Below are 452,312 nucleotides of genomic sequence, written 5' to 3'. Positions count from 1 at the left end.
ACGCGGAACGCCATGCCGCACACCGACGGGCCGTGTTCGGCGGCAAAGTACGAGGCGATGCTCTTGGGTTCGTTGTTCAGGATCAGGTTGATGCCACCTTGGCGGTACAGGTGCACATCCTTGGAACGGTGGCTAGCCACCTTGGTGAAGCCCAGTATCTGGAACACCGGTTCGAGTACGCCAGGGGTAGGCGAAGCCAGTTCGATGAATTCGAAACCCATCAGGCCCATTGGATTTTCAAAGATATCAGCCATGTTCGTGTCCTCATCTGCAGCGAAAAATTATAGATTGCGCGGGATGTAGAACAGAAATGGCGGGGAGCAAGGGATACCACGCACGCTGCGGGCGAGGTAGTCACCTATGATCAGCTTGAACCCATGGTATGTCATATGGACCCATTCTCGGCGGGCTTGATCCTTCGGAATTGAAGGACCTTATTGTTGTATTCGTAAATGGATTCTACATTGCGTAAAATCGTTTGTCGCGTTTTAGTTGCCCCCCCGTTCCGACAAGCGGCTATTCTCTCGTTACCCTCAACACAGATTATTCCAGCATGCCCCTTACCGCTAAACGCCGCGCCCGCCTGGGCTGGCGCAACCTGCTGCCCTGGGTCGTCGGCGTGCTGCCGGTATTGTGCGGCCTTGCCGTGATGAACTGGCAGGTCGAGCGCGAGATGCAGACCAACAGCCAGGCCACCACACGCCAAGCGGTGGAGCATCTCGAACGCATCCTCGACAACCTGTCCGGCGCTGCCAATGCGCTCCTGCCCCTGACTACCCTCCCTTGCGACCAGGCCAAGCTTATGCTGCGTGCCCAGGTAACTCGCAATGCCTTCGTACGCTCGACCAACCTGTTCAGGCACAACAACCTTTATTGCACCTCGCTGTTCGGCGAATTCGACGAGCCGGTCAACGCTAGCGACTACACAGACGGCAAACTGTGGCTGATGGACGGCAACTCGGTCACCCCGGGGCATCCGCTATTGGTGTACCGCGCCAGCGACGGCGACCACGGCGCAATCACCACGGTCGATGGCGACCACCTGCTGACAGCACTGCGCCTGATCGGCCCCGATGAAGACCTGCAAATACGCGTGGGCGATGCCTGGATGGGCAAGGATGGCGTGGTACACAAAGGCGTGCCCCCTGCGGCCGCCAGCGCCAATGTGCTGTTGGGCTCGACGCGTTACCCGTTCAGCGTGCAAGGCGGCTACAGCGCCGACAAGCAAGGACAGCTGCTGCGCAGCCACTACCCTGCCCTGCTCAGCCTGCTGCTGGTGCTGGGTGCCGTGGCCGCACTGGCTTGCCGCTGGCAGATTCGCCGCGCCACCTCACCCCGCGCCGAACTGGATCGGGCCCTGCAGGCAGACGAATTCCTGCCGTACTTCCAGCCGGTGGTGCGCAAGGGCGATTACCGCTGGGCCGGTGCCGAAGTGCTGATGCGCTGGAACCACCCACGAGAAGGCCTGGTCCGCCCTGACCTGTTCATTCCCTATGCCGAGCATAGCGGGCAGATAGTCGCGATGACCCGATCGCTGATGATGCACACTGCCCAGAGCCTCGCGCCCTATGCCGGGCTGCTGGGGGACGGTTTCCACATCGGGGTCAACATTACCGCCGACCACTGCCGTGACTTGCGCCTGCTGGACGACTGCCGCACCTTCCTGCAGCACTTTCCGCCCGGCCGGGTGGTGCTGACCCTGGAGCTGACCGAGCGCAAGCTGATCGAACCCACCCCCGTGACCCTGGAACTGTTCGAGAAGCTGCATGCCATGGGGGTGATGATTGCACTTGATGATTTTGGCACCGGGCAGTCAAGCCTCAATTACCTGCGCCAGTTCAAGGTCGACTACCTGAAAATCGACCAAAGCTTCGTCGCCATGATCGGCGGCGACGCGCTGTCGCTGCACATTCTCGAAACCATCATCGAGCTGTCAGCCAAACTTGGCCTTGGCATCGTTGCCGAAGGTGTCGAAACCGACACCCAGCGCGACTACCTGGCCCGCCATGACGTGGACTTCCAGCAAGGCTACCTGTTCGCCAGGCCCATGCCGGCGGCGCAGTTCCTTGAGGCACTGACCGCACATCCGGGCGCGTCACGGTTGCCGCAAGACGCGCCCCCTGAGATCATGCGCGGCTGATCCAGCCGCTCAACTCCCCTATTCGAGGCACTCGTGTCAAAAGGCATTGTTTCATCGGTCATGGCGTCCTGTTTGTTCGCTGTGATGTACTTCTATACCTCGCTGCTCACGCCACTCGATGGCGAAGAGATCTTTGGCTGGCGCACCCTGCTGACACTGCCCTGCCTCACCTTGTTCATGCTTGTCTCGAAAGACTGGAAACGGGTAGGCGAGCTGCTGGCCCGGGTAAAACGTACGCCAGTGCTGTTGCTGGGCATGGTCGGTACGTCGTGGTTAATGGGCGTGCAGTTGTGGCTCTTCCTCTGGGCCCCCCTGCACGGGCGCAGCCTGGAAGTGTCGATGGGCTACTTTCTGCTGCCGCTGGCCATGGTCCTGACCGGGCGGCTGGTGTATGGCGAGCGCCTGTCGCGGCTGCAAAAGGTCGCCGTGGCCTGCGCCGCGCTGGGCGTAGGCCACGAGCTCTACCAAAATGGCAGTTTTGCCTGGGAGACCCTGCTGGTGACGATCGGCTACCCGATCTATTTCGTACTGCGCCGGCGTTGCCGCACTGACCACCTGGGTGGCCTGTGGTGCGACATGTGCCTGCTGCTGCCATGGGCGCTCTACTTCGTGATCCAGGGCCCGCTGTCGTCTGGCGACCTGCAGGCCCACCCAGGCCTTTATGCCTTGATCCCCGTCCTTGGGGCGATCAGCGCCTCAGCCCTGATCGCCTACGTGCTGGCCAGCCGCTTGCTGCCATTCAGCCTGTTCGGCCTGCTCAGCTACGTCGAGCCGGTGTTACTGGTGGGGGTCGCGCTGCTGCTGGGTGAAACCATCGGCCCGGATCAGTGGCTGACTTACCTGCCGATCTGGGCCGCGGTGCTGGTACTGGTGCTCGAAGGCTTCAAGCACCTGCTGCGCCAGCGTCGCCGCTCGGTATAAGCCGAACCTGGCGCACCCGCCGCTCTTCAACCGCTTCCACGGTGAGCGTCCAGCCATTCCACGCCAGGCGGTCACCCACCATCGGCAGGCGATCGAGCAGGCTCATGACCAGGCCCGCGAGGGTCTGGTAATCGTCGGTGGCACGTGCGCTGAAGCCGGTACGTGCCTGTACCTGGCTCAGGTTCAGTGCACCGCTCACCACAAAGCCTTCACCCTCCTGGACAATGCCAGGGCCTTCAACTTCGCTGGCATCTGGCAGCTCACCGGCAATCGATTCAAGAATGTCGGTCATGGTCAACAGGCCGGTGAAGTCACCGAACTCGTTGATCACGAAGGCGATGTGGGTCGACTGACCACGCATCTGCTCCAGGGCGTTGAGGATGCTGAAGCTCTCCAGCAGGTTCAACGGCGCCCGTGCCATGCCTTCCAGGTCCGGCTGGCTGCCCGACAACAACTCCTTGAGCAGCTCCTTTTTGTGCACGAAGCCCAGCGGTTCGTCGACACGGCCATCACGAATCAACGGCAGGCGCGAGTATGGCGAATTGGCCAAGGCCTGCGTGATGGCTTCGGCCGGCTGCGCCAGGTCGATCACATCGACTTCGGCACGTGCAGTCATCACCGTTCGGATAGGCCGCTCGGCCAGGTTAAGTACGCCACTGATCATTATCCGTTCACGGCGGTCGAACAGCACCTGTTCCTCGCCACCCTCAACCATGTCGGCGATTTCCTCGCCCACCTCGTCAGCCTCGACCCGGCGGCCGCCCAGCATGCGCAGCACGGCATGTGCGGTGCGTTCACGCAGCGGCCTGTGCTGCTGCAAGCTGCGCTTGCGACGGGCACGCGCCAACTGGTTGAACAGCTCGATCAGGATCGAGAAGCCGATCGCTGCGTACAGGTAGCCTTTCGGGATATGGAAGCCCAGGCCCTCGGCGGTAAGGCTGAAACCAATCATCATCAGGAAGCCCAGGCACAGCATGATCACCGTGGGGTGGGCGTTGACGAAGCGGGTCAGCGGCTTGCTGGCAACGATCATGATACCGATCGAGAAAATCACCGCGATCATCATCACCGACAGCTCTTCGACCATGCCCACCGCCGTGATCACCGCATCCAGCGAGAACACAGCATCCAGTACCACGATCTGAGCGACGATAGGCCAGAATGCGGCATGGCGCAGCGTGCCACTTGCCTGGGTGACATGGCCCTCCAGGCGCTCGTGCAGCTCCATGGTGGCCTTGAACAGCAGGAACACACCGCCGAACAGCATGATCAGGTCACGGCCCGAGAAGCTCTTGTCGAACACCTCGAACAGCGGCGCAGTCAGGGTGACCATCCACGAAATACTGGCCAGCAGGCCAAGGCGCATGATCAACGCCAGGCTCAGGCCGATCACCCGCGCGCGGTCTCGCTGATGGGGCGGCAGCTTGTCGGCCAGAATGGCGATAAACACCAGGTTGTCGATACCCAGCACCAGCTCGAGGACGATAAGCGTCAACAGGCCTAGCCAGGCCGTGGGGTCGGCTAGCCATTCCATTAGCGGGTACTCACGAGCGAAGCGTCACGAGGACGGAGGGGGGACGGCCTGAAAGGCCAGAAACTGGGGGGCTCCGCGAAGGTGCTCATATAGACCTTGATAGCAAATTGGGACAAGAATCGTACAAGCACAGCAGGTTTATCTGATAGCGCAAAACTATTACAAAACCTTAAAGGAATTTGAGTCTGTATTTTTGTAGGTACTTTTCTTCAATACCGTCGACCGCCAGCAGCTGAAAATCATGGCTCCTTCCCACCACCGGATCTTTCTCATGAGCCTGTCCATGTCCATGGCCGCCTTCGCACTCGCGGCGTCAATTTCCCCCGGCCCGGTCAACATCATTGCCCTGAGCAGCGGCGCCAACCATGGCCTACGCGCCAGCCTGGCACATGTGGCTGGCGCCACGCTGGGTTTCTGCCTGTTGCTGGTGCTGGTCGGGCTGGGCTTGCACCAGCTGCTGGTGCGTTGGCCGCTGATGGGCCAGCTGCTGCACTGGGGCGGGGTAACGTTTCTGCTGTACATGGCGTGGAAACTTGCGCGCGATGATGGCCAGCTGACCGGCATGCACTCGACACCCGCCCCCTCGGCCTGGCAAGGCGCGGCGATGCAATGGCTGAACCCCAAGGCCTGGCTGGCAGCAGTGGCCGGGGTCGGCGCTTATACCGGTGGTGAGCAGCACTTGCTGTGGTTGTTCACCTGGATCTACGGGCCAATCTGTTTCATTTCGGTGGCCAGTTGGGCATGGGCTGGCAGCGTGGTTCGCCAGTACCTGGGCAACCCACGGCACCTGCGCCTGCTCAATCGAGGGTTGGCGGTGTTGCTGGTGGGCAGTGCTGTCTACCTGGTTATCTGACGCCAGCCGCATTCCGATATTGACCCGGCGTCGCCGCCAGATGCTTTTTGAAAGCCCGCTGCAAGTGCGCTTGGTCTGCAAACCCGGCCTCCTGCGCAACCTCGGCAATCGCCCGCCCCTGACGCAACTGCGCCCTGGCCAGCTGAACACGCTGGTCGAGCAGGTAGCCATGCGGTGTCAGCCCATAATGTTGGCGGAAGGCTCGAATCAGATAGGCGCGCGACAGGCCGCACGCTGTGCAGATATCTTCAAGGCTCAGTGGATCGCTGCGATGAGCACGTATGAACGCTGCTGCCGCGCTCAGCCGCGGGTTGCCTTCGGCCCTCGCCTGGGCGTTGGCGCCGAGAAAGTCCGGCAATGTGCCAAACAGTTCTGCCAAGCGGCCTTCCCGATCAGGCACGCCCGCATCGAACAGGTCAGCGAACCCCTGCAACAACCGCTGGTACAACGCAGGCGAGCTGCTCCAGGTCTGCGTAGGCAATTTAAAGCCTTGCGCCTGTAGCCAGGACATATCGACGAACAGCATCAGGTAAGACCAGGGCTCAGCGTCGATGGGGTTGCAGGCATGCACAACACCCGGGTTCATCAGCACGGTGGTACCGGCCCCTACCTGGATGCGCAGGTCGCCGTTGAGGTAGGTACTGCGCCCACCCGTGATCACGCCGATTGAAAAGCTCTCATGGGAGTGCGCGGCGTAGCACACCTGGCGCCCGTCCCCTACCCGCCGGGCTTCGACAAAGGGCAATGCATGATCACGCCAGAACCGCGAAACCTCGATCATCCCCTTGCCCACTTGATGCTGACATTCACCGATACTACACGTTTACCGTGGAAGCAGGTCCAGCGTGCGCTCCACCTCTTCGATATCGATCCGGAAACCATCGCCATCCGGAATCCCGACCACAAAAGCGAAATGCTGATGGTCGCGATCGGTCAGGTATTTGTAGTAGCTCACAAACCGGTCAGGCGGCTGCAAGGTGAGCAGGCTACCACCGGGCTGCAGCACATTTACCCCATGCACCAATTGGCTGCCCTCCACGCCAATGACCACTTTTGCCCCGGCGCAGGCTGCAACAATACTCGGCACATCGGACTTGAGCGGGTTCACAACACGGAAACCGCGGGTGACACGCAGGTGCTCGGCGAGCTCCAGCTCATTGCGCAACAAGCGCAGGTCGCCGTCGCCGCCACGCAGCAGGAACACGCCAGGATGTGGGGCATGCGGCACGTGCGACAGCAATTTATCCCCCATGGCCCGGTAGCGGGCATGCCGGCTGCGGTTGTTGCCCTGATCATCGAACAGCACCAGCTCACGGAAAAACGCACTGCGCAGGCGCAGTGGCTTCATGCCCAGCCAGTCTTCATAGGCCGGGGCCTGGGTAAACAGCGGGTATCTGGCCGAGGGTGCGGTGGTCACCGGTATGCCCTCATTGCAGGCCAGCGCATAGGTTGGGCAATCTTCCATCAGCCAGGTGCCGAACCACGAATTGCCGTTTTGCGTGCAGTAGATGGCCCCGCGGTCTATTTCGTTGTCAACGATGATGGTCGGGAAGGTACTTGGCTTGAGCGACAGCCAGTGGCTGGCCTTGCCTTTGTACAACGCACCATCGACCAGCCACACATCCTTGATCAGGTAGCCGCGGGTTGGCCCTTGCAATGTGCTGATGCCACCCTCCATGGTGCGAGCGGGGTGCACGTAGGGGTAAAAACGCTTGCCCTCCCAGCCCGTTACCCGTTCCAGCTGGCCAGGCAGGAAAATGGCCGCCGGGGACACAGTGGTTTCGCCTGGAGCAATGTCCCAACTCCTGGTGGCGATGCTCTTGAGGTCGATGGCGGTATTCTTGCCCAGCCGCTTGCGCGCCATGTAACGATAGGCGGCCAAGGTCCAGGTGTGCTGCTTGGCCGCGGACGATGCACTGAACTGCGAGATGTCGCTCCCCATGAAGCGTCCTCCCCTGATGACGAAGTTTAAACCCTGGCGTAGAGCGCCAGATCAATGCATCCCTGGCAGTCACTCAGTTGCACGTGACTCTTTCCATGGTGGGCGGTGACTGCACGCTGGCATAACGGCTGCGCAGGGTTTCCACGAAGGGCTCACCCGCACCATTGCCACCGTAGAGATAAATCTTGTGCAGCCCCCCAAACACCATCTCGTGGTACCGGCTGGCAACCTCCTCATCGCTCGGGCCATCCGGCAACCCCAAGTGCAGCGTGAGTTTGTCGCCCTCCACTGCGAACATCGGCGTATCCCACAAGAACTTGGCTGTGCCGGTCTTTGGCAAGCGGACAAACAGATAGGCATGGTTGCCCAACGAGTCGATGTCTCCCCCGCGACGGCGCTTCCATTTCAGCAGGCCGTCGTCCGGGCGCGCGAGGCACAGCCCGATGTCGTAGTAATCGAAGCCCTGCTGCAGTGCCCACTCAAGCGCCATGAAGGTGGTGATCGAATTCACCTCACGCAACCTCTTGGCATCACTGAACACTGCCTCGCAGTAGCCGAAACGCAACGTGCTCCAGTACCGCTTGCCCCCGCGTACCACTTCACAACCCAAGTGGCAGCCAATCACTTCATCACCCAAGGTAATCAGGTCGAGCCGGCCGACGCTTTTGGCAATGCGGAACACTTCTTCCGTGGGGAACTGCGCAGCATGGATACCTTGCCTGGCGGTGGCATAGGGGCGCAGCAGCTCGCGGTCTGCCATGGCGATCTCGTCGTCCGACAGGGCTTGTCGCATCTGGTAGAGCGGGCGGTTCTTGCGGATGCTGCGCCGCAGTTCGCTGTCGTAGCGCGCCGTGATGTCCTCCAGCGAGCGGCCCAACGGTACTACAGCGCTCAGGTAATGCGGCACTGACAGCGCCCCAGACGAGGGTATTTCGCTGATGACCACTACATGGTTTGCAGCCGCCGTGGCACTTGCACTTTCTACGATCGAAGCACTGCCCTGGCCCTTGCCGCCGATCAGCAGCTTGGCCATTTCCCGCTGTTGCTTGCGGCCGATGTAAAGAATTTCGTAGGGGCTCTCCTGCTGTAGCCGAAACCTCGCTACTTCCCAGCGCCAGAAACAGGCGCGCGCCGCCATTTCTCGCACTTTGCTTGCCAACAGCCTCATTTCGTAGCGCTGGGAGGGTGACAGGAGCTTTCGCGCCACAGCCGTCAAGGTCTCTTTCATTTTTTCTTCGACGTCCTTTGAAGGGCTTTATGGTCTATCTGAAAAAGAGAAAAAATCAGCAAAAACACTTAACGCTTTGATTTTTATAGTTTGCCCTGAAACTTGCTTATCACATTCAGTAACAATTTAAGATGCCTGCAAACGCTTTGGCAAGCGGCTTCTAGCTGACTTTAGATCAAGTTTGATGGCGTCAAATTTCCTGCGTGAAAACCCACGCCAATTGCAAGTTTGCTATAAGTGTGCCGACGCACACGGCCTTTCATTACCACTTGGCTATTGATAATTAGCATTTGATATCTTCTTTGCATAAAAGAAACGTCGACATGCCTGAACGCTTTTGCGGTGCCTGCCGGGCCATTTGGCAAGCACCCACGGCCCGATTGAGCCAGACTGGTGTTTTGCTGGCAGCCGGTGCATGCTCCATGCTGAAGCGATTCACCCTGCTTTGAACCAGCCCCGCAATGTGAGGTGCAGTACCTATGGACCGTCTGCTCGATTCACTCTTCCCCAGCGCCGAGAACATTCCGGAAACCTGGCGCCTGGGAGCCCCAATGGAACAACGCGACTACCTGGTGAACGGCGAACTCAGGCAGTGGGACGGCCCCTTGGCCACGGTGCGCAGCCCGGTATGGCTGAAGGAGGGCGCAGAGGAACGCCAGGTGGTACTGGGTAGCGCCCCGCTGCTCGACGCGGACACCGCCCTTACGGCCCTCGACGCCGCCGTGCAGGCCTACGACAAGGGCCGCGGTGCCTGGCCGAACATGCGTGTGGCCGAACGCATCCAGCATGTCGAAAACTTCCTGGCCCGTATGCGCGAGCAGCGCCAGGCCGTGGTCAAGCTGCTGATGTGGGAGATTGGCAAGAACCTCAAGGATTCAGAAAAAGAATTCGACCGCACCTGCGACTACATCGTCGACACCATCAATGCCCTCAAGGACCTCGACCGCCGCTCCAGCCGCTTCGAGCTGGAACAAGGCACCCTCGGCCAGATCCGCCGCGCGCCGCTGGGTGTGGCGTTGTGCATGGGGCCCTACAATTACCCGCTGAACGAAACCTTCACCACCCTGATCCCGGCGCTGATCATGGGCAACACCGTGGTGTTCAAGCCGGCCAAGTTCGGTGTGCTACTGATCCGCCCGTTGCTCGAAGCCTTCCGCGACAGTTTCCCGCCGGGGGTGATCAACGTGATCTATGGCCGCGGCCGGGAAACGGTGAGCGCGCTGATGGCCAGCGGCAAGGTCGATGTATTCGCCTTCATTGGTACACACAAGGCAGCCAGCGACCTGAAAAAGCTGCACCCACGCCCGCATCGCCTGCGCGCCGCGCTGGGCCTGGATGCCAAGAACCCAGGCATCGTGTTGCCACAGGTCGACCTCGACAACGCTGTCGAAGAGGCGGTTACCGGCGCGCTGTCGTTCAACGGCCAGCGCTGCACAGCGCTGAAGATCCTGTTCGTCCACGAGCACGTGGTCGACGCCTTCCTCGACAAGTTCCAGCGCAAGCTGGCCGCGCTCAAGCCCGGCATGCCCTGGGAACCGGGCGTCGCGCTGACGCCATTGCCGGAGCCCGGCAAGGTCGACTACCTTGACGGCCTGGTCGCCGATGCCACGGCCAAGGGCGCACGCGTGCTCAACGAAGGTGGCGGGCAAAGCCGCGGCTCGTTCTTCTATCCGGCCTTGCTGTACCCGGTTAACAACGACATGCGCGTGTACCACGAAGAGCAATTCGGCCCCCTGGTACCCGTGGTGCCCTACCGCGACCTGCAAACCGTCATCGACTACGTGCTGGACTCCGATTACGGCCAGCAGTTGAGCCTGTTCGGCAACGATCCGGCGACCATCGGTAGCCTGGTCGACATCTTCGCCAACCAGGTCGGGCGCATCAACATCAACGCGCAGTGCCAGCGCGGCCCCGACACCTACCCGTTCAACGGCCGCAAGAACAGCGCCGAAGGCACTCTGTCTGTGCATGACGCCTTGCGCGTGTTCTCCATCCGCACCCTGGTCGCCACCCGCTTCCAGGAGGCCAACAAAGAACTGATCAGCGAAATCATCCGTAACCGCCAGTCGAGCTTCCTGACCACCGACTACATCTTCTGACGGCCGCGCTTATAGAAAATCGATCTAGCGGCATTGTCGATTGTCCATCGGCGCAAACGACTCTAAGCAACAGGGCGCCATCCGGCGCCCACTGCAACGGAGAGTCGAACATGGCAGTCAAACCCATCCCCGAAGGCCAGCACAGCATCACCCCCTATCTGGCCATCAACGACGCCGCCAAGGCCATCGAGTTCTACAAGAAGGCCTTCGGTGCGGTCGAAATGTTCCGCCTTGATGCTCCTGGTGGCCGTGTGGGCCATGCCGAACTCAAGATCGGTGATTCGTCGCTGATGCTGGGCGACCCCTGCGACATGGAAGGCGGCCTTACCGCCAGCCAGAAGCTCAGCGGCGCAGGCGTGGGCCTGCACCTGTATGTCGAGGACTGCGACAAGGTCTACGCCCAAGCCCTGGCGGCTGGCGGCACGCAGTTGCACCCCTTGACCGACCAGTTCTATGGCGACCGCAGTGGCACCCTGAAAGACCCGTTCGGCAATATCTGGTTCGTCTCGACCCACAAGGAGGACCTGAGCCCTGACGAAATTCGCGCCCGCGCAGCGAAGATGTTCGGCGGTAACCCAGCGGCAAGTTGAAAGCGGCGCCACTTTGCTTGAAGCTTGAGGCTCGTAGCCTGGAGCTGCTTCATGCGAATCATCGACAAAACCGCTGCGCAGGTGCGCAGCCTGACCCCCGCTGAAGAGGATCTGCTGGTCGGTTTTGCCACCGGCAGCCTCGTCGGCCCGCGCCTGCTGCAGGCGAACCAGCTACTGATGAAGGTTCGCAACGCCAACCAATGGCTGGCCTGCGACTGCCGCAACGACGCCCTGCCGGTGCTCAATGTCACCCTTAACGGCAATACCGGCACATTGTTCCTCAAGAACAACCCGGGCACTGCCGAGCATGCCCCTGGTTGCCCGTTTACCAAAGACGAGCGGGAAGCCGCCGAACGCGAAGACGATCCCGCACCACCTGCCGCCTGGCTGCCGCCCGACACGCCGCTGCGCCTGATGGGTGACTTTCGCGCCGGTACCGCCAGTGCCGCAAGCGATGGCAACGACCGGCGCGAGCAACAGCGCCTGCTGTCGCTGCTGCTCACCTGGATCGAGACCAGCGGCCTCAACCTTTACGCCACTCACCTGAAGAAGGACCTGACCACGCAGTTTGCCGAATTGCGCAGCGTGGCCAGTCGCTACCCGCTGCTGGAGCGGATACCTGCCAGCAACTACCTGGAAACCCGGCTGGACATGAAGCACATGATGATGCTCAAGTCCCGGCTGCGTGAATCCACACTGTTCGGCAACCATCGCCGCCACGGGCTGATGCTGGACTGCGTCGACCAGATCAAAGGGCGCAAGCTGTTCAACAATCGCAGTGAAGACGGCTTCGACTTCCAGGGGCACCACCTGTACTGGGGCGGTAGCCGTACCAGCGGGCCGTTGCTGGCACTGATGATCTACTCGCCGACCAGCGCCGGTAGCCATTTCTATGAGCTGATCCATGTGGCCAGCGTGCCGGTGCTATCGCGCGCGCATCTGTTCCCGGTGTACCGCGATGAAGAACGCGAGCCACTCAAGGCCCTGGTGTCGCTGATCGACTGGATGGCCAGCAAGGGCGTCAAGGTGCAAATGCGCCGGCCGGTGATCGGCGGCCAGGTGATGGATGAGCTGGTGATGACCTCGGACCAGGACCGGGTATTGTCAGTGTCGCTCCTCGAACAGCCGATTGGGCCCGAGCCGGACACCGAAAACTTCAAGCGCTACGCCGACTTCAAGAGCCTGGAAACCTTCCGCAAGTTTGTTGCCGGTTTCTTCATGCGCGAACGCTGAATTGCGGCCGGTACATGCCCCGGGCAGGCACAGTCATGTGTCGTGACAGGGACGCAAGGCGGCCCCAGGATCCCGGGCTATTGACTCAGTCCAGGCAGTCCTTGGCAGCCTGGCGCAATTTGTCGCCAGACAGGAAGCTGCCCTTGTAGAAGGTCGCGCGGCTGCCTTCACGAGAGTCAACCACGTCCAGTACATCGTCACTTGCCACCGCACTGGATGCCGTCAGCCGATACCCGTGGGCAATCGACTTCTGCGTGGCCTGGGGTGCCAGAACCTGCCACTTGGGCAGGACACAGGCGGCGTACACCTGCGGCGTTTTTTTGGTCAGCTTGCTGGCAGTGGGTTTGCCGGGCGTCGCGCAGCCAGCAAGGCTGGCAACCAACGCAGAAGCGATGAAGATACGAAAAGTAGGCATTTGCAATTGGCCGTCAGGGATACGCTGCATTCTAACGAGGGTTGTCCAAAGTTTCTAACCAACCATGGTCTTGCTGGTGAATTTTCGCGCCATTGACACAGCAACGACGCGCCAGTGACAACACCATCACATCGCGGGTTGTTTACTGGCGCCCGGTCACTGCAATTAATTGTTTGAATCCAGGGAACGAAGTCATTCTGCCCTGCTTCTCATCAACATCAGGCAACGGCAACACCGGCCGGCTTTGTTCAGGAGAACCCCATGCTCTGGTGGCTGGAAATACTCGCCCAATATGCAACCTCCACCGGCTTGGCCGTGCTCTGTATTTTCGTGTTCTGGGCCTATGGCTTGGCATTCGGCAGCGTCTACATGAGGCTCCTCTCTGGCCTGCTGGCTGCCATGCTGCTAACGATCGCCGCATGCCCGCACGGTGTGGACTTTGCCTTGGGCAAGCACCTGGCGCTTGGTGGTCCAGGTGCTCTGCTGCTGTTTATTGCAGATGCAGCAGGCGTGATCACAGCGGTGGTGGTGGCCTCGTTTTTCTTCAGCCCCGGGCGGTTGCAGGACGAAGCCTGAACGGGCTCACTGGTGGGCACCTGATATTTCTGCCAGTAGCATGGGTAGCCGAACGTTGAGAAAGTGAACTGCCAATGGGGCACCTCACCGCGACTCGGCCAGGAAATACACACCATGCAAAAGAACGCCAACATCACGCGCTTCTTCTACCAGAACGGCAAACTCGTCACCCTTAAAACCGGTGAACAGGGCCGTAGCATCTTTCGGTCCTCGGATGTGCCACTTGCCGAGCAACACTTAGACGGCACCCGCACCAGTGGATTGCTGGTGACCGACGACAAGGGTTCGGTGCTACAGGTGCAGGAAAGCAGCTGAGCCCCCCTCAAGCCGCACCGGCCCCACCATAAGGGTCGCACAAGCGCTCCAGCGTTCGGGCAAGGCTGCGCTTTCCACAAATCTGTTGCGTTTCACCCTGCCCTGAGGCGATGCTCATGGAACGGTTGAAGCAACAGACACGGAAGGCCTTTAGCACCATGGAAACGCTTCTCAGCATCAAGTCCGATCTGGTCAGAACAGCCGATCATCTGGAAAAGCTCAGTCAGGCCATGAGTGGCCACGCCAGGTTCATGGAGGCGCGTGCCAGTTCGCAGAGCGAGATTGATGTCACGGCGCACATCAGGTCCATCAATGTGGTAGCAGACGAGTTGCGCGCTGTCGCTGCAAAAATCGACGACATTGGAGGTGCTAGCTTCAGCTGAACCTGAGCTTCACCACTTTGCTCAGCGCCCAGCCACTGAAGACGTAGAACGCATCCAGGTAGAAACGCCCCGCGTAGTTGGGCAATGGCGCGTGATTCAACAGCACATCCGGGTCGGGCGTGGGTGGGAACAAGGCATAAAAGCCGTTGGGCAGCACCGCCAAGGCCAACAATAGCAGGTAAGTCGATGTTTGCAGCAGGGTGCTACGATTGCTGAACCTGGCGGCACCCTTCAGCCCGTAGTACGCAACCAGGCCGGCAACGGGCAACACCCAGAAATGCGTCGGGATCCCAATGAACATTTCGGCGACTGCGCTTCTTGCTTCCACCCAGTGTTCTCCATCCAAATGCGTGGATTATCGCGGGCACGGCAGGCAAATGCAAAACCAGCACTGCCCAGTTCAGGACTGCCACGTTCGAATAAGAACGGCGGCAGGGCCCACCAGCAAAAAGCCCGCTCTCGACGGCGGGCATTTTGTCTCTGGCGGTTAGATGATCATGCTTTTGAACACATCAACGCGGCATCCAGCAACCTCCCATGGTCGTACCAGGCATCACGTTGATAGGCTGTGAACTGATGCTGGCCTGCTGTGCTGCGCAACTCCACAAGGCCATCTGCCTTGCTGGGGTCGGTGCTTTCGATGAACAGTCTCACCGAGTTATCGCCATCAACCTCGTAGGTTTTCACATTCCCGGGCAGTTCACCCTTCACGCACCCCAGATACGCGGGTGGGCTCTTAGCGGTGCTGCCAGAGGTAGAGTCATGACTATCACGCACGTCGGGGTTTTGTGCGCACCCGGCCGTGAACAATGTGGCGAACGTGGAAACGAGTAATGCACCTGCTACCGATATTGAGCTCTTCACGCGACACGCCCCTGCTGCCCCCTCGAGAACTTAGGAAAGTGTTGCCAAGTAGCACGCCATTTTTTAGTTGTCGTGAGCCATATTACTGCTCAATGACAGCCATGCCATAGGTTCATTTGCTATATGGGTTCAGGCTGCATTGGCGGCGCAATAAATGTCCTCTTCTACAGCTTGTCCTGCGTCCGCCAGGTCTGCAAGTTTGGGCGCCGCGCTCCCCGCCCGCAGTTTTATCTGAGGTTCAGGACGGCTGGCGTCGCATAGGCATAAGCAACTACAAATGCCCCCAACCCCGAGTATTACCGTACCCACTCTCGGGGTCAGGCAATGGCCTTGAGAAAGACCAAGGTTGCCACCAGGTCCAGGACCAGTACAGTTGCCACAACGAAAACCATGTAATAGCGGTCATCCTGAGTCATGTCGGCGCTCTCCGCGTGATCAATGTCTCAGGAGCAAAGCAATTACCGTTCCAGCACCGATGCCCAGCCAACGGCTGCCACTGCGCTCAAACGTGGCGATCTTCTACGATGCCTTTACCTGACATACGCCGTTGGCTTTGTTCTTGCCGGTATACGATACGTCGGGCGAACCGTCGGGGTTGATCGACAATGAAACAGTCACCCCGCTGCCTTTGGCTTCGAAGTAGTTATCGTTGAACTTCTTCAGCTTCCCTTCCTTGCCATTGATATAGATCGGCCCACCTTTGTCCGCATGGACCTCAATGTTGCCGGGGCACGTTGCGTTCAGCAGTGGAATCCCGGCCTGGGCCGCGCCCGATGCCAGCATCAAGGCAGCCAGCAATAAACGTGTCATCTCACGCTCCTTAAGTGAATTGATCGTGACAAAAGCAATAGAGGGCCATCATAGCAACCCTCTGCAGTATGCGCTCGCGGGCTAGTCTAGACTGAAATGGCCATCCACCACGGAGCCAGCAGATGCAACCGTCAATCTCTGCGCAGCCTGTCCCTCATGAAGGTCTTGAAGATGTTGACCATCTCAGGTTTCACCGCGCCCATGAACATATGCACCACCCGTTTGGTAACGATGCTTTTGCCCGCAGGGCGGAAGCTTTCGCGCGCTTCTTTGGCACGCCGTTGTTTCTAGGGTCTCAGTCACTGGTGGTTCTGATATGGATGGGGATCAGCCTATCGGGGCTGTCAGCGTTCGATCCCTATCCCTTCATTCTATTGAATCTGGCGTTTAGTCTGCAGGCGGCCTACGCGGCCCCTCTGATTCTTCTGGCTCAAACCCGCCAAGCCGACCGTGACAAAGCAACAGCCGAAGCAGATGCGCGACATCGAGAGGCGATTGCCATGGCCAATCAACGACGTCAACGGGACGCGGAGATGCAAAGCAAGCAGCTTCTGCAGTTGCTGGAGCAAAACACACACCTCACAGAAGTCACAAAGCAAATGAGTGAACGGATTGAGCTCCTTACATCGCAGATGCACGCGCATTTGCTTGCGTCCTCAGTGCATGCGCCTTTGGGTAATAACGATTAATCCCTTACCCCTGCAGTTGCCTGCGGAGCGCTGTTTCGTCCTACCTCACCTCATTCGCAAAGCGGCCAACTGCCCCGACCACTTGTTTAGCGCCGCTTTGAATTTCCAGGATGACGGTGCCGGCTTCATTAGCCAATGCCAAGCCTTCCTCAGCTTTTGCCCGGCTGCTGAATATTTCGCTAACGGCTTGATCCGCAAGCGCCTGGTTTTGTTGGACCACGCTAACGATTTCCTCGGTGGCCGAACTGGTGTGACCAGCGAGTTTGCGCACCTCATCAGCAACCACAGCGAAGCCTCGACCTTGCTCACCCGCACGCGCGGCTTCGATAGCTGCATTCAGTGCTAGCAGATTCGTCTGCGAAGCAATTCCGCCAATGGTTTTAACGATAGAACTGATCAACGCAGACTGTTTGCCAAGCGCTTCGATGCTCTCGGTTGCCGCGTTCATTTGTTCAGCGATACTGCGCATGGTCTCCACCGTTCGCGTCACGACCACAGCGCCACGCTCCGCGCTCGAATCCGTTTGCCGGGATATGGCGTACGCGACACCCGCTGCATCCTTTACCTCTTGCTCGCGTGCGACCTGGTCCGTCACGACACTCGCAAACTTCACAACTTTAGACAGCTTGCCCTCAGTGTCATGTACAGGGTTATAAGTGGCCTCGAGCCAGATAACACTTCCACGGCCATCGACGCGTTTGAATCGGTCTGCAACGTACTCGCCACGGTTGAGCGTCTTCCAGAAACTTTCATACTGGGGCGATGCCGCTTCTTCGGCAGGGCAGAACAAACGATGATGTTTTCCTGCAATTTGGCCTAATGAGTAGCTCATGGCATCGAGAAACTGCTTGTTGGCTGTGATGACGGTGCCATCCAGGTTAAATTCAATGACGGCAGTGGACCGAACCAGCGCCTGGATCAGCGCTTCATTTTCCTTCGCCTGCTCCACGGTACGGGTGATTTCACTGCCGTAACCCTGGACATGGCCAAGGCTCGCGTCGTGGTCTCGAATAGGGAGCCAATAGATTTTCAACCAAGCAAGCGTGCCGTCCGCGCGGAGGTAGCGATATTCGTCATTGACGGGTTCAAAACGCGCTACAGCTTGATTGAACGCGTGAAAACAAGGCAGGTCTTTAACGTACGGCGGCACGATCTCCGCGAGCGGGCGCCCCAGCAGGCGCTCCTCAGAATACCCCAAGGTTTCCGAGAACTGTCGGTTAAATGCGCAGATACGAAACTGTGCATCCAGCCTTATGGTGAGCATGCCTCTGTCCATCTGCTCGACCTGCTGACGTAACTGATGCAGCTCCGCGCTCTGCTCTTGCAGCATTTTTTTGAGATTGCGGTTGAACATGACAGGCTCCAAGTGTGCTGGGTAAGCAATTATCGAGATGGGCCCATTGTTCTAGAGCATCCAGTCAATTTTTAATTGCAGCATGATGGGTATACGGGCGGGGTGATGAAAAATTCCAGGCCGGCAGATAAATTGCTACAGGCTTGGACGCGCGGCTCAACGCACAACATTGCAGGTGTTTAGGGACACTGCTGAAAATCACAGATTCCTCTGCGATTCTGGATCACGCGGGTAGCGAAGGCTGAGATCTCTGGCTCAAGAACTGAAGCCAGGCATCATGCGATTTCATCTGGCAGACCACGGCATCATCCCAGATAGCGCCGTGGATCTCACCCGCAGCAACCAGGTACATGAGCCTTGATGTACAGGCTTCCAGATCAAGGAGCTGCCGATGAGCCGTGAAGCGAAAATCAACGTTGCTTGGCATCTGGAGGTAAGGCCTGAAGGACTGGCTCGTGGACACGGGCCGATGTTCCTGTGTAATCAATATGACATCAAACCCCAGCGGCCGCATGCCTTATCGCAGATTCGCCCCCGTGATTGGACGACTCAAAGGACCGATGTTGGAAAACGCAGTAGCCGCCTCACCCTCTGGCGCTGCCCGCCAGCGCCTCAACGCTTGCCGCCGAGGACGGGCGGCAAGGCGGTGAAGAACCAGTAGATCCCAGTTCCTAGCACCATGGTCCACCGGCTTGCCGGGTTGAGAAACATTCCGACCACCCCAAGCGCGATCAGCGTCACGCCAGCCCACCGCCTGCGCCTCGGGTTGAACCATCGCTGGAACGCCCGAAGCCTCTCACCCAAATGCATCACCACTCTCCTTTTGGTAGGCGACGAAGCATATCAGCTGCCTGCCGCATGTACCCACACCTCGCTGCCCGCCAGCACTTCCTCAAACCAAAACGCCGCCTGATGAGGCGGCGTTGACTGAAGCACGGACGTTACCAGGTCTTCGGCTCTGACTTCTTGTAAGCGCCACTGGTCATGCACTTTTCGACCAGGTCTTCGCGCGCCTTGTTGTCTGGAAGCGTTTTCAGATAGTCGGGCTGACAGTGTTCGCCAGTCGGCTCGTAGGCTGCTGTGTCGACGGCATCTTCTTTGCAGCCCGCCAGAACCACTGCAGAGAACGCGGCGGCAGAGAAGAAAACCAATGCTTTGCGTGACATGAGCTCATTCCTTTGAAGTGGTCGGGCGTTATAGCAAACCTCGACCAGCATCGCAAAGAACGCCCCTCACCCAGGTCCAGCGAACGGGCACACTCCGGTGCATGGCGTCCAAATCCCTGCACCCGGTCAGCCCCTTTGTGTTCCAGCCGAGCAAAGTTGGGCTGTGGATCAACGAACCAAGTGTTACAATCCGCCACTTCAAATCGGCGCTCAACGCGCTGAACATCCGTGAGCGCCGCCAGTACGACACCCGCCACACCTATGCGACCCTGTGCCTGATGCCTGGTATGAACCCCGCGTTCATTGCGAACCAGCTCGCCACAGCGTCGAGATGTTGCTCTCTACTTACGCGAAATGGATCAGCTCCTCCTCGGACTGGAGGGAGCTGGAGAAGCTGCCGCCCCGAGTCGAATTGGCCCAAAATTGGCCCAAACCTGACGCGAGGGCCTAAATACACCTCTGGAACCCCCGCAGGACAAGCACTTGATTTCTACCGCTAACATCACCATGCAGTTCGGCTCCAAGCCGCTGTTTGAAAACGTTTCCGTAAAATTCAACAACGGCAACCGCTACGGTCTGATCGGCGCCAACGGTTGCGGCAAGTCGACCTTCATGAAGATCCTCGGCGGTGACCTGGAGCCTTCCGGTGGCCAGGTGATGCTGGAACCGAACACCCGCCTGGGCAAGCTGCGCCAGGACCAGTTCGCCTATGAAGAATTCACCGTGATCGACACCGTGATCATGGGCCACAGCCAGCTGTGGAAGGTCAAGGCCGAGCGCGACCGTATCTACTCGCTGCCGGAAATGACCGAAGAAGACGGCATGGCCGTCGCCGAGCTGGAAACCGAATTCGCCGAAATGGACGGCTACACTGCCGAATCGCGCGCCGGTGAACTGCTGCTGGGCCTGGGTATCCCCCTGGAACAGCACTTCGGCCCGATGAGCGAAGTGGCGCCAGGCTGGAAGCTGCGTGTCCTGCTGGCCCAGGCATTGTTCTCGGACCCGGACGTGCTGTTGCTCGACGAACCAACCAACCACCTGGATATCAACACCATCCGCTGGCTGGAAACGATCCTCACGGCGCGTAACAGCACCATGATCATCATTTCCCACGACCGCCACTTCCTCAACAGCGTCTGCACCCACATGGCCGACCTGGATTACGGCGAGCTGCGCCTGTTCCCAGGCAACTATGACGAGTACATGACGGCGGCCACCCAGTCGCGTGAGCAGTTGCTGTCGGACAACGCCAAGAAAAAGGCGCAGATCGCCGAACTGCAGACGTTCGTCAGCCGCTTCTCGGCCAACGCCTCCAAGGCCAAGCAGGCGACTTCGCGTGCCAAGCAGATCGACAAGATCCAGCTGGCCGAAGTCAAACCTTCCAGCCGTGTCAGCCCGTTCATTCGCTTTGAGCAGACCAAAAAACTGCACCGCCAGGCGGTGGTGGTCGAGAAGATGGCGAAAGCCTTCGACGACAAGGTGCTGTTCAAAAACTTCGACATTACCGTCGAGGCGGGTGAGCGCGTTGCGATCATCGGCCCCAACGGTATTGGCAAGACTACCCTGCTGCGCACTCTGGTCGGCGAAATGACCCCGGATGCAGGTTCGGTGAAATGGACCGACAGCGCAGAAGTGGGCTACTACGCCCAGGACCACGCTCACGACTTTGAAGACGATCTGAGCCTGTTCGACTGGATGGGCCAGTGGACCTCCGGCGAACAGGTGATTCGCGGCACCCTCGGGCGCATGCTGTTCTCCAACGACGAGATCCTCAAGTCGGTGAAGGTGATTTCCGGTGGTGAGCAAGGCCGCATGCTGTTCGGCAAGCTGATCCTGCAAAAGCCGAACGTGCTGGTGATGGATGAGCCAACCAACCACCTGGACATGGAGTCGATCGAGGCGCTGAACCTGGCGCTGGAAAACTACCCGGGCACCTTGCTGTTCGTCAGCCACGACCGCGAGTTCGTGTCGTCGTTGGCCACGCGCATCATCGAGCTGTCGCCCGATGGCGTGGTGGACTTCAGCGGTACCTACGACGATTACCTGCGCAGCCAAGGCGTACTGGTCTGATCGAAGTGTAAGGCCTGGCCATTTTGCATGGCTCGGCCGGCCTTTTCGCGGGCACGCCCGCTCCCAAGAGCCCAGTCAAGCAGGGGACGTGTGGGAGCGGGCTTGTCCCGCGAACACCGGCGAAGCCGGTGCCAGGCACCGCGTACTCCCATTTAGGGGACAAGTCCGCTGCCACAGCCACACCCTGGCGAATAATTCGTTAGCCTGCTTTCTTTTCCTTCGCACAACGGCCATGATGGGACCACGCCCAACCGCCCGCCCGCGAAAGAGCCCATGACCGCGCAACAACCTGCCCCCGCCAGCCATACGCTGCACATCACCCTGCAGATCCTGTCGATCGTTTTCTACACCTTCATTGCCTTCCTCTGCATCGGCCTGCCCATTGCGGTGTTACCCGGCTACGTGCACGACCAGCTGGGCTTCGGTGCGGTGATCGCCGGGGTGACCATCGGCTTGCAATATCTGGCCACCCTGCTGAGCCGCCCGTTTGCCGGGCGCGTTGCAGACACCCTCGGGGGCAAGCGAGCCATCCGCTTCGGCCTGCTGGGGATTGCCGGCTGCGGGGTATTGACGCTGTTATCGGCCTGGACCCTGACGCTGCCACTGCTGAGCCTCGCGTTGTTGCTTGGCGGCCGTTTGCTGCTCGGCATCGCCCAGGGGCTGATCGGCGTGGCTACCTTGAGTTGGGGCATCAGCCAGGTCGGCCCCGAACACACCGCCAGGGTGATCTCATGGAACGGTATCGCCTCCTACGGCGCCATCGCTATTGGCGCGCCACTGGGCGTATTGGCCGTGGATGGGCTGGACTTCAGCGTGCTGGGGCCTGCTTTGCTGGTGCTGGCAACCCTTGCCCTGCTGGTGTTGCGAAAGCGCCCCGATGTGGTGGTGGCGCGCGGCGAGCGCCTGCCATTCTGGTCGGCGTTTGCCCGGGTCGCACCGTGCGGTCTTGGCCTGACCCTGGCTTCGATCGGCTATGGCACCCTGACCACCTTCGTCACCTTGTACTACCTGGAGCGAGGTTGGGTGGGCGCAGCCTGGTGCCTCAGTGCGTTTGGGGTGTGCTTCATCATTTCGCGGCTTTTATTCGTCAATGCCGTCAACCGGTTTGGTGGCTACAACGTGGCGGTCGCCTGCATGGCCACCGAAGTGCTGGGCCTGAGCCTGCTGTGGCTGGCGCCTGCGCCGGCCTGGGCACTGGTCGGCGCGGGGCTTACCGGTTTCGGGCTGTCGCTGGTGTACCCGGCGCTGGGCGTCGAGGCAATCAGGCAGGTCCCCAGCAACAGCCGCGGCGCGGGGCTGGGGGCCTATGCGGTGTTCTTCGATATGGCCTTGGCTATCGCCGGCCCGCTGATGGGCGCAGTAGCCGTGCACCTGGGCTATGCCTCGATCTTCTGCGTGGCTGCCCTGCTCGCCCTGGCCGGGGTGGGCCTAACGCTGTTGCTATCGCGGCGCGCTCGCCGCGGCTGATCGCTCGGCCAGTTGCGGCGCGCCCAGCGCCTGGCTGAAGAACGCCGCCGTTTCACGCGCCAGCGAATGATGGATATGGCGGCGATCCACACCCTCGGCATCCTTGCACAGCGCCGGCATCCGCGCGTACTGCTCGGCGTCGCAGTGGGCCATGAACACAAAGTGGCCGGCGCCGGCCAACAGGCGATAATCGGGAGTGACCGGCAGCTTGCGGGCCAGAGCTTCGGCGTTGCGGTCCACCGCCACCAGCTGGTCGCTATCACCGCTGTAGATCAGCGCTGGCACCTGAACCCCCGCCAAGGCATGGCGCCCGAACAGCAGGCTCAACGGCGCCATCAGCATCACCGCCCCTACCCGCTGGTCGGCCTGCGGCGCCAGTTCGCTGCGGTCGGCAATCAAGATGCCGTGGGTCTTGCAGGCGTCGGCGTCGGTCGGACGCTCCAGGCAGTACTGGCGCAGGCGGTCCAGGTCCGGGCGCGCACCGGAAAGGATCAACGCGGTTTCGCCACCGGCTGAATAACCGATCACGCCCACCTTGCCTTCATCCAGGTAAGCCCCGACCAAAGCATCATCGCGGGCTGCGGTGATGGCGGCGCTGACTTGCAGCGGCCGGCCATACAGATTGCTCAGAGTACCCAGACGACTGTGGTCGTGGGCATTGTCCCCAGGGTGCACGACTGCCACCACCACAAAGCCTCGCCGCGCCAACGAAGTTGCCAGGTAATGCAGCGCCAATGGGCTGCCGGTATTGCCGTGGGACAATACCAGTAACGGGAACCGGCCCGTGGCGACGGGTGCCTCTTCAGCCACCTCGACTGGATAGCCGTCTATACGGCTGCTACGGGGTTTACCGATAGCGGGGTAGAACGCCAGTGCTTGCATCGGCCGGCTATCGACCGGGTCGGCCAAGGTCATGTGGTGCAGGCCGACAACCCGGGGCCCAGCCTCGGCATGGGCCAGCAGGCCGCCGATCAGGACCAGCGCCAACACGCAGCGGGGAATAGTCATCGGCCGGCGGTTCCTTGCAGGGCGAAGCGATAGCCCAGCATAAAGCCGGCCTGGCGTGCGCCGGATGAAAACTGGATGAAACCCTCGTCATGCACGTTGCGCGCGCACCCTATGCATTTGCGCATGGCGTCGAACCCGTGGCATAGATACAGGTCCACGTCTTTACGTGACCGTTTCGCGCCAATGAAGGAGATTCATGCATGAGCAAGCCCGCCTACGTGCCACCCAAGGTCTGGCGCAATGAAGCAGCGTCCGGCGGCCAGTTCGCCAGCATCAACCGCCCTGTTGCCGGCCCGACACACGACAGGGACCTGCCGCTAGGCAACCACCCTCTGCAGCTTTACTCCCTGGCCACCCCCAATGGCGTCAAGGTCACCATTGCCCTTGAAGAGCTGCTTGCCTTGGGCCATACCGCAGCCGAGTACGATGCCTGGTTGATCCGCATTGGTGAGGGCGACCAGTTTTCCAGCGGCTTCGTCCAGGTCAACCCCAATTCCAAAATCCCTGCCCTGCTCGACCGCAGCGTCGAACCGCCTGTGCGGGTATTCGAATCGGGTTCGATCCTGCTGTACCTGGCAGACAAGTTCGGCGCACTGCTGCCAAAATCGCCCGCTACACGCGCCGAGAGCCTGAACTGGCTGTTCTGGCAGATGGGCGCGGCGCCTTACCTGGGCGGTGGCTTCGGTCACTTCTACGTGTATGCCCCGGAAAAAATCGAATACGCGATCAACCGCTTTACCATGGAGGCCAAGCGTCAACTGGACGTGCTCGACCGCCGCCTGGCCGAGAGCCGCTACCTGGGCGGTGATGAGTACAGCATTGCCGATATTGCCGTGTGGCCGTGGTATGGCCAGCTGGTGCGCGGCAACCTGTATGACGCGGCAGAATTCCTGGCGGTGGATGAGTATCCCAACGTGCAGCGCTGGGCCGAGGAAATTGCCCTGCGCCCGGCGGTGCAGCGAGGAACGCGGGTAAACCGCACGTGGGGTGATGAGGCCAGCCAGGTGCCCGAGCGGCATGCGGCGCAGGACCTGGATTGAGGGTTAGCCGGGGTCGCTGTGCGACCCCGACAATGCCCGCTTGCATGAAACCATTTGCCCCCGCGCAAACCTGCGTCCGCCAAGCCCTTCTTGTACACTCCTCGCATTAGCCCCCACCTGCACATTTTTTTGGTGAACGCATGATCGAGGTAACCGAGGTTTCCATTGCCGAGCTGCGCGACGCGCTCGAGTCGGGCCGCACGACGGCGGTCGAGCTGGTCAAGGCCTACCTGGCGCGCATCGACGCCTACGATGGCGCCGACACCGCCACCGCCCTGAACGCTGTCGTGGTACGCAACCCCGAGGCGCTGAAAGAAGCCGAGGCCTCCGACGCCCGCCGCGCCCAAGGCCAGGTCCTGAGCCCGCTGGATGGCATTCCCTACACCGCCAAGGACAGCTACCTGGTCAAAGGCCTGACCGCCGCTTCCGGCAGCCCTGCCTTCAAGGATCTGGTCGCCCAGCGCGACGCTTTCACCATCGAGCGCCTGCGCGCCGCGGGTGCTGTGTGCCTGGGCAAAACCAACATGCCGCCCATGGCCAACGGTGGCATGCAGCGCGGCGTGTATGGCCGCGCCGAAAGCCCGTACAACGCCAACTTCCTGACTGCGCCCTTCGCCTCGGGCTCATCCAACGGTGCCGGCACCGCCACCGCCGCCAGCTTCAGTGCCTTCGGCCTGGCTGAGGAAACCTGGTCCAGTGGCCGTGGCCCGGCGTCCAACAATGGCTTGTGCGCCTACACCCCCTCGCGCGGCGTGATTTCGGTGCGTGGCAACTGGCCGCTGACCCCGACCATGGACGTGGTGGTTCCTTACGCCCGCACCATGGCCGACCTGCTGGAAATCCTCGACGTGGTGGTCGCCGATGACGCTGACAAGCGCGGCGACCTGTGGCGTCTGCAACCTTGGGTGCCAATACCGGCGGCATCCACCGTGCGCCCAGCTTCTTATCTGGACCTGGCAGTGGATGCCAGCGCACTCAAGGGCAAACGCTTTGGCGTACCGCGCATGTATATAAATGCCGATGCCGAAGCAGGCACCTGCGAAAAACCAGGCATCGGTGGCCCGACTGGCCAACGCATCAACACCCGTGCCACTGTGATTGATTTGTGGCAACAGGCACGCCAGGCTCTGGAGGCGGCCGGCGCCGAAGTGCTGGAAGTGGACTTTCCGCTGGTGTCGAACTGCGAGGGCGACCGCCCGGGCGCACCGACCGTTTACAACCGTGGCATCGTCAGCAAGGAGTTCCTGCATGACGAGCTGTGGGAGCTGTCGGGGTGGGCCTTTGACGACTTCCTGCGCGCCAACGGCGACCCGAAGCTCAACCGCCTGGCCGATGTCGATGGCCCACAGATTTTCCCCCACGACCCGGGCACCCTGCCCAACCGCGAAGACGACCTGGCCGCCGGCATGGACGAGTACGTCAACATGGCCAGGCGCGGGCTGAAGACCTGGGACCAGATCGAGACCTTGCCCGACGGCCTGCGTGGCCTGGAGCACACGCGCAAACTGGACCTGGAAGACTGGATGGACAATCTGGGCCTGGACGCTGTGCTGTTCCCGACAGTGGCCGATGTGGGCCCGGCCGATGCCGACGTCAACCCGGCATCAGCGGACATCGCCTGGAGCAACGGTATCTGGGTGGCCAACGGTAACCTGGCGATCCGTCACCTGGGTGTGCCGACCGTCACCGTGCCAATGGGGGTGATGGCCGACATCGGCATGCCGGTGGGGCTGACCTTTGCCGGGCGGGCTTACAGTGACAATGCGTTGTTGAGCTTTGGTGCAGCCTTCGAGGCGACTGGCTCGCGCCGTATGATTCCGCCGCGCACCCCGGCGCTGGGCTGACTTTTACAAGGGCCGCTTTGCGGCTCATCGCCGGCAAGCCAGCGCCCACAGGAAACTGCAAACCTCAAGGGTCGTGCAGTAACTGTGGGCGCTGGCTTGCCCGCGATGGGCCGGTACAACCACCACAGATCGCACAATTCAACTTTATGTGTAAAAATACACAAAACGTTGATATTGCGATGTGCCATGCCTATCCCCCCCAGCGAAGAACGCCACCTCACCCTCACGGTGCTCAAGGCCGCCATCCAGGCCTTGGGCAGCGTCGCCGCACGCAACATGGAAATCCTGCTGCACGACCTGGACCACCCGGAGCATTCCGTGGTGACGATCGTCAACGGTCACCTCTCCGGCCGCAGCGTCGGCAGCCCGATCCTCGCCGCCCCAGAGCAGGATCAAGGCTTCAAGGCACTGATGCAGGCCTCGGCCGACCAGCACGGCAGCGAGCCGGTGGTACTACCCGACTACCCCACCACGCTCAAGGGCCGCACCCTGCGCAGCGCCACTGCGATCTTTCGCGACAGCACCGGCCACCCCTTCGCCAGCCTATGCGTCAACACCGACGTCACCGGCCTGGACGCCGCCATGAGCTTTCTCCAGCAGTTCCAACCGCTGGGGGCCACGCCTGCCGTCAGCGAACCCGCCGACATGGAGCTGCTGATGAGCGAGATCATCCAGGCTTCCCTGCAACGCAGCGGCCAAGGCCGGATGAACAAACAGGCCAAGGTCGAAGCAGTGCGGGTCATGCAGGAGCGTGGCCTGTTCATCGTCAAAGGCGGCGTGGAAAAGGCGGCCAGTGCGCTCGGCGTGACCCGCTACACCATTTACAACTACCTTGAACAATTACGCGGAACCAGCCAATGACCTTGCATATCCACACCCCCCTGATCGAATCCCGCTCCCTGTCGTTGGCCGCGGGCCGAAACATCTGGCTCAAGCTCGATGCCCTGCAACCTTGCGGCTCGTTCAAGCTGCGCGGGGTGGGCCATGCCTGCGAAGTGCATCAGGCCCGTGGCGCCCGGCAGTTCATCTCGTCTTCGGGCGGCAACGCCGGCCTGGCGGTGGCCTATGCAGGGCGCAAACTGGGTGTGCCGGTGACCGTGGTGGTCCCCGAGACCACCACCGAGCGGGCCAAGGAGTTGCTGCGCCTGGAAGACGCCAACGTGGTGGTGCATGGCAGCTCCTGGCAAGAGGCCAACGCCCTGGCGCAGACCTTGGTGGGGCCGGATGATGCGTTCATCCACCCGTTTGACGATCCGCTGCTGTGGGCCGGGCATGCCAGCCTGATCGATGAAGTCGCCGAAGCAGGCGTCAAACCGGACGCCGTGGTGCTGTCGGTGGGGGGTGGCGGCTTGCTCAGCGGCGTGGTCGAGGGGCTGCAGCGCAATGGCTGGGGTGATGTACCGGTGCTGGCGGTGGAAACCCACGGCGCCGCGTCGCTGCACGCGGCCCTGCAGGCGGGGCATTCGGTCGAGCTGGAGCGCATCGCCTCGGTGGCAACATCGCTGGGGGCAAAGCGGGTAGCCGATCAGGCGCTGGCCTGCGCACAGCAACACCCGGTGCACAGCCACCTGGTCAGCGATCGCGCAGCGCTGGAAGCCTGTGAGCGGTTCCTGCTGGACCATCGCGTACTGGTCGAGCCAGCGTGTGGAGCGGCGCTGGCATTGGCGTATGCGCCAGGCGTCCTGGCGCACTACCAGAATGTGCTGGTGGTGGTTTGTGGTGGCGCTACGGCAACGCTTGAGCAGATTCACGCGTGGTTGCAGCAAGCCGATTGAGGCTGCCGCCCGTCGGTGGTGATTACGACAGTCACATGCGCCTGTTCTACTGAGCCCGCCGCAACCGGAAAAATGCCCTCGCAACGGCGTCAACCCTGACGAAATGCGTATCGCACCCTTTCGGTCTGCGGCAAGTGAAGGCACAATGCGTGTCCTTTTTTTGGCCGGCCTGGCCGGGGGCCTTTAAATGATCAAGACGCCGTATTACCTCATCGATAAAACCAAGCTGCTCAGCAACATGGAGAAGATCGCCTACGTGCGCGAACACTCCGGTGCCAAGGCGCTGCTCGCCCTCAAGTGCTTCGCCACCTGGTCGGTGTTCGACCTGATGCAGCAGTACATGGACGGCACCACCTCGTCCTCCCTCTTCGAGCTCAAGCTCGGCCGCCAGAAGTTCGCCGGCGAGACCCACGCCTACAGCGTGGCCTGGGCCGACGACGAGGTCGAGGAAATGCTCGAGAACTGCGACAAGATCATCTTCAACTCCATCGGCCAGCTGCAGCGCTTTGCCGAACAGTCCGAAGGCAAAGTGCGCGGCCTGCGCGTCAACCCGCAGGTCAGCAGCTCTGACTACCTGCTGGCCGACCCGGCACGTCCGTTCAGCCGCCTGGGCGAATGGGACCCTGCCAAGATCGAGCAGGTGATCGAACAGATCTCCGGTTTCATGTTCCACAACAACTGCGAGAACGGCGACTTCGGCCTGTTCGACAAGATGCTCACGCACATCGAAGAGCGCTTCGGTCACCTGCTGCACAAGGTCGAGTGGGTCAGCCTCGGTGGCGGCATCCATTTCACCGGTGAAGACTATGCGGTAGACGCCTTCTGCGCGCGCCTCAAAGCCTTCTCGCAAAAGTACGGCGTGCAGGTGTACCTGGAGCCGGGCGAAGCAGCCATCACCAACAGCGCCTCGCTGGAAGTGACCGTGCTCGACACCCTGTACAACGGCAAGCACCTGGCCGTGGTCGACAGCTCGATCGAAGCACACCTGCTTGACCTGCTGATCTACCGCCTCAACGCCAAGATGGCCCCCAACGACGGCGAGCACACCTACATGGTCTGCGGCAAGTCGTGCCTGGCCGGTGACATTTTCGGCGAGTACCAATTCGATCGCCCGTTGGCCATTGGCGATCGCCTGTCGTTCATCGACACGGCGGGTTACACCATGGTCAAGAAAAACTGGTTCAACGGCCTGAAGATGCCATCCATCGTGGTCAAGCAACTCGACGGCAGCGTCGAAGTCGTCCGCGAGTTCGGTTTCGAAGACTACGTTTCCAGCCTGTCGTAAGGCCGGCTTTCCAAGTAAGGAGCAAAAGGTAAATTGAAGAAGAACGTTCTTATCATTGGTGCAGGAGGTGTCGCCAAGGTGGTGGCCCACAAGTGCGCGCAGCATAACGACGAACTGGGTCGTATCGCTATCGCGTCACGGAACATCTCCAAATGCCAGGCCATCATCGACAGCGTCAAGGCCAAGGGTAGCCTCAAGGTACCCGCCGACATCCAGGCCTTCTCGCTCAATGCCCTCGATGTCGAGGCAACCAAGGCGCTGATCCGCGAGACCGAATCGCAGATCGTGATCAACGTAGGTTCCGCCTTCCTCAACATGTCGGTGCTGCGTGCCTGCATCGATACGGGTGTCGCCTATCTGGACACCGCCATCCACGAAGAGCCGGGCAAGATTTGCGAGACCCCGCCGTGGTATGGCAACTACGAGTGGAAACACCTCGAAGAGTGCCAGGCAAAGAACATTACCGCCATTCTCGGCGTCGGTTTCGACCCGGGTGTGGTGAACAGCTACGCCAAACTGGCGCAGCAGCAGTATTTCGACAGCATTGATTCGATCGACATCCTCGACGTCAATGCCGGTTCGCATGGCAAATACTTTGCCACCAACTTCGACCCGGAAATCAACTTCCGTGAGTTCACCGGGCAAGTGTGGAGCTGGCAGAACAGCCAGTGGACCAGCAACACCATGTTCGAGGTCAAGCGTACCGACGACCTGCCAGTGGTAGGCTCGCAGAACCTTTACCTGACCGGCCACGACGAAGTTCACTCGATTTCGAAGAACCTCAACGTGCCGAACGTGCGTTTCTGGATGAGCTTCGGCGAGCACTACATCAATGTGTTCACCGTGTTGAAGAACCTGGGCCTGCTCAGCGAGCAACCGGTAAAAACGGCCGAAGGCCTGGAAGTGGTACCGCTGAAAGTGGTCAAGGCCGTTCTACCAGACCCGGCCTCCCTGGCCCCTGGCTACACCGGCAAGACCTGCATCGGTGACCTGGTCAAAGGCACCAAGGATGGCCAGCCGCGCGAAGTGTTCATCTACAACGTGGCAGACCACGAAGAAGCCTACGCCGAGACCGACAGCCAGGGCATTTCCTACACCGCCGGTGTACCGCCAGTGGCTGCCGCCCTGCTGGTTGCCCGTGGCGAATGGGATGCCAAGCGCATGGTCAACGTCGAGGAGCTGCCAGCCGAGCCGTTCCTCAAGGCGCTTGACGTGATGGGCCTGCCAACCCGCGTCAAAGATGAAAAAGGCGATCGTCCTTGGGACGCTGAAGCCTAAGCAACAAACAGAAGGGGCGCCACATGGCGCCCCTTCTGCGTTTCCAGGCCCTGTAATGATCCTGTGGGAGCGGGCAAGCCCGCGAAAAGGCCCGTGCAGGACCACACCCTACTTCCGAGCTTCCAGAATCAGGTTGAACGGTGTCTGCGTCGCACGCCGGAAGCGGCCGAACCCCGCTTCCTCGAACACCGCCCGCAAGCGCGCCTCACCGGCTTGCGCACCCAACCCCAAGCCCACCTCCTGCGACAGCGAATTCGGCGTGCAGATGAAGGTAGAGGCTGCGTAGAACAAGCGCCCTACCGGCGTCAGGTTGCCGTCCAGCGAATCCTCGGCAAAAGGTTCTACCAGCATGACCGTGCCGTCAGCCTTCAACGCCCGATAGGCATGCTTGGCCGCCCCCACCGGGTCGCCCATGTCGTGCAGGCAATCGAAGAAGCACACCAGGTCATGGTCATGCCCCGGGTAATCCTTCGCACTGGCCTGCTGAAAACTCACCCGCTCGGCTAGCCCCGCCTCACGCGCACGATCGTTGGCGGTGGTGATGGAAGGCCCGTGATAGTCGTAGCCGACGAAGGTAGACGCTGGAAACGCCTGGGCCATGACCAGCGTCGAGGCGCCATGCCCGCAGCCTACATCCGCGACCTTGGCCCCCGCCTGTAGCTTGGCCACCACACCCTCGAGCGCTGGCAACCACTCAGCGACCAGAAACGTACGGTAGCCGGGTCGGAAAAACCGCTCGGTACCGCTGAACATGCAGGGGTGGTGGTCCCCCCAGGCCAGCCCGCCATCGCCTCGCATGGCCGCGACCAGCTTGTCCTTGTCATGGAACAGCGCAGCGATCACGGCGGCCCCACCGGCCATATAAGCCGGGGAGTCCTCCAGCGCCAGGGCCATGGCCTGCTCTTCGGGCAGCACAAAAGAGCCCTTGACGTGTGCCATGTAACCCGAAGCGGCCTGGGCGTTCAGCCATTCGCGCACCAGCCGCGGATGGCAGCCGGTTTTTTCCGCCAGCGCTTCGGGGGTAATTGGCTGGCTATCAGCCATCGCTCGATACAACCCCAGTTCGTCGCCCAGGATGACATTGGCCAGGGTCGCCGCTGCGCCCATGTCGCCCACCAGCTTGCCCATGAAATCGTGAAGCCTTGCCTCGTCCATGACCTGCCCTCCTCTGCAAGAAGGCCATCGCCAGCGAGGGAACTCCGATCCGGGGAGGCGGTGGTCGGTTCAAGGGTTTGTGCTCGCCCTACAGCGCGTTATCGCGAGCACTGGGTAAGTCTAGATCTTCTGCCCGCACGCAACGGGATCCCGACCACATAGCGGCTCAATTCATCCATCAGGTAACAAATCCTAAACAACACTGTGACATTTTTTTTCAGCTTTCCTATCAAGGAGCTGAACGATGAAAGTCACGGTTTTCGGTACCGGCTATGTCGGCCTCACCCAGGCAGTGTGCCTGGCGCAGGTGGGGCACTCGGTGTTGTGCATGGATGTCGACGCTGAGCGGGTCGCCACCCTCAATGAAGGCCATTGCCCGATCTTCGAGCCCGGCCTTGCGCCGATGCTGGAAAAAAACCTGGCTTGTGGCCGCCTGCGCTTCACCACTGACGCCAGGGCAGCAGCCAACTACGCCAGGCTGCAGTTCATTGCAGTCGGCACACCGCCGCAAGCCGATGGCAGCGCTGACCTGAAGCAGGTGTTCGCCGTGGTCGACAGCATTCTCGAACACGCTGACGGCGCGGTGATCGTCAACAAGTCCACCGCGCCGGTCGGCACGGTGCACCGCATCAAGTCGCGCATAGCCCAGTCCGTCGCCGCCCCCGCTCGCTTCCAGGTAATCAGCAACCCGGAGTTTCTCAAGGAAGGCTCGGCCGTGGACGACTGCATGCGGCCGGACCGCATCATCATCGGCGGCGCCGAACCGGCCGAGGTGGCGTTGTTGCGCGAGCTGTACCTGCCGTTCAGCCGCAACCGCGAAAAACTCATGATCATGGATGCACGCAGCGCCGAGCTGACCAAGTATGCGGCCAACTGCATGCTGGCGACCAAGATCTCCTTCATCAACGAAATCGCCAACCTGGCCGAGCACCTGGGGGCCGACATCGAAATGGTGCGCCGCGGCATCGGCTCCGACCCGCGCATCGGTTACGACTTCATCTACGCCGGCTGCGGCTTTGGCGGCTCGTGCTTCCCCAAGGACCTGCAAGCCCTGCGCCGCAGCGCCGAGGCTGAAGGCTTCGAGGCGCAGTTGCTGCGTGCGGTGGAGTCGGTCAACGAACATCAGAAGGGTCGGCTGTTCAGCAAGATCCAGCGGCATTATCCCGATGGCCTGCGGGGCAAGGTATTCGCCCTGTGGGGCTTGTCGTTCAAGCCCAACACCAATGACATCCGCGAAGCCTCCAGCCGAACCTTGCTGGAAGCGCTGTGGGCTGCTGGCGCGCGAGTACAGGCCCACGACCCGCAGGCGATGGACGAAATCCTTCGGCATTACGGCCTGCGCGCCGATTTGCAACTGGTGCCGTGCAAGGACGATGCACTGGAAGGCGCCGATGCGCTGGTCATCGTCACCGAGTGGCAGGACTATCGTGTGCTGAATCTGGACAAGGTGCAGGAGCTGTTGGCCGATCGAGTGGTGTTCGACGGCCGCAACCTGTTTGAACCCGAGCACATGACCGCCGCCGGCCTGACCTACTACGGTATCGGCCGCGGCCAGGTGCAGCCAGCATGCCCGTACTGATTACCGGTGTGGCCGGCTTTATCGGGTTCCACGTCGCGTGCCGCCTGTGCGAGGCTGGCATCGAGGTGATCGGCATCGACAACCTCAATGCCTACTACAGTGTCGAGCTGAAACGGGCGCGCCTGCAACAGCTGTCCAGCTTCGCCAATTTCCGCTTCCAGCCCCTCGACATCGCCAACAGCGTCGACCTGCAACAGCTGTTCAGCGGGCAGGCGTTCAGTGAAGTGATCCACTTGGCGGCCCAGGCCGGGGTGCGCTATTCGCTGGACAACCCCGGCGCCTATGGCCAGGCCAACCTGGTCGGTTTCCTCAATATGCTCGAAGCCTGCCGCCAGCAACCGCCGCGCCACTTGATCTACGCCTCCAGCAGCTCGGTGTACGGCGCCAACGCCAAGCTGCCGTTCAGCGTCGACGATCCGGTCGAGCAGCCGGTGTCGCTCTATGCCGCCAGCAAGCGCGCCAATGAGCTGATGGCGCACAGCTATGCTCACCTGTATCGCCTACCGACCACGGGTTTGCGCTTTTTCACCGTCTACGGTCCTTGGGGCCGCCCCGACATGGCGCTGTTCAAGTTCACCCGCGCCATGCTCGAAGGACGCCCGATCGAGATCTACAACAACGGCCTGATGGGGCGCGACTTCACCTACATCGACGACATTGTCGAAAGCATCCTGCGCCTGCGCCTGAAGCCACCACAGCCTGCCCACGGGCGACCGCCCTGCCAGCTGTTCAACATCGGTCGCGGCCAGCCGGTGCGGCTGCTGCATTTCGTCGAGTGTCTGGAGGACGCCTTGGGCATCAAGGCCCAGCGCGACTACCTGCCACTGCAAGCGGGAGACGTGCTGGAGACCTGGGCCGATGTGGGCTCGCTGGCGCGCTGGGTCGACTTCACCCCGGGCACATCGCTGGAACACGGCATTAACGCTTTCGTTGGCTGGTACCGGGATTTTTACCGGGTTTGAGCCGCGCACTCACAACAAGACCACAGGTAGCCTCATGACAGATCCACTTGACCTCTCGGTACTGATCCCCGCCAGGAACGAGGTCGACAACCTGCCATCATTGTTGATGGAAATCCGCGCCGCACTGGCCGCCGAAGACTATGAAGTACTGGTGGTCGATGACGGCAGCAGCGATCGCACCCTGAGCGTACTTCAGCAACTGAAAAGCCAGGGTTACACGCAGCTGCGCATACTGCGCCACGAACGCTCGCTGGGCCAGAGCACCTCGCTTTGGCACGCCGCGCAGGCTGCCCGCGGCCACTGGCTGGCCACCCTCGACGGCGACGGCCAGAACGACCCGGCAGACATCCCTGGCATGCTCGACCTGGTGCGCGCCAACCAGGCATTGGCCGGTGGCGTGAAACTGGTCGCCGGGCACCGCGTCAACCGCCGAGACAGCGCGAGCAAGCGCTGGGCTTCGCGTGTTGCCAACGGCTTGCGCAGCCGCCTGCTCAAAGACGCCACGCCAGACACCGGCTGCGGGCTGAAGCTGATCGAGCGCGCAGCCTTCCTGCGCCTGCCTTACTTCGACCACATGCACCGCTTCATCCCGGCCCTGATCCTGCGCCACAACGGCCGCATGCTGGTGCACCCGGTCAATCACCGACCACGCCATGCCGGGGTGTCCAAGTACGGCAACCTGGACCGCGCCCTTGTCGGCATCCTCGACTTGTTCGGGGTGTGGTGGCTGATTCGCCGCACCCGCCTGGGCAGCCGCCCGCAGGAGTTTGAAGGATGACCCGCGAAACCCTGTGGCTGATCATCGGCTTCGCCGGTCAGGCGGTGTTCACCGGGCGCTTCGTGCTGCAGTGGCTGTACAGCGAGTTCAAGCGCCGCAGCGTGATCCCGGTAGGTTTCTGGTACCTGAGCATGCTCGGCAGTGCGCTGCTGCTGACCTACGCCATCTACCGCCAGGACCCGGTGTTCATCATCGGCCAGAGCTTCGGCTTTCTGGTCTACCTGCGCAACCTGCAACTGATCGCCCGCCACCAGGAACAGAAGGAATAGCCCTTGCCGAGGTTCAAGACGCTTGGGGCCGAACGCCTGGCCCTGATTGCCCTCGCCGTAGTGTTGGTGGGTGCAGGTATCGGCTGGCGACAGCCGATGAATGTGGATGAAGAGCGCTTTCTCGGCGTAGCCCTGGAAATGCTGCAAAGCGGCAACTGGTTCATCCCCCACCGGGCAGCGGAAATCTACGGCGACAAGCCGCCGCTGTTCATGTGGACCGTGGCCCTGTTCAGCCAACTGACCGGCTCGCCCAAGGTTGCCCTCTACCTGCCCGGGTTGATGTCGGCGGCAACCATCACCTGGGTGCTGCACGACCTGGGGCGGCGCCTGTGGAACCGGCGCATTGGCGTGATCGCCGCCTTGCTGTTCCTGGCCACCTACCAGAGCTACAGCATCCTGCGCACCGGACAGATCGACAGCTTCCTGTGCCTGTGGGTGGCGTTGGGTTTCTATGGCATGGTGCGCCACCTGCTATTGGGGCCGGCGTGGGGTTGGTTCTACCTGGCCTGTGCGGCCATGGGGCTGGGCATCATCAGCAAAGGCGTGGGCTTTGTCCCGGCGCTGATGCTGCTGCCCTATGCCTGGGCGGTGCGCCAAGGCTGGCACGGCGTTGTGGCCATGCCTGGCCAGGGTTGGCGCTGGAGCCTTGGGCTGCTTTGCCTGCTGGCCGGTTGCGCGGTGTGGCTTGTGCCCCTGCTGATGTCGATCGCCCAGGGCGGTGGCGCAGCGGAGCTGGCCTACCTCAAGGAAATCTTGCTGCGCCAGACCGCCAGCCGCTATACCAATGCCTGGGACCATCGCGAGCCATTCTGGTACTTCTTCGTCAAGGTCATTCCCAAGTACTGGCTGCCGCTGGTGCTGGCCCTGCCTTGGCTGGTACCGGCCTGGCGACGCCAGCTGCAAAAGCGCGACGGGCGCTTCTTGCTGCTACTCGGCTGGGTGGCGTTGGTGCTGCTGTTTTTCAGCCTCAGCAGCGGCAAGCGCAAGTTGTACATCTTCCCAGCGCTGCCGGGCCTGGTGCTGGCCATCGCCCCGCTGATACCGTGGCTGCTCAAACGCTGGTTGCTGGGCCGGCCGGCCTGGCGCAAAGCCTTTGTCGCCGTGGCCCTGCTATGGTTCGCGCTGTGGTTCGCCCGCGGCTTCGTCGAGCCGCTGAAGGAGGGCCGCAACCCGCATGAGACGCTGATGAGCGAAGCGGCACGCGCCACCGGCGGTGCCGAGCTGGTGCTGGTCAACTGGCGCGAAGGGCATTGGCTGTTTGCCCGACAGCCCATCGTGCATTTCGGCTTTACCGGACAATCCAGGGCGGATGCGGCGGTCTATTGGCTGCGCCACAACCCCACCGCCTTCGCCCTGATCCCGGCCTCTGAACTGGGCCGCTGCTTCAGTGCCGACAAGGCCCGCAAGCTTGGCGAGACTTCGCGGGCTGAGTGGTATGTAGTGCGTGCCGATGCCGACAACGGCATGTGCCAAACCACTCCCCCGAGTCACGTCTACCGCTTTGCCTGGGCAGACGCGCCCGTGGCTCGTTAAAACCTGCGCCCCGCCGTGCTACGGCGCAGCGGTGCCGGCTGGCGGATCGAGTTGCAGCACCTCGTTGGTGTACGCCCACTCCTTCAATACCTGGTCGGGGTGGTCGTTCAGGCGCGTTCCGTAGGACGGGATGATCTGTTTGATCTTACCCTGCCATTGCGGCGTTGCTACCTTGTCCTTGAACACCTTGTTGAGCACATCGAGCATGATCGGTGGCGCGGTCGAGGCCCCCGGCGAGGCACCTAGCAACCCGGCGATGCTACCGTCCCTGGACATCACCACCTCCGTACCGAGCTTGAGCACGCCACCCAATGCCTCGTCCTTCTTGATGATCTGTACCCGCTGGCCCGCCTGCCACAGCCGCCAGTCTTCCTTCTTCGCCTCGGGGAAGTAGGTGCGCAGCGCTTCGAAGCGGTCATTGTCGGATTGCAGCACCTGGCCGACCAGGTACTGCACCAGGTCAAACTCGCGTACCCCTACCCGTACCATCGGCCAGGCATTGTGCACGCTGGTACTGGCAAGCAGGTCGAGCAGCGAGCCTTGCTTGAGGAACTTGGTCGAGAAGGTGGCGAACGGCCCGAACAGGATCATGCGCTTGCCATCGAGCACCCGGGTGTCCAGGTGCGGCACCGACATGGGTGGCGCACCGGTGGCGGCAATGCCGTAGGCCTTGGCCATGTGCCGCTGGGCGATGGCCGGGTTATCAGTGACCAGGAACGAACCGCCGACCGGGAAACCCGCATAGTCCTTGGCTTCGTCGATGCCCGACTTCTGCAGCAGGGGTAACGCCGCACCGCCGGCACCAATGAACAGGAATTTGGCGTCGGTGGCCGCCTTGCTGCCATCGTTGAGGTTCTTGTACTCGACATGCCAGGAACCGTCGCCGTTACGGGTGATTTCCTGTACCTCGGTGGACAGCTTGAGATCGAAGTTCGGCCGGGTCTGCAGATAGCCCACATATTGCCGGGTAATCTCGCCAAAGTTGACGTCGGTGCCAATCGGGGTCCAGGTTACCGCCAGTTTCTGGTTTGGATCGCGCCCTTCCATCATCAACGGTACCCATTTGCGGATCTGCTCATGGTCCTCGGAGTACTGCATGGGCTTGAACAACGGGCTGGCCTGCAGCGCTTCATAGCGCTTCTTCAGGAAGCGGATGTTGTCGTCACCCCAGACGAAACTCATGTGAGGCGTGGTATTGATAAACGAATGCGGGTTCTTCAAAACCCCCTGTTTGACCTGCCAGGCCAGGAACTGGCGGGTGATCTGGAACGACTCGTTGATCTCCACCGCCTTGCTGATGTCGATCTTGCCGTCTTTTTCCGGGGTGTAGTTGAGTTCGGCCAGGGCCGAGTGGCCGGTGCCTGCGTTGTTCCAGCCGTTGGAGCTTTCTTCGGCCACCTTGTCCAGGCGCTCGACCATTTCCATTGACCAGCCCGGCTCCAGTTCGTTGAGCCAGACCGCCAGCGTGGCGCTCATGATGCCACCGCCCACCAGCATGACATCGACCTTCCTGGTTTCCGCAGCCTGGGCGTTGAGCATGCCAAAGGCCAAGGCCAGCCCGGCCAGTGCCAGCTCCGGCTTCAGGGTAATTTTCATAACCTTTTCCGCGCCTCGTTGCTCTCCGTAAGTCAGCCTCAAGCTTAGCTGACGGATTTACTCGGGCATGGCTGGCGTACAACCACTTGCAATCCGGGACATCTCAAAATACTGTATGAATATTCAGTACAAAGAGACAGACCCATGCAACTCATCGCCAAGCTCGGCATCCTGGCCGACGCCGCCAAGTACGACGCATCCTGCGCCAGCAGCGGTGCGCCCAAGCGCAATTCGCGCGGCGGCGACGGCCTGGGCGCCACCAACGGCATGGGTATCTGTCACAGCTACACCCCCGACGGCCGTTGCGTATCGCTGCTCAAGGTATTGTTGACCAACTTCTGCCTGTACGACTGCCAGTACTGCGTGAATCGCCGTTCCAGCAACGTCCCCCGCGCGCGCTTCAGCCCTGAGGAAGTGGTACGCCTGACTCTGGATTTCTACCGACGCAATTGCATCAGCGGCCTGTTCCTCAGCTCCGGCATCATCCGTTCGGCGGACTACACCATGGAACAGCTGATCCGCGTAGCTCGGCTGTTGCGCGAAGAGCACAACTTCCGCGGCTACATTCACCTCAAGACCATCCCCGATGCCGACCCGCTGCTGATCGAAGAGGCTGGCCGACTGGCCGACCGCCTCAGCGTCAACATCGAACTGCCCACCGAAGCCAGCCTCAAGCGCCTGGCGCCAGAAAAACACGCGCATACCATCCGTCAGGCCATGGGCGTCATTCACCAGGGCCAGCAAGCCGTGGCCAACGAACCCAAGGCCCCGCGCTTTACCCCTGCCGGGCAAAGCACCCAGGTCATCGTCGGCGCCGACAGCACCGACGACAGCACCCTGCTGCGCAATGCCGAGTCGCTGTACCAAGGTTACGGCCTGAAGCGCGTGTATTACTCAGCCTTCAGCCCGATCCCCGACAGCCCGGGCAGCGTGCCCCTGGCTGCCCCACCGCTGCTGCGCGAGCACCGCCTTTACCAGGCCGACTTCCTGCTGCGTGGCTACGGCTACAAGGCGGGTGAGCTGCTTGGGCAAAGCGGCAACCTGGCGCTGGATATCGACCCCAAGCTGGCCTGGGCGCTGGCCAACCGTGACGTTTTTCCGCTGGATGTAAACCGCGCCGAGCCTGCGCTGCTGGCGCGCATTCCCGGTATTGGTCTGCGTAGCGTGCAACGCCTGGTCGCGCTGCGCCGGGAACGGCGAATCCGCTATGACGACCTGATCCAGTTGCGCTGCGTGCTGGACAAGGCGCGGCCGTTCATCGTCACCAGCGATTACCGCCCAGCCCAGGGGGAGCTGCGCAGCGGCTTGCTGCGGGCACGTTTGCGGGAGCCGCAGGCACCCGTGCAGATGGGGCTGTGGGGATGATTGCGCTCAACTGCGATGACCGGTTCGTCACGTGGCGGGATCAGGCCCGCGTGTTGCTCGGGCATGGCATCGACCCTTCGCAAGTCACCTGGTCACAAGGCCCGATGGCAGACCTGCTGGCAGTGCCTGCGTCGCCCCCCGAAGGCCCTGGCCCTTTTCGCGCCAAGGTGCCTGCCGCGCTGCTGAACCAGTTGGAACAGGCTGCGCGTTACTGCGGCGAGCAACGGTGGAACCTGTTGTACGAAGTGCTCTGGCGGGTGGCCCATGGTGACCGCACGGCCATGCTGGCGGGCGACCGATTGGGCAGTGAACTGCAACGGCGCATCAAGCAAGTCAGCCGAGAGGCGCATCACCTGCATGCGTTTGTGCGCTTCGTGCCGTTGCCAGAAGCGTTGGCAGAACGGCTGCAACTTGATCTGGTCGCCTACCACGAACCGGCGCATGACATTCTGGAGAGTGCCAGCCCCCATTTTGCCGATCGCCTGGGGCGTTTGCGCTGGTTGATCGCCACACCACAGGATGGCATTCGGTTCGACGGACAGGTGTTCGATTACCAACGTCGGTGCCCCGAGCGCTGGCAGCAATGGGCGCGCAACGCTGAAGACCCGGGTGCCGAACTATGGCGCACCTATTACCGCCATACCTTCAACCCCGCCCGCCTCAACCCCGATGCCCTGCGCCTGCACATGCCCGGGCGGTTCTGGCGGCATTTGCCGGAAGGCATGCTGATACCGCAACTCGAAGGCCTGGCCCGCCAAGGCAAACAGCGGGACGGCCAAGCCCTTGAAATTGCCGCCAAACCCGGCAAACAGATCAACGCGCCAGCAGATAGCTGAAAACTAACTGTCTCACGTTGTCTTGCATGGCGTCTTAAGGCTTGCACGATCACTGTGGGAGCGGGCGAAGCCCGGGCCATCCACCGCGTTGCCTGCTGGTACGGCGCAAGTCCAGGTCACACACCATCTTTGTGGGAGCGGCTTTAGCCGCGAACACCGGCGTAGCCGGTGCCATCGACTTCAATACCTGCTTCACAAGCCCCTCTTACAGCAGCCACCCAGCATCCCCTTCCTCAAGCACACCACCGTGATCCGTCCGGTCGCCTTTGCGGGCCACCGCCGCACCTTCGATCAGGAAATGCCCGGCCCCACTCTCTATCACCGCGCCACAGGTGGTCAGGTCACCTACCCTGGCAACCGGCCTGCCGTTAAACGTATACGTAGCGCTCCCGCTTTCGACCTGGTTTACCCCATGCAGCGGACAGTTGTGTTGGTGGCCTACAAGTACAACCGGATTCATAGGGCTTCTCCTTCAGACGGTGCAGTACGGGATTCGCGGTCAATGTCCGCTGGCCATTCAACTTTCGGCGCCAGGCAGTGCATGTGGCTGAGGCCATCGTCATCGTTCCAGTCGCGGGGTGGGTGCACGAACTTTGGCAAGGCTTCGGGGCCTTGTTGCATGAACAGCCGGGCGATGGCCCAGTAGGCCTCGCCGTGGTAAAGGTCGTGGGTGAAGAAGACGCGGTCGATGACTTCGTTGGTTTCAGGGTTGCGGACCGACAGCATGACGTTTTCTATCAGGCCGCCGTGGCCGGGGGCATAGACGCGGTAGACCTCGGCGGTTACGTCGTCCCAGTTGTAGGCGACAGGTTTGACGCCCCAGTGTTTGCGGCTGAAAAGATAGATGTAGTTGAATCTAAATTGGTAGAGATAGATTTTCCGACGCAGGCGATTGAAACGAATGGGTTCGTCCCTTGGGAGCATCAGGTCCATCTTTACATGGGATGCAAGTGCCCACATGGCGATCGGCGGCAATAAAACCATGACGAGGCAAACAAACCAGTCACGCGACCAATTAACATTCAACATTAGCGAATATAGATATATGGCCATTCCAAATGATATGACTAAAGTTGCCCCTCCTACCAGAGCCGCAACACCACGCAAACTGACACTCGACCTCGGAAGCTCTAGGCACACATCATCAAGATAATTCGGCGCTGGCTTAACATCCTCAACACCAAAACGCGGAGCTGACTGCGAACTCACATCAGGCAGATCATAGCTCCAAAACAAAGCCCTATCCCAAAGAGCTCTAGGCTTGGCTTTCACTCGTTAAGCTCCTTGACGCAAATCTCAATATAAGCATCCGGCAGCGCTGTATCTGGCCAGTACATTACTAGCAGCGTCGCAGCACCTATGGTGTGCGACCCGATAGTCGGCATCAGTTCTGCAACCCCAGTGATTTCCAGCCAAGATATTGCCAAATCCTCTGACCTCTCGGATTTACGCTTTCTATTCACTGAAATATTTTTTCTATAGTCGGGTAGTCTTGGCTGAGAAAAACCAGAAAATCTTGCCGCTTTAGTGAGAGCCTCAATCGGGAGAGCCTGATATTCATCCACAAGCACAGTTTCTCCACCAATGAAGTCGGGAAAATTGCCATCACCATGCCGATGCACTACGAGGACCAAGCGAAAAGCTGAGCATTCATCACTGTAACCAGGTAACACGACTTGAAATTTAAGTTTATGCTCTAACTCCAAACTGACCAACCCTCCTATCCTGGGCGCAGCCGAATTGATTGACCGATTGGACTCGAAGTTAATCGCCGCGCAAACACCCAGGGTCGCCGCATTAAGCTCTGCAAACGCAATATCCGCATATTCCGGGCTGCCCCAGAATACGGCTGGCTTCTCATCAGCTTTGCCAAAGCAGCAGCGTCGCGCCCATCGCTCCAAGGCTACAGATTCGTTTCCTTCAGCCCACTTGCTGATTGCGTACGCCGTGAGCGCCAGCATCACTGCCAACCCTAAAGGCCCTAATATAAGCGGTTTAAATACTGCACACACAAATACGCCAGTTGAAACGGTGAGCCCAAATCCCGCCCCGATATATATAGCTCCGGCTCTGTTGTCTCCTGCTGCTAGCACGCGCTTTGCTGCAGCAAATGCTTGCGCCGTATCAAATATCCCGGCTATTGCACTAATAATTGCACCAAACTTGATTAGCGAAACGCCAGTTCCCGCCGCGCCCTTAGCCCCGGGTATTGACCTCAGCACGAGCCCAATCAGCTCAATTTGCCCGCCCAGCAACCCCAATTGCGAACCCTGCAACGCCAAACTGGCCTCATGCGCCTTGGACCCAATCTCCGCTTCCGCTTTTTCCTGATTTCTTTCGAGGCTGTCGGATTGCAAGTACAGCCCTCCAATCGCCAGCAGTACTTCCCAGCTTCCCGCCACACCCCGCAAGCCGCTAAAACCAGTTCGCACCAACTGCGCCGCCTGCTGCGAAGTAATACGCATGCCCTGCAACACCTTTCGCGCATCCGCCTCCAGCGTCCCCGCCGCGACCGAGACCTCCACCAAGGTACGCTGCGCCAAGCTGCTTGCCTGAGTTACCTTCATGTTGGCTTCCTCAAACAACCGACCATGCACGTCCGCCGCGGTACCCTCGACCCACACCGAGACACTAATCATGGTGTTGGTAAACCGCGGGTCCAGCACGGCCAAGCTCATCAACCCGTGCTGGATGATCGGCCGCACCTTGTTCCAGGCCTTGGTCGAATGAATGTCGATGTCAGCGATGTTGCGATGCATCCGGTCCCTGGCCTCGGCAATCGAGGCATTGGCCTTGTGCTGCAATTCGCGTAAATGGGCACTCTGCAGGGCGTAGTACTCGCCCAGCTTCATCTTCACTTCCAGCTCGATGAGGTGCACGCCGTTGTACAGGAACTGGGTTGCACTGTTCAGGTGCCGCACGGCGGTCTGAATGCCAGGTGGCAAATTGGGCGACAAGCGTTGGCTGGCGGCGTTGAGCGCGCCTTGGGTTTCGGCAATGGCTTGCTTGAGGGTGTTGCGCATGCGCAAGCCGGCATCGTCGCTGGCGATGATTTTGCTCAGCATCGAGTAAAGCTTGTCGCTGTCATTCCAGTTGATGGTTTCGGCAGCAGAAAAGCTGGGAAGCAGGCCAGCCAACAACGTACGGTCGCGCATCAGCAATGCGCGGTAGGGTGGGCTGTCTGGATCCTCTAGCCATTTCAGCCAGAGGGTTTCGCTGGTGCCGGCCGCAGGAGCCGCGCCAGGCACAATCGCCTCGGTAATCCCGCCACCCAGGCACAGCGCCATGGTCTTGGCATACGCTACGCCAGATTCACGATGATCGCCGTCGTAATCATACTGCTCGGCCACCTTGAACATGGGCGTGTCGAACAGCGCGGCGTAAGCACGGGCGTCCTTGTCGATGAAGCGCTGGAACTCGGCTTCCTGCTGGTCATACCCGGCCTGGAACGCCGCCCGTTGCGGTTCGTGGTAGCGCTGTTCGAGTTTATCGTCGCTGTCCTTCATCGCTTGCTTGACCATGCGCGGCCGCTCTACCGTCGGATCAACCGGTACAAACGGCCCTCTACCCGCCATCGGCTCCAGCGAAGGCACCTTCTGCGCCGCCCACTCCCGCTGCGTGGCGCGAATGGCCTGCAGGATCTGCGAAGTCTGTAATTGGTAGGCGCGCATGGGGTCCTCACGCCAGAGCTGACGCTTCACCACCCAGTTCAGGCGCTGATGGTTGAACTCTTGAATCAGCCCAACGGTATCGTCGAGCACCACCGCCAGCACGCCGTTCTCCAGCGTGTGCCGGGTCATCGCGTTGACCAGATAGCCCCGCATGGCAAACCGGCGCAGCCAGCGGCTGTGAAACCCATGTGCACTGTCGAACGGTGAACAGCCGCGCTGTGCGTACTCGAACACCTCCTTGTCGACCTGCAGGTTGTCGGGCGTCATGGCAATGCCCAGCAATTCAGGGTTGTTGCGGGCTTGGGTCAGGTCGACCCCCTCGAAGCGGTGCGCGGGCGCCTGGCCCTTCTTGTAGGCATTCAGCACGCTGACCGGCCAGGCATCGCTGGAGAAGGCCAGCCAGGCTGTGCCATACCGGTCGGTATCAATGTTCAGGAAGGCAGAAGGGATATCGTGGTTTTCATTCACGCACTTTTCAGGCAGCGATGCGGGCAGGCCGTCTGACGGTTCATAGGGGTTGAAGCGGCGCAGGTGGCCCTGTTCGCTGACTTCGTAGGCATGCCAGACCTGCTGGTCCAGCAGCACATACAGGTAACCCATGCGCAAGGTGCGCAGGCCCATCTTGGCTGTAACGTGCAGGCTACCGGCGACGGTGGTGACGCAACCTGGGCGCGCATCCGGCACCAAGGCGCGGCGCAGCGGCAGGATCGGCAGGCCCTGGCGCTCGCAGGACATGCACTGGTCGTGCGGCAGCCCGGCTTCGGCTGCCGCAATGGCGATACGTTGGCTGAGGGTCATAAGCGCCTCTCGGCTTCAGGTAGGGGATCGATCAGATGGCACCATTGCGCCTCGGAGTAGCGGGCGAGCATCGGGGCGAGCGGTCGGTGATCGCCGACGGCGGCGTCTACCATCCTGCGCACCGCGGCAACGGTATGGAGCCTGGGGTGGATGCACAGGTGATGGAGGGCAAACACCACAATGTCTTCCTGTGTGCTCAAGCCCAGTCCGCGAGCGTCATCGATATGGTTGGAGACACGCACGGCGGCAAATGGCGGTATCTGGCAATGGCTCGCGTCGTGCGAGCCCGCGCGCAACACTCTCCACATAGCCAGCACTTGCTCGATCAACGGCACGTCATCCTGGATGCGCCGGGCAGGCCCCGGCAAAGGATGGCGCTGCCCGCTTTGCCCTTTCAGGCTCGACAATCTGCCGCCACTGCTCAGGAACAGCCAGTTGCTGACCGGCCACCACGGGCCTTGCTCGACCCGTTCGAACGTTGCTGCAAGCAATTCCAGGCGAACAGGTTCGTAGACCGGATAGAAGCTGAACGCCCGCTCGGCATTGGGTATTCGACACAGGGCCGAGACATGGGCGGCTAGGGTGACCGGCGCAGCCTCACTGAACAGCCAGCCGCTCAGGTAGCGACGGCGCTGATGCAGCCCTCTTTGCGCTGTGCGCGCGGTCAGCTCCAGCAGCGTGCGGCTGGGCATCGCTCCGGGTGAGGCCAGGCATACCAGTACCGGGTGCAGGTGGGGTACATGGGCCAGATCGGCCCTGTGCACTCGGGTCAACGCGGCCTCGCCCAACGCTTCGCGCAGTTGTGCAAGCAGTGCATGGTCGCTTCTACCCGCGATGGCAAGGGGGTCTATCAGTACATGACAATGCAGGTGCGCCGCATGGTGCCCTTCTATGATGTTGGCCAAGGCCTCGCTACTCATCACGACTTGGCCTCGCACTGGTTGCTGGCGTCAGGCGTAAGCTCAAGTGGCTCGCTACTGGCGTTCCCTTCGCCAGTCGCCTTGGTCTGCCCCTGCAGGTCGAGTGTCAAGCCGCTGATGGTAATGCCCTGGGCATCCAGCACGATGCTGGCGCCAGGGCTTCTGAACTCGATGCGTTCACTGGCCAGCAACTGATAGACCGTCGTGCGTTGTTGCACCCCCTGCCCGACGCTGATCGATTGAGCCCCTTTGATCACAAGCTCGCTGTTGTTGCCGATGACAACACGCTGGTTGGCCCCCGTTGTCTGGCTGCGGTTGTTGCCCACTTGTTCGTTCAGGTCATGCTTGATGTCCACACGGCTGTTTTGCCCAATGACCTGGATATGGTCACGGGCCGTGTCCTGGCGGAAGTTGCTGCCGATGCTCAGTTGCTCATCATTACCGACCTGCTCCACGCGATTGCGCCCAATAGTCGTGGTTTCGTCATTGCCCACCACATTGACCTGGTTCCTTTGGGCATGGATGAACACTTCTTCTTTGCCCAGTTCATCCTCGAAACGCAGCTCGTTAAAACCATCGCCCTTATGGGTCTGGCTCTTGATGGTCATCCGCGTCTTGTGCTTGGGCAGGTCATACGGCGGCAGCTGATTGCCACAGTAGGTGCGCCCGGTGATCATCGGCTGGTCCGGGTCAGCGTCGACGTACTGGATGATCACGTCCTGGCCAATGCGCGGAATGGCCATCGAACCCCAGCTGCCGCCGGCCCAGCCTTGCGACACGCGTACCCAGCAGGAACTGAACTCGTTGTCCTGGCTTTCCCGGTCCCAGGGGAAGCTGACCTTCACCCGGCCCCATGGGTCGCAGTAGATCTCCTCGCCCTTGGGCCCCACCACCGTTGCCATCTGCGGGCCGTCGATGCGCGGCTTGGGCAACGGCGCCGGGCGCCATTCGGTTCTGCCGGGCACCAGCACAGCCTCCTGGCAGTAGCGGGTACCTTGCCGGGCACCTGCAGCTTCCTCCTGAAGGCTGGTGAACTGGGTGCCTTCGTGGTGCACGCGGCTTACCCGCCAATGCCTGTTCAGGTCTTCGCGCGGGTGCCCGATCAGGGTGAAGCTCAGCCCCGGTTGCAGGCGCACATCGTCGCCTTCGACCTCGGCCAGGTGGGCGTCATGGCGCCAGGCTGTGATGCGGGTGGCGGTGAAGGGGGCGCCGACGGCCTCGCGCTTGTAGCGACCGGGGTAGTCGAAGCGCTCGTACGTGGTGGACTGGTGCCTGAGGTCGCTGCCCTCGGCACGCTGCTCCTGGCGGTAGGCCGGGTGGGTGAAGGTGTAGTCGCGCTGCACCTGGCGCGCGGTACGTACCTGCTCGCTGTAACGCAGGCGGCGCAGGCACGGCCTGGCCTGATCGCCGCCGCTGTTGGCGTGGTACAGCACCTGGTTGGGGTCGGTGTCGTCCGGCTCGAAAAAGCCTTCGTCCTCGTCATCGTCATCGGGCTTGATGGCGCCCTGGCTGAGCTGCCCCAGCCCCAGCAGCCGGTCGGTGATGAGCAGCTTGTGTAGTTTTGGCGTGTGCTCGAAGCGGTAGACGAAACCCTCTTCGGCGGCCAGGCGGGCGATGAAGTCGAGGTCGGTTTCACCGGCCTGCACGCAGAACTCGCGCACCTCGTGCTTGTCGATGCTTCTCAGCTCGTAGCCGGTGATACCCTGGCGCTTGAGCATGATCTCGAGAATCTGCGGCACGGTTTTCTGCTGGAAGATGCGCCAGTTCGAGCGCAGCCCGGCGCGGGCCAGCACGGGTTCGACCAGGGCGCGATAACGGGTGCGATGGAAGCCCGTTTCACCCTGGCTGAAGGTGCTGACCAGGCCGTGCACGTAGCGCAGCGGGCGCTCGCCGTGCCAGATCGTGAACAGCACCGGCTTGTCGAGCAACTGACCGAAGTCGACATCGTCTTCAAAACTGACCAGTTCCAGCTTCAGCTGGAACGGCGTGCTGATGGCTTCGTCCAGCTCGAACGACACCACTTCGAATTCACTCCGGCCCACCAGCGGCTGGAAGGTAAAGCGCAAATCGGATTGGCTAGGCATGTGGCGTCCCCTGCTACTGCTGCAGAATCGCGTCGAGCGATTCCAGGACTTCGGCGGTGAGCAGGTCGAGGCGGTAGCTGTAGTAGCTGTAAGCGCAGACCATGGCGACGGCCGAGATCACCAGCGGGCTCCACCAGGGCCACTCCCAGCGTCGCGGGCGGTGGGGGCAATGAACGACGTTGGTGTAGGGGTCGCACACCTCTTGCGGCAGGGGGCCACGCAGTTCGCGGATGACCGTGTGCATGCGCGAGATCAGGGCGTTGATGATGTCTTCGCACTTGGGGTCGAGGGCGTGCTTGCCCCGCAGGCCCAGGCAGAAGCAGTAGTACAGGAACTCCAGGACATCCTGGAATTCCTTGGGCGCCTGCATGACCCGTTCGAGCAGCACGAAGATCTTTTCGCCGCCCTGGGTTTCGTCGTGGAAGATGCTGAGCAGCGGCTCGTGGCTCCAGCACGAATTGTTGCCCCAGGGGCGGCTCATCACGGCCTCGTCCAGATACAGGCACAGGGCATAGGAATAGACTTCCTGGTGCACGATGGGGTAGCCGTGCTGCTGGATTTCTTCGCGGATGTTGCTGACCTGGTTTTGCACGGTCTTGTGCACATAGGCGATGTTGGGCAGGTCATCCAGCGTGCGCAGGCGAATGACCAGACCGAACAGCGGGCTCGCCGCGTCGAGCATCAGGTTTTCGAAGCCGCCACGCAGCTGGAACTCCGGGTCGCCGGGGTAACCTTCAAAATCCGGGTCACCTGCTCGCTGCCCCTGGTCAGCCGGATAGGGTGAATCGCTACCCTCCGGCACTTCGAGCATCGCGTAAACGCTGCGTTCTGAAGCGTCATGGGCATCGACAGCGCTGTCGGGTTTTACCGGAGGCAGATCGGATGGGCCGGGCATGAAGGGGTCCTTGTCTTCGAGAAAACTGAAGACATGAACACTATCGGGGAATCAATTCTCCAAGGAGTCTGGGGCTTCCCAAATGCTTGTAGGATCCTTCTCTGAATCTAGTTTCCAAACATTCCGCTGGCAGCATCCTGCTAGAGAATAGGGCCCTGAAAGAGCGGGTTTTCCGCTCCTGCAGGGATCGCACAACGCTTCCACAAGCGCGTTGCGCTCAGCCAAAGAGCCTGGCCAGGCAGGCCAGTTTCTTCTTGTATGATCGCCGCGCCTCCAGCGCCTGCTCCAGGCTCACCGCCAGGAACCTTGCCTGCTGGTTGGGCTGCATCTGGCCGATCAGGTCGAGGTCGGCGCTGATCACCGTGCCGATCATGGCGTAGCCGCCACCCGATACCGCATCACGGTGCAGGATGATCGGTTCCAGCCCCGCTGGCACCTGGATAGAACCGATCGGGTAGCAGCTGTCGACGATGTTGGACGGGTCCGAGCCGGCACCGAACGGTTGCTCCCGCGGCTGGAAACCCAAGGCGCTGCCGCCTTTGTAGCGATAGCCGATACGGTCCGCTTCGGAGCCGACTGTCCAGGCCTGCGTAAAGAAGCTTTGTGCTGCGTCTTCGGTCAGGCGATGAAAGTACAGCCCCGGCACCACCCGCACCACCACCTCGCCGCCCAGGGCCTGGCGCAGGGCCATGGGCAGGCTTGCGCCGGCGCGGGTCGTGCCGCTGGGCACACCAACCGGCAGCACGTCACCTGCCATCAGCTTGCGCCCCTGGAACCCGCCCAATGCCCCCAGCGCGTAGGTGGAGCGGCTACCGAGCACCTCAGGTACATCGATACCACCGGCCACGGCCAGGTAGGCACGGGCGCCCGCCGTGGGAAAGCCGAAGCGCAGCACCTGCCCGGCGCGCACCGCAAATGCCGTGTCGGGGCGCTGCTCGCGGCCCTCCAGCAAAGCGGGCATCTGTGCACCGCATACCGCCACCAGCGCATCCTGCTGGAACTCCAGCTCCGGCCCCACCAGCGCACACTCAAGGGCGGCTGCGCCCGCTGGGTTGCCCACCAGGTGGTTGGCCGCGCGCAGGGCGTACTGGTCGAGTGCACCGGACGGCGGAATGCCCAGGTGGTAGTAGCCTTCACGGCCCAGGTCCTGCACCGAGGTGGCCAGGCCGGGTTTGAGTACCTTGATCATGCCAGTACCTCCTGCAGCGACTTGGGGTAACCGACCGGGTCGGCAAGGAAGGCATCCAGGGAGAACTCGACCGGGCGAATACGCAAGTCGAAACGGCCCTCTTCCACATCTGCCACTGCCTGGTCGTAGGCCCGGCGATCAATGGGCTTGAACTGCACGATGTCACCCGGGCGGAAAAACACCATGTGCGCCTTCAGGTAGTTCAGTGTTTGCCCAGGGTCGTAGATCGGTGCCGGGGTGACGCCGAACATCTGGTAGCCCCCCGCCCCACGCACCGAGTAGATGCAACCGAAGCAACCGCCATGGCCCAGGGTAAGCTTGGGCGTGTCAGTACGCGGGCGCAGGTATTTGGGTACCTGCAGCTGCCGATCACGCTCGACCATCTGGAACATGAAGGGCAGGCCAGCCACGAAGCCGACCATCGACACAAACCACGGCGCACCACTGTGGGCGGCGATAAAAGCATCGACATCCGCCAGCCCGTTTATGCGCGCCGCGTACTCCAGGTCCGTGCTGGCCGGGTCTTGGTGGCGGTCACGGAAACGCATCAGGGTCTCATGGGTCCAGGGGTCGTTGTACAGCACCGGGATCTCGATGATCCGCGTCTGCAACGAACGCTCGGCCACAGCCTGGGCTTCGGCACCTTGCACCGCTTCAAGCAGCGCCTGCGGCGCGATACGGTCCGGGTCGAAGCGGATCTGGAACGAGGCATTGGCCAGGCACACGTCCAGCACACCATCAAGCGCCAGCCGCTCCACTGCGCGGGTGACGGCCATGCCCTTGAAGAAAGCTTCCAGCGACATGCTTTCGCTGACTTCGGCAAACAGGTGCTCGTCGGCGCCGAAGCTGTAGCGGATCGGGGTTGTAGCAAGCGGTTCGGCCATGACTGTTCCTTTTCTTGGAATCTTTATAGAAAGGCAGGCGAAAACAAAATGCACGGGCTCCGGCTTGTCTGTGCCGGATACCTCACAGGTTCAGCGTGGCGCACGCACCACAATACCGGCCGCGTCCAGCGCCCTGCGTGTGGCCTCGACCAGGTCGAGTGCACCCGGGGTATCGCTGTGCAGGCAGATGGAGTCGAATTCGATGGCCAGGTCCTGCCCTTCGACCGTACGCACCAGGCCTTGCTGGCATGCCCGCAACACGCGCTCGGCGACCGCCTTGGGCTCATGGCCCCGCACATTGCGGGTGAATACGATCGAGCCGCTCAGGTCGTACTCACGGTCGGCGTAGAACTCGCGAACCACCGGTTGACCAAGTGCTTGGGCAACACGGCAGATCACCGAGCCCGGCATGCAGTACAGCAGCAGTTCCGGCTCGATCACCCGCAGGTTTTCCACCAGCAGGCGGGCGGCTTCTTCGTCGCGCGCCAGGTGCATGTAAAGCGCGCCGTGGGGTTTGATGTGCTGCAGACTCACCCCCTGAGCACGGGCAATTTCACGCAGTGCGCCCAGCTGATAGAGCATGTCATCGACCAGTTCCTGGGCTGGCGCGTTGATATGCCGGCGGCCAAAGCCGACAAGGTCGCGAAAGCCCGGGTGCGCCCCCACCGCCACGCCGAGGGCCTTGGCCCGCTCGACGGTGCGGCGCATGGTGCCGGGGTCGCCGGCATGAAAGCCCGTGGCGATGTTGGCCGTGCTTATATAGCCCATCAGCTCGCTGTCGACACCGTCGCCAATAGTCCACGGACCAAATCCCTCACCCATGTCCGAGTTGAAATCCACCACCTGCATGACCGTCTCTCCTGGTGCTTGTGACTGCATGCAAGCCACGTTAGATTCTCCTTACCCCCTTGGGAAGATCTATAAACAGATGGGGAGTCTTCGGAAAATCAGATACCTCAGGAGCCCACTGTGTCATTGACCCTGCGTCAGGTCCGCTACTTCGTTGCCACCGCCGAGATCGGCCAGATTTCCCAGGCAGCCATCCACCTGAACATCTCTCAGTCGGCGGTGACTACGGCGATCAAGGAACTGGAAGCCATGCTTGGCGTGATGCTGTTCCAGCGCTCGGCCCAAGGCATGAGCCTGACCGAGGCCGGCCGCCACTTCCTGAACCGCGCCTACGTGATCCTGCGCAGTGTTGACGACGCGCTGAACAGCCCGCTGCCGAACGTGCGCGCCAGCGGCCTGCTGCGCCTGGCGGCAAGCTATACGGTGATCGGCTACTTCCTGCCACACCATCTGCAGCGTCTGGAACACTGGCACCCCGATGTGACCCTGGAGCTGTACGAGCAGGAGCGCAGCGCCATCGAGCAGGGTTTGCTGGAGGGACGTTTCGACATGGCGGTCGTGCTCACCGCCAACCTCACCCACCCCGACATTGTCTCGGAGACACTGTTCAACTCCGAGCGACGGCTGTGGCTGCCTGGCCACCATGCGCTGTGCGAGCGCTCGGCGGTAAGCCTGGCCGATGTCGCCTGTGAGCCGTTCATCCTGTTGACTGTCGATGAGGCCGAGCAAAGCGCCATGCGTTATTGGGAACTGGCCGGGCAGCGCCCGAGCGTGCGGGTGCGGACCAGTTCGGTGGAAGCCGTGCGCAGCATGGTTGCCAATGGCAGTGGTGTGGCGATCTTGTCAGATCTGGTGCACAGGCCTTGGTCGCTGGAGGGCAAGCGCATCGAGACGGTGACCATCAGCGACCCGGTCACACCCATGAGTGTAGGGCTGGCCTGGCACCGTGAGCGGGCATTCAGCCCGGCGATGCAGGCCGTGCGTAATTACTTCCATGATGCGTTCCTGGCGCCCCAGCAGTTGTCCGCCCGGCGCTGAGGGTGTACTGGCAGGGCCGGCCTCTTCGCGGGTAAACCCGCTCCCACAGTTACTGCACCGGCCTTGAGGACAGTGGCTAGCTGAATAAGCCACCGCCCCTGGTGCGACGCGGTCAATGTGGGAGCGGGTTTACCCGCGAAGAGGCCATCACAGGTTTCAGCCGAACGATCAGGCCACAATGCCGTCATAACCTGAGCCGGTGCCGACACGCAAAGAGGACGCGAAATGACCCAGCCCGACCCGTCATATGTCAAATGGCTCGAAGACCGCGCCATGCTCAAGGCTTCCCAGGCGCGCGCCAGCCTGTACTCAGGGCAGTCACGCCTGTGGCAGCAGCCCTACGCCGAAGCCCAGCCCCGCCGCGCCACCGAAATTGCCTCGGTCTGGTTGACCGTGTACCCCGACGCCATCATCGCCCCGCAAGACTGCTCCGTACTTGGCGCCCTGGCTCACGAAGCACTGTGGAAACGCCTGTCGGAGATCGGCATCCAGGGGGTGCACACTGGCCCGATCAAGCTGTCCGGCGGTATCCGTGGCCGCGAACTCACCCCCAGTGTGGACGGTAACTTCGACCGCATCAGCTTCGATATCGACCCGCTGTACGGCAGCGAACAAGAGCTGGTCCAGATGAGCCGCATGGCCGCCGCACACAACGCCGTTACCATCGACGACCTGATTCCCTCGCACACGGGCAAGGGCGCCGACTTCCGCTTGGCCGAGATGGCCCACGGGCCCTACCCGGGGCTGTACCACATGGTCGAAATCCGCGAGGAGGACTGGCCGCTGCTGCCTGAGGTGCCCGCCGGCCGCGATTCGGTCAACCTGCTGCCAGCCCAGTGCGACGAGCTCAAAGCCCGCCATTACATCGTCGGCCAGTTGCAACGGGTGATCTTCTTCGAGCCCGGTGTGAAGGAAACCGACTGGAGCGTCACGCCGCCCATCACCGGTGTCGACGGCAAAACCCGTCGCTGGGTTTACCTGCACTATTTCAAGGACGGCCAACCCTCACTGAACTGGCTAGACCCGACCTTCGCCGCCCAGCAAATGATCATTGGCGATGCCTTGCACGCCCTTGACTGCCTGGGCGCGCGCGGTCTGCGCCTGGACGCCAATGGCTTTCTGGGGGTGGAAACGCGGGCCAGCGGCACCGCCTGGTCAGAAAGCCACCCGCTGTCGATCGTCGGCAATCAGTTGATCGGCGGGATGATACGCAAGGCGGGTGGCTTCAGCTTCCAGGAACTGAACCTGACCCTGGACGACATCGCGCAGATGTCCAAAGGGGGGGCGGACCTGTCCTATGACTTCATCACCCGACCGGCCTATCAGCATGCGCTGCTGACCGGTGATACCGAGTTCCTGCGCCTGATGCTCAAGGAAATGCACGCCTTCGGCATCGACCCCGCCTCGCTGATCCATGCCCTGCAGAACCACGACGAGCTGACGGTGGAGCTGGTGCATTTCTGGACCCTGCACGCCCACGACATGTACCTGTACAAGGGCCAGACCTTGCCAGGGAGTATTTTGCGTGAGCATATCCGTGAAGAAATCTACGAACGCCTCTCGGGCGAGCACGCCCCCTACAACCTGCGCTTCGTCACCAATGGCATTGCCTGCACCACGGCCAGCCTGATCGCCGCAGCGTTGGGCATCCGCGACCTTGAGCAAATCGGTGCGGCCGAAATCGAGCTGATTCAGAAAGTGCATCTGCTGCTGGTCATGTACAACGCCATGCAGCCTGGGGTGGTCGCGCTGTCCGGCTGGGACCTGGTCGGCGCCCTGCCCTTGCCCGCCGAAGCGGTCGCGCAGCGGATGCTGGATGGCGATACCCGCTGGATTCATCGAGGCGGTTACGACCTGGCCGGGCTCGCCCCACAGGCGGAGGAGTCAGTGCGCGGAATGCCGCGGGCTCGGGCATTGTATGGCAGCCTCGACAGCCAGCTGGAACAGGGTGATTCGTTTGCCTGCAAAGTGAAGAAGCTGCTGGCCGTGCGGCAGGCCTATGGCATCGCCACCAGCCGCCAGGTGCTGGTGCCTGAGGTCAGTAGCCCGGGGTTGCTGGTCATGGTTCATGAACTGCCATCCGGGCGCGGTATCCAGATCAGCGCACTGAACTTTGGCCAGGAAGTTATTGCCGAGGAGTTGCAGTTGACCGGGTTTACGCCGGGGCCGGTCGTGGACATGATCAACGAAACGGTCGAAGGGGACCTGACCGAAGACGGGCGATTGCTGGTGAACCTGGACCCGTACGAGGCACTGTGCCTGCGAATCGTCAACAGCAGTGGACATGTGTAAACGGCGCCGGGCCAGGGCAGTGCAGCAGAGGGGCAGGTCGGTCTTGCAATTAGAGCGCTACGGGCATAGCGTTCGGGAGATTTCTTTTCCGTGCCCAGGAGCAACTCCATGTACACCGGCATCGTTCAGGCCGTCCGCCCTCTGCTTGATGTGACCACCTACCCGGGCCACAACCAGTTCACGATCGACCTCACCCCGGAACTGCTCGACGAATTGAAGATCGGCGCCAGCGTCAGTGTCGAAGGCACCTGCCTGTCGGTCACCGAAATCGCCGGCACCCAAGTCAGGTTCGACGCCATGACCGCCACGCTCGAACGCACCAACCTACGCTTCTTCAAGGCGGGCCAGGGGGTCAACATTGAACGTTCGGCGAAAATGAACGCCGAAGTCGGTGGCCACCTGATGGCCGGCCATATCGCCACCACCGCCGAAATCGTCGAACTGTCGATCAAGGAAACCGGCGCCTTCATCAAGTTCCGCATGCCCCCGGAATGGGGCAAGTACGTGTTCCCACGCGGTTTCATCGGGGTCAATGGCTGCAGCCTGACCGTCGCCGATGTCGACGACAACGTCATCACCATCAACCTGATCCCGGAAACCCTGCGCCAGACCACTTTTGCCAGCTACAAGGCCGGCGATCAGCTCAATATCGAGGTCGATCACCAGACCATGGTGCTGGTTGATGTGGTAGAACGCACCATCAAAGGCACCCTGGCCCGCGAAAAACTGCTGCCCTGAGGCCTGGCCATGCTGCCCAACGCCCTTCCCGCGCGCACGGCCAGGCGGCTACGCCTGCAAGTGTTGCGTGGCCGTGTCGGCCTTGGCCTGGTCGCTGGTTTGTCAGTGCTGGCTGGCATGACCGATGCCATCGGCCTGCTGGCGTTGGGCGACTTCGTGTCGTTCATGAGTGGCAATACCACACGCCTGGCCGTGGCCATCAGTGAGGCAGACCTTGCGCTGGTGCTGCGCCTGAGTGGCGCGATACTGGGCTTCGTCGCTGGCAATGCGCTGGGCGTGCTGCTGGCCCGTGGCTTGCGCCGCCGGGCCTGGCCCGTGTTGCTGATGGTTGCGGTACTGCTGGCGTTCGCAGCGGCGTGGCCGTTGGCGGCCACCTTCCCGGCATTGTTGGCCGCCACGCTGGCCATGGGCATGATCAATGCCGTGGTTGAACAGGTGAACGGCCTGCCTATCGGCCTGACTTACGTCACCGGCGCCCTGTCCCGCTTCGGCCGTGGCCTGGGCCGTTGGCTGATGGGCGAACGGCGCAACGGCTGGCGGGTGCAGCTGGTGCCCTGGGCCGGCATGCTGCTGGGGGCCGCGTTGGGCGCCTGGTTGCAGCAGCGCCTGGGCCTGCAGGCACTGGCTGGCAGTTGCGCGCTGGCCTGCGTGCTGGCCCTGGTGTCGCGGTTCATACCGCGCGGCTGGCAGCGTGGCTACATGCCGCGCTGATCAATCAATGCGCGGGTGCTGCTGTGCCAGGGTCTGGCGCTTGGCTTCCAGCTCGGCGATCTGCGCATCGATGTCTTCGATCTTTTGCTCGATGTTGTCGTGGTGCTCCTGCAACAGCTCGCGCGCTTCATCAATGTCCGATGCCGCCGGTGCCGCGCCGCGCAGCGGCTTGTTGGCGGTTTCCTTCATGGTCAACCCAGTCAGCAAGCCAATAGCTGCGATCACCATCAGGTAGTAGGCCGGCATGTACAGGTCGCCCGTGCTCTCCACCAGCCAGGCAGTGAGCGTCGGGGTGAGCCCGGCGATCAGCACCGAAATGTTGAAAGCAGCCGCCAAGGCGCTGTAGCGGATGTGCGTAGGGAACATAGCCGGCAGCGTCGAGGCCATCACACCGATGAAGAAGTTCAGCAGCACGGCAATGATCAGCAGCCCGGCAAAAATCACCCCCAGCACGCCGCTGTTGATCAGCATGAACGCCGGGATGGCCAGGGCGAACAGGCCGACACTGCCCACGATAATGAACGGCCGGCGGCCGAACTTGTCGCTGAGCAGGCCGATCACAGGCTGCACGAACAGCATGCCAACCATGATCGCAATGATGATCAGCACGCCATGGTCTTCGCTGTAATGCAGGTTGTGCGACAGATAGCTCGGCATGTAGGTCAGCAGCATGTAATAGGTGACGTTGGTGGCAATCACCACGCCGATGCAGGTCACCAGGCTGCGCCAGTGCTGTGTGGCCACTTCCTTGAACGACACCTTGGGGCCGGAGGCCAGGCCTTCGCGGTCGCCCTGCTCCAGCTTGTCGACATGCTGCTGGAACGCGGGTGTTTCTTCCAGCGCATGGCGCAGGTAAAGGCCGATGATGCCAAGCGGCAAGGCCAGGAAGAACGGCAGGCGCCATCCCCATTCAAGGAACTTTTCTTCGCCCAGTATGGTGGAAATCAGCACCACCACCCCCGCGCCCAGCACAAAGCCGGCAATCGAGCCGAAGTCCAGCCAGCTACCGAGAAAACCCCGCTTGCGGTCGGGGGCGTATTCGGCCACGAAGATCGACGCGCCTGTGTACTCGCCGCCCACCGAAAAACCCTGGGCCATCTTGGCCAGCAGCAACAGGATGGGCGCCCAGATGCCGATGCTGGCATAAGACGGTATAAGGCCGATGGCAAAGGTGCTGAGCGACATGATGACGATGGTGGCGGCGAGGATTTTCTGCCGCCCGAACTTGTCGCCCAATGCGCCGAAGAACAACCCGCCCAACGGCCGGATCAGGAACGGCACCGAGAAGGTGGCCAGCGCTGCGATCATCTGCACACTGGGGTCGGCGTTGGGGAAAAACACCTTGCCCAGGGCATAAGCCACGAAGCCGTATACGCCAAAGTCGAACCACTCCATCGCATTGCCCAGCGCGGCAGCGGTGATGGCCTTCTTCATCTTGGCGTCGTCGACGATGGTGATGTCCTTCAGCCCGATTGGCTGGACGCGTTTCTTGCGAGGTTTCATACCCGTATCCCTGTCGATGAATGCTCTAAGGGATCAGATACAACGGGACACTAAATAATTCAGCGCTTACTGATTTTTTGTGCATTTGCGCCGCATCACCAACAGTGCAGACAGAAAAGCCGCTGCAGTAGCAGCGGCTTTTTCATACCGAGCCCCGGGCTTCAGATACCTTCGCGCGCCAGGTCCATGGCGAAGTAGGTCAGGATCAGGTCGGCACCGGCACGCTTGATCGCGCCGATGCTTTCACGCACCACCCGGCCTTCATCGATGGCGCCCGCGAGGCCGCCGAACTTGATCATTGCGTACTCACCACTCACCTGATACGCCGCCAATGGCAGGCGCGAGGCGGCGCGGATGTCGGCGATCACGTCAAGGTAGGCACCGGCCGGCTTGACCATCAGCACGTCCGCCCCTTCCTGTTCGTCCAGCAGCGATTCGCGCACCGCTTCGCGGCGGTTCATGGGGTTCATCTGGTAGCTCTTGCGGTCGCCCTTCAGCGCGGTGCCACCGGCTTCACGGAACGGGCCGTACAGCGACGAGGCGAACTTGGTGGAGTAGGCCATGATCGCGGTGTCATGGAACCCGGCACCATCCAGCGCGCGACGGATGGCCTGGACCTGGCCGTCCATTGCTGCCGAGGGGGCGATGAAGTCGGCACCGGCAGCGGCGGCAATGACCGCCTGCCTGCCCAGGTTGGCCAGGGTGGCATCGTTGTCCACGCCATGGTCATGCAGTACGCCGCAGTGGCCGTGGCTGGTGTATTCGCAGAAGCAGGTGTCGGACATCGCCACCATTTCCGGCACGGTGTCCTTGCAGATGCGCGACATGCGCGCGACCAGGCCGTTTTCGTTCCAGGTGTCGCTGCCGGTGGCGTCCAGGTTGTGCGATACGCCAAAGGTCATCACCGACTTGATACCGGCGCGGGCATAGCGTTCGATTTCCCGGGCCAGCAGCTTCTCGGGGATGCGGTTGACCCCGGGCATGCTGGTAATCGGCACGAAGTCATCGATGCCCTCTTCGACAAAGATCGGCAGGATCAGGTCTTCCAGGCGGAATTCGGTTTCCTGGAAGATCGTGCGCAGGGACTCGTTCTGGCGCAGGCGGCGTGGACGAACGGACGGGAATTGGTTGGACATGACAGCTCCAGGGCATTTTGAACGGCGTATACCTTATGCCTGTCGCGCGCCAGTGAAAAGGCTAAATGACGAGATTGTGTCTTGCGTCAATGGCAATGGCCAGGTTTAGCCTGTGCCGGCCCCTTCGCGGGTGAACCCGCTCACGCAGAACAAACGCTGATTTACAGATTTAGCGGTGACTCTGTGGGAGCGGGCTTGTCCCGCGAACCCCGGCGCAGCCGGGGCCATGCATCGCGTTGCCCGGATGTAGCCTGACAAGATACGGGAAAAGCCTCACAAAGTTGTGAGGCGCCTGCAACGCCTCACTGCAACCAGGGCGGCGTGGGCTCCTCTGCCTTGACCACTCCATGCTCAGCCTCGTCACGCGCTGCACGGCGGCGTGCATCATCCAGCCGAGCGGCGTCGATCTCGCGCATCACCCCGGTCACGTCAGCTTCATGTTCGTCATCCTCGAACACCCCCGTCAACGGGCTGTCGGGCAGCAAATCACCGGCCTCGAATAACGCCCACATCTCCTGCGCATACCGGGTGCTTTTCAGCTCCGGGGCAAAGCGCCCGAAATAATGGGCCATGTTGTCCACATCGCGCTGCAGCATGCTGAAAGCGTGGTTGTTGGCGGCTGCATCCACCGCCTGCGGCAAGTCGATGATCACCGGCCCGTCCGGGCCGAGCAGCACGTTGAACTCGGACAGGTCGCCATGCACCAGGCCCGCACATAGCATCAGCACAATCTGGCGAATGACAAAAGCGTGGAACGTGCGGGCTTCCTCGGCGTCCAGGTGCACGTCGTTCAGGCGCGGGGCCGCGTCGCCATCGGCATCGGTCACCAGCTCCATCAACAGCACGCCGTCCTGGAAGTCGTAGGGCTTGGGCACCCTTACACCAGCACCGGCCAGGCGGAACAATGCGGCAACTTCGGCGTTCTGCCAGGCATCTTCGGCTTCTTTACGGCCGAACTTGCTGCCCTTGGCCATGGCCCGGGCCTGGCGGCTATTACGCACCTTGCGGCCTTCCTGGTATTCGGCGGCCTGGCGGAAGCTGCGCTTGTTGGCTTCTTTATAGACCTTGGCGCAGCGCACCTGGTTGCCGCAGCGCACCACGTACACGGCGGCCTCCTTGCCACTCATCAGCGGCCGCAGTACTTCGTCGACCAGGCCGTCTTCGATCAGGGGTTCGATTCTTTTGGGTGTCTTCATCAGGCTGTGTTCGGGGTCCTGGCTGTGATGGGGGACATCCTCTCACAGCCGGGTGCGACTTGCTCGTCTGTCTTCAGCCCAGGCTGATCAAACGCCCTGCCCTGCGCTGTTCATCGGCACGCCGCGCGCCCGTCGGCGCGTGACCAGCAAGCCTGAACATACCACCAGCACCGCCAGCACCATGGTCGACACCACTTCCACCCGGTGATCTGGACGCAGGAGCATCACTACCAGCACGCTGAAGATGAACACGATCACACCCCAGGTCAGCCACGGGAACAGCCACATGCGGTAACCCAGCGTCTTGCCCTGTGCGGTCAGGCGCTGGCGCAGGCGCAGCTGGGACACCGCGATGACCAGGTACACCAGCAAGGCGATGGCGCCCGAGCTGGCCATGAGGAAGCCAAATACCTTGGCCGGCACCAGGTAATTGGCGATCACTGCCAAAAACGCCGCACCGGTGGAGAGCAGCACCGCGACCACAGGCGTGCCACTGCGGCTGGTCACCTGGGCACAGGTCGGTGCATCACCGCGACAGCTCAGCGAGTACATCATGCGCGAAGCGGTATACAGCGAAGAGTTCAGGCAACTGGTGACCGAAGTCAGCACCACAAAGTCGATGATGGCCTTGGCATTCGCCACGCCCAGGGTGTCCAGCACCGTGACATAGGACCCCTCGGTCGCCAGGCGCGGGTCAGTCCAGGGGACCAGCGCGATGACGATGAATATCGACAGGATATAGAACAAGGTGATCCGCCAGATCACCGAATTGGTGGCCTTGGAAATATGCTTGCCCGCATCAGAGGATTCAGCTGCGGCAATGGTCACCACCTCGGCGCCGAGGAACGAGAACATGGTGATCAGCATGGCGCTCAGCACCGCGCCAAAGCCATTGGGCATGAAACCGCCGGTATCCCACAGGCGCGAAACACCACTGACACCGGAACCGGGCAACAGGCCAAAAATGGCGCACACACCCAGTGCAATGAACGCGACGATGGCCACCACTTTTACCAGTGCCAGCCAGAATTCGAACTCACCGTAGTTCTTCACGCTGAACAGGTTGGTGGCCGTCAGCAACAAGGTAATCACCAACGACAAGACCCAGATCTCCATCTGCGGGACCCAGGAATTGATGATGGTGGCGGCAATATTGGCTTCGATGGGAATGATCAGTACCCAGAACCACCAGTACAACCAACCGATGGTATAGCCCGCCCACTTGCCGATGGCGAGGTCGGCATAGGTAGAAAACGAACCGGTATCCGGCGAAGCAACCGCCATTTCGGCCAGCATGCGCATCACCAGCACCACCAGGCCGCCGGCCAGGATGTAGGCCAGGATGGTGGCCGGCCCCGCTTCAGCAATGGCACGACCAGAGCCGACGAACAGGCCGGCGCCGATCACACCGGCAATGGACAGCATGGTGACATGCCGTGATTTCAATCCATGACTCAAATTGTTCTTGTGGGTTTGCATGGCACTACCTTGTTGTTTTTGTCATGCCCACGCTGGGGCCGCCGGCTGCACGGTGGCCGACGCAGGCGCGAAAAAGCCCGCCCTGCCCTGAGTGCAGGGCAGTACGGGTTGAGTAAGCGGAAACCGCAGAACGTACTGCGGTATCGTCAGCTGGCCGCCCGCTGGCGGGCCGCCAGGTCCGCCTTGGGGGCATTGCCACCTGCGCGAGTGACCTGCTCACACACCTTCTCGACGATGTAGGCGCCGATCGGGATGGCTGAAGTGGCAGCCGGCGACGGTGCGTTGCACACGTTGACGCTGCGCGCGGTGTTGACGAACAGGAAATCGTCGATCAGCTTGCCATCGCGCGACACCGCCTGGGCACGCACGCCGGCCGGGTAAGGCGTGAGGTCGGCCTTGGTGATACTCGGGCAGTACTTCTGCACCTGCTTGAGATACCCGCCCTTGAACAGCGAGTTTTTCATCTCGATCAGGCCTGGGCGGAAGTTCTTCGCCAGCACCTTGAGAATGCCGGGGGTGGTCAGGGTCTGGAACAGGTCGCCGGGGCTGACATCGGTCTTGCGGTAGCCCTCGCGCTTCATCGCCAGTACGGCGTTGGGGCCAACCGTGACGGTGCCATCGATCATGCGGGTCAGGTGCACGCCCAAAAACGGCATCGACGGGTCGGGAATCGGGTAGATCAGGTGGTTGACGATCTGGTTGTGCTGTTTGGGCAGCAAGTAGTACTCGCCCCGGAACGGACAGATGACAAACTCGGTGCGCAGGCCCAGCATGCTGACCACGCGGTCGGCCATCAGGCCCGAGCACGTGACCAGGAAACGGCTACGGAACTCGTCGCGCTGAGTGCGCACGACCACTTCGCTGGCGTGCTCCTGCAGGCCGATCACCTCTGCGCCATAGCGAATCTCGCCGCCGGCACGCTGGAATTCTGCGCCCATTGCAGCGGTTACTTCGGCGTAATTGACGATGCCGCTGGACGGCACGAAGATGCCCCCCATCCCCACGATATTGGGCTCGCGTTCGCGCAGTTCGTCTGCCGACAGCCAATAGCGCTCCAGCCCGTTGGCCGCGGTACGCTCCCACAGCGCTTTCATGCGCTGCATTTCCAGCTCGTTGGTGGCCACCAGCAGCTTGCCGCACTCATCGAAGCGGATGCCGTGCTGGGTGCAGAAGGCCTTGGTGGCCTTGTTGCCTTCCAGGCAGAAGCGCGCCTTGAGGCTGCCGGGGGTGTAGTACACGCCAGCGTGAATAACGCCGCTGTTGTGACCGGTCTGGTGGCGGGCCGGGCCGGATTCCTTTTCCAGCAGGAGAATCTTCGCCTCCGGGTACACCTTGATCAGGTGCATGGCCGTGGACATGCCCACAATGCCACCGCCAATAATGATGAAATCGTACACAGCCTTACCTCACACGCAGGCATTGCCTGGCTCGCTCACCAAGGCCCACGCGGGGCCCGGTGGCATCATTTTGTGCAAAGACGCATGGGCGGGCGCCCGCCCTGCGTCCTGTCATTATTGCCCGCGCTGGTACAGCGGTTTGGGGAACGCGACGTAACCCCGCTGGCGCATCAGTTCACGGCGCAGGCCTTCGTGTGGGGTGAAGCGGTCGCGGCCATGCAGCCAGAACAGGTTGTTGATCAGCAGGAAGCTACCCACCGCCACCGGCACCGAAACCTTCTTCGCGCTGCCTTCCAGCGAATCGGACAGGGCGTTCAGCCAGATGCCTTCTTCATAGTTTTCCGGCTGCACGAACTGGTCAATGTAGCGCATGGTCGGGCGGCCTTCGCCGTCGGTGTCGAATACCGAGTGGAACACATCTTCGGCGACCTTCTTGCTCGGCGGCGCGGTCCAGCGCATTTCGCGGCGGGCCATCGGGTGGCGGAAGAATTCCTCGCATTGCTCCCAGTCGTCCAGGTGCAGCAGCAGGGAGTTACCGCCTTCCATGTTCTTTTCGTCGATCTTCAGCATCAGCACGTAATCGGTGATCTGGTTCACGAAGGTGCCGTCGTTGTGCAGTTCCATGACCCGATGCGGCTGGCGCAGGTAGCTGTCGGAGTTGTCGGAGTTGACTACCACAAAGCGGGCATAGAACTGGCCGCTCATGGCGTCGTAGTTGGAGCGGCCGATCAGGTGTGCGCAAGCGGTGGTGAACTTGACCATGTCCTCGGCCTGGCTCACGTCATCCAGGCCCACCGGGGTAATCAGCATGCCGCCGGTGGCGCGATCAAGGATGGTGTTGAGCAGCACCGGGCGCAGGGTGCCCTGGCACAGCTCGTCAAGGATTTCACCCAGCCGGAAGCGCAGGAACGACTTGTACTCCAGCGCCTGAACCGGCCACTGGGCAACGGCCTCGACGAACGCTTCGACAGTTTCCCGGGCGAAAGTCAGTTCAAGCAGGCGCGGCGACTGTTTCGAAGGGGCAATCGTGTAACCACGGGGCTCGAGCGGCAGTGGCATCACAAGTTCGTCGATCTGCGTAAAAGCGTTCATGGCAGTGTCCTGGCAAAAAAGTGGAAAGCGCCGTCCGGTTGTGACCTGGATCAGTGCGGGCGAGGTAAAAGTATCGCCACTAGATGAAAATGTCTACATTTTTGTATTTGAGCGACACTTATGTTTTTTATCCACTGTTTTTCGTCGGCAGACGGTTTCGGTATGATCGCCAAAACGTTTTGAGGAACAGGATCTTGGAAGCGCTCGCCCCCCGACAAAACTCAGCATTCAGCGGGTATGAGAGGCTCAAGAAGGACATCATCCGTGGCGTGTTCAAGCCCGGCGAAAAGCTGTTGATGAGCGCCCTGAAGGAGCGCTACGACCTGGGCGTGGGCCCGCTGCGCGAAGCGTTGTCGCAACTGGTGGCAGAGCACCTGGTCAATGCCATCAGCCAGAAAGGCTACCGGGTGGCGCCCATGTCGCTGGACGAGATGAACGACATCTACGATGCCCGTGCCAACCTGGAGGCGATGATCATTGCCCTGGCCATCGAGCGCGGCGACGACACCTGGGAAGCGTCAGTGCTGGCCCACTCGCATACCCTGGCCAAGGTGGTGGAAGTGAAAACCCGCGAGCAGCGCCTGGATGTGTGGGACGAGCGGCATAAGGCGTTTCATACCGCCATTGCCTCGGGCTGCGGCTCCAAGCATCTGCTGCAGGCACGCACCTACCTGTTCGACCAGGCCGAGCGCTACCGCCACCTGTGGCTGACGCAGACGGTGTTCTCCGAACAGGCCCTGGAGCTCAAGCGCCAGGAGCATGCGGCGCTGGTCGAGGTGATTCTCGCCCGCGACGCCAAGCGCGCCAGCGCCATGATGCGCTCGCATCTGATGACGCCGGTGCCGATCATTGCGCAGATCATGCATGCCGAAGGTATCGGCGCCCGCTGAAACACCACGCCGCTTGCTACGCGGGTGAACCCGCGAAGAGGCCAGCGCAGGTAAAAGACGCTAGATGAATTTTTCTTAAATCGCCGGTTGTCTATTCTTTGGCACAATCAAATCTCCATTAGATGCCCAGGAACCAGCATGCCTCGCGTACTGACCATCGAAGACGACGCCGTCACCGGCCAGGAAATCGTCGCCGAACTTACCAGCCACGGCCTGGAGGTGGAGTGGGCCGACAATGGCCGTGAAGGCCTGGCCAAAGCCATTGCCGGGGGCTACGACCTGATCACCCTGGACCGCATGCTCCCCGAGGTCGATGGCCTGACCATCGTCACCACCCTGCGCAGCCTCAAGATCGCCACGCCGATCCTGATGATCAGCGCCCTGTCGGACGTCGACGAACGCGTACGCGGCCTGCGTGCAGGCGGTGACGACTACCTGACCAAACCGTTTGCCTCCGACGAGATGGCCGCACGTGTCGAGGTATTGCTGCGCCGTAACAGCGTGCCCATGACCCAGACCCGCCTGCAGGTTGCGGACCTGCAACTGGACCTGATCAGCCACGAGGCGCGCCGCGGCGACAATACGCTCAACCTGCTGCCCACCGAATACAAACTGCTGGAATACCTGATGCGCCACAGCGGCCAGGTGATCACGCGGATGATGATTTTCGAAGAAGTCTGGGGCTACCACTTCGATCCCGGCACCAACCTGATCGACGTGCACATCGGCCGCCTGCGCAAGAAAATCGACGCCCCCGGCCAGTCGCCGCTGATCCGTACGGTACGGGGCTCCGGCTATGCCATTGCTGAACCCGTCTAAAGGCTGGAGCTCTTCCACCAGCCGCCTGCTGGCGCTGTACAGTTTTCTGTTCGTGGCCTGGAGCAGCATCCTCATGGGCGTGCTGTACTTCGAGGTGTCCAGCTACCTGAACAAGCTCACCCGCCATTCAATGCTGCAGCGCCAGCATCTGTTCGCACACATGAGCGGCAAGCAGCTGGACGACGCCCTGATTGCCAGCCAGGCCTTCGAAGAACGCAGCTTTGATGCCTATGGCCTGTTCGACACCCAGCTCAACCCGATTGGCGGCAGTGTGCGTACCCTGCCCCCGGAGCTCAGGCTGGACGGCAAGATCCATGAGTTGAAACGCTGCCTGGATGCCGACGACCCACACCTTCCCCGCGACAGCTGCGATGCGGTGGCGATCAAAGTGCAAGATGGCCGCTGGCTTGTACTGTTCCGCGATAACGGCTCACTGTTCGTGGTTACCCGGATCATTCTCGACGCCCTGCTCTGGGGTATCTCCTTGACGCTGATCCCAGGTTTTGCCGGCTGGTACTTGTTGCGCCGCCGGCCGCTAAAGCGTATCCGCGCGATCCAGGCCCAGGCCGAGCTGATCGTTGCCGGCGACCTGACCCACCGTCTGCCCTTGTCGGCCCGGCGCGACGAGCTGGACATGTTGGCCGCCATCGTCAACGCCATGCTCGACCGCATCGAGCGGCTGATGCATGAGGTCAAGGGTGTGTGCGACAACATTGCCCATGACCTGCGTACCCCGCTTACACGCCTGCGTGCCCAGCTGTACCGCATTCGCCAGCAGAGCGACGTCGACTCCACGCAAGCCGAGGCGCTGGACCAGGCCATCGGCGAAACCGACACCCTGATGGCGCGTTTTCGCGGGTTGCTACGCATCAGCGAACTGGAAGATCGCCAGCGCCGGGCCGGCTTCGTCCAGCTTGACCCCCATGAACTGCTGGTCGAACTGCACGACTTCTACCTGCCTTTGGCCGAGGATGGCGGCATCCACCTGGAGTTGCACCAGCCCGCACAGCTGCCGGCACTGCACGGTGACCGCGAACTGCTGTTTGAGGCCCTGGCCAACCTTGTGGGCAACGGTATCAAGTTCACGCCCGAGGGTGGGCAAGTGCGCATTTGCGCAACACACGACGACACCGGTGTGCACCTGGCTATCGAGGACAGCGGGCCGGGCATCCCCGAAGAAGAGCGTACGGCCGTGCTGAAGCGGTTCTATCGCAGCGAGGAAGGTCACCGCCACGCGGGCTTCGGGCTGGGTCTGTCGATCGTTGCCGCGATCGTTGACCTTCATGGGTTTGGACTGGAGATAGGCGCCAGCGAGCTGGGTGGCGCCAGGCTGGTACTGCATTGCCCATTGATAGGGGTATCAAAGTAACGGCTGGGCGCCTCGCCCAGCAGACGCTTGAACACGGTCGCAAAGGCGCTCGGGCTGCTGTAGCCAAGCGCCATCGCGACGCGCGTGACGGGCTCACCCTTTCCAAGCCGAACCACGGCATCCAGCAAGCATGCCTGCTGGCGCCATTCGATAAAGCTGATCCCGGTGTACAAGCGAAACTGGCGTGTGAACGTGCGCCGGCTCATGCATGCCCATTGCGCCATTCCATCGATACCTGTTTGCAGCGAGGGTGCCGCCAGAAACGCCTTGCATGCCTGGGCAAGGCGCGGTTCCTCGGGGATCGGCGCATTCAGCGAAAGCGCCGGCATGTCGGCAATCTCATGCAGCAGCAAGCCCATCAAGCAGGCATGACGCCCCTGTAGGGGGTGCTGGGCAGGCACTTCGATCGCCTTCTCAAGCAGTTGCTGCACCAATGGGGAAACGGCGAAGACCTGGCAATGCCGAGGTAGGCCGACCCGCTCGGCTGCCTGCGGGCAAATGTAGGCATTGAGCATGATGACCGGGCCGCGCATCTGCATTGCATGGGCCAGTCGCGCAGGCACCCAAATGGCCCGCAACGGCGGCACAGCCCAGTTGCCCGCTTCAGTTGCCACTGTGATCACGCCGCAGGCGGCAAAGGCAAACTGCCCTCGATCGTGACGGTGTTTCGGGAAAGATTCGCCGTCGGCAAAAGCCTTCCTTGTAACCACCACTTCACACAGCGTGTTGCCGTACAGCGTGTCTTCAGCGTTTGTCATGGCCTGATTTTAATCAGATTTGACCTTCAATTGAAAGCGGGCCAAACCGCTGGCCGGCATATTAACGGAAGCGTCAAGGCGCACTGCCGCGACATCAGTAGATTGCCAAACCATGCACAGAAAACACATGATCCTTGCCGTCCTGGTTACAGCCCTATGGGGCCTCAACTTCCCGCTCACAAAACTGGGTTTGGCCCACATAGACCCACTCCTGCTCACAGGCTTACGCTTCGCACTGTGCGCATTGCCGTGGGTGTTTTTTGTGAAGCGCCCGAAGGTCGCTGTCCATTGGCTAGCTGCATATGGCCTGATCTTTGGCGTAGCGATGTGGGCACTGATCAATCTCGGGATCGCCATGGGGGTGCCAGCCGGCAGCGCCTCGCTACTGATTCAGTTCAGTGCATTTTTTACCCTGGCGTGGGGCTGTTTACTGTTTCGCGAACGCCTGACCGGCACCCAATTGGTCGGCATCGCGCTGGCGGCAACAGGGTTGGTTGGCATTCTGGCAGTAAGCCCCGGCAAAACCACGACCACAGGTTTGCTGCTGCTCTTGATCAGCGCGCTAGCCTGGAGCATCGGCAACGTCATCATCAAGCTGTCAAAGGTGAAGGAGATATTTGCCTTCGTCATATGGGCCAGCCTTTTCGCGCCAATACCTTTGCTGTCGCTGGCCTGGTGGCTGCATGGCACAGCCGCGTTCGTGGCACTGGCAGCGCAGGCGAATGCCGTCGTGGTCTTTTGCCTGTTATTCCAGGTGTATGCCGCAACACACTTTTGCTACTGGGGATGGAATTACCTGTTGCGCGAATACCCAGTGTCCAGGGTAGCGCCGCTTTCGCTGCTGATTCCGGTTTTCGGCATCGCCAGCTCAGCCTTGATCGTGGATGAGGTGCCTAGCGGGTGGGAGTGGCTGTGTATTGCCCTGATCTTATCGGCGCTGGCGGTCGGCATGAAGCCAGGGCGAGCGGTACTGGGCAGCAAACCGGTGGCTGCTGTTCACTAGCGTGTCGCGAAAGGGCTGCATGGCAGCCCCTTCGCGCCATTGGATCAGTCAGCCAGACGCCAGGTAGTAGAGCCTTTGCTGTCTTCCAGTACCACACCCATGGCGGTCAGCTGGTCGCGAATACGATCAGACTCGGCCCAGTTCTTGTCCGCACGAGCCTGCAGCCGCGCCTGTATCAGGCCTTCCACCTCGTCAGCATCGACCTTGCCTTCGGCACCCGCACGCAGGAAGTCATCGGCTTCCAGTTGCAGCACACCCAGCACTTCACCCAGCTCGCGCAGGCGGCCAGCCAGGCCGGCAGCAGCCTGCGGGTCGCTGTCGCGCAGGCGATTGATTTCCCGCACCAGGTCGAACAGCACGGCGCAGGCTTCGGGGGTACCGAAGTCGTCGTTCATCGCCACACTGAAACGCTCGACAAACGCCTCGCCGCCCTTGGCCGCCACCCGTGGCAAACCACGCAAGGCGTGGTAGAAGCGCTCAAGCGCGCCCTTGGCGTCGCGCAGGCTGTCTTCGGAGTAGTTGATCGCGCTGCGGTAGTGGCTGGCCACCAGCAGGTAGCGCACCACTTCTGGGTGGTACTTCTCGAGCACATCGCGGATGGTGAAGAAGTTGTTCAACGACTTCGACATCTTCTCGCCGTTGATCCGGATCATGCCGCAGTGCATCCAGGCGTTGGCGTACTGCTTGCCAGTGGCCGCCTCGCTCTGGGCAATCTCGTTCTCGTGGTGCGGGAATTCCAGGTCGCTGCCGCCGCCGTGAATGTCGAAGCTCTCACCCAGGCAGCAGGTGGACATCACCGAGCACTCGATGTGCCAGCCCGGACGGCCCGGGCCCCATGGCGATTCCCAGCTCGGTTCGCCGGGCTTGACGCCCTTCCACAGCACGAAGTCCAGCGGGTCCTGCTTGGCTTCGTCGACCTCGATGCGTGCACCGATGCGCAGGTCTTCGATTTTCTTGCGCGACAGCTTGCCGTAGGCGACGAACTTGCCGACGCGGTAGTACACGTCGCCATTGCCCGGGGCGTAAGCATAACCCTTGTCGATCAGGGTCTGGATCATTGCGTGCATGCCGGCGATATGGTCGGTGGCACGCGGCTCCTGGTCTGGCGGCAGGATGTTCAGGCGGCGCTCGTCTTCATGCATCGCATCGATCATACGAGCAGTCAGGGCTTCGAAGCTTTCACCGTTCTCGTTGGCGCGGTTGATGATCTTGTCATCGATATCGGTGATGTTGCGCACATAAGTCAGCTCGTAGCCGCTCTTGCGCAGCCAGCGGGTGACCAGGTCGAAGGCCACCATGCTGCGGCCATGGCCCAGGTGGCAGTAGTCGTATACGGTCATGCCGCACACGTACATGCGCACCTTGTTGCCATCCAGCGGCTTGAAGGTTTCCTTCGCTTTGCTCAGGGTGTTGTAAATGGTAAGCACGGCGTTTCCTCAGCTGCCCCAGGAGTCACGCAGGGTGACAGTGCGGTTGAACACCGGGCGGCCCGGCTGGCTGTCTTTCAGGTCGGCGCAGAAGTAGCCTTCGCGCTCGAACTGGAAACGGTCCTCAGGCTGCGCCTGGGCCAGCGAAGGCTCGGCACGGCAACCGCTGAGCACTTGCAGCGAGTCTGGGTTGATGTTGTCCAGGAAGCTGCCGCCCTCCTCGGTCTTTTCCGGGTTCGGCGAGCGGAACAGGCGGTCGTACAGGCGCACTTCGCACTCGACGCTGCCCTCGGCCGGCACCCAGTGGATCACGCCCTTGACCTTGCGGCCTTCAGGGTTCTTGCCCAGGGTGTCCGGGTCGTACGAGCAACGCAGCTCGACGATAGTGCCGTCGGCGTCCTTGATGGCCTCGTCGGCGCGGATCACGTAGCTCCCGCGCAGGCGCACTTCACCGGCCGGCTCCAGGCGCTTGTAGCCCTTCGGCGGCTCTTCCATGAAGTCATCGCGGTCGATGTACAGCTCGCGTGCGAACGGCAGCACACGCACGCCCATGTCTTCTTTAGGGTGGCGCGGCAGCTCAAGTTGCTCCACCTGGCCTTCCGGGTAGTTGGTGATGACCACTTTCAGCGGGCGCAGTACGCACATGGCGCGCGGTGCGGTGCGGTCCAGGTCGTCACGGATGCTGAATTCGAGCATCGACATGTCGACCACGCCGTCGGAGCGGTTGGTGCCGATCATTTCGCAGAAGTTGCGGATCGAAGCCGGGGTGTAGCCACGGCGACGGAAGCCGGACAGGGTCGACATGCGCGGGTCGTCCCAGGCGTCGACGTGCTTTTCGTCAACCAGCTGCTTGAGCTTGCGCTTGGACGTGATGGTGTAGTTCAGGTTCAGGCGGCTGAACTCGTACTGGCGCGGGTGCGCCGGCACGGGCAGGTTGTCGAGGAACCAGTCGTACAGCGGACGATGCCCTTCGAACTCCAGGGTGCAGATCGAGTGGGTGATGCCCTCGATGGCGTCCGACTGGCCGTGGGTGAAGTCGTAGTTGGGGTAGATGCACCATTTGTCACCGGTCTGGTGATGGTGGGCATGGCGGATGCGATACAGGATCGGGTCGCGCAGGTTCATGTTTGGCGAAGCCATGTCGATCTTCGCCCGCAGCACGCGCTCGCCGTCCTTGAACTCGCCGGCCTTCATGCGGGCGAACAGGTCGAGGTTTTCTTCCACGCTACGCTCGCGGAACGGGCTGTTCCTGCCCGGCTCCTTGAGATTGCCGCGGTATTCCTTGGCTTGATCAGGGGTCAGGTCGCAGACATAGGCCTTGCCACGCTTGATCAGCTCGAGCGCCCATTCGTGCAGCTGGTCGAAGTAGCTGGACGCATAACGCACGTCGCCGGCCCAGTCGAAGCCCAGCCATTTGACGTCGCTCTGAATGGCGTCGATGTATTCCTGGTCTTCCTTGGCCGGGTTGGTGTCATCGAAACGCAGGTGGCAGACGCCCCCGAATTCCTTGGCCAGGCCGAAGTTGACACAGATCGACTTGGCATGACCGATGTGCAGGTAGCCGTTGGGCTCCGGCGGGAAGCGGGTGACGATGCTGCTGTGCTTGCCCGAGTCCAGGTCGGCCTGGATGATCGGCCGCAGGAAGTTCGCAGGGACAGCGGGGGCGCCTTTGGCAGCGGCGTTGGGCGCGTTGTCGGCAGTGGGCTTGCTCATAGGATCCTTGAATGCACGTGTCCGGCCTGGGTAGGCCGATTGAAACAAAGGGCCTATCATAGCCGAAGCAGTCAAGCTGCTGACAGTCGGGCCCGGACAAACTGGCGTGATTTATCACGGCTTTTTGCCGCAGCCTGGCAAAATGGCCAGTGCGCGCCATGTGTCGTGATCGCCTGAACATGCGTCAGGTGATAACCGGCGCCCTGCGCACCCTAATTCCCGATTGCCTTGAAAAAGCGAGTTTCAGCATGTCCAAAGTCAAACTGACCACCAACCACGGCGACATCGTCATTGAACTGAACGCTGAAAAAGCCCCGATTACCGTGGCCAACTTCATCGAATACGTCAACGCAGGCCACTACACCAACACCGTGTTCCACCGCGTGATCAAGGGCTTCATGATTCAGGGCGGCGGTTTCGAGCCAGGCATGAACGAAAAGCGCGACAAGCGTGCCAGCATCCAGAACGAAGCTGACAACGGCCTGAAAAACGCCAAGTACACCATCGCCATGGCTCGCACCATGGAGCCGCACTCTGCTTCGGCGCAGTTCTTCATCAATGCCTCGGACAACGACTTCCTCAACCACAGCGGCAAGAACGTACAGGGCTGGGGCTACGCGGTATTCGGTGAAGTGATTGAAGGCCGTGAAGTGGTTGATGCCATCGAGAAGGTCGCCACCGGTTCCAAGGCTGGCCACCAGGACGTACCAAAAGAAGACGTGATCATCGAGAAAGCCGAGATCATTGGGTGATACTGCTGATCTCCGATCTGCATTTGCAAGAAGAGCGCCCGGACATTTCCCGGGCGTTTCTTGATCTGCTCGACGGCCGTGCCCGCCACGCCAAGGCGTTGTACATCCTGGGCGACTTCTTCGAAGCGTGGATTGGCGACGATGCCATGACGCCCTTTCAGCAGTCGATCTGCCAAGCCATGCGCCGGCTGAGCGACAGCGGTACAGCCATCTTCCTGATGCATGGCAACCGTGACTTCCTGATTGGCCAGGCTTTCTGCGACGCTGCGGGCTGCACGTTGTTGAGCGACCCCAGTGTGATCGAGCTGGGCGGTGAACAGGTGCTGCTGATGCATGGCGACACCTTGTGCACCCGCGACCTAGGTTACATGAAAATGCGCCGCTTGCTGCGCAACCCGCTGAGCTTGTGGGTCTTGCGTCACCTGCCGCTGTCAGCCCGCTACAAGCTTGCGCGCAAACTGCGCAGCGAAAGCAGCACGCAAGTGCGGATGAAGTCCACCGAAATTGTCGACGTCACACCGGAGGAAGTACCCAAGGTGATGGCGGCGCATGGCGTGCGCACGCTGGTGCATGGCCATACCCACCGGCCAGCGATTCACAAGCTGGTGGTTGATGGGGAACCGGCACGGCGCATCGTGCTGGGCGACTGGGACCGCCGCGGCTGGGCCTTGCAAGTAGATGAGCAAGGGTTTCAGCTGGCGCCGTTCGAGTTTGCCTGACATTACAGGACTGGCGGTACCGGCCCTTTCGCGGGCAAGCCCGCTCCCACCGGTACACCACAAGTATGAAAATCTGTGGCGTACCTGTGGGAGCGGGCTTGCCCGCGAAGAGGCCAGAATGCCTTACTGCTGAACCACCGCCCCTTTGTCCCGCTCACTGATCACCACTTCCCGGTACTCCGGGTCTGCCTTGATCTGCGCCTCGGTAAACGGAATCACCGCCAGTTGCTTGGCCGCAAATGCCTTGGTCTGGTCACTGGCATGGGCTGAAGCCGCTTCGCTCGACTGGGAGAATGCCAATAACCCACGAGCCTCTGGCCCTTTGTCGGTGAAGCTGACCAGTTGCAGGTAGCTGGTACCGCTGACCACCAACCGCTTGCCCTGCCCGTGCGGCACACTGTACATCGCGTTGTACACGCCCAGAGCCTGCGGACCACCGGGTACCGGCGTGCCATCGAGCGACTGCTGCACCTGCCCCCAACGCGTCCCCTCCGCGACACCGCTGTCGTTCACCTGCTTGAGCGACGCCAGTGCCGCGTCATGCACCCGTTTGCGCACGGCCGCCTGCTCCACCGCCAGACCACGGGGCGTGTGCTGCGGGTCTGCCGGGTCAAAGGCCACACGCCAGCTTTCCGGGTGCTCGGCCAGGGCAGTGAACAGGTTCTGGAAATGCACCAGACCAATGCCACTGTCGAGGTCGGCCTTGCCATTCCAGGCAGCCAGGCTGCTGCACACGGCCTGTACCTCTATGGCGGCGCCCTGGCACCATTGCAGCAGGTCTGGCAGCACCAGGCTGGCCAGGTAAACCTCGTCGTCGGTCACCATGCGCTGCAAGTCATCAACGCTCAGCCTTGCCGTGCCCTGCAGGCGCTGCAGGGCGAAACGGCCGCGCATGCCCAGCGGCTGGTCACTGCGGCTGATCAAGGGTGAATAGCCGGTCAGCGGCTGCGCCGGGTTGGCCAACCAGGCCGGGTCGTTGGAGTTCTGCACGAAGTCCTCGCGTTCAAGGCTCGGCAGCAGTCGCGCCGGGAAGATTCCCGGTTGCGCAGCGTTCGCGTCGATCTTCCATTGGCAGGCGCTACGCGAGCCGTCCAGCACCACTACGGGCCCCTGCCCTTGCGGGGTGCTGCAAGCGCCGAGCAGTTGCTGATCCACATATGGCACCACCGATTGGTTCAGGTACAACGCCCGCCCCCCTGGGTCCACGGCCAGGGTGTTGACCCAAGGGATACCCTGCAACTGCTCGACCGAGCCTTTCAACGCTGCCAGGTTATCGGCACGATTGATCTGGTACCACTGTTGCAGCACCCGGGTGTTGTCGAGGTTGGCGTCACGCAAGCTGTAGGCCACATGCGCATCCCAATCCAGGCGCCCGGGCCATTGCACCACCGGGCCGAATTGCGAACTGTAGACCTGCCGCTCCACCTGACCGAGGCTGCCATCCTCAGCCTTGACGGCAACGCTGATGGTTTGCCGGGCCAATGGCAGCGACTTGCCATCCAGCAGGTAGCGGGTCGGGTCCTTGGGGTCGAGCTGCAGCCGGTACAAAGTGAAGTGTTTGGACGTGTCGACGGTATGCGTCCAGGCCAGGTGCCTGTTGAAACCAATGTTGACCACCGGCAGGCCCGGCAATGCCGCGCCCATCACATCGAGCTGGCCGGGAATGGTCAACTGCATCTGGTAGAAGCGCATGCCGCCCATCCACGGGAAATGCGGGTTGGCCAGCAACAGGCCACGGCCATTGGCCGAACGCTGTGCCCCGACCGCCACCGCATTACTACCGCGCTCCGTGGCAAAGCGCGCTTGCCACGCCAGCGCAGCGGCGAAGCCTGCCGGCGCCTGCTGGCGAGCCTGTGCAGGGGGTTGCGCGCCTGCCAGCGCCTCGACGAACTGCCCGACGCCACCCTCGGCCAACAGGCGACGGGTCAGCTTGACCAGGTCCTGGCTGGTGATCGGTCGCAACCACTCACCGTTACCGCATTCGGCGGGTAGCCCCCCGCGGCGGCGCTCGGCCAGCGCCCGGTTGTAGCCGCTGGCGTAACCCGCCAGCAATGCTTGCACCTGCGCCGGCTGCGCCTGCAGGAACGTATCGACCGCCACTGGGCTGTTGAGCCAAGTGAAAAACACGTCGCTGGCCAGGTTGTCACGCTGCTCCAGGGTCTTGCCGTTGGCACCAAAATGGCGTGAGCGCTCACCACTGACGGTCAGCACCTCGTTGGCCAGCAGGCACAGGTTGTCCTGGGCATAGGCATAGCCGACGCCATAGCCCAGGCCGCGCTCATCCTTGGCCACGATATGCGGCACCCCGTAACTGGTTCGACGAATCTGCGCGCTGGCATCAGTGGCGGGCTGCGCGTGTACGGCAACGCTCACCGCCAACAGCGCAGCGGCCAGGCCTGCGCACGCCATGGGATGGGAAAGTGGAAACACGGGCACTCCTCGGGTTCGGGCTCTATCCCGATCAGACGAATGGCCAGATGAAAATTTTACGTGTTACCGGGCAATGGAACGTCTTGAAGAAGAACACCATTTTTTTTACGGGTGGGTTGCAGTTTTTGCGTTCTCATTCGTCCTAGTTAGTGAGGCAACCACATTTCGGGTTCGTCCACGAAAAGGAGCATTCACATGTACAACCCGCAACCCTCGACCCAGGCCGGGCGCGTCCCAGGCAAAGCGCCCAACGGACAGGACGTTTTTTCTGAAGAACGCATCGGCAACGAACAGATCCGCGAGCTCCTGCGTACTTTCGGTCTGCGTACCAGCCTGATCCGGCTCAAGGTGATCGATGCCCTGCACACCGCCGACCGCAATGGCCGCAGCATTGGCGTACGCGGCGTGCACGCACAACTGGAACAACTGGACATACCGCTGTCGTTCCTCAGCGTGCGTGAAGTGCTAAAGCGGCTGTGCACCGAAGGTGTCATCGAGTTGGGCAACGACAAGTGCTATAGCCTCAACGCCCAGGCGCGCGCCGTACTGGAGCAGGCATCCTCGCGTTAAGCGCATGGCCGGCCACACTTGGCCGGCCCGCAGGGGTCAGGGTTTGACCTTGCGCCGCAGGATGCCGTTGATCACCACGACCACCACAGCGATGGCGATGGCCAGCATCTGAAAGGTCTGCTCACTGATCGTGCCCTGCTTCTGCAGGTGGGACAGGCCCAGCATCAGGCCTAGTACCACCAGGATGATCAGAAGGGAATATTTAAGGCGCTGCACGTGTGTCATCGAAAGTTCCTTGCAACATCAGGGGCAAATGGCTCGCAACGAGCCGCGCCAATGATACAACGCCCACAGGGCCCGGCGCTGCATTTCCTGCTGGGTAGGGTGGCGACTGCCTGAAAGCATGGGGCTTCAAGCACCCATGCCGGAGGCACCATGTACAAACCCCTGCTGTTCGCGTCCCTGATTCTGACCCCGCTTTCCCTTCACGCGCTGGACACCCGCGAAGTAAAGGCGGCGCAACTGCTTGAGCTTGGCCGCGACCTGGAGCGCCATGCCGGCGCCAGCCAGTGGCAACAACTGTGGCAGCGCGTGCGCCAGGCCGGCTACCTGCAGGCTCAAGGCGCGCCGCTGCACTTCAGCGCCCCCATGGCCCTGTTGCCTGAACTGGCGCGGCTGACCTTGGCCCAAGCCGATCATGTGCAACCGCTGCACCAGACCCAGGCGCTGTATCGCCGCAGTTTTTCCGACACGGTCATCGGTCAGCGCGGCGGCCAGCCACTGCATGCCTTGTGCCTGGTGGTCGACTGGCGGACGCTGCCAGAAAGCATGCTCGCCTCCCCCCAGGCCTACCTGCGCAGCGCCAGCCTGCTGAGCAGTTACCCCTGCAACTGAGGGTACCCCGCCCCATCACTCGATGAGCGTAGCGCCCTTATGGGTAATCAACCGCCACAGCCACATGCTGAAGACACGTCCTACACCGCAGGATATCGCTGCCTGCAATCCCTGTTCACCGAGGCTACAAACCGCACCCCATATGTCGCCTAGCGACGCGCGGTGGCTGTCACACAGAATTTGCTCACACCGTCGACATAACGCCGCTGGTGATCGGGTCGCACATCCCCCCATCCAGAAGGAGCGCCATATGGAATTACCAGACTTGAGCCTCATCGATATCAGCCAACTGCCCCATTCGCTGCAGGCCCTGGTCGACTGTATCGGCATCGACAACGCCTACCAGTTGACCTGCGCCTACGGCGGCAGGCCCAAATACATCCCCAAGTACCGCGAACGCACCAAGCTGGCCGACGTGCTGCCAGCCGAGGCGCTCGACGCATTGATCAAACGCTTTGCCGGGGTAGCCCTGGAAATCCCCAAGGCTGACCACTTTCTGCGCCAGTTGCGTAACCAGCAGATCCAGAAGGAAAGCGCCGATGGCCTTTCACGCAGCCTGCTGGCGAACAAGTACGGTCTGAGCTTGCGTCAGATCGGCAACATCCGCCGTCAGGAGAACTACGCCCGCTGACGGCCAACCCGTTAGGCCGCCACAGGTGGCCACTTTTCCCTTCAACAACAAGAGCAATCAAGCATGTCGATAGACAACAGCCTCATCGGATCCGTGATCAACGCCTTGCCAATGGATCGCATGATCGCAGGTCCCCTGCAGGCCATGGTCCAGGCACAGGTTACTGCGAGCAAGTCATACGCCGACTTCCTGATGCAGGTGTGCGTGCAGGACGGCAAGGCCGTCGCCATCCAGTTCGACTACGACGAAACCATCGTCGACGAACAGGGTGAATACAAAGGTGTGGTCAGCAAGACCATGAAGGTGCCGCTGCTTGCGGCCATCACGCACCCGAACATTTCCATCGAGGAAGGCAATGTCGAGTTCGAACTGGTCATCAACCAGATGTCGGAAGACACTTCCAGCAAGGACATGAGTGCCGATCTGACCGGCTCTTTGGGCTGGGGGCCATTCAGGCTGAATGTGAAAGGCAGCGTCAGCCATAAGTCCACACAAACCCGCAAGACCGACACCCGCGCCCGCTACGCCTTCAATACCACGCTCAAGCGCCAGGAGCCGCCTGAAGCAATGATGAGGGTGATCGAGTTCCTGACCGATGCGGCAACCAAGCCAACGGTGGTCAGAACCGCCGAACTGAAAAGCCAGGACGAGATTTCCCAGGCCGATACCTTGAAAGGTCCTGCTGCCGATGTAACTACCGGTACTGCTTGAGACGCTCCCTGCCCCGCAAAACAGCCCCCCTGGCCAGCGCCGGGGGGCACACCTGGCCTGAGGAGTCGAACCCATGAACAAGCCCCCTGCCCCGATGACCTCCATTGACCTGCGTGAGATCACCCGTGGCCTGCAAGAAGCCGCCAGCGCCACCAACAGCCTGATTGCACAACAGTACATCAACCTGTTCGACCAGTTCTTCGAGTGCGACAGCGACGCCTTGGGCGCCCCCATGAAAGCCAAGATGGTCGAGGTGGCCATGGATGGGCAACACATCATGCGCGTCCCCCTGTTTGCCTTGGTATCGCCCAAGGGCCTGGCCCTGGAGCGAATGCAGGTCGACCTCTCGGTACGGGTTAAAGGGACCGAAGCGCAACAGGCACTGCAGACCGCAAGCGAGAACAAGACTGCAAGCTTCAAGGTCACCATCGGCGGTCAAGGCCGTCAGGGCGAAAGCCGTGACCCTGACGAAGTACAGATCCGCATGCAGTTCCAGGCCAGCGAACCGCCGGAAGCCCTGAACCGGCTGATAGACGAATACACCAACCTGATCGTCCCGGTACGTGCCCCTGATCCGCAGCCCTCACCCGATACCAATGAATTTATCGAGGCGGCCACCGTCCGTTGACGGCCGCCCCGGCACCGCTTCAGAAATCGCGCTTGTAGAAGATGTCCAGTGAGCTGGCCAGCCCGCTGGCGGCTTCCAGGTACACCTTCTTGCTCAGCTTGTAACGCAACGCGATGGTGTTGGCGGGTTCGAACACACCCACGCCGTAACGCAGGCTCAGCTTCTCGGTGATGTTGCCGCTGGCGACCACGCTGGTGGTGTTGCCCGAGCCTTCGGTGTCCAGCTGGAAGTCGTCGATGCCCAGGCTCGATGCCAGGCTGCCGGTGATGCCGGCGCTGCCAGCCAGCCCCAGGCCCAACGCTGCCTCGGCAAGCATGTTGTTGTCCTCGCCAGCGTTGCCCAGAGGCCGCCCCAGCACGAGGTACGACAGCGCCTGCTCCTGGCTCATGGCCGGTTCCGAAAACACCTTGGTCGTGGGTTGCTCGGCACTGCCGCTCAGGCGGATACCGGCAATCACGTCATCGACCGTGCGTATGGCTTCGATGTCCAGGTAGGGCTGATCGATCGGGCCGGCAAACAGCAAGCGCGCGCGGCGGATGGTCAGGCGCTGGCCGTAGGCACGGTAACGGCCGTCGGCCAGGCTCAGCTCGCCACGGGTATCGAGGTTGTCGCCTATATGTACGTGGCCGAGCAGGTTGGCAGTGAGCCCAAAGCCGCTGAACGACAACTTGTCGCGGCCCACTTCGACATCGATGTCCATGGCCATCGCCATGGGCGGTTTGCCCTCTTCGGTCTGATGACCAACGATTACCGTGTCATCCGATACCTTCACGGTTGACGGCGGCAGTTCACGCACGGTGATCTTGCCTTTGGGTACCTGCACCTTGCCGGTAACCGCCAGTTTGTCGTCGATCAGGCGCAAGGTCAGGTCCGGGGCGACCTCCAGCGTTGCATAGGGCTCAACCGTGACTGGCAGTTGCTGGCCTTGCAGGCGCAGGTCCATGCCCAGCGCCTGGCCCCACGTGAGGTTGCCACTCAACTGGCCCCGCCCTGCATCGCCGCTGCGCCAGTTGCCATTGAGTTGCACCTGCTCGCCGGCGATCAGCGCCTGCAACGACAGGTCCTCAAGGCTGGCCGGCAACTCGGCGCCACTCACTTCACCGCCGCTGAGCATCAGGTTGCCGTTGACCTGTGGTGTCAGCAAGGTCCCTGAAAGCCGGCCACTGCCGTTGAGCTGCCCGGCCAGGCGTTCGACCATCGGCACGAACGGGCGCGCCACTGACAGGTCCAGCCCGGCTAGGCGGAAATCACCTGACAACGGCTTGTTCTTGCCCAGCGGGTCGAGGCGCGTATTGACGTTGAGCTCGCCCAGGCGCTCTCCACGGAAGGCCAGGCGGGTATCGATACGCCGTGGCGCCAACGTGCTGTCGACACGCAGGGCCTGATAGGGGAAATCGACCCAACGGCCCTTGTCGCGCACACGCAGCGTGCCGCCACTGGCATCAATGACAATGGTGCCTTTGGGGCCGCTGGCCGGGATGTCCAGATTGATATCCGCATTGAGCAGGCCCTGCCAGGCGAAGTCTTTTGGCAGCCACTGTGCAAGGCTGTCCAGCGGGAACTGCTTGAGGTGGTAACGCAAGCGCGGCTCGGGCGCCAGCCGCTGGTCGTCACCACAAAGGCTGGCCTGGCCAGAGCGCCAGCAATGGGCACCGAAGTCCAGCTGGCCGCTGGCCAGGCGCTGCAGGCGTGCCGGCGATTGCAGCCGCCAATCCTGGCCACCGGCCTGGATACGCCCACTCGCGAGGCGGCCACGCCAGTCACCCTTGCTCAACTGGCCATCCAGACCGAGGTCAAGCTTGAGCTGCGGGCCATCCAGCGCCAGGGTCAAGGCTTGCTGGCGAATGTCGCCTTTGCCGTTGGCCTGCAGCGTGCCCAATGCCGTGTCGCCCAGGTGAATGCCAGTGGCCTTTAGCTCGATCACACCGCGCTGGGCGTTGTCCAGGCGGGCATCCAGGTCCAGCTGTTGCAGCCGGTTTTCGGCCTGGGCCAAGCGCTGGCCCTGCAAGGTCAGCGTGCCTTGCGGAGCCTGCAAGGTGCCGGCAACATCCAGCCGGCCCTTGACCTGGCCCTGCAGCCTTGGCCACAGCTGGCCCAGGCGCGGCAGGTCAAGGTCGATTCGCCCGGCCAGGCGCTGCTGCAAGCTGCCACTGCCGTTGATACGGTTGTCACCCAGCTGGATCGCCAGGGCGCCGAGGGTCCAGCTCTGCCCTGCCCCCTGCGCTTCGGCCTTGAGCACTGCCGGCTGGCCGCGCAGGCGGCCTTTGAGGTCAAGTTGGGCATCAAGGGTGAGCACCTCGCCCTTCATCTCGCCTTTGCTGCGCAGCGGCCCCGCCAAGGTGCCCGGCAGCTCCGCCAGCCAATACGCCGGGTCGAGCGCCGAAAGCTGCAAGTCGACATCCCAAGCCAAAGTGTCGGCAAAACGCACGGCCACACTGCCGGCAGCCTTGCCTTGCCCGGCGGTCAGCGCCAGTTGCGGCAGTTTCACCTGGGTCAGGTCACCTTCGAACGGGCTGGCCAGGCTGAACGCCCCTGCCGGGCCGTCCAGGTCGCCTTTGAAGGTGCCCTGGTAATTGCCATCGCGATAATGCACCTGGGTACTGAAGCGCTTGAGGGTGACCTCGGGCGGCGCCTCCAGCGGGTACAGCCGCAACCACGGGAAGTCCTGCCAGTCCAGCTGCGCATCGGCGGTCAGGCCTTGCTGCCAGTCGGTCGTGGCCTGCAGTTTCACGCGCTGGGTGTCGCTGGCAGTCAGGTCAAGGGCATCGAGCCTGGCGCCTTTGCTGTCGACCAACCCGGACAGCGCCAACGCGATCGGCGACTGTTCAGCCGGCAGGTTGGCCGTTCCCGACAGTTGATAGCCCTTGAACAGATCGCCCTTGGCATCAAGCACGAGCTGATTCAACTGCAACGTATCGGGCAACGAGCCCGCCGGTTTGAACGCCTCTGAACGAATCTGCAGGGTCGCCGGCAGATGCTCGGCCAACGCTTGCAACTGCCCGCTCAGCGTGGCGTCGAGATAACCACGGCTGGTGCCGGCAAGTTTCAGGGTCTTTTGTAATTCTCCGGTTGCCGTCAGCGCCAGCTGCCAGGCTTTGCCGTCTACGGCGGGCAGTTGCAGCTGCCCCTGGAGTTGCAATGGCCAGTCACCTTCGGGCTGCAGGTCGCCCTGCAGGTCCAGTTGCAGCTCATCGCGCTGCAGGTGCAGGCTGTCGATGTGCATCCCGGTGCCGGTCCAGTGCGCCGCCAGTTGCAGATCACCCAGCAGGTCGCTGCCATCCAGCCGCAGCTGGCCGACCTTGACTTCGCCCAGCTCGATGGCCAGCGGCAAGCGCAGCGCTGGCAACTGCAGCGGGCCGCTGTCGGCCGGCTCGGCACTTGGCGCAAAGGCCATGTCAATGCGTTGTGCCTGCAACTGGTCGATGCACAGAGTGGCGCGCATCAGACAGGCAGGCGACCAGGCGAATAGCGGTGCCTGCACCTCTACCGTATTGCCACCATCGGCCCAGCGCAGCACGCTGGCCTGCCAGCTGCCCGCCAAGCGGCCCTGGAAATCAGCCACCTCAAGCCCTGGCACTTTGCCCAGCGTCCAGCGGCTGCCCGCTTCGGTACCCAGCAACAGGCCCAGCCCTACGCCCAGGCTCGCGACCACACCTAGCAGGCCCAGCAGAATGTACTTGATCACGCGTTTCACAACTCAGGCCCCATGGAAAAGTGCAGGCGAATGCCCCCTTCGTCATCCAGCGCCTTGGCCAGGTCGAGTCGCAACGGCCCGACCGGCGATACCCAGCGCACGCCAAAACCGACACCGGTCTTTAGGCTGGGTAGCTCAAGGTTGTTGAACGAGTTCCCCTGATCGACAAACGTCGCGATCCGCCACTTTTGAGTCAGCGAATACTGGTACTCGACACTGCCGGCTACCAGGTAGCGCCCGCCGATGCGGTCGCCATCGCTGTTCTTCGGTGACAGGGTCTGGTAGTCATAGCCACGCACGCTCTGGTCGCCACCGGCGAAGAAGCGCAGCGACGGCGGAATGTTGTTCTTGAAGCCGTTGGTGGCACTGCCACCGAACTGCACGCGCCCCAGAAGGCGGTGGTTGTGGCCAAGCGTGGTCAAGCCCTTGAGCAGTACGTTGCCGTGCAACAGGTTGGTGTCGGAAACCAGCCCTTCCTTGGCCCCTTGTACATCGAACTGCAGGCGGTAGCCGTTGTGCGGATCGATGCGATTGTCACTGCGCAGAAACGAATAGCTCACGCCAGGCATCAGCAGGTTGCTCAGCCCGGAATCGTCACCCAGGCGATACTCCTCGCGCTGGTACTTGAGCGAAATGACCCGCTGCCAGCCGCTGGGCAGCTTGCTGTGCCACTCTGGGCCCACTGTCAGCAGTTTGCTGAGTGTATCGGTACCTGCCAGCTCCTCGTTCTGGTAACCACCGGCAAAGCGCAGCTTGTCGGTCAGTGGCGGGTCGAGGGGGATGTCATACCACAGGCCAACGTTCTGTCGGGGGGCGGACAGCTCGGTTTCCCAACCGTAACTGTGGCCCTGCGGGTTGACCCAATGGCGGGTCCAGTTGGCCTTGCCACGCGGACCGACGTCGGTCGAGAAGCCCAGACCCAGCCCCATGGTGCGTGGTTTGCGGGTTTCCAGGCGGACATCCACCGGGATTTCTTCACCCACGGCAGCAGTGGGCGCCGCATCCACCCGTACGCCTTCGAAATAGCCGCTCGATTGCAGGTCATTGTTCAGTTCGGCGATCAGTTCCGAGTCGTAGGGCGTGCCTGGCTTGAACGACACCATGCGCTGCAGCAGGTCGTCGTCCAGCGGCGTGTCGCCGCCGAAGGTGACGGCGCCCAGGCGATAGCGCGGGCCACTCTGGTAGACCAGTTCGATATCGGCCACACCGGCCTGCGGGTCGACCGCAAGGCGCTGACGGCTGAAGCGGCCGCTGAAAAAGCCGTAGCGCGACGCCTGGTTCTGGATCAGCCGCTTGGCATCTTCGTAATGGCCGTGGTTGAGCTGTTCGCCTGCGCGCAGCGCCCGGCTGTCGGGCATGCGAAAGGCCTTCATTTCGCTGGCCGGGCCTTCGATACGCACGGTCACGTTGCGCAGGCGAATCGGCTCGCCCGGGTTGATGCTGATGACCAGTTGCGGGGAATGGTCTGCATCTCTGGGCGGCTTGACCTCGCTGTCGATCTGCGCCTGGTAGTAGCCAAGTGCCTGCGCGGCTTTGCGCGCCTGCTCCTCTGCCCCGCGACTGAAGCGTAACAATGCTTCTTCATCGCGGTCACCAAGGGTGCCTATATAGCCTTCGACATTGGCCTTGAGCGCCTTGTTGGCTGGTTTTACCTTCACCAGCAACTCGCTCTGGCCCCATGCTGCGAAACTGGCGGCCCAGAAAACCAGGCCCCAGGTCAATCTTCCTGAATACGTCATGCGGCAAATGCTACCAGAGCCAGGCGCTCAAGGGAGCCGCCTGGCGGGATGTTCAGGCAAAAGTGGACGTTGAAGAGACTGGATTGGGATGGAAGAACACCCGTTCCCGGATCGGTCCTACGGCGACCTCACCAATTTCTTCATAGCCCTGGCGCTGGTAAAAGGCCAGGTAATGCTCATTGCCGGTGTCGAGCACTACGCCCTGGGTGCCTGGTTGATCCGCGCACCAGTCGTGCACGGCTTGTAACAATTGCTCCCCGTAATGCTTGCCCTGAAATTGCGGATGTACCCCCAGCAGTGGCAACACATGCACCTGATCGGTGGGCAGGCAGGTGGCCAGGGCGGCCTGGTAGTCCATGTAACGCCGCGTGCAGCGCAGGCCAGTGCCGAGGATCATGCGCAGGCGCCAGGCCCAGCTGTCGGCAACGCCCAACCGGCGCACCGGCGGCACGATCAGGGCCATGGCAATCAGGCGGTCGTCCACCAGCAAGCCGATGGCAGGTAATTGCAGGTAGAAATGCTGGCGCACCCATTCGCGCACCATTACCCGCAAGCGTCGCTCATACCCCGGGCGCTGGGCTTCGAAGATATAGGCGAAGGTGGGTTCGTGGCGGTAGGCGTTGTACAGCAGCGAACGCGCTTCGCGGCTATAGCCATCATCAAGCAGGCAGACTTGAGCCGGGGCGGCAGTGGTTTCGGGCATTGCGGGCAGACCTCCTGGAATGGGCGTACATTGCCTTGGAGGTGCACCACCGCGCTTCGTTCACCCCCTACAGCACGTTAGCAGCAGGGGCCGGAGGCCGCCACGCTGGTGATGTGGGGCGATGTCGGCTAGCATCCCGCCTTTTACCGGGATTGTCTTTCCATGAAGATCGTCTGTTTCAACATCAACGGCCTGCGAGCACGCCCGCATCAGCTGGCAGCGCTCATCGAAAAGCACCAGCCGGACGTGATCGGCCTGCAGGAAACCAAGGTCAGCGACGATCAGTTTCCGCTGGCCTACGTGCAGGCGCTGGGTTACCACGTGCACTACCACGGCCAGAAAGGCCACTACGGCGTGGCTCTACTGTCGCGCCAGGCTCCATTGAGCCTGCACAAAGGCTTTGCCACCGATGAAGAAGAGGCCCAGCGCCGCTTCATCTGGGGCACCTTCGCCGATGCAGATGGCAACCCGATCACCATCATGAACGGCTATTTCCCCCAGGGCGAAAGCCGCGACCACCCCACCAAATTCCCGGCCAAGCAGCGTTTCTACAGCGACCTGCAGGCACTGCTGGAAGGCCAGTTCCGCAACGACCAGCCACTGCTGGTAATGGGTGACATGAACATCTCGCCGCAGGACTGCGATATCGGCATCGGCCCAGACAATGCCAAGCGCTGGCTGAAGACTGGCAAGTGCAGTTTCCTGCCTGAAGAGCGTGAGTGGATGGAGCGCTTGAAAGGCTGGGGCCTGGTTGACAGCTTCCGCCACCTGCACCCCGACGTGACCGACCGTTTCAGCTGGTTCGACTACCGCAGCCGGGGTTTCGAGGACGATCCCAAACGTGGCCTGCGCATCGACCTGATCATGGCCTCGCAGCACCTGGTGCCGCGCATCAAGGCAGCGGGCGTGGACTATGAACTGCGTGGCATGGAAAAGCCCTCGGACCATGCGCCGATCTGGTTGGAGTTGAGCTGATTCTGGTGTGGGCCCAAGGTACACGCCTTGGGGCTTGTAGTGCCGGTTAGACCGAGCGCCGCGCGGGCGGCGCTTCGCGGGGCAAGCCCGCTCCCACATTTGTTGCAACATGGCCATGCCTATGGAAACGGCGTGGTCAGCCTTGGTGCATGGCTTGAGATGGGTGGGGGGCGGCAGCGCCAGCCAGGAAATTGCGTCAAGCCAACAAGGCTGACAACCATGGCCTGACAGGTTCGGTACGTTGCAACAAATGTGGGAGCGGGCTTGCCCCGCGAAGCGCCGCGCGGGCGGCGCTCGATCGCACAGGCGCTGAAATTGTTATGGCGAGCACTCACAACCCCAACCGCAACGCCTCCCCCACCCCGGCCCCACGCGCATCGTCCGCCGCGCTGACCAAGGCGAAGTTGTAAGCCCCATGCGACCAGTACCGCGCCTCCAGCTGGCCATCAACCCGCTGCCCGTCTGGCATGCGCCGATAAAGCTCGCCCGGTGAGCGCAGGAACAGGCTGATGCGCTGGCCCTTGCCATCTTCAAACACCAGCAGCGCCGCCGGCCCCTGCTCGTTGCTGAGCAAGCGCGCCCCCACCGGTTTGAAGCCATAGCCCGCCAGGTCCGGCAATTGCCCAACGCGGCTGAAATGCCGCCCCAACCAGTCGCGCAACTGCCCTGGATCACTGGCCTGGATATCCAGCGCCTCGCTGGCGGCAAACAACCGGTGCGCCTGGACAGCATCGGCCATGGGCTGGTCGGCTCGTGCCAGGGACGCATCGCGCACCTGCCAGCCGCCCAGCCCTCCGACGCCCAATGCCAGCACGACCACCGCCGCGGTGGCCCAGCGCCGCTGCCGACGCTGGCGCAATTGCCGACGCAACTGCCCAAGGTCCAGCTGCGCCGCCCCGGGCAGTTCGCCAAACCCGGCCAGCGCCGTACGCAACCGGCGGGCATCGGCGCGCCAGCCCTCTACCCGTGCCGCAGCCTGCGGGTTGGCCGCCAGCCAGGCCTGCACTTCGGCCCGGCGCGCAGGCGCCAGGCGCTCATCGACGTAAGCGTGCAATTCGTCTTCGCTGGGGATCAGACGCGTCATTTCAGTCTCCGCAAGGCCGGGGGCTGAGGGTTGCCCTCGGTCAGTTCGCGCAAGGCACTGCGGGCGCGCGACAGGCGCGACATCACAGTGCCGATGGGGATGCCCAAGGCCTGGGCAGCTTCCTTGTAACTCAAGCCTTCGATGCTGATAAGCAGCAACAAGGCGCGCTGTTCGGCCGTCAGCCGGGCAAATGCCTGCAAGTCGGCCTGGGCCAGGACAATCGCCTCAAGGTTGGCCCCGAGCGGCTCCTCCTCGCTCTCGGCACGGCCGAACCACGACAGCCAGCGCGCATGCAGGCGGTCGCGACGCTTACCGTCAAGGAAAAGCCGATAGAGGATGGTAAACAGCCAAGCCCGCAGCGCCTCGGCATCGCGTTGCTGGTCACGTCGGCTCAGGGCCCGCTCGACCGTAGCCTGCACCAGGTCATCGGCGCTGCCCGGCTCGCGGGTCAGCCACACGGCAAAACGGCGCAGGCGGGCCAGCAGCTCGCGCCACTGGTGGTCGTCCAGATCATGCATGGCAAAGTCCCGGCCTTTGAAGTAGTCATTGTAAAGGCAGACGCCCACCAGGAAATTCTATTCCCGTCGATGGAATAAATTTTTCCCTGCCCCGTCGTACTGGCACATTCACCAAACCGGACGATGACCATGAACTCACCTTTGCACGGCCCGGCGAAAGCCTTGCGCCTGGCTGCCATCGGCGCCGTGATGCTGGCCGCAGGTGCCGGCTTTGCCTATGCCGCCGGCTGGCTTGGCGAAACCCGGCTGACACCACAGCGCATCATTGACACCTTCGAGGCCCAAGCCGGGCACTACCCAGGCTACCGCAAGAACCACGCCAAGGGCCTGTGTGTCAGTGGCTACTTCCAGGCCAGCGGGCAGGCCGCCAACCTGTCCACGGCGCGCGTATTCAGCCAGGCGCGTGTCCCGGTGATCGGCCGCTTCGCCATTGGCGGCGCCAACCCGTATGCCCCGGACACAAGCATACCCGTACGCAGCCTGGCCATTCAGCTGAGCACCGACGACGGGCAGGTCTGGCGCACCGGCATGAACACCCCGCCTGTGCTGGCGATAAGCACCCCGCAAGGGTTCTACGAGCAAGTACTGGCGAGTACGCCAGACCCGGCCACCGGCAAACCGAACCCCGCCAGCATGCAGGCGTTCTTCGCAGCCCACCCGGAAAGCGCAGCGTTTCGCCAGTGGGCGGCGGGCTACAAGCCCAGCAACAGCTTCGCCAGCACCCAATACCACAGCATCAATGCCTTTCAGCTGATAGATGCAAGCGGCGCCCGCCACCCGGTGCGCTGGCAGCTTGAGCCACAAACCGCGTTTGCCGCGCTGCCCACCCAGATTGATGACAAACAGTTTCTGCAACACGACCTGCAGCAACGCCTGGCCCAGGGCCCGTTACGCTGGACGCTTCGTCTGGTGCTGGCTGAACCCGGCGATGCTGTGGACGACCCTGCCCGGCCCTGGCCTGCCGAACGGCGCAGCGTAGACGCCGGCACCCTGGTGCTGGAACAGGTCGACGCCCCCGAACAGGGGGCATGCCGCGACCTCAACTTCGACCCGTTGATCCTCCCCCGAGGCATAGAGGCATCTGCCGACCCCATCCTCGCCGCCCGTTCGGCTGCCTACTCGGAATCGTTCAACCGCCGCAGCCGTGAATCGCTCAGCACCGGAGCCCACCCATGAAACCCGAAGCCTTCCACCCTTTCGCCCGCCTGCTGCACTGGCTGATGGCCGTGCTGATCCTGGCCATGCTGTTCATTGGCGTGAGCATGGTTGCAGACCTGTCGCTACGCCACCCTGTACTCATCGGGCTGCACAAGGCCACCGGCCTGGCACTGCTGGTGCTGGTCGTGCTGCGTATCGGGGTGCGCCTGGCCGTGCCTCACCCACCCTTGCCGCGAGACCTGCCCACCCTGCAGCGCTGGGCCGCCGGGGCATCGCACCTGCTGCTCTATGGCCTGATGCTAGCCATGCCGCTACTGGGCTGGGCAATGCTGTCAGCGGGCGACTACCCTCGCCCGCTGGGCTTGCCGGCCATCGCCCCGCACAACTTGCAACTGTATGCCGTGCTGCGCATGGCACACGGCTGGGCCGGCTACCTGCTGTTCGCCACCGTGCTGGTGCATGTGGCGGCAGCCTTGATGCACGCATGGGTGCGCCGCGACGGTGTGTTGCGTAGCATGTGGCCTGGCCCCCTGCGCCGCAGCGAATGAATTGCAATAGCCCGGGCCGTTCGACAATCGATAACAATTCTTAATAATATCGGTTTCTATTGCCTTACTGCCCTGGACTGCCCAATGAACGTCGCAAAGGATCCTGCAACCCTTAAACCTGCCAGCACCCTGGACTTGCGTCCGCTGCTGCTGGCCAACATGGCCTGTACCATGTCGATGATGGCCTTCGTCGCCCTGATCGGCCCGATTGCCCGCCAGCTCGGCATGGCCACCTGGCAGGCGGGTGCCGCCGTGACTGTGGCCGGCGTGGTGTGGGTGCTGCTGGCGCGGCCCTGGGGCCGGGCGGCAGACCGCCTGGGGCGCCGGCGCGTTCTGCTGCTGGGCACCGCCGGTTTTACTCTGGCTTATTGGCTGCTATGCCTGTTTGTGGAAGGCGCGCTGCGCTGGCTGCCGGGGGCGACCGCAGCGTTCATCGGCCTGATGGTCGCACGCGGCTGCATCGGTGCCTTCTATGCGGCTATCCCGGTAGGTTGCAATGCGCTGATCGCCGACCATGTCGAGCCGCAGCGTCGTGCTCGGGCCATGGCCTCGCTGGGGGCGGCCAACGCTGTCGGCCTGGTGGTGGGGCCGGCGCTGGCGGCGCTGTTGGCCAGGCATAGTCTGAGCCTGCCTTTTCATATCATGTCGCTGCTGCCGGCCAGTGCCTTTCTCGTGCTGTTGTTCACCCTCAAGCCGCAGGCGCTGCCTCACAACCATGCCCCGAGCCCAGTGCGTTTGAACGACCCACGCCTGCGCCGGCCCCTGCTGGTAGCATTCAGCGCCATGCTCAGTGTCACCGTGTCGCAGATCATCGTCGGTTTCTTCGCCATTGACCGCCTGCACCTGGGCCCTGCAGAGGCCGCCCAGGCCGCCGGCATCGCATTGACCACGGTGGGCGTGGCATTGATGCTGTCACAGGTATTGCTGCGCAAACTGGAATGGCCGCCACTGAAAATGATCCGCACAGGCGCCACGGTCTCAGCCCTGGGCTTTGCCTGCGGCTCGCTCGCCACCACCGCACCTGCGCTATGGGGCTGCTATTTCATCGCGGCAGCGGGCATGGGCTTTGTCTTCCCGTCCTTTTCTGCGCTGGCGGCTAACGCCATGCACGCCTCCGAGCAGGGCGCCACAGCCGGTTCCATTGGTGCGGCCCAAGGCATGGGGGCGGTGATCGGCCCGCTGGCTGGCACCCTGGTTTATGCCCTTGATCCGCGCCTGCCATTCCTGGCCGTGGCCGCCCTGTTGCTGCTGGTCGGGCTATGGCCGATGCCGCGCGACCAGCGTGTCTGAGAAGCACAGCGCGCAAGCGTGCAGAGTGTGTTTTAATGCGCGTCGCTCATTATTTTTTACACCTCTGATTACAAGGCGGCTATGGACACGGGGACGCGACTCAAACTGGTGCGTGAACGCAACAACCTCTCCCAACGGGAACTGGCCCGCCGCAGCGGGCTGACCAATTCGACGATCTCGCAGATCGAGCAGAACCGCGTCAGCCCTTCGGTCAGTTCCCTGAAAAAACTGCTCGAAGGCATTCCCATGAGCCTCGCGGAGTTCTTCAGTTTCGACGAGCCGGTGCGCGAAGAACGCTTTGTCTTCCGGGGCGCCGAGCAGCCAGACCTGGGCCGCAACGGCCTGCGCATGCTGCTGGTTGGTGCCAGTGTCGAAGGCCGGCAGATGCGCATGCTGCGCGAACTGTATGCACCGGGTGCGGATTCGGGCGAGCCGATCGTGCATGCCGAGGGCGAAGAATGTGGCCTGGTCACCCGCGGCACCGTGGAGCTTTGGGTCGATGGCCAAGTCAGCGTGCTCAACTCGGGCGACGGCTACTACATCCCCACTACCCTGCCGCACAGCTTCAAAAACATCGGCCCGGACGAGGCCGAGATTATCAGCGCAAACACGCCGGCGAATTTCTGACCTTGACGCGCAGCGGTTCGCTGAACACCCGGGCCATTTACCAGAGCCTGCGTAACGCTGCACTTGGCGTGCATCACCTGCAGGTGAGTGCACGCCGCGATGGCGGCCTGGTCGATGTCGACATCCAGGGTTGGCAATTGGCACTGGCCGTGGATACCGAAGGCCTTGCCCATTGCATCAGTTGCCGCTGCCCCGACGGCCATCAGGCCGGGATCGAGGAGTGGCAGCGCTACGGCACCAACCCGGTCGACCTGCTGAGCCTGTGGGAACGCACTCAGCTCGAAAAGCTGCTGGCACCCTGACTTAACGCTTCCTCGACAAAGTCCAGACGGTCCTGCCCAAAGAACATTGCCTCACCGACAAAGCAGGTCGGCGCGCCAAACACCCCGCGCTCCACTGCCACCTCGGTCGCCTGCTTGAGCGCTGCTTTTACTTCGCCGTCGGCCGCCAGCGCATGAAAAGCCTGCGGATCGAACCCTGCCTGGCTCAGTGTTTCGTCCAGAACCGCGCTATCGCTCAGGTTGCGCCGCTGCACCCACAGCCCATTGAACAGCGCCGACAGCAACGACTCCAACTGCTCCGGCGCGCGCAACTGGGTACCCATGACCCCGCGCATCAAGGTCAAGGTATTGACCGGAAACCCCAGCGGCAGCCCGAACGGTACCCCATAGCGCGCGGCAAAGCGTGCCAGGTCCGTGAACATGTAGCGCCCCTTGGCCGGGACCATGGCCGGCGAAGCATTGCCGGTAGCCTGGAAAACCCCGCCCAGCAGCATTGGCCGCAAGTGCAGCGTAGCCCCCTGGCGGGCACACAGGCCTGGCAATTGAGTCCAGGCCAGGTAGCTGGCCGGGCTGCCCAGGTCAAAAAAGAAATCGACAGTCTTGTTCATGGTGACAGTCCTTGCTTGGTGATAGGGGCTTACCAGCGTTCCATCCAGGGGCGCAGGTCCAGCTCGAAAGTCCAGGCGTCTCGTGGCTGGGCGTGCAGGAACCAGTAGCTGTCGGCAATGTGCGCCGGGTCGAGGATGCCATCCTGGTCCTTGAGGGCATAGCGCTCGGGAAAGCTGTCGCGGATGAAAGCGGTGTCGATGGCACCGTCCACCACTACGTGCGCGACATGGATATTCCGCGGCCCCAGCTCACGTGCCATGCTCTGGGCCAGAGCGCGCAAGCCATGCTTTGCCCCGGCGAAAGCCGCGAAACCCGCCGCACCGCGGGTGCCTGCGGTGGCGCCGGTGAACAGGATCGTGCCGCGCTCACGCCGGACCATGCGCCGGGCAACCGCTTGCGCCGTGAGAAAACCGGCAAAGCAGGCCATTTCCCAGATCTTGAAGTACTTGCGCGGGGTTTCCTCCAGAATACTGCAGGGCACATTGGCGCCGATATTGAAGACAAACACGTCGATCGGGCCGATATCACGCTCGATAGTCTCGACCAACGCCGCCACCTCCTGCTCTTTGCGCGCATCGGAGCCAAAGCCGTGGGCCTGGCCGCCAGCGGCACGTATTTCCTCCAGCAGCGGTTGCAGCTTGTCAGCCTGACGCCGCGTGACGCAGGCAATGTAGCCCTCACGGGCAAAGCGCTTGGCAATCTCGCCACCCGTGGCATCGCCCGCACCGATCACCAACACGACTTTTTGTTGTTCTGGCATGCTTGCCTCCATTGGTAAATGATCGTTTAGTAAACGAACGCTATGTTATGATCACCGTCATCGTCAAGCCCGCCTGCAGAGGCAATTGAATGCGTTACTCCAACGAACACAAGCAGCAGACCCGTGAACGGTTGCTGAGCAGCAGCGGCGCGCTGGCCAAACGCGGGGGCTTTGCCAGTACCGGGGTGGCCGGGCTGATGAAGGCGATTGGCCTGACCGGCGGCGCCTTTTACAATCACTTCCCCTCCAAGGACGACCTGTTTACCGAGGTGGTGCGCCAGGAGCTGCGCAACAGCCCGCTGGCCCGCCTGGCCAACCAGGGCGCCAGCCGCGAACGCCTGGGCCGCTGTCTGCAGCAGTACCTGAGCCTGGCCCACCTGCACAATCCCGAAAGCGGCTGCCCGCTCCCGCCGCTGGGTGTGGAAATCGCCCGGGCCGCAACGCCGGTGCGCGAAGAGGCTGAGCACTGGCTGGTCGAACTGCACCAGGCCTGGAGCGCGACATTGGAGGATGATCAACTGGCCTGGGTGCTGATCAGCCAATGCGTGGGTGCGTTGATGATCGGGCGCATGCTGGCCACTGAAGGGGTGCAATCGCAGGTGCTGGATGCAAGCCGCCAGTTTGTCGAAAAGGCCCTGCATGAAGCGGATTAGCCTGCTGCTGGGCCTGACGCTGACGGTGCCCGCGCTTGCCGAACAAGCGTGCCCGCCCGGGCAATACCAAGTGTGCCTGATGGGCTGTTTTTGTGCGCCGATTGACCCGGGGCAAGCCGGTCAGATTCTCAAGGATGTGGAGGTGATGGCCTCGTCCAGCCTGACGTTCGCCTTGCGCCAGGCCAGGGATGAGGCCACCGCCAGCGGCGTCGAGCCGATCCCGCTGCATATCCGTGCGCAACTCGAACCCTGGTACGACTTTGCCGTGCTCGATGCGGCGCGCTTCCGGGTGGGTGACGAACAGCAGATGAGCGCAGCCAACGCGTTACTGCAGAACCCCGATGTAAACGCCGTGACGCTGATCGACACGATCATCTTCCGCCGGGCCGGCGACGCCGAGGACAACGTGGCCCTGTGGGCTCACGAGCTCAAGCATGTGCAGCAGTATCAGGCGCTGGGGGTGGAGGAATTTGCCCGGCGCTATACGCGCAACTATGACGACCTCGAAGCGCCGGCCTACAAGATCGAGGCCGAGGTCGGCAAGGCTTTGCGCGAACGCGCTTCAGGCCAAGCCAGGTAGAAATGGGCTGCTTTGCAGCCCATCGCGATACAAGGCCGCTCCGGTAGCGGACTGCGCATGCGCTCAGGACGCCGCCGAAGCCTCTTCGGCGCCCTGCTCACGGCTAGCATAACGTTGCGCCAGCACCGCACAGACCATCAGCTGGATCTGGTGGAACAGCATAAGCGGCAGGATCATCGCACCAATACCGCTGCCCACGAACAACACTTGAGCCATGGGCACACCGGTAGCCAGGCTTTTCTTGGAGCCGGCAAACAAGATGGTGATGCGGTCTTCGAGATTGAAGCCCAATGCCTTGCCAAGCACACGGGTACCAAACAGCACCACCGCCAGCAAAATCCCGCACACGGCGAACAACCCGGCCAGGTGCTGCGGCGATACCGTGTGCCACAAGCCGGTGACCACGGCTTCGCTGAAAGCGGTGTACACCACCAGCAGGATCGAGCCCTGGTCCACCACCTTGAGCCAACGCGCATTGCGCTTGACCCAGGCGCCGATCCAGCGCCGCGCAACCTGCCCGGCAACAAACGGCACCAGCAGTTGCAGGGTGATCTTCAGCACGGCATCCAGGCCAGAACCGGTGTCACCACTGGCGCCCAGCAACATCATCACCAGCAAGGGGGTCAGGAAGATACCCAGCAGGCTTGAGGCCGCCGCGCTGCAAATGGCTGCTGGCACGTTACCGCGGGCCAGCGAGGTAAAGGCGATGGCCGACTGCACCGTGGCCGGCAAGGCACACAGGTAGAGCACGCCCAGGTACAACTCGTTGCCTACCAGTGGCAGGAACACAGGCTTTAGCGCCAGGCCAAGCAGCGGGAACATCACGAACGTACAAGAAAACACCAGCAGGTGCAGGCGCCAGTGCCCGGCGCCGGCAATGATTGCCTCGCGCGACAGCTTGGCACCATGCAGGAAGAACAGCAGGCCGATGGCCAGGTTGGTCAGCCAGCCAAAATACACCGCACCATCGCCCGAGCAAGGCAGGACGGTGGCGATCAGAACCACCCCAAGCAAAGCCAGGGTGAAATTGTCGAATAACATCCGCAAATACTTCATCACAGTGTCCGTCTTGTCATTGTGCAAGGGCAGACGATAAGGTCTACGGCTTTCCGCCGCTAACGCCGGAACCCCCATCGGTATCGCTCAACGGACACGCTCCGCAAAAGGACCCGCTCATGCCCCTCTCCCGCCCGGCCGCGCTTGCAGCCGTCATCACACTCATTCTGGGCCACACCGCCGCCCAGGCCGACGACCAATTGCAGGCCAAGGTCGACCAGATCATCCGCCCGTTGATGCAGGCGCAGGGAATCAGCGGCATGGCCGTGGCGATCTACGCACGCGACCACGCGCACTACTTCAGCTATGGCGTGGCCAGCAAGGCCGACAATGTGCCTGTCAGCCGAGACACGCTGTTCGAGATCGGTTCGCTGAGCAAGACCTACACCGCCACCCTGGCCGCGCTGGCCAGCGCCGAGGGCAAGCTGGACCTTGAAGCCCCGGCCAAGCACTATCATCCGGCACTGGCCGGGGCGCCCATCGGCGACGCGACGGTGCTGGAACTGGGTGCCTACAGTGCCGACTGCCTGCCCTTGCAGTTCCCCGATGCGGTGCAGACACCGCAACAGGTCGTCGATTTCTTCCGCCACTGGCAACCCCGTGCCAAACCCGGCACCCAGCGCTGCTACTCGAACCCCAGCCTTGGCCTGTTCGGTGACCTGGCCGCACGGGCACAGCATCAACCGTTTTCTACGCTGATGTCCGAGGGGCTGCTGGCAAAAATGGGCCTCAAAAACACCTATCTGCAGGTCCCGGCCAGTGCTCAGGGGCTTTATGCCCAAGGTTACGACGACGCCGACAAACCGGTGCGCGTCGGCCCCGGCCCGTATGCCGACGAAGCCTACGGCATCAAGACCAGCGCCAGCGATTTGCTGCAGTACGTGCGGCTGCACATGCAGCCCCAGGGCCTGCCACCGGCACTGGCTAAAGCAACCGCCATCACCCAGCAGGGCTACTTCCAGGTCGGCACCATGACCCAAGGCCTGGGCTGGGAGCGTTATCCCTACCCCGTCACGCTGGGCACCCTGGTAGATGGCAACAGCGCGCGGCTGATCCGTGAACCGCAGCCAACCAAGCGCTTGCAACCCGCCCTGCCCCAACTGCCGGCCGCCTGGTACAACAAAACCGGTGCAACTAGCGGTTTCGGCGCTTACGCCGCATTTGTGCCCAGTGAACAGCTGGCAATAGTGTTGCTGGCCAATCGAAATTACCCGAACGAAGCCAGGGTTCGTGCAGCCTTCGAGATACTGTCCGGGCTGTAGTGGAAACGGCGATTGTCGAACAAAAAGACAGAAATGTAGTGAGTAAAAATATTCACTACAAAATGATTGACGCCGCTCATCGCCCTTGTGCATGATGAAGCCGTCTCCCTGATCGGGAGCGGTGGCAAGGGTGTTCCAGACGGCTTGCGCGGTAACGCAGGCCGTCCGTGGAGAGGGAACTGTCCAAAAGGCAGCGTGAGAAAGCCCCTGTTGCGATGCTGCTGTAGCAGCGTTGGTAGTGCGCTACACCGTGGTAGCGTCAACTGTGAAAATCACCTACGAATGGGTAATGGGGGCTTTATGATGAACTTGAACAACAATCCGACTATCGACCAACTGGCGCAGCTGTTCGCTGTACGCAAGGACAGCCTTGACGACCACCTGCTGTGGGTTAGCCAAACCGGTGAGGTGCGGCTCGACCGCCTGCCACCGAATACGATCGAAGATGAATTCGAAGAGCACCTGCCCAGCATGCGTGCCCGCTTCAAGGTCTACCGCCGTGGCCAGGGCTACGTCGGCAAGAAGGCCGCCGCCGATACCGAATTCGTCGGCCGCGTGCTGCAGACCCTGCAACAAGAATGGCCCGCCGCCCGTGAGCGGCAGGCAGTCAAGGTGATCGAACCGCTCAACTGAGGGTTCTCACCTTTATCTGAGCCCGGCCCGCATAGGCCGGGCTTTTTCATGCCTGGCGCCGTCGGCAACGGCTTTGCGGCAATGGCAGGGCACCGGTAGCCATCGCACGGGCCCGGTCCACACCCCACACCAAGGCACGGGTCATGGTTTCCCCGGGCCGCGCAGGGTAGTACTCCTCCAGCATTGCCCGCCCATCGGCTCCATACAGCCCTAAAAACAGCTGAGTCGCCCCCAGACGTGACAAGCGCACCTGCACATCCAGCGTTGTGCCGTCACTGAGAGCTTCGTTGTGGCTGCGGCTGTGCAACTGGGCGTCGGCCCACTGCCAATACGTCTGTTCCCTGACTCGCATGAGCATTCGATCCTCCGTCGCTGGAATGCCACGACAGAAGACCACAACCCTGGCCAGCCGGCGAGCGCTACCCGGCAATGCCATGAGCCGGATCAACAAAGCGCAATAAAAACCCGCCATTGGGCGGGGTTATGTACTGGGGCGGGGTCACTTCTTCAGCGGAACCCGCGGCATGAAGCGGCCTTTTTTACTGCGCTGCAGGTGTGCAGGCTGTAGCTGTTCGGAATCATCCAGCGTCATGTGGGCGAACCCGAGGCGGAAGGCCGCCTGGCCGCAACGCACTTGGCTGTTGATCGGGAACGCATCATTCAGGTCTTCGAAAAAGGATTCGCTCATGCCCTGTCTCCCTCCAGTGGCAGTCGCGCCGGCAACCAGAAAAGTCGCCCAGAAAACGCGGCCTGTAAAAAAGAGACTAGCCGGTCATTTGCGGACCACCCGGACAATCGCACGACAGCCGACCAGTGGCAGACCGCTCTACTTCAACCGCACCGCGGTGCCGGTGGCAAATACCACGACCATGCCGCCCTGCACCGACGGCATGCTAATTTCGAAATCCACACCCACTACCGCATCGGCTCGCAACTGATGTGCCCGCGCCTTGAGCTCCTCGGTCGCCTGCTCGCGCGCCTCACGCAGGGCGCTTTCCAGCGTTTGCGAGCGGCCGCCGAAAAAGTCGCGAAAGCGTGCAAAGAAATCGCGCACGAAGTTGATGCCCTGCACCGATTCGGAGCTGACGACGCCCAAGTATTCGGCAATCGGGCGACCTTCGAGCTGGCTGGTCGTGGTAATGATCATGAAAGCGCTCCGTTGACCTGGATAAAGAGGCCGATTCTAACAGAGCGCCAAGCAGCATATTTGTGCGGCTTACGCGGTGACCGCCCGCAACCTTTGCCCGATACGCGCGCCGAATACGTTCACCAGCAACCCCGCCATTACCAGCAAGGCACCCCAGCCCTGGATTGCGGTCAGCCGTTCGCCCAGCAACAACGCCGACGAGCTCAAACCAATCACGGGTACCAGCAGCGAGAACGGTGCCACCTTGCCGGCCGGGTGGCGCGACAGCAGTTTGCTCCACAGGCTGTAACCAAGCATGGTGGCGACGAAGGCCAGGTACACCAGTGCCAGCACCGAGCTCCAGCTGATATTGGCCAGGGCATGGCCAATGCGCTCAGGCCCTTCCAGCCACCAGGACAACGCCAGGAACGGCAGTGGCGGTATCAGACCGCCCCAGATCACCAATGCCACAAGGTCAACCGAGCCAAAACGCCGGGTAATGATGTTGCCCATGCCCCACATGGCACCACCGCACAAGGTCAGCACCAACGCCAGCAGCGGTACATGGCCACCATCTTCGCTACCAATCAACGCCAGGCCGCTGGCGGCTATCAGCAGCCCCAACACACTGGCCAGGCGCAGCCGTTCACCCAAAAACAGTGCCGCGAACCCCAGCGTAAAGAAAGCCTGTGACTGCAGGATCAGCGAGGCCAAGCCCGGCGGCATGCCGCTGTACATGGCCTGGAACAGGAACGCGAACTGGCCCAGCGAAATCGTCGCGCCATAGGCAATCAGCCAACGCCAAGGCAGTTTCGGCCGCTTGACCAGCAAGATTGCCGGAAACGCCACCAACAGGAAGCGCAGCGCCCCCAGCAACATCGGCGGCAAGCCGTCGAGGCCAACCTTGATGACCACGAAGTTGACTCCCCAGGCGACAATCACCACCAGGGCAATGAGCAGGTCCTTGAGCGGCATTGCGACTTCCTTCTACAGGCTTTGTGGACATATTTCGTTACAGCATAAGGCTATTCCTCAAAAGCGGACCAGCACAGTTACCCGCCGTCGTTGCGCAACAGTGACTGTTACTGGCCCCCAGTACGGGGCCAACCACAGGAGAACACATGTACTCCCGCCGTGACATCGCAGGCTTTCCGGTGCCGAGCCTGACACACCCCTGCCAAATCAGCGGGTCGCAGCCTCAATCCTGATAACCTGGTGCCACCTTTTCCAGCATTCGCAACAACGCTGCCCACGCCAGCTGCAGCGCATCCGGGTCGGCCAGCTCACCCTGTTTCAACCCCCGCTCCGGCTCATTGAACTGCCGTTCGGTATGCACGCACACTGCTGCCGGCGGCAGTATCAGGTGGCCGGCACTCTGCGCTGCCAACTGGATCTCACAGGCCTTCTCCAGGTAGAACATGCGCAAGAATGCTTCGGCCACGCTGCGCCCTGTAGCAAGCAGGCCATGGTTACGCAGGATCATCACCGGCTTGTCGCCGAGGTCGGCAACCAACCGCTGCTGTTCGTCCATATCCAGTGCGATACCTTCGTAGGAGTGGTAAGCCACCCGGCCGTAAAACTCCATGGACATCTGGTTGACCGGCAACAGGCCGCACTCCAGCGCGGCTACCGCGCAACCCGCGCGGGTGTGAGTGTGCAGCACGCACTGGGCGTCATCACGAGCGGCATGAATAGCACTGTGAATGACGAAGCCGGCCGGGTTGACCGGGTGTGGCGAAGGTTGCACTGGCCTTCCCTGCAAGTCGATCTTTACCAGGCTGGAGGCAGTAATCTCTTCGAACAGCAGCCCGTACGGGTTGATCAGGAAGTGATGCTCCGGCCCGGGCAGGCGCAAGGAAATGTGGGTGAAGATCAGGTCGCTCATGCGAAAGTGCGCGATCAGCCGATAGCAGGCAGCCAGTTCCCGGCGCAAGCGCTGTTCCGTTGCGATCATGGTGGTTATCTCTATAGATGAGGAGGCTTGAAACTACTTGCTCGCCCAGGCATTGAAGCGTTGTTCCAGCTCTTCGCCATGGTCGACCCAGAATTCCACATTCATCGCCAGTGCCCCTTGCAAGTTCTGCGGCGAGGTGGGCACCCAACTGGCCAGGGCCGGGCCAAGCCTGACGGCTGCCTGGGTGTTGGTCGGCCCATAGGGAATCTGCTGCACATACCGCACCTGGGTATCCGGCTGATTGGCATAGGCAATCAGCCGCTTGGCCTGGTCGACATGCCGCGAGCCTTTGATGATTGCCCAGTAGTCCATGCCATATAGGCTTCCAGGCCAGACCACGGCCAACGGGCTGCCTTGCTGCGCCGCCACGGCGATGCGCCCGCTGTAGGTCGAAGTCATTACCACATCACCTGCAGCCAGCCACTGCGCAGGTTGGGCGCCGGCGTCCCACCACTGGATATAGGGCTTGAGTTCGCTGAGCTTGGCGAATGCACGGTCAACCCCGGCCGGCGTCGACAGCACCTGATAGACGTCCTCTACCTTGACCCCATCGGCCAGCAGGGCAAACTCCAGGTTATACACCGCACGTTTGCGCAAGCCGCGCTTGCCTGGGTACTTGTTCACGTCCCAGAAGTCGGCCCACGAGGCCGGCGCCTGCGCCAGCTTGTTGCGGTCGTAGGCGATAGCCACGCTCCACACCAGCGCAGCCGAGCCACAATCCTGCGCCGCGTCGGGTATGAGGTCGGCGGCATGGCCCAAGCGCTGCCAGTCGAGGTGTTCGTAGATACCTTCCTCACAGCCACGCATCAAGTCCGGCCCCTCGATCTGCACCACATCCCAATCGACGTTGCCGGTGTCGGCCATCACCTGGATCCGCGCCATTTCGCCGTTGTATTCGCTCTGTATCAGCTTGCTGCCATCCTGGGCACTGAAGGGCTTGAAGATTGCCTCATCCTGGGCCTTCTGGCCGGCGCCGCCATAGCCCACCACGACCATCTGCGGCGCAGCTTGCGCAGCTTGCGCAGTGCCCAGGCCAACGGCCAGCAACGTTGCCCAAAGGCCAGCAACACGTGCAATTGTCTGCATCGAAGTTTCCTCCTGCCGGTGCCCCCAAGGGCCCGTTTTCTTGTTGTTGTGAGGTCACGCCCTCGCGCTGAGGGTGATGAAAACCTAGTCGCGCACCAGTAAAAAAACAAGTTGATTTTTTACTGGAGCTACACTTTCATACACAAAACAAGAACAACACCGCACCGGAGCCGCCTGTATGCAGACCGCCTTCCCTCACCTGTTTGAAGCGTTGCAGATCCGCGGCAAGCGCTTGAAGAACCGCATCATGTCCACCGGCCACGATACCTGCCTGCCCACCGACAACCTGGTCAACGACAAGCTGATCGCCTACCAGCGCGACCGTGCGGCCGGTGGCGTCGGCCTGATCGTGCTGCAGGTTGCGGGGGTGCATGACAGCGCCCGCTATACCTCGCATGTGCTGATGGCCACCGACGATGCCTGCATCGACGGCTATCGACAGCTGGCCGAAGCCTGCCATGCACACGGCACCGTGGTGCTGTCGCAACTGTTTCACCCCGGCCGGGAGATCATGGAATCGGCAGACGGCCTGCTGGCGGTTGCCTACTCTGCGTCCTCGGTGCCCAACGAACGCTTCCGGGTGATGCCGCGCGCACTGGACCAGCCGATGATCGACGAAATTGTCCAGGGCTACGCCAGTGCGGCCCGGCGTCTGCACCAGGCTGGGCTGGACGGCGTCGAAGTGGTGGCAAGCCATGGCTACCTGCCCGCACAGTTCATGAACCCGCGGGTGAACCTGCGCAGCGACGGCTACAACGGCGATCTGGAACAGCGCCTGAGGTTTCTGCGTGAGGTGCTGGCCGCCGTGCGCGCCGCCACCGACGAGCAGTTCATCATCGGCCTGCGCATCAGCGCCGACGAGCGCGACAGCCAAGGGCTGAGCGAGGACGAGTCGCTGGCCGCAGCCATTGCCCTGCAGGGCCAACTCGACTACCTGCACATCGTCGCCGGCACATCGGCGTCCTTGGGCGGCGCCGTGCACATAGTCCCGCCCATGGCCATCGAGCCAGCCTATCTGGCCAGAGAAGCCGGCACCTTCAAGCAACAGCTGGCCATACCCCTGTTTGTTACCGGGCGCATCAACCAGCCCCAGGAAGCTGAACTGATCCTGGCACGCGGCCAGGCCGATGTTTGCGGCATGACCCGCGCACTGATCTGCGACCCGCTGATGCCGAGCAAGACCGAACGCGGCCAGGTCGAAGATGTACGCGCCTGTATCGCCTGCAACCAGGCCTGCATCGGTCACTTCCATCGCGGCTTGGCCATCTCCTGCATCCAGCGGCCAGAAACCGGCCGTGAATTGCAGTATGGGCAGCTGACGCCTACCACAACGCCCAAGCGCATTCTCGTCGCCGGTGGCGGCCCCGCCGGCATGAAGGCTGCCGCCGTGGCCGCCGCCCGCGGCCACCACGTAACGCTGTACGAGGCCGGCCCACAGCTCGGTGGCCAGGTGCTGCTGGCCCAATTGCTACCGCGGCGCAGCGAGTTCGGCGGGGCCAGTACCAATCTGCAACGGGAAATGGCCCTTGCCGGTGTCGAAGTCGTGCGCAACACCCGGGTGGACCGCGCCCTGGTCGAACGCGAACACCCCGACCTGGTCATTGCCGCTACCGGTGCCACCCCCTACTGGCCGGCGTTCGAGCGCAGCGGCGAGCTGCAGGTGGTGGACGCCTGGCAAGTACTGCGTAACGAAGTGAAGCTGGGGCGTTCGGTGCTGGTGATGGACTGGCGCTGCGACTGGATCGGCCCTGGCATCGCCGAACGCCTGGTACGCGAGGGGCACCAGGTGCAGTTGGCCGTCAACGGTACCCATTGCGGCGAGAACCTACCGCTTTACGTGCGTGACCAGCTCGCCGGCGAACTGCATCGCCTGGGCATCCCTGTCACCCCTTACGCGCGCTTGTACGGCAGCGACGACAACACGGTGTACCTGGAGCACACCGCCAGCGGCGAACCCATGATCTTCGAAGGCATCGACACGCTGGTGCTGTGCATGGGCCATCAGCCGCAAGACAGCCTGGCCAGCGAGCTGGCCGGCCTGGTAGAAGTGCGGCGCATTGGCGACTGCCTGGCACCACGTACCGCCGAAGAAGCGATTCACGACGGCCTGACGGTTGCCTGGTCGCTCTGAGGCTGTACATACTGCGGCTTTTGCGATGGACCGACGTGCATGAGCCAACTCCCCCTGCCCCCCGCCAGCGAAGCCGGAGGCGCCGCGCCGCAGTTCCTGGGCACACGCATCCGCGGCCTGCGCAAGCGCCGCGGCATGACCTTGGCGGAGCTGGCTGCGCACAGTGAGCTGACCGCCGGCTACATCAGCCAGTTGGAGCGCAACCTCTCCTACCCGTCAATCCCGGCGCTGTTCAACATCGCCCGCAGCCTGGGCGTGACCATCCAGTGGTTCTTCGCCAGCGAGGCCACCCCTGCGCCCGAGGACCAGGGCTATGTCGTGCGGCGCAACAGCCGCCTGAGCGTGCACTATGAAGATGGCATCGTCGATCAGTTGCTCACCCCCCAGCCCAACCGCCAGCTTGAGATCCTGCACTCGCGCTTCCCCCCAGGCACCTACAGCCAGCAAAGCTACAGCCATGAGGGCGAAGAAGCCGGCTACATCCTGAGCGGCAGCTTCGAGCTGTGGGTGGGCGAACGCCATTTTCAGCTGGGTGAAGGCGACAGTTTCAGCTTCTCCAGCCAGGAGCCGCACCGCTACGGCAACCCCGGTGAGGTGGATGCCGTGGTGATCTGGGTGATCACACCGCCAACATTCTGAAGCACGCCTGACGGTTGCTCCCCCAATGTTCACGCTGGCGGTTACGGACTGGCTCAGGCAGCAGCAAACAGCGCGTTGGCAATCTGCGCCTGTGCAGCATCAATTGCTTGTGTGCGGTGCTCCGGGCCATAAGCCAGGCCATGGGCGCGAACGATTTCCAGGTCGGTGACACCGATAAAGCCCAGGAACACTTTCAGGAAGTCTTCATGCCCGGCGCCGCTCGGCTGGCCAGCGTGCAGGCCACCGGCAGTGGACACCAGTACCACTTTCTTGTTGCCGCACAGGCCTTCCGGGCCCGCTTCGGTGTAGCGGAAGGTCTTGCCGGCAACGGCAACGCGGTCGATCCAGGCCTTGAGCTGGGTCGGTACGGTGAAGTTGTACATCGGCGCACCAATCACCACAGCATCGGCGGCCAGGAATTCTTCCAGGGTTTGCGCGCTCAGCTTGGCCTCGAAGGCCTGGGCTGCATCGCGCATGTCCTCAGGGGTACCTGCGGCTACCAAGGTCGCGGCAGAGAAGTGTGCAATGGCGTCGGCGGCCAGGTCGCGGTACAGCACCTCCACGCTTGGGTCAGCGGCTTTCCAGGCTTCGACCACTTCACGGCTCAGCTGGCGGGAGGCGGAATTGTCGCCCAGGATGCTCGAATCGATGTGCAACAGTTTCATGGGACTCTCCTGTGATTGAAGACCGCAGCGTTAGGCGATCACGATGGAGAGAATCCTACAGAGATGAGTAATGGGTGATAAGGCGGCAAATATGCGCTAGTTTGTCCCACAGGTGGAACAGTGAGACATTCTCATGCAAGACCTCAACGACCTTTTCTACTTTGCCCGCGTGGTCGAAGCCGGCGGTTTTGCCGCCGCCGGGCGTCAATTGGGCATCCCCAAATCGCGCCTGTCGCGGCGGATTGCCGAGCTGGAAGAGCGCCTGGGCACCCGCCTGCTGCAACGCACCACACGGCAGCTGAAGCTCACTGCGCTGGGCGAACGCTACCTGCACCACTGCCAGGCCATGCTGCTAGAGGCCGAAGCCGCCGATGAAGCCGTGGCCAGCATGAGCAGCGAGCCGCGCGGGCGCTTGCGGGTGTCATGCCCGGTGGCGTTGGCGCATGCCTTTCTGCCAGATGTGATCAGCCGCTTTCTTGCCCAGTACCCGCTGGTGCAGCTGGACATGGTGCTGCTCAACCGCCGCGTCGACCTGATTTCCGAAGGCATCGACGTCGCCCTGCGCGTACGCGACCTGGGCGACGAAGACCCGGCCCTGGTGACTCGTCGCCTGCGCCAGGCGCAGATGCAACTGGTGGCCGCGCCCGGTTTCGCCGACCACATCCGCGAACCGGGTGAGCTGGCGTCACTGCCAGTACTGGGCGCCGCCGAAGCAGACCGGCTGGTGCACTTGCGCCTGCTCGGCCCGCATGGCAAACAGCATGAAATTGCCTTGGAGCCGCGCTTGGCCATAGATGATTTCGTAGTACGTAACGCCGCTGTACGGGCCGGCTTGGGGTTCACCGCGCTGCCCAGCATGTTCTGCGAAGAAGAGCTTGAGCGCGGCGAACTGGTGCGCCTGCTGCCAGACTGGTCACTGCCAGGCGGCTACCTGCAGGCGGTGTACCCGCACCGGCGCGGCGTACTGCCTGCGGTGCGGGTGTGGATTGATCACCTGGCGGCATCATTCGAGGCCTGTGGAGAGCGGTATGTCTGAAAGGAAGATGAGCGAAGCCCAGGTGGCCGCGTTTTGCCTGAGCCTTCCGGGTGCACGGGAAGACTACAAGTGGGGCGGCATCCGGGTGTTCTCGGTGGCGGGCAACAAGATGTTCGCGGTGCTCGACCTGGCGGGTGCGGGGCTGTCGTTCAAAGTGGCCGATGAGCTGTTTCTGGGCTACTGCGATCGCCCAGGGGTGCGGCCTGCGCCTTATCTGGCGCGGGCGCGGTGGATCAGCATGGCGCTGCCCTACCCCATGGGGCGTGATGAGCTGTGTGATGTGTTGCAGCGTTCGCATCAACTGGTGGTGCGGCGATTGCCCAAGCGGTTGCAGGCAGGGTTGTTGATCTAGTCAGCCTGTATCGGCCTCTTCGCGGGCAAGCCGGCGAAGAGGCCGATACAGGCAAAAATCAATTGAAAGGCAGATAACGCCCCTCAAAAAACAGCCAGTGGGCCCAGAACACCTGATGCATCAGCACAATCCCCCAGAACACCAACTGGTACGAAACCTTACGGGTTTTATGCCGGAACAACTGCTGGGCCAATAGCGCACCCGGCCATCCACCCAGCAATTCGCTGGCGTGCAGCACCTTTTCTGGGGTGCGCCAGGCCTGCGCCCGCGCCTGCTGTTTATCCTGCCAGTACAGCAACAGGCTGATGAGGCTCATTGCCGGGTACAGCGCCAACGGCCACCAGGCCTGATGGCTCCACCCCATGCGTACCGCTCCCAAGCCGGGCAACAGGCAAAGCAAGCCCAACAGCAGCAATTTCAAGCGCACGTTGCGCACGCCGTCAGCCCTTTGCCCGCGCAGCGCCTCAGCCATGTGCTGTAGACCAGTCAACCCAGCCGAACTGCCAGGTCGCCAGAATCAACAGCCCGAAAACGATGCGGTACCAGGCAAATGCCGCATAGCTGTGGTTGGCAATGAACTTGAGCAGCGCACGCACCGCGATCATGGCGAAAATGAACGAAGTCACGAACCCGATGGCAAACACCGGCAAGTCACTTGGCTGGAACAGGTCGCGGTACTTATAGCCCGAGTACACCGCCGCACCCACCATCGTCGGCATCGCCAGAAAGAACGAGAACTCGGTCGCCGCCTTGCGCGACAGGCCGAACAGCAGGCCACCGATAATGGTCGAGCCGGAGCGCGAAGTGCCCGGGATCATCGCCAGACACTGGACGAAACCGATCTTCAGCGCATCGCTCCAGCGCATGTCGTCTACATGGTCGACCTGCACGCGGTGCTCGCGACGCTCAGCCCAGAGCATGATGATGCCGCCTACCACCAGTGCCGTCGCCACGGTGACCGGGTTGAACAGGTACTCATGAATCAGGTCGGCGAACAATACGCCCAGTACCACCGCCGGCAAGAACGCCAACAGCAGGTTACCGGTGAAACGCCGTGCCTTGGGCTGGCTGGTCAGACCAGATACCACATCGAGAATCTTGCCGCGAAACGCCCACACCACTGCCAGGATCGCCGCCAGCTGAATGATGATGTTGAAAGCCATGGCCCGTTCACCGCCAAACCCTATCAAGTCGGCGACGATAATCTGGTGCCCGGTGCTGGAGATCGGCAGAAACTCCGTCAGCCCTTCGACCACGCCTAAGATGATTGCCTGAAAGGCAGTCCAAAAATCCATCATTCCCCCGGATGGAGCGCTGCCTGTTGCACGCCCCTTGTTCTTGATTTGCTTGAAGTTGCCGCACGCGGCCCGGCTGTTTTACAGCGACTGTTGGTCGCAACGCCAGTAGAAAAGTTCACGGCTGCTAAAGGTTTCATCTTGCGCGGCCGAAATCCTGACAGAGCCCCTTTGCAATCGCTTTACGCGATCTGCTACAGACTCTGACAAAGATAGCACCTAGCCATTAGTCGAGTGGGGCCTTGCCGCAAAGCATGCTTGGATGCACCTCTATAAAAAGAACAATGCGGGAGCTCGTGGATGAATACCTTGAGATCAATGTCGATCAGCCGTCGCTTGTGGCTGATCCTTGTAGTGGCAGTGGCCATGCTGGTGGTGCTGGGCCTGCTGATGCTGCGCCAGATCCACGGTGACCTGTACCAGGCCAAGGCGGAGAAGACCCGCCACGTGGTGCAGACAGCAGCCGGTGTGCTGGCCTATTACCAGGGGCTGGAGGCGGCCGGTGCACTCAGCCGCGAAGCCGCCCAGCAACAGGCGCTGCAAGTGGTGCGAGCGCTGCGCTACGACCACGACGACTATTTCTGGATCAACGACCTGGGGCCGAAGATGATCATGCATCCGGCCAACCCCAAGCTTGACGGCCAGGACCTTTCGGCCATTCGCGACCCCGACGGTTTTGCCGTGTTCAACGAGATGGTCGCACTGGCCCGCCAGCAGGGCGCCGGGCCGGTGAACTACCGCTGGCCCAAGCCGGGCGCCAGCGAGCCGGTGGCCAAGACTTCCTATATACAGCTGTTCAAGCCGTGGGGCTGGATCATCGGGTCGGGCGTATACGTCGATGACGTGCAGGCCGAGTTCGCCCGCCAGCTGCGCGACGCCTCGCTGGTCGGCGTGGGCATTGCCCTGCTGATGGCGCTGGTGGTCTTGCTGATTGCCCGCAGCATCGCCCGCCCCTTGCAGGAGGCCGTGCAGGCCATGGGCAACATCGCCAGCGGCGAGAGCGACCTGACCCGGCGCCTGGATACGCATGGCCGTGACGAAATCACCCATTTGGGTGAGCACTTCAACCGTTTCAACGGCAAGCTCCAAGGGGTGGTCGGCCAGTTGCAGGGTGCAGCCCATGCATTGGCCCAGTCCGCCGGGCACGTCGGTGACAATGCGGGGGCCGCACAACAGCGCAGTGCCCAGCAATCGCTACAGATGGACCAGGTGGCCACCGCCGTGAACGAGGTGACTTACGCGGTGCAAGACGTGGCCAAGACCGCCGAACAGGCCGCCGGCGAAATGCGCACTGCCCAGCAGCAGGTGACGCACGGCCAACAGGCCATCCACGGCAGCCTGGCACAGATCGATCGGCTGTCGCTGACCATTGATCAGGCCGTTCAGGTAATCCGCGACCTGGCCGGGCACAGCACGCGCATTGGCGGCGTGCTGGATGTCATCCGTTCCATCGCCGAACAAACCAACCTGCTGGCGCTGAACGCGGCCATCGAGGCCGCGCGGGCCGGCGAGCAAGGCCGCGGCTTTGCCGTGGTCGCCGACGAGGTGCGCCTGCTGGCCCAGCGCACCGCGCAGTCGACGGCCGAGATCCATACCATGATCGCGCACCTGCAAAGCCAGTCGGACGCGGCGGTCAAGGCGATCGACACCAGCAGCGAAGCCTCGCGCCAGACCGTCGAGCAAGCCCGCGAGGCCGGCGCCAGCCTGGATGCCATCAACCAGGCGCTGAACAACCTCACCGCCTTGAATGCGTCCATTGCCAGCGCCACCTTGCAGCAGGCGCATGTGGTCGAGGAGATCAACCGCAACGTGCTGGATACCGCCGGTTTGTCCCAGCAGACTGCCGATGCGGCGCGGCAGTCCAGTGATGCCGGAGTGGCGTTGGGGCAGTTGAGCGAGGAACTGGAACAATTGCTGCGCCAGTTCCGGGTCTGACCTTCAGATTGCCGGGGGCGCTTTGCGGCCCCGGCCACCTGACGCCCTACACCTTCCCCAGCCGAACCGCTACAATCGCGCCCTTCCCTCGATAGACTCTCCAAGGATCGCCGATGTCCGGCCTTGAACTCATCGCCGCCGTCCTCGGCGTTACCGCTGTCTGGCTAACCGTCAAGCAGAACGCCTGGTGCTGGCCGATCGGGCTGGTCATGGTGCTGATCTATGGCTGGCTGTTCTTCGAAGTCAAGCTGTATTCGGGCATGCTCCTGCAACTGGCCTACGCCATCCTGCAACTGTACGGTTGGTGGCAATGGAAGCGCCCCGGCCATGCTGAAGATGCCCGCCAGGTCTCCCGCCTGCAACGCCCTGCACTGCTCAGTGGCCTGGCTGCCGGGCTGCTGTTGAGCGCAGCCCTGGGTGCAGCCATGGCCAACTGGACTGATGCCGCCCTGCCCTGGCTCGACGCCACCCTCACCGGCTTCAGCCTGGTAGCGCAACTGTGGATGGCCCAGAAGCGCCTGCAATGCTGGCCGCTGTGGGTGGTGGTGGACATCGTCTATGTGGGCCAGTACCTGCACCAGCAGCTGTATTTCACTGCGGGCTTCTTCGCCGTGCTTACCCTGATCGCCGTGCGCGGCTGGCTGGAATGGCGTCGGGATCCGGCGTTGGTACAGGCATGAACGCAGAGCAGCCCATGAAGGTCCTGGTACTGTGCGGCCCCGAATCCAGTGGCAAGAGCTGGCTCAGTGGTGTGATTCAGGCGCATTTCGGCGGCGTGGTGGTGCCCGAGTACGTGCGCCACTTCATCGACCAAGAGTGCCGCGATACCTGCTACGCCGATATCCCCACCATCGCCCGGGGCCAGCTGGCCTGGGAGGACCGGGCCCGCGAGCAGGCCCCGCCACTGCTGATCCTTGACACCCACCTGCTCAGCAACATGCTCTGGAGCCACGCCTTGTTCGATGACTGCCCGCCCTGGCTGGAACAGGCACTGCTTGCCCGGCGTTACGACCTGCACCTGCTGCTGAGCCCACAAGGCGTGGACTGGGTTGCTGATGGCCAGCGTAGCCAGCCCGATCTCAACGACCGCCAACGCTTTTTCAACGACAGCCTGGCTTGGCTCAAGCGGCACCACCAGCCACACCAGATACTTGAAGGCAATTGGCCACAGCGCCAATTGCTGGCCCTGCAAGCGGTTGCTACACTGCTTAATAGCGATACGCCAGCATGCCCGACCGAGTGTTAAGCCTCTGAGACACACCGGTGGGGCAAAGCCCCCGAAAATGCGGGGCCTGCCCCCGCATCGGGGTCACTGTCAAGCCAGTGAAACACCCCTGCAAAAACCCTTCCAGTCAAAGCCACTGCTGGCTTGGCCAGCAATCCCCCGGGCTATCTGTATCAACCCTGAGACAGAATACGCCGCAGATTCTCAGCCCTTTGCTTTAACCCATTGATCTGCAAACGCTTCTCAAAAGCGGCACACCTTCTGCTCTGTTGTTCGCATCGCTGAACAGGGCCAGCGCACAAAGAAGGAGTTGCCGTCGTGAGGAAGAGTGACAAACGCCTCTATCACCTGGTACTGCTGGGTTGTGTATTCGGGTCACTGAGCCTGACGGCCCAGGCGGACAACGGGATCATCATCATCAAGCGCGATGTGCAGGTGCGCAATGCGACGATACCGCCCCTGATCCCTGACCCGAGCCCTACTACAGTCAATGCCAACCCTTCTGCCTACGTGCTCAAGCAGACCAACGAGCTGAGTGATGGCGATTTCGCCAGCATCAGCAGTGGCGCAGGCATCAGCAACATGATCACCCAGCAAACCAACAACCTGGGTGGCCACCTCGGCAATCAGAACCAACTGCCCAACCTGTCGGGTGGGCGCGGCACCGGGGGATCGGGCAACGGGATCGCGAACATGGTCAACTCAAGTGTTCAGCGCGGGCTCGCTCCGTTGCAGATCCTGACAGGCGGGGGCAAGTGAGATGAAGCACATGCTGCTGATTCTGGCCACCCTGTGCAGTGCGCCAGCCCTCGCCCAGTCCCTGGTGCCCGTCATCAACAACGCCGACATCGACGATTCCGGCAGCCGCTATCAGGGCAACCTCTCTGTCAACCAGGCCGCGGGTGACAAGCAGCAACAGGTCAATGCCCGCGCCATCGCCGTCGGGCCGCAAGCGAACGCCAGCACACAGATCCGGCAACGGCTCAACACGCCGGCTGACCCTGCGATGGATGCCCGCTCAACCATTCAAGGCAACGCATTCAGCAACGGCAGTGGCGCACTGGGTGTCAACCAGAGCGCCGGTGCCAATACCCAGCAAGCCAATGCCCTGAGCATCAGCCTCAGCGCTCAACCGCAAAGCATCGACGACAGCGTCCTCATGCAGCAGAACGTGGCGCTGCTCAACAACTCCGATCCAGCTGACACCGCACTCGGCCATCGCCAGGTCACCACCAGTGACCAGGCATTCACCGGTAGCCGTGGGGTGATCCAGCTGAATCAGAGTGCCGGGGTGGGAAACCGAATGGCCAACACCTTGAGCATCCGGGTCGCGGATTGACCCAATCAGTTAAGAACAACACTTAACCTAATAAAGTACGGAGAATCACCATGAAACCCTCGATGGCAATCAAGCCTCTGGTGTTCGCAATTGCTGCGGTCATGGCTGTTGCTGTACAAGCTGGACAAAACGATCGGCGCAACGACCACCACAACGGCCACAATAACAATGGTCAGCACACGCCTCCACCCACCAAGATCCCTGTGTATGCAACGGCCAATGCCTGGGATACCCAAAGCAGCACCAACAATCGCATCAGCAATCAAGGCACCATCAACGAAGCCGAGATGAGTGACTCGGGCACAGGCTCCAGCGGCAACGTTGGTATCAACGTCGCCGCCGGTAACGGCAACCAGCAAGACAACGCCGCTGCCATCGCCAATGCCGGCTCCGAGTCGAGCCTGGACAACAGCTTCGTGTTCGGCATGGCCAATGCCACTGCCGACGTTGAGCAAACCAGCAGAAACAACCGGGTCGACAACTATTCGACCCAGTCTTCGGCTGTGATGAGCGGCTCGGCCAGCGGGGCTGAGGGCAACATCGGCATCAACATTGCCGGTGGCGACCTCAACCAACAGAAAAACACCATGGCCATCGCCAACACGGGTGCCCCACTGGGTAACGCCACTGCCACTGCTTCCGCCAACCAGGACGGCCCAGGCCTGACTGTGAACAACAGCGCAGACCGCACCTACCGGGTTGATACGATTACCATCACCACTTCGGCAAGCGGTTCGAGCTCGCGCGATGGCACGTTCAACTCGACCGACGACCGCAGCTCGTCGTCGAGCTTCAGCGTGGCCGGCTCGCAAAGCGCCAGCTCCAGCGGCTCCAGTGGCTGGAACTCCAGCGGCTCGGCATCCAGCAATGCCAGCGGGTCCAACAGTTCGACCGCAAGCGGCTCTAACAGCTGGGGTGCCAGCGGCTCTGCCAGCGGTAGCAACAGCTCGTCGAGCAGCGCCAACCTGAACGCTTCGCTGGATGCAGCAGCCAACGCTACGCGTACCCTTACCACCGATGATGGCCGTCGCGAACGCACCCGCTCCAGCAGCTTCGATGGTTCGCTGAATGCGTCGCTGGACGTATCGGTCGACAAGTCGCACGAAAGTGCATACGACTCGTCGTTCGAGAAAGCATTCGACTCCAACTACGACAAGTCGCATCAATCGTCGTACGACAAGTCCAAGGACTCTTCGTACACCAAGTCGCACGACTCTTCGTACGAGAATGCTTCGGCGTCTGACTTCTCGAAGTCTGGCGAAAAATCGAAACAATCCTCGAACGACGTTTCGAAGAGCTACAGCGAAAGCAGTGCTTACGACTTGAGCAATACCGTGTCCTTCCAAGTGCTGACCCCGACCGGCTGGGCCAACCCTGTTACCAATACTGCAACCCTTAGCGGTTCGGTGAACGGTGGCAGCGGCAACCTGGGCGTGAACGTGGCGGCCGGTGTGGGCAACCAGCAGAGCAACTCGCTGGCCATCTCCAACACCTCGTTCTAAACGCTGCGCTTGAGGCCCCCTCCGGGGGGCCTTTCTCCAACACACCGTAAGGCACCCGATCATGCGTATTTTCGCCTTGGCGTTTTTGCTGTGCCTGGCCAGCGTGAGCGAAGCTGCACAAATGCCGCTGTCCGTCCTGCCGGGCGGCGCCGTGGTGTTCAAGCCTCTCCAGAGCGTGCGCGAACGCAAATTCGCCGACCTGGTGCAACAAAAAACCGACTTCAGCTGCGGCGCCGCCGCGCTGGCCACCATTCTGCGCCAGGCCTACTGGCTGGATGTGGACGAACATCAGATCATCGAAGGCATGCTGGCCCACGCCGACCAGAACCTGGTGCGCACGCAAGGCTTCTCGATGCTCGACATGAAACGCTACGTCGAAAGCCTGGGCATGCGTGCCCGCGGTTACCGCGTGGCACCCGACACCCTGCACAGCGTGCGCATCCCGGTCGTGGTGCTGATGGATGTGCGTGGCTACAAGCACTTCGTGGTCATGCAGAAGGTCGACAAAGGCTGGGTCTACATCGGTGACCCGGTACTGGGCCACAAACGCTACAAAGTCGAAGACTTCCTCAAGGGCTGGAACGGCATCATCTTCGCCGTGATCGGTCAGGGTTACGACAAGAACAACATCCTGCTCGACCCGCCCCTGCCCCTGACCGCCAAGGGCCGGGTGGACACCTTCACCCCGGTGAAGGACAACGAGCTGCTGGACTTCGGCTTCATCAAAAGCGACTTCTTCTAACGACTGTTCTAATGACAAGGAGCATGATGCTCCAGGGAGCATTTCATGAAGACTTCATTGTGGCTGGCCATGGCCTGCCTGGCTGCCAGCTTGCCAAGCCACGCCGAGGCGTTGAAACCCATTGAACTGAAGGACCAGGAGTTGGCAAACCTGCGTGGCCGCTATGTGATGCCGGGGCGGATCGTCAGCTTCGGCATCGTCATGAGCAGCACCTGGCAAAACGCCAAGGGCGATGTGATCGGGGCGACCTCCACGCTTCAAGTTCAGCAATCGACCATCAAGCCCCAGTTCTATGTATCGATGATTGATGAAAAAGGTACAGGTACTGCCTCGACCAGTGCGCCCTCTGCCGGGACTGGCGTGGTCACCGGCGGCAATGGCCTTGCCACTACCGAGGGTGTGACCCAGGTGGTACGTGCGGCCGGCGACAACAACACTGCATACAACAACGTCGATATCAACGTTACCAAGGCCAACCAGGCCCCCGCCGTGCAACAGCAAGGCCAGGTGCTGGCCGCCGGCCAGACCCTGCTCGGGGAAAACGGCGCCGGCTCGCTCAGCGTGTCTTCAAGCGGCGTAGGTGTGCAGCTCAACATCAATGCCAGCAACAACCAGGGCAGCAGCGTGCAGCGCCTGGCCCAGGGGGGGCTGATGCAGAATTCGACTTTGCTCGGCAACGGCAACCGGGTCAACAACATGACATCGTTGAATGTCGTCATGCGCGAGAACGTGCCGACAGCGGCTTCGCTCAATGGCAGCCTTGACCAGCTCAAAGGTCTTCGCACTTTCGGATACTGATCTACGCTCAGTCTCATCAAAAGTAGTTGGAAGGGACGGCAACTCCATGTACCGATCTTTAACGCTCAGAGCTTTTGTGTGTTTGACTACCCTGGCCCCCGCCACCGCACTCTACGCAGCCGCCGATCCACAAGTGGAAGCGCTGAAACAGGAACTGATCGAGCTCAAACGCCGCTACGAGGCCCAGCAACAGGCACTGATGGTACTTGAACAGCGGGTGCGCCAGGTCGAGGAGGCCCCGGCAGCGGCGCCGCCCAAGCGCCTGGTCAAGTCCCCCGCCGAAGGGGTCAAAGGCGCGCAGACCGTCGCGTCAGGCACACCGGGGGCCACAGGCAGCTCCTACGGCCAGGCGCTGACGGCCGATTCCGAACCGGCGCAAAGCGTTTCCAACCTGTACGACGAAGCCAGCGGATTCTTTGGCGGAGGCAAGTTCAGCTTCGAAACGGGTGTTACCTATACCCATTACGATACCCGTGCGCTGACGCTCAATGGCTTCCTGGCGCTGGATTCGATCTTCCTCGGCAGCATCAACCTTGACCGGATCAAGGCCGACAACTGGACCCTGGACATGACCGCGCGCTACAACCTGGCGCAGCGCTGGCAGTTCGACATAAACGTCCCCGTGGTGTACCGCGAATCAACTTACTCTTCCGGCGGTGCGGGAGGCGCCGGGGCCAGTACCTCCGATGCAACCGTCACGCGCGACCCGGAAATCGGCGACATCAACGTTGGCGTGGCCTATAAGTTCCTCGACGAGGACGAAACCTGGCCTGACGCCGTTGCCACCCTGCGGGTCAAGGCGCCGACCGGCAAGGACCCCTATGGCATCAAGCTGCGCGAAGTGGACGGCAACAGCAACCTGTCCGTCCCGGACAGCCTGCCGACCGGCAACGGCGTGTGGTCGATCACGCCAGGCATCTCGCTGGTCAAGACCTTCGACCCGGCGGTGCTGTTCGGCAGCCTCTCGTACACCTACAACATGCAGGACTCGTTCAGCGACATCAGCCCGCAGGTCAACAGCAAGGTGCCGGGTGACGTGAAGCTGGGCGACTCCTGGCAAATTGGCGGCGGTATCGCTTTTGCCCTGAACGAGAAGATGAGCATGTCGTTCTCGGTGTCTGACCAGTTTGCCCGCAAGAGCAAGATCAAGCCGGACGGTGGCGACTGGCAGTCGATCTCCAACAGTGACTACAACGCCGCCAACTTCAACATCGGCCTGACCTTCGCCGCCACCAACAACCTGACCATCGTACCCAACCTGTCCATTGGTCTGACCGACGATGCCCCCGACTTTTCCTTCAGCCTGAAATTCCCTTACTACTTCTGAGGCTTGCCCTCGGCCAGGCCCGCGCTAGCGGGCCCGGCTTTTGGTTACCAGCCTTGTAGCAAACCGCTTTCCCTTCCCCGGCCTGTTATCATCCAGCACAGATGCATGACGATTTAATGGCAAAAGGGAAGTTTTTGTGAAGAACCTGTCAGACCACCCGCGTACCCGGCTTGCCGCGTTGGCAGCCTTGGTACTGGTGATCCCACTGGGTACGCGCGCCATGCTGGGCTGGTCCAACCCGCTCGGCTACCTGTCCGACCTCGCCCTCGGCAGCCTGCTGGTATTGCTGCTGCACCGTCGGCCATGGTGGCTGGCCCTGCCGGTGCTGCTGGCCTGGGCAGCGCTGTGGGTGGCTTCGGCCGAACTGGTTAGCGCGGTAGGCCGGCTGCCAACCAGCGCCGACCTGACCTACCTGGTCGACCCGCAATTCATGGAAAATTCGACAGGTGGCGGCCTGGCGCACCCCTGGCTGCCCCTGACCCTTACTGTCGGCCTTCTGGGCTGGCTGGTCACCGTCTGGCGCGGCCGTACCCAACGCAGCATGCCGCTGCCCCGCAAGGCATGGGCCATTCCAGTGCTGCTGTTCGGTGCTCACTGGGGCAGCCAGCAGTTGGCACCCACCGACGCCGACCAGTGGCGGCAGTACAACCTCACTCACCAACTGATGTCAGCCGGTGTCGGCAGCCTGGAGCGCACGGTCGAAGGCTGGATGGGCCACACGCAAACCTTCACACCGCTGGCCAGCAGTGGCCTGACCCAATCCGACCTGAACGGGCAGCGGCTACTGGCCGGGCCAGGCAGCGCTCGCAACCTGCTGGTCATCACGGTGGAAGGTATCCCCGGCGCCTACCTGCGGCCCAACCGCCAGGCCCTGCACAGCCGCTTCGACGAAGACCTGATGCCAAAGCTCAGCCAATGGGCCGAGCGCGGCATGAACACACCGGACTACGTGCTGCATACCCACCAGACCATCCGCGGCCTGTACGCGATGCTGTGTGGTGATTACGACAAGCTGGCCAATGGCACGCCCAAAGGCGTAGAGCTGCTGACCCAGAACGAACGCAACCAGGCCTGCCTGCCAGCGCAACTGCGCCAGGCTGGCTTCACCACCCACTACCTGCAAGGTGCCGGCCTGCGCTTCATGGCCAAGGACCGCATCATGCCGCATATCGGTTTCGACTCGGTGCATGGCCTGGAGTGGTTCCGCAACAAGAACTACCTGGACTTCCCGTGGGGCAAGGATGACCGGGCGTTTTTCGAAGGGGCGCTGGACTATGTCGGCCAATTGCAGAAACAGGACAAGCCATGGATGCTGACCCTGCTCACGGTGGGTACCCACCAGCCTTACTCCGCCCCAGCCGAGTACCTTGAGCGCTATGCCACGCCAAAACAGGCAGCGGTTGCCTACCTGGACGACGCGCTGGGGGCTTTCCTCGACAACCTCGAACGCCAAGGCGTGCTAAAAGACACCCTGGTGGTAGTGACCTCCGACGAGTCCCATGGCATCGACGGCGTGCGCCTGGCGTCGTCCTGGGGCTTCAACCTCACCCTGGCGCCAGAGCAGGCGCAGTTGCCGCCTGTCAAACGCGGCACCTATGGCCATATCGATATGGCCACTTCCCTGCTCGACTACTTTGCGCTGCCTATCCCCATGGCGCTTGGCGGCCGTTCGCTGTACCGCGACTACGACACGGGCCGCGAGATGATTTCCTACACCAACGGCATGCTGCGCTACCACGACGGGCAGGGCGTCTTCACCGAGTGTGACTTCCAGCAACGCTGCCGGCGTTACGCCAGCGAGGGTTTCATTGCCGACCAGGCCCGCTACCTGGGCCAGGGTGACAGCTTGCTGGGCCAGCAGATCGGCGCCCTGGCCGGGGTGCTCGACCAGTCACTGCTGCAAACCCCGCTCAACCTGCGTTACCAGTTCGGCGGCCCTTCGCCGATCAAGTTGCGCAAGCGCATTCACGATGACTGGGCCGATAACCTGATCGGCGCCCAGTACCTGGAAATGCCGGGAGGCTCTCATACCCGCGTGCGGGTCAAGGTGCGCTCGCTGGACCCCAAGCGTGTGGCCTACATCCAGCTCAAGGCCAAGCAACTGGAACAGGACGTACCGCTGGGCTTGCCTGCTGAACTGAGGGTCACCGCCGACGAACCCCTGGAAATGGAGTTCAGCTTTGACAACCCGACCGAGCGCAAAGCGTTTTCCTTTCACTTGCTAGGCTACGGCGGCGGCAAGGTTGAAGTCAGCGACTTCAGCGTGATCACCGCGCTGCCCGGCGAAGATGACGCAGAAGATGAACTGGCCGAGGGGCATATCGCCCATTCGGGCTGAGCGACGTACCGCTCATCGCATGGCCACCGGTGCCTGTCGAATAGAACAGAGCGTGCTCGTCTAGTGTGTGAATCCCCCAGCGTGGAGACAGCACCATGAGCACAAGCGAAAGCAGGCATCCGGTGGCTTCCCGTAGCCAGTGGCTGGCGGCCCGCCAGCAACTGTGGCTGCACGAAAAAGCCTTTACCCATCACCGCGACGCATTGGCAGCAGCCCGTCGCGCCCTGCCCTGGGTCAGGGTCGAGCACGACTATCAGTTCCAGGGGCCGGACGGCGAACTGAGCCTGGCCGACCTGTTTGCGGGGCGCAGCCAGCTGTTGCTTTACCACTTCATGTTCGCCGAGGGCTGGAGCGAAGGCTGCCCCGGCTGCTCGTTCCTGGCCGACCATTTTGACGGTGCCAACCTGCACCTTGCTCACCACGATGTGTCGCTGGTGGCGGTATCGCGAGCGCCGTATGCCGAGTTTCAGGCGTTCCGTCGGCGCATGGGCTGGCAGTTTCCCTGGTACTCGTCACAGGGCAGTGGTTTCAACGAGGACTTTGGCGTCAGTGTCGCCAGCGAGGGTGAACGGCAGTACAACTATGCGCCGTATGACGGCAGTGAAAGCGAACTGCCCGGCTTGAGTGCGTTTTACCGCGAACCGGACGGCAGCGTGTACCACACCTACTCCACCTACGCCCGCGGGTTGGACATTCTGGTCAACACGTACAACTTCCTGGACATTGCGCCACTGGGGCGCAACGAAAGCGGGACTATGGACTGGGTGCGGCACCATGACCGCTATGAAGGGCAGCCAGACAAGCCACACTGCTGCCACAACTGACCAAACCAGACGCAATCGTTGCTGGAGCGGCCTTGTGTCGCGAAAGGGCTGCAAAGCAGCCCCCGGATTTCAGCGCGGACGCGAATACTGCCGGGGCCGCTTCGCGGCCCTTTCGCGACACAAGGCCGCTCCTGCAAGAGCCCGCGCAGTACGGATATCGCTATTAGCCACGCACACCCAGCATCCCGCGCTCGACAATGAAATCAATCACTGCCTGCAACCCCTCACCCTTCTTCAGGTTGCTGAAGGTCCACGGCCGCTGCGGGCGCATGCGCTGGGTGTCGCGCTCCATCACTTCCAATGAAGCCCCTACATAAGGCGCCAGGTCGGTCTTGTTGATCACCAGGAAGTCCGACTTGGTAATGCCTGGCCCACCCTTGCGCGGAATCTTCTCGCCTTCGGCCACGTCGATCACGTAAATGGTCAGGTCAGCGAGCTCCGGGCTGAACGTGGCGCTGAGGTTGTCACCGCCGCTTTCGACGAAAATCACTTCAAGGTTGCCAAACTTGCGCGCCAGCGCCTCGACGGCAGCCAGGTTCATCGAGGCGTCTTCGCGGATCGCCGTGTGCGGGCAGCCGCCCGTTTCCACGCCCACAATGCGCTCCGGCTCCAGGGCGCCAGCCTCGGTCAGGATGCGCTGGTCTTCCTTGGTGTAGATGTCGTTGGTGACCACGGCGATCTGGTAATGGTCGCGCATGGCCTTGCACAACGCTTCCAGCAGTGCAGTCTTGCCGGAACCGACCGGGCCGCCGACACCGACGCGCAGGGGTTGTTGATAGCTTTGCATGAAGGCAGTCCTCAGGAACGGAACAAACGGGTGTATTGAGTTTCGTGACGCGATGACGCAATGGCCAGCAATGGCAGGCCGCCACCGAGCTGGTCATCGCCCAGGGCCAATGCCCGGTCGAGGGCTGCCGGCAAGCCGGTGCCCAGGTCGCGCAGCAAGGTCTGGGCAGCCTGCTGGCCGAAAGGCACCAGCTTGACTCCGGCCATTACCGCGCCCTCCAGCCAGGCAAAGCCATAGCCGAGGGCCAGCGGGCGCAGCGGGATTGCCCAGTGCGCAGCCAGCCAGGCCATGCCGCCCAGTTGAGTCAATTCAAGGCTGGCACGCCAGGCCGGGGCCTGGCCCAATTGCCAGCCATCAAGCAGCCGGGCCAGCGCCGCGCCGCGCTGCTGTTCTTCCAGGCGCAACTCGGCGGTCTCGCGGTTGGCCAGCAGAAAACGGCTCCAGTGGGCGAACGCCGCGGCATCCTCGCCCTGGCAAGCGTGGTACAGACGCGCCAGCACCGGCCAGTCGAGGCAGGCCAAGGTGTCATCGACCTGCTCCCGCTGCCAGGCCGCAAAACCGTCCGCGCCCCTTACCCAGCCCGCCTCGACTGCCCACTCCAGACCTTGCGAGTAGGTAAAGCCCCCCACCGGCAAGCCGGGGCTGGCCAGCTGCAGCAGGCGCAGCAATGCCAGGTCGCTGTCCATCAACCGGCCAGCACCAGCGCGGCGCCGGCCAGCAAGCCACCGCCAAAGGCCTTCTGCAGGCCACTGTGCCGGCGCAACAGGCAACCGACCGCAAAGCCCGCCGCCAGCAGCAAGCCGCTGACCGCGACAAACCCTGCGCTGAATTGCCAGAACGCGCTGGGCGTGGCTTCCACCCCATGAGCCCAGCCGTGGAACAAGGCGAACACCGGCATGGCCATGGCCAGCAGCAACTGGCGGCTCGGCAGCAGCACTGCCCCGGCAGCCACCAGCAGCGACAGGGCGATCAAGGTTTCCATGCCCAGCATGTCACCAAACAGGTGGCCACACACCGCGCCGCCAAACATCGCCGCCAGGGTTGCCAGGGGCAACGTCAGGCTGCGCCCGGTCAATGCAGCGAGCACCCCGGTGCCCAGCAGCATCAGCAGGTGGTCAAGGCCGGTCAGCGGGTGCAACAGGCCGTCCTGCAGCGGGTTGCTGTCATGGCCAGGGTGGGCGAAGGCTGGCAGGGCCAGCATCAGCAGAAACAGGGCGAGCGTCTTCTTCATTGGTTGCTCCAAGGCAGTTCAGGAATGGGCAGGCAGGCGTACAAACGGGTGATCGTTGCCGTGTGCATGGCTGTGGCCATGCGGGGCGCTCTGGTAGGCCCCCGCTTCGGGTTCGAACGGTGCCTGTTCGGCCTCTACCGTCAGGCCCAGGCCACGCAGCATGTCGCCCAGCACATGGTCGTGCTGGAAGCGCAACAGACCAGGCTCGATCTGCAGGGGCACGTGGCGGTTACCCAGGTGATAGGCCGCGCGAGCCAGCAGGTGTGGATCGGCGCAGCGCACCGTCGACACTGCTTCGGGCGCCGCCAATACGCGGATCAACTGGCTGCCGTCAGCATCGGCAAGCAGCTCTCCCCCGCGCAACAGGTGGCCGCGCTCCAGCATGAGCCCGGCTTCGCGCCCATCGTCCAGGGTTACCCGCAGGCGGCTCTTGATGCGGCTGTCCACGTCCAGGGTGACGGTGCCGCTTACAGCAAGCGTGCCGGGGTCGGTGATACGGCGGGTCAAGACAATCATCGGTGCTCCTTCAAAACAGGAAATAACGCTGTGCCAGCGGCAGTTCGCTGGCGGGCTCGCAGACCAGCAATTCGCCGTCGGCACGCACCTGGTAGGTCTGCGCATCGACTTCGATCAGCGGCTGCAAGGTGTTGTGGACCATGTCCGGCTTGCGCACGCGGCGGCAGCCGTTGACCACCCCAATCAGGCTGCGCAGGTTCAGCTCCTCGGCCAGGCCGCGGTCCATTGCCGCCTGGGGCAGGAAGGTCATGCGCGTGGCATGCCGTGCGGCGCCGAGGGCGCCGAACATCGGCCGGTAGTGCACCGGCTGCGGTGTGGGAATGGAGCCGTTGATGTCGCCCATGGGCGCGGTGACGATCATCCCGCCTTTGATCACCAGGGCCGGCTTGACCGCGAAGAACGCCGGCGACCACAGCACCAGGTCGGCCAGCTTGCCCGCCTCCACCGAACCCACTTCGTGGCCAATGCCGTGGGTTAACGCGGGGTTGATGGTGTACTTGGCGATGTAGCGCTTGACCCGGAAGTTGTCGCTGTAGGCCGTGTCTGGCGCCAAAGGCCCACGACGCAGTTTCATCTGGTGGGCAACCTGCCAGGTGCGCAGCACCACTTCACCGACCCGGCCCATGGCCTGAGAGTCGGACGAGGTCATGGCAAATGCACCCATGTCGTGAAGGATGTCCTCGGCAGCGATGGTTTCGCGGCGGATGCGCGATTCGGCAAAGGCCACGTCCTCCGCAATGCTCGGGTCCAGGTGATGGCAGACCATGAGCATGTCCAGGTGCTCGTCCACGGTGTTGACCGTGTACGGCAGGGTCGGATTGGTCGAGGATGGCAGCACGTTGGCCTGCCCCGCAGCGCGAATGATGTCCGGCGCGTGGCCACCGCCGGCACCTTCGGTGTGGAAGGTGTGGATGGTCCGGTCGCCGATGGCCGCCAGGGTGTCTTCGATGCAACCGGACTCGTTGAGGGTGTCGGTATGGATCGCCACCTGGACGTCCATTTCCTCTGCAACGCCCAGGCAGCAGTCGATAGCCGCCGGGGTCGAGCCCCAGTCTTCATGCAGCTTGAGGCCCACCGCACCGGCCGCGATCTGCTCACGCAGCGCTTCTGGCCGCGAGGCATTGCCCTTGCCCAGCAAACCGATGTTGATGGGCAGACTGTCGGCGGCCTGTAGCATACGCGCCAGGTACCAAGGGCCAGGCGTGCAGGTGGTTGCATTGGTGCCGGTGGCCGGGCCGGTGCCGCCGCCGATAAAGGTCGTGACGCCGCTGTTCAGTGCCTCGTCCACCTGCTGCGGGCAGATGAAATGGATATGCGAATCGACACCCCCCGCCGTCACGATCTTGCCCTCGGCCGCGATCACTTCGGTACCGGGGCCCACCGGGACGTTGACGCCCGGCTGCACATCCGGGTTCCCGGCCTTGCCGATCACCGCGATACGCCCGTGCTTGATGCCGATGTCGGCCTTGACGATCCCCCAGTGGTCGATGATCAGCGCGTTGGTCAGCACCAGGTCCATGGCCTCAGCGGCCAGCATCTGGCCCTGCCCCATGCCGTCGCGGATCACCTTGCCGCCCCCAAACTTCACCTCTTCGCCGTAGATTGTGTAGTCCTTCTCCACCTCTACCCACAATGCCGTGTCGGCCAGCCGCACGCGGTCGCCCACGGTGGGCCCGAACATGTCGGCATAGGCCTGGCGGGAAATACGGCTCATACCCTGCCCTCCAGCGGGCCCATCACCTTGCCCTGGAAGCCATAGACTTCACGCTTGCCGGCGTAGGCCACCAGTTGCACAGTGCGCGCCTGGCCAGGCTCGAAGCGCACGGCGGTGCCGGCCGGGATATCCAGGCGAAAGCCCAAGGTTGGCGCACGATCGAACACCAGCGCCTCGTTGACTTCGTAGAAGTGGTAGTGCGAGCCGACCTGCACCGGCCGGTCGCCGTGGTTGGCCACACTGACACTGACCGTTTCCCGGCCGCTGTTCAGTTCGATGTCGCCAGCGGCGACCTGGATTTCACCTGGGATCATGCGGGGCTCCTGGGCAGTTTCAGACGATGGGGTCATGCACGGTCACAAGTTTGGTGCCATCCGGGAAGGTCGCTTCGACCTGCACGTCGTGGAGCATTTCGGCAATGCCGGGCATCACCTGCTCGCGCGTCAGCACTTCGCGCCCTTGGCTCATCAGCTCGGCAACGGTGCGGCCATCGCGGGCGCCTTCGAGCACGGCAGCACTTATCAGCGCCACGGCCTCCGGGTAGTTGAGCTTCAGGCCGCGGGCCAGGCGCCGTTCTGCCAGCAATGCGGCGGTGAACAGCAGCAATTTGTCTTTCTCTCTCGGGGTAAGCTCCATGGCGCTCTCTCAGGTAGCCCAGATACGCGGTGGGCAGGCTGGCAGGCCAAGGACGGCCGGGCGCAGCACATGCCACAGGCGTTGCAGGGTGCGTTGCAGGTGTTGGTTGTCATGGTCAAGCACACGGATAACCAGCAACGACCCCAACAGGGTCGCGCCGGCCGGGTTGGCCAGTTCATCGAGCAATGGGCGAACCTGCTCCAGCACCGCCTGGTCGGCGGGTGCTGCACAGAACGTAGCGAGCAGCGGGTGGCCACCGAGCTTGTCCAGGCGGCCGCCTTCGATACGCAGGCGTTCATGCAGGCCAACGTCGTCGGGTAGTTCAATATGCAAACAGCTGTCCAGGGCGCCCTGCTCGAAGCGCTCGTTCATGACAGGGCGCCCCAGGCACAGGGTTTCCCAGGCCAGCAGGCGCGCCCCGGGTTCGAGGGTGAAGCGGCTGTGGAGGCTGGCGCGGGCACCAGAAAAGAAGATGCTGTCCTGCGGCAACCATTCCAGTGTGCTGCCTGCAGCCAGCTGAAAACGCTGGGTCAGCCGCGCGGTCGGGCCGATGCTGCGGTAGAACTTGCTGGCACCGGGCATGGTCAGCAGCGCGTGGCTGTCGGGCTCCAGGTGGATATCCAGATCAAGGCGGTCGCCGGCGACGATGCCACCCGGCGGGTGCAGCACATAGACATGGCACGGTGCACCTTCCGGGTAGAAGGGCCGCTGCACCAAAAGAGGTCCGAAATGCCGACGCGCACCAAGGCGGGTCACATCGTCACGCCTGACAAAGCGCAACTGCAGGTGGGCACTCCAGCCTGCATCGTCTTGTTGTTGTTCAATCTGCTCCGCGAGCGACATCCTGCGGCCCCTGAAATCCGTGGCCTGCTGGCCGTTTAGAGGGTCCGGCGCGGGCAATGGCTAGCGCGCGCGGCCTGACCACTCGATCAAATTCGCAGGCTGGATATAGCAGGTTGCGGGCCAACTCCGCAGGTGAAGGCAGATGAAACTTCAGCTGTGGCCGCTCTGGCATCGGGCATGCGCGCAGATGGCGCACAAAGCGGGGGCGCGTGTCGGCCCCGTTTCAGTGCCGACATCCGTGCAAATAGGGCTGCTTTGCAGCCCTTCGCGGGCGCGCCCGCTCCCACAGGTATTACACAGGACTCAAGGTCTGCGAGGAGCCTGTGGGAGCGGGCTTGTCCCGCGAATGGACCGCAAACACAAGGACTCAGTAGTCGAAGCGGTCGACCGCTCGCCGGCGTTCGTTGTCGTCACGCCGGTCATAAATGGCGGTGGTCTGGATATTGGCATGGTGCGCCAGCTTCTGGGCAATCGACAGATCATGCTCTTCGATCACCCGGGTGATGAACGCCCGGCGGAAGTCGTGCGGCATGATTTTCACCCCCACTTGCGCACCGCGCTGACGGGCAATGTAGTAGATCGCATGCTTGGTGATACGCGCCCGGGTGATGTGGCTACCGCGGCGGATGCGGTTGAACAGGAACGGGTCGTCCTCTGCCCCTGCTGGCAGGTCCTGACGGCGCAAGTCCAGCCACGCCTGCAGCTTCTCGAACGCCCATGGCGGGGCGTACTTGATCAGTTGGTGGTTGCCCTTGCCCACCACCTGCAGGCTGCGCGCCTGGAAATCGACCTGGGCCAGGTCGATGTCCACCGACTCTGACTTGCGCATGCCGGTGCCATAGAGCAAGGCGATGATCGCCGCGTCGCGCACGCCTTGCGGCCGAGGGTCGGATGCGCACACCTCCATCAGTTCGCGAATCAGGCTGCGGCGCAGGTTGCGCCCTGGCGGCAGGCGGCTGCCGGTGGCCGGTTTGACCTCACGAATGCGCAGCAACTGCTCATGGTCGATCAGGCCCTGACGCCAGGCCTCGTTCATCACCCCACGAATGGCGTTGACATACAAAGACGAACTGTTTGGCGCATAACCGTCGGCACGCAGGGCCGACACCAAGGCAATCACATGGCCCGGCTCTAGCCGATGCCAAGGCACGTCGACGACATTGCAGTCGACAAAGCCAAGCCGGTCGGCAGCGTCCTGAAGGATGTAGCGCATGGTTTGCTGGCTGGAGGGGGCCAGGCGGTCCATGTACTGCAGCAGCGGATTTTTGGGGAGATCGGACAAAACGTGAACCCTGTAGCGAAGCGGCGGCCGGTCGTGAAACTGGCAAACCCTGAAGCAAGTCGAAACGACATGAAAACAAGTCCTGACGAATGCCAAGCGCGCATTCCATCAAGCCCCTGTGAAGTGCCATCACCTTGATATACAAGGCTTTGCAACTGGCATGGTTCGTGATCTTACCGCAATCGGAGCGTGCTTTTGTCATCAGCCGGCGTGCTGGCCGGCGCAGCCTTGGGCCACCATGCCGGAAACATCTGCTGCACCCGGGGCTCGGCGAAGCGTTCATCTATCAGCACCAGCACGCCCCGGTCCTGGTCTCCACGGATAACCCGGCCAGCCGCCTGGATCACTTTGCGCACACCCGGGTAAAGATAGGTGTAGTCAAAACCCGCACCAAATTGCCGACCCAGGCGTTGCTTGAACTGCTCGTTGACCGGGTTGACCTGCGGCAACCCCAGGGTGGCGACAAACGCCCCGATCAGCCGCGTACCTGGTAAATCCACGCCTTCGCCGAAAGCCCCCCCCAATACGGCAAAGCCAACGCCCCGGCCGTCGGCAACAAATCGATCAAGAAACGCCTGGCGGGCGGCCTCGTCCATCCCCGGGGCCTGGGCCCACAGGGGAATCTGCCCATGCCGCTCGGCCAACAGGTCGGCCACCTGCTGCAGGTATTCGAAGCTGCTGAAGAATGCCAGGTAGTTACCCGGCATGTGCTCATACTGCTGGGCAATCAGCTCCACGATCGGTACCAGAGAGGCTTGCCGCTGCTGGTAGCGGGTGGACACCTGGCTGGCAATCCGTACCTCCAGCTGCTCTGCGCGAAACGGCGCAGCCACTTCTAGCCAGGCGGTATCGGCCGGCATACCCAGCAAGTCGCTGTAGAAATGCCGCGGGCTCAACGTGGCGGAAAACAGCGTCACACTGCGCGCCGCCAGCATGCGTGGGGCCAACAGGCGCGCCGGGGTGACATTGCGCAGGCACAGGGTCGCCAGCCGGCGCTTGCGCGGGCCCTGGCGCTGGCTGATGTCGAACAGGAAGTGTTCATCGAACAGCTCGGCAACCCGGCTGAACTGCAAGGCCTGATAGAAGAACTGCAATACCTGCGGGTCCATGTGCGCGGGCATCTGGTTCATCTGCTCCTGAATCAGGCCGATGCACTGCTGCAAGGCGCGCAACAGCCCGTCAGGCAGCGACTCGCTGGCCTGGTACGGCGCACGCTGTTCTTTGTACAGCGCATTCCACTGCCGGTTCAGGCGGTCAAGGGCGCTGACCAGCCCGGGCGGTTTGCGCTGACGCAGGGCCAGCAGCTGCCCTTGGTCAAGGCTGGCGCTGTACATGCCACGACCACGCTCAACCAGGTTATGCGCTTCGTCAACCAGCACCGCAACGCGCCACTGGTTGAGCTGGGTCAGGCCGAACAGCAAGGCATGCGCATCAAAGTAGTAGTTGTAGTCGGCGACCAGCACGTCGACCCAGCGCGCCATCTCCTGCCCCAGGTAATACGGGCAAACCTGGTGCGCCAAGGCCACTTCGCGCAGGTTGGCACGGTCGAGCAACGGCAGTGTTGCGGCGGCCTCACGCGCTGCCGGCAAGCGGTCGTAGAAGCCAGCGGCCAATGGGCAGGACTCGCCATGACAGGCTTTGTCCAGGTACTCGCAGGCCTTGTCGCGGGCAATCAACTCCAGTGTGCGCAAAGCAGGTTGTGGCGCAGCATCAGTGATCTGACGCATGGCATCAAGGGCCAGCGCCCGGCCCGGCGTCTTGGCGGTGAGAAAGAACAGCTTGTCCAGCTGCTGCGGCACCATGGCTTTCAGCAGCGGGAACAACGTACCAAGGGTCTTGCCAATGCCGGTGCTGGCCTGGGCCATCAGGCAACGCCCGGTGCTTACCGCCTTGTACAAGGTTTCGGCCAGCTGCCGCTGGCCCTGGCGAAACTGTGGGTAGGGGAAGCGCAGCGCCTGAAGGCCTTGGTCACGTTCGGCCAGGCGTCGTTGCTGGAATTGGGCCCAGCCTAGAAAGCGCTGGCACTGGGTTTCGAAGAAGGCCCGCAATTCAGCGGACTCATAGTGCTCACTGAACAGTGTCTGCTCATCGCTGTCCACGTCCAGGTACACCAGCGCCACCTCAATGGCGGACAGTTGTCGTGCCTGGCACATCAACCAGCCATAGACCTTGGCCTGTGCCCAGTGCAACTGACGGTGATTGGCGGGTTGACGCGCCAAGTCGCCACGGTGCGTCTTGATCTCTTCCAGGCGGTTGCTGCCAGGGTCGTAACCGTCGGCGCGGCCCCGCACCTTGAGGGTTTCGAATTGGCCTTCAAGGGTGATTTCCGACTCGTAGCCCGCAGCCCTCCGTGCCACTACCCGCTGATGCCCTTCGATGCCTTCCTGAGCGCTGGGCGACGGCGTGAAACGCAGGTCCAGGTCACCAACCTTGGCGCTGAACTCGCACAGAGCACGCACCGCAATGCTGTAGCTCATGGCGCTTCGCGCCAACGCACATGGCACACCGCAACGGGCAGACCGTGTTGCCTGCAGAATTCCAGCCAGCGCAACTGGTTGTCCTGCAGGCGGTCACCGGGCCCCTTGACCTCGACCATGCGGTAACGGCCCTGCTCTGGCCAGAACTGAATCAGGTCGGGCATGCCCGCGCGGTTGCTGCGAATATCCTGCAACAGGCGCAGAAAGCACTGTTTCAGCTGGGCTGCCGGAAGGCAAGCCAGGGCCTGCTCCAGCAGTGGCTCGCTGAGCATGGACCAGAACACGAACGGCGACTGCAGGCCCTGCTTGCCCCTGTAGCAGTCGAGTATCGCCTGGCGATGGCTGCCATCGTCCAGCCGGCCCAGACAAAAATCGAACAGCGCACTGCGCCGTTGCTGGAAGTCACTGTCATGCAGGTCCTGTGGCGCCGCCTGGAACGGGTTGAAAAACGCGCCGGGCACCGGCGCAAAGATAGCCTCCCAGCACAACAGGCCAAACAGGCTGTTGAGCAACGTGTTCTCCACGTAATGCACCTGGCCGCCTTCTTGTGCCAGGTGTTGTCGCACGGCTTCCTCCACACCCAGCGCAGCGTGCTCGCGGGGCAGTTCGAGCTCGATCAGCTCCAGCGGCGTGGCCCGCTGGCGCCGCTGTGGCGGGCCGCCGAGCTTACGCGCCAAGCGTGGCAGCATGCGCTCGAGTGCTTGCACCTCCAGTGCATTGGCTGGTGCCGCAGCAAGTTGCAGTGCCAGCGCGTGGGCATGGGGCCACTGTTCGGTGCGCTCAAGTACACGCACCTGGCGAATGCGCGCCTGGGCATGGTTGCACTGCGCATACACGGCCATGGCCAGGTCCCACTCCCCCAGACGCTCGCATTGTTGGCCCAAGGCGAATTGCAGGCGCGCATGGCGCCTGGCCAACCAAGGGTTCTCGCTGTGCAGGCCTTGTAGAGTCGCCAGGATCGGCACTGGATCGCCGCCCTGCTCCAGGCGCTCGGCGCACTGATGCAAAGCCATGGCCAGGTCGATATCGTCACGTTGCTGCAAGGCGCGGGAATCTGTGCTGAACGGTACTTGCTCGTAGCGCAACAGGCCAAGGTCGGCCAGGACGAAATCTGACCAGTCCTGGTAAAGGTTGCCAAAGAACAACAACCGGATACGGTCGCACAGGGGCTGCAAGCACCACTGGAGAATGCGCACCTCGCTGTCCGGGAACCACTCGAGCAGTGATCGGGCCGCCAGCTCCAAAGGCTGCAGCTGTGCCAACAACTCATGCTTGGCGGCCCGCGGGCGGCTCAGTTGCCGGGCGAAGCAGCGGGCCAGCTCCTCCTTGCGCAGCAAGGCAAACAGCTGCTCCAGTTCCAGTTGCTCGGGTTCCCGCACCCAGCCAAGAACCTGCAACGGCTGCAGCGCCAGCGCGCTGTCGCCGATTTCGGCGTAGTCGAGCCGGTCGCTGCGAAACAACTCGCCTTTGCGCATGACCATGCGCACCATCAAGGCCTGGGCTGGCGCGTGCAGTTGGCTGAAGGCACGGATGAAAGCCAGTTCCTGCTCATCGAGCAGGTCCTGGTAGCGTTGTTCGACCCACAGCACTACCTGGCGGAAGTTGTGCAGGTAATAGAAAGGGTCGTCGACAGAATGGGCGATCACGGGCTGAAGTCAGATTGCGGTATCAGGCACTGTTTATACATACAGATAAACGTGCCTGACAAGAGCCGTGGGTCAGTCCATTGACGCTCCTACAGGGATTACTTGACGTTTCCGGGTTACTTGGTTGCCGGGACCCTCTCCCCTGCCGCGTCCTTGGCACTGCCAATCGGCGCCTGCAGCAGCAGGAAGTACGCCACCGCCGAGCACAGTGCCACCCCCGCGCTGATCATGAACGCCGTGGTGAACGAACCCGAGTACTGGATGCTGAAGCCGGTAATGACGCTGAACTTGCGGCTGCCCAGCACGGTCATGCCACGCTTCACCAGCCAGTCGCAGAAGCGCCCCGCAACGATTGTGCCCGCCGCACCAAAGCCATACCGATCAGTAGCAGGAACACAACAGTGATGCGCTGGTACTTCTTCATAGGGTTCATGTGTCGACCTTTTATTATTATTGTTGCCGCGCTGTCAGCGCCTTGGCGATCCATCGAGCGTGCTGCGCCCCTCCCTGGCGCAGCGTGTTGTTCAGGGCTGGCGGGCGGTGGCTGCGACCTCCAGCAGGCCACGCCGGCCAAGGTTGTCGATCAACGCGCGCAGGCCAAACGCCCACTGCGGTGCCTGGTCGCTGGTGGTCACCCGGTTGCACAGAGTGCCCAGTTGCGGGTTGCTGATGGTCACCACGTCGCCCGGCTTGTGAGTAAAGCCATTGCCTGGCTGGTCACGGTCCTGCTTGGGGGCGAACAGGGTACCCAGGAACAGCACCATGCCGTCGGGGTACTGATGGTTTTCGTTGAGGGTTTGCTGCACCAGGTCTTGCGGGTCGCGGCTGATCTGGCGCATGGAACTGCGGCCAGACAGGATGAAGCCGTCTTCGCCTTCAACACGCAGGTCCACTTCGGCGTTGCGCACATCGTCAAGGCCGAAGCTTTCGTCAAACAGGCGCAGCAGCGGGCCCAGGGCGGTAGAGGCGTTGTTGTCCTTGGCCTTGGACAGCAGCAAGGCGCTACGCCCTTCGAAGTCGCGCAGGTTGACGTCGTTGCCAAGCATCGCGCCCTTGATGCGGCCATCACTGGACACCGCCAGCACCACTTCCGGCTCTGGGTTGTTCCAGCTGGACTTGGGGTGGATGCCGATAGCGGCCCCGTGGCCAACCGCCGACAGCGGCTGGGCCTTGGTGAACACTTCGGCATCCGGGCCGATGCCCACCTCCAGGTATTGCGACCACAGGCCCTGCTCCACCAGCACTTTGCGTAGCGCTTCGGCCTGGGCGGAGCCGGGCACGATCTGCGACAGGTCGGCGCCGATGCGGCTGACCAAGGTGTCACGGATTGCATCGGCCTTGGCCGGGTCGCCCTTGGCCTGCTCTTCGACCACACGTTCCAGCAAGCTGGTCGCAAAGGTCACGCCTGCGGCCTTCACCGCCTGCAGGTCGATGGGTGCCAGCAGCCATGGCTGACTGGGGTCGCGCTGGCTCGGATCGCTGTTGTCCAGCAACACCGATAGCGCAACCAGTGGCTCGGCCAGCGGCAAGGCGCGCAGATAGGCCACCGGGTCGGTCACTTCCAGCAGGGCCGAAACAGTCGCCACGTGGCTGCTGATATCGTAGACGGCGCCAGCTTTCACCAGCACCACCGCGGGGCCCTGGTCCGCCAGCCAGACCCGCCCTACCCAGCTCCCACTCTCGAAAACACTGGCGTTCTGGTTCAGCGACAGCGGTTGATTGGCGTTCGATCGATCAGTCATCTGTGTACCCTTGGTGTGCATTATTGGGAAAGTGCCGGCAGTTGCAGTTGGCCGGCCAGGCGGTCGAGGTCCGCCAGCAGTTCAGGCGAGAGGGTCATGCCCTGTTCCCCACCAGGCCCCGGTCGGTATAGGGCTTGAGATAGGCGGCCAGGCAGCCGATGTGCGAAGCACGGCGCACCACCGCAATACCGATGCCCTGCGCAGTCGCCCCCTTTGCCGCACAATCCAGCGCACGGCTGACGCAGTAAGGCCCCAGCAGGTAGTGGCCATCGAACACGCTGGAGACGTCACTGTGCGACACCTGTTCCAGTGCCTGCGCACGGGCCTTGACCGTTCCTTCCAGCATGCCGCCGATGTAGCGGCTGACCAGGTTCAGGCCGTGGGTGCGGTGCCCGAGCAGTTCACCCTCGAGCAGTACCTGGGTCACCACCTGGGCGACTTCGGCATCGGCGCCGGCCTTTTCGAACAGTTGCTCGACAAAGGTGGTGAGCGCTTGCACGTTGAAATGTGTGGCTTGAGTCATGGGTGTCATCTCGTAGGCGGAACAGAAGCGGTCAATCAGGTCACTGCACCGATCTGCCAGGGCACAAACTCGTTCTGCCCATACCCGTGCTGTTCGCTCTTGCTGCGTTCCCCGGAAGCAATGCGCAACATCTGTTCGAAAATGTACGCACCACGCTCCTCGATAGTGGTGGAGCCGTCGGCAATGCCGCCGCAGTTGACGTCCATGTCCTCTTGCTGGTGTTCGAACACCCGGTTGTTGGTTGCCAGCTTGATCGACGGTGCCGGAGCACAGCCGTAAGCCGAGCCGCGCCCGGTGGTGAAGGCGATCAGGTTAGCCCCGCCGGCCACCTGGCCGGTGGCCGAGACCGGGTCGTAACCGGGGGTATCCATGAACACCAGGCCTTGGGCACGCACAGCTTCGGCGTACTGGTACACATCGACCAGGTTGCTGGAGCCCGCCTTGGCCACTGCGCCCAGCGACTTTTCGAGGATGGTGGTCAGGCCCCCGGCCTTGTTGCCGGCTGAAGGGTTGTTGTTCAGCTCGGCGTTCATGCGCTGGCAGTAGTCTTCCCACCAGCGGATGCGCGCCACCAGCTTTTCGCCGACCTCACGGGTGACCGCGCGGCGGGTCAGCAAGTGCTCGGCGCCGTAGATTTCCGGGGTTTCGGACAGGATCGCCGTACCACCGGCCGCCACCAGACGGTCGACCGCGTTGCCCAGTGCCGGGTTGGCGGTAATGCCGGAGTAGCCATCGGAGCCGCCACATTGCAGGCCGACCACCAGGTGCCGTGCGCTGACCGGTTGGCGCTGGACATGGTTGGCCTCGGCCAGCAGGCTGCGGACCTGCTCGATGCCGGCAGCGATGGTTTTCGACGTGCCGCCGATGCCCTGGATGGTGAAGGCACGCAGCTGCGCACTGGCTTGCAGCCCCTGGGTTTCCAGCAGGCTTTCGATCTGGTTGGTTTCGCAGCCCAGGCCAATGATCAGTACCGCAGCAAAGTTGGGGTGCACGGCGTACCCGCCCAGGGTACGGCGCAGCAGGCCAAGGGCTTCCCCGCTGGGGTCCACTGCGCAACCGGCACCGTGGGTCAAGGCGACCACGCCGTCGATGTTCGGGTAGTCGGCCAGCACCTCGGGGTGAATGTCACGGCGGAAGTGGTCGGCCACAGCCCGGGCCACGGTCGCCGAGCAGTTCACCGAGGTGAGAATGCCGATGTAATTACGGGTGGCAACACGCCCATCGGCGCGCACGATGCCCTGGAACACTGCTTCGCTACCCGGCAAGCTGCGCGTGTCGACACCAAAGGCATAGTCGCGAGCAAAATCACCCATCTGTACGTTGTGCACATGCACGTGGTCGCCGGCATCAATGGCCTGCGAAGCAAAACCGATAATCTGCCCGTAGCGGCGTAGCGGCTGGCCCTGCTCCACGCGTTCGGTCGCGAGTTTGTGGCCCGAAGGAATCGGCTGACGCACGGTAATCGCCTCGGCATCCAGATGCAGGCCTTGCGGCAAGGCCTGGCGGGCGATGAGCACATTGTCCAGCGGGTTGAGGCGGATGACGGCAAGGTCACCGGACTTGGCAATCAGTTGCATGGGACCTCTCAGGTAGTGCAGCGAGCTTCTTGTTATGGCTGTTGCCACTGTAAGAAGCCTTGGGCAGCATTCCCAATGAGATGATCCGATCAAGCGATAACCAATGGTTATCGGAAGTTGTAATCGGGCGGTGATCCCTGATCGTCTAAAAGCCTGTCTTCAATTACTCAGGCCTGCACACACCCTGTGGGAGCGCCTGAACCATCAGGCCTTGCCCGAGGCGGTTGCAGCCGTACCTTCCTTTTGTCGCTGCCTGGCGCCCTCCAGCAAAATCTCGACAAACGCCCGGGCCGAAGCGCTCAGCGGTTCATCCTTGCGGGTAACCACGCCATACTCCAGGGCGGGTACGTGCAAGGGGCTGCGCAACTCCCTGAACTGCCCGCTGGCCAGCTGCGCGACAACCATCGAGCGCGGCAACATGGCAATCATCGGAGCCGACTGCAGTAACTGCAGGAACATCGGCATGGAGATGGTCTCGACGCTGTCAGCCGGCGTGGCGATACCCGCCACCCGGAAGGCCTGCTCCAGGCGGTTGCGAATCGGCGTGCCCACCGGGTACAACACCCACGGCCAGTCGCCCAACGCCGCCAGGGGCGGGCTTTCCAGCTGGTTAAGCGGGTGCTCGCTGTTGACCACCAGGCTGAACGGTTCGGGCTCCAGAGGCTGGAAGTCGAACAACTGGCTGAAGCGCTCTTCGGTAAAGCGGCCAATCATGATGTCGAGCTTGTTCTGCTCGAGCATGGTCAGCAGGTGATCACTGGAATGCTCTACCACTTCAATCGACAACAGCGGGCTGCGCGCCTTGATCGCAGCGATGGCCTGCGGCAGGACCAGTGCAGTGGCGGCAAAGATGCCGCCGACGCGGATAAAACCGTGCCCGCCGTTGCGCAGGCGGTTGACCTGGTCGACGAATTGCTGCGACTCGGCTAACGCACCCTGGGCATAACGCACCACATATTCACCCAGCTCGGTGGGCGGCATGCTGCGTGGCAGGCGCTCGAACAGGGCAAAGCCGAACTGCTCTTCGAGATCGCGCAGCATCTTGCTCAGGGCCGGCTGGCTGAGGTTCATGCGCGTGGCGGTTGCGTGCATGTTGCGGGTGCGCGCCAGGGTGTCGATCAGCACCAGGTGCTTGTAGCGGATCCAGTTGCAAAAGCTGGAATGGGTCAGGTCCGGCGACATCGGCGGCAGGCCTCAGGCAGGTGAAAAGGCAGGGTTATTGCGCCCGCAGGTAGCGCAGCAAGGTATCCAGGGCAACCGAGTTGGGCCGCGAGCGCAGGGTCAGCACGCCCAGGTTGGCCATGGCCAGCGGCAGCTCTACCGGCAAAATGGCCACCATGCCATAGCGGGCATAATGCTCGGCTACGTCATTGGGCACCACCGCAATCATCTCGGACGCTTCGAGCATGGCAGTGGTGGCCAGAATCGAGGCGGTTTCAACAATGTCCAGTGACTGCACCATGCCCCCGGCCTGCAGGGCACTTTCAACACGGCGGCGCATCGGGCTGCCGATAGGATGCAGTATCCAGGTCAGGGCCACCAGGTCAGCCAATTGCAACCCGGCCGCCGCCGCCAGAGGGTGCCCGGCGCGGGCAATCACGCGCATCTGCTCACCGCCTTCAAACAGTTCGATGTTCAGGTCCTGGCTGTCGCTCTGGTCTGGCAGGCGGCCTACCACCATGTCGAAGTCGCCGCGCAACAACGCCGGCAGCAAGGTATCGCTGGTGCCCACTTCCAGTGAAATGCGCACCTTGGGATGGTCGCGCTTGTAGGCCAGTACCGCCTTGGTCAGAACGCCGGGCACCGGGCCCATGACGCTGCCCACCCGCACCAGGCCCGAGGCCCCGCGCGCCAGTTCGGCGATTTGTGCCTGGGCATGCTCGAACTCATGTAACGCGTTCTGCGCATAGCGGATCATCACCTCGCCATAAAGCGTTGCTTGCATGCCCCGCGGCAAGCGCTCGAACAAACGCACGCCAAGGCGCTCCTCAAGCTGCTGCAGCAACAGGCTCGCCGCCGGTTGCGTGGTGTGCATCGCGGCGGCGGCACGGCGCAGGTTGCCGAACTCGCCCAGGGCATTGAGCAGCGTGATCTGGCGGCTGGAGACCTTCAAGGCGCCGAGGCTGGGTGGCGCCTGGATGGGGTCGAGTGGCAAGCGAGACATATCGAATCCGGTATCGCTGATTAAGAATTGGCGATTATGCCTGTATCGCTCGACAACCTACAGTCAGGTCTCCCAGCGCTTGAGCAGAACAAGAGTCGACCATGAGCATACGTATTACCCACCTGAGCGTTCGCGACATCCGTTTTCCGACCTCGCTGTCGCTGGACGGCTCCGACGCCATGAACAGCGCCCCCGACTATTCGGCAGCCTACGTGGTGCTGCACACCGACGCCGAGGCCCTTGAGGGCCACGGCCTGACGTTCACCATCGGCCGCGGCAACGAGATCTGCGCAGCAGCGGTGCAGTCGCTGGCACCCCTGATCGTCGGCCTCAGCCTCGAAGAAATCACCGCCGACATGGGCGGTTTCTGGCACCGTTTTACCGTCAGCGACAGCCAACTGCGCTGGCTAGGCCCTGAGAAAGGTGTGATCCACCTGGCCACTGCGGCCATCATCAACGCGGTGTGGGACCTGTGGGCCAAGCACGAAGGTAAACCGGTATGGAAACTGCTGGCGGACATGACGCCTGAACAGTTGGTGGGCTGCCTGGACTTCAGCTACGTCACAGACGTGCTCACCCCCGAGGAAGCCATTGCCCTGCTGCGCCGCCAGGCACCGGGTAAGGCCCAACGAGAGGCGCAGATGCTGCGCGAAGGCTACCCCGGCTATACCACCGCGCCAGGGTGGTTGGGTTACAGCGAAGAAAAAATGCGCAAACTGGCCCGTGAGGCCGTGGAGGATGGCTGGACCCACATCAAGCAGAAGATCGGCGCCGACCTGGAAGAAGACATCCGCCGCGCCAGCATCCTGCGCGACGAAATCGGTTGGGAACGCACCCTGATGATGGATGCCAACCAGGTGTGGGGCGTGGAGGAGTCAGTCGCCAACATGCGCCGCCTGGCCGCCTTCGAACCGCTGTGGATCGAAGAGCCGACCAGCCCGGACGACATTCTCGGCCACGCCACCATTCGCCAGCGCATCGCGCCGATCGGTGTGGCCACCGGTGAGCATTGCCATAACCGGGTCATGTTCAAGCAGATGTTCCAGGCCGGTGCGCTGGATTTCTGCCAGCTGGATGCCGCCCGACTGGGTGGCCTGAACGAAGTGCTGATCGTGCTGCTGATGGCGGCCAAGTACGACGTGCCGGTGTGCCCGCACGGCGGCGGTGTCGGGCTGTGCGAATATGTGCAGAACATCGCCCTGTTCGACTACATCGCAGTGTCTGCTTCGCTGCACAATCGGGTGCTGGAGTACGTCGATCACCTGCATGAGCACTTCATCGACCCGGTGGTGATCCGCCGTGGGCGCTACATGCCACCGCAACGCCCGGGCTACAGCATCGAAATGCATGCCGACACCCTGGAGCGCTACCAGTACCCCAACGGCGCGGTGTGGCTCGATATCAACCGTTCCTGAACAACACGCCTGGTGTGCCCGCTACGGGCACACCACCAGCACTTTTCACGGGGAAAAAAACAATGACAACCCTCACCCGTGCAGCGGCTTCGGCCCCTGCCGCCACCACCGAGCAGCGCCTGAATGGCCTGCTGTTACGCAAATTGATGCCACTGCTCATCGTCGTCTACGTGATGAGCTTTCTCGACCGCACCAACATCGCCCTGGCAAAAGCCAGCATGGGCATCGACCTGGGCCTGTCAGCAGCGGCCTATGGCCTGGGGGCGGGCCTGTTCTTCCTTACCTATGCATTGGCCGAAGTGCCGAGCAACCTGATCATGCACCGGGTGGGCGCACGCTTCTGGATTACCCGCATCATGATCACCTGGGGCCTGCTCTCGGCGGGCATGGCCTTCGTCCAGGGAGAAACGTCGTTCTATATCATGCGCCTGCTGCTAGGGGTGGCCGAAGCAGGCCTGTTTCCTGGGGTGATGCTGTACCTGACCTACTGGTTTGACCGTGAGCAGCGCGCCCGCGCCACGGGTTACTTCCTGCTGGGCGTGTGCCTGGCCAACATCCTCAGCGGCCCACTGGGCGGTGCCCTGCTGGAAATGGACGGCGTACTGGGCTGGCATGGCTGGCAGTGGCTGTTCGTACTCGAAGGCTTGCCCGCCGTGGCCCTGGCCGTTGTGGTGTGGAAAAAGCTGCCCGATGGCCCAGCCTCGGCGCCCTGGCTGTCGGCGGCCGACGCCCAGGACATCGAACGCCGCCTGGCGGCCGAACGGGCTGCCGCGCCCCAGCAGAGCAAGCTGGGGCAGATGTTCCGCGACCGGCAGATCTGGCTGGCGATCTCGGTGTACTTCGTGCACCAGATCACCATTTACACCGTGATTTTCTTCCTGCCCGGCATTATCGGCACTTACGCTGCGCTATCCCCCTTCCAGATAGGCCTGCTGACTGCCGTGCCATGGGTTGCTGCTGCCATCGGTGCTGCCACCTTCCCACGCCTGGCCACCTCGCCACGCCGTTGCCGCACCCTGCTGTTTGGCGGCCTGCTGACCATGGCGACAGGGTTGCTGCTGGCGTCGCTGGCCAACTCGTTCATCGGCCTGATCGGGTTTTCCCTGACCGCGCTGATGCTGTTCGTGGTGCAGTCGATCCTGTTTGTCTTCCCGTCCAGCAGGCTGAGTGGCAGCGCCCTGGCGGCGGGCCTGGCGTTCGTTACCACCTGCGGCCTGTTTGGTGGTTTCGTCGGCCCGTCGGTGATGGGCCTGATCGAGCAGACCACCGGCAGCACCCGCAACGGTTTGTGGATCATTGCCGCATTGCTGGTGCTGGCAGCGTTGCTCAGTACCCGCTTGCGCCAGGGGCAAGAGCATGCGCAGTCAGCGTGACACGCCGGCGGGCCGCCCACAACGCGGCTCCAGCGCCTGCGCCAGGCGCTCCACCGCCTGTTGCAGGTCACCCGGCTGGTCACCCAGCCACACCAGTGCCAGGTACTGCTGGTATCGCCCCTGCAGGCTGAACTGCCAGCCCGGCAGTGCATGCAAGGCGGAACCTGCCAACGCCGCAACAATGCAATCCCACTCCAGCGGTTGGCGAAAACGCACCCACAGCATTCGTCCGCCCTGGGGCATCTGCAACGCCACCCGCTGACCGAACTGCAACTCCAGCGCGCGTACCAGGTACTGTGTACGCCTGTGCAGGTCGGTACGCAGCTGGACAAGCTGCATCTCGATCTGCCTTTTGCCCAGCATCAGGGCAAGCGCTTGCAGGCGCAGCGGCGCAAGCCGAAATGCCCGTTCGGCAAACGCTTTGGCCAGTGCCGCGTCATGGCCCAGCACATAGGCGTAAGGTGCCTCGGCACCCACTGCCGCCTCGAATGCCCCCAGCACCAACAGCCAGCGGGGGTCGACCCAGTCGCGCAGGCGCGTGTGTGGCGGCCCGCTGTAACAGTGCTCACTGTCCAGGTCGTTTTCCAGCAACCAGACAGCATGCTGGTCCAGTAGCTGACCAAGCTGCTGCTGATAGTGCGGCGACACCAGCCGCCCTTGTGGCATGCCCAGGCAAGACGGCATGACCAGCATGCACACCGGCTCGCCGCCCAGCAACCGGGCCAAGGCACGCAGGTCCGGGTTGCCGCGGCTATCCGCAGGCACTTCCAGCACCCGCATGCCAGCACGCGCCAAAGCGCGCAACACCTGCCAGCAACAGGGCGACTGCACCAGTACCGTCCCGCCCTGCAAGGCAAGCCCTGCGAGCACCGTCTCCAGCAACGCTTGCACGTCAGGGGCCAATTGAACGTCCTCGGCACGCCAGTACTGGCTGGAGGAACGGGTATAACGCTCAGCCAAGGCATTGCGCAGACGGGAGTCGCCGAGCATCTCCCTGGGTGCAACGCTGCTGGCGCGCTGACGGGCCATGCGCCGCTCGTGGCCTAGCAGCGCACGCTCCAGCAGTGGCTGTACCGGCAAGGGAGACTGCGGGTACATGGGCGCTGCCTGCGCCTTTGCAGCGACCTGAGCGTAGTAGCCGGACCTCGGCAGACACTGGACCCGGCCTTCTTCCTCCAGCAGGTTGTAGGCACTCTGCACAGTCGCCAATGACACCCGCAACCGTCGGGACAGTGCACGTAACGACGGTAACTTGCAGGGGCCAACGCCTGAGCCCTGCTCGATCAACGCCTCCAGGTAGCGGTACACCTTGCGATAGGCGAACTCGCCGGGAACCGCTGGCCCTTTCAAGGCAACGCCACTGGGCTACGGCGGCGCCCCGACGAAGGCCGTGGCAGCAACCTGAGGTGCACATCGCGGCGGGCCAGGTTGCTCTGTAAGCGCCAGGCAGTCAGCGGCATGCGCCCCTCATAGATTGCCCGTAACTGCACCAGCGGCAGGCCACTGGTATTCACCAGCCAGTCCCGCACCGCATCGGGGCAGGGTTTGCCTTGCAGGGCCCGGTGCAGGTACGGCAGCGCTACCAGCATGTCTGCATGCCGGCACTGCAGAAAATGCTCGAGCTTCTTTCCCTGCCTGGCGAAGGGACTGAACAGCAGGCACACCAGTTGAGTCTGGTTGATACCGTAGGCTTTGCCCAGCGCCAGGGTGTGCCCATCGCGAGTCTTGCTATCACCCGACGGGTTCGCCAGCGAAAGCGCCGGGCGAGCGGCCTGCAGCTCCAGGCTGCGGGCGCGCAGTTGGTGCAACTGGGCCCGGGCGTACGGATCGACGAACGCCGCCAATGGCCAGGCATCATCGGCCTTTTCGAGACCAGCACCCAACATGGCATCCAGTTGCTGCCCTTCAAGCAGATGCGGCAGCAGGTCATCTATGGCAAGTAGCCGCAACGATGCCTCCTGCGCGGCATCGCCCTGTGTGGGCTTCGCCAGGCTGCCCGGCGAGGCATCGGCTGCGCCGTGCAACCGGCTCAGCCCGTGGGCCAGCGCCGCCAGGCAGTGATGCAACACATGGGGGCCGCGCTCCCCTGCCAGGCGCAGACTACGCCGGGCCCACGCCAGGTAGCGGCGCCGCTGGCGTACGGGAATGGCAGTGATCAAGACATCGGCCGGTGTCGCGGCCTGCAGCGCAGAACACGCGGCATCCGCCAGCTCCAGGTGCAGCCGGCTACCCAGCAGGGCTTCGGGCCTGGCATCGACCATGTGCCCGAACATCAGCAGGGCGTTTCTCGCCAGCAGCCAGCGGTCGGGCGCTGCCGAAGACCGACGGCTGAAGGGCACCACTTCGCGCCCTTCGATCATCTGTAACTGAACCCGCGGGTCATCCTGCATGAACAGGGCACTGAAACTGCCCTCGTGGAATTCCAACGTATCGCTGGCAGCCACCGGCAGGCTGACCACGAGTACCCGCAACTGAAAGGTTACCGGCGCACGCAGGGCAATGCTCAGTTGTGCCGCACGCAGCATGGCCAGCAACCTGGCACTGTGGCGATCGCAACCTTGCAGTACCAGCACGCGGAACGTACCGATATACTCTGGCCCACCTGCAGCGACCAGCAAACGTTGTATCAGCAATTGAAGGGACGCGCGTTGCGCCTGTGACATTTGGCTCAACAAACGCTCGAGCACTTGTTGGTAGATATAATGCATTGCCTGATCGTGAATAGCCGTCACGAAATCACCTCATCAACTTCATGCAGCCAACGCGTGCCGAATCCTGTATTCAAGATTCAACACGCCCTGCGCTTACCCGGAAGAAATTTCCTACAATCAAATTGAAGTAATTACGTAACGCATCACTGTCGCCAGACCATCGAAAAATACTCGCCACCGCGACAGCCCGCCGCTACCAAACACAGCTCATCCTCAGGCATAGCCATGCTCATTCCACGCTCCTTGCGCAAACTATCATCGTGCCATTATCGGGGGATGCAGAGCGAATATAAGATACAGATCGGGGTAAAAAAACCATTCAGCACGACGGCGGATATACACTGAACGCCGAGCCGAAATCGTTCAAGACCGAATTGTTGGCGGAATATTTCCACAAAACGCCAGGCCATCGCCTTATATGTAGTCCGCGACTGATTTTAATGTAGGAATATTCTTATAGTTGGCATTTAAATCATTCTGTTTCGCGCACAAAAAACCCGGGACTCAGCCCGGGTTCATCAGCAATGCAAACAGCTGTCAGTGTTGCGCCATGTCCAGTACCACCCGCCCACCACAAGGGCATTGGTCCATGTAACGATGCGCCTCCACCACCTGCTCGAACGGATACACCTTGATGATTTGCGGTGTCAGCAACTGGTCGGCGGTGAACTGGTTGATATCGCGCAAGGCACGCTGCAGCGCGACCTGGTCCTGGCTGATGCCAAGCTCCGGCTTGCCGGTGAAGTTACCGATGCAATGCACGTAGAACTGGATGTTCTTCTGGAAGGCTGCACAGGCCGGGAACGGCGTCTGGTTACCGCCTTGCAGGCCATACAGGACCAGGCTGCCACGTGGCGCCAGCACATCGCCCAGCAGCGACATCTGCGGCCCGCCCATACCATCCAGGACCATGTCCACGCCGCGGCCATCGGTGTACTTGCCAACCTGCAGCAACAAGTCCTGTTCCTCAGTGACAATCACCTTGTCGGCCCCCAGGCCCAACAGGTAATCCCGCTGCTCCGCTTCTTTGGTAGCAGCAAACACCTTCAGCCCCAGGGCCTTGCCCAACTGGACGAAAGCGGGGCCGGCACAATGGCTGGCATCGGTTACCAGCGCGGTCTGCCCGGCCTTGGCCCGGGCCAGGTCAACGTAGGCGAAATAGGCGATCAGCAACGGCGTGTAGTGCACGCTCGCCTCGATCGGCGTGAGCACATCCGGGTAACGGGTAATGGCCGTACGCGGCAGCACGATGACATCGCCATACACGGGGTGATCGTTGGCACTGGTGGCCGGGAAGCTGGCGACCCGGTCGCCCACCGCAATGTCCTCGACCCCTTCACCGACCGCAGTCACCACCCCGGCCATTTCGTGGCCGATGCCCGCCGGCAGGCGTGCCTGGGACGGCGCCAGGTTCTGGCGCCAGAGCACGTCATACCAGCTGACGCCAATCGCCTGGACGCGGATCTGTACCTCGTCGGCAGCGGGTGACGGTTCGGCCTGCTCCTCGCAACGGAGCACATCGGCAGCGCCGAACTTGTGGAAACGGATCATGCGGGACATCGCATACCTCGCCTTTGTGAACCTCTAATTACCACTGACTTTATCCGGGCTTTGACGGTTAGACCATCAGTGGTCATTAATAGTCGACATGCTTGTCATCGATTGGGCACCTGACTTTCCCTGCAATGGGTCCCCCTAAACCCGTGCAGGGTAACAGCCTTTGGCCGTAAGATTCACCCCTGCCCCACTTTAGGCGAAGCGCACCGATGAATCGAAACGACCTGCGTCGCGTAGACCTCAACCTGCTGATCGTGTTCGAAACGCTGATGCATGAGCGCAGCGTGACCCGCGCTGCGGAAAAACTGTTCCTCGGCCAGCCGGCCATCAGCGCGGCCTTGTCGCGCCTGCGCAACCTGTTCGACGACCCGCTGTTTGTGCGCACCGGCCGCAGCATGGAACCCTCGGCGCGGGCCCACGAGATATTCGCCCTGCTGTCCCCGGCGCTGGATTCGATTTCCACTGCAGTCAGCCGCGCTGCCGAGTTCGACCCCGCCACCAGCAACGCAGTGTTCCGCATCGGCCTGTCGGACGATGCCGAGTTCGCCCTGCTACCACAGCTGCTCAAGCGCATCCGCGCCGAAGCGCCGGGCATCGTGCTGGTGGTGCGGCGGGTCAACTACCTGCTGATGCCGACGTTGCTGGCCTCGGGCGAGATTTCGGTGGGGGTCAGCTACACCAGCGAACTACCGGCCAACGCCAAGCGCAAGGTACTGCGCCGCAGCATGCCGAAGCTGCTGCGTGCCGACAGTGTGCCCGGCAGCATCACCCTGGACGACTTCTGCGCGCGGCCGCATGCGCTGGTGTCCTTTGCCGGTGACCTGTCCGGGTTCATCGACGAAGCCCTGGAAGAGATTGGCCGCAAGCGCCACGTGGTGCTGGCGGTGCCGCAGTTCAACGGGCTGGGGAGTTTGCTGGCGGGGACAGACATCGTGGCCACTGTGCCGGACTATACGGCCGATGTGCTGACCGCGGCGGGCGGATTGCGGGCCGAGGACCTGCCAATATCGGTGCGCAGTTTCGAACTGCACATGGCCTGGCGCGGGGCGCAAGACAACGACCCGGCGGAGCGGTGGTTGCGGTCGCGAATTCAGATGTTCTTTGGGGACCCCGATAGCCTCTGACCGAGTTCCACTGAGATCCAATAATGCTTCAAAAGCATAGACTTAGAGCAAATCATCGTCCGTTTCCGTCCATCGGAATCCACTCAATTCCAGCTTGACTGGGGGTATCTTTGGGGGACACCAAGCCCAAACTGAAAAAGATACCCCCACATCATGTCCCCCGAAAAACCGCCACCCTTCCGCCAGAAACTCAGCGATGCATTCATTCGGTCGTTGACCACATCAGGCAAGTACGCCGATGGCGACGTGCCGGGTCTCTATCTACAAGTGCGTGCCTCGCTCAAGCCTGGCAAATCTCCCTCCCGGCACTGGCGACTGAAGTACCGTCTTCGCGGCAAGGAAAACGTGTTCGTGATCGGCAGGTATCCGGATGTGGGCTTGAAAGAAGCCCGCGAGCTCGCCCGGGCAGCGCGCAATAGCGTGGCCAATCACATCGACCCACTCAAAGCCAAAAAAGCCAAGATTGAGGCGCAATGGCTAAATGAGTCACGTACGTTCGCCTACGTCGCTGAGGAGTGGATGAAGTTCAAATCCGCCGACCTAGTCAGCAAATCCGTCGCAGGATTTCGCGGCGCACTGCAGAACCACATTTTACCCGCTATCGGCGAGCGGCCCGTCAGCGAAATCAAACTCGAGCACATCACCGCGATCATTACCGAGTTGCGATACAAGCGAATCATGGCGATGGCGAGGCGCGTGCGGACGATCATTCGCTCCATCCTCGGCTTTGCCGAAGGACGTGGCTGGGTCGAGCGAAATGTGGCCCTGAGCAACACTGAGGAACTCAAGATCCGCCACGTGGTGACCAGCAACCCGGCCATTGAGCGGCCTGCTGATCTGGGCAAGTTTCTGCTGCGCCTGGATGATCTGAACCTTGGGAGCGTGGCCTATGCGATGCGCCTACTGGTGCTGTTGCCGGTTCGGCCGGGCGAACTTGTGAAGATGCGCTGGGAGGATGTCGATATGATCGGCGCCGATTGGCGATATGTGGTCAGCAAGACCAAACATCTGGACAAGAGCAAGCATATCGTGCCGCTCCCAGAGCAAGCGCTAGTCCTACTGCGCGAGCTGCACAAAGATCGGTTGGTTGATGATGCCGGTCACGGCTGGGTGTTCGGATCGCCTGTCTATCCAGGCCGGTCAATCGATGCGACGTCCATCCTCAAGTCGCTGCAAAAAGTCTGGCCTGAGTACGCAATCACCGCTCACGGCTTTCGGGCTACCTACCGCACGATCGCTCATGAGCATTTGGGCATCGATCCAATTGTACTGGAGCTGTCGCTATCGCACCGGATGCCAGGTGCGCTGGGAGCAGTTTACGCACGCGCTCAGCTCTTGAGTCAGCGCCGGGAAGCCGCGCAACTGTGGGCGAATTACTTAGATCAGCTTCGGAACAATACAAAGCTAGCGCTTGCAGATTAATCGCCGCCCCCTGAATTGAAGCCCAACGGTAACGGCCCCAGTCGTCTTTCTTCCCGTAACACGCCAAACGAATTTGGCGGAGTATGCGGGATTCGAACTCAACAGCACAGCTCCAAAAGTCAAAATTTTTACTGATAAAAATCAATATCTTATGAAAATCAGTTCGAATGCAGCGTAGTCATTCGAAGTGTGTTTCCACTCCCGACCACCGGCATCCAAAACCCGACGCCCGGCCGCTCTAGAACGGTATATTGCGGGTAACCTAAATGTTGCCACAGTCTTCTAGCTTCCGCCCAGTTCCGTCTGTTTCCAGGCTGTGAGTGGGGGACCAACTGGGGGACCAGATTCAGAGATCGGAGGTCACCACCATGCCCAAGCTCACCGCGAAATTGATAGAAAACCTCAAGGACTATGGCAAGTACGATGATGGCGATGGCCTGCGCCTTGTCATTCGAAAGTCTGGAAAAGCGTGGGTGCTGCGCTACCAGCTTGCAGGCAAGCGCAAGGAAATCGGCTTGGGCCCCTACCCTCACTATGGGTTGAAGGAGGCGCGCTCCCGCGCCGACACTCACAGAGCATTGATTCGGGAGGGTATCGACCCTTTGACACATAAGGCTGATGCACTCCAGCAAGCTGAAGCTGCTCGGATTGCTCGGGATCTGAACCTTGAAAACACCTTCCGCGCTTGTGCCGTGGACTACATCGAAGCCCATAGAGCTGGCTGGAAAAACGCAAAACACGCGCAACAATGGGTCAACACTCTTACCACGTATGCATTTCCCTTTATCGGAGAAAAGCCAGTCGACGAAGTTGAAACAGACGATATCCTGAAGATTCTGAATCCGATATGGACCGCTAAGCCTGAGACAGCGGCCAGGGTCAGAAACCGGCTAGAACTTGTTCTCGATGCTGCCAAAGCACGCCGGCTGCGCACGGGTGAAAACTCCGCTCGCTGGCGAGGTCACTTGGACAAGCTTCTGCCTAGAAGAAGGCTGGCAGACCGTGGTAATCATCCCGCTCTACCTTGGGAGCAATTACCAGCCTTCATGGCAGAACTAGAGCAATCCTGGGACCTTAGTTCAACTGCGGTGAAGTTAACCGTGCTGTGCGCTTTGCGCACAAGCGAAGTGATAGGTGGGTATTGGGAAGAGGTTGATCTGGACGAAGAAATTTGGACTATTCCGGCTTCCCGGATGAAAGCCGGGCGCCAGCATCGAGTACCGTTATCTAAAGCCGCCCTGCATACGCTCAGGTGCCTGAAGGCGGAAAGCAAAAGTGGGTTGCTTTTCCCGGGGCGGAGCATTGGTCGACCGCTCTCGAACATGGCAATGCTACAAAAAATACGCGGTATGGATGAGAAGTCCTTAGCCAACGACGGACCAGGCTGGCGCAACGAAGCGGGTGAAGTCATCACCATGCATGGTTTCCGATCAAGCTTCAGAGACTGGGCTGCCGAGACAACTAACTTCGCCAATATCGTCCCTGAAATGGCCTTGGCGCATAAAATCAGTAATGCGACTGAAGCAGCGTATCGACGAGGCGATCTGCTCGAAAAACGAAAACAGCTTATGGAGGAATGGGCTCGCTATGCACTGTCAGGTTGCAAAGCAACCTGACCAAGGCAAGGTGCTGGCTGAACTGAATTAAAGGATGAAAGACAGTCTCGAACTCAGGCAGACATCATTGGCATCTTTGTGCGCCACCAAGCTTCCCTACGCAACTGCCCCACCCCCAACGCAATCTGGAGTACCTTTCGGCGCTCCCGCGCTAGAATCTGGAGATTGCAGGTAACTCATGAACGTCCGCTATCGACCCAGGCTGTGTGAAAACGCAGTAAACACGTCGAAAACTGAGAGTCGCGCGGATTGCCTGTGGAATTAGCAGGCGAGAGCGTGAATAGCCCTACCCAGCGAAGTAGACATTTGTAGTGCTATATGGGCCGCGTCAGCGGCCCATATAGCTGTTTGCGGGCCAGCAAGCGGCGGGGTTTACGCCCTGATTGCCTCAAGTAGCCCTGCGATGCCGAAGATGCTCATCATCCGTTTGAGGTTGTAGGCGAGCACGTGAAGGCTCATCTCAGTGCTTACCCTCGGCAGGGTTCTGGTCAGGAAGTGGGTACTTCCCATCCAGAATTTGAGCGTGCCAAAGGGATGCTCCACCGTCTGCCGGCGAACCTTCATCTTCCCTGGATCTTGCTCCAATCGGATTTGCACTCTCTCGACTACTTCTTCATGCTCCCAGCGCTTGAGTCGCCGCTCTTTACCGGTCGTACACTGCTTCTGCATGGAGCAGCTCTGGCATCCTGAAAACCAATAGCAGTGCAGTAACATGCCGTCCTCCATCGAGGAATGCCGGCGCGTCAGCAACTGGCCCGCAGGGCATCGATATTCGTCCGATGCAGCCATGTAGGTGAAGTCCTGCTTGCCGAATCGGCCTTCCGCTTTGCTGCTCGATGTCAGGGGTTTCGGTACAAAGGTGGTGATACCCGCCTGCTCGCAAGCAAGGACTTCCGGGCCTTTGTAATAGCTTCGATCAGCGACCACTGTCAGCGCCTCAGCACCGATTTCTTCACGTGCCTGGTTAGCCATATTGCTCAGTTGCCCGCGATCATTACCAACGTTGGTCACCTCATGGGCAATGATCAGATGGTGCTTGTCGTCGACTGCTGTTTGTACGTTGTACCCAACTGTGCCGGAGCCTCGGCCGCTTGTGGCCATTGAGCGGGCATCTGGATCGGTAAGAGAGATTTGCTGATCGGGACTGGCGTGAAGCTGCGCCTCAATGTCCTTCAGTTTTTGCATCTGCTGTTTCAGCTTTTCGACTTTGTCTTTCAATCGCTCAGTCTTGGCCTCGGCCACTTCCGGCGCTGCCCGATCGGCTGAATCCATTGCCGCTAGATAGCGGTCGATGCTCTGCTCGATCTGCTGCATGCGCGCCTTCACCTTGCCTTGAGTGAAATTGCGGTCGCGGTTATTCACGGCTTTGAATTTGCTGCCGTCGATGGCGATGAACGATTGGGAGAAGAGATTGAGGTTGCGGCAAAGCACGACGAACTGTCGGCCGACGCTGCGAATGGCTTTACCGTTATCTCTGCGAAAGTCGGCAGGCTTCGCAGCCAGAAGCCCTCGCCTCGCGCCATAATGCGTGGTGGCACCATGGCCGGCAGGAACGGCCGCGAGTAGGCATCGGCAAGGGCGGCGATGACCTTCGGCCAGGTGGCCAGACGGGAGACATCGGCGTCGGTCAGGAATACGGTGGACACGTTTGCCACCAGGTTGTCGAGATTTTGTACTGCGTCCATAGGGTCCTCCAGAACCGTTGTGCCAAGTCTATGAAGGGCGGCACTGACGAGCTATGCGAGAGGACCCAATACAGTTATCTATAAATTGCTGATCGCTTGAGTATTGAAAAATAGATAACTGCTTTGTAATTGCTCCGGACGCAGGTGGGCATGGGCTCAGTTATCCTCCGCGTGTACGCAAACAACACGTGGACTATCATGTTCGAAATTGATGAATTGGCCGCCTTCGAATATCGACTGGTGATCGAGATGGCTGCGGCTGCACTCGCCGCACAACGCCGCAGCGTACGGGACTTAGAACGTATGGCGCGCAAGCTCGACGACCTCTTGGGGGCGCAGATTTCAACTGAGTTCGAACGTTCCGACCTGAATTTTCGTGAAGCAATGGGAGTAGCGAGTGGCAACAGGTACTTGCTCGATGCTATATCCAGCTTCAACACTCAACATGCTTCGACGACGATCGAGACGCAACAGCATATTATCGAATATCAAGCAATTTATCAGGCCATTAGCAGTAGTGACATTGAGTTCGCCAGAGCTGCAGTACATCAGCAGCTAATAAAATGGCATAACCGCTCAAAAGACCTTTCTCAGTAGGAGAGCACTGCCCTTCCAGATCTTCGGGATGACGGGATACTAAACGCAGGGTATCTTTTGTCACTGCAAAAACACTGCATATCAGTTGATATCGCACTGCTTTGCATATTGGCAAGCGCCGCATGACCGGCGCTACATCCTGAATTACTGCTGAGTTGCATGCTCAGACAAAAAATCAACGGCGGCCGCCGACATCGCCCGCGCGCCAACGATCAGCGCTTTTTCATCGACGAAGAATTTCGGGTTGTGATTCGGTGCTGCCTTGGCCGGGTCCTGCCCGTCGGGTGTCACGCCCAGGTAGAAGTAGAGGCCGGGTACCTTGCCTGCGAAGAAGGAGAAATCTTCCGAAGCACCGACCAGAGGGGTGGTGGCGACCTTGCCATAGGCCGCACGCTTGAGCACTGGCGCCATCTGCTCGGTCAATTGCTCATTGTTCATCGTCATGTCATAGGCCGGCACGATTGATACCTTGGCCGTAGCACCGGCGCTTTCGGCTATCTTCTCGGACGTGAGCTTCACATCGTGTGCCACTTGCGCACGTACCGCCGGATCGTAGGTACGAATGGTGCCTGCCATGTCGACGCTTTCCGGCACGATGTTCGGTGCACTACCACCTTTGATCATGCCCACAGTGACCACCGCTGGCGACTGGGTGAGCTTGGTGCGGCGGCTTACCATCGTCTGCAGGCCGTTGATGACCTGTGCAGAGGCCACTACCTGGTCGACAGTGTTCCAAGGCATGCCGCCATGGCCCTGCTGGCCTATAACCTTGATGTTCAAGTCGTCACTGCTGGCGGTCGTGGCACCCGAACGCCAACTCAATTGCCCTGAAGGCCCAGGCATGACATGCACAGCGAACACCGCATCAGGCTTGAGCTTGTCGAACAGCCCTTCCTGCAGCATCAACTGCGCCCCCCAACGCCGCCCCTCTCCGCCTTTGACCAGGCTCGAGCCCTCTTCAGCCGGCTGGAAAATGAACATGACCTTGCCCGGCAGGTTGTCACGCATGCCTGCAAGGATTTGCGCAGTTGCCATCAGCATGGCGGTATGGGTGTCGTGGCCGCAGGCGTGCATCACATCCACCTGCTGGCCATGATAGGTACCCCGCGCGGTCGAGGCGAATGGCAGGCCCGCAGGCTCCTTGACCGGCAAGGCATCCATATCCGCGCGCAGGGCGACGGTAGGGCCCGATTTGCCACCTTCGAGAATTCCGACCACTCCCGTGCGCCCGATACCCGTATGGACTTCGAGGCCAAGCTTTTCAAGGTGCTCGGCGACCAGCTTGGCAGTGCGTGTTTCCTGCTCGCCGAGCTCTGGGTGCTGGTGGATGTCCCGTCGCCACTCGATCATCTGCTGCTCGACCTGGGCAGCGCCGATAAAGGCCTGCTCCTCGAGAGGGTTCGCTTGGGGGGATGCGTGGCAGGCAAACGACATCATTGCCAGGCACAATGCACTGATCGAGGTAGAGGGTCGGAACAATTTGCTAGCTGATATAGTGGAAGCCTTGATGGTTTTTCGCGTAGATAGATCAATAGGCTGAACAGAAAAAGGACGACCTCACCCTAACAATTACCTAGCTAACTATCAATATGAACGTATTCCTGAATGCTTGGTTGGATCTCGATGGCCTGTAGACACAAAGCCGTGCATGCTGGCGCAGTCCTTTGCAGAGTTCCTCGAAGGACTCGCACAGCAAGGCCTCCTTGCTTTCTATTTGATTGTAGATAGAACTGCATTTCATACCTAAAGACTGGCGGTACAAGAAACAGATGGATTCTGGAAAGCAGAAATGAAATCCACAACAGCTATTGCGACCTCAACGACTACCAATCAGCCAAGTGCAAGGTTAACTTCGCGCCACAGCACCACAAGCGCAGGGTAGTCTTTTCTTCATGTTCCTAGCGCTCCGGTGACTAGGTGTCAGCTGAAGGATAGCGCTAATAGCGGGCTGCCACGAGTCGGCGTCGGCCTGAGGTATATCCGAAATACAGCATCGCTACGCCTACCCCGCTAAGAAATATCTCAACGTGCGCATAGCCAATGACCGGCGTATAAAGCACCCCGACCAGCAACGGCCCGAGTGCGCCCAGGCCGTAGCCGACGCCTTGCACCATACTCGAAAGTTCTGCCGCAACCTGTGCGTTTGCCGAGCGCAGCACAATCATGGTGATGGCAATGGAAGTCAAGGCACCTTGCCCGATGCCTTGTACCCCGCCCCACAGCCATACCGTGTCGAGCGGCGCGGACAGGCAGCCGAGAAAACCGACCGTGGTGAGCACCACAACAACCACATTGAACCAGGATTGACTCGGCAAGCGTGTGGCTATCAGCGGCCCGAGCAGACAAGCGACCATTTGTAGCAGGATTGAACTGGAGACGATGACGCTGGACTCCAGCGGCGTCATCCCCCGTCCATTCAGAAACGGGGCGAGCCAGCCGAACACGGTAAACGAATACATCGATTGCAGCACCATGAACAGCGTGAGTTGCCAGGCTAGCGCGCAGCGCCACACCCCTCGTACGCGCGGCGCAGCCTTGGGTGCCAGCGCACTGCCCTTGGGCAGTTGGAAAAGCCAGCAGGCACAGGCTGCCGCTGCCGGCACTGACCACAGCGCCAACGCCGTCGTCCAGCCACCGCCCAAGGTGCTTTGCAGCGCCAGGGTGAACCCTGCGGCAGTCGCCGCACCGCTCAACAGCGCCATGGAGTAGAGGCCGGCCATCAGCCCGGTGATCTTGGCGAAGTCGCGTTTGATAAGCCCAGGGAGCAATACGTTGATGATGGCGATGGCGCTGCCAATGACGATCGAACCGACCACCAGGCCGCTGACGTTCCCGGCGCCACGTATCAATAGCCCTGTGGACAACGCCGCCATCAATACCAAGATCGTGCGCTCTGTGCCTATTTTGCGGGCAAGCCAGGGCGCCACGGGCGCGAACAACCCCAGGCAAAATACAGGCAGGGTGGAAATTGCACTGGTGGCGGCAGGCGTCAGGCCTAGGTCGCTGGATATATCGGCAAGCACAGCGCCGAGGCTTGGGTACGCAGTGCGGAGGTTGAAGGCTACGAAAATGATGCTGCAGGCGAAATAAAAAAGCCGCGAACCCTTGGCAATTGTGCCAGGTTGCGGCAGCCCCCGTTCATTGCGAGCGTGCGCTGTCGCGTACTCCACACATGTCCTCCTTGAACCTTGGCATGGAAAAAGTCATACGGATAAAAAAAGCCGCACAGTTTCCTGTGCGGCTTGCTCGGTTACTTCTTGATGATGTTGTGTTCTGGGCCGTATGGGAACTTGGTGATGTTTTCAGCGCCGTTTTCGTTGACGATCAGAATGTCATGCTCGCGGTAACCACCCGCACCCGGCAGCCCTTCGGGCAGCATGATCATCGGCTCGATGGACACGACCATGCCAGGTTCCAGCACGGTGTCGATGTCTTCGCGCAGCTCAAGGCCAGCTTCACGGCCGTAGTAATGGCTCAGGGTGCCGAACGAATGGCCATAACCGAAGGTGCGGTATTGCAGCAGGTCGTGCTCGAGGAAAATCTCGTTCAACTGGTGGGCAATATCGCTGCAACGCATGCCTGGCTTGATCAGCTTCAGGCCGGCCTCGTGGACCTTGACGTTGACCTCCCACAGGCGCAGGTGCTCATCGGAGCAATGGTCGAGGAACAACGTGCGCTCCAGCGCGGTGTAGTAACCGGCGATCATCGGGAAGCAGTTGAGGCTCAGAATGTCGCCCTTGTTGACCTTGCGAGAGGTTACCGGGTTATGCGCGCCATCGGTGTTGATACCAGACTGGAACCAGGTCCAGGTGTCCATCAGTTCGGAATCGGGGAAAGTGCGGGCAATTTCACGGACCATGGCCTGGGTGGCATGCAGCGCCACTTCGTACTCAGGCACCTGGTCACGCAGGGCCTCAACCACCGCAGCACCACCGATATCGGCAACGCGGGCACCGTGACGAATGATGGCGTGCTCTTCAGCCGACTTGATCATGCGCATGCGCATGCATGGCGCGGCGACGTCCACCAGCTCGGCCTGGGGATAACGGCTGGCCAATTTGTCGCGGTTGACCAGGTTCAAGTGGTCGAACTCGATCCCGATACGTCCGGCCTTGGGCAAGGCTTGTTGAATCGCGACAAAGTAGTTATCGCGCTGCCAGTCGGTGTAGATGATGTTTTCGGTGCCCACGGTACGCCGCCATGGCTGGCCACCGTCGATGTTGGCGCTGATCGACACCACGGCATCCTGAGTCACCACCAGGGCATAAGGACGGCCGAACGAGCAATACAGGAAATCGCTGTAGTAGTTGATGTTGTGATAAGACGTGAAGACAGCGGCGTCGATATTGTTCTGGGCCAGGTAGCTGCGCAACTTGGATTGACGGTTGGCGTATTCCTGGTGCGAGAACGTCGGCTTAACTTTTTCGCCGTTTTGAATCTGTATTGTTTTCGGCATTTGCATGTCTTCACTCCTTGGTAGGTGATCAGTAGAGAGGCCCTGTTTTGGGTGCCACTGGAGATCATTCGAACAGATAAAAGGCGGCCTTTTTTGCGCGAATCCGACCCCTAGATGATCAGATCCGCCTTGCTGTAAACGCCGCTATGGAAAGGACAATATTGCCCGCCACTGCCGTACAGGCCTCGCTGCGGCAAGAACAGGCAGAGGTATAGATGAGGGGGAATGAAGGAGAGGAAACGCGCGATGTCGCGCCCATTGCAGGCGCGGATCAAGATAATTATCGAGGCAGGTTCAGCTCTGGTAGCGGGTGAACACGCGCTACGGGGACAACCGGGCAACGCCGATGAATTCGGCCAATTCGCCGACATCGAGCGTGCGGCAGGTCGGTTTGGTCAGCAGCGCCAGCGATTCGCGGACACTGTCGTCGGTACACAACTGCAATTCACTGCCAAGGCACAGAATCAGCACATCGAGGGGCTTGGCCTGGCTCAGTTGCACGGTGGCCGCCACGATGCCATTGTTGGCCTTCAGCGGCTGGCCCTCAAGGCTCAGTATCTGCCATTCGCAGACCACGCAGCGGGCCACGTCGTTGGCTTGGCGCAAGGGTTCCAGCGCAGCGGCCAAGGCATAGAAATCGAACCCTTCGGCCAGCAGGAAGCCAATACGCACGGCGCTGGCCAGGTTTTCGCTGGTTTCAGTCAATTGCTGCATGTACTGCCTCCTTCGGGTCAACTGGGCGTGGGTACGTCTACAATTGTCCACGCTGCCGCCCCTGCGCAGATGTCAGATATCGACCTCTAATTGCCACGTAAAATCAGCGCCCGCGCATCGTCCCACCCGACATGCACCCTCTGCCCGCTCTTGAGCCCAAGTAGGTCGTAATCCGCGTACGGCTTCTGCACTTGCAGTTCCAGCCCGTTGGCGGCTTCCAGGTATATGTTGACCATTGACCCAATGAATTCCTCCCCCATCACGGTACACGCCAGGCGGCTGGCTGTGGTCGGTTGCGCGGCGAGGTTGATATGTTCGGCACTGATGCACAGGGTGACCTCTTCCCCTACCGCAACAGATCGGTCTTCGGGCAAGCGTGCCAGAAAGCGACCATACGCCGAGTCCAGTTGCACCAGCCCGGTGTCGTCGAAGCCAAGCACAACGCCGCCAAGCATGTTCTTGCCGCCGACGAATTCAGCGACAAAACGGTTGTGCGGTTCGAAGAAAATATCCTTGGGCGTGCCAATCTGCTCAACCCGGCCACGGCTCATGATCACCACGCGGTCAGCCATGGCGAAGGCTTCGGATTGGCTGTGGGTGACATAGACGAAGGTGATGCCAAGGTCCTTCTGCAACCCAGTCAACACCGCCTGCATGCGCACGCTCAAGTGCGCATCGAGGGCACTGAGCGGTTCGTCCAGTAGCAGTATCGGGGGCTCGGTGACCAGTGAACGCGCCAGCGCCACCCGCTGCCGTTGCCCGCCAGAAAGCATGCTTATATCACGGTTGGCAAACTCGCCCAGGTCCAGGCGCTCTAGCCAGTGCAGGGCTTTTTTGCGCCGTTCAGCTTTGCCCATGCCGCGCATGCGCAAACCGAACTCAACGTTTTCAAGCACGCTCAGAAAGGGGAACAGCGCCAGGTTCTGCCACACCAGCGGGGTGTCCCTTTGCCAGGAATACAGGTCGTTGATGCGCTCGCCGTTCAAGCGAATTTCACCGCTGCTGGGCTTGTCGAGCCCGGCAAGCATGCGCAGCGTGGTGGTTTTACCACAGCCACTGGAGCCCATGATCGCGACGAACTCGCCCTTGTAGATTTCCAGGTTCATCGGTTCGACAGCGACGTAACTGCCGAATTGTTTGGTCACGTTATCGAATACCACTAACGGTTGAGTCATGGGGAGCTCCTGCGTCGGCATGGGATGTTCAGCTTTTTTTGCCGTCAGCCGGTTTCTTCTGCCGGCGCATGAGCAAAACCTGGGCAACGATCGTCAGCGTGATCGTGGTGATGAAAACGATCGTGCCTATCGCATTGATGGTCGGGCTGACCTGCCCTTGCAAAGTATTGAGGATGCGTACCGGGACTGTCTCGTTAAGGCCCGAAACGAACCAGGCCACCGCGAACTCGTCGAACGACACGGCCATGGTCACGAACAGTGCGGCGAAAATGCTCGGGGCGGTGAACGGCAGGATCACGTAGCGCATGGCCTGCCATTGGCTGGCGCTCAGGTTCCAGGCGGCGGCCTCCAGTTGCGGGGCCATCTGCGCCAGGCGCATGCGAATCACCGCCATGGCGAATGGTGAGCACATGACGATGTGGCAGATCATGACGGCATACAGCTCGCCGGACAGGCCGATTCGCGACAAGAACGCGAGCATCGCCAGGCCCAGAATCACCACCGGAATGGTAGGAGGCAGCAGTGCCAATGCCATGTACACCGACTTGCCAAAAAAGTGATAACGAAAGTCGGTATAGGCGGCAGTGAAGCCCAGCAGCGTGGAAACCAGCGATACCACCACACCGACGACCAGGCTGTTGTTGAAGGCTTGCCAGACTTGCGGGTCGGCGGCAATCGCTTCGTACCAGCGCAAACTGAAGCCACCCAGGGGCAAGGATGGGAAGCGGTCGACGTTGAAGGAAAACACGAAGCTGCCAATGATAGGCGTGAGGATGAACAAGAACACCAGGACGACGAAGCTGCGCAGCATGAAGTTGATGACACGATGTTCGTTCATGCGCGCCTCCTGTAGGCGTGGCGAACCATCAGGAACGCCGTGGCCAGCAAGGTCACGATCATCGTCGTGGCAATAACCGCCGCGCGTGGCCATTGCTGCCCCGATTTGGTCGTGTCGGTAATCAGGGTGCTCAAGGTTGGTGGTTGGCCGCCCCCTAGATAGAGCGGGCTGACAAAGTCACCGAAGGTCATGATGAAACAGAACAGTGCGGCGATGACGATGCCGACCCGCGCCGATGGAATCACTACCCCAAATACCGTGCGCAGACGGCCCGCGCGCAAGTTGTGGGCAGCTTCGATCAGCGTGCGGTCGATGTACATGAGGCTGAACAACTGCAGCAACACTACCAGCGGCAGGCACAGGGTGAAGTAACCCACATAGCTACCAAAACTGGTATTGAGCAAGGGCAACGGCCCAATCCCCAGCAACGCCAGGGCGCTATTGAGCAGCCCCTGGTCACTGAGAAAGACTTGCCAGGAATAGGTGCGCACCAGGTAACTGGTAAAAAATGGCGTGATCAACAACAGCACCAACCATTGCCGGGTCGATTCGCGGAACTTGAAGGCAATTGTATAGGCGCACGGAAAGGCTACGGCACTGATCAGCACACTGGCCCCCGCCGCCATCGCCCAGGTGTGCAAGTAGGCATCCCAGAAGTACTCGCGGCTGAACAGGTACTTCCAGTTCAGCCACTCGAACGCAGGGACCATGCGAAAGTTGCGCACCAGCCAAAAACTGATGGTCAGCAGAAACAGCAAGGGCGCTACAAAAAACAGTAGCTGCCAGACCAGTATCGGCAGCGACAGGATCAGCCCATACCCCGGTAAGCGCCAGGTGCGCTTGCCGAACTGCCCACGCGTGCGTGCAGGCTCCTCACTGGCGGGCAGTGGGGGCGATAGCTTGTTCGAAATCATTACGCCGCTCCTGTGTAGGCGCCATCAAGCGCCCTTGTACTGCGACCAGAAGTCGTTCCAGTCCTCCAGGCTCTGCTGCACGGGGAGCGCGCGATACTGAATACGCCCCTCGCGGATGTCGTCCATGACATTGCGCTGGCCCAGTACCATGCCTTGGCGTCTGGCTTCGGCAAGGTCGGTCTTGTTCAGCAACTCCCAGCCGCGCTTATTGGGAATCAGCGCCGGGTAAGCCTCCATCTTCGCCGACTTCACCTGGCCTTCAGGGGAGGTGATGTATTGAATGAACTTCTTCGCAAGTTCCGGGCTGTGGGCTTTCTTGGCGATGCAATAAGACTCGGTCCATTGCAGGCCGCCCTCCTCGGGTATCACTGTTTTTACCGGTGCCCCGGCACGCTGCAAGACCCCGGTAATCCAGTCGCCAATGCCACACATCGCGTGGATCTGGCCGTTTTTCAGGGAGGAGAAGGTACCGCCATAATCGAAGAACCCGGCCACTTGTCCGCGTAGGCTCATGGTTTTGTCCTGGAGCCTCTTCCAGTGCGCCGCGTCGATGTCGTAGGGCAGCCTGTTGCCATTGAGCAAACTGATCTGGCCCAGGTTTGGCAGGTGCCAGTCGAAGTGGCCGACCTTGCCCTTGAGGCTATCGTCCCAGAACACCTGGTAGCTTTTCGCCTTGGACTCCGGCAGCAACTGGGTATTGAAGGCGATACCGAGAAAGCCGAAGCGGACCATGACCGAATACAGTTCATCGCCCTGCCAGTGCCCTGGAAAGTGCTGAAACTCTGGGTAGAAGTCATCGAAGGGATAATCGGCAAGGTCCAGTCGCTCGATATAGTCGGCGGCGTTGAGTTGTTGCACATACTCGGCATCCGACAGGATCAGGTCGAAGGTGCCCGGTGGTGACTGCGAAATGAGCCCCAGCATGTTATCGCCGCCGGTGTAGTACTTGGCCCGCACCTTGACCCCATGCTCGCGCTCGAAATCCGCGACGATGTCGGGCGCGGCGTGGCCTGCCCACGCCAGTATCACCAGTTCTTTTTCGGCTGCGCCAAAGGTTCTGTTCGGAAGTACCCCGGAGAGCGCCGCCACACCGGCCAAAATGCTGCTGTTCTTGATGAATGTACGGCGTGAAAAATCGGCGCGACGCGTCATGGAGATACCCTCGGTAATCAAAAGTGCCTTGGCCCAGCCGCGCTTTCGCCCCGCTTCCCCAAGGTTTTCACCGCCTGTGTGATTACCGATTGCAGCAGATTGCCATCAGGGCAAGTTGTGTTTTTCCGACCTGTAATTTGTCAAATTCGCCCCCTGCCCCACCCGACCCACCTGGATCGCAGGTCCGTCAGCATTTGTCAAATTCAGGTCGGGAACTGACAAGTGAATGTCGTTGTGATCTGATCAAATCGTTGCATGTACTGGCTCGCTGCAAACGGACTACTTCAACGAATACAAGAATAAAGAGAGATAACCGATGAACGAAAGCGTAGTGGTTGGCGAACTCACCTGGCCTGAGTACGCACAGAAGGTAGCTTCCGGCAGCACGATTTTCTTGCCGGTGGGCGCCTTGGAGCAGCACGGTCATCACATGTGCATGGAGGTGGATGTGCTATTGCCTACCGCCCTGTGCAAGGCAGTAGCGCGAGAAGTCGACGGCTTGGTGTTACCCGCCTTGGCCTATGGCTACAAGTCACAGCAGAAGTCGGGAGGTGGCAACCACTTTCCCGGCACCACCAGCCTGGATGGCGCAACACTGACCCATACCATCCAGGACATCATCCGCGAACTCGCCCGGCATGGGGCGCGCAAGCTGGTCTTGATGAATGGCCATTATGAAAACTCGATGTTCATCGTCGAAGGCATCGACCTGGCGCTGCGCGAACTGCGTTATGGCGGTATCACCGATTTCAAGGTGGTCGTTCTGTCCTACTGGGATTTCGTCAACGCGCCGGCGGTCATCGAAGAGCTCTACCCCGAAGGTTTCCTCGGCTGGGACATCGAACACGGTGGCGTTTTCGAAACGTCACTGATGCTGGCCCTGCACCCTGAAAAGGTCGACCTGAGCCGCGCCGTCGACCACCCTCCGGCAAAATTCCCACCTTACGATGTCTTCCCCATCATCCCTGAACGCACCCCCGCCTGCGGAACGCTTTCCTCGCCTAAGGGCGCCAACCGAGAAAAAGGCGAGTTGATTCTGCGAGTTTGCGTAGAGGGCATTAGCAGCGCTGTGCGGGAGGCCTTCGACCTGCAGAAATAACACCGATCTCCAGCCCAGAGCAGCACCGCCGTTCGCAGTTCACCCTCCTTCAAGAATAAAAAGGATAATTAGCATGTCCAGCAACTCAACTCTGGCCCCCGGCCTCAAGCAGCGCCACGTCACCATGTTGTCAATCGCCGGCGCTATTGGCGCCGGCCTCTTCATCGGCTCGGGGCATGCCATTGCTGCAGCCGGTCCTGCGGCAATTCTCGCGTACATCATGTCTGGCACACTGGTCGTTCTGGTCATGCGCATGCTCGGAGAAATGGCGGTGGCCTCGCCAGATACCGGGTCATTCTCCACCTACGCCGAGCGCGCAATGGGACGTACAGCAGGCTTTACCATTGGCTGGCTGTACTGGTGGTTCTGGGTGCTGGTCATTCCAATCGAAGCCATTGCAGCAGCGGCCATTCTGCATGCCTGGTTCCCTGCGATAGAAACCTGGGAATTCGCACTGGTGGTTACCGGTTTGCTGACCGTAACTAACCTGTTCAGTGTGGCGCGCTACGGTGAATTCGAGTTTTGGTTTGCGATGCTCAAGGTTATCGCGGTGCTAGGGTTCATTGCTCTGGGTGCATTGGCACTGACAGGCGCGCTGCCCGATATTTCAGTTAGCGGCGTGGTCAACCTGAGTCATGAGTTTGGTGGTTTCATGCCCAACGGCATGACCGCTGTCATCGGTGCCATGCTCACCACCGTGTTCAGTTTCATGGGTACTGAAATTGTCACCATTGCCGCCGCCGAGTCGAAAAACCCCTCCAAGCAAATCACCCGTGCCACCAATTCCGTGGTGTGGCGAATGGGGATCTTCTACATCGTCTCGGTGTTCCTGATCATCTCCATCGTGCCCTGGAACGACCCCATGCTAGTACAGGTCGGCTCCTATCAACGGGCCCTTGAGCTGATGAACATCCCGCACGCCAAGATGATCGTCGATATCGTCGTGCTGATTGCCGTTGCCAGTTGCCTCAATTCGGCCATCTACACCGCATCGCGCATGGTCTATTCGCTGAGCAAGCGCGGCGACGGTCCTCGCGTTCTGCAGCGCACCTCAGCGACGGGCGTGCCAGTGATTGCAGTGCTAGCCAGCACCGCAGTGGGCTTCTTGACCACAGCACTCAATTACTTCGCTCCCGACGAGGTGTTTTCCTTCCTGCTGGCAAGTTCGGGGGCGGTAGCGCTTCTAGTCTATCTGGCAATCGCTGTTTCGCAATTGGTTCTGCGTAATCGGATGGATAGCCAAGGTACTGCGCTGGACTTCAAGATGTGGCTGTTCCCCTGGCTCAGCTACCTGGTCATCTTCTCCATCATCAGTATCTTGACGATGATGCTGGTGATGCCAGGGCATCGCATGGAAGTGGTGGCAACTGGTGCGCTGGCGCTGTCCATCGTCTGCGTGAGCGCCATTTTCTCGTCTAAAAAGAGCACTTCGGCCACCGTGGCGAGCAAGCCTGCCTGACCAGGCCGAGTCGTTACCCACCCTGTGAAGGTGTTGCTTTCGCAGGGTTTTTGCTTTTCACCGGGGCGCCTCCCAATGCTTAGGCACTGCGTGTACTATCACTCTGACAAATGCATCAACCTAAACACAATGAATTGCCGATTTACGGCAACCAGACGCAGAGCACGTCATTTTTTTGCATTCAAGGAGTCGTATTGATGGGTACGTTAAAATCCTCGCCGTTGGCACCGGCATACCCTGTCAATGATGCCCCGCCGCTGAAAGTCGTCGGTTTCCTGATCATTCCCAATTTCACCACCATTGGCTTCGCCTCGGCGGTGGAAACCTTGCGCATGGCCAACCTGGCAGCACGCAAAACCATGTTCCAGACCCTGATCATTGCAGCCGACATGGAGCCAGTGAGTGCCAGTAACGGCATGCGCATCCTGCCCGATTTCAGTATCAAGGATGCCCCAAAGCTGGACATGCTGTTCGTGGTGGGGCCAAACCCGATAGTCTCCGACCACAATACCCGCCCCATCCTCAACTGGCTTCGCAAGTTGGCACATGACCAGGTGCCATTGGGCGGTATTTGCACAGGCAGCCATTTGCTAGCACGCGCCAATCTGCTCACTGGTTATCGGTGTACCATCCACTGGGAAGATATCGAGGCGCTAAAAGAGCGATTTCCCGGCATTATCATTTCCAACCAACTGTTTGAGCTTGACCGTGACCGTTTCACGAGCTCCGGCGGCGTGGCGTCCATGGACATGATCCTACAACTGATTGCCCGAGAACCTGGCGGGCGGGACATTGCCAGTCATGCGGCTGAACTGCTGTTATGTGATCGAGTACGTGGATCGCAAGAGCGCCAGCGCGTGCCTTTGCGGCAAAAGCTCGGCACCTCTCAGCCCAAACTCAGTCAGATTGTTACAATCATGGAAGCCAACCTTGAAGACCCGATGACCTTGGAAGAGCTTGCAGAACTGAATGAGATCTCGGTTCGGCAAATGGAGCGTTTGTTCCACAAGCATCTTCAAAACACACCGAGTCAGTATTACTTGGAACTACGCCTGACACGGGCTAGGCAACTATTGCTACACAGTGAATCCCAAGTGCGTGATATCGCCCTCGCCTGTGGTTTCATTTCGCCAGCACACTTCTCAAAGTGCTACAGTCGTTTCTTTGGTGTCTCACCAATCGGCGAGCGGAAAAAGGTAGTCTCTTCACTTCACTGAACAACCCTGTCGTTAGTTTTCGTGGCGCGGTCCAGGATTTCCTCGCCATGCTCCCCTCAGCTGGCCCGCAATGTGAGGGCATCCAAGTGAATGTGCGCTCCACGAGGGCGCCACCACAATTCTGCAGGGGAATCTCGGTCATTCCGCACAGTTTTGGACCATCACTTGGATCTGGCTAGATGTCATGCCATTCAGGACGAAGCGGACTACGCTTGCTACGCAGGCGCGCATTGATGATGTTCATGTCATTATTCCTTACCTCGGGCGATAGACATGTGCCATACCATAATAGCGATCGAAGCATTCATACGAAAAAGTGGATCGTCCAAGGATTTTCCACTCAGTTGTTCGATGCGCTGGATACGTTGATTGATGGTGTTACGGTGAAGTCCCAGGCGCTGGGCAGCCTTGAGCCCGTTGCCATTTTCCTTGAGCAAAGCGTCGAGGGTATGCACGAGTACTTTAGGGTGTTTACGGCCGGGCACGAACAACGGGCCGAGTGTCTTTTCGACGAAGTCGTCGATGAGCGTGCGGTCGACTACCCCCTGCAGCAAACCCAACACGCCCAACTCGTTGAAATCGCAGTATCCGCTCTCCGGGCGCAGTTTCTGCGCCACATTCAGCGCCTGGCGCGCTTCGTTGAGCAGTCGGCGGTAATGACCACAATCTTCAGCAACGCTCGACAGGCCCATGTACATATCCAACTCCCCTGCCACTCCGATCAGTTGCCGACGCAACGTGGTCAAGGCTGCCGGCAGGTCATCGGCATCCGCCAGCAGTAGCACGAAGAGGTCGCCCGGCATCTCTACCATCACCGTTCCCGGGCGGCTGCGACCCCAGGCTTCAAGTTGGTCTTCCATGGACTGGCGAGTGGCTTGCCACAGCTGCTCGCCTTGGGCCAAGCCTTGGCGCTCAAACAGCGTCTCGATACCTGACAAGCGCAGCACGACCAGTCGCCGTGGAATATCAAGCATCAGTTGCAGATGCGCAGCCCGCTGTCGGGCAATGGCCAGACTCGGGTAATCTCCGGTCAGCAACTGGCCGAGAATGTGGTTACGTGAGCGCCGCACTTGAGTCATATGCATCAGGGCCGTATCGATCAGGTGGGTCACAAACACCAACTTCAGCGGAGAGGGCTGCTCGATCAGCGACAATCCCAACTGTTCAGCACGAGCGATCACTGCAGACGGGATGCACTGGGGAAACGGGCCTCCAGTAAGAACCACCATCCCGGCAATACCCAACACAGCACCAGTCTCGACCAAAGTGAGTAACTTGCGTTCGTCACATAGGTAATTGATTTCCGAAATAAATACTAGTTCGCCGCCCATTTTACACGCGGTGATACCCTCATTTCCCGCCACGTAGGACCAGCATACTCGCCGTTGCAAGTAAAGCTCGCCTGCGCGGACCCTCATGTCTTCCAAGCCGGGCAGGTTCAGGACCTCACTCAGAGTCAAGCTCATGGCTCGACACCCGCCAGGCTCTGCATCTGACGCCCTCTAACTGGCTCGCACATGAGAATGTCGGGCTGTACCATGGCGTCACTGCTCGCCGAAGATATCAACTTTAGAAATTGAAGGAACATGCCAGTACTGCTCCTACGCCATGACCGAAAAGCGCATGCGGTTAAGTCTCAGCAAGCTCATCGACGACCATGCCGGGGACTTGTAATAGAGATGCTACCTGAAATCGTTCATGATCACTCCCTCGAACGGCGAGATGACTGCGATCAACAGCCCCAAGTATCGAGATGCCCTCCCGTACATTCCATCTACTCTCACGACTTTGGAGATAATCCCATCAAGCTTCATGCACTCGACGACCACGCGGACGTATGACCAAATTTCCGGTGGAGTGATGCTCACCCCCTATCCAAACGTTGCAGCTTAGTGCTCGCTTTCTCTACAATCTTTTAGCAACATTTACGTGACCAACCGAGCGGCCTCGCCCTGCTGGTGCTCAACACTGCCCGGTATCAAACGGCATCACTGACCGTGCCCGTCGCCGCACGCCGCTACACCTTGCAAGCGACCAACGCTGACCGACAAAACGGTGACGTTCAATGGCAGACTCCTCAAGCTCGGCACCAACGATGAAATGCCGACAATGGACTTTGTGCCGACCAAAACCGGCAAACTGGCCATTGAGCCGGCAAACGATAATTTCCTGAGCCTGCCATCTGCTGGAAATGAGACCTGCAATGGGCCTGCCCCGTGACAACGGACGCATTAGCATGTATTCGAGCATTGAATAGTTGGTGATTAGCAGTTCGGGGCAGCGCACCTGCATTTCTTCCCGCGTCTACGGAGCCGACGAGGACTTTCGTGAACAGCGCGAATGTGAGCGCCCGCTGAACGTCTATGGCTATTCGAAGTTCCTGTTCGATGCAACAGGTGCGCCGGCAGTTCTGTTGGCAGTAGCCGCGCCCAACCATTCAATGATGTGGCCCTGGCTGTGATCAATCGGTTGCGCGGGCAGCAAGGCCAACCCTCGTTGTCACTTGATATGGCCTTGCTGGAAGGCATTCTGGAGTACAGCGAATTTCCTGAACATTTGCGTGGCAAGTACCAGTGTTACACCTGCGCCGACCTGGAGCGCTTGCGCGCTGCCGGTTACACGGCACCTACAATGGTAGTCGAGCAAGGCGTGGCCCGCTACTGCGACTGGTTGCAAGGTCTTCAAAGACCGCCGCCTGCTCCAGTCAAGCAGGCAGCGTGATCGTGCTCAACGGCTACTTGAAACAGTATTCGTAGAGGCAAGTCTGGAACCCGTACTTGAGGTCGAACTTGCCATCGAGCACGTTGTTTTCCTTCGCGTACTGGTCCCACGCCACGAGCATTTCCTTCAGCTTGCCCGGCTCGGCCTGGGCCAGGTCGCGGCTTTCGGTCGGGTCGCTCTTGAGGTCGTACAGCTGCCACTGGGCGGTGCCGTAAGGTGGATTGACCAAGGTGATTTTCCAATGGCCCTTGCGCAGCGCCTTGCGGCCGAACAGTTCCCAGCCGATCTGACGCTGGGCCATGGCCCGACCTTCAAGCAATGGGCGCATGCTCTTGCCGCTGATGGCTTGCACCGGGCGACCTTGGAATGTCTTGCCCAGCGCCGGCACCCCCGCCAGGTCCAGCAAGGTTGGCATCAGGTCCATCACATGGACCATGTCGTTGTTGAGCGTGCCTTGCAGGTGGGCCTTCTTCAGCATTTTCGCGCTGATGATGGCTGGCGCGCGAATGCCGCCCTCGTTGGTGAACCCCTTGAACAGCGGATACGGCGTGGAGCTGACCTGGGCCCATTGTGCGCCATAGTCGGCATACGAGCCTTTGTGCCCGATGTTTTTCAGGCTGTTGTCGAAGTCCTTGGCCAGCCACTCCTTGTTGCCAGGCAGGTCGATCGGGCTATTGCCATCGGCACCGTTGTCAGAGATGAACACGATGAAGGTGTTGTCCAGCTTGCCGTTTTTCTCCAGGTACGTGAGCAGTCGGCCAATGTGGTAGTCCATGTTGGACACCATCGCCGCATAGATCTCCATGTTGCGCGCCTCACGCTGGCGCTGTTCATCGCTCAACTGGCCCCAGCTCGGCAGGCCCTTGGCCATGGGTGTGTTGGGCGTTGTGTTGGCCGCGACAATACCCAGCTGCTTCTGGCGCTCCAGGCGGGCCTGGCGGATCGAGTCGTAGCCGGCGTCATAACGGTGCTTGTACTTGTCCAGCCAAGCGTCTGGCGCATGCAGCGGCCAATGTGGCGCGGTGTAGGACAGTACGGCCATGAACGGCTTGTTGCTAGCTTTGTCGGCTTCGATGTAGTCGATTAGCCGATCGGTGTAGAACTCGCTGGAATAGAAGCCCTTGGGCACTTCCACCTGCTTGCCGTCTTCGCGGTAGATCGCCTTGGGGTCTTGGGCAATGATGGCGTGCTGGTCGTCGAAGTGGCTGGCACCGCCTTGCACCAGAATGAACGAGCGGTCGAAGCCGCGCGCCTTGGGGCTGGTCTCTTCGGTGCGACCCAGGTGCCATTTGCCGGTGGTGTAGGTGTTGTAACCTGCATCCTGAAGCACCTGGCCTACCGTAACCATGCGCTCGTTCAAATACCCTTCGTAGCCAGGCTGGCCTTTCTGGAACGGTTGCAGCAGCTCGCCCATGTTGCCCAGGCCCGCCACATGGCTGTCGGCGCCAGAGAACATCATTGCGCGGGTCGGCGAGCACGTGGGCGCCGTGTGGAAGTTGCTCAGGCGCACACCATCGCGCGCAAGTGAGTCAATGTTCGGGGTGCTGATTTCGCCACCAAAACTGCCCAGGTCGCTGTAGCCCAGGTCATCGGCGACGATGATCAGAAAGTTCGGGCGTTCATCTGCGGCCATGGCCGTGTGGCTGCATATGGCAACCATCAGAGCAAGCAGGCGTGTCTTAAACGAGCTCATGAAGCGTGTCCTCGGTTGTTATTATTGGTGTGCTTGCAAGTATGCGGATGGCCCGCCGCTCGCCGATAACGCTTCAGCGCAAGCGCTTATGCATCCGCGTGATTATTTGCCCCGAGGGCTAGGGCAGTGCCCGCTCGACGTTCATCATCCCCTTTATTTTCCGGGGGCGCGCACCCACTGGCAGGCAAGAGGTGGGGCACATGAAGCAAGCTCGTTGGCACGCAGCGAATGTCACCCGGGGGATGGCCCTGCTATGGCTGTGCGCATGGGCCGGCGGGCTGCTTGCCGCCCCGTCTCAACCGCCACAGCGCAAGCTGGACGACGGCTACGTCGACCCAGGCCAATGCCAGGCCTGCCATGCTTCACAGGCGCAACAGTGGTCCCAGTCACATCACAGCTGGTCGATGCGCAAGCCGACCGCGGACAATGTGCGGGGCGACTTCGCCGATCAGGCCTTTACGGACGCCGCCGGCGTAGAGGTGAGTTTCAGCACGCGCAATGGCACGTTTTACGTCAATGCCGAAAACGAACAGGGCCGACGCCAGGACTTCGCCGTGGCCTACACCTTCGGCGTTTATCCCCTGCAGCAATACCTGATCGAACGCCCTGGTGGTCGCTTGCAATCGTTGACCGTTGCCTGGGACAACCGCGCCAAGGCCGACGGTGGGCAGCGCTGGTTTTCGCTCTACCCCGGCCAGCGCTTCACCCCGGACGACGCCCTGCACTGGACCGGCCGCTCGCAGAATTGGAACGGCATGTGTGCCCAGTGCCACTCGGGCAACCTGAAAAAAGGCTACGACGCCAGCCAGGACAGCTTCGCCAGTACCTGGAGCGAGCTGTCGGTGGGTTGTCAGAGTTGCCATGGGCCGGGCGCTCAGCATCTGGCATGGGCCAAGTTGCCGACGGCGCAGCGCCAGCTCGCCAACAATGCCGGCGCACGCGGTTTGCAGGTGGACTTCGGGGCGCGAGCCAAGGGTTACGAAGTCGACCAGTGCGCCCGCTGTCACGCACAACAGGAAACCCTTGGTGTTGGCAGCCAGCCGGGTAAATCTCTGGTGGATAGTGCCTACCCTACCTTGTTGACCCCTGGCGCCTATCATGCCGATGGCCAGCAACAGGCTGAGGTGTTCGAGTATGGCTCCTTCGTGCAGAGCAAGATGTACGCCGCCGGCGTGACCTGCAGCGACTGCCACAACCCGCACACCGGCGAGTTGCCCGCCCAGGGCAATCAGTTGTGCGCCAGCTGCCACAACCCGCAGGGCAACCCGCGGTTCCCCACGCTGAAGAAGAAGGACTACGACAGCCACAGCCATCACTTTCATGAGCCTGGTAGCCCCGGCGCGCAATGCACCAACTGCCATGCGCCCGAACAGAACTACATGGTGATCGACGCACGCCGCGACCATAGCTTCCGCCTGCCAAGGCCCGACCTGACGCCGATCACCGGCGCGCCCAACGCCTGCACGCAATGCCACAAAGAGCGCTCGGCACAATGGGCCGCAAACGAGATCAGCCAGCGCTTCGGCCCGCTGCGTAGCGAGCATTATGGCCCGGTGATGCAAGGCGCCCGAGCGCACGATCCGCAAGCAATTGCCCTGGCCGCAAAGTTGGTCACCGACGCGACACGCCCGGCGATCGTCCGGGCTTCTGCCGCCGACGTCCTGAGCGGCGTCGAGGGGCCTGCGCTGGATTCGCTTGCCCTCGGGCTTGCCGATCAAGATCCACTGGTGCGCAGCAGCGTGGTGCGCGCCATGGCCAATGCCGACGATGCGCAACGCCTGCAACACTTGCCTGCCCTGCTTGATGACCCGGCACTGGCGGTACGCGATCAGGCGGCTCGCGCCTTGGCCGACCTGCAGGCGCAACTGCCGACCGCCCAACGTGACCGGCTCGGTCACCTGCTCCAGGACCACTTTGCGCGGCTCAGCGCCAACGCCGACTTGCCGGGCACGCGATTCAACCTGGCCAGCCTGCTGGCACGTCAAGGCAATGAGGCACAGGCACTGGATCAATATCACCAAGTCCTGCGCCAAGATCCGGACTTCACGCCCGCGCGCGCGGCACTTGCCAGGTTGCTGCTGACTCGCGGGCAATCCGACCAGGCCCTTGAAACACTACAGGCCGGCTTGCAACGCGGCGAGCAGCGCGCCGGCTTCAGCGAGCTGGCCTATGCCATGGGGCTGCTCCAGGCCGAGCGCCAGCAGCCCGAGCAGGCCATCGAGTGGCTGGAGAAAGCCCTGCCCGGCCAGCCGCTGAACCTGCGCCTGTATTACAACCTCGGCTTGCTGCGCAGCCAGCTCGGCCAACCTGAACAGGCGCGACGCGTGGTAGTGGCCGGGCTTGCTCACGCAGCGCAAGATAGGGATCTTTTGTATGCAGGCGCCTATCTGGATGCGCGGGCAGGCAACTGGGCCTCTGCATTCGCGTTCTTGCAGCGACTGTTGATGCTACAACCGCAGCACCCCGAGGCGCGTCGCCTGCTGGCTTATGTACAGCAGCAACAGCAGCGTACGCGCACCATGGGCGCGAATCGATGACCAGCGAAGCCGCGGCCAAGACTGAATACCACTGGATCAAACCAGACAGACAACAAATAAAGGTTACGGTGATGAATACGCCCCTTTACAGCGGCCTGCCCACTGCTGGCGACGCCCGCTCGGCCATTCCCTTTGCAGCCGAGCCCTTGCTGCGCTCGCGCAATGTCGAAGACGCCGAAGCCCTGCTCAACAACCACCTGGAGGAACGGCGGATTCGCCTCGGCGGGCGAGGCACGCTGGATATCGACTTCACCTTGCAGACCTTGCCGCAAATGAAGCTGTTCGGCGCGTGGTGGGGGCGCGAGGTTCGCGTGAGCTCAAGCCCGTTGAGCTGTTGGCATGGCATCCTGCCTTTGCACGGCGCGATCAGCAACCACCTCCAGGGCTTGCAGGCGAACGCGGGTGAGCTATTGGTGTTCAGCCCCGGGCAGGAAGTGGACGTCACCTGGCACGAAGGGACCAAGGCCATCGTCATTGCCTTGGATGCGGCCTTGCTGCTCAACCACCTGGAACGTCACCATCAGGTTCACCATGCCCAGAGCCCGACGCAGGCGTTGTTGTTCCAGGGTAATAACCCGGCCATGCGCAGCCTGGGCAACCTGCTGCGCATGGTCGACAGCGAAAGCGGCAACACCGCTGGCTTGCTAGCAACGCCCTTTGGCCAGTCCCACGTGCAGCACCTGTTTTGCGAAAACCTGCTGCACCTGCTGCCCAGCCTGTACAGCGAACCACCACGGCGCCTGTTGCCGGGCACCGTGAAACGGGTGGTCGATTTCATCCACGCCAATCTCGAACAGCCGCTTTGCATCACCCAACTGGTGACTGTCAGCGGCACCAGCCGACGCAGCCTGGAACAGGCGTTTCGCAACGGTTTGGGGACCAGCCCGCAACGCTACATCCAGCATTGCCGGCTACTGGCGATGCGCAAAGTGTTACTGGAGCACCAACCGGGTGAAGTACAGTTGTCGGCGCTGGCCTTCAAGTGGGGGTTTGCGCAACCCAGCCACTTTACCGCCGCCTACAAGCAAGCGTTTGGCGAGCTGCCCTCGCAAACGCTGGCCAGGTCAGATTGATGGGAAGGCCGCTGCAGGCGCAGCGGCCAGCTCGGCCAAGGCCTACCAGAATTTCCAGGTGTAGGTCGTGATCAAACGGTTCTCATCGTAGTCATTGCCATGCTTGAACTGCGCGTGGATGTTGCGCCACTCCACGGCCACGCCCTTGAGCGGGCCGCTCTGCACCACATAACTCAGAAACAGATCGCGCTCGTTTTCGGCGGTTTGGCTCAGGTCCCCACCGCGATCGATGCCCGTGCCGCGCAGGTAACGGGTGGTCAGGTTGAGGCCGGGTATGCCCATGGCCACGAAGTCATAGTCGTAACGCGCCTGCCATGAGCTTTCGTTGGGCCTGATGAAGGCCACGGCCGACCAATTGACCAGATACGGTTGCGGCACGAAGCCGTTCAACGTCGGGAACGCACTCTCGCCGAGCATGCGTTGATAGCCCACACCAAAGGCGTGGCCGGCTTTTCTCAAGGTGGTCATGGCGCCATAGGAGCGGTTATCGATCTTGCCGTACAGCGCGTCACCGTCTTCGTTGTGGTTGAAGTAACGCAGGTCGGTCTTCAGGCCGTAGCCTGCGCCCAGCTCGGTGTTCAGCGTCAGGCCCAGATAATGCTGCTGGTAGATACCCTCCAGCTGTCCATAAAAGTAGCTGGCAGCAAGGTTGGGGCTGAAGGCGTAGGTGGCGCCGGCGAAGTTCAGGCCATCGCTGGTATGACGGGGGCCGTTGGGGCGGGTGAACAGGTACAGCTTTTCACGGTTGGAGGATTCACGGGTGCTGATCCCGGTGAATCGCCCACCGGTCAGGGTGAGGTTGTCGATCTCGTTGGACTTGACCGTGAAACCATTGAAGGTCGTCACCAGTTGCCGGGAATCGTCCTGGAAGGCCACCGGCAAGGTCGGCCGATGCTCGCCGACCCTCAGCTCGGTCTTGGAATAGCGCACCTTGCCGGTCAGTGCCGCCCGGCCATATTCCCGGGCTTGCTCCCGTGAGCTCTGGCTGTAGGGCAAGACACTGTCAGGGCCACGACCTGAGCCGCCGTCCAGGCGATAGGCGTATTGCGCGGCGGCATCGACACCGAACGAGAGCGGGCCCTGGGTATAACCGGATGTGAAACGCAGATCCAGGCCCTGGCTCCAGCTGCCATCGCGAGAGGTTCTCGGGTTTTCGCCCTTGAAATCACGGTCTACGTAGAAGTTGCGCAGACCCAGGTTCAACTGGCTGTCTTCGACAAAGTCGGCTTGCGCGGCCAGGGGCATCATCACCCCGATCAGACCCACCGCCCTTAGATGTTTTCCAGCAGCGTACGCTGCGCGCGGCACAGTTGCGTGTTGACCGTTCATGGATGCCTCTAAACATTTTTATTGTTGTAGAGGTCCAGTATCCGCAGTCCGCTTACAAGCCGTTATCGCCTGCGCGTAACGACTAACTGCGCAGCGCAGAAAATCCGCCTTAATCCGCCGCTAGCTGCCCTTGAGCCGATAACTGACTTGCGCGCGGCTCATGCCCAGCATCTGTGCCGCCAGGGTGATGTTGCCGCCCGAGCGCTCCATGGCCAGATGCACCAGTTGCAGCTCGATATCTGCCAACGGTGTACTGAGCACCTTCTGGCTCCCGGCGACGAACGCCAGCAGCCCCTCCAATACCGGCTCTCGAATGTGCGCTGTGGGCTCGATTACCTGCCTGGCCGGCTCGTCACGGCGCTGCCCCCCGGACAAGCGCCCCTCAGGTGTCAGGCCAATCGCCGTGGCCATCAAGGGCGCGCCGATCTCGGCCAAGTGCACCAGGTCGATGACTTCGCCCTCACCGGCACTGATCACGCCCCGCTCGATCAGGTTCTGAAGTTCACGGATGTTCCCTGGGAACCGATACGTGAGCAGCGCGTTGACCAGCCGGGTGCTAAAGCCCGCAAGCCGACGCCCATGGCGCTGGCTGAAATGACGCAGGAAATAGCTCATCAGCAGCGGGATATCTTCACGGCGCTCCCGTAACGGTGGCAGGTGGATGGGAAACACGTTCAAGCGATAGAACAAATCCTCACGAAAACGCCCGGCCTCGACTTCGCGGCGCAGGTCCAGGTTGGTGGCGGCAATGACCCGCACATCGACCCGGATCGGCGCCGTGCCGCCTACCCGCTCGATTTCACCTTCCTGCAGGGCGCGCAGAATCTTGCTCTGGGCACTCAGGCTCAAGGTCGCGATTTCATCGAGAAACAACGTGCCACCATTGGCCCGCTCGAAACGCCCGGCACGCGAGCGGTCGGCACCAGTGTAGGCACCCCGTTCGACACCGAACAGCTCTGCTTCCACCAGGTTCTCCGGCAAGGTCGCGCAGTTGAGCGCCACCAACGGCCGCTGCTGGCGTGTGCTGGCTTGGTACAACGAGCGGGCGAACAGCTCCTTGCCAACGCCCGATTCCCCGGTCAGCAGCACGGTTGCCTGGGTCGAGGCCACGCGCTGCAGCATCTGCGTGGCGAGCACGAAAGCCGCCGAGATGCCCACCATTGGCTTGCCGTCGATAGGCGCCTCCAGCTCGGCTACCTCCGTGGCGCTACCTGAAGCATAAGTACTGCGGCTAAGGAAGTCGTCCGGCATCAGGTAGGCCAGATCGACGTCGATGTCGTCCCACTGATCGGCCGGCTTGCCTACAATCCGGCACGCCGGGTGCCCCATCGAGCGGCACTCCTGCTCACGGAACACGACCAGGCGACCGAGCAGTGACGAGGCATAGCCACTGGCATAGCCGATCTCCATCCAGCAGGCCGGTTCACCACCCAAGCCATAGGCCGCAATGTGCTCATCGTCTTCGAGCGAGTTGTGCCAAAGGAACTCGGAGTAGAAGTGGCCGACACCTGAATCGATTTCAAAGCGCACCACTTCGACATTGACCATCCCTTCAAGCATGTGCAGGCGCGGCCCTGCACTGTAGAGGCTGGCGTCATCACCCTCTGGCCATTGCGCGCTGACCTGGGCCGCGTCCCGCGCACCGGCCTGCCAGCCGATGCGCGTCAACAGGCCTCGCGCCTTATCGAACCCGAGCGCCTCGATCAGTTCGCGGCGCATGGCGCCGAACGCGGCGCCTTGCAGCAGCATCATGCGCTGGCCGCACATCCAGACGCTGCCTTCCTGCGGGGAAAATGCCACCGTCTCCGCCAACTGTTCTGCCGATGGCAGGCCACTGGCGCCAAACTGGCTGGCGCGGTCGACGATCAGGCGCTTCTGCTTGCCAAGCATCTGCTTGAAGAATTCTTCGTCGGCAGGACGACCGGGCTGGGTGGGTTTGGTAGGCGTCATGAGCAATCAGCAACGAACAAGTGAGTAGCTTGTGAGTATGCCGAGCCCTCGCGCCGGGTCAATGCGCGAGCGGTCGGCGTAAGCGCGTAGGCACTCGATCTGTCCGATAGCCGCACACCTTCTGTCTTTCTACAGGCTGACTTCGTCGATTTTTCTGCATGAATTTATGCAGGCTTCGTCGAAAATCATACAGTAACGACCGCTTGTCAGCGCCAGCTTTATCCCTCATCCCATTGAATTCATTGATGAATATATCTTTTCGAAGCATTGGCACGGTTGTTGTTATGCAGCGCAGGTGCACTTGATAAAAAAAATAGAGGTGACCTCCCTATGACGCTTTCCCACTCCCCTGCCTATCAAAACCTGCACTTGCAGCCCCTTGCCGGTGAATGGCGAGCCGGCAGCGCCGATCAATCGCTGGAGGTGTTCGACCCCTTCACGCAGAAGCGATTGCTGCAAATCACCCTGGCCAACCGCGAAGACCTCGATGCCGCCTACCGCAGGGCCCGCGAATGCCAGCTCGAGTGGGCGGCCAAAGGCCCCGCCGAGCGCAGCCAGGTCTTGCTCAATGCCGTGAAGATCTTTGACGACCGCCGTGAAGAAATTATCGACTGGATCATCAGCGAGTCAGGCAGCACGCGGATCAAGGCGCAAATCGAATGGGGCGCCGCACGCGCCATCACCCTCGAGTCGGCCAGCCTGCCAAGCCGCGTGCACGGGCGCATCATGGCGTCCAATGTGCCCGGCAAGGAAAGCCGCGTCTACCGGGTTCCCCTGGGCGTGATTGGCGTGATCAGCCCCTGGAACTTCCCCCTGCACCTGACCGCACGCTCCCTGGCACCTGCCCTGGCGTTAGGCAACGCCGTGGTGGTCAAGCCGGCCAGCGATACCCCGGTCACCGGCGGCCTGCTGCTTGCGCGAATCTTCGAGGAAGCCGGATTGCCGCCGGGTGTGCTCAGCGTGGTGGTGGGGGCCGGCGCGCAGATCGGAGACGCTTTCGTCGAGCATCCGGTGCCCGCGTTCATTTCCTTCACCGGCTCGACCCAAGTCGGGCGCAACATCGGCCGCATCGCCAGCGGCGGCGAGCACCTCAAGCACGTGGCGCTGGAGCTGGGCGGCAACAGCCCGTTCGTGGTCCTGGCTGATGCCGACGTCGAGCAGGCCGTCAATGCTGCCGTGGTGGGCAAGTTCCTGCACCAGGGGCAAATCTGCATGGCGATCAACCGCATCATCGTCGAGCAACCGTTGCTGGAGGCCTTCACCCAGCGCTTTGTCGAGCGGGTCAAGGCCCTGCCTTACGGCGACCCGAGCAACGCCAGCACGGTCATCGGGCCGGTGATCAACAGCAAGCAACTGGCGGGCCTGCAACAGAAGATCGTCACTGCCCACGCCGAAGGCGCCACCTTGCTGGTGGGTGGCGAGGCTCAAGGCAATGTGCTGCCGCCTCACGTCTTCGGCAACGTTACCGCCGACATGGACATCGCCCGTGAAGAAATCTTTGGCCCCCTGGTCGGCATTCAGGCTGCACGTGATGCCGAGCATGCCCTAACGCTTGCGAACAACAGCGAATACGGGCTCTCCAGCGCCGTCTTCACCTCCAGCCTGGAGCGCGGTGTGCAGTTCGCCCAACGCATCCACGCCGGCATGACCCACGTCAACGACATCCCGGTCAATGACGAACCCAACGCGCCATTCGGCGGCGAGAAGAACTCAGGTTTGGGGCGTTTCAATGGCGACTGGGCCATCGACGAATTCACCACCGACCACTGGATCACCCTGCAACACGTGCCCAGAGCGTACCCGTTCTGACCCGGCCCTTTGCCCATCCCACCTACAACAAGAATGGAGTACGAAATGTCTTCACTTCGCGACGGCTCCGTGATGAAACGGACATTGGCCGCCTGCTTCGCCCTGCCCTTGCTCGTGCTTGCCAATAACGCCGCTGCCGATGGCGATGGTGTTTGGAAAGGCGGCGAAAATGTCTACGCCAAGGTGTGTGGCCACTGCCACGAACACCAGGTCGGGCCGCAAATCACCGGCCGCCAGCTGCCGCCGGGGTACATCACTGCGATCGTGCGCAATGGTTTTCGCGCCATGCCCGCCTTCCCTGCCTCGTTCATCGACGACAACGCGCTGCAACAGGTTGCCGAGTACATCTCCACAGCATCCGCGCCTGCGCCCAACCCAGCCGGAGGCAAGCCATGAACGTCGAACGCCGATTCGTGCTCAAAGGCATGGCATTGTCCAGCCTTGCCGGTATTGCCATGAGCAGCGCAGGCATCAGCGCGGCCAACAGTGCCCTGGGCACACAACCACAACCGGCGCGTCCAACCCTGGTACTGGTCAGCAGCGCCGCCGCGCAGGCGGCTTTCCTCCAGGGCGTCAACGCAAGCCCCGCCGGCGAGCAGGTCAAGGTCCGGCGTACCGACCTCAGCCTGGACTTCATCCTTGGCTTTGAAAAACGCCTGCGTATCGCCACACCGCAACGCATCATCGGCCTGGTCGACGATGCCAGTGCCGCACTGATCGTCGACCTCGCGCGCAGCGCCGGTGCGCACGTGCAGTGGCTTGGCCAGCACCACGCCGCAGCCCACGCTTCACACCACCGCCTGCTCAGCGGCGAAACGGCCAGTGGCTGCGCCCCGCAACTCGGCCTGAGCCTGAACGCCTGCGGCGCAGGTTTCAGCCTTACCGAGCATCGCCTGCGCGGCCAGCAGCCCCCCCTGCGCGCGTCGGCTGCCGGCCGTGACAAAGGCGCCTCGGACCAATGGGCGGCCACACTCGGCTACGCCCTCGCCACCCTGGGCACCACGCACATCGGGCAAGCGCCTGTGGTCGACAACCGGTCGGCGGCGCTGACCGGTCATTTCGTTTCGTTTTCGATCGAGGCTTGAAGGAGCTGTAAGACATGACTGAGCAAAACACAACCACCCTGCTCCCGCGCGGCGTCGACCTCGCCAACTTCGATCAGGCCATTGCCAAGTTCCGGGCCCTGCTGGGCGATGAAAACGTCCTGATCAAGGACGATCAGCTGATCCCTTACACCAAGATCATGATGGCCGTGGACACCGCTGAGCACACCCCGTCCGCCGCCGTCACCGCCACCACCGTCGAGCAGGTGCAAGGCGTGGTAAAGATCTGCAACGAACACAAGATCCCGGTGTGGACCATCTCCACCGGGCGCAACTTCGGTTATGGCTCGGCGGCCCCAAGCCAGCGCGGCCAGGTCATTCTCGACCTGAAGAAGATGAACAAGATCCTCCATGTTGACCCGGAACTGTGCACGGCCCTGGTCGAGCCGGGCGTGACCTACCAGCAGTTGTACGACTATCTGCAGGAACACAAACTGCCGCTGATGCTGTCGTTCTCCGCACCGTCGGCCATCGCCGGGCCGCTGGGCAACACCATGGATCGCGGCGTGGGCTACACGCCCTACGGCGAGCACTTCCTGATGCAGTGCGGCATGGAAGTCGTGCTGGCCAATGGCGACGTGTACCGCACCGGCATGGGCGGAGTGAAAGGCGACAATGCCTGGCAGGTGTTCAAGTGGGGTTACGGCCCGACCCTAGACGGCATGTTCACCCAGGCCAACTATGGCATCTGTACCAAGATGGGCTTTTGGCTGATGCCCAAGCCTCCCGTGTTCCAGCCGTTCGAGATCAAGTTCGACAACGCCTCGGATATCGCCGAGATCGTCGAATTCATCCGCCCGCTGCGGATCGCCCAGGTCATTCCCAACTCGGTTGTCATCGCCGGTGTGCTTTGGGAGGCCGCCACCTGCAATACCCGGCGCGCCGACTACACCAACGAGCCGGGGGCGACGTCCGACGCTATCCTCAAACAGATCCAGAAAGACAAGAACCTCGGCGCCTGGAACGTCTATGCCGCGCTGTACGGTACCCAGGAACAGGTCGACGTCAACTGGAAGATCGTTACCGACGCCCTGAAGAAACTGGGCAAAGGCCGCATCTTCACCCAGCAGGAGGCCGGTGACACCCAGCCGTTCAAGTACCGTGCGCAGTTGATGTCCGGGGTGCCCAACCTGCAGGAATTCGGCCTGTACAACTGGCGTGGCGGCGGTGGCTCGATGTGGTTCGCGCCGGTGAGCCAGGCCCGAGGCAGCGAGTGCGACAAGCAGCAGGCACTGGCCAAGAAAACCCTCAACAAGCATGGGCTGGACTATGTCGGCGAGTTCATCGTCGGCTGGCGCGACATGCACCACGTCATCGATGTGCTGTACGACCGCAGCAACCCGGAAGAAACCCAGCGCGCCAATGCCTGCTTCGCCGAACTGCTAAATGTGTTCGAGCAGGAAGGCTACGCCGTCTACCGCGTCAACACGGCCTTCCAGGATCGCGTCGCGAACAGCTACGGCCCGGTCAAGCGCAAGCTCGAGCACACCCTCAAGCGTGCGTTGGACCCCAACAACATCCTCTCGCCAGGCAAGTCGGGCATCGACCTCGCCAACCCATTCTGAATGTTCTTGAAGCCCCGCCATACCTGACGTGGCGGTTAAATCCGAAGGAAATGAAATGAACCCTGCACAACTGCTGGTTGCCAGCGCCCTGCTCCTGGTCGCCCCCTTGACGCTGGCCGAGGGCGATGCCGCTCAAGGCAAGGCCCTTTTCGCCACGCAATGCGGTTTCTGCCACAGCACTGAACAGGGCAAGAACCTGATGGGCCCCAGCCTGCTAGGCGTGTTCGATCGCAGTAGCGGCCAGGCGCCCGCCTTCAACTACTCTGCCGCACTGCAAGCGGCCAAGCTGAAGTGGGATGACGCCAACCTGGATAAATGGCTGACCAAACCAGCGGAGCTGGTACCGGGCAACATGATGATGTACCCCGGGCAAGCTGACGCTCAGAGCCGTCAAAACCTCGTTGCCTACCTCAAGACACTGAAGTAAAACCAACCGCCAGCAGGGGCCTGGGCACCTGCTGGCGAACCGCATCGACGTATCAGCGCGGGCCCTGCCCGGATTCATCGGGCGCCTCAGGGGGCTGGTACTGCCTGGGTGTCAGAACAGAGGCAGTAGCGTTTTCACTTGAAAAGACCAGGAACGCCAGGTGGGTCTCATATCGATCGAGTACATCGTCGATGACCTGCTGTTTGGTCAGCCCCATCAGGTCATAGCCACCAGACCCGGTCTGTGTATACACCTCCAACCGATAATAGACATCGATCTCTCGCGTCATGCGGCCGCTGAACATGGGCACCGGCGCCTCGACGATGGCCACGTGGTAATGGAAATCGCGGAACGTATCCATCGAGACCCGCAGCAACGGCTCCTCGAAACCATGGCTGTTGACCACATTTTCCCGCATGACGTCATAGCCCTGATTGCGAAACTCAGCCGCGACCTCATCCAGTGCTGGCGCAACCATACGGTTGAGGAACTGAGTGGCCTGGCGCAGCGATGGGAATGCCCGCAAGTGCTCGAGCCGCTGCTTCCAGGAGCGCTCCGGGACATGCCCCCCGATAGCCGCCATGGAGGGGCGACGCAGCACTCTCCCCTCGCGCTCAGCGCGTTCCATGCGCAACACCTTGTAGAACGATGCCATCACCAGGTAAGCAATGATCGTCACCGGTAGCGCAAAGATCAGCGTGGCGTACTCCATCGTCTTGACCCCGCCCGCAACCAGCATCGCCACGGTGAGCATGGCCGTGAGCAATGCCCAGAAGATGCGCAGCCAGCTTGGCCCGTCGTGGGATGGGTCGGGAATCGAGGCAGAAAAATTCGACATCACCATTGCCCCGGAATTGGCGCTGGTGAGGTAGAACAAAAGACCTGATAGCGTCGCCAGGCCAATCAGGAACATTGGGGCCGGGAACATCTCCAGCAGTGCATACCAACCCCGTTCAGGGCTGTCCATCGCCAGTTGGGCAAACGCAGTGTTGCCCTGAAGTACCTGAAACAGTGCTGAATTGCCAAACAGCGAAACAATGATGAAATCGCACAGCACCGGCGCGGTCACTGCCGCCAGGACGAATTCGCGCAACGTGCGCCCCCGCGAAATCCGCGCCAGGAACACACCAACGAATGGCCCCCAGGCCAGCCAGAAGGCCCAGAAGAACAACGTCCAGCCCGCCATCCACCCGGCCCCATCGGGCGAGTAGCCGAAGGTTTGAAAGGTACGCGCGGGGAACGTGACGAGAAATTGCCCGATGTTCGACACCAGTGCGTTCAGCAGGAAGGCCGTCTGCCCGGTCAGCAGAATGTAGAGCATCATGGCCACGGCGCTCCACAGGTTCAGCTCGGCGATCCAGCGGATGCCACGGTCGACCCCGGAGGTGGTAGCCGCGATGGTCAGTGCCACCGCCCCCACTACTAGCAGGATCTGCAAGGTAAGGCCCTGCTCCAGACCAAAAATCAGCGCGAAACCCACGCTCAGCAGTACCACGCCGATGCCCATCGATGTGGCGACGCCAAACACGGTACCGACTAACGCGATGATGCTGATACCATCGCCCAACGGGCCGCGCACGCGTTTGCCAAACAGCGGATAGAGCGCGGCACGAATCGACAGCGGCATGTCCCATCGATAGGCAAAGTAACCCATGGCCATGCCCAGCAAGGCATACATCGCCCAACCCGCGATGCCGTAGTGAAACATGGTCCAGATCACTGCGTCCTGCATGGCCTCGGCAGTCCCGCCGGTGCCGCTGGGCGGGTGCAGATACTGCACGACCGGGCCGGTGACCGAATAGAACAGCATGTCTATCCCGACCCCTGCGGCAAACAGCATGGCGACCCACGTTACCAGCTTGTACTGCGGCCGCGAGTGGTCGGGGCCGATGCGCACGTCCCCCTCCTTGGAAAAGGCGACCCACAGCACGAACCCGATCACCAGGGTCATCGTCAGTACGTAGTACCAGCCGAGGTTCGTCGCGATCCAGTCGGTAGTCTGCTTCATTGCCACACGTGCAGCATCGGGCATGAGGATCGTGGTGATGGAAAACGCCAGTATCACTGCTGACGAAATCAACAGGACGCTCCAGTTGATATGCGCCTCACGATGCTCGATGAGTTCGTCATGGCCTTTGCTCAGGTCGCTGCGCGATACGGGGGTATCGTCATCGTCGCTCGGGCGCCTGGACAGGCGATCGGTACCGCCAAATTTGCTGCGCTCAAGCGCAGGGATCGATTTTACGCCTCCTGACGTGACCGGATCGACACCGTCGCGGTGCTGGTCTGAAGGGGGTTCGAAGGGCATGAGCTTTCTCCTGTTGCGTACTTCACTTCAACGCCTCCTGAGAGGGATAGGATGATCGGAGGCGCGGATTCTCTCTATTCTGATGGCACATGTGACTTCACTCAGGGTAGTCGCCCTGAAGGTAGATTCGGCAGGACTCATCGCGAAAAAGACTGCCGCGATGGCAGAGCGTCCTGCAGCAGCGAGTGCCAATTGAAAGCACTCCTCAAGATTTGGCCTGAGCCACCTTGCGTGGCTTAGGCGGGAATCGAACAGCCCCGCAGTTACAATTGCAACGCTTCAACCCACATCAGCGACCTGCCAGGTTCGGGCATGTCGTACTTACGGTGAAACGCCAAGGTACCATCGGGCTTGATGCGGAATACGGCGATATTGGCTTTCTCCGCTTCGGTTGCCGTACCGCGCTGGACTTGCCCGCCTTTCTGGTTGCCCACGATGAACCATTGATTACCGGGCGCCACACTGATCGTGCGGGCCTCTACCCCTTGCGTGGGGATATGTTGCAAGAGCTTCGGCTCGCCCGTTTTTGCATCCAGTACATACACCGCTATATCGTTTTCACCATGCTTGAACATCGCGGGTTTTTCCGTCGTTTGAAGCTCATCGGAGCGGTTGGTGACGTAGAGATACTTACCGTCTGGCCGCACCAGAATCACCCCGCCTTTCTTGATGCCCTCATCGGCCTCGGCATGCCAGTGTGGGTCGAGGGTACTGGTTTTAAATACGGGCCTGTTGGCCAGTCGTCCTTCCTTGGTCAACGGGTAGGTGTAGAGACTGCTGCCCCGCTCCATTGCCAGGTATGCCAAGGGTGCCCGAGGGTGGTAGGCGATATGGCGTGGGCCAACGGAGGGAGCAAAGGTTTCGACCCCGGCTGGGGTCAGCTTGCCGCCCGAGTAGGCAAACGCTGAAAGGGTGCCCAAATCTTCGGGCCGGCTTGCACTCGGATCATTGCCACGACCAGGCGCAATCACGAATTTATCGTTGGGTACTACCGTGACCTGGTGGGTGAATACGCCCGACTTGATTGGTTGCGCCTGTTTGACCTGGGCACCGAGACTGCCATCTGGCTGCAGTACATGAACCGTCACGGTTGGCGCCAGGTTGTAGGCCAGCAATGCATGTGTGCCATCGCGATCGAGGGTCAGGTAGATCGGCCGTTGCTCCAGCTTCACAGGTTCGCCCAACGGCATGAGTTGCCCCGTAGCATGGTCGATAGTAAAAGCACTGAGCATGTGAACATCGCCAGGGTTAGCTCCATTGATGTTGCTGGACGCCACATACAGGTGCCGATTGCCCTTGTCGGCAACGGCGAACTGCAACGGAGCTGGCAACTGAACCACCCCATTTTGCGTGAGCGAGCCATCGGGCGCGAGGGCATAACCCAGCAGTTTGTCTCCGAACCCTGCATAGATTTCGGTCATTGCCTGGGTATTTGCCGCCAGTGCCGCATGGGAGGAAGAGGCCAGAACCCCTGCCAGCAGAAAACTACAGGGCTGTAATTTGAATCTCATTACCTGCTCCCCTTCCTTAAAGTAACGTCAGTGGGTAAACCACGATCAGCCGATGCTCGTCGAAATCCTGCCCACCCTGATAATCACGCCTCACCGTGGCGCTGCGCCACTTGAGCACCAGGTTTTTGAACGTACTGGTCCGTACTGAATAGGCCACTTCCGATTCGCGTATCCACTCATTGCCATTGCGGTCGGCTGGCGAGACATCGATGTCGCGCCCCTGGATAGTGCGCTGACCCCAAGCACCTGATCATCCCACTGTTCGTTTCGCTGCTGGCGAAGGCCGCCGGGGCGTTCATGGACAGCAGTTCGAGCAACCTCACGCGCCCGGCGCAGATGTACTTCCGCCAGTTCCTGCTGGCCTTTGGCAGCACGTTCTTCCTCGGCCCGTCGATGGCCCTGGGCATCAGCCATGTGCGCACCAACCCGCGCAACCTGGTGAGCTTTTCGGTGCTGTTCGGCATCTGCAACAACCTCGGTGGCCTGATCGGCGCGGCGCTGCTGGGTACCTTCCAGACCTGGCGCGAGAAATTCCATTCCAGCCACCTGATAGACCGCCTCAGCTACCTCGAACCACTGGTCAACGCCCGTGTGCAAAGCGGCGGCGCCGGTTATGCCGGGATCCTCGCCGACCCGGCACTGCGCAGCGAGGCCGGCATGCGCGTGCTGGCCAGCGCCGCCACCCGCGAGGCCAACATAATGGCCTACAACGACGTGTTCGTGCTGATCGGCAGCATCGCCGTGCTGACCATGATCTGGATTACCATTCGCGGTTCTTGGCTGCGGTATGTCGCCCGCCAGGCCGCTTCATCCGACTCCACCAGCGGTACTGCCAGCCGATGACCGAAGAAACCCGCACCACGACCACCGCCGCCCTCGCCGAAACCCCGGAAGGCAGCACGCCGCCCAGCGAACCGACCAGCCCGGTGCGCACGCGGCGGGTGCGCATCCTGTCTACGATCAGCTTCGCCAGCGTGGCCCTGGTCGGCATCCTGGTAGTGCTCTACGCCTGGAACCTGCCGCCGTTCAGCAGCACCATCGAAAGCACCGAAAACGCCCTGGTGCGCGGCCAGGTGACAATCATCGGCCCGCAGCTGAGCGGCTATATCGTCGACGTGCCGGTGCATGACTTCCAGTTCGTCAAGGCTGGCGATCTGCTGGTGCAGCTCGACGACCGTATCTACAGGCAGCGCCTGGCCCTGGCCATCGCCCAGCTACAGCAGCAAGCCGCGCTGGCCAACAACCTGCAGCAGCGCAACAGCGCCGAAGCCACCATCGCCCAACGCCAGGCCGCCATCGGCGACGCTTCGGCCCAGGCGACTAAGGCCAAGGCCGACCTCAGTCGCAACCAGGCGCTGGTCAGCGATGGCTCGGTGTCGCGCCGCGACCTGGACCTGGCCCGCGCCAGTGAGGCCGCCGCCGTCGCCAGCCTGGCCCATGCCAAGGCCGCGCTGGAGATCGCCCGCCAGGACCGCGAGACCGTGATCGTCAACCGCGCCTCGCTGGAGGCTTCGGTGGAGAACGCCAAGGCGGCCGTCGAACTGGCCCGTATCGATCTCGACAACACCCGCGTCACCGCCCCGCGCGACGGCCAGCTGGGGCAGATCGGCACGCGCCTGGGCGCCTACGTCAACTCTGGCGCACAACTGATGGCACTGGTGCCCGACACCCTGTGGGTGATCGCCAACATGAAGAAAACCCAGATGGCCGACGTGCGCATCGGCCAGCCGGTGACCTTCACCGTGGACGCCCTGAACCACCTCAAGCTCTACGGGCATGTGCAGCAGATCTCGCCGGCCACCGGCTCGGAGTTCGCCTTGCTGCAGGCCGACAATGCCACCGGCAACTTCGTCAAGATCGCCCAGCGCATCCCGGTGCGCATTACCGTCGACCCCGAGCAGCCTGACGTCGCACGTCTGCGTCCCGGCATGTCGGTGGTGGTCAGCATTGATACACGAGCAGAATAATGACGCGGCCTGCCTCGGTCCTTTGCAGGCCCCCGAGCGGCGTCAAAACTTGACGCGTTCGCATAATGCGTGAAGAACCAACCTATCGCTTCGATGTCACCATCAATGGATCCCAAAAGTGATCCTTTGAAATCAGGCTCGCTAGACAGAGGCACAGATCACGCTGCCCCCGCCAGCGATTCCAGGACGAACGCAGCTGGAGGCTGTGTGCCATGATCTCGATCAGAAGCTCTTACCATCTCATCGATGCCGCCATTCTCTGGTGTGACCTTGCCGACCACGAAGACGAGATTTTACGGGTCGACCTCTCCTACCCCGGCAGTCTGCTCAAGCATTTTCCACAATGGCCGATCCTGCACCTTTATGCGGAGTGCATCTACGACGCCATTGTCAGCGGTGAGCTACCCGCGACCTGCCTGGGCCGACCGATCACTGCTGACAACCAGGTAAGCCGAGAGTACTGGTCCATTCAGCGTGCTGATCTGCTGGTCTGGTTCGCACGTAATTACCCCAACGAGAAGCCCGCCTTCTTGTTCTCGCAGAGCCTCGACCATTTGAACTGCGTCAGTCTCAATGCTCATTTGGTACAGGAAGCAGAGCTCGCTGCTGCTCAGCGCACGATCGACAAGCTGCGCGACGAGCTTACAGCAAGAGTTGACGAGGTGACAACGCTCACCGCGTGTAACCACGAACTGACAGCGCGACTTGAGGCCCAAGGCATTCCTTCCGAGGCCTCCGAAGGCACGAACAACATGCTCGTGGGCACCATGCTGGAAGTGACATTGGGTAAATCCAAAGACGGCCGTGTGCAATCGGCCTACAAGTCCCAGAGCGCTCTGGTCGACGAGATTCTACGCCGTTTTCCTGGTCTGCCTGGCCTGAGCAAAAGTACCCTTGATCGGCGATTTGCCGACGCTCGCCGTCATCTAGCCCAGGTAAAACGGGGCTGACACCGCATTGTCAGGCGATGCTCGGCATCGCCTGACAATGTTTTTCCTCCAGCATCGACCTTCACTGACTGTCACATCCCACTGCGCACCACATGGTGCTACGGAGTGACATCATGCAACAGATCAGCCCTGCCCCGCTGCCTGCCGACCGCCACATCATGCGCCGCGATGAGGTGGAACTGAAAACCGGCTTCAAACGTTCGCACATCTACAACCTGATGAAAGCCGGTCTATTCCCCCAATGCCGGCGCATTGGTACCCGCGCCGTCGGCTGGGACTCGCTGGAGATCGAGCAGTGGGTCCATGATCGACTGTCGGTCAGGGAGTAGCGTCATGGACGTCCTCTCGCTGATCTCGACCAAGGGCGGCGCGGGTAAAACCACCGTCGCCGCCAACCTGGGTGGTGTGCTCGCCGATGCGGGCCTTCGCGTCCTGCTGCTGGATCTGGACAGCCAACCGACGCTGTCCAGCTACTACGCCTTGCGCGAATCCCGTGAGGCTGGCAGCTACGAACTCATCGCGCAACGGCTCACGGCCCCCGAACAGGTGATTTCCGCCACCGTCATCCCGCACCTGGACCTGATAGTGTCCAACGATCGCGCCGGGCACATCAGCACTCTGCTGTTGCACGCGGCCGATGGTCGTCTGCGCCTTCATAATCTTCTGCCAGCGTTCGAGGAGCTCTACGATGTGCTGATCATCGATACCCAAGGCGCGCGCAGTGTAGTCGTGGAGATGGTGATCCTCGCGTCCGACTATGCCCTGTGCCCGGTCCCCCCAGAAATGCTCGCCGCACGTGAGCTGCGACGCGGCACGCTGGCGCTGTTTGAAGAGTTGGAGCCCTACCGCTACCTGGGCGTTGCCTTGCCGTCGGTGAAGCTGTTGCTCAACCAGGTCAAAGCCAATCGCCGTGACACCCGCTTGATCATGCACAGCCTGCAGGCGTCCTTCCAAGGCGACCCGCATGTCAGCGTCTGCACAACGGTGATTCCTGACCGTGTGGCCTACCCCAATGCCGCCTCGCTCGGCCTGCCGGTGCACCGCGTCGAGCCTACTCCACCCTCTGGCAGCCGAGGCCCTTGCGGCGCGGCGGTCATGCTTGAGCTGGCCATCGAGCTGTTCCCGCAGTGGGCTGAGCGACTTGTCGGCTCGGACGCGCCTCTGCCCGGCCAAGCGTCAGTGATCGACCGCCGACTCAACCGTCGCGGCTGATGGGAGGTTTTGCGATGAAGCCGCCCTCTTCCGAAGACATCACGCGACAGTTGCAGCAGGCGCATTTTCCACAGAAACATGGCCTCGACAGCTCGCCCGTGCCGGTCGGGGATACACCGTTGGTGGTCAGCCTGGAGCAATTGCGCCCCTACGAGCTCAACCCGCGGGTGGTTCGCAACCCGCTGTATGACGAGATCAAAGCCTCGATCCGCGAACGCGGCCTGGATCAGCCCCCTGCGATCACCCGCCGTCCGGATGAGCCGCATTTCATAATCCGCAATGGCGGCAACACCCGTTTGAGCATCCTCGGCGAACTCTGGCAGGAAACCCGCGAGGAGCGATTCTTTCAGATCCACTGCCTGTTCCGCCCTTGGCAGTCCGAGTCGCATGCCTTGATCGGGCACCTGGCCGAAAGTGACCTGCATGGCCAGCTCACGTTCATTGAGCGATCGCTCGCGGTGGCAAAACTCAGGGACATGTTACAAGAGCCCGATGCCCCTCTCAGTCAGCGTGAACTGTCCACACGCTTGAGCAAGGGCGGCTACCCGATTTCACAATCGCATATCAGCCGCATGTTCGACACGCTCGAACACCTGCTACCGGTCATCCCGCAGGTGTTGTATGCCGGGCTTGGCAAACCCACCATCGCCCGGATCATTAACCTGCGGCGCCGGGCGGAGTCGATCTGGAATCAGTATTTGGGGGACGTTCAACACTTCGCACTGCTCTGGTTCGAAGTGCTGTCGGCATTCGACAGTGATAAGCCCGATCTGAACTGGGGTGAGCTGCAGGATGAGCTGATTGCCAGGATGGCGGTGCAGTTGAAGCAGACGCCCCGCCTGCTCGCCTTGGAAATGCATCAGGAACCGCTTCGCTCAACGCCGCCTGCGGAAACGCCTCAGCCGCTGCCGCAAGCCCCACAAGGTGAGTGCTCCCCCCAGCTGCCTGTCGAAGATGAAGCACAATCGGCGCCTCAATCGCCCGCACCGGAGCCGATGAGCAGTGCGGACAACACTGCGGCAGCCGAGACTCCACGCCTCCCAAACATCCGCGAGGCGCTGAGTGATGACGATCCGCTTGCTGCGAGGGTGCCAAACGCCCTTGATGCCGGTGAGCCCTCCCTGGGTTCCGCCTCACCTCTCGCACCGCTACAGGGTGACATCACTGCATTGCGTGAGCGTTGTGCCGCCCTGGCGACAGACCTGGCGGCATATGCCGATGCCAGTGCCATGGTCACGCCGCACGCAGAGGGCTTGGGTTTTACCCTTACGCTGGAGCATGGCGAGCAACTGAGCCCTAGACATACCGGCATTCAGCTACTGCTCTCAGCCCTGCTGCGCTTGCAGGACGACGTGACTTCGCAACAACGTCAGCAGCTGCCGGCTGCGCTATTTGGCCAATTGCTGATTGGCACCTACGACCTGCCCTTCCCCGAGCGCCCTGCCCTAACCGTGGGCCTCGAACGACTACCCGATACCCAGCTGGAGCAGCTGTTCAGCCTGATCCGCCACGCCCGGCAGTTGATCGACCTGACGCTGTCGTCCACGCGTTAAGTGAGGAGCCGCCTCATGAGCACGACCTTCAATCTGTTGAACCATGCGATGTTGAACCAGGTGCTGCATGAGCTGCGCCATGGCCGTCTGCAGCGCTGCAAAGCGCTGGGCCTGGCCGACGAAGACATCGAGGTCCTGCAATCGCTGCCTCCGACCACCCTGTCCCACTTGGCGCATTCATCAATCGCCTGGGTTGAGGTCAAGGTTGATATCACCGTCCTGCGCCGCCTGATCGTCCAGGCCGAGCGCGACGAGCAGAACGAACGCCTGATCAACCGGGCACTGAAGCTCGGCGCGAGCTCGACTATCATGTACCGCTGTTTCGGCCTGGACCATTCGGAAACGGCGTTGCGCCGCCGAATACTGAAAATCGAAACCCACCGCGGCCGGCCGGTCCAGCTCAGTGAAGCCCAGGAGCATGCGGTGTGGAACCGCTGGAGCCAGTTACGGGCGGAGGAGCCAGACAACGATCCACTGGACACGATGATGATGCTGGCCGAGGAACAGCACATCAGCCTGACCCAGGTCTGGCAACAGGTCGAACTGTACGGAGGTACGCCATGCTGAGCTTCTACGAAGTGGACTGGCAGGACGTGGTGCGCCAGTGCTACGACGCCCTTCGACGCCGCAATGAGTTTCAGGCCGCCCAGGCCCAACAAGCGGCTGCTGCGGAGCCCGCGCTGCGCACGATCTACTACGGCGACAACAATCCCTTGCCGCAGGCCTTGCTACTCGATCGTCGACTGACCCCGCTGGAGCGCAACACCTGGCAGGTGCTGCGCTGGCTGATCACCGAACGCCAGGTTAAAATGCCCCGCTACCAGGACCTGCAACCCTACCTGGCAGCCAGCCCCTGTGGCACCCAGGCGTCGCGCGAGACCATCGCCCGCGCACTGAACGTCCTGCGTACCACCCGCTGGCTCAGCCTGGTCGACCGCTCGCGCGATGCCCAAGGCTGCCTGCGCGGTTGCATCTACGTGCTGCACGGCGATCCGTTGACGGCGGCCGAGCAGCTTGAGCTGGACAGCGGCTACGCGGATCTCCTGCAACAGAACCTCAGCCACGCCACCAAGGGGGTGCGTGATGTGACGCAGCATGTGCTGGCCGAAATTCAAGCCGACCCGCAAGTCGTCCAAGGCGACAAGGACAGGCTGGGCGCACTGCCGCCGACACAGCAACACTCGCTGCTGCTGATCAACGAAGCCGCGCAGGCGCAACATTCCGAACCTGGCCTGCTCCACCCCGTTCGGAATCCTCACGCCTCGGCCACCGATTCCGAACTGTGCGGCAATGCACCGGATTCGGCTGTGGTTCGGAATGCCGACGCCGGCCGTACAGTACAGAAAGACCAAAGCAAAAAAAGTACAGTACTGGCACAGGTCGAGTTTGGTCGTGCACGCTGGCCTGAAGATTTACCGCTGAATTCGACCGAGCGGCGCATGGCCTCCCAGGCGATGCGCCAGCTCGAACCGGAACAGCAACAAGCGGTGATCAATGAAGCGGCGGTGCGCTGCGCCCGCGGCGAGATCCGAAAACCGGTCGCCTACCTGATGGGCTTGATCAAACGCGCCTGCCAAGGCGAGTTCACCCTGTGGGCCGCGCGTACCGAGGAGGTCAAGACCTCAAGACCGACTTCAAATCCAGCGAGGCCTGTGCCAGCAGAGCCTCCCAGCGAACGACCGAAGCGCGGTGGTCAGCGCACCGCCTCGCCCCTCGCCCTCTCCTGCCTGGAGGAACTGAAACAACGCTGTCGTGGTTCGCTTGCGCCGACCTAGGGGTGGATCTCGGTGGACTTGATGCCCATGCCATTGAATCCACCGAGATCCACCGCCTGAAATTACGAGCGGACCACCTTCATGTTGATTCGCGTCGAACCGCACTAATCGGCCCATCGTCGGCGTCATTCCGACGGCGAGGTACTGGCGATGACCGATCACTACCAGCTCAACCTGGGCTCCCTGCGCAGCAGCATCACCCTCACCTTGCATACCCATCATGCGGCGCGGCTGTGGCAAGGCCGCATGGGCCGCGAAGGGGTACACGCGATCATGGGCATGCCCGGTTACATCGGCGTCACCAACCTGCTCAAGCACGCCAGCAGCCAGGATGACCCCTTCGCCGACTGGTTCATGCTGCAACTGGAGGACAAGCTGCTGCAGGCCAAGGCCGAACTGCGTGCGCTGACCAAGCAGGTCAGTCGGGTGGAGCGCGCCCTGCCCACCCAAGTCGACATCGGCGACAACCTCAATATCCATCCCGTCACCCTCCCCCTGTTCATCGGCAGCCAGCTTGGCTTTCTCGCGGTCTACCTGCTGACCGACTACGACGCCCTGGTGCGCCGCGTTCTGCTCGCCCACCACACCGCCTTAATCGGCCGCCCCGACATGGAAACCTGGATCGATCGCGGCGCCCACGAGCTGCGCAGCCTGTTCGGTCTGGCCCAGCGCTACCGGCTGGCAGGGGTCAGTCGGGATGACATGGCCGCCAACAACGCCCGCGCCCGTGAAGCGATCGACAAGTTCGGCACGCCACCAAGCAAGATCCTCGAGGGCAGCCACCGCTCCCAATTCGCCCCGCCCATCACGCGGGGTACCTCAGAACCGCTACCCGCTGGGTCGGATCAACACGACCAACCTGAGGTCGAAGCTCTCCCTGAGCCAGAAGAACCGGCCGAAGGAGGTGAGGCATGACCTTGGCCGACGCGATTGCCCGGCGTTTGTCAGCAGATGTCTATCGTGAGTTCGCACAAGGTGCCTCCCTAAAAGGCCTTTTAAAGCCTTTTAAGGGTAAGGGGGAGCTGCAGCAGTTCGCCGAGACGATCCTGCGCCTGCGCACCCAGGTCGCCGAGTTGATGGCAGTGATGCTGGCGATCATGGCGCAGCCCCCGTTCTCGTTGCTGGAACTGCGACTGGTCGTGCAGCACAGCGCGACCGGCACCGACTTCCTGCGCTGGCGCAGCCCGGACTTTCAGCGCATGGGCGTGCAGGTGTGGCAGGAGGCGGTGGTTCATCCGCATCTGCACCCTGAACTGCGGCAGGCGTTGTATCAGCTGGAGACCAACCGGGTGGTGCTGAACCTGCAGATGAGCAGCCTGCAGTCACTGTATCGCCAGGCTGTCGCCGGTGCCGGCAAGCTCGAGGCCGCCGAACTCGCCCTGACCCGTTCCCCCACCGAGGAGTGACCCGCATGAGTACGTTGTTTGTAGGTGAAGGCAACATCGGCAGTGTGCCGGAGTTTCAGGAGTTCAACTCCAACCCGGATGAACCACGACGCCTGCTGCGGCTGAACGTCTATTTCGACAACCCGGTACCGCGCGAGGGTGGCTACGAGGATCGCGGCGGCTACTGGGCGCCCGTCGAGCTTTGGCACCGCGATGCCGAGCATTGGAGCACGCTGTACCAGAAAGGCATGCGCGTCCTGGTCGAAGGCCGCACGGTCAAGGAGGAGTGGGAAGACAGCGAGGACAACGCGCGGGTGACCTTCAAGGTCGAGGCCCGGCGCATTGGTATCCTGCCGCATCGCCTGGCCTCGGTCTCGATGCGTGAGAAAGCTCAAGACACTCCCAGCGCCACGCGTAAAGGCGGTGGCAAGAAAGCCCCGCGCAAGGCCGGGTGATCCGTGGAACTCAGTGGAATCACTGCGCCCTGCGCGATACCGCAGGGGCTGCGCCGCCCAACCGGCGAGCAGTACTGGCCCCTCTAGCGCGTTCTATTGGGTCGGGGTTTACCCCGCCGTTCACTCTCCAGCAACTGCTTCACCTCCGTCAGGCACTGATCCAGGGCAAGGAATGCCCGCCAGTGCGCCGGACTCTCCTGAACCCAGGCAATCAAGTGCGCGCGCGCCTCCCCATTCTCCGGTTCCAGTTGCGTGGCCATGAACAGCTCGTAGGCCTTGATCGCTAACTTGTCTGCCTCACTCTGGTGGGATCCGTGCAAGTTGAAGCCTCCGTGTGGACGGGCGGGTCCTGCAGTTATTTTTCGTGATACGCCTCATAGGGTTGCCAGTCAACTCTCTGAGCCGCTCATATCCTTGGGTGGGTAGTCAACCATATGGATCGAATTGGAGAGCGCCCCGTTGCCCGTCAAAGAGCCTAGCCCACATCACATTGGCCGCCAGTTGGCGAAGTACCGTCGCGACCGTGGTTTGACCCAGGAGCAGGTCGGCGAACACCTGCGCATTACCGGCGAGGCCGTCTCGCGTCTGGAGCGTGGCCTGGTGGAGCTGTCCGTGACGAAGTTGCTGCAGTTGGCTGACCTGTATGGCTGCCCCGTCGATGAGCTGCTGCTGGCCATCAGTCCTCGCCCCCAGGACCAGGGCCAGCAGATCACCGCGATCATCAAGGAGCTGGGCGATGCCGATAAACAGTTCGCCCTGGAGTTTCTGCAAACGCTGGCCACTCATCTTGCGCAACGCAAGTAAGGTTTTAGCCCTGCGCTGAAACGTCGAACCGATCCCTCCGTTTTCGGCTTTACCCTGGCGCTTCACGGCCACACCCCCACCCTGTCGGAAACCACCGAGAGGGCCCGCATATGCGCCTGTTCATCTGCGAGAAACCGTCCCAAGCCCGTGACATCGCCCGAGTACTGCAGGCCAGCTGGCGCGGCGATGGCTACCTGCAGGGCCAGAACGTCACCGTCACCTGGTGCATCGGCCATCTGCTAGAAACCGCGCCCCCTGAGTCCTATGGTGATTACAAACGCTGGTCGTTGGACGACCTGCCGATCATCCCCGATCACTGGCAGTTGGTGGTCAAGCCCAAGGTCGCCAGCCAACTGAAGGTGATCGACCAACTGCTGCAAAGGTGCGCTGAGGTGGTCATCGCCACCGATGCTGACCGCGAGGGCGAGATGATCGCCCGGGAGATCCTCGAGCGCTGTCAGTATCAGGGGCCGGTCCTGCGTCTGTGGCTGTCCGCCCTGGATGAAGCCTCGATCCGCCGGGCCTTGGCCGCCTTGCGTCCGGGCGAACAGACCCTGCCGCTGTACCACTGTGCACTGGCCCGCTCCCGTGCCGACTGGCTGGTGGGCATCAACCTAAGCCGGCTGTTCACCCTGCTCGGCCGCCGCGCCGGCTTTGATGGTGTGCTGCCGGTTGGCCGCGTCCAGACCCCGACGTTGCGCCTGGTAGTCGAACGCGACCGGGCCATCGCGAGCTTTGTGCCGCACCCCTTCTGGAACGTCGACGCCCAGTTGGTGGCAGACGGTGTTAGTTTCAAAGCCAGCTGGCAACCTCCGGCTTCGGTCTGCGACGATGAGGGCCGCTGCCTTGATGAAGCGGCCGCCAGGCAAGCTGCACTGCGCCTGAGCCAACACGGAACGGCCCGTATTGGCACCATCGAGGTGGAACACGTCCGCGAAGGGCCGCCACTGCCGTTTGATCTCGGCACCCTGCAAGAAGTCTGCTCGGCCAAGCTCGGGCTCGGCGCCCAGGAAACGCTGGGGATCGCCCAAGCCCTCTACGAAACCCACAAGGCCACGACCTACCCGCGCACCGATTGCGGCTACCTGCCCGAGAGCATGCTGGATGAGGTGCCCCGCATACTGCATGCCCTGGTGGCTCCCAGCCCTGCGCTCGGTCAGGTCATCAAAGCGCTGGATCCGTGTCGCCGCTCGCGCGCCTGGAACAGCAGCAAGATCACCGCGCACCACGGGATCATTCCGACCGCCATCAAGCTCGACCTCACTCAGCTGTCTGAGCGCGAGCAGGCAGTTTACGCGCTGATCCGCGCCCGCTACCTCGCTCAGTTCCTTCCTGAGCATGAGTATCTGAAAACCCAGGTGTTGCTGCACAGCCAGGCCGACCAGCTACTGGCCCGGGGCAAGCAGATCCTGGTGCGCGGTTGGAAAGCGGTGATCAACGAAACCCACGGCAATGAGCCCGGCGAGCAGACTCAACGGCTACCCACACTTCGAGAATCCGTTTCGGTGGCGCTGACTGACGCCGCCGCCATTATCCAACGCACACACCCCCCAAGGCCTACACCGAGGGCACGCTGGTCAAGGCGATGAAAACCATCGCCAACCAGGTGGCCGATCTGCGGCTCAAGCAGACGCTCAGGGAGAGCTGCGGCCTCGGCACCGAAGCCACCCGCGCGGCCATCATTCAGGGGCTGATCGACCACGGTTATCTGACCAAGAAGAAACGCAGCCTGGCCGCCTCAGCCGCGGCGCACACCCTGATCGAAGCAGTGCCAGCGGAAGTGGCCGATCCGGTGCTGACGGCGCTATGGGAGCAGGCTTTGGGCCGAATTGAGTCGGGCCAGTTGAGCGTCGAGACCTTTCTAGCCAAGCAGTCGCAGTGGCTGACCCGCTTGGTGCGCAGCAACGCCTCGCTCACCCTGCAGCCGCCCCCATCGAAGGGACCGCTCTGCCCGGTGTGTTGCAGCGGCATGCGCCAGCGCAAAGGCCGTACTGGCAGCTTCTGGTCCTGCATCCGCTACCCGGACTGCAAGGGCACCAAGCCGGTAACTAAAGCCAAGCGCCCGAAGAAGACATGACTTGACGCCGCACCGCCGCGCTGGTGTAGTGAAGTTGCCCCACGCCACTTGGCGACCCCAGACCGATTCGCTCCGGGCAGCTCGGTCAGACTCGTAGAGTTCGGAGCCATCCTTCACCGCCTTTGCGGATAACTTCTCAGCGTTCCAAGTCTCCTAGGTGGATGACCCATGCGGCTTGTGCCAGGCCTCAAGGGTCATCCGCTTCGGCGGCGATGCTCAGCTCCGGTGCCCGCCGGCGAAACACTGGGCACCTTTTGTGCGCGGATGCGTGCCAGTTGATTCCGACCTAGGCCACGACAAGGGTCGGTTGATCCCGGTGGATCGACAGCGGAGAGTTTGCGACGAACTCCGGTGTCACATCGCCGGATCAAAGGTGGTCCACTTCTTCCTAGCCTGATGACCGTCGGGCTATTTTTTCGCCGCCGAGAATCCACCGGAAGCCACTGATTGCCACCCGCCCAAACCGCCGCAAATCCCCGGTTGACGGGGGTTCTGCGGCGTTTTATAGATGAGCTGCACACCGCTGTCGTTGACAGCTCCCAGGCCGCCAGAACCTTGAAGGCTGCGCCCGCTTCGGGTGGTTCTCCCCAAGTGCGACTCGCGCTCGGCAGCTCGCACGGTCACCGACCTGTCGGTGATGAGCGCCCTCTCTACCGATCATGTGTTTGCACCCTCACCCTTGCGGAACTCACCAGCCGCCAGGGCCGGTGGTTGTCCGCGTTTCTGCTGAACAGGAGATCCACCATGGCCACCGCAAGCAATAACGCCCCCACCACCTACTTCAACCTGCACACCCAAGGCATCGGTTACCTGAACCGTGTCCGCGAAGTCCCGGTTCGCCGCGGCCAAGCGTTCATGGCCTGTGACATCGCTGCCTTGCACGGTGCCTCGGACGACGTCGAGTACACCCGCTTCGACTGCAAAGTCGCTGGCGGCGAAGCCGAACGGCTGATCCGTGAGCACCTCGAAGACGTCCGCGCTGAACGCAAGGTCCTCATCGCGTTTCGCATCGGCGACCTCTGGGTGGATCCCTTCCTGTACGAGAAAGGCGAACGCAAGGGTCAACCCGGCGCCAGCCTCAAGGGCCGCCTGATCTTCATCGAGTGGATCAAGGTCGATGGCCAGTTCAGCTACCGTGCGCCCGCCCGCACCGACGCTGCCTCTGACGCGATGGAACCTGCTGAGGCGGATGGGGACAAGGCAAACACTGACGGTGACTCCGATCAGCGCCAGCCAACTCCAACCGCCCCCCGTAACTCCACCGCAGCAGCTCAATCTGCCTGAGGCAGTTTGACCGCCAACAACAGGCGCTCTTGGGAGCGCCTGTTGTTCATTCACGTCGGAGGTTGTCATGGAAAGCTTCTGGCTCTGCGAAGACTGCCTGCAGGCGGTGGCTTACGACGACTTCAGCACCTTGTCGCTGTACTACAGCGAGGCCGAAGTTGACGAGCGAATCGCGCAGATACGTGAGGCAGTGCAAGCGTTGCTGCCGTTCAGCGCCGATTTCGATCCGGACACCGGCATCGGCATCGACTCGTTCTCCACCCGCCCCTGCGAAAGCTGCCACTCACCGTTGCACGGCACTCGCCATCGGTTCACCCGCCTGTGACCGCCTGATCTCACCCACTTGGGGCCTCCTCCCGGAGCGCTCCTGCATATGAGGCTTTGCTCATGAACACGCCATTGACCCTGGTCGAGCCCCTCGACCCCGTCCTGACCCAGCGCGCCCACGAAGATGCACTGATCAACGAAGCCCTGCAGCTGTTGGACCAACGCTACTTCCAACGCGGCGAAGTCCTCATCACGCCGGCCGACGCCGCCTCTTACCTGAAGCTGCGCTTGGCGCCTTATCACCACGAGGTGTTTGCCCTGCTGTACCTCGATTCCCAGCACCGCGTGCTGGACTTCGAGGTGTTGTTTTTCGGCAGCATCGATGGGGCTTCGGTGTATCCCGTGAAGTGGTGGTCAAGGCACTGGCACACAACGCCGCCGCAGTTATCCTCAGCCACAACCACCCTTCCGGCTCCCCCGAGCCCAGCGGCGCCGACCGCGTGCTGACGGCGCGCCTGATCGAAATCCTGGCGCTGGTCGAGGTCCGCGTTCTGGACCACATCATCGTCGGAGAAGGTCAGCCCCTCTCCCTGGCCGAATACGGCTGGATTTAACCCTCCCCCACCCGCCACCGCCTGCATGGGGTGGCGTTCTCTTTTAATTGGAGCGCCATCATGCTCACCTCAACCCCCAACCCGTTTGCCCGCGGTTTTCATGCATTTGCCTGCAAGCGCGTGGTTCAGATCCACTACGACGACCAGTGCCCGCCCTGCTATCGCCCCTTGCACACCGCCCAGCTGGAGTTGAACGACGATCACATCAACTCTCAGGCCTGCGTGTTCGATGACGATTGCGCCGTCATCACGGAAGGCCAGGATGTCTCGGGTTTCCTTCGCATGCAGTTGCCCGCGGACAGCGTGGTCAGCACCGTGCTGTACCAGGTCACCGCCAAGCAGTTGAGTGGCTCGGTGCACCTCTGCGACCTTCCCACCCGGAAAGCTGCCGAACACCTGATGCAGCAGCTGTCCTTTGCCACCGGCCAGTACAGCCGCAGCTGGGAGATCAGCACATCTCACCTACCGGCCGACGAGTACGCCTACCTTCAGCAGCTTGCCCGCTCCGAACGACCGGCGGGCTTCTTTGAATGTTTCTCATTGGTCAGCAACCGCTCCGTCGGCTGCAAGCTGTACTCCACACCCTGGCACCGCAGCGCCCACGTGGAAGGTCCCGGTTGCTCAGCGGCGGACGTCTGCATCCGCCTGTTGGATGAACAGGTACCGCCGGTGTTGATGACCCTGTTGTTGCTGGCCGGCCAGGCCGACACGCGCTTCCTGGTGTTTGACCCTGATGCAGCCCCGCTGGCAGGACTGCCAGTGTTTGCTGACGATTGACCTAAGGCGCCCTGCTGGGCGCCTTTTTTATGGACTAAGCCTGATAACCCGGACGGGGAACTTCGGTTTTTCAGTGGGTGCACCTCGCGCGTGTTGCCAAGGTGTCGGCAACATCTGTCGAGACCTGCTCATGCACACGCCCGCACTTCCTTACCTTGTCCTGATGCTCGCGCTGGCGGGTTGCAACACGTCGCCTGCCATCACCCCATCGAAAGCGCCAGCCAAAGCCGTACCAGCTCCGGCCACCCCGTCCAAGCCGTTGTCAGAATCACCGGCGTGGGTCCGCCAGGACCGCTACACCCTGGTCAGCACGCGACCGACGCTGGAACAACGCCAGCCCTTATTCCAGCTCATCACCGTGCAGATTTCACCGGCGCTGCATGCGACGGTCGGTGATGCGTTGCGCCACGTGTTGCAGCGCTCGGGCTACTCGCTCTGCACCAACCGCGCCGAGGTCACGACCTTGTTCAGCCGCCCCCTGCCGGCCGTGCAGCACCAACTCGGGCCGATGGCGCTGCTGGACGCCTTGACCATCCTCGGCGGCCCGGCCTGGCGACTCATGATCGACCCGGTCGAACGCAGCGTGTGTTACGCCCTTCGCGCACCGGTGCCCGCCCCACCTCGCCCGCCCCTGGAGATCGCGCCATGAAGGTCCATCACTTTCAGGCCCTGGTGCTCGGGGCCCTGTGCCTCGGCGCCGCAGTACTCGCCGCCACGACCTACAACCACCAGCAGCAACTGGCCAGGCTCCTAGTCGCTGCGGAAAATGCGCCAGCCGATCCAGTACCGGCGCTGTGGCGGGACCTCGATGCACTCAGCGCCGACCTTGCGGCACTCCCAGCGCAAGTGAACGCGCTGGGCGAGCACCAGCGCCAGCAGGACGCGACCTTCGCGGCGTTGAGCAAACAGCTGGATGAGGTGAACGCTTCGCTCAAGTCCATTGAAGCGGTGCCGCTGGGTCCGACCAAGGCCGACCTGGCCGCGCTGGAACAGCGCATGGGCAACGCCGAAACCGCCGTCCACGCCCTCGAGGCTCGCCCGGTTGCGCCATCCACACAACCCCAGCCTGCAGCCCCCGCCAAACCGGCCGCCAAAACCCAAACCCCGACGCCGCCATTCACCTTGCTGGGTGTCGAGACCCGAGGCGACCTTCGGTTTGTCTCGGCTCAACCGGCCGGCGCGCATGCCCTGTCGACCGTCCACCTGCTGCAGCCCGGTGACAGCTTGAACGACTGGCAGCTTAAGGCCATTCGCCGGAACCAGGCCGTGTTCCAGGTGCCTGGCCTCGGCGAACGTTCGCTGCCCCTGCCATGACGAGGTGCATATGGTCCGTTTCATCAGTCTCTCGTTGCTCCTATTCCCCATCTGCCTGGTGTCGGGATCGGGATGGAGTGCCCCAGCCACGGTCGAAACGCAGCAGCAGTCCAGCGAGCAGGCCGCGCTGCAGCAAGCGCGATCTGCAGCACAGGCCAAGGCCTGGGGCCTGACCGACGACGAATGGTCCAAGTTCGAGCGCCTGCAGAGCGGTCCCCGTCAGTACTGGTCACCGCACCTCGATCCGCTGACCACCCTGGGCGTGGAAGCCGACTCGGACCAGGAGCGCCAGCGTTACGCCGAGCTGCAGGTGCGACTCGAAGCCAAACGTGCCGAGCGCGAACTGGCCTATCAAAAAGCCTACTCTGCTGCCTGGGGGCGGTTGTTCCCAGGGCTGCGGCCGGTACAGGGATTGAGCGATGCAATCCCTCCGTCGAGCAACCCGCGCTATGCGGTGTTTGTGGAAGATCCGTGTTCGACCTGTGAGGCCAGCCTCCGCCAATGGCTGAGCACGGGCGCCCACTTGGACATCTATCTGGTGGGCAGCCAGGGCGATGATGCGCGCATTCGCCAATGGGCGCGCAAGGTGGGCATTACCCCTGCCCAGGTTGGCAGCGGCCAGGTCACCCTCAATCATGACCGTGGCCGCTGGTTCGCCCTCGGCGCCAGCCGCACCTTGCCCGCGCGCTTTCAACAGGTGGAAGGGAAATGGCAGCGCGTCGATTGACCCTCGCCCTGACCCTGATGGGAGTGACGGCGGCCCAAGCAGGCGGCCTGCCTCCGCCGGCCTACCAGTTGGCCGCAGCCCAGGCCGGCATCCCGGCCTCGGTGTTGTTCGCCATTGCCCAGCAAGAGAGCGGCACACCGTTGCGTGGGCGGCTTCTGCCCTGGCCGTGGACCTTGAATGTGGCCGGTACGCCACAGCGCTTCGCCACCCGTGACCAGGCTTGCAGCGCACTCAAAGCGGCGCTCACCCGCCATGATCCCAAGCGCATCGATGTCGGCCTGGGCCAGATCAACCTGGGTTATCACCCGGAGCGCTATCCCACCGCCTGCGATGCCCTCGATCCGCGCGCCAACCTCGCCGTCACCGCCGATCTGTTGCGCGCGCACTACGCCGACGTCGGTGACTGGGTCATTGCCGCAGGCCACTATCACCGGCCTGCGGGAGGGCCCCCGGCGGCGCGCTACCGCACGCAGTTCAGCCTGCACTGGCAGCGCCTTGAAGCCGCCACGTCCAGCCGTGGAGGACCACGCTCATGATTGTCGTTCGCCGGGGCGCACTGATTTGCGGGTTGATGGGGTCGTTGGCTGCCGGGGCATGGCTTGGGCCAACGCCCCCTGTCATTGCCGCTGAGTCGGCTACGGCGGTCGAACGGCCCGATCCACGAACCCTGAACTGGGTCTTGCCGGTGCACAGCGCGCGCCTCACGCCGGGTGAGGTGCCCCGCAGAGCGCTGGATCTGCCCGGCATGGTCCCGCTGTTCCTGGTTGGGGCGGACGCCGCCTCGTTGGCGTGGCTGACGCAGCACGCGCCAGCGCTGAAGCGACTGGGCGCCAACGGCCTGGCTGTTGAAGTCGTTGATGCCGCAGCGCTGCAGCGTATCCAGGCGGTAGCGCCTGGTTTGGCCATCTGGCCGGTGAGTGGCGACGACATCGCCGAGCGGCTGGAACTGGAGCACTACCCGGTACTGATCACTCCGACCGGCATGGTACAGTGAGGTAGTGCCATGGGCGATCATGCGATGGAATCCCTGCTGCGCCCGGCAGTGGAGCTGTACACCGTAGGCATCTGTGCCGGTGCCGGCGCGCTGTGCCTGCATTCACCCTGGGCGGTGGCGCTGTCGCCGGAAGTTGGCGCCGGCATGGCCCTGGCCTATACCGCCTTCGGCCTCAAGCGCCTCAATGAGGCCCGCATTGTTTTGCGTTATCGACGCAACATCCGCCGCCTACCCCGCTACTCGCTGACCAGCCGACAGATCCCTATCAGCAGCAAGCGCCTGTTCATGGGCCGTGGTTTTCGCTGGAGCCGCCTGCACACCCAGCGTTTGCTCGAAGCGCAGGATCCCGCGCTGGCCCGCTACGTCAACCAGTCGGCCGCCTACCAGTGGGCCCGCCGCCTGGAGCATCTCCTGGAAAAAGCACCGCCAGGGCTCTCCATCTTGCCTTGGATAACCGCCTGGGACAGCCCACTCAACCCGGTACGACCACTGCCGCCCGTGGGTGGCTCCCCGCTGCTGCACGGCGTCGAGCCCAACGAACAGGAAGCCTCCTTGCCTTTGGGCGAGCGCGTGGGCCATACCCTGGTCCTGGGCACTACCCGGGTCGGCAAGACGCGCCTGGCCGAGGTCTACATCACCCAGGACATCCACCGGCCGAGCCAGGAAGTGGTGATCGTCTTCGACCCCAAAGGCGATGCCGACCTGCTCAAGCGCATGTACGTGGAAGCGCGACGCGCCGGCCGTGAGCACGAGTTCTACGTCTTCCATTTGGGCTGGCCGGAGATTTCCGCACGCTACAACGCCATCGGCCGTTTCGGTCGCATCTCGGAAGTCGCCACTCGGATTGCCGGCCAACTCAGCGGCGAAGGCAACTCGGCGGCGTTTCGCGAGTTCGCCTGGCGCTTCGTGAATATCATCGCCCGGGCGCTGATCGAGCTCGGCCGGCGCCCCGACTACCTGCAGATCCAGCGCCATGTGGTGAACATCGACGCGCTGTTCATTGAATATGCCCAGCACTTCTTCGCCCGCCATGACCCGCAGGCGTGGGAGACCATTGTGGATCTCGAAGCTCGGCTCAACGAGAAGAACGTGCCGCGGCACATGATTGGCCGCGAGAAACGCGTGGTCGCCATCGAGCAGTACCTGACTGCCAAGCGCCTTTTCGATCCAGTGATGGATGGCCTGCGCTCGGCGGTGCGCTACGACCGCACCTACTTCGACAAGATCGTCGCTTCGCTGCTGCCGCTGCTGGAAAAGCTCACCAGCGGCAAGACGGCGCAGTTGCTGGCCCCCAACTATGCCGACCTCGACGATCCACGGCCAATCTTCGACTGGCTGCAGGTCATCCGTAAACGCGGCATCGTCTACGTCGGCCTGGATGCACTGTCCGATGCCGAGGTCGCTGCCGCGGTCGGCAACTCGATGTTTGCCGACCTGGTCTCCGTGGCCGGGCATATCTACAAACACGGCATCGACCATGGCCTGCCGAGCTCCTCCAGAGCGGCCGAAAAGGTGCCCATCAACCTGCACGCCGACGAGTTCAACGAGCTGATGGGCGACGAGTTCATTCCGCTGATCAACAAGGGCGGTGGTGCCGGTATCCAGGTTACCGCGTACACCCAGACCTTGAGCGACATCGAGGCACGCATCGGCAGCCGGGCCAAAGCTGGCCAGGTGATCGGTAACTTCAACACCCTGCAGATACTCCGCGTGCGGGAAACCGCGACTGCCGAACTCCTGACCAATCAACTGCCCAGGGTCAATGTGCAGACGCGTACGCTGGTCTCCGGCGCTACCGACACGGCCGATCCCGATGCCCGTACCGACTTCACGTCGTCCTCGCAGGACCGGGTCACCACCACGGCCGTGCCGCTGATCGAACCCGCGCACATCATCGCCCTACCCAAGGGCCAGATGTTCTCGTTCCAAGAAGGCGGGCAGCTGTGGAAGGTTCGGATACCGCTGCCCAAACCCGCCAGCGACGACGCGATGCCAGCAGATCTGCAAGCGCTGGCTGCGCGCATGCGCGAGTCCTACAACGCCAATGCAGGGAGTTGGTGGAGCAGTGCCGGTGGCGCACCGACGGTCGATTTTGATCCAGAGATGCCACCACCCGGGCGTAAATACTCCTCGTGATCACCTGGCAGCCCACGACCACCTGGGAGCCTTCCATGCCTACTGCCCCAACCAACCCGACTCAAACACAACGACGACCGAGTCTGATCCTCGGCACGCTTGAGCTGTGCCTGCGATTGCTCGGCCTGCTGCTTGCTTCCCTGCTGTTCTCCATCCTGCTGGAGTTCGTAGGCATGCTATGGTTTTGGCCCGACCAAGGCTGGCATCACAGCCATGCCATGTGGCTCAGTGAACTTGGCTGGCTCAGCAGCCACTTTAGGAGCTCGCTCCTGGTGCAAGAGCCAGCACAAGCGGCCACGAAAATCCTCGAACGCCTAAACGATTGGGTTGTAGTCCGCTCAGGCTGGGCACAATCCGACATCCAGCTGAAATTGCTCAGTCGCGAGTCGTCGCTGCAAGGACAACTTGCTCAGGCGTATGTCGCTGGCCAGGATTACCTGCTGGCGGCTCTATTCACAGTTTTCACGTTCGTGGTGCGCTTGACTGTGCTCACTCTCGCAACGCCCCTTTTCTTACTCGCGGTAGTCACCGGACTGGTTGACGGGTTGATGCGTCGCGACCTCCGCAAGTTCGGGGCGGACAGGGAAAGCAGCTTCGTCTATCACCGAGCCAAGCGAACATTGCTGCCGTTGATGGTCAGCCCTTGGGTAATCTATCTATCGCTCCCTTGGTCGCTGAGCCCCAATTGGGTATTACTTCCATGTTCTGCGTTGCTGGGTTTTATGGTGGCCCTCACCGTTAGCACGTTCAAAAAATATCTTTGAATGCGAGCAATCGAAATCGCGCAGACACCCATACCACCGTTCTTATCATAACCCCTACGGCCAAAGAGCTCGCGGTACCATTGATAGCCGGGACTGGATATTAAACGACCTCACTACAACATCGAAGATCCTGTACGCAAAGTGGGGATCGTTCTTCAGGACTAAAGCTCTCTCTGCTCAGCTTTGCGCGTGCAGCCTCTGCAAGAGCTTTGGTCGGATAGGTTGGAACCAGTCTTATTTTTCTTAATTGTCATAAATATCGAAGCCGACCGAAATAGTTGCAGTATAACGCCAAACTGCTGAAAGAGCTTGCCCACTCTTTATTGGCATTGCGACAAACAATAACAAATTTGTTTGCATGCTCTGCACCTCTTCAGGCAGATAACTAAGTATTAGCCTGAGGATGGACAAGCGTCCATTCCTCGACTCAAGTCACTGACACGAAGACTCTCTACTGCAGATTATCTTCCTACTGAAATATCACTGCCGTTACAGGGTGGTTAATTATCCACACAATCTATTTAGAAATAGTTCTCACATCTCAGCTCTCATTAATTTGATCTGTAAGCCGACATCCCTCTACAAATTAAAGACTTACCCCCAAGCCTATGAGCTTGACTTTACATGTCATAACTGATGCTGCCATCAGGCTTCTGGCATCGCCGCCGTGGAAGGGAGAAGCCAGCCAATCGGTAGAAATTATCAGTTGCCTATGATAATAATTATATTTTCAAGCTAGTGCTCATTCATCATGTCAACGACTGACGGTGCTACCTCAACGGAATTTCACACCCTATATGTCAATCACCATGGTTGGTTGCAAGGGTGGCTGAGACGCAAGCTGGGCTGCTGCGCCAGCGCCGCAGACCTTACGCAGGACACGTTCGTACGCCTGCTGGCCAAGCATGAACCGATACAGATTCGCGATTCGCGCGCCGTTTTGGTGACCGTTGCGCGCAGCGTCTTAAGCAACCACTTCCGCCGGCAGAAGCTGGAGCGCGCCTACCTTGAAGTGCTTGCCAGCGTCCCTGAGCAATTGATGCCTTCGCTGGAAGAGCAGGCGATCCTGTTGCAGACCTTGCAGGAACTCGACCGTCTGATGGACGGGCTGGAAGTCCCGGTGCGTCAGGCCTTCCTCTGGTCCCAGCTTGACGGCATGGCGCATGCCGAGATTGCCGAGCGGCTCGGCGTATCGGTAACCACCGTCAAGCGCTACATCATCAAGGCCGGTGTGCAATGTTGCTTCGCCGAATGAGCAGGTGCCAGCCATGACCGCCAGAATCGCCCCGGCCATCGCTGAGCAGGCCGTGGAGTGGATGATCGAACTGCAGGCACCGTCGGTCTCGGCCGGTACGGTCGAGCAGTGGCAGCGTTGGTTGCATCAGCACCCTGAACACGCCCGTGCCTGGCAGCGCGTCGAGTCGTTTGCCGAGCGGCTGTCGGGTCTGGCCAATCATGCCCCCATCGCGCATGCCGCGCTGACCGCCACGCCCACGAGCAACCTGGACCGGCGCAGCGCACTCAAGGTACTGGTGCTCGCGGTGGCCAGCGGAACGCTGGCGTGGAATGGTCGTAATACTGCGCTGTGGCAGAACCTGAACGCTGACTATCACAGCGGTGTAGGCGAGCAGCGCAATGTCGTGTTGGCCGATGGCAGCCAGTTGCTGCTCAACACCGATAGCGCGGTCGACGTCAGATTTGACCAGGCCGGGCGCGATTTGCGGCTGCTGCGTGGTGAAATTCAAGTGAACGTGGTCGCGGCTCCTGCGCTGCGACCGTTCCGGGCGCAGACCGGGCAGGGCTGGGTTGAAGCTGCACAGGGGCGTTTTCTGCTGCGTCAGGAGTCGGGCTACAGCCGACTCGCGGTACGCGATGGCGTCGTCAGGTTGTACCCCGAACGCCTGGCCGGCATCAGCGTGCAGGCCGGGCAACAGCTAATGTTCACGCGCGACCAGGTCGGTCCGTTGCGCACGCTGAGCGAGGCTGACAGGGCCTGGACCGACGGCATGCTGATGGCCAGTGACATGCCGTTGGAGCAGTTCCTCCAGGAGCTTGGGCGTTATCGTCGTGGCCATCTGGGCTGCGCCCGCAGTCTTGCCGGCGTGCGCGTCGCGGGCACTTACCCGCTGGCCGACACGGACCGGATTCTGCAGACACTTGGGGTTTCGCTGGGTGCCGAGGTTCGCCGTTTCACCCCTTACTGGGTGACGCTGGAGCCGAAAAACATCCAGGTTTGAAAATAAATCGCGAAAAGGGTGGTCTGTTTGCCGCACTCGCGAGACTCCACCAGAAAGACCTCGATCATTCTTGTGGAGCACGGCATGAATCACCCCCTTCGCCTTCGGGCGCTGACCTTCGCCATGGCCAGCAGCCTGGTCCCCTCGCTTGCTGGTGTCGGCTTGCTGTCGGGTGCCGGTATCGTCAGTGCGGCGTCTACCAACCGCAGCTACGACATACCCGCTGGCACCTTGCGCGATGTGCTCAATCGCTTTGGTCACGAAAGCAAACTGCTGCTGTCGTACCCTGCCGATCAGGTGGCGGGCCTGCACAGCCAAGGCCTTCGCGGTGACTACAGTGTCGAGGCCGGTCTGGCCGTGCTGCTTTCGGGTACTGGCTTGACGGCGATAGCGCTGCCCAATGGCAGCTACACCCTGCAGCACCAAGCAGGCGTGGAGGGCGGTATGACGCTTCCGGTCTCGACCATCAGCGGCCGCGCCGAGCAGAGTATTACCGGCCCCATCGACGGTATCGTCGCCAACCGCTCCTCGGTCGGCACCAAGACCAATGCCGCCATCAGTGAAGTGCCGCAGTCGATCTCGGTGATCACCCGCGACGAGATGAACAAGCGCGGCGTGCAGGACTTCAACAGCGCCGTCGCCTACACCCCGGGCATTCGCGCGATCGATTACGTGGGCGGACAGGGCGCGCCGGATATCTACATGCGCGGTTTCCGTTCGTTCAACCTGTTCGGGGTGTACAGGGACGGCCTGCGCAGCGGCTTCAACCAGTACGACACCGACTTCGAAACCTACGGCCTGGAACGCATCGATGTGATCAAGGGCCCGGCGTCGGTGCTGTACGGCCAAATGGCGCCTGGCGGCATGGTCAACCTGACCAGCAAGCGGCCCACCGACGAAGCCATTCACGAAATCCAGGTTCAGGGCGGCAGCTTCGATCGCCAGCAGACGGCGCTGGATCTCGGTGGTCGACTGGATGACGAGGGCAAATTCAGCTATCGCCTGGTGGCGCTCAAGCGTGACAGCGGTACCCAGGTCGATCATTCGCCGGACGACCGTACCTATATCGCTCCGTCGCTGACCTGGAAGCCTGACGAGGACACCAGCGTCACGCTCCTGGCCAGCTACCTGAAGACCCGCAAGGGTGGCGCCGAACAGAGCTTCCCGGTGAACGGTACGCTGACCAACACGCCCTTCGGCCACATCCCGTCGAGTACTTACCTGGGCGATCCGCACGTGAGCAAGAACGAGGTGGGGAACACCTCGCTCGGCTACCTCTTCGAGCGCCAGCTGAACGACGACTGGAAATTCACCCAGAACGCCCGCTACATGAAGGTCGACGTCGACTACATCAGCAACGGTGCTCGCAACAGCGGCCAACTGGGTGCCGACGGCCGGACTTACACCTTCGGCTACCAGAAACGCCCGAAGAAAACCGATACGTTCCTGCTCGACAATAACCTGGGCGGCCACTTCGACACCGGCGCCATTGGCCACGATGTGCTGGTGGGCTTCGACTACGGCCATTATTCGGGCCGTGAATCGCGCCGGGGCGTTGCCGCCAACCAGACCGTCGATATCTTCGACCCGGTCTACAATGCCAGCCCGACCTGGAACAGCACGTTGCAGACTGACGGCAAGAGCGTCGTGTCGCAAAAAGGCCTGTACGCCCAGGACATGCTCAGCCTGAACCAGTGGCGCCTGACCTTGGGCGGGCGCAAGGACTGGGTCGAGGGGCGCGAGTACAGCTACCTGAACGACACCCGCAGCGTACAGAAGGACCACAAGTTCACCGGTCGCGTGGGCCTGGCCTATCTGTTCGACAACGGCATCACCCCCTACGCCAGCTACAGCACCTCCTTCCAGCCGACCTCGGGTACGGCTCAGGATGGCAGCTACTTCAAGCCCACCGAGGGGGAGCAGTACGAAGTCGGTATCAAGTACGAGCCGCCTGGCTACAACAGCTTCATCACCCTCTCGGCTTATGACTTGACCCAGAAGAATGTCACCACCACCGACCCGACCAACCCCAGCTTTCAGGTGCAGACCGGCGAGCAGCGCTCGCGTGGCATCGAACTCGAAGGCAAGGCCGAGCTGAGCCGCGGCCTGGACCTGATCGCTTCGTACGCCTACGTCGACGCCGAGGTGACCAAGGCCAATCCCGTGGGCACTGGCGCCGCCGCCTACAGCCTTGAGGGCAACGTGCCGATCTCGGTGCCCCGCAACACCGCCTCGCTGTGGCTTGACTACACCGTGCAGGCCGGCCCGCTGGAGGGGCTGGGCATGGGTGTCGGGCAGCGTTATGTCGGGTCCTCGTACAACGCCAAGAACACTGTCAAAGTCCCTCATTACACCCTCACCGACGCCAGCGTGCGCTATGACCTGGCGCACCTGAGAGAGGACCTTCAAGGGGTTTCGGTGGACCTGAGCGCAAGCAACCTGTTCGACAAGCGCTATTTCACCCCGGGGTTCTATGAGCAAACCGTATTCTACGGGAACCGCCGTACAGTGATTGGCAGCCTGACTTTCCGGTGGTGACCTGAAATGCAACAGGGTTAAAAGTTGCCCCGAGATGGAAACGGATATGGAGAGCTAGCTTGCCAGTACCGGGCGCAGCCAACGTTGACTGCGCCATGTAAGATACACCGTGCGTTAAACACCAATATGGATGCACGGGAAGGCCGCCGAGGCTAATACTCGACACAAGCCGTGTTGCAGATGCGGGACGAGCTTCTCATCAGGAAGAAAGCTGTAACCCGTCCAGTCGAGCCTACACATTTCAAGGCTAACACTTGGCATGAAACGGCTCAGCCAGTTTGACCAACTGCGCATTTTCCGCCTCAAGCACGAGCGCGGCATGGGCAAGAAAGAGCAGCCGCTCTGCATGCCTGCTCGCACTGCCTTCAAACAGCCGTGGATTGATTTGAGCCAGGCTCAACAACGCCTTGAGCAGTCGTATATTCACCTCCTGCAGCGCCGCCCCGTCTCGAGCGATCGGCCCGAAGAAATCATCGAACAAATCCTCGACCACAATACCGTGCAGATAAACTTGGGCACAGTCTCCATGAGACGGAGCCAGCGCCTGAGGCCGCCCCCAGTGCGACAAGCACCTGACACCTCGACCGATGACATCGATCGCAGTGCCGGGGTCATTGACTGCAGGCGACAACGCTCTGGAAGCGATCTCGGACAGCACTGACAGGCCGAAGCGCGGGTCATGCTCGAACGTCCGACGGGTGCCCACCGTAATGGCTGCATGTACGTCAAGCTCGAAGGCCGCCACCCCTCGTACGTCCTGGCCGGGTTGCGCCACGACGGTCGCAAGCGGTGCTCCTGGGTAGACGAATGTGCCAGGCAACACATCCATATAGATCATAACGTTGTGCCGCTGGGTGATGGCTGCCAAAGCCTCCACATCAATGTGCTGAACGTAACCGGTTCGATGACTGACCAAACGCTGGGCAGCAGGAGGGAAAACCATGCCTGGCGGGTATGCAGAGCCCCCCAGGTAAGGCCATTTGGCCCGATGCTAGATAGCCTCTATCGCAGCCCTCTCGACGCGGTCGATAGTCTCACCTACACGCCCGAGCCTGGAGAGGTGATCGATCCAGCGCAGCAAGGTATAAACGATCAGGATGACAACTGCGATGGTTACCGCGAACAGCAAGACACGCCCTTGATCACCATAGACGCCCGTACTTAAAGCAATCAGCCCGACCAGGCTGAACAGGAACGAGCCGATAAACGTGGCAAGCGCATTGTGCGTGGTCGTATCCTCCATCACCAGCGTCGTGGCACGAGGCGTTACCCCCGTGCTGGCCGCACCATATGCCGCCACCATGGTACTCAAGGAAAAGATGGTGACCGCCAACATGCTGGAGGCAATGATGCCGAGGATCTTGTCAACAGCGTCCGCGCCTATCCGAGCGGGCAAGGACGCAGGAATGAAGTCTTTTAACACCACCGCAATCAAGGCTGTCGCCACGCCGAGCAGCGAAAACAAAGTCGCCCGGAACCATAGTCGCTTAGTGACTCGAACAGCGATCCAACGCCAGCGCGCCATCATCCGTAGGCCCGCCTGGCAGCCCACGCCGTCAGCGCGCTCAGTTTCCCGCCCCCACCGTCATTGAATCTGCCCATCAACCTCGCCCATAACCGTGGCTACCACGCTGCTGCACCGGCGTATCGGCCTGCTCTGGTAAAGCCGTGACCTTGATGGAGCGCACCGGCAACGCGAACCTGGCGCCAATTCGGGAAAAACACTCAAGCAGCCGGAAATTGATAGCCTGCTGAATATCCATATACAGGTTGTAGCCAGGATCCTGAACGATGTAAACGCATTCGAACTCCAACGCCTCCTTTCCAAAGCCACGCAGGTGGGCACGATCGAAGCGTACCTGGTCCTGAGACTTGATGATCTCTTCCACGATGACGGGCGCTTTTTTCACAGCCTCAGTGGGGGTGTCGTAGGACAGGCCGAATTCGAAGACGATGCGCCGCTCCTGAAGACGCTTGTAGTTCTGTATGGTGCTGCTGATCATGCTCGCATTGGCCATGACGATCTGCTCACCCCCCAGGCTGCGAATACGGGTCGTTTTCAGCCCCACGTGCTCAACTGTCCCCGCCAATGGCCCAATCACGATGAAGTCTCCCACCTCGAACGGCTTATCGACGGCGATTGACAGCGAAGCGAAAAGATCGCCGAGAATATTCTGTACTGCCAGTGCTACAGCGATGCCGCCCACCCCCAAGCTGGCAACGAAGGCGGTAATGTTCACGCCCAGGTTGGACAACATCGCCAGCACGACTACCGACCACAACAGTACGCGTGCCCCCCAAGCCGACAAGGTCGCTAGTGCACTGCCTTGATAGAGCCCCTGCCCGCCATGGCGCGAGAAATAATGGACCAGCCCCAGGGCAATGGCGCGATTGAGCCACAAGCCAATCTGCAGTGCGGCGACCACAAACCACAAACTGCTGACCCTGGTCAGCCATCGTTCTGGCAAATCGAGCATCCCCAGCCCCACCAGCAACGAAGCCAGCAGCAACAGGAGGTTGCTGGTACCTGCCAGAACCTTTACCAATACCTGACCGACGCTCCCAACAGCGCTGACCCGGCGTTGCATGAAGCCGATTGCAGCCCGTGACACCGTGAATGTGATTGCAGCAACACCTAGCGCCAGCAACAGGTTGAGCACCGATATGCCGAAAACCGTATTGCCTGTGATCAAATCAATGATGCGCTCGTACATGAGTGAAAGCCTCCTGATTTCGTCGAATGAGCGGGATCTGTTCTGTCTCTGACGGCAAGCTGGCCTCAGAGGTCGATCGGATCTTCCCGCTAGCGCGCTGGCCTGTCTCTTTCTCCCGCGCCGCGCTAGCCAAGGGATTACCATTGAGCTCTGGGCCTTTACGGTTTTTTTACTCGACATCGCCGTTACGCCGTCGATACTGCCCGGCATCACACCTATGAGTTTTTTTCGATGCCACTCCCTGCACTGCGTTTCATCGGCTTCATCATCGGCGTGTTCCTGATCACCTTGTCCATCAGCATGGTCATACCTATGACGACTTTGCTGGTGTATGGGCGCAACGACGATCTTGGAGCGTTCGCCTGGTCGAGCCTGATTGCCCTGTGCGCGGGGCTCTCGTTGATCGCCAGGGGGCTTCCTGATGCGCCGCAGATACGGTCCAGGGACATGTATCTGCTCACAACCGCGAGCTGGGTCGTGGTATGTGCCTTCGCAGCCTTGCCCATGGTGTTCATTCGGCACATCAGCTATACGGATGCGTTCTTCGAGACCATGTCGGGCATCACGACAACCGGCTCCACGGTATTGACCGGCCTTGACAGTGCGTCACCCGGGTTGCTGATCTGGCGCTCTCTGCTCCATTGGCTTGGGGGAATCGGCTTCATCGGTATGGCTGTGGCTGTGCTGCCACTGTTGCGTGTAGGTGGCATGCGTCTTTTCCAGACCGAGTCCTCTGACTGGTCGGACAAGGTCACGCCACGCTCGCATGTTGCGGCGAAGATGATCCTTGTGATTTACCTGGGACTTACCGCCTTCGCCACCCTGGCCCTATGGCTCGCCGGTATGACCCCATTCGAAGCCATCAATCATTCGATGTCATTGATTTCGACGGGCGGCTTCTCGACCTCGGATGCGTCACTCGGGCATTGGACGCAGCCTGCGGTGCATTGGGTAGCCGTCGTGATCATGATTCTCGGCAGTCTGCCCTTCACACTGTATGTGGCGACATTGCGGGGCCATCGTCGCGCCCTGATCAAGGACCATCAGGTACAGGGATTTCTGGGTTTTCTCGTGGTTGCGTGGATCTTGGTGGGTAGTTGGTTGTGTTGGCACAGCGGTCTGTCATGGTGGGATGCCTTACGAATCGTTGCGGTCAATGTCACGTCAGTGGTTACCACAACGGGTATCGCGGTTGGTGACTACACGCTGTGGGGCAGCTTTTCCGTACTGTTGTTTTTCTACCTGACGTTCATCGGAGGGTGCTCAGGATCTACGGCCGGCGGCTTGAAAATTTTCCGTTTCCAAGTGGCTGCATCGTTGCTGATCAGCAGCCTGAAGCAGTTGATTCACCCTCGGGCGACAATCTCGAAGAAATACAATGGCCACCCCATTGACGAGGAGATCGTGCGTTCGCTACTGACCTTTTCGTTCTTCTTCTCCATCACGATTGCAGTAATTGCCCTGCTACTGTCCCTGATCGGGCTCGACTGGACCACTGCCTTGAGTGCTGCGGCCACGGCCGTGTGCAACGTCGGTCCAGGCCTGGGCACGGTGATTGGACCAGCCGGCAACTTTGCCTCGCTGCCCGACTCGGCGAAATGGTTGTTGACCCTCGGCATGCTCCTGGGTCGCCTTGAAATCCTCACCGTATTGGTGCTCGTGGCACCTGCATTTTGGCGGTTCTAGGCATTTACAGCGACCGGTTCAGGGCCAAAAGATGGGCAAGCACGGCAGATTCGATCTAGGTTTATGCGCAGGATAAAAACAACAACTGGAGAACGACACCATGAACCGAGCCCTTCGCCTGGCATTGGCCGGCACTGTTTTAGCCGCTTGCGCCACAGCCCAGGCTGCACCCACCTTCATCAATATCCTTACAGGGGGAACCAGCGGCGTCTACTATCCCGTCGGCGTCGGTATCTCGCAGATCTACAGCCATGAGATCGAAGGCAGCAAGACTACAGTTCAGGCCACCAAGGCATCGGTAGAAAATCTCAACTTGCTGCAAGCTGGCCGCGGTGAACTGGCATTCGCCTTGGGCGACTCGGTGGCAGATGCCTGGAAAGGTGACGCCGAGGCCGGTTTCAAGGCCCCGCTGAAGAAACTCCGGGCCATTGCCGGAACGTACCCCAATTACATCCAGATCGTCGCCAGCCAGGAATCGGGGATCAAATCGCTTGAGGACCTCAAGGGTAAGCGCATTTCGGTCGGAGCACCTAAATCAGGCACGGAGCTCAACGCACGGGCCATCTTCAGGGCAGCGGGGCTCACTTACCAGGATATGGGCAAGGTCGAATACCTGCCTTACGCAGAGTCCGTCGAACTGATCAAGAATCGTCAGTTGGATGCCACTCTGCAGTCTTCGGGCCTCGGCCAGGCAGCTATCCGTGACCTGGCGGCGACACTGCCGGTGGTGTTCGTGCCCATCCCGGCCGACGTCGTGAAGAAAATCGGCAATTCCGCTTACCAAGCGGCCACCATTCCGGCCAATTCCTATGACGGCCAAGGGATGGAAGTGCCAACGGTAGCCATCACCAACATTCTGGTCACCCGGGCGGACCTGAGCGACGACCTGGCCTACCAGATGACCAAATCGATCTTCGAGAATCTGCCACGCTTGGTCACATCTCATGCGGCAGCGAAAGATATCCAAGCTGAGAATGCAGCCAAGAATTTGCCGATCCCGCTCCACCCTGGCGCTGAACGCTATTTCAAAGAGAAAAACCTGCTCCCCTGATCCTTTGTCGCGCAAAGTGGGAGCACTCCATGAGCGAATCGTCGCACGGCCTTCACGCCAGTACCGACCGCTGGCCCGCAACTCTATTCGCGGTGGCGTTGGCGTTTTCAATCTTTCAGGTCGCCACCGCGGCCTACCCACTCATCTCCACCCAGGTATTGCGATCGGTGCACGTGGGCTTCCTGCTGTTGGTCGTATTCCTAAGCTACCCGGTAGTCGGTCACCACCGGCCTTGGCAACCGCTTGCCTGGCTATTGGGGATTGCAGGAATGACGACGGCCGCCTATCAGTGGTACTTCGAAGGCGACCTTATTCAACGCTCAGGCGAGTTGATCAGCAGCGATCTGATCGTCGGCCTATTACTGATCGGCCTGGTTTTCGAAGCCGCACGAAGAGTCATGGGCGTTGCGCTTCCGTTTATCTGCGCCCTGTTTCTGGCCTACGGGCTCCTAGGCCAGTACCTGCCCGGTGACCTTGCGCACCGAGGCTACGGCGTTGACCAGATTGTCAACCAACTGTCCTTCGGTACCGAGGGGCTGTATGGCACCCCTACCTATGTTTCAGCCACGTACATCTACCTGTTCATCCTCTTTGGGGCGTTTCTGGAGCAGGCGGGCATGATCCGCCTGTTCACCGACTTTGCCATGGGCCTGTTTGGTCACCGTAGCGGTGGCCCGGCGAAAGTCGCGGTATTTTCCTCGGCGCTGATGGGAACTATCACCGGCTCCGGAGTGGCCAACGTGGTGACTACCGGGCAGTTCACCATTCCGCTGATGAAGCGTTTTGGCTACAAGCCGGCGTTTGCCGGGGGCGTCGAAGCGACCTCCAGCATGGGCAGCCAACTGATGCCACCGGTCATGGGTGCGGTCGCTTTCATCATGGCGGAAACCATCAACGTGCCCTACGCCGAAGTGGCCAAAGCTGCGCTCATCCCTGCCTTGCTGTATTTCGGCTCGATTTACTGGATGGTTCACCTGGAGGCTAAACGCAGCCACCTGCATGGCCTGCCCCGCGAAGAATGCCCCAGTGCCTGGGACGCGTTGCGCCAACGCTGGTTCTTGCTCGTGCCACTGGTGATATTGGTCGCGCTGCTGTTCTCGGGGCGTACGCCCCTTTATTCAGGCATGGTTGGCCTGGCCCTGACAGCTATCGTCATCCTGGGCTCGGCCATCATCCTGCGCGCTCAGGGCACCTGGCTACGCGCGGCCTTTTGGGTCGCATTGGGACTACTGTGCTCGGGCTTCTTCCGCATGGGCATCGGCGTCATCCTGCTGGTGATCGCGGCGCTTGCCCTCGCCTGCGTCTTCGTGCAAGGCGCAAGGGCCACCCTTAGCGGCTTTGTAATGGCGCTGGCGGAGGGGGCGCGGCATGCCGTACCGGTGGGCATTGCCTGCGCGCTGGTGGGGGTCATTATCGGCGTCATTTCCCTGACCGGACTTGCCACGACCTTTGCGGGGTACATCCTTGATCTCGGCCGCGACAACCTGTTCCTGTCACTGCTCTTGACCATGCTGACGTGCCTGGTGCTAGGCATGGGCATTCCCACCATCCCCAACTACATCATTACCAGTTCCATCGCCGCCCCCGCCCTGCTGGAGCTCGGTGTGCCACTGATCGTTTCGCACATGTTCGTGTTCTATTTCGGCATTCTGGCTGACCTCACCCCGCCGGTCGCGCTGGCGTGCTTCGCGGCCGCCCCCATTGCCAAGGAAAAAGGGTTACTGATCAGCTTCTGGGCGGTCCGCATTGCCCTGGCTGGTTTCGTCGTGCCATTCATGGCGGTCTACGACCCTGCGTTGATGCTGCAGGGCGACAGTCTCAGCGCCACCTCGTACATGGTGATCAAGGCCGTGTTTGCTGTTGCGCTATGGGGCTGCGCATCGATTGGCCACTTCCGTATGTCCATGACCTGGTGGGAGCGTCTACTGGCCTTCGTCGCAGGTGTATGCCTGATCCTGGCCTTGCCCGTCAGTGATGAAGTCGGGTTCGCCCTGGGTATTGCGGTATTGGGCTGGCACGTTTGGCGGAGTCGCACGACAGCCGAGCAAAGGGTATGAATGGTCTCTGCCTTGGGCTCGCCGGCGTGGTTTGGGCCAGCCTGCCCATTGAGCACTTCACCCTGGCTTGGCAGCACAGCATCGAGAAAATCCGCTGGGAAGAGGATTACCAGGTCGGCGCCAGCGGGCTGGTACTCATGGAGGCCCGCGTACGCGGCAGCGGCGCTGGCATGGAAATACCCGATGACGCCACGTTGCGAGATGGCACATGGCACTACCACCGCCAACTGCCGCCTCTGAACCCCTTGCATGCCGGGCGCACACCCGAAGCCGGAGACTATGAGCTGTGCTTTCAGGGCCATTGCCAGCCACTTGCAAACTGGCTAGGTCCACCTTCCAGGGACGTTGCCGCCGTTGACTTCTGGCCCTGCCGGCTTTCAATGCCCGCTAACGAGCGCTCTGCACTGCCCTGACGCCTTGTGCAGCGCAATACACCCCCAGTCTCAACTCACCACATGAAGGTAATGCAGGTGACGCTCGTATTGATCGAGGATATCGCCGATCACATCGTCACGACTCCAACCCATGATGTCATAGTCCTGGCCTCCTTCACGCAAATGCACCTCAGCCCGGAAATACTTGCGACCATCGGTTCCGTCTTCCGTATCACGCATGACGAAGCTAGGTGTGTTGAAAGCACGCGGACGGACTTCGTAGAGAAAGCGCCCTTCCCCAGCGTGTGAAAGCTCGAGGGTGACGCGGCCATCATCCCGCTCATTCACCGCGACGTCGTAGCCTTGCTTGCGCAACTCAAGTGCAACCTCTTCACAGGCCGGCTTGACCACCTCGGCAATAAAGCGCGTGACATGGGCGCGGCGCGGCATCATGGCAATATTGCGCAGCCGGCGCTGCCAGCCGCCTTGGTGCTGCCGGGTATGCCGAGTACCTGGAAGGGCCTGATTACGCAAGCCGCGACGGGTAGCATCCAGGCTCAAGGCCTTGAACAATCCCCAGATGGCAATCAACAGAATGGCGGCGAACGGCAACGCGCTGGCGATGGTGGCGGTCTGCAAGGCTTTGAGGCCGTTAGCCAAGAGCAACGCAATGGCAACAGCACCGATGCTGAGCGACCAGAAAATCCGTTGCCACAATGGGGAATGGCCTTGGCCGGAGGACGCGAGCATATCGACTACCAAGGCCCCCGAGTCTGCCGAGGTTACGAAGAACACCACCACCATCAGTACCGCGATCAGCGAGATCACCGTGGAAAACGGGAAGTGTTCAAGGAACGCGAATAACGCCAATGAGCTGTCTTGGCCAACGACAGTGGCCAAGTCCTTCACCCCATCGTTGAGGATCATGTGGATAGCCGAATCACCAAATACCGTCATCCACAGCAACGTAAAACCGGCCGGAACGAACAACACGCCACACACGAACTCACGGATGGTACGTCCACGCGAAATGCGAGCGATGAACAGCCCTACAAAAGGCGACCAAGACAACCACCAGCCCCAATACAGCAACGTCCACCCACCAATCCAGTCAGTCGGTTCATAGGCGTAGAGGTTGAAGGTCTTGTTGACGATGTCCGAAAGGTAAGCGCCGGTATTCTGTACATAAGCCTGCAGCAGGAACACGGTAGGCCCCAAGATCAGGACGAACAACATCAATATCACTGCCAGACTCAAATTGAGCTCGGACAGGATGCGAATGCCTTTATCCAGCCCACTGGCCACCGAAAGCGTTGCCAACCCACACGTGGCTGCAATGAGAATGACCTGAACCGTCGGGCTGACCGGCAGACCGAACACATGGTGAAAGCCGCTGTTGATCTGCAGTACCCCATACCCCAGCGAGGTCGCGACGCCGAACACCGTGCCGAGGATGGCGAAGATATCGACCGCATGACCAATCGGGCCGTAGATGCGTTCACCGATCAATGGGTAAAGTGCCGAGCGCAGGGTCAGCGGCAGCCCATTGCGGAAGCTGAAGTAAGCCAGAATCAATGCAACAATGGCGTAGATCGCCCAAGCATGCAGCCCCCAGTGGAAAAACGTGATCTTCATGGCTTCGCGTGCCGCCGCGACCGTGCCAGGGTCACCCACTGGAGGGGTGGTGAAATGCATCACCGGCTCCGCCACACCGAAGAACATCAAGCCGATGCCCATGCCGGCGGAAAACAACATGGCGAACCAGCTGCTCTTCCGGTAATCCGGCTCACTGTGATCGGGCCCTAACTTAATATCACCGTAACGACTGACGGCCAGGAACACCACACTGATCAAGACCAGCGCCACGGTAAGGATGTAAAACCAACTGGCATTGGTAATGATCCAGGTCTGGACGTGTTCGAACAGCGCCTGCGCATGCGCTTGGAATGCTGTGGCGTACAGCACGAGAAGAAAGATCAAAACCGCGCTGGTATAGAAAACGGGGGGATTGAGGGTGCTCCTGGGTTTCGGGGCTGCAGTCATTGCGGCAGTTCTCCTTGTAAGGCGATGAGCACAGGGGGCGAGCACGGCGACTTGGTCCAAGACTAGCAGCCCATGCAGTGCCTGATGGCGGCCCCTCCCCGCTCGAAGTTGACTTTAGACCCTACCCCCGCCGCAAAAAAATCTCAAATACCCACCATTTGAACCACTGACCGCTAATTGAGCATTCATCTGACCGCGATGATTGGGTAGACTGCCATCGGGTGCTAGCTGCACGGCGCAGTGAGGCAGGTTAAACAACAACGCTGGTCGGGCCGCCATGCGGGAGCCATTGCGCCTATGCCCCAGAAAGAATTACCTCGAGCCCAGGAATTGGCCGAACGGGCCTTTGCCAACTTTGAACGCTTTCTTCATATCGAAGCCGTCAGCGGCATTGTCCTTCTCGTGGCCGCACTCGCCGCGCTGGTCTGGGCGAATTCCCCGGCGGCGGAAAGTTATGAGCATCTTTGGCACACCCCGCTGACACTCGGCATCGGTTCGGTGATCTACGCCAAATCCCTGCATTTCTGGATCAACGATGGCTTGATGACCATCTTCTTCCTGGTCGTAGGCATGGAGATCCGTCGTGAGATTCATGAAGGCGCACTCGCCAGCCTGCGCCAAGCTGCTTTACCGATGGCGGCGGCAATCGGCGGTGTGGCCGTCCCTGCGCTCATTTACCTTGGTTTTGGCCATGCCCCCCAGGAACAACAAGGCTGGGCCGTGCCAACAGCCACCGACATCGCTTTTGCCGTGGGTGTACTGGCACTGCTGGGCAAATCGATTCCTTCCAATGTCCGCGTCTTCTTGCTCGCCCTGGCGATAATCGATGACATTATCGCAGTGCTGATCATCGCCCTATTCTACTCTGGCGGCCTCGATTACAGCGGCTTCGCGGTGGCTGCGGTTGGGCTGCTGCTGGTCATGGGATTGCAGAAAATCGGCGTGGGTAGTGCATGGGCCTACATCCTCCCGGGCGCCATTACCTGGCTGGGTATGCTGATGACCGGTGCTCACCCGACGCTTGCCGGTGTTGTGCTAGGTCTGATGACTCCAGTAACGGCGATGCCCATGCGCGAGCGTCCGCTGGATGCTGTCAGCCGTTTTACCAGCGAGCTGCTGGGCAATGCCAAGGCACCCGAGAAGGATGCCAGCGATCTGATGGACCCGTTGAAACGTCTGCGCTCAGCGCAACGCGAACTGGTACCTCCGGTAGTACGCATACAAGGCCTGCTGCACCCTTGGGTGGCATTTGGCATCATGCCGTTGTTCGCCTTGGCCAACGCTGGGGTGAGCCTGTCGGGCGCTGACCTTTCCGCCGAAACATCACGCTGGGTAATGATGGCAGTGGCCGCCGCCCTGATCGCAGGCAAACCGTTGGGAATCGTCAGCGTCAGCTGGTTGATGGTCCGATTGGGCTGGTGTGCACTCCCGGCCGAAGTCAACTGGCGGGGCATCATGTTGATCGGTCTTTTGGCAGGCATAGGCTTTACCATGTCGATCTTCATTGCCAACCTTGCATTCGTCGATCCTGCAGCGCTCGGCGCCGCCAAATTGGGGGTGCTGTCCGCTTCTGTCATCGCCGCAGCGCTGGGTTTGACGTGGGGTGTAATCGCCATGCGCAACCGTTCTTCAACTGGCGAGGTCCGGTCGACGTCATAACAAAACGGCGGATGTCTGGCAGATGCGAGATGACTCGCCTGCCAGACTGTGCGTGAGTACCACCTCGGTCGGGTATGCCCGCTCGACAAATCACGCCATACTCTCTGTCTGTTCCCATCACATGACAAACAATGGCCGATTTGAAAACCGCCACCCCTTCTTCCAGCACTTCATACTGGCGAGAATGGCGACAACGCCTGGCATTCTGGATCGGCGCACTTCTGGTCGGGCTGACGGCGTTGGCATTCGCGTGGCTGGCCGACGCCGCGTTCGCGTCGTTCAGGTGCTTGCTTGAATGGGCGCCTTGGTCCCCGTTGCTGATCACGCCCTTCGGTTTCGCGCTGCTGGCGTGGCTGACACAGCGCTGGTTTGAAAATGCCAAAGGCAGCGGCATTCCCCAAGTCATCGCCGCCCTTGAAATGCCCTCCCGCCGTTTACGAGCCAGATTGCTTTCACTGCCAGTCGCCGCTGCACGCATGAGCCTGACCCTCGGTGCACTCCTAGTTGGGGGCTCGGTAGGACGGGAAGGCCCAACCGTTCATATCGGGGCCGCCGTTTTGTATGCCTTCGGCCGCCAGCTGGGCCTACATGGGCGACGCACGATCGCTGGACTGATCCTCGCCGGCGGCGCCGCAGGCATTGCCGCAGCCTTCAACACGCCATTGGCCGGGGTGGTCTTTGCCATTGAGGAATTGAGCCGCACGTTTGAGCAACGTTTCAGCGGACTGGTGCTAACGGCAGTGCTGATTGGCGGCGTCGTGACACTGGGCCTGATGGGACACTACGCCTACTTTGGCGAAATCGGTGGACGGATGCCAACTGGATGGGGTTGGAGCGTGGTCCCTGCATGCGCAGCACTGGGCGGGTTGCTGGGAGGTTTTTACGCGAAGCTGGTGCTGCCCACCGATCACGGCATCCTCGGCCGTGTCTGCGGGCTGCGCAGTCGATATCCAGTCCGTTTCGCGGCCCTCTGCGGCTTTACTCTAGCAATACTGGGGTTGGTTTCCGGCAATCACGTGTTCGGTACCGGATATGAAGAAACGCGCGCCCTGCTTGGGGCACAACCCGTCACCGATCCAAGTTTTTTGCTGTGGAAATTTCTGGCCAACGTCGTGTCCTACCTCTCCGGTATTCCTGGCGGGCTGTTTTCACCTTCGCTGAGCATAGGCGCGGCGTTCGCGCCACTGCTGTCGTTGATACCCGATGTTGACCCGCAAGCATGTGCATTGCTGGGTATGGGGGCCTATCTGGCCGGCGTGACACGCTCACCGCTCACTGCCTCCGTCATAGTCCTCGAACTGACCCACAGCCCCGACCTTGCCATACCCATGCTCGCGACCACACTGATGGCTACCGCCATCTCGGGCTGGATTTCACCTGTCTCGCTCTACCATGCACTCGCGCGACAAATTATCGACAAACTGCACGCGTCCGGACGAGAATCGAACGACGGCACCGTTACGCAAATTCAGCTTAACGAAAAACCGTGAATCGCGTAGACATGACGCTGTAACCGGGGGGCGACTTCAATTGCTCACCCAAGTAGTTCAATGACGCAGGTTGTTGAGGGCCGATCTGCCACAAGCCAAGAATGCTCGTTGCAACGGTCGCGTCCAGTCATTTGCGCCAATCAACGTCGATGAGACGACAAGGTCGCTATACCTGCCTTATGTCTTAGGTAACTCAATGACACTAAAGTCATCGTTCGCTAACGTGCTTCGAGTACTACGCAGTCACCGCAACATCACCCAACGCGGATTTGCCGACACGACCAGCCGCACCTACTTGTCCAAGCTCGAATCCGGTAGATCGAGCCTCACGCTGGACAAACTTGAGAAGCTTAGCGAGCGATTGGAAGTGAGTCCCTTGACGCTGGTGGCTTTGACGCTGAGCGAGGATACAGGGCAGACGGCAAATGAGCTGATCGTCAGGACTAGGAGCGAGATTCGAGCACTTGAGTCAGAGGGTCGAATTCCTGGACTACAGGCCACACTGGGGGATGATCTAGCTGAGACTGCTTTGCCGGCCAACTCACGCAATCCCCGAACGAAAATGCCTTCGCGCGCACCGTGCGCACTTCAGGCGGAGCTGTCATTCTCCGAGTAATGCCTGGCTAGCCGTTCAGGTGCTCGCTGCAGCACTCGTAAGACCTCAGCACCAGCAGGTTCTCATCCTCCCTCAATGCCTTAACTTCAGGCTCACCCCGCTCCCTGCCCAACCTCGCCAGAAAACGAAACGCCGAGAATCCTTTTAACTCGTGCGTCAACTCCCCCGCGCAGTAATGGTGACGACCAGAGACCGCTCTGGAGCCCGCCATGAGGACATATGCCTTCCCGTCGCTTTTGATTTGTCTGGCAGCACTTCCGGCTGTCGCACAGGAAAGTCGCGAGCGCTCAGATCTGGGACTCGTGCAACGACAGTTCACTGCCATCGAACAGTTGGCCGATCGTGCCGAAAGCGGCTCAGACGACGCCGCAGGAACGCGCTATCGCTTCGACTATCCGAGGTTTACGGCGGACCTCGAACGAATACGTGAAGGCATCCATAAATACTTGTCGCCCTCCCGCGCTCAGCCAGCTGACCAGGTCGAAATGACCGGTCAGTATCGAGTTGATGCGCCTCACTCGAGCCCCTCCGATGAGCATGACTGACGCTCAACTCAGCGCGTTCTCGGCCGTGGCCGGCTTTGCCCCGCAACTCAGTTCGGTGCTGTGGCGCTCCTCGGTGCTGGTGTTGGCGTTGCTCTGGTGCACCTGGGCACTGTGGACCGGCTACCGCGGTTGGGCGGCCGGCAATCTCAATTTCGGTGCGCTCGGCGGCAGCACGCTGCGTCTGGCCCTAGCCCTGATCGTGCTGATGTTTTTCATGCTGTCGTAGTCTGGAGACCCTGCCATGAAACTCTCCCGTCACTGCCTCCTTCCGCTGCTCCGGCTGCGAGCTATCTATACAAAAGCCCTGTTCGGCGGCTCGGTGTTGCTGAGCTCGACGCTGGCCAGGGCTGATCTGCCGACCATGGAAGCCCCCTCCCGCGGCGAGGGCTCAGGCCTGATCGACACCATCAAGAACTACGCCTATGACGGCGGCATCCTGCTCGGTCTGTTGATCGCCACCCTCGCCTTCCTGGGCGTGGCTTGGCATTCGCTCACCGTCTACGCCGACGTGCAAAACCAGCGCAAGACCTGGAAGGACCTCGGCGCCGTGGTCGGCGTCGGCGCGCTGCTGGTGGTGGTGATCCTGTGGTTCCTCACCAAAGCTGCGACGATCCTGTGAGGTTGCCATGTCCGACGTCCCTGCCACTCTCCCAGACGGCACGCTGACCTTCCTGCCGGAACGCCTCAACCGCGACCCAGCCGTCCTGCGCGGCCTCACCAACGACGAGATGTGGGTCGCGCTGATCGTCGGTGCCGTACTAGGCCTGATTCTCGGCGCACCGCTGGCGGTGGCCACCGCCTCCATCGCCACCCTCCCCACCTGCATGTTCCTGTGCATGGCGCTGGTGCTGCTCGGTGGCGGCAAGTTGCTGCGCCGGGCCAAGCGTGCTCGTCCAGAAACTTGGCTGTACCGACGCCTGCAGTGGCAGCTGGCTGTGCACTGGGGCATCAGCAGTCACTACCTGATCCTACACTCCGGCCCGTGGACGGTCCGCCGTACGCGCCGACCTGCGAGGCCCACCCCATGAGCCGCTTCCGCAACAAGGTGGATGCGCAGCAGGCGCACATTCTCAGCCTGCGCCTGGCCGTGGCCGTGCTGGCGCTGCTGTGCACCGGACTCTGGTATGGCTGGCAGTCCGCACCATCCGAACTGACCATTCACGTACCACCGGACTTGCGCTCCGGCAGCACGCGCAAATGGTGGGATGTGCCGCCGGAAAACATCTACGCCTTTGCCCTGTACATCTTCGGCCAGCTTAACCGTTGGCCCACCGACGGCGAGGTCGACTACCACCGCGCGATCTTCGCCCTGCAGCCCTACCTGACACCCGCTTGCAAGACGTTTTTCGATGGCGACTTCGAGTACCGCAAGGCAGCCGGCGAACTACGTGGCCGCGTGCGCGGCGTGTACGAGGTGCTGGGTCGTGGCTACAGCGATGACCCCGACCTGCGGGTAAAGCAGCTGGATAAGCACAGCTGGCTGGTCAAGCTCGACCTCAATGCCGACGAGTACTACGCCGCCGAACCGGTGAAGCGCGTCGTCGTGCGCTATCCGCTACGCGTAGTGCGCTTCGACGTCGACCCCGAGCACAACAAATGGGGCCTGGCCCTGGACTGCTACGAAGGCACACCGCAGAAGCTGACGCTGCCTGGAGGTGCATGATGATGCGTTTCTTGATCTTGATGCTGGTGTCGGTGGCCGGGTGGTGTTCAGCCGCAGCCGCCGTCGAGGTCAAATACTGGGACCGCCTGCCGCTGGCCGTGCCGCTGACGGTGGGTCAGGAACGTATCCTGATGCTGGATGAGGATGTTCGCGTCGGGCTACCCAGCGCGATCACCAGCAAGCTGCGTGTGCAGTCAGTCGGCGGCACGGTGTACCTGCGTGCGTCGGAAGCCCTCCCTCCTACCCGCCTCCAATTGCAGTCGGTGAAGTCGGGGGACATCATCCTGATCGACATCGAAGCGCTCGAAGGTAATGAGTCGCTGGAGGCGGTCAAGATCGTTGCCCAGACTCAGGCCCCGGACGAGGAAACCGCGAAGGATGCAGCCCCCGCAGCGACGCCGGTACCGGTGGTGCTGACTCGCTACGCGGCGCAGAACCTCTATGCGCCGCTGCGCACCGTGGCGCCCTTGCCCGGTGTGCGTCGAGTCCCGCTGGACGAGTCCTCAGGGTTCAGCACACTGCTGCCGACCGAGCACGTATCCATAAAGGGGCTCGCCGCCTGGCGGCTGGGCGACTATTGGGTGACGGCGGTGAAGATCGTCAACCGTGGGTCGGCCAAGGTCAAGCTGGACCCGCGGCACCTGCAGGCCACGCTGTATGCCGCCACCTTCCAGCACGAATACCTGGGGCACGCTGGCACACCTGAAGACACCACCGTGGCGTACCTCGTCACCCGCGGCGGCGACCTGAGGCACGCGCTGTTGTTGCCACCGCCAGCGCCGGAGGCTGCCGATCATGAAAGCTAACGGTTTGCTGAAATGGCTGGTACCGGCGGTCCTGCTGGGAATTGTGCTGATCATCGGCAAATCCTGGGTGGCGGCGCCGGATGGTCAACCTGCCCATGATCCCGAAAACACCGCACTCAGCCCGGACCAGGCCAAGGCCCTCGGCATTGCTGGCGACACGCCGCGCGACACCGTGGCCACGCTGATTGGCCAGGTCAAGGCGATGCGCAGCGAGATGCTGTCACTGAAGAAAGGTAACGAGACGCTGCAGACCGAGAACAACCGCCTGCGCACGCGCGAAGGCAACATCGACAGCCGCATTCAGAGCACGCTGAGCAGTGTCACCCAGCAGGTCACCGAGCAGCGCCAACAGGCCAACGATGCCCGGCAGAAGGCCGAGCAACAGCACCGCGAGACCCAGGGTTTGCTGTCCCGGCTCAAGGACCAACTCACCAACAAGCCGCCCGCGAAGTCCGAAATACCTGTGGGCTTCGGTCTCGAGCCGGGTGACGAGCAACAATTCTCCGGGGCACAACTGCCGGCGGATGCGGTGCAGTGGATCGAGCCATCGAATGCCCGTGCCGGCCAGGAGGGCACCAGCAAAGCTGAGGGACCGTTGTCGTCGCTGACGTCGAAATTCAAAGACCTGCATGGCCTAGACAACAACGCGATTGACCGCGGCCAAGACCATCTCCGTGCCGTGGCCAAAGGCGAGCACGACCTGGAAGGCACTCAGGACCGGGCCGAGGGTGCCAAGCCCCTCTACACCATCCCGGAGAACTCGACCCTGATGGGCTCGATCGCTATGACCGCGCTGATTGGCCGCGTGCCGGTGGACGGCACGGTGAATGATCCCTACCCGTTCAAGGTACTGGTGGGACCGGACAACCTCACCGCCAACGGCATCGATCTACCGGACGTGGTCGGCGCGGTCATGAGCGGTACCGCGGCCGGCGACTGGACCTTGTCCTGCGTGCGCGGCCAGGTCGAGTCGCTCACCTTTGTCTTCAGCGACGGCACCGTCCGCACGGTGCCGCAGCCGCAGAAGGTGATCAGCCGCAACCGCGCCAGCACCCAGACCTCGGACACCGAAAAGATCCGCGGCGGCCTCGGCTACATCTCCGACCCTTACGGCATTCCCTGCATCGCCGGCGAGCGTCGCTCCAACGCCCAGCAGTACCTCGGCAGCCAGAGCCTGATCACCGCTGCCGGCGCTGGATTTGCAGCAGCGCTGGGCAGCGAACAGACCAACACCTCCTTCATCAACTCGGCCAGCGGCAGCTTGGGGCTGAGTCAGAACAGTGGCAACAGCGCACTGAACTCGGTCATCAGCGGTGGCATCGGCGACATTCGTGACTGGGTCAACAAGCTCTACGGCGAAGCGTTTGCCGCCATCTACGTCCCGCCGGGTGCCAAGGTGGCCTTGCACCTGGATCACGAAATCAGCATCGATTACGAACCCAAAGGCCGGAGAGTGAATCATGAAAGCCCACCCGTTTCGGTACTGGACCTGGATTAGCCTGCTGCTTTGCCTGCACCTGGCGGGCTGCACCACCAGCAAGGACGAAATGCTGCCCCACGGCGACCACACCATGCTGGATATTTGGAACAGCGGCGGCGCCGTCGGTACGCAGCAGCAGTTGCAGGAGGCCCGCGATGAGCTGCGCCGGCCAGTGCTTGATCCCGAGCGCCTGATCAAGGACCAGAGCGCCTACACCCGCACAGCCGCCAACGAGATCCGCGCCCAGTTCCCACGCCTGCCCAACCCTGATCTGGTGATGTACATCTACCCGCACCTGGCCGGTACCCAACAGACGCCCGTGCCCGGCTATTCGACCGTCTTCCCGTTGTACGAGAAGGTCCAGTATGCGCTGCCCGGCGAACGCTTGGACGATCTGTGATGGATGATGATGTAGATCGCACCCCGCCGCGCTGGAAGCCCTGGCGCGCGGCGCAGCGTCGGCGCGCAACACGTGCGGATGAGGCTGCACAGTATGCGCACAACCCCAGTTTCACCGACCACTTGCCCTGGGTCGAATACCTTGAGGAGGAGCAGTGCTTTCTGCTCGACGACAACCGCTCGGTCGGCGCCGTGTTCGAGTTGCAGCCGATCGGCACCGAGGGCCGTGAGCCGGAATGGCTGACGGCAGCGCGCGATGCGTTGGAAGATGCGCTGCAGGACAGCTTCGACGAGTTCGACCAGGCGCCATGGGTGGTGCAGTTCTTCTGCCAGGACGACAGTGACTTTTCCCCGTACCTGGAACGCTTGGAGCAATACGTTGCACCCCGAGCGACAGGCACACCCTTCACCGCTGCCTTCCTTGCTTTGATGCAGCACCACCTCGAAACCATTGCCAAACCGGTTGGGCTGTTTGACGACCCTGTCGTGTCGCACCTGCCCTGGCGCGGCAGCAATCGGCGGATTCGACTGGTGGTCTATCGCTGGCTCGGTGACCAGGCCGACGACGACGGGCAAAAACCCACTCAGCTGTTGGAAAGAACCTGTGACCGCCTGGTAGCGTCGTTGCAGGCCTGCGGCGTCAATCCTCGCCGGCTGACGGGGCGGGATTTCTATGCGTGGTTGCTGCCCTGGTTTAACCCGGCACCGACCCTCACCGGTGAAGCACCAGCAGCGTTCTATCGACGGGTGCCCTACCCGGAGACCGATGACGGCGAGGGCCTATCGCTGCCGTTCGACCATGCCTTTGCCGAGCGGCTGTTCTTCCAGGAGCCACACTCGGACAGCGAGCAGGGGCTGTGGTATTTCGATCAGCAGCCGCACGCGGTGATGGTAGTCGACAAGCTGCGCAGGCCGCCCCTTATCGGCCAGCTGACCGGCGAGACCCGCAAGGGTGAGGCGCTCAACGCCTTGTTCGACCAGTTGCCGGAGCAGGCCATCCTGAGCCTGACCTTGGTGATCACGCCCCAGGATGTGCTCGAGGAGCAGCTCAACCGCCTGGCGCGCAAAGCAATCGGCGAAAACCTGGCCTCGACCCAGACTCGCCAGGATGTGGAAGAGGCCCGCGCGCTGATCGGTCGCCAGCACAAGCTGTACCGCGGTACTTTGGCCTTGTACCTGCGCGGCGCCGATGAACAGCAATTGCGCCAGCGCTCGATCCAGGCAGCCAATGTACTGCTCGGCGCCGGCCTGCAACCGGTGCGCGAGGGCGATGAGGTGGCCGCGTGCAACAGCTACCTGCGCTGGCTGCCGATGGTCTACAACCCCGCACGGGATAAACGCAATTGGTACACCCGGCTCTTGTTTGCCCAGCATGTGGCCAACCTGCTGCCGCTGTGGGGACGCAGCATCGGTACCGGCAACCCGGGCATCACCTTTTTCAATCGGGGTGGCGCGCCACTATCGTTCGACCCGCTGTCACGCTTCGACCGTTCCATGAATGGTCACCTGCTGTTGTTCGGCCCGACTGGCGCCGGCAAGTCGGCCACCCTGGTCTCGATTCTGATGCAGATCATGGCGGTGTACCGGCCGCGGCTGTTCATCGTCGAAGCCGGCAACTCCTTTGGCCTGCAGGGCGACTACTTCGCCACCCTAGGTTTGACCGTCAATAAGGTCCAACTCAAACCGGGCAGCGGCTTGAGCCTGGCCCCTTTCGCCGATGCCCGCCGACTGATCGAACGCCCCGACCAGGTCGCCAGCCTGTCGACCGAGGTCCTGGATGAAGACGCTTCGGGCAGCGACGAGCAACGCGATGTGCTGGGCGAGCTGGAGATCACCGCCCGCCTGATGATCACCGGCGGCGAAGCCAAGGAAGAGGCGCGCCTCACCCGGGCAGACCGCAGCCTGATTCGCGAGTGCATTCTCGACGCCGCCAGGCACTGTGCGGCCAGCGATCAGCAGGTCATGACGCGCCATGTCCGTGATGCCCTTCGCACGGTAGCCAGCGACGCCCACCTGCCCGACAAACGTCGCGAGCGGGCCCAGGAAATGGCCGAGTCCATCGACCTGTTCTGCCAAGGTTTCGAGGGTGCGCTGTTTGACCGACCAGGCACCCCTTGGCCGGAAAGCGATGTCACCATCGTCGACCTCGCCACCTATGCCCGCGAGGGCTATGAAGCGCAGATGTCGATCAGCTACATCAGCTTGATGAACACCGTGAACAACCTTGCCGAACGCGACCAGTACCTCGGTCGTCCGATCATCATGGTCACGGACGAAGGCCACATCATCACCAAAAACCCGCTGCTGGCGCCCTTCGTGGTCAAGGGCACCAAGATGTGGCGCAAGCTGGGTGCCTGGTTCTGGCTGGCGACGCAGAACCTGGCCGACTTCCCCGATGCGGCGCAGACCATGCTCAACATGATCGAGTGGTGGATCTGCCTGAACATGCCGCCGGCAGAGATCGAAGAGATCGCGCGGTTCAAGAAGCTCACGCCGGCACAGAAGACTCTGCTGCTGTCGGCGAGCAAGGCCTCGGGCAAGTACACCGAGGGCGTGGTCTTGTCCAAGCAGCTGGAGACGCTGTTTCGCGCGGTACCACCAAGCCTGTACCTCGCCCTGGCCATGACCGAGCCCGAAGAAAAGGCTCAACGCTGGCGACTGATGGAAGAACAGCGCATCACTGAATTGGAAGCCGCCCTGAGCATCGCGGCGGAAATTGATCGGCGACGGGGTATAAAGCCGTAATCCAACAGCACGTGTCCTCAGCGGGGCGAACAAAGGCATTCAGCCTTGTTTTGATAGAGGGCTGTCTCCGGTGGAAGCATGTTCGAGGGATATCCGTCTGGCACGCCCAACGCCCCATGCCAACGCCCGCGTCATCGATTCGCCGGGTCGCGAGTCAAAAGCCTCCTCATGTACCGCCATGCCCTGTGGCGCGTATACGCCAATGAACATTTGCGTACTGCCGGTACGCGACAATCGCACCTGGACGTCGATAAAGGTTCCGTCGTCAAGGGTCTCGTCATGAGTGCGATGATGGAGCGTTTGATCCGCCCAATCCCAAAACACATCACCGCGAATTCTCATGTCGCCTCCTATAACTTTAGTTTTATACGGAGCGTGTAATGCCACGATAGCGAACGCCCCCCATTTCGCAACCGCCTATACCGGCCCTGAAAGGTACCGTCTGACAAGAGGTCAACGCCAGCTGCCATTTTCGAAATAAATCGCTAATCAACTGGTCATAATGCAACCCTTTGATTGTCCCCCATCGCGCCTTCGCATGTTCGGATTCGTTAATCGCCCAGCAACGCGCGCCGCAACTTTGGAAAGCGTGTTCTGCCATCTAGCCAGATGGAGAAGAACGCTCGGGCGAAGTCAGGGTCAAGCACCTCTCGGCTCAGTTGATCATTCACATAGAAACGACAACCGCGCCCAGGCAGGTACACCCCTATCAGCCGCTGTCCCGCCCGAACATCGCCAAACGCCCTGCGCATCTCAAAGCTCCATTTCGCCAATTGCTCTTCCTCAAGCTTGTCGCCGCCCAATCGGCGGAATTCGTCCTGAAGCATCTCGACAAGCGTGGCTCTGCTGACATCACGCAGGAACGTGACCTCCAGGGCCAAAGCGGTGTCTAGCGTCGGCTTAGGATGGCGGCTCCACAGACGAGCCTCATAGATAGTAAGGCCAAACCAGCGAAACTCGCCTGCCCCAATGGAGCGTGCTCCTGGGATATCATCAAATAGATCGGCGTCAGCCCCTGGCGCAGCAAGCAACAGCACGAGTGTCACCACCCGCAGGTTTCTAGACCAGTGTTCCAGGTGCGTGCCCATAGCAACCACGTCTTCTCCCCTTTCAGTAGTAAAGCTTATCCCTAAAACAGCTTGCCTTCGTTGCCCATGCCCCGAGGTTCGGACGTTACGCTGGCTTGAGAACCTGCAAAAACGATGCTTCGGCTCTCATTTAGTTGGTCCACCGCGTGAGTCAGACCTCAGACACTCAACCACGCCGTCGTCGTTACATCGATTAGGTGCTGGGTATAGCTATGAAAGACTCATTAGACAGATCGGTCTCTCTAGGTCGGCACTCCGGAGCACATCGCAGCAGCAGGCGCGGAAATGCCAAGCGGATATTTGCCGCATCTCTCACGATGTTCCTCACCGAACAATGCTTGGCACTGACCACCCCCGCCATCATTGCCTCGGTCGCGTCGCTGCAGTGTCTGGAGTACAGAATCGTCGGGATCTGCTATTGGCTACTGTGTACGCCGTTCGGCTGCACAGTGCGAACCTCACCCAAGGTCCGGCACTTCATTCCCGAGTTGGTGGTGTCGAGCTATTCCAACACCGGCAGTAACCCCTGGGGCGAGATGTCTGCCCTTTCGGTACCGACGCCCCTGTCGCAAGGCGGGGGCAACCTGATCACGCCCTCGTCGCAACGCGACAACCTGCCCCGTTTCAAGAATGTCGACGGCATCGGGCATCCCGGCGGCGCTGCCCTGACGGCCCTGGCCCAGAGTTTCGGCTTCGGCTATGCGTGTCCGAGCGGGGCGGTGCCGCTTGCGCCCTACTACCTGAGCACGCTCGATCCGCTGGCCTGGCGCCACGCCATCCCCGAGTCCGTTTACCCGCAGGCGCTGACTCCGGGCATGCGCGAGATCGGTAGCCAGGCCTTCGGCAACATGTGGGGTAGCGTCTACCCGCGGCAGGGATTCCTGGTACAACCCGATGACTTCAAGGCCGCCGCGGTGATGGCGCAGCGCGCCAGCGACTTCATCACCCGCGTTGGCCAGCCGCACGTCTACCTACCGTTGCAGCCGATGCCAGCGCCCGGATATTGGCCGCCGCAGCCGGTGATGGAGAACAACATCAACAACCACCGCTGGCAGTTGCTCACTCCGATGGTGCAGAGCACCTGCGCCATCTTCCCGAGCGCCACCCTCCAGAGTGCCGAGGGCGCCTACGCCTGGTCGCTGTGGCGCCCGTACAGGTGCTGCCAACGCATGGGACAGACCTTTCTGTTCAGCATCGACTTTGATGGAGGGCAGTGATGAACACCCTCTCGTTCGGGTTGGTATGTCTTTTCGTGTGCGCCGCTGGCCACGCCGCCGAGAGTGGCTACCACCTGGGCGACCAGGCACAGGTATTGGACGATCGGGTGATGTACACCATCGGTGGCGGATCGGCGGTGGGCGCGCCCTCCTCGCTCTACCGCCCCAGCGGACTCGGCGTAGGCCTGTCCTGGCGCGCGAACATGATGTGCGGAAACATGAACCTCTCCAACACCCTGCAGAACCAGCTCAATGGTGCCACGCAGGGTTTCCAACAAATCATGGGCAACGTCATCCAGAACGCCACCCAGGCGGTGATGTCGCTGCCGGCAATGATCATCCAGCGCGCCAATCCCGGGCTGTATGAGCTGCTGAGCAACGGCGTGCTCCAGGGGCGCATCGACTTCGACCGCTCCAAGCTCACCTGCCAGGCGATGGCGGCGAAGATGGCTGACAAGGTGGATCAGGCCGGTTGGGGAGCACTGGCACAGAACCAGGAAATGCAGCACAACCTGGAGCAGTCCGACGGTGATGCCGTGACCGCGGTGAAGGACACCGAATCCAACAACGGCAACAACGGTGTCAGCTGGGTCGGCGGGCAAAAGGCCGGCGGCTATGGCCAGGCGCCGATCCGAGTGACCTCGGACGTGGTCAAGGCGGGTTACAACCTACTGCACAACCGTTCGGTCGAGGACACCTCGGCCGTCGGCTCAAATTGTCAGAACGGCGCAATCTGCCAGGCCTGGGGGAGCCCCGACGAGGCCGCTGAGTGGGCCACACGTGTGCTCGGTGAGACCGAAGTGGAGACCTGTGATGACTGCGAGACGCTGCGCGTCAGCGCGGGTGCAGGTCTCACGCCATTGATCCAGGAAACCTACACCCAGCACCTTGAAGGCTTGCAGCGCATGTTGTCGGGCGCAGAGGAGCCCACGCCGGAGAACCTGGGCAAAGTCTCCAGCCCGTTGCTGCAGGTCTCCCGTGGGGTCATCGAGGGCCTGCGCGATGATCCCGACCAGAACCTGTTGGCCCGACGCCTGGCCAGCGAGACCGCGCTGTCGAGCGTGATCTACAAGGCGATGCTGCTGCAACGCACGCTGCTCGCCGGCAGCCACGAACCCAATGTGGCGTCGGCACAACCCGCTACCACTGCCCTCAACAGCAATGTCGAAACACTGGAGCGCGAGATCCGCTTGCTGCAAACCGAGTTGCAGGTGCGCCAAGCCCTGGCCACCAACACCGCCAGCCTGGTCCTTGATCGCCACGCCGGCGGCGCCGATGCCTCGCGCAGCATCGACCAGCGCGATCCGCAGCCAGACCGCCTACATCATGCGGAGCAAGGAAGGAGCACGCCATGATGCCGCGTTCTGTGAGGAGCACGGTTGCCCGAGTGCTGCTGATCTTCGGCTCAATGATCGTTACGTTGCTGGTTGCCTGGATGGCGCTGCAACTGAACGGCCCCCAAGTCGATTGGTTCGAGGATGCGCGGGGGAATACGCCCTACTTCGCCTACTGGCGAGCTCTGCTATACAGCCTGATCTTCGCCGGCTGGACCACAGCATTGCGCTCGCGGCCGTTACCTAAAGACCAGCAACGGCTCATGCGCTTGGGGCTGGTCGGCTTTGGCTCGATCGTCCTGGTCGAACTGTCACGAGTGTGAGGTGCAGTCATGAACATGAGCACCAACAGCTACCTCGAGTACTACCTGTCGCTGCTGGCGTGGATCATCAACAACGGGATCTGGAACACGCTGGCGGACACCGGACTCTTTGCCGCGCCGTTTGGCGCGATCATCTTGCAGGAATGGTTGTCGGCCCGCCAACAGGGCGCCGACGAGGGCAACAAGGGCTTGCTGTCGATCCCCCGCGTCGAGAACCGCCTGTGGATGAGCTACGTCGTCATCCTGTTTGGCTGCATGCCGTTTTTCCCGTTGAACCTCTCCTCCGTGACCTTCGACGATGCGGCGAGCCAGCGCTGTGGGGTGTCGATGGCCAAGCCCACAGACACGGCCTGGGGCATGACCTTCAACACCATTGGCGAAAAATCCGCCAACGTGCCGGTGTGGTGGTACCTGGTGCATGCCATGAGCAAAGGCATCACCGCTGCAGCGACTGCGTCCATCCCCTGCGCACCCGACATCCGCGCGATGCGCATGGAGATCGACAGCTCACGGATCAACGATCAAGTGCTGCTACAGGAAGTCGCCGATTTCACCCGCGACTGCTATGGCTATTCGCGCTCGCGGCTGTTTACTAACCGCCCCGAGCTGGACGAATCGCAGAGCTACGATGCGTCCTGGATTGGCTCGACTTACCTACTCGACACGCCGGGCTATTACGACACGGATCGCTCGCGCACGCCCCGGGTTGATTGGCCATATGACGAGACGCGAGACACCTCCCTGCCCCGGTTGGACAACGGTGCGGGCTACCCAACCTGCAAGCAGTGGTGGAGCGATGCCACGGTCGGCTTGCGCGACCGCCTGGTCGCCGAGGTCGATCCAAACCTGCTCACGCAATTGCGCGGTTGGCTGACCGGACACAGCTCCACCGAAATCGAAAACGCTACCCTGCGTGAACTGGTGAGCCCGCGCCAGCAGTCATTGAGCATGGCGCCTGGCCAGGTGTTCCAGGACTATGGCAGCAGTGCCCGAGGTGGATCGTTGACACAGGGGCTCAACAACCTGGCCACCAACACCGGCCTGGCCTTGGGCTCGTTCAGCAATTTCCCGGCGATGAATGCGCTGCGTGCGGCACTGCCAATGGTGCAGGCCTTCCTGATCATGGGCACGATCATCAGCCTGCCGCTGGTGCTGCTGATCAGCACCTATCAGCTCAAAGCGCTGATGACGATTACCTTCGCGCTGTTCACCCTACACATGCTGACGTTTTGGTGGGAGCTGGCCCGCTGGATCGACTCGAGCATGCTCGACACGCTGTATCACCAGGTCTCTGTCACGGACCAGGCGCTTTTAACATTACCAACGGCAGGGTTCATGGATGGGACGGTCACCGCACAGGTGATCGAGTACGTGATGGGGGCGATGTTTTTGGTGCTCCCGATGTTCTTTCTGGGAACCATGAGTTGGGCGGGGTACAACGTTGGCAGCAACGTCCAGAGCCTTCTTACTCAAGGTGCAGAGAGTGCCAAACTCCAAGCTGGGAAGGGAACATCACAAGTTGTTGGAAGCGTACAAAAGCTCAAGTAATCAGTTAACGAAGTGATCCGTGTTCGTCGTACATTTCTGGATACTTGAAACGATGCTGAGGATGGCTAACCTCGAATACATCGGGCTCATCATCACTCGCTTCAATAGGCTGCGCGGCAAACGCCCATAGGGCTACCATTCCGACCGCCAGGAAGAATGCAACTGATGCAACAGCAAGCAAAAGAATCACCTTAACAATCTGCATACCGAGCCGGCGATACCCAAACGGCACGCTCGCCAACATCGGTGAATGCAGCACGCTGGCTTCTAGCTGATTCACCAATCGACCCGCGCGAGTTGCGGCACGAATCAAATACTTGCCGAAAGAAGTCCGGTTGGAGTTTGAAGACGCTGGAGTCGCCATTTTCCTATCTCCATTTACTTCACCGCACGTGCGGTCAAACCGCTTTAAACAATTTGGATCCAAGCCTTAGCTTACTCCTCTCACGCAGTTTTCCATGACCGTTGATCACTTGGTTTACGCTGCTGATCACCAGTGGCACCGCATGGATTGACGCAGTACGCCCCCCTGAAAATCTTCATTGACGCAATGCCGGCCCGCTTGATACACCGGACATGCAAGCGCTGGAATTCCAGCACCCCAGGTGGCCTCAACCTTCAAGGCCACGTCACTCCCGTGACGGTTGTCCCAAGGGCGATTAGCGTTCGGTGGCTCGCCCGGTTACCGCTCCCGCGGTGATGAGCGCTCTTTTACATCGGCCTCACTGAGCCCTGCTCCGTTGAAGCTCCTTTTCCATTTCCGTGCTGGGAATTCTTCCCGCATGGGTGGCATTCCTCCGCACTGCCTGGAGGGGTCAAAGACCACGGTGTCTACCTCATGTCCGAGTTCGGCGAAAGCAAATCCGACGGAAGTAGCCGCAAACACATTGCCTACGCCATGGGTTGCAACCCTGACGTCGACGACTTTGACGCCTGGTGGAATCGCGCTCGCAGTGAATTCGGTGGCGACGATTTTGCCGAGTACTTCGACCTTGATGATCCCGTTCTGGAAAGCCTACGCGGCACCGACGGGGCATTGGTGATTGAGGCCACATCCACGCACCTGTACATCGCTGCTGAGATTGCCCTGCCCGGGAAATCCTGACTGCTCTGGAGACACATGCGATGTTCCAGGGAAGCACGAATTTGTGCCTCTCTGGGACATCGCTCCTTTCAATCTCCACGCCAACAACAGCGAGCGATTCATCTGAAGTTTTGGGATGGAAAAACTTCGCTGGAAGCGGCTGGAAACTCGACCTGCAAGGCAGGCTGGATTAGGCGTTGACCCCACGAGCAAGCGCGTTTTAATGCCTGGACACGCCAAGTTTTCAGTGAGCGCGGTGGCGATGGAACTTACCCGGGATGCTCCTGGAGGCCATCGCTGGATCAGCTCCCGGGAGGCACCAGTGTCCAGGAATAACCGCTCCTTACCTGCCATTGTCCTGAGCCCAGGGGTATGGCAATTCATCGCCGAGGTTGGTACGGCTACTGACACAGTTGAGCAATCAGGACAGCGCTTGCAGACCGTATTGGGCATCGCTCTGGCTTCGGTAGATCACCACTTGCGCCAATCGCTCGACTTGCTACTCGATCAAGCTTCCCAGAGTGAATCACGCTCCTCGGCGTCAGTCACTCAGTTTCAGGTAACTCACATCACGCCAGAAACCGGCCCTGTTTTTCTTCATATCAGGTTGCCACATGAGATCGGTGTGGACATCTCATCGGCCTGAACGCCCACCCTACCACTGTCCACTTACCCCACCGGGAACCCTTCCCGGCCGGGCAGCGTTCCCCTTCCTTGACTGGAGAACGCCATGTCCGATATCTACCTGGACGTCACCAACAAGATCGTCAACGCTCTGAATCAGGGGGTGATCCCGTGGATCAAACCCTGGACCACTTCAGGCTCAAGTGTTGACGCACCTTTCCCCATTAACGCGATTACCCGGCGCCCCTATGCCGGTATCAACATTCCACTGCTATGGGCCGAAGCGCGTCTGCGCGGGTACCGCCAGGATCGCTGGCTCACCTACAACCAGGCACGGAAAGCCGGTGGGCATGTGCGCAAGGGCGAACAATCGACCCTCGCAGTGCTGTACAAACCCATGAGCAAGGAAGCACACGACGAAGACGGCCAGGTCGTCCGTGATGAGCAAGGTAACGTCAAGATGGTGCAGTTCGCACTGCTACGAACGCATTGCCTGTTCAACATCGAGCAGACCGAGGGACTACCCAACGACGAGCAGTACCACGACGAGGGTAAAGATCCGATGGCATTCATCGATCATGCACCTGCCGAGCGTCTGTTGGCCGCCAGCGGCGCACGCATCGAACACCGCTACGGGGATGACGCGTTTTATCTACCGATCCGGGATCTCATTCAATTGCCCACCAAGGCCCAGTTCGTGGACGTCGGCAGCTACTACGCGACCGCGCTGCATGAGCTGACGCACTGGTCGGGTCACCACGCCCGCCTCAACCGGGAAGGCATCACAGGCGGACACGCATTCGGCTCTGCGGCGTACGCCTTCGAGGAGTTGGTCGCGGAGATGGGCGCAGCGTTTCTCTGCGCCCTCACCGGCACCCAGGGCGAGTTACGCCATGAGGAGTACCTGGCGTCCTGGTTGAAGATCCTCAAGGAGGATAAGCGAGCCATCTTCCGCGCCAGTGGGCTGGCCCGTGAGGCTTCCGAGTACCTGTTGGCGCTGCAGTTGGATCAGGCCAGCGAGACGACCGAACGGCTCACGGCGTGACTTTTCACTTCAAATAGAAAGGCCCCAACCGGGGCCTTTGTTTTGCCTGCAACGCCGACCATCGGCCGCTGCAATTGAGCAAGCGATTACTGCAGCCAGCTCTCGACGACATCCGAGCCGTGCTCCTGCTTCCACTGCTTGAGGATCTTGTGATTGCCGCCCTTGGTTTCGACGATCTCGCCGCTGTGCGGGTGCTTGTAGCGTTTGACCTCACGCGGCTTGCGCTGAGCGGCGGTGGAGCTGGAAGTACTCACGCTTGCGCCCTTGGACGGGTCGAGAATGGTGATGACCTGGCGCAGGTTCATGCCGTACTCGATTTCCTGCTTCAGGCCGGAATCGTTTTTCATCGCGTCCAGCTGTTGAAGTTGAGCAGCCAGTTGAGCTTCCAGTGCTTTGAATTCGGCAAGTTTGGACATGTGAAATCTTTCCTAGGGTTGGGGCATGTGCGGCGATATTACCTGAGGCACAACTACTAGCCGAGCGTTAACTGACTCTCCAGCTAACTTTTCATCCCTCAAAATGTGCACATATCCATGTGACTAATCAGTCCGGCAAGAACTGGCAAAGGTGCCCCACTAGTTCACGAGGTGCGGCACTGTTGCCGATCTTGAACAACATATCGCGCTGACTGCGTGGCAGCTGTTTCGCACAGCGCGTGGCGGCCGATCGAATGGCAGCATCGGTACCATGAATCCGGTCAGCCAGTAGCACGATCAAAATGGCATCGCTCAACGTCATCAGGCCACCTTCCTCGAAATAATGCCGGACAGTCTACCTCACAGGAAAAGGACAGGTCATTCCGGTACCACAGGTAACCCGATGCGCCAGGCTTCGAATTTTCGCGTTCGCGAAAAGGCTCAAGGCGTTAAAGGGTAACGGCGGCAATGGTAAGGGGGCACAAGGGTAAGAGGCCTATCCGAAAAGGCAAAAGGACCTTCTGAATACAAAGCAGGTAACCCGATGAAGCGCTGGTGGTTCAAGCATGAAAAAGGCAATGCTGCGGAGCCCATACTCGCTCCAGCGCCCGAGGGATTTCTCCTCCCACTACTCGCCGAATCCCTGCTCTGTGCCGACCACCGGAAAAAGTTGCTGCAGCGCATCTGGCAATACACGGCGCTCTCCGAGCCGCAGTTCAATCAGCTCTACCTTGACCCGATCCACCGCTACGCCAGCTATGTACAGCAACTCCCCGCCAGCGAAAGCCACCACCATGCCTATCCGGGCGGCATGCTGGACCATGGACTGGAACTGGTGGCCTGCAGTTTGAAGCTGCGCCAGTCGTACCTGCTACCCAGCGGCGCCGCACCGGAAGACCAGGCCGCCCAGGCCGACGCCTGGAGCGCGGCGATTGCCTACGGCGCCCTGCTTCACGACATTGGTAAGATTGCCGTCGACCTGCAGGTCGAGTATGAAAATGGTGAGGTGTGGCACCCCTGGCACGGTCCTCTGACCCTGCCCTACCGCTTTCGCTACGTAGCCGGCCGCGATTACAAGCTTCACGGCGCCGCCACCGGGCTGCTGTACACACAAGTTTTGACATCCCGTCAGCTTGACTGGCTCAGCAACTATCCAATCCTGTGGGGACACCTACTGTTCCTGCTGGCCAATCACTACGAGCACGCCGGCACCCTCGGGGAACTGGTGCTACAAGCTGACCGGGTCTCCACCGCGCAGAACATCGGCGCCAATCCCACCAAAGCCCTGCAGGCACCCAAACATTCGTTGCAGCATCACCTACTCACAGGCCTGCGTCACCTGGCCAAAAAAGAGTTCAAATTCAACCAGCCCGGCGCGGCTGGCTGGCTTACCCAAGACCATCTGTGGCTGGTCAGCAAGACCGCCACCGACAAACTGCGCGCTTACCTGCTCGCCCAGGCAGTGGATGGCATCCCCTCCTCCAACATTGCCTTGTTCGATGAGCTGCAGTCGCATGGACTGGTGGATGTGACACCAGAGGGCAAAGCGGTGTGGAGCGCCACCGTTTCAGAGGATGACTGGCAACATCGCTTTACCTTTCTTCGCCTGCAGCCGAGCCTGATCTGGGCCAATGAGCCGAGGCCAGATTACTTTAGCGGCACGGTAGAGCCGATGATGGATGGCCCACTACCGACCAGCGAAACCAACGAGTCGGCCCCGGATCAGCCGCCTGCAACACCAGAAGCAAAACAAGCCGGCGCCGTGCTGCAGAATCAGGAATTCGACTACCTCGACGACCTTATGGACATGTTGCAAGTGCAGGGCGAACGCGAGAGTGGATCAGCTGTTGAGATGGCTCAATCTGCCACTCCTCCACCACAGTATTCCGTGGGGCAGGCCTTTATCGAGTGGCTGCGCGAGGGAGTTAACAGTCATCGCTTAGTGATCAACGACAGTAAGGCCAAGGTCCATACGGTGGACGGTACTTTCTTCCTGGTCACACCGGGCATTTTCCAGCGCTATGCTGCCGAGCAACCGGAGCAGTCTGATGGAAGCAACCAGATCGAGCATTGGCGGCGCGTTCAGCGTCAATTTGAGAAACTGGGCATTCATCGGAAAAGGTCTAATGGGCAAAACATTTGGGCTTGCACTGTGAGAGGTCCTCGCAAAACGAACATTCTGAATGGATACTTACTGAACAGCTCAACAGATATTTTCGCTGCCCTGCCTGCGGATAATTCACATCTCGTACTGGTCAAGTAACTCCAACCTGCATCTAGCCACTTAAACAGATCCAAAATTATGGATTCTCGATGGAATCGTCATTGCAACTAATGACTCCCGCAAAACTATCGAGATCCAACAAGGGGACTTTAGCATTGCCTTATCTCCAGGCCATGAGAATGACAAAAACGCATTCAAAATTATCAAAAAATAAAGACATCACCACAGACAACCCCACAGATCAACCTCTATATTCGAGTAGCATCAGCGACTCGTGCACGCAAAGCCGAGGCCATACCCTGATAATAATTTTTCAAATCCGGATCCTTGTCTAGATCCGTATACTGAAAATGCTCAGCGACCAATACATCCGCCATTTCTCTATTCAGATTTTTTTGACCTGTAACATCACGAAAACACTCACAAAAAATCCCATACAAAAATTTTGCCCACAACTTACCGTAACAGTCGCGGGCTGCCACAACCCTATCGCAACCACTAAACTGAAATTTTTCCACTCTACCCGACTTAATGGTGCCAATTAACTTCCTAAAAGATTCTTTCTTGACTCTATATCTATTAGAATCACGAACATCAACATACGCCCAGAATTTTTCACGATGAATTCCCTGCACCCTTTTTAGCGAGCAGAGCACATCTACAAAAATCAACCTATTGAAATCCACCAAAAAATTACGACACTTAACTCTAATCACTTCTGCAGCTTCAGCACTAACGCCTTTCACAGAAATTCTCTCAAGCTTAGAGATAATAGCTTCAGCTTGCCAAGCATCGTTCTCCCAGCTGTAACCATATGTATAGAGAACAAACGGATGATCAATCAAACAATGGCGATGATGATCATGATCTCTATCCATAGCCACTATGGTATTGGATATTTTTGATGCGGCAACATCTTGAGCATAAGGCAATAAATTATCCTTTGAGCCAAGAGGTCTAATTTCATAACTCAGACCTGGTAAAAATCGTGAAAAAAATCCTTTCCAAAAAACCGCATCAATTGAACAGTCGCTTTGTTTTTTCTCTTTATTGAACTCGCCACCCTCTGTATAGACCACCATACTGACGCCCAAAAACGCAGGCAAATTCGATCGACCTGACACAGTTCTTGTAAATGTCATTTCACGCAGCGATCCATGTGAATCAAACGATCTTGGTTGGCCCCGACCACATCAGGGGAATGGGTAGCGAAGACAATCTGAGCGGCAGGATTAAGGCTTTTTATATTTTTTGCCAAACTTTCTTGCCAAGCTGCGTGAAGCGAAATCTCAGGCTCATCTGCCATATATATAAAGCTTTGACCTTCCTGCAGCAAAGCCTCACCAAGAATAACGATGATCTGCTTTTCCCCAGAAGAAAGCTGGGAGGGCTTCAAAATTTTTCCAGATTCAGTCTTAATCACTAACTCATTACGCTCATTGAGCGAAATGGTTTTCTTCAAAAGCAATTTATTCAGTATAGCTAAGAAAAGATCCCGAGAAGAAACAATCCGATTTTTCTCTTTGGTGATACCCTCCCAGACATCCACGGTACTTTCGATTCTGTGCAGGGAGAAAATCGCCATAAAGTCGGCCGGTTTGAGATCTGTACTTTTACCCCATCGCCCTCGGAGATCCTCCAGCATACCAAAATGTCCATCTAGCTTCTTTTGGTAACTTCTTTTGTCCAACTTAAATTCAGAAAATATTTGTAGGAGTGCCTGCTTTTCACTGTCGACCTTCTCACGCCCAGGAAGGGCTGCCACCTTGTCATTCTCCTTGACCAGCAAAGATAAGAATACATGTTCTTGAAAACGCTCATGCAGAGCATTCACCTGCTTACTCAAAGAGGAAAGGTATCTAACCAATCGATTCGAGAAATCATCCAACCTCAAATCAACCGGATCATTTCCACCTGGCCCCTTCAGCGAAGCGGCTCGCTGAACAGATCCAAGTCAAAGACACCATTTCAGAGAGATGCTTTGCTAGAGTACGGCTCGCGGCAGTACTCCCAGCTAACTGAGCTCTTATAAAAAACGAGCCCTTGCTAACCGTATCATAACCATCCACATCACTCAAAACATACGCATAGGGTTTTTCAGTAGAAGACTCTACAATCTTATAATCACAATGAAAGAATGGCACCCCAAGATTTTTAACTACTTCAATATATGGTTTTCGCTTGGAGCGTGGATCCTTCAAATTTATACGAACCGACTCAAAGTCAAGCTCAGAGAGGTAATCTTTGTCAGCGCGAAGAACGCCAGAGATTATTTTGAGCGTAGTGGATTTACCTGAACCATTTGGACCGATGAGGAAATTCAAATCCTCGCTTGCTTTGAAGGATACTTCGTGATTCCCCCAAAAACCTTTAATCATCACACTATCAATGAGATTCATAGCTTCCTACTATTTACAGGTCCGGTGGGCACAATGATGGCACAGCTTAGGCTTTGATGCATTACCTCCAAGACTGCTTAGGCCCCTATAGAGGCGTCTCGACCGGGTACCTAGATCCCCATACCTCTACCTCGCCGACGCGTTGATCGGTTGTGACGGACGGACCTTAGCCAAAAGCGAGGTAAATCGGCGCAGTTCGCCGAAGCTTAACGAAAGCCTAAAGCAACAGCGAGGAGTTCGCCCGCGACCATTTCCAGGCTTACGTTTCAAATACTGATGCTGAAGCCCTGAGGCTGGACTGAAAGCTAAAGCTGAAACCCACGAAAAGTGAGACCGAGTCAGGACTTCGGATGTGGATAGCCCGGGTGCTCGTTAAGGCAACGATGGTCAGCCCGGTCCAGAGGCGTTAACCGACCCAAAGCAGATGTTGATCAGAGACTTCATGTTGTCAGCGTAGGCGCCATAACCGATTTTAGCCGCCCAGCTTCCAGATCCGCGAAACACCTGTGGGAGTCGCGCTTGCAGGCGATGGGCCGAGCAGCGGCGCTAACATCCGGAAGTCCGCAATGGGGTCAAAAACAGACACTCAGCAGGACGCTTCATCTTCCGCGCAACTGCCAATCAGTGAACAGTTCCGCCGCCGTGGCCAAAGGCTTTCATTTGATAGTCGGTTACAGCTTGGAACAGAGATTCAGCTATCAGGCGTAATCTTTCCACCTCTATCGCAGGCGCGCCGGTATCCTGAGCTTCGTGGTAACGGCGCATTGCCTCAATTGCCTCGGTGTAGGCTGGGTGGTCGGGCGGCAAAATCTTCGACTGTTTGGGCATCAGTGCCTCGATATCAGTGAATTGATTCAGACAGACTGCCGGCTTCAAGCACCTGGAAATCCACTACCGCGTGATAAACGGAGTCAGCCAACACTCTAAGCCGCTCGATTGTCTCTGGAGATGCCCCGTTATCTTGCGCGGCCTGATGCGCCCTTATCGCATCAAGGGCTTCGCGCAGTAGCGGCTCGCCGGCTTTGGCCATGCCTTCCAAGGTTCGCTTCATGCTCTGCCCATTCTGCTACGTTGATCCATCATAGGACGATAGCGACGGTCTGATGGCCGGCATCGATCCAAGGCCTTGTGTTTAGCAGTTCAGGCCTCATCGCGGCAAACCGGTTCCCATAGGAATATCACCAGCTTCCAGACCTGCGCCAGCCTCTGTGAGAGCCGCGCGTATCGGCGATGTGTCGCGAAGCGACCCCAATATTCAGGCGCCGGGTCGATAGCTGCCGGCAAGAGCCAAGCATACCTAGGCTGCCTTGGAAAAATCGCTCCCTTCCAAACGTGAGTTGCTAGGCCATATGTCCATCACAATCCGCAGCAAACCAGCATAAGCCACACTAAAAATGGGGGACCAGATGGGGGACCAAAAACACACAGGCACAAAAAAGCCCCGAAAAATCAGGGCTTTAATGAGAATTAGTGGCGGAAGCGTAGGGATTCGAACTTTCTCGATTGCAGTGTGATCCGTTCCGAGCAAAAGTGTGCGCTATCATCCCAGGCTGTGTAAAAAAGCCCCAGTTCACGAAGAAGATATGCGGACCAGGCCTGTAGGTCTAGCAGATGGAGGCGTGGATCACCCTGGATCGGTCATAGGCATGGTGGTTGTGCCATCTGGACCGCGGCAGCTGGCCTCATGCCCTGATCGCTTACGTAGTCCTGCAATTCCGATTATCTTCATCATTCATTTGAGGTTGTAGGATAGCTTGAAGGTTCATCTCGACGATTACCCTCGGCAGGGTCTTGACCAGGAAGTGGGTGGTTCCCAGTTTGAGCGTTCCGAAAGGATGCTCCACCGTCTGCTGCCACCCGCGTCGGGTCATGCCCAAGGCGCGCGGCAGAGACATGCTTCCTTTCCATTGAGCCCACTGGTTGTACATGGTCGTCTTATGGGATGACGCGGTGTAGTGGTGGGTCGCGGATGACAACTATCCACCCATTACAGCCCCTCGACCGGTAAAGCAACACCATCCATGCGATGTAAACCCCTTCTGGTGAACAGCCTGACAGTAAGGATTGACCATCACCGCCCGCCGGTAGCAATCCGATCGGAACAGCTGCTTCGCCTGGTTCCTCCCGCACCTCAACTTCCAACCACTTCGACATCGAACGCCTTGCCCTCGGTCGCGACTCGCCTGGCATACCCGACGCCCCACACCATCGCCCGACTCATGGTTTCGCCAGGGCATTGGAAAAAGGCTTGCTCACTCATCATCGAGCCATCGGCGCGATAAACTCCGATGAACAACTGAGTGGCACCCGTTCGTGACAAGCGTGCCTGCACTTCGAGACAGGCTCCTGTGTCCAGCGTTTCCTCATGGATCTGGTGGTGCAGGATCGGATCGCACCATTGACGATAGGTTTCCCCTCTTCTTTTCATCTGCCTGTCCTCTGCTGTTGTCAGCGGTAGATAGCCTCGCGCGCGTAATCAGTCCAAATGAAACGACGCCATCGGACAGGCGGCCGAGTTATACAAAGCGGTTTTTTTGTACATCCACCATTCGTCGCCAATCCGCAAATCTCATACAACCTTCGTTTCGTCGCCGTCCTTCTAACGCCACAAGCAAAACAACTGGCAATCGCTACAGGACAAGATCATGGCCACGAGATTCACGTATGGCGCACGGTTGCTCGGTCTTATGTTGCTCAGCATCGGTGCTTTGCAGCTCTCGGGTTGCGACATGGTGTTGTTCAATCCAAAAGGTCAGGTCGGGTTGGAGCAGCGCAACCTGATCATTCTCGCCACGCTGCTTATGCTGATAGTGGTAGTCCCGGTCATGATCATGGCGCTGGTATTCTCGGTGCACTACCGCGCCTCCAATGAAAAGGCGCGCTACACGCCGGAATGGAACCATTCGCGCGCTATCGAGGCAGTGGTCTGGGGTGTGCCGCTTATCATCATCATTGTGCTCGGCGTGGTGACCTGGCGCTCGACCCATGCGCTGGACCCGTACCGACCACTCGTGGCTGACCGACCGGCGATAAAGGTTCAGGTGATCGCCACAGACTGGAAATGGCTATTCGTCTATCCCGAACTCGGCATCGCCTCGGTCAATGAGTTGGCCATGCCAGTGGATACCCCGGTGGATTTTCGGGTGACCTCCGATGGCGCCATTACTTCATTCTTCATTCCGGCCCTCGGCGGGCAAATCTATGCCATGGCGGGCATGCAGACCCAGCTGCATCTGATCGCCAACCACAAGGGTACCTACAACGGCATCGCTGCCAACTACAACGGGCCGGGTTTTTCCGATATGTATTTCGAGGCCTTGGCTTTAGACCAAGCCGGTTTCGACGCCTGGGTGACAGCGGTGCGCAGGTCACCGAATCGGCTTGACCAGGCGCGCTATGCACAGCTGGCCAAACCGAGCGTCGCCCATCCTGTGGAGCACTACGCCAAGGTGGACGACGGCCTGTTCCAGTCCCTGATCGACAAGTACCAGGGCATTGACCGGTCTAACGACGTCGAACGGCGCCTGAGCATCCCTGATGATGAAGCGCCGAAAGGCAGCAAGGAGTGACCCGCATGTTCGGAAAGTTGAGCTGGGACGCCATCCCCATGGACGAACCCATCATCATGTACACCCTTGCTGTAGTCGGCATGATCGGCGTTTGCGGCTTTGGGATGATTACCTACAAGCGCAAATGGACGTATCTGTGGAAGGAGTGGTTGACCTCGGTCGACCACAAGCGCATCGGCGTGATGTACATCGTGGTCGCCCTGGTGATGCTGCTGCGGGGTTTTGCCGACGCGCTGATGATGCGTACTCAGCAAGCCATGGCTTCGGACGGCTCGCCCGGCTATCTGCCACCGGAACACTACGACCAGATCTTCACCGCTCACGGCGTGATCATGATCTTCTTCATGGCCATGCCATTCGTGGTCGGCCTTATGAACATCGTCGTGCCGTTGCAAATCGGTGCGCGCGACGTGGCTTACCCGTTTCTGAACGCGGTGAGCTTCTGGCTGTTCGTATCGGGTGCGGTTTTGGTGAATCTCTCGCTGGGGATCGGTGAGTTCGCCCGCACTGGGTGGGTCGCCTACCCGCCCTTGTCCGGTATCGGCTACAGCCCGGGCGTAGGCGTGGATTACTACATCTGGTCCTTGCAGATCTCCGGCGTTGGGACGTTGCTGACCGGGCTGAATTTCTTCGTCACCATCCTAAAAATGCGCACCACCGGCATGACCTTGTTCCGCATGCCGGTGTTCACCTGGACGGTATTGTGCACTTCGATACTGATTCTGGCCGCATTCCCCATTCTCACCGCCACGCTGTTCATGCTCAGCCTGGACCGCTACCTGGGCATGCATTTCTTCACCAACGAGATGGGCGGCAACCCGATGATGTATATCAACCTCATCTGGGCCTGGGGCCACCCGGAGGTGTACATCCTGATCCTGCCGGCTTTCGGAATCTTTTCTGAGGTGGCCTCTACCTTTTCACGCAAGCGGCTGTTCGGCTACTACTCGCTGGTCTGGGCCACCATCGTCATCACCCTGCTGTCGTTCATCGTCTGGGTACACCACTTTTTCACCATGGGCGCCGGGCCGAACGTGAACGCGTTCTTCGGCATTATGACCATGATCATCGCCGTCCCGACTGGGGTGAAGATCTTCACCTGGCTGTTCACCATGTACCGCGGTCGGGTGCGCTTCGAGACACCCATGCTGTGGACGGTGGGCTTCATCGTCACCTTCAGCATTGGCGGCATGACCGGCGTGCTGCTGGCGGTGCCGGGCGCAGACTTCCTGCTGCACAACAGCCTGTTTCTCATCGCGCATTTCCATAACGTGATTATTGGCGGCGCGGTGTTCGGCTACCTGTGTGGCCTGACCTACTGGTTCCCCAAGGCGTTCGGTTTCAAGCTCTACGACCCGCTGGGGCGTGCCGCGTTCTGGTGCTGGCTGGCGGGTTTCTATTTCGCTTTCATGCCATCTTACTTTCTCGGTTTCATGGGCATGACCCGGCGCCTGAACCATTTCAATGTGCCTGAGTGGCGGCCGTTTCTGCTGCTGGAGATGGTTGGTGTGCTTATCATCCTCTGCGGCGTGGCCTGCCAGGTAATGCAACTGATTGTGAGCATCCGCAAGCGCCACGAAAACCGCGACCACACCGGCGATCCCTGGGATGGCCGCACGCTGGAGTGGGCCACTGCGTCACCGCCGCCGTTCTACAACTTTGCCGAGCAACCGGTGGTGCACGGCATCGACGCCTATTGGGGAATGAAGGAGCGTGGGGTCAAGACGCTGATCGAGGCGGATTTTCGCAGGATTCACATGCCGTGCAACACTAGCCTGGGCGTGTTGATCGGCGCATTGAGCACAGTGCTGGGCTTCGCCTTGGTCTGGCATATCTGGTGGCTGGCGATTGCCTCACTGCTGACCACGGTGGCAGCACTGATCGTACGCAGCTACGACCGGCATACCGAGTACTACGTGACGGCCGAGGAAGTCGAACGCGTGGAAACCCAACGGCGTCAGCTGATGGCGGAGGCCTGAGCCATGTCGCACATCATCTTGAACGAAAGCGCCCACCAGCAGGGGCAAGGCTACGAGGATGCGGGTTCGCTGAGCCTGTTCGGCTTCTGGATCTACCTGATGACCGACTGCATCCTGTTCGCCACGTTGTTCGCCACTTATGCGGTGCTGGGCCAGTCCGTGGCGGGCGGCCCTGGCCCTGCGGACATCTTTGAGCTGCCCTACGTCCTGGGCGAAACCAGCCTGCTACTGCTCAGCAGCATCACCTATGGCTACGCCATGCTGGCCAACCACCGCAAGGACAAGCGCCGGGTGCTGCAGTGGCTGGGGGTCACCTTTGTGCTGGGCCTGGCTTTCGTCGCCATGGAGGTGAACGAGTTCCACCACTTGATCGCCGAGGGCTACGGGCCGCAGCGCAGCGCGTTTCTCACCGGCTTCTTCACCCTGGTCGGCACCCATGGCCTGCACGTGCTGGTCGGCCTGGTGTGGATGGCCCTGCTGATGATCCAGGTCCAGCAGCGTGGCCTGTGCTGTGTCAACTCCACACGGCTGAGCTGCCTGAGCCTGTCCTGGCATTTTCTCGACATCGTGTGGGTGTGCGTGTTTACCGTCGTCTACCTGTTCGGAGTGATCTGATGAGCAACGAAAGCCAGATTCACAGCAGTGCCGGCGCCAGCCAGTCCAGCCACAGATCGTACAATATCGGCTTCCTGCTGGCTGCGTTGCTGACCATTGTGCCGTTCGGGCTGGCCATGTTTCCCAGCTTGCCGCGCGCCGCTACCTTCCTGTTGGCGCTGGTCTGCGCGGTGGTGCAGATTCTGGTGCACATGATGTTCTTCCTGCACCTGACCACCGCGCGTGAGCAGCGCTGGAGCCTGGTGGCGCTGGTGTTCTCCGTGGTGATCATCGTGCTGTTGGTGGGGTTGTCGCTATGGATCATGTACTACGTGCACTACAACATGCTCGGTTTGTGACCCGTCCTCGCCCACGGGCTTGTCCTGCCGGCTGGCGATGGTGTTGCTGAGCGGGTTAATGGATGAAACCATGCGTGCCGCCCCTGCTCAGGGCTGTTGGCAATGCCCCGGCGATGTGCCGCGCTCGTGGTCATGCTCAAGGCGCTGCACCTGCACGTCAGTAAACGACGACGCTTCACTACGATGCAGGCCTTGCAGGTAATCGCGCGCCGCTTCGCGACTCAAGTTTTCCTGTTCACTGCGCAGCTCGCAGGTGCCGGGTTGGTTGTCGAGGATGTAGCTGATCAAGTACAGGTAGTTGGCCATACGGATACTCCTTTTTTCAGATGGGGATGGACGACTCAGTAGGATTGATCGTTATCGGTTCGCATTCGTTCAGCCCAAAAGACGGCTGGCAGCCGGCAAGGGTGAACTCTGTTTGCCATCGTGCAAGGCTTTGGTGGTGCATGATTAAGGCTTCCTGCATGCTTGGTCGCCAGTTTTGTTTGCCACAAGATGAAAGGCCAACTTTCATTAGAGACTCTTGTCCGCCCGAGTGAAATTCTTTGCACGATGTGCCGCTTTCCATGGGTCACTGGTTAACACAGACCTTCCTGTGTAACTACCGACATGAGGTGTCAATCATGGCTAGCAATCAAGACGACCGCGGGAATCAAGGTGGCAACGCCAACACCAATCCAGGCAACTTTGCCAATGACCGGGAAAAGGCATCCGAGGCCGGGCACAAAGGCGGCCAGGTGTCAGGAGGTAATTTCAAGAACGATCCAGAGCGCGCCTCGGAAGCAGGTCACAAGGGTGGCCAGGCATCCGGCGGTAATTTCAAGAACGACCCTGAGCGGGCATCCGAAGCTGGCCACAAGGGCGGCCAGGCGTCCGGCGGCAACTTTGCCAATGACCGCGAAAAAGCCTCGGAAGCCGGACGGGTCGGTGGCCAGCATAGCCACGGTGGCGGTCGCAAGAGTGATGACAACCGCTAGTCATCCGTGAAAATCGCAGGGGCAGCCGGGCTGCTCCTGCGCGCTGATGTGGACGTCCCATGTTCATGCACAATAAGATTGCAACACACCGTGCCCGTGGCGCAGCCCAATCCGGGCATCATGGCGGCCTCACGCGCACCTGCCATCAAAACAGCTTGCTTGCGCCCCGTTGCCCATCACGCCACGCCAGTCGGACCATCTAGTACCTGTCTGACCCGGCAAGCCAGATCGTGTGGCTGGCAGGGCTTGGAGATGACCTCGAACTCGGCGCCGCCAATGTCAGTCCGCTCGATCGCGTTTTCCGCGTAGCCTGTCGTCAGCAAGACTTTGATCCCAGGTTGCAGGCGCCGCACGGCTCGGGCAAGCATTACGCCGTTCATGCCGCCCGGCATGATCAAGTCGGTAAACAGCAAGTCATATCGCTCCCCAGCCTGGATCAGTTTAAGCGCCTCGCGGGCGTTAAGCACCATGTCGGCGGCATAGCCGTAGTCCTCCAACACCATCTTCGCCAGCTCGGCCACATCCGGCCGGTCCTCGACGATCAGGATGCGCTCACTGCCAGCACTGCGCTTAGCCACTTTCGACGGTTGCTGCTGCACCAGCTGAGCGTCATCCACCGGGAAGTACAGGCGCAACGTGGTACCTTCGCCTTCTTCGGTGTAGATACGCGCCGCGCCCCCGGACTGGCGGGCAAAACCGTACACCATCGACAACCCCAGCCCCGACCCTTTTCCCTCTTCCTTTGTGGTGAAAAAAGGGTCCATCACACGGTCACGGATGCCCGCAGGCATACCGACACCGTTGTCGGTGATGGATATACTCACGTAGCCACCCGGCAGCAATCCGTCAAACGACAGGCTTGGATCGGTGATCAGGACGTTTCGGGTTGCGATGAATATGTGCGGCCGCTTGCGGCCTATCAGGGCATCCCTGGCGTTGAGGAAAATATTCAGCAGGGCCACTTCTGCCTGTGTCGCGTCGATCCGGCAGCTACGCAGCTGGTCCTCAAGATCAAACTCCACCGTCACCTCGGCGCCGAACGTACGCTCGATGATTGGGCGCGCATCGTCAATCAGGTGGTTCTGGTTCAGTACCCGTCCATGCAACTTCTGCTTACGGGCGAACGCCAGCAATTGCTTGGTCAAGGTACTGGCACGGTCGACTGCCGATTGCGCATGCCCGACGCTACGGCGAATACGGTTCAGGTCCGCCTGGGGCTTCTCGGCTTGACGGGCGATCAGGCCCAGGTAGCCACCCATGACCTGCAACAGGTTGTTGAAGTCGTGGGCGATTCCGCCTGTCAGCTGCCCCAACGCTTCCATTTTTTGCGCCTGACGCAGGGCGTCTTCGGCGTCGCGGCGTCGGCTGACATCCAGCTGAGAAGCAAAGTAATAGATCAGCTCACCGCGCTCATTGAAAATCGGCGAGAGAAACAAGGCATTCCAGAAGCTTGAACCGTCCTTACGATAGTTGAGGATCTCAGCCGCAATATCGACGCGCTGCTCTATGGCCTGACGCAGGCTGTCTACCACCGTGCGGTCGGTGTCGGGCCCCTGCAGGAATCGGCAGTTTTGGCCCAGAATCTCCTCCGCGGCATAACCTGTCATTTCCAGGAAGGCCCGGTTGGCGAAGATGATCGGGTTGTCGTCTCGGTTAGGATCGGTGACGATCATCGGCATCCGGGTAGTTTGCACCGCGGCGAAGAACATATCGCGGGCCAAGCCGGAAATGTCGCCCGAAGCCTGGTTGCTGACGCGCGCCTTCTTTTCGGTCACGAGAATCTCCTTGATCATTGCGCCTGGTTCGTTAAATCTGGACAACTTTCGTGGGCAGGTTGCTCCCGGTCAGCCGCCAAGTTGCACGACGTCGGCAGTTTCAGGGAACAGGCTATCCACTCGCTGCTGGACACCCTGGACGGCAACTACCTCAGCTGGTCGAGCACTGCTTTGGCCAGCGAAGAGGCCGTTATTGGATGGATTAGCCATTTGAAACTGACTCAGACCACTCGTCCGTTGGGCTGTCCGCTTTATTGGCCATGGTTGTCCTCTAAGGACACCAGCCAGAGCCTTTCTCATGCGACAGCTATTTCAAACGATAACCCTTCCCCTCGCTTGCTCTCTGCTGTGGGCCTGCTCCGCTCACGAAACGAAGTCTCCTGTGGAGACACCAGGCAGGCCCGAGTCTGCTAAAACCCAGCTGCTGGAAGCCGGCGCCGCGACGCTGCAGTCCAAGCCGCCCATTGAGGCCATCAACGCTTACCTGGATGGCTTTCACTTCTACAACGGGCATCCGGACGTGCAGATGGAAGCGCACCACTACTGCTCCATCCTCAACGAGGATGTCATTCAATGTGTGATATTCGACGGCAATACCAAGGGGGCGAAGATCATGGGCGTCGAGTACATCATCGACGAGAAGCTTTTTGCCGGCTTACCAACGAGGGAGAAGGCGATATGGCACAGTCATGGCTACGAGGTCTCCTCTGGGCAGTTGATCGCCCCAGGCATCCCTGATCCTGCGGAACATGCCCTGATGGCGCGACTGGCTCACACCTACGGGAAGACGTGGCACACCTGGCATACCGATCAGGACAAAGCGCTGCCGGTGGGGGTGCCGCAGTTGATGATGGGCTTTACCGCAGATGGGCAGGCTGACCCGGCGATGGTCGAACAGCGCAATGGGCGCTTGGGTGTGGATGCTGGGAAAACCAAAGGCGAGCGGGCTGACATCCGTATTCCTGATGCTGATCCCCAGGCGGATGGCTGGCAGCACGGTAATGTCATTCAAATCACCGATCCAACCGGTGCCCATGTACATCGTTCTTCAACAGCTACGCCATCCACTACGAATAGCCGGTCTAGCCAATAGCCGCCTGCAACAACTGTGTTAGATAAGGTCTTGGGCGCGCCCCCTTCGGGGAGAGGCTGTCGTGTTTGGCGATCATCATGATGGTGATCATCCCCCAAAATCCAAGGGAAAGTAAGGTGTGAAAAGCCCGGTGCATCGGCACCGGGCTTGCGCCTTCATTTTTCGAGTGTGGCCGCCTGGTTACCTCCTTCTTCAGCGATAGCAGAAAGCTTGTCGTCCGCCGCTTTTTCCTCGGCCAAGGTATCGCCCAGCAACGACACTGCTTCCTTCATTCCCAAGTGCTTGGCCATGGCGATCAGCGTTCCATAGCTGGCGATCTCGTAATGCTCTACCTTCTGGCAGGCGCCGATCAGTGCGGCATCCAGCACCGCGCCTTGTTCGATTTCATCGAGCAATTCCTTGCTCTCCTCCACCAGCCCCTCCATCGCAACGCACTTCATCCGCTTGAGCTTCAAACCTGCCGACTCCACCAGTTGGTCGATGCGCTCGATCTGACCCTGGGTCTCGGCCAGGTGGGATGTGAAGGCGTCGGCCAGTAGTGGATTGGTGGCGGCCCTGGCCAACCGAGGCAGCGCCTTGGTGATCTGCTTTTCTGCGCTATACACATCAGACAGTTCATGGATAAACAGGTCTTCAACAGTTTTCCGTGCAGCCATTGGTTATCTCCTAGACGGTAGTGATCAGTGCAGGGTGTTACTCAGAAAAGTTTCCGGGCGCTCGACTTCCGGCGCATCGCCGGGAAGGTCGTTGGGTAGAAGCGAGCCGACTCCGAAGGTCATTACGGCCATGCGTACACGCAGAGCTCGACAGGCCAGGCGGGACTCAGCTTCAAATTCGGCCAACGCTTGGCTCATGAGGTGCTCAACACCAAACAGGCGATGTAGCGAGGCTTTCTTGCGCAGAATGTTCATGATGCCTCCGACTTTCTCAGTCTTTGCCATTAATCAAGCCGGAGCCGAGATCTGCGCCTGTAACCGGGTTGGCGGTTGGATCAGACATTGTCCGAAGCTTCATCGCCTCAACTGTTTCAGCTTCGGCAGGAGTGAGCGTCACCGAAGCGGTGCCATCCCCACCATCCACAGCAGCTGATGGATTTTCCACGTACTCCCACTCACTGCCCTCGTTCCAAGGGCCACGCACATTGGGCTCACCAGACATATTGAAATACTTGTTGGTGAACTCCGGCATACCAGGGAGTTTGCCTTGGGGGAAGTTCGGCTGAATGGTATGAAGCGCCTTTTCAAAGGAAAGCTGATGGGCGATCTCCCGGGTCATGAGAAAGCCCAGCGCCTCTTTCACGCCCGGGTCATCGGTAACGTTCATCAGACGTTCGTAGACGATCTTGGCTCGCGCTTCAGCTGCAATGTTCGAACGAAAGTCTGCTGTAGGCTCGCCTATGGTATCGACATAGGCAGCGCTCCAAGGGACGCCAGCCGAATTGGTCAGTGGAGCACCGGCACCATACAAGATGCTGGTGATGTGGGAGTCGTTACCCGCACCATTGATTGCTCGATACAGCTCGCCTTCCTCTTCGACCCCTTCGGCCAAGCGGCCTTTGGCACCCTTGTTGAGCATGACGATTATGGAGCCGACGATCTCCAGGTGGCTGAGCTCTTCGGTTGCAATATCCATCAGCAGGTCTTTACGCCCTGGGTCGTCTTCCGCCAGTGCCTGGGTGAAATATCGGCTAGCAGCGGCCAGCTCGCCCTGAGCACCACCGAATTGTTCGAGCAACAGATTGGCCAGGCCGGGATTGGGCTGGGCGACACGCACGGTATATTGCAAGCGTTTGTTATGGATAAACATGGTTTGCTCCTCGCGGCTAGTAAGCAGGCGCCCTCTAATGTAGGCACCATCAATGCTTAGGAGCGAACAGATGTTATTACGTGCTAAATCTATATCCGCTTTCTGGATGAATGGACCGGGAAGATAAGTTCAATCGAAATTTCACATCACTCGAAAATACCTTAACTCTAATCTTTAGCGTACCCATCCATTCGTCGACCGAAACGAACCCCTGAGACAATCCGGATTCCCAATAACTCATTTCCGAGGATATTGACCATGACGACCCCGACTGAAAACTTACTCGATTGGCTGCGAGATGCTCATGCAATGGAGCAGCAAGCGGAGAAAATGCTCAAAGCACAAGCAGAGCGGTTAGAAAATTATCCCGAGCTTCGTGAGCGGATCGTTCAACACATCGCAGAGACGGAGGGACAACAACGTCTACTTGGGGAATGCATTAAGCGTTTGGGAGGAAGTCCTTCAACTTTGAAAGATCTTGCAGGAAAGCTCATGGCATTCGGGCAGGCTGTGGGTGGTATGACCATGAGTGATGAAGTCGTCAAAGGGGCTATGTCTGGTTATGTATTTGAGAACCTTGAAATCGCCTCCTATACCGTGCTTATTGAGGCAGCAACGGCCTCAGGTGATGAGCTTACTGCCGAAGCGTGCCGAGCGATTTTGAAGGAGGAGGTCGCGATGGCCGACTGGTTGAGGGAGCACTTGCCAGAAATCACCCGCGCATTCCTGAGCCGGTCGGCAACACCTGGCGAAGAAGCGAAACGATGACCCAATATTTGCGCCGTCTGCGATACCCGGCGGCGCAAACAACTGATAAAGGGGCGCCAATGCGAAGCCTATCTGACACACGCTGCTGCTCCGGACGAACGAAAGGCCCATTATGGAAAACGTTCAGCTTTAGCATTCTTCACTTCACCATTGCATTCACAGTTGCATATTTACTTACCGGCTCAGCGCTCACAGGCGGACTGATAGCTGTAATTGAGCCGGCATGTAACACCTTAGCATTCTATTTTCACGAAAAACTATGGCGCCAGCTAGAGCGCAGATGAAAACAAGCGGCGCAGATCGCCTGCCCCTGCCCCTGCCCCCAACGTGGGCACTCAAATGTAAAAGTGCGAGATCGCCCACCTGACCCACCTTCTCTGAATATTATGTACCTGCTCAAGCACGTCAGGTCGTGAGGCAGCGAACACCATGAATGCCAACATCCTGTCGTCCATCGCCACGCCCCTCGTTTGAACGGCCTGGCTCTTCTGGCACGGGCTCAGATCGTTCGATAGCGGTGGGATCAGGAAGGGTTAGCTTGAAATGGTAGGGTCGAGAATGAGTTTTAAGTACCACTGGACTTGTTGGTCTGAACTTTGCCATCTGTCATGGCTTCCCCTGCATACCTATCACGGAAAAACGACTGCAGGAGCTGACCTTATGCGAGCATTGACCTACCACGGAGCACACGACGTCAGGGTCGATAACGTCCCCGATCCCATCATTGAGCAGGAAGACGACATCATCCTCAGGGTCACCGCCACAGCCATTTGCGGCTCTGACCTGCACCTCTACCGAGGCAAAATTCCAGAAACCGAAGCGGGCGATATCTTCGGCCATGAGTTCATGGGCATCGTCGAAGATACCGGCAGTGCCGTCACCAATCTGCAGATCGGCGACCGCGTAGTGATTCCCTTCGTGATCGCTTGCGGCAGCTGTTTCTTCTGCCAGCACGACCTGTTCGCTGCCTGTGAAACCACCAACACAGGCCGTGGCGCGATCATCAACAAGAAGGGCATTCCCCCAGGCGCAGCGCTGTTCGGGTACAGCCATCTCTATGGCGGTATTCCTGGTGGCCAGGCTGACTACGTCAGGGTTCCCAAGGGCAACGTCGGCCCGTTCAAAGTGCCCACCGAGCTGGGCGATGACAAGGTACTGTTCCTCTCGGATATTCTTCCAACCGCTTGGCAGGCGGTCATCAATGCCGAGATTGGCCAGGGTTCATCGGTAGCCATCTACGGCGCCGGGCCAGTCGGCTTGCTGAGCGCCGCCTGTGCGCGAATGCTCGGGGCTCAGACCATCTTCATGGTCGATGACAACGATTACCGCCTGGCCTACGCCCGAGAGGCCTACGGCGTCATACCGATCAACTTCGAGCAGGACGACGACCCCGCAGACAGCATCATCCGCCAGACGCCAGGCATGCGCGGCGTCGATGCAGTGATCGATGCGGTCGGTTTCGAGGCCAAAGGCAGCACTGCCGAAACGGTGATGACGGCGCTGAAGATCGAAGGCAGCAGTGGCAAGGCGCTGCGCCAGAGCATTGCTGCAGTGCGTCGCGGCGGCGTTGTCAGTGTCCCGGGGGTGTACGCCGGCTTCATCCACGCCTTCATGTTCGGCGATGCCTTCGACAAGGGACTCACCTTCAAAATGGGCCAGACCCATGTCCAGAAATACTTGCCCGAACTGCTGCAGCACATCGAAGCAGGGCGCCTGAAACCAGAGCTGATCGTCACCCACCGCCTGGCCCTCGAAGAAGCGGCCATGGGCTACAAGATGTTCGATCAGAAAGAGGATAACTGCCGCAAGGTGATCCTGGTGCCAGGCGCGGCAGCGGGCACCTTGGGCCCTTCCGACGAGCACAGCAAAGGCTGACCCTACAGGAGGCTGTCAGATGATCGATCAAGCGACAGGCATGAAATCCGGCGAACGCTATCGCGTGGAAAACGTGGAGCGGGCACATCAGTTTCCAGGCTTCTTTCAAGACGGGAAGTATTACCTCGGCCCTGAGCTTCTCACCGCCGTGGGCTGGCTCGAAGGTACGCGCTTCATCTACGACAGCCTGGATGCCGCAGGTGAGCCCGTATTTCCAAACCGGGAGGCAGGCACGATCGAAGGGCTGACATTGACCCTGGTCGATGGTACCTCCCTTGAGCTCTCGCAGATCGAGGCCAGCGACACCATTGCCCACCTTGACCCCGCCGCTTCGGGTGCGGAACGAGAAGCACCTGACCGTGGCGCTACGCTCAAAGGGCCTCTGGGCGGCAAGGTTGTGGTCATCACCGGCGCATCCAGCGGTATAGGCCGGGCCGCCGCGCATGCCTTTGCGTGCAAAGGTGCTCGCCTGGTACTCGCAGCACGCGACGAAGAGGCGTTGTTCGACGTCCTGGATGAATGCACCGATTGTGGTACGGATGCCATAGCTATCATGACCGATGTCACCCACAGCGATCAGGTTCAAGCGCTGGCTGCTCAGGCCGCAGACTTTGGCCATGGACGAATCGATATCTGGGTCAACAATGCCGGGGTCGGCGCGGTCGGCAAGTTTGAAGAAACGCCGTTGGAGGCACACGAGCAGGTCATCCAGACAGATCTGATCGGATATCTGCGAGGCGCCTACGTCGCCCTTCCCTTCTTCAAGGCACAGGGCAGCGGCATTCTCATCAACACGCTGTCGCTGGGCAGCTGGATGGCCCAACCCTATGCCGCCGCTTATTCGGCGAGCAAGTTCGGCTTGCGTGGACTGACCGAGGCATTGCGAGGCGAGTTGACTGAATATCCCGACATCCATGTCTGCGATATCTATCCAGCAGTCATGGACACACCAGGCTTCCGAGACGGCGGCAACTACACCGGACATACACTGAGACCGCCAGGCCCCGTATACGATCCCGAGAGGGTGGCAAAGGCTATGGTGGCCTGCGCAATCTCGCCTCGGGCTCACACCACCGTTGGCGCCGCAGCGCGCATCGCGCATTTGGCCAGCTACCTGATACCAGGGCTGCCTCTGTTGTCAGGGAAGCTGACGCGCTGGGGGATAAATCGCAGCCCCACAGCCGAAGCATCATCAGGCAACCTTTTTGAGCCTCCAAGTGGCAGGAGGGGTATCGTCGGAGGCTGGAGGGAGGCAAACGACAAGACGCCGCTGCTGATCGGCGCAGCGGCACTGGGAATCCTTGTGGGTTATACACTCACACACTCACGACGCAGGGATAGCTAGCGGGAGCTCTACTTACAGAGGAATGAGCGTGGTTTCATTGCGAAATCACGTTCGATCCCTACTCTGCTGACGAGCTCGTGCGATTAACCGGGTGATAGCCTTCCCCTGCTACCGCTCTCAGGGATTCAGTATAGCGTGTCAGCGGCGTCGATGCGCCCAGAAGGTCGCTTAACCACGCCGGCCTGGCTGGAAGGTCGGCGCCAAGCTTGATCCTTCCCAAATGTTCGCGAGCAAAGCTTAATGACGCCACACACACTTGCACCGGTTCTTTCGCGCAACCCGTCGGCCTCGGCGAAAAAACACGAAGTAAACACCCCGCGCCCTGACGTCCGAGTTGAACACAGACTTTCCTGTGTGACGACATGAGGTGAAAGATCATGGCTAACAACCAAACCAACCGTGGCAATCAAGGTGGTACTGCTCAGAACAATCCTGGCAATTTTGCCAATGATCGCGAGAAAGCGTCAGAGGCAGGTCGCAAAGGCGGGCAGAGTTCAGGCGGCAATTTTGCCAACGACCGTGAGCGTGCCTCCGAGGCAGGCCGTAAAGGCGGGCAAAACAGCCACGGCGGCGGACGCGGTAGCGAAAATCGCTAACTGCGGGTGATACAGTGCCAGGGCAATAGCTGCCCTGGCACTTTTCTGTTGAACAGCCATCAGGAAACCCTCTCCTTCCACGCTTCGTATCTGGCAAGGAGCGGCTGGACACTCAACCCATGCAGCAGAATGCTCAACGCCACCACTGACAGCACCAGGTTGATGCTCTGCTCGGCCAAGGTGGGAAGCAGCCCATGATTGAGGGCATAGAACAAGTAATAGAAGCTGCCGATACCTCGAATGCCAAACCACCCTAAAAGCCCGCGCTGGCGGATATCCAGCATTCCTCGAGCCGGGAACAGCAGGATGCTGATGGGGCGAATGACAAAAAACAAAGCGCTGGCAACCAGCACTGCCCGCCAGTCCCAATGCTCAATGAGCACTACCCCGAGCAGGGTCACCAGAAACACTTCCATTGCCCGTTCGATCATGCTTCCGAAAGCCAGCATGTCACCCAACATGATCCCCGCTGCTACCTGCGAGTCGTCGAGCCCTTTCACATCGCCTTTGACGGCTAGCTCCGGCGCCACGTGCTGGTGACCAACCACAGGCTGTACCAGATGTTCAGCAGCCGGCCCTTCTGGGCTATTGGCGGTCTTGACCTCCGCCTGCCGTAAACCGAGGCCCGCAGCGAACACCGCGAGGAACCCATAGGCCTGTATCGACTCGGCGCTCACGTACGTCAACGCAATCAGGGCAAGGGCCAGATAGTCATCGGGCGAGACAGTGCTGTCGTCGTTGCGCAGACGCAAGAACAGCGTGAGTTTGCCCAGGCCGCGCCCCATCCAGTAGCCAAGCAAGAGGCCTGCGGTTACTGCCCACAGCATGTCCTTGAGCAACCAGTCACTGAACCAAGGCTGGCCAGTGTCCAGTTGCAGGAACAGTCCAAGCATGACGAAGGGAAACGCCACGCCGTCGTTGAGCCCTGCCTCACCCGACAAGCTGAAGCGGACAAGATCATCGTCCTGGGCATCAACCACCTGCACCAGGGTTGCGAGCACGGGGTCAGTGGGTGCGAGTATCGCCCCGATCAATAGCGAGACTCCCCACCCCAAGCTGAGGCCGTAATGCAGCACCAGCGTTACCCCACCGATGCAGATCAACATCACCGGCCCCGCTAGAAAAAAGGCGCTGCACCAACGGCGGTTGTGCAAGGGCAGGCGCAATTTCAAGCCACTGAAGAACAGCGAGAACAACACCGCGACCTCTGTGAGGTGCTCCATCCACCCGCTCGACTTGCTCAAGTCCAGTTGAAGAAAACCCAGCCCCGATGTACCCAGCCCGATACCCAGGGCAAGGCACACTACGGATGAGGTCACAGGGATCCAGCGCAAATAGGAGGATGAGAGTGCGAGCAGCAGCAAGACTGCGCCCAGCATGGCGAACCAGACGATGAAGGTCATGTGCGCAGAAGCCTTGGGAAGATTTCGAGTATTTTTTTGACGTTCCAGGACGCCACGTCGTTCCGCTGCGCTTAGTGGTTAACCCGATACCTGGGGTAAATGTAAAAAAAGATTTCAGCGCGCCGCTGCGGTCAAACCCTATAGATCGCAATGGAGATGACGTCATGAAATTCGCCCAGTTCTGCCAATGGCTCGCCAACCACGCCGGTAAGCCGAGCACCTTTTTGATCGCCGTGGTGTTGATTGCCATGTGGGCTGCCTCTGGGCCCTGGTTTCACTACAACGATACCTGGCAACTGATCGTCAACACGTCGACCACCATCATCACATTCCTGATGGTTTTCCTGATTCAGAACACCCAGAACCGGGATAACGACATCATCCACGTGAAGCTCGCCGAACTGATCCGCGCTACAAAATCTGCGGAGCAGTCAGTATTGGATCTCGAAGCGCTCGATAACCGGGAAATCCATCAACTTCGTAAGGCGTATCAGGCGATGGGCAGCGAATGCGCTCCTCACCACCAGGCTCCTCGTGAGAAGCGTGATGATGAAGCTGCTCGAGATAACCAGCAGCGCTAGCCACCATCTAAACACGCCCTGGGCATCTGTGACCTCAATGCCGAGGTCACAGGCAGTTATAGTCTTCAACCTTTGCTACGGCGCGGGTCAGCTGAACGTGGGTAGGTGCGTTCCTCCTCGAGCGTGCCGTCCGCCTTGTGAATCTACACGGACGCCGCCTTGCCCTCGAAGAAATCTGCCAGGACACTGACGAGCTCCTGCTTCGTGGCGGCTCGTTTCGAGGCTCGCTCAGCACCGGCTTTCTTCAATTCCCAGCCATCCGAAGTCGGGCTGAGGTGATAATTGTCCATCGGCTGGTTCTCCTCTCTAAAGGGATTGGCCATCGTCCTGAATGTCTTCTTCAGCCTCCGCTGCATCCGTGGCATCAGCGTCATTCAGTGGCGGCGACGTGGGCTTTTCCGGATCGTTGATGAAGGGTACGTCGCTTGGGCCTTTCTCTTCAGAGCCTTCGGTTTTAGGCTGCATGGCAACACCTCCAGCACGTTGATGGAATGCAGGTCTCAGGCCCCTTAGGTAGCACCGACCACCAGAATTCCCTCCCTGGTCATGCGTTATTGAGCAAACCAGGGAACAAATAATTCCATCGAAATGGCAGGTGGTAAGCCACTGCGTATAGACGGCGCGCCGGGGCTATTCGTCCTGCCCGCCACGGCCCACGGGCATTGAGGAGCTCGGTCAGTAATCCCTCAATCTTCAAAACGTTACCTCCATGTTTTCACGCAAACGTGTTCAGGCCAGCTGGATGTATACCGAGTAGCTACCCAATAGCACCCAGAACACCAGAAAGATCCACGGCGTCCGTAGCGAGAACAGCAATGACTTTCGATGCCCGGCACGCGAGGTTTCCGCCTCGCAGAACAGCGGCGATTCGTCGTAAGCCAGTCCCATCAATGGCTCGCTGCGCAGCAAATGACTTTGTTTGAGCTGCCAGTGATCGATGATGTTGTACGCCGCGCGGATGCCAGGCCAGGCGTTGAGCGAGCTCAATACCCCGAGCAAGGCAAGGAACGCCGGTACGATCAGGGTGAACATCTCGCCCCATCCTTGATTGAGGTTGCCCATGGAGGAGACGAAGGCGATGACCAGGAATGACTGCGCCGCCAGGTAGGCGTCCGTGCGGTTGGCGAGGATGCTGGTTTCGTACTGGATTTCCCGCCGGTAAAAATCCAGACGCTCCTTGGGAGAGCCAAACATCCTGGCATTGTGTTCGCTGATCTCGTGCTCAGGGGTCGTAGGGGTAATGATTCGAGGCACTCGCTGCTCCGGGAGTAGGGCTCCGAGCTACGGGATGAGCCTGGAGCTGAATTCGGTAGAACAGGCGATGGGGCATGGAATTCAATTGAATTGATAGCCCGCACCGCTCGTCGTACCAACCGCAGATTGAAACCAACACACACAGGCCAGGCCTTTCGAACCGGTATGACCGTTCTCAACTGCAGGAGCTTTTACCATGCGAGACTTCCCTACCCCGCCCTTCCCTTCACAGCCACAAAATGTCCCCGGCTCACAGCGCAAGATGGAGCCCTACCCGGATTGTGGTGAGCAGTCGTATACCGGCCACAATCGACTCGAAGGCAAGATTGCACTCATCACCGGAGCCGACAGCGGCATCGGGCGGGCAGTAGCGATTGCCTACGCCCGTGAAGGAGCCGACGTCGCCATCGCTTATCTGAATGAGCATGACGACGCGCAAGAAACCGCACGCTGCGTCGAGGCCGCAGGCCGTCAATGCCTTCTGTTGCCCGGAGACCTGGCGCATAAACAGCACTGCTACGACATCGTTGAAAAGACCGTCAGCCAGTTCGGGCGTATCGACATCCTGGTCAACAACGCGGCGTTCCAGATGTCCCACGAGACCCTGGAGGAAATTGACGATGACGAATGGGTCAAGACCTTCGATACCAACATCACCGCCATCTTCCGTATTTGCCAGGCGGCACTGCCTTCCATGCCCAAGGGTAGTTCGATCATCAACACGAGCTCGGTCAATTCCGACGATCCATCCCCCAGCCTGCTTGCCTATGCCACGACCAAGGGGGCCATTGCCAACTTCACTGCGGGCCTTGCTCAGCTGCTAGGCAAGAAAGGTATTCGGGTCAACAGCGTCGCGCCAGGCCCTATCTGGACGCCTTTGATTCCGGCCACCATGCCGGACGAGGCCGTCAAGAACTTTGGTTCCAGCTACCCGATGGGGCGCCCCGGTCAACCGGTGGAGGTCGCGCCGATCTACGTGCTGCTGGGCTCCGACGAGGCCAGTTACATCAGTGGCTCACGTTACGCAGTGACGGGTGGCAAACCGATCCTCTAGCCAAAAGAGGCTCGCCGTGCTGGCGAGCCTCACCCCCTTTAGCGTGGCAGTTTCAGCGTTTGTGCTGATCGTGATCACGGGCCGTTTTTTGCGCTGTCGAGTCATGGGATGTGCCGGTGGACCCATCCGGACGATGGGCATCGTTATCTCGCTCCTCTTCGCCGGGCGGCCTCGTCTGCGCGGCGTCCTCTTGCCTGTTGCTCTGTTTCTTCATCTTGCGCTCCTGTCCTTTGCCTTTGAACAAGGGAAGCCAAAGCACGGGCAAAGTTCATGTCAGGTTCACTTCTCGAGATAGCCGGGCAGTAGATGAGATGAACCAAACACACCAGGATCGCGTCCACCGCAAAACAAGCGAGTCGACGCTGGAATGGAAAACGACCCTGTACTGGCCACTCTCGGCTATCTCAAAAACAACAAACTGGTTCTGAGCACAGCAGAATCATGCACTGCAGGCTGCCTTGTGGCGTTGTTGGCGGCGATACCGGGTACCGGAGAGGTGCTGGAAAGCGGCTATGTCGTCTACTCGCCCAGCGCCAAGAAACGCCTGCTGGGGGTCAGCGCCGAAACCATCGAGCGATACGGCCTGACCAGCGAAGCAGTAGCCCGGGAAATGGCCTTGGGCGCCTTGCGAGACAGCGATGCCAATGTGGTGATCGCCACCACCGGGGTAGCCGGGCCGGCGCCCGAGTCCGGGATACCACCGGGGACGATGTGCTTTGCGTGGGCTTTTGCCGGCGACCCCGTTGCCGTTTTCACGCGCACTCAACGTTTCTTCGGCGAGCGGTCTGAGGTCATGCGCCAAGGCGCGCTGTTCGGGTTGACCCGGCTTTCCCACTATCACCAGCGCTGGTTACGCGGCGAGCGCGCCTGAGGGCTGTGATCATGTCGGAAGATGAACTGCTATCCAGGCGTCATCCTGTTCAAGAAGACATGCCGATGCAGCAGCGTGTCTGGCGCTTCGAGCGCGTGGGATGGTATGTGCTTGTGGCCATCGTACTGCTTGCCTTGGCAGGCCTGTTCGGTAATGGCCCGTTGAGCGATGCCGAGGTGGTCAGCCAGGATGGCCGGGTACGGGTTGAGTATCAACGCCTCAGCCGAAGCGGCACGACAGACAGCCTTTTCATCACCGTTCAGGGTATTCCTGGTCAGCCGGTGGAGCTGCAACTCGAGGGATCATTGCTCCGTGACGCCAGCATCGAGACGTTACAACCGGAGCCGCAACGTTCGATGTCGCATGGCCAGGCCATGCTGTTCCAGCTGGGTACCAAGCACGATGGGGTCGCCACCCTGTACCTGACCCTACGAAGTGAGCACGTGGGGACTCTGGAGTGCAGCGTCAAGGCTGGCCCTGAAAGCGCCGTTCACTTCTCCACATTCCTTTACCCCTAGGAGTGCGTCATGGACTCGATCCTCCGCGCAGCCGGAATGTACGTCGCCCTCATGCTGCTGTTTCGCGTGGCCGGGCGGCGCTCGCTGGCCGATTTGACGACCTTCGACTTCGTGTTGTTGCTGATCATCGGGGAAGCCACCCAGCAGGCGCTTCTGGGTGACGATTTTTCATTCACCAATGCCATGCTGGTGATTGCCACGCTGATCGTTCTGGACGTCGGCCTTTCACTCGCGAAGCTGAACTCCAGGCCCTTGGCCAGGTTTCTGGATGGGCACGCTACCTTGGTTGTCGAGAATGGGCGCTTTCTGCATCACCGCATGCGTCGGGCACGCCTCACGGAGGACGATATCCTTGAATCAGCGCGGGACAGCCAAGGCATCGAGAGGATTGAGCAGGTGAAGTTCGCTATCGTCGAACGCAACGGAAAGATTTCGATCATTCCTGCCGAGTAAGGCACGGGGCCGCTCCTCGCTCATCCCGAATTGCCCCCGATTGCTCAGTACTCAATTCAGACGAACCAGACGCCAGGTAGCCATGTCGGAAGCAGAACACATGATCTGGTAGGCATACCGATGGAAAGAGAACCGGCAGAAGTCCAACAGGGCAAACCTCAGCGAGATGAGGATGGATGGTTGCCCCTGGAGCAGTATGGTGCGCTCGGGGATGGACGTTCCGTGGCACTGATTGGACTGGACGGTTCCATCGACTGGTGGTGTGTGCCGCACATGGATTCACCCCCCCTGTTCGACAAGTTGCTGGCCCCTCAGACTGGAGGCTTCTTTGCCATCACCCCTAGCGAGCCATTCGTTGCTGAGCGCCGCTACCTGGCAGACAGCAACGTCCTTGAGACAATTTTCATTACCCGTCAGGGTCGTGCCCGGCTGACGGAATCCTTGAACAGTGGCCCTGCTGGACGCCTGCCTTGGGCCGAACTTGCCAGACGCATCGAAGGTATCGAGGGTAAAGTCGATTTCGTGATAGCTATCGACTTCGGAACCCAGGCCGACACGGTAAGCCCCTACGTGGCGCCGAATGACAATGCCTGCGTTTTTCATGCGGGCCGAATACTCGGCATGTTCCTGCACGACCATCATGTGCACATCGAACGCAAAGACGACATGGGCGTCCGTGCTGTCCTTAGCCTTGCAGCAGGACAACGCTCAGTGGTCGCAATCATCGCAGGACGAGATGAGCCCTTGGTGGTACCCCCATTGGCCCTGATCGATGAACGCATCGACGGCTCGCATCGGGAGTGGTGCCAATGGTCGAAGGGGTTGGTCTATGACGGCCCGTACCAGACCCAAGTAGTCCGCAATACGCTGGCCCTCAAGCTTCTGCTGTCCTCTCCAAGTGGGTCGATCATGGCGGCAGCGACCTCATCCCTTCCCGAACGGATTGGCGGCAGCAAGAACTACGATTACCGCTTCGCCTGGATACGCGATGCCGGCTACACCATCGAAGCGTTTCTGGGTATCGGCGCGCAGCCGGAAGCCAAAGCTGCGTTCACTTGGCTACTGCGCCGGTTGGATGAACATGGGCCACGGGTGTTTTATACCCTGGACGGTGCTATCGGTGATTGCGTGCGCCCCGTCGATCTGCCTGGCTACAAGAACTCCCCGCCAGTCGTCGGCAATGATGCCCGCGACCAACTCCAACACGGCGTCTTCGGCGATATCTTCGAAACAGCGCGCTGCTTCATCGACAGCGGCAACATTCTTGATTCTCCGAGCGCAATGCTCCTCTCAGACCTTGCCGACCAATGCGCCGACTGTTGGCGTCAGCAGGACGCCGGTATCTGGGAGTTACCGGAAAAGCAGCACTACACGATGTCCAAGATCAGTTGCTGGCAAGCCTTGAGCCGGGCCATCGAACTGGCAGATGGTGGCCACCTTCCCACCACCTGCCGGGAACGCTGGGATCGCGAGCGGCAGCGCATCCAGGCATGGATCGAGGCGCACTGCTGGAGCGAAGAACGCCAGGCGTACCTGTTCTATCCAGACAGCGACCGACTTGACGCTTCACTGGCACTGGCTGTCAGGTTCGGTTACCCCAGTAAAGAACGTATGGGCAGCACACTGGAAGCCATTGATCATGATCTTAGGGCCGGAGCTTTCCATTATCGCTACACCGATGCAGAGGAAGAGGAAGGTTGCTTCCTGGCCTGCACATTCTGGTTGATCGAAGCCTGGGCCATTCTGGGTAACCAGGATCGCGCCGTAGCCGCCTATGCAGATGCTTTGAAAGGGCTATCACACGGGGTAGGCATCTACTCGGAGATGATCGATGCGCAGACTGGGCAATATCTGGGCAACCTTCCGCAGGGCCTGACTCACCTGGCAGCCCTCAAGGCTGCAATGGCTATCGGGGGCTGCCATCCTGAACGATGACGCCAGACATCATCTGCGTTGAACCGTCTCGCTTGCGCCATGAATCTGCGAGGATGGCGGAAGAACACACAACTGGAAATTGCCGGGTGATAACGCACTGACAAGCCGGTGAGGGTTGCTTCTAATACATGCAGGTTGCCCTTCTCACCAAACTTCCGTCCTTGGAAGCAGTGAGAGCGGATCACGCCGCAGGCTTGAGCACCACTTTCGTCCAGCCATCATCCCGCGCATCGAAGTGCTTGTAGGCATCTGGGCCTTCAGCAAGCTTCAAACGATGAGAGATAATCTGGGAAGGCTTGGCACGCCCATGCTGGATGAGCTCTGCAAGACGACGGTTGTAGGCCTTCACGTTCGCCTGACCTGTGCGGATCTGCTGGCCCTTGAACCAGAACGCACCGAAATCGAAGGCCATCTTGCCCTCTTTCGCCAAGTCGTTCTTCGCACCAGGGTCTTCAGGCACGAACACGCCTACTACGCCAATGCCACCGGTAGCCTTGGTGGAAGCGACCAGGTTGTTCATGGTGAGGTAGTTCGCTTCATGGCCATGCTTGTCGCAGCACTGGTAGCCCACGCACTCACAGCCCCGGTCGGTGCCTTTGCCGTGGGTAAGGTTCATGATCTCTTCGACTGCTTTTTGCTCGACTGCATTGATTGGGGTTGCCCCCAGCTGCGCGGCAAGTTGCAGCCGATCCGGTTGGTTGTCGATGACGAACACCTGAGACGCGCCTTTGATGATTGCCGAATGGGCCGCCATCAGGCCGACAGGCCCCGCGCCGTAAATCGCAATGCTCTCACCCGGAAGCAGGCCGGCCAGTTCTGTTGCATGCCAACCGGTGGGAAAAATATCCGAGAGCATGACGTAGTCGTCTTCACGCTCCTGGGCGTCCTCCGGCAGTATCAAGCAGTTGAAGTCCGCATAAGGCACACGCAGCAGCTCAGCCTGCCCGCCCTGATAAGGGCCCATGTCGGCAAAACCGTAAGCGGCGCCCGCAGCACCAGGGTTCGCTGTAAGGCAAAACCCAGTGAGGCCTTTTTCACAGTTCTCACAGAACCCACAGCCGATATTGAAAGGTAGGCAGACCCGATCACCGACCTTGACCCGGTCGACCCCTGCCCCAACCTCGATGACCTCACCGAGATTTTCGTGGCCAAACACTCTCCCGGCTTCAAATGAGGTGCGGCCTTCGTACATGTGCAAATCAGAACCGCAGATGTTGGTCGTCGTGATGCGTACCAGCACATCCGTAGGCTTTTCGATTTTTGCGTCCGGCACATCCTTGACCGCTACGTCACGTGGGCCGTTGTACACGATTGCTTTCATGTTGAACTCCCTGAAAGTGAGGGGCGACAGAAAAGTTGCCCTACCCTGTTCAGGCGTTCACTCAGGTTTGAGTGTTCAATGCGTCACGTCTTGAGCCGGATCAGTGGCGCTAATCAACGTTGCTACGGGCGTTGCAAACACGCTTAGACTGTCAAGCCCAGAGGCAGGACAGCCTCGCAACCTCACCCCACGCCGGTCGGGCCATCGAGAACTTGCCTCACCCTGCGCGCAAGCAATGAACACGTGCGGGCGCTTGCGGCCGATGAGCGCGTCACGCGCATTCATGAAGATATTGACCAACGCCACTTCCGCCTGTGTTGGATTGCTTTTCTGTGGGTCTTGCATAATGTAAATAGATAAACATTTTATGTTGAGATCTCTACATGCTTGATTGGTCGCTTTTGATCCTTGGTTTGCCCACGGCGAACGCTACCGAGCGAATGCGCGCTTGGAGAACCCTGAAGGCCTCTGGTGCGGCAGTTTTACGGGATGGCGTATACCTGCTGCCTGAAAAAAGCGTGGGCCGTGAAGCGTTTCAAGCCGTGCAGCGAGATGTGCTGGCCATCAACGGCACGGCATTTCTGCTGTCGCTGTCTGAGCGCGAGGAGCGTTTCAGCGGGCTATTCGACAGAAGCGATGAGTACGAAAAGCTGCTGGAGGAAATTGCAGGCTGGCGGGCTGACCTGTCCCCGGATAATGCACTGCAGATAGCCCGGCAGGTGCGCAAGCTCAGGAAGGCTTTCGGTCAGTTGGCGGCGATCGACTTCTTCCCAGGCGTGCTCAAGGCACAAGCCGATTTGGCCCTGCAGGCGCTTGAGACCTCGATTAGCCGTGCACTGTCCCCCGATGAGCCGAGGGCACACGATGAGGCCATCAGCCAGCTGGAACGCAGCGAATACCAAGGTCGCCGATGGGCAACGCGAAAGCGCCCATGGGTAGACCGGTTGGCATGTGCCTGGCTGATCCGTCGCTTCATCGATCCCGACGCCCGATTCATTTGGCTGGACAGTCCAGGTGACTGCCCAAGCGATGCGCTCGGCTTCGATTTTGATGGGGCCATGTTCAGCCACGTCGGCCACCGTGTTTCCTTCGAAACCCTCATTGAGAGCTTTGCCGTTCAGCAGCCAGGCTTGGCACGCCTGGCAGGTGTTATCCACTACCTGGATGTTGGGGGATACCAACCTTCCGAAGCACCCGGTATCGAGCGTGTCCTCGCCGGCCTGAGAGAGAGCATTGGCGATGACGATCAACTGACAATGGTCGCCGGAGGCATCTTTGATGGCCTGCTGACGGCTTTCGCGATTGAGGAAACCCCAAATGGCTGAGACCACCTCTGCAGTGAGCAAGCAGCCGCCATCGCAAGCGACTCTGCAGCCGATTAGCCTCTATGAAGCCTTCCTGTTCTGGCTCAAATTGGGCTTCATCAGTTTTGGCGGGCCCGCCGGGCAGATCTCGATCATGCACCAGGAGCTGGTTGAGCGCCGGCGGTGGATCAGCGAGAAGCGGTTTCTGCACGCGCTGAACTACTGCATGTTGCTGCCTGGCCCTGAAGCTCAGCAGCTGGCCACTTACATCGGCTGGCTGATGCACCGCACATGGGGCGGGGTAATTGCCGGCGCGTTGTTCGTGCTACCTTCGCTGTTCATCCTGATCGGTTTGTCGTGGGTCTACGTCGCTTTTGGCGAAGTACCGGTAGTCGCAGGGATTTTCTATGGCATCAAGCCGGCGGTGACGGCGATTGTCCTCCACGCAGCCCACCGGATTGGCTCGCGAGCCCTGAAGAATGCTTGGCTGTGGGCCATGGCCGGCGCCTCGTTCGTGGCGATCTTCGCCCTCAACGTGCCGTTCCCGCTGATCGTGCTGGTGGCTGCCATCATCGGCTACGTGGGTGGTCGCTTCGCCCCAGGCAAATTCGTGATCGGTGGCGGTCATGGGGGCGCGAAGAACAGCTATGGCCCTGCCCTGATCGATGACGATACCCCAACACCCGAACATGCCCGTTTCAGCTTGAGGCATCTGGTATGCCTGCTGCTGATAGGTGCTGGGCTCTGGGTCCTGCCCCTGGGACTTCTGTCACTGTCGTTTGGCTGGGACGGCACCCTGACGCAGATGGGCTGGTTCTTCACGAAGGCCGCACTGATGACTTTTGGCGGTGCATATGCGGTATTGCCCTATGTCTACCAAGGCGCTGTAGGGCACTACGGGTGGCTGACACCCACCCAGATGATCGATGGTCTCGCCTTGGGAGAAACCACACCGGGGCCACTGATCATGGTGGTCGCCTTCGTCGGCTTCGTCGGTGGCTACGTCAATCCGATGTTCGGGAGCGAACACCCATTCCTTGCTGGCGCCGTCGCGGCGAGCCTCGTCACCTGGTTCACCTTTTTGCCGTCTTTCTTGTTCATTCTCATCGGTGGGCCATTGGTAGAGTCGACCCACAACGCGATCAAATTTACCGCACCGCTGACAGGGATCACGGCCGCAGTAGTGGGCGTGATCCTGAACCTCGCCCTGTTCTTCGGCTATCACGTGCTCTGGCCGAAAGGCTTTGGTGGAGCGCTTGACTGGCCATGCGCGGCTATTGCGGCTGCAGCTGCGATTGCTTTGTTCCGCTTCAAGCGGGGCGTGATCGAAGTGCTGTTCGCTTGCGCCCTGGCCGGCCTGGCAGTTCACCTGTGGCGGGCATGAAACCAGTGGATGTGCCAAGCAATGCTGCCAGTGTCGGTCGATCAACCACGCCTTTCGCCCACCACCGGTCGTCAGCGCCATTGACCTCCAAGCCGGCTCCCCGGTCAACCCTTGGAGACCTCGACCGCGACGGTGAACCAATGGACGTGCTTGCTGACAATGAAATGTCGACCCGTAGTCATGTGGTGGGGCAACTCATCCTGGTGTTCTCCCTGATCTTGTTGTTAGCCCTGTTGCTGGGGCTGTTTTCCCTCTACCGCCTCGCCGAGGCGCTCGATGTTCAACAAATGGAGCAAAGCCGTTTCCATGCTGATTCGGCCATCAACCAACTGCAGAGGAACGACAGGACGTTTCTGCTGACCCACGCCGATTGGCAGGCCGCCTACGATCACCTGGGGAGACAGGTCGACGCGCATTGGGCATACATCGAGGATAATGTAGGAGCCACGCTCTTCACCTCCGATGGGTACGAGGGGGTATACGTGCTCGATGATGACGGTACCCGGTACGCCATGCTGGAAGGTCAGCTCAGCGAGCGGGGGCTTGAGCAGCTAACCGACAGTACTGGCAAGATCTTGCACCTTGCTCGCCAAGCCGCGCAGCATGACCAGGCGACTTCGGGATACATCATGTTTCGTGGCCTGCCATCGTTGTACAGCGCTGCACTGATACGTCCACAGGCCCAACCCCACCACCTGCCGGAACCTACGGCGGTGATGGTATTCATTCGTGTTCTTTCGCCTAAGCTGCTGTGGGAACTGGGCAAGTCGGCGGGGTTGTCCGGCGTGGCTGTAAGCGATTCGACCGAGCAGCGTAAAGGGCGCGGTGCTCTTGCACTCGAAGGCATCGGTCGCGCCCTTACCTGGGATTTACCGCAGCCTGGTTCCCAATTGATCAAGACAGTCATCACGCCCCTCGCTATCGCTGTGCTCCTGATTGCGCTGACCATTGCCTTGTTTGCACGCTATGCGATGCGGGCCAGCACCAGGATCGATCGTAGCCACCGTGCGCTTGAGATCTCCAGAGCTGCCCTGCAATCGAGTGAAGAACGCTTCAAGGCCGTGGCCGAAGCCGCGTCGGACTGGATCTGGGAAACCGATGTGCTCCTGAGACTAACCTACCTGTCGGACCGGTTTAGCGAACTGACCGGGCATCCTGTCGACGTATGGCGACAGCGCCCGATTACCGAGCTGCTGTCGTGTGATACCAGCCATCTCCAGACCTGGCTTCATAGTCTGGCTGCGACAGGCTCTTCCGGTACCCTACGCTGCCAGTACCAGGATCATCTTGGCCAACAGCGTATTTGCACAATCGCTTCCCGCGCAATCGTGGATCAGAGCGTCTGTACCGGATTTCGTGGCACTTGCAGCGACATCACCGACGAAGTAGCCGCACATGCCCACATTCAGCACCTCTCCTTGCACGACGCCCTTACCGGGCTGCCGAATCGCAACAAGCTGTTCCGGTTCCTCGAACAAACCATTACCGGCACTGGCCCCCTCCAGGTAGCACTGCTGATACTGGATCTTGATAATTTCAAGCCGATCAACGACAGCCTGGGGCATCCGGCCGGCGATGCGGTGTTGCTCGAGGTGGCCGGCCGCCTAAGTCAGGTTACTCGCGAGAGTGACCTTGTCGCCCGCCTGGGAGGCGACGAGTTCATCGTCGTAGTGACACGGCCAGGGGATCACAAGGACATGGACCGATTCTGCATCCGCTTGATCGAAGCAATCAGGCGACCCATGCAAGTCGAGGGGCATAGTGTTCAAGTGGGTGTGAGTCTTGGTGTCGTGATGTCGGCCGAGTATCCCGGTACGCCAACCGATTTGATCCGCTACGCTGACGTGGCCCTTTACAGCGCCAAGCAGGCGGGCAAAAACACCTGGCGCTTTTTTTCGGCGCAACTGAATGCAGCATTGATGGACAAGCGTGTGCTGGAAAGCGAACTACGCGACGGCATACCACGTGGCGAGCTTGTGCTGCATTTCCAGCCGCGCTTCAAGGTCGACGGGGTCTCGCTCGCCTCGGCTGAGGCCCTCGTGAGGTGGCAACACCCACGCCTGGGTCTGCTGCGCCCGGATCGGTTCATCCCGCTGGCCGAAGAGTCAGACCTGATCGTGTTGCTTGGCAACTGGGTGTTGCAGGAAGCCTGCGATAAAGCCCGCGGCTGGCCGCAGGCAGTGATGGTGTCGGTAAACATGTCGCCGGCCCAGTTCAGCCGCAGCGATGTCGTTCGCGACGTCGGAGACGCATTGCGCACCACCGGCCTGCCGGCCCATCGCCTGGAACTGGAAATTACTGAAAACGTCATGCTCAATGACGTTGAAGGCGCTCTGCATACCATGCAGGCACTGAAGGAGCTAGGCGTGCGCCTGAACATGGACGACTTCGGGACCGGTTACTCCTCTCTGGGTTACCTACGTACCTACCCGTTCGACAGCATCAAGATCGACAAGCGCTTCGTCCAGCATCTGGGCAAGAGCGGCAGTGACCGTAGCGTGGTCCAGGCCATCATCAATCTTGGCAACGCAATGGGTATGACGGTAACTGCCGAAGGTGTCGAGACCGCTGAGCAACTGGCCCTCCTTAGCGATGACCAATGCCATGAAGTGCAAGGTTTCCTGCTCAGCAAACCGCTGGAAAACGAAGCGCTGATAGGGATGATGAGAGAGCAGTTATCATACCCCTGATTCAGGGTCGCTAGCCGGTACTCCAGGGGAGCGCTGGTTTTCCTTGTCATTGCCAAGGCCGGGACTGGAACCCGGACCATCAGGTTTGGGCGGGTCGTCAGGTATCTGAGCCCCTTCGTTCAGTTGAGCATCCCGGGGCATACCCAATCCACTGTTCGCACCGCCAGGATCTGGATGCTCACTGGATACTGAGTTGTTTGCATCCACGTCGTCCATCTGTTCTTCGATGGGTGACTCATCATCTGGCGGCAGTGGTACCTCAACCGCTTTGGTCCCGGGACCGAGGGATGGTTCATCTTCGTTTGCATCAATGTCCATGTCCTTTCTCCGTTCAGAGGCAGATGGTATCTGCACCTAAACGTGAGAAGCGGGCGTGGCTCACGGGTGCCCGCGGCCAGACAAGTGGCATTTGTCCATCCGTTTTGCACCTTCCGTCGCGCTGAGGGCACCCTTCGGTATACGGCAGGCCGAACACTGGGTGAACAACCAGAAACGGAGTTTCACCATGAACGCAGAAAAAACATACGCGCTGCTACTCGCAATGTGCCTGGGTTGCACGGCGCCACTTGCCCTGGCCGCCACCGACCTGAACGATCAACGCGCCCCGGGCACGCAACCGCACAGCAATGGGCACATGAACGGCCAAGGCGGTGCGACAGGCTCAGGAACACCAGCCGATGGCATGGGCACGAGTAATGGCGGTACCCATGACAATGGAACGGACAACACGGGAGGTGACGGTACCGATACTGAAACGGGCTCCGGCGGTAATGGAGGGAACGGTAGCGGTGCAGGTCCGGGGAGTGGTAGCGATGGCTCAACCGGTGGTGGATCAGGCGCAGGATCGGGCAGCTAGGTGGAATGGCCGAATGGCCGTGGATCTCCCGTCCATGGCCCGGCGTTCCGGTTTCACCATTGATCAAGCAACTCACTCAGGAGTCAATGCCATGCCACGCGGTGACAAGGACAAATATACGGACAAGCAGAAACGCAAGGCCGAGCACATTGAGCAATCGTACGAGGACAAGGGCGTGGGCAAGGACGAAGCCGAAGCGCGCGCCTGGGCCACCGTGAACAAACAATCCGGTGGCGGTGAAAAGCCGGGAGGCTCGGGCAGCAAGACGCCGTCGCGTGAGAAGAAGACCGCGCGCACGGATTCAGCCAAGCGCGCCGCCGAGTCTCGTCAGGGGCATTCACGCACCTCGCGCGCGTCGCTGGAATCGCAAAGCAAGGAAAGCCTGATGAAGGAGGCGCGCAGCAAAGATCTCAAAGGGCGTTCCACCATGAACAAGGCTCAATTGGTAGAAGCCCTGCATAAACTGGGTTGACGGGAAACTTTTGGCGCAGTGCAAAGCCCACAGCATTTTTGTGGGTTATCGGTTCACCTTCGAGCCTGTCGGCTTTTACCAGGCTCCAGCTGCCAGACCGCTGCGCATACCGTTGAAACTTTCCCGGCACGTGCCAAGTCCAGACGCCTATCGATAACTGAACGGGAGCAGGCAATGACCGGCACGGTAGGCGACTTTCTGGTGGAGCGTTTGTATCAATGGGGCGTGCGGCGCATCTTCGGTTACCCCGGCGACGGCATCAATGGCGTGTTCGGCGCGCTGAGCCGGGCCAACGGCAAGATTGAATTCATCCAGGCCCGGCATGAGGAAATGGCCGCCTTCATGGCCAGCGCCCATGCCAAGTTCACCGGCGAGCTTGGTGTTTGTATCGCGACCTCCGGCCCGGGCGCCTCGCACTTGCTGACCGGGCTGTACGATGCACGCATGGACCATCAGCCAGTGCTGGCCATCGTCGGTCAACAGGCCCGTGCAGCACTGGGCGGCCACTACCAGCAGGAGTTGGACCTGCTGTCGATGTTCAAGGATGTCGCCGGTGCGTTCGTCCAGCAGGCTTCCACGCCAGAACAGGTGCGCCACCTGCTCGACCGTGCGGTGCGTACGGCCGTCGGCGAACGCCGGGTCACCGCTGTTATTCTGCCCAACGACTTGCAGGACCTGCCCTACAACGAACCCCCGAGGGCTCACGGTACGGTGCACTCAGGCATCGGCTACAGCAAGCCGAGGGTGTTGCCGTTCGACGAAGACCTGCAGCGCGCCGCCGCTGTACTCAACGCCGGGCGCAAAGTGGCGATACTGGTGGGTGCCGGCGCCCTGCAGGCGACTGAGCAGGTAATGGCGGTCGCCGAACAACTCGGCGCTGGCGTGGCCAAAGCGCTGCTGGGCAAGGCTGTGCTACCGGATGACCTGCCGTGGGTCACCGGGTCGATCGGCCTGCTCGGCACCGAACCCAGTTATCAGCTGATGAGCGAATGCGACACCCTGCTAATGATCGGCTCCGGCTTCCCTTATTCCGAGTTTCTGCCCAACGAAGGCCAGGCACGAGGCGTGCAGATCGACCTGCAACCCGACATGCTCAGCCTGCGCTACCCGATGGAGGTCAACCTGGTCGGCGATGCCAGCGAAACACTGCGCGCACTGTTGCCGTTACTTGAATACAAGACCGAACGGCGGTGGCGCGACAAGGTCCAGACCTGGCGTGCGCAGTGGGACAAGACCGTGGCCAAGCGCGCCCTGGTCAAGGCTGACCCGATCAACCCGCAACGTGTAGTGCATGAGCTGTCCCCTCGCCTGCCCGACCACGCCATCATCACCAGCGATTCCGGCTCCTGTGCCAACTGGTTTGCCCGCGACCTGCAGATTCGCCAGGGGATGCAGTGTTCGCTGTCCGGCGGCCTGGCTTGCATGGGCGCAGCGGTGCCCTACGCGATTGCAGCCAAGTTCGCCCACCCGCAACGGGCTGTGGTTGCCCTGGTGGGCGATGGGGCGATGCAGATGAACAACCTCGCCGAACTGATCACCGTGGCCAAGTACTGGCAACAGTGGGACAACCCACAATGGATTTGTGCTGTGTTCAACAATGAGGACCTCAATCAGGTGACGTGGGAGCAACGGGTCATGGAGGGCGACCCCAAGTTCGAAGCGTCGCAGTCGATCCCTGACGTGCCCTACCATTTGTTCGCCATTTCCATTGGCCTGCAAGGCATCTACGTAGACCGCGAAGAGGATGTTGCCGCTGCATGGGAGCGCGCGTTGGCTGCGGATCGGCCGGTACTAATCGAGTTCAAGACCGACCCGAACGTGCCGCCCCTGCCACCGCACATCAAGCTGGAGCAAGCGAAGAAGTTTGCCAGTGCCTTGCTCAAGGGCGACCCCGACCAGGCGGGCATCATCGTCCAGACAGCCAAGCAGGTGCTCGGCTCGGTACTACCAGGCAAAAAGTGATGGGCACGTCGGCTGACCGGCTGAACGTTTGCTCAGCCGGCCAGGTCGCACAACAAAGACGCAGCGGACTGCGCGAACCCTGACCGTGAGGACCTACCATGAGCGCGATCTCTCCCAATGGGGCTGAAGAACACCCCCTCCGCCTGACCCTCAATGGTCATCCCCGAACACTGCAGGTGCACCCCTGGACCACCTTGCTCGACCTGCTGCGTGAGCAGTTGGACCTGGTCGGCACCAAGAAGGGCTGTGACCATGGCCAGTGCGGGGCCTGCACCGTGCTGCGCGATGGCAAGCGCGTCAATGCTTGCCTGACGTTGGCCATCATGTGCGACGGGGCTGAGTTGGTAACCATCGAAGGGCTGGCCAACGGCGACGTTCTGCACCCCATGCAGCGTGCATTCATCACTCACGATGCGTTCCAGTGCGGTTACTGCACCCCGGGGCAAATCTGCTCTGCGGTCGGGCTGGTTCACGAGGGACGTGCCGACACCCGCGAGGCCATTCGCGAGCACATGAGCGGCAATCTTTGCCGCTGCGGCGCCTACGGCAACATCGTCGCTGCGGTAGAAGAAGCCCTGCCGTTGATGACGGACAGCGCCCAACCACCACGAGGGCAGCACCCATGACGCCCTTCAGCTACCACAAGCCCGCCTCAGTCAGCGAAGCGGTGAACCTGGCTGACGCCTGTTCGCACTTCATCGCCGGGGGTACCAACCTGGTCGACCTGATGAAGGAAAACGTGGTGCGCCCCGAGCGCCTGATCGACATCTCCGGCCTTGGGCTGAACGGCATTCACGTTACCCCTGGCGGCGGCGTATTCATCGGTGCGCGGTTGAGCAATGCCGACCTGGCCTGGCACCCGTTGATCGAGCAGCATTATCCACTGTTGTCAGACGCGATCCTGGCGGGGGCATCGCCGCAGTTGAGGAACATGGCCAGCACCGGTGGCAACTTGCTGCAACGTACCCGCTGCTACTACTTCTACGACACCGGCACCCCCTGCAACAAGCGCGAACCGGGCAGCGGATGCCCTGCGCGTGCAGGCATGAACCGCATCCATGCCATTCTGGGTGCCAGCGATGCCTGTGTCGCGACCCATCCCTCGGACATGTGCGTGGCATTGGCAGCGCTCGAAGCCGTAGTGCACGTACAGGGGCGGTCCGGCGAACGGCAGATACCCTTCGCGGATTTCCATTGCCTGCCCGGTTACACCCCCGAGCGCGACAATCAACTGGCATTCGATGAGCTGGTGACAGGCATCGAGCTGCCGCCCCCGGTGTTCGAACGCCATTACCGTTACCTGAAAATACGCGACCGCGCTTCCTACGCGTTCGCGCTGGTGTCAGTCGCTGCAGCCTTGAACTTCGATGGCGACGTGATCCAGCAGGCGCGCCTGGCGCTGGGCGGCGTTGCCCACAAACCCTGGCGGGACCCGGCTGTGGAGCGCCTGCTGGCCGGCCAGGTGCCTTCTGAAGCGCTCTTCAACCGCGCCGCGCAAACGTTGCTGCAAGGCGCACAACCCCTGAGCCACAACGGTTTCAAGGTAACGCTCGCCCAGCGAGCAATCGTGCGGGCATTGGATGACGCGGCGCGCGGCGCCGCTAACGGGGGGGCACGGCCATGATCACAAGCACACCCGTAGTCGGCACGCCCCTGGACCGCGTGGACGGTGTGGCGAAGGTCACCGGGCAGGCCCGCTATGCGGGCGAATACCCCCAGACGGGCCTGCTGCACGGCAGCGTCGTGTCCAGTACCATCGCCCGCGGTCGGGTTCTCGGCATCGACAGCACGCAGGCCATGCGCGTGCCCGGGGTAATCGCCGTGCTCGACCATGGCCATCGTCCGCCTGTCTCCAGTTATGACGACGACTACAGCGATGCCGACTCTGCCGAGGGGGCGCCTTTTCGGCCCTTGTTCAATGATCGAGTGCTGTACAGCGGGCAACCGTTGGCATTAGTGATCGCCGAAACCCTGGAACTGGCCCGCTATGCAGGCTCGCTGATCAAAATCGACTATGCCGAGGAGGCTCACCAGACAGACCTGGGCGCATGCCAAAAATCGCATGCCGCCCCCGCCGAAACACCGGCGCCGCGTGGCGACTTCGCCGGGCAGTTTGCCGAAGCGCCGGTGCAGGTGGATGCCACGTACCTGACGGCCAACGAGTACCACAACCCGATGGAGCCCCATGCATCGACCGTGCACTACAAGGCCGACGGCACTCTGGAAATCCACGACAAGACCCAAGGCACGCAGAACTGCCAGGACTACCTGCACAAGGTGTTCGGCCTGCCCAAGGCAAACATTCGTGTGCGCGCGGCGTTCGTCGGCGGCGCCTTCGGCTCGGGCTTGCGCCCGCAGTACCAGTTGCCGCTGGCAGTGATGGCGGCGTTGCACCTGAAGCGCTCGGTGCGCGTCACACTGACCCGCCAGCAGATGTTCACCTTTGGCTACCGGCCCCGCACCGAACAATGCATGCGCCTGGGTGCAGACGCAAACGGGCGTTTGCTTGCGATCGCTCATGATGCGCTTGGCCAGACCTCCCGCTTCGAGGACTTCACCGAACACCTGGTCGAATGGAGCGGCATGCTGTACCAGTGCGATAACGTTGCGCTCAGTTACCGCCTGGCCTCGCTTGATGTGTACACCCCGCTGGACATGCTGGCGCCTGGGGCCGCGTCCGGGATGATTGCGCTGGAGTGCGCCATGGATGAGCTCGCCTGTGCTGCGCAGATCGACCCGGTAGAGCTGCGCCGCCGCAATTTTGCCGCCAACAATGCCAACGAGGGCAAGCCCTACTCCAGCAAGGCACTGCTGGCGTGCTACCAGCAAGGTGCCGAACGTTTTGGCTGGCATAACCGCACTCCCCAACCGCGCAGCATGTGCAATGGCAACCAACTGGTCGGCTGGGGGATGGCCGGCGGCGTCTGGGAAGCCATGCAGATGAAGGCCAGTGCCAAGGCGCGCATCAATGCCCAGGGCCACCTGACCGTCAGCAGTGCCACCACCGATATCGGGACCGGCACCTATACCGTCATGACTCAGATCGCCGCCGACGCAGCTGGCGTCAAAGTGCAGGATGTCACCTTCATGCTGGGTGACTCCTCACTGCCCACCGCCCCGCTTCAGGGCGGATCGTTCACGGTGTCGTCGGTGGGCTCGGCCGTGCGCCAAGCCTGCCATGTCCTGCGCACCCAGGTGCTGGAACACGCGCGCAACATATACCCCCAGGTGGCCAACACACCCCGGCAGCAGATCGTTTTCACCGAGGGCTACCTGCACGCGGGCAACCATCGCTGGGCTTTGGCGGACATCGTGGCGAGCGCCCCCAACGGTAAATTCGAAGTGCAGATCGACGCCGAGCCCGGCGCCAGGCGCCAACCGTTCTCCACCGTCACCCATTCGGCGGTATTCGTGGAAGTTCACGTCGACGAGGACCTTGGCACGATCAAGGTAGCCCGGGTGGTCAGCGCTGTGGCGGCAGGCCGTGTGATCAACCCCAAAACCGCACGCAGCCAGATCCTGGGGGGCGTGGTCTGGGGGGTGGGCATGGCGCTGCACGAAGCCGCATTGACCGACCACCGGTTGGGCCGCATCATCAATCACAACCTGGCGGAGTACCACATCCCGGTCAATGCAGACTGCGGGGATATCGAAGTGATCTTCGTTGAAGAGCACGATGACATTGTCAACGAACTGGGGTCCAAGGGCGTAGGCGAAATCGGCGTTGTCGGGGTGGCCGCTGCGGTGGCGAACGCGGTCTACCATGCCACAGGCAAGCGTATAAGGGAGTTTCCGATCACGCTCGATAAAGTGCTGTAATCGGACAGGGGCCGAGTCGCCCACCCGCTTTGGGCTATCGTCGACGCGCCACAACCGCTAAGCCATGGCAGGGTTCTTTATCACGCAATAGGTTGCCCTTGACGACCTTTCGCGCACCCTGTCAGCAGGTACAAAAGTAAAAGGAGCTTCCAGTACTCGCGGGGCATCGGAAGAAAACACAGGCTCTCTGTGTGAACACACGAGGTGCATGATCATGGCGAACGATCAAGACAAGGCGGGTCAGCAAGGCGGCGCCGCGCAAACCAACCCTGGTAGTTTTGCAAACGACCGTGAGAAGGCTTCGGAAACCGGCCAGAAAGGCGGTCAAATGCCCGGAGGGAAATCTGAGGATCAACAAACAGGGCAAGGCAGCGGCGGTAACCTTAAGGAAGATAATCCTCAGCGTGCCGGTGGTGGAACCCAACACGGTGGTCAAGGAGGGCATACCTCTGGCAGCAAATCTGACCGGGAGCAAGGTATGGACGAAGGGTCGCAAGCTATTCAGGACGAAGACAGCGGGATGACGGAAGACAACCGCTAAGTCCACCAGGGCGATGGAGAGCCCTGGTTTCTTCACCGTCCGTAATTCAGATGCAGCAGTTCGCCTTGAACAGTTGGCCGTCAGCCTCTGTGTCTAACGATCAACCTCGAATTACACCCTGTCCTAGGCCACCTGCACCGCTTTGCGCCATTGATCCGTGGCCAGGCGCCTGGCTCTATCAACACCCCAGGCCAGAGCTCGAGTCATGGACTCGCCTGGACGAGAATTGAACGCTTCTTCGTGCAATGCCATTCCACAGCCGGCATACACACCGATGAACATTTGCGTCTGACCGGTGCGCGAGAGCCTGACCTGCACATCAATCGTGGTGCCGTCATCGAGCTCCTCGTCATGGGTACGATGATGAAGCACTGGATCCGCCCATTCCCAAAACACATCACCTCGAACACGCATGCCGCCCTCCTACGACTTTAGTCTTATACGGAAACCTCAACATAGCAAAGCTGGGAGGCAGTTCAATGACGTAGTCGGTAGTCATACAGGTAACAGACAGCCGGTCTGATTTTCGATACAAACTTATTTTCCTGTACAACTTTGCAGCCTTGGTCAGGCGGTCAGAGCAGGCAACCGCGTTGCCAAGAGCCCGGCAGCTGCGGAATTCAGCAATTCAGGGGTAAGCTTTTCGCGAAGCACCCACTTACACGCGACAATTTCATGGTCGGCAACGGGCTTCTCATTTTCGTGGAATCGGGTGGTGAAGATGTGATGCACAACTGACCCCGATCGTGTCCCGGGAAGTGGTGTAACTGAACCAGCCGAAGGTGCCCTGCGGGCCAAAGAGGATGGTCATCGTGGTTCTTGGCTAACGTTGAGTTTGCGAAGACCAAACACTCACCAGAGAAACCACGATGACCAAGCCCACTATCGCATTGACCGAGTTGGTTGAGAAAGGGGCAGACGCTGATCTGCTCAAGCAAATGATCCAGTTCGTTGCCCAGCGCATGATGGAGTTCGACGTCGAAGGCCTGTGCGGCGCGGGCTTCGATGTCAAAAGCCCAGACCGGACAAATAGCCGTAATGGCTACCGCGATCGTCTTTGGCAAACCCGCGCAGGCGACGTCGACCTTAAGATTCCCAAGCTGCGCCAAGGCAGCTATTTCCCTGGTTTCCTTGAACCTCGACGCACCGCTGAGAAAGCCATGGCGGCAGTCATCCAGGAGGCCTACATCCAAGGCGTTTCAACGCGTTCGGTGGACGAGCTGGTCAAGGCCATGGGCATGACCGGTATCTCTAAAAGCCAGGTCTCACGGCTAGCCGGTGAGATCGATGAGCGCGTTCACGCCTTCCTTGACCGCCCGCTTGAGGGCGACTGGCCCTATCTCTGGATCGATGCCACCTACGTCAAAGTGCGGGAGGCCGGACGCATCGTCTCGGTCGCCGTAATAATCGCCGTGGCCGTGAACACCGACGGTGGCCGCGAAGTCCTGGGCATGCGGGTTGGGCCGTCAGAGGCTGAGCCGTTCTGGACAGACTTCCTGCGCAGCCTCATGCGACGTGGCTTGCGGGGCGTGAAGCTGGTCATCTCCGACGCCCACGAAGGCCTGAAAGCAGCTGTATCCAAGGTCTTCAATGCGACCTGGCAGCGCTGCCGTGTGCATTTCATGCGTAATGCCATGGCCCACGTCGGCAAAGGTCAGCGCACCATGGTGGCGGCTCTACTGCGCACGGTCTTCGCCCAGGACAGCCGTGCCGAATGCCATCAGCAATGGCGTTTGGTCGCAGATCAGCTACGCGAAAAATACCCCAAGATCGCGGCGCTCATGGATGGTTGCGAGGATGAAGTGCTGGCGCACATGGCGTTTCCCAAGGCTCATCGACAGCAGTTGCACAGCACCAACCCGCTTGAGCGGCTCAACGCTGAAATCAAACGCCGCACCGACGTCGTGGGGATTTTCCCCAACGATCCGGCCATTACGCGTCTGGTAGGCGCGATGCTGCTGGAGCAGAACGACGAGTGGTGCCTGCAACGGCGTTACATGCAGTTGGAGGCCTTTGAGGCAGTCAGCGATAATCCACAGGCCAAGCTGTCGGCCGTGATCAACTAAACGGCAAACTCAGTGGCCAGAGCCATGATGAGTTACACCACTTCCTGGGACACGATCCTGACCCCACTCTGATTGAACACAAAGAAAGCAGGCCATGCCCTTCAATGGATGTCTCCTCACGTAGCTCTCTTGCCGCAGCTGCATGAGGGCTCTCACCAGGCTCAATCAAACCACCTGGGAAATTCCATTTGCCGCCTTTTTTCCGAACAAGCAGTACCCTGCCGCTTCGAAGGCAGATTATCGTTGCCCTGGATTTGATTCTGCATTTTCGTTTGTCCCGCATGCACACACTCGTATCATCATTACCCATCAACACCCACCCTCTCGCGACACAGAGTAATGGACTTCTTCCCTGAAGACGTTTCCATGCTGCGACTCGTTCAATCACAGGGGCGTATTAGCCATCGGTTCGCCTCAGATCAGCAGAGCCCGGCACTGCATGAGCAGTTGCATACCCGAATTTTGGGGGCCAATGACCCTAGTGAGCTCAAGTGCAAGTTGCTGGCAAATCGGGGAATCTCGGTAGCCGCCGGTCGGTGGATGGCCCAGACAGGACCAGTCTGCCCGTTCTCAAGCATCGCCATTGAAGCTGTTGTTTTGAACTTTGCATGGCCTGGAAGCTTCCCCTGCATACCCCCACGATTTTTGTGATGCAGGAGCTAGGAGCATGAGAGCACTGACCTACCACGGAGCAAACGACGTCAGGGTCGACAACGTCCCTGATCCCATCATCGAGCGAGAAGACGACATCATCCTCAAGGTGACTGCCACCGCCATTTGCGGCTCCGATTTGCACCTCGACCGAGGCAAAATTCCAGAGCCCGAAGCGGGTGATATCTTTGGCCACGAGTTCATGTACGCGGGCTTCATTCACGGGTTCATGTTCGGCGACGCGTTCGATAAGGGCCTTACCTTCAAGATGGGCCAGACCCATGTCCAGAAATACCTGCCTGAACTGCTGGAACACATCGAAGCAGGCCGTCTACAACCGGAATTGATCGTCACTCACCGCCTCGCCCTCGAAGAAGCAGCCATGGGCTACAAGGTGTTCGATCAGAAGCAGGACAACTGCCGCAAGGTCATCCTCGTGCCAGGCGCTGCACCCGGCACCTTGGGCCCTGACTACGTATAGAGGAGGTGAAGTCATGAACGGTCTTGCCAGCTACTTCTGGATTGCCGTGGCGGCAATCCTCTTGCTCATCGATCTGTGGGCCATCGTCAGCGTCTTCAGAAGCGACAAGTCAGATGCAGTCAAAGCGGCCTGGGCCCTGCTGATCCTCGCGCTGCCGGTAGTCGGCCTGGGAATCTGGGGCGTTGCTGGCCCGCGCGGCATCAAGCGAGGTACAGGGCCCACCTCCGACGAGCACAGCAAAGGCTGACATCTGCCAGCTGCATTTACAGGGGTTTTCAACATGATCGATCAAGCGACAGGCATGAAATCCGGCGAACGCTATCGCGTGCAAAACGTGGAGCGCGCTCATCAGTTTCCAGGCTTCTTCCAGGACGGGAAGTATTATCTCGGCCCTGAACTTCTCACCGCCGTGGGCTGGCTTGAAGGTACACGCTTCATCTATGACAGCCTGGATGCCGCAGGTGAACCCGTTTTTCCAAACCGGGAGGCAGGCACGGTCGAAGGGCTGACATTGACCCTGGTCGATGGCACTTCCCTTGAGCTCTTACGGATCGAGGCCAGCGACACCATTGTCCCAGTTGCCCCCGGTGCATCGGGTACGGAACGAGAAGCGCCTGACAGTGGCGCCTGGATAAATCGCAGTCCCAAGGCCGAAGACTCATCGGGAAACCTCTTTGAGCCTCCGAATGGCAAGAGGGATATCGACGGAGGCTGGAGGAAGTCAAAACACAAAACGCCGCTGCTGATCGGTGCAGCGGCGTTGGGAGTCCTTGTGGGTTTCACACTCACACATTCACGACGCAGAGATGGCTAGAGGCGGTCTGCGTAACGAGGGCAGCGGGCGCGCCTGAGGGGATGCCAGCCATCTTAATCATTGAACCGTTTCTTTCTGCGTGTACTCAACCTCGAGCAAGTGCTTGATTCAATCCGTGATGAGGAACGCCATGAACGCTATCGACTTACTGATCCAGGACCACAAGCTCGTGAAGAAGCTGCTCGAAGAGCTGTCGACCACTACCGAGCGTGCCGTAAAGAAACGGGCCGAGTTACTCCACAGGATCGAGCAGGAGTTGCAGATCCACACCGCGCTCGAGGAAGAAATACTCTACCCGGCCATCAAGCAAGCGGGTGGCAAGGAAGAAGCGAAGATGTACTACGAGGCCAAGGAAGAACACCGCACTGTCGACGCTCTCGTTCTGCCCGACCTCCTGCATACCGAAACCGGCACCGTCGAATTCGCCGGGCGGGTCAAGGTCATGAAAGAGTTGCTGGAGCATCACATCGAGGAAGAGGAAGGCGAACTGTTCCCCACCGCGAAGAAGCTGCTCAGCAAGGACACCCTCGAGGAGCTTGGGCAAGCCATGGAAATGCAGAAAAAGATGCTCAAGGGCGAGCAGCGAGCGGCGTAGTCAAGCGATCACCTGCCAGCGCTCAGCGCGTGGCAGGTGATCGGCTTCAGATACCCCATCATCAGTCGGAAGGTGTCATGGAATACTGGATTGGGTTACTTGAATGGCCTGCGATGTTGATGACTGTGCTGGCAGCGTGGTGCATCGGTTCGCGCCGTCCGGGGCGGAGGAAGGCAGGTTTCTGTTGTTTTATCGCAAGCAACGTGCTGTGGGCCGTCTGGGGCTGGCAAGCTGAAGCCTGGGCATTGATCATCCTGCAATTCTGCCTCTGTGCCATGAACCTGCGAGGCTGGCGAAAAAATACGCAACTGGAAGCGACGGCGTGACCAGCTCATGCCAGGGGCAGGGATACGCGGAAGGTGGTGCCCGATGACGAGTTGGATGCCACGTCGATAGCCCCCCCATGCCGGGCCACGATCTCGCCGACGATGAACAGGCCAAGACCCAGCCCACCGGATGCCTCGTGATGTTCCGACGCCAATCGGGAGTACCTGGCCTGAGGGTTGAATAGATGAGGCACAACATCCGGCGCAATGGGTTTGCCCCAGTTATGTACGCTGAACTCGACTGCCTCAGGGCGTTGGGTCAGTGTTACGGTGATGGGCCTGGCATGATCACCGTGGTGAAACGCATTGGCTATCAGGTTGGAAAACACCTGCCCCATCCGGGTGACGTCAAACTGGCCAAATGCTTGCTGGCCGCCCTTCAGGACAACTGTGATCTCAGGGCGGGAAATGCGAAGCTCGTCCACAAGCGTATGGCACACCTGGGAAAGGTCGACAGGTTCTTTCTGGATGGGTATGCCAGTCCCCAGGTTCGCTTTGGCGAGATCGAGTAGATCAGTCACGATTTGCCTGGATCGTGTCACACTGGCCGCAATCTGGTCTGCAATTTTTCGGTCGCGCTCGTTCAGCTGACCTTTACGGCTCAACATCTCGGCGCCCAGAAGGGCTGCCGTCATCGGCGTTCGTAGATCATGCCCAAGTACACCCAGTACCAGTTTCCGTGTTGTCTCCACCGCGATGCCGTACGAGGTGATGGATTCGCTCAAGGCTTGATCAATGGCCTCGTTGAAACGAACCATATCATCGATAGCATGGGGTTCATCAGCCCTCTGCTGCGCAAACCAAAGACGCAGCGCACGATACTCTGCGACCACTTGATCAAGCGTGAACCCGGCACTCAGCCGGGTAACAGCATGGGCCTGAGCGGCTGTTTCGACCGAGCTCGTTGCCTGCATGCCTCGAGACTTCTCAAACTGCTGGCGGGCTGTCTGTGAGGATGCCATGTCCAGTGCAACGGTTCGCAACATGGCTTCAGCGTGGTTACGCAGGCCTGCAGCATCAAGATCCGGCATAGGGGTCTCGACGGTGCGAGCAAAATCCTCAAAAGCCTCGAGAATGAGCTCGATGTGCTGTGTAATGAACGCATAGAGCCGCACGTCAGGTCCTCGGTGTAATCGCAAGCATCATGGGTGAATGATCAGCATAGACGACGCTGATGACTGAAGATGAACGCGATGAGGTGAAGTGCGTGTAACTTTCCCGATGTGTGCCCAGAGGCCTTTCCAATCCGCCCGTTCCAGCGGGCATCTGCGCTGGCAGCTAGCGCTGCTGGCGACGCCCGCTCAACTGGATCCAGACCGGTGCATGATCACTGGCCTTGGCTTCGTTGCGCACCCAGGCATCCACACCCGCCCGCTTCAGATAAGGGCTGAGACTGGGGTTGAGCAGCAGATGATCAATGCGCAGCCCGGCATTGCGCGCCCAATGATTGCGAAAATAGTCCCAGAACGTGTAGATGCGCTGCTCGGGATACAGGTGACGAACAGCATCGACCCAGCCCTGCGCCAGCAATTGTTGGAAACACGCCCGCGATTCAGGTTGCAGCAGCGCGTCCTTGAGCCATGAGCGCGGGTTATAGATGTCCAGATCGGTCGGCACAACATTGAAATCGCCCGCCAACACCGCAGGGTGGCTGCTGCCCTGCAGTGTTTGGGCATGCTTGATCAGGCACTCGAACCAGCGCAGTTTGTAATCAAACTTGGGGCCAGGTTGCGGGTTGCCATTGGGCATGTAAAGGCAGCTAACCAATACACCGTGCACCGCAGCCTCCAGATAGCGGCTCTGCTGATCGTCCTGCATGCCGGGCAGCCCGCGACGTACCTCCAGCGGCTCGCTATCGCGCGCCAGGATCGCCACGCCATTCCAGGAGGGTTGCCCCTGATACAGGCAGCCATAACCTGCCGCTTCGATGGCCTGGCGCGGAAACTGCTGATCGGCCGCCTTCAGCTCCTGCAAGCAGGCAATGTCCGGTTGCTCCCGCTCCAGCCAGGCCAAGAGCGCGGGCAGGCGGCTGCGGATGCCATTGATATTGAAGGTGGCGATCTTCAGCGCTTTCATGCGTCAGGGTCGCTCACGTGAGCCTGTACGGCATCCTCCATTGCCCGTATATGTGCCTCGTCGGCCAGTGCCTTCAGCGCCAACCAGTCATCCCAGTCAATCGCGCCGTCGTCCCGCAGCGCCTCGGCGGTGCGAACCAGTTCGTGGTGGTAGGCATCCGGCGATTCGCGCCGGTAGCTGATGTCGTCGTACTGCGCGTACCAGGCTTCAAGTTCAGGAATGCTGCGTTCGATGCTCATGACGGCCGCCTCGTTCTATCCCTGCTAGTGAGAGCCCAGGCCCCGCGCAATTGTTCAACTGCAACGGTCAGCCGGTCAGCCTCCCTACCGCTGAAGCAGTGCATTGGAACTTCTCACCCCTTCCGAGACGTCCCACATCCACACCTGGCGAAAACGGAGATAGAACGATGAGTGCAAAACTGAGTGGCAAGCGCGTAGCCTTTTTGGTCACCGATGGCTTCGAACAAGTGGAGTTGACCGGACCGCGTGAAGCCTTGGAGAAAAACGGGGCCGTGATCGACATCCTGAGTGACAAGGAAGGCACTGTCCGCGGCTGGAACCATGACAAGCCGGCCGACGAGTTTGCGGTGGACGCGACGTTCGACAGCGCCCACCTCGACCTTTACGATGCCATTGTGCTACCGGGTGGGGTACAGAATTCCGACACCATCCGCCTGATACCTGGCGCCCAGAAACTGGTGAAAAGCCACAACTCGGCCAGCAAGCCGCTGGCGGTGATCTGCCACGGCGCCTGGCTGCTGGTGTCGAGTGGACTGGCCAAGGGCAAACGGATGACCAGTTACCAGACATTGCAGGATGATATCCGCAATGCAGGTGGTGACTGGGTCGATGAAGAGGTAGTGGTGGACGGCAACCTGATCACTAGCCGCAAGCCGGATGATATCCCCGCCTTCAGCGAGCAATTGATCAGGGCCCTTGCTGGCTAGCTGCCCGACCCGTGAACTGGCAAATACCTGGTTTGCCAGTTCAACACGCCAGCGCCGTTTGCATGCAATCACCTGACGGTTGCTGCAACGGTTTGCAAAACCGGCCCACCACCTTACAATCGCGATTAATTCCCATATGCATCTGATTAGCGGAAAGGTGAAGTGCCCATCGACGCCCCACTGCAACCCATCGACAGCCTGTATCGCGACCACCACGGCTGGCTGCAAGGCTGGCTGCGCCACCGCCTGGGTGATCGCGAGCGGGCGGCGGACATCGCTCAGGACACTTTCCTGCGCCTGCTGGTAACCCGCCGCCTGCCGGAACAGCGCGACGGCCGTCGATTCCTGGTGCAGATCGCCCGCAATCTGGTCATAGACCAGTGGCGTCGCCAGCGTATCCACCAAGCGTATCTGGAGAGCATCGCCGCCCTGCCCGAGCCAGAAACGCCGTCACTGGAAACCCGCGCAATCGTGATCGAAACCCTGATGCAGATCGACGCCATGCTCGACAAGATGCCTGCAAAGGTACGCGAGGCATTCCTGCTGTCGCAATTTGAAGGGCTGACCTACACACAGATCGCAGCGCGGCTGGACGTCAGCGTCAGCTCGGTGCAAAAGTACATGCTCCGCGCCATCACTGCCTGCTATCAGGTCCTGTACGCTGAATGAAGAACGTCAGCGAAGCCCCCCTCTCCCCCGCAATCGTCGAGCAGGCCAGCCATTGGCTCATGCTGCAATGGAGCGGTGAGTTCGAAGCGGCGCAACAGCAGCGCTTTCTTGAATGGCGCGCCGCGGACCCGGAGCACGATCGCGCATGGCGACGCCTGGAGCGCCTGCAAAGTACCCTGAGCGGTGTCCCAGCGGATACAGCACTAGGGGTGCTGCGCGAGCTGCCCGATGCACGTCGTCGGCAGGCGCTCAAGCTGCTCGGCACGCTGCTGTTGGCCGGCGGGAGCGGCTATCTGGTCCATTCACAATCCCCTTGGCGCGAAGCCACGGCAGACCTGCGCAGCGGCACTGGCGAACGCTTGCAACGCTCGCTGGACGATGGCAGCCAACTTAGCCTGAACAGCGGCACTGCGGTTGATATCCGGTACAACGCGTCGGAACGGCGCATTTGCCTGCTCGCTGGGGAGTTGTTGCTTGAAAGTGGTCATGACCCGGCGCATCGCCCGCTGATCGTTGAAACTGCAGCGGGAGAAATCCAGGCGTTGGGCACACGCTTTTCCGTGTACCAGCGTGAGGATGGCAGCCACGTCGAGCTGTTTGAAGGCGAGCTGGAGCTGCGTCCGCGGCAGTCGCCCGCCAGCCGCCTTCACGCAGGACAAAGTCGCTGGTTTTCCGCCAATCGCCTCGGCGACCTCGGGCCAGCCAACCTCAACACCATCGCCTGGCTAGACGGCCGCTTGATCGCCGAGCGCATGCCGCTGGGGCACTTCGTCGCCGAGCTGGCTCGCCATCGTCCCGGTGTGCTTCGCTGCGACCCCGCTGTAGCGCAGTTGCCACTGACGGGGGTGTTTCCCTTGGCAGACACCGACCGCGTGCTGATGGCAGTTCAGCAGTCGCTGCCCGTAAAAATACAGAGATTGACGCGCTTCTGGGTCAATGTCAGCCCGGCTTAGAAACGCACAAGACTGCTGGCCGTTTGCTGCCAGCCTGGAATGGCAAAAAAGAGTTTGTGCGGTGTTGTCGTTTTGGTCGAGTTGTACGGGATACCTCTTGAAACCCATCAACAAGCCTTCTCAAGAGGATCGTTCAGAGTGTCGCACCTGCCCACGCCAACCCGTTCACGGCTGACCCGCCACATCCTGCTTGCCAGCTTGCTCGGCGGCGCCCCTTTATTGCTTGCCATGCCTGCCGCACTGGCCTACGCAAGTGAACAGACACGCCATTACGCCATCCCGGCTGGGGGCCTTGATCAGGCGCTGAACCGTTTCGCAAGCCAGTCCGGCATCTTGCTGTCCGCAGACGCACAATTGACCGCTGGCAAGCATACCCCGGGGCTCAGCGGCACCTACTCGGTGAGCGATGGCCTCGCCCAGTTGCTGACCGGCACCGGCCTGCGCGTGCTCAAGGGTGAGGACAGCTACATCATAGAAGTGGCAGCGGACAGCGAAGGTGCCCTGGAACTGGGGGCGACTACCGTAACCGGCGCACTGCTGTCTGGCACCACCGAAGGCACAGGTTCGTACACCTCACGTTCAGCGCAGACGGCGACCAAACTGCCATTGTCCCTGCGCGAGACGCCACAATCGGTCACGGTTATCACGCGCCAACGCATCGAGGACCAGAACCTCGCCAACCTCAACGAGGTGGTGCAGAACACTCCTGGGCTCACCCTGCGCCGGACTGGCCCCGAACGATCCTCGTACTACGCCCGGGGGTTTTCCCTCGATAACATCATGTACGACGGCCTGCCCACCAGCCTGGACAGCTCACAAGTATCCCAGGACCTGCTGTCGGCCGACATGGCCATGTATGACCGGGTCGAAGTCGTGCGCGGTGCCACCGGCCTGATGCAGGGTGCGGGCAACCCTGCGGCGTCGATCAACCTGATCCGCAAGCGGCCGACGCGCGAGTTCCAGGCCAGCATCGAAGGCAGCATGGGCAGTTGGGACCGTTACCGCACCGAGGTCGATGTCTCCGGCGCGCTCAACGACAGCGGAACCGTTCGCGGCAGAATGGTGACGGCATATCAGACCGGCAACAGCTACCGAGACACACTGGAAAACGAACGCAACCTGTTCTACGGCATCCTGGAGGCCGACCTGGACGACAGCACCACCTTGACCCTGAGTGCATCGCGCCAGCAAGACAACAACAATGGCAACGGCTGGACCGGCCTGCCGGTGGGCTTTGACGGCAGCGACCTGCATTTGTCACGCTCTACTTCGCTGAGCAGCGACTGGGAGTATTGGGACAAGACCAGCGCCTCTGCCTACGCGGCACTGGACCACATTCTGGACAATGGCTGGAAGCTCAACCTCTCGGCCACCAAAACCTGGGCCGACCTCGACATGCTGGGCACCTATCTGGTCGCTAACACCACCACCCAGGCCTATAACCAGTTCGTCGGCGCGGGGCACTATCGGGAAACCCAGAACAGCTTCGACGCCTATGCCAGCGGCCCGTTTCGCCTGATGGACCGAGACCACGAACTGGTGGTCGGCGCCAGCCACCGGCGGGTGGTGTTCAACGGTGATGTGCCCTACAACATCTTGCTGAACAGCAACATCGACCTCTACAACTGGGATGCTGGCGCCACACCAAAACCGCCGAGCCAGGACAAGTACGGCTGGCAGAACACCAACGCCAAGCTCAACAGCGTTTATGCCACCACACGCCTGAGCCTGGCCGACCCGCTGAAGCTGATCCTGGGCAGCCGCCTGGACTGGTACGACAACACCACCACCTCCCCCTACAAAAGCACCGCCCCGAGCGAGCTGAAAGTCACCCGGCATGTCACCAAGTACGCCGGCCTGATCTATGACATCGACGAGCATCACAGCGTGTATGTGAGCTACACCGATATCTTCAAACCCCAGAACTACAAGGATGCTTCCGAAAACATCATTGCGCCGATCACCGGAAAAAACCATGAACTGGGCATCAAGGGTGAATACTTCGACGGGGCACTGAACGCATCGGCTGCCCTCTTCCAGATCGACCAGGAAAACCGTGCGAAATCGTTTACCGACGGTTGCCCTACTGCCCCGACTACCCCGTGCTACGAGGCGGCAGGCAAAGTGCGCAGCAAGGGCATAGAGCTGGAGGTACAGGGCCAATTGACGCCTGATTGGCAACTGGCTGCCGGTTATACTTTTGCCGAGGCCAAGTATGTCAAGGATACCAAGAAAGAAAACGAGGGCCGTCTGTTCGACACCGACATACCCCGCCATCTGTTCAAGATGAGCACGTCCTACACACTGCCGGGTCAATACAACCAGTGGCGTGTCGGAGCCTCCCTTTATCACCAGAATCGAATCTACAACAAGAACACCACCTTCATGATCGAGCAGGATGGCTACACCTTGGTGGACTTCATGTTGGGGTTCAAGCCGACCGAACACATCGATGCGCGCGTCAACCTTAACAACGCGTTCGACAAGAAGTACTACAACGCCCTCAGCAACTCTGTCGCGGTGCCGAGCAACGTTTACGGTGAGCCACGCAACCTGATGCTGTCGCTGAAGTACACATTCTGATAGCTGTGCTGCCCCCGGCTCTTGAACAGCCGGGGCAACAGATGGATGCCATGTGCGGCAGACATGCGTCCACGGTAGCTTGGCTCACGGTTTCTTTTCCACGTCCCTTGGTGCTTTCGCGGGGCCTTGGGGGTCCACTTGAGGGTCGTCCAGATCAGGGGAGTCCGGGTCGAAACCCAAGTCCTGATCAGTTGTTGCATGATCGGAAGAATGGGGGCCTTTCTGCCGCTGATCGTCGGGTTTGTTCATCATCTAGTCTCCGAAGTGTGAGAAATGTGGTTTGTTCACCGTCACGGCCTTGCCCTGTCTGAACAATGTCGTGGCTTGATCTTGAACACGTCAATGGGAGTCCTCCCTGCCTGGCCCCGCTTCGTCGTGCTCCCCCAGTTGCTGGTATCGCTTACGAAGCGCATGGAGTTCAGCTGGCCCCATATCTTCAAGGTCGAGCAACGCCTTGTGCGCCCGTTGGGTAGTGCGCAACAGTTCGTCAAGTTTGATGTGCAACTCGTCGCTATCACGGTTTTGGGTATTCTGGATCAGGAACACCATCAGGAACGTGATGATCGTGGTCGATGTATTGATGACCAACTGCCAGGTGTCGTTGAAATGAAACAAGGGCCCGCTTACGCCCCAGGCAATGATCAGCATAAAGGCAATAACGAACGTCAACGGCCGCCCGCTATGGTTGGCTAGCCATTGTGCAAACCGATCAAACTTCATGGCTGAGCCTCCTTCATGGTGTACCTCAGTGGAACCCAGGCATCCGGTGGAGGATTGCAACACCGGTAAAGTTCCCTTTTGCATGGCCATCCACTCGTCAATCGCACTGAACAATCCGGTCCCGGTTCCTGTCGCTACTGTTACATACAGGAGCGCAGGGACTTATGGTGAGCGAGATCCGCATCGGAATTTCCGGTTGGCGCTATGGCCCATGGCGCAAGGACTTCTACCCCGAGGGGCTGCGCCAGGACGACGAGCTGGCGTTTGCCTCGCGGGCAGTCAACAGCATCGAAATCAACGGTTCGTTCTACGCACTGCAAACGCCCGAGCGCTATGCCAAGTGGCGTGACGAGACACCGGAGGGGTTCGTGTTCTCTGTCAAGGCGCCGCGCTACATCACCCACGTACGCAGGCTGCGCGAAATCGACGAGGCGCTTGCCAACTTCTTCGCGTCGGGCCCCTTGCTGCTGGGTGACAAGCTGGGCCCCTTCCTGTGGCAGTTTCCCCCGAATCTGAAGTTCGACGCGCAGCGCTTCAGCGACTTTCTGGCCAAGCTGCCACGCGACCGCAAAGCCGCCCGCAGCCTTGCGCACCACGCCGCCGAACGCCTGCAAGGCAACGGCGGCACGGCCGTGCCGGGTAATGCGCGCTTGCGCCACGCCGTGGAAATCCGCCACCCCAGCTTCCTCTGCGACACCTTCATCGACCTGCTACGCAAGCACAAGGTTGCCCTGGTGGTCGCCGACAGCGCCGGCAAATGGCCCTATGTCGAAGAGGTCACGGCCGAGTTCGTGTACCTGCGCCTGCATGGCGATGTCGAACTGTACAGCAGCGGCTACACGGCCAGGGCGCTGCGCCGCTGGCGCCTGCGCATCCAGGCCTGGGCTGCGGGCAGCCAGCCTGAGGATGCTCAGCGTGTGGTGCGCCGCGCTCCGGCAAAACGCACCTCCCGTGACGTCTACTGCTACTTCGACAACGACCAGAAAGTCCACGCCCCCTACGATGCCCGCCGCCTGCTGGACAAGCTAGGCCTTGACGGCGAGTTGGTGACCGAACCAGGCGTCGAGCCGCAGGAGCCGCTATGAACCCGACACTGCCCGCCCCCCGCTGCATCATCGACAAGGTCACCGCCGTACATCGCCTGACGGTACTGACCCTCAACGTGCACAAAGGCTTCACCCTGTTCAACCGCCGCTTCATTTTGCCGGAGCTGCGCGAGGCGGTACGCTCGACCGGCGCCGACCTGGTGTTTCTCCAGGAGGTGCACGGCACTCATCACCATCATGCCGAGCGCCATCCCAAGTGGCCACAGACACCCCAGTACGAATTCCTCGCCGACAGCATGTGGCCGCAGTTCGCCTATGGCCGCAATGCGGTCTACCCCCATGGCGACCATGGCAACGCCCTGCTGTCCAAGTTCCCCATCCGTGCCCATGACAACCTGGATGTTTCGGTCCATGGCAACGAAGAACGGGGCCTGCTGCATTGCCAGCTGGAAGTGCCGGGCCATGAACAGGTGCACACCGTCTGCGTACACCTGGGCCTGCGTGAGGAGCATCGTCAGCGTCAGGTCGGCCTGCTGCTGACATTGCTGGACAGCCTGCCGCCGGATGAGCCGGTCATCGTCGCCGGCGACTTCAACGATTGGCGCCTGAAAGCAGATGCGCGGCTGTCGGGCCACCTGGTGGAAGCTTTCGGCAAGCCGGCACGCAGCTTTCCCGCGCGCTTGCCGATGCTGCGGCTGGACCGCATCTACCTGCGTAACGCACAAGCTTGCGAAGCACGGGTGTTGTCCAGATACCCATGGTCCCACCTCTCCGACCATGCCCCGCTGGTGGCGCAGGTGACGCTATGAAACTGAATTGGTGCGACGGCAACCGCGTCGAGTTGCTGATAAACGGCGAGCAGTATTACCCCCGCGTATTCGAGGCCATGGCCCAGGCACGCGAGGAAATCCTCCTGGAAACTTTCATCATTTACGACGACAAGGTCGGTCAACCCTTGCGCCACGCCCTGATCGATGCCGCGCGGCGCGGGGTGCGGGTCGAGGTGGCGGTGGACGGCTACGGCACCGCCGACCTGCCTGACGATTTCATCTCGTCGATGACCGAGGCCGGGGTGCGTTTCCATTCCTTCGATCCGCAACCACGGCTGGTGGGCATGCGCACCAACCTGTTTCGCCGCTTGCACCGCAAGATCCTGGTGATCGACGGGCAACGCGCCTTCATTGGCGGCATCAATTACAGTGCCGACCACCTGGATGACTTCGGCCCACAGGCCAAGCAGGACTACGCCGTGGAGGTCGTCGGCCCGGTGGTGGCCCAGGTGCATGCTTCTTCCTGCCGCATGCTCGCACCGGTGCTGGATGCCGCCAGCAGGGTTCAGCCGGGCGGCATCGCTTCAGGCCCGACGAGCGCCGTGCTGGTGGAGCGCGACAACCAGCGCCATCGCAACGATATCGAAGCCTGCTACCTGCAGGTTTTCCGTGAAGCAAGGCATCGTATCGTCGTGGCCAACGCCTACTTCTTCCCGGGCTACCGCTTGCTGCGCGAACTGCGCAACGCCGCCCGGCGCGGGGTCGAGGTGACGCTGATCCTCCAGGGGCAACCGGACATGCGCTGGGTACGCGCGCTCTCGCGGCTGCTCTACAACTACCTGTCGCGCGACGACGTGCGCATCCATGAGTACTGCCAGCGGCCGCTCCATGGCAAGGTTGCGTTGGTGGACAATGACTGGTCCACCGTAGGCTCAAGCAACCTCGACCCCCTGAGCCTGTCGTTCAACCTTGAGGCCAACCTGCTGATTCGCGACCCCGCGTTCAACGAACACCTGTACCAGCACTTGACCGAACTGAGCCGGGAGCACTGCAAGACCGTGACGCTGGAGCGCATGGTGCGCGGCTACTGGTGGCGTGCCCCGCTGATCTTTCTGGGCTTCCACATCACGCGCTATTTCCCGCGGATCGCCGGCTGGTTTCCGGCGCACCGGCAGCGCCTGCAGTCGCTGCAAGGCGACGGCGAGGCCCCGGCCGACTACCACGGGGGCAAGACATGATGGCCACTTCACGCTGGAAGACCTGGGGCAAGCGCTTGCTGACCGTGCTGTTCCTGGTGTTGATACCGGTACTGCTGTTCACCCTGGCACGTAACCTGGACTGGAACGAAGTCCGCCAGTCGCTGCTGGCGTACCGGCCCTCGACCCTGGCCTTGGGGTTGCTGCTGGCCCTGTGCAGCTACCTGGTATTCGCCAGCTACGACCTGCTCGCCCGCGCCTACACAGGCCACCACCTGCCGGCCCGACAGGTACTGCCGGTAGCGTTCGTCTGCTATGCGTTCAACCTCAACTTCACCACCTGGGTCGGTGGCGTTGCCCTGCGTTATCGCCTGTACAGCCGGCTGGGCCTGGATACCCCAACCATCACCCGCATCATCACCTTGGGGCTGTTGACCAACTGGATGGGCTACCTGCTGCTGGCCGGTACGGTATTCGCCCTGGGCTTTGTGAAACTGCCGGAAAGCTGGGCGGTGGGTGCCAGCGGCCTGCGCCTGATCGGCGTATTGATGGTGGCGGTAGCGTTGGCATACCTGTGCGCCTGTGCCTTCGCCACGCGGCGCACGTGGGCGCTGCGCGGGCACGAAGTCACTCTGCCGAGCCTGCGTATGGCCCTCTGCCAGGTGGCGCTGGGCGCAAGCAACTGGGCGCTGATGGCAGCGCTGATTCACCTGCTGTTGCCCCCTGAGCTGTTCTATCCCTCGGTCCTGGGTGTGTTGCTGATCAGTTGCGTCGCCGGCGTGGTCGCTCACATTCCTGCCGGACTCGGCGTACTGGAAGCCGTATTCCTGGCGCTGCTCCACGGCCAGCTAGGCCAAGGCACCCTGGTGGCCGCACTGCTCGGCTATCGGACGTTGTACTACCTGATCCCGCTGCTAATGGCGGTGGTGACCTACCTGATCCTCGAAAAGCGTGCCAAGGCCTTGCGCAGACAGGCCGGGGCAGCCCTCGACAAGCGCTGACGGGCCCTGGTGCCCGGGAGGTATATCATGCGATTCGCTCTGTACATGGCAATGCTGGGCACCCTGAGCAGCGGGCAGGTGCTGGCCGAAGGTTGCGACGTGGTCACCCGCTCATCCAGCGAGGCGGTCAAACCGGTGCAGCAACACACCTGTTACAGCTACGGCAACATGCCCGCTGAGGCGATTGCCTGGTCGTGCAGCAACGAAAGCAAGGAAATGTTGAACAGCCAGAAGCGTCGGGTGGAGCGTTGCCCCGACGGCAGCGTTGGCAGCTGCATCGCGCCTCTGACGCAGGAGACGCTGGCCAACCCCGATGCCGCTGGGCGTGATGAGCCTGCCACCCGCCCTGCACTACCCAAGGATGCGCGGATCATCACCTACTACTACGACACCCCTGGCTTGGGCCAGGCACGTAGCGATTGCGAACGCAACAACGGTGTCTGGCAGACCCATTGAGGGCGTAACTCAAACCAGATGCGTGACGGGTGAGTTTCCACATGATCTGAACAACGTCCTGTCGCTCTCCCGTCTCACATCTGTCAGCCACTGGGCCTCATGGCGAAATCGGATCGCTCGCCGGGAATGTTTCATCCAGTGCATTATCGACATTGGATTCTTTCGACTCAGCCAACTCACCACACTTGCAGTCGCTCATACGACAGGGCTCGCCGTTGCGATGGCCCTTCGCACAGGCTTCGCAGCAATAGGCCTTGCCATCCTGGACCACAGCATTGGCATCCACTGTGCAAGAACAATGGGTGCAGGAACAGCGTTGCTCGTTCATCTCGGCTCTCTCCCTTCGTCATCGGGTACCACGTCATCGGTCCACAGCTCGCCGTCCAGCGGCGCGGAGCGAGCCAGTTCGGCCTCGTCCAGGCCGAACCCACCACCGATCTCGTGGGCCTGCACCTGGCGCAAGGTCTTGTCCGCCGGGCCGCCGCTGCCAGGCTCATCCGGATCGCGGGCACCGGTCTCATCGAGCAGCGTATCGGGGCTCAGGTCATCGAGGGTGACATTGTCCTCGTGCAGGCTGTCGCTCAGCGCCTCGCCGCCGGTCATCCCGCTTTCGGCGACACGCCGGGGCGGATAATCCTCGGCGATCTCCCGCGCCGGTCGCTCGTCGCCGACACGCCCCTGGCGTTCATCGCGGCGTTCGCTGAAATCCAGCTCGTGGACGCTGCCCATGCGGTCCTCGGTGTCGTCGATCTCAATGGGCGGTCTTGGGTCATCGGGTGTGGACATGAACGTTCTCCGTCTGTGGGCTTCACTCGGTCGACCCTCCCCAGCGGCAAATGATTCAGAGTTTCTGCCAGCCCCCACCCCTCGCATTTTTTGAACTCCTCGCGCCACCGCCGCCTCCCAATCCTGAGACCCGCGAACCCTTCCGGAGCCCGTCATGGCCAAACCCCTACAGGAGTACCAGCGCAAGCGCGACTTCAATGCCACGCCCGAGCCGGCTGGTAAACGCGCCCGCCCCCGCTCGGCCCATGCGCTGCAGTACTGCATCCAGAAGCACGATGCCAGCCACCTGCATTACGATTTTCGCCTGGAGCTCGACGGCACCCTCAAGAGCTGGGCCATCCCCAAGGGCCCCTCACTGGATCCCAAGGTCCGGCGCCTGGCAGTGCATGTAGAGGATCATCCGCTGGATTACGCCAACTTCGAAGGAAGCATCCCTGAAGGCCACTACGGCGCCGGCGATGTCATTGTCTGGGACCGGGGTGTGTGGGAGCCCGAGGGCGACCCGCGCGAAGCCTATGCAAAGGGCAAGCTGCGCTTTCGCCTGCAGGGCGAGAAACTGTCAGGGGTCTGGAACCTGTTCCGCACTCACCTGGCCGGCAAGAAAGAGCAGTGGATGCTGGTCAAGTCCCATGATGGGCAGGCACGCAGTGAAACGGACTACAGCATTGTCGAGGCCCTGCCGGACAGCGTGCTGAGCGAGCGCACCCTGCCCCCGCGCAGCCCGGCCAAGGCGACCACCACCAGGCACAAGCGAGCCGGCCGCAAAGCCCTGCCGGATATACTCCAGCCGCAACTGGCCACGTTGGTCGATTCCCCGCCAAGCGGCGATTGGCGCTACGAAGTCAAGTTCGACGGCTACCGCATCCTGGCGCGTATCGACGGTGACGACATACGCCTGTTTACCCGTAATGGCCACGACTGGAGTGCGAAGATGCCCCGGCAGGTCGAGGCGCTCAAGGCCCTGGGCCTCGACTCGGCATGGCTGGACGGCGAGATGGTAGTGGTCGACGACAACGGCGTGGCCGACTTCCAGGCTTTGCAGAACGCCTTCGACACCGAGCATGACGAGCGCATCACCTACTACCTGTTCGACCTGCCCTGGCTGGGCGGTGAGGACCTGCGAGCACTGACGCTGCAACAGCGCCGTGCAACCCTCGCCCGGTTGCTGGAAGGCCATGCATCGCAGGTACTCAGGTATTCCGCCGATTTTGAGGAGCCCGTCGAGTCACTGCTCGACAGCGCCTGCCGACTGGAACTCGAAGGCTTGATCGGTAAACGTGCCGACAGCCCTTACGTTGGCCGGCGCAGTAGCGACTGGGTCAAGCTCAAGTGCAAGCAGCGCCAGGAATTCGTGATCGTCGGCTACACCGACCCCAAGGGCAGCCGCAACGGCTTCGGCGCCCTGCTGCTGGCCTTGCACGACCACGACAGCGGCCAGCTGCGTTACGCCGGCAAGGTCGGCACGGGCTTCAGCGCGGCCACCCTGGACAGCATTCACGCCCGCCTCAAGCCGTTGCAAACCGACAGATCCCCCTTGCCGAAACCACCTACCGGTGCCGAAGCCCGCGGCGTGCATTGGCTCAGGCCACAGCTGCTGGCAGAGGTCGCCTATGCCCAGATGACCCGCGAAGGCATCGTGCGTCACTCGGTGTTCCACGGCCTGCGTGACGATAAACCTGCCACCGCCATCGACCTGGAGCGAGCAATGCCCACCAAGCGCGCAGCACAGACAGAACCCGAGAACCTGGGCACCCTGCGCCTGACCCACCCCGACCGCGTGGTCGACGCAACCACGGGCACCACCAAGCGCGAGGTCGCCCAGTACTACGCTCAGGTCGCCGACTGGCTGCTGCCCCAGCTCAAGGACCGACCTGTAGCCCTCGTCCGCGCCCCGGATGGTCTGAGCGGCGAACTGTTCTTTCAGAAAAACGCCGGCCAGCTGCATATTCCCAAGGTGCTCAGCTACAACAAGGCCCAGGCCGGCCAGGCGGCCATGGTGCTCAACGGCGCCGAAAGCCTGCTGGGCGCGGTGCAGATGAACACGCTTGAACTGCACACCTGGAATGCCACCACCAAGGATTTCGATAAACCCGACCGCTTTGTCCTCGACCTGGACCCTGACCCGGCGCTGCCGTGGAAAGCCATGCTCGAGGCCACCCAGCTGACCCTTACCCTGCTCGACGAACTGGGCCTGAAGGTGTTTCTCAAGACCAGCGGCGGCAAGGGCATGCACCTCGTCGTACCCTTGACCCGACGCGCTGGCTGGGACGAGGTGAAGGACTTCAGCCATGCCCTGGTCAATCACATGGCCGGGCTGTTCCCTGATCGTCTCAGCGCCGTGTCCGGGCCGAAGAACCGGGTCGGGCGGATCTTTATCGACTACCTGCGTAACGGCAAGGGTGCCACCACCGTCGCCGCCTACTCGCTGCGGGCCCGCGAGGGCCTGCCGGTGTCGGTGCCGATCTGGCGTGAGGAACTGAGCCAGCTCAAGGGTGCCAACCAGTGGAACATCGGCAACCTTCACACGCGGCTTGCACAGGTCGAAGACCCGTGGGCCGAAATGGGCAAGACACGCCAGTCGATCACGTTGCGTATGCGCAAGCAGTTGGGAATTGCATGATGGAACTGACCCACTTCGATTCGTTGTTACACCGTTTTGCTCACCGTTCGCAGGCCATCGAACGCGACGCTTCGCTAATAGAACTGATGCAGGCCTTGCAGGGCGACCGGCTCGACGTACTCCCGTTGCCCGGCCAGGGCTGCACGCTCGAACGCTGGCGCGTCCTGGCGCGGGTCGCCGGTTACGATCTAAGCCTGGCCAAACTCTATGAAGGCCATACCGACGCCTTGGCAATCCTCGCCGAATGCGGCGCCGCCCAGCATGCCTTCAACGGCATTTGGGGCGTGTGGGCCGCCGAGCCGCCAGATGCCCGGGCATACATTGTCGAGCGGGACGGTGAACGCGTGCGCCTGCAAGGCCGCAAGGCTTGGTGTTCGGGCGCGTTGCAGGTCGACCGTGCCCTGCTGACGGCCTGGGAAGACGACCAGCCTCAGTTGGTGGCCATCGAATTGCCTCATCCCAGCCAGCGCATCTTGGCCGAACATTGGCAGGCCGTAGGCATGGCCGCCACCCGCAGCGTTGTGATCGAATTCGACGACTCGCCAGGGCTGGCCATCGGTTCGCCCGGCCAGTACCTGTCCCGTCCTGGCTTCTGGCAAGGCGGCGCGGGTATCGCCGCTTGCTGGTATGGCGCCGCCGAGGCACTGGCCGGGTACCTTCACGAACAGTGCCGCAAACCCCGGCGCGACCCGCATGCCGATGCGCATCTGGGCGCAGTCGATGCAGCCTTGTACGGTGCCCGTGCCGCCCTTCGCGAATGCGCCACCTGGATCGACCTTCACCCTCAGGATGACGCCAGCTTCGAGGTGCGGCGCACCCGCGCCCAGGTCGAGCAGGCGGTCGAGCAGGTCATTCAGCATGCCGGCCGGGCGCTCGGTGCCACGCCGTTCTGTTGCAGCAGCCATTTCGCCCGGCTCAGTGCCGACCTGCCGGTATACATACGCCAGAGCCACGCCGAACGCGACCTGGCCGAGTTGGGCCGGCAACTGACCGGCCTGCCGGCGGGAGCATGGCAACTATGAGCCAGAACTTGATACAGGCCGCGCAAGGCACACCGTGGAGCGCCTGGCAGCATTCTGCTCAGTTGGCCCGCGCCAGCTGGACGCTGCCCGAGCAGTTGTGCCCACCCGGGAGGCGCCTGGTGCTGCTGGCTCCGCACCCGGACGACGAAATCCTCATGGCCGGCGGGCTGCTGGCCAGCTTCCAGGGACGAGAACAGGACGTGCTGCTTCTTTCTGCCACCAATGGCGAGGGCAGCCACCCGCATTCCTCACAATGGCCAGAGCGCCGCCTGCGCCATCAGCGCCCACTGGAAAGCCGCCATGCCCTGCAACTGCTTGGGCTGGACCTCAACCGCCTCGACTGGCGACGACTCAACCTCAAGGATGGCGCGCTGCCCCACGATGAAGCCTTTTTGGTCAACCACCTGAACCAGTTGCTCAAACCTGGCGACCTGCTGCTGACCACGTGGCGCGGCGACGGCCATTGCGACCACGAAGCAGCAGGTCGCGCCTGTGCCCAGGCGGCCCAGACCAGGCGTGTACAACTCGCTGAGGCCCCAGTCTGGGCCTGGCACTGGGCAAGCCCCGACGACCCGCGCCTGCCCTGGCCCCGCGCACACCGCGTGCAACTGTGCGATGAGCACCTGGCGCTCAAGCGCCAAGCCCTCGCTGCACATGCCAGCCAGTTGCAGCCTGATGGTGATCGCCCACCGGTTGTGCCGGAACAGCTGCAGGCTTGCCTGTTGCAACCATTCGAGCTGCTCTTTCTGTCAACGGAGGCAACATGAGCCTGGACGCACAGTACTTCGCCGACTTGTACGCCGGCAACGATGACCCCTGGGCCTTTCGTACCCGCTGGTACGAACGGCGCAAGCGCGAGCTGACCCTGGCCAGCCTGCCGCGCCAATGCTACGAGCGCGTATTCGAGCCGGCCTGCGCCAACGGCGAGCTGAGCGTTCTGCTGGCCGAGCGCTGCGCCAGCCTGTCGTGCCAGGACATCGACGCGACCGCTGTGGCCTTGGCCCGTCAACGGCTTGCAGGCGTGAGCCACGCCCATGTCGAACAGGGCCACCTGCCGGGCGACTGGCCGGGCGGTCAGTTTGACCTGATCGTGTTCAGTGAGATCGGCTACTACCTGGACCCCACCGACTGGTTGCAGGTGATCGAGCAGTCGGTGGCCAGCCTGGCGTATGACGGTGGTTTGCTGGCCTGCCACTGGCGCCATCCCATCGCCGGCTGCCCGCAGGATGGCCGCGAGGTGCATGCCCTGCTGGCCCGGCATCTGCCACTTTACCCAGTGCTGCGCCACGAAGAGGCGGATTTCCTGCTCGAATACTGGTCGTGTCAGCCCAGCGTCGTGGACCTTGACGAGATCTGCCCATGATCGCCGTCATCATCCCCGCGCACAACGAAGCGCGCCGGTTGGGGCGCTGCCTGACTGCGGTCAAACAGGCCGTGGCACACGCCGAGGGGGCTGGGCTGGCGGTGGAGGTGCTGGTGGTGCTCGATCGCTGTGTCGACGCCAGCGCGCGCATCGCCCGCCGCCACGGCGTGCATACCCTGGAACTGGAGGCCGGCAACGTCGGCATCGCCCGGCGCCTGGGGGCGGCGTGGATGATCGAGCGCGGTGCCCAGTGGCTGGCCTTCACCGACGCCGACAGTCGCGTGCCCAGGCATTGGCTGGTGTCACAGCTGCAATGGCACGCGGACGCGGTGTGCGGCACGGTGCACATCGAACGCTGGCAGCCTTGGCAGAACGCAGCGTTACGCCAGTTGTACCGCAGCCGTTATCAGGCCCGTGAAGGGCATCGGCATATCCATGGCGCCAACCTCGGCGTATGCGCCAAGGCCTACGAGCGCGTGGGCGGCTTCCAGCCATTGCCGGCGCATGAAGATGTGCAACTGGTGCTGGCCCTGGAAGCCAGCGGCGCACAGATCGTCTGGACCGCAGCGCACAGCGTGGCCACCAGCAGCCGGGTGGACAGCCGTGCGCGCGAGGGCTTTGGGGACTATCTCAAGGGGCTGGGGGGACCGCTTGCGTAACTCATGAAGCCTTGCGCGGTCGCTTGGCCGCCGGCTTCTTCGCTTTGGTCTTGCCGCCGAGGCTGCGTTTAAGCAGCTCGGTGAGGTCGATGATGTCGGCGCCCTTCTCAGCCGTCGCGCCCTCGCCTTTGTCCACGGTTTCGATCTTGCCTTTGCTGGCTTTCTCCTCCACCAGGTCGAGGATGGTCTGGCGAAACGCATCATGGTACTCATCGGGCGTCCATTGCCCGCTCATGTCCTCCACCAGGCGCCTGGCCATGTCCAGCTCACGCTTGTCGACCTTAGTCTCGGTCACGCTCTTGTCCAGTTCCAGCGTATCCAGCCCGCGCACCTCCTCCGGCCAGCGCAGGGTGATCAAGACCAGTGCATCTTCCAGCGGGCGCAGCAGGGCCAGGTGCTGGCGGGTGTGCAGCACCACGGTGGCCAAGGCCACCTTACCGGTGCTGTGCAGGGTCTCGCGCAGCAAGGCATAGACCTTGCCACCACGACGATTGGGGCTCAGGTAGTAGGGGGTGTCAAACTGTTGCAGCGGAATGTCGCCGGCGTCGACGAACGAGAAGATGTCGATGGTCTGGGTCGCCTCGGGCCTGGCCTTGCGGATTTCTTCCTCGCTGATCACCACGTAGCGGCCCTTTTCGTACTCCACCCCTTTGACGATGTGCTCCTTGTCGATGTCCTTGCCGGTCACCTTGTTCACCCGCTTGTAGCCAACCGGCTCCATACTGCGCTTGTCCAGCCAGTCGAAGTCCACTCGCTCACTGCGCACGGCGGTATTCAGCGAGACGGGGATGTGCACCAAGCCAAAGCTGATCGCGCCTTTCCAGATTGCCCTCGCCATGGTCGGTTCCTATGCATCGAAAGATTGGCCGGGATGGCTGTAGCGCAACGCGCCACAGCGTTCGCAACACTGGCAGTGAAGGCCGGCGACTTCACTCACCAACAGGCTGCGCCATTGGCAGCCTCGCAGCAGGCAGACGAATTTCATCAGCCACCTCCCTGGCCCGAGAAATACAGGCCCTTACTGTGACTGACTGCGCGGCGCCGAGAAGGTTTATCCGGATTTGCCGGGCAGCCATCAGGCCACCTACCGGAAGTCACTCATCACTTGCCCGTACACTGCGCGCATCGCCTGACGGTTATCCAGGCCCTGTTCACGGGCCAGTACGAAGGCTTGGCGCTGGCGATCGGCGCTGCTGCCCTCGCGCAGGATGTGCCGCGCTTGGATGAATGAACGCTCGGCATCGGCGGTGTCAGCCGGGCACTGCTGCTGCAACTGCATCAGCCAGCCCTCGGCGCTGACCGGCTGTTGCGCGTGGACACCGATGAAGGTGGCCAGGCGGCCCTGACGCAGGGCGCGCCAGTAGTTTTCCTGGGTGACCCAGCGCATCTCGCGGCTGGCGGGGTCATCGTGGCGGGCCAGCGCCTGCTCGACCAGGTGGCGAAACAGGCCGGCAACGGCCAGGGCATCCTCCAGCCGCGGGCAGCCATCGCAGATACGCAGCTCGACCGTCGGAAACCGCCGCGAGGGCCTGATCGCCCACCAGAAGTCACCGTCCTCGGCCAGGCTACCGGTACGTTGCAGCAATGCCCGGTAGCGCTGGTAGGCACTCCAGTCCGGCAACGGCTCTGGCAGCCCCATGTGCGGCCATTCCCCGCACACTGCGCGGCGATAGCTCATGTAGCCGGTATCCTCACCGCCCCAATACGCAGACGAAGTACTGAGCGCCAACAACAAGGGCAGCCAGTACAGCACCCGATTGATCACCCGCATCCGATCAATGCCCACCGGTACGCCGACGTGCACGTGCAGGCCATTCAACAGGCTGCGCCGGGCCACCAGCTGGTAATCGTCGAACAACTGGCGATAGTGCGGGGAGCCACGTGGGCGCTGACGCAGCCACTGGGCGCTGGGGTGGCTCGCCGCGCCGTACAGCCCCGCTCCCTCGTTGGCCAGCGCCTGGGCCAGGCACTGTCGCCGCTCGCCAAAGAACTCACGCGCCTGGTGCAACGTGTCGAAAACCGGCGAAGCGATCTCTATCTGGCTATGGAACATTTCTTCGGCGAACCACGGGCCCAACGCGTCCCGACAACAGCGGGCCACGGCTGCTGACGGAGCCGCCATGACCTGCCCGGTGGCCAGCTTCACCAGCAGGTATTCTTCCTCGATGCCAAACGTGCACTGCCGCGCCACGACGCTATCAGCCGCGACGGGTGACGGTCAGGGCCACGGCGGCAATGCGCTCGACCTGCTCGTAACCGGGTTCAAGCAATTGCTCACCGAATACGTCTGGGTCCAGCTCACGATAGAACCAACTGAACGCAGGCCCTGCCAGGCGTAACCGCACGGCTTCGAGCAGCGCGTCGCGCCCCTCGACGATGGCGACACCGGTGTACAGCAGCAACGTGCCCCCGGGCGACAGGCGCTCCCGGGCTTGGTCGACGATGCGCAGCGACAGCTCGGCACCCAGTGCGCCGCCGCCGTGGCGGTAGGCGCGCTGTCCGGCGTCAAGCATGTACGGCGGGTTGGCGACGATCAGGTCGAACGTACCTGCGATGTCATTGAGCAGGTCACTGTGCTCGACCGAGACATTGGCCACACCGGCCAAGGCGGCATTGATGGCGGTGTAGCGCAATGCCATAGGGTTGATGTCCACTGCGCAAACCTGAGCGTGTTGGGCGGCGCGAGCGATCACCAACGCCCCTACACCGCTGCCACAGCCGATGTCTACGGCATGCTGCACGCGCTCGGGCGTGCTGCTCAAATGATCGTGTATCAGCTGGGCGAAACGGTAGCTGTCGGGGCCAAAGAACACCGCGTCGCGGCTGTCCGTTGGCCAGGCAGCATGTACCAGCAACAGATCGTCCAGGCTGGACCAGCGCACAGTGCTGCGCCACAGCGCACCTTGGGCCTCCAGCACGCCAGCGAGGCGCAGCTGCGCCAGTTCATCGGGGCTGAGCAGTGACGCGGCGAACGGCCTACTCCAGCCGAACACATCACGCAGGGTACGCGCCTGCTGCGCATCGGCCCGGGCATTGACCCTGGCCTGGGTCGCCGGCGTCACGCAAGTGAAACGATAGCCGTCGGCACGCAGGCGACGCCCCAACTGCAACAAGGCCTCATCGGCACGGATCTGGTCTTGGTCGAGCAGCATCAGTAGAGCCCTCCTTGCATCAAGCCGGTGGCCTGAATGAACGCGCGGGTGGCCTGCAGGCCCTGGGGGGTAGCATGCCGATTGCCAGCCATCGCTTCGATCAGCGCAGCCATGTCTGCAGCCGGTGGCGCAAGGGGTGTTTCATCTGCCAACTGCAAGGCGTGCTCCCACTGCCCTGGCAGCACCCGACGGATTTCTGCGCCTTGCCAGTCTCCGGCGATCCAGTCATGCCAAAGCTGCTTTTCATAAGCATCGAACACACCGAACATGGCCGCTACAGGGCCTTCTATCAGCGACCAGAAGCGGCTTTGTCGGGGATCGTTGTCGCGCTTGATCCAACCCTGAACCTGTAGCGCCTCCAGAAAATCAGGCATCGCGCCGGGTTCGGCAAGCCACTGGTTGATGGTGCGTCCTTGCAGGCGACAACGGTCCGAATGCATGCACTGGCCATAGATGCGCTTGCGCTCCAGCGCGCCGAGCAATTCGGCCTGCAGGTCGAACGAGGCGATCAACGACGGCGTGTCGATCCCCAGGTCATTAAGACGGTAGCCATGCCTGACACGCTCGTAGAACGCGGGTTTCTCGTCCCGCACCAGCTCGGTGAAGCTCTCTACGGCGCGGCGCGCATGGCCGCTGGCGGCATTATCGATGGTCACATGCAACTGGAAGTAATGGGCGTCGATACCCAGCTCGGCCAGCTCGTGGGTGGTGATCAGCAGATGCAAAGGGGGCTGTTCGTAACCCAGGTTGTAACCGATCACTTCTGGAAGAAAACGCTCGCAGTGCTGGCCGAGCGCCAGTTGCAACGCGCCCTGCAGGTAGCGAGCGGGGTCAAGCGATGGCTCCTGCAGGCAACCCAGGCGACTGAGCAAGCGCTGGTAGATCAACACGTGATTGCAGCGTGGGTCACCGTCTCCGAGTTCTTCGAGGAAGGTGCGGATCAGCCCATGGAAGCGCGGGTCCTGCCAATGCCATAGGGCTCCGTGTAGCCAGGCGCCGTCGACCGCTTTGGTCGGCGCGACTTGCTGCAGAAACCACAAGGCATGGGCCCGATTGGCAAAAAAACGACGGGGGCCGCCCTGACGCCGTTGTTCCAGGTAGGCCGCATGCTCGCTGGCGACACGTCCCGCATGGTTATCGGCCCATTGCGGGAGTAGCCCAGGATCATCTGGCAGGTCGTCGCAAAGCGCACGGGCCAGATGCAGTTGCTCTTCCAGCCAGGCCTCGGTGGTGGGCTCCGGGCCCTCAAGTAGCGCTCGATAGCGATGCTCCAGCCCTAAGTCGGCATTTTGAGGTCTTATACCTGCCTTTGTGGTTGCCACCATGCCCTGTACCTCACTCATTGATTCTGCGCTTTGGTCTCAGCTGGAGGGTTAATTACAGGGTCACTGGGTTGCTGCATCTGCAGTGACGGTTTGCTTGGGTCGGCATCCTTCGCTGGATGATCACTGTCGCGGTCGAAGCAACCTCCGAGCAGCGAGAAACTGGCAGTCAACAGCAACATGGCGAACAGGTTGTTTTTCATGATGGTTACTCGTTTTTGTGAAGACCTAAACCAACGAGTCTCACCGTCCCCCTGAATTCGTTCTGATTACGACATAGCGGATGAGCGGTGCCCGGACACGCAGATTGCGCTGCCACGGCGGCCCTGTTTTCAAGAAAAACTAAACCTTCACCCACACCTGCGGTTCAACCGAGTGCGACATTGAGGTCGCGCCAACAGAACGAAGGAGTGAGACATGAACACACCATTGTTGAAAATCGCCGGCGTTACCCTGTTGATGGGCCTGGCTTCGCTGCAGGTACAGGCAGCGTCTTCGGACGATTTCGTCGATGCGGCCACTGAAGCCGGTATCGCCGAAGTGGTCACCGGCAACCTGGCGCAGGAAAAGAGCCAGAGCGCAGACATCAAGCAATTCGCCCAGCAAATGGTCACAGACCATACCAAAGCCAACCAGGAACTCGGTGACATCGCCCGCAAGCTGGACATCAGCGTGCCCGACGAAGCGGCGCTGACCGACAAGGTGAAGAAGATGATCCTCGAATGGCGCGACGAGTCGTTCGACCGGTCATACGTCAATAACCAGGTCGACGCGCACGAAAAGGCCGTGGAACTGTTCAAGAAAGAGGCCGCCTCCTCCGACAAGCCGGAGCTGAAGGCCTTCGCCAGCGACAAGCTGCCAACGCTGCAACACCATCTGGAACAGGCCAAGGCGCTGCAAGCCACTCACGGCAAGTAACCCACACGTCACCACGTAATCCCAGGGGCCGCCCTGCGGCCCTGCCTTGAGCCATCTGGAGGTGGGCTCCCCATGAATGATCGAATCATCGAACTGTTCACCGACACCACATTCTTCGGCATTTCCATCCTCAACCTGCTGGTAGCGCTGTGCGTTGCTGTGCTGACGTTCGTGATTGCCAGAGCTGTCATCGGCCTGTTGATGCGCCGGGTGCAGCGCTGGTCCGAACATGACGGGGCAATGAGTCAGGTGCTGGCCAAGGTACTGGCCGGCACCAGCAACAGCCTGCTGCTGCTCGCTTCGCTGCTGGTCGGCTTGAGCATGCTGGACCTGCCCGAGCGCTGGCTGGGCCGGGTCAGTAGCTTGTGGTTCGTGGTCGCTGCCCTGCAGATCGGCCTCTGGGTCAATCGCGCCATCGCGCTGGGCCTCACCCGCTACTTCAGCCGGCACAGCGCCGACGGCCTATACCAAGGCAGTGCGCTGGCCACGCTTTCGGCCTGGGGCGCGCGCGTGCTGTTGTGGTCGGTGGTGTTGCTGGCCATGCTGTCCAATCTGGGCGTCAATGTCACCGCCTTCGTGGCCAGCCTGGGTGTGGGCGGCATTGCCGTCGCCCTGGCCGTGCAGAACATCCTGGGTGACCTGTTCGCCTCATTGTCGATCGCCGTCGACAAACCGTTCGAAGTCGGTGATTTCATCGTCATCGGTCCGCTGGCGGGCACGGTGGAGCACGTGGGGCTTAAGACCACACGCATCCGCAGCCTGGGTGGCGAGCAGATCGTCATGGCCAATGCCAGCATGATCAGCAGCACGATCCAGAACTACAAACGCTTGCAGGAGCGACGCATCGTGTTCGAGTTCGGCTTGTCGTACGACACGCCCACTGATGCGGTAAAACAGGCGCCCGCCATCGTCGAAGAGGCGATCACAGCCCAACAGCAGGTGCGTTTTGATCGCGCCCATTTGCGCGGCTTTGGCAAAGAGGCACTGGAGTTCGAATGCGTCTATATCGTGAGAGACCCTGGCTACAACCTCTACATGGATATTCAGCAGGCGATCAATTTCCACCTGCTCGAGCGCTTCAACAGGATCGGAGCCAAGTTTGCCGTACCGGTACGTGCCATCAAGGTGACCGCACTGCCACAATCCCTCGAGCAGCCCCAGGCCCTTTGACCGACAGCGGCACTTTGGCCAGCATGGGCAGTCCTACTTGAACCCCGCTCGTAGATTGATCGGTGCCAGGCCTATAATCGCTGCCACTGCTCACTCCCGGTTCGCACAAGGCTCGTGCCCATGAAATCGTCCAGCAAACCCACGCCCGCCTCGCCGCAAAACCCTGCCCTAAGCCCCAGCCATCTGGACTTCCCAGTGGTGGGTATCGGTGCATCGGCCGGCGGCCTGGAGGCGGTCCAGGCGTTTTTTCAGCGCGTCCCCGAAAACTGCGGCATGGCGTTCGTTGTAGTGTTGCACTTGTCGCCGGACCACCAGAGCCAGGCAGACCGCTTGATCCAGCGCGTCACGCGAATGCCGGTGTGCCAGGTAAGCGAGCCGGTACCGATCGAGCGTGATCACGTCTATGTCATTTCGCCAGCCAACCGCCTGTCCACCAATGACGGCTACCTGCGGGTCAGCCCGGCCAGGCGCAGCCGCGGCGACCACGTCGCCATCGACCTGTTCTTTCGCGACCTTGCTGATGTGCACAAGGACCATGCGTTCTGCGTAATCCTTTCGGGCAGCGGCAGCGATGGCGCAGTGGGCCTATCGCGGATCAAGGAACAAGGTGGCGTGACGCTTGTGCAGTCGCCCGATGACGCCCAGTACCCTGACATGCCCAAGGCCGCCATCGCCACCGGCATGGTCGACCTGATCCTTCCGGTGACCGAGATTCCGGGCAAGCTGGTAGAACTGTGTCGCTCGGCTCAGAAGGTCAAACTGCCGGAAATCGAGGATGACAGCCTCCCGCCGCCGCTAGGCGAACGCTCAGGCGACCCAGCCCAATGCGACCCGCTCCTCGACGACATCCTCGCCCGGCTGCATGCCAGCACCGGCCACGACTTCCAGCACTACAAGCGCGCGACGGTGCTGCGCCGGCTTGAACGTCGCCTGCACGTCACCGCGCAGACCGACCTTGCCGGTTACCGCGACTACCTCGAGCGGCATCCTGAGGAGTCTCGCGCCCTGTTGGCGGACATGCTGATCGGGGTCACCAACTTCTTTCGCGACCGGGACGCCTTCGAAGCGTTGCAACAACAGGCGATGCCGGGGCTGGCCAACGATGACAGCGAGGATCCGCAGCGCGAAATACGCATCTGGTCGGCGGGGTGTTCATCCGGCGAGGAAGCCTATAGCCTGGCGATGATGGCAACCGAGCAATTGGCGATGGAGCAGCGCAGTGCCAAGGTGCAGGTGTTCGCCACCGACCTCGACGAGCGCGCGATCAATGTCGGCCGGCTGGGCGTTTACCCCGATGCCATCGCCACCGATGTTCCCACGGCCAGGCTGCGCCAGTTCTTCATCAAGGAAAATCAGAATTACCGCGTACGCAAGGACATTCGCGAAAAAGTGCTGTTCGCCCGGCACAACCTGTTGTCCGATCCACCGTTCTCTCAGTTGGACCTGGTGGTATGCCGTAACTTGCTCATCTACCTGGACCGGGAAGTGCAACGGGAAATCCTGCGGCTGTTCCACTTCGCCCTGCGTAAAGGAGGTTACCTGTTCCTGGGCAGTTCGGAATCAGCGGACGTGGCGGCCGACCTGTTTATTGCCGTGGACAAGCGCCATCGCATCTTCCGCGCCAGGGAAGTGGAACCGGCGCGCCGCCCGGGGCGGCTTCAGACGCCCGACACGCCAGCAGTACGCGCCAAACCCAAGCCCCTGCGCAAGCTGTCCTATGCTGAAATCCATCACCGGGCGTTGTCCAGGCGCACACCGCCCAGCCTGATCGTCGATGCTGACGGCAACATCTTGCACATGAGCGATGGTGTCGGCCGCTTCCTGCGCCACGCCGGTGGCGAAGTCAGCCCCAGCCTGCTCAACCTGGTACTCACGCCGCTGCGCCCTGCCCTGCGCAGTACCCTGTTGCAGGCTCAAAACACCGGCCAGCCGGTCAGCTCGGGCGCAGTGATCATCACCGTCGACGATCAGCGCGTCGAAGTCCAGGTACAGGTACAGCCCCACCAGGACGAACCCAGTGGCAGCGAATGCCTGCTGGTGATTTTCCAGGTTCGCGAAGCTGATCCCCACAACCCGCCTGCCATTCAGCAAACCGAAGGCATGGTGTTGAGCACCCTGGAGCGCGAACTGCAGCGTACCCGTCAGCAGTTGCAGGAAACCATCGAGCAGTCCGACATCTCCAGCCAGGAGCTGATGGCCTCGAACGAAGAAATGCAGGCGGTCAACGAAGAGTTGCGCCTGGCCAGCGAAGAGCTGGAAACCAGCAAGGAAGAGCTGCAATCCATCAACGAGGAATTGCTGACGGTCAACTACGAGCTCAAGACCAAGGTCGATGAAACCGACAAGATCAACGACTACCTGAGCAACCTGATCGCCTCCACCCAGATCGCCACCGTGTTTGTCGACCGCAACCTGCACATTCGCTGGTTCACCCCTGGGGCCACCGCCATTTTCAGCATACTGCCGGTCGACACCGGCCGCTCGCTGCTCGACATCACCCATCGCCTGGAATATCCAGGCCTGGCGGACGATGCGCGTGCGGTGATCGAGCGCGAAACCACGATCGAGCGTGAAGTGATCGGCCAGGACCAGCATTGGTACCTGGCGCGCCTGCTACCGTACCGGGCCAGCGAGCAGAATGTCGATGGCACCGTGCTGACGTTCATTGATATCACCAAAAGCCGCGCAGCCGAAGAACGCTTGCGCCAAGGTGAGGAGCGCATGCGCCTGGTCGCGGAGAGCACCCATGACTTCGCCATCATCCTGCTTGATGAACAGGGCCTGATAATCGATTGGAACACGGGCGCTGCGTTGATCTTCGGCTACGCCAAGGATGAAGTGATTGGCCAGCACTATGCGCTGATCTTCACCGATCAGGACCGCGAAGATGGCGAACCAGAACGTGAACTGCGTGCCGCGCGCCTGCATGGCCGCGGCCAGGACGAACGCTGGCATGTGCGCAAGGACGGCAGCCGCTTCTATTGCAGTGGCGAAGTGTCACGCCTCAAGGGCAGCAGCCTGCGCGGTTACGTGAAGATCGCCCGTGACCTGACCGGCCACAAGCGCCTGCAGGACGAACAAAGCAAGCGCCTGGCCGAGTCACAAAGCTCCAGCCACATGAAGGACGAGTTCTTCGCAGTGATGTCCCACGAGCTCAAGCACCCGTTGAACCTGATTCAGCTCAATGCCGATATCTTGCGACGTATACCATCGGTCACAAGTACCGGCATGGCGAGCAAAGCGGTCAACGTCATTCGCGAAGCGGTCACCAGCCAGGCGCGGATCATCGATGACTTGCTCGATGTAGCGCGCATCCGCACGGGCAAACTCAAACTGAAGACCCAGCCGGTCGATTTGTGCGCCGTGCTGCAGGGTATCTGCTCCGTAGCTTGCAATGAGCAGCGCGGCCGAAGTGTTCGGCTGACGCTGCCGGCCGATGGGGAACCGGTCTATGTGGAGGCCGACAGCACCCGTGTCGACCAGATCATCTGGAACCTGCTGAACAACGCACTGAAGTTCAGCCCTGCCGATGGCGAAATTCTGTTGAGACTTGCTCGGCAGGATGAGCAGGCGCGACTTGAAGTCATCGATCAGGGCATAGGCCTCGCCAAAAACTCCCTGGAAGATATTTTTGAGCTGTTCAACCAGGCTGCACCCACCGGCCATGGGCGAGAGGGGCTAGGTATTGGCCTTTCCCTGGTTCGTCAATTGGTAGAAGCCCATGGCGGAGCGGTCAGCGTAGAGTCTCCCGGAATAGGCCAGGGTTGTACGTTCATCATCACCCTGCCCTTGTGCGCGTACGCCCAGCAACCCCAGGTGCAAGGCGAAGTGCTGCCATCAGAAGGTCGGCTGAAAGGGGTTCGTATCCTGCTGGTGGATGACTCGGTCGATGTGCTGGAAGTGATGGAACAATTGCTGTTGATGGAAGATGCCGACGTCGATGCCTACAGCGACCCGAAACTGGCGCTGCAGTCGGCGGCAGATGCGCGTTACGACGTGATCATTTCCGACATCGGCATGCCTGGCATGGACGGCCATGCTCTGATCCGGGCGCTGCGCGGCCTGGAGCATCTGCGCTACATCCCGGCCATCGCGTTGACAGGCTATGGGGCCAGCGCCGACCAATACAAGTCTCGCCAGTCCGGGTTCGACCGTCACCTGAACAAGCCTGTGGGCTATGACGACCTGATCGAAGCGATCGAGCGCCTGAATGGATCAGCGTCGGTCTGAATAAGGGAAGGCAGGCTTTGCGGGGGCGACCCACGCCCCTCAGTGCTTCCTGCCCTCCTCCTTCTGTTTTTCTTCGTCTTGCCTTTCGACCTTTTCCACCAGCAAGGGCATCGTGCCCAGCACCAACAGCGCCAGCACCGTGCTGACCAGCGCCGTGGCTTCGCGTCCCATCCCGGCTGCCGTACCGATGGCCGCCGTCATCCATAGCCCCGCGGCTGTGGTCAGGCCTTTCACATGACTGGTGTCCTGGCCATTGCCTTTGAGAATGGTGCCCGCGCCCAGAAAGCCGATACCGGCAACGATGCCCTGAATCACCCGGCTGAGCGCCTGCGCATCGGCACCTGCCATGCTCGGTGCCAGCACGAACAGCGCCGCCCCCAGCGACACCAGCATGTGCGTGCGCACCCCGGCGGACTTGCCCTTGTGCTCGCGCTCGAAGCCCAGCACTGCGCCGAGTACGGCAGCCATTACCAGGCGTACGAGGATTCGTACGATCTCGCGCTCATCGCCAATGTCGGCGAATTCGGCCTGGATTGTTTGCCAGATCAGGTCCATTGACAGGTACCGGCCTGATGAGGCTTTCTGCTGGTGCGGCGCTCTTCACAGGCGCTCGTTGGTTCGATCTTGATCGGCATGGCAGCGGCTTCCGAGGACGGTTAAAGCGTATGACTGCGAGCACTTCAAGGTTGCTGCATCGGACTGCCTGGCAGGTCGAGTGCAAGCCGTCTGGCTGACTTTGACAGCTGTCAGAAATCGCCATTCTCGATCGCGCATCCTGCTGGGGGTATCGCGGGTATTTTTGGGGGTACATTTCTGCTTTTTGAAGCCAGAAACGCCGTTCCAGAGGCCTTTCCAAATGTTCTTTGGCGACCCTGACAGTCTGTAGGCGGCCAAGAAGCCTTCCGGGGTCATGCTGCGCCTGATGGGGGAATGGTTGTACCAGCGCTCATTTACTCCATTATTGCGACAGCTCGAACAAACCCGGCCGAGGCATGGCGGATCTTGTAAGGAAAACAACTCACCAGAAAACCGAAATCAGGTAACTGCTCCAGGTTGGCCAGCTTTTCCATCTGCCCATAACCGATATCCCGCCCGGCCTTGTGCCCTTCCCAGATGATTGAAGCATCTCCCGTTTCACTGACGCATAGTGCCAGGGCGCATCCATGTGCGTGACAGGTCCAGCAAGGCGATTTCCACCATGCGCTTGTGCGCTGCATAAGATAGTTGAGGTGACGCCGGCTGGCCTTCGTCCATGCGAGCCGGCAACTCACCGCCGTACACCGCGACGCTGCTGGCATACACCAGCACCGGTGGCCAATTGGGGTTGCGCAACTGGTTGAGCAGCTCGAGGCTGGCTTGCAGGTTCACCGGGTAACCCCCCAGCGGGCTGTTGAAGTATCAGAACCAGTTGGAGCCCAGCAGGTGCCGGCCTGGGCCCCAAAAGCTGGTCCAGCCGTTCTGCTGGAAGCGCGTGCCAGCCAGCAGCACCTCGGTGCCGCTGCCCATGTGGAAGGTGAAGTGCTCGCAGCCCTGCATGTGCGGCGGCGTCTGAATCATGAACAGGCAGTGGTGGTCGCCCATGCCGGCTGTGCGCATGAACGGGCCGACGCCCATGAAGCTGTCGGTGGTGACGAAGCCCAGGCGGTCGCGATAGAACGCTTTCCTACGTCCGGTCTGCTTCCAGAATTACCCGGACGAGTTACTGCCCCCGGCGCTGCAAAATACCAATCCGCTGGGATTATTGCGATTAGTAGACGGTGAAATGCGCCGCTCAAGCGTGGCAGATTGATCAGCTCCATTTGAACTCTCAGGGCATCTGAAACCGCACTCTATTTCTGCATTCCAGGTACTCGCAATGCGTCAGCTGACAACGCGTCGCGTATTCGAGCAACGGAGCTTGCAGTGATCGGCACTCCGGAGTTGCCCCAGGCACCTCGGACAAAGTTCAACACCTGGGCCACCTCATTGTCGCTCAGGCGCCACCCCAGCGGCGGCATGCTGAACGACGTCGGTGCGGCGTGGGTCGAAGGCAATGTCCCGCCTTCAAGCACCATGCGAATCAACGATTGCGGATCGTCGACATTCAGCACAGGGTTAGCGGCCAATGCAGGAAAGACCTGCGCGTAGCCCTTGCCGTCACTGCGGTGGCAAGCCATGCAGTTATCCGCGTAGAGCCTTGCGCCCAGGGTCGGAGTCAGGCCGTCATGCAGTGCCTGATAGGTGGCAGGGTCCGCAACGTGAGGGCGATCGTCCGGATCGAGCGCTGGCAACTGCTTGAGGTATCGGGCGATCGCCAACCGGTCTTCATCGGTCAGATACTGCAGGCTGTGCACCACCACTTCACTCATACTGCCGAAGACTGCCGCTTTGTCCGTTCGCCCGGTCTTGAAAAAGTCGACCAGCTCAGCCTCGCTCCAGCTTCCCAGGCCGTGTCGATGATCCCCCCTGAGGTTTTTTCCGACCCACCCTTCCTGCGCGTCACCACCTGCGAGAAATGCTTCGCCTTCGCTAGCGCCGAGCGCTTTTTCCTGCAGGCTGAACGCACGCGGCGTATGGCAGGCGCCGCAATGGCCGAGCCCTTCTACCAAGTACGCGCCCCGCGCAAGCACAGGGTCTTGCATCGGCGTGTCAGCAGCAGCCGTGTCGACGCTTGGTGCGAACAGGTTGCGCCACACATGCAGTGGCCAACGCATCGATAGCGGCCAGGGAATGTTCGGGGCCTGAGTAGCTTGGGTCACCGGCGTGACACCGTGCATGAAGTACGCGTACAGCGCCTGCATGTCTTCATCGGACACCCGCGCATACGACGGATAAGGCATCGCCGGATAAAGGCTGTAACCGGCCTTGGCGACGCCATGGCGAACAGCCTTGTCAAAGTCCTCGAAACGGTATGTCCCGATACCGGTTTGACGGTCCGGGGTGATGTTGGTGGAGTACACCACGCCAATCGGCGTTGCCATCGGCAGGCCGCCGGCAAACGGCTTGCCATCCTTGGCAGTGTGGCAAGCGACGCAGTCCCCCGCTCGTGCCAGATAACGGCCCTTGGCAACCAAGGGGTCTTCGCCAGCGTGCGCAGGTGTAGCCAACAAACCCGCATAGGCCAGCAATGAGGCGAGGTATTTCATATTTGCGTACCTCATGCTTGCACCATCGGCCCGGGGTTGGGCAGGTAGTGCTCACGGATGTGGTGCGCGGCCCAATAGGTCAAGGCCCCCACCAGACCGGTCGGGTTATAGCCGAAGTTCTGCGGGAATGCCGACGCGCCCGTGACGAACACGTTATGTACGTCCCAGCATTGCAGGAATCGGTTGACGACACTGGAGGCGGGGTCGCTGCCCATTATCGCGCCACCCGTGGTGTGGGTACTCTGATAGACCCGGGTGTCGTAATGACTGCCGGGCTTCTTGGCATTGTTCTCGACGCTGCCACCGAGCACCTCGGCGATACGCTGCGCCTTGTCCACGGTGTACTGGGTCATCTTGAACTCGTTGTCGTGCCAGTCGAAGGTGATGCGCAGCAGCGGCTGGCCGTAGGCATCGCGGTAGGTCGGGTCCAGGCTCAGGTAGCTGTCGCGATAGGCCATGACCGAACCTTGAGCGTTGATGCCCATCAGGCGTTGATAACTGTCCTGGGTCGCGGCTTTCCAGCCCTTGCCCCACTTGGGCGCAGCCTTGGGTGTGGTCGCCTGCCCGATGGGGCGCCCACCGGTGCGGTTGTGACGAATGTTCGCCCCGCCAAGGAAGCCCAGCGGCGCGTGGTCGAAGTTGTCACCGTTGAAGTCGTCGATGGCCTGGCCACCGGCACCGGCGCCAATGAACGGATTGAGTTGCGTGCCCTTGGGCAGCATCACGCTGACACCGCCATTCATCTGGTACGCATAGTTCTTGCCCACCACCCCATCCCCGCTGACCGGGTCATAGGGCTTGCCGATCCCCGACAGCAGCAACAGGCGCACGTTGTGCAGCTGGAAGGCCGTGAGGATCACCAGTTGCGCGGGTTGCTCGACCTCGCGGCCCTGGGCATCGATGTAGGTCACCCCAGTGGCCAGTTTGCCGCTGCTGTCGAGGTTGACCTTGATCACCTGCGCCTGGGTTTTGACCTTGAAATTCGGACGTTTGAGCAGCACCGGCAGGATCGTGGTCTGCGGCGAGCCTTTGGAATACATGTAGCACCCGTAGTTCTCGCAGAACCCGCAGAAGTTGCACGGCCCCATGCGCACACCGTAGGGGTTGGTGTAAGGCTCGGAGGCGTTGGCGGCAGGAATCGGGAACGGCTCGTAGCCCAGTTCGCGTGCGGCCTTGGCGAACAACTGCGCGCCATACACATCTTTCAGCGCTGGCAGTGGAAACTCGCTGCTGCGTGGTGCTTCAAAACGGTTGCCACCCTTGACCACGGTGCCGTTGAGGTTACCGGCCTTGCCAGCGATCCCTGCAACCGCTTCAAAACGGGCAAAGTACGGCTCGAGCTCTTCGTAGCTGACGCCGAAGTCCTGGATCGTCATGCCCTGGGGGATGAAGTGCTTGCCATAACGCTCTTCGTAATGGCTGCGCAGGCGCAGGTCACTCGCCTGGGCGCGCCAGGTAAGGCCGTTCCAGTGAAAGCCCGAGCCACCGACACCGGTGCCGAGCAGGATCGATCCATGCTGGCGGTACGGTACCGCGACACCGCTGATGTTGTGCCGGAACGTGACCGTCTCGCGGGCCAGGTCCTGGTAAAGCTTGCCGCGCACCGTGTACGCCAGTTCGTCGATAACGTTGGGGTAGTTCGCCGTGGTGGGCGTGTCCTGCATCTCGCCGCGCTCAAGGGCCAGTACCTGCAGGCCCGCGTCGGTCATTTCCATGCCCATGATCGAGCCAGTCCAGCCCAGGCCGACCAGCACCACGTCCACCGGGGGATGTTTGATCGCCATGTCTACCCCCTTTGCCCACTGATCGACACCGGCCCCAGCGGATAGCGCTCGCCGGGGTGGTCGATCCAGTCCATGAAGTCGGCACGGGCACCGGGGAAACCGATCATCTTCCACCCCGCCATATCACGATTGCCGCCGTAGACAGGGTCGGCGAAGTAACCTTCGCGGGTGTTGCGCAGCAGCTGATTGAAGAACTGCGAACTGGGCAACGCTTCCAGCGGCACCTTACCCTCTTCCAGCAGGTGCAACACCTGCGCCTGCATCAGGCTGGCGAGCCCGGCAAAAGGTTGGCCGTGGGTTTGCCGGCACCACTGATCGCAGCCGGCAATGCCCAGCCGCAGAATGTCCCGGGGCGCAAGGCGGCCTTGATAGCCGAGCTCCGGCAGCTGATCGGTAATGAACGGACCTTGGCTGTAGAACAACGCGCCGTGGCCGTAGGGCGTGTCCATCTGACGATCGATGAACCCGGGGATGCCACAGGCGATGGCGCCTGGCCCAAGTTCATCGGTGGGGATCAGTCGTTCACAGGCCGCCTGCACGAATGCCCATTCAACGTCTGTGAAGAACCGTGGTCGATAGTCGTCCGGCTGCAGTTGCGGGGTGGCTGGCTGACGAGGTGTATCGCCGAAAGCGGTCGGAACGCCGTGGCTGGCTAGCGTCACCAGCGGGATTAGCGCCAGGCCGCCTTGCAGGAAGCGGCGGCGCGCATTGGGGGTATCGGACATGGGGCTACTCCATGCGGGGCTTGTTGTTCTTATGGGTGCTCAGTCACAGGGGGCAGCGCCTGCCCCCTGTGACAGGCTTTAGCGGTCGACGCCGCCGAGGCACACGTACTTGATTTCCAGATAGTCTTCGATGCCGTAGCGCGAACCTTCGCGGCCAAGGCCCGATTGCTTGACGCCTCCGAACGGCGCCATCTCGTTGGCGATTGCCGCAGTGTTGACGCCGACCATGCCGTATTCGAGGTCTTCGCTGACGCGCAGCACGCGGCCGATATCGCGGCTGTAGAAGTAGCTGGCCAGGCCGAACTCCGTGGCGTTGGCCAGCTCGACCACCTCGTCCTCGCTGGAGAAGCGGAACAGTGGCGCCAGTGGCCCGAACGTTTCCTCGTGGGCCACTTTCATCTGCGCCGTAACTTCAGTGAGCACGGTCGGCTCGAAGAAGCTGCCACCCAGCGCGTGGCGTTGGCCACCTGCGATCAGCCGTGCGCCTTTCTCAAGGGCATCACTGATGTGCTCTTCGACCTTGCGCACGGCGTTCTCATCGATCATCGGGCCTTGGGTCACACCGGCCTCTACACCATTACCCAGGCGCAGGCCCGAGGCAGCAGCGGCGAGCTTCTCGGCAAACCGTTCGTAGATACCGTCCTGCACATAGATACGGTTGGCGCAGACGCAGGTCTGCCCGGCATTGCGGAACTTCGACAGCATCGCGCCTTCCACGGCCAGGTCGAGGTCGGCGTCATCGAAGACAATGAACGGCGCGTTGCCGCCCAGCTCCATGGACACCTTCTTCACGGTCTCGGCGCATTGCCCAATCAGCCGCTTGCCCACCGGCGTGGAGCCGGTGAAGCTGAACTTGCGCACCAGCGGGTGGCCGGTCAGCACGCTGCCGATCTGGGTCGCGCTGCCGGTGACCACACTGAACACGCCAGCGGGGATACCGGCGCGTTCGGCCAGGGCCGCCAGGGCCAGGGCCGACAGTGGTGTCTGGCTGGCCGGGCGCAGCACCATCGGGCAACCGGCGGCCAGGGCCGGGGCCACCTTGCGGGTAATCATCGCGTGGGGGAAGTTCCACGGCGTGATGGCCGCCGTGACGCCGATCGGCTCCTTGGTGACGATGATGCGCTTGTCTGCCGAGGGCTGCGGGATGGTGTCGCCGTAGACGCGCTTGGCTTCCTCGGCAAACCACTGCACGAAGGACATGCCGTTGCCCAATTCGCCACGGGCTTCGGCCAGTGGCTTGCCTTGTTCGGCGGTCAGCAGGCGGGCGAGGTCCTCCTGATTTTCGAGCATGAGCGCGTACCAGCGCTGCAGCAGCTCGGCGCGCTCCTTGGCGGTCTTGCGCTTCCACGGTTTGAAGGCACGGTGCGCAGCCAGCACCGCGCGTTCGGCTTCGGCGGCGCCCATTTGCGGAATGCGCGCCAGTTCTTCGCCGGTGGCAGGGTTGGTGACAGCAAAGGTTTCGCCGGAATCGGCACTCACCCAGAGGCCGTCGATGAACGCCTGTTGTTTGAGCAAAGAAGGGTCTTTGAGTTCGAGCATCGGTCAGTTGTCCTGGGCAGGTTCAGTGGATGGGTGGCTCGGGCACGGCTTCGCCGGCCTGCAGGAAATCGAAGTCGCAGCCTTCATTGGCCTGGGTCACGTGCTGCTGGTAGAGCGCAGCGAAGGAGCGACCGTAGGTCTTGTGCTGCGGCACATGCCCAGCACGGCGGCGGGCCAGCTCGTCGTCACTGACGCGCATGTTCAGCGTGCCGGCGGCGACGTCCAGGTCGATGATGTCGCCTGTGCGCACCAGTGCCAGCGGCCCGCCAACGGCGGCTTCGGGCGCCACGTGCAGGACGCAACTGCCATAGTGGGTGCCGCTCATGCGCGAGTCGGAGATGCGCAGCAGGTCACGCACCCCGGCCTCCAGCAGGCGTTTGGGGATCGGCAGGTTGCCCCACTCGGGCATGCCCGGCGCGCCTACGGGACCGGCGTTACGCAGGATCAGCACGGTGTCCGCAGTGACCTCCAGGGCCGGGTCGTCGATCATCCGGCTGAGGGTTTCATGGTCATCGAAGACCAGTGCCGGGCCGCTGTGGCGGCGCAGGCGCGGGTCGGCCGCGGAGGACTTCATGACCGCGCCATCGGGGCACAGGTTGCCGCGCAGCAGCGCCAGGGTCGCGCCTTGCTCGAGGCTGACCACCGGGTTGTCGAGGGGGCGAATGATGTCATCGTCGTAGCACGGTGCATCGGCCAGCAGGCTGTCCCAGCTCTGGCCGGTGGCACCTTCGCATTCCAGGTGCAGGTGCGGTTCGATCTTGCGCATCAGTGCGCGCAGGCCGCCGGCGAAATGGTAGTCCTCCATCAGCGCCGTGCCGGACGGGAACAGGTTGAGCAGCACCGGGATCTTCGCGGCCGCCGCTGCCAGCTGGTCGAGGGTCAGGTCGATGCCGGCGCGCCGGGCAATGGCGATCAGGTGGATCGCCGCGTTGGTCGAGCCGCCCATGGCCATGTACACCGCCACGCCGTTGGCGACATGCTTGTCGGTCAACCAGGTCGAGGGACGGCGGTCGCGCCAGACCAGGTCGACGATGACCGAACCACACTGCGAGGCCATCCGCGGGTGCGCACCGTCAGCGGCGGGGATGCTCGATGCACCAGGCAAGGTAAAGCCCATTGCGTCGGCGATGCTGGTCATGGTCGAGGCCGTACCGACGGTGTTGCAGGTGCCGATCGAGCGGGTCATGGCGCCTTCGAGCTCTTCCCAGGCGACCGTGTCGATCAGCCCCAGGCGGCGTTCATCCCAGTACTTCTTGGTGTGGGTGCCAGCGCCGGTCTTGACGCCGCGCCATTGGCCGTTGGACATCGGCCCGGCCGGACAGTAGATCACCGGCAGGTCCATGCTCAGTGCCCCCATCAGCAAACCCGGGGTGGACTTGTCGCAGCCACCCAGCAGCACGGCGCCGTCGATCGGCAAAGAGCGCAGCAACTCTTCGGCCTCCATCGCCAGCAGGTTGCGATAGAGCATGGTGGTCGGCTTGACCATCACCTCGCCCACCGACTGCACCGGCAACTCCACCGGAAAGCCGCCCGCTGCCCAGACACCGCGCTTGACCGCTTCGGCACGTTCACGCAGGTGCGAATGGCAGGGCGACATCTCGCTCCAGGTATTGAGGATGGCAATCACCGGCTTGCCCATGAACTCTTCACGGCGCAGGCCGATCTGCTGCAGACGCTGACGGTGGGCGAACGCACGGATGGTGTCTGGAGCAAACCACCGCTGGCTGCGCAGTTCTTCGATTTTCTTGTGTTTTTCGGACATGAGCTAAGCCTTTGAACAAGGGCGCGACGAAAAATCGTAGCGCTGCGAAATTCTCTTTCAGGAGCATACTCAGATCGATTTCGTAGCGCTACGATTTTTTTCCCTGAAGAAGTGCCCTGACGCCAATCAGGGTGGATTACTGAATCGACAACCCTGCATCGACAACGAAGTTCTGGCCGGTGCAGCCACGGCTGTCGTCGCTGGCCAGGAACAGCGCCAGGCGCGCGCAGTCGCTGGCATCCAGGCGGAACTTGAGCATCTGCTGGTCGATGAAAGCCTGGCTGGCCGCCTCCAGGCCAGCGGGGTCGGCGGCCCACATGGCATCCTGGCGCTCGGTGCGGATGGCGCCCGGTACCAGGCTGTTGACCCGGATGCCCTGCCCGCCCAGTTCACGTGCCAGGGTACGGGTCATGCCGTTCAGCGCCGCTTTGGCGGTGGTGTAGCAGACCATCCCGGGGCGCCCGCGCATCCAGGAGATCGACCCCATGTTGATGATTGCCCCGCTGCCGCGACGCGCCATGCGGGGCGCAACCGCCTGGGCCGCGAAGAAGGCGTGGCGCAGGTTGGTCTGCATGCGCTCGTCCCAGTACTCGACGCTGATATCGGCCAAGGCATGACGGTCATCGCGGGCGGCGTTGTTGATCAGCACATCGACGGCGCCCCAGGTACGCTCCACTTCTGCCACGCAGGCCTGCAACCGCTCGATGTCGCGTACATCGCAAGGCAGGAACAGCGAGTTGGCCCCCAGCGCCTGCGCCAGCCCTTGCCCCGCTTCGGCATCGAGATCGAGAAAGGCCACGCGGCTGCCCTGAGCAACGAAGGCTTCGACAAAGGCGCGGCCAATGCCTGAAGCACCTCCGCTGATGAGGACCACCTTGTCGGCGAGGCTTGGATATTGCGTATCGGTATGACAGTTCATGATAGGAAGCTCGTGAATGCGTGGGAAAGGTTCAGCCTGCGAACAGCGGTTCCGCGCAGCCGGGCACATTGACCCGGGTGGCGAACACACAGCCGGACAACGGCCAGTCGGCGAGTTCTTCGGCACTGCGGTTTTCGCGGGAACTGGTGATGTACAGCGTGCGCAGGTCCTCACCGCCGAAGGCGACCATCGTCGGCCAACGCGTCGGCAGCTGGATTTCGTCCAGCACCTGCCCGTCAGGGCTCAGGCGCAACACCCGGCCGCCGTCGAACTGCGCGCTCCAGTAACAACCGGCGCTGTCAAAAGCCGCGCCATCAGGACGCCCGCCGCTGCCCCGCGCAAACTCGCGCAGCAGTTGCCGTGGGCCGGGCTGGCCATCCTCATCCAGTGGGTAGCGGTAAAGCACATGGTTCGGCGTGTCGCTGTGGTAGGCCCACGCACGGTCCGGGCTGAAGGCCAGGCCGTTGGACACCATCACATCGCCCGCCATGACCTGGGCGCGATGCTCGGCATCGACCCGCAGCAGTTGCCCGCCATTACGGTCACGCGGCTGCCACAACGTGCCGGCCCAGAAGCGCCCCCAGGGGTCGACGCGGCCATCGTTGAAACGGCTGTACTCGGCGCCCGTCGGGTTCTCGGCCAGGCGCTCGCCCAGCTGCCCCTGGGCATCGAGCAGGTAGATACCACTGCGCAGCGCGACAATGAAGCCGCCTTGCTCGCGCAGGCCGAAACAGCCGAGTTCCTCGGGCAATTGCAGTGTGCTCACGCTGCCATCGCGAGGGTCAAGGCGATGCAGCCGCCCGGCCAGGATATCGGCCCAGTACAGGACCTGTTCACGGACCGACCAGACCGGGCACTCGCCCAGCTCCGACGGCTGCCGGACCACACAGTTCAACGTTTCATTCATGCAGGGTTCTCCAGGTTGCCGCTGGCAGGCAGCAAGCGCAACTCACGTTCGATCGACGCCCCCGGCGCCAGCCAGACCAGGCCGTGCGCCGTGGGCTCAGGGAAGTTGATGGCATTGTTCAGGTGGCTGACCGGCTCGACCGCGATGAAATCCGCAGGCGCTGGCGGCGTGAACACCACCAGGTGCCCAAGCCCTGGGCCGGCCTGCAGGCGCAGGCCGACCTGAGCGTCGGGCCAATACAGGCTGGCGCGAGCATCCCAGCCCTCGAAGCAGTTATCCAGGCCCACTGCACCTGCCGCGCGGGGCTGGCTGAAGTCCCAGGCCTCGGGCAGCGCCGTACGCTTGAGCGGCAGGCCATCCGGCCCGGCCTGCCAGACCTGCGCGGCGCTAAAGCCCAGCTGCAGCTCACCCTGGCGCTCGAAGTACGGGTGCCAGCCAAGCCCTGCCGGCATCGGCTGCTCACCCAGGTTGGTGAGCCCCAGGTGCAGGTACAGCCCCTCCTCGCTCAGGACGAGGCTCTGCCAGGCAACGAAATCCCACGGCCAATCCTCGGCATCGATGCCGCAGGCGGTGTGACGCAAGCTCAGCCTGCAGCTTTGCGGCGAGTGGCCATCGACCTGCCATGCCCGCTGCCAGCCAAGGCCGTGCAGCGGGTGCGGATGGTCGCCGAAGTTGCCGCGCAGTTGCTGCGCTTGGCCGTTGGCGCTAAAGCGCCCGTGGGCGATCCGGTTGGAGTACGGCACCAGCGGATAGCAGGCGCTGCGCCGCACGCTGTCGCTGCCGTCCCAAGGGCGCAACAGCTCGAAGCGGCCCAGGCGCAGGTAACCCAGCGCGCCGCCAAGGCTTGGCAACACCCCGGCACTCAAGGCACCGCAGGTGAGTTTCAGCAGCGGGTGCACGGTGTGATTCATCGGTATCAAGACTCAGAAGCTCCAGCGAATACCCAAGGTGCCTGCCCAAGGGTCATAGCCGGCCGCCACGCTCGGGTAATCTTCGCTGAGCAGCGAGAAACCCTGGGTGGAGTGGCTGTTGTTGTTGATGTGGGACACATAGGTATACAGCTGGGTATTAGGGTTGAACGAGTAGATGTAGCCGGCATGAGCCGCCCAGGCCCGGGCGCCGGCTGCGCCGATACGCTGAGAAACGCCGAAGGTCAGGTCATTGTGCTCGTCGAGGACGATCCTGGCATTGACCATCTTCGCCGAGGCGAACCAGCGTGCGTCGGTATCACGCTCGGTATACATGTAGTTGGCGCCCCAGATCACACCGCCCCACTGGTAGTTGCCCGACACCACGTGGGTCGTCTGGGTATACAGCTCGCTGCTGGTTTCGGTGGGGGCCGACTCATGGCGGTTGAAGCCATAACCCAGCTTGGTGAAGCCATTGCGATAGCGCACGTTGAAGCCACTGGTGCGATTCTGATTGGGGCCGTTTTCGATGCTGGAATTGCCGTAGGAGTAACCCAGCTCGGTGGAAAACCCGTTCACTTCAGGCGAGCGGTAACGCACCGTGGTGTCGTAGAAACCGCCGGTGCCGCTTTTGCCCAATACCGCGGTGTGCTCCAGGCTCATGATCGCCGCCATGTTCGACAACCCGTACAAGGCCACGTCCGAATCCAGGAACACCCAGTAGATTGGCATGTACAGGCTCCCCATGGCCACCGAGCCGAACGGGCCACTCACGCCCGCGCCATAGCCACGGTTGGTCGAGACCTGCCCGCCCTTCCAGATCCTGCGCAGTACCAGCCCGCGCTCGCCAAACGCCTGCAGGGTGTAACCGCTGTCGCCCAGGGCATAGTCAAGCTTTACCCCGAAGCGCGAGGCCTGCAGGTTGCCGTCCGAGACCATGGTGTGGTCGGGGGCGGTCTTGCTGAACGAGCCCGTCTGCACGTTCAGATCGAGAATACCGTAGGGGTTGATGCTGAGGTTGCCGGCCTTCCACACGATCGGCTCGGCATGACTGGGCAGCGCGCAGACGCTGGCCAGCAGGGTGAAGCCAAGGACACGTTGATTCTTGTTATTCATGTCAGCAGCGCTCTTTCATGGCCGCAGTGGGCCGACGCGCCTGCCAAGGCAGGCGCGCATTGGGACAAATCCAGGTAGCCGTGCCGGATCAGAGCACGGTCAGGCTCTCGAACAAGGCTTGCCAGCGGCTGCCCACCCGGCTGAACACCGGCGGTTGCCCCAGTGGCGCCGCCACCTCGACACGCTGGCCGCCCTCGAAGCGCTCGCTGCTCCACCAGTGCTGCCAGGTCTCGCCAGCCGGCAGGTAGACGCTCCAGTGCGTTTTACCCTCGGCATGCACGGGGGCCACCAACAGATCGCGCCCATACAGGTACTGGTCCTGGACGCCATAGCAGCCGGTGTCCTGTTCGTGATGCAGGAACAGTGGCCGCTGCAATGGCAGGCCGCTGGCCTGGGCTTCATCCATCAGGCTTTCGACATAGGGTTTCATGCCGGCGAACAGCCGAGTCATGCGGGCAAAGTGCGCCAGGGTGGCCGGGTCTTGCCAGAACTGCAGGTTCTGGTCCGGGCGGTTGCCTTCGTGCGTGCGCATCACCGGGGTGAACGCCGCCATTTCCGCCCAGCGCTGGAACAGCTCGGCGGTACGGCAGTTGCCATAAAGGCTGGTGTAGCCACCGATATCACTGTGGTGATAGGCATTGCCCAGCAGGCCTGAAGACAATGCGCCACAGATCACTGTCTGCAGGCCATCGTGGCGGCTGAAATCGACCGACTGGTCACCCGCCCAGAGCAACGGGCAGTGCGCCTGCACGCCGCTGTACCCGGCGCGCATGAAGAACAGCGCATCCCCCGTGCGCCCAGCCGCGGCAATGGCGCGGGCATTGACCTCGGCCCAGCGCACCGGCCAGGCATTGTGTTCGAGCATGGGGTCGGCACCGCCGGCCAGCTTGACATCGATCGGCAGGTACTCGCCAAAGTCCGCCATCCAGCCTGACAGCCCCTTGTCGAGCATTTCCTGACCGATGATCCGGGTTTCGAACCACTGCGCCGCCGCCGGCAGGGTGAAATCGACCACCCCACAGAGGAACTCGCCGAAGTCGACCAGGTAGGTAGCGCCCTCGGCAGTGGTGGCCAGGTAGCCAGCTGCCTGGGCTTCGGCAAACAGTGGACCGTCATTGCACAGGTAAGGGTTCACGTAGCCGAGGAAACGCAATCCGCGCTCATGCAGGCTGCCGACCCAGGCCTGGTGGTCCGGGTAGCGCTCGGCGTTCCACTGCCAGTCCCAGAACAAGCGCTTGCCGAACGAGGTGATGCGCAACCCTTCCCAGTCTTCGCACCACAGTGCGCTGACTTTCGCACCCTCTTCGAGCGCGGTCTTCAGGTGCTGCTCCGCATGCTCTCGGCCGTTCTTCAGGCCGAGGATCGCCCCGTCGAGCACCCACTCCGGCAGCCGTGGCTGGCGGCCGAAATAGCGGCTCAACGCACCGACCAGATCGATGTAGCTGTCGCCGACGAAGAATTCCAGCGCCTCCGGTATCGCCCACACCTGCAGCTCGTGGAAATCGCCCTGGCGGAAGTCGAAATCGGCATAGGCGCAGGTGACCAGGTGCGCGCAATAGCGGCGCGAGGACATGAATGTCGGTTGCGGGTAATTGGTGTGGTAGTAGTCACCACCGGCATTGGCTTCGTTGTCGGCCTGCAAGGTCAGCCAGGTCGATTTGTCCCGGCCTACGCCCGGCTCGGAAGTCCACAGCGGGAAGTTGCGTCCGCGCAGGTTCAGATAGGACATCTGCTCGCCGCAGCCCCAGACCTGCTCATCCGCTTCGGCCGGCAGACGCAGCCACAGGCGGTTGCAACCTGGCTGCGGCGCCTGCATGAGCAGGCGCACGCGCTCGCCCTGGCAGTCCAGGCGCAGGGTCAGCAGCAGCGGCCCCTCGGCCCAGGCGCGCAGCTCGATCAGACCCGCCTGCGCATCGAGCCGGGCGTGGCGCAGGGCAACCCGCTCCTGCACGTAGTCACGGATGCGGAAATTGCCGCGCTGCATTTCAATATCGGCCTCGCCGTAGCCGGCAAACACCGCCGGCTGCAGCGGGCTGTGGCACCACAGCAGGCGCCCGTCCACTTCCAGGCGGATCTGCTCACCTGCCTGGTGCAGGTTCACGTTCTGGGGGATGGATACGCTATTCATCGTGGGTTGGTCTCATAGTCAGGCAGGGCATGGGTGACAGTCAGGTGTCGAAAACGGCGGCGGCACAGGGCAGCGCCGGCAAAGGCCAGCAGCCAGGTCAGCGCCAGCAGCGGCAGGTAGAGGCCGGAAGGTCCGCCGACACGGGCGACCCCCAGCGGTGAGAAGGTCAGGTAGATGGAAACCAGGGCTGCGAACAGCACCACACTGAAACTGCCGGCATGTCGCCATGGGGTAAGGTCCACGGTGCGCGCAGGGGTCGGCGAGACATACGGGGTAGCGCGGTCGAAGTGCTTGCGCAGCAGCACCAGCAAGGCCATCTCGATGGCGAACATGATGCCCATGACATGGATGAAGCTGATGCCCAGGCGTGTGTCGATCTTCAGCCCCAGCACCAGCACCGCGTAGCACACCGCATGCAGGCCAAGCACCAGTTTCGCCGGTGTCGCACCGCCACGGGCGCTGAAGAAACCGAACAGCATGATGGCAATGATCGGCATGTTGAAGAAGCCGGTGAAGCGGCGCAGTACCGCATAGATGCCTTCCGGGGTGTACATCAGCATCGGTGCCACCACCAGCGACACCAGTGCCGCAATCACACTGACGCGTTTGCCGAAGCGCACCAGCGCCTCGTCCGAGGCCATGGGCCGGATCGACTTGTAGAAGTCATAGGTCAGCAGCGTGGCCGTGCCATTGATGATCGCGTTGAAATGGCTCATCACGGTGCCGAAGATCACCGCCACGAAGAACCCTTTCATCCACCAGGGCATCAGCGCCGCGACCAGTGCCGGATAGGCCAGGTCCGAGTTGGCCAGTGGCTGGTCGCGGAACAGGTGCCAGGCGATCACCCCAGGCATCAGCATGGCCAGCGGCACCAGCAGCTTCAGGCAACCCGACAGCAGCACGCCCTTCTGGCCCTCGGCCAGGTTTCGGGCGGCCATGCTCTTCTGCACGATGGCCTGGTTGGTGCACCAGTAGAACAGGTTGGCGAAGATCATCCCGGTGAACACCGCGCCGAACGGCACCTTGTCTTCACTGCCGCCAATGGCGTTGAGCTTCTGTGGGTTGTCGTGCAACAGGGTCTGAGCACCGGACAACACGTCACCCTGCCCCAGCGTCCACAGGCCGATGATCGGAATCAGTATCACCACCACCAGCAAGCCGATGCCGTTGATGGTGTCTGACACCGCCACCGCCCGCAGCCCGCCCAGCACCGCATAGGCGGCGCCGATCACCCCGGTAGCGACGATCAGCAGGCTGATGGTGGCCGGGTAGGACCAGCCGAGAATGCCCTGCAGGTCGAAGATCTGGTTGAAGGTGATCGCCCCCAGGTACAGCGAGGCCGGGTTGAGCACCAAGGTGTAGGTGGCAACCATCAGCGCGCTGACCACCCGGCGCGTGGTGCGGTCGTAACGCTTCTCGATGAACTCCGGCAGCGTCGAAAAGCCGCCGCGCAGGTAGCGTGGCAGGAAGAACAGGGCCAGGGCGATCGTCGAAACGGCAGCAGTCGCTTCCCAAGCCATGGAACTTAGGTTGTGGGCGTAAGAGTCACCATTGAGGCCGACCAGTTGGTCGATCGACAGGTTGGTCAGCATCATCGAGCCGGCAATGAACCAGCCATTGAGGCCGCCGCTCGCCATGAAGTAACCATGGGCGCCGACGTCCTTGGCCTGGCGGGTGAACCGATAGGAGATCACTGCAACCAGCACAGTGAAAAACAGCATGCTCAGGAAGGTAAAAAGGGAAGTGCTCATTTTTATATTTGTTCTCCAACGCGGGTTGGGCAGCGTTGCAACGGCAAAATCGCAGCGCTGCAAAATTACCCGATGAGCTTATCGCAGGCAAAATCGTAGCGCTACGATTTTATTCGAAATGACACACTGATTTTCGAAAACGAACACCTGTGGGTCAACGAGGCGCTTTTGCGATTGACTTGGCATCGCCGCGCTCGCATGCTTTTGCCTTCGAAAAATGAGGTGGCGATGAGCGACAGATCAGACAGCGAAATCAGCATCGGCGAAGCACGCCGCCCCCGAGCCAGCCGGGTGACCATGGGTGTGGTTGCTGAACAGGCCAAGGTGTCCCCCAGCACGGTTTCGCTGTTTCTGCGTGATCCCGAAGCGGTCTCCAGCAAACGTGCAGAGCGAATCCGCCAGGCCATCGCCGACACCGGCTACACCATCAACCGTCTGGCCGGCGCACTGGCAGGCAACCACAGCCGGACAGTCGCCGTGATCGTGCCCTCGATGGTCAACGCGTTCTTCTCGGAAACCCTCAGCGCCATGCAGGAAGTGTTCGAGAGCCGTGGCTACCAGCTGCTGATCGGCAACAGCGACTACGACCCGGAACGTGAGCTGGAACTGCTGCGCGCCCACTTGTCCTGGTCGCCGTCGGCCCTGGTCGTCACCGGCAGTGACCACACTGCCGCCCGCCCGCTGCTCGAAGCCACCGGCATTCCGGTGGCACAGATGTGGGAGCTGGGCAACGACCCGTTCCACCTGCAAGTCGGCTTCTACCACGAGGCCGTCGGCGCGGCCCTGGCCGAGCACTTGTATGCCCAGGGGTTGGAGCGTTTCGTCTATGTCGGCACGCGCATGCACCTCGACCACCGCGCCCGTCAGCGTGCCGAAGGGTTCACTGCGTGGCTGGCCGACAAGGGGCAGACCGCGCAAGTGATCGCGCTGGAACAGAACACCTCGCAGGCCGAGCTCAGCGAAGTGTTCGATGAAATCGCCCGCCACGGCGACGGGCCACAAGGGCTGTGCTGCTCGAACGATGTGCTGGCCATCGCGGCACTGTTCGAAGCCCAGCGCCGCGGCATTGCCGTGCCGGAACAACTGGCGATCGCCGGCTTTGGCGACCTGCCACTGAGCAAGCTCAGCGCGCCGCGCCTGACCACCGTACGCCCCTACCCTGCCGAGATCGGGCGGACCGTGGCCAGCCAGCTGTTGACCTGGATTGAAGCGGGCACCCTCCCCGATCAACCCCAGGTCGTTGACCTGGGCTTCGAGTTGGTCGTGCGCGAGAGCAGTGTGCGCCAGTAACAGGCGCACGCAGTACCACCAGCCTGGCTAAGCGGCCACCAGCACCTTGCCGATCAGGCTCGCGCCTGCCAGCAGCAACAGGCCGAACACCGCCAGGCGCAGCACCCGCGGTGAAATGGCCAACGGGTGGCGGCGCATCCACCAGGTCAGCAGGAACACGATCGGCAATGCCTCCAGCGCGAGGTAGCCCGCCTGCAGCTCGAACCGGTGTGTCGCCACCACCACGCTCAGGCGCATCAAGGCATTGACCGCGAACACCACGATCAGCGTGTCGCGGATGACCTGCACGGCCAGTGGCTGGCGATAGAGCTGGTAGACCAACGGCGGCCCGGCGCTGGAAAACAGCCCGCCCATCACCCCGGAAACACTGGCATAAAAGGCGAAACCAACCCGCCCCGACATCTGCTGGCGACCTTGGGACTGCAGCACCAGCATGAAGCTGCAGACGATGATGGTGATGCCGAGGATGATCTCCAGCAGGTCTCGCTCATGCGTACCCAGCAATGACAGCAACTGCACGCCTCCCACGACGCCCACCAGGCTGCAGGTCAGCACCAGCAGTACGAGGCGGCGCGGCAGCTCCGGCCACTTGCGCACCATGACCAGCGCGTTGGCCAGTGTCAGAATCGAGCTCACGTTCGCCACGGTTTCCATGGGCGCCAGGCCTAACATGCCCGTCAGCCCCAGCAACAACAGGCCGAAAGCAAAGCCGGTGGCGTTCTGGGCAAAGGTGGCGACGACGACACACAACATGAAACCAAAATGCTGCCACAGCTCCATCACTGCGCGCCCTCACGCACCGGGTGCAGCACCCGGCCGGTGGCAAACAGCGCTGCCAGGTTGGCAAGCACCCTGTCGGCCATGGCCTGACGTGTTTCCTGGGTGCCACTGGCCACATGCGGCGACAGCACAACCGTATCCAGTTCACGCAAGGCGGCAGGCACGTGCGGCTCATCCGCAAACACGTCCAGTGCCGCCCCGGCAATCCGGCCGTTGCTCAGCGCCTCGATCAGGGCAGGCTGATCCACGACCGAGCCCCGCGCCACGTTGACCAGCATCCCATTGGCGCCCAGTGCCTCCAGCACCTGCTGGTTGACCAGCCCGTCGGTGGCAGTGCCACCGGGCACAGCCAGCACCAGGAAATCACTGCGCTCGGCCAGTGCCAGCAACGACTCGTGGTAGGCGTATGTCAGCTGCGGCTTTGGCCTACGGCTCGAATAGCTCACCTGCATGCCAAAGGCGCTGGCACGCCGGGCAATGGCCTGGCCGATCGGCCCCATGCCAAGGATGCCGCACCTTTTGCCGCCCAGCGCGGTGGTCAGACCAAAGCGCTCTGCACCCCAGCGCCCGGCTCTGACGAAGCGGTCAGCCACCACCACTTGCCGGGCGACGGCCAGCAGCAGGGCCATGGCGGCGTCGGCCACGCAATCGTTGAGCACATCCGGTGTGTTACTGACCTGGATACCCCGGGCGCTGGCTGCTTTCAGGTCGACGGCGTCGGTACCCACACCGAAGCAGACGATGGCGCGCAAGGCCGGTAACTGCTCGATCAGGTTCGCGCTGGCACCGTGCACTCCCGTGGTCACCACCGCCTGCACGTGTTCGCCCTGCTCGGCCAGCAGCGCGGCAGGCGAATCGCAGCGCCACAGATCTAGTAGCCGATAGTGCTGCTCAAGCTGTGACTGCAAGGCAGGCAGCAGTGGGCCAACGGTCAGCACCCACGGTCTTGCATCAGACATCACGATTCTCTCTCTTGCCAGGTATAGCTGCGGTCAGTTCAAGGCGACGCAGCGGGCCGACCACCACCAGGTAACTGAACATCGCCAGCAGCGCATTGGCCGCAACGAACACCAGTGCCATGTTGAACGAACCGGTGGCCTGCACGATGAAGCCAATGATGATGGGGGTGGTGATGCCACCGATGTTGCCGAAGGTGTTGAACAGCCCGGCCGTCACCCCTCCGGCCTGCCGTGGCGCGGCGTCGGCCATGACCGCCCAGCCCAGTGAGGCGAAGCCTTTGCCGAAGAAGGCGAACGCCATGATCGCAATGACCATCCAGGGCAAGGACACGTAGTTGCAGATGATCATGCTGGTGGAGGCCAGCAGCCCGACGATGATCGGCACCTTGCGCGCCAGGCTCAATGAGCCGGTCTTGCGCATGATGCCGTCGGAACAGAGGCCGCCAAGCAGGTTGCCGACGAAACCGCAGATCGCCGGGATCGAGGCCAGGAAGCCGGCCTGCAGGATCGACATGCCGCGCTCCTGCACCAGGTAGATCGGGAACCAGGTGGTGAAGAAATAGGTAATGGTGGAGAAGCAGTAGTGGCCGATGTAGATCCCCACCATCATCCGGCTGGTCAGCAACCCCTTGAGGATCGCAGGCAGTTTCAGTGCGCCGTCGGCTTTGCGCTGCTTGCCGAGGTGGGCATCCATGTCGACCACCGCACCGCCTTCACGCAGGTAGTCCAGCTCGGCCTGATTGATACGCGGGTGTTCCAGGGGCGAATGCACCTTGCGTACCCAGACCCAGGCCATGATGAACCCCAGCACGCCCATCATCAGGTACACCGAACGCCAGCCATAGGCGTGGATCAGCCAGCCGCTGATCGGCGCGAACAGCACGATCGCGAAATACTGGCCGGAGTTGAAGATCGACGAAGCCGTGCCCCGCTCACTGGCCGGGAACCATGAGGCGACCATCCGGCTGTTGCCCGGTGCCGCAGGCGCTTCGGCCAGGCCCACCAGAAAGCGCAGGGCAAAGAATGCCGTCACCACCAGGCTGACGTTCGAGCCGCCGTTGAACGCCTGGACCAACGTCAGCAGCGACCAGCAGAAAATGCTGACGGCATAGGTGCGCTTGGAACCGTAGCGGTCCAGCAGCCAGCCACCGGGTAACTGGCCCAGCACATAGGCCCAGGCGAACGCCGAGAATATCCAGCCGATCTGCACCGGGCTGAGCGCGAACTCCCCCTGGATGGCGGAGCCGGTGATCGACAGGATGCCGCGGTCGCCGTAGTTCAGCGTCGACACGAGGAACAGGATGAGAATGATCCAGTAGCGCGTGCGTGAAGGCGTCGCTGTTGCCGCGGTGCTGGCCGCGACGTGGCCGGAAATGGGTGCCTGATTCATCGAGAGTCCTTCCGGCGCGCGATGGCGCCGGTTTGTTGTTCTTGTAGGGATGCTCAATCGGCTACCGCAACACGGAGGTAGCCTACGCTGGGTGCAACGGTAGCGGTCAGTAGGCTGTCGCTACCGCTTCGGGCGCCTGGCGGCCTTTCAGGGCGACCAGCAGTTCATTGGCCTTGCTCATCATCATCGCCATATCCGAGGCCACGGCGGCGAAGGCGTAGCCCTGCTCCAGGTAGCTGCCGACCAGCTCCGGCGTGCCGCCGACGATGCCGATGGGCATGCCGATGGCTTTGCAGCGCACGATCGCATCGCTGATCATGGCCTGGATATCAGGGTGCGCCGGGTTGCCGATATGGCCACAGACACTGGACAGGTCACCTGGGCCGAGGAACAGCGCATCGACACCCGGCACGGCTGCGATTTCCTCGAGGTTGGCCAACGCGGTGGCGGTCTCGATCTGCAGGATGCAGCACACCGAATCATTGGCCTGCTGGCCATAGCCCTTCCAGGTGCCGTAGCGGCTGGCGCGGTGCACGGCTGCGAAGCCGCGGGTACCCATCGGTGGATACTTGACCGCGCTGACTGCTGCTCTGGCCTGCTCGGCATTCTCCACGAACGGCACCATCACATTGGTCGACCCCAGGTCCAGTGCGCGCTTGAGCAGCACCGGATCATTGGCGGCCACTCGCACGATCGGCTGCGCACCGGTGTATTGGATGGCCTGCAGGATGTGCCAGAGGTCGCGGAACTCGATCGGTACGTGCTCCATGTCCACGAGCAGCCAGTCGAAGCCTGCGTAACCCAGCGCTTCTGCCGTGCTGGGCGATGCAGACATGAGCCACGTACCGAGCGGTGCAGATTGGCGTTTCAGCAGAGGGGTGAAGGTGGGGGGCGTGACAGCAGTGGACATGGCGACCTCCTGAGGGTTGATCAACCAGCGCTACGAAGCAAAATCGTAGCGCTACGATTTTTCCAGAGAGCCTACTGGATTATTAATCGCAGCGCTACGATTTTATCCGCTTGGCTCCTCTGAACCCGTGTCAGACGCCCGAAATTTGGAGGGCCAGAGGTCAGTACGAGCCAGCCGGAACCTGTCACTCGCCTTCACAGTCAATGTTCACAGATAACGGTGAGCATCGGCTTTGCCTGATAGCGGGGCTTGCCATTGCCAATCACGCATTTGGCTTGTCCGAGGTATCGTGCTTGAACACAAAGCCCCTCCCCTCACAACGGCGCGCTCTGGACTGGCTGAACTTCTTCTTGGCCGACGTGCGCGACGGGCTCGGCCCTTACCTGGCCATCTACCTGCTTGCCGTGCACCATTGGCAACCGGCCGAAATCGGCCTGGTGATGAGCCTGGCGGGCATCACGGCATTGCTGGCGCAAACGCCAGCCGGAGCGCTGATCGACAGCACCAAGGCCAAGCGCGCAGTGGTGGTCGCCGCCGCCCTGCTGGTGACCGGTAGTTGCCTGCTACTGCCGTGGCTATCGTCATTCGCTGCAGTGGCCATTACGCAGGCGGTCGGTGCCCTGGCGGGTTCGGTATTCGCGCCGGCAATCGCCGCCATCTCGCTGGGCATCAGCGGCCCCAAGGCATTCACACGCCGAGTGGGCCGCAACGAAACGTTCAACCACGCCGGCAATGCCTGCTCGGCCTTGCTGGCAGGAGGGTTGGCCTACCTGTTCGGCCCGGTGGTGGTGTTCTACCTGATGGCCTTCATGACCGTGGCCAGCATCGTGGCCGTGGCCCAGTTAGACGCCGCAGCCATCGACCACCAGTTGGCACGTGGCCTCGACCACGGCCCCGGAGGTGATGACCACCCTGCCGGGTTGAAGCTGCTGCTGCACAACCGCACCCTGCTGGTATTCGCCGTGTGTTGCGCGCTGTTCCATCTGGCCAACGCGGCGATGCTACCGCTGGTAAGCCAGAAGCTGTCGCAGATTGATCTGCGCCTCGCCACGCCGCTCACCTCTGCCTGCATCGTCGCGGCGCAGTTGGTGATGGTGCCGATGGCGTTGCTGGTAGGGGCCAAGGCCGAGCATTGGGGACGCAAGCCGTTCCTGCTGGCCGGCTTTCTCATCCTGCCGCTGCGAGGTGTGCTTTACATGGTTTCCGACAACCCGTTCTGGCTGGTGGGTGTGCAACTGCTCGACGGCATCGGCGCGGGCATTTTCGGTGCGTTGTTCCCGATCGTGGTCAAGGACTTGACCGAAGGTACCGGACGATTCAATGTCAGCCTAGGCGCGCTGACGACGGTATTCGGGGTGGGTGCTGCGTTGAGCCCTGGGATTGCCGGGCTGGTAGTCCAGAACGCTGGCTACGATACGGCATTCCTGACCCTGGCGGCCATTGCCGGGGCCGCCTTCATACTGGTGCTGGTAGCGCTTCCGGAAACCCTCCCAGGCGCTTCGCCGTCGCCCTCGTCTACGCCTAAGCCCAAGCCTGCTGGACACTGAACACCCCATGCCTGTCAGCGAAAATGCATCGATCATCTGGGCCGTCGCGGCCCGGGAAGCGGTGAAACTCATTCTGTTAAATTTCTGAGCCTTAACCCTACTTGTGCCTGATCAGCATAAAACCAAGACTGACCATGTAAGGATTATTCCTTACCGTTCAATCTGTATATCCGGGAGAACGCTCATGCCTGCCATCCACGAAATCGCCACGTTGAGCTCAAAGGGGCAGGTCACACTGCCCAAATCCGTTCGCCAGCTTTTGAGCATTGACGCTGGTGGCAAGATTGCATTCGACGTACGTGGGGGTGAAATCGTGGTCAGCCGCGTAGAAACCACCCACGAAGACCCTGCCATCGGAGCGTTCCTGGGTTTGCTGGAGGCTGATATCCGAGGAGGCCGCAACCTCACCACTTTGCCGAAAGGCTTGGCGCAAACCATGCTCGCCAACGCAAATCACTGCGTAAACCTCGATGAAGATATCGATGGTGAGGTCGCGATCTGATGCTGCGACATGACTGGACACTGTTGTTCCATGAAGGTGTGACTCTACAGCTACGCAAATTGCAAGATGCCGCCGCCCGGGCCGAGCAGAACGACCTGCAAGGTTTTGAGAGCAACGCCAACGCGGGCATTGAGCCATCTGATCATGGAGGCTGTGCCTGCCGACCCGGGCCGTGATGAGTTCCGCCAAGGCAACACGCTGGGCACCGCCTACAGACATTGGCGCCGCGCAAAAATCGGCAGGCGCTTTCGGCTGTTCTTTCGCTACGACTCAAGGTCCAAGGTCATCGTCTATGCATGGGTCAACGACGAAAATACCTTAGGTACAACCAAGGCCCGGGTGTGGCGCAAATGGGAAACCCTGTACAACCCGCAGAATAACGCGTCTTCTGCCCCCTCAAGGAATTGCTCATGCTGTATGTAGTCATGCTCGGTGGCCGCCACCCACGGGCCAGTATCGAGGTACACGATGTGCTGTTCGCGCAGGCAGATTCCCTGCAGCAAGCGTACCCGCAATTGCGCGAAGGCTGGTTCGGCAGCCGTGCAGGCCTGCACATCGACTCGTGGCTGGAAGTTGACGGTATCGATCACTACCGTGTCACGTTCAGCCAGCTGGCCCCAGGCCCGGATGACCCGCGGCTGTTCTTCATCAACCTGGGCGGCTACGAGCCGCAGGTATTTGGCGAGGCGCACCGCTACCTGCTGATAGTGGCGAGGGACAAGGCCCAGGCCAAGCAACTGGGCAAGCAACGCATGCAGGCAGGCTGGCGCAAGCCGCATACCGATGCAGTACTGGAAGTTGACGATTGCCTGCCAGTCGACCTGGTGGGCGGGCGCTATGTGCACTTGATCGAAGGTGAACATGGCGGGTCGCGTCAATACAGCGACTATATCCTGCTCTGAGGTTCGCACACCGCGCTAACGGCTGCCAGCTCGTGGAGCGGCACTGAACTGAGAGGATCATTTTTTTACGCCTTTTTTACGACCAGACGGTTTACCTGAATGGATACTGATCGCGCGATGCTCAGGGATGGCATGCGCATCTATTCGACCGTGCAGAGAAACAGTTCGTGACCCAGACCGCCATCGCAGCAAACCACCCCCATCCCAGCAAAACTACCGGCATCGGCATGCTCGTCGCCGCCGTCGGTGTGGTCTACGGCGACATCGGCACCAGTCCGCTGTACACCCTCAAAGAAGTATTCGCAGGCCATTACGGCGTACAGGCCAACACCGCCGGGGTGCTTGGCGTGCTGTCGCTGGTGTTCTGGTCGCTGATCTGGGTGGTTTCACTCAAGTACGTGCTGTTCATCCTGCGGGCCGACAACCAGGGTGAGGGGGGCATCATGGCCCTGACCGCGCTGGCGCACCGTGCTGCGGCGCCCTACAAGCGGCTTGGCCAGATACTGGTGCTGCTCGGTCTGTTCGGCGCCGCGCTGTTCTATGGCGACAGCATGATCACGCCGGCAATCTCGGTGTTGTCGGCTGTAGAGGGGTTACAGCTCGCCTTTGACGGCATCGAGCACTGGGTCGTGCCGCTGTCAGTGGTGGTGCTGGTGGCGCTGTTCCTGATCCAGAAGCACGGTACCGCACGGATAGGTATCCTGTTCGGGCCGGTCATGGTGCTTTGGTTTGTGGTTCTCGGTGCGTTGGGCATCTATGGCATCGTGCAGCGGCCCGAGGTGCTGCAAGCGCTGAACCCGATTTGGGCGGTGAAGTTTTTCTTGCTTCATCCAGGTATGGGCGTCGCCATCCTTGGCGCGGTGGTACTGGCGCTCACGGGTGCTGAGGCGTTGTATGCAGACATGGGGCACTTTGGCCGCAAACCCATCGCACGCGCCTGGTTCATGCTGGTACTGCCCGGGCTGGTGCTCAACTACTTCGGCCAAGGCGCGCTTATCCTTGGCAATCCGCAAGCCGTCCGCAACCCGTTCTACCTGCTGGCACCTGAGTGGGCACTGCTGCCCATGGTAGGGCTGGCCACCCTGGCTACCATCATCGCCTCCCAGGCGGTCATTTCCGGCGCGTTCTCCCTGACGCGCCAGGCCATTCAGCTGGGCTATGTGCCGCGTATGTTCATTCAGCACACGTCCAGCGAGGAGCAAGGGCAGATTTACATCGGCATGGTGAACTGGGCGCTGATGGTCGGCGTAGTGCTGCTGGTAATCGGCTTCGAGTCATCCGGCGCGCTGGCGGCGGCCTACGGCGTTGCGGTAACCGGCACCATGCTGATTACCACCTTGCTGGCCTCGGCGGTGGTCCTGCTGCTGTGGAAGACGCCACGCTGGCTGGCGATTCCTGCATTGCTCATGTTCCTGCTGGTGGACAGCCTGTATTTTGCCGCCAACGCCCCGAAGATCCTCCAGGGCGGTGCATTCCCGGTGATCGCGGGCGTGGCACTTTTCATATTGATGACCACCTGGAAGCGGGGGCGCCGGATGATCGTCGAGCGGCTGGACGAGAGTTCACTGCCTCTGGATCTGTTCATCGCCAGCCTGCAGGCTCAGCCGCCGCACCGGGTGAGCGGTACGGCAGTTTTCCTTTCTGCCCGGCCCGAAGCTGTCCCCCACGCGCTGCTGCATAACCTGCTGCACAACCAGGTGCTGCATGAGCAGGTGGTCTTGTTGACCGTGGTCTTTGAGGATGAGCCACGGGTCAGCGCTGGCCAGCGCTGTGAGGTCGAGGCATTTGGTGGGGGATTCTTCCGCATGAACCTGCACTTCGGCTTCATGGAGGAGCCCAACGTGCCGTTGGCGTTGAGCCGATGCCAGCAAGCTGAACTCCAGTTCGGCCCTATGCAAACGACTTATTTCCTGAGCCGTGAGACCGTCATCGCAGGCAAGCAGATGGGCATGGCGCGCTGGCGAGAGCACCTGTTCGCATTCCTGCTCAAGAATGCCAACAGCAATCTCAAGTACTTCCAGCTGCCGCTTAACCGAGTGATCGAGCTTGGCACTCAGGTCGAGATGTGAGATGCCTGCCTCAGCCATGACGCCATACGTGCCCTACGACAAAGCGAAGGCAACGGGGCAACCCCCTGGCTCAAACGTCAAGGGCACCGCGATGCAAGGCGTTCAGCATGCGCGCGGCGTCAGCGCCTCCCTCGTCCAGCAGGCATAGCGGGATTCCGCCCAGGACGGGTTGCGAATCGGCCAGGCCCTCGCCTATCAAGGCCAGCGGGCATGCGATTTCCATCTGCAACGAGCGCAAGCGCTTGGCCAAGGCGGGGTTCACCGGCGCCTGGACTTTTATCACCAGTGCCGCAGGCTGCATGGCCGCACACACGATGGGGAGCTCTTCAAGTGGCTGCCCGCAACCGAGCACGTCGATGCGCTGTAGCTCGCTGCTCAACAGGAGCCCGGCGCACAACACACTGAGTTCAGCTTGCCCCTCGTTACCGGCCAGCAAGACCTGCGGCGCGTCGACCTGGTTCATTTGCAGACGCAGCAACAAGCGGGCGCGCAAGAACGTGTCGAGAAACAACCATTGGCTACGCTGGCCGGGCGCTGTACCTGAAGCCAGGTCATGCCACACTGGCATCAGCACTTCACGCAGCACGGTGGCCTTGGGCAGGAGTGTGAACAACTGACCATGGATCCCCTCCAGTGCCGGCCGATCGAATGCCTTGGTTGCACGCGCAACGGCCGCGCGCCAATCGTCAAAGGCCGAATGCTGCTGCACAGACGCCTCAGGCTGGGCGGCGAGCAGATCACCGACCTTGCTGACGGACAGGCCGTTTGCCGTCCAGCGCAAGATGTCGCGTATGCGCTGAACATCCCGCGCCGTGTACAGGCGATGGCCACCCTCGGTACGCTGCGGGCGTATCAACCCGTGGCGCCGCTCCCAGGCACGCAGGGTCACCGGATTGATGCCGGTCAAGCTGACAACATCGCGCATAGGTAGCAAATCGGGTGGGGTAGCGTCTGTCATAACGAGGGGATATCCGAGTGGTAGGCCATTCTAAACCCATATGCACCTTCTGCGGCGAGCCGCCTTGGTTCATCATGCAACAAACAGCGCCGATACCTTCTGCACAGAAGCTACGCTGCGCATATCGCATATGAAACGCCAGTAGGTGGGCCCTATGATCACCGCGAAACTCCTGCAACTGATGGTCGAGCATTCCAACGATGGCATCGTCGTCGCCGAGCAGGAAGGCACTGAAAGCATCCTGATTTACGTCAACCCCGCTTTCGAGCGCCTCACGGGCTATCGCGCCGACGATATCCTCTATCAGGACTGCCGTTTTCTTCAGGGCGAGGACCATGACCAGGAAGGACTGGCAAACATCCGCGAGGCGATCCGTGAAGGCCGCCCCTGCTGCCAGGTGCTGCGCAACTACCGCAAGGACGGGAGCCTGTTCTGGAATGAGTTGTCCATCACGCCCGTGTACAACGAAGCGGACCAGCTGACGTACTACATCGGCATTCAGCGTGACGTCACAGCGCAGATATTCGCCGAAGAAAAGGTACGCGAGCTGGAGGCTGAAGTGGCTGAACTACGCGGGCAACTGGGCCAGACCGAGGGCTGACAAAAACCTGTACAAGATTTTCTAGCTGTATAGATTAATGCTTGAGTTTCAGCTATACCTGTACAACAAACCCATTTTGTACAGGATTGCCTGGAGCCCAGCATGTCAGCATACCTACAGCAATTCGCCGAGCGCTTCGCCAGCCTCGATGGGGCTAACCTCGACACACTGGAAGAACTGTACAGCGAAGATGTCACCTTTCGTGACCCACTGCATCACATACAGGGGCTGCAGGCCCTGCGCGCCTATTTCGAGCAGTTGTATGCCAACGCCAGGGATATCCGCTATGCCATCACCAGCGCCGACGAGGTAAGGCCCGGGCAGGGCTACCTGCGCTGGACACTGCAGTTTTGCCACCCACGCCTGGCCAGGGGTCAACCGATCACGTTGCAGGGGTGTAGCTGCCTGCATTGGCGCGACCGCGTGCATTTTCACCAGGACTATTTCGACGCCGGTGCCCTGCTTTACGAACACCTCCCCCTCATGGGTGGTGCAATCCGCTGGCTCAAAGGCAGGCTGGCATGAGCCGCTGCTGGTTGACCGGCGCAAGCAGCGGTATCGGTGCCGCACTCGCCCACATCCTTCTGGAGCAAGGCCACCAGGTTGCCTTGGGCGGGCGTCATGCCGATCGCCTTGCCCCTCTGGCCGAACAGTTTCCGGGGCAGGTATTACTGGCCATCGGCGATCTTGACAACCCGGAGCAGGTCGCCGCGATCGCCGAGCGGATCGAGCAAGCCTGGGGTGGGCTGGACATGGCCATTCTCAATGCCGGTACGTGCGAATACCTGGAGCCGGGCCACTTCGATCCTGCGTTGGTTGAGCGTGTAATGCGCACAAACCTGCTGGGTGTCAGCTACTGCCTGGCGGCGGCCGTGCCCTTGCTTCGCACCGGCCAGCGCCCCCACCTGGTGGTAATGGGCAGTTCGGTGACCTGGCTGGCCCTGCCCCGCGCCGGCGCCTACGGTGCGTCCAAGGCTGCGGTGCGCTACCTGGTGGAGTCACAGCGAATCGACCTGGCTCGCGAGGGGATCGCGGTCACCTTGGTCAGCCCTGGCTTCGTCGACACGCCACTGACACGTCGCAACGATTTCCCCATGCCGCAGCTGTGGACTGCACAGCGCGCCGCGCGGCATATCGCCACGCGCCTGCCCCGGCAGCCTCTGGAAATCAACTTCCCCGGTCTTTTCACCCTGGTATTGCGCCTGGCAGGGGCGTTACCCGCGCGCCTGCGCTTGGCACTCGGCCAACGCCTCGCCCGTCATGAACAGGAATGATGATCCATGCGTATCGCAATCATCGGCAGTGGCATCGCGGGGCTGACCTGCGCCCATCTGCTGTCACGCAAGCACGAAGTAACGGTTTTCGAAGCCGAGCAATGGATCGGAGGGCACACGCATACCCTCGATGTGGTCTGGAAGGGCCAGCGCCATGCAATAGATACCGGCTTCATCGTGTTCAACGACTGGACCTACCCCAACTTCATACGCTTGCTTGACCGGCTCAAGGTCACCTCACAGCCGACCGAAATGAGTTTTTCCGTGCACGATCCGATCACTGGGCTGGAATACAACGGTCACGATCTGAACACACTGTTTGCCCAACGCCGTAACCTGGTTTCCCCAGGTTTCTGGGGCATGATACGGGATATTCTGCGCTTCAACCGCCAGGCGCTGGCCGACCTGGACAACCAGCGCATCGATGCAGACACCACCCTGGGCGCCTACCTTCAGACACAGCGCTACGGGCAACGCTTCATCGACCACTACATCGTGCCGATGGGGTCGGCGATCTGGTCGATGTCGCGGGCAGACATGCTGTACTTCCCGCTTGAGTTCTTCGTGCGCTTCTGTCGCAACCACGGCTTGCTGTCGGTCAACCAACGTCCACAGTGGCGGGTAATTGAAGGCGGTTCACGCAGCTATGTCGCGCCGCTGTGCCGACCGTTTGCTGAACGCATACGGCTCAGCTGCAAGGTATCCCGGGTCAGCCGCGATGAGGGAGGCGTGACGCTGGTGAGCGCGGCCGGCAGCGAACGCTTCGACAATGTGGTGTTCGCCTGCCACAGCGACCAGGCTCTGGCCCTGTTGGAAACCCCAACCATGCAGGAGCGTGCGGTACTCGGCGCCATCGGCTACGCCAGCAACGATGTGGTGCTGCACACCGATACCCGCCTGCTGCCACGCCGCAAGAGCGCCTGGGCCAGCTGGAACTACCGCCTGGGCGGCCCAGAGCAAGCGCCCGCCGCGCTGACCTACAACATGAACATCCTGCAAGGTATCCAGGCACCGACCACCTTCTGCGTAAGCCTCAACCAGACCGCATTGATAGACCCGGCGCAGGTGATCGCGCGCTTCCAGTATGCCCATCCGCAGTACAGCATTGCCGCATCCGCCGCACAGGCATGCCAGGCACAACTACAGGGCCAGCAGCACAGTTACTTCTGTGGTGCCTATTGGGGCAACGGCTTTCATGAGGACGGGGTGGTCAGCGCGCTGAAAGTGGCTGCGCATTTCGGAGAGCAATTGTGAACAGCAGCCTTTGCCTGGGCTGGATCAGCCACCGTCGGCTGACGCCGCGGCTGCATGCTTTCCGCTACCGGATTGGCATGTTCTACCTGGACCTGGACGAACAAGCCTGGTTGATGGGCCTGTCACGCTGGCTTGGGCGCTGGCGCCTCGCGCCGCTGTGCTGGCGCGAGACCGACTACCTGCCAGCCCAGACCCGCCACGGTGAAACCCTGGCACAGGCCGCACGCTTGCTGGTGTGTCAGGCCACTGGGCATATGCCCGAAGGCCCGGTACGGCTGCTCACGCAACTGCGTTGCTGGGGGCTGTCGTTCAACCCGGTGAGCTTCTATTTCTGCCACGACCGCGACGGCTGCCTGACGGCAATCCTGATGGAGGTGCGCAACACCCCGTGGCGTGAGCGTTTTCATTACGTCCTGCCGGTGCAAGAAGACCTTGCCAAGCGGTTCACCGTGGCCAAGGCCTTCCATGTTTCACCGTTCATGCCGTTGGACATGGACTATCACCTGCGCTTTTTCCTGAGCGCGGACCATGTACGCATCCACATGCAGAACTGGCAAGACGGCCGCAAGGTGTTCGAGGCCGACCTCGCCCTGCACCGTCAGCCACTGGATGGAACCGCGCTACGCCGGTATGTCATGACCTTCCCATGGATGAGCCTGCGCACTGTCTCGGCCATCTACTGGCAAGCGCTACGCCTGTTACTCAAACGCACCCCCGTGCATGACCACACCACCCGCCAGAATGACCTGGCGCTCGGCCAACCTTGCGAGGATCCTGAAGATGTCAAATCCCACACTGAGCGTTAGCAAGTTCGCAGGCCTTGCCCCCTTGCTCGGCGGGCTGGCACGAAGCGCCGTGCTCGCCCAGCTGGGCAAGCTGCGCCACGGCCACCTGCGCCTGCTCAGCCACGGGCAGCAGTGGAGTTTCGGTGATGTCGACAGCCCGTTGCAGGCCGAGGTGGAGATCCTCGATGACGCCTCCTGGAGCCTGATCGCCGGCAATGGTTCGATCGGTGCTGGCGAGGCCTACATCCACGGCTATTGGCGAAGCCCCGACCTGGCGCTGGTGACCCGCCTGTTTGTCGCCAACCTTGAGGTGCTCGACGCGCTCGAGGGTGGCCTGGCCCGTTTCGGCCGCCCTGCCCTGCGGCTTCTGCACCGGCTCAACCGCAACAACAAACGCGGTGCCCGGCGCAATATCCTCGCCCATTACGATTTGGGCAATGCCCTGTTCGAGCGGCTGCTGGACCCCACCATGATGTATTCGGCGGCCCAATTCCAACATGCTGGGCAAACACTGGAGCAAGCCCAGTTGCACAAGCTGGAGCGCATCTGCCAGAAGCTTGAACTGCACCCCGACGATCACCTGCTGGAAATCGGCAGCGGCTGGGGCAGCCTGGCAATCCACGCGGCCACCCGTTACGGCTGCAGGGTCACTACCACAACAATCTCCGAGGCACAGTACAGCCATACCCTGGCGCGCGTTCAGGCCCTGGGGCTGAACGCGCGCGTGAAGGTGCTGCGCGAAGACTACCGCGACCTGCAAGGCACCTTCGACAAACTGGTTTCGATCGAAATGATCGAGGCAGTCGGCCATCGTTACCTGCCTGTGTATTTCCGCCAGTGTGCCTCGCTCCTCAAGCCCGACGGCCTGATGCTGCTGCAGGCGATCACCATCCGCGACCAGCGCTACGCCCAGGCACGGCGCTCGGTCGACTTCATCCAACGCTATATTTTCCCAGGTGGCGCCCTGCCTTCGCTCAGCGTGTTGCTGGACACCGCCAGCCGCCACACCGCACTCAACCTGGTGCACATGGAGGATTTCGGCCAGGACTATGCCCTCACCCTGCAGCACTGGCGTGAAAACCTGCGCCAGGCGCGCACAGCACTGATGGACCTGGGCTACGACGACATGTTCCAGCGCCTGTGGGAGTTCTACCTGTGTTACTGCCAGGGCGGTTTCGAGGAGCGCACTATCGGCGTTGCGCACCTGCTGTGGGCAGCGCCACTGGCTCGGCGCGCCCCCTTGCCTGACGGTGCCTGATGCCCGGGCGCTGGCTGGTCGCCAATGCCGTCTGGTTACAGGCTGGCTGGTGGATCTGCGTGCTGGGCGCCGAACGCCCGTGGCTATTGCTGCTGGTGATTGCAGGTGTGGTGGTGCACCTGCGCCTCTGCCCGGACGTCAACGCCGAGGTCAAGGCGCTGTTGCGCGTCTCCTTGGCCGGGTGTGTACTCGACAGCGCGCTGGGGGCGCTGGGCGTGTTCGGTTTCGACGCCTGGCCGCTGCCACTGTGGCTGGCGCTGCTGTGGCTGGTGCTGGCCAGCGGCATGCGCCACAGCCTGGCATGGGCCGGCAGGCGCTGGCAGCTCGGTGCGCTGCTGGGCGCATTGGGTGGCCCACTGGCCTATGTAGGCGGTGCAAGATTTGCGGATGTCGCCCTGCCATTTGGCGCGCTGCAAACCGGCCTGCTACTGATGCCGATCTGGGCCTTGGCCCTGCCCCTGCTCGCGCGCCTCGCGGCGCGGCGCTGACCTGCGGCATCGCTCGGAGCAATAGCGCACCTGCTCCCAACAGCGAGCCCAGCGCTTGCGCCAGTTGAACGGCCGACCACACACCACGCAGACCTTGCTGGGCAAAAGGCTCTTTTTCATAGCGGCTGCTGCGCATCGAGCCGCGCCAACAGCGCCTGGCCACGCTGCCACACGGCGTCGCGCCGGCTAGCCGTCATACCATCAAGGCTGCGATAGACCAGGGTCAAACGCGGGTTCGTCGACAGCAGCGGACGATGGCGGATGAGAAAATGCCAGTACAGGGCATTGAACGGGCAGGCATCGTTCTCACTGACATGATCGACCTTGTAACTGCAAGCCTTGCAATGATCGGACATGCGCTGAATGTAACGACCACTGGCGCAGTACGGCTTGGACCCCAGGTAGCCGCCGTCGGCGTGCATCACCATGCCAAGCGTGTTGGGCAGCTCGACCCAGTCGAAGGCATCCATGTAAACCGCCAGGTACCACTCGCAAATCGCGGTGGGTAAGATACCGGCCAGCAAGGCGAAGTTGCCGGTCACCATCAGCCGCTGGATATGGTGCGCGTAGCCCAACCGCAGGGTCTGCCCGATGGCTTGCTCCATGCAGCGCATGCGGGTGCGCCCGGTCCAATAGAATTCAGGTAACGCTCGGTCGTTGCCCAGGTGATTGAGCCCGGCATACTCCGGCATGCGCAGCCAGTAGATACCGTGCACATACTCGCGCCAGCCGATCAACTGGCGAATGAAGCCTTCAGCTGCATTAAGCGGCACCCGCCCCTCGCGCCAGGCCTTGTCGACCTCCTCACACAGACATCGCACATCCAGAAGCCCAATGTTGAGCGCCGCACTGATGCGCGCATGGAACAGGTACGGCTCGCCCTCGGCCATTGCATCCTGGTAGTCGCCGAAAGCCGCCAGGCCAAAATCCAGAAAGTGCTGCCACAGCTGCTGTGCCTCGGCATGGGTCACGGGGTAGTCAAAGCCGTCGATGTCCCCGTAGTGGTCGCTGAAGCGCCGACGTACCAGGGCGACCACCGCTGCCGTGATCCCGTCCTGCGCAAAATGCGCAGCGAACGGCCCACGCAACTGGCGAGGTAATGGCTTGCGGTTGTCACCGTCAAAATTCCAGGCCCCACCTGCAGGGCCGTCGGCCTCCATCAGCAGGCCGGTTCGCTTGCGCATGCCACGGTAGAAGTGCTCCATACGCAGCTGACGACGCTCATGGGCCCAGCGCGCAAAGGCTTCGCGGGAGCACAGAAAACGCGTGTCGCGATGCCACACGAGGGGCAATGCGGCATCACGCAAAGCCTGCTCCAGGCGCCACTCCCCGCACTCGGTCAGGTGAACGTGCGTGGCGCCCAGTGCCTGTTGCCAGCGCTGCAATTCGCCCACGATGCTGCCGCTGTTGCCGTCAGCATCGAGCTCGACATACTGCACCTGCCAACCCCGTTCACGCAGGGCCTGGGCAAAGTGCCGCATGGCGCTGAAGATGAGCACGATCTTGAGCGGATGATGCGGCACGTAGCGGGCCTCACCCTCCACTTCCGCCATCAGAACAGCATCGCGGGCGGGATCAAGGGCAGCCAGGCTGGCCAGGTCGAACGACAGCTGGTCACCCAGCACAAGGCCCAGGCGCATCGTTCAGGCTACCACTGGCTGGTGAGCGTTACCGGTACGCGCAGCGGCGCAATGGGGCCGTCACGTTGCCCGCACATCTCATCATGCACCACCTGCTGTACCAACATGCAAGGCACGGGTGGCAGGTCGGCCAACAGCTGCCGCAGCTCGGTAGTGGAGCGCACGCGAACGGGCTGCCCATGGGCATCGCTCAATGTCACGGGGCCGGCGTCGGTCAAGGCGCGCAGGAGGTAGAAGCCACCTTCCAGCGACAGCAGTTCAAGTTCCTTTGCTTCGCCGGTCGAAACCAGCTGGGTAAGCGCGATCAGGTTCATGGTGTGCCCTCTGGCAGGCGGCGGAAGAACAGGGTGATCTGGCCGATTTCAACGCCCAGCTTGCTCATGCTTGAACGGTTGATCAGGGTGTCGTCATCCATGAGGTACATCCAGTCGTCCAGGTCTACCTGCCAATGCCGCCCGTCAACTGGCAAGTCCAGCTGGTACCGCCAGCGCAGCGCGTTACCCGCCACTTCGCCGCGCGCCTCGCCGATCACGTCCCCTGCGGTACCGCGCCAGCGGCCAGGGCCGTCTGGCACCAGTGTCCAGGTACGCTGCTGGCGAGTGCCATCGCTGTAGAGAAAATGTTCGTCGAGGATCAGCCGCTCACCTTCGCGGCGGCTGTCGATACGCACGTGGAAGCGCTTGACCACTTCCCCGGAACGCTTCTGGAACATGCCCCAGGCCTGCACTGGTCGCGAGAAGAATGCAGCCAGGTCCAGTTTCGGTTGCTCCTGGGCATAGTGCTCGACACCAACATTGCCACAGCTGCCCAGAAGCAGGCAGGAAACCAGCAACAGCACTTTGTACATGTTCATGTCCCTCAGTCGTTGCCAGCCTGCCCAAGCAGGCGCTGGCGCAGTTGTGTATCCCGGGCTCCGGGGTCGAGCCAGATGGCAAAAAACGCCCTGGCAAAGACCGGGTCGGCGATTTCACGGCTGAATTTATCGTCGACGTAAAAGCGGCAGCCCTGCCCCGGCAGGTACAAGCCGGTAATGCGCATGCCGGGGCGCACGTCCACAAATGCCTCTTCAATCCCACGGGTCCAGGCCGTACGTTGTTGCGGCGTTATGCTGCCACCGTTGAGGCGGCGCATTTCCTCGAGGCTGGCCTGTACCAAGGTGTCCCTGGACAACGAACGGTGGTAGAGGAGCTCAAGGGCGAAGGGCTGGTTCCAGTCATGAACTGGCCCTGAAGTCCATAATTGGGCTGTATACAGACGCAGACCAAACCAGGTGAACTCACCACTCCCAAGCCGTTGCGCCCCAGGCAGCTCCGCCCTCCAGCCCGCCACCGCTGAAAAGGTAGCCAGTAGCAGACAAAGGCAAGCCCAACGAGCGCGGTGCGCCATACTGACCTCGAGCACGCATAAATACTGTACAACAATAGCATCTTGTACAGATATTGTGTTCCAGCTGCATAGATTTTAATGCGCAGCGCCAGACCTCGGTCACGTCACCAGTGATATCACCAGGTCCGCAATATTGAGAGGCACGAATGCCACGGTCAGCAGCGCATAGGCCTTGCGCGAGCTGGCTGCAAACACACACAGCGGCATCATGATCATGACCACGTCAACGGCGCCCCACAGCGCCATGGGCGAAACGCCGAACAACAGAATGTTGACGATGAACCCAAGCAGGTAATAGCCCGACAGAAATAACAGCGCGAAGCGGCCATCCTGCTCGAAGTACACGCGAAGCCCTTCGCGCTCGTCCTCGTTGCGGCTGGGCAAGATCAGCGCCGAGGAAACGAACAGCGCAAGTGCCAGCAACACCAAGAGCAAAAACTCCTGGAACGAGAAGGTGGCCCTGACTTGCGGCAGCGAATTGACCGCCCACCAGAAATCCATCTGGGTGGTGAAGAGCATGACCGCCCAGACCAGAGCCACCCAGTCTGGAGCAGCGTTGCGCCGGATTCGGAAGACGGTCAGCGCCCCCAGAAGCAGGCGTGTGACAGAAAGGCCCAAGACCATAGACAGGACGGTAGCAACGATAGGGAAATTGCTCATGGTGCCTCCTGCGGACCAAGACTCTGGACAGCGTAGGCGGCGAACAGCAAACTTTGCACAAATGAATACCGGTTCTGGGGGCGTGTCGCAGGATTTTCAGTGCCTGTGAAACCGAGCGCCGCGCGGGCGGCGCGGGTCTACTCCCCAAAACAAGCCTCGAGGCTGGCTGTTCCTCACCAAAACCTGCAGCGTCACTCACCCAAGGAGCCTGCCTTGTCAGAACGCACCCACTGCGGCGTGAAGCCCAGCGACTCTGCCTGGTCAGTGTTTCTGCTGTTCTTGCGCCTGGGGCTGACGTCTTTCGGTGGCCCCATTGCGCACCTGGGTTACTTTCGTGAAGCATTTGTAGCGCGCCGCCAATGGCTCAGCGAGCGCAGTTATGCCGAGCTGGTCGCGGTGTGCCAACTGCTTCCCGGTCCCGCCAGCAGCCAGGTCGGCATCGCGCTGGGCCTGTCACGGGCGGGTTTCGCAGGCGCTGTCGCTGCGTGGGCAGGGTTCACATTGCCATCGGCCCTCCTGCTGACGCTGTGTGCTCAGGGCCTGGGGGCATGGGGAGGTGGCGCCCCAAGTGGCCTGTTGCACGGCCTGAAAATCGTCGCAGTCGCCGTGGTGGCCCAGGCGGTGTGGGGCATGGCACGTAGCCTTTGCACCGATGTTGCGCGGGTAACCATCGCCCTGTTCGCTGCCTGTACCGCGTTGCTGTGGCCCAACGCGATCGGGCAGATAGCCGTGATCTCAGGCTCGGCCATCACAGGCTTGATCCTGCTCAAGCCTCCGGGCTCCCCGGCAGGGGAAGAGCTGCCGTTTTCAGTCAGCCGAAGGGCCGGGCTGGCTGCGCTGGTCCTGTTCTTTGCCTTGTTGGTAGGCTTGCCGCTATTGACTCGCATCTGGCCCTCGCAAGCACTGGCAATGGTCAACGCGTTTTATAGCGCAGGCTCGCTGGTATTCGGCGGCGGGCATGTGGTGCTGCCGTTGCTTGAGTCGGCCACAGTGGCCAACGGCTGGGTCACAAATGACACCTTTCTCGCAGGTTATGGCCTGGCGCAGGCCATACCGGGCCCACTCTTCACGTTTGCAGCCTTCCTGGGTGCAGCCATGAGCGTGCAGCCCTCCGGCTGGGTGGGCGCGACGGTTGCCATTCTCGCCATTTTTACCCCCTCCTTCCTGTTGGTGATCGGTGTCGTTCCCTTCTGGGAAACACTGCGGCGCAGCGCCCGCAGCCAGTCAGCGCTTGCCGGTGTAAACGCCGGCGTGGTCGGGCTTCTGCTGGCTGCCTTGTACCAACCGGTGTGGACGAGCGCCATCGCCAAGCCAGCAGACTTGGCATGGGCGCTGATCGCCTTGATGGCCCTGATGTTCTGGAAGTGGCCTGCAGGGTTGGTTGTCCTGGGCTGCGGCGTGTTCGGTTGGCTGCTGAGCGGCACCTTATAGCCGCGCAACGAAAACAACCAGGCTGAGGGCTCATTCGCCTTCAGCCTTGAAACCAGCGTTGCGGCCTCACCGCCCCGGCAACATGCGCTTGAGGGTATTGTCCTTCAGCCAGTAATGATGCAACAGGCCTGCACAGGCATGCAGCCCGATCAGCCAGTAACCGGCATTCCCCAGCCACTCATGCCACCCCCTGAGCGCCCTGGCCAGCGTCGGGTCCACCGCCACGGGTGCAGGTATGGCCACACCCCAATAGGGCAACGGCTTGCCAGCAGCCGCGAGCATCAGCCAGGCCAGCAGAGGTGTAAGGATCATCAGGACGTACAATGCAATATGCAGCACGCTGGCCATCAAGCCCTGCCAGGCAGGCGGCGTCGGCACGATTGCAGGCCGTGGGCTGAGCCGACCAAGGAGGCGCAGCCACACCAGAGTGAAGATGCCAATACCCATCAAGGCATGCACGCCTAACAGGGGGCCCTTGAGAAAGTGCCCTTTGGGCAATACCTCGCGCAATTGGACACAGGCATAAACGCCCATGAATAAAACGAGCATGCTCCAATGCATGATTATCGAAAGTTGCCCGTAACGGGCGGGGTTCGACGTGCGTGCCATATCCAGGGCCTCTTGTGACAGGGAAGTATTCGCTGCCCATCGGCGCTGAAGGCAAACCGGGCAACGTACACCACCACGTTGTCAGCCCAAGCTTAAAGAAGTCTGAAGTGCCGATACGTTATTTGAAACAGGTGAGGCCGTGCAGCGATTGGCTTGAGCAGCTCACTGCAAGGGAAGCGACACGATGGCAGCCAGCCCGCCAGTGGCCCTGTTTTCCAGGCGCACCTGCCCCCCCAGCCGCTCGACAATGGTGGCCACGATGGATAACCCCAGCCCTGCGCCATTGGGGCTATTGCGGCTATAGAAGCGCTCGAATACGCGCGCAAGATCCGCGTCGTCTATGCCCTGGCCTTCATCTTCGACCACCAGTTCGAAGCGAGTGGCCAGGCGCCTGAGTGATACCGTGATGCGCCCGCCAGGCGGTGAATGCTCCACCGCATTGGAAACCAGGTTCTGCAAGGCGATGCCCAACGCGCCGGCATCGATCATCAGGCCATGGTCACCTTCGCTGAGATCCAGCGAGGGCTCCAGGCCGCGATCCAGGATCCAGGGGGTGAGATCCGCCAGCACATCGGTGACCACTTCGCCCAGGTCGACACGGGTGGTGGCGCGCTGACCAAGGCGCGGCTCGACCCGGGCGAGGGTCAGCAACTGGTTGACCACCCGGGTCAGCCGGTCCACGCCGCCAATCAGAAAGCCCAGGGCTTTCTGGCGCTCGGCATCGGTACTGGCGGCCTGTGCGTTCTGCGCATGCAGGCGCAGGATCGCCAGCGGCGTGCGCATCTCATGGGCGGCGTCGGCAATGAAGCGATGCTCACGCCGCAGCAGGTCATCGATCTGCGCCAGCAGGCGGTTGATGGCGGCTTGCATAGGCTCAAGCTCGGTCGGCAACGGCACCAGTTGCAGGGGTTCGAGGGAGTCGGCATGGCGCCCACGAATCACATCGGCCATGTTCTGCAACGGGCGCAAGCCCCAGCCGATGGCCGCCCAGACCAACAGTGCCAGGCCCAGGCTGCCAAGCAGGAACGGGAACAGGGTATGGCGTACGATGCGGTCGATCAGGTCGTAACGCACATCGTCGCGCTCACCCACCCAGATTACCCACTGTTTTTCGGGCACCGGTAATACAAAGCCGCGCCACTGTTCGCCACCACTGGCAAAATCGTAGAAGCCCGCCGCCGTAGGCGGTGCGTCGAGCGTCGGCGCACTGGGGGTGTGCACCAGCAACCGTGCTCCCTCACCCCACACCTGGAACGCCAGCTTGCTCTCATAGGGGTGGCCCACACGGTGGCGCCCGGCCTTGCCCAGCGCCTCGTTAAATGCCTGATACAGCTTTTCGCGGTTGCCATCCTGCACCGGCAGGTTCATCACCCCCTGCAACAGCCGGGCATTCTGAGCCATGTGAGCATCGTAGACTTCGTTGATCTCGCGGCGGCTGTCGTGATAGTTGTACAACGCCAACAAGCCGGTGCCGAGCAGCATCAGCGCCATCACCCGCCACAATGTGCGCTGGCGCAACGAGCTCACAGCTTGGCCTCGACCAGATAACCGATACCGCGCACCGTGCGGATCAGGCCGTTGAACAGTTTCTTGCGCAGGTGATAGATGTTCACCTCCAGCGTGTTGCTCTCAGGCTCCTCGTCCCAGCCATACAGCAGCTGGGTCAACCGCTCACGCGTGAACACCTTGCCCGGTTGCGCCAGCAACTCGTGCAGCAGGCGATACTCTTTGGGCGTCAGTATCACAAGCACGCCGTTGTAGTGCACCTGCTGGGTGGCAGGGTCCAGGCTTACGCCTGCGTGCTCGATCAGCACCTTGGCCCGCCCGGCGCTGCGCCTGAGCAAGGCGCGCAGGCGGGCCTTGAGCTCATTGAGGTCAAAAGGTTTGACCAGGTAGTCGTCGGCTCCGGCATCCAGGCCAGAGATACGGTCCTCGGTCGCATCGCGCGCGGTGAGGATCAGTACCGGCAAGCTGTTGCCCCCTGCCCTCACCCGTCGCAGCAGCTCGATGCCGCCCAACCGCGGCAGCCCGAGGTCGAGGATCACCAGGTCGAACACTTCATGTTGCAGGGCATGCAGCCCGCTCAGGCCATCGCGCAGCCAGTCGAGGGTGTAGCCCTCTTGGCGCAACCCGTCGCAGATCCCCTCGCCCAGGGCGGTATCATCCTCAACCAGCAGCAGCCGCATGTTCAGTCCTGTTTGTCCTTGATGGCCTTGAGTAAAGCATCGATATCGCCACGCCGGCCCTGATCGGCCAGTTCGCGGCCTGGCCGTGGCGGCGCCTGGCGTGCTTTTTCCAGGGCAGCGGTGGCTTCAGCGTAGCGTTTTTGCCGGAACAGATGATCGGCCCAGAAGTAATTGCTGTCGATACCATTGGGGTTTATTTGCAGCGCCTTGCGCAACAAGGTATCTGCCTTGTCGCTGTCACCGAAACCGATAGGCCAGCCTGGCACCTGGTCGTACAAGGTGCCCAGGCTGGTATACGCCGAGCCCTGCAGGGCATTGGGGTCGAGTTTCATCGCCTCTTCGAGGCTGGCCTTGGCCGACTTGACCTTGCTCAGCGCCCCCAGGCCGCCGGTGGCTCCCGCCCAACTGCTGTTGATGATGCCCTCCCAGATCAAGGGTTCGGCCGAGCCCGGGTGCTGGTGGACCAGCGTAGAAGCGTCGGCTGCCAGTTTCTCGAACGCCTCGGCGCGTTTGTCTTTAGGCGTCTGGTACTGGATCTGCGCCCAGCGCTGCTGCAAGTTAGCCAATTGTTGGCTGCCGGCCTGGTCCAGCGCCCAGGTGAACGGTGCAAACGCCAGCAGGCCAGCGATGAACAGACGTTTCATTTGATCGACTCCTTGGAATGGCTAGCAAGGTAGCGGCGGATCACCGGCAATTGCTTGCGCAGTGCGCGGTCGACCACGCCGGGCAACATGCCGTTGATGCGTACAAAAAGCTTTTCTGGCCACCCCAGGTAAAGCTCGCTGCGTTCTGACTGCACGGCCTTGAGCACAGCGCGGGCCACATCTGCCGGGTCGTCCATGCCGACCTTCAGCGCCTGGTTGAGCGCCGTGGCGGCGGTGCTGTTCATCGCTGTGCGGGTTGCCCGGGGGGCGGCGTACATGACATTCACCGAGGTATCCGCCAGCTCGCGGCGCAGCGCCTCAGAGAAGCCGCGCAGGGCAAACTTGCTGGCGCAGTAGGTGGCATAGCCGGGGTAGCCGATCGAGCCGTAGGTGGATCCGACGTTGACCACCAGTGCCCTGGGTTGTGCGCGCAGCAGCGGCAGGCACACACGCGTCAGTTGCAAGGCGGCTTTGAGGTTGATGTCCAGCAACTCGTCCAGCGCCTGTTCGTCGATCTGGTCGAACAGGGCAAAACGGTTCACGCCTGCGGCATTGATCAGGACATTGACCCCGCCCATCTCCCGGGCACGGGCGAGCACCTGCTCACGCCCGCCATGGCTGCGCAGGTCGGCCGATTGCCACAGCAGCCTGTCGTGATAACGGTTCATCAAACTGGCGAGCTTGCCCATCTGCCGGCTCACCGCCAGTACCCGGGCACCGGCTGCACACAGCTGCTCGGCCAACTCCAGGCCGATGCCTCCGCTGGCGCCGGTGAGTATCACTACACACTCAGGCAAGCGCATGACGCACCTCTTGCAGGCCCGCACGCGGCAGCCCGTGGAACATGTCGGTGTACAGGCGGTAAACCACCTTGGCCGCATGAATCACAGCCCGCTGGTCGTCAGCATCATCAAGGCGGTCCATCAGCTGCCGGTAGGTGACCATGTGGTCCTGGTCCAGCGCGCCATGGGAGCTGAGGTAGCTGAAGGCCCTGTCGGGCAACGCCAGCGTGCTCTGGATTGTGCCGGCGGCCTGGGTGGCCAGGGCAATGCTGGTGCCTTCGAGTACGTTGACCATGCCAAACAGCCCGACCGGGTTGCCACGGGCAATCAAGTCGTAAAGGTAGGCGACCATCAGCTCGATCGGCAGCGCCGGGCGACCGTCACGCACCGCCTCCCAATCGGCACCACAGGCATTGATGTCGTTGAGGATCCACTGCTCGTGGCCGTACTCCTCCTCGATGTATTCGCACACGGCGCCGCGCAGCCATTCCAAACGCGATGGCAGCCGCGCCCCGCACGCCATCATCAGTGGCACGGTGTGGCGTACATGGTGGTATGCCTGGGTCAGGAAGGCCACATAGCTGTCGAGGCTGACGTGCCCAGCCAGCGCATCGCGTATGACCGGTACGGCAAACAGGGCCTGACGCTCCTGGGTAGTTTGCATTTGCAGGGTATCGAAAAAGGACATGGCAGACCTCACAACGGGATGTCGGATAACAGGGAGTGGTAACGCCGCAGGATGGCCTCGCGGCGCGGGCGGCCATTGGCGGTCAGTGTGTCGTCGGTACTGGACAAGGGGCACGGCAGGCGACGCCAGGCATGGACCCTGGCGTAGTCCGGCAGCAAGGCATTGCACTGCTGCACGGCCTGGTCGATGAGGGTCTCGGGGGTAGCGGGGTCCAGCGGCCAGAGCAATGCCAGGTTCTTTGGCAGGGCCTCGCCATGCACGAACGCCTGGGCGATCACGCCGCTCTGGGTCAGTTCGGCCTCCACCCATTCCGGGTTGACGTTGCGCCCGAAGCTGGTGATGAACTGGTGTTTCTTGCGGCCATCGAGGTACAGGTAGCCCTCCTCGTCGAAATGGCCTAGGTCGCCGGTGGCCCACCAGCTATCGCAGACGGGTGGTTCCTCCAGATAGCCGAGCAGCACCGAGCCCGCCACCAGCACCTCCCCGTCCTCGGCGATACGCACCTGCACATGGGGCAGCGGTTTGCCGACACTGCCGCGGCGGGTTGCGCCCGGCCGGTTCAAGGCCACCACCGAAGCACACTCGGACAAACCATAGCCCTCGAACACCGGCAGGCCGATCGCTTCAGCGCGGGCCAGCAAGCTGGGCGCCACACGGGCACCGCCAACCGCAACGAACCGTAGCGCCCCCACCCGCATCAGCCCGCGCTCGATAGCAGTGATCAGCCCCATCAACAGCTGCGGCACCAGAATCAGGCTCTGCGCACCGCTCAGGGCGATGGCCCCCAGCAAGCGCTTGAAATCGACCTGGCTTGCACCGCCCATGCCCAGTTGCGCCTGGGGGTACAGCAACACACTTGCCCCGGCCATCAAGGCGGCGTAGACACCCAGGTTTTCCAACAGCACACCCAGCGGCAGCACCGCCAGGTAACGCTGAGGTTCACTGGGCCGGCTGGCCACCTCCAGTTCCCGGGCGACACGCAACAGAGCCTCTACAGACAGGCACACGCCTTTGGGCTTGCCCGTGCTGCCAGAGGTGTAGGTGATCTTGGCGGTATCGGCAGGCAGCGCGGCAGCAGGCTGAGCCTCGCGAACCCAGAACACGTCCTGCTGAGCGAACCCCAGCTCGCCGAGCGTCCCATGCCATTGCGGGTCGCACAGCACATGGCTGGCACCACTCTGCTCGATGCAATGGCTGAACTGGGCACTACTGAAGAACGACGGCACGATTACACAGGGGCGTTCGGCGAACAGCGCCGCCAAATCCCAGAACAGCAACTGCGGGCCATTATCCAGGGCCAGTACCAGCGGGCCTGGCGAACACGTGCGCAAGCTGTGAATGCGCAACCCCACTTCGGCCAGCAACTGCCTGTAGGTGAAGCGCTCGGTCGCCCCTTGCACGGCCACGGCGTCACCGTGATCGCGGGCAAACGTGACCAGCAGTTGATGAAAGCGCTCCAGTTCATGCGGCATGGCCAGTCTCCTGGAAGGCGGTTGGCAACCCCAGGCGCTGGAACACCCCAGCCTTGCTCAACGCATCGAAGCCATGGCCGATGCTGCCGGCATAGACTTGTGGGTGTTGAGCGTAATAGGTACCCCAGTGGTCCAACTTCCCATTCAGCCGGGCCGGGTCGGCCGACGCCAGCACCGACGGCACCAACCCCAGGCGCTGGAAACTGTTGATCAGTGTCGTCGCGCCGGTGAACGCCACCCACTTCAGGCCCCGTGTAGCCAGTAGCCAGGTCACCGCTATGATCATGATTCGCGCGCTACCGGCACTGAGCGAGGCCAGGTTGCCCACTTCGACCATGCACTCACGCTCAAGGGGGCAGCCCGCTACCCGCGAAACTGCGGCTTCCAGCGGCTCATCCAGATAATGTTCGAGGAACAGCGGCCCGCTGCTGGCCGGGCGCAAGCCTGCGGCGGCAATCAGCCGGCCATGACTGTCGTGCAGCGCCAGCAGTTCGGGCAGGTAATGGTGCACATCAGCGTGGTGCACGTTGGCAAAACACTGATGAATGAAGTGCTCCAGCTCATCGCGGCCAGGGTCCTTGTGCAGATGAAGCGACAAGTGGGCGTGATGGTCGACGTGGCTGCCGATAGGCAGTGGGAGCAGGCTGCTCCACTGAGACTGGGTCATGAAACTCCCCCCGTTTGGGCTTGATGGGGTGAGTATCAGTGGTCAATCTGAAGGGAATCTGAAGTCAGGGCTTCGACCTTGGTCGCAGGGCGCGTGCTGATCGTTGGAGACAGAAGCCAGCGCGACAAGAGCGGCCACCGACTGACCTTTATCAATGACCCGGTGCTGTTCAAGCGTAGAACCGACGCGATGGCCATTACCGGCCTTTCTGGAAATGCAGAAGTCCGGGAAGATCAAGTAGCGAGGCGTGACCCTACCAGCCCGGTAATTGACAACTGTCAAGCGCGCACAAGGCGACGCGTCGAAACTGAACCTCCTGTGTACACCCCATCACGTAAGGAGGCTTGCCATGGCATCCGCCGAAACACCCCGCCCCCATGCCGCAGCGTCATTTCCTGCCACGGCCGGCGAACACTGGATCGAAGCGCTCGACAACGGCACCCATGTGCTGATCAGGCCTTTGCAGCCCAAAGACCGTCAGCGCGAAAGGAACTTCATTGAACGCCTGTCGCCACAGTCGCGCCACTTCCGCTTCCTGTGCCAGCTCAAGGAGCCTGGCGAAGCCATGCTGGATCAATTGATGGTCGTTGACCAGGACCAGCACATGGCCTATGTCGCCCTCGCCCATGTCGACGGCGAACTGCAGGAAGTCGGTATTGCCCGTTATGCCACCAGCCCCGGTGGTGAAGATTGCGAGTGTGCTGTCACCGTGCTCGATAGCTGGCAGCGCCACGGTTTGGGCACATTGCTGCTCCAGCACCTGATCGATCACGCACGCGCCCAGGGCCTGCGACACATGTATTCCATGGACGCTGCGGCCAATGTGGCAATGCGCGAGCTGGCTCAGGCAGCGGGGTTTACCAGCGCCAGAGATCCGGATGACCCAAGCCAGCTGATTCACCAGCTTTCGCTGGCCTGAGGCAATGCCGCGGCAGTGGCCTCCGGCAGCAGGCCGAGGTGCCTCTGACACTGCCGCCCATCGGCTGCGGTCGCCCCTCCCCGGGCCTTTTTGCCCAGCCGTTGAGCCTTGCCCTAGCTTGCAGGTCCTTGAAAAACTCCGGTGCGGTGCTAGCGCACAGTCAGACACGTACCGCTGGCCCGGTGCCGTGCTGTCAACCCCTCGAGCTACTCACGATAGTGCTCAAATTGGCGCTGTGCCTCGGCTTCATTCAGCCTTGCCTCGCGTAACACATGCTCTGCGCGGGGTTCGAACAGCCCAAGGATATGCACCGCCGCGCCGCCGGCATGTGCCTGCGCAAGGCCGCCGAGTGTGGGTCGATGTCGGGTTTGTTGCAGATCAGAAAGTCATCAGCCGCCCACTAACTTGATCAATGTCAGAACCGGACCGACGCCTCACGGTACAACCAGTACAGCCACGTTGATCACGCCCTCTGGAGGCCCCATGAACAAGCAGCTGTTCCAAGACCCAGGCAATAGCGAGTACTGGATAGACACCCTTGCTGACGGCACAGCTGTGCTGATTCGCCCATTGCGCGCTGACGATCATGAACGGGACAGACGCTTTGTGAGCACAATTACCTACGAGGCCCGGCGCTTTCGCTTTATCGCCGGGCTCAGCGGTGGCTTGCCCAGCCTGGATACGCAGTTGATGCCGATCGACAGCCACCAGCGCATGGCGTATGTCGCGCTGGCCCATGAAAACGGCCAGCTGCATCAGCTTGGCGTAAGCCGCTATGCGGCGATCCCGGGTAGCCACAATTGCGAATGCGCCGTCGCTGTTGGCGAGCAATGGCAGCGCAAAGGGCTGGCCAAGCTGTTGCTGCAGCACCTGATAGCAGCGGCTCGGCGCAATGGTTACCAGGGCATGGTGTCCAGGGACCTGTCTGGCAATTACGCCATGCACCGGCTGACCAAGGCGCTGGGGTTCACCGCCCGTTACCTGGGCGGCGATGTCAGCGAAATCCTCCATGAACTTGACCTGCGCGCCTGAAACAAGGCCCTTGCGGGCCTCGTACTTCAACCTTGCGAATGCTCGGGCGAGATCACCAGCACACTGCTGCTGAGCCGATGCAGGATCCGCTCGGCCGTACTGCCGATGAACCAGCCGATGCCGTGATGGTGGTAGCTCCCCATCACCAGCACATCGATGTCATTGCTGTCCATGAACAGCGCGAGCACCTTGGTCGGGTCCCCCATCCGCATGTGGCGGTGCTCGGCGGGGATCCCGTTACGTTCGGCCAATGCCTGGAAGGCGTCGGCCTGGGCCTCGTGCAGTGTGCGTGACAGGTTGGAATCAAACAGGAACGAATGTTCCCGGTTGTCTTCGGCATTCAGGTACATGGCGCCCATGTCATAGGCATACAGCAGCTCGATCTGGGCGTTGCATTGCAAGGCCAGCTTGAGCGCTTCACTGATGATGTGGTCGTTGAAGCCTTCGAACTGATCCTCCGGGCGCGACAGGTCAACTGCTGCCAATATCCGGCGCGGCAGGGCATTGCTGGCGTTGTGGACCAGGTGCAACGGAAAACGGGTGTCGCGCAACAACTGGACGTCGAGCGAGGTGAACATTGCCCGCATCCACCATGGCTCATGCTCAAGCCCCTTGATCAGCATGGCGAACGGCTGCTCACGCAGGTGCACCTGGATCTCGTCCAGCGGGCGCTGCACCCACAACACCTCGATGGTCACCGTCACGCCGTTGCGGCGCATCGACAATGCCTGGGTTTCCAGCCATTCACGGTGTTGCTGCACATAACCCTCCCGCACGACCGCCAAGGCCTGTTCGTTGACCAGGCCGGCCGTGGCAAGACCCTCCAGGTAGTCGAAGGCGACGATGTGCAATGGCATGCCCTTGGCTTTGGCCAGCGCAGCTGCACGGTCATAGACCGGTGTGCGGCGCATCAAGGGCGAAGCAATGAGAAGAAGTCTTTGCGGGTTGGTCATGGCACACCTCTGCGGGCTCGATGAGTACCTCGATGATCTGCCAGGTGCGTTTGCCCGGTTTGATGTTTATCAAAAGCCCAGGGCACTGACCAACGGCTACCGCCGCGTGCCGCGCCATTGACGCGAATCAAGACTTTTGCGCTTTTTGGGCGCAGGCTGTAGTTGCCAACAAAAATCAGCGATGCCCCGGAGGCTAGCCATGGCGCTCATGAAAGCGGCTATTTTCGTCGAAAAGAACCGCATCGTGCTGGACGACAAGCCCATCCCCGAGATCGGCCCTTTGGATGCGCTGGTGCGCATCAGCACCACGACAATCTGTGGCACTGATGTGCATATCCTGCGTGGCGAGTATCCAGTGGCAAAAGGGCTCACCGTCGGCCATGAGCCAGTGGGTGTCATCGAAAGACTGGGTTCAGAGGTTCGGGGCTTTCATGAAGGGCAACGCGTCATCGCCGGCGCCATCACCCCCAGCGGCCACAGCAATGCCTGCCTGTGCGGCTGCGGCGCCCAGGACGGCGCCGATACCGTGCATGGCTTCAAGGCCATCGGTGGCTGGAAGCTCGGCAATGTCATCGACGGTTGCCAGGCGGAATACGTTCGGGTACCGGACGCAATGGCCAACCTCTCCCCCATTCCTGACGGGCTCAGTGACGAACACGTGCTGATGTGTCCCGATATCATGTCCACCGGTTTTTCCGGTGCAGAACGTGGCGCAGTGACGATCGGCGATACCGTCGCCGTATTCGCCTTGGGCCCGATTGGCCTGTGCGCAGTCGCCGGTGCCAAAATGCTGGGCGCCACCACCCTCATCGGCGTGGACAGCGTGCCGGCCCGCATGCGTGTGGCACGCGAAATGGGTGCGTCGCACGTGGTCGACTTCAAGCAAGGCAATGTGGTGGAACGCATCATGGCGCTGACCGATGGCCGTGGCGTGGATGTGGCCATCGAAGCCCTGGGCACCCAGACCACGTTCGAATCGGCGCTGCGCGTGCTGCGCCCCGGGGGTACGTTGTCCAGCCTGGGCGTATACAGCACCGACCTGCGAATTCCCACCGCTGGTGGGTACACATGGACGACTGGCGAGTGAGTTTCCGAACCCCGTCTGAAGCCAAGCAGTTCGTGAGCGTGCTGAGCGCCCGGCTGAACGCGCCTCATTTGCTGAACACGATTACCACCGCAGCACTCCGCCCTTCGAAGGAGGCATGAAATGTCGGGCCTGACCGACTTTCCACTGCTCGAGCAGCCTGTGCCAGCGCGCGAACCGCTGCCCCTTCATTTGAAACGCCTGGCATACCGATGCAATGAGTGCCGGGTCAACGACTTGTGCTTGCCCACGGGTCTGCCCCTGCACGACAACCGTTACCTCGGCACCCTGATCGGCTCTCGCATCCGGGTGAGAAAGGGGGCTGCGCTGTTCAACGCAAATGTGCCCTTGAGTCACCTGTACTCGGTGTACTCAGGCAGCTTCAAGACGAACCTCAACAACGCCGAAGGCCAGGGTGTGATCATCAATTTCTGGATGCCGGGGGACGTCCTCGGGCTCGATGCCATCGCCACCGAGCTTCATGTCTGTGATGCCATCGCCCTGGAAGACAGCGAAGTGTGCCCGGTGCCCTATCATCGTCTGCAAGCCGTGGCGCGTGAGTTTCCCCCGCTGCAACAGAGCTTGAACCGCCTGATGAGCAGGGAAATCATCCGCGAGCATGAGCGCGTGCTGATGCTCTGCAACCTCTCTGCCGAACAGCGGCTTGCCAGTTTCCTGCTCGGTCTTTCCCGCCGCTTCGTCAGCCGCGGGTATTCATCCAACGGTTTCATGTTGTGCATGTCTCGCGAAGACATCGCCTCCTACCTCGGGCTACGCCTGGAAACCATATGCCGCTCGGTCGCTCACTTGCGCGGGCTGGGTATCGTCAACCTGCGGGGGCGGCTGGTGGAGATCCTCGACATGCCAGCACTGAGTGCGCTCGAACTGGGGTCCGCGGGCAGCTATGCCATCGCTGAACTCAAACCAGTCAAGGCTGACTGAGAAACCACCATGGCGCAAGCACGTCTGTACGCGGTACCCCAGCAGGCCCAGCGTCGAAAAACCGGTATCACCAGCGCAGAAAACGTGGCCCTAGCGCCGCCCCCAAGGCCGTCGGCACCAGCAAACCCAGTACGTACCAGAGCCCCCAGAACGGCACAGCCATCTCCGGGCAATGCAGGCAATAAGCCAACGTTGCGGTGGCACCCGCAAGCAAGCCTCCTGCAGCACCCGCCAGTCGCAGGCGGGTGGGTGCCAGGCCGCGCATTGCCCAGAACACGGTGATGAAGGTGGGTACCGAAAGCAAGGTAATGTTCAGCGGGCAGGTGCGCCAGGTGCGCCCGAGCAGCAGGTCCGCCCGGGCATCCACCGGCGCGCCCAGCAGGCTCACCGCCGCACCCAGCCAGACCAGCAGCAGCGGCAGCCCCATAAGGCCCCACAGCCGCCCCCCGTTCACCCCCGGCCTGACCAGCCGCTGAGTCAGCAACAGTGCCAGCAGCGCCAGGCTGCCGGGCAAGGCCAGCTTGGCCCAGAACAGCGGGGTGTGCGCCACCTGCGCCAGGTCACCGCGCACGCCGAAAATGGCCACCGTCAGCAGTACCGCGCCCAATCCGCCGCCCACCAGCGCCAGCACCAAGCGCCGCGCCGGTGCGTGACGGCTCACCGGCCCTTCCCCGGCCGCCAGCAGGGCAATCAAGTCATCAGTCTTCATTTTTGCCCTTGCCTCCAATCAGTTTGGCCAGTGCCTTGAGGCCCCGGTGGATGCCCACTTTCACCGCCGAACTGGAAAGACCGGTCATGCGCGCGGTCTCTTCCACCGACATCCCGTCCAGTTTGACATGGACGATGGGCAGCCGCTGGCGCGCTGGCAATCGCTCCAGGAGCTTGCCCAGGTCACGTGTCGCCTGGGCCACTTCCTCCTCGCCGGGCGCGAACAGATCACTTTCATCGTTCAGCTCCTCGTGCAACGCACCGTGGCGAGCGTAGCTGCGATAGTGGTCCGCCAGCTTGTAGCGGGCAATGGCCTGCACCCAGGCGGTCAACGGTTGCTGTGCCTCGTAGGTATGGCGGGCGTTGTGCACCGCCAGCAACACCTCTTGCAGCAAATCTTCGACATCAGCGGGGCGTTGCCACAGCCGCCGCAGCAGAAAGCCACGCACATGCGTCGCCAGCGCCGCCAGGAACGCCCGATAGGCCGCCGCGTCCCCCGCCAGCCCCTGTAGCAGCAAAGCCTGCAACTGGGCCTCGCGCGCGCTGAGCGCCTGCTGAGTATTAGTTCGTGCCATCAGCCTCCCCGGTTACATCGAGCGTGAAAGTTTTCCATTCAACCCGTGTCGCCTTCATACGGTAGGCGACTGACGCACCGCCGGAAAAAAATTTTGCAGCTGCTGTAACCCGTTCAACCCAGGCTGCGAACTACTCCATGAGCCGCCGGTAAACCACCACGGCCCCACTTCCCGGAGATACATCATGAAAACCCTCGCCCTCGCCACTGCCGCGCTCGCCCTGGCTTCGCTGGCCGGTATTTCCCAGGCTGCCGATGCGACCAAACCAGCCACCACCGGTGCCGCCATGGAAAAATGCTACGGCGTCGCCATGGCTGGCAAGAACGACTGCAAGGCCGGCGCCGGCACCAGCTGCGCTGGCAGTGCCAAGATGGACTACGACGGCATGCACTGGAAGAACGTTCCCGCAGGTACCTGCACCTCCATCAAGACGCCCAACGGCATGGGCTCACTGACCCCGCTCAAGTCCTGAGCACAGGCCGCCGATCATGAACGGGACTTACCTTTCAGGTGCCGGGCTTGGGCTGAAGGCTGACCACTATGCCGAGGCCTGGGCGTGCCGGGCCCATGGGCTGTGGTTCGAAGTACACCCGGAAAACTACATGCTCGGCGGCCCACGCATGGCCTGGCTACAGCGCATAGCCGAACACCATCCGCTGTCGCTGCACGGTGTTGCGCTGTCGCTCGCGGCGGACGCCGCGCCGGATGACACACACCTGCGCCGCCTGCGGGCACTTGTCGACCAGGTGCAGCCGGCGATGGTCTCGGAGCACCTGGCATGGTCAAGCTGGAACGGGCAATACCTCCCCGACCTGCTGCCCTTCCCCCGCAGCGACGAGGCCTTGGTCCGTATCAGCGACAATGTACAGCGCACACAAGATGCGCTGGGGCGCAGCATCTCGCTGGAAAACCCCAGCCACTACCTGCCCATGGAAGGGCACGACTGGGACGAAATCGACTTTCTGGCCGAACTGACGCGGCGCACGGGCTGTGGCCTGTTGCTGGACGTCAACAACGTGCACGTCAGCGCCCACAACCTCGGGTTCGACGCTTCAGCCTACCTGGCGAGGTTCCCGGCCCAGGCCATCACTGAAATACACCTGGCTGGCCACAGCCACGACGCCCGGGCCAGCCTGCTGATCGACTCCCATGACGCCGCCATCGCCGCACCGGTCTGGGCCTTGTACCAGCAGTTGATCACCCGCATCGGCCCGCGCCCGACGTTGATCGAGCGTGACGGCAACCTGCCGGCGTTCACCGAGTTGCTGGCCGAACGCGGTACCGCTCAGGCACTGCTCGATCAGGCAGGAGTACGCCCATGACGCTTTCCCTTGGCCAGTTTCAGGCCGCCTTCGTCGAAGCGCTGTATCACCGCCCGGCCCCGCACTTGGGCGCGCTGACCCAGCATGCTGCATTCGCGGTGTATCGCAATACTGTGCTAGCAGGTTGCACCGATGCCCTGCGTGCAAACTTCCCCAGTGTCGAAGCGCTGACAGGCCCGGCCTGGATGCAGGATGCCGCTGCGGCCTATGCGAAAACAACGCCCCCCGACGACCCAAGGCTGATCCACTATGGCGCGGCGTTCGCCGACTTTCTTGAACAGATCCAGGCCCAGCACGGCCTGCCGTACCTGGCCGACGTGGCACGCCTGGATTACGCCTGGTGCGAGGTGTTCAGCGCCCCCCGCGAGCCCTGCCTTGCACTTGCAGACTTGGCCGGCATGACAGCTGCCGACCTGGCCAACAGTTACCTGGCGCCGCGCAGCAGCGTGCGCTGGCGCTGGTTCGCGCAGCACCCGGCCTTCAGCCTGTGGCGGTACAGCCGCGAAGGCCAGCCATGGCCGAATGACCACCCATGGGTGGCCGAGGGTGCGGTATTAAGCGGCACCGACGAAGGTGTTGCCCTGCAGGCACTGGAGGTCGGCGGCTGCGCCTTTCTCGATGCATGCGCCCAAGGTTTGCCTTTGGCGCAGGCCTCACTGATTGCACAAGCGAGTCAACCCGACCTGGACTTCACCGACCTGCTCGGCCGGCTGCTGGCAGCCCAGGCCTTTCGTCCACTTGCATTCGCCTGAAGGAAGCACCATGGACACCATCCACGTCACCCGCCCCGACAAGAGCCTGCGCCAACGCTGGAACCACCTCACCGACCGTGCACAGCAACTGCTCAGCGACAACGTGCTGTGCCTGGTGGCGCGCATGGCCATCGCCTCGACCTTCTTTCTGTCCGGCCGCACCAAGGTCGAAGGGTTTCTCAGCATCACACCCAGTACCTATGACCTGTTCCAGAGCGAATATGCCCTGCCGCTGGTGTCACCGTGGCTGGCGGCCCACTTGGCAACCTATGCGGAACACCTGTTCCCGTTGTTGCTGGTGCTTGGCCTGTTCACCCGGCTGTCGGCCCTGGCCCTGCTGGGCATGACCACGGTGATCGAAGTGTTCGTCTACCCGGACGCCTGGCCGACACATCTCACGTGGGCAGCCTTGTTGCTACTGTTGATCGCACGAGGAGCCGGTGCGTTGTCACTGGATCGGGCAATAGGACTGCGTTGAGCTCCTTTGTCGGATGCCAGGGGGATCCACCTTCATGAAGCCTTGCGGGGCCGTTTGGCGGCAGGCTTGCCGCCCTTTGGCTTGCCGCCGAGGCTGCGTTTGAGCAGTTCGGTGAGGTCGAGGATATCCGCGCCTTTTTCCACGCCCTTGCCCTCCCCTTTATCCACCGTCTCGATCTTGCCTTTGCTGGCCTTTTCTTCCACCAGGTCGAGAATGGTCTGTCGAAACGCATCATGGTACTCATCCGGCGCCCATGACCCACTCATGTCCTCGACCAGGCGTTTGGCCATGCTCAGTTCGCGCTTGTCGACCTTGGCGTCGGTCACACTCTTGTCCAGCTCAAGGGTTTCCACCCCGCGTACTTCCTCGGGCCAGCGCAGGGTAATCAGCACCAAGGCATCTTCCAGTGGCCGCAGCAGCGCCAGGTGCTGGCGCGTATGCAGCACGACGGTGGCCAGTGCAACCTTGCCGGTGCTCTCCAGCGTGTCGCGCAGCAGTGCATAGACTTTGCCGCCGCGGCGGTCGGGGCTCAGGTAATAGGGGGTGTCGAAGTGCTGCAGCGGAATTTCGCCCGCCTGCACGAACGAGAATATATCGATGGTCTGGGTCGCTTCCGGTCGGGCGTCGCGGATCTCTTGCTCACTGATCACCACGTAGCGGCCCTTCTCGTACTCCACGCCCTTTACGATGTTGTCCTTGTCGATTTCCTTGCCGGTGACCTTGTTCACCCGTTTGTAGCCCACAGGCTCCATGCTGCGCTTGTCGAGCCAGTCAAAATCCACCCGCTCGGAGCTCACCGCAACGTTGAGCGAAACGGGGATATGCACCAGCCCGAAACTGATTGCACCTTTCCAGATGGCCCGCGCCATGTCGACCTCCTATGCCTTTGACAGTGTGATGGCCCGCCGATGGCGCACGGCGCCGCAGCGCCGGCAACACTGGCATTGGAGCTCGCCCGGTTCATGGTTCGGCACGCAGTGCCACTGGCAACCCTGCAACAAGCACAGCAGTTTCATCAGCCACCTCCCAAGGTCTCAGTGGACGGACCCCTTACTGGAACTGACTGACGGCACGGGCGAAGGTTTAGTCTGGATGCGCCCTTTGCAGCACAGGGTGAAGAACGCGGGGATCGGCAATTGAAGCAGACGTGCTCGAGGATGGAGAGCAGCGGCCAACCCCCGTCTCGGGTGCTGCGCACCATTTTCATAGCAAGCGAGAAAGTCTTACTCCATTCAGGCGGTTTTTTGTGTGAATCGAAACGTTTAGTCTGAACCCACTTTTCGCATCCCCAAGAGGCAGCGCCAATGAAGGCAGTCGTTTACACCCAGCCCGGTTTGCCGATCCAGGACCCACAATCGCTGTATGACGCGCAACTGCCCACGCCACAGCCAGGTGCCCGTGATCTGCTGGTCGAAGTCAGGGCAATTGCCGTCAACCCGGTTGATACCAAGATCCGTGCAAGCCGTGGTGGCGAGCAACCACAAGTGCTCGGTTGGGACGCAGTTGGCGTGGTCCGCGAGGTAGGCCCGCAGGTCACGTTGTTCCAACCGGGCGATGAGGTTTTCTACGCCGGTGCCATTGACCGTCCTGGCAGCTACAGCGAACTGCATGTGGTGGACGAACGCATTGTCGGGCACAAGCCTCGCAGCCTGGACAACGCAAGCGCCGCCGCTTTGCCGCTGACCTCCATTACCGCCTGGGAACTGCTGTTCGACCGCCTGGGCGTTGAAGAAAACGGTGGCAAGAACCAGAGCCTTCTGGTGATCGGTGCTGCCGGCGGGGTTGGTTCGATTCTGGTTCAACTTGCCCGCAAGCTCACACAGCTCACGGTGATTGGCACCGCCTCCAGGCCCGAGACTCAGGCCTGGGTTCAGGAAGCGGGAGCCCATCACGTGATCGACCACCGCGAATCGCTTGCGCCCCAGCTGGAAGCACTCAAGCTGGGCCCGGTCGATTACGTCATCAGCCTGACCCACACTGACACCTACCTCCCGCAACTGGTGGAGGTGCTTCGCCCACAAGGCAAGCTCGCGTTGATCGACGACCCGGCGCAACTGGATGTCATGCCGCTCAAGCGCAAGTCACTGTCAGTGCACTGGGAGCTCATGTTCACGCGTTCGCTGTACAAGACCGAAGACATGATCAAACAGCATCAACTGCTCGATCGCGTTTCGCAGCTGGTCGATGATGGCGTGCTTAAAACCACCCTCGGCGAGCACTACGGTACGATCAATGCCGAGCACCTCAAGCGCGCCCACGCCATGATAGAGAGTGGAAAAGCACGCGGCAAAATCGTCCTGGAAGGTTTCTGACGCCCTGTCAGGCGCCCGACGCCCACGCCGCTCGCCCTGACACCGCATTGACGCCTTCCAGCGTCGCAAACGAAATGTCTTTCGCCGTGAGCAGGAAATCACGCATGTAGGGCACTTCGAGCATGTCGCTGCGTACCGCTGCGAACAGGGTGGCCTGCAACCCTGCTTCGCCGAGGCGCTTGGCCAACACGTAGCCGCGGGAGGTGTACTCATGCACCGCCCAGTTCGGCAGGCAGCAAACACCACGGCCGCTGGCCACCAGCTGCATCATCATCACAGTCATTTCTGCCGTACGTATCTGCGCAGGTTCGATGTCGGCGGGGTCGAAGAAACGGGTGAAGATGTCCAGGCGGTTTCGTTCGATCGGGTACGTGATCAAGGTCTGGCTGTCGATGTCGGCAGGCTCCAGGTAGGGCTTATCGCGCAGCGGATGGTGCTTGTCGATGGCCAGCATTGCCTCGTACCCGAATAACGGCACGTACGTGATACCCGGCAGGGTCATCGGGTCGGAGGTCACCACAAGGTCGAGGTCACCACGCTGCAGGGCCGGCAGTGGGGCGAACGACAACCCCGACGCCAGGTCCAGTTCAACTTCCGGCCAGGCGCAGCGAAACTCGTCCAGTGAGGGCATCAGCCATTGATAGCAGCTGTGGCACTCGATCGCGATGTGCAGCCGGTCGGCCGTGCCGCCTGCCAGCTTGCTCAGGTTGCGCTCCGTTGTGCGGATCAGCGGCAAGACCTGGTCGGCCAGCTGCAGCAGCTTGAGGCCCGCAGTGGTGAAGCGCACCGGCTTGGACTTGCGCACAAACACAGGCATGCCAACGCGGCTTTCCAGCTCACGGAACTGGTGCGACAGCGCCGACTGGGTCAGGTGCAGGCGTTCGGCCGCCTCGGGCAGGCTGTCCGTTTCACGCAAGGCATGGAGTGTGCGCAAGTGTCTCAAGTCAATCATGAGCAGCACACAACGCGAGTGATCGGGTCACCATGATGCCCGATGGTCATTGCCCGAGAGCTCGCTGCGAACCATTTCTGCACCGGCACTCAAAGCCCTGAGCTTGCCGCTGGCCACCCGACGCGGCAAGGGAGCCATGCCACAGTTGGTGCAAGGGTAGAGCTTGTCAGCCTCTACAAATTGCAGTGCCTTGCGTAAGGTATCGGCAACCTCCTCGGGTGTTTCAATGGTGTGGGTCGCCACATCAATTGCGCCTACCATCACCTTTTTACCGCGAATCAACTCAAGCAGCTCCATGGGCACATGAGCGTTATGGCATTCCAGCGAGATGATATCGATACTGGACTTTTGCAGTTTGGGGAAGGCCTCTTCATATTGCCGCCACTCTGACCCCAAGGTTTTTTTCCAGTCGGTGTTGGCTTTGATGCCATAGCCATAGCAGATATGCACGGCAGTTTCACACTTGAGGCCTTCGATGGCCCGCTCCAGGGTGGCAACCCCCCAGTCATTGACCTCGTCAAAAAACACATTGAAGGCGGGCTCATCAAACTGAATGATGTCAACCCCGGCAGCCTCCAGCTCCCGGGCTTCCTGATTGAGGATCCTGGCAAATTCCCAGGCCAGTTTTTCGCGGCTTTTGTAATGGCTGTCATACAGCGTATCGATCATCGTCATGGGGCCTGGCAGCGCCCATTTTATGGGCTGGCGGGTCTGCTGACGCAAGAACCTGGCATCGTCGACAAATACCGGCTTTTGCCGAGCAACAGCGCCTACTACGGTGGGTACGCTTGCATCATAGCGATCACGGATCCTGACGGTCTCGCGTTTCTCGAAGTCAACACCGCTCAGGTGCTCGATAAAAGTCGTCACAAAGTGTTGGCGCGTTTGTTCACCATCACTGACGATATCAATGCCGGCGTCTTGCTGTTCCTGCAATGACAAGCGCAGGGCATCCTGCTTGCCTTCGATCAATGCCTCATCTTGCAGTTTCCAGGGTGACCAGAGCGTTTCGGGTTGTGCGAGCCAGGCGGGTTTGGGCAAACTGCCGGCAGTCGAAGTGGGTAACAATTTGTTCACGAAGGAAGACCTTATCTATTCAGTTGATCAGCAGGCGTAGTGGTTGGACCACTGCTCAAGTAGCGCGTGGTGCGGTTTGATAAAGTGCTCCTCGACAAAGCGCCCCTGCTCAATGGCCAGCCGGCTTCGTTCTTCTCGGTCATACACGATGCGCGTCAGGGAGTAATCCTGATGCTGCAGGCTAGGTTGGTAGCATTTCCCGGCGGCAGAGTTGGCGTTGTAGATTTCAGGTCGATAGATTTTCTGGAACGTGTCCATGGTACTGATGGTACTGATCAGCTCCAGGTGGGTGTAATCACTGAGCAAATCGCCGGAAAAATAGAACGCCAACGGCGCCACACTGTTGGGCGGCATAAAGTAACGCACGTGCAATCCCATCTTCTCGAAATACGTATCCGTCAAGGAATACGCATCCTGCTGGTATTCAAAGCCCAACACAGGGTGGTGATTATCCGTTCGAGAGTAAGTCTTGCTGCTCGAAACACTCAGACAGATGACGGGCGGCTTGTCGAAGTGCGCCTTGTACGTGCTTGAATTGATGAAGCACTTGAACAGCTTGCCATGCAGCTCACCAAAATGGTCTGGCGTACTGAATACAGCCTGGTTTGCATTATGCTCACGCAACAGCACACTAAAATCGTAATCCCGCACGTAGGAAGAAAAGTTATTCCCCACCATGCCCGCAAAGCGCTCGCCGGTGGGTCGGTCAATAATGCTTGTTTTCAACATTTCAATCAGGGGTAGCGCCTGATTGCCGCCTTCAGCCTCAATACCCATCTCGACAGAAATAATATCAAGCTCAACAGTATAACGGTCGCCCTTGGGGTTATCCCAATGCGCCAATGCATTGAAGCGGTTATCGATCATCTGCAAGGTGCTGCGCAAGTTCTCTTGCCGGCTCACACCCCTCGCCAGGTTGGCGAAGTTGGTAGTGAGGCGCGTCTTTTCGGAGGGTTGATAATGCTCGTCAAAGCGGATGCTCTTGATGAAAAAATTGAAGTCGTTACTGGTCATGGCGGGGCGCCCACTCAAATATCCATATTTTCTATAATTGGCCCGTAGTTTAAGTTGGGGTACTGGGCGATGGAACTGAATTGATTTCACAGAACCTTTAGCCACGCTCATGACAAGGCACCCACCTTGAACGGGCTGTACACGCTTCGCTATCCGCCCATTGCAGCCCTCGGTGAACGATAGCTGTCGATCCAGGCAGCACGCGCGTGTCATGAGGCTTGCCCTGAACATATGGTAATGCGTATATTCGATTATCCATATGTTCTGGTGCAGCCATGATTACCCCGCCCGATGTCTTCAAGAGCCTCTCTGACGAAACCCGCGCTCGCGCCACCCTGCTCATCGCCAGCTTGGGAGAACTCTGTGTTTGCGAGCTGATGTGCGCGCTGGGCGAAAGCCAGCCGAAGATCAGTCGCCATCTGGCGCAACTGCGCAGCAATGGCATGTTGCTGGACCGGCGCCAGGGTCAGTGGGTGTATTACCGCCTTAACCCGGCGCTACCGGCCTGGGTTCACGAGATGCTGCAGGTCACCTTGCAGGCCAATTCGCACTGGCTGGCCGACAACACACGTCGGCTCACGTGCATGGACGACCGCCCCGTGCGCGATGCCGCCTGCTGCTGAATCACCCTTTCGGCTCTGGCCCAAGCGCCGGCGCCTCTGACGTCCGCCACAAGGCGGAGGAGCCCTCCATGCGAGTCCTGTTCATGTGCACGGCCAACAGTTGCCGAAGCATCCTGTGCGAAGCACTTTTCAACCACTTGGCCCCTGCCGGTTTCGAGGCAGTCAGCTCCGGGAGCATCCCCAAGGGGCAGGTTTTGCCCCGTAGCCTGAGCACGCTGGAGCAGGCCGGTATTTCGGCTGCTGGCCTGAGCAGCAAGGGCAACGACGCATTCGAAAACAGCCCGCCGGACGTCGTTATTACGGTCTGCGACAAGGCCGCCGGCGAAGCCTGCCCGGTCTATTTCGGCCCCGCGATGAAATCGCATTGGGGGTTGCAGGACCCGTCCGATGTCGTGGGTGACGAGGCGCAAGTCGACGCGGCTTTCCACGCCACGCTGGCCCACATCGCATCGCGCTGCCGCGCTTTCTTCGCCCTTCCCTTCGATCGCCTCGACCGTGATCAGCTCAAGCACGAGCTGGATCGCATCGGTACGCAATAAGCAGGAGTCAGAAATGTCCGAACATCTCCCTAACCTCGACCTCGCATTGTTCGAGCTGCCCCCAACGGCAACCGTGGCAAGCGAGCACAAACCACGCATCCTGCTGTTGTATGGGTCTACCCGCGAACGCTCTTTCAGCCGCTTGCTGGTGGAGGAAGCCGCGCGTCTGCTGGAACACTTCGGCGCCGAAGCACGAACCTTCGACCCTTCGGGCCTGCCGCTGCCTGACGATGCGCCGGTTGAGCACCCCAAGGTGCAGGAATTGCGTGAACTTGTGCAATGGTCGGAAGGCCAGGTCTGGTGCTCGCCAGAGCGCCATGGGGCGATGTCTGCAGTGTTCAAGGCACAGATCGACTGGGTTCCCCTGGCGCTGGGCGCCGTGCGCCCCACCCAAGGCAAGACCTTGGCGGTGATGCAGGTGTGTGGCGGCTCGCAGTCGTTCAACGTGGTCAACCAGTTGCGTGTGCTTGGCCGCTGGATGAGGATGTTCACGGTGCCGAACCAGTCCTCGGTACCCAAGGCTTACCTTGAGTTCGATGATGCCGGCCGGATGAAGCCTTCGCCGTACTATGACCGCGTTGTTGATGTGATGGAGGAACTGGTGAAATTCACCGCGCTGCTACGTGATCGTCAGGATTACCTGGTGGATCGCTATTCAGAGCGCAAGGAAACCGCCGAACAGCTATCTGCACGCGTCAATCAGCGCTCAATCTGAAGCCGCCATGCGGCCCGCTTGCACCAGGATGGCTTGCCCACCCTGGTGCGCATCAGCAATGATCAGCGGTCCTGTTCGCCCTGCGGGTTATCGCGTTGCGATTGCTGACCCATGCGGTCTTTATCCGCCGGGTTCTCCTTGTCAGTCATGCTGTCTTCCTGCCGACCGCCCTTGCTTCCGGTATCGCGGCCCCAGTCTTTGTTCATTTTGTCCTCGGGCTTCTGCCCCGGCTGGTTCTGACCTTGTTGCTGGTGGTTGGGCATGCCACCGCCCGAGCCTTGACCACCCTGCTGGCCGGTACCCGCCGTGTTGTTCCCGGCGCCTGCACTGGCATTGCCCTGGTTGGCGCCCTTGTCTTGGTTATTAGCCATGATCGCTTACCTCAAGTCAGACACAGAAAGGCCTGTGTGTTCGTACGACTGCGGCTTGCCTGACGTGGATGTATTTATTCACAGCCTTTCGGATGAGCGATACCAAATGCAGGGGCCTGATACTGAGCTGCGCTAAATACCGATATGCCACAGCATCCGGAATGAGCCGGCATCCTGATGAATGGGGATGCCTCGGCCAGGAAAATTGGCACAATTCATCTGTTTAAGCTGATCTGTGGCGCTGCATGGCATATCCTTATGCCTCGCAATCAACTTCGAAGCAGTGAATTGAACAATGGGTTTTGAACAACTAGCTGAGCTACGTGACCGTCTGCGGGCGGAAAAAGTGCAGGAAAAGGCCGATAGCCCGAAACAACCCAAGCGCAAGTCCCCGCCACAGGCAAAGCCTCGTGAGCAGGACCCGGCGGTGGCAGCGATCTGGCCATTGCAAAAGCACTTTCCATTGGCCTTCCCTGTCAATCCGGCCCCCAAGGTTCCGCTCAAAGAGGGCATTTTCAAGGATGCCGAGCAGCACCTTGAGCTGCTCGGCATCACCCGTGAACAGCTCAAGCTGGGCATTTCTACCTGGTGCCGGGGTACCCGGTACTGGGCAAGCATGGTGGAGAATGCGCCGCGCCTGGACTTGAATGGTCAAGTCGCTGGCACAGTGACAGCGACTCAGGCGATCCATGCCAAGCAACAAGCTGCGCGGCATCGCAGCCAGGAACGTCGCAATCGTGCTAAGGCAAAAGCGCCTGTTGCGGCCCCCGCCGCCGAGATCACGGCGGCGCAGACTCCGGACTGAATTCAATCGCGCTCCCACAGGAAGGTCATCAGCCACCGAGGCCTGCGCTATACCTGTGGGAGCCGGGCTCGCCGGCTCCGGGTGCCTGCTTCGGACACACGGCGGAAGGGCTTCAGCGCAATCAGCCCCGATCTGTCTTGTCATTTGCCAAGGGTTCGGGCAGGGTCGATACCACTGACATCTCTGCCTAGGAGTCGCCCATGTCTACGCTTTATCCCAGTAATGATCCTGAGGGGCTGATCGAGTACTCGGTGGTCTACACCGACCGCTCGCTCAATCACATGTCACAAACCTTTCAAGGCGTGATGCGGAACATTTCCAGCACGCTGAAACAGGTCTATGGCGCCCAGGCTGTTGCGGTAGTGCCGGGCAGCGGTACATTCGGCATGGAATCGGTAGCGCGACAGTTTGCCACCGCTCAGCAATGCCTGGTGATACGCAACGGCTGGTTCAGTTATCGCTGGAGCCAGATCCTTGATATGGGCAACATCCCGGCGGCCACCACGGTGCTCAAAGCCCGCCCGGTCGACACAGGGCACCAGGCTGCCTACGCGCCCCCGCCGCTGGAGGAAGTGCTGGCAAGCATCCAGGCGCACAAGCCTCAGATCGTCTTCGCCCCCCACGTTGAAACCTCATCCGGGATCATCCTGCCCGACGATTACCTGCGGGCCGTCGGTGACGCCGTGCATGCGGTGGGTGGCCTGTTCGTGCTGGACTGCATCGCCTCTGGCACGCTGTGGGTTGATATGGAAAAGTGCGCAGTCGACCTGCTGATCAGTGCACCGCAAAAAGGCTGGAGCGCTTCCCCTTGCTGCGCCTTGGTGATGCTCAGCGCCTTGGCCCTGGAGCGCATCGAGCACACGCAGAGCAGCAGCTTTGCCTGCGACCTGAAGAAGTGGCTGCAGATCATGCAGGCCTACGAACAGGGCGGACATGCCTACCATGCAACCATGCCCAGCGATTCGCTTGCCCGGTTCAACGACGTGTTGAACGAGATGCAAGCCTACGGTTTCGACAAGGTGCGCAGCGAACAACAGGCGCTGGGTGATCGGGTGCGCGCCATGTTGACCGCCAAAGGTATCAAGAGCGTGGCCGCAGCCGGCTTTCAGGCCCCAGGCGTCGTGGTGAGCTATACCGATGATGCCGACATCAAGACCGGCAAGAAATTTGCCGATCACGGCCTGCAGATTGCGGCCGGCGTACCGTTGCAATGCGACGAGCCAGCCGACTTCCAGACCTTCCGCATCGGTCTGTTCGGGCTCGAAAAACTGCACAATATCGAGCGTACGGTCAGCACCCTGGAGCAGGCAATCGATGAAGTGATGACGGACTGAGCCGTCATCCCATTACAGCAAGGTCGGGCGCGTTACCCGTGAAACGGGCAGCGCGCTGATGCCACGGGTGGACAACTCATCAGTTATCCAGTTGATCCTTGATGATCTTGCCGTCATGGGGATCGACCTGGAATTCGTACTGTTTGCCGTCAGCTTTCATCCCCTCACCTTCCCAATGCCCATCATCGGCCTCGATCTTGGTGATCTGCGTGTAGCCGGCACCTTTGAGGGTGGCTTCGGCCTGATCCTTGTTCACCTTCCAGTCAGCGCCCGGCTGATCTGCCCATGCGGTAGTGCTTGCCAATGCGCCAGCCATGGCCAGGCCGGTGAGCAGTCGAGTCATCGCTTTCATCGCTAACATCCTTTTTCATGAGGTTAAACGCTCTGACTGGCGCGCCAATGCCACCGTTCAGTTTTTTTCGATTGCAGCCGCGCTCAGCGGTCACACGGTGTGGCCACCTGCATCGGTCAACGCCCGTAACCGCTAGCGGGCTCCTCCCCAAAAGCTTTGGTCGTGGTGGTAATCAGCGCCAGTAAGGGCATTCCGTTCGTCAGTACCGACGCACAATTGGCTGCACGCGCAGGACGAAGGAGAAGTGACCAACGCAAAGAGGTGATTGCGCATGAACATCATCAAGCCCCATTCATTGCTGCTCGCCCTGTGCCTCGGTGCCAGCACACCGTTGGTGTTGGCAGCCACCGACATGAACGACCAACGCGCCCCTGGGGCGCAGACACAGGACAACGGCCCGTTGGGTGGCACTGGCTCCGGCACGCCTGGGGATGGCATGGGAACCGGGTCTGGCGGTACGGGTACCAATGGCACCGACAATACCGGGGGTGACGGCACCGACAACGGCTCGGGCACGGGCACAGGCGCCGGTAACGGTACGGGTGGCGCCGCAGGGAGCGGCACTGGCCCGGGCCCCGGCAGCGGAGGCTCGGGCGGTTCCGGTTCCGGCGCTGGCGCTGGCGGTAGTGGCGGTGGTTCAGGCGGTTGACCCAACCCATCCAAGTCTGCGTGCGAGCAGCTCAAACTCCGAAAGCTAGCGAGCGCCCTGTGGGTGCGGGCATGCCCGCCCTCATAGAACAACGTATTGAGTTGGCTTCAACTTGTGGGAGCGGGCTTGCCCCGCGAACACCGGCAAAGCCGGTGCCATACACAGCGTTGCCTGCTTCGCGGGACAAGCCCGCTCCCACACCAGCCATTGTTCTCTGCGTGACAGCGCAGCCCACAGGGGATGAGTAGCCTCCCACAGGGACTGTACAAGCTTCGAGACAAGGCACGGGCGGTTTTTGGCCAGTTCCGCTGAACGTTTGCACAGCCGGCCCGGTCGCACCACAGAGATGCAGTCAAGTGCAAGACCGACCGTGAGGACCTCCCATGAGCGCAACAGCCCCCGAGGGTGTCGTAGAACACCCCATCCACCTGACCCTGAATGGTCAGCCTCGATCACTGCAGGTGCAGCCCTGGACCACATTGCTCGACCTGCTGCGTGAGCAGCTAGACCTGATAGGCACCAAAAAGGGCTGCGACCATGGCCAGTGCGGGGCCTGCACCGTGTTGCGCGACGGCAAACGTATCAACGCCTGCCTCACGCTGGCCATCATGTGCGACGGGGCCGAACTGGTGACCATCGAAGGACTGGCCAGCGACGGTGAACTTCACCCACTGCAGCGCGCCTTCATTCGCCATGATGCGTTCCAATGCGGCTATTGCACACCAGGGCAGATCTGCTCCGCAGTCGGTCTTGTACACGAAGGGCATGCCGACTCCCGTGAGGCCATTCGCGAGCAGATGAGCGGTAACCTCTGCCGCTGTGGTGCCTACGGCAACATTGTCGCCGCAGTAGAGGAAGCCATGCCGTTGATGAAGGACGTGCCCCGGCAGCAAGGCAGGACGACCCCATGACGCCATTCAGTTACCACAAGCCCGCATCAGTCAGCGAAGCCATCAACCTGGCAGATGCCAGCTCGCGCTTCATTGCCGGCGGTACCAACCTCGTCGACCTGATGAAGGAAAACGTGGTCCGCCCCAACCGCCTGATCGACATCTCCGGCCTTGGGCTGAACGGCATTCGGGCCACCTCCGACGGCGGCGTGCTGATCGGTGCGTTGGTGAGCAATGCCGACCTCGCCTGGGACCCGATCATCCAACAGCATTATCCGCTGCTGTCCGAAGCCATTCTGGCCGGGGCATCGCCTCAGTTGCGGAACATGGCCAGCACCGGCGGCAACCTGCTGCAACGCACCCGTTGTTACTACTTCTACGACACCGGCACACCCTGCAACAAGCGCGAACCGGGCAGCGGCTGCCCCGCGCGTACGGGCTTGAACCGTATCCATGCGATTCTCGGCGCCAGCGATGCCTGCGTCGCCACCCACCCCTCGGACATGTGCGTGGCGTTGGCGGCGCTCGAAGCGGTAGTACATGTACAGGGGCCTGCCGCTGAACGCCAGATACCCTTCGCGGCCTTCCACCGCCTGCCCGGCGATGCCCCGGAGCGCGACAATCAACTGGCAACTGATGAACTGGTGGTCGCCATCGAGTTGCCGCCCCCTGCATTCGAACAGCATTACCGTTATCTGAAGATCCGCGACCGCGCCTCCTATGCGTTCGCGCTGGTGTCCGTCGCCGCGGCCTTGAACCTTGATGGCGGCGTGATCCAGCAGGCTCGACTGGCGCTAGGTGGCGTTGCCCACAAGCCTTGGCGGGACACGGCGGTAGAAGGGATGCTGGCCGGCCAGGCGCCTTCGCAAGCGCTTTTCACCCAGGCCGCGCACACCGTGCTGCAAGGGGCCCAACCCCTGAGCCACAACGGTTTCAAGGTAGCACTCGCGCAGCGTGCAATCGTTCGGGCATTGAGCGAGGCAGTGCTCGGTGCCTCAGCCAGAGGGGCAAGACCATGATCGACACCACACCCATTGTCGGCACGCCCCTGGACCGCGTGGACGGCGTCGCCAAGGTCACCGGGCAGGCGCGCTACGCAGGTGAATACCCTCAAGCCGGGCTGCTACACGGCAGCGTCGTGTGCAGTACTATCGCCCGTGGTCGAGTGCTCGCCATCGACAGTACACAGGCAATGCGCGTGCCCGGGGTCATCGCTGTGCTGGACCATGGCCATCGGCCGCACATTTCCAGTTATGACGACGATTACAGTGACGCCGACTCGGCCGAGGGGTCGCCGTTTCGCCCCTTGTTCAACGACCGCGTGCTTTATAGCGGCCAACCGTTGGCCCTGGTGGTCGCCCACACCCTCGAACTGGCGCGGTACGCAGGTTCGCTGATCAGAATCGACTATGCCGAGCAGGCCCACCAGACAGACCTGGGTGCTACCCGGCAGTCGCATGAGGCCCCCGCCGAAACACCGGCACCACGTGGCGATTTTGCCGGGCAGTTTGCCGCCGCCCCGGTGCGGGTAGATGCCACCTACCTGACGGCCAACGAGCATCACAACCCGATGGAGCCGCATGCTTCCACCGTGCACTACAAGGCCGACGGCAGCCTCGAAATCCACGACAAGACCCAAGGCACGCAAAATTGCCAGGACTACCTGCACAAAGTGTTTGGCCTGCCCAAGGCCAACATACGCGTGCACGCGGCGTTCGTGGGTGGCGCCTTCGGCTCGGGCTTGCGCCCGCAGTACCAGTTACCGCTGGCCGTGATGGCGGCGCTGCATTTACAACGCTCGGTGCGCGTCACACTGACCCGCCAGCAGATGTTCACCTTCGGCTACCGGCCCCGTACCGAGCAGCGCCTGCGCCTGGGTGCGGACGCAAGCGGGCGGTTGCTGGCGATCGCCCACGATGCGCTGGGCCAGACATCACGCTTCGAGGACTTTACCGAACACCTGGTCGAATGGAGCGGCATGCTCTACCAGTGTGACAACGTTGCGCTCAGCTATCACTTGGCGCCGCTCGATGTCTTTACCCCACTGGACATGCGCGCCCCCGGGGCCGCGTCAGGCATGATCGCCCTCGAATGCGCCATGGATGAGCTCGCCTGTGCAGCGCAGATCGACCCGCTCGACCTGCGCCGGCGCAACTTCGCCGCTAACAATGGCAACGAGGGCAAGCCCTACTCCAGCAAGGAGCTGCTGGCGTGCTACCAGCAAGGTGCCGAGCGTTTCGGCTGGCATAACCGCGACCCGCAACCGCGCAGCATGCGCAATGGCCACCAGCTGATCGGCTGGGGAATGGCTGGCGGCGTCTGGGAGGCCCTGCAAATGAAGGCCAGCGCCAAGGCGCACATCGACGCCCAAGGGCGCCTGACCGTCAGCAGCGCCACCACCGATATCGGTACCGGCACCTACACCGTCATGACCCAGATAGCAGCGGATGCGGTGGGCGCCAGGGTTCAGGATGTCACCTTCCTGCTGGGGGACTCCTCCCTGCCGACAGCACCGCTACAGGGTGGCTCTTTCACCGTATCGTCGGTGGGCTCGGCCGTGCGCCAGGCCTGCCTGGTGCTGCGCAGCAAGCTGCTGGAACATGCGCGCAAGTCGTACCCTGAAGTGGCCAGCACCCCGACAGAGCAGATTGTCTTCGCCGATGGCTACCTGCATGCGGGCAACCATCGCCTGGCCCTGGCCGAGATCGTCGCCAGCACCCCGGGGCGAAATGTTGAAGCGCAGATAGAAGCCGAGCCAGGTGCCAAACGCCAACCCTTCTCCACCGCCACACATTCGGCGGTTTTTGTGGAGGTGCATGTTGACGAAGACCTTGGCGCGATCAAGGTCACCCGTGTGGTCAGCGCCGTGGCAGCAGGACGGGTAGTCAACCCGAAAACCGCGCGTAGCCAGATTCTGGGGGGCGTGGTGTGGGGCGTGGGCATGGCCCTGCACGAAGAAGCATTGACCGATCACCAGTTGGGCCGCATCGTCAACCACAACCTGGCGGAGTATCACATTCCGGTGAACGCCGACAGCGGCGATATCGAGGTGATTTTCGTTGAAGAGAACGATGACATCGTCAACGAGCTGGGCTCCAAGGGGGTGGGCGAGATCGGCGTGGTCGGGGTGGCAGCAGCAGTGGCGAACGCTGTCTACCATGCCACTGGCAAGCGTGTGAGAGCGTTTCCGATCACCCTCGACAAGGTGCTGTAAACGGGCAGCTCAGCGCCTTTGCAAGCAGGCCTCGGTAACCAGCGCGTCGCCCGGGGCCGCTGCGATTGCGGTGTTTCATTTTCCCCGGCAGGGCGCTCATTTGCAGCGTTACGCGGCGCGCTTGAACGCGGTAGAAATCAACTCCTCGTTTTACCGTGCTCATCGATCGCAAACTCATGCCCGGTGGGCCGCGTCGGTGCCTGAGCACTTTCGTTTTTCCGTCAAGTTACCCAACGCCATCACCCATGAGCACCGCTTGCAAGGCTGTGCGGGCCTGCTCGAGCCGTTTCTCGATGAGTGCGGGCATCGCTTGGTCCTCACTCTCTTGGTCGAGGCTCGGGTACCGCGACAGGTTCACGCGCAGCACACCGGCGGTCACCTTGCGCCACTGAAGCCCTCGACCTGAACTTTACAGCGCCCCACGCATTCCCCTGCTTACTCGATGCCTTTGTCCACAACGAAGGTTGAACGCTAGCTGACACACTTCAAAAGGGGTTCTGCACCATGATTGATCAAGCGACAGGCATGAAACCAGGCGAACGCTACTGCGTGGAGAACATCGAACGCGCCCATCAATTTCCCGGTTTCTTTCAGGACGGCAAATATTACCTGGGCCCGGAACTGCTGACTGCAGTCGGCTGGCTCGAAGGCACCAGATTCATCTATGACAGCCTGGATGCGGAGGGCGAGCCCGTGTACGCTGACAGGGTAGCGGGCACTGTCGAGGGCCTGAAACTGGTGCTGGTCGACGGCACCGCCCTTGAACTCTCGATGATAGAAGCCAGCGCCACCCTTGCGCCTGCGCCAGAGGACTTCACGCCACCCCAGGCTGCCGAGCCTGCCCCGCCGGCCGCCGCTGTATCAACACAAGGCCCGTTGCGCGGCAAGGTCGTGGTCATCACTGGCGCTTCAAGTGGCATAGGCAGGGCCGCTGCGCATGCCTTTGCCTGCAAAGGCGCTCGGCTGGTGCTTGCTGCGCGAGATGAGGAAGCGTTGTTCGATGTGCTGGACGAGTGCACTGATTGCGGTACGGACGCCGTAGCAATCGCTACCGATGTCAGCCGCAGCGATCAGGTGCAGGCGCTGGCCGCGCAGGCTGCCGAATTTGGCCATGGGCGAATCGATATCTGGGTCAATAACGCTGGCGTCGGCGCGGTCGGCAATTTTGAGGACACGCCACTGGAGGCGCACGAGCAAGTCATCCAAACCGACCTGATCGGTTACCTTCGTGGCGCCTACGTCGCCCTTCCCTATTTCAAGGCGCAGCGCAGCGGCATCCTGATCAACACGTTGTCACTCGGAAGCTGGATCGCGCAACCCTATGCAGCGGCCTATTCGGCGAGCAAATTCGGCCTGCGTGGCCTGACCGACGCCCTGCGCGGAGAACTGACGGCGTTCCCCGACATTCATGTCTGCGATATCTATCCTGCGGTCATGGACACCCCTGGTTTCAGGGATGGTGGCAACTACACTGGCCACACGCTGACGCCCCCCGGGCCAGTCTATGACCCGGAGTGGGTGGCCAAGGCCATGGTGGCTTGCGCCATCTCCCCGCGCGCGCGCACTACGGTCGGGGCAACCGCTCGCCTTGCACACTTGGCCAGCTACCTCGTGCCGGGGCTACCGCTGCTTTCAGGATGGCTGACCCGTTGGGGCTTGAGCCGTAGCCCAAGCGCCGCAACATCACCGGGGAACCTGTTTGAACCACCGAGTGACCGGCGCAGTGTGGACGGTGGCTGGAGAGCCCGAAAAGACAAGACACTGGTGTTGGTGAGCGCCGCCGTGCTCGGCGCCATTGCCGGGTTTGCGATCACTCACTTGCAGCGCCAGCGCCGCCGAAGCGTTGACCGCTGAGCATCGAAGACAAAGGGCTTGAAGCGCCCTCATGACGTCCGCTGCTTCCACGCTTCGTATCGGGCAAGCAGCGGCTGAACGCTCAACCCATGCAGCAGTATGCTCAACGCCACCACTGACAACACCAGGTTGGTGCTCTGGGCCGCATGACCAGGAGGCAGCCCGTGGTTAAGGGCGTAGAAGAGGTAGTAAAAACTCCCGATACCCCGGATGCCAAACCATCCAAGCAGCCCACGTTCTCGAATACCCAGCATCCCCCGAATCGGAAACAGCAAAATGCTCAAGGGACGAATCACCAGAAACAGTGCTCCGCCGACCAGCAATGCCCGCCAGTCCCAATGCTCCATCAACACCACCCCGAGCAAGGTCACGAGAAAAACCTCCATTGCCCGCTCGATCAAGCTGCCGAAGGCCAGCATGTCCCCGAGCATGATCCCTGCTGCAACCTGGGAATCGTCCAGCCCGCGAACATCACCTTTGACGGCCTGTTCCGGCGCCACATGCTGGTGGCCCACTACCGGCTGCACCAGATGTTCGGCAGCCGGCTGCCCAGGGCTGCTGGAGGTACTGGCCTCCGCCTGGCGCAAGCCCAGCCCAGCGGCGAATACCGCGAGAAACCCATAGGCCTGGATCGTTTCGGCAAACACATAGGCCAGCGCGATCAGTGCCAAGGCCAGGTAATCGTTGGGCGATACAGTGCTGTCGTCGTTGCGCAGGCGCAGGAACAGAGTGAGTTTGCCCAGCCCGCGCCCCATCCAGTAGCCAAGCAGCAGACCCGCACTCACTGCCCAGAGCATGTCCTTGATCAACCAGTCGCCGAGCCAGGCATGCCCGCTGTTCTGTTGCAACAACAGCCCAAGGATGACGAAGGGAAAGGCCACTCCGTCGTTCAGGCCAGCCTCACCGGACAAGCTGAAGCGCACAGGATCATCGTCCTGGGCATCAGCCACCTGCACCAGTGTTGCAAGCACGGGATCTGTGGGTGCAAGAATTGCCCCGATCAGTACTGCAATACCCCATTCAAGGTCCAGGCCGTAGTGCAATAGCAGCGTGACGCCACCTATGCAGAGCATCATCACAGGCCCCGCCAGGTAAAACGCGCTCCCCCATCGGCGGTCGTGCAAGGGCAAGCGCAGTTTCAAGCCGCTGAAGAACAGCGAAAACAACACCGCCACCTCGGTCAGGTGCTCCATCCATCCCTTGGAACCGCTGACATCCAGGTGGAGAAGACCCAACCCGGACGCTCCCAGGCCGATGCCCAAGACCAGACAAACCACCGAGGAAGTCACCGGAATCCAGCGTAAATAGGAGGAAGAGAGCGCCAGCAGCAGCAAGACTGCGCCCAGCATGGCGAACCAGACGATGAAGGTCATCTGCGCAGCAGCCTTGGTAAAGTGCTCGATGATGGTTTGACGTTCAGTGGCGACGGGTCGTTCAGCTGCGATAACCGATTCCCTGTAAACAACCTGTGGAAGCGGGCTTGCGCCCGAAGCAGGCTGCGCGGTGGTTGGCACGGGCTACGCCCGTGTTCGCGGGGCAAGCCCGCTCCCACATGGACCGCATTGCGTGCAACTCATGCGCCGTACCTGTGGGAGCGGGCTTGCCCCGCGAACCCCGGCGCAGCCGGGGCCATATTGACCGGCCTTATGCAGGCAGTTGCTGCAAAGTGCACCTCATGTCGCATGACCCAGTGCCCGGCGTATCTTGACGAGCAGCTCGCTGATCTGGAACGGCTTGATCAGTAGGTCCATCCCGCTGCCCAGGAACGCCTGGCGGTCCAGAGCGGTTTCCGCGTAGCCCGTCATGAACAGTACCGGCAGACCTGGCCGGTAGATCCGCGCCATATCGGCCAGCTCGCGGCCGCTTATGCCTGGCAGGCCAACGTCGGTCAGCAACAACTGAATGCCGCTATCTCCACGCAGATGATCGAGTGCCTGCTCGATGGTTTGGGCCAGGATGCAACGATATCCTGCATCGGTCAGTACTTCTGCCACTGACAGGCGCACCGACGCCATGTCCTCGACCACCAGCACATATTCACCGGCCCCTTGCTGGTCGACTTGCGGCCTGTGCGCCTCGCAAGCCTCCTGCTCGTCGCTGGCAGGCAACATCAGGGTGACTTCGGTGCCCACCCCCGGCGCGCTGTGGATCGACACGTGCCCGCCCGACTGGCGGGCAAAACCGTAGATGGTCGATAGCCCAAGACCGGTACCTTGTCCTACCGGCTTGGTAGTAAAAAATGGATCGAAGACCTTTTCCAGCAGCTCCGGCGCGATACCACAGCCATCATCGCGCACCGTCACCGCCACGTAAGGGCCATCGCGCAGGTTGGGGTCGCCGAGTGAGAAGGTCGCCGCCGTATTCACCCAGATATGCCCGCCCTTGGCCAAGGCGTCGCGGGCGTTGATCACCAGGTTGAGTACCGCGCTCTCCAGCTGGATCGGGTCGACCAGCGCGGTGGTGGGCTCGCGTGACAGCTGCAGTTGCAGCACGATTCGCTCACCAATGGTGCGATTGATCAGTTCCTCCAGTGAACGAACCCGCTCGTTGATGTCCACTGGCCGCGTGTCCAGAGGTTGCTGCCGTGCGAAGGCGAGCAGACGGTGAGTCAGCGAGGCGGCGCTCATGGCAGAGGTCAAGGCCGCGTCGGCGTAGGCAGGGACCTTTTCGGTCCGGTTCTCTGCTACCCGTTTGCGGATCAGCTCCAGGCTGGTGATGATGCCGGTCAACAGGTTGTTGAAGTCATGGGCAATACCGCCTGTCAGGCTGCCCAGCGCATCCATCTTCTGCAGCTGCAACAGTTGCGCCTCGGTCTGCTCACGCTGGGCCGTCTCCCGCGCCAACTGGGTGTTGGCGTCCTCCAGTCGCGCCAGATGCGAGCGCTCGCGGTGGCGATGCTCGGTGACGTCCTCGACAAACACCAGGCACAATCCCGGCTTCCGGTAGGGCGATAGCTGCCATTCGGTATCCCGGGGCATGCCGCCAACGTGCATGGCTAACGTGCCACGCCAGCGCTGCCCCGCAAGCAGGTGCTGACGCAAATCGGCGATGGCGGTCTGCTGGTCATCGGCGAAGCATTCCTGCAACGCATCGGGGTTGCGATTATCCTGGATCAACTGCTCGAAGGCATGGTTGCATTCATGCACCTTCAGCCCTGCATCAACCACGGCGATCGGGGCTGACACATTGGTGAAGATTTCCCGAAAACGGGCCTCGCTTTCCCGCAAGGCCCGTTCGGTGTCCCTCACCCGTAGCAGGGTGCCGAGGGTGGCCACCAGCACATCAGCGTCCACAGGGTGTACCAGATAAGCGTCCGCGCCTGCATCGAGCCCGGTAATGATGTCACCCCTCTGGATCGACGCTGCCGATACATGGATCACCGGCAGCAAGGCCGTTTCCGGCCTGGCACGCAGCAGCCGGACGATGTCGAAGCCGCTCATGTCCGGCAGGTTGACATCCAGGATCAGCGCATCGAACTGCCCGCTGCCGATCAACGCCAGCCCCTCGCCACCGGTGCCTGCCTCCGTCACCGTGTACCCATGCAGTGCCAGGCGGCGGCGCAGCGCATAGCGTGTGGTAACGTTGTCGTCGACGATCAGCAGGCGGATGTCAGCGTTCATCAGCGCTCTCCGGGGCCAGCGCCATCGGCAGGATGACAAAAAAACACGACCCGCTGCCAGGCGTGCTTTCCACCCCTACCTTGCCGCCCAGCAGCGCGGCAAAACGCTTGCACAGCGACAGCCCCAGCCCAGTGCCGCGCAAGCGCTTCTGCAGCGGCGAATCGACCTGGGCAAAGTCTTCGAACAAGCTGCCGAGCAGCTCAGGGGCGATACCGATACCTGTATCGCTCACGGCAAAACGGACCTGGTCAGTACCCAGAAGTTGCGCCGACACGCGTACTTCGCCGCGGGTGGTGAACTTCAAGGCGTTGGAGATGAAGTTGCGAAGGATCTGCGCCAGCTTCTTGTCATCCGTGTACATCTTCGGCAGGCCCTGGGGCTCTTCGAAGATCAAATCCACCGCGCCGGTGTCGACGATCGGGCGGAACATGCCGCGCAAGGCCGCGAACAGGTCGAGCATATCGAACCAGGCCGGCGATATGGTGATGCGGCCGGCCTCGATCTTGGCAAGGTCCAGCAGGTCGTCGACCATGTCGCCCAGCTCACGCGTTGCGGTATTGATAAACGCCACCTGCAACTGCTGCTCCTTGCTCAACGGCCCGTCCACCTCGTCGGCGAGCAGGCTGGTGATGCTCAGGATCGAACCCAGCGGCGTGCGGAACTCGTGGCTCATGTAGGACAGAAAGCGGCTTTTCAGGTCCGACGCCTGGCGCAGCTGCTCAGCCTGGCTGTCCAGCTCGGCATACAGTGCCAGCACCCCTTGGTTGGTGTCCTCCAGTTCAGCGCACAACGCCTGGTTTTCGGCCTGCAAGCGGGCGATCAGGTCGGCCTGCTCGACGCTGTTGTTCGATGAGGGTTCAGCCATGCACAGTCTCCAGGTCGATGACCAACACCGTCACATCATCCCGCCCACGGCAGAAATCGCGATGCAATATGGCAGCGATGACCGCCGGGTGGCGGTGAACAAGCCCGGGGTAGGTTTGCAGATTCCAACGGGACTGCAGGCCGTCACTGAACATGATCAACAGATTTCCTTTCACGTGAGCGTAGTCGAACACCTGGCCCTTGCGGTATTGCCCGCCGACGATGCCCGGGTGTGAGGCAAGGCCGCGAGGCCGGTCTGTACCGACCAGGGTTGCGCCGATATTGCCAATACCGATAAACGACAGGCGGTCACCCGCGCCGTCGTACTGGGCAATGGCAGCCGCACCGCCACGGGTTCCGGCCATGGCATGGTGCATTTCGCCAAGCACGTGCTCCGGCGCGCTGAATGGCGCCAAAGCAAAAGCCTGGATACCCGCCTTGGCCGCACGCTCGGCCTCTTCGCCATGGCCGAGGCCATCGATCATCACGGCGCTGAAACGCTGCTCGGCAAGCGTCACGTGCCAACTGTCTCCGCAGGCGGGGTCATCGTGCAGCGAATGCTGGGACACGCCGATGCGTATATCCCCGGCCGTATGCTCTTGCCGGTAAATACGCGCGAGTACCACAGCGCCTTTCGCGTCGGCGTGCACGTCAAACACTTGTGCCAGCCGGCTGACCGCCCCTAGCCCGATGCCCTGGGTACCGCCGGTGGAATAACCATCAGCCAGGCAACTGGCCAGGTCGAACCCCTGGGCACGGTCCACCGCCACCAGCTCCATACCCGGGTGGGCGCCATGCGCAAGCACGCGAAGGTGCAATTCGCCACGCTCGGCGTGCTTGAGCACATTGCTGGCAAGCTCGGTGGCAACAATAGCTGCCCGGCCAGCGTCGGCGGCAGAGAAACCCAGCTGCTCGGCCAGCTTCTGGACCACACGCCGGGCATGGCCGACCTGGCTGGCCTCATCAATGTGCAGCACCTGCGTCAAACTCGCTGCCAGGTTCAGGCCCATCGGGTGATCGTTACCCGGGTGCCTTGCCCGGGAGTGGTGTCCAGATCAAATTCGTCTACCAGCCGGCGAGCGCCGGTCAAGCCCAGGCCAAGCCCGCCACCCGACGTCCAGCCATCGGTGAGGGCCAGTTTGACATCGGCGATGCCCGGCCCCTCGTCACGAAACAACAGGCGCAGGCCTACGCGCCCGGCTTCTTCGATGACCGCCCAGTCCATATCCCCGCCCCCCCCGTATACCACGGTGTTGCGTGCCAGCTCACTGACAGCCGTGACCAGTTTGGTCAGGTCGACCAGCCGCATGCCGCAGTCGGTGGCGAGCTTGCGGGTCAGTTGCCGGGCCAGTACCACGTCCTGCTCCACGCGCACCGGCTGGCTGCCACTCTGGCGGATGCTCATGAGTGGCCTACCCGCTGCCGCAACAGATGCATGCCGCGGTCGACATTCAATGCCGTGCTTACCCCGGGCAAGGTCAGGCCAAGCTCCACGAGGGTGATGGCCACCGCAGGTTGCATGCCGACCAGCACGGTCTCGGCATCCATTATCCGCGAAAGGCCAGAAATACTGGCGATCATGCGGCCAATGAACGAATCGACCATATCCAGCGCGGAAATATCGATCAGCACGCCGCGGGCCGAAGTATGGTCTAAACGCTCAGTAAGATCGTCCTGCAGGCGCAGCGCCAGTTGGTCGTGCATGTCGACCTGGATGGTTACCAGCAGGAATTCACCCATTTGCAGAATGGGAATACGCTCCATCGCCTCACACCTTCTCGCCAGTACTGGTACCCAGACGCGAAAGCGCCAGCTTCAAGGCGTCAGCAAGGTTGGACTTGGTAGTCAGCGTGCCCAGATCGAGGCCCAGGTGCACGATAGTCTGGGCGATCTGGGGACGAATACCGCTGATGATGCAATCGGCGCCCATCAGGCGGATAGCCGTTACCGTCTTGAGCAGGTGTTGCGCGACCAAGGTGTCGACTGTAGGCACCCCGGTAATGTCGATGATGGCAATCTCGGAGCCGGTATCAACAATGCGTTGCAGCAGCGACTCCATCACTGTCTGGCTGCGTTGCGAATCCAGTGTGCCGATCAACGGCAGTGCCAGTACACCCTCCCAGAGTTTGACCACCGGGGTGGAAAGCTCGAGCAACTCTTCCTGCTGGCGCTTGATGACGCCTTCGCGGTTTTTCTGATAGGTGCGGATGGTGTGCAGGCCAAATGCATCGAACAGCTGGGAGATTTCCCACAGTTGTTCGGCCAACAGCGCAGGGTGCTCTGCGTAATGGGCTTGCAACAGTCTGAATAGCGGCCCCTTGAGGGCGAAAATGAAATAGGCCGTTTGGTGCGACTCCTGCCCCACCTGGGCACGGCTGGCAGAGAGTTTTTCGAGGAAACGTCGGGCCTCCTCCCAACCTTCTGCGCCAATGTGCGTACCCGCCTCTTTGCGCAGCCCGTCGATCACCAACTGCAGGAAGTCACGGGTTTCCTGGCGCAAGTCATGTTCACGAATGTTGCGCGTCGCGCCGTTGGCCTCCAGGGCGCTGAGCCACTCCGCCAACAACTGCCCCTGACCACCGACAATTGCTTCCAACGTGCTGTTCTGCAGTGCTGCCATATGCGCTTCGCTCCTGAAAAATGCCTGGCCGGCTGAACGACGTTCGTACCGGCGTTGAAAATGACATCTACCGGTGAAAATAGTTGTGCGGCCGGTCAATAATTTCATTGCGCCATCTTTTGTGACGCTAACTGTAGCCAATTTAGCAGGGGGCGTTGCTACCTCATGCAGCTTGCTCGTCATGGCTGGAGGACCCGCCGAGCATCTAGCAGGAACTTTGCTCGCTGTTTGTGGGCCCTTATGGAAGGCCTATCAGTACGAGGAAACATATGATGAGTGCACAACTTAACGGCAAGCGCGTGGCCTTTCTGGTCACCGATGGCTTCGAGCAGGTAGAACTGACCGGCCCGCGTGAGGCGCTGCAAAACAGTGGCGCGGTGGTGGATATCCTGGGCGAAAAGGAAGGCACCGTACGGGGCTGGAACCATGACAAACCCGCCGACGAATTCAACGTGGATGCTACCTTCGACAGCGCGCAGCTTGACCTCTACGACGCCCTGGTGCTGCCCGGCGGCGTGCAGAACTCCGACACGATTCGCCTGATCCCCGGCGCGCAAAAGCTGGTAAAAAGCCATGATGCGGCGGGCAAGCCGCTGGCCGTCATCTGTCACGGCGCGTGGCTGTTGGTGTCGAGCGGGTTGGCCAAAGGCAAGCGAATGACCAGCTACAAGACCTTGCAGGACGATATTCGCAATGCCGGCGGCACGTGGGTGGACGAACAGGTGGTCGTGGATGGCAACCTGATCACCAGCCGCCAGCCGGATGATATTCCTGCCTTCAATGAACAATTGATCAAGGCGCTGGCAGGCTGAGTCTGATCATCGTCAGCCCGTCTCCTGGTCGCACCGGTTGCCGACCAGGAGGCGCTGGTCACGCCAGCTGAATGAAAACCGAATAGCTGCCCAGCAAGATCCAGAACCCGAGAAAAATCCAGGGCGTACGCAAGGAAAACAGCAACGACTTGCGGTGGCCCGCCTGAGAAGTTTCAGCCTCGCAGAACAGCGGCGATTCATCATAAGCCAACCCCATCATTGGCTCGCTGCGCAGCAAGTGGCTTTGCTTCAACTGCCAGTGCTCGATGATGCGGAACGCCGCGCGAATGCCTGGCCAGGCGTTCAGTGTACTGAGCACACCGAGCAGTGCCAGAAAAGCCGGCACCATCAAGGTGAACATCTCGCCCCAGCCCTGGTTCAGGTTATTCATCGCCGAGACGTACGCGATGACCAGAAACGACTGCGCCGTGAGATAGGCATCAGTGCGGTTGGCCAGGATGCTGGTCTCGTACTGAATTTCGCGTCGATAGAAGTCCAGCCGCTCTTTCGGCGTACCGAACATCCTTGCATTTTGCTGATCGATCTCATGTTCAGGTGTGCTGGGCGTGATGATTCGAGGCACTGCGGTACTCCTTGAATGCGTGAGCCTTGCCCGTGACAGCGCAAGACCGGTCAGCGGTAGAGCTGTCCAGGCAACGAAAATTCATTGGCAATGCATGGGACAACCGCCCGTCGCACAAAGCCAGTATCCACTTCAACACCGGCAGCGCTGCCCCCCTCGAACGGTAACGAACGTTTCCGACTGCTGGAGTGACCACCATGAGCGACTACCCTACCCCTCCCTTCCCATCCCAACCGCAAAGCGTTCCCGGTTCACAACGCAAGATGGAGCCGTATCCGGACTGTGGCGAGCAGACCTACACCGGCAACAACCGGCTCGAAGGCAAGATCGCCCTGATTACCGGAGCCGACAGCGGCATCGGGCGCGCGGTGGCAATCGCCTATGCGCGTGAGGGTGCTGACGTGGCCATTGCCTATCTGAATGAACACGAAGATGCGCAGGAAACGGCGCGCTGGGTCGAGGCCGCTGGCCGCCAATGCTTGCTGCTACCCGGCGACCTGGCACAGAAACAGCAGTGCTACGACATTGTCGACAAGACCGTGGCACAGTTCGGGCGCATCGATATCCTGGTCAACAACGCCGCGTTCCAGATGGCCCACGAGAGCCTGGCCGACATTGACGACGAAGAATGGGTGATGACGTTCGACACCAACATCACTGCCATTTTCCGCATTTGCCAGCGCGCTCTGCCCTCCATGCCCAAGGGCGGTTCGATCATCAACACCAGCTCGGTCAACTCCGACGACCCGTCACCCAGCCTGTTGGCCTATGCCGCCACCAAAGGGGCTATTGCCAATTTCACCGCTGGCCTCGCCCAGTTGCTGGGCAAACAAGGGATTCGAGTGAACAGCGTGGCCCCAGGCCCTATCTGGACACCACTGATCCCGGCCACCATGCCTGATGAAGCGGTGAAGAACTTCGGTTCAGGTTACCCCATGGGGCGGCCGGGGCAACCGGTCGAGGTGGCGCCGATCTATGTATTGCTGGGCTCGGACGAGGCCAGCTACATCTCGGGTTCGCGCTACGGCGTTACAGGGGGCAAACCTATCCTTTGAACCGCACGACGGCCCCAGTCGCTCAAGAGCACAGGCGATAACGCATCGCGCCTGTGCTACCAGACATCAACATCGTTGAACCCTGCCCGCCACTGCCACTCAACACCAAGGAAGCCATTATCCATTCGCCCGCAACGAGGTGACACCATGAATGCTATCGATCTGCTGATTCAAGACCACAAACTGGTCAAGAAGCTGTTGGAAGAGCTCTCCTCGACCACTGAACGTGCCGTAAAGAAGCGCGCCGATCTGCTCCACCGCATCGAGCAGGAATTGCAGGTTCACACGGCCCTTGAGGAAGACATCCTCTACCCCGCCATCAAGCAGGCCGGTGGCAAGGAGGAAGCCAAGATGTATTACGAAGCCAAGGAAGAACACCGGACTGTCGATGCCCTGGTGCTCCCTGATCTGCTCCATACGGACACCGGCACCCTTGAATTCGCCGGTCGGGTGAAGGTGATGAAGGAGCTGCTCGAACATCACATCGAGGAAGAGGAAGAGGCGCTTTTCCCCACGGCGAAAAAGCTTCTTGGGAAAGACCAACTGGACGAACTGGGGGCTGCCATGGAAGCCCAGAAAAAACTGCTCAAGGGTGAGCAGCGGGCTGCATGAGGAGAAGGCGCCTCGCCAGATCGGGCGCGACCGGAGAAAGGCTCAGGGTGGCGCTGATGCCACGTCTTGCAGACCGCTCACTGCAGTGTGCACACCGTTGAAACTTTATCGACGCGTGCCAAGTCCAGACACCTATCAATCACGGAACGGGAGCAGGCAATGACCGGCACGGTAGGCGACTTTCTGGTGGAGCGTTTGTATCAATGGGGCGTGCGGCGCATCTTCGGTTACCCCGGCGACGGCATCAACGGCGTGTTCGGCGCGCTGAGCCGGGCCAACGGCAAGATTGAATTCATCCAGGCCCGCCACGAGGAAATGGCCGCCTTCATGGCCAGCGCCCATGCCAAGTTCACCGGCGAGCTCGGTGTTTGCATGGCCACCTCCGGCCCGGGCGCTTCGCACCTGCTTACTGGCCTGTACGATGCGCGTATGGACCATCAGCCGGTGCTGGCCATCGTCGGCCAACAGGCCCGTGCGGCCCTGGGCGGGCATTACCAGCAGGAACTTGACCTGGTGTCCATGTTCAAGGACGTCGCTGGCGCGTTCGTGCAACAGGCTTCGACCCCGGAGCAGGTGCGCCACCTGCTCGACCGCGCGGTGCGTACGGCCGTCGGCGAACGCCGCGTCACCGCCGTGATCCTGCCCAACGACCTGCAGGACCTGCCCTACCACGAACCACCGAGGGCTCACGGTACCGTGCATTCCGGCATCGGCTACAGCAAGCCCCGGGTGTTGCCGTTCGATGAAGACCTGCAGCGCGCCGCCGATGTGCTCAATGCCGGGCGCAAGGTGGCAATCCTGGTGGGCGCTGGCGCCCTGCAGGCGACTGATGAGGTTATTGCGGTGGCCGAAACACTCGGCGCTGGCGTGGCCAAGGCACTGCTGGGCAAGGCTGTTCTACCAGACGACCTGCCGTGGGTTACCGGGTCGATCGGCCTGCTGGGCACCAAACCCAGTTATCAGCTGATGACCGAATGCGACACGTTGCTGATGATCGGCTCCGGCTTCCCCTATTCCGAGTTTTTACCCAAGGAAGGCCAGGCGCGCGGTGTGCAGATCGACCTGCAGCCCGACATGCTCAGCCTGCGCTACCCGATGGAGGTCAACCTGGTCGGCGATGCCAGTGAAACTTTGCGCGCACTGCTGCCACTGCTCGAACACAAGACCGAACGGCGCTGGCGGGACAAGGTCGAGACCTGGCGTGCGCAGTGGGACAAGACCGTGGCCAAACGTGCCCTGGTCAAGGCTGACCCGATCAACCCACAACGCGTGGTCCATGAACTGTCCCCGCGCCTGCCCGAGCACGCCATCATCACCAGCGATTCTGGCTCCTGCGCCAACTGGTTTGCCCGCGACCTGCAGATCCGCCAGGGCATGCAGTGCTCGCTGTCCGGTGGCCTGGCCTGCATGGGCGCGGCCGTGCCCTATGCGATCGCGGCAAAGTTCGCCCACCCGCAGCGCGCGGTGGTTGCCCTGGTAGGTGATGGGGCCATGCAGATGAACAACCTGGCTGAATTGATCACGGTGGCCAAGTACTGGCAGCAGTGGGACAACCCGCAGTGGATCTGCGCAGTGTTCAACAACGAAGACCTCAACCAGGTCACTTGGGAGCAACGGGTGATGGAGGGCGACCCCAAGTTCGAGGCTTCGCAATCCATTCCTGACGTTCCCTACCATTTATTCGCCATTTCCATTGGCCTGCAAGGGATCTACGTAGACCGCGAAGACGACGTCGCCGAAGCGTGGGAGCGCGCACTGGCCGCTGATCGGCCGGTACTGATCGAGTTCAAGACCGACCCGAACGTGCCACCTCTGCCACCTCATATCAAGCTGGAGCAGGCAAAGAAGTTCGCCAGCACCTTGCTCAAGGGTGACCCGAACCAGGCCGGGGTCATTGTGCAGACGGCCAAGCAAGTGCTCAGCTCAGTGCTGCCCGGCAAAAAATGACGCCCGAGCAGAGCCCGCGCAGCTGCGCGGGCCAGGCGTTTTCACACGTTCTTTGATCGGGCGCGACGTGCACCCAGCGCTATCCAGGCGGGTGCATGATCGCTGGCCTTGACCTCGTTGCGCACCCAGGCATCCACCCCCGCCTGCTTCAGGTAGGGGGCCAGTTCGGCGTTCAGCAACAGGTGGTCGATGCGTAACCCGGCATTGCGCGGCCAGTGGTTTCGGAAATAGTCCCAAAAGGTGTAGACACGCTCGTCCGGGTACAGATGGCGTATGGCATCGACCCAGCCCTGGTCCAGCAGTTGCTGGTAACACGCGCGCGACTCAGGCTGGAGCAAGGCGTCCTTCAGCCAGGACCGGGGGTTGTAGATATCCATGTCGGTGGGCACGACATTGAAATCACCGGCCAGCAGCGTGGGGTGGCCGCTTTGATACAGGCTATGCGCATGCTTGATCAGGCATTCGAACCAGCGCAGCTTGTAATCGAACTTGGGCCCTGGCTGCGGGTTGCCGTTCGGCAAGTAGAGGCACGCTACCAGCACCCCGTGTACCGCCGCTTCCAGATAGCGGCTCTGGCTGTCATCCTCCATGCCTGGCACGCCGCGCCGAACCTCCAGCGGATCGCTGCCCCGCGCCAGGATGGCCACCCCGTTCCAGGAGGGTTGCCCTTGGTAAAGGCAGCCATAACCTGCCGCCTCCAACTGCGCGCGAGGGAACTGCTGGTCGGTCGCCTTCAGCTCCTGCAGGCAGGCGATATCGGGCTGCTCGCGCTCCAGCCAGGCCAGCAGCGCAGGCAAGCGGCTGCGGATGCCATTGATATTGAAGGTGGCAATTTTCAGCGCTTTCATGCGTCAGGGTCGCTGACATGGGCCTGCACGGCATCTTCCAGGGCGCGGATATGCGCCTCATCGGCCAGCGCCTTGAGCGCCAGCCAGTCATCCCAGTCGATGGTGCCATCGTCGCGCAGGGCTTCTGCGGTACGAACCAGTTCATGGTGGTAGGCATCCGGTGACTCGCGCCGGTAACTGATGTCATCGTACTGGGCGTACCAGGCTTTCAGTTCGGGAATGCTGCGCTCGATGCTCATGAAGGTGGCCTCGCTGTACCCTTTGCTTGTGAGAGCCCTGGCGTGGCGGGACGTTCAATTGCTGTAGCACGTGGCAGGGTTGGCTGCTGTGGGAGCGGCGTGCCCGCGAAGCAGGCTGCGCGCTGGATGGCACGGGCTTCGCCCGTGTTCGCGGGGCAAGCCCGCTCCCACAGTGATCGCGCCAGCTTTTAGAAGTTGAGCAAGACAGTTGCTCCCACCGTGATCGCGCAAGCTTTCAGGCGCTGTGCAAAACAGCTGCTACCACAGGGTGAAGCAGCGCTCGCAGGGGCTGTGGGGGCCGTGGCCCCCCGACAACGGCATCAACGCAGGTAGTCCTGCACCCACTTTACCCAACAATCGGCGCCGATCTTCACCAACGCATCATTGAAATCGTAGTGCGGGTTATGCACCGAGCACCCATGGAACTCGCCTGTACCATTCCCCAGCATGAAGTAACAGCCAGGTCGCGCCTGCAACATGTAGGCAAAGTCTTCGGTGCCCATGACCTTCTTCGGCATCTTGTCCAGTAACGAGCCGTCGGCGAACAATGGCCTCAGGCTTTCACGCAGCAACGCACTTTCGTGATCACTGTTGCACAACGCGGGCGCCAGTTGAGTGAATTGCACATCGATCTCCACGCCAAAGCTTTCGGCATGCCCCCTGGCCAGGGCGTCAATGCGGCTGTTGATCTTTTGCTGGGTCTCGGCCGTGTCGGTGCGCACGCTCAGCAGCATGCTGGCCTCGTCAGGAATGATGTTGTAGACGGTACCGGCCTGGATCATGCCGATGCTGATGACGGCATAGTCCTCGACGCTCAGGTTGCGCGACTTGATGGTCTGGATGCCACTGATCAGGCTGTTCAACGCCATTACCGGGTCCACCGACAGTTCCGGCATCGCCCCGTGGCCACCTTTGCCCGTGATACGAATGCTGACGCGCTCGGAGGACGCCATGGTTGGGCCGGTTTGCACCACGCAGGTGCCCACCGGCATGCCGGGCATGTTGTGCAGCGCGTACACCGAGTCACACGGGAAGCGCTCGAACAGGCCGTCGTCGATCATCGCCCTGGCCCCGGCCAGGCCCTCTTCGTCCGGCTGAAAGATCACGTTCAACGTGCCGTTGAAATTGCGTGTTGCCGCCAGCTGTGCTGCAGCTGCCAACAGGATCGCGGTGTGCCCGTCATGCCCACAGGCATGCATGCGGCCGGGGATTTTGCTGGCATGCGCAAAGGGGTTCTTCTCACTCATGGGCAGTGCGTCCATGTCAGCTCGCAGGCCAATGCTGCGGGGGCTTTCCCCTACCTGCAACACCCCGACAACCCCATGCCCGCCCACGTTGCGATGCACCTCATAACCCCAGGCCTGCAACTTGTCGGCTACCAGCGCCGCCGTGTCAGGCGTGTCGCCACCAAGCTCCGGCGCGGCGTGAATCTGCCGGCGGATCACGACGAACTCATCCGGCTCTGCTGCCGAGGCCTGAGGTTGATCATTCTGGAAGACAGTCATGTTCAAAGTGCCCATGTCATTCGCATCCTGTGTTTTCGGGGAAGTATTTGAGGCAGGCCAGGCTGAGAACGCCGCCAGCCAGCAGGAAGTAGGCCGGCGCCAACGGGGTGCCGAGCGCCGCAATCAGCCAGGTCGCCACCAGCGGCGAAAACCCGCCGAAGATGGTCACCCCCAGGCTGTAGCTGACCGAGGTACCGAAGGAGCGCTGCGCTTTGGGGAAGCCCTCCATCATCAGCGCAAAGAACGCACCGGCACCGATGCAGGTAGGCAAGATCAGCACCGCTACGCACATCATGGCCAGGCCCATGTGTTGCACCTGCCCCAGCAGGTAGAACACCGGCAGGGTCAGCACCACTGGCGTGGCTACCGTCCACGCCAGCAGGCGTTTGCGCAGCTGGTACCTGTCGGCGAACTTGCCCGCCAGCGGGCAGATGATCGCCATGCAGCCGCTGCTGATACAGGCAATGGCCATTGCGCTGCCTGGCGGGTAGTGCAAGGCCGTGGTCAGGTAGGTGGGCATGTAGAACACGAACAGGTACATGCCGATGGTCGAGCTGGCCATCAGGCCGATGCCTTGGGCGATACGTTTGAGCACCTCGGCGTCCAGCGCCGGCTCGGCCTTGTGCGCTGCGGCGGCCTCGTGGGTTTCCGGCAAGCGCGTGCGTATGTACCAACCGACCGGGCCGATCAGCAGGCCAAAGATGAACGGTATGCGCCAGCCCCAGCTTTCCAGGGCAGCGGGGTCGAGCAACTGGCTGAGCGCAAAGCCGAAGCCGGCGCCCAGCAGGGCGGCGTAGCCCTGGCTGGCGGCCTGCCAGCTGACGTTCTGGCAACGCTTGCCAACCGCGCTGGACTCCATCAGGAACACTGACGCAGTACCCACCTCCCCGCCTGCCGACATACCCTGGATGAGCCGGCCGACCACCAGCAGCACCATGGCAAAAATACCGATCTGCGAGTAGGTGGGCGCAAACGCGATCAGCGCTGTGCCCAAGGTCATCAGCCCGATGGTAAGGCTAAGCGCCGCCTTGCGCCCGCGCCGGTCGGCATAGCGACCGATGACCATCGCCCCCACCGGGCGCATCAGGAAACCGACGCCGAAGGTGGCCAGCGACATCAACAACGATGCCATTGCCGACTCGGAGGGGAAGAAATGCCTGCCGATCAGCACAGCGAAGAAGCTGTAGATCGTGAAGTCGTACATTTCCAGTGCATTGCCCAGCGAGCAGGCAATCAAGGTTTTACGTGAGGAAGATGCCTGCGCGGCTGAATGCGCGCCCGTCTGCATAAGGGGCGGTGCGGGTAGCGGTCTGGTCATTGTTATCTCCGATGGCAATTCGCGGCGTGCAGCGAATATCGGCCAATCGGGCACCCAACACACTTGCAGTTTCGGCATGTGGCTAACCGATGGTTAATTGACCGACCCGGTCATTGACCAATTTGCCCTGAACTGGCGCGCAGATTGCCCTGCCTCTGCGCGCTGCCCCATCAGTGCTCACTCAACCGGGCAGCAAGCGCGGCCTCGCGCGTGTTCGAAGCCTGTCTAGCGCAGACGTTCTCGCCAACCGTAACGCCCCGCAGGGCCTTGATTAACCAAACGGCATGACATGGCCGAATAAGCAATCACGCTGCAACGTGCTGTTCACCGACGCTACAGCCACCACATCACTGTGCTGGCCTGGAGTCGTGAATGAACACTCGCACTACGTCGTTGTTGTTGATGATCCAAGGGGCATGCCTTGCCGTGCAGGCACAGGCCGAGGGCTTTCCGACGCTCGGCCGGATTGCACCGGGTTTTGGCTATTACGGGGTGGATTACGGTTTCGATGACAAGCTCAAGGTCTACGGCACCGTGGATGCATTCGCCAGCTATCACGACTCGCAGCACCACTCGGGCTTTCGCCTGGCCGGCGGCGGCGCCTGGACCAACAAGGTCGGGCTGTATGCCCGCAAGGGGCTTACCCCTGACACCGTACTGGAACTGGACGTCGAGGAAGGCTTCAACGTCAATGGCAAAGCCCTGGAGGGCACCTGGGACACCATTGGCACCCTGCGCCTGGCAACGCTAGCCCTGCGCTCGCGCACCCTGGGCAAGCTTGAGTTCGGCAAGACCTACAGCATGGGCACGCCCACCTACGCCGACCCGTTCCTGGCCACATATGGCTCGCCCTACACCTACCTGGCCCTGCCTGCCGCCGGCAAGGGCGCCTATTACCTGGACCTGCGCCCCAAGCACACCCTGGCCTACACCAGCCCGAACCTGAACGGTTTCAGCATCGGCACCGCGCTAAGCTTCGGCTTCGACGATGCCGCCAGCCAGGGGCGCACCGTGCGCGGTGGTGGCGCCCGGCTGCAGTATCGTAACAGCCGGGTGATGCTGCTGGCCTCCTACAACCTGTACTACAGCGACCCCTGGGACGACGCTGGCACCTCGCGTCAGACCGCCAACTACTACAAGAGCCTGTCGGCGTTTTACGATTTCGGCCCACTGGCCACCAGCCTGACCTGGCAACGCCAGGACGTAGACCAGGCCGGCACGCCCAGTACCACGCTGTACACCTTCGGGGTGATGGCGCCGGTCGGCGAGCGGGACGTGCTGCGCCTGGCCGTGATGCAGCGCCAGGTTACCGCCCGCGACAAGGACGCAGCAGGCGTGATGATTGGCTATGACCATTTCATCAACCCACGCTGGGCCATCTATGGCCGGCTGGGCCTGATTGCCAACCAGCGTGCGTCGTCGGTCACCTACGCTGGCACCCCGGTGGATCAGGTTGGCGACAACCCCAGCAATGTCTCGCTAGGCATGTACTACCACTTCTGAGGCCACGGGACGGGTTTGCCTGAGCACCTGCCCGCGCAAGCTGTGAAACAGCTCCTGGGCAGGCGCCGTAAGGCTGTGGCGGTCGATACAGACCAGGTTGATGGGGTAGTCCGGAATCAACTCCTGCACGGCCATGACCACGTACTCGCCATCCACACTAAAGGTAAACCCTTGGTCCACCGCCAGCTCGCTGATGGTCATCAACGATTCGGTATTCTTCAGCAGCTTGAGCGCCATCATCACCGAGGTGCATTCAACGGTGTTCTGCGGCACCTGGAGGCCGTTGACCTCGAACAGCTGGTGAAACTGCGAAGCCTGGTCCGACAGCTCATCCAGGCTGATCCAGTGGCCGTACTGCAAGGTGCGCAAAGACTTGGAAAACTTTTGTGCATTGGACGCGTGGCAAATCACCCTGCCCTTGATGCTGCCGAGCGCCTCCCAGTCCAGGCTCAGCCGGCTCAGGGGTTGCTGCGAGGTAATGGCAAAGTCCAGGCTGCCGTCGCGCAGGCGTTGCAGGATCTGGCTGGGACGCAAGTCGGTGATGGTGATCTTCACCCGCGGGTACTTGCGCCGGAAGGCCAGGATGCTTTCATCGACACCATCGAGCATCGCCGTCAGCGAGGTCACCCCGATCGACACCGCGCCCAGCGCGGCATCCTGAATGCTCGCCGCTTCGATCTGCAGGCGACGGATGCTCTCCACCACGAGGTTGGCGTGGCGGATGACGCGCTTGCCTTCCTCGGTAAGGGCCATGCCTTTGTGCGACCGCTGCAACAGGCTGAAGCCGACTTCCCGTTCCAGCTCCTTGATCGAACGGCTCAGCGCAGGCTGGGTAATGTGCATGAGCTTGGAAGCCTCAAGGATGCTGCCTGCGTTGTGGATGGCGACCAACGCCTTGAGTTGGTGAAGTTTCAACCGGGTATACCTTGTTGTTATCGGGTCAGATTGAACATATTCTTCGGCGCCCCTGACAGTCCTTGACTGAAAGGCCTGGCGCTTACAACTGACGCAACGCCGCCAGCACGCTCGCTGCATCACTGACCTCGAACTGGCCAGGCGCTTCGACAGCAACGTGCTTGACCACCAGGTTGTCGACAACCATGGCATAACGCAGGGAACGGCGCCCCAATCCACGCGCGGACAGGTCCTGGATCAAGCCCAGTGCGTCGCTGAATTCGCCGTTGCCATCGCCAATCATCCTTACCTTTTCGCCCACCTGCAGGCTGTTGCCCCAGGCATTCATGACAAACGCATCGTTCACGGACACGCAGAGGATTTCGTCAACGCCCGCGGCGAACAACGCTTGTGCCTCAGCGACATAACCTGGGACGTGGCGTTCGGAACAGGTAGGCGTGAACGCGCCGGGCAAACCGAAAACAACCACTTTTTTATGCTTGCAGCGCTCGTGAACGGAAAAGGCATTCGGCCCGATCGCGCAGGCGCCTTCGTCATTGTTGTACGCGTACAGCGTAACGTCGGGCAATAGATCGCCAGTGTTGATCATCGTGGTCTCCTGGGTGCGTTGATGGCCGGGCACGCTATGATGCCGCAGTCCACCAAGCCAGGTACACCATGCCCGCGGCTACATGCGTTCAACGCGCCAATATTGCCTGGGTATGATCGATGGAAGGAACAGGCACCAGCACGCGCCGAGCCGCCAGCCATTCCCGCATGCGCGCCGTATCGAAAATCTGCCCCTCTTCCATCATCACCAGGATGAGCGCTTGTGACATTCGGTAACATCCACACTGGGAGCAATGCCGCTCTTCCCATCCATGGGTGCATTCAACGGATTGCGCCTGCCCTGCGCAAATCAGACAACTCATGTAAGCCCCCTGTTGTTTTTGTCCATGGAGGGTGAACGCAAGGTTACGAAAATCGCATGCCAAGCGCTGTACATGAGATTTTCATGCCAACTTTGAATTCCCTCCCTTTTTTTACCCCGATCAGCGCACAACGCTCAACCGGCAACGACCCGTTCCGCTCACTGCACCTGCTGGTCAGCATGGTAGGACGAACGCACCAGTGGCCCGGACGCCACGTTTCTGAACCCCATTGCCAAGCCCTGCTCGGCAAACCAGGCAAAGGTGTCCGGGTGCACAAAGCGCTGCACCGGCAGGTGGCTGCGTGACGGCTGCAAGTACTGCCCCAACGTCAGCATGTCGACCTGATGCTCACGCATGCGCTGCATCACTTCGATCACTTCTTCATCAGTTTCGCCCAGGCCGAGCATCAGCCCGGACTTGGTCGGCACCCTCGGTACCTGTTGCTTGAAGCGCTCCAGCAGGTCCAGCGACCACTCGAGATCCGAGCCCGGCCGGGCCGCCTTGTACAGGCGCGGCACGGTTTCGAGGTTGTGGTTGAACACGTCTGGCGGTTCCTGCCCGGTGATGGCCAGGGCCACCTCCATGCGCCCGCGGTAATCGGGCACCAGGGTTTCCAGCTGAATGCCCGGCGACAGCCTGCGGATCTCGCGCAGGCAATCGGCAAAATGCCCGGCGCCGCCATCGCGCAGGTCGTCACGGTCCACCGAAGTGATCACCACGTACTTCAGGCCCAGGTCGGCGATGGCGATGGCCAGGTTCTTCGGCTCGTCGACGTCCAGCGGCCTGGGCCGACCATGGCCGACGTCGCAGAACGGGCACCGCCGGGTGCAGATGTCGCCCATGATCATGAATGTCGCCGTGCCGCCAGAGAAGCACTCGCCCAGGTTCGGGCAGGCGGCTTCCTCGCACACGCTGTGCAGCTTGTGCTTGCGCAGCAGGGCCTTGACCCGCGCTACCTCAGGCGTGGTAGGGATGGCCACGCGGATCCAGTCGGGCTTGCGTGGCACATCCTCGGTGGGGAGGATTTTCACCGGGATACGCGCCACCTTTTCGGCGCCGCGCAGTTTTACCCCGGCCTGCAACGGCTGCGGGCGCGGTGGTGTGTGTTGCAGTTGTTCGGTTGGCATGGCTGGCTCCTGGCTCTGGGCTGATATTGACCGACAGCATCACAGGGGCTGCTTTGCAGCCTTCGCGGGCAAGCCCGCGAAGGGCCGCAGAGCAGCCCCATTTGCTAGGCCGGATATACCGGGAACAGCTTGCACAATTCAGAGACCTGGCCCGCCACATGGGCCTCGACGTCAGCATCACCGAGGTGGTCGAGGATGTCGCAGATCCAGCTCGCCAGGGCACGGCACTCCGCTTCCTTAAAGCCACGGGTCGTCACCGCCGGGGTGCCGATGCGCAGGCCCGAGGTCACGAACGGCGACTGCGGGTCGTTGGGCACGGCGTTCTTGTTCACCGTGATGTGCGCACGCCCCAGCGCAGCATCGGCGTCCTTGCCGGTAATGCCCTGGCGGATCAGGCTGACCAGGAACAGGTGGTTGTCGGTGCCGCCTGAAACCACGTCGAAGCCCCGCTGCATGAACACCTGTGCCATGGCCTGGGCGTTGCTGATGACCTGGCGCTGGTAGTCCCTGAAGCCAGGCTCCAAAGCTTCCTTGAAGCACACCGCCTTGGCCGCGATCACGTGCATCAGCGGCCCGCCCTGCCCGCCCGGGAACACCGCCGAATTGAGCTTTTTCTCAAGCTCCGGGTCCGCCTTGGCCAGAATCAGGCCACCACGTGGCCCGCGCAGGGTCTTGTGGGTGGTGGTGGTGACCACGTCGGCATACGGCAGCGGGTTGGGGTACAACCCCGCCGCTACCAGCCCGGCGACGTGGGCCATGTCGACGAACAGGTAGGCCCCGACCTTGTCGGCGATCTGCCGAAAACGCGGGAAGTCGAGGGTTTTCGAATAGGCCGAGAAGCCCGCCACAATCATCTTCGGCTGGTGCTCGACGGCCAGGCGCTCGACGTCGTCGTAGTCGATCAGGCCGTTGGCATCGATGCCATATTGCACAGCGTTGTACAGCTTGCCCGAGGACGACACCTTGGCACCGTGGGTCAGGTGGCCGCCATGCGCCAGGCTCATGCCCAACAGGGTGTCGCCGGCTTGCAGCAAGGCCAGGTAGACCGCAGCGTTGGCCTGGGAGCCAGAATGCGGCTGGACGTTGGCATAACCCGCACCGAACAGTTGTTTTGCGCGGTCGATGGCCAACTGCTCGACCACGTCGACATGCTCGCAGCCACCGTAATAACGCTTGCCGGGGTAGCCTTCGGCGTACTTGTTGGTCAGTTCGGTCCCTTGGGCCTGCATCACCTGCGGGCTGGTGTAGTTTTCCGAAGCGATCAGCTCGATGTGGTCTTCCTGGCGTTGCACTTCGCGGCGGATGGCCCCGGACAGCGCAGGGTCGAAATCGGACAGGGTCAGGCTTTTATGGAACATGGGTGTGATTCCTTGATTGTCTGGTCGGCAAATATGGCCCGGAGCGGCTCCGGGTCAGCAGGGTCAGGCGTCTTGATAGCTCGACAGCGGCGGGCAGGCGCAGGCCAGGTTGCGGTCGCCGTAAACGTTGTCCACGCGCCCCACCGGCGGCCAATACTTGCTCTCGCGCAGGTCGGCAAGCGGGTACACCGCCAGTTCCCGGCTATAGCTGTGGGCCCATTCACCGACCAGTTCGCTGGCAGTGTGCGGGGCGTTCTTCAACGGGTTGTCGAGCGCGTCCAGGGTGCCGTTTTCCACCGCGCGAATTTCTTCTCGGATGCAGATCATCGCGGCGCAGAAGCGGTCGAGTTCCTCCTTGGACTCGCTCTCGGTCGGCTCGACCATCAGCGTGCCGGCCACCGGGAAGGACATGGTCGGGGCATGGAAGCCAAAGTCGATCAGCCGTTTGGCCACATCCTCGACGCCAATGCCGCTGCTGTCCTTGAGCGGGCGCAGGTCAAGAATGCACTCGTGGGCCACCAGGCCGTTCTCGCCGGTGTACAGCACCGGGTAGTGCTCTTCCAGGCGCCGGGCAATGTAGTTGGCACTGAGGATCGCCAGCTGCGAGGCACGCTTGAGCCCTGCCCCGCCCATCATGCGGATGTACATCCAGGTGATCGGCAAGATACTGGCACTGCCATACGGCGCCGCGCTGACCGCACCCTGCTGCTTGGGCAGGTGGCCGTGCCCCGGCAGAAACGGCGCCAGGTGTGCCTTGACGCCGATCGGACCGACGCCGGGGCCGCCGCCACCGTGGGGAATGCAGAAGGTCTTGTGCAGGTTCAGGTGCGACACATCGCCACCGAACTTGCCGGGCGCACACAGCCCGACCATGGCGTTCATGTTCGCGCCGTCCAGGTACACCTGGCCGCCACACGCATGAATGATGTCGCAGATTCGCGTGATGCCGTCTTCGAACACACCATGGGTCGAGGGGTAGGTAATCATCAGGGCCGCCAGCTTGGCCTTGTGTTGCTCGGCCTTGTGCTGCAGGTCGGTCACATCGACATTGCCGCGCTCATCGCAGTTGACCACCACCACCTGCATGCCGGCCATCTGCGCCGTGGCCGGGTTGGTGCCATGGGCCGACGACGGGATCAGGCACACATCACGCCCGGCCTCGCCACGGCTGGCGTGGTAGGCGCGTATGGCCAGCAGACCGGCGTACTCGCCCTGGGACCCGGCATTGGGCTGCAACGACATGGCGTCATACCCGGTGGCCGCACACAGCATGGCCTCCAGCTCATCGGTCAGTTGACGGTAGCCCAGCGATTGGCTGGCCGGGGCGAACGGGTGCAGGGCGCCGAACTCGGGCCAGGTAATCGGGATCATCTCGCTGGCAGCGTTGAGCTTCATGGTGCATGAGCCCAGGGCGATCATGCTGCGGTCCAGGGCCAGGTCCTTGTCGCCCAGGCGACGCAGGTAGCGCATCAGCCCGGTTTCAGAGTGATAACGGTTGAACACCGGGTGCTGCAGGTAATGCGTGTCACGCAGCAGCACCGACGGCAGGCAATCGGCACCGTCGGCAGCCAAAGCGGCGAACTCCGGAAGCGCCTGCCCGGCGCCCGCGAACACCTGCCACAGGGCCTCGACGCTCTCCTGCTCGCAGGTTTCATCCAGCGCGACGCCAACCCGAACGTCGTCGATCAGGCGCAGGTTCAGCCGGGCAGCGTTGGCCGCCGCCAGCACATCGGCCAACGGCCTGGCGGTTACCACGCTGACGGTGTCGAAGAAGTGCGCCTGTTCGACATGATGCCCAAGCTGGCGCAACCCCTGCACCAGGATCGCCGTCAGGCGATGCACCCGCCGGGCGATCTGTGCCAGGCCTCGGGGGCCGTGGTAAACCGCATACATGCTGGCGATGTTGGCCAGCAGCACTTGTGCGGTGCAGATGTTGCTGGTGGCTTTCTCGCGGCGGATATGTTGCTCGCGCGTCTGCATGGCCAGGCGCAGTGCCGGTTTGCCGAAGCGGTCGATGGACACGCCGACCAGGCGGCCGGGCATGTCGCGCTTGAACGCATCGCGGGTGGCAAAGTACGCCGCATGCGGGCCGCCGAAACCCAGTGGCACACCAAAGCGCTGGGCACTGCCGATGACCACGTCTGCGCCCCACTCCCCCGGGGGCGCCAGCAACGTCAGGGCCAGCAGGTCTGCGGATACCGAAACCAGCGCGCCCGCTGCATGGGCGCGTTGCACCAGGGCGCGGTGATCGACAATTGCACCGGTACTGGCCGGGTACTGCAACAGCAGGCCGAAATAGCCGTCCAGGGGTTGGCCCTCCAGCGCCGCCTCATCACCGATGACCACCTCGATACCCAGTGGCCGCGCACGGGTAAGCAACACATCGAGGGTTTGCGGGTGGCAATGGCGGGAGGCGAAGAACGCCGGGGCTTTGTTCTTCGCCAGGCGCTTGCAGAAGGTCATGGCCTCGGCGGCAGCGGTGGCTTCATCGAGCAACGAGGCGTTGGCGATTTCCATACCGGTCAGGTCGCTGATCAGGGTCTGGAAGTTCAGCAGTGCTTCCAGGCGGCCTTGGGAAATTTCCGGCTGGTACGGGGTATACGCGGTGTACCAGGCCGGGTTCTCCAGCAGGTTGCGCAGAATCGGAGCCGGGGTATGGCAAGGGTAATAGCCCTGGCCGATGTGGTTGCGATACAGCTGGTTGTTCGCGGCAATCGCCTTGAGTGCGGCCAGCGCCTCTGCCTCGCCCTGCCCCGGGGTCAGCGTGAGCACACTGCTGCCTTTTATGCTGGCGGGGATGACGCTGTCGACCAGCGCGTCGAGCGAATCATGGCCGGTCAGCGCCAGCATGGCCGCGATATCGCCTTCGCGCGGGCCAATGTGACGGGCAACAAATTCATCAAGCGTGCCCAGCGGGATACACGGGTTGTTCATGGCGGCCACCCCGGTTCAGGCGTTGTCGGCCAGGAAGCGGTCGTAGCCGTCCTGGTCCATCAGGCTATCGAGGTCAGCAGGGTTGCTGGCCTGGATACGGAAGAACCAGCCGTCCTGCATGGGCGAGGCGTTGATCAGCTCAGGGTCGTCGGCCAGTGCCTGGTTAACCGCCACCACCGTGCCCTTCACCGGCATGGTGATGTTGCTGGCGGCCTTTACCGACTCGAGCACCGCGACTTCATTGCCTTCCCCGTACTCGCCAGGCTCCGGCAGTTGCACGAACACCACGTCACCCAGCGCCTGCTGGGCATAGCTGGTGATGCCGACGGTCAGCTCGCCGGTCGCTTCCAGACGCAGCCATTCGTGTTCGGGCGTAAAACGCAGAGTGCTCATGGACGTTCCTCTCTTGTTATCGGGTGGGTCCCTGTGCGGGACTGCCAGACACAAGAGCAAGGGCGATGCCAACTCAGTATTTTCTATATTTATCAGTAGCTTGGAGCATGCGATCGAACGTTTCGAAGTACCTGCAGCGGAGCGTATTCGCTCCACCGCCAGCGCCCGGCAATCATCGATTGTGGGGCCCGCCACTGGATGCGGGCTCCACAGCAAAACGGAGCGCAATCACTCCAGTGGAGCGCATTCGAACCGGGTCAGCTACGAGACCCGGCTGGCGATGCCGTACTTGCGCAGGCGCTGACCGATGGCCGTGTGGGAAGTCTGCAGCCGCACGGCCAGTTGCCGGGTCGAGGGGTAGCTCTGGTACAAGTTCTCCAGCAAGGCCTTTTCAAAGGCCTGCACGGCGGCCTCCAGGCTGACGATTTCCGCCCCCTCGGCCTGCTGACTGCTCAATGCGGTGCCGGCCAGTTCCAGGTCGTCGCAGTCGATCACCTCGCCTTCGCTGATGGCTGCTGCGCGGAAAATCACGTTCTGCAACTGACGCACATTGCCTGACCAGCGATTGCCCAACAGCAGCGGATGGGTGGCCAACGCCAGGCGGCAGGGTGAGCGCTGTATCTGCGCACAGGCCTGGCGCAGGAAATGTTCGGCCAGCAGCAGAATGTCCTTGCCGCGCTCGCGCAGGGGCGGCACCTTCAGGTTGAGCACGTTCAGCCGGTAGTACAGGTCTTCGCGAAAACTGCCCTCCATCACCATGTTTTCCAGGTTACGGTGGGTGGCACAGACCACCCGCACATTCACCCGCACCTCGTTGCCACCCCCCACCCGGCGAAAACTGCCGTCGTTGAGAAAGCGCAGCAGCTTGGCCTGCAGGTAGGGCGACATCTCGCCCACTTCATCGAGAAACACCGTACCGCCATCGGCCAGCTCCAACAGGCCCGGCTTGCCACCGCGCTGGGCGCCGGTGAAGGCGCCGGCGGCGTAGCCGAACAGCTCGCTTTCGGCCAGGCTTTCGGGCAGCGCTGCGCAGTTCAGCGCCAGGAATGACGTATCGCGCCGGGCACTGAGCGCATGGCAGGCACGGGCCACCAGCTCCTTGCCCGTACCGGTCTCGCCCTGGATCAGCAACGGCGCCTCCAGGCTCGCCACTTTGTGCAAGCGCGCCTTGAGCGCCTGCAGTGCGGCCGATTCCCCCAGCAACGCCCCAAGCCCTTCACCGTTGTCATGCAGCAGCGAGGCCAGGCGCTCGCCGATGCGGCTGGGTGGGTACAGGGTCAGCAAGCCCCCCACCAGGCCTTCGCCGCCGCCGCTGATGGGCGTGGCCTCCAGCAGCAGGGACTGGTCCTGAAAGCTCACCTCGCACATGGGCAGGCGAAAACCCTTGTCGATCAGGTTCTGCGCCAGGTTCGGCTCGGCAAACAGCTTGCTCAACGGCTCACCCGCCGGCTCGTGGCCCACCAGGCTGACCAGCGTCGGGTTGGCCAGCAGCACATGGCCAGCGGGGTCCACTGCCAGCACCGGGTCGCTCATGGCGGCCAGCAAGGCCTCTAGCTGCAAGCGCCGGCGGTGGCCGGGCAGGAAGTCGACCAGCGACACCTCCTGCACACCGTCCACCCCCAACAAGGCGGCATACAGTTCATCCAGCACGACCGGGGACAGCGTCGGGGCATCGATGTAGACGTTCGGTGGAATCATTTCCACCGCGTCCAGGTTGAGGTTGCGCGCCCCGAGCAGCGACAGGATTTCCTGGGTGATGCCGACACGGTCGACAAAATTGACGTGGATTCTCATCTAAGCTCCTCAGCCAAAATCCGTGTTTGGCAACAAGACAACAAGGGGACAGCGCAGCGCGCCGTCCCCTTGGGCAACACATGAATGGGCCGGTCAATCAGCGTCAAACGACAACTGCGCCGTCGCCTGTTTTTTCTGGCGGATGGACCGGTACGCCAGGCCCAGCACGGCAAACCACACCGGCACCAGGTACAACGCCATGCGGGTGTCGGCCTCCAATGCCAGCAATGCCAGGATGCAGGCGAAGAACGCCAGGCATACCCGGCACATCACGGTGCCGCCCGGCATCTTGTACTTCGACGCCTGGTGCAACGGGTCGCGCTGCTTGCGGTACGCCAGGTACGACAGCAGGATGATCGACCAGACAAACATGAACAGCAGTGCCGATACCGTGGTAATCAGGGTGAAGGCATCGAGCATGTTCGGCACCAGGTAGATCACCAGCGCCCCGCCGGTCAGGCACATACACGAGAAGATCAGGCCATTGGAGGGCACGGCACGGCGGGACAGTGCGCCGAACTTGCCAGGCGCATCACCGTCCATCGCCAGGCCGTAAAGCATGCGGCTGGTCGAGAACACGCCGCTGTTGGCCGACGACATGGCCGAGGTCAGTACCACGAAGTTGATGATGCCTGCGGCTGCCGGCAGGCCGGCCAGCACGAACAACTCGACGAAGGGGCTCTTGTTGGCCACCACTTCACGCCACGGGGTAACGGCCATGATGGCGATCAGCGCCAGCACATAGAACACGATGATGCGCACCGGAATCGAGTTGATCGCCCGCGGCAGGTTGCGCTCCGGGTTCTTGGTTTCGGCCGCAGTCGTACCCACCAGCTCGATGCCGACGAAGGCAAACACCGCTATCTGAAAGCCCGCGAAAAAGCCCATGGCGCCGTGGGGGAACATCCCGCCGTCGTTCCACAGGTTGGCCAGCGCTGCGGCATGCCCGGCCGGCGACTGATAGGCCGCCGCCACCATGTAGAAGCCGGTGCAGACCAGCGCGCAAATGGCCACGATCTTGATCATGGCGAACCAGAACTCCATTTCCCCGAACATCTTGACGGTCATCAGGTTCAACGTCAGCAACAGCCCCACGCAGGTCAGCGCCGGTATCCACAATGGCATGTCGGGGAACCAGAATTGTGTATAGGCAGAAATGGCAATCACATCGGCAATGCCGGTGACAATCCAGCAGAACCAGTAGGTCCAGCCGGTAAAGAACCCCGCCCACGGCCCTAGCAGGTCAGCAGCAAAGTCGATGAACGATTTGTATTGCAAGTTGGACAGCAACAGCTCGCCCATTGCGCGCATGACGAAGAACAGCATGAAGCCGATGATCATGTAGACAAAGATGATGGAAGGCCCAGCCAGGCTGATGGTCTTGCCAGAACCCATGAACAGGCCGGTGCCGATGGCACCGCCGATGGCGATCAGCTGGATATGGCGGTTGGACAGGTTGCGTTTGAGTGCGTGTGCGTCACCTTCAGGCGGGCAGTGACCGTGCGGCAAGTTAGTCATTGTTATGTACCTTGCTGGTTTAATTGTTTTTATAACGTCACAAGTTCAACCCTCGGGACCGGATGAACAACGTTCAGTGCCGAGCGAGTGCAAGGTGGGGGGGAGCAAGGTCTGTGCCAAGCGCAAATACTGCGAGTTAGAGGGGTTCTGGCGAAAAGGGCTGGACCGGCTGTAAAGAAGTCACTCCATCTATTTGCGTCAATCAGGCCGTTGTGCTGCCCCAGGCATCGCCAGCGCTGTACTTGCACCCCCTGTATCGAAATCATTCCAATGGAGCGCATTCAGTCCAATCTCATGGCCTGGACTGGCCTCTGTGGGAGCGGCCTTGTGTCGCGAAAGGGCTGCAAAGCAGCCCCAGCAATTTGTGCTTCTGCGCTGAAATCCTGGGGCTGCTTTGCTGCCCTTTCGCGACACAAGGCCGCTCCCACATTGACCGCGTCAACCGGTAGTTTAACGGACAGGCATCTCGCGCACCGGCTTGCGGCTACGCTGCTCTTCTTCCCAGCCCCCCACCAGCCCAACCGGCACATCAGCCGGTGCCAGCGGCTGGCGCCCGCGCACCAGGTCGGCGGCGCGCTCGGCCAGCATGATGGTCGGGGCGTTGAGGTTGCCATTGGGCTCGCTCGGGAACACCGAGGAGTCGATCACCCGCAGCCCCTGCAAGCCGTGTACACGCAACGCAGAGTCCACCACTGCCATGTCATCCTCGCCCATGCGGCACGAGCCGCACGGGTGCATGGTGCTTTCCATGTTGGCGCGCACGAAGGCGTCGATTTCTTCGTCGGTCTGCACCTGCGGCCCCGGCGCCAGCTCTTCGCCGCGGTAGCGGTCCATGGCCGGCTGGGCGATGATCTCGCGGGTCAGCCGCACACAGCGGCGGAAGCCCTCGCGGTCCTCTTCGCTCGCCAGGTAGTTGAAGCGGATTTGCGGGTGCTGGTAAGGGTCGGCCGACAACGCCCGCACATGGCCCCGGCTCTTGGGCTTGTTGGGCCCGGTCAGCACCATGAAGCCATGCCCCTTGAAGGGCTTGTCGCCGTCGTAGCGCATGGCCGCTGGCAGGAAGTGAAACTGGATGTCCGGCCAGCGCAGGCCCTTGGACGAACGGATGAAGCCGCCCGCCTCGAAGTGGTTGCTGGCCCCCAGGCCGTCCTTGAACAGCAACCAGCGCAAGCCGATCAGGGCCTTGCCCAACAGGTTCATCTTGCCGTTGAGGGTTACCGGCTCCTTGCACGCATACTGGATGTAGATTTCCGAGTGGTCCTGCAGGTTCTCGCCCACCCCAGGCAAGTCGTGGCGCACCTCGATACCGGCGTTTTTCAGCACCGCAGCCGGGCCGATGCCGGAGCGCTGCAGCAAGTGCGGCGAACCGATCGGGCCAGACGCCACCAGCACCTCGCGGTTGCACATGACTTTGTGCGTCTGCCCGCCCTGGTCGTACTCCACGCCCACCGCCCGCTTGCCCTCCAGCAAGATGCGCCGAGTCATGGCATGGGTGATCACGGTCAGGTTCGGCCGGCTCATGGCCGGGCGCAGGTAGGCATTGGCGGTGGACCAGCGCACGCCATCCTTCACCGTCATGTGCATGGCACCAAAGCCTTCCTGCATGTAGCCGTTGCAGTCGTCGGTCTTGATGTAGCCGGCCTCGGCACCGGCTTCGATCCAGGCACCGTACAGCGGGTTTCTCATGTTGTTGCCGTTATTGGTCGACAGCGGCCCCGCCCCGCCCCGGTAGTCGTCACCACCGAATTTGTATTGCTCGGCACGTTTGAAATACGGCAGGCAATTGCGGTAGCTCCAGTTTTTCGCGCCCAGGCTTTCCCACTCATCGAAGTCACAGGCATGGCCACGGATGTACACCAGGCCATTGATCGACGACGAACCGCCCAGCACCTTGCCCCGTGGGCAGTGCAGGCGCCGGTTATCGAGGTGCGGCTCAGCCACGGTCTCGTAGTGCCAGTTGTATTTTTTGGTGTTCATCGGCAAGGAGAACGCACTGGGCATCTGGATCAGCACGCTGCGGTCGCTGCCGCCGAACTCCAGTACCAGTACCGAAGTACCGGCGTCTTCGCTGAGGCGGTTGGCCAACACGCAGCCGGCCGAGCCCGCACCGATGATGATGTAGTCGTATCGCTTGGTCATTGTTCTAGTCCTGTGCGCGAAGGCCTACGGCCTCGATATTGCGTGCATTACGCTTTGGGTAGCCGCCCCAACCCAGGCGTGCTGCCAGCAGTCGGGTCAGGCCGTAGTGCACCAGCCCGGCCAGCAGGCAGGACGGTAGCGAGGCCGTGGCGAAGGTGAAGAAGTCGGTATGGGCCAGGGTTTGCGGGTTGAACACCACCACGTAGACCGCAAAGCCCGCCGCCAGCGCCACCAGCGCGACGGGGTTGAAGCCTTTGCAGTAGCGCAAGGGCGACACGCTCTGTTCGGCGTAGATGTGCCGCAGGTTCAGGCGTTGCTTGCGCAGGAAGAAGTAATCGGCGATGCCGATACCGGCCAGGGCGCTGTTAAGGGCGGAGGTCCATACCAGGAAGATGAAGAAGCCATCGTAGATCCCCGGCAGCAACACCACGATAACCACCGGGATGATGCAGAACAGCGCGATCAACACCCCCCAACCCACACTGCGCAGGCGTTCGCCTGCCAGCTGGCGCAAGCCGATCACTGCGGTGTAGAGGATGTTGACCATGCCGGTCAGGTTCGCCAGCGCCAGGAAACTCAAGGCGATGATACCGAAGCCCATGCCACCGGCCAGGCGCATCCACGCCGTGGGGTCGCTGCTGCCCAGGGTGGTGGCCGCGAACAGGCTGACCGACTCACCCAGCGAAGCGGCGCCGAAGATGCCCACCAGGTTGGGCCAGAAGGCCGTACGCTGGTTGCTGCACAGGCGCGACAGGTTGCCGATGTAGGGCCACCACGAAAAGCCCGCAGCAATGTTGATTTCCACCGCGACCATGAAGTTGACGTGCGGGTTCTCGAAGGGTGGCTGCAAGGGCGGCATGGCCAGCAGTTCGTCGAGGCTGTAGCGCCGGGAAATGAAGTACATCAGTGCCAGCATGATCAGGATCAGGCTGGGTGCGATCACCGCACTCAGGCGGCGGATCATGTCCGGCCCGCGCATGGCAACCAGGGCCGCCAGCACAATGGCCAGCAAAGCCCCGGCGGTTACCAGCCAACCGTCTGCGCCGGGCTGGCGCTGTTGCACCAGGGTCTCGAGGTTGTCCAGCGCCCGCCCGCACATCAGCCCAAGCACCGCCAGCCACCCCATGGTCAGCACCACCACCGAGAGGAAGTAGACCAGGCGGCTGCCATTGAGGCCGAACATGCTGCGCAGGAAGGTGAACTGCTCGACGCCGTACTTGCCACAGGGCAGGCAGGTGGACGAGGCAGCCAGCACCACGCCGATAATGTTGCCGATGATGATCGCCGCAATCCCTTGCAAGGGCCCGACGAACAGCGCCGTGGCGCCGCCGATCAGGAACACCCAGGTGGCCACCGCCAGCGCCGAGTTGGCGTAGGCAAAGCCCCAGAAGCCCCAGACCCGCTCACCGGGTAGCAAGGGGGTGTCGCCACGTTCCGCACCCAGGCGAAACTCCTGCTCGCGGGAGGCGCTCATGGCTGGCCTCCCAGGTAGTACGCGCCAGCAATCATCACCAGCACCAGCAGGGTAAGTGCAACCACGTCAGCCGCCGTCAAGGCGCCCGGCCACTGCACACGCTTCTCCAATTCCTCGTAGGCGCACAGGCGCCTTTCCAGGTCCTGCGCACGTTCCACATCCACTTGGCTGTTCATCGGCATCACCTCGACAGGTTCTTGTTCTTGAAATTCGATGCTTGATTGAACCTGCGTCGCTCGCCAAACCTCAGCGACGCAGACAGGCCCTGAACCTCAGGGCAAGGTGATCCAGACCGCCTTGGTCTCCAGCAGAAACTCCAGTTGTTCCGCGCCCAGGTCCTTGCCATAGCCCGACTGCTTGTAGCCACCGAACGGCATGGCCGGGTCGAGGGTGCTGTGGGCGTTGACGTACACGGTACCGGCCCGCAACTGCGGGATCAGCCCGTGCACCCTGCCCAGGTCGTTGGAGTAGATCGCCGCGGCCAGGCCGAACAGCGAGTCGTTGGCCAGGGCCAGGGCCTGCTCCTGGGTATCGAACGGCTGGGTGACCAGCACCGGGCCAAAGATTTCCTCGCTGACGATGCGCATGTCGTTGCGGCAGTGGGCGAAGATTGTCGGCTGCACGTAAAAGCCCGGGCCGTCCAGCGGCTCGCCGCCATAGTGCACCTGCGCGCCTTCAGCCTTGCCCAGAGCAATGTAATCCAGCACCCGCTGCTGCTGTTGCTGCGACACCATGGGGCTGATGAAACACTCAGGGTCGAGCCCCGGGGCGATCTTCAACGTCGCGGTGTAGCGCGCCAGCGCTTCGAGAAATGCCGGGTAGACACTGCGCTCGATGTAAGCACGGGTACCGGCGTCGCACACTTGCCCGGAATTGAAGAATACGCCGTTGGCCACGGCTTGCGCCGCCGCCTCGATGTCCGCGTCGGCAAACACGATCACTGGCGACTTGCCGCCCAGTTCGAGGGTGAGGCGCTTCATCTGGTCCATCGCCGTCTTGCCCACTGTACAACCCACCGGGGTAGAGCCGGTAAAGCTCAGCTTGTCGATGCCCGGGTGGCTGGACATCGCCTGGCCGACCACGCTGCCGCGCCCGGTCACGATGTTAACCACCCCGTCGGGAATTCCTGCCGCCTGTACCAGTTCGGCAAAGCGCAGTGCCGACAGCGAGGTCAGCTCCGCCGGCTTGACCACCACGGTGCAGCCGGTGGCCAGCGCTGCGCCCAGTTTCCAGGCCATGGTTTGCAGCGGGAAATTCCACGGCACGATGGCGCCGACCACCCCTACCGCTTCCTTGCGGGTGTATGCCAGGTAATTGCCTGGTAGCGAAGGCTCGACGGTGCGGCCATGAATCTTGCTGGCCCAACCGGCGAAATAGCGCAGGGTGTCGACCGTGCCCTGAATGTCGACAGCACGCGCCTGCACCACCGACTTGCCCATGTCGATGGCTTCAATCTGCGCCAGTTCGTCGCCGTGGGTTTCGATCAGGTCGGCCAGGCGATGGATCAGGCGTTCGCGCTCCAGCGGTTTCAGCTGGCTCCAGGCGCCACCGTCGAACTGCGCACGCGCGGCGCGCACCGCACGGTCAAGGTCATCTGCGGTACCCATGGGGATGCGCGTCAGTACCCCTTCGGTAGAGGGCTCGACCACCTCGGCGCTGCCACCGTCGCTGGCTTCCAGCCAGGCACCCCCAATGAACATGCGCTGCGGCTTGCTGAGAAAGCGCTGGGTCGCCTCGCTAACACCAAAGGCCTGCAAATAGGCTTTTACCTTGTTGTCCACAGTACAGTCTCCGGGTCAGCGGGCTTTGGCGCGCGCGTGGAAAATGAAGCCGATGCTGTTCATCAGCAGTTGCGCGGCAAGGATCGAGGTCATGCCGGTGGGGTCGTAGGCCGGGGCCACTTCGACCAGGTCCATACCGACAATGCGGCCGTGGCTGCGCTTGGCCAGCGCCTGGATGATTTCCAGTACTTCGTAGTAAAGGAACCCGCCATGGCTCGGCGTGCCGGTGCCAGGGGCAATGGAGGGGTCGAAGCCGTCGATGTCGATGGTGATGTAGTAGTTGCGCCCTTCCGGGATTTTCGCCAGCACCCCCTCGCAGCCCAGGCGGCGAACGTCACGTACCGAAAGAATCTGCGAGCCGGCCTCGCGAGCGGCGTCGTAGTCGTCGCGGTTGGATGACGACACGTTGCGGATACCCATCTGGGTCATGCCGACGATGTGATCCAGCTCCGAGGCGCGGCGCAGTGGGCTGTCGTGGCCATAGCGCACGCCATGGCGCTCGTCGACGAAGTCCAGGTGGGCATCGAAATGCACGATGTGGATCGGCCCGTGGCCTTCGAACGCCTTGATCACCGGGGCATGCACCGAATGGTCACCGCCCAGTACCACCGGCATGGCGCCGGCTGCGAGGATCTGCCTGACGGCCGCCTCGATGTTGGCGTTGCTGCTGACCATGTCGGTGTGCACGATGTCGGCATCGCCCACATCGACCATGCGCACCTGGTCTTCGGTCAGGTAGGTGGCGTCATCCTCGAAGTCGTAGGCACCGGCATGGCCGAAGGAAAACAGGGTGGATGCCTCGCGAATGCCACGCGGCCCGAAACGCGCCCCTGAACGCCACTGGGTGCCCATGTCGTTGGGCGCGCCCAAAATCGCCACGTCGGCGTCGATAGCCTCCCAGTCGGTGCATACCGGCGCCTTGGCGAACGTGCAATGGCCCACGAAAGGCAGGTTCAGGCGGCCGGACTCATAACCGTGTTTTGCCATGTTCTGGTTTCTCCACTTCTTGTTGTATGTCAGGAGACGGGGCGACTGCTCGACCACCGTTGCAGCCACTATGGCAACCACCGGGGCAGGGAAAAATGCGCAAGTGCAGATACATACATCGCCCCTTCCGATGTATCCGAAGGCGATACGGGCGGGCAACGCCAGGCATTGCAGCGGCCTGGCACTCATGGTTAGCTTGCGCAACAAGAACAATGCACGGGCGCTCATATCAGCACGGGCGATGTGAGGCCCGGCCGGGAGGCTAAGGTGATCCAGCTCCACGATGTCGACCTGAAGCTGCTCAGGGTATTCACCACTATCGTCCGGTGCGGCGGCTTTTCTGCCGCGCAGGCGGCACTCAATGCCGGCCAGTCGACCATCAGCGAACAGATGACGCACCTGGAAACCCGCCTGGGGGTCAAGCTGTGCCAACGCGGGCGCAGCGGCTTTCGCCTGACCGAGCAAGGGGTGGCGATCCATGAGGCAACCTTGCGCTTGCTCAGTGCCGTGGAGAGCTTTTGCCTGGACGCCGACGTGCTCAAGCAGCACATCAGCGGCAAGCTCAACCTGGGCATCATCGACTCCACCCTGACCGACCCCGTCTCGCCGCTACCGCGCACCACCCAGCGCTTTGTTTCACGCGGGCACGATGCCCACCTGCACATCTACATCGGTGCCCCGGCAGAACTCGAAGAGCGCGTGCTGGATGGCAGGCTGCACCTGGCCATCGGCCATTTCCCGCTACGGGTGGCTGGCTTGTCCTACCTGCCGCTGTATGACGAGGCCCTGGGGCTTTACTGTGGCCGGCGCCACCCGTTGTTCGCCAGCAATGCAGCCAACGGCCGGCTGATGGAAGACGTGCGCCAGAGCCGTATCGTGGTGCGTGGCTACATGCAACAGTACGACCTGGAGCAACTGGGCATCGCCAAGGCCGACGCAACGGTGGAGAACATCGAGGCAGCGGCGATCCTGATCATTTCCGGGGCCTACATCGGTTTTTTGCCCGGGCACTTTGCCGAGCAGTGGGTCAAGACGGGCGAAATGCGTCGCCTGGGGGCCAGCACGCTGGACCTCAGCTCACCCTTCGAAGTGGTGACCCGGCGCGGAGTGTCGCGCCCGCCCATCCTGCAGGCCTTTCTGGAGGACCTGGCGGCCTGCACCAGCCAGCCTGGGGTGCCATGAGCCGCAGGCTCAGCCGGCTTGGGCCAGCTGCACCTGCAGAAACGCCATCAATGCCCCTGCCGCAGGTGACAAGCTGCGCCCCTTGCGGGTGAGCATGCCGATATGCCGCTCGACCTTGGGCTCCACAAGCGGTACGAACGCCAGCTTTTCGTTCTCCTGCGGAAAGGCGAGGTACGGCAGCGTGCTGATCCCCACCCCCTCCTCCAGCATGGCGATCAACGAAATCATGTTGGAAATGAACAGCCGGCTGTGCGTCAGCAACCCCTCGGCCTCGGTGCCGGCCAGCAGTTGCGAGGTGCCATTGCGAATCATCGGCTCGCCCTGCAACTGCGCCCAGTGCAGGGCATCACCCGCCTGCGCCAACGGGTGGTCACTGCGGCACACGACGCCCACCTGATCATTCACGATCGGGGCGAATTCGAGCTGCTCATCGTCCACCCACAGGCTGCTGATGCCGAAATCCACCTGCCCTTGGGCCAGCAACTGCTGCACACGTTCGGCCGTGCCATCCTGGATGCTGACCTGTACGTTCGGGTGCGCGGCCACGAAGCGGGCCAGCGGCCCTGGCAGCATGCGGCTGGCCACTGAAGGCACGGTGGCGATGCTGACCTGGCCGATTTCATGCCGGGCAAGCAGCGTGGCTTCACGGGCAATGCGGTCATGGTGCTCGATCAAGCCACGAAACAACGGCAGGCAATGCTCGCCGAATGGCGTCAGCTCTACCCGCCCCCCACCCTTCTCGACCAGTGCCTGCCCCAGCTTTTGCTCCAGCTCACGCACGGCCAGGGATATCGCCGGCTGGGTGCGAAAGGCCTGTCGGGCGGCCGCATGGAAGCTCTTGAGTTCAGCGACCAGTACGAAGTAGCGCAACTGGGCGATCTTCAGCTCGGGCAACATGGTTAGCATTCCTTATCAAAGCATTTTTTTTATTAATTTTTATTTGCTGCATATTGCTCGCATCATGAATGCCATGCAAACAGAGGCGTTCATCCATGTCACACAAGCCCTACAACAACTACATTGATGGCCAGTGGTGCGAAGGCCACACCACCCTGGGCAACTACAGCCCCTCGGACACCGGCGACCTGATCGGCCAGTACCAGCAGGCCAGCGCCGAACAGGTCCGCCAGGCCATCCAGGCCGCCCGTGCCGCACAGCCCCTGTGGGCCGCCAGCGGCCTGGAAGCCCGCCAGCAAGTGCTGATGGCCATCGGCGATGAACTGATTGCGCGCAAGCAGGAGCTCGGCGAGCTGCTCTCGCGAGAAGAAGGCAAGCCCCTGGCCGAAGGCATCGGCGAGGTCAACCGCAGCGGCCAGTTCTTCCATTACTACGCCGCCGAAGTACTGCGCCAGATGGGCGAGACCGCCGCCTCGGTGCGCGCCGGGATCGACATCGAAGTGCATCGCGAACCGGTGGGTGTGGTGGGCATCATTACCCCGTGGAACTTCCCCATGGCCACCGCCGCCTGGAAAATCGCCCCGGCCCTGGCCTTCGGCAACGCCGTGGTGTTCAAGCCGGCCAACCTGGTGCCGGCCAGCGCCTGGGCACTCACCGAGATCATCAGCCGCCAGAGCCTGCCCAGCGGCACCTTCAACCTGGTGATGGGCAGCGGCGCCGACGTCGGCGAGGCGCTGGTGCAGTCCGCTGACATCGATGCCCTGACGTTCACCGGTTCGCTGCAGACTGGCCGGCGCGTGGCGGTCGCCACCGCAGGTAACCTGGTGCGCTGCCAGCTGGAAATGGGCAGCAAGAATGCCTTGGTGGTCATGGATGACGCCGACCTCGAACTGGCCGTGGAATGCGCCCTCAACGGCGCCTTCTTCGGCACCGGGCAGAAGTGCACCGCGTCTTCACGGCTGATCGTGTGCGACGCCATCCACGACCGTTTCGTCGAGGCCCTGCGCCAGCGCATGCGCCAGCTCAAGGTCGGCCATGCCCTGGAGGCCGGCGTGCAGATCGGCCCGGTTGCCGACGCGCGCCAGCTGGAACAGAACCTGGCCTACCTGCAGCTGGCGCAGGCCGAAGGCGCCACCCTGATCGAAGGTGGCGAACGCCTGCAACTGGAGAGCGACGGCTACTACATGCGCCCGGCGCTGTTCATCGACAGCCGCAACGACATGCGCATCAACCGCGAGGAGGTGTTCGGCCCCATCGCCTGCGTGATCCGCGTACGTGACTTCGAAGAGGCGCTGGCCACGCTCAACGACACCGAATACGGCCTTACCGCCGGCATCATCACCCAGTCGCTGCGCCACGCCAGCCACTTCAAGCGCCGTGCCCAGACCGGCTGCGTGATGGTCAATCTCCCTACCGCCGGTACCGACTACCACGTGCCGTTCGGCGGCCGCAAAGCTTCGAGTTTCGGCCCACGGGAGCAGGGCCAGTACGCCCGTGACTTCTACACCGTGGTCAAGACCACCTACCTGCGGCCCTGAAGGAGTACACGCCATGCATGACCTTTTGATGATCGACGGCCTGCAGTACTCCAACTGGAGCCCGGAAATTTTCCAGCAGATGCAGGCCGGTGGCCTGAGTGCGGTACACGCCACCATCGCCTACCACGAAAACGCCCGCGAAACCCTGTCACGCCTGGGTGAATGGAACCGCCGCTTCGAGACCTGGCCCGAGCTGATCCGCCCGGTGCGCACGGCCAGCGACATCCGCCTGGCGCACGAGGAAGGCCGGGTGGGGATTTTCTTCGGTTTCCAGAACTGCTCGCCGATCGAGGACGACATCGCCCTGGTGGAGGTCTTCCGCCAGCTCGGGGTGTTTGTCATGCAACTGACCTACAACAACCAGAGCCTGCTGGCCAGCGGCTGCTATGAGCGCGAAGACAACGGCATCAGCCGCTTTGGCCGCCAGGTGATCGCCGAAATGAACCGGGTCGGCATGCTCATCGACATGTCCCACAGCGCCGAGCGCAGCACCCTGGAGGCGATCGAGCTGTCCAGCCGACCGGTGATCATCTCCCACGCCAACCCGGCCAGCTTCCACGCCGCCAAACGCAACAAGTCCGATGCGGTGCTGCGCGGGATCGCAGCATCAGGTGGGCTGCTGGGCTTCAGCACCTACCCGTTCCACCTCAAGGGTGCTTCGCAGTGCAGCCTGGAAAGCTTCTGCGACATGGTCGCGCGCACCGCCGACCTGATGGGCGTGGCGCATATCGGCATCGGCACCGACTTGTGCCAGGCGCAACCGCTGGCCGTGCTGGAATGGATGCGCAACGGCCGCTGGAGCAAGGACAAGGACTACGGCGAAGGCTCCAAGGACAACGCCAACTGGCCGGCGCCCTTGCAGTGGTTCCGCGACAGCCGCGATTTCGGCAACATCGCCCAGGGCCTGCGCGCCCGTGGCTTTGCCGAACAGGACGTGGCCAACATCATGGGGCTGAACTGGTTGCGCCTGCTGGAAACCGCCACCACGGCACAGGCCTGAGCCCCTTGCACGGACAGCATCAACAATAACAACAATCGCAGGTTCCGGAGGCTTCATGAAAAACCCAACCACCCTGCAGGCTGAAGGCCAGGCCATGGGCCTGCCAATGGCACGCGACATCGACTGGCCATTGTTCCTGATCAGCGGCGGCTTCCTCGGCGCCTTCCTGCTGGCGGCGCTGATCGATATCGACAGCGTGTCGGCGCTGGTCAACACGCTGTTCGCCTGGTCGACCAGGTTCTTTGGCCTCTACTGGCAAGTGCTGATGCTGGCAACCTTCGCCGTCAGCCTGTTCATCGGCTTTTCCAGAAGCGGGCGCGTACGCCTGGGCGGCGTTACCCAACGCCCCGACATCAGCACCTTCAACTGGATCGCCGTCATCATGTGCGCCCTGCTGGCAGGTGGCGGCGCCTTCTGGGCCGCTGCCGAACCCTTGATGCACTTTGCCAGCCCGCCGCCCTTCTTCGCCGGCCTGCAGCCGCACAGCGAAGCTGCAGCGACCGCGGCACTGGCGCAATCGTTCGTGCACTGGGGCTTTCTGGCCTGGGCCGTGCTGGGCAGTCTGCTGGCGATCGTGCTGATGCACCTGCACTACGAAAAAGGCCTGCCGCTGGCGCCGCGCACCCTGCTTTACCCGCTGTTCGGCGAGCGGGCGCTCAAAGGCCCGATCGGCACCCTGGCCGACGCCAGCTCGATCATCGCCGTGGTGGCCGGCACCATCGGCCCGATCGGCTTTCTCGGCCTGCAGATCAGCAGCGCCATGCATGCGGTGTGGGGCTTGCCTAACGATATCGTCACCCAGTCGCTGACCATTGTGCTGGTCACGGCCATGTACACCGTCTCGTGCCTGGTGGGCCTCAAAGGCATCCGCTTTGTCAGCGAGATCAACGTCTGGCTGATGATCGGCCTGGCGCTGTTCATGGTGGTGTTCGGGCCGACGCTGTTCATCCTCGGCGGTTTCCCGGCGGCCTTTGCCCTGCATGTGGAACACTTCCTGCCGATGGCAATGTTCCGCGCCGACCCCAAGTGGCTGGACTGGTGGACGGTGTTCTACTGGGGCTGGTTCATCGGCTACGCGCCTATGGTGGCACTGTACGTCGCGCGGATCTCGCGCGGCCGCACCATTCGCGAGATCATCATGACACTGTCGATCATCGCGCCGCTGGTGACCATGTTCTGGTTCACCGTGGTCGGCGGCACCGGTATCGGCCTGGAGCTGCAAACGCCAGGCATCGTCACCGCCCATGGCGCCCAGCCCGAAGACCTGCTGCTGGGGGTGACGCAGAACCTGCCACTGGGAGGCCTGATCAGCGCGTTGTTCCTGTTCCTGAGCTTCATCTCGGTGGCCACCAATGGCGACGCCATGGCCTTCACCGTGGCGCTGGCGATGTCCAGCAACGATAAACCCAAGAAATGGCTGTGCGGTTTCTGGGCCATCGGCATGGGCCTGGCGGCGGTGGTACTGATCACCATCGGCGCAGGCGGTGTGACGGCCCTGCAGTCCTTCATTGTCATTACCGCAGTGCCGGTGTCGCTGGTGATCCTGCCAGCGTTGTGGGATGCAGTGCGCATCGCCCGGCACATGGCCCGCGAACAAGGCGTCTGAACATGATCCATCCAGGTACAACAACAATGGCCGCCAACGTGCCTGCAATACCGGTGTTGCGCCCTGCCAGCCAGGTCATGGACCTGGCCCGGCTGGGCAGCCACTTCCAGAGCCCGCTGAGCTTCGTGCGCAGCAGCATGCGCCGGATGATGCAGCAGCACTGGCGCATCCAGCGCTGTTGCTTCGACCTTGACGGCCAAGGCTTCGGCACCGCGATCTACCGCATCGACACGCCGAATGGCCATTACCACTGCGTGATCTTCTCGGCCTACCTGCCGCCAGAAAAGCGCAGCGACCGGGTGATCGCCGACCAGTGGGACGTCACCTTCGTGCTGGTCAATGGCGATGTCGATGCGGCGCAACTGGCCGACCTGCAGCGCAACGTGCCGCTGCAGGAGGCTGGCCGCTTCGATGCCCGCGTGCTGGTGCTGTCACGGGCCAACCGTAGCTTGCGCAATTTCGACCGGTTTCTGACGGCGCTGGCGCAAGGCCGCCAGCCCGACCCACAGCAACTGGCTGAAGTCGGCTACCTGTATCGCACCACTGCGGTTTACGGCAACGGCAAGTTCGGCATCGCCGACTTTGGCTGCCTGCAAGACAACCCGGACTTCAACCAGCCGTTCAGCGCGCAGATGTTCACGGTCTACCTGCTGCGCCACTTCAGCATCGAGCAGATCAACCACATGGCCCAGGCACTCGACCCACAGCGGGCAGTGCAACTGGCGCCGGCCCTGCAACGCTACCTGGGGGTCGGCAACGCGACCGGGCTGGGCATGGCACCGTTCCTGATCAACCACCCGCAACTGGTGGAACGCTGGATCCACACGCGGGAAACGGCACTGGCCGTGGTGTTGGCGCAGGCGGCCGAACCTGACCAGCTGGCGCGCCTGCAGGGCTTGCTGGCGCGGGCCCGCGTGCACGTGATCCAGACTCAGACCGAAGACCAGCGCCAGCATGAGCAGAACCGGCAAACCGTGACCGAGCTTGCGTTGGTGGCCACCTGGCTAGACGCGCAAGCCGCCGGCGAGGGCCTTTGGCCGCGTTTGCAGGCCTGGGCGCAGGCGCACACCGGGGTGGGCTGCCAGGAGCTGCTGGCAAGCTTGCTGCTGGAGCTGTACCCGGCGCAGGTCACGCCCCTGGCCGAGCACATGGGTGTCAACGAAAGCTGGCAGCTGGATGCCCAAATGCCCCTTGAGCAACTGCGCCAGCTGATAGAGCAGCAGTACGGCTGGGCGCTGGGCTACGACTTCGGTGCGGTGGATGCCGAGCACTTCTTCTGGTACCGCTCGGCCGAAAAAGAGGAGCCGCGCCTGGGCATGCGCGCCGAGGAACCGGGGGCCGACAAAGAAATGCAGCTGGGCATTGCCCGCAATCTCCAGCAGTGCCATGCCGCGCTGCTGCAACACCTGCAGCTAGAGCCTCAGGCGTTGACCGCGCACTTCCTGATCGCGCAACCGGCGTTCAAAGGCACAGTGCGCCGCCTGCAAGGCATGGCACAGACTGCCTACGGTGAAATCCGCGCCAACCTGTTGGCCCGGGACATGCTGCCGATTCACCTGTTGCGCTGCAAACTGGCGTTTTTCGGCGCGGGCAAGTTCGACCCCAAGTCCAGCCGCTGGGTACGTATTACCCTGTTCCAAGGCGCACCGTTGGTGAGTGACATCGGCCAGCCGTTCGCAGACGACTGGAATTTTGCGGTCATGCCGCAAGGGGAGCTTTGACCATGCGCGTATCGCTAAACGAAATACAGGTGATGTGCCGCAAGGCATTCGAAGGCATGGGCTTTGCCGCTGGCGACTGCGAGGATGCCGCCGAGCTGGTGGGCTGGCTGCAACTGCAGGGTCTGGATGGCGTCGGTGCGCTGGAAAAAGCCCTGCTATACCTGCAAGCCGAAGCTGCCCAGCCGTACACCCTGTGCCATGAGGATAGCGCCCTGCTGGTAATCGACGCCAAAGGCCAGAGCGTGCTGCGCTGCGCTGCGACAGTGGTGGAGCTGGCGGCAGCCAAGGCCATGCGCCGTGGTCAGGCCGAACTGCGCATCCGGCACTGCCACAACCGCTTGCTGCTGCTGGGGTACCTGAGCCGGGCAGCGGTGCTGGGGCTGCACGTGCAAGCCCGCTGGGAAGACGCCCGTCAGTGCCACATGGCCGACTTTACCGCCGGCGTCCAGCGCCCGGACCTGCGCAGCGAAGGCCGGCCCGGCGCCATGGATGCGGCCGAGCAAAGCGTCACGGTGCTGTTCAGCCGGCCTGGCCAGACCGCACCGGCGTGCGCCCCTGCGCAGAGCACCTTGCAGCAAGGCTTTACAGTCAACGAACGCACCTGGCAACGGCTCAAGCAGCTGGCCGAAAACATCCTCGTCGAAAGCACCGATACCTCGCGCCGCCATGGCGCAGGCGGCGGCAGCGATGCTGACTGAAGCGGTTAAACACTCAGGAAACCACCCCATGAAAACTGCAATCAAGACCGAGCTGTTCGCCTCCAGAGCCCCTCTGGAATGGGCAGTGGTGGGCAATGGCACGCTCTACACCGCCCAGATACCCATCGATGCACAGGGGCAAGTCGTGGAAGGCGGCATCGAGGCGCAGGCCCGCCAGACACTGGACAACCTGCGCCATACCCTGGAAGCCGCCGGCAGCTCCATGGATGCCGTGACCCAGGTGCTGATCTACGTGACCGACCGTAAATACCTGGCTACCGTCAACAGCCTGTATACCGACTATTTCCAGGCCCCCTACCCTAACCGCGCGGCGATCGTGGTGGCAGGGTTGGCCCGCGAAGAAATGCTGGTGGAACTGGTGGTTTACGCCTGCCTTTGACGGCGTTGAGGGCCTTGAGGCGCTCGCCTGGGGGTTTTCAGCGCCTGTGCGATCGAGCGCCGCCCGCGCGGCGCTCGATATACGCATCACATAAACCCCAAGACATGCACCCGGAACTCTTCCTTTTTTCCCCGCCAGGCACCGGCCCGTGCCCCATCTCGGTTCAAAACTCTCTCCCTGATCAAAACCGCCCTTTTTTGATGCATCGGCCAGAGCCCCCCGACAGCGCCGGTCCGCAATGCCCCTCGCATTTCCCGCATTCCCGGCACTGCCAAGCGTTTTCGGCACTGTCATTGCAAAGGCTGTTTGTGCGCAAGGCACAGGCAATCAAACGCAACAGAGGCTCACACGAGACACAGCGCCCATCAACCAGCAAGGCCACACCCAGAAGACCGCTAGAGAAACGCAATGAGCTGCCGGCGACGGCGGCAAGGAGTGGGTATGTCCCGGGCTTTTTTCAATGAAATGTACGAAGCGAACGGCAGTTGCCGCCCGCATTACCAGGAGTTCGCCCGCTGGCTGGCCAACACCCCGCTGGAGCTGCTGGAACAGCGCCGGCGCGAGGCCGACCTGCTGTTTCACCGTGCAGGTATCACCTTCACTTTGTATGGCGATAGCCAGGACACCGAGCGCCTGATCCCCTTCGATATCATCCCGCGCAGCATCCGCGCCAGCGAGTGGCGCACGGTCGAGCGTGGCTGTATCCAGCGAGTGCAGGCCCTTAACCTGTTCCTGCAGGACATCTACCACGACCAGCGCATCCTCAAGGCCGGCATCATCCCGCCTGAGCAGGTACTGGCCAACGAGGGCTACCAGATCGCCATGCAGGGCCTGGACCTGCACCGTGGGCTGTATGCCCATATCGCCGGTGTCGACCTGGTGCGTGACGGCGATGGCAGCTACTTCGTGCTGGAAGACAACCTGCGGACCCCCAGCGGCGTCAGCTACATGCTCGAAGACCGCAAGATGATGATGCGCCTGTTCCCCGAACTGTTTGCCGCCCAGCGTATCGCGCCCATCGACCACTACCCCAACCTGCTGCTGGACACGCTCAAGAGCGCCAGCCCGCTGGACAACCCCACTGCCGTGCTGCTCACCCCCGGCCGTTTCAACAGCGCCTACTTCGAGCATGCGTTCCTGGCCCGGGAAATGGGCATCGAGCTGGTCGAAGGTGCAGACCTGTTCGTGCGTGACGAGCATGTCTACATGCGCACCACGGCCGGCCCCCAGCAGGTGGACGTGATCTACCGCCGGCTGGACGACGACTACCTCGACCCGCTGTCCTTTAACCCTGACTCGACGCTGGGCGTACCGGGCCTTATCTCGGTTTACCGCGCCGGCAATGTGGTGCTGGCCAACGCCGTCGGCACGGGCGTGGCCGACGACAAGTCGATCTACCCGTATGTGGACGACATGATCCGTTTCTACCTGAGCGAAGAGCCGATCCTCAACAACGTGCCGACCTGGCAGTGCCGCAAACCCGCAGACCTGTCCCATGTGCTGGCCCACCTGCCCGAGCTGGTGGTCAAGGAAACCCAGGGCTCCGGCGGCTATGGCATGTTGGTGGGGCCAGCATCGACCAGCGCCCAGATCGAGGATTTCCGCGCGCGGATCAAAGCCCGCCCGCACGCCTATATCGCGCAACCCACCTTGTGCCTGTCGACCTGCCCCACCTTCGTCGACAGCGGCATCGCGCCGCGCCACATCGACCTGCGCCCGTTCGTGCTGTCGGGCAGCGAAACCCGCCTGGTGCCCGGCGGGCTGACCCGCGTGGCCTTGCAGGAAGGCTCGCTGGTGGTCAACTCGTCGCAGGGCGGCGGCACCAAGGACACCTGGGTGGTGGAGGACTGAACCATGCTTTCGCGAACCGCTTCCGACCTGTACTGGATGTCCCGCTACCTGGAACGTGCAGAAAACCTCGCGCGCATGCTTGAGGTCAGTTATTCGCTGTCACTGATGCCCCAGGCCGGGCGTAGCGACGGCCATGCCGAGCTGGCGATGTCGCTGCTGGCTTCTGGCACGCTGGACGACTACATCCGCCGCCACACCGAGCTCGACACCGAGCGCATGCTGCACTTCTTCGCCCTGGATGCGACCAACCCCAGCAGCATCTATTGCTGCCTGCAGGCCGCCAGGACCAACGCCCATGCGGTGCGTGGCCGGATCACCGCCGACATGTGGGAGAACATCAACGCCACCTGGATCGAAATGCGCAACATCGCCAGCAATGGGCTTGGCCGCTACGGCATCAGCCAGTTCTGCGACTGGGTCAAGGAACGCTCGCACCTGTTCCGCGGCGCGACATCCGGCACCATCATGCGCAACGACGCCTACAGCTTCATTCGCCTGGGCACCTTCCTGGAGCGCGCGGACAACACCCTGCGCCTGCTCGATGCGCGCTACGAAATGTTCGGCGAGGCCTCCGAAGAGGTCAGCGACAGCTCCGCCCGCGGCTACTACCAGTGGAGCGCCTTGCTGCGCGCGCTGACCTCGTACGAAGCCTTCAACGAGCTTTACCGCGCCGCGCCCAGTGCCCGGCCGGTGTCCGAGCTGCTGTTGCTGAGGGTGGACGTGCCGCGTTCACTGCATGCCTGCATCGAGGAGCTGGACCTGATCCTGGCCGGCCTGCCGGGCAGCAGCGGCCGCGCCGCCCAACGCATGGCCGCCGAGCTGAACGCGCGCCTGCGCTACACCGCCATCGACGAAATACTCGACGCAGGCCTCCACCCTTGGCTGAGCGACTTCATCGGCCGCATCAACCAGTTGGGCCAGGCCGTCCATCACTCCTACCTGGAGGTCGTATGAAACTGTCCATCCGCCACGACACCACCTACAGCTACGCCAGCGATGTGAGCAACAGCATTCAGTTTCTGCGCCTGACCCCGCGTAGCAGCGAACGCCAGCGCATCAATGATTGGCAACTGGACCTGCCTTGCAAGGTCAGGAGCCAGATCGACCCCTATGGCAACATCCTGCATGTACTGACCCTGGACAAACCCCATGGTCACCTGGCGCTGACTGCCCGCGGCCAGGTCGAGATCGACCCGGACTGCGAACACGAAGCCGAACAGCAGTCCCCCCTGCCCTTCCTGCGCGGCAGCCACCTGACCCAGGCCGATGGCGCGCTCATCGCATTTGCCGCCAGGCAATGCGGCAGCCACCGCGACCGGGCAGCGCTGATCGGGCTGATGCAAGGCCTGGCCGAGCACATGCCCTACAGCCCTGGGGCGACTTCGGTGGGCACCACGGCCATCGAAGCATTCAGCGGTGGCGCCGGCGTGTGCCAGGATCACACCCACGCCTTCCTGGCCTGCGCCCGCAGCCTTGGGGTACCGGCACGCTATGTGTCTGGTTACCTGTGCACCGAGGACGAACAGCACCTGGCCAGCCATGCCTGGGCCGAAGCCTGGGTTGACCAGGCCTGGTACAGCTTCGACATCACCAACCGCCTGACACGCCCAGAACGTCACCTGAAACTGGCAGTGGGCCTGGACTACCTGGACGCCTGCCCGGTCAGGGGCGTACGCCGCGGCGGTGGCGCCGAAGCGATGCAGGCCAGCGTCCACGTGCACCGCCAGTGACGGGTTTGCTGCAGGCCGATCTTGCCGCGCGTTTGCGGCAAGATCACCCCACACGCAACACAAGGGAAACCCCATGACTTACTGTGTCGCCATGCACCTGGAGGACGGGCTTGTCTTCATCAGCGACTCACGCACCAATGCCGGCATCGACCAGATCTCCACCTTTGCCAAATTGTTCATCTTCAGCGTACCGGGCGAGCGGCTGATCGTGCTGCAGACCGCCGGCAACCTGGCAACCTCGCAATCGGTGGTGAACCTGCTGCGCCAGCGTACCCAAGGCAGCGGCCCCCACCTGCAGAACGTTGCCACGCTGTACGATGCAACGGTGCTGGTTGCCGACACCCTGCGCGAAGTGGTCAGCCGAGACCGCAGCAAGCTGACGGCCGACATCGACCTGAGCAGCTCATTCATTGTCGGCGGCCAGATAGCCGGTGGGCCCATGGCCATCTACAACGTCTACGCGCAAGCCAACTTCTTCCAGGCCACGCCGGATACGCCGTTCCTGCAGCTGGGTGAAAGCAAGTACGGCAGGCCAATACTGGACCGTAACCTGGATTACCGCACGCCGCTTGATGAAGCGCTGCGCTGCGGCCTGATTTCGTTCGACTCCACCATCCGCAGCAACCTGTCGGTGGGCATGCCGCTGGACTTGCTGGTGTACCGCACTAACAGCCTGGAAAGCATGACGCCCAAGCGCATTACCAGCGACGATGCCTATTACCAGCAGATTCGCAGGCAGTGGAGTGACGGTCTGAAAAACCTGCTGGCCGAACTGCCAGCGCCGCCTTATGGCTGAATGAGCAAACTGTTCAGATCCTCTGGTGCCTGTACCGGCCTCATCGCGGGCTCGCCCGCCCCCACAGGATCATCACAATCTTGAATATTTGCACAGTACCTGTGGGAGCGGGCAAGCCCGCGAAGAGGCCATTACAGGCAACACGTCAGTGAAGCCAATGTGCAATATTCGAGACGCTGTGGGTTATCCTGCCCCCCTCACCCCTGTCACGAGGCTGTCATGTCGTCCGCTGCCACACCGGTGCAAACCCACCGCGCCGACCAAGACTCCCGCAATGCCGCCCAGGTGCTCAGCCTGTGCCTGCCCAGTGACGTTCTGCTCTACCTGCTGCTGCCGATGTACGCAGCCGATTTCGGCGTGACCCTGGCCGAGGCTGGCATTCTGCTGGCGGCCAACCGCCTGGTGCGCATCATCGGCTACGGCTGGGTTGTGCGCTTCTACGCTCGCCATGGTGACCGCGCGGCGTGCAGCCTTGCCGCCTTCGCCGCCGCCGTATGTGCATTGGGCAATGCGGTGCTGACCGGTTTCGCCGCCCTGCTGGTGCTGCGCCTGGTCTGGGGCCTGTGCTTTGCCACCTTCAACCTCAGCACCCAGACCCTCGCCACCGCTGAAGCACAAGGCGCGGCGCGGCGCGCCGGGCGTTCACGGGCGAGCATTTCCATCGGGCCAATGCTGGCCTTGCCGCTAGGCGCGCTGATGGCTCAGGCCTATGGCCCGCGCAGTGTGTTCTTTGTGCTCTGCATCAGTGCCCTGTTCGGGCTGTGGCGTGCGCGTGCCCTGCCCAGCACCGGCCACCCGGTTGCCAGCCGGGGTGGCCGACGCCTGCGCCTGCCAGACAGCATTGCCACCTGGTCCTTCATCGAAGGGGTGACCCTGGACGGCCTGTTCATTTTTGGCCTTTCGCTGTACGCACAAACCCACCTGGGTGAGTCCGGCGTGCTGGCAGCGGGTGTGCTGATGGCGGTGCGCTACCTGAGCGAAATGCTCTTCAGCCCCTTCGGTGGGCGCCTGGCCGACCGCTTCGGGCCGCTGCGCATGCTGGTAGTGCTGTCACTGGCCACGTCGATGGCGCTGCTGCTGTTTGGCAGCCACTGGCTGTTCATCGGCGCCTTCTTCGTACTGGTGCTGCGTGCCCTGCAACTGCCGCTGGTGATGACACTGGTCGCCCTGCGCAACCCGCAACAACGCATCCAGGCCTTGGCCGGCAATGCCATATGGCGCGACATCGGCGCCGGGCTCGGGCCGATGCTTGCGGGGGTATTGCTGCCCCAGGTACCGGCGATCTGGGCCTATGCCGGGGCGGCACTGGCGGTTGCGGTGGCAGCGTTGAATTGTGGCTTGTCGGCACGGCATTGAGTGCCTGCGCCATGCATGACATGGGCTCACCTATGGGGTGAGGAGTGATCGTTTGAGTCGATCAAATCGCTGAAATCTAATGGGTGCAAACCAACAAGAAGCTCGCACGGAAGCGATCAGCGATAGAGATAACCACACGATGACTCCAACGTTCTCATTACTCGTCCTGGGCACTGCGATACTCCTGATCGTGGTCATGATCAGCAAGCTTAAAGTACACCCCTTTCTGGCCTTGATGGCCGCCAGCCTGGTAGTGGGTGTCGGCACCGGCATGGCACCCACGGCAATCGTGGCCGCCTTCGAGAAAGGCATGGGCAGCACGCTGGGTTTTCTTGCCGGCATCATCGGCCTGGGCAGTATCCTCGGCAAATTGCTGGAGGAATCCGGAGGCGCCAGGCGCATCGCCACCACGCTATTGAACAGGCTGGGTGAACGCAATGCTTCATGGGCAATGATGCTCGTCGGCTTCATCGCCGGCATCCCGGTGTTCTTCGAGGTCGGCTTTGTCCTGCTGATTCCGTTGATCTACGTGGTCGCACGGCAAACCCGCATCAGCATGCTGTACCTCGGCGTGCCGCTGGCCACCTCGCTGATGGTGGTGCACTGCATTCTCCCGCCACACCCGGCCGCCACGGCCATCACCGGCATGCTCAATGCGGATATCGGTACTGTCATCCTGTACGGCCTGATCGTTGGCCTTCCAACCGCTATCATCGCGGGCCCGGTGTGGGTTCGCTTTACCTGTAGACGCGAAGCCAGCGACTCCCAGCAGGCCTTTTTGTCTGCACGCACGGTGACCCCAGCAGAAGAACAGGCAATGCCCGCGTTCGGCATCACACTCACCACCGTACTGCTGCCGCTGGTGTTGATGGTGGGCAAAACATTGGCCGTCACGGTCCTGGACAAGGGCGCTGCACTGTACGAGTGGGTGGCCTTTTTGGGCAGCCCACTGATTGCCCTGACGTTGTCAGTGGTGTTTGCCTACTGGGCCCTGGGCTTGCGTCGCGGCCTTGATATGGCAGACCTGCTGAGCCTGACCCAGCGCTGTTTCCCTCCCCTGGCCGGCATTCTGCTGATCATCGGTGCAGGCGGTGCCTTCAATGACATGCTCGTGGGCAGCGGCATCGGCAAGGCACTGGCCGATGTGCTCAACCAGACGCAGCTCAACCCGATCATCCTCGCCTGGTTGATCGCCGGGATCATGCACTTTGCCGTTGGCTCGGCCACCGTCGCGATGATCAGCGCGGCTGGCATGGTCATGCCGATCCTTGGCCAGCACCCGGAATACAACCGGGAAATGCTGGTGATCGCCATCGGTGCCGGCGCCATAGGCTGGACCCACATCACCGACTCGGCGTTCTGGGTGGTGAAGGAATACCTGGGCCTTTCCCTGAGTGATGCATTGAAAAAATTCACTGCCGCGACAGTGCTGGCCTCGGTAGTCGCCTTGTGCCTGACCCTGCTCCTTTCAAAGATTGTCTGATCTACTCTGCACATACCGCACTACAGGTGAAATCATGATTCACGGAAAAACCCTGGAAGCCTGGCAACAAAGCCACCCGATCATCGCCGAGCTGGTTGCCCTGAAACAAACCAGCTGGTTCAACCCTGGCATCGCCAAGGCAGCAGAAGCCCTGCACGATGTGGGCCTTACAGCGGCCGACGTGCAAGCCACCAGCGCGCGGCTGCAACGGTTCGCGCCTTACCTGGCCACCGTGTTCCCCGAGACGGCAGCAGCCGGCGGGGTCATCGAGTCGCACATTACCCCGCTGCCACAGCTGCGCCAGCTGCTTGTCGAGGAAGGATCGCTGCAGAACGCAGGCAGCCTGTGGCTCAAGGCGGACAGCGACTTGCCGATCTCCGGTTCGATCAAAGCCCGGGGCGGCATCCATGAAGTGCTCAAGCACGCCGAGGACCTGGCCCTGGCTGCCGGCCTGATCACGCCAGCGGATGACTACACGAAACTGGCAAGCGACCAGGCCCGCGCATTCTTCAGCCAGTACAAGATCGCCGTAGGATCGACCGGCAACCTGGGGCTATCGATTGGCATCATGAGCGCCAAACTGGGCTTCCAGGTGAGCGTGCACATGTCGTCTGACGCCAGGCAATGGAAAAAGGACAAGCTGCGTGCCAACGGCGTCACGGTGGTCGAACACGCCTGCGACTACAGCGTGGCGGTCGAGCAAGGCCGCCAGCAGGCGGCATCAGACCCCAGCTGTTACTTTGTCGACGACGAAAACTCCCCGCAGCTGTTTCTCGGCTATGCCGTGGCCGCCGAACGGTTGGCACGGCAATTCGAGCAGGCGGGTATCCAGGTGAACGCAGATCACCCGTTGTTCGTGTACCTGCCGTGCGGCGTAGGGGGCGGCCCAGGCGGTGTCGCATTCGGCCTGAAGCTGGTGTTCGGCGATGCGGTGCACTGCGTCTTTGCCGAACCCACCCACTCCCCTTGCATGCTGCTGGGGGTGTACACCGGCCTGCATGATGAAACCAGCGTGCAGGACTTCGGCATCGACAACATCACCGCCGCCGACGGCCTGGCGGTCGGACGCCCATCAGGGTTTGTCGGCAAGGCCATGCAGCGGCTTATCGATGGTTACTACACCGTGACTGACGAAGCCCTGTACCGCTTGATGGTAATTGCCCATGAGCAGGACAAAGTCAAACTCGAACCCTCTGCCCTGGCAGGCGTACCCGGTATGCTACGGGTGCTGCAAGCAGGCGAGTACCTGGCTCGCCAGGGCTTCACGCCAGCCCAGCTGCAGCAGGCTACCCACCTCGTCTGGGGGACGGGTGGCAGCATGGTGCCGGACGAGGAATTCAACGCTTATCTGGCGAAAGGGCGCAGCACGCAGGCTAGCCTGTAACCGCAATCAGTGAACTGCGCAGGAAGGATTGAACAATGAAAAAGCCCGGCGGCGGCGCCGTGAAACTCAATGGCTCGCACCTGGGCAGCCTGCATGTCTTTCTGGTGGCCGCACGGCACTTGAGCTTCTCACGCGCCGCCGATGAGCTATGCCTGACGGCCAGTGCCGTCAGCCATCGCATCAATCGCCTGGAAGATGAGCTGGCGCTCAAGCTGTTCCACCGCATGCCGCGCAAGGTCCGCCTTAGCGAAGACGGCGAGCGCCTGTTCGCGGTCATGCAGCGGACCATGGATGAGCTCAGCGAGGCCGTGCAGGAACGCGCTCACGCCGAGATCGCCGGCCAGCTGACGTTTTACGTTCGCCCCTCAGTAGCACAGTGCTGGCTGGTGCCGCGGCTGGCGCAGTTCACCGCCCGCTACCCTGATATTCAGCTGGATATCAGGGTGGGCAACGAGAGCATCGATTACCGCACACGCAAGATCGACCTGGTCCTGTGTTATTCGGATGGCCATCATCCCGGCCTGCAGAGCATTCACTTGATGAACGAGCGGATCGCCCCGGTGTGCTCCCCCCGTTACGCAGAAACCCATGCATTGAACGGCGACCTGCAACCGCTGGATCACTGCACCACCCTGCATGACGTAGCAGCCTGGGACAACGCTGCATTCGATGCAGAATGGCAACTCTGGGCGAACACCACAGGCGCTGGCGTCAGCCTTGCGCGCCGGTTCCTCACATTCGATCGCTCCGACCTCTGCACGCTCGCCGCCCTGAATCACGTAGGCATCGCCATCGGCCGGGAACAACTGGTCAAGGATCGCATTGCACGGGGTGAGCTGGTCTTGCCGTTCGGGGGGTTCGTCGACACCCCCCACTATGGCTATTACCTGGTCTACCCGCATCATGACCCGATGCCCAGACGCCTGCAGGTATTGATCGACTGGCTGGTGAAAGAGGCATGCACTGAACTTTAGGCGTGGCCCTGTCGCAATAAAAGGCCGCTCCCGCAAAGCACCAAGCAGGCCTGTGCCATGCCGCATGGGTTTACCCCAGCAACTGGCTCAATACCGCGCGCAATTTCCCAGGCTTGACCGGTTTGTTCAAAAGCGGCGCGCCCAGTTTCTGCAAGCCCCGCCGGCATTGATCGCTGCGGTCGGCGGTGATGATCACCGCAGGTATGGCGGTGGCAAAATGCTCACGCAAATACCTGACCACCTCGCAACCCACCACGCCATGGTCCAGGTGGTAGTCGGCCAGGATCAGTTCCGGGGCCTGCCCCTGCAAGGCCAGCAAGGCACCGGCCTGGTCGGTCGCGGTCACCACTTCGCAGCCCCACTGCCCAAGCAGCGCGCCCATGCTCTCGAGGATGCTCACTTCGTTGTCCAGTACCAACAGGCGGCGGCCCGGTAACGGGTTGCCGACGCTTGGCAGCGGCACAGCCTGGTGAGCGGCCAGCGGCACCTCTTTACCCAGCGGGACCTCGATGCTGAACACCGAGCCACGCCCCGGCCACGAACGTACCTCAATCCGGTAGCCGAGAATCTTGGCAATCCGCTCGACGATGGCCAACCCCAGCCCCACGCCCTTGCGATCCGCTGCGCGGCCGACGTCCAGTTGGTTGAACTCAAGGAAGATCGCCTGTAACCGGTCTTCGGCAATACCCCGCCCGGTATCCCACACTTCCAGCCGCAAATGGCCACCCCGGCGCCTTGCCCCCAGCAAGATCCGGCCTTCGTCGGTGTAGCGGCAGGCGTTACTGAGGAAGTTGCGCAGGATACGTGTCATCAGCCGCAGGTCAGTGCTGATGGCGCAGTCCGGGATGCGCGCATGCAGCTTGAGGCCTTGCGCATCGGCCACCGAGCGGAACTCCGAGACCAGGGGTGCGAACAACTCGTCGAGGCGGTACACGGCCACGTCCGGCTTCACCGCTGCCTGGTCGAGCCGGGAAATGTCCAGCAGGTCGGTCAGCAAGTCTTCGGCGCCCTCAAGAGCCTGGTGGGTACGCTCCACCAGCACATGCTCGGCCTCTGGCAATGGCCGCTCGCGCAACGTGGAGATCAGCAGGCGGGCGGCGTTCAGCGGTTGCAGCAGGTCATGGCTGGCGGCAGCGAGGTATTTGTCCTTGCTGCGGTTGGCAGCTTCTGCAGCATCGCGGGCCTCCAGCAATTCATCGGTACGCGCAGCAACCCGTTGCTCCAGCTCGTCATTGAGCTGTTGCAGGCGTTGCTGCGCCAGCTTGCGTTCGGTGATGTCGGCGACAAAACCCTCCACCAGGCCCTCCTGCCCAGGCTTGAGCAGCAGGTTCATCAGCACATCAAGGTGGCTGCCGTCCTTGCGCCGCAAGCGTGTTTCGTAACCGTGCAGGCTGCGCTCACGGGCGAGAACCGCAGTAATCGCCTGCAACTCTTCGGCACCGCCGTCAAACAGGTTGGCGGCCAGGTCGGTCAGGGAAAACAGCACCGCTTGCGGGTCGTCGTAACCGAGCATACGCGCCAGCGCCGGGTTGGCGGCACGCATACCGTCTTGCAGGCTGGCCTGGAAAATCCCGTGCACGGCGTTTTCGAACAGCCATTTGTAACGGTTGCGTTCGGCTTCCAGTTCGTCAAGGCGGGCCGCCAGCTCCGGGTAATGGCTTTTGCGTGCCGAATGGTCACCCAGCCCCAACAGCCCGGCCAGCGCGCGCTGCTGTTCTTCAGAGGGCCTCGCCATAAACCACCTCGACATCACGCTGGCTCGACGCACGGGGGTTGGTCAGGATGCACGGGTCGCCCATCGCATGTTGCGACAGGAACGGAATGTCCGCAGTGCGCACGCCGTGCAGCCCCAGGGTTTCATGGAAACCGATGGCGTGTTTCAGCGCAATCAGGTGCTCCACCAGGCGCCCGCAGATCTGCCGGTGGTTAAGGCCGCGGCAATCAATGCCGAATACCTCGGCAATCACTTTGAAGCGCTCCGGCGCCGAGCTGTAGTTGAACGCCACCACGTGCTCCACCAGCACCGCGTTGCACAAGCCATGAGGCAAGTCGAGGAAGCCGCCCAGGCTGTGGGACATGGCGTGAACCGCACCCAGAATCGCGTTGGAAAACGCCAGCCCCGCCTGCATGCTGCCCAGCATGATCTTCTCGCGCAGGCCGATATCGGCCGGGTTGGCGATCATCTCTACCAGGTTGCCATTGATCAGGCGCATGGCTTCCAGCGCGTGGGGGTCGGTCAGCGGGCCGTGGCCGGTGGAAACAAAGGCTTCGATGGCATGCACCAGCGCATCGATACCGGTGCAGGCCGACAGGAACGGGTCCATGCTCAGGGTGGTTTGCGGGTCAATCAGTGAGACGTCCGGCACCACCGCCTTGCTGACGATGGAGAACTTCATGCGCTCCTGCTGGTTGGAGATGATCACGAACTGCGACACATCCGCCGAGGTGCCGGCCGTGGTCGGGATCAGGATCAGCGGCGGGCTGGGCACGCGAATCATGTCCACGCCTTCGAATTCGAGGATGCTGCGCCCGTGGGCAACCACGATGCCGATGGCCTTGCCGCAATCCATCGGGCTGCCGCCGCCGACGGCGACGATCACGTCACAGTGGTTCTGCCGGTAGATCTCGGCGCCGAGCATCACCTCTTCGACCCGCGGGTTGGGCGACACGGCGGTATACAGGCAGTAATCAATGCCCTGGGCCTGCAAGCTGGCCTCCACGTCCGCCACCCAGCCGGCGGCGATAACGCCCGGGTCACTGACCACCAGCACCTTGCGGGCACCGAAGGTTTTCGCGTAATTGCCGACGTTATGCCGGCAGCCGGCACCAAAGATGATTTCAGGCGATACGAACTTGCGAAGCGGGCTGAAACTCTGGCTCATTGGCAAGCCTGTTCTTATTGTTCTGGAAGGTAACCGCCAGCGTAAAGCATCCCGCAGCGAAAGCAACCAGACCAATGAGCAGCACTGGCTCAGCCACGGGCAGTCAGAGGAACCGGCCACCGTAGTGGCCGGGTGGCACATCAGCGATTGGCGAAGTACATCGTCACTTCAAAGCCGATGCGCAGGTCGGTAAAGGCGGGTTTATTCCACATGGGCAGTCCTCTTGTTGTGCCGGGGGAGTCCGGTAGATGCATTAATGCACGGGGGGCGCCAGGGCCGAATGCTACTTTGGAAGGAGCTTGCGGGGTGCGTTGGTAGGGGAGTTTGTTTCCTGTGCCGGCCTCTTCGCGGGCATGCCCGCGAAGAGGCCGCGACGCGGTCTAGAAAAAGCCCAGCGGGTTGATGTCGTAGCTTACCAACAGGTTCTTGGTCTGCTGGTAGTGATCGAGCATCATCTTGTGGGTTTCACGGCCCACGCCAGACTTCTTGTAGCCGCCAAACGCTGCATGCGCCGGGTACAGGTGGTAGCAGTTGGTCCACACGCGGCCGGCCTTGATGCCGCGCCCCATGCGGTAGGCGCGGTTGATGTCGCGGGTCCACAGGCCGGCGCCCAGGCCAAACTCGGTGTCGTTGGCAATTGCCAGCGCTTCGGCTTCGTCCTTGAAGGTGGTCACGCCCACCACCGGGCCGAAGATTTCTTCCTGGAACACACGCATCTTGTTGTTGCCTTTGAGCAGGGTCGGCTGGATGTAGTAACCGCTGCCCAGGTCGCCCTGCAGCTGCTCGGCACCGCCGCCGGTGAGCAGCTGCGCGCCCTCCTCCTTGGCAATCTGCAGATAGGACAGAATCTTGTCGTATTGCTGCTCCGAGGCCTGGGCACCCACCATGGTTTCGGTGTCCAGCGGGTTGCCCCGCGTTATCTTGGCGATCTTCTTCATCACCTCGGCCATGAATGGCTGGTAGATCGATTCCTGGATCAGCGCCCGGGACGGGCAGGTGCATACTTCGCCCTGGTTGAAGAACGCCAGCACCAGGCCCTCGGCGGCCTTCTCGATGAACGCGGGCTCGGCCTGCATGATGTCTTCGAAGAAGATGTTCGGCGACTTGCCGCCCAGTTCGACGGTGGACGGGATGATGTTCTCGGCCGCGCACTTCATGATGTGCGACCCCACAGGCGTAGAGCCGGTAAAGGCGATCTTGGCGATGCGCTTGCTGGTGGCCAGCGCTTCGCCGGCCTCACGGCCGAAGCCCTGGACGATGTTCAACACGCCCGCCGGCAGCAGGTCGGCGACCAGCTCGGCAAAAATGGTGATCGACAGAGGCGTCTGCTCGGCCGGCTTGAGCACCACACAGTTGCCGGCGGCCAGGGCCGGGGCAAGCTTCCAGGCAGCCATCAGCAGCGGGAAGTTCCAGGGGATGATCTGCCCGACCACGCCCAGCGGCTCATGGATGTGATAAGCCACGGTGCCCTCGTTGATTTCGGCCGCGCCGCCCTCCTGGGCTCGGATGCAACCGGCAAAATAGCGGAAGTGGTCCGCTGCCAGCGGCACGTCGGCATTGAGCGTTTCGCGCACCGCCTTGCCGTTGTCCCAGCTTTCGGTGACGGCCAGCACTTCCAGGTTCTGTTCGATACGGTCGGCAATCTTCAGCAGCACCAGGGCGCGGTCTTGCACCGAGGTCTTGCCCCAGGCTTCGGCGGCTGCGTGCGCGGCGTCCAGGGCGCGGTCGACGTCCTGGGCAGTGGAACGCGGGAACTCGGCAATCGGCTGGCCATTGACCGGCGAGCTGTTGGTGAAGTACCGGCCAGCCAACGGCTGCACGAACTCGCCATTGATGAAGTTGCCATAACGTGGCTTGAAGGACACGACGGCGCCTGGGGTTCCGGGTTGTGCGTAGATCATGCTGAGCCTCTGCGGGTCGATGCCTGTCCCACGACAGGCGATGGACCGATGGTAAAAAGCCCCGCGTGCCAGGCGAATGCATCGTTGGCAGCGGGGCTCTCGTCATTTGGTAGTAGGGCCGCTTGCCTCAGGCCACTGCTTTACGGCTTGGCGCTTGCCGTTTGCTGCAGCTGCCTGGGCAGCTTGAAGGTCCAGAGCATGCCGCCTTGGTTGAAGTCCTTGACCCGCTTGGCCACTTCGCCCCCCCACAGCGGTACCGCGCCCCCCCAGCCAGAGACCACCGACACGTATTGCTCGCCGTCCATTTCCCAGGTCACGGGCGAACCGAGCACGCCGGAGCCCGTCTGGAATTCCCAGACCTTGTCGCCGGTCTTGGCGTTGAAGGCCTGCAGGAAGCCCTCCGGCGTGCCGGTGAACACCAGGTTGCCCTTGGTGGTCAGCACCCCGCCCCACAGCGGCGCGTAGTTCTTGTGCCGCCACACTTCCTTGCCACTGATCGGGTCGATGGCACGCAGTACGCCGATATAGTCTTCGTTGAGCGGCTTGATGGTGAAGCCGGCGCCGAGGAACGCTGCGCCTTTCTTGTAGGCAATGCCTTCGTTCCAGATGTCCATGCCCCACTCGTTGGAAGGCACGTAGAACAGCCCGGTGTCCTTGTTGTAGGCCATCGGCATCCAGTTCTTGGCGCCAAGGAAGGCCGGGGCGACGAACACCGAACTGCCCTTGGCTTCGCTGCCGGGTGCGCCTGGGCGGCTGGCGTCGTTGTAGATCGGCCGGCCGTCCTTGTCCAGGCCGGTGGCCCAGGTGATCTTGTCGACGAAGGGGAAGCCGCGAATGAACTTGCCGTTGGTGCGGTCCAGCACGTAGAAGAAACCGTTGCGGTCGGCCGTGGCGGCAGCCTTGACCTCCTTGCCGCCGTCCTTGTAGTTGAACGAAATCAGTTCGTTGACGCCGTCGAAGTCCCAGCCGTCATGCGGCGTGCTCTGGAAGTGCCACTTGATGGTGCCGTCGTCAGGGTTCAGCGCCAGGCGCGACGAGGAATACAGGTTGTCACCGGGGCGCAGGTGCGAGTTCCACGGTGCCGGGTTGCCGGTGCCGAACAGGATCAGGTTGGTTTCCGGGTCGTAGTAACCGCCCAGCCAGGGCGCAGCGCCGCCGGTTTTCCACAAATCGCCGGGCCAGGTCTTGCCCGCCTCGCCGCCGGAAATACCGTTTTCGATTGCCTTGCCGTCCTTGTACACATAGCCCATGTGCCCTTCGACGGTGGGGCGCATCCACAGCAGCTCGCCGTTCTCGGGGTTGTAGGCCTGGATCTTGCCCACCACGCCGAACTCGCCACCGGCAACGCCGGTGATCAGCTTGCCGTTGACGATCATGGGCGCGGCGCTGATGGAATAGCCTTCCTTGTGGTCGGCCACCTTCTTGCTCCACACCACCTTGCCGGTGTCCTTGTTCAGGGCGACCAGTTTGGCGTCCAGGGTGCCGAAGAACACCAGGTCACCGTACAGCGCCACGCCGCGGTTGATCACGTCGCAGCAAGGGCGGATGTCATCCGGCAGGCGTGCATCGTATTGCCACAGTTTTTTGCCAGTGCGGGCATCCACGGCGAACACCCGCGAGTAGGAACCGGTCAGGTACATCACCCCGTCCTTGATCAGCGGCTGTGCCTGCTGGCCGCGCTGCTTCTCACCACCGAAGGAGAATGCCCAGACCGGCCGCAGCTCCTTGACGTTGTTGGCATTGAGCATGTCCAGCGGGCTGTAGCGCTGGCCCTGGACGCCCAGGCCATTGGTCACGATCTGCTGCGGGTTCTTCGGGTCCTGGAGGATTTCTTCATTGCTGACAGCGGCGTGAGCCGCGCCGGCAAGCAGCATGGCGCTGAGCACCAGGCTCACGGCAAACAAGGGGCGACGCGGGGATCGGGTCATGACGGCTACCTTTGGTTTTTTTGTTGTGCCCGGGAAAATTTCCCGGTGTGCCGGGAATTCTTGGTCCCGACCCGGTTGCCAACAATTACCCGCAGTGCGGAGTTTTCTAGTTCCTTGGTACGGGGCCGCATCCCCTCGACTTGCGCTCCTGCAGGGGAATGCGTCAGGGGTTGGCGTCGACGCGCTGCAGTTGTTGGCGTTCGTAGCGGGGATACAGATGGCTGACACTGCGAATCAGCTCATAACGGGTCAGGTTGATCCCGGCAAAGCGTTCGGGGATGGGGCTGCGGATCATCTCGGCCATGTCGTCGCCACGCGCCGCGCCGTCGCGCATCAACCCATCCAGCCAGCCCAGGTAATCACGCATCTGTGCAAACGGCCGGGCATCGCTGGCCAGCGGCCCGTGGCCGGGCACAAGCTGCTTCCAGGGCAAGGCTTGCAGGGTGTCCAAGTCCTTTTGCCACACCTGAAGCCCGGGGCTGTTGGGGGTGGTCAGGGCACGCTCGTAGAACACCAGATCGCCCGCGAACAGCACGCCGGTCTTCTCATCCAGAATCGCCAGGTCGGCGCCGGTATGCCCGCTCAACTCCAGCAACCGCAGGCGGTGCCCGCCCACCTCGTGGATACCAGGCTGCAGCACCCGGGTCGGCAGCACCACTTCGGTGCCGCGCATCCAGTCGCCGACCAGCCGGTACATGTTCTCGGCCATGGCCTCGCCCTGCTGACGCAGCAAGTCGCCGGTACCGGCCAAAGCGCCGACAGGTACATCGGCAAACGCCTGGTTACCCAGTACATGGTCAGGGTGATGATGAGTCAGCAGCACTTCAAGCACCGGCTTGTCGGTGGTGGCTGCAATGGCCTGGCGCAACGCTTCGCCGTAGCGTTTGGACGGCCCGCTGTCGATCACCACCACGCCGCTGTCGGTGACGATGAACGCGGTATTGACGATATTGCCGCCATTGGCCTTGGCGAAGTTGTCGGTGCTGCCCTCCAGCAACCAGGTGCCCTCGGCGATCTGCCGAGGCGTGAGACGGTAGTCCAGGTCTGCCCAGGCCGGTAGCCCCAGGCATAGCAGCAACAGCATCATCCAACGCATGAAGGGTGCCTCTGGTCAGGGGTAAAGTGCGGCAGCGCGGTCAGGGCACCGCCGCCTCGAACTGGTTGCCGCTGTTGTCCTGCAACAGCAGCCGGGTCGGCCCGGCACCCTGGATATCGAAGCCCAGGTTGGGGTTTTCGCTGACCGCCGGGTACAGCTCGAGGCTGGCCAGGCGCTGGCCGTTCGCGTCCAGCAACTCGGCATGGTTGAGGAAGAACTCGGGAATACCGCTGACCAGGCCATTGTCCATCGGGTGGGCCACCTGCAGGCGCAAGCGGCTGCTGTCGCCACGCGGGTAGCGCCCGCCCAGCACCTCTCCGAGGTGGTCTTCCCAACCGGGTTGGGTGCGCACCACGCTGGGCGCGGTACATCCGCCACCGGCGGCATCGATCAGGGTTGAGCCGACGTGCCACAGGCCATCGCGTGTCAGCACGGCGGCGCGCAGCGGGGTGGCCTGTTCGATACGGATACGGATCGACAACCAGGGCAACACGCGCTCGCCGGGCTGAAAGTCGACAATGCGCGGCAGCGGGTTGAGTTCGGCCCAGGCAATTATCCGCACCACCTCGCCAGCGAATGCCCGGGCGTCGATCTCCAGCGGGACCTGCCGTGCGTCCTCGGCAAAGGGCGGCGCCAGCAGCTTTACGCGGTCATCGAAGACGAACCCGGCCTGGCCCAGCAGCTGCTTGTGGTAGAAGTCCCACATCACCGAGGGCACCGGGTCCGTCTGGGGGGCTGGGGTGGCAGCTTGGGCTGCACAAGGCATCCAGCAGGCCAGCAGGAAAGTCGCTCGCCAGTTCATGGCCTGCTCCTGATTGAACAACACATAAGCCACTGATTCAGCGAGGCCCTGTGGGAGCGGGCAAGCCCGCGAACACCGGCGAAGCCGGTGCCAGACACCGCGTTGCATTCTTCGCGGGCATGCCCGCTCCCACAGGGAAGGTGTGTGCCCCGCTATTGATACATCTCCGGGACCTCGTAGCGCAGGCCGTAAGCGGCATACATGGCCTTGAGCCGGCCATCGCGGATCATCGCCTCCAGGGCTTCCTCCACGGCATAGGCCAACTGCCGGTTGCTTTCGTGCACGGCCATGCCGATTTCCCAGGCCTGCTTGCCCAGGTTGGGGTAGGCGTTTTCCCCGAGGGCCAGTTGCGGGTCTGCGGCCTGGTGCAACTGCCAGTCAACTTCGCCGCGCATCGCCATCACCGCGTCCACCTGGCCGGCCTGCATGGCGCTGAACGCCTGCTGCACGCCGGGGTAGTGGTGGGTGTTGGCACTGAGCATGCCGTTGAACACCGAAGTGAGGTAGAACGAC

Annotated in this window: 425 protein-coding genes and 25 pseudogenes (2 of these 450 running past the window's edge); 242 read left to right on the top strand and 208 right to left on the bottom strand. The window is 61.5% G+C overall.

Going from position 1 to position 452,312, the window contains the following annotated elements; translation table 11 throughout:
* Positions 1–254, bottom strand: partial view of a 4-hydroxyphenylpyruvate dioxygenase gene (gene hppD / locus OZ911_RS13490; RefSeq protein ID WP_016486696.1) — the beginning only. 823 nt of this gene lie to the left of the window's left edge; only the first 254 of its 1,077 coding nucleotides appear in the window; it begins with the start codon at positions 252–254; the stop codon falls past the left edge of the window.
* A gap of 299 nt (positions 255–553) precedes the next feature.
* Between hppD and OZ911_RS13485 the strand changes: the two genes are divergently transcribed.
* Together OZ911_RS13485 and rarD are read left to right on the top strand one after the other, a co-directional pair.
* On the top strand, positions 554–2,140 hold the full coding sequence (locus OZ911_RS13485) for an EAL domain-containing protein (protein WP_016486695.1): 1,587 nt from the start codon (positions 554–556) through the stop codon (positions 2,138–2,140).
* A 33-nt stretch (positions 2,141–2,173) separates the two neighbouring features.
* Positions 2,174–3,061, top strand: coding sequence for an EamA family transporter RarD (rarD, locus tag OZ911_RS13480; RefSeq protein WP_024717647.1), 888 nt, complete (start codon positions 2,174–2,176; stop codon positions 3,059–3,061).
* Here rarD and OZ911_RS13475 read toward each other — a convergent pair.
* Positions 3,024–4,595: a TerC family protein gene (locus tag OZ911_RS13475; RefSeq protein ID WP_023048161.1), complete on the bottom strand. Its 1,572-nt coding sequence runs from the start codon at positions 4,593–4,595 to the stop codon at positions 3,024–3,026. The two genes, rarD and OZ911_RS13475, sit on opposite strands and share 38 nt — an antisense overlap.
* 271 nt (positions 4,596–4,866) lie before the next feature.
* Here OZ911_RS13475 and OZ911_RS13470 point away from each other — a divergent pair, with 271 nt between their 5' ends.
* Positions 4,867–5,448: a LysE family translocator gene (locus OZ911_RS13470; protein ID WP_016486692.1), complete on the top strand. Its 582-nt coding sequence runs from the start codon at positions 4,867–4,869 to the stop codon at positions 5,446–5,448.
* Here the strand turns inward: OZ911_RS13470 and OZ911_RS13465 are convergent.
* From OZ911_RS13465 to OZ911_RS13455, 3 genes are all read right to left on the bottom strand, one after another.
* Positions 5,441–6,229: an AraC family transcriptional regulator gene (locus OZ911_RS13465; RefSeq protein ID WP_023048162.1), complete on the bottom strand. Its 789-nt coding sequence runs from the start codon at positions 6,227–6,229 to the stop codon at positions 5,441–5,443. The two genes, OZ911_RS13470 and OZ911_RS13465, sit on opposite strands and share 8 nt — an antisense overlap.
* A 42-nt stretch (positions 6,230–6,271) precedes the next feature.
* Complete coding sequence (locus OZ911_RS13460; protein WP_023048163.1) at positions 6,272–7,390, bottom strand: glycosyltransferase 61 family protein; 1,119 nt, start codon at positions 7,388–7,390, stop codon at positions 6,272–6,274.
* Between the two features lie 73 nt (positions 7,391–7,463).
* The gene (locus OZ911_RS13455; RefSeq protein WP_023048164.1) at positions 7,464–8,618 is read right to left on the bottom strand and encodes a GNAT family N-acetyltransferase; all 1,155 of its coding nucleotides are present in this window, start codon (positions 8,616–8,618) and stop codon (positions 7,464–7,466) included.
* Between the two features lie 479 nt (positions 8,619–9,097).
* Between OZ911_RS13455 and OZ911_RS13450 the strand changes: the two genes are divergently transcribed.
* From OZ911_RS13450 to OZ911_RS13440, 3 genes are all read left to right on the top strand, one after another.
* Positions 9,098–10,717 carry an NADP-dependent glyceraldehyde-3-phosphate dehydrogenase gene (locus OZ911_RS13450; RefSeq protein WP_023048165.1) on the top strand — a complete coding sequence of 540 codons (1,620 nt, stop codon included), beginning with the start codon at positions 9,098–9,100 and terminating at the stop codon, positions 10,715–10,717.
* Positions 10,718–10,827: 110 nt separating this feature from the next.
* Positions 10,828–11,307, top strand: a complete 480-nt coding sequence (locus OZ911_RS13445) for a VOC family protein (RefSeq protein WP_016486687.1) — start codon at positions 10,828–10,830, stop codon at positions 11,305–11,307.
* Positions 11,308–11,358: 51 nt separating this feature from the next.
* The gene (locus OZ911_RS13440) at positions 11,359–12,540 is read left to right on the top strand and encodes a DUF8534 domain-containing protein (protein WP_095117154.1); all 1,182 of its coding nucleotides are present in this window, start codon (positions 11,359–11,361) and stop codon (positions 12,538–12,540) included.
* 85 nt (positions 12,541–12,625) lie between these two features.
* On the opposite strand, the gene OZ911_RS13435 is transcribed toward OZ911_RS13440, so the two are convergent.
* Positions 12,626–12,985, bottom strand: coding sequence for a hypothetical protein (locus tag OZ911_RS13435; RefSeq protein WP_016486685.1), 360 nt, complete (start codon positions 12,983–12,985; stop codon positions 12,626–12,628).
* A gap of 231 nt (positions 12,986–13,216) precedes the next feature.
* Here OZ911_RS13435 and OZ911_RS13430 point away from each other — a divergent pair, with 231 nt between their 5' ends.
* The 3 genes from OZ911_RS13430 (at position 13,217) to OZ911_RS13420 (ending at position 14,229) form a co-directional block, all read left to right on the top strand.
* Entirely contained in the window at positions 13,217–13,531 is a 315-nt protein-coding gene (locus tag OZ911_RS13430) for a hypothetical protein (protein WP_016486684.1), read from the top strand.
* A gap of 114 nt (positions 13,532–13,645) precedes the next feature.
* Positions 13,646–13,846, top strand: a complete 201-nt coding sequence (locus OZ911_RS13425; protein ID WP_023048166.1) for a hypothetical protein — start codon at positions 13,646–13,648, stop codon at positions 13,844–13,846.
* A 158-nt stretch (positions 13,847–14,004) separates the two neighbouring features.
* Positions 14,005–14,229 (top strand): hypothetical protein, encoded by a 225-nt coding sequence (locus tag OZ911_RS13420; RefSeq protein WP_031312021.1) that lies wholly within the window; start codon positions 14,005–14,007, stop codon positions 14,227–14,229.
* Here the strand turns inward: OZ911_RS13420 and OZ911_RS13415 are convergent.
* The 3 genes from OZ911_RS13415 to OZ911_RS13405 form a co-directional block, all read right to left on the bottom strand.
* Positions 14,222–14,530 carry a hypothetical protein gene (locus OZ911_RS13415; protein ID WP_016486681.1) on the bottom strand — a complete coding sequence of 103 codons (309 nt, stop codon included), beginning with the start codon at positions 14,528–14,530 and terminating at the stop codon, positions 14,222–14,224. The genes OZ911_RS13420 and OZ911_RS13415 overlap by 8 nt on opposite strands.
* A gap of 194 nt (positions 14,531–14,724) precedes the next feature.
* Complete coding sequence (locus tag OZ911_RS13410; RefSeq protein ID WP_031312022.1) at positions 14,725–15,093, bottom strand: hypothetical protein; 369 nt, start codon at positions 15,091–15,093, stop codon at positions 14,725–14,727.
* A 519-nt stretch (positions 15,094–15,612) separates the two neighbouring features.
* Positions 15,613–15,903, bottom strand: coding sequence for a hypothetical protein (locus OZ911_RS13405; protein WP_016486678.1), 291 nt, complete (start codon positions 15,901–15,903; stop codon positions 15,613–15,615).
* A 122-nt stretch (positions 15,904–16,025) separates the two neighbouring features.
* On the opposite strand from OZ911_RS13405, the gene OZ911_RS13400 reads away from it, so the two are divergent.
* The gene (locus tag OZ911_RS13400) at positions 16,026–16,592 is read left to right on the top strand and encodes a DUF1003 domain-containing protein (RefSeq protein ID WP_016486677.1); all 567 of its coding nucleotides are present in this window, start codon (positions 16,026–16,028) and stop codon (positions 16,590–16,592) included.
* Between the two features lie 40 nt (positions 16,593–16,632).
* On the opposite strand, the pseudogene OZ911_RS29000 reads toward OZ911_RS13400, so the two are convergent.
* The 3 genes and pseudogenes from OZ911_RS29000 to trbK form a co-directional block, all read right to left on the bottom strand.
* Positions 16,633–17,064 (bottom strand): annotated as a pseudogene (locus tag OZ911_RS29000) (methyl-accepting chemotaxis protein); the annotation flags it as partial.
* Positions 17,065–17,217: 153 nt separating this feature from the next.
* Positions 17,218–17,856, bottom strand: a pseudogene (locus OZ911_RS28995) (PAS domain-containing protein); the annotation flags it as partial.
* Positions 17,857–18,887: 1,031 nt separating this feature from the next.
* Positions 18,888–19,112, bottom strand: coding sequence for an entry exclusion lipoprotein TrbK (gene trbK / locus OZ911_RS13390; protein ID WP_016486673.1), 225 nt, complete (start codon positions 19,110–19,112; stop codon positions 18,888–18,890).
* Positions 19,113–19,213: 101 nt separating this feature from the next.
* Here trbK and OZ911_RS13385 point away from each other — a divergent pair.
* The 3 genes and pseudogenes from OZ911_RS13385 to OZ911_RS13375 all read left to right on the top strand — a co-directional run bounded on the left by OZ911_RS13385 (position 19,214) and on the right by OZ911_RS13375 (position 22,649).
* Positions 19,214–19,563: pseudogene (locus tag OZ911_RS13385) on the top strand (site-specific integrase).
* A 32-nt stretch (positions 19,564–19,595) separates the two neighbouring features.
* Positions 19,596–21,182, top strand: coding sequence for an ABC-F family ATPase (locus OZ911_RS13380; protein ID WP_016486587.1), 1,587 nt, complete (start codon positions 19,596–19,598; stop codon positions 21,180–21,182).
* A 273-nt stretch (positions 21,183–21,455) separates the two neighbouring features.
* Entirely contained in the window at positions 21,456–22,649 is a 1,194-nt protein-coding gene (locus tag OZ911_RS13375) for an MFS transporter (RefSeq protein ID WP_070086831.1), read from the top strand.
* Here the strand turns inward: OZ911_RS13375 and OZ911_RS13370 are convergent.
* On the bottom strand, positions 22,623–23,657 hold the full coding sequence (locus tag OZ911_RS13370) for an alpha/beta hydrolase family protein (protein WP_070086832.1): 1,035 nt from the start codon (positions 23,655–23,657) through the stop codon (positions 22,623–22,625). The two genes, OZ911_RS13375 and OZ911_RS13370, sit on opposite strands and share 27 nt — an antisense overlap.
* 200 nt (positions 23,658–23,857) lie before the next feature.
* Between OZ911_RS13370 and yghU the strand changes: the two genes are divergently transcribed.
* The 6 genes from yghU (at position 23,858) to OZ911_RS13340 (ending at position 30,879) form a co-directional block, all read left to right on the top strand.
* Entirely contained in the window at positions 23,858–24,697 is an 840-nt protein-coding gene (gene yghU / locus OZ911_RS13365) for a glutathione-dependent disulfide-bond oxidoreductase (RefSeq protein ID WP_023048169.1), read from the top strand.
* Positions 24,698–24,837: 140 nt separating this feature from the next.
* Positions 24,838–26,541, top strand: coding sequence for an amidase (locus OZ911_RS13360; RefSeq protein WP_070086833.1), 1,704 nt, complete (start codon positions 24,838–24,840; stop codon positions 26,539–26,541).
* Positions 26,542–26,727: 186 nt separating this feature from the next.
* Entirely contained in the window at positions 26,728–27,402 is a 675-nt protein-coding gene (locus OZ911_RS13355; RefSeq protein ID WP_023048170.1) for a helix-turn-helix transcriptional regulator, read from the top strand.
* Entirely contained in the window at positions 27,399–28,316 is a 918-nt protein-coding gene (locus OZ911_RS13350; RefSeq protein WP_060516581.1) for a pyridoxal-phosphate dependent enzyme, read from the top strand. Before OZ911_RS13355 ends, OZ911_RS13350 begins: the two co-directional genes overlap by 4 nt.
* A gap of 187 nt (positions 28,317–28,503) precedes the next feature.
* Entirely contained in the window at positions 28,504–29,601 is a 1,098-nt protein-coding gene (locus OZ911_RS13345) for a carboxynorspermidine decarboxylase (protein WP_016486580.1), read from the top strand.
* 33 nt (positions 29,602–29,634) lie between these two features.
* Complete coding sequence (locus OZ911_RS13340; RefSeq protein WP_003248123.1) at positions 29,635–30,879, top strand: saccharopine dehydrogenase family protein; 1,245 nt, start codon at positions 29,635–29,637, stop codon at positions 30,877–30,879.
* Positions 30,880–30,987: 108 nt separating this feature from the next.
* Here the strand turns inward: OZ911_RS13340 and OZ911_RS13335 are convergent, their stop codons facing one another.
* Positions 30,988–32,034, bottom strand: a complete 1,047-nt coding sequence (locus OZ911_RS13335) for a class I SAM-dependent methyltransferase (RefSeq protein ID WP_023048171.1) — start codon at positions 32,032–32,034, stop codon at positions 30,988–30,990.
* 244 nt (positions 32,035–32,278) lie between these two features.
* On the opposite strand from OZ911_RS13335, the gene OZ911_RS13330 reads away from it, so the two are divergent.
* Genes OZ911_RS13330 through OZ911_RS13310 form a run of 5 tightly spaced genes read left to right on the top strand, consistent with a single transcriptional unit; the run spans position 32,279 to position 37,155 of the window.
* Positions 32,279–33,613: a UDP-glucose dehydrogenase family protein gene (locus OZ911_RS13330; RefSeq protein ID WP_016486578.1), complete on the top strand. Its 1,335-nt coding sequence runs from the start codon at positions 32,279–32,281 to the stop codon at positions 33,611–33,613.
* Entirely contained in the window at positions 33,601–34,575 is a 975-nt protein-coding gene (locus OZ911_RS13325; RefSeq protein ID WP_023048172.1) for an NAD-dependent epimerase/dehydratase family protein, read from the top strand. Before OZ911_RS13330 ends, OZ911_RS13325 begins: the two co-directional genes overlap by 13 nt.
* A gap of 34 nt (positions 34,576–34,609) precedes the next feature.
* Positions 34,610–35,353 carry a glycosyltransferase family 2 protein gene (locus OZ911_RS13320; protein ID WP_016486576.1) on the top strand — a complete coding sequence of 248 codons (744 nt, stop codon included), beginning with the start codon at positions 34,610–34,612 and terminating at the stop codon, positions 35,351–35,353.
* Complete coding sequence (locus tag OZ911_RS13315) at positions 35,350–35,622, top strand: lipid-A-disaccharide synthase N-terminal domain-containing protein (protein WP_016486575.1); 273 nt, start codon at positions 35,350–35,352, stop codon at positions 35,620–35,622. The genes OZ911_RS13320 and OZ911_RS13315 overlap by 4 nt, the downstream gene beginning before the upstream one ends.
* 3 nt (positions 35,623–35,625) lie before the next feature.
* Positions 35,626–37,155: an ArnT family glycosyltransferase gene (locus OZ911_RS13310; protein ID WP_060516585.1), complete on the top strand. Its 1,530-nt coding sequence runs from the start codon at positions 35,626–35,628 to the stop codon at positions 37,153–37,155.
* An 18-nt stretch (positions 37,156–37,173) separates the two neighbouring features.
* Here the strand turns inward: OZ911_RS13310 and mqo are convergent, their stop codons facing one another.
* Positions 37,174–38,751, bottom strand: coding sequence for a malate dehydrogenase (quinone) (gene mqo, locus OZ911_RS13305; RefSeq protein WP_023048175.1), 1,578 nt, complete (start codon positions 38,749–38,751; stop codon positions 37,174–37,176).
* 144 nt (positions 38,752–38,895) lie between these two features.
* Here mqo and OZ911_RS13300 point away from each other — a divergent pair, with 144 nt between their 5' ends.
* On the top strand, positions 38,896–40,116 hold the full coding sequence (locus tag OZ911_RS13300; RefSeq protein ID WP_016486573.1) for a putative DNA modification/repair radical SAM protein: 1,221 nt from the start codon (positions 38,896–38,898) through the stop codon (positions 40,114–40,116).
* Positions 40,107–40,952, top strand: coding sequence for a TIGR03915 family putative DNA repair protein (locus tag OZ911_RS13295; RefSeq protein ID WP_016486572.1), 846 nt, complete (start codon positions 40,107–40,109; stop codon positions 40,950–40,952). Before OZ911_RS13300 ends, OZ911_RS13295 begins: the two co-directional genes overlap by 10 nt.
* Before the next feature lie 205 nt (positions 40,953–41,157).
* Here the strand turns inward: OZ911_RS13295 and OZ911_RS13290 are convergent, their stop codons facing one another.
* The 9 genes from OZ911_RS13290 to OZ911_RS13250 all read right to left on the bottom strand — a co-directional run bounded on the left by OZ911_RS13290 (position 41,158) and on the right by OZ911_RS13250 (position 52,242).
* Positions 41,158–41,412 carry a PAAR domain-containing protein gene (locus OZ911_RS13290; protein WP_023048176.1) on the bottom strand — a complete coding sequence of 85 codons (255 nt, stop codon included), beginning with the start codon at positions 41,410–41,412 and terminating at the stop codon, positions 41,158–41,160.
* Entirely contained in the window at positions 41,409–42,224 is an 816-nt protein-coding gene (locus tag OZ911_RS13285; RefSeq protein ID WP_231995329.1) for a DUF6708 domain-containing protein, read from the bottom strand. The genes OZ911_RS13290 and OZ911_RS13285 overlap by 4 nt, the downstream gene beginning before the upstream one ends.
* Complete coding sequence (locus tag OZ911_RS13280; RefSeq protein WP_268968677.1) at positions 42,221–45,421, bottom strand: T6SS effector BTH_I2691 family protein; 3,201 nt, start codon at positions 45,419–45,421, stop codon at positions 42,221–42,223. The genes OZ911_RS13285 and OZ911_RS13280 overlap by 4 nt, the downstream gene beginning before the upstream one ends.
* Complete coding sequence (locus OZ911_RS13275; protein WP_070086989.1) at positions 45,418–46,341, bottom strand: hypothetical protein; 924 nt, start codon at positions 46,339–46,341, stop codon at positions 45,418–45,420. The genes OZ911_RS13280 and OZ911_RS13275 overlap by 4 nt, the downstream gene beginning before the upstream one ends.
* Positions 46,341–48,425, bottom strand: coding sequence for a type VI secretion system Vgr family protein (locus tag OZ911_RS13270; protein ID WP_268968676.1), 2,085 nt, complete (start codon positions 48,423–48,425; stop codon positions 46,341–46,343). Before OZ911_RS13270 ends, OZ911_RS13275 begins: the two co-directional genes overlap by 1 nt.
* 13 nt (positions 48,426–48,438) lie before the next feature.
* Positions 48,439–49,320, bottom strand: a complete 882-nt coding sequence (icmH, locus tag OZ911_RS13265) for a type IVB secretion system protein IcmH/DotU (RefSeq protein WP_060516590.1) — start codon at positions 49,318–49,320, stop codon at positions 48,439–48,441.
* A 217-nt stretch (positions 49,321–49,537) separates the two neighbouring features.
* On the bottom strand, positions 49,538–50,509 hold the full coding sequence (locus OZ911_RS13260) for a 5-oxoprolinase subunit C family protein (protein ID WP_024717963.1): 972 nt from the start codon (positions 50,507–50,509) through the stop codon (positions 49,538–49,540).
* Positions 50,506–51,393, bottom strand: coding sequence for a 5-oxoprolinase subunit B family protein (locus OZ911_RS13255; protein WP_023049312.1), 888 nt, complete (start codon positions 51,391–51,393; stop codon positions 50,506–50,508). The genes OZ911_RS13260 and OZ911_RS13255 overlap by 4 nt, the downstream gene beginning before the upstream one ends.
* A gap of 90 nt (positions 51,394–51,483) precedes the next feature.
* Complete coding sequence (locus OZ911_RS13250) at positions 51,484–52,242, bottom strand: 5-oxoprolinase subunit PxpA (protein ID WP_016486564.1); 759 nt, start codon at positions 52,240–52,242, stop codon at positions 51,484–51,486.
* 120 nt (positions 52,243–52,362) lie between these two features.
* Here OZ911_RS13250 and OZ911_RS13245 point away from each other — a divergent pair, with 120 nt between their 5' ends.
* The 4 genes from OZ911_RS13245 (at position 52,363) to OZ911_RS13230 (ending at position 57,021) form a co-directional block, all read left to right on the top strand.
* Positions 52,363–53,280, top strand: a complete 918-nt coding sequence (locus tag OZ911_RS13245; RefSeq protein ID WP_023049313.1) for a LysR family transcriptional regulator — start codon at positions 52,363–52,365, stop codon at positions 53,278–53,280.
* A 225-nt stretch (positions 53,281–53,505) separates the two neighbouring features.
* Positions 53,506–55,572, top strand: coding sequence for a maltose alpha-D-glucosyltransferase (gene treS / locus OZ911_RS13240; RefSeq protein WP_060516598.1), 2,067 nt, complete (start codon positions 53,506–53,508; stop codon positions 55,570–55,572).
* A gap of 108 nt (positions 55,573–55,680) precedes the next feature.
* Positions 55,681–56,310 carry a riboflavin synthase subunit alpha gene (locus tag OZ911_RS13235; protein ID WP_095115087.1) on the top strand — a complete coding sequence of 210 codons (630 nt, stop codon included), beginning with the start codon at positions 55,681–55,683 and terminating at the stop codon, positions 56,308–56,310.
* A gap of 9 nt (positions 56,311–56,319) precedes the next feature.
* Positions 56,320–57,021, top strand: coding sequence for a YoaK family protein (locus OZ911_RS13230; RefSeq protein WP_016486560.1), 702 nt, complete (start codon positions 56,320–56,322; stop codon positions 57,019–57,021).
* On the opposite strand, the gene proP is transcribed toward OZ911_RS13230, so the two are convergent.
* The 6 genes from proP to glaH form a co-directional block, all read right to left on the bottom strand.
* Positions 57,022–58,524: a glycine betaine/L-proline transporter ProP gene (proP, locus tag OZ911_RS13225; RefSeq protein ID WP_023047996.1), complete on the bottom strand. Its 1,503-nt coding sequence runs from the start codon at positions 58,522–58,524 to the stop codon at positions 57,022–57,024. It lies immediately after the preceding gene.
* A gap of 161 nt (positions 58,525–58,685) precedes the next feature.
* Positions 58,686–59,660 carry a porphobilinogen synthase gene (gene hemB, locus OZ911_RS13220; protein WP_268968675.1) on the bottom strand — a complete coding sequence of 325 codons (975 nt, stop codon included), beginning with the start codon at positions 59,658–59,660 and terminating at the stop codon, positions 58,686–58,688.
* A 302-nt stretch (positions 59,661–59,962) separates the two neighbouring features.
* Positions 59,963–60,856, bottom strand: coding sequence for a PA4780 family RIO1-like protein kinase (locus tag OZ911_RS13215; RefSeq protein WP_023047994.1), 894 nt, complete (start codon positions 60,854–60,856; stop codon positions 59,963–59,965).
* An 87-nt stretch (positions 60,857–60,943) separates the two neighbouring features.
* On the bottom strand, positions 60,944–62,335 hold the full coding sequence (gene gabP, locus OZ911_RS13210) for a GABA permease (RefSeq protein ID WP_023047993.1): 1,392 nt from the start codon (positions 62,333–62,335) through the stop codon (positions 60,944–60,946).
* Positions 62,336–62,481: 146 nt separating this feature from the next.
* Positions 62,482–63,732 carry an L-2-hydroxyglutarate dehydrogenase gene (gene lhgD, locus OZ911_RS13205; RefSeq protein ID WP_016486555.1) on the bottom strand — a complete coding sequence of 417 codons (1,251 nt, stop codon included), beginning with the start codon at positions 63,730–63,732 and terminating at the stop codon, positions 62,482–62,484.
* A 114-nt stretch (positions 63,733–63,846) separates the two neighbouring features.
* Positions 63,847–64,824 carry a glutarate dioxygenase GlaH gene (gene glaH / locus OZ911_RS13200; protein ID WP_023047992.1) on the bottom strand — a complete coding sequence of 326 codons (978 nt, stop codon included), beginning with the start codon at positions 64,822–64,824 and terminating at the stop codon, positions 63,847–63,849.
* Between the two features lie 194 nt (positions 64,825–65,018).
* Between glaH and csiR the strand changes: the two genes are divergently transcribed.
* The 3 genes from csiR to OZ911_RS13185 all read left to right on the top strand — a co-directional run bounded on the left by csiR (position 65,019) and on the right by OZ911_RS13185 (position 67,902).
* Positions 65,019–65,714, top strand: a complete 696-nt coding sequence (gene csiR, locus OZ911_RS13195; protein WP_016486553.1) for a DNA-binding transcriptional regulator CsiR — start codon at positions 65,019–65,021, stop codon at positions 65,712–65,714.
* A gap of 138 nt (positions 65,715–65,852) precedes the next feature.
* Positions 65,853–66,533, top strand: coding sequence for a response regulator transcription factor (locus OZ911_RS13190; RefSeq protein ID WP_016486552.1), 681 nt, complete (start codon positions 65,853–65,855; stop codon positions 66,531–66,533).
* The gene (locus OZ911_RS13185) at positions 66,511–67,902 is read left to right on the top strand and encodes a sensor histidine kinase (RefSeq protein ID WP_070086506.1); all 1,392 of its coding nucleotides are present in this window, start codon (positions 66,511–66,513) and stop codon (positions 67,900–67,902) included. The genes OZ911_RS13190 and OZ911_RS13185 overlap by 23 nt, the downstream gene beginning before the upstream one ends.
* On the opposite strand, the gene OZ911_RS13180 is transcribed toward OZ911_RS13185, so the two are convergent.
* Positions 67,815–68,660 carry an AraC family transcriptional regulator gene (locus OZ911_RS13180; protein WP_016486550.1) on the bottom strand — a complete coding sequence of 282 codons (846 nt, stop codon included), beginning with the start codon at positions 68,658–68,660 and terminating at the stop codon, positions 67,815–67,817. The genes OZ911_RS13185 and OZ911_RS13180 overlap by 88 nt on opposite strands.
* A 112-nt stretch (positions 68,661–68,772) precedes the next feature.
* Here OZ911_RS13180 and OZ911_RS13175 point away from each other — a divergent pair, with 112 nt between their 5' ends.
* A complete protein-coding gene (locus OZ911_RS13175; RefSeq protein WP_031311993.1) occupies positions 68,773–69,663 on the top strand; it encodes an EamA family transporter in 891 nt (296 codons plus the stop codon).
* A 44-nt stretch (positions 69,664–69,707) separates the two neighbouring features.
* Here OZ911_RS13175 and cysS read toward each other — a convergent pair whose 3' ends face one another.
* Positions 69,708–71,090 (bottom strand): cysteine--tRNA ligase, encoded by a 1,383-nt coding sequence (gene cysS / locus OZ911_RS13170; RefSeq protein ID WP_023047990.1) that lies wholly within the window; start codon positions 71,088–71,090, stop codon positions 69,708–69,710.
* Positions 71,091–71,099: 9 nt separating this feature from the next.
* Positions 71,100–72,803: a glutamine--tRNA ligase/YqeY domain fusion protein gene (locus tag OZ911_RS13165; RefSeq protein WP_016486547.1), complete on the bottom strand. Its 1,704-nt coding sequence runs from the start codon at positions 72,801–72,803 to the stop codon at positions 71,100–71,102.
* Between the two features lie 248 nt (positions 72,804–73,051).
* Here OZ911_RS13165 and OZ911_RS13160 point away from each other — a divergent pair, with 248 nt between their 5' ends.
* Together OZ911_RS13160 and OZ911_RS13155 are read left to right on the top strand one after the other, a co-directional pair.
* Positions 73,052–73,555 (top strand): peptidylprolyl isomerase, encoded by a 504-nt coding sequence (locus OZ911_RS13160; RefSeq protein WP_031311992.1) that lies wholly within the window; start codon positions 73,052–73,054, stop codon positions 73,553–73,555.
* Complete coding sequence (locus OZ911_RS13155) at positions 73,552–74,274, top strand: UDP-2,3-diacylglucosamine diphosphatase (protein WP_016486545.1); 723 nt, start codon at positions 73,552–73,554, stop codon at positions 74,272–74,274. Before OZ911_RS13160 ends, OZ911_RS13155 begins: the two co-directional genes overlap by 4 nt.
* A 123-nt stretch (positions 74,275–74,397) precedes the next feature.
* On the opposite strand, the gene pvdQ is transcribed toward OZ911_RS13155, so the two are convergent.
* Positions 74,398–76,704, bottom strand: a complete 2,307-nt coding sequence (gene pvdQ, locus OZ911_RS13150) for a bifunctional acylase PvdQ (protein WP_070086507.1) — start codon at positions 76,702–76,704, stop codon at positions 74,398–74,400.
* 195 nt (positions 76,705–76,899) lie between these two features.
* Here pvdQ and OZ911_RS13145 point away from each other — a divergent pair, with 195 nt between their 5' ends.
* On the top strand, positions 76,900–77,274 hold the full coding sequence (locus tag OZ911_RS13145; RefSeq protein ID WP_016486543.1) for a fe2+ zn2+ uptake regulation protein: 375 nt from the start codon (positions 76,900–76,902) through the stop codon (positions 77,272–77,274).
* Positions 77,275–77,310: 36 nt separating this feature from the next.
* On the opposite strand, the gene OZ911_RS13140 is transcribed toward OZ911_RS13145, so the two are convergent.
* Entirely contained in the window at positions 77,311–77,499 is a 189-nt protein-coding gene (locus OZ911_RS13140) for a hypothetical protein (RefSeq protein ID WP_003248064.1), read from the bottom strand.
* A 150-nt stretch (positions 77,500–77,649) separates the two neighbouring features.
* Here OZ911_RS13140 and OZ911_RS13135 point away from each other — a divergent pair, with 150 nt between their 5' ends.
* From OZ911_RS13135 to OZ911_RS13120, 4 genes are all read left to right on the top strand, one after another.
* Positions 77,650–78,108, top strand: coding sequence for a hypothetical protein (locus OZ911_RS13135; protein ID WP_023049269.1), 459 nt, complete (start codon positions 77,650–77,652; stop codon positions 78,106–78,108).
* A gap of 250 nt (positions 78,109–78,358) precedes the next feature.
* Entirely contained in the window at positions 78,359–78,739 is a 381-nt protein-coding gene (locus tag OZ911_RS13130; RefSeq protein ID WP_016486541.1) for a Mor transcription activator family protein, read from the top strand.
* A 63-nt stretch (positions 78,740–78,802) separates the two neighbouring features.
* Positions 78,803–79,450, top strand: a complete 648-nt coding sequence (locus tag OZ911_RS13125) for a DUF2589 domain-containing protein (RefSeq protein ID WP_016486540.1) — start codon at positions 78,803–78,805, stop codon at positions 79,448–79,450.
* Positions 79,451–79,523: 73 nt separating this feature from the next.
* The gene (locus tag OZ911_RS13120) at positions 79,524–80,078 is read left to right on the top strand and encodes a DUF2589 domain-containing protein (protein WP_016486539.1); all 555 of its coding nucleotides are present in this window, start codon (positions 79,524–79,526) and stop codon (positions 80,076–80,078) included.
* A gap of 19 nt (positions 80,079–80,097) precedes the next feature.
* On the opposite strand, the gene OZ911_RS13115 is transcribed toward OZ911_RS13120, so the two are convergent.
* Genes OZ911_RS13115 through OZ911_RS13105 form a run of 3 tightly spaced genes read right to left on the bottom strand, consistent with a single transcriptional unit; the run spans position 80,098 to position 86,214 of the window.
* Entirely contained in the window at positions 80,098–83,772 is a 3,675-nt protein-coding gene (locus OZ911_RS13115) for a translocation/assembly module TamB domain-containing protein (protein ID WP_070086508.1), read from the bottom strand.
* Entirely contained in the window at positions 83,769–85,511 is a 1,743-nt protein-coding gene (locus tag OZ911_RS13110; protein WP_023048436.1) for an autotransporter assembly complex protein TamA, read from the bottom strand. The genes OZ911_RS13115 and OZ911_RS13110 overlap by 4 nt, the downstream gene beginning before the upstream one ends.
* Positions 85,512–85,563: 52 nt before the next feature.
* On the bottom strand, positions 85,564–86,214 hold the full coding sequence (locus OZ911_RS13105; RefSeq protein ID WP_016486536.1) for a GNAT family N-acetyltransferase: 651 nt from the start codon (positions 86,212–86,214) through the stop codon (positions 85,564–85,566).
* A gap of 162 nt (positions 86,215–86,376) precedes the next feature.
* Here OZ911_RS13105 and xthA point away from each other — a divergent pair, with 162 nt between their 5' ends.
* Positions 86,377–87,189: an exodeoxyribonuclease III gene (xthA, locus tag OZ911_RS13100; RefSeq protein ID WP_023048437.1), complete on the top strand. Its 813-nt coding sequence runs from the start codon at positions 86,377–86,379 to the stop codon at positions 87,187–87,189.
* A gap of 331 nt (positions 87,190–87,520) precedes the next feature.
* On the opposite strand, the gene OZ911_RS13095 is transcribed toward xthA, so the two are convergent.
* A complete protein-coding gene (locus OZ911_RS13095; RefSeq protein WP_060516626.1) occupies positions 87,521–88,273 on the bottom strand; it encodes an anti-sigma factor family protein in 753 nt (250 codons plus the stop codon).
* The gene (locus tag OZ911_RS13090) at positions 88,270–88,791 is read right to left on the bottom strand and encodes a sigma-70 family RNA polymerase sigma factor (protein ID WP_024717967.1); all 522 of its coding nucleotides are present in this window, start codon (positions 88,789–88,791) and stop codon (positions 88,270–88,272) included. Before OZ911_RS13090 ends, OZ911_RS13095 begins: the two co-directional genes overlap by 4 nt.
* Before the next feature lie 123 nt (positions 88,792–88,914).
* Between OZ911_RS13090 and OZ911_RS13085 the strand changes: the two genes are divergently transcribed.
* The 5 genes from OZ911_RS13085 (at position 88,915) to OZ911_RS13065 (ending at position 92,716) form a co-directional block, all read left to right on the top strand.
* Entirely contained in the window at positions 88,915–89,967 is a 1,053-nt protein-coding gene (locus tag OZ911_RS13085) for a catalase family peroxidase (protein ID WP_070086509.1), read from the top strand.
* Positions 89,964–90,497: a cytochrome b gene (locus tag OZ911_RS13080; protein WP_016486531.1), complete on the top strand. Its 534-nt coding sequence runs from the start codon at positions 89,964–89,966 to the stop codon at positions 90,495–90,497. Before OZ911_RS13085 ends, OZ911_RS13080 begins: the two co-directional genes overlap by 4 nt.
* A gap of 84 nt (positions 90,498–90,581) precedes the next feature.
* Entirely contained in the window at positions 90,582–91,787 is a 1,206-nt protein-coding gene (locus tag OZ911_RS13075) for an MFS transporter (RefSeq protein ID WP_016486530.1), read from the top strand.
* An 81-nt stretch (positions 91,788–91,868) separates the two neighbouring features.
* Positions 91,869–92,414: a cupin domain-containing protein gene (locus OZ911_RS13070; protein ID WP_016486529.1), complete on the top strand. Its 546-nt coding sequence runs from the start codon at positions 91,869–91,871 to the stop codon at positions 92,412–92,414.
* Between the two features lie 2 nt (positions 92,415–92,416).
* Positions 92,417–92,716 carry a DUF7693 family protein gene (locus OZ911_RS13065; RefSeq protein ID WP_023049131.1) on the top strand — a complete coding sequence of 100 codons (300 nt, stop codon included), beginning with the start codon at positions 92,417–92,419 and terminating at the stop codon, positions 92,714–92,716.
* Here OZ911_RS13065 and OZ911_RS13060 read toward each other — a convergent pair.
* Together OZ911_RS13060 and OZ911_RS13055 are read right to left on the bottom strand one after the other, a co-directional pair.
* Positions 92,689–93,303 (bottom strand): 2-hydroxychromene-2-carboxylate isomerase, encoded by a 615-nt coding sequence (locus OZ911_RS13060; protein WP_023049132.1) that lies wholly within the window; start codon positions 93,301–93,303, stop codon positions 92,689–92,691. The genes OZ911_RS13065 and OZ911_RS13060 overlap by 28 nt on opposite strands.
* A gap of 29 nt (positions 93,304–93,332) precedes the next feature.
* Positions 93,333–94,064 (bottom strand): SDR family oxidoreductase, encoded by a 732-nt coding sequence (locus tag OZ911_RS13055; protein ID WP_070086510.1) that lies wholly within the window; start codon positions 94,062–94,064, stop codon positions 93,333–93,335.
* An 89-nt stretch (positions 94,065–94,153) separates the two neighbouring features.
* Between OZ911_RS13055 and OZ911_RS13050 the strand changes: the two genes are divergently transcribed.
* Positions 94,154–94,717 carry a TetR/AcrR family transcriptional regulator gene (locus tag OZ911_RS13050; protein WP_023049133.1) on the top strand — a complete coding sequence of 188 codons (564 nt, stop codon included), beginning with the start codon at positions 94,154–94,156 and terminating at the stop codon, positions 94,715–94,717.
* Positions 94,704–95,297, top strand: coding sequence for an eCIS core domain-containing protein (locus tag OZ911_RS13045; protein WP_016486524.1), 594 nt, complete (start codon positions 94,704–94,706; stop codon positions 95,295–95,297). The genes OZ911_RS13050 and OZ911_RS13045 overlap by 14 nt, the downstream gene beginning before the upstream one ends.
* 63 nt (positions 95,298–95,360) lie before the next feature.
* On the opposite strand, the gene OZ911_RS13040 is transcribed toward OZ911_RS13045, so the two are convergent.
* Positions 95,361–96,353 (bottom strand): bile acid:sodium symporter family protein, encoded by a 993-nt coding sequence (locus OZ911_RS13040; protein ID WP_031312499.1) that lies wholly within the window; start codon positions 96,351–96,353, stop codon positions 95,361–95,363.
* Between the two features lie 119 nt (positions 96,354–96,472).
* Between OZ911_RS13040 and ampC the strand changes: the two genes are divergently transcribed.
* Together ampC and OZ911_RS13030 are read left to right on the top strand one after the other, a co-directional pair.
* Complete coding sequence (ampC, locus tag OZ911_RS13035) at positions 96,473–97,615, top strand: class C beta-lactamase (protein ID WP_023049134.1); 1,143 nt, start codon at positions 96,473–96,475, stop codon at positions 97,613–97,615.
* Between the two features lie 300 nt (positions 97,616–97,915).
* Positions 97,916–98,248 (top strand): hypothetical protein, encoded by a 333-nt coding sequence (locus tag OZ911_RS13030; protein WP_016486521.1) that lies wholly within the window; start codon positions 97,916–97,918, stop codon positions 98,246–98,248.
* Positions 98,249–98,294: 46 nt separating this feature from the next.
* Here OZ911_RS13030 and OZ911_RS13025 read toward each other — a convergent pair whose 3' ends face one another.
* From OZ911_RS13025 to OZ911_RS13000, 6 genes are all read right to left on the bottom strand, one after another.
* Complete coding sequence (locus OZ911_RS13025; protein ID WP_016486520.1) at positions 98,295–98,606, bottom strand: hypothetical protein; 312 nt, start codon at positions 98,604–98,606, stop codon at positions 98,295–98,297.
* Positions 98,607–98,747: 141 nt separating this feature from the next.
* Positions 98,748–98,936 carry a hypothetical protein gene (locus OZ911_RS13020; protein WP_003253897.1) on the bottom strand — a complete coding sequence of 63 codons (189 nt, stop codon included), beginning with the start codon at positions 98,934–98,936 and terminating at the stop codon, positions 98,748–98,750.
* A gap of 138 nt (positions 98,937–99,074) precedes the next feature.
* Positions 99,075–99,395, bottom strand: a complete 321-nt coding sequence (locus OZ911_RS13015) for a YbjQ family protein (RefSeq protein WP_016486519.1) — start codon at positions 99,393–99,395, stop codon at positions 99,075–99,077.
* A gap of 69 nt (positions 99,396–99,464) precedes the next feature.
* Entirely contained in the window at positions 99,465–100,349 is an 885-nt protein-coding gene (locus OZ911_RS13010; RefSeq protein ID WP_016486518.1) for an O-acetylserine/cysteine exporter, read from the bottom strand.
* Between the two features lie 223 nt (positions 100,350–100,572).
* Positions 100,573–101,328 (bottom strand): class II aldolase/adducin family protein, encoded by a 756-nt coding sequence (locus tag OZ911_RS13005; protein ID WP_023049135.1) that lies wholly within the window; start codon positions 101,326–101,328, stop codon positions 100,573–100,575.
* A 33-nt stretch (positions 101,329–101,361) separates the two neighbouring features.
* Positions 101,362–102,414 (bottom strand): ABC transporter substrate-binding protein, encoded by a 1,053-nt coding sequence (locus OZ911_RS13000; RefSeq protein ID WP_023049136.1) that lies wholly within the window; start codon positions 102,412–102,414, stop codon positions 101,362–101,364.
* A gap of 178 nt (positions 102,415–102,592) precedes the next feature.
* Between OZ911_RS13000 and OZ911_RS12995 the strand changes: the two genes are divergently transcribed.
* Positions 102,593–104,545, top strand: coding sequence for an oxidoreductase (locus OZ911_RS12995; RefSeq protein ID WP_060516635.1), 1,953 nt, complete (start codon positions 102,593–102,595; stop codon positions 104,543–104,545).
* Positions 104,546–104,584: 39 nt separating this feature from the next.
* A complete protein-coding gene (locus tag OZ911_RS12990) occupies positions 104,585–105,184 on the top strand; it encodes a helix-turn-helix domain-containing protein (RefSeq protein ID WP_016486514.1) in 600 nt (199 codons plus the stop codon).
* Positions 105,185–105,237: 53 nt separating this feature from the next.
* Here OZ911_RS12990 and OZ911_RS12985 read toward each other — a convergent pair whose 3' ends face one another.
* Positions 105,238–105,849: an FMN-dependent NADH-azoreductase gene (locus OZ911_RS12985; protein WP_023049322.1), complete on the bottom strand. Its 612-nt coding sequence runs from the start codon at positions 105,847–105,849 to the stop codon at positions 105,238–105,240.
* 133 nt (positions 105,850–105,982) lie between these two features.
* Between OZ911_RS12985 and OZ911_RS12980 the strand changes: the two genes are divergently transcribed.
* Together OZ911_RS12980 and OZ911_RS12975 are read left to right on the top strand one after the other, a co-directional pair.
* On the top strand, positions 105,983–106,885 hold the full coding sequence (locus OZ911_RS12980; protein ID WP_023049323.1) for a LysR substrate-binding domain-containing protein: 903 nt from the start codon (positions 105,983–105,985) through the stop codon (positions 106,883–106,885).
* A complete protein-coding gene (locus OZ911_RS12975; RefSeq protein WP_016486459.1) occupies positions 106,878–107,237 on the top strand; it encodes an MmcQ/YjbR family DNA-binding protein in 360 nt (119 codons plus the stop codon). Before OZ911_RS12980 ends, OZ911_RS12975 begins: the two co-directional genes overlap by 8 nt.
* 58 nt (positions 107,238–107,295) lie before the next feature.
* On the opposite strand, the gene OZ911_RS12970 is transcribed toward OZ911_RS12975, so the two are convergent.
* Both OZ911_RS12970 and OZ911_RS12965 read right to left on the bottom strand, forming a co-directional pair.
* Positions 107,296–107,709, bottom strand: coding sequence for a DUF1294 domain-containing protein (locus OZ911_RS12970; protein ID WP_023049324.1), 414 nt, complete (start codon positions 107,707–107,709; stop codon positions 107,296–107,298).
* Positions 107,702–108,532, bottom strand: a complete 831-nt coding sequence (locus OZ911_RS12965; protein ID WP_031312576.1) for an undecaprenyl-diphosphate phosphatase — start codon at positions 108,530–108,532, stop codon at positions 107,702–107,704. The genes OZ911_RS12970 and OZ911_RS12965 overlap by 8 nt, the downstream gene beginning before the upstream one ends.
* 300 nt (positions 108,533–108,832) lie before the next feature.
* On the opposite strand from OZ911_RS12965, the gene mcpP reads away from it, so the two are divergent.
* From mcpP to OZ911_RS12910, 11 genes are all read left to right on the top strand, one after another.
* Positions 108,833–110,467, top strand: a complete 1,635-nt coding sequence (mcpP, locus tag OZ911_RS12960; protein ID WP_060516638.1) for a methyl-accepting chemotaxis protein McpP — start codon at positions 108,833–108,835, stop codon at positions 110,465–110,467.
* Positions 110,468–110,580: 113 nt separating this feature from the next.
* Entirely contained in the window at positions 110,581–111,147 is a 567-nt protein-coding gene (pnuC, locus tag OZ911_RS12955) for a nicotinamide riboside transporter PnuC (RefSeq protein WP_016486455.1), read from the top strand.
* Positions 111,144–111,713 (top strand): AAA family ATPase, encoded by a 570-nt coding sequence (locus OZ911_RS12950; RefSeq protein ID WP_016486454.1) that lies wholly within the window; start codon positions 111,144–111,146, stop codon positions 111,711–111,713. Before pnuC ends, OZ911_RS12950 begins: the two co-directional genes overlap by 4 nt.
* 297 nt (positions 111,714–112,010) lie before the next feature.
* A complete protein-coding gene (gene fapA / locus OZ911_RS12945; RefSeq protein WP_016486453.1) occupies positions 112,011–112,451 on the top strand; it encodes a functional amyloid chaperone FapA in 441 nt (146 codons plus the stop codon).
* A gap of 1 nt (position 112,452) precedes the next feature.
* Complete coding sequence (gene fapB / locus OZ911_RS12940; RefSeq protein WP_016486452.1) at positions 112,453–113,031, top strand: fibril amyloid subunit FapB; 579 nt, start codon at positions 112,453–112,455, stop codon at positions 113,029–113,031.
* Between the two features lie 50 nt (positions 113,032–113,081).
* Positions 113,082–114,533, top strand: coding sequence for an amyloid-like fimbrin subunit FapC (gene fapC, locus OZ911_RS12935; protein ID WP_016486451.1), 1,452 nt, complete (start codon positions 113,082–113,084; stop codon positions 114,531–114,533).
* Between the two features lie 61 nt (positions 114,534–114,594).
* Positions 114,595–115,275, top strand: coding sequence for a fibril amyloid maturation endopeptidase FapD (gene fapD / locus OZ911_RS12930; protein WP_016486450.1), 681 nt, complete (start codon positions 114,595–114,597; stop codon positions 115,273–115,275).
* 45 nt (positions 115,276–115,320) lie between these two features.
* Positions 115,321–116,073, top strand: a complete 753-nt coding sequence (fapE, locus tag OZ911_RS12925) for a fibril amyloid subunit FapE (protein WP_016486449.1) — start codon at positions 115,321–115,323, stop codon at positions 116,071–116,073.
* 46 nt (positions 116,074–116,119) lie between these two features.
* The gene (fapF, locus tag OZ911_RS12920) at positions 116,120–117,400 is read left to right on the top strand and encodes a fibril amyloid transporter FapF (protein WP_016486448.1); all 1,281 of its coding nucleotides are present in this window, start codon (positions 116,120–116,122) and stop codon (positions 117,398–117,400) included.
* Positions 117,401–117,536: 136 nt separating this feature from the next.
* A complete protein-coding gene (locus tag OZ911_RS12915) occupies positions 117,537–119,738 on the top strand; it encodes an LTA synthase family protein (RefSeq protein WP_070086626.1) in 2,202 nt (733 codons plus the stop codon).
* Between the two features lie 95 nt (positions 119,739–119,833).
* Positions 119,834–120,562 carry a DUF899 domain-containing protein gene (locus tag OZ911_RS12910; protein WP_023049176.1) on the top strand — a complete coding sequence of 243 codons (729 nt, stop codon included), beginning with the start codon at positions 119,834–119,836 and terminating at the stop codon, positions 120,560–120,562.
* A gap of 163 nt (positions 120,563–120,725) precedes the next feature.
* Here OZ911_RS12910 and ureG read toward each other — a convergent pair whose 3' ends face one another.
* From ureG to OZ911_RS12825, 17 genes and pseudogenes are all read right to left on the bottom strand, one after another.
* Positions 120,726–121,349, bottom strand: coding sequence for an urease accessory protein UreG (ureG, locus tag OZ911_RS12905; RefSeq protein WP_010953755.1), 624 nt, complete (start codon positions 121,347–121,349; stop codon positions 120,726–120,728).
* An 11-nt stretch (positions 121,350–121,360) separates the two neighbouring features.
* Positions 121,361–122,035 (bottom strand): urease accessory protein UreF, encoded by a 675-nt coding sequence (locus tag OZ911_RS12900; protein ID WP_060516645.1) that lies wholly within the window; start codon positions 122,033–122,035, stop codon positions 121,361–121,363.
* Positions 122,035–122,580, bottom strand: coding sequence for a HupE/UreJ family protein (locus tag OZ911_RS12895; protein WP_016486444.1), 546 nt, complete (start codon positions 122,578–122,580; stop codon positions 122,035–122,037). The genes OZ911_RS12900 and OZ911_RS12895 overlap by 1 nt, the downstream gene beginning before the upstream one ends.
* Before the next feature lie 18 nt (positions 122,581–122,598).
* Positions 122,599–123,096 (bottom strand): urease accessory protein UreE, encoded by a 498-nt coding sequence (gene ureE / locus OZ911_RS12890; protein WP_016486443.1) that lies wholly within the window; start codon positions 123,094–123,096, stop codon positions 122,599–122,601.
* A 10-nt stretch (positions 123,097–123,106) separates the two neighbouring features.
* Positions 123,107–124,810 carry an urease subunit alpha gene (ureC, locus tag OZ911_RS12885; protein ID WP_070086625.1) on the bottom strand — a complete coding sequence of 568 codons (1,704 nt, stop codon included), beginning with the start codon at positions 124,808–124,810 and terminating at the stop codon, positions 123,107–123,109.
* Positions 124,807–125,124, bottom strand: a complete 318-nt coding sequence (locus tag OZ911_RS12880; RefSeq protein ID WP_016486441.1) for an urease subunit beta — start codon at positions 125,122–125,124, stop codon at positions 124,807–124,809. Before OZ911_RS12880 ends, ureC begins: the two co-directional genes overlap by 4 nt.
* A gap of 19 nt (positions 125,125–125,143) precedes the next feature.
* Entirely contained in the window at positions 125,144–125,446 is a 303-nt protein-coding gene (locus OZ911_RS12875) for an urease subunit gamma (RefSeq protein ID WP_016486440.1), read from the bottom strand.
* Between the two features lie 9 nt (positions 125,447–125,455).
* Positions 125,456–126,289: an urease accessory protein UreD gene (locus OZ911_RS12870; RefSeq protein WP_023047955.1), complete on the bottom strand. Its 834-nt coding sequence runs from the start codon at positions 126,287–126,289 to the stop codon at positions 125,456–125,458.
* A gap of 367 nt (positions 126,290–126,656) precedes the next feature.
* On the bottom strand, positions 126,657–127,571 hold the full coding sequence (locus OZ911_RS12865; RefSeq protein WP_016486438.1) for a site-specific integrase: 915 nt from the start codon (positions 127,569–127,571) through the stop codon (positions 126,657–126,659).
* A 173-nt stretch (positions 127,572–127,744) separates the two neighbouring features.
* Complete coding sequence (locus OZ911_RS12860) at positions 127,745–130,048, bottom strand: ATP-dependent DNA helicase (protein WP_070086624.1); 2,304 nt, start codon at positions 130,046–130,048, stop codon at positions 127,745–127,747.
* Positions 130,045–131,694 (bottom strand): VRR-NUC domain-containing protein, encoded by a 1,650-nt coding sequence (locus tag OZ911_RS12855; RefSeq protein WP_023047956.1) that lies wholly within the window; start codon positions 131,692–131,694, stop codon positions 130,045–130,047. The genes OZ911_RS12860 and OZ911_RS12855 overlap by 4 nt, the downstream gene beginning before the upstream one ends.
* A 116-nt stretch (positions 131,695–131,810) precedes the next feature.
* Positions 131,811–132,071: pseudogene (locus OZ911_RS12850) on the bottom strand (hypothetical protein); the annotation flags it as partial.
* 147 nt (positions 132,072–132,218) lie between these two features.
* Positions 132,219–133,436 carry a fumarylacetoacetate hydrolase family protein gene (locus OZ911_RS12845; RefSeq protein ID WP_016486435.1) on the bottom strand — a complete coding sequence of 406 codons (1,218 nt, stop codon included), beginning with the start codon at positions 133,434–133,436 and terminating at the stop codon, positions 132,219–132,221.
* Between the two features lie 109 nt (positions 133,437–133,545).
* Positions 133,546–133,959 (bottom strand): annotated as a pseudogene (locus OZ911_RS12840) (Ldh family oxidoreductase); the annotation flags it as partial.
* A 35-nt stretch (positions 133,960–133,994) separates the two neighbouring features.
* Positions 133,995–135,536 (bottom strand): D-arabinonate dehydratase, encoded by a 1,542-nt coding sequence (locus OZ911_RS12835; protein WP_016486433.1) that lies wholly within the window; start codon positions 135,534–135,536, stop codon positions 133,995–133,997.
* A 204-nt stretch (positions 135,537–135,740) separates the two neighbouring features.
* Positions 135,741–136,718, bottom strand: a complete 978-nt coding sequence (locus OZ911_RS12830; protein ID WP_023047963.1) for a LysR family transcriptional regulator — start codon at positions 136,716–136,718, stop codon at positions 135,741–135,743.
* 34 nt (positions 136,719–136,752) lie between these two features.
* Positions 136,753–137,700, bottom strand: coding sequence for a LysR substrate-binding domain-containing protein (locus OZ911_RS12825; RefSeq protein ID WP_023047964.1), 948 nt, complete (start codon positions 137,698–137,700; stop codon positions 136,753–136,755).
* 101 nt (positions 137,701–137,801) lie between these two features.
* On the opposite strand from OZ911_RS12825, the gene OZ911_RS12820 reads away from it, so the two are divergent.
* Both OZ911_RS12820 and OZ911_RS12815 read left to right on the top strand, forming a co-directional pair.
* On the top strand, positions 137,802–139,115 hold the full coding sequence (locus tag OZ911_RS12820) for an L-fuconate dehydratase (protein WP_023047965.1): 1,314 nt from the start codon (positions 137,802–137,804) through the stop codon (positions 139,113–139,115).
* 62 nt (positions 139,116–139,177) lie between these two features.
* Positions 139,178–140,488 (top strand): MFS transporter, encoded by a 1,311-nt coding sequence (locus OZ911_RS12815; protein ID WP_016486429.1) that lies wholly within the window; start codon positions 139,178–139,180, stop codon positions 140,486–140,488.
* Here the strand turns inward: OZ911_RS12815 and OZ911_RS12810 are convergent.
* The 3 genes from OZ911_RS12810 to OZ911_RS12800 all read right to left on the bottom strand — a co-directional run bounded on the left by OZ911_RS12810 (position 140,480) and on the right by OZ911_RS12800 (position 144,759).
* Positions 140,480–141,838, bottom strand: coding sequence for an aminotransferase class I/II-fold pyridoxal phosphate-dependent enzyme (locus OZ911_RS12810; protein ID WP_016486428.1), 1,359 nt, complete (start codon positions 141,836–141,838; stop codon positions 140,480–140,482). The genes OZ911_RS12815 and OZ911_RS12810 overlap by 9 nt on opposite strands.
* Positions 141,835–143,220 carry a hypothetical protein gene (locus OZ911_RS12805; RefSeq protein ID WP_023047967.1) on the bottom strand — a complete coding sequence of 462 codons (1,386 nt, stop codon included), beginning with the start codon at positions 143,218–143,220 and terminating at the stop codon, positions 141,835–141,837. The genes OZ911_RS12810 and OZ911_RS12805 overlap by 4 nt, the downstream gene beginning before the upstream one ends.
* A 516-nt stretch (positions 143,221–143,736) precedes the next feature.
* Positions 143,737–144,759: a zinc-dependent alcohol dehydrogenase family protein gene (locus OZ911_RS12800; RefSeq protein ID WP_016486425.1), complete on the bottom strand. Its 1,023-nt coding sequence runs from the start codon at positions 144,757–144,759 to the stop codon at positions 143,737–143,739.
* Between the two features lie 206 nt (positions 144,760–144,965).
* Between OZ911_RS12800 and OZ911_RS12795 the strand changes: the two genes are divergently transcribed.
* From OZ911_RS12795 to OZ911_RS12785, 3 genes are all read left to right on the top strand, one after another.
* Complete coding sequence (locus OZ911_RS12795; RefSeq protein WP_016486424.1) at positions 144,966–145,880, top strand: LysR family transcriptional regulator; 915 nt, start codon at positions 144,966–144,968, stop codon at positions 145,878–145,880.
* Positions 145,881–146,033: 153 nt separating this feature from the next.
* Positions 146,034–147,302: a tyrosine-type recombinase/integrase gene (locus OZ911_RS12790; RefSeq protein WP_054904295.1), complete on the top strand. Its 1,269-nt coding sequence runs from the start codon at positions 146,034–146,036 to the stop codon at positions 147,300–147,302.
* A gap of 368 nt (positions 147,303–147,670) precedes the next feature.
* On the top strand, positions 147,671–148,918 hold the full coding sequence (locus OZ911_RS12785; protein ID WP_024717430.1) for a tyrosine-type recombinase/integrase: 1,248 nt from the start codon (positions 147,671–147,673) through the stop codon (positions 148,916–148,918).
* Between the two features lie 372 nt (positions 148,919–149,290).
* Here OZ911_RS12785 and OZ911_RS12780 read toward each other — a convergent pair.
* Positions 149,291–150,406, bottom strand: a pseudogene (locus OZ911_RS12780) (IS1182 family transposase); the annotation flags it as partial.
* 395 nt (positions 150,407–150,801) lie between these two features.
* Here OZ911_RS12780 and OZ911_RS12775 point away from each other — a divergent pair.
* Entirely contained in the window at positions 150,802–151,200 is a 399-nt protein-coding gene (locus OZ911_RS12775; protein ID WP_161775543.1) for an FCD domain-containing protein, read from the top strand.
* 144 nt (positions 151,201–151,344) lie between these two features.
* On the opposite strand, the gene OZ911_RS12770 is transcribed toward OZ911_RS12775, so the two are convergent.
* From OZ911_RS12770 to OZ911_RS12735, 8 genes are all read right to left on the bottom strand, one after another.
* Positions 151,345–152,637 (bottom strand): amidohydrolase, encoded by a 1,293-nt coding sequence (locus OZ911_RS12770; RefSeq protein WP_268968671.1) that lies wholly within the window; start codon positions 152,635–152,637, stop codon positions 151,345–151,347.
* A 500-nt stretch (positions 152,638–153,137) separates the two neighbouring features.
* A complete protein-coding gene (locus OZ911_RS12765) occupies positions 153,138–154,370 on the bottom strand; it encodes a CynX/NimT family MFS transporter (RefSeq protein WP_016488018.1) in 1,233 nt (410 codons plus the stop codon).
* A gap of 80 nt (positions 154,371–154,450) precedes the next feature.
* The gene (creA, locus tag OZ911_RS12760) at positions 154,451–155,662 is read right to left on the bottom strand and encodes a creatinase (protein WP_016488019.1); all 1,212 of its coding nucleotides are present in this window, start codon (positions 155,660–155,662) and stop codon (positions 154,451–154,453) included.
* 315 nt (positions 155,663–155,977) lie between these two features.
* Positions 155,978–156,370 (bottom strand): type 1 glutamine amidotransferase family protein, encoded by a 393-nt coding sequence (locus OZ911_RS12755; protein WP_016488020.1) that lies wholly within the window; start codon positions 156,368–156,370, stop codon positions 155,978–155,980.
* 86 nt (positions 156,371–156,456) lie between these two features.
* Positions 156,457–157,545 carry an ABC transporter ATP-binding protein gene (locus tag OZ911_RS12750; RefSeq protein WP_016488021.1) on the bottom strand — a complete coding sequence of 363 codons (1,089 nt, stop codon included), beginning with the start codon at positions 157,543–157,545 and terminating at the stop codon, positions 156,457–156,459.
* 28 nt (positions 157,546–157,573) lie between these two features.
* Complete coding sequence (locus OZ911_RS12745) at positions 157,574–158,383, bottom strand: ABC transporter permease (protein ID WP_016488022.1); 810 nt, start codon at positions 158,381–158,383, stop codon at positions 157,574–157,576.
* On the bottom strand, positions 158,380–159,297 hold the full coding sequence (locus OZ911_RS12740) for an ABC transporter permease (RefSeq protein ID WP_024717429.1): 918 nt from the start codon (positions 159,295–159,297) through the stop codon (positions 158,380–158,382). The genes OZ911_RS12745 and OZ911_RS12740 overlap by 4 nt, the downstream gene beginning before the upstream one ends.
* A 24-nt stretch (positions 159,298–159,321) precedes the next feature.
* Positions 159,322–160,449 (bottom strand): polyamine ABC transporter substrate-binding protein, encoded by a 1,128-nt coding sequence (locus OZ911_RS12735; RefSeq protein ID WP_016488024.1) that lies wholly within the window; start codon positions 160,447–160,449, stop codon positions 159,322–159,324.
* A gap of 316 nt (positions 160,450–160,765) precedes the next feature.
* Between OZ911_RS12735 and OZ911_RS12730 the strand changes: the two genes are divergently transcribed.
* The 3 genes from OZ911_RS12730 to cahR all read left to right on the top strand — a co-directional run bounded on the left by OZ911_RS12730 (position 160,766) and on the right by cahR (position 164,224).
* Positions 160,766–161,548, top strand: coding sequence for a creatininase (locus tag OZ911_RS12730; RefSeq protein ID WP_016488025.1), 783 nt, complete (start codon positions 160,766–160,768; stop codon positions 161,546–161,548).
* A 73-nt stretch (positions 161,549–161,621) separates the two neighbouring features.
* Entirely contained in the window at positions 161,622–163,007 is a 1,386-nt protein-coding gene (gene gabP, locus OZ911_RS12725) for a GABA permease (RefSeq protein ID WP_016488026.1), read from the top strand.
* Positions 163,008–163,204: 197 nt separating this feature from the next.
* On the top strand, positions 163,205–164,224 hold the full coding sequence (cahR, locus tag OZ911_RS12720; RefSeq protein WP_016488027.1) for a transcriptional regulator CahA: 1,020 nt from the start codon (positions 163,205–163,207) through the stop codon (positions 164,222–164,224).
* 248 nt (positions 164,225–164,472) lie between these two features.
* Here the strand turns inward: cahR and OZ911_RS12715 are convergent, their stop codons facing one another.
* Positions 164,473–165,690, bottom strand: a complete 1,218-nt coding sequence (locus tag OZ911_RS12715; RefSeq protein WP_016488028.1) for a PucR family transcriptional regulator — start codon at positions 165,688–165,690, stop codon at positions 164,473–164,475.
* 794 nt (positions 165,691–166,484) lie between these two features.
* Between OZ911_RS12715 and OZ911_RS28990 the strand changes: the two genes are divergently transcribed.
* Positions 166,485–166,685, top strand: a complete 201-nt coding sequence (locus OZ911_RS28990) for a hypothetical protein (RefSeq protein ID WP_024717428.1) — start codon at positions 166,485–166,487, stop codon at positions 166,683–166,685.
* 35 nt (positions 166,686–166,720) lie between these two features.
* Positions 166,721–166,945, top strand: coding sequence for a hypothetical protein (locus OZ911_RS28985; RefSeq protein WP_370688739.1), 225 nt, complete (start codon positions 166,721–166,723; stop codon positions 166,943–166,945).
* 13 nt (positions 166,946–166,958) lie between these two features.
* Here the strand turns inward: OZ911_RS28985 and OZ911_RS12705 are convergent, their stop codons facing one another.
* Positions 166,959–168,638 (bottom strand): arylsulfatase, encoded by a 1,680-nt coding sequence (locus OZ911_RS12705; RefSeq protein WP_016488032.1) that lies wholly within the window; start codon positions 168,636–168,638, stop codon positions 166,959–166,961.
* Between the two features lie 200 nt (positions 168,639–168,838).
* Between OZ911_RS12705 and OZ911_RS12700 the strand changes: the two genes are divergently transcribed.
* Together OZ911_RS12700 and OZ911_RS12695 are read left to right on the top strand one after the other, a co-directional pair.
* Positions 168,839–171,175 (top strand): tetratricopeptide repeat protein, encoded by a 2,337-nt coding sequence (locus tag OZ911_RS12700; protein ID WP_024717426.1) that lies wholly within the window; start codon positions 168,839–168,841, stop codon positions 171,173–171,175.
* A 71-nt stretch (positions 171,176–171,246) separates the two neighbouring features.
* Positions 171,247–172,248, top strand: a complete 1,002-nt coding sequence (locus OZ911_RS12695) for an AraC family transcriptional regulator (RefSeq protein ID WP_016488034.1) — start codon at positions 171,247–171,249, stop codon at positions 172,246–172,248.
* A gap of 42 nt (positions 172,249–172,290) precedes the next feature.
* Here the strand turns inward: OZ911_RS12695 and OZ911_RS12690 are convergent, their stop codons facing one another.
* Positions 172,291–173,496: an OprD family porin gene (locus OZ911_RS12690; RefSeq protein ID WP_016488035.1), complete on the bottom strand. Its 1,206-nt coding sequence runs from the start codon at positions 173,494–173,496 to the stop codon at positions 172,291–172,293.
* Between the two features lie 201 nt (positions 173,497–173,697).
* Positions 173,698–175,527: a sigma-54-dependent Fis family transcriptional regulator gene (locus OZ911_RS12685; RefSeq protein ID WP_054888283.1), complete on the bottom strand. Its 1,830-nt coding sequence runs from the start codon at positions 175,525–175,527 to the stop codon at positions 173,698–173,700.
* 330 nt (positions 175,528–175,857) lie between these two features.
* Between OZ911_RS12685 and pchA the strand changes: the two genes are divergently transcribed.
* Genes pchA through OZ911_RS12660 form a run of 5 tightly spaced genes read left to right on the top strand, consistent with a single transcriptional unit; the run spans position 175,858 to position 180,431 of the window.
* Entirely contained in the window at positions 175,858–177,336 is a 1,479-nt protein-coding gene (gene pchA, locus OZ911_RS12680) for a 4-hydroxybenzaldehyde dehydrogenase (RefSeq protein WP_016488037.1), read from the top strand.
* Positions 177,337–177,381: 45 nt separating this feature from the next.
* Positions 177,382–177,732: a c-type cytochrome gene (locus tag OZ911_RS12675; protein WP_016488038.1), complete on the top strand. Its 351-nt coding sequence runs from the start codon at positions 177,382–177,384 to the stop codon at positions 177,730–177,732.
* On the top strand, positions 177,729–178,421 hold the full coding sequence (locus OZ911_RS12670) for a hypothetical protein (RefSeq protein ID WP_016488039.1): 693 nt from the start codon (positions 177,729–177,731) through the stop codon (positions 178,419–178,421). Before OZ911_RS12675 ends, OZ911_RS12670 begins: the two co-directional genes overlap by 4 nt.
* A 14-nt stretch (positions 178,422–178,435) precedes the next feature.
* Positions 178,436–180,004 carry an FAD-binding oxidoreductase gene (locus OZ911_RS12665; RefSeq protein ID WP_054888282.1) on the top strand — a complete coding sequence of 523 codons (1,569 nt, stop codon included), beginning with the start codon at positions 178,436–178,438 and terminating at the stop codon, positions 180,002–180,004.
* A 55-nt stretch (positions 180,005–180,059) separates the two neighbouring features.
* Positions 180,060–180,431, top strand: coding sequence for a c-type cytochrome (locus tag OZ911_RS12660; protein ID WP_016488041.1), 372 nt, complete (start codon positions 180,060–180,062; stop codon positions 180,429–180,431).
* Positions 180,432–180,483: 52 nt separating this feature from the next.
* On the opposite strand, the gene betT is transcribed toward OZ911_RS12660, so the two are convergent.
* From betT to OZ911_RS12645, 3 genes are all read right to left on the bottom strand, one after another.
* Entirely contained in the window at positions 180,484–182,739 is a 2,256-nt protein-coding gene (gene betT, locus OZ911_RS12655; RefSeq protein ID WP_016488042.1) for a choline BCCT transporter BetT, read from the bottom strand.
* A 263-nt stretch (positions 182,740–183,002) separates the two neighbouring features.
* Positions 183,003–184,160 (bottom strand): lactonase family protein, encoded by a 1,158-nt coding sequence (locus OZ911_RS12650; RefSeq protein ID WP_016488043.1) that lies wholly within the window; start codon positions 184,158–184,160, stop codon positions 183,003–183,005.
* Positions 184,161–184,266: 106 nt separating this feature from the next.
* Positions 184,267–184,422: an OprD family outer membrane porin gene (locus OZ911_RS12645; protein WP_232896274.1), complete on the bottom strand. Its 156-nt coding sequence runs from the start codon at positions 184,420–184,422 to the stop codon at positions 184,267–184,269.
* 62 nt (positions 184,423–184,484) lie between these two features.
* Here OZ911_RS12645 and OZ911_RS12640 point away from each other — a divergent pair.
* The 27 genes and pseudogenes from OZ911_RS12640 to OZ911_RS12510 form a co-directional block, all read left to right on the top strand.
* Positions 184,485–185,093 (top strand): annotated as a pseudogene (locus OZ911_RS12640) (MFS transporter); the annotation flags it as partial.
* On the top strand, positions 185,090–186,217 hold the full coding sequence (locus OZ911_RS12635; protein ID WP_016488046.1) for an HlyD family secretion protein: 1,128 nt from the start codon (positions 185,090–185,092) through the stop codon (positions 186,215–186,217). The pseudogene OZ911_RS12640 and the gene OZ911_RS12635, both read left to right, overlap by 4 nt.
* A gap of 212 nt (positions 186,218–186,429) precedes the next feature.
* Positions 186,430–187,167, top strand: coding sequence for a hypothetical protein (locus tag OZ911_RS12630; RefSeq protein ID WP_016488047.1), 738 nt, complete (start codon positions 186,430–186,432; stop codon positions 187,165–187,167).
* A gap of 113 nt (positions 187,168–187,280) precedes the next feature.
* Positions 187,281–187,496, top strand: coding sequence for an AlpA family transcriptional regulator (locus OZ911_RS12625; RefSeq protein WP_016488048.1), 216 nt, complete (start codon positions 187,281–187,283; stop codon positions 187,494–187,496).
* Positions 187,497–187,500: 4 nt separating this feature from the next.
* The gene (locus OZ911_RS12620) at positions 187,501–188,379 is read left to right on the top strand and encodes a ParA family protein (protein ID WP_016488049.1); all 879 of its coding nucleotides are present in this window, start codon (positions 187,501–187,503) and stop codon (positions 188,377–188,379) included.
* A gap of 14 nt (positions 188,380–188,393) precedes the next feature.
* Positions 188,394–189,932, top strand: coding sequence for a ParB family protein (locus OZ911_RS12615; RefSeq protein WP_016488050.1), 1,539 nt, complete (start codon positions 188,394–188,396; stop codon positions 189,930–189,932).
* A 15-nt stretch (positions 189,933–189,947) separates the two neighbouring features.
* Positions 189,948–190,499 carry a DUF2857 domain-containing protein gene (locus OZ911_RS12610; protein WP_016488051.1) on the top strand — a complete coding sequence of 184 codons (552 nt, stop codon included), beginning with the start codon at positions 189,948–189,950 and terminating at the stop codon, positions 190,497–190,499.
* Positions 190,493–191,707 (top strand): STY4528 family pathogenicity island replication protein, encoded by a 1,215-nt coding sequence (locus OZ911_RS12605; protein ID WP_016488052.1) that lies wholly within the window; start codon positions 190,493–190,495, stop codon positions 191,705–191,707. Before OZ911_RS12610 ends, OZ911_RS12605 begins: the two co-directional genes overlap by 7 nt.
* A gap of 150 nt (positions 191,708–191,857) precedes the next feature.
* Positions 191,858–192,622: a PFL_4669 family integrating conjugative element protein gene (locus OZ911_RS12600; protein WP_016488053.1), complete on the top strand. Its 765-nt coding sequence runs from the start codon at positions 191,858–191,860 to the stop codon at positions 192,620–192,622.
* On the top strand, positions 192,619–193,113 hold the full coding sequence (locus tag OZ911_RS12595) for a DUF3158 family protein (protein ID WP_016488054.1): 495 nt from the start codon (positions 192,619–192,621) through the stop codon (positions 193,111–193,113). Before OZ911_RS12600 ends, OZ911_RS12595 begins: the two co-directional genes overlap by 4 nt.
* Before the next feature lie 5 nt (positions 193,114–193,118).
* Positions 193,119–193,547, top strand: a complete 429-nt coding sequence (locus tag OZ911_RS12590) for a single-stranded DNA-binding protein (protein ID WP_016488055.1) — start codon at positions 193,119–193,121, stop codon at positions 193,545–193,547.
* Positions 193,548–194,006: 459 nt separating this feature from the next.
* Complete coding sequence (locus OZ911_RS12585) at positions 194,007–194,351, top strand: helix-turn-helix domain-containing protein (RefSeq protein WP_024717424.1); 345 nt, start codon at positions 194,007–194,009, stop codon at positions 194,349–194,351.
* A gap of 110 nt (positions 194,352–194,461) precedes the next feature.
* Positions 194,462–196,428: pseudogene (locus tag OZ911_RS12580) on the top strand (DNA topoisomerase III).
* A 744-nt stretch (positions 196,429–197,172) separates the two neighbouring features.
* Complete coding sequence (locus OZ911_RS12575) at positions 197,173–197,712, top strand: STY4534 family ICE replication protein (protein ID WP_016488059.1); 540 nt, start codon at positions 197,173–197,175, stop codon at positions 197,710–197,712.
* A gap of 67 nt (positions 197,713–197,779) precedes the next feature.
* The gene (locus tag OZ911_RS12570) at positions 197,780–198,037 is read left to right on the top strand and encodes a hypothetical protein (protein WP_016488060.1); all 258 of its coding nucleotides are present in this window, start codon (positions 197,780–197,782) and stop codon (positions 198,035–198,037) included.
* A gap of 62 nt (positions 198,038–198,099) precedes the next feature.
* Positions 198,100–198,593 (top strand): annotated as a pseudogene (locus OZ911_RS12565) (JAB domain-containing protein).
* 60 nt (positions 198,594–198,653) lie between these two features.
* Positions 198,654–199,370 (top strand): DUF5983 family protein, encoded by a 717-nt coding sequence (locus tag OZ911_RS12560; RefSeq protein WP_016488061.1) that lies wholly within the window; start codon positions 198,654–198,656, stop codon positions 199,368–199,370.
* A gap of 259 nt (positions 199,371–199,629) precedes the next feature.
* The gene (pilL2, locus tag OZ911_RS12555) at positions 199,630–200,019 is read left to right on the top strand and encodes a PFGI-1 class ICE element type IV pilus protein PilL2 (RefSeq protein WP_102082271.1); all 390 of its coding nucleotides are present in this window, start codon (positions 199,630–199,632) and stop codon (positions 200,017–200,019) included.
* Positions 200,016–200,684, top strand: coding sequence for a hypothetical protein (locus tag OZ911_RS12550; protein ID WP_016488063.1), 669 nt, complete (start codon positions 200,016–200,018; stop codon positions 200,682–200,684). The genes pilL2 and OZ911_RS12550 overlap by 4 nt, the downstream gene beginning before the upstream one ends.
* 10 nt (positions 200,685–200,694) lie before the next feature.
* The gene (locus OZ911_RS12545; protein ID WP_016488064.1) at positions 200,695–201,411 is read left to right on the top strand and encodes a TIGR03759 family integrating conjugative element protein; all 717 of its coding nucleotides are present in this window, start codon (positions 200,695–200,697) and stop codon (positions 201,409–201,411) included.
* Positions 201,393–201,947 carry a lysozyme family protein gene (locus tag OZ911_RS12540; RefSeq protein WP_016488065.1) on the top strand — a complete coding sequence of 185 codons (555 nt, stop codon included), beginning with the start codon at positions 201,393–201,395 and terminating at the stop codon, positions 201,945–201,947. Before OZ911_RS12545 ends, OZ911_RS12540 begins: the two co-directional genes overlap by 19 nt.
* Positions 201,944–202,405, top strand: coding sequence for an integrating conjugative element protein (locus OZ911_RS12535; protein ID WP_230849746.1), 462 nt, complete (start codon positions 201,944–201,946; stop codon positions 202,403–202,405). The genes OZ911_RS12540 and OZ911_RS12535 overlap by 4 nt, the downstream gene beginning before the upstream one ends.
* A 9-nt stretch (positions 202,406–202,414) precedes the next feature.
* Positions 202,415–204,541, top strand: a complete 2,127-nt coding sequence (gene traD, locus OZ911_RS12530; protein WP_016488067.1) for a type IV conjugative transfer system coupling protein TraD — start codon at positions 202,415–202,417, stop codon at positions 204,539–204,541.
* A 35-nt stretch (positions 204,542–204,576) separates the two neighbouring features.
* Positions 204,577–205,305 carry a TIGR03747 family integrating conjugative element membrane protein gene (locus OZ911_RS12525; RefSeq protein ID WP_024717422.1) on the top strand — a complete coding sequence of 243 codons (729 nt, stop codon included), beginning with the start codon at positions 204,577–204,579 and terminating at the stop codon, positions 205,303–205,305.
* Between the two features lie 751 nt (positions 205,306–206,056).
* Positions 206,057–206,560 carry a sigma-70 family RNA polymerase sigma factor gene (locus tag OZ911_RS12520; protein WP_016488069.1) on the top strand — a complete coding sequence of 168 codons (504 nt, stop codon included), beginning with the start codon at positions 206,057–206,059 and terminating at the stop codon, positions 206,558–206,560.
* 13 nt (positions 206,561–206,573) lie between these two features.
* On the top strand, positions 206,574–207,542 hold the full coding sequence (locus OZ911_RS12515) for a FecR domain-containing protein (RefSeq protein WP_016488070.1): 969 nt from the start codon (positions 206,574–206,576) through the stop codon (positions 207,540–207,542).
* Between the two features lie 84 nt (positions 207,543–207,626).
* On the top strand, positions 207,627–210,080 hold the full coding sequence (locus tag OZ911_RS12510) for a TonB-dependent siderophore receptor (RefSeq protein ID WP_016488071.1): 2,454 nt from the start codon (positions 207,627–207,629) through the stop codon (positions 210,078–210,080).
* Between the two features lie 247 nt (positions 210,081–210,327).
* Here the strand turns inward: OZ911_RS12510 and OZ911_RS12505 are convergent.
* Positions 210,328–211,605: pseudogene (locus tag OZ911_RS12505) on the bottom strand (DUF2254 domain-containing protein).
* Between the two features lie 76 nt (positions 211,606–211,681).
* Entirely contained in the window at positions 211,682–212,794 is a 1,113-nt protein-coding gene (locus OZ911_RS12500; protein WP_016488074.1) for a mechanosensitive ion channel family protein, read from the bottom strand.
* 231 nt (positions 212,795–213,025) lie between these two features.
* On the opposite strand from OZ911_RS12500, the gene OZ911_RS12495 reads away from it, so the two are divergent.
* From OZ911_RS12495 to OZ911_RS12480, 4 genes are all read left to right on the top strand, one after another.
* Positions 213,026–214,480: a TrkH family potassium uptake protein gene (locus OZ911_RS12495; RefSeq protein WP_016488075.1), complete on the top strand. Its 1,455-nt coding sequence runs from the start codon at positions 213,026–213,028 to the stop codon at positions 214,478–214,480.
* Positions 214,481–214,580: 100 nt separating this feature from the next.
* Positions 214,581–215,531 (top strand): TAXI family TRAP transporter solute-binding subunit, encoded by a 951-nt coding sequence (locus OZ911_RS12490; RefSeq protein WP_016488076.1) that lies wholly within the window; start codon positions 214,581–214,583, stop codon positions 215,529–215,531.
* 29 nt (positions 215,532–215,560) lie between these two features.
* A complete protein-coding gene (locus tag OZ911_RS12485) occupies positions 215,561–217,588 on the top strand; it encodes a TRAP transporter permease (RefSeq protein ID WP_016488077.1) in 2,028 nt (675 codons plus the stop codon).
* Positions 217,585–218,001 carry a DUF1850 domain-containing protein gene (locus tag OZ911_RS12480; protein WP_016488078.1) on the top strand — a complete coding sequence of 139 codons (417 nt, stop codon included), beginning with the start codon at positions 217,585–217,587 and terminating at the stop codon, positions 217,999–218,001. Before OZ911_RS12485 ends, OZ911_RS12480 begins: the two co-directional genes overlap by 4 nt.
* A 30-nt stretch (positions 218,002–218,031) precedes the next feature.
* Here OZ911_RS12480 and OZ911_RS12475 read toward each other — a convergent pair whose 3' ends face one another.
* Positions 218,032–220,005, bottom strand: a complete 1,974-nt coding sequence (locus OZ911_RS12475) for a BCCT family transporter (protein ID WP_016488079.1) — start codon at positions 220,003–220,005, stop codon at positions 218,032–218,034.
* A gap of 297 nt (positions 220,006–220,302) precedes the next feature.
* Here OZ911_RS12475 and nhaA point away from each other — a divergent pair, with 297 nt between their 5' ends.
* The 12 genes from nhaA to OZ911_RS12415 all read left to right on the top strand — a co-directional run bounded on the left by nhaA (position 220,303) and on the right by OZ911_RS12415 (position 231,408).
* Positions 220,303–221,664: a Na+/H+ antiporter NhaA gene (gene nhaA, locus OZ911_RS12470; RefSeq protein WP_024717420.1), complete on the top strand. Its 1,362-nt coding sequence runs from the start codon at positions 220,303–220,305 to the stop codon at positions 221,662–221,664.
* Between the two features lie 131 nt (positions 221,665–221,795).
* Positions 221,796–223,154, top strand: coding sequence for a chloride channel protein (locus OZ911_RS12465; RefSeq protein WP_268968661.1), 1,359 nt, complete (start codon positions 221,796–221,798; stop codon positions 223,152–223,154).
* Positions 223,155–223,350: 196 nt separating this feature from the next.
* Entirely contained in the window at positions 223,351–223,770 is a 420-nt protein-coding gene (locus tag OZ911_RS12460) for a helix-turn-helix domain-containing protein (protein ID WP_016488082.1), read from the top strand.
* Positions 223,771–223,979: 209 nt separating this feature from the next.
* Positions 223,980–224,315, top strand: a complete 336-nt coding sequence (locus tag OZ911_RS12455) for an integrative conjugative element protein, RAQPRD family (protein WP_016488084.1) — start codon at positions 223,980–223,982, stop codon at positions 224,313–224,315.
* Positions 224,302–224,541: a TIGR03758 family integrating conjugative element protein gene (locus tag OZ911_RS12450; RefSeq protein ID WP_016488085.1), complete on the top strand. Its 240-nt coding sequence runs from the start codon at positions 224,302–224,304 to the stop codon at positions 224,539–224,541. Before OZ911_RS12455 ends, OZ911_RS12450 begins: the two co-directional genes overlap by 14 nt.
* A gap of 15 nt (positions 224,542–224,556) precedes the next feature.
* Complete coding sequence (locus OZ911_RS12445; protein ID WP_016488086.1) at positions 224,557–224,934, top strand: TIGR03745 family integrating conjugative element membrane protein; 378 nt, start codon at positions 224,557–224,559, stop codon at positions 224,932–224,934.
* Positions 224,935–224,941: 7 nt separating this feature from the next.
* Positions 224,942–225,343 carry a TIGR03750 family conjugal transfer protein gene (locus OZ911_RS12440; protein ID WP_016488087.1) on the top strand — a complete coding sequence of 134 codons (402 nt, stop codon included), beginning with the start codon at positions 224,942–224,944 and terminating at the stop codon, positions 225,341–225,343.
* Positions 225,340–225,978 carry a PFL_4703 family integrating conjugative element protein gene (locus tag OZ911_RS12435; protein ID WP_016488088.1) on the top strand — a complete coding sequence of 213 codons (639 nt, stop codon included), beginning with the start codon at positions 225,340–225,342 and terminating at the stop codon, positions 225,976–225,978. The genes OZ911_RS12440 and OZ911_RS12435 overlap by 4 nt, the downstream gene beginning before the upstream one ends.
* Positions 225,978–226,784: a TIGR03749 family integrating conjugative element protein gene (locus OZ911_RS12430; protein WP_016488089.1), complete on the top strand. Its 807-nt coding sequence runs from the start codon at positions 225,978–225,980 to the stop codon at positions 226,782–226,784. Before OZ911_RS12435 ends, OZ911_RS12430 begins: the two co-directional genes overlap by 1 nt.
* Positions 226,774–228,282 carry a TIGR03752 family integrating conjugative element protein gene (locus OZ911_RS12425; RefSeq protein ID WP_016488090.1) on the top strand — a complete coding sequence of 503 codons (1,509 nt, stop codon included), beginning with the start codon at positions 226,774–226,776 and terminating at the stop codon, positions 228,280–228,282. Before OZ911_RS12430 ends, OZ911_RS12425 begins: the two co-directional genes overlap by 11 nt.
* Positions 228,245–228,664, top strand: coding sequence for a TIGR03751 family conjugal transfer lipoprotein (locus OZ911_RS12420; RefSeq protein ID WP_016488091.1), 420 nt, complete (start codon positions 228,245–228,247; stop codon positions 228,662–228,664). Before OZ911_RS12425 ends, OZ911_RS12420 begins: the two co-directional genes overlap by 38 nt.
* Positions 228,664–231,408, top strand: coding sequence for a conjugative transfer ATPase (locus tag OZ911_RS12415; protein ID WP_016488092.1), 2,745 nt, complete (start codon positions 228,664–228,666; stop codon positions 231,406–231,408). The genes OZ911_RS12420 and OZ911_RS12415 overlap by 1 nt, the downstream gene beginning before the upstream one ends.
* A gap of 39 nt (positions 231,409–231,447) precedes the next feature.
* Here the strand turns inward: OZ911_RS12415 and OZ911_RS12410 are convergent, their stop codons facing one another.
* Positions 231,448–231,750 (bottom strand): hypothetical protein, encoded by a 303-nt coding sequence (locus OZ911_RS12410; RefSeq protein WP_016488093.1) that lies wholly within the window; start codon positions 231,748–231,750, stop codon positions 231,448–231,450.
* 209 nt (positions 231,751–231,959) lie between these two features.
* Entirely contained in the window at positions 231,960–232,496 is a 537-nt protein-coding gene (locus tag OZ911_RS12405) for a chalcone isomerase family protein (protein WP_016488094.1), read from the bottom strand.
* 317 nt (positions 232,497–232,813) lie between these two features.
* Here OZ911_RS12405 and OZ911_RS12400 point away from each other — a divergent pair, with 317 nt between their 5' ends.
* Genes OZ911_RS12400 through OZ911_RS12385 form a run of 4 tightly spaced genes read left to right on the top strand, consistent with a single transcriptional unit; the run spans position 232,814 to position 236,918 of the window.
* Complete coding sequence (locus OZ911_RS12400; RefSeq protein WP_016488095.1) at positions 232,814–233,713, top strand: TIGR03756 family integrating conjugative element protein; 900 nt, start codon at positions 232,814–232,816, stop codon at positions 233,711–233,713.
* Positions 233,713–235,068, top strand: coding sequence for an integrating conjugative element protein (locus tag OZ911_RS12395; RefSeq protein ID WP_016488096.1), 1,356 nt, complete (start codon positions 233,713–233,715; stop codon positions 235,066–235,068). The genes OZ911_RS12400 and OZ911_RS12395 overlap by 1 nt, the downstream gene beginning before the upstream one ends.
* On the top strand, positions 235,065–235,370 hold the full coding sequence (locus tag OZ911_RS12390) for a hypothetical protein (RefSeq protein ID WP_016488097.1): 306 nt from the start codon (positions 235,065–235,067) through the stop codon (positions 235,368–235,370). The genes OZ911_RS12395 and OZ911_RS12390 overlap by 4 nt, the downstream gene beginning before the upstream one ends.
* A 9-nt stretch (positions 235,371–235,379) precedes the next feature.
* On the top strand, positions 235,380–236,918 hold the full coding sequence (locus tag OZ911_RS12385) for a conjugal transfer protein TraG N-terminal domain-containing protein (protein ID WP_016488098.1): 1,539 nt from the start codon (positions 235,380–235,382) through the stop codon (positions 236,916–236,918).
* Positions 236,919–236,922: 4 nt separating this feature from the next.
* Here OZ911_RS12385 and OZ911_RS12380 read toward each other — a convergent pair whose 3' ends face one another.
* Entirely contained in the window at positions 236,923–237,282 is a 360-nt protein-coding gene (locus OZ911_RS12380; protein WP_016488099.1) for a hypothetical protein, read from the bottom strand.
* A gap of 438 nt (positions 237,283–237,720) precedes the next feature.
* On the opposite strand from OZ911_RS12380, the gene OZ911_RS12375 reads away from it, so the two are divergent.
* From OZ911_RS12375 to OZ911_RS12365, 3 genes are all read left to right on the top strand, one after another.
* Entirely contained in the window at positions 237,721–238,023 is a 303-nt protein-coding gene (locus OZ911_RS12375; protein WP_200867647.1) for a DUF3085 domain-containing protein, read from the top strand.
* 115 nt (positions 238,024–238,138) lie between these two features.
* Entirely contained in the window at positions 238,139–238,648 is a 510-nt protein-coding gene (locus OZ911_RS12370; RefSeq protein WP_139139547.1) for a hypothetical protein, read from the top strand.
* An 84-nt stretch (positions 238,649–238,732) separates the two neighbouring features.
* Positions 238,733–239,671, top strand: coding sequence for an ArdC family protein (locus tag OZ911_RS12365; RefSeq protein ID WP_016488101.1), 939 nt, complete (start codon positions 238,733–238,735; stop codon positions 239,669–239,671).
* An 86-nt stretch (positions 239,672–239,757) separates the two neighbouring features.
* Here OZ911_RS12365 and OZ911_RS12360 read toward each other — a convergent pair whose 3' ends face one another.
* Together OZ911_RS12360 and OZ911_RS12355 are read right to left on the bottom strand one after the other, a co-directional pair.
* Entirely contained in the window at positions 239,758–240,087 is a 330-nt protein-coding gene (locus OZ911_RS12360; protein ID WP_016488102.1) for a histone-like nucleoid-structuring protein, MvaT/MvaU family, read from the bottom strand.
* 127 nt (positions 240,088–240,214) lie between these two features.
* Positions 240,215–240,409: a DUF7740 domain-containing protein gene (locus tag OZ911_RS12355; RefSeq protein WP_016488103.1), complete on the bottom strand. Its 195-nt coding sequence runs from the start codon at positions 240,407–240,409 to the stop codon at positions 240,215–240,217.
* Positions 240,410–240,631: 222 nt separating this feature from the next.
* Between OZ911_RS12355 and mobH the strand changes: the two genes are divergently transcribed.
* Positions 240,632–242,350: a MobH family relaxase gene (mobH, locus tag OZ911_RS12350; protein WP_016488104.1), complete on the top strand. Its 1,719-nt coding sequence runs from the start codon at positions 240,632–240,634 to the stop codon at positions 242,348–242,350.
* Positions 242,351–242,559: 209 nt separating this feature from the next.
* Here mobH and OZ911_RS12345 read toward each other — a convergent pair whose 3' ends face one another.
* The 6 genes from OZ911_RS12345 to OZ911_RS12320 all read right to left on the bottom strand — a co-directional run bounded on the left by OZ911_RS12345 (position 242,560) and on the right by OZ911_RS12320 (position 247,138).
* On the bottom strand, positions 242,560–243,453 hold the full coding sequence (locus tag OZ911_RS12345) for a DUF4435 domain-containing protein (RefSeq protein ID WP_139139546.1): 894 nt from the start codon (positions 243,451–243,453) through the stop codon (positions 242,560–242,562).
* Positions 243,450–244,145, bottom strand: a complete 696-nt coding sequence (locus OZ911_RS12340) for an AAA family ATPase (protein ID WP_268968660.1) — start codon at positions 244,143–244,145, stop codon at positions 243,450–243,452. Before OZ911_RS12340 ends, OZ911_RS12345 begins: the two co-directional genes overlap by 4 nt.
* Positions 244,146–244,215: 70 nt before the next feature.
* Positions 244,216–244,710, bottom strand: coding sequence for an AAA family ATPase (locus tag OZ911_RS12335; RefSeq protein ID WP_268968659.1), 495 nt, complete (start codon positions 244,708–244,710; stop codon positions 244,216–244,218).
* 621 nt (positions 244,711–245,331) lie between these two features.
* Positions 245,332–245,538: a hypothetical protein gene (locus tag OZ911_RS12330; RefSeq protein ID WP_016488106.1), complete on the bottom strand. Its 207-nt coding sequence runs from the start codon at positions 245,536–245,538 to the stop codon at positions 245,332–245,334.
* 13 nt (positions 245,539–245,551) lie between these two features.
* Positions 245,552–245,761, bottom strand: coding sequence for a hypothetical protein (locus OZ911_RS12325; protein WP_016488107.1), 210 nt, complete (start codon positions 245,759–245,761; stop codon positions 245,552–245,554).
* A 1,080-nt stretch (positions 245,762–246,841) separates the two neighbouring features.
* Positions 246,842–247,138 carry a hypothetical protein gene (locus OZ911_RS12320; protein ID WP_054888278.1) on the bottom strand — a complete coding sequence of 99 codons (297 nt, stop codon included), beginning with the start codon at positions 247,136–247,138 and terminating at the stop codon, positions 246,842–246,844.
* Between the two features lie 217 nt (positions 247,139–247,355).
* Here OZ911_RS12320 and cyoA point away from each other — a divergent pair, with 217 nt between their 5' ends.
* The 4 genes from cyoA to cyoD are packed head-to-tail and all read left to right on the top strand — an operon-like array spanning position 247,356 to position 251,211.
* Entirely contained in the window at positions 247,356–248,279 is a 924-nt protein-coding gene (gene cyoA / locus OZ911_RS12315) for a ubiquinol oxidase subunit II (protein WP_054888277.1), read from the top strand.
* A 5-nt stretch (positions 248,280–248,284) separates the two neighbouring features.
* Positions 248,285–250,258, top strand: coding sequence for a cytochrome o ubiquinol oxidase subunit I (cyoB, locus tag OZ911_RS12310; protein WP_054888276.1), 1,974 nt, complete (start codon positions 248,285–248,287; stop codon positions 250,256–250,258).
* 3 nt (positions 250,259–250,261) lie between these two features.
* Positions 250,262–250,873 carry a cytochrome o ubiquinol oxidase subunit III gene (cyoC, locus tag OZ911_RS12305; protein ID WP_054888275.1) on the top strand — a complete coding sequence of 204 codons (612 nt, stop codon included), beginning with the start codon at positions 250,262–250,264 and terminating at the stop codon, positions 250,871–250,873.
* Positions 250,873–251,211, top strand: coding sequence for a cytochrome o ubiquinol oxidase subunit IV (gene cyoD, locus OZ911_RS12300; protein WP_054888274.1), 339 nt, complete (start codon positions 250,873–250,875; stop codon positions 251,209–251,211). The genes cyoC and cyoD overlap by 1 nt, the downstream gene beginning before the upstream one ends.
* A gap of 87 nt (positions 251,212–251,298) precedes the next feature.
* Here the strand turns inward: cyoD and OZ911_RS12295 are convergent, their stop codons facing one another.
* Positions 251,299–251,517: a hypothetical protein gene (locus tag OZ911_RS12295; protein WP_054888273.1), complete on the bottom strand. Its 219-nt coding sequence runs from the start codon at positions 251,515–251,517 to the stop codon at positions 251,299–251,301.
* A 260-nt stretch (positions 251,518–251,777) separates the two neighbouring features.
* Here OZ911_RS12295 and OZ911_RS28980 point away from each other — a divergent pair.
* The 3 pseudogenes from OZ911_RS28980 to OZ911_RS12280 all read left to right on the top strand — a co-directional run.
* A pseudogene (locus OZ911_RS28980) lies at positions 251,778–251,927 on the top strand (hypothetical protein); the annotation flags it as partial.
* Positions 251,928–251,948: 21 nt separating this feature from the next.
* Positions 251,949–252,095 (top strand): annotated as a pseudogene (locus OZ911_RS28975) (con-10 family general stress protein); the annotation flags it as partial.
* Positions 252,096–252,119: 24 nt separating this feature from the next.
* Positions 252,120–252,188 (top strand): annotated as a pseudogene (locus tag OZ911_RS12280) (glucose starvation-inducible protein B); the annotation flags it as partial.
* Positions 252,189–252,364: 176 nt separating this feature from the next.
* Here OZ911_RS12280 and OZ911_RS12275 read toward each other — a convergent pair.
* The gene (locus OZ911_RS12275) at positions 252,365–253,963 is read right to left on the bottom strand and encodes a hybrid sensor histidine kinase/response regulator (protein WP_054888305.1); all 1,599 of its coding nucleotides are present in this window, start codon (positions 253,961–253,963) and stop codon (positions 252,365–252,367) included.
* Positions 253,964–254,261: 298 nt separating this feature from the next.
* Here OZ911_RS12275 and OZ911_RS12270 point away from each other — a divergent pair, with 298 nt between their 5' ends.
* Positions 254,262–255,056 (top strand): OBAP family protein, encoded by a 795-nt coding sequence (locus OZ911_RS12270; protein WP_054888271.1) that lies wholly within the window; start codon positions 254,262–254,264, stop codon positions 255,054–255,056.
* 155 nt (positions 255,057–255,211) lie between these two features.
* On the opposite strand, the gene OZ911_RS12265 is transcribed toward OZ911_RS12270, so the two are convergent.
* The 3 genes from OZ911_RS12265 to OZ911_RS12255 are packed head-to-tail and all read right to left on the bottom strand — an operon-like array spanning position 255,212 to position 256,862.
* Complete coding sequence (locus OZ911_RS12265) at positions 255,212–255,712, bottom strand: YciE/YciF ferroxidase family protein (RefSeq protein WP_054888270.1); 501 nt, start codon at positions 255,710–255,712, stop codon at positions 255,212–255,214.
* Between the two features lie 24 nt (positions 255,713–255,736).
* Complete coding sequence (locus OZ911_RS12260; RefSeq protein WP_054888269.1) at positions 255,737–255,967, bottom strand: hypothetical protein; 231 nt, start codon at positions 255,965–255,967, stop codon at positions 255,737–255,739.
* Between the two features lie 16 nt (positions 255,968–255,983).
* On the bottom strand, positions 255,984–256,862 hold the full coding sequence (locus tag OZ911_RS12255) for a manganese catalase family protein (protein WP_054888268.1): 879 nt from the start codon (positions 256,860–256,862) through the stop codon (positions 255,984–255,986).
* A gap of 258 nt (positions 256,863–257,120) precedes the next feature.
* On the opposite strand from OZ911_RS12255, the gene OZ911_RS12250 reads away from it, so the two are divergent.
* From OZ911_RS12250 to OZ911_RS12230, 5 genes and pseudogenes are all read left to right on the top strand, one after another.
* A complete protein-coding gene (locus tag OZ911_RS12250) occupies positions 257,121–257,630 on the top strand; it encodes a ferritin-like domain-containing protein (protein ID WP_054888267.1) in 510 nt (169 codons plus the stop codon).
* Between the two features lie 59 nt (positions 257,631–257,689).
* Entirely contained in the window at positions 257,690–257,914 is a 225-nt protein-coding gene (locus tag OZ911_RS12245; RefSeq protein ID WP_080641021.1) for a DUF2061 domain-containing protein, read from the top strand.
* A gap of 376 nt (positions 257,915–258,290) precedes the next feature.
* Positions 258,291–259,505: a zinc-dependent alcohol dehydrogenase gene (locus tag OZ911_RS12240; protein WP_016486368.1), complete on the top strand. Its 1,215-nt coding sequence runs from the start codon at positions 258,291–258,293 to the stop codon at positions 259,503–259,505.
* 19 nt (positions 259,506–259,524) lie between these two features.
* Positions 259,525–260,850, top strand: a complete 1,326-nt coding sequence (locus tag OZ911_RS12235) for an SDR family oxidoreductase (protein WP_016486367.1) — start codon at positions 259,525–259,527, stop codon at positions 260,848–260,850.
* A gap of 401 nt (positions 260,851–261,251) precedes the next feature.
* Positions 261,252–261,446: pseudogene (locus tag OZ911_RS12230) on the top strand (con-10 family general stress protein); the annotation flags it as partial.
* 59 nt (positions 261,447–261,505) lie between these two features.
* Here the strand turns inward: OZ911_RS12230 and OZ911_RS12225 are convergent.
* Positions 261,506–262,849: a cation:proton antiporter gene (locus tag OZ911_RS12225; RefSeq protein ID WP_054888266.1), complete on the bottom strand. Its 1,344-nt coding sequence runs from the start codon at positions 262,847–262,849 to the stop codon at positions 261,506–261,508.
* Positions 262,850–263,013: 164 nt separating this feature from the next.
* Between OZ911_RS12225 and OZ911_RS12220 the strand changes: the two genes are divergently transcribed.
* A complete protein-coding gene (locus OZ911_RS12220; protein ID WP_016486364.1) occupies positions 263,014–263,430 on the top strand; it encodes a low affinity iron permease family protein in 417 nt (138 codons plus the stop codon).
* A gap of 65 nt (positions 263,431–263,495) precedes the next feature.
* On the opposite strand, the pseudogene OZ911_RS12215 reads toward OZ911_RS12220, so the two are convergent.
* The 3 genes and pseudogenes from OZ911_RS12215 to OZ911_RS12205 form a co-directional block, all read right to left on the bottom strand.
* Positions 263,496–263,720, bottom strand: a pseudogene (locus OZ911_RS12215) (DUF2188 domain-containing protein).
* 16 nt (positions 263,721–263,736) lie between these two features.
* A complete protein-coding gene (locus OZ911_RS12210) occupies positions 263,737–263,895 on the bottom strand; it encodes a hypothetical protein (protein ID WP_016486362.1) in 159 nt (52 codons plus the stop codon).
* Between the two features lie 264 nt (positions 263,896–264,159).
* The gene (locus OZ911_RS12205) at positions 264,160–264,684 is read right to left on the bottom strand and encodes a hypothetical protein (protein WP_016486361.1); all 525 of its coding nucleotides are present in this window, start codon (positions 264,682–264,684) and stop codon (positions 264,160–264,162) included.
* 196 nt (positions 264,685–264,880) lie between these two features.
* On the opposite strand from OZ911_RS12205, the gene OZ911_RS12200 reads away from it, so the two are divergent.
* Positions 264,881–265,738: a glucose 1-dehydrogenase gene (locus OZ911_RS12200; protein WP_016486360.1), complete on the top strand. Its 858-nt coding sequence runs from the start codon at positions 264,881–264,883 to the stop codon at positions 265,736–265,738.
* Positions 265,739–265,790: 52 nt separating this feature from the next.
* On the opposite strand, the gene OZ911_RS12195 is transcribed toward OZ911_RS12200, so the two are convergent.
* Positions 265,791–265,952 (bottom strand): hypothetical protein, encoded by a 162-nt coding sequence (locus OZ911_RS12195; protein WP_016486359.1) that lies wholly within the window; start codon positions 265,950–265,952, stop codon positions 265,791–265,793.
* Positions 265,953–266,105: 153 nt separating this feature from the next.
* Between OZ911_RS12195 and OZ911_RS12190 the strand changes: the two genes are divergently transcribed.
* The 4 genes from OZ911_RS12190 to OZ911_RS12175 all read left to right on the top strand — a co-directional run bounded on the left by OZ911_RS12190 (position 266,106) and on the right by OZ911_RS12175 (position 269,515).
* Positions 266,106–266,609 (top strand): CinA family protein, encoded by a 504-nt coding sequence (locus OZ911_RS12190; protein ID WP_054888265.1) that lies wholly within the window; start codon positions 266,106–266,108, stop codon positions 266,607–266,609.
* A gap of 11 nt (positions 266,610–266,620) precedes the next feature.
* Positions 266,621–267,127 (top strand): hypothetical protein, encoded by a 507-nt coding sequence (locus tag OZ911_RS12185; RefSeq protein WP_024717777.1) that lies wholly within the window; start codon positions 266,621–266,623, stop codon positions 267,125–267,127.
* 9 nt (positions 267,128–267,136) lie between these two features.
* A complete protein-coding gene (locus tag OZ911_RS12180) occupies positions 267,137–267,580 on the top strand; it encodes a DUF421 domain-containing protein (RefSeq protein ID WP_054888264.1) in 444 nt (147 codons plus the stop codon).
* A gap of 180 nt (positions 267,581–267,760) precedes the next feature.
* Entirely contained in the window at positions 267,761–269,515 is a 1,755-nt protein-coding gene (locus OZ911_RS12175) for a glycoside hydrolase family 15 protein (RefSeq protein ID WP_024717778.1), read from the top strand.
* Positions 269,516–269,696: 181 nt separating this feature from the next.
* Here OZ911_RS12175 and OZ911_RS12170 read toward each other — a convergent pair whose 3' ends face one another.
* Complete coding sequence (locus tag OZ911_RS12170; RefSeq protein ID WP_016486354.1) at positions 269,697–270,836, bottom strand: glutathione-independent formaldehyde dehydrogenase; 1,140 nt, start codon at positions 270,834–270,836, stop codon at positions 269,697–269,699.
* A gap of 383 nt (positions 270,837–271,219) precedes the next feature.
* On the opposite strand from OZ911_RS12170, the gene OZ911_RS12165 reads away from it, so the two are divergent.
* From OZ911_RS12165 to OZ911_RS12155, 3 genes are all read left to right on the top strand, one after another.
* The gene (locus tag OZ911_RS12165; RefSeq protein WP_145914299.1) at positions 271,220–272,161 is read left to right on the top strand and encodes a chromate resistance protein ChrB domain-containing protein; all 942 of its coding nucleotides are present in this window, start codon (positions 271,220–271,222) and stop codon (positions 272,159–272,161) included.
* Entirely contained in the window at positions 272,154–273,524 is a 1,371-nt protein-coding gene (chrA, locus tag OZ911_RS12160) for a chromate efflux transporter (protein WP_016486352.1), read from the top strand. The genes OZ911_RS12165 and chrA (OZ911_RS12160) overlap by 8 nt, the downstream gene beginning before the upstream one ends.
* Before the next feature lie 140 nt (positions 273,525–273,664).
* Complete coding sequence (locus OZ911_RS12155) at positions 273,665–276,214, top strand: bifunctional diguanylate cyclase/phosphodiesterase (protein WP_054888262.1); 2,550 nt, start codon at positions 273,665–273,667, stop codon at positions 276,212–276,214.
* Here OZ911_RS12155 and OZ911_RS12150 read toward each other — a convergent pair.
* Positions 276,203–276,532 (bottom strand): hypothetical protein, encoded by a 330-nt coding sequence (locus tag OZ911_RS12150; protein ID WP_080641019.1) that lies wholly within the window; start codon positions 276,530–276,532, stop codon positions 276,203–276,205. The genes OZ911_RS12155 and OZ911_RS12150 overlap by 12 nt on opposite strands.
* 629 nt (positions 276,533–277,161) lie before the next feature.
* Between OZ911_RS12150 and OZ911_RS12145 the strand changes: the two genes are divergently transcribed.
* From OZ911_RS12145 to OZ911_RS12120, 6 genes are all read left to right on the top strand, one after another.
* Positions 277,162–277,542 (top strand): hypothetical protein, encoded by a 381-nt coding sequence (locus tag OZ911_RS12145; RefSeq protein WP_016486350.1) that lies wholly within the window; start codon positions 277,162–277,164, stop codon positions 277,540–277,542.
* A 174-nt stretch (positions 277,543–277,716) separates the two neighbouring features.
* Entirely contained in the window at positions 277,717–279,504 is a 1,788-nt protein-coding gene (locus OZ911_RS12140; protein WP_268968658.1) for a thiamine pyrophosphate-requiring protein, read from the top strand.
* Between the two features lie 98 nt (positions 279,505–279,602).
* Entirely contained in the window at positions 279,603–280,130 is a 528-nt protein-coding gene (locus OZ911_RS12135; protein WP_054888260.1) for a (2Fe-2S)-binding protein, read from the top strand.
* Positions 280,127–281,128, top strand: a complete 1,002-nt coding sequence (locus OZ911_RS12130; protein ID WP_054888259.1) for an FAD binding domain-containing protein — start codon at positions 280,127–280,129, stop codon at positions 281,126–281,128. The genes OZ911_RS12135 and OZ911_RS12130 overlap by 4 nt, the downstream gene beginning before the upstream one ends.
* Positions 281,125–283,323 carry a xanthine dehydrogenase family protein molybdopterin-binding subunit gene (locus OZ911_RS12125; RefSeq protein WP_054888258.1) on the top strand — a complete coding sequence of 733 codons (2,199 nt, stop codon included), beginning with the start codon at positions 281,125–281,127 and terminating at the stop codon, positions 283,321–283,323. The genes OZ911_RS12130 and OZ911_RS12125 overlap by 4 nt, the downstream gene beginning before the upstream one ends.
* Positions 283,324–283,537: 214 nt before the next feature.
* Positions 283,538–283,864: a KGG domain-containing protein gene (locus OZ911_RS12120; RefSeq protein ID WP_024717780.1), complete on the top strand. Its 327-nt coding sequence runs from the start codon at positions 283,538–283,540 to the stop codon at positions 283,862–283,864.
* A 123-nt stretch (positions 283,865–283,987) separates the two neighbouring features.
* On the opposite strand, the gene OZ911_RS12115 is transcribed toward OZ911_RS12120, so the two are convergent.
* Positions 283,988–284,278: a hypothetical protein gene (locus tag OZ911_RS12115; RefSeq protein WP_016486344.1), complete on the bottom strand. Its 291-nt coding sequence runs from the start codon at positions 284,276–284,278 to the stop codon at positions 283,988–283,990.
* A gap of 455 nt (positions 284,279–284,733) precedes the next feature.
* Here OZ911_RS12115 and OZ911_RS12110 point away from each other — a divergent pair, with 455 nt between their 5' ends.
* Positions 284,734–285,930: an IS256 family transposase gene (locus OZ911_RS12110; protein ID WP_087534779.1), complete on the top strand. Its 1,197-nt coding sequence runs from the start codon at positions 284,734–284,736 to the stop codon at positions 285,928–285,930.
* Here OZ911_RS12110 and OZ911_RS28970 read toward each other — a convergent pair.
* Positions 285,923–286,213 (bottom strand): NUDIX domain-containing protein, encoded by a 291-nt coding sequence (locus OZ911_RS28970; RefSeq protein ID WP_375341495.1) that lies wholly within the window; start codon positions 286,211–286,213, stop codon positions 285,923–285,925. The genes OZ911_RS12110 and OZ911_RS28970 overlap by 8 nt on opposite strands.
* A 384-nt stretch (positions 286,214–286,597) precedes the next feature.
* On the opposite strand from OZ911_RS28970, the pseudogene OZ911_RS29120 reads away from it, so the two are divergent.
* The 6 genes and pseudogenes from OZ911_RS29120 to OZ911_RS12080 all read left to right on the top strand — a co-directional run.
* Positions 286,598–286,732 (top strand): annotated as a pseudogene (locus OZ911_RS29120) (glutathione-dependent formaldehyde dehydrogenase); the annotation flags it as partial.
* A 51-nt stretch (positions 286,733–286,783) separates the two neighbouring features.
* Positions 286,784–287,062, top strand: a pseudogene (locus tag OZ911_RS29115) (glutathione-dependent formaldehyde dehydrogenase); the annotation flags it as partial.
* Between the two features lie 13 nt (positions 287,063–287,075).
* Complete coding sequence (locus OZ911_RS12095; RefSeq protein WP_016486342.1) at positions 287,076–287,309, top strand: PLDc N-terminal domain-containing protein; 234 nt, start codon at positions 287,076–287,078, stop codon at positions 287,307–287,309.
* Between the two features lie 33 nt (positions 287,310–287,342).
* A pseudogene (locus OZ911_RS12090) lies at positions 287,343–287,690 on the top strand (SDR family oxidoreductase); the annotation flags it as partial.
* 316 nt (positions 287,691–288,006) lie between these two features.
* Positions 288,007–288,471, top strand: coding sequence for a PA2171 family ribosome-binding persister protein (locus tag OZ911_RS12085; RefSeq protein WP_016486340.1), 465 nt, complete (start codon positions 288,007–288,009; stop codon positions 288,469–288,471).
* 77 nt (positions 288,472–288,548) lie between these two features.
* Entirely contained in the window at positions 288,549–288,797 is a 249-nt protein-coding gene (locus tag OZ911_RS12080) for a hypothetical protein (protein ID WP_080641017.1), read from the top strand.
* Positions 288,798–288,802: 5 nt separating this feature from the next.
* Here the strand turns inward: OZ911_RS12080 and OZ911_RS12075 are convergent, their stop codons facing one another.
* From OZ911_RS12075 to OZ911_RS12065, 3 genes are all read right to left on the bottom strand, one after another.
* Positions 288,803–289,912 (bottom strand): sensor histidine kinase, encoded by a 1,110-nt coding sequence (locus tag OZ911_RS12075; RefSeq protein WP_054888257.1) that lies wholly within the window; start codon positions 289,910–289,912, stop codon positions 288,803–288,805.
* Between the two features lie 163 nt (positions 289,913–290,075).
* Positions 290,076–290,873, bottom strand: coding sequence for an exodeoxyribonuclease III (gene xth, locus OZ911_RS12070; protein ID WP_054888256.1), 798 nt, complete (start codon positions 290,871–290,873; stop codon positions 290,076–290,078).
* Positions 290,870–291,112, bottom strand: coding sequence for a hypothetical protein (locus OZ911_RS12065; RefSeq protein ID WP_054888255.1), 243 nt, complete (start codon positions 291,110–291,112; stop codon positions 290,870–290,872). Before OZ911_RS12065 ends, xth (OZ911_RS12070) begins: the two co-directional genes overlap by 4 nt.
* A gap of 167 nt (positions 291,113–291,279) precedes the next feature.
* Here OZ911_RS12065 and OZ911_RS12060 point away from each other — a divergent pair, with 167 nt between their 5' ends.
* The 4 genes from OZ911_RS12060 to OZ911_RS12045 all read left to right on the top strand — a co-directional run bounded on the left by OZ911_RS12060 (position 291,280) and on the right by OZ911_RS12045 (position 296,024).
* Complete coding sequence (locus OZ911_RS12060; RefSeq protein ID WP_016486337.1) at positions 291,280–291,819, top strand: type 1 glutamine amidotransferase domain-containing protein; 540 nt, start codon at positions 291,280–291,282, stop codon at positions 291,817–291,819.
* A 162-nt stretch (positions 291,820–291,981) separates the two neighbouring features.
* Positions 291,982–292,488, top strand: a complete 507-nt coding sequence (locus OZ911_RS12055; protein WP_016486336.1) for a sigma-70 family RNA polymerase sigma factor — start codon at positions 291,982–291,984, stop codon at positions 292,486–292,488.
* A complete protein-coding gene (locus OZ911_RS12050; RefSeq protein ID WP_054888254.1) occupies positions 292,485–293,441 on the top strand; it encodes a FecR domain-containing protein in 957 nt (318 codons plus the stop codon). Before OZ911_RS12055 ends, OZ911_RS12050 begins: the two co-directional genes overlap by 4 nt.
* A gap of 138 nt (positions 293,442–293,579) precedes the next feature.
* Positions 293,580–296,024 (top strand): TonB-dependent siderophore receptor, encoded by a 2,445-nt coding sequence (locus tag OZ911_RS12045; RefSeq protein ID WP_054888253.1) that lies wholly within the window; start codon positions 293,580–293,582, stop codon positions 296,022–296,024.
* 84 nt (positions 296,025–296,108) lie between these two features.
* On the opposite strand, the gene OZ911_RS12040 is transcribed toward OZ911_RS12045, so the two are convergent.
* Positions 296,109–296,273, bottom strand: a complete 165-nt coding sequence (locus OZ911_RS12040) for a DUF6021 family protein (protein ID WP_176393845.1) — start codon at positions 296,271–296,273, stop codon at positions 296,109–296,111.
* Positions 296,274–296,363: 90 nt separating this feature from the next.
* Entirely contained in the window at positions 296,364–296,744 is a 381-nt protein-coding gene (locus OZ911_RS12035) for a low affinity iron permease family protein (protein ID WP_016486333.1), read from the bottom strand.
* A gap of 164 nt (positions 296,745–296,908) precedes the next feature.
* Here OZ911_RS12035 and OZ911_RS12030 point away from each other — a divergent pair, with 164 nt between their 5' ends.
* From OZ911_RS12030 to OZ911_RS12010, 5 genes are read left to right on the top strand one after another with little or no spacing between them, the layout of a single operon-like run.
* Complete coding sequence (locus OZ911_RS12030) at positions 296,909–297,829, top strand: DUF72 domain-containing protein (protein WP_016486332.1); 921 nt, start codon at positions 296,909–296,911, stop codon at positions 297,827–297,829.
* Complete coding sequence (locus tag OZ911_RS12025; protein WP_054888252.1) at positions 297,826–298,599, top strand: endonuclease/exonuclease/phosphatase family protein; 774 nt, start codon at positions 297,826–297,828, stop codon at positions 298,597–298,599. The genes OZ911_RS12030 and OZ911_RS12025 overlap by 4 nt, the downstream gene beginning before the upstream one ends.
* The gene (clsB, locus tag OZ911_RS12020) at positions 298,596–299,798 is read left to right on the top strand and encodes a cardiolipin synthase ClsB (RefSeq protein ID WP_016486330.1); all 1,203 of its coding nucleotides are present in this window, start codon (positions 298,596–298,598) and stop codon (positions 299,796–299,798) included. Before OZ911_RS12025 ends, clsB begins: the two co-directional genes overlap by 4 nt.
* Positions 299,798–300,757 (top strand): lysylphosphatidylglycerol synthase domain-containing protein, encoded by a 960-nt coding sequence (locus OZ911_RS12015; RefSeq protein WP_024717783.1) that lies wholly within the window; start codon positions 299,798–299,800, stop codon positions 300,755–300,757. Before clsB ends, OZ911_RS12015 begins: the two co-directional genes overlap by 1 nt.
* 27 nt (positions 300,758–300,784) lie before the next feature.
* On the top strand, positions 300,785–301,213 hold the full coding sequence (locus tag OZ911_RS12010) for a hypothetical protein (RefSeq protein WP_016486328.1): 429 nt from the start codon (positions 300,785–300,787) through the stop codon (positions 301,211–301,213).
* 97 nt (positions 301,214–301,310) lie between these two features.
* On the opposite strand, the gene OZ911_RS12005 is transcribed toward OZ911_RS12010, so the two are convergent.
* Both OZ911_RS12005 and OZ911_RS12000 read right to left on the bottom strand, forming a co-directional pair.
* Positions 301,311–301,541 (bottom strand): metallothionein, encoded by a 231-nt coding sequence (locus OZ911_RS12005; protein WP_016486327.1) that lies wholly within the window; start codon positions 301,539–301,541, stop codon positions 301,311–301,313.
* Complete coding sequence (locus OZ911_RS12000) at positions 301,538–301,999, bottom strand: hypothetical protein (RefSeq protein ID WP_054888251.1); 462 nt, start codon at positions 301,997–301,999, stop codon at positions 301,538–301,540. The genes OZ911_RS12005 and OZ911_RS12000 overlap by 4 nt, the downstream gene beginning before the upstream one ends.
* Before the next feature lie 154 nt (positions 302,000–302,153).
* On the opposite strand from OZ911_RS12000, the gene ligD reads away from it, so the two are divergent.
* From ligD to OZ911_RS11975, 5 genes are read left to right on the top strand one after another with little or no spacing between them, the layout of a single operon-like run.
* Positions 302,154–304,619 (top strand): DNA ligase D, encoded by a 2,466-nt coding sequence (gene ligD / locus OZ911_RS11995; RefSeq protein ID WP_054888250.1) that lies wholly within the window; start codon positions 302,154–302,156, stop codon positions 304,617–304,619.
* Positions 304,616–305,641 (top strand): acyl-CoA dehydrogenase family protein, encoded by a 1,026-nt coding sequence (locus OZ911_RS11990; protein ID WP_024717784.1) that lies wholly within the window; start codon positions 304,616–304,618, stop codon positions 305,639–305,641. The genes ligD and OZ911_RS11990 overlap by 4 nt, the downstream gene beginning before the upstream one ends.
* Positions 305,638–306,408: a PIG-L deacetylase family protein gene (locus OZ911_RS11985; RefSeq protein ID WP_016486323.1), complete on the top strand. Its 771-nt coding sequence runs from the start codon at positions 305,638–305,640 to the stop codon at positions 306,406–306,408. Before OZ911_RS11990 ends, OZ911_RS11985 begins: the two co-directional genes overlap by 4 nt.
* Positions 306,405–307,004, top strand: a complete 600-nt coding sequence (locus OZ911_RS11980; RefSeq protein WP_054888249.1) for a class I SAM-dependent methyltransferase — start codon at positions 306,405–306,407, stop codon at positions 307,002–307,004. The genes OZ911_RS11985 and OZ911_RS11980 overlap by 4 nt, the downstream gene beginning before the upstream one ends.
* Positions 307,001–307,663, top strand: a complete 663-nt coding sequence (locus OZ911_RS11975; RefSeq protein WP_016486321.1) for a glycosyltransferase family 2 protein — start codon at positions 307,001–307,003, stop codon at positions 307,661–307,663. The genes OZ911_RS11980 and OZ911_RS11975 overlap by 4 nt, the downstream gene beginning before the upstream one ends.
* A gap of 1 nt (position 307,664) precedes the next feature.
* On the opposite strand, the gene ku (OZ911_RS11970) is transcribed toward OZ911_RS11975, so the two are convergent.
* The 6 genes from ku (OZ911_RS11970) to OZ911_RS11945 form a co-directional block, all read right to left on the bottom strand.
* Positions 307,665–308,501 carry a non-homologous end joining protein Ku gene (gene ku / locus OZ911_RS11970; protein WP_268968657.1) on the bottom strand — a complete coding sequence of 279 codons (837 nt, stop codon included), beginning with the start codon at positions 308,499–308,501 and terminating at the stop codon, positions 307,665–307,667.
* 9 nt (positions 308,502–308,510) lie between these two features.
* Entirely contained in the window at positions 308,511–308,648 is a 138-nt protein-coding gene (locus OZ911_RS11965) for a PSPA7_2676 family Cys-rich small protein (protein WP_016486319.1), read from the bottom strand.
* A gap of 99 nt (positions 308,649–308,747) precedes the next feature.
* Positions 308,748–309,854, bottom strand: coding sequence for a carboxylate-amine ligase (locus OZ911_RS11960; RefSeq protein WP_016486318.1), 1,107 nt, complete (start codon positions 309,852–309,854; stop codon positions 308,748–308,750).
* Between the two features lie 7 nt (positions 309,855–309,861).
* A complete protein-coding gene (locus OZ911_RS11955; protein WP_016486317.1) occupies positions 309,862–310,815 on the bottom strand; it encodes a methyltransferase in 954 nt (317 codons plus the stop codon).
* Positions 310,815–312,140, bottom strand: a complete 1,326-nt coding sequence (locus tag OZ911_RS11950; protein WP_016486316.1) for an iron-containing redox enzyme family protein — start codon at positions 312,138–312,140, stop codon at positions 310,815–310,817. The genes OZ911_RS11955 and OZ911_RS11950 overlap by 1 nt, the downstream gene beginning before the upstream one ends.
* A 14-nt stretch (positions 312,141–312,154) precedes the next feature.
* Complete coding sequence (locus OZ911_RS11945; RefSeq protein ID WP_268968656.1) at positions 312,155–312,340, bottom strand: hypothetical protein; 186 nt, start codon at positions 312,338–312,340, stop codon at positions 312,155–312,157.
* Positions 312,341–312,554: 214 nt separating this feature from the next.
* Between OZ911_RS11945 and OZ911_RS11940 the strand changes: the two genes are divergently transcribed.
* The 3 genes from OZ911_RS11940 (at position 312,555) to OZ911_RS11930 (ending at position 318,455) form a co-directional block, all read left to right on the top strand.
* Positions 312,555–313,055 carry a DUF4142 domain-containing protein gene (locus OZ911_RS11940; RefSeq protein ID WP_016486314.1) on the top strand — a complete coding sequence of 167 codons (501 nt, stop codon included), beginning with the start codon at positions 312,555–312,557 and terminating at the stop codon, positions 313,053–313,055.
* Between the two features lie 72 nt (positions 313,056–313,127).
* On the top strand, positions 313,128–314,225 hold the full coding sequence (locus tag OZ911_RS11935; protein ID WP_016486313.1) for a mechanosensitive ion channel family protein: 1,098 nt from the start codon (positions 313,128–313,130) through the stop codon (positions 314,223–314,225).
* 120 nt (positions 314,226–314,345) lie between these two features.
* Entirely contained in the window at positions 314,346–318,455 is a 4,110-nt protein-coding gene (locus OZ911_RS11930; RefSeq protein ID WP_054888248.1) for a CheR family methyltransferase, read from the top strand.
* A 39-nt stretch (positions 318,456–318,494) separates the two neighbouring features.
* Here the strand turns inward: OZ911_RS11930 and OZ911_RS11925 are convergent, their stop codons facing one another.
* The 4 genes and pseudogenes from OZ911_RS11925 to OZ911_RS11915 all read right to left on the bottom strand — a co-directional run.
* A complete protein-coding gene (locus OZ911_RS11925; RefSeq protein ID WP_016486311.1) occupies positions 318,495–319,010 on the bottom strand; it encodes an MgtC/SapB family protein in 516 nt (171 codons plus the stop codon).
* 395 nt (positions 319,011–319,405) lie between these two features.
* Positions 319,406–319,594 (bottom strand): annotated as a pseudogene (locus tag OZ911_RS28885) (cyclase family protein); the annotation flags it as partial.
* Between the two features lie 28 nt (positions 319,595–319,622).
* A pseudogene (locus OZ911_RS28880) lies at positions 319,623–319,832 on the bottom strand (NAD-dependent epimerase/dehydratase family protein); the annotation flags it as partial.
* Positions 319,833–319,856: 24 nt separating this feature from the next.
* Positions 319,857–320,117: pseudogene (locus OZ911_RS11915) on the bottom strand (VOC family protein); the annotation flags it as partial.
* Here OZ911_RS11915 and OZ911_RS28965 point away from each other — a divergent pair.
* Positions 320,116–320,244: pseudogene (locus OZ911_RS28965) on the top strand (hypothetical protein); the annotation flags it as partial. The pseudogenes OZ911_RS11915 and OZ911_RS28965 sit on opposite strands and share 2 nt — an antisense overlap.
* A gap of 40 nt (positions 320,245–320,284) precedes the next feature.
* On the opposite strand, the gene OZ911_RS11910 reads toward OZ911_RS28965, so the two are convergent.
* From OZ911_RS11910 to OZ911_RS11860, 11 genes are all read right to left on the bottom strand, one after another.
* Positions 320,285–321,580: a cytochrome c gene (locus tag OZ911_RS11910; protein ID WP_023047970.1), complete on the bottom strand. Its 1,296-nt coding sequence runs from the start codon at positions 321,578–321,580 to the stop codon at positions 320,285–320,287.
* Positions 321,581–321,591: 11 nt separating this feature from the next.
* Complete coding sequence (locus OZ911_RS11905; protein ID WP_060516664.1) at positions 321,592–323,364, bottom strand: GMC family oxidoreductase; 1,773 nt, start codon at positions 323,362–323,364, stop codon at positions 321,592–321,594.
* A gap of 2 nt (positions 323,365–323,366) precedes the next feature.
* Positions 323,367–324,089, bottom strand: a complete 723-nt coding sequence (locus OZ911_RS11900) for a gluconate 2-dehydrogenase subunit 3 family protein (RefSeq protein WP_016486308.1) — start codon at positions 324,087–324,089, stop codon at positions 323,367–323,369.
* 78 nt (positions 324,090–324,167) lie between these two features.
* Positions 324,168–325,628 (bottom strand): 3-sulfolactaldehyde dehydrogenase, encoded by a 1,461-nt coding sequence (locus tag OZ911_RS11895; protein ID WP_016486307.1) that lies wholly within the window; start codon positions 325,626–325,628, stop codon positions 324,168–324,170.
* Between the two features lie 22 nt (positions 325,629–325,650).
* Entirely contained in the window at positions 325,651–327,390 is a 1,740-nt protein-coding gene (locus OZ911_RS11890; RefSeq protein ID WP_070086332.1) for a 6-deoxy-6-sulfo-D-gluconate dehydratase, read from the bottom strand.
* Positions 327,391–327,526: 136 nt separating this feature from the next.
* Positions 327,527–328,309: a sulfoquinovose 1-dehydrogenase gene (locus OZ911_RS11885; protein WP_023049502.1), complete on the bottom strand. Its 783-nt coding sequence runs from the start codon at positions 328,307–328,309 to the stop codon at positions 327,527–327,529.
* Positions 328,310–328,340: 31 nt separating this feature from the next.
* A complete protein-coding gene (locus tag OZ911_RS11880) occupies positions 328,341–329,216 on the bottom strand; it encodes a 6-deoxy-6-sulfogluconolactonase (protein ID WP_016486304.1) in 876 nt (291 codons plus the stop codon).
* On the bottom strand, positions 329,213–330,127 hold the full coding sequence (locus OZ911_RS11875) for an aldose 1-epimerase (RefSeq protein WP_016486303.1): 915 nt from the start codon (positions 330,125–330,127) through the stop codon (positions 329,213–329,215). Before OZ911_RS11875 ends, OZ911_RS11880 begins: the two co-directional genes overlap by 4 nt.
* Positions 330,128–330,139: 12 nt before the next feature.
* Positions 330,140–331,240, bottom strand: a complete 1,101-nt coding sequence (locus tag OZ911_RS11870; protein ID WP_023049493.1) for a porin — start codon at positions 331,238–331,240, stop codon at positions 330,140–330,142.
* Positions 331,241–331,328: 88 nt separating this feature from the next.
* Positions 331,329–333,368 carry an alpha-glucosidase gene (locus OZ911_RS11865; protein ID WP_070086333.1) on the bottom strand — a complete coding sequence of 680 codons (2,040 nt, stop codon included), beginning with the start codon at positions 333,366–333,368 and terminating at the stop codon, positions 331,329–331,331.
* Positions 333,365–335,119, bottom strand: coding sequence for a solute:sodium symporter family transporter (locus OZ911_RS11860; RefSeq protein ID WP_031312052.1), 1,755 nt, complete (start codon positions 335,117–335,119; stop codon positions 333,365–333,367). Before OZ911_RS11860 ends, OZ911_RS11865 begins: the two co-directional genes overlap by 4 nt.
* Positions 335,120–335,347: 228 nt before the next feature.
* On the opposite strand from OZ911_RS11860, the gene OZ911_RS11855 reads away from it, so the two are divergent.
* Positions 335,348–336,409 (top strand): LacI family DNA-binding transcriptional regulator, encoded by a 1,062-nt coding sequence (locus OZ911_RS11855; RefSeq protein ID WP_016486299.1) that lies wholly within the window; start codon positions 335,348–335,350, stop codon positions 336,407–336,409.
* 27 nt (positions 336,410–336,436) lie between these two features.
* Here the strand turns inward: OZ911_RS11855 and OZ911_RS11850 are convergent, their stop codons facing one another.
* The 4 genes from OZ911_RS11850 to OZ911_RS11835 form a co-directional block, all read right to left on the bottom strand.
* Entirely contained in the window at positions 336,437–337,189 is a 753-nt protein-coding gene (locus OZ911_RS11850; protein WP_023048304.1) for a TSUP family transporter, read from the bottom strand.
* Positions 337,189–338,148, bottom strand: a complete 960-nt coding sequence (locus OZ911_RS11845) for a 2-hydroxyacid dehydrogenase (RefSeq protein WP_070086334.1) — start codon at positions 338,146–338,148, stop codon at positions 337,189–337,191. Before OZ911_RS11845 ends, OZ911_RS11850 begins: the two co-directional genes overlap by 1 nt.
* Positions 338,141–339,538 carry an MFS transporter gene (locus OZ911_RS11840; protein WP_023048303.1) on the bottom strand — a complete coding sequence of 466 codons (1,398 nt, stop codon included), beginning with the start codon at positions 339,536–339,538 and terminating at the stop codon, positions 338,141–338,143. The genes OZ911_RS11845 and OZ911_RS11840 overlap by 8 nt, the downstream gene beginning before the upstream one ends.
* A 106-nt stretch (positions 339,539–339,644) precedes the next feature.
* Positions 339,645–340,412, bottom strand: a complete 768-nt coding sequence (locus OZ911_RS11835; RefSeq protein ID WP_033731983.1) for a 2-dehydro-3,6-dideoxy-6-sulfogluconate aldolase — start codon at positions 340,410–340,412, stop codon at positions 339,645–339,647.
* Between the two features lie 239 nt (positions 340,413–340,651).
* Between OZ911_RS11835 and OZ911_RS11830 the strand changes: the two genes are divergently transcribed.
* The 5 genes and pseudogenes from OZ911_RS11830 (at position 340,652) to OZ911_RS11810 (ending at position 345,468) form a co-directional block, all read left to right on the top strand.
* On the top strand, positions 340,652–341,995 hold the full coding sequence (locus tag OZ911_RS11830; RefSeq protein ID WP_231995328.1) for an MFS transporter: 1,344 nt from the start codon (positions 340,652–340,654) through the stop codon (positions 341,993–341,995).
* A gap of 184 nt (positions 341,996–342,179) precedes the next feature.
* Positions 342,180–342,497, top strand: coding sequence for a type II toxin-antitoxin system PrlF family antitoxin (locus OZ911_RS11825; RefSeq protein ID WP_023048301.1), 318 nt, complete (start codon positions 342,180–342,182; stop codon positions 342,495–342,497).
* Positions 342,497–342,818, top strand: a pseudogene (locus OZ911_RS11820) (type II toxin-antitoxin system YhaV family toxin); the annotation flags it as partial. The gene OZ911_RS11825 and the pseudogene OZ911_RS11820, both read left to right, overlap by 1 nt.
* Positions 342,819–342,907: 89 nt before the next feature.
* Positions 342,908–343,399: a DUF1543 domain-containing protein gene (locus tag OZ911_RS11815; RefSeq protein WP_016486291.1), complete on the top strand. Its 492-nt coding sequence runs from the start codon at positions 342,908–342,910 to the stop codon at positions 343,397–343,399.
* A 227-nt stretch (positions 343,400–343,626) separates the two neighbouring features.
* Positions 343,627–345,468 (top strand): potassium transporter Kup, encoded by a 1,842-nt coding sequence (locus OZ911_RS11810; RefSeq protein WP_049870375.1) that lies wholly within the window; start codon positions 343,627–343,629, stop codon positions 345,466–345,468.
* 70 nt (positions 345,469–345,538) lie between these two features.
* Here OZ911_RS11810 and OZ911_RS11805 read toward each other — a convergent pair whose 3' ends face one another.
* Complete coding sequence (locus tag OZ911_RS11805; protein WP_016486289.1) at positions 345,539–346,426, bottom strand: MerR family transcriptional regulator; 888 nt, start codon at positions 346,424–346,426, stop codon at positions 345,539–345,541.
* 154 nt (positions 346,427–346,580) lie between these two features.
* Between OZ911_RS11805 and OZ911_RS11800 the strand changes: the two genes are divergently transcribed.
* The 7 genes from OZ911_RS11800 (at position 346,581) to OZ911_RS11770 (ending at position 352,086) form a co-directional block, all read left to right on the top strand.
* Positions 346,581–347,027 carry a PAS domain S-box protein gene (locus tag OZ911_RS11800; RefSeq protein ID WP_016486288.1) on the top strand — a complete coding sequence of 149 codons (447 nt, stop codon included), beginning with the start codon at positions 346,581–346,583 and terminating at the stop codon, positions 347,025–347,027.
* A gap of 102 nt (positions 347,028–347,129) precedes the next feature.
* Entirely contained in the window at positions 347,130–347,552 is a 423-nt protein-coding gene (locus OZ911_RS11795) for a nuclear transport factor 2 family protein (RefSeq protein ID WP_016486287.1), read from the top strand.
* On the top strand, positions 347,549–348,301 hold the full coding sequence (locus OZ911_RS11790; RefSeq protein ID WP_016486286.1) for an SDR family NAD(P)-dependent oxidoreductase: 753 nt from the start codon (positions 347,549–347,551) through the stop codon (positions 348,299–348,301). Before OZ911_RS11795 ends, OZ911_RS11790 begins: the two co-directional genes overlap by 4 nt.
* Positions 348,302–348,307: 6 nt before the next feature.
* Positions 348,308–349,555 carry an NAD(P)/FAD-dependent oxidoreductase gene (locus tag OZ911_RS11785; protein ID WP_023048298.1) on the top strand — a complete coding sequence of 416 codons (1,248 nt, stop codon included), beginning with the start codon at positions 348,308–348,310 and terminating at the stop codon, positions 349,553–349,555.
* Positions 349,552–350,361, top strand: coding sequence for a DUF1365 domain-containing protein (locus OZ911_RS11780; RefSeq protein ID WP_016486284.1), 810 nt, complete (start codon positions 349,552–349,554; stop codon positions 350,359–350,361). The genes OZ911_RS11785 and OZ911_RS11780 overlap by 4 nt, the downstream gene beginning before the upstream one ends.
* Positions 350,336–351,598 (top strand): SAM-dependent methyltransferase, encoded by a 1,263-nt coding sequence (locus OZ911_RS11775; RefSeq protein WP_070086335.1) that lies wholly within the window; start codon positions 350,336–350,338, stop codon positions 351,596–351,598. Before OZ911_RS11780 ends, OZ911_RS11775 begins: the two co-directional genes overlap by 26 nt.
* On the top strand, positions 351,598–352,086 hold the full coding sequence (locus OZ911_RS11770; protein WP_070086336.1) for a DUF2878 domain-containing protein: 489 nt from the start codon (positions 351,598–351,600) through the stop codon (positions 352,084–352,086). The genes OZ911_RS11775 and OZ911_RS11770 overlap by 1 nt, the downstream gene beginning before the upstream one ends.
* Here OZ911_RS11770 and OZ911_RS11765 read toward each other — a convergent pair.
* The 6 genes from OZ911_RS11765 to OZ911_RS11740 all read right to left on the bottom strand — a co-directional run bounded on the left by OZ911_RS11765 (position 352,024) and on the right by OZ911_RS11740 (position 355,772).
* Positions 352,024–352,206 carry a DUF2256 domain-containing protein gene (locus OZ911_RS11765; RefSeq protein ID WP_082421981.1) on the bottom strand — a complete coding sequence of 61 codons (183 nt, stop codon included), beginning with the start codon at positions 352,204–352,206 and terminating at the stop codon, positions 352,024–352,026. The genes OZ911_RS11770 and OZ911_RS11765 overlap by 63 nt on opposite strands.
* Complete coding sequence (locus OZ911_RS11760) at positions 352,203–353,726, bottom strand: cryptochrome/photolyase family protein (RefSeq protein ID WP_070086337.1); 1,524 nt, start codon at positions 353,724–353,726, stop codon at positions 352,203–352,205. The genes OZ911_RS11765 and OZ911_RS11760 overlap by 4 nt, the downstream gene beginning before the upstream one ends.
* Before the next feature lie 8 nt (positions 353,727–353,734).
* A complete protein-coding gene (locus tag OZ911_RS11755; protein ID WP_016486281.1) occupies positions 353,735–354,040 on the bottom strand; it encodes a DUF6482 family protein in 306 nt (101 codons plus the stop codon).
* Complete coding sequence (locus OZ911_RS11750; RefSeq protein WP_024717789.1) at positions 354,037–354,573, bottom strand: DUF3833 domain-containing protein; 537 nt, start codon at positions 354,571–354,573, stop codon at positions 354,037–354,039. Before OZ911_RS11750 ends, OZ911_RS11755 begins: the two co-directional genes overlap by 4 nt.
* 11 nt (positions 354,574–354,584) lie before the next feature.
* Positions 354,585–355,112 carry a chalcone isomerase family protein gene (locus tag OZ911_RS11745; protein WP_024717790.1) on the bottom strand — a complete coding sequence of 176 codons (528 nt, stop codon included), beginning with the start codon at positions 355,110–355,112 and terminating at the stop codon, positions 354,585–354,587.
* Between the two features lie 99 nt (positions 355,113–355,211).
* Entirely contained in the window at positions 355,212–355,772 is a 561-nt protein-coding gene (locus OZ911_RS11740) for a hypothetical protein (RefSeq protein WP_023048296.1), read from the bottom strand.
* Positions 355,773–355,985: 213 nt separating this feature from the next.
* Between OZ911_RS11740 and chrA (OZ911_RS11735) the strand changes: the two genes are divergently transcribed.
* Positions 355,986–357,203, top strand: coding sequence for a chromate efflux transporter (gene chrA / locus OZ911_RS11735; RefSeq protein WP_016486277.1), 1,218 nt, complete (start codon positions 355,986–355,988; stop codon positions 357,201–357,203).
* Positions 357,204–357,269: 66 nt separating this feature from the next.
* Here chrA (OZ911_RS11735) and OZ911_RS11730 read toward each other — a convergent pair whose 3' ends face one another.
* The 8 genes from OZ911_RS11730 to OZ911_RS11695 all read right to left on the bottom strand — a co-directional run bounded on the left by OZ911_RS11730 (position 357,270) and on the right by OZ911_RS11695 (position 364,251).
* Entirely contained in the window at positions 357,270–357,812 is a 543-nt protein-coding gene (locus OZ911_RS11730) for a cytochrome b (RefSeq protein ID WP_016486276.1), read from the bottom strand.
* Between the two features lie 162 nt (positions 357,813–357,974).
* A complete protein-coding gene (locus tag OZ911_RS11725) occupies positions 357,975–359,339 on the bottom strand; it encodes a sensor histidine kinase (RefSeq protein ID WP_024717791.1) in 1,365 nt (454 codons plus the stop codon).
* Complete coding sequence (locus OZ911_RS11720) at positions 359,336–359,998, bottom strand: response regulator (protein ID WP_016486274.1); 663 nt, start codon at positions 359,996–359,998, stop codon at positions 359,336–359,338. The genes OZ911_RS11725 and OZ911_RS11720 overlap by 4 nt, the downstream gene beginning before the upstream one ends.
* A gap of 2 nt (positions 359,999–360,000) precedes the next feature.
* Positions 360,001–360,642 (bottom strand): tetratricopeptide repeat protein, encoded by a 642-nt coding sequence (locus OZ911_RS11715; protein WP_016486273.1) that lies wholly within the window; start codon positions 360,640–360,642, stop codon positions 360,001–360,003.
* Complete coding sequence (locus OZ911_RS11710; RefSeq protein WP_016486272.1) at positions 360,639–361,445, bottom strand: SDR family oxidoreductase; 807 nt, start codon at positions 361,443–361,445, stop codon at positions 360,639–360,641. Before OZ911_RS11710 ends, OZ911_RS11715 begins: the two co-directional genes overlap by 4 nt.
* Positions 361,432–362,112: an iron-containing redox enzyme family protein gene (locus tag OZ911_RS11705; protein WP_016486271.1), complete on the bottom strand. Its 681-nt coding sequence runs from the start codon at positions 362,110–362,112 to the stop codon at positions 361,432–361,434. The genes OZ911_RS11710 and OZ911_RS11705 overlap by 14 nt, the downstream gene beginning before the upstream one ends.
* An 8-nt stretch (positions 362,113–362,120) precedes the next feature.
* Positions 362,121–363,584, bottom strand: a complete 1,464-nt coding sequence (locus OZ911_RS11700; RefSeq protein WP_016486270.1) for an AMP-binding protein — start codon at positions 363,582–363,584, stop codon at positions 362,121–362,123.
* Positions 363,574–364,251 carry a thermostable hemolysin gene (locus OZ911_RS11695; protein WP_016486269.1) on the bottom strand — a complete coding sequence of 226 codons (678 nt, stop codon included), beginning with the start codon at positions 364,249–364,251 and terminating at the stop codon, positions 363,574–363,576. The genes OZ911_RS11700 and OZ911_RS11695 overlap by 11 nt, the downstream gene beginning before the upstream one ends.
* Before the next feature lie 349 nt (positions 364,252–364,600).
* On the opposite strand from OZ911_RS11695, the gene OZ911_RS11690 reads away from it, so the two are divergent.
* Together OZ911_RS11690 and OZ911_RS11685 are read left to right on the top strand one after the other, a co-directional pair.
* Positions 364,601–365,170 (top strand): GNAT family N-acetyltransferase, encoded by a 570-nt coding sequence (locus OZ911_RS11690; protein ID WP_016486268.1) that lies wholly within the window; start codon positions 364,601–364,603, stop codon positions 365,168–365,170.
* A 483-nt stretch (positions 365,171–365,653) separates the two neighbouring features.
* On the top strand, positions 365,654–366,202 hold the full coding sequence (locus OZ911_RS11685) for a GNAT family N-acetyltransferase (protein WP_016486267.1): 549 nt from the start codon (positions 365,654–365,656) through the stop codon (positions 366,200–366,202).
* Positions 366,203–366,228: 26 nt separating this feature from the next.
* On the opposite strand, the gene OZ911_RS11680 is transcribed toward OZ911_RS11685, so the two are convergent.
* The gene (locus OZ911_RS11680) at positions 366,229–367,155 is read right to left on the bottom strand and encodes a universal stress protein (protein ID WP_031312049.1); all 927 of its coding nucleotides are present in this window, start codon (positions 367,153–367,155) and stop codon (positions 366,229–366,231) included.
* Between the two features lie 199 nt (positions 367,156–367,354).
* Between OZ911_RS11680 and OZ911_RS11675 the strand changes: the two are divergent.
* Together OZ911_RS11675 and OZ911_RS11670 are read left to right on the top strand one after the other, a co-directional pair.
* Positions 367,355–368,206 (top strand): annotated as a pseudogene (locus tag OZ911_RS11675) (zinc-binding dehydrogenase); the annotation flags it as partial.
* 156 nt (positions 368,207–368,362) lie between these two features.
* A complete protein-coding gene (locus OZ911_RS11670) occupies positions 368,363–369,181 on the top strand; it encodes a helix-turn-helix domain-containing protein (protein ID WP_023048292.1) in 819 nt (272 codons plus the stop codon).
* Positions 369,182–369,248: 67 nt separating this feature from the next.
* Here the strand turns inward: OZ911_RS11670 and OZ911_RS11665 are convergent, their stop codons facing one another.
* Positions 369,249–369,890: a DUF1109 domain-containing protein gene (locus OZ911_RS11665; RefSeq protein ID WP_016486262.1), complete on the bottom strand. Its 642-nt coding sequence runs from the start codon at positions 369,888–369,890 to the stop codon at positions 369,249–369,251.
* Positions 369,880–370,464, bottom strand: a complete 585-nt coding sequence (locus tag OZ911_RS11660) for a sigma-70 family RNA polymerase sigma factor (protein ID WP_023049276.1) — start codon at positions 370,462–370,464, stop codon at positions 369,880–369,882. Before OZ911_RS11660 ends, OZ911_RS11665 begins: the two co-directional genes overlap by 11 nt.
* 184 nt (positions 370,465–370,648) lie before the next feature.
* Between OZ911_RS11660 and OZ911_RS11655 the strand changes: the two genes are divergently transcribed.
* Genes OZ911_RS11655 through OZ911_RS11640 form a run of 4 tightly spaced genes read left to right on the top strand, consistent with a single transcriptional unit; the run spans position 370,649 to position 373,016 of the window.
* Complete coding sequence (locus OZ911_RS11655; protein WP_016486260.1) at positions 370,649–370,936, top strand: BufA1 family periplasmic bufferin-type metallophore; 288 nt, start codon at positions 370,649–370,651, stop codon at positions 370,934–370,936.
* Between the two features lie 16 nt (positions 370,937–370,952).
* A complete protein-coding gene (gene bufB / locus OZ911_RS11650) occupies positions 370,953–371,786 on the top strand; it encodes an MNIO family bufferin maturase (RefSeq protein ID WP_023049277.1) in 834 nt (277 codons plus the stop codon).
* On the top strand, positions 371,783–372,538 hold the full coding sequence (locus tag OZ911_RS11645; protein WP_023049278.1) for an HvfC/BufC N-terminal domain-containing protein: 756 nt from the start codon (positions 371,783–371,785) through the stop codon (positions 372,536–372,538). Before bufB ends, OZ911_RS11645 begins: the two co-directional genes overlap by 4 nt.
* A 10-nt stretch (positions 372,539–372,548) precedes the next feature.
* Positions 372,549–373,016 (top strand): DoxX family protein, encoded by a 468-nt coding sequence (locus OZ911_RS11640; protein ID WP_023049279.1) that lies wholly within the window; start codon positions 372,549–372,551, stop codon positions 373,014–373,016.
* Positions 373,017–373,048: 32 nt separating this feature from the next.
* Here the strand turns inward: OZ911_RS11640 and ku (OZ911_RS11635) are convergent, their stop codons facing one another.
* Positions 373,049–373,885 (bottom strand): non-homologous end joining protein Ku, encoded by an 837-nt coding sequence (gene ku / locus OZ911_RS11635; protein ID WP_016486256.1) that lies wholly within the window; start codon positions 373,883–373,885, stop codon positions 373,049–373,051.
* A gap of 9 nt (positions 373,886–373,894) precedes the next feature.
* Positions 373,895–374,032: a PSPA7_2676 family Cys-rich small protein gene (locus OZ911_RS11630; RefSeq protein ID WP_279854443.1), complete on the bottom strand. Its 138-nt coding sequence runs from the start codon at positions 374,030–374,032 to the stop codon at positions 373,895–373,897.
* Positions 374,033–374,320: 288 nt separating this feature from the next.
* Here OZ911_RS11630 and OZ911_RS11625 point away from each other — a divergent pair, with 288 nt between their 5' ends.
* On the top strand, positions 374,321–375,328 hold the full coding sequence (locus OZ911_RS11625) for a zinc-binding alcohol dehydrogenase family protein (protein WP_023049280.1): 1,008 nt from the start codon (positions 374,321–374,323) through the stop codon (positions 375,326–375,328).
* A gap of 7 nt (positions 375,329–375,335) precedes the next feature.
* On the opposite strand, the gene OZ911_RS11620 is transcribed toward OZ911_RS11625, so the two are convergent.
* The 3 genes from OZ911_RS11620 to OZ911_RS11610 are packed head-to-tail and all read right to left on the bottom strand — an operon-like array spanning position 375,336 to position 378,371.
* The gene (locus OZ911_RS11620) at positions 375,336–376,280 is read right to left on the bottom strand and encodes a LysR family transcriptional regulator (protein ID WP_023049281.1); all 945 of its coding nucleotides are present in this window, start codon (positions 376,278–376,280) and stop codon (positions 375,336–375,338) included.
* 27 nt (positions 376,281–376,307) lie between these two features.
* Positions 376,308–377,357 carry a methionine synthase gene (locus tag OZ911_RS11615; RefSeq protein WP_031312561.1) on the bottom strand — a complete coding sequence of 350 codons (1,050 nt, stop codon included), beginning with the start codon at positions 377,355–377,357 and terminating at the stop codon, positions 376,308–376,310.
* Positions 377,358–377,384: 27 nt separating this feature from the next.
* Complete coding sequence (locus OZ911_RS11610; RefSeq protein ID WP_023049282.1) at positions 377,385–378,371, bottom strand: DUF1852 domain-containing protein; 987 nt, start codon at positions 378,369–378,371, stop codon at positions 377,385–377,387.
* Between the two features lie 275 nt (positions 378,372–378,646).
* On the opposite strand from OZ911_RS11610, the gene OZ911_RS11605 reads away from it, so the two are divergent.
* The 3 genes from OZ911_RS11605 (at position 378,647) to arsH (ending at position 380,248) form a co-directional block, all read left to right on the top strand.
* Positions 378,647–378,994, top strand: a complete 348-nt coding sequence (locus tag OZ911_RS11605) for a metalloregulator ArsR/SmtB family transcription factor (protein WP_016486251.1) — start codon at positions 378,647–378,649, stop codon at positions 378,992–378,994.
* Positions 378,995–379,062: 68 nt separating this feature from the next.
* Entirely contained in the window at positions 379,063–379,533 is a 471-nt protein-coding gene (locus OZ911_RS11600) for an arsenate reductase ArsC (protein WP_016486250.1), read from the top strand.
* 13 nt (positions 379,534–379,546) lie between these two features.
* Entirely contained in the window at positions 379,547–380,248 is a 702-nt protein-coding gene (arsH, locus tag OZ911_RS11595; RefSeq protein WP_016486249.1) for an arsenical resistance protein ArsH, read from the top strand.
* 62 nt (positions 380,249–380,310) lie between these two features.
* Here arsH and OZ911_RS11590 read toward each other — a convergent pair whose 3' ends face one another.
* Positions 380,311–380,619 (bottom strand): hypothetical protein, encoded by a 309-nt coding sequence (locus OZ911_RS11590; RefSeq protein WP_016486248.1) that lies wholly within the window; start codon positions 380,617–380,619, stop codon positions 380,311–380,313.
* A gap of 295 nt (positions 380,620–380,914) precedes the next feature.
* Between OZ911_RS11590 and OZ911_RS11585 the strand changes: the two genes are divergently transcribed.
* Entirely contained in the window at positions 380,915–381,424 is a 510-nt protein-coding gene (locus OZ911_RS11585) for a ProQ/FinO family protein (protein WP_016486247.1), read from the top strand.
* Positions 381,425–381,624: 200 nt separating this feature from the next.
* On the top strand, positions 381,625–382,758 hold the full coding sequence (locus OZ911_RS11580; RefSeq protein WP_023049283.1) for a pyridoxal-phosphate-dependent aminotransferase family protein: 1,134 nt from the start codon (positions 381,625–381,627) through the stop codon (positions 382,756–382,758).
* Between the two features lie 79 nt (positions 382,759–382,837).
* Here the strand turns inward: OZ911_RS11580 and OZ911_RS11575 are convergent, their stop codons facing one another.
* Positions 382,838–383,110: a PepSY domain-containing protein gene (locus OZ911_RS11575; RefSeq protein ID WP_023049284.1), complete on the bottom strand. Its 273-nt coding sequence runs from the start codon at positions 383,108–383,110 to the stop codon at positions 382,838–382,840.
* A 271-nt stretch (positions 383,111–383,381) separates the two neighbouring features.
* On the opposite strand from OZ911_RS11575, the gene OZ911_RS11570 reads away from it, so the two are divergent.
* The 6 genes and pseudogenes from OZ911_RS11570 (at position 383,382) to OZ911_RS11545 (ending at position 389,717) form a co-directional block, all read left to right on the top strand.
* Complete coding sequence (locus OZ911_RS11570) at positions 383,382–383,759, top strand: hypothetical protein (protein ID WP_070086338.1); 378 nt, start codon at positions 383,382–383,384, stop codon at positions 383,757–383,759.
* A 383-nt stretch (positions 383,760–384,142) separates the two neighbouring features.
* Positions 384,143–384,670 carry a (2Fe-2S)-binding protein gene (locus tag OZ911_RS11565; protein ID WP_060516717.1) on the top strand — a complete coding sequence of 176 codons (528 nt, stop codon included), beginning with the start codon at positions 384,143–384,145 and terminating at the stop codon, positions 384,668–384,670.
* A complete protein-coding gene (locus OZ911_RS11560; RefSeq protein ID WP_016486242.1) occupies positions 384,667–385,668 on the top strand; it encodes an FAD binding domain-containing protein in 1,002 nt (333 codons plus the stop codon). The genes OZ911_RS11565 and OZ911_RS11560 overlap by 4 nt, the downstream gene beginning before the upstream one ends.
* Complete coding sequence (locus OZ911_RS11555; RefSeq protein ID WP_023048983.1) at positions 385,665–387,863, top strand: xanthine dehydrogenase family protein molybdopterin-binding subunit; 2,199 nt, start codon at positions 385,665–385,667, stop codon at positions 387,861–387,863. Before OZ911_RS11560 ends, OZ911_RS11555 begins: the two co-directional genes overlap by 4 nt.
* 64 nt (positions 387,864–387,927) lie before the next feature.
* Positions 387,928–388,164, top strand: a pseudogene (locus OZ911_RS11550) (DUF72 domain-containing protein); the annotation flags it as partial.
* A 203-nt stretch (positions 388,165–388,367) separates the two neighbouring features.
* Positions 388,368–389,717 carry an SDR family oxidoreductase gene (locus tag OZ911_RS11545; protein ID WP_031312415.1) on the top strand — a complete coding sequence of 450 codons (1,350 nt, stop codon included), beginning with the start codon at positions 388,368–388,370 and terminating at the stop codon, positions 389,715–389,717.
* A gap of 29 nt (positions 389,718–389,746) precedes the next feature.
* Here the strand turns inward: OZ911_RS11545 and OZ911_RS11540 are convergent, their stop codons facing one another.
* The 7 genes from OZ911_RS11540 to OZ911_RS11510 form a co-directional block, all read right to left on the bottom strand.
* Positions 389,747–391,090 (bottom strand): cation:proton antiporter, encoded by a 1,344-nt coding sequence (locus tag OZ911_RS11540; RefSeq protein ID WP_023048986.1) that lies wholly within the window; start codon positions 391,088–391,090, stop codon positions 389,747–389,749.
* A gap of 300 nt (positions 391,091–391,390) precedes the next feature.
* Positions 391,391–393,337, bottom strand: a complete 1,947-nt coding sequence (locus OZ911_RS11535; RefSeq protein ID WP_023047031.1) for a PAS domain-containing hybrid sensor histidine kinase/response regulator — start codon at positions 393,335–393,337, stop codon at positions 391,391–391,393.
* Complete coding sequence (locus OZ911_RS11530; protein ID WP_016486236.1) at positions 393,327–394,202, bottom strand: sensor histidine kinase; 876 nt, start codon at positions 394,200–394,202, stop codon at positions 393,327–393,329. The genes OZ911_RS11535 and OZ911_RS11530 overlap by 11 nt, the downstream gene beginning before the upstream one ends.
* Positions 394,195–395,211, bottom strand: a complete 1,017-nt coding sequence (locus tag OZ911_RS11525; protein ID WP_016486235.1) for an ATP-binding protein — start codon at positions 395,209–395,211, stop codon at positions 394,195–394,197. The genes OZ911_RS11530 and OZ911_RS11525 overlap by 8 nt, the downstream gene beginning before the upstream one ends.
* The gene (locus OZ911_RS11520; protein ID WP_016486234.1) at positions 395,202–395,606 is read right to left on the bottom strand and encodes an anti-sigma regulatory factor; all 405 of its coding nucleotides are present in this window, start codon (positions 395,604–395,606) and stop codon (positions 395,202–395,204) included. The genes OZ911_RS11525 and OZ911_RS11520 overlap by 10 nt, the downstream gene beginning before the upstream one ends.
* Complete coding sequence (locus tag OZ911_RS11515) at positions 395,603–395,965, bottom strand: STAS domain-containing protein (RefSeq protein WP_016486233.1); 363 nt, start codon at positions 395,963–395,965, stop codon at positions 395,603–395,605. The genes OZ911_RS11520 and OZ911_RS11515 overlap by 4 nt, the downstream gene beginning before the upstream one ends.
* Positions 395,966–395,969: 4 nt before the next feature.
* Entirely contained in the window at positions 395,970–396,821 is an 852-nt protein-coding gene (locus OZ911_RS11510) for an STAS domain-containing protein (protein WP_016486232.1), read from the bottom strand.
* Positions 396,822–397,093: 272 nt separating this feature from the next.
* On the opposite strand from OZ911_RS11510, the gene OZ911_RS11505 reads away from it, so the two are divergent.
* Positions 397,094–397,633 (top strand): type 1 glutamine amidotransferase domain-containing protein, encoded by a 540-nt coding sequence (locus tag OZ911_RS11505; protein ID WP_024717794.1) that lies wholly within the window; start codon positions 397,094–397,096, stop codon positions 397,631–397,633.
* 58 nt (positions 397,634–397,691) lie between these two features.
* Here OZ911_RS11505 and OZ911_RS11500 read toward each other — a convergent pair whose 3' ends face one another.
* Positions 397,692–398,216: a hypothetical protein gene (locus tag OZ911_RS11500; protein WP_016486230.1), complete on the bottom strand. Its 525-nt coding sequence runs from the start codon at positions 398,214–398,216 to the stop codon at positions 397,692–397,694.
* Positions 398,217–398,413: 197 nt separating this feature from the next.
* Here OZ911_RS11500 and OZ911_RS11495 point away from each other — a divergent pair, with 197 nt between their 5' ends.
* From OZ911_RS11495 to OZ911_RS11485, 3 genes are all read left to right on the top strand, one after another.
* Complete coding sequence (locus OZ911_RS11495) at positions 398,414–399,271, top strand: SDR family oxidoreductase (RefSeq protein WP_070086340.1); 858 nt, start codon at positions 398,414–398,416, stop codon at positions 399,269–399,271.
* Between the two features lie 147 nt (positions 399,272–399,418).
* Positions 399,419–399,883, top strand: a complete 465-nt coding sequence (locus OZ911_RS11490; protein ID WP_023047032.1) for a PA2171 family ribosome-binding persister protein — start codon at positions 399,419–399,421, stop codon at positions 399,881–399,883.
* A 159-nt stretch (positions 399,884–400,042) separates the two neighbouring features.
* A complete protein-coding gene (locus OZ911_RS11485; RefSeq protein ID WP_023047033.1) occupies positions 400,043–401,830 on the top strand; it encodes a thiamine pyrophosphate-requiring protein in 1,788 nt (595 codons plus the stop codon).
* Positions 401,831–401,871: 41 nt separating this feature from the next.
* Here the strand turns inward: OZ911_RS11485 and xth (OZ911_RS11480) are convergent, their stop codons facing one another.
* From xth (OZ911_RS11480) to OZ911_RS11465, 4 genes are all read right to left on the bottom strand, one after another.
* Positions 401,872–402,678 (bottom strand): exodeoxyribonuclease III, encoded by an 807-nt coding sequence (gene xth / locus OZ911_RS11480; RefSeq protein ID WP_023047034.1) that lies wholly within the window; start codon positions 402,676–402,678, stop codon positions 401,872–401,874.
* Positions 402,675–402,917: a hypothetical protein gene (locus OZ911_RS11475; protein WP_016486225.1), complete on the bottom strand. Its 243-nt coding sequence runs from the start codon at positions 402,915–402,917 to the stop codon at positions 402,675–402,677. The genes xth (OZ911_RS11480) and OZ911_RS11475 overlap by 4 nt, the downstream gene beginning before the upstream one ends.
* 320 nt (positions 402,918–403,237) lie before the next feature.
* Complete coding sequence (locus tag OZ911_RS11470; RefSeq protein WP_023047035.1) at positions 403,238–404,437, bottom strand: M20 aminoacylase family protein; 1,200 nt, start codon at positions 404,435–404,437, stop codon at positions 403,238–403,240.
* Between the two features lies 1 nt (position 404,438).
* A complete protein-coding gene (locus OZ911_RS11465) occupies positions 404,439–405,740 on the bottom strand; it encodes an MFS transporter (RefSeq protein ID WP_268968653.1) in 1,302 nt (433 codons plus the stop codon).
* A gap of 372 nt (positions 405,741–406,112) precedes the next feature.
* Between OZ911_RS11465 and OZ911_RS11460 the strand changes: the two genes are divergently transcribed.
* Positions 406,113–407,243 (top strand): porin, encoded by a 1,131-nt coding sequence (locus OZ911_RS11460; RefSeq protein ID WP_016486222.1) that lies wholly within the window; start codon positions 406,113–406,115, stop codon positions 407,241–407,243.
* Here OZ911_RS11460 and OZ911_RS11455 read toward each other — a convergent pair.
* From OZ911_RS11455 to speB, 14 genes are all read right to left on the bottom strand, one after another.
* Positions 407,220–408,158 (bottom strand): LysR family transcriptional regulator, encoded by a 939-nt coding sequence (locus OZ911_RS11455; protein ID WP_016486221.1) that lies wholly within the window; start codon positions 408,156–408,158, stop codon positions 407,220–407,222. The genes OZ911_RS11460 and OZ911_RS11455 overlap by 24 nt on opposite strands.
* 82 nt (positions 408,159–408,240) lie before the next feature.
* Positions 408,241–408,747 carry a peroxiredoxin gene (locus tag OZ911_RS11450; protein ID WP_016486220.1) on the bottom strand — a complete coding sequence of 169 codons (507 nt, stop codon included), beginning with the start codon at positions 408,745–408,747 and terminating at the stop codon, positions 408,241–408,243.
* An 88-nt stretch (positions 408,748–408,835) separates the two neighbouring features.
* Positions 408,836–408,976 (bottom strand): hypothetical protein, encoded by a 141-nt coding sequence (locus OZ911_RS11445; protein ID WP_016486219.1) that lies wholly within the window; start codon positions 408,974–408,976, stop codon positions 408,836–408,838.
* Between the two features lie 251 nt (positions 408,977–409,227).
* Positions 409,228–410,196 (bottom strand): lipoyl synthase, encoded by a 969-nt coding sequence (lipA, locus tag OZ911_RS11440; protein ID WP_023047039.1) that lies wholly within the window; start codon positions 410,194–410,196, stop codon positions 409,228–409,230.
* 104 nt (positions 410,197–410,300) lie between these two features.
* Positions 410,301–411,554: a serine hydroxymethyltransferase gene (gene glyA, locus OZ911_RS11435; protein ID WP_023047040.1), complete on the bottom strand. Its 1,254-nt coding sequence runs from the start codon at positions 411,552–411,554 to the stop codon at positions 410,301–410,303.
* Positions 411,555–411,617: 63 nt separating this feature from the next.
* A complete protein-coding gene (gene gcvP, locus OZ911_RS11430; RefSeq protein ID WP_060516791.1) occupies positions 411,618–414,488 on the bottom strand; it encodes an aminomethyl-transferring glycine dehydrogenase in 2,871 nt (956 codons plus the stop codon).
* A 15-nt stretch (positions 414,489–414,503) separates the two neighbouring features.
* Positions 414,504–414,881 (bottom strand): glycine cleavage system protein GcvH, encoded by a 378-nt coding sequence (gene gcvH / locus OZ911_RS11425; RefSeq protein WP_023047041.1) that lies wholly within the window; start codon positions 414,879–414,881, stop codon positions 414,504–414,506.
* Positions 414,882–415,142: 261 nt separating this feature from the next.
* Positions 415,143–416,675, bottom strand: a complete 1,533-nt coding sequence (gene gcsR, locus OZ911_RS11420) for a transcriptional regulator GcsR (protein WP_023047042.1) — start codon at positions 416,673–416,675, stop codon at positions 415,143–415,145.
* Positions 416,676–416,768: 93 nt separating this feature from the next.
* A complete protein-coding gene (cycA, locus tag OZ911_RS11415; protein ID WP_016486213.1) occupies positions 416,769–418,193 on the bottom strand; it encodes a D-serine/D-alanine/glycine transporter in 1,425 nt (474 codons plus the stop codon).
* 450 nt (positions 418,194–418,643) lie between these two features.
* The gene (gene betA / locus OZ911_RS11410) at positions 418,644–420,332 is read right to left on the bottom strand and encodes a choline dehydrogenase (RefSeq protein ID WP_070086341.1); all 1,689 of its coding nucleotides are present in this window, start codon (positions 420,330–420,332) and stop codon (positions 418,644–418,646) included.
* A 4-nt stretch (positions 420,333–420,336) separates the two neighbouring features.
* Positions 420,337–421,806 (bottom strand): cytosine permease, encoded by a 1,470-nt coding sequence (locus OZ911_RS11405; protein ID WP_016486211.1) that lies wholly within the window; start codon positions 421,804–421,806, stop codon positions 420,337–420,339.
* Positions 421,803–421,982, bottom strand: coding sequence for a hypothetical protein (locus OZ911_RS11400; protein ID WP_016500197.1), 180 nt, complete (start codon positions 421,980–421,982; stop codon positions 421,803–421,805). The genes OZ911_RS11405 and OZ911_RS11400 overlap by 4 nt, the downstream gene beginning before the upstream one ends.
* Before the next feature lie 96 nt (positions 421,983–422,078).
* Entirely contained in the window at positions 422,079–423,587 is a 1,509-nt protein-coding gene (locus tag OZ911_RS11395; RefSeq protein WP_060516744.1) for an aldehyde dehydrogenase family protein, read from the bottom strand.
* Positions 423,588–423,602: 15 nt separating this feature from the next.
* A complete protein-coding gene (gene speB, locus OZ911_RS11390) occupies positions 423,603–424,574 on the bottom strand; it encodes an agmatinase (RefSeq protein WP_268968651.1) in 972 nt (323 codons plus the stop codon).
* A 267-nt stretch (positions 424,575–424,841) separates the two neighbouring features.
* Between speB and OZ911_RS11385 the strand changes: the two genes are divergently transcribed.
* Positions 424,842–425,756 (top strand): LysR family transcriptional regulator, encoded by a 915-nt coding sequence (locus OZ911_RS11385; RefSeq protein WP_060516746.1) that lies wholly within the window; start codon positions 424,842–424,844, stop codon positions 425,754–425,756.
* A 9-nt stretch (positions 425,757–425,765) separates the two neighbouring features.
* On the opposite strand, the gene OZ911_RS11380 is transcribed toward OZ911_RS11385, so the two are convergent.
* Entirely contained in the window at positions 425,766–426,653 is an 888-nt protein-coding gene (locus OZ911_RS11380) for a LysR substrate-binding domain-containing protein (RefSeq protein WP_016486205.1), read from the bottom strand.
* A 95-nt stretch (positions 426,654–426,748) separates the two neighbouring features.
* Here OZ911_RS11380 and OZ911_RS11375 point away from each other — a divergent pair, with 95 nt between their 5' ends.
* The 14 genes from OZ911_RS11375 to dsdC all read left to right on the top strand — a co-directional run bounded on the left by OZ911_RS11375 (position 426,749) and on the right by dsdC (position 443,190).
* Complete coding sequence (locus OZ911_RS11375; protein WP_016486204.1) at positions 426,749–428,191, top strand: aldehyde dehydrogenase family protein; 1,443 nt, start codon at positions 426,749–426,751, stop codon at positions 428,189–428,191.
* A gap of 13 nt (positions 428,192–428,204) precedes the next feature.
* On the top strand, positions 428,205–429,191 hold the full coding sequence (locus OZ911_RS11370; RefSeq protein ID WP_016486203.1) for a dipeptidase: 987 nt from the start codon (positions 428,205–428,207) through the stop codon (positions 429,189–429,191).
* A gap of 55 nt (positions 429,192–429,246) precedes the next feature.
* Complete coding sequence (locus tag OZ911_RS11365; RefSeq protein ID WP_031311637.1) at positions 429,247–430,797, top strand: BCCT family transporter; 1,551 nt, start codon at positions 429,247–429,249, stop codon at positions 430,795–430,797.
* A 26-nt stretch (positions 430,798–430,823) separates the two neighbouring features.
* Positions 430,824–432,518, top strand: a complete 1,695-nt coding sequence (locus tag OZ911_RS11360) for a hypothetical protein (protein ID WP_023047046.1) — start codon at positions 430,824–430,826, stop codon at positions 432,516–432,518.
* A 2-nt stretch (positions 432,519–432,520) separates the two neighbouring features.
* Entirely contained in the window at positions 432,521–433,216 is a 696-nt protein-coding gene (locus OZ911_RS11355; RefSeq protein WP_016486200.1) for a DUF3726 domain-containing protein, read from the top strand.
* A gap of 28 nt (positions 433,217–433,244) precedes the next feature.
* Positions 433,245–433,616: a RidA family protein gene (locus tag OZ911_RS11350; RefSeq protein ID WP_023047047.1), complete on the top strand. Its 372-nt coding sequence runs from the start codon at positions 433,245–433,247 to the stop codon at positions 433,614–433,616.
* A gap of 441 nt (positions 433,617–434,057) precedes the next feature.
* Positions 434,058–435,467, top strand: a complete 1,410-nt coding sequence (locus OZ911_RS11345; protein WP_016486198.1) for a circularly permuted type 2 ATP-grasp protein — start codon at positions 434,058–434,060, stop codon at positions 435,465–435,467.
* A gap of 3 nt (positions 435,468–435,470) precedes the next feature.
* Entirely contained in the window at positions 435,471–436,421 is a 951-nt protein-coding gene (locus OZ911_RS11340) for an alpha-E domain-containing protein (RefSeq protein WP_016486197.1), read from the top strand.
* The gene (locus OZ911_RS11335; protein WP_023049127.1) at positions 436,418–437,197 is read left to right on the top strand and encodes a transglutaminase family protein; all 780 of its coding nucleotides are present in this window, start codon (positions 436,418–436,420) and stop codon (positions 437,195–437,197) included. The genes OZ911_RS11340 and OZ911_RS11335 overlap by 4 nt, the downstream gene beginning before the upstream one ends.
* Before the next feature lie 73 nt (positions 437,198–437,270).
* A complete protein-coding gene (locus OZ911_RS11330; protein WP_023049128.1) occupies positions 437,271–437,993 on the top strand; it encodes a proteasome-type protease in 723 nt (240 codons plus the stop codon).
* 219 nt (positions 437,994–438,212) lie between these two features.
* A complete protein-coding gene (locus OZ911_RS11325) occupies positions 438,213–439,349 on the top strand; it encodes an MFS transporter (protein WP_070086342.1) in 1,137 nt (378 codons plus the stop codon).
* A 139-nt stretch (positions 439,350–439,488) separates the two neighbouring features.
* Positions 439,489–440,832 carry a GntT/GntP/DsdX family permease gene (locus tag OZ911_RS11320; RefSeq protein ID WP_023046942.1) on the top strand — a complete coding sequence of 448 codons (1,344 nt, stop codon included), beginning with the start codon at positions 439,489–439,491 and terminating at the stop codon, positions 440,830–440,832.
* Between the two features lie 34 nt (positions 440,833–440,866).
* Positions 440,867–442,216 (top strand): D-serine ammonia-lyase, encoded by a 1,350-nt coding sequence (gene dsdA / locus OZ911_RS11315; RefSeq protein ID WP_016486192.1) that lies wholly within the window; start codon positions 440,867–440,869, stop codon positions 442,214–442,216.
* Between the two features lie 35 nt (positions 442,217–442,251).
* Positions 442,252–443,190 carry a DNA-binding transcriptional regulator DsdC gene (gene dsdC, locus OZ911_RS11310; RefSeq protein ID WP_016486191.1) on the top strand — a complete coding sequence of 313 codons (939 nt, stop codon included), beginning with the start codon at positions 442,252–442,254 and terminating at the stop codon, positions 443,188–443,190.
* Between the two features lie 70 nt (positions 443,191–443,260).
* Here the strand turns inward: dsdC and OZ911_RS11305 are convergent, their stop codons facing one another.
* The 8 genes from OZ911_RS11305 to OZ911_RS11270 all read right to left on the bottom strand — a co-directional run.
* A complete protein-coding gene (locus OZ911_RS11305; RefSeq protein ID WP_016486190.1) occupies positions 443,261–444,925 on the bottom strand; it encodes a PAS domain-containing hybrid sensor histidine kinase/response regulator in 1,665 nt (554 codons plus the stop codon).
* On the bottom strand, positions 444,909–446,072 hold the full coding sequence (gene ercA / locus OZ911_RS11300; RefSeq protein WP_023046941.1) for an alcohol dehydrogenase-like regulatory protein ErcA: 1,164 nt from the start codon (positions 446,070–446,072) through the stop codon (positions 444,909–444,911). Before ercA ends, OZ911_RS11305 begins: the two co-directional genes overlap by 17 nt.
* Positions 446,073–446,212: 140 nt before the next feature.
* Complete coding sequence (pqqA, locus tag OZ911_RS11295; protein WP_010455123.1) at positions 446,213–446,284, bottom strand: pyrroloquinoline quinone precursor peptide PqqA; 72 nt, start codon at positions 446,282–446,284, stop codon at positions 446,213–446,215.
* Positions 446,285–446,452: 168 nt separating this feature from the next.
* Positions 446,453–447,973, bottom strand: a complete 1,521-nt coding sequence (exaC, locus tag OZ911_RS11290; protein WP_070086343.1) for an acetaldehyde dehydrogenase ExaC — start codon at positions 447,971–447,973, stop codon at positions 446,453–446,455.
* Positions 447,974–448,113: 140 nt separating this feature from the next.
* Complete coding sequence (pedH, locus tag OZ911_RS11285) at positions 448,114–449,901, bottom strand: PQQ-dependent alcohol dehydrogenase PedH (RefSeq protein WP_016486187.1); 1,788 nt, start codon at positions 449,899–449,901, stop codon at positions 448,114–448,116.
* 163 nt (positions 449,902–450,064) lie between these two features.
* On the bottom strand, positions 450,065–450,997 hold the full coding sequence (locus OZ911_RS11280; protein ID WP_016486186.1) for a quinoprotein relay system zinc metallohydrolase 1: 933 nt from the start codon (positions 450,995–450,997) through the stop codon (positions 450,065–450,067).
* Positions 450,998–451,037: 40 nt separating this feature from the next.
* The gene (locus OZ911_RS11275; protein WP_023046940.1) at positions 451,038–451,799 is read right to left on the bottom strand and encodes a quinoprotein dehydrogenase-associated SoxYZ-like carrier; all 762 of its coding nucleotides are present in this window, start codon (positions 451,797–451,799) and stop codon (positions 451,038–451,040) included.
* A 152-nt stretch (positions 451,800–451,951) separates the two neighbouring features.
* Positions 451,952–452,312 carry the 3' end of a substrate-binding periplasmic protein gene (locus OZ911_RS11270; RefSeq protein ID WP_023046939.1) on the bottom strand. It continues 515 nt past the right edge of the window, so only the last 361 of its 876 coding nucleotides appear in the window; its start codon lies beyond the right edge, outside the window — the gene reads right to left on this strand; the stop codon is at positions 451,952–451,954.

The sequence above is a fragment of the Pseudomonas fortuita genome, assembly GCF_026898135.2.
Taxonomy (GTDB): domain Bacteria; phylum Pseudomonadota; class Gammaproteobacteria; order Pseudomonadales; family Pseudomonadaceae; genus Aquipseudomonas; species Aquipseudomonas fortuita.
The sequence above is the reverse complement of the archived record's forward strand: the minus strand, read 5'-3'. Positions and strand labels throughout refer to the sequence as shown.

What these genes read in the sequence shown, in the direction of transcription:
- OZ911_RS13485 (WP_016486695.1), top strand. Translation starts at nt 554, where the DNA reads ATGCCCCTTACCGCTAAACGCCGCGCCCGCCTGGGCTGGCGCAACCTG.
- OZ911_RS13475 (WP_023048161.1), bottom strand. Translation starts at nt 4,595, where the DNA reads ATGGAATGGCTAGCCGACCCCACGGCCTGGCTAGGCCTGTTGACGCTT.
- OZ911_RS13470 (WP_016486692.1), top strand. Translation starts at nt 4,867, where the DNA reads ATGAGCCTGTCCATGTCCATGGCCGCCTTCGCACTCGCGGCGTCAATT.
- OZ911_RS13465 (WP_023048162.1), bottom strand. Translation starts at nt 6,229, where the DNA reads ATGATCGAGGTTTCGCGGTTCTGGCGTGATCATGCATTGCCCTTTGTC.
- OZ911_RS13460 (WP_023048163.1), bottom strand. Translation starts at nt 7,390, where the DNA reads ATGGGGAGCGACATCTCGCAGTTCAGTGCATCGTCCGCGGCCAAGCAG.
- OZ911_RS13455 (WP_023048164.1), bottom strand. Translation starts at nt 8,618, where the DNA reads ATGAAAGAGACCTTGACGGCTGTGGCGCGAAAGCTCCTGTCACCCTCC.
- OZ911_RS13450 (WP_023048165.1), top strand. Translation starts at nt 9,098, where the DNA reads ATGGACCGTCTGCTCGATTCACTCTTCCCCAGCGCCGAGAACATTCCG.
- OZ911_RS13445 (WP_016486687.1), top strand. Translation starts at nt 10,828, where the DNA reads ATGGCAGTCAAACCCATCCCCGAAGGCCAGCACAGCATCACCCCCTAT.
- OZ911_RS13440 (WP_095117154.1), top strand. Translation starts at nt 11,359, where the DNA reads ATGCGAATCATCGACAAAACCGCTGCGCAGGTGCGCAGCCTGACCCCC.
- OZ911_RS13435 (WP_016486685.1), bottom strand. Translation starts at nt 12,985, where the DNA reads ATGCAGCGTATCCCTGACGGCCAATTGCAAATGCCTACTTTTCGTATC.
- OZ911_RS13430 (WP_016486684.1), top strand. Translation starts at nt 13,217, where the DNA reads ATGCTCTGGTGGCTGGAAATACTCGCCCAATATGCAACCTCCACCGGC.
- OZ911_RS13425 (WP_023048166.1), top strand. Translation starts at nt 13,646, where the DNA reads ATGCAAAAGAACGCCAACATCACGCGCTTCTTCTACCAGAACGGCAAA.
- OZ911_RS13420 (WP_031312021.1), top strand. Translation starts at nt 14,005, where the DNA reads ATGGAAACGCTTCTCAGCATCAAGTCCGATCTGGTCAGAACAGCCGAT.
- OZ911_RS13415 (WP_016486681.1), bottom strand. Translation starts at nt 14,530, where the DNA reads ATGTTCATTGGGATCCCGACGCATTTCTGGGTGTTGCCCGTTGCCGGC.
- OZ911_RS13405 (WP_016486678.1), bottom strand. Translation starts at nt 15,903, where the DNA reads ATGACACGTTTATTGCTGGCTGCCTTGATGCTGGCATCGGGCGCGGCC.
- OZ911_RS13400 (WP_016486677.1), top strand. Translation starts at nt 16,026, where the DNA reads ATGCAACCGTCAATCTCTGCGCAGCCTGTCCCTCATGAAGGTCTTGAA.
- trbK (WP_016486673.1), bottom strand. Translation starts at nt 19,112, where the DNA reads ATGTCACGCAAAGCATTGGTTTTCTTCTCTGCCGCCGCGTTCTCTGCA.
- OZ911_RS13375 (WP_070086831.1), top strand. Translation starts at nt 21,456, where the DNA reads ATGACCGCGCAACAACCTGCCCCCGCCAGCCATACGCTGCACATCACC.
- OZ911_RS13370 (WP_070086832.1), bottom strand. Translation starts at nt 23,657, where the DNA reads ATGACTATTCCCCGCTGCGTGTTGGCGCTGGTCCTGATCGGCGGCCTG.
- yghU (WP_023048169.1), top strand. Translation starts at nt 23,858, where the DNA reads ATGAGCAAGCCCGCCTACGTGCCACCCAAGGTCTGGCGCAATGAAGCA.
- OZ911_RS13360 (WP_070086833.1), top strand. Translation starts at nt 24,838, where the DNA reads ATGATCGAGGTAACCGAGGTTTCCATTGCCGAGCTGCGCGACGCGCTC.
- OZ911_RS13355 (WP_023048170.1), top strand. Translation starts at nt 26,728, where the DNA reads ATGCCTATCCCCCCCAGCGAAGAACGCCACCTCACCCTCACGGTGCTC.
- OZ911_RS13350 (WP_060516581.1), top strand. Translation starts at nt 27,399, where the DNA reads ATGACCTTGCATATCCACACCCCCCTGATCGAATCCCGCTCCCTGTCG.
- OZ911_RS13345 (WP_016486580.1), top strand. Translation starts at nt 28,504, where the DNA reads ATGATCAAGACGCCGTATTACCTCATCGATAAAACCAAGCTGCTCAGC.
- OZ911_RS13335 (WP_023048171.1), bottom strand. Translation starts at nt 32,034, where the DNA reads ATGGACGAGGCAAGGCTTCACGATTTCATGGGCAAGCTGGTGGGCGAC.
- OZ911_RS13330 (WP_016486578.1), top strand. Translation starts at nt 32,279, where the DNA reads ATGAAAGTCACGGTTTTCGGTACCGGCTATGTCGGCCTCACCCAGGCA.
- OZ911_RS13325 (WP_023048172.1), top strand. Translation starts at nt 33,601, where the DNA reads ATGCCCGTACTGATTACCGGTGTGGCCGGCTTTATCGGGTTCCACGTC.
- OZ911_RS13320 (WP_016486576.1), top strand. Translation starts at nt 34,610, where the DNA reads ATGACAGATCCACTTGACCTCTCGGTACTGATCCCCGCCAGGAACGAG.
- OZ911_RS13315 (WP_016486575.1), top strand. Translation starts at nt 35,350, where the DNA reads ATGACCCGCGAAACCCTGTGGCTGATCATCGGCTTCGCCGGTCAGGCG.
- mqo (WP_023048175.1), bottom strand. Translation starts at nt 38,751, where the DNA reads ATGAAAATTACCCTGAAGCCGGAGCTGGCACTGGCCGGGCTGGCCTTG.
- OZ911_RS13300 (WP_016486573.1), top strand. Translation starts at nt 38,896, where the DNA reads ATGCAACTCATCGCCAAGCTCGGCATCCTGGCCGACGCCGCCAAGTAC.
- OZ911_RS13290 (WP_023048176.1), bottom strand. Translation starts at nt 41,412, where the DNA reads ATGAATCCGGTTGTACTTGTAGGCCACCAACACAACTGTCCGCTGCAT.
- OZ911_RS13280 (WP_268968677.1), bottom strand. Translation starts at nt 45,421, where the DNA reads ATGACCCTCAGCCAACGTATCGCCATTGCGGCAGCCGAAGCCGGGCTG.
- OZ911_RS13275 (WP_070086989.1), bottom strand. Translation starts at nt 46,341, where the DNA reads ATGAGTAGCGAGGCCTTGGCCAACATCATAGAAGGGCACCATGCGGCG.
- OZ911_RS13270 (WP_268968676.1), bottom strand. Translation starts at nt 48,425, where the DNA reads ATGCCTAGCCAATCCGATTTGCGCTTTACCTTCCAGCCGCTGGTGGGC.
- icmH (WP_060516590.1), bottom strand. Translation starts at nt 49,320, where the DNA reads ATGCCCGGCCCATCCGATCTGCCTCCGGTAAAACCCGACAGCGCTGTC.
- OZ911_RS13260 (WP_024717963.1), bottom strand. Translation starts at nt 50,509, where the DNA reads ATGATCAAGGTACTCAAACCCGGCCTGGCCACCTCGGTGCAGGACCTG.
- OZ911_RS13255 (WP_023049312.1), bottom strand. Translation starts at nt 51,393, where the DNA reads ATGGCCGAACCGCTTGCTACAACCCCGATCCGCTACAGCTTCGGCGCC.
- OZ911_RS13250 (WP_016486564.1), bottom strand. Translation starts at nt 52,242, where the DNA reads ATGCAGGTGGTGGATTTCAACTCGGACATGGGTGAGGGATTTGGTCCG.
- treS (WP_060516598.1), top strand. Translation starts at nt 53,506, where the DNA reads ATGACCCAGCCCGACCCGTCATATGTCAAATGGCTCGAAGACCGCGCC.
- OZ911_RS13235 (WP_095115087.1), top strand. Translation starts at nt 55,681, where the DNA reads ATGTACACCGGCATCGTTCAGGCCGTCCGCCCTCTGCTTGATGTGACC.
- OZ911_RS13230 (WP_016486560.1), top strand. Translation starts at nt 56,320, where the DNA reads ATGCTGCCCAACGCCCTTCCCGCGCGCACGGCCAGGCGGCTACGCCTG.
- proP (WP_023047996.1), bottom strand. Translation starts at nt 58,524, where the DNA reads ATGAAACCTCGCAAGAAACGCGTCCAGCCAATCGGGCTGAAGGACATC.
- hemB (WP_268968675.1), bottom strand. Translation starts at nt 59,660, where the DNA reads ATGTCCAACCAATTCCCGTCCGTTCGTCCACGCCGCCTGCGCCAGAAC.
- OZ911_RS13215 (WP_023047994.1), bottom strand. Translation starts at nt 60,856, where the DNA reads ATGAAGACACCCAAAAGAATCGAACCCCTGATCGAAGACGGCCTGGTC.
- gabP (WP_023047993.1), bottom strand. Translation starts at nt 62,335, where the DNA reads ATGCAAACCCACAAGAACAATTTGAGTCATGGATTGAAATCACGGCAT.
- glaH (WP_023047992.1), bottom strand. Translation starts at nt 64,824, where the DNA reads ATGAACGCTTTTACGCAGATCGACGAACTTGTGATGCCACTGCCGCTC.
- OZ911_RS13190 (WP_016486552.1), top strand. Translation starts at nt 65,853, where the DNA reads ATGCCTCGCGTACTGACCATCGAAGACGACGCCGTCACCGGCCAGGAA.
- OZ911_RS13185 (WP_070086506.1), top strand. Translation starts at nt 66,511, where the DNA reads ATGCCATTGCTGAACCCGTCTAAAGGCTGGAGCTCTTCCACCAGCCGC.
- OZ911_RS13180 (WP_016486550.1), bottom strand. Translation starts at nt 68,660, where the DNA reads ATGACAAACGCTGAAGACACGCTGTACGGCAACACGCTGTGTGAAGTG.
- OZ911_RS13175 (WP_031311993.1), top strand. Translation starts at nt 68,773, where the DNA reads ATGCACAGAAAACACATGATCCTTGCCGTCCTGGTTACAGCCCTATGG.
- OZ911_RS13165 (WP_016486547.1), bottom strand. Translation starts at nt 72,803, where the DNA reads ATGAGCAAGCCCACTGCCGACAACGCGCCCAACGCCGCTGCCAAAGGC.
- OZ911_RS13160 (WP_031311992.1), top strand. Translation starts at nt 73,052, where the DNA reads ATGTCCAAAGTCAAACTGACCACCAACCACGGCGACATCGTCATTGAA.
- OZ911_RS13145 (WP_016486543.1), top strand. Translation starts at nt 76,900, where the DNA reads ATGTACAACCCGCAACCCTCGACCCAGGCCGGGCGCGTCCCAGGCAAA.
- OZ911_RS13140 (WP_003248064.1), bottom strand. Translation starts at nt 77,499, where the DNA reads ATGACACACGTGCAGCGCCTTAAATATTCCCTTCTGATCATCCTGGTG.
- OZ911_RS13135 (WP_023049269.1), top strand. Translation starts at nt 77,650, where the DNA reads ATGTACAAACCCCTGCTGTTCGCGTCCCTGATTCTGACCCCGCTTTCC.
- OZ911_RS13130 (WP_016486541.1), top strand. Translation starts at nt 78,359, where the DNA reads ATGGAATTACCAGACTTGAGCCTCATCGATATCAGCCAACTGCCCCAT.
- OZ911_RS13125 (WP_016486540.1), top strand. Translation starts at nt 78,803, where the DNA reads ATGTCGATAGACAACAGCCTCATCGGATCCGTGATCAACGCCTTGCCA.
- OZ911_RS13120 (WP_016486539.1), top strand. Translation starts at nt 79,524, where the DNA reads ATGAACAAGCCCCCTGCCCCGATGACCTCCATTGACCTGCGTGAGATC.
- OZ911_RS13110 (WP_023048436.1), bottom strand. Translation starts at nt 85,511, where the DNA reads ATGACGTATTCAGGAAGATTGACCTGGGGCCTGGTTTTCTGGGCCGCC.
- OZ911_RS13105 (WP_016486536.1), bottom strand. Translation starts at nt 86,214, where the DNA reads ATGCCCGAAACCACTGCCGCCCCGGCTCAAGTCTGCCTGCTTGATGAT.
- xthA (WP_023048437.1), top strand. Translation starts at nt 86,377, where the DNA reads ATGAAGATCGTCTGTTTCAACATCAACGGCCTGCGAGCACGCCCGCAT.
- OZ911_RS13095 (WP_060516626.1), bottom strand. Translation starts at nt 88,273, where the DNA reads ATGACGCGTCTGATCCCCAGCGAAGACGAATTGCACGCTTACGTCGAT.
- OZ911_RS13090 (WP_024717967.1), bottom strand. Translation starts at nt 88,791, where the DNA reads ATGCATGATCTGGACGACCACCAGTGGCGCGAGCTGCTGGCCCGCCTG.
- OZ911_RS13085 (WP_070086509.1), top strand. Translation starts at nt 88,915, where the DNA reads ATGACCATGAACTCACCTTTGCACGGCCCGGCGAAAGCCTTGCGCCTG.
- OZ911_RS13080 (WP_016486531.1), top strand. Translation starts at nt 89,964, where the DNA reads ATGAAACCCGAAGCCTTCCACCCTTTCGCCCGCCTGCTGCACTGGCTG.
- OZ911_RS13075 (WP_016486530.1), top strand. Translation starts at nt 90,582, where the DNA reads ATGAACGTCGCAAAGGATCCTGCAACCCTTAAACCTGCCAGCACCCTG.
- OZ911_RS13070 (WP_016486529.1), top strand. Translation starts at nt 91,869, where the DNA reads ATGGACACGGGGACGCGACTCAAACTGGTGCGTGAACGCAACAACCTC.
- OZ911_RS13060 (WP_023049132.1), bottom strand. Translation starts at nt 93,303, where the DNA reads ATGAACAAGACTGTCGATTTCTTTTTTGACCTGGGCAGCCCGGCCAGC.
- OZ911_RS13055 (WP_070086510.1), bottom strand. Translation starts at nt 94,064, where the DNA reads ATGCCAGAACAACAAAAAGTCGTGTTGGTGATCGGTGCGGGCGATGCC.
- OZ911_RS13050 (WP_023049133.1), top strand. Translation starts at nt 94,154, where the DNA reads ATGCGTTACTCCAACGAACACAAGCAGCAGACCCGTGAACGGTTGCTG.
- OZ911_RS13045 (WP_016486524.1), top strand. Translation starts at nt 94,704, where the DNA reads ATGAAGCGGATTAGCCTGCTGCTGGGCCTGACGCTGACGGTGCCCGCG.
- OZ911_RS13040 (WP_031312499.1), bottom strand. Translation starts at nt 96,353, where the DNA reads ATGAAGTATTTGCGGATGTTATTCGACAATTTCACCCTGGCTTTGCTT.
- ampC (WP_023049134.1), top strand. Translation starts at nt 96,473, where the DNA reads ATGCCCCTCTCCCGCCCGGCCGCGCTTGCAGCCGTCATCACACTCATT.
- OZ911_RS13030 (WP_016486521.1), top strand. Translation starts at nt 97,916, where the DNA reads ATGATGAACTTGAACAACAATCCGACTATCGACCAACTGGCGCAGCTG.
- OZ911_RS13025 (WP_016486520.1), bottom strand. Translation starts at nt 98,606, where the DNA reads ATGCTCATGCGAGTCAGGGAACAGACGTATTGGCAGTGGGCCGACGCC.
- OZ911_RS13020 (WP_003253897.1), bottom strand. Translation starts at nt 98,936, where the DNA reads ATGAGCGAATCCTTTTTCGAAGACCTGAATGATGCGTTCCCGATCAAC.
- OZ911_RS13015 (WP_016486519.1), bottom strand. Translation starts at nt 99,395, where the DNA reads ATGATCATTACCACGACCAGCCAGCTCGAAGGTCGCCCGATTGCCGAA.
- OZ911_RS13010 (WP_016486518.1), bottom strand. Translation starts at nt 100,349, where the DNA reads ATGCCGCTCAAGGACCTGCTCATTGCCCTGGTGGTGATTGTCGCCTGG.
- OZ911_RS13005 (WP_023049135.1), bottom strand. Translation starts at nt 101,328, where the DNA reads ATGATCGCAACGGAACAGCGCTTGCGCCGGGAACTGGCTGCCTGCTAT.
- OZ911_RS13000 (WP_023049136.1), bottom strand. Translation starts at nt 102,414, where the DNA reads ATGCAGACAATTGCACGTGTTGCTGGCCTTTGGGCAACGTTGCTGGCC.
- OZ911_RS12995 (WP_060516635.1), top strand. Translation starts at nt 102,593, where the DNA reads ATGCAGACCGCCTTCCCTCACCTGTTTGAAGCGTTGCAGATCCGCGGC.
- OZ911_RS12990 (WP_016486514.1), top strand. Translation starts at nt 104,585, where the DNA reads ATGAGCCAACTCCCCCTGCCCCCCGCCAGCGAAGCCGGAGGCGCCGCG.
- OZ911_RS12985 (WP_023049322.1), bottom strand. Translation starts at nt 105,849, where the DNA reads ATGAAACTGTTGCACATCGATTCGAGCATCCTGGGCGACAATTCCGCC.
- OZ911_RS12980 (WP_023049323.1), top strand. Translation starts at nt 105,983, where the DNA reads ATGCAAGACCTCAACGACCTTTTCTACTTTGCCCGCGTGGTCGAAGCC.
- OZ911_RS12975 (WP_016486459.1), top strand. Translation starts at nt 106,878, where the DNA reads ATGTCTGAAAGGAAGATGAGCGAAGCCCAGGTGGCCGCGTTTTGCCTG.
- OZ911_RS12970 (WP_023049324.1), bottom strand. Translation starts at nt 107,709, where the DNA reads ATGGCTGAGGCGCTGCGCGGGCAAAGGGCTGACGGCGTGCGCAACGTG.
- OZ911_RS12965 (WP_031312576.1), bottom strand. Translation starts at nt 108,532, where the DNA reads ATGGATTTTTGGACTGCCTTTCAGGCAATCATCTTAGGCGTGGTCGAA.
- mcpP (WP_060516638.1), top strand. Translation starts at nt 108,833, where the DNA reads ATGAATACCTTGAGATCAATGTCGATCAGCCGTCGCTTGTGGCTGATC.
- pnuC (WP_016486455.1), top strand. Translation starts at nt 110,581, where the DNA reads ATGTCCGGCCTTGAACTCATCGCCGCCGTCCTCGGCGTTACCGCTGTC.
- OZ911_RS12950 (WP_016486454.1), top strand. Translation starts at nt 111,144, where the DNA reads ATGAACGCAGAGCAGCCCATGAAGGTCCTGGTACTGTGCGGCCCCGAA.
- fapB (WP_016486452.1), top strand. Translation starts at nt 112,453, where the DNA reads ATGAAGCACATGCTGCTGATTCTGGCCACCCTGTGCAGTGCGCCAGCC.
- fapC (WP_016486451.1), top strand. Translation starts at nt 113,082, where the DNA reads ATGAAACCCTCGATGGCAATCAAGCCTCTGGTGTTCGCAATTGCTGCG.
- fapD (WP_016486450.1), top strand. Translation starts at nt 114,595, where the DNA reads ATGCGTATTTTCGCCTTGGCGTTTTTGCTGTGCCTGGCCAGCGTGAGC.
- fapE (WP_016486449.1), top strand. Translation starts at nt 115,321, where the DNA reads ATGAAGACTTCATTGTGGCTGGCCATGGCCTGCCTGGCTGCCAGCTTG.
- fapF (WP_016486448.1), top strand. Translation starts at nt 116,120, where the DNA reads ATGTACCGATCTTTAACGCTCAGAGCTTTTGTGTGTTTGACTACCCTG.
- OZ911_RS12910 (WP_023049176.1), top strand. Translation starts at nt 119,834, where the DNA reads ATGAGCACAAGCGAAAGCAGGCATCCGGTGGCTTCCCGTAGCCAGTGG.
- ureG (WP_010953755.1), bottom strand. Translation starts at nt 121,349, where the DNA reads ATGCAAAGCTATCAACAACCCCTGCGCGTCGGTGTCGGCGGCCCGGTC.
- OZ911_RS12900 (WP_060516645.1), bottom strand. Translation starts at nt 122,035, where the DNA reads ATGGACAGCGACCTGGCATTGCTGCGCCTGCTGCAGCTGGCCAGCCCC.
- OZ911_RS12895 (WP_016486444.1), bottom strand. Translation starts at nt 122,580, where the DNA reads ATGAAGAAGACGCTCGCCCTGTTTCTGCTGATGCTGGCCCTGCCAGCC.
- ureE (WP_016486443.1), bottom strand. Translation starts at nt 123,096, where the DNA reads ATGATTGTCTTGACCCGCCGTATCACCGACCCCGGCACGCTTGCTGTA.
- ureC (WP_070086625.1), bottom strand. Translation starts at nt 124,810, where the DNA reads ATGAGCCGTATTTCCCGCCAGGCCTATGCCGACATGTTCGGGCCCACC.
- OZ911_RS12880 (WP_016486441.1), bottom strand. Translation starts at nt 125,124, where the DNA reads ATGATCCCAGGTGAAATCCAGGTCGCCGCTGGCGACATCGAACTGAAC.
- OZ911_RS12875 (WP_016486440.1), bottom strand. Translation starts at nt 125,446, where the DNA reads ATGGAGCTTACCCCGAGAGAGAAAGACAAATTGCTGCTGTTCACCGCC.
- OZ911_RS12870 (WP_023047955.1), bottom strand. Translation starts at nt 126,289, where the DNA reads ATGTCGCTCGCGGAGCAGATTGAACAACAACAAGACGATGCAGGCTGG.
- OZ911_RS12860 (WP_070086624.1), bottom strand. Translation starts at nt 130,048, where the DNA reads ATGAGCTACAGCATTGCGGTGCGTGCTCTGTGCGAGTTCAGCGCCAAG.
- OZ911_RS12845 (WP_016486435.1), bottom strand. Translation starts at nt 133,436, where the DNA reads ATGACTGATCGATCGAACGCCAATCAACCGCTGTCGCTGAACCAGAAC.
- OZ911_RS12835 (WP_016486433.1), bottom strand. Translation starts at nt 135,536, where the DNA reads ATGCAACTGATTGCCAAGTCCGGTGACCTTGCCGTCATCCGCCTCAAC.
- OZ911_RS12830 (WP_023047963.1), bottom strand. Translation starts at nt 136,718, where the DNA reads ATGTCGCCGGACCTGACCCATTCCAGCTTTTGCAACTGGATCCGCTAC.
- OZ911_RS12825 (WP_023047964.1), bottom strand. Translation starts at nt 137,700, where the DNA reads ATGTCTCGCTTGCCACTCGACCCCATCCAGGCGCCACCCAGCCTCGGC.
- OZ911_RS12820 (WP_023047965.1), top strand. Translation starts at nt 137,802, where the DNA reads ATGAGCATACGTATTACCCACCTGAGCGTTCGCGACATCCGTTTTCCG.
- OZ911_RS12815 (WP_016486429.1), top strand. Translation starts at nt 139,178, where the DNA reads ATGACAACCCTCACCCGTGCAGCGGCTTCGGCCCCTGCCGCCACCACC.
- OZ911_RS12800 (WP_016486425.1), bottom strand. Translation starts at nt 144,759, where the DNA reads ATGTCCCGCATGATCCGTTTCCACAAGTTCGGCGCTGCCGATGTGCTC.
- OZ911_RS12795 (WP_016486424.1), top strand. Translation starts at nt 144,966, where the DNA reads ATGAATCGAAACGACCTGCGTCGCGTAGACCTCAACCTGCTGATCGTG.
- OZ911_RS12790 (WP_054904295.1), top strand. Translation starts at nt 146,034, where the DNA reads ATGTCCCCCGAAAAACCGCCACCCTTCCGCCAGAAACTCAGCGATGCA.
- OZ911_RS12785 (WP_024717430.1), top strand. Translation starts at nt 147,671, where the DNA reads ATGCCCAAGCTCACCGCGAAATTGATAGAAAACCTCAAGGACTATGGC.
- OZ911_RS12775 (WP_161775543.1), top strand. Translation starts at nt 150,802, where the DNA reads ATGTTCGAAATTGATGAATTGGCCGCCTTCGAATATCGACTGGTGATC.
- OZ911_RS12770 (WP_268968671.1), bottom strand. Translation starts at nt 152,637, where the DNA reads ATGATGTCGTTTGCCTGCCACGCATCCCCCCAAGCGAACCCTCTCGAG.
- creA (WP_016488019.1), bottom strand. Translation starts at nt 155,662, where the DNA reads ATGCAAATGCCGAAAACAATACAGATTCAAAACGGCGAAAAAGTTAAG.
- OZ911_RS12755 (WP_016488020.1), bottom strand. Translation starts at nt 156,370, where the DNA reads ATGCAGCAATTGACTGAAACCAGCGAAAACCTGGCCAGCGCCGTGCGT.
- OZ911_RS12750 (WP_016488021.1), bottom strand. Translation starts at nt 157,545, where the DNA reads ATGACTCAACCGTTAGTGGTATTCGATAACGTGACCAAACAATTCGGC.
- OZ911_RS12745 (WP_016488022.1), bottom strand. Translation starts at nt 158,383, where the DNA reads ATGAACGAACATCGTGTCATCAACTTCATGCTGCGCAGCTTCGTCGTC.
- OZ911_RS12740 (WP_024717429.1), bottom strand. Translation starts at nt 159,297, where the DNA reads ATGATTTCGAACAAGCTATCGCCCCCACTGCCCGCCAGTGAGGAGCCT.
- OZ911_RS12735 (WP_016488024.1), bottom strand. Translation starts at nt 160,449, where the DNA reads ATGACGCGTCGCGCCGATTTTTCACGCCGTACATTCATCAAGAACAGC.
- OZ911_RS12730 (WP_016488025.1), top strand. Translation starts at nt 160,766, where the DNA reads ATGAACGAAAGCGTAGTGGTTGGCGAACTCACCTGGCCTGAGTACGCA.
- gabP (WP_016488026.1), top strand. Translation starts at nt 161,622, where the DNA reads ATGTCCAGCAACTCAACTCTGGCCCCCGGCCTCAAGCAGCGCCACGTC.
- cahR (WP_016488027.1), top strand. Translation starts at nt 163,205, where the DNA reads ATGGGTACGTTAAAATCCTCGCCGTTGGCACCGGCATACCCTGTCAAT.
- OZ911_RS12715 (WP_016488028.1), bottom strand. Translation starts at nt 165,690, where the DNA reads ATGAGCTTGACTCTGAGTGAGGTCCTGAACCTGCCCGGCTTGGAAGAC.
- OZ911_RS12705 (WP_016488032.1), bottom strand. Translation starts at nt 168,638, where the DNA reads ATGAGCTCGTTTAAGACACGCCTGCTTGCTCTGATGGTTGCCATATGC.
- OZ911_RS12700 (WP_024717426.1), top strand. Translation starts at nt 168,839, where the DNA reads ATGAAGCAAGCTCGTTGGCACGCAGCGAATGTCACCCGGGGGATGGCC.
- OZ911_RS12695 (WP_016488034.1), top strand. Translation starts at nt 171,247, where the DNA reads ATGAATACGCCCCTTTACAGCGGCCTGCCCACTGCTGGCGACGCCCGC.
- OZ911_RS12690 (WP_016488035.1), bottom strand. Translation starts at nt 173,496, where the DNA reads ATGATGCCCCTGGCCGCGCAAGCCGACTTTGTCGAAGACAGCCAGTTG.
- OZ911_RS12685 (WP_054888283.1), bottom strand. Translation starts at nt 175,527, where the DNA reads ATGACGCCTACCAAACCCACCCAGCCCGGTCGTCCTGCCGACGAAGAA.
- pchA (WP_016488037.1), top strand. Translation starts at nt 175,858, where the DNA reads ATGACGCTTTCCCACTCCCCTGCCTATCAAAACCTGCACTTGCAGCCC.
- OZ911_RS12675 (WP_016488038.1), top strand. Translation starts at nt 177,382, where the DNA reads ATGTCTTCACTTCGCGACGGCTCCGTGATGAAACGGACATTGGCCGCC.
- OZ911_RS12670 (WP_016488039.1), top strand. Translation starts at nt 177,729, where the DNA reads ATGAACGTCGAACGCCGATTCGTGCTCAAAGGCATGGCATTGTCCAGC.
- OZ911_RS12665 (WP_054888282.1), top strand. Translation starts at nt 178,436, where the DNA reads ATGACTGAGCAAAACACAACCACCCTGCTCCCGCGCGGCGTCGACCTC.
- OZ911_RS12660 (WP_016488041.1), top strand. Translation starts at nt 180,060, where the DNA reads ATGAACCCTGCACAACTGCTGGTTGCCAGCGCCCTGCTCCTGGTCGCC.
- betT (WP_016488042.1), bottom strand. Translation starts at nt 182,739, where the DNA reads ATGCCCTTCGAACCCCCTTCAGACCAGCACCGCGACGGTGTCGATCCG.
- OZ911_RS12650 (WP_016488043.1), bottom strand. Translation starts at nt 184,160, where the DNA reads ATGACCGAAATCTATGCAGGGTTCGGAGACAAACTGCTGGGTTATGCC.
- OZ911_RS12635 (WP_016488046.1), top strand. Translation starts at nt 185,090, where the DNA reads ATGACCGAAGAAACCCGCACCACGACCACCGCCGCCCTCGCCGAAACC.
- OZ911_RS12630 (WP_016488047.1), top strand. Translation starts at nt 186,430, where the DNA reads ATGATCTCGATCAGAAGCTCTTACCATCTCATCGATGCCGCCATTCTC.
- OZ911_RS12625 (WP_016488048.1), top strand. Translation starts at nt 187,281, where the DNA reads ATGCAACAGATCAGCCCTGCCCCGCTGCCTGCCGACCGCCACATCATG.
- OZ911_RS12620 (WP_016488049.1), top strand. Translation starts at nt 187,501, where the DNA reads ATGGACGTCCTCTCGCTGATCTCGACCAAGGGCGGCGCGGGTAAAACC.
- OZ911_RS12615 (WP_016488050.1), top strand. Translation starts at nt 188,394, where the DNA reads ATGAAGCCGCCCTCTTCCGAAGACATCACGCGACAGTTGCAGCAGGCG.
- OZ911_RS12610 (WP_016488051.1), top strand. Translation starts at nt 189,948, where the DNA reads ATGAGCACGACCTTCAATCTGTTGAACCATGCGATGTTGAACCAGGTG.
- OZ911_RS12605 (WP_016488052.1), top strand. Translation starts at nt 190,493, where the DNA reads ATGCTGAGCTTCTACGAAGTGGACTGGCAGGACGTGGTGCGCCAGTGC.
- OZ911_RS12600 (WP_016488053.1), top strand. Translation starts at nt 191,858, where the DNA reads ATGACCGATCACTACCAGCTCAACCTGGGCTCCCTGCGCAGCAGCATC.
- OZ911_RS12595 (WP_016488054.1), top strand. Translation starts at nt 192,619, where the DNA reads ATGACCTTGGCCGACGCGATTGCCCGGCGTTTGTCAGCAGATGTCTAT.
- OZ911_RS12590 (WP_016488055.1), top strand. Translation starts at nt 193,119, where the DNA reads ATGAGTACGTTGTTTGTAGGTGAAGGCAACATCGGCAGTGTGCCGGAG.
- OZ911_RS12575 (WP_016488059.1), top strand. Translation starts at nt 197,173, where the DNA reads ATGGCCACCGCAAGCAATAACGCCCCCACCACCTACTTCAACCTGCAC.
- OZ911_RS12570 (WP_016488060.1), top strand. Translation starts at nt 197,780, where the DNA reads ATGGAAAGCTTCTGGCTCTGCGAAGACTGCCTGCAGGCGGTGGCTTAC.
- OZ911_RS12560 (WP_016488061.1), top strand. Translation starts at nt 198,654, where the DNA reads ATGCTCACCTCAACCCCCAACCCGTTTGCCCGCGGTTTTCATGCATTT.
- OZ911_RS12550 (WP_016488063.1), top strand. Translation starts at nt 200,016, where the DNA reads ATGAAGGTCCATCACTTTCAGGCCCTGGTGCTCGGGGCCCTGTGCCTC.
- OZ911_RS12545 (WP_016488064.1), top strand. Translation starts at nt 200,695, where the DNA reads ATGGTCCGTTTCATCAGTCTCTCGTTGCTCCTATTCCCCATCTGCCTG.
- OZ911_RS12540 (WP_016488065.1), top strand. Translation starts at nt 201,393, where the DNA reads ATGGCAGCGCGTCGATTGACCCTCGCCCTGACCCTGATGGGAGTGACG.
- OZ911_RS12535 (WP_230849746.1), top strand. Translation starts at nt 201,944, where the DNA reads ATGATTGTCGTTCGCCGGGGCGCACTGATTTGCGGGTTGATGGGGTCG.
- traD (WP_016488067.1), top strand. Translation starts at nt 202,415, where the DNA reads ATGGGCGATCATGCGATGGAATCCCTGCTGCGCCCGGCAGTGGAGCTG.
- OZ911_RS12525 (WP_024717422.1), top strand. Translation starts at nt 204,577, where the DNA reads ATGCCTACTGCCCCAACCAACCCGACTCAAACACAACGACGACCGAGT.
- OZ911_RS12520 (WP_016488069.1), top strand. Translation starts at nt 206,057, where the DNA reads ATGTCAACGACTGACGGTGCTACCTCAACGGAATTTCACACCCTATAT.
- OZ911_RS12515 (WP_016488070.1), top strand. Translation starts at nt 206,574, where the DNA reads ATGACCGCCAGAATCGCCCCGGCCATCGCTGAGCAGGCCGTGGAGTGG.
- OZ911_RS12510 (WP_016488071.1), top strand. Translation starts at nt 207,627, where the DNA reads ATGAATCACCCCCTTCGCCTTCGGGCGCTGACCTTCGCCATGGCCAGC.
- OZ911_RS12500 (WP_016488074.1), bottom strand. Translation starts at nt 212,794, where the DNA reads ATGTACGAGCGCATCATTGATTTGATCACAGGCAATACGGTTTTCGGC.
- OZ911_RS12495 (WP_016488075.1), top strand. Translation starts at nt 213,026, where the DNA reads ATGCCACTCCCTGCACTGCGTTTCATCGGCTTCATCATCGGCGTGTTC.
- OZ911_RS12490 (WP_016488076.1), top strand. Translation starts at nt 214,581, where the DNA reads ATGAACCGAGCCCTTCGCCTGGCATTGGCCGGCACTGTTTTAGCCGCT.
- OZ911_RS12485 (WP_016488077.1), top strand. Translation starts at nt 215,561, where the DNA reads ATGAGCGAATCGTCGCACGGCCTTCACGCCAGTACCGACCGCTGGCCC.
- OZ911_RS12480 (WP_016488078.1), top strand. Translation starts at nt 217,585, where the DNA reads ATGAATGGTCTCTGCCTTGGGCTCGCCGGCGTGGTTTGGGCCAGCCTG.
- OZ911_RS12475 (WP_016488079.1), bottom strand. Translation starts at nt 220,005, where the DNA reads ATGACTGCAGCCCCGAAACCCAGGAGCACCCTCAATCCCCCCGTTTTC.
- nhaA (WP_024717420.1), top strand. Translation starts at nt 220,303, where the DNA reads ATGCCCCAGAAAGAATTACCTCGAGCCCAGGAATTGGCCGAACGGGCC.
- OZ911_RS12465 (WP_268968661.1), top strand. Translation starts at nt 221,796, where the DNA reads ATGGCCGATTTGAAAACCGCCACCCCTTCTTCCAGCACTTCATACTGG.
- OZ911_RS12460 (WP_016488082.1), top strand. Translation starts at nt 223,351, where the DNA reads ATGACACTAAAGTCATCGTTCGCTAACGTGCTTCGAGTACTACGCAGT.
- OZ911_RS12455 (WP_016488084.1), top strand. Translation starts at nt 223,980, where the DNA reads ATGAGGACATATGCCTTCCCGTCGCTTTTGATTTGTCTGGCAGCACTT.
- OZ911_RS12450 (WP_016488085.1), top strand. Translation starts at nt 224,302, where the DNA reads ATGAGCATGACTGACGCTCAACTCAGCGCGTTCTCGGCCGTGGCCGGC.
- OZ911_RS12445 (WP_016488086.1), top strand. Translation starts at nt 224,557, where the DNA reads ATGAAACTCTCCCGTCACTGCCTCCTTCCGCTGCTCCGGCTGCGAGCT.
- OZ911_RS12440 (WP_016488087.1), top strand. Translation starts at nt 224,942, where the DNA reads ATGTCCGACGTCCCTGCCACTCTCCCAGACGGCACGCTGACCTTCCTG.
- OZ911_RS12435 (WP_016488088.1), top strand. Translation starts at nt 225,340, where the DNA reads ATGAGCCGCTTCCGCAACAAGGTGGATGCGCAGCAGGCGCACATTCTC.
- OZ911_RS12430 (WP_016488089.1), top strand. Translation starts at nt 225,978, where the DNA reads ATGATGCGTTTCTTGATCTTGATGCTGGTGTCGGTGGCCGGGTGGTGT.
- OZ911_RS12425 (WP_016488090.1), top strand. Translation starts at nt 226,774, where the DNA reads ATGAAAGCTAACGGTTTGCTGAAATGGCTGGTACCGGCGGTCCTGCTG.
- OZ911_RS12420 (WP_016488091.1), top strand. Translation starts at nt 228,245, where the DNA reads ATGAAAGCCCACCCGTTTCGGTACTGGACCTGGATTAGCCTGCTGCTT.
- OZ911_RS12415 (WP_016488092.1), top strand. Translation starts at nt 228,664, where the DNA reads ATGGATGATGATGTAGATCGCACCCCGCCGCGCTGGAAGCCCTGGCGC.
- OZ911_RS12410 (WP_016488093.1), bottom strand. Translation starts at nt 231,750, where the DNA reads ATGAGAATTCGCGGTGATGTGTTTTGGGATTGGGCGGATCAAACGCTC.
- OZ911_RS12405 (WP_016488094.1), bottom strand. Translation starts at nt 232,496, where the DNA reads ATGGGCACGCACCTGGAACACTGGTCTAGAAACCTGCGGGTGGTGACA.
- OZ911_RS12400 (WP_016488095.1), top strand. Translation starts at nt 232,814, where the DNA reads ATGTTCCTCACCGAACAATGCTTGGCACTGACCACCCCCGCCATCATT.
- OZ911_RS12395 (WP_016488096.1), top strand. Translation starts at nt 233,713, where the DNA reads ATGAACACCCTCTCGTTCGGGTTGGTATGTCTTTTCGTGTGCGCCGCT.
- OZ911_RS12390 (WP_016488097.1), top strand. Translation starts at nt 235,065, where the DNA reads ATGATGCCGCGTTCTGTGAGGAGCACGGTTGCCCGAGTGCTGCTGATC.
- OZ911_RS12385 (WP_016488098.1), top strand. Translation starts at nt 235,380, where the DNA reads ATGAACATGAGCACCAACAGCTACCTCGAGTACTACCTGTCGCTGCTG.
- OZ911_RS12380 (WP_016488099.1), bottom strand. Translation starts at nt 237,282, where the DNA reads ATGGCGACTCCAGCGTCTTCAAACTCCAACCGGACTTCTTTCGGCAAG.
- OZ911_RS12370 (WP_139139547.1), top strand. Translation starts at nt 238,139, where the DNA reads ATGGAAAAACTTCGCTGGAAGCGGCTGGAAACTCGACCTGCAAGGCAG.
- OZ911_RS12365 (WP_016488101.1), top strand. Translation starts at nt 238,733, where the DNA reads ATGTCCGATATCTACCTGGACGTCACCAACAAGATCGTCAACGCTCTG.
- OZ911_RS12360 (WP_016488102.1), bottom strand. Translation starts at nt 240,087, where the DNA reads ATGTCCAAACTTGCCGAATTCAAAGCACTGGAAGCTCAACTGGCTGCT.
- OZ911_RS12355 (WP_016488103.1), bottom strand. Translation starts at nt 240,409, where the DNA reads ATGACGTTGAGCGATGCCATTTTGATCGTGCTACTGGCTGACCGGATT.
- mobH (WP_016488104.1), top strand. Translation starts at nt 240,632, where the DNA reads ATGAAGCGCTGGTGGTTCAAGCATGAAAAAGGCAATGCTGCGGAGCCC.
- OZ911_RS12345 (WP_139139546.1), bottom strand. Translation starts at nt 243,453, where the DNA reads ATGACATTTACAAGAACTGTGTCAGGTCGATCGAATTTGCCTGCGTTT.
- OZ911_RS12335 (WP_268968659.1), bottom strand. Translation starts at nt 244,710, where the DNA reads ATGAATCTCATTGATAGTGTGATGATTAAAGGTTTTTGGGGGAATCAC.
- OZ911_RS12330 (WP_016488106.1), bottom strand. Translation starts at nt 245,538, where the DNA reads ATGCCCAAACAGTCGAAGATTTTGCCGCCCGACCACCCAGCCTACACC.
- OZ911_RS12325 (WP_016488107.1), bottom strand. Translation starts at nt 245,761, where the DNA reads ATGAAGCGAACCTTGGAAGGCATGGCCAAAGCCGGCGAGCCGCTACTG.
- OZ911_RS12320 (WP_054888278.1), bottom strand. Translation starts at nt 247,138, where the DNA reads ATGAAAAGAAGAGGGGAAACCTATCGTCAATGGTGCGATCCGATCCTG.
- cyoA (WP_054888277.1), top strand. Translation starts at nt 247,356, where the DNA reads ATGGCCACGAGATTCACGTATGGCGCACGGTTGCTCGGTCTTATGTTG.
- cyoB (WP_054888276.1), top strand. Translation starts at nt 248,285, where the DNA reads ATGTTCGGAAAGTTGAGCTGGGACGCCATCCCCATGGACGAACCCATC.
- cyoC (WP_054888275.1), top strand. Translation starts at nt 250,262, where the DNA reads ATGTCGCACATCATCTTGAACGAAAGCGCCCACCAGCAGGGGCAAGGC.
- cyoD (WP_054888274.1), top strand. Translation starts at nt 250,873, where the DNA reads ATGAGCAACGAAAGCCAGATTCACAGCAGTGCCGGCGCCAGCCAGTCC.
- OZ911_RS12295 (WP_054888273.1), bottom strand. Translation starts at nt 251,517, where the DNA reads ATGGCCAACTACCTGTACTTGATCAGCTACATCCTCGACAACCAACCC.
- OZ911_RS12270 (WP_054888271.1), top strand. Translation starts at nt 254,262, where the DNA reads ATGCGACAGCTATTTCAAACGATAACCCTTCCCCTCGCTTGCTCTCTG.
- OZ911_RS12265 (WP_054888270.1), bottom strand. Translation starts at nt 255,712, where the DNA reads ATGGCTGCACGGAAAACTGTTGAAGACCTGTTTATCCATGAACTGTCT.
- OZ911_RS12260 (WP_054888269.1), bottom strand. Translation starts at nt 255,967, where the DNA reads ATGAACATTCTGCGCAAGAAAGCCTCGCTACATCGCCTGTTTGGTGTT.
- OZ911_RS12255 (WP_054888268.1), bottom strand. Translation starts at nt 256,862, where the DNA reads ATGTTTATCCATAACAAACGCTTGCAATATACCGTGCGTGTCGCCCAG.
- OZ911_RS12250 (WP_054888267.1), top strand. Translation starts at nt 257,121, where the DNA reads ATGACGACCCCGACTGAAAACTTACTCGATTGGCTGCGAGATGCTCAT.
- OZ911_RS12245 (WP_080641021.1), top strand. Translation starts at nt 257,690, where the DNA reads ATGCGAAGCCTATCTGACACACGCTGCTGCTCCGGACGAACGAAAGGC.
- OZ911_RS12240 (WP_016486368.1), top strand. Translation starts at nt 258,291, where the DNA reads ATGCGAGCATTGACCTACCACGGAGCACACGACGTCAGGGTCGATAAC.
- OZ911_RS12235 (WP_016486367.1), top strand. Translation starts at nt 259,525, where the DNA reads ATGATCGATCAAGCGACAGGCATGAAATCCGGCGAACGCTATCGCGTG.
- OZ911_RS12225 (WP_054888266.1), bottom strand. Translation starts at nt 262,849, where the DNA reads ATGACCTTCATCGTCTGGTTCGCCATGCTGGGCGCAGTCTTGCTGCTG.
- OZ911_RS12220 (WP_016486364.1), top strand. Translation starts at nt 263,014, where the DNA reads ATGAAATTCGCCCAGTTCTGCCAATGGCTCGCCAACCACGCCGGTAAG.
- OZ911_RS12210 (WP_016486362.1), bottom strand. Translation starts at nt 263,895, where the DNA reads ATGCAGCCTAAAACCGAAGGCTCTGAAGAGAAAGGCCCAAGCGACGTA.
- OZ911_RS12200 (WP_016486360.1), top strand. Translation starts at nt 264,881, where the DNA reads ATGCGAGACTTCCCTACCCCGCCCTTCCCTTCACAGCCACAAAATGTC.
- OZ911_RS12195 (WP_016486359.1), bottom strand. Translation starts at nt 265,952, where the DNA reads ATGAAGAAACAGAGCAACAGGCAAGAGGACGCCGCGCAGACGAGGCCG.
- OZ911_RS12190 (WP_054888265.1), top strand. Translation starts at nt 266,106, where the DNA reads ATGGAAAACGACCCTGTACTGGCCACTCTCGGCTATCTCAAAAACAAC.
- OZ911_RS12185 (WP_024717777.1), top strand. Translation starts at nt 266,621, where the DNA reads ATGTCGGAAGATGAACTGCTATCCAGGCGTCATCCTGTTCAAGAAGAC.
- OZ911_RS12180 (WP_054888264.1), top strand. Translation starts at nt 267,137, where the DNA reads ATGGACTCGATCCTCCGCGCAGCCGGAATGTACGTCGCCCTCATGCTG.
- OZ911_RS12170 (WP_016486354.1), bottom strand. Translation starts at nt 270,836, where the DNA reads ATGAAAGCAATCGTGTACAACGGCCCACGTGACGTAGCGGTCAAGGAT.
- OZ911_RS12165 (WP_145914299.1), top strand. Translation starts at nt 271,220, where the DNA reads ATGCTTGATTGGTCGCTTTTGATCCTTGGTTTGCCCACGGCGAACGCT.
- chrA (WP_016486352.1), top strand. Translation starts at nt 272,154, where the DNA reads ATGGCTGAGACCACCTCTGCAGTGAGCAAGCAGCCGCCATCGCAAGCG.
- OZ911_RS12155 (WP_054888262.1), top strand. Translation starts at nt 273,665, where the DNA reads ATGGACGTGCTTGCTGACAATGAAATGTCGACCCGTAGTCATGTGGTG.
- OZ911_RS12150 (WP_080641019.1), bottom strand. Translation starts at nt 276,532, where the DNA reads ATGGACATTGATGCAAACGAAGATGAACCATCCCTCGGTCCCGGGACC.
- OZ911_RS12145 (WP_016486350.1), top strand. Translation starts at nt 277,162, where the DNA reads ATGCCACGCGGTGACAAGGACAAATATACGGACAAGCAGAAACGCAAG.
- OZ911_RS12140 (WP_268968658.1), top strand. Translation starts at nt 277,717, where the DNA reads ATGACCGGCACGGTAGGCGACTTTCTGGTGGAGCGTTTGTATCAATGG.
- OZ911_RS12135 (WP_054888260.1), top strand. Translation starts at nt 279,603, where the DNA reads ATGAGCGCGATCTCTCCCAATGGGGCTGAAGAACACCCCCTCCGCCTG.
- OZ911_RS12130 (WP_054888259.1), top strand. Translation starts at nt 280,127, where the DNA reads ATGACGCCCTTCAGCTACCACAAGCCCGCCTCAGTCAGCGAAGCGGTG.
- OZ911_RS12125 (WP_054888258.1), top strand. Translation starts at nt 281,125, where the DNA reads ATGATCACAAGCACACCCGTAGTCGGCACGCCCCTGGACCGCGTGGAC.
- OZ911_RS12120 (WP_024717780.1), top strand. Translation starts at nt 283,538, where the DNA reads ATGGCGAACGATCAAGACAAGGCGGGTCAGCAAGGCGGCGCCGCGCAA.
- OZ911_RS12115 (WP_016486344.1), bottom strand. Translation starts at nt 284,278, where the DNA reads ATGCGTGTTCGAGGTGATGTGTTTTGGGAATGGGCGGATCCAGTGCTT.
- OZ911_RS12110 (WP_087534779.1), top strand. Translation starts at nt 284,734, where the DNA reads ATGACCAAGCCCACTATCGCATTGACCGAGTTGGTTGAGAAAGGGGCA.
- OZ911_RS28970 (WP_375341495.1), bottom strand. Translation starts at nt 286,213, where the DNA reads ATGCGGGACAAACGAAAATGCAGAATCAAATCCAGGGCAACGATAATC.
- OZ911_RS12095 (WP_016486342.1), top strand. Translation starts at nt 287,076, where the DNA reads ATGAACGGTCTTGCCAGCTACTTCTGGATTGCCGTGGCGGCAATCCTC.
- OZ911_RS12085 (WP_016486340.1), top strand. Translation starts at nt 288,007, where the DNA reads ATGAACGCTATCGACTTACTGATCCAGGACCACAAGCTCGTGAAGAAG.
- OZ911_RS12080 (WP_080641017.1), top strand. Translation starts at nt 288,549, where the DNA reads ATGGAATACTGGATTGGGTTACTTGAATGGCCTGCGATGTTGATGACT.
- xth (WP_054888256.1), bottom strand. Translation starts at nt 290,873, where the DNA reads ATGAAAGCGCTGAAGATCGCCACCTTCAATATCAATGGCATCCGCAGC.
- OZ911_RS12065 (WP_054888255.1), bottom strand. Translation starts at nt 291,112, where the DNA reads ATGAGCATCGAACGCAGCATTCCTGAACTTGAAGCCTGGTACGCGCAG.
- OZ911_RS12060 (WP_016486337.1), top strand. Translation starts at nt 291,280, where the DNA reads ATGAGTGCAAAACTGAGTGGCAAGCGCGTAGCCTTTTTGGTCACCGAT.
- OZ911_RS12050 (WP_054888254.1), top strand. Translation starts at nt 292,485, where the DNA reads ATGAAGAACGTCAGCGAAGCCCCCCTCTCCCCCGCAATCGTCGAGCAG.
- OZ911_RS12040 (WP_176393845.1), bottom strand. Translation starts at nt 296,273, where the DNA reads ATGAACAAACCCGACGATCAGCGGCAGAAAGGCCCCCATTCTTCCGAT.
- OZ911_RS12035 (WP_016486333.1), bottom strand. Translation starts at nt 296,744, where the DNA reads ATGAAGTTTGATCGGTTTGCACAATGGCTAGCCAACCATAGCGGGCGG.
- OZ911_RS12030 (WP_016486332.1), top strand. Translation starts at nt 296,909, where the DNA reads ATGGTGAGCGAGATCCGCATCGGAATTTCCGGTTGGCGCTATGGCCCA.
- OZ911_RS12025 (WP_054888252.1), top strand. Translation starts at nt 297,826, where the DNA reads ATGAACCCGACACTGCCCGCCCCCCGCTGCATCATCGACAAGGTCACC.
- clsB (WP_016486330.1), top strand. Translation starts at nt 298,596, where the DNA reads ATGAAACTGAATTGGTGCGACGGCAACCGCGTCGAGTTGCTGATAAAC.
- OZ911_RS12015 (WP_024717783.1), top strand. Translation starts at nt 299,798, where the DNA reads ATGGCCACTTCACGCTGGAAGACCTGGGGCAAGCGCTTGCTGACCGTG.
- OZ911_RS12010 (WP_016486328.1), top strand. Translation starts at nt 300,785, where the DNA reads ATGCGATTCGCTCTGTACATGGCAATGCTGGGCACCCTGAGCAGCGGG.
- OZ911_RS12005 (WP_016486327.1), bottom strand. Translation starts at nt 301,541, where the DNA reads ATGAACGAGCAACGCTGTTCCTGCACCCATTGTTCTTGCACAGTGGAT.
- OZ911_RS12000 (WP_054888251.1), bottom strand. Translation starts at nt 301,999, where the DNA reads ATGTCCACACCCGATGACCCAAGACCGCCCATTGAGATCGACGACACC.
- ligD (WP_054888250.1), top strand. Translation starts at nt 302,154, where the DNA reads ATGGCCAAACCCCTACAGGAGTACCAGCGCAAGCGCGACTTCAATGCC.
- OZ911_RS11990 (WP_024717784.1), top strand. Translation starts at nt 304,616, where the DNA reads ATGATGGAACTGACCCACTTCGATTCGTTGTTACACCGTTTTGCTCAC.
- OZ911_RS11985 (WP_016486323.1), top strand. Translation starts at nt 305,638, where the DNA reads ATGAGCCAGAACTTGATACAGGCCGCGCAAGGCACACCGTGGAGCGCC.
- OZ911_RS11980 (WP_054888249.1), top strand. Translation starts at nt 306,405, where the DNA reads ATGAGCCTGGACGCACAGTACTTCGCCGACTTGTACGCCGGCAACGAT.
- OZ911_RS11975 (WP_016486321.1), top strand. Translation starts at nt 307,001, where the DNA reads ATGATCGCCGTCATCATCCCCGCGCACAACGAAGCGCGCCGGTTGGGG.
- ku (WP_268968657.1), bottom strand. Translation starts at nt 308,501, where the DNA reads ATGGCGAGGGCAATCTGGAAAGGCGCGATCAGCTTTGGCTTGGTGCAC.
- OZ911_RS11965 (WP_016486319.1), bottom strand. Translation starts at nt 308,648, where the DNA reads ATGAAATTCGTCTGCCTGCTGCGAGGCTGCCAATGGCGCAGCCTGTTG.
- OZ911_RS11955 (WP_016486317.1), bottom strand. Translation starts at nt 310,815, where the DNA reads ATGCTGCTCGACCAAGACCAGATCCGTGCCGATGAGGCCTTGTTGCAG.
- OZ911_RS11950 (WP_016486316.1), bottom strand. Translation starts at nt 312,140, where the DNA reads ATGGTGGCAACCACAAAGGCAGGTATAAGACCTCAAAATGCCGACTTA.
- OZ911_RS11945 (WP_268968656.1), bottom strand. Translation starts at nt 312,340, where the DNA reads ATGAAAAACAACCTGTTCGCCATGTTGCTGTTGACTGCCAGTTTCTCG.
- OZ911_RS11940 (WP_016486314.1), top strand. Translation starts at nt 312,555, where the DNA reads ATGAACACACCATTGTTGAAAATCGCCGGCGTTACCCTGTTGATGGGC.
- OZ911_RS11935 (WP_016486313.1), top strand. Translation starts at nt 313,128, where the DNA reads ATGAATGATCGAATCATCGAACTGTTCACCGACACCACATTCTTCGGC.
- OZ911_RS11930 (WP_054888248.1), top strand. Translation starts at nt 314,346, where the DNA reads ATGAAATCGTCCAGCAAACCCACGCCCGCCTCGCCGCAAAACCCTGCC.
- OZ911_RS11925 (WP_016486311.1), bottom strand. Translation starts at nt 319,010, where the DNA reads ATGGACCTGATCTGGCAAACAATCCAGGCCGAATTCGCCGACATTGGC.
- OZ911_RS11910 (WP_023047970.1), bottom strand. Translation starts at nt 321,580, where the DNA reads ATGAAATACCTCGCCTCATTGCTGGCCTATGCGGGTTTGTTGGCTACA.
- OZ911_RS11905 (WP_060516664.1), bottom strand. Translation starts at nt 323,364, where the DNA reads ATGGCGATCAAACATCCCCCGGTGGACGTGGTGCTGGTCGGCCTGGGC.
- OZ911_RS11900 (WP_016486308.1), bottom strand. Translation starts at nt 324,089, where the DNA reads ATGTCCGATACCCCCAATGCGCGCCGCCGCTTCCTGCAAGGCGGCCTG.
- OZ911_RS11895 (WP_016486307.1), bottom strand. Translation starts at nt 325,628, where the DNA reads ATGCTCGAACTCAAAGACCCTTCTTTGCTCAAACAACAGGCGTTCATC.
- OZ911_RS11890 (WP_070086332.1), bottom strand. Translation starts at nt 327,390, where the DNA reads ATGTCCGAAAAACACAAGAAAATCGAAGAACTGCGCAGCCAGCGGTGG.
- OZ911_RS11885 (WP_023049502.1), bottom strand. Translation starts at nt 328,309, where the DNA reads ATGAACTGTCATACCGATACGCAATATCCAAGCCTCGCCGACAAGGTG.
- OZ911_RS11880 (WP_016486304.1), bottom strand. Translation starts at nt 329,216, where the DNA reads ATGAATGAAACGTTGAACTGTGTGGTCCGGCAGCCGTCGGAGCTGGGC.
- OZ911_RS11875 (WP_016486303.1), bottom strand. Translation starts at nt 330,127, where the DNA reads ATGAATCACACCGTGCACCCGCTGCTGAAACTCACCTGCGGTGCCTTG.
- OZ911_RS11870 (WP_023049493.1), bottom strand. Translation starts at nt 331,240, where the DNA reads ATGAATAACAAGAATCAACGTGTCCTTGGCTTCACCCTGCTGGCCAGC.
- OZ911_RS11865 (WP_070086333.1), bottom strand. Translation starts at nt 333,368, where the DNA reads ATGAATAGCGTATCCATCCCCCAGAACGTGAACCTGCACCAGGCAGGT.
- OZ911_RS11860 (WP_031312052.1), bottom strand. Translation starts at nt 335,119, where the DNA reads ATGAGCACTTCCCTTTTTACCTTCCTGAGCATGCTGTTTTTCACTGTG.
- OZ911_RS11855 (WP_016486299.1), top strand. Translation starts at nt 335,348, where the DNA reads ATGAGCGACAGATCAGACAGCGAAATCAGCATCGGCGAAGCACGCCGC.
- OZ911_RS11850 (WP_023048304.1), bottom strand. Translation starts at nt 337,189, where the DNA reads ATGGAGCTGTGGCAGCATTTTGGTTTCATGTTGTGTGTCGTCGTCGCC.
- OZ911_RS11845 (WP_070086334.1), bottom strand. Translation starts at nt 338,148, where the DNA reads ATGTCTGATGCAAGACCGTGGGTGCTGACCGTTGGCCCACTGCTGCCT.
- OZ911_RS11840 (WP_023048303.1), bottom strand. Translation starts at nt 339,538, where the DNA reads ATGAATCAGGCACCCATTTCCGGCCACGTCGCGGCCAGCACCGCGGCA.
- OZ911_RS11830 (WP_231995328.1), top strand. Translation starts at nt 340,652, where the DNA reads ATGTTCACAGATAACGGTGAGCATCGGCTTTGCCTGATAGCGGGGCTT.
- OZ911_RS11825 (WP_023048301.1), top strand. Translation starts at nt 342,180, where the DNA reads ATGCCTGCCATCCACGAAATCGCCACGTTGAGCTCAAAGGGGCAGGTC.
- OZ911_RS11815 (WP_016486291.1), top strand. Translation starts at nt 342,908, where the DNA reads ATGCTGTATGTAGTCATGCTCGGTGGCCGCCACCCACGGGCCAGTATC.
- OZ911_RS11810 (WP_049870375.1), top strand. Translation starts at nt 343,627, where the DNA reads ATGCTCGTCGCCGCCGTCGGTGTGGTCTACGGCGACATCGGCACCAGT.
- OZ911_RS11805 (WP_016486289.1), bottom strand. Translation starts at nt 346,426, where the DNA reads ATGACAGACGCTACCCCACCCGATTTGCTACCTATGCGCGATGTTGTC.
- OZ911_RS11800 (WP_016486288.1), top strand. Translation starts at nt 346,581, where the DNA reads ATGATCACCGCGAAACTCCTGCAACTGATGGTCGAGCATTCCAACGAT.
- OZ911_RS11795 (WP_016486287.1), top strand. Translation starts at nt 347,130, where the DNA reads ATGTCAGCATACCTACAGCAATTCGCCGAGCGCTTCGCCAGCCTCGAT.
- OZ911_RS11790 (WP_016486286.1), top strand. Translation starts at nt 347,549, where the DNA reads ATGAGCCGCTGCTGGTTGACCGGCGCAAGCAGCGGTATCGGTGCCGCA.
- OZ911_RS11785 (WP_023048298.1), top strand. Translation starts at nt 348,308, where the DNA reads ATGCGTATCGCAATCATCGGCAGTGGCATCGCGGGGCTGACCTGCGCC.
- OZ911_RS11775 (WP_070086335.1), top strand. Translation starts at nt 350,336, where the DNA reads ATGTCAAATCCCACACTGAGCGTTAGCAAGTTCGCAGGCCTTGCCCCC.
- OZ911_RS11770 (WP_070086336.1), top strand. Translation starts at nt 351,598, where the DNA reads ATGCCCGGGCGCTGGCTGGTCGCCAATGCCGTCTGGTTACAGGCTGGC.
- OZ911_RS11765 (WP_082421981.1), bottom strand. Translation starts at nt 352,206, where the DNA reads ATGAAAAAGAGCCTTTTGCCCAGCAAGGTCTGCGTGGTGTGTGGTCGG.
- OZ911_RS11760 (WP_070086337.1), bottom strand. Translation starts at nt 353,726, where the DNA reads ATGCGCCTGGGCCTTGTGCTGGGTGACCAGCTGTCGTTCGACCTGGCC.
- OZ911_RS11755 (WP_016486281.1), bottom strand. Translation starts at nt 354,040, where the DNA reads ATGAACCTGATCGCGCTTACCCAGCTGGTTTCGACCGGCGAAGCAAAG.
- OZ911_RS11750 (WP_024717789.1), bottom strand. Translation starts at nt 354,573, where the DNA reads ATGTACAAAGTGCTGTTGCTGGTTTCCTGCCTGCTTCTGGGCAGCTGT.
- OZ911_RS11745 (WP_024717790.1), bottom strand. Translation starts at nt 355,112, where the DNA reads ATGGCGCACCGCGCTCGTTGGGCTTGCCTTTGTCTGCTACTGGCTACC.
- OZ911_RS11740 (WP_023048296.1), bottom strand. Translation starts at nt 355,772, where the DNA reads ATGAGCAATTTCCCTATCGTTGCTACCGTCCTGTCTATGGTCTTGGGC.
- OZ911_RS11730 (WP_016486276.1), bottom strand. Translation starts at nt 357,812, where the DNA reads ATGGCACGCACGTCGAACCCCGCCCGTTACGGGCAACTTTCGATAATC.
- OZ911_RS11720 (WP_016486274.1), bottom strand. Translation starts at nt 359,998, where the DNA reads ATGCGGCTGCTGCTGGTTGAGGATGATACCGCCCTGGGCGAGGGGATC.
- OZ911_RS11715 (WP_016486273.1), bottom strand. Translation starts at nt 360,642, where the DNA reads ATGAAACGTCTGTTCATCGCTGGCCTGCTGGCGTTTGCACCGTTCACC.
- OZ911_RS11710 (WP_016486272.1), bottom strand. Translation starts at nt 361,445, where the DNA reads ATGCGCTTGCCTGAGTGTGTAGTGATACTCACCGGCGCCAGCGGAGGC.
- OZ911_RS11705 (WP_016486271.1), bottom strand. Translation starts at nt 362,112, where the DNA reads ATGTCCTTTTTCGATACCCTGCAAATGCAAACTACCCAGGAGCGTCAG.
- OZ911_RS11700 (WP_016486270.1), bottom strand. Translation starts at nt 363,584, where the DNA reads ATGCCGCATGAACTGGAGCGCTTTCATCAACTGCTGGTCACGTTTGCC.
- OZ911_RS11695 (WP_016486269.1), bottom strand. Translation starts at nt 364,251, where the DNA reads ATGACCCAGTCTCAGTGGAGCAGCCTGCTCCCACTGCCTATCGGCAGC.
- OZ911_RS11690 (WP_016486268.1), top strand. Translation starts at nt 364,601, where the DNA reads ATGGCATCCGCCGAAACACCCCGCCCCCATGCCGCAGCGTCATTTCCT.
- OZ911_RS11685 (WP_016486267.1), top strand. Translation starts at nt 365,654, where the DNA reads ATGAACAAGCAGCTGTTCCAAGACCCAGGCAATAGCGAGTACTGGATA.
- OZ911_RS11680 (WP_031312049.1), bottom strand. Translation starts at nt 367,155, where the DNA reads ATGACCAACCCGCAAAGACTTCTTCTCATTGCTTCGCCCTTGATGCGC.
- OZ911_RS11670 (WP_023048292.1), top strand. Translation starts at nt 368,363, where the DNA reads ATGTCGGGCCTGACCGACTTTCCACTGCTCGAGCAGCCTGTGCCAGCG.
- OZ911_RS11665 (WP_016486262.1), bottom strand. Translation starts at nt 369,890, where the DNA reads ATGAAGACTGATGACTTGATTGCCCTGCTGGCGGCCGGGGAAGGGCCG.
- OZ911_RS11660 (WP_023049276.1), bottom strand. Translation starts at nt 370,464, where the DNA reads ATGGCACGAACTAATACTCAGCAGGCGCTCAGCGCGCGCGAGGCCCAG.
- OZ911_RS11655 (WP_016486260.1), top strand. Translation starts at nt 370,649, where the DNA reads ATGAAAACCCTCGCCCTCGCCACTGCCGCGCTCGCCCTGGCTTCGCTG.
- bufB (WP_023049277.1), top strand. Translation starts at nt 370,953, where the DNA reads ATGAACGGGACTTACCTTTCAGGTGCCGGGCTTGGGCTGAAGGCTGAC.
- OZ911_RS11645 (WP_023049278.1), top strand. Translation starts at nt 371,783, where the DNA reads ATGACGCTTTCCCTTGGCCAGTTTCAGGCCGCCTTCGTCGAAGCGCTG.
- OZ911_RS11640 (WP_023049279.1), top strand. Translation starts at nt 372,549, where the DNA reads ATGGACACCATCCACGTCACCCGCCCCGACAAGAGCCTGCGCCAACGC.
- ku (WP_016486256.1), bottom strand. Translation starts at nt 373,885, where the DNA reads ATGGCGCGGGCCATCTGGAAAGGTGCAATCAGTTTCGGGCTGGTGCAT.
- OZ911_RS11630 (WP_279854443.1), bottom strand. Translation starts at nt 374,032, where the DNA reads ATGAAACTGCTGTGCTTGTTGCAGGGTTGCCAGTGGCACTGCGTGCCG.
- OZ911_RS11625 (WP_023049280.1), top strand. Translation starts at nt 374,321, where the DNA reads ATGAAGGCAGTCGTTTACACCCAGCCCGGTTTGCCGATCCAGGACCCA.
- OZ911_RS11620 (WP_023049281.1), bottom strand. Translation starts at nt 376,280, where the DNA reads ATGATTGACTTGAGACACTTGCGCACACTCCATGCCTTGCGTGAAACG.
- OZ911_RS11610 (WP_023049282.1), bottom strand. Translation starts at nt 378,371, where the DNA reads ATGACCAGTAACGACTTCAATTTTTTCATCAAGAGCATCCGCTTTGAC.
- OZ911_RS11605 (WP_016486251.1), top strand. Translation starts at nt 378,647, where the DNA reads ATGATTACCCCGCCCGATGTCTTCAAGAGCCTCTCTGACGAAACCCGC.
- OZ911_RS11600 (WP_016486250.1), top strand. Translation starts at nt 379,063, where the DNA reads ATGCGAGTCCTGTTCATGTGCACGGCCAACAGTTGCCGAAGCATCCTG.
- arsH (WP_016486249.1), top strand. Translation starts at nt 379,547, where the DNA reads ATGTCCGAACATCTCCCTAACCTCGACCTCGCATTGTTCGAGCTGCCC.
- OZ911_RS11590 (WP_016486248.1), bottom strand. Translation starts at nt 380,619, where the DNA reads ATGGCTAATAACCAAGACAAGGGCGCCAACCAGGGCAATGCCAGTGCA.
- OZ911_RS11585 (WP_016486247.1), top strand. Translation starts at nt 380,915, where the DNA reads ATGGGTTTTGAACAACTAGCTGAGCTACGTGACCGTCTGCGGGCGGAA.
- OZ911_RS11580 (WP_023049283.1), top strand. Translation starts at nt 381,625, where the DNA reads ATGTCTACGCTTTATCCCAGTAATGATCCTGAGGGGCTGATCGAGTAC.
- OZ911_RS11575 (WP_023049284.1), bottom strand. Translation starts at nt 383,110, where the DNA reads ATGAAAGCGATGACTCGACTGCTCACCGGCCTGGCCATGGCTGGCGCA.
- OZ911_RS11570 (WP_070086338.1), top strand. Translation starts at nt 383,382, where the DNA reads ATGAACATCATCAAGCCCCATTCATTGCTGCTCGCCCTGTGCCTCGGT.
- OZ911_RS11565 (WP_060516717.1), top strand. Translation starts at nt 384,143, where the DNA reads ATGAGCGCAACAGCCCCCGAGGGTGTCGTAGAACACCCCATCCACCTG.
- OZ911_RS11560 (WP_016486242.1), top strand. Translation starts at nt 384,667, where the DNA reads ATGACGCCATTCAGTTACCACAAGCCCGCATCAGTCAGCGAAGCCATC.
- OZ911_RS11555 (WP_023048983.1), top strand. Translation starts at nt 385,665, where the DNA reads ATGATCGACACCACACCCATTGTCGGCACGCCCCTGGACCGCGTGGAC.
- OZ911_RS11545 (WP_031312415.1), top strand. Translation starts at nt 388,368, where the DNA reads ATGATTGATCAAGCGACAGGCATGAAACCAGGCGAACGCTACTGCGTG.
- OZ911_RS11540 (WP_023048986.1), bottom strand. Translation starts at nt 391,090, where the DNA reads ATGACCTTCATCGTCTGGTTCGCCATGCTGGGCGCAGTCTTGCTGCTG.
- OZ911_RS11535 (WP_023047031.1), bottom strand. Translation starts at nt 393,337, where the DNA reads ATGAACGCTGACATCCGCCTGCTGATCGTCGACGACAACGTTACCACA.
- OZ911_RS11530 (WP_016486236.1), bottom strand. Translation starts at nt 394,202, where the DNA reads ATGGCTGAACCCTCATCGAACAACAGCGTCGAGCAGGCCGACCTGATC.
- OZ911_RS11525 (WP_016486235.1), bottom strand. Translation starts at nt 395,211, where the DNA reads ATGGGCCTGAACCTGGCAGCGAGTTTGACGCAGGTGCTGCACATTGAT.
- OZ911_RS11520 (WP_016486234.1), bottom strand. Translation starts at nt 395,606, where the DNA reads ATGAGCATCCGCCAGAGTGGCAGCCAGCCGGTGCGCGTGGAGCAGGAC.
- OZ911_RS11515 (WP_016486233.1), bottom strand. Translation starts at nt 395,965, where the DNA reads ATGGAGCGTATTCCCATTCTGCAAATGGGTGAATTCCTGCTGGTAACC.
- OZ911_RS11510 (WP_016486232.1), bottom strand. Translation starts at nt 396,821, where the DNA reads ATGGCAGCACTGCAGAACAGCACGTTGGAAGCAATTGTCGGTGGTCAG.
- OZ911_RS11505 (WP_024717794.1), top strand. Translation starts at nt 397,094, where the DNA reads ATGAGTGCACAACTTAACGGCAAGCGCGTGGCCTTTCTGGTCACCGAT.
- OZ911_RS11495 (WP_070086340.1), top strand. Translation starts at nt 398,414, where the DNA reads ATGAGCGACTACCCTACCCCTCCCTTCCCATCCCAACCGCAAAGCGTT.
- OZ911_RS11490 (WP_023047032.1), top strand. Translation starts at nt 399,419, where the DNA reads ATGAATGCTATCGATCTGCTGATTCAAGACCACAAACTGGTCAAGAAG.
- OZ911_RS11485 (WP_023047033.1), top strand. Translation starts at nt 400,043, where the DNA reads ATGACCGGCACGGTAGGCGACTTTCTGGTGGAGCGTTTGTATCAATGG.
- xth (WP_023047034.1), bottom strand. Translation starts at nt 402,678, where the DNA reads ATGAAAGCGCTGAAAATTGCCACCTTCAATATCAATGGCATCCGCAGC.
- OZ911_RS11475 (WP_016486225.1), bottom strand. Translation starts at nt 402,917, where the DNA reads ATGAGCATCGAGCGCAGCATTCCCGAACTGAAAGCCTGGTACGCCCAG.
- OZ911_RS11470 (WP_023047035.1), bottom strand. Translation starts at nt 404,437, where the DNA reads ATGGGCACTTTGAACATGACTGTCTTCCAGAATGATCAACCTCAGGCC.
- OZ911_RS11465 (WP_268968653.1), bottom strand. Translation starts at nt 405,740, where the DNA reads ATGACCAGACCGCTACCCGCACCGCCCCTTATGCAGACGGGCGCGCAT.
- OZ911_RS11460 (WP_016486222.1), top strand. Translation starts at nt 406,113, where the DNA reads ATGAACACTCGCACTACGTCGTTGTTGTTGATGATCCAAGGGGCATGC.
- OZ911_RS11450 (WP_016486220.1), bottom strand. Translation starts at nt 408,747, where the DNA reads ATGATCAACACTGGCGATCTATTGCCCGACGTTACGCTGTACGCGTAC.
- OZ911_RS11445 (WP_016486219.1), bottom strand. Translation starts at nt 408,976, where the DNA reads ATGTCACAAGCGCTCATCCTGGTGATGATGGAAGAGGGGCAGATTTTC.
- lipA (WP_023047039.1), bottom strand. Translation starts at nt 410,196, where the DNA reads ATGCCAACCGAACAACTGCAACACACACCACCGCGCCCGCAGCCGTTG.
- glyA (WP_023047040.1), bottom strand. Translation starts at nt 411,554, where the DNA reads ATGTTCCATAAAAGCCTGACCCTGTCCGATTTCGACCCTGCGCTGTCC.
- gcvP (WP_060516791.1), bottom strand. Translation starts at nt 414,488, where the DNA reads ATGAACAACCCGTGTATCCCGCTGGGCACGCTTGATGAATTTGTTGCC.
- gcvH (WP_023047041.1), bottom strand. Translation starts at nt 414,881, where the DNA reads ATGAGCACTCTGCGTTTTACGCCCGAACACGAATGGCTGCGTCTGGAA.
- gcsR (WP_023047042.1), bottom strand. Translation starts at nt 416,675, where the DNA reads ATGAGAATCCACGTCAATTTTGTCGACCGTGTCGGCATCACCCAGGAA.
- cycA (WP_016486213.1), bottom strand. Translation starts at nt 418,193, where the DNA reads ATGACTAACTTGCCGCACGGTCACTGCCCGCCTGAAGGTGACGCACAC.
- betA (WP_070086341.1), bottom strand. Translation starts at nt 420,332, where the DNA reads ATGACCAAGCGATACGACTACATCATCATCGGTGCGGGCTCGGCCGGC.
- OZ911_RS11405 (WP_016486211.1), bottom strand. Translation starts at nt 421,806, where the DNA reads ATGAGCGCCTCCCGCGAGCAGGAGTTTCGCCTGGGTGCGGAACGTGGC.
- OZ911_RS11400 (WP_016500197.1), bottom strand. Translation starts at nt 421,982, where the DNA reads ATGAACAGCCAAGTGGATGTGGAACGTGCGCAGGACCTGGAAAGGCGC.
- speB (WP_268968651.1), bottom strand. Translation starts at nt 424,574, where the DNA reads ATGGCAAAACACGGTTATGAGTCCGGCCGCCTGAACCTGCCTTTCGTG.
- OZ911_RS11380 (WP_016486205.1), bottom strand. Translation starts at nt 426,653, where the DNA reads ATGTTGCCCGAGCTGAAGATCGCCCAGTTGCGCTACTTCGTACTGGTC.
- OZ911_RS11375 (WP_016486204.1), top strand. Translation starts at nt 426,749, where the DNA reads ATGTCACACAAGCCCTACAACAACTACATTGATGGCCAGTGGTGCGAA.
- OZ911_RS11370 (WP_016486203.1), top strand. Translation starts at nt 428,205, where the DNA reads ATGCATGACCTTTTGATGATCGACGGCCTGCAGTACTCCAACTGGAGC.
- OZ911_RS11365 (WP_031311637.1), top strand. Translation starts at nt 429,247, where the DNA reads ATGAAAAACCCAACCACCCTGCAGGCTGAAGGCCAGGCCATGGGCCTG.
- OZ911_RS11360 (WP_023047046.1), top strand. Translation starts at nt 430,824, where the DNA reads ATGGCCGCCAACGTGCCTGCAATACCGGTGTTGCGCCCTGCCAGCCAG.
- OZ911_RS11355 (WP_016486200.1), top strand. Translation starts at nt 432,521, where the DNA reads ATGCGCGTATCGCTAAACGAAATACAGGTGATGTGCCGCAAGGCATTC.
- OZ911_RS11350 (WP_023047047.1), top strand. Translation starts at nt 433,245, where the DNA reads ATGAAAACTGCAATCAAGACCGAGCTGTTCGCCTCCAGAGCCCCTCTG.
- OZ911_RS11345 (WP_016486198.1), top strand. Translation starts at nt 434,058, where the DNA reads ATGTCCCGGGCTTTTTTCAATGAAATGTACGAAGCGAACGGCAGTTGC.
- OZ911_RS11340 (WP_016486197.1), top strand. Translation starts at nt 435,471, where the DNA reads ATGCTTTCGCGAACCGCTTCCGACCTGTACTGGATGTCCCGCTACCTG.
- OZ911_RS11335 (WP_023049127.1), top strand. Translation starts at nt 436,418, where the DNA reads ATGAAACTGTCCATCCGCCACGACACCACCTACAGCTACGCCAGCGAT.
- OZ911_RS11330 (WP_023049128.1), top strand. Translation starts at nt 437,271, where the DNA reads ATGACTTACTGTGTCGCCATGCACCTGGAGGACGGGCTTGTCTTCATC.
- OZ911_RS11325 (WP_070086342.1), top strand. Translation starts at nt 438,213, where the DNA reads ATGTCGTCCGCTGCCACACCGGTGCAAACCCACCGCGCCGACCAAGAC.
- OZ911_RS11320 (WP_023046942.1), top strand. Translation starts at nt 439,489, where the DNA reads ATGACTCCAACGTTCTCATTACTCGTCCTGGGCACTGCGATACTCCTG.
- dsdA (WP_016486192.1), top strand. Translation starts at nt 440,867, where the DNA reads ATGATTCACGGAAAAACCCTGGAAGCCTGGCAACAAAGCCACCCGATC.
- dsdC (WP_016486191.1), top strand. Translation starts at nt 442,252, where the DNA reads ATGAAAAAGCCCGGCGGCGGCGCCGTGAAACTCAATGGCTCGCACCTG.
- OZ911_RS11305 (WP_016486190.1), bottom strand. Translation starts at nt 444,925, where the DNA reads ATGGCGAGGCCCTCTGAAGAACAGCAGCGCGCGCTGGCCGGGCTGTTG.
- ercA (WP_023046941.1), bottom strand. Translation starts at nt 446,072, where the DNA reads ATGAGCCAGAGTTTCAGCCCGCTTCGCAAGTTCGTATCGCCTGAAATC.
- exaC (WP_070086343.1), bottom strand. Translation starts at nt 447,973, where the DNA reads ATGATCTACGCACAACCCGGAACCCCAGGCGCCGTCGTGTCCTTCAAG.
- pedH (WP_016486187.1), bottom strand. Translation starts at nt 449,901, where the DNA reads ATGACCCGATCCCCGCGTCGCCCCTTGTTTGCCGTGAGCCTGGTGCTC.
- OZ911_RS11280 (WP_016486186.1), bottom strand. Translation starts at nt 450,997, where the DNA reads ATGCGTTGGATGATGCTGTTGCTGCTATGCCTGGGGCTACCGGCCTGG.
- OZ911_RS11275 (WP_023046940.1), bottom strand. Translation starts at nt 451,799, where the DNA reads ATGAACTGGCGAGCGACTTTCCTGCTGGCCTGCTGGATGCCTTGTGCA.